Genomic DNA, 456855 nt, shown 5'->3' on the forward strand with positions numbered 1-456855 from the left:
CACCATCGCCCCCATCGCGGCATTGTCCGCGATGGTGTCCACGATGGTCCGGCCCTCCATCTCGATCCGGGAATCCAGGATCTCCAGGGCCGGAACCACGTAGTCGGTGGCGTTCAGGACATCAAAGATGGTGCAGCCGGGGCCTTTGAGCCCGTCTTTCAGGACAAAGGCGAGCTCCACCTCCACCCGCGGGTGGGTGTACTTGTCCCACACCACTGAGCAGCCGGTTTCCAGCACCATGTCGTCAAAGATGGCGCCATAGTCCGGCTCTGTAATGCCCGTGGCGGCCTGCATGGCTTTGGACGTGAGGCCGATCTTCCGCCCCACCAGGGTCCTGCCGGCGTCCTCGTTCCGGCGCCGCCACAACTTCTGCACCGCATAGGAATCCTCCACCGTCATGTCCGGATAGCGGGCAGTCAGGCGGGGGACCGGAGTGCGGTTGCGGCCGGCTTTCAGCAGTTCGTCCGCGATGGCCTCAATCGTCGTGGCATCCATCATGGCTACAGCTGCGCCCCTAGCTTGAAGCCTGTCCTGTCCGAGTCGGGCTCGCCGTCTTTACGGGTATAGGAGAAGCCGTCGGCGCCGACCGTGACTGCCATTTCGCTCTTTTCCTCGCGGACGATCACAGGCTGCGGGTTGCCGTCCAGGTCCAGGACCAGGGAGGCCTCGGTGTACCAGGAGGGGACTACGGGGTTGCCCCACCAGTCGCGGCGCTGGTTGTCGTGGACGTCCCAGGTGATGGTGGGGTTATCGGGGTCGCCGGTGTAGTAGTCCTGGGTGTAGATCTCGATGCGGTGCCCGTCCGGGTCCAGGATGTAGAGGTAGAAGGCGTTGGATACGCCGTGCCGGCCGGGGCCGCGTTCGATCCGGTCGCTGATGCGCAGGGCGCCCATCTTGTCGCAGATCTGGATGATGTTGTGCTTTTCGTGCGTGGCGAAGGCGACGTGGTGCATCCGGGGTCCGTTCCCGCCGGTGAGTGCGGTGTCGTGGACTGTCTGCTTGCGGTGCATCCACGCGGCGTAGGTGACGCCGTCGGAGTCTTTGATGTCTTCGGAGACGCGGAAGCCGAGGTCTTCGAGGTATTTGCGGCCGCGGGGGACGTCCGGGGTGACCTGGTTGAAGTGGTCCAGCCGGACCAGTTCCCCGGCGGAGTAGAGGTCGTAGCGCTGGGTGAGGCGCTCCACGTGCTCCACGTCATAGAAGAACTCGTACGGGAAGCCCAACGGGTCCTCGACCCGGACGGAGTCGCCGATGCCTTTGGTGAAGCCTTCCTTGCGGCGTTCGGTGCGGCAGCCCAGTTCCTTGTAGTACGCCTCGGCGGCGTCCACTTCCGCGGGGGACTTCACCCGGTAAGCGAACGCGGCGACGGCGGCGATAGGCCCCTTGCGCAGTACCAGGTTGTGGTGGATGAACTCCTCCAGGGAGCGCAGGTAGATGGTGTTCTCGTCTTCCTCGGTGACGTGCAGGCCGAGCAGGTCCACGTAGAAGGCGCGGGATTTGGCGAGGTCGGTGACCACGATTTCCATGTAGGCGCAGCGGACGATGTCCGGAGCCGGGGCTGAGGGGGTCGGGACGAAGTTGGTCATGAGGGTCTCTCTTCTTTGAGCAGGTATAAGGGGTGTCTTTCTTAGCCTTCGTTGGCGGCGGAGTCTTCGATGTTGCCGAACTTGGGCGTGTGGACGGTGCCGAGGGTGATGTGGACTGCCTGCTGGTCGGTGTAGAAGTCGATGGAGCGGTAGCCGCCTTCGTGGCCAAGCCCGGAGGCCTTGACTCCGCCGAAAGGGGTGCGCAGGTCCCGGACGTTGTGGCTGTTGAGCCACACCATGCCGGCTTCCACGTTCTGGGAGAAGTTGTGCGCGCGTGTCAGGTTCTGGGTCCAGATGTAGGCGGCCAGCCCGTAGCGGGTGTTGTTCGCGAGGGCGAGGGCTTCGTCGTCGTTCTCGAACGGGGTGATGGCCACGACGGGACCGAAGATTTCCTCCTGGAAGATCCGTGCGTCGGGGGAGACGTCGGCGAAGACGGTGGGTGCGATGTAGTTTCCTTCGAGCAGCCCTTCCGGCCGTCCGCCGCCGGCCAGGAGCCGGCCTTCGGACTTGCCGATCTCCACGTAGGACGCCACCTTGTCGTAGTGCTCCGGGTGGACCAGGGCACCGACTTCGGTTTTGGGGTCGTGCGGGTCCCCGACGACGATGTTCTTGGCACGGGCGGCGTACTTTTCGCAGAATTCGTCGTAGATGGCGCGCTCGACGAGGATGCGGGAGCCGGCGGTGCAGCGTTCGCCGTTGAGCGAGAAGACGCCGAACAGGGCGGAGTCGATCGCGGCGTCCAGGTCGGCGTCGGCGAACACGACGCAGGGGGACTTGCCGCCGAGTTCCATGGACAGGCCTTTGAGGTTGGCGGCGGCGTTGCGGAAGATCGTCTGGCCCGTGGTGGTTTCGCCGGTGAAGGAGATCAGCGGCACGTCCGGGTGCTTGACCAGCGCGTCGCCGGCTTCCTCGCCCAGGCCGTTAACCAGGTTGAACACGCCGTCGGGCAGGCCGGCGTCCTTGAAGATGGTGGCCCAGAGCGAGGCGGACAACGGGGTGAATTCGGCCGGTTTGAGGACCACTGTGTTGCCGGTGGCCAGGGCCGGGGCGAGTTTCCAGGACTCGAGCATGAACGGGGTGTTCCACGGCGTGATCAGGCCCGCGACGCCGATCGGCTTGCGGTTCACGTAGTTGATTTGTGAGCCGGGGACCTTCATGGCGTCGTCGAACTGGGCCACGATCAGGTCAGCGAAGAAGCGGAAGTTCTCCGCCGCGCGCAGCGCCTGGCCCTTGGCCTGGGTGATCGGCAGGCCCGTGTCGAAGGTTTCGAGTTCGGCGAGCCGGTCCTCCTGGGCTTCGACGGCGTCGGCAATCCGGTTCAGGACGCGGGCACGTTCGCGGGGTTTCATCTTCGGCCACGGGCCATTAACAAATGCCTCGCGGGCGGCGGCGACCGCGAGGTCGATGTCCTCTTTCTGGCCGGCGGCGGCGGTGGCGTAGTTCGTGTTCGAGACCGGGTCCAGGACGTTGAAGGTCTTCCCGCCCACTGAATCAACGAACTGGCCGTTGATGTAGTGCTGGATGTGCGTGGGCAAGTCCTGCGGCACGTAATGGTGTTTGGTCTGTTCGGCAGTGAACGTCATTGTTGTTTCCTTGCTGTCTTTTCAGTGCAACGCGGGGTCACTTATGGCCCATCCGGGGCGTCCTAATGGGCGTTAAGTGACCCCGCGTTGATTGGGGGAGTGATGGGAGCCTGCGCCAGGTAGGCGTCCAGGGTGGCGGAGCGGTGCACCCTTGCGGCCTTTTCGATGTCGTCGGCGGTAGCGCCGGACTCGATGAGCCGAAGGAGGTTTTCGTGTTCATCCACAGAGTCGCGCGCGCGGCCGGGGACGAAACGGAAGGTGGAGGAGCGCAGGGAGGCGAGCCTGTTCCAGCCCCGGTGGACCAGGTCCAGGATGTGGGGATTGGGGCAGTGCTCGAACAGGACGCTATGGAAGTCCTGGTTCAGCCGCGTGAAGCGGACAGGGTCAAAATGTTCCAGGCATTCGCGCATGTCGGCGTTGACGGCACGGGCGCGCTCAATGTCGGCGCTGCCGATGAGGGGCGCCGACAGCGCGGTGGCAGCACCCTCCACGATGCTCAGAGTCTGCATGGTGTACAGGTATTCGGTGGGATCGATCCCTGCTACCGTGGCGCCAATGTTGCGTTCGAATGTCACGAGCCCTTCGGCCTCGAGCCGGCGGATGGCCTCCCGGACAGGGACTACGCTGAAGCCGAGGTCCTGGGCGATTTTTGCCAGGACCAGACGGTAGCCGGGCGTGTAGGTGCCGCCCACAATCCGCTCCTTGACTGCAGTGTAAGCCTGCTCGGATTTGCTACCGTTGCTGGTGCCGGTTTTGGTGGCGGTTACAGTCTCAGTCATCGGCTTTCCCTGCTCCCCATTCCGTTCCATTCCTCATACTTCGTCCGCCATTCCGCGTTCAGTGGGTAGAGCCCGTCCACGCTGTGGCCCTGCTCCACCATTTCGGTGATGAAGGCTTCCTCACGTTCCTGGTCGATGGAATCGTCCGCCACTTCCTCGGCCAGCCCGGGCGGGATGACCAGGATGCCGTCTGAATCGGCCACGATGATGTCTCCGGGCTGCACGGTGGCACCACCGCAGGCGATGGTGATGTCCGTGTCCCAGGGGATGTGGCGGCGGCCCAGCACGGCGGGGTGCGGGTTGGCATAGTAGGTGGGCATATCCATTGCTGCAACGGCAGAGAAATCCCGGACGCCGCCGTCGGTGATGATGGCTGCCGCGCCGCGGACCTGTGCACGCAGCGCCAGGATGTCGCCGATGGTGCCCGTTCCCTTTTCCCCGCGGGCTTCCATGACCAGGATTTCGCCCTCGTTGACCGAATCGATGGCGCGTTTCTGGGCGTTGAAGCCGCCACCGTGGGTCTTGAACAGGTCTTCCCGGTTGGGGACGTACCGCAGCGTCCGGGCCAGCCCCACCACGCGCTTTTCCGGCCGGGTGGAGGTGAGGCCGTCGATGCTGACGTTGTTCAGGCCGCGTCTGCGCAATTGTGAGGACAGCGTGGCCGTACAGACGCTCTCCAGTTTGGCCTTCAGCTCCGCGCTCAGGGCGGGTGAAGCCTGCTCAGGGTCCTGGGCCGGCAGCCCGGCCGCTTCACGCGAGCCGTAGGCCTCTTCCCTTTGCAGGTCATCAACCCGGGGCCCGGCACCAAAGTCGGCGAACGGCGTCGTGCCTTCCTCCACCCGCGTGACCAGCCGGCCACTGGTGACCTCGCCTGCGCTGATTTCAACCTCGACGACGTCTCCCGGCTTGGCCACTGACGCGCCGGCAGGGGTGCCGGTGAGGATGATGTCCCCCTCTTCGAGGGTGAGCAGCTGGGAGAGGTCCGCGACTAGCCGGGCAAACGGGAAGAGCAGGTCCTCCGTGGTGTCGTCCTGCACCAGTTCTCCGTTATACCAAGTGCGGATGCGAAGGTGTGCGGGGTCGACGTCGTCTGCCGGGATGAGGGCCGGGCCCACCGGAGTAAAGCCGTCGCCGCCCTTCGACCGGAGATTGGAGCCCTTGTCCGCGTAGCGAAGGTCGTAGACACCCAAGTCGTTGCTGGCCGTGACCCACTCCACGTGGCTCCAGGCATCTTCAACGCTGACCCGGCGGGCAGGCTTGCCGATGATCAGTGCCACCTCACCTTCGTAACCCAAAAGTTCGCAGCCCGCTGGACGCTCAACGGCTGAGCCGGTCAGTGAAAGCGAGGACGGGGGCTTTAGGAAGTAGGACGGCTGGGCCGGCGTGCGGCCCCGCTGGGCGGCGCGGCTGGGGTAGTTGATGTGGACGGCGATCACCTTGCGTGCGGCTGCAAAGGTGTCGTCAGTGACCTGCTCCAAAACTGTCTCCTCATCAAGTACGAAATCGTATACGAAAATAGTGACCCCTCCGACAGCGATCAGTCAACCCTTGAGTTCCACATTGACGCACCTCTTGTCGCGCATGTCACCCATGGCGTACAGTTTTGGACCAAATGCCAGTGATTCAAATATAGAAACATGAATTCTGATATAGAACACTCATGGTGATTCAACAGCGCACAGCGAAGTGAGGAAAATCCGTGCAGTTCCACCACCACGGTTATGTATCCGGGGACCCGCGGGTCCAGCCGGCGGCCGGTGTCGGCATTAACCGGCCCGCTGAGCTCCCCGAGGAGGTCGACGTCCTGATTGTCGGCAGCGGTCCGGCCGGCATGCTCGCCGCCGCCCAGCTGTCGCAGTTCCCCAATGTCACCACCCGGATGGTGGAGCGGCGCCCCGGCCGGCTCGCCATCGGCCAGGCCGACGGCATTCAGGCGCGCAGCGTCGAGACCTTCCAGGCCTTCGGGTTTGCTGAGCGGATCATCGCCGAGGCGTACCGCATCACAGAGATGGCGTTCTGGAAGCCGGATCCGGCGAACCACGCCAACATCATCCGCACGGCCCGGGCCGTCGACGACGAAACTGGCATCAGCGAGTTCCCGCATCTCATCGTCAACCAGGCCCGGGTGCTGGATTACTTTGCCGAGTACATGGCGAATGCCCCCACCCGCATGACGCCGGACTACGGCTACGAATTCGTGGGCCTGGAAGTAGCGGATGAGGGCGAACATCCGGTCACCGTGACTCTCCTGCACACGGCAGGCCCACGCGAGGGGCAGGAACAAATCGTCCGTGCCAAGTATGTTGTGGGTGCAGACGGCGCGCGGAGTAAAGTGCGCCAGGCCATCGGCTGCACCCTCGCCGGAGACCAGGCCAACCACGCCTGGGGGGTTATGGACGCGCTCGCCGTCACGGACTTCCCCGACATCAGGACCAAATGTGCGATCCAGGGCGCCGAGGGCAGCATCCTGCTGATCCCGCGCGAAGGCGGCCACCTGTTCCGGATGTACGTGGACCTCGGCGAAGTGGACCCCAGCACCCACCACGCCGTACGCAACACCACCATCGAGCAGATCATCGCCAAGGCGAACGCCATCCTGCACCCCTACACCCTTGATGTACGGAACATCGCGTGGCACAGCGTCTACGAGGTGGGGCACCGGCTCACGGACAGGTTCGACGATGTCCTGCCGGAGGACCGCGGCACGCGAACCCCGCGCGTATTCATTACGGGAGACGCCTGCCACACCCACAGCGCCAAGGCCGGGCAGGGCATGAACGTCTCCTTGCAGGACGGCTTTAACATTGCCTGGAAGCTGGGGCACGTCCTGGAGGGTCGCAGCCCGGAAAGCCTGCTGTCCACCTACTCCGCTGAGCGCCAGGTGGTGGCCAGGAACCTGATCGACTTCGACAAGCAGTGGTCGGCGATGATGGCCAAGAAGCCCGAGGAGTTCGAGAACCCGTCGGAGCTTGAGGACTTCTATGTCCGCACCGCCGAGTTCCCCGCCGGATTCATGACCGAGTACCAGCCGTCAATGCTTGTCGGCGCCGCTGATCACCAACACCTGGCTACTGGCTTCCCTGTCGGCAAGCGCTTTAAGTCCGCTCCGGTGGTGCGCGTGGCCGATACCAACCCCATGCACCTCGGCCATCACGCAACTGCCGACGGCCGGTGGCGGATCTACGTCTTCGCCGACCCCGCCCTGCCTGGATCAGACTCCCCGGCTGAACAGTTGGCCGAGTGGATCGCAAACTCGCCGGATTCGCCGTTGGCCGCCACGCCGTCGGGCGCTGACCCTGACGCGTGGTTCGACGTGAAGGTGATCTACCAGCAGGACCACACCAGCATCGACATCGGCACAGTTCATGGCGTGTTCAAGCCGCACGTCGGCCCGTTCAAGCTCACTGACTACGAGAAGGTCTATGCCACAGATCCCGGCGCGGACATCTTTGAGCTGCGCGGCATCGACCGAGACGGAGCGGTTGTGGTGGTCCGCCCGGACCAGTACGTGGCCCATGTCCTGCCTCTGGCGGCAACGGCCGAGCTGGCCGCTTTCTTTGCGCCCCTCCTGTTGGAGCGGCGGACGGCAGGGTTCTAAGCCGCTGGTGGTCCCCCAAATGCACCAACGACTGGCCGGGTCAGGCGCCCTCTCGCCCGTCCTGTTGCGGATCAGCTGATGCTTTTGGCCGTCACCCGCCGTAGGGTACCGGCATGGGCGCCGGCTGATTCTCCGGCCGACGCCGTCCCTGCCGCGCGGGCTGCCCGCGTGCAGCAGGAACAGGAAGCCGAGGAAGGGAAAGAATTGTGAGCTTGCGGGGATTCAGCACGATCAACTTCTGGGCCGATGACGTGGCAGCCGCCGCCGCGTGGTACCAGGAATTCCTTGGTAGCGAGGCCTACTTCCAGCGGCCAGGGCCGGACGGGAACCTGGCGTACGCGGAGTTCCGCATCGGTGATTACCAGAACGAGCTGGGCATCATCGACAGCCGGTTCCGCCCGCCGGCAGCGGCACGTGAGGCAGGCGGTGCGGTGATGCACTGGCATGTTGATGACCTTCATTCAACCGTGCAGCGGCTGTTGGCGATGGGCGCCACGGAGTACCAGCCCATCACCGCCCACGGGGAGTCCGGATTCGTTACCGCCTCGGTGGTGGATCCGTTCGGCAACGTGCTGGGCGTGATGAGCAATCCCCACTACCTGGACGTCCTGGCCTCCCTGCGGCAGGTCTGACCGGGTGGAAGTGCTCGGGTTCCGTGACGCTGCGGAGTGGGAGTCGTGGCTGGTGGCCCACCAGGGCCTGGAGACAGAGGCCTGGCTGCTGATCGGGAAGCGGCATTCCGGGGCGCCGCTCCTCAGCATCGAGGATGCGCTGGACGTGGCCCTGTGCCACGGCTGGATCGACGGTCAGCGCAAGTCGCACAACGACGTCTCATTTCTCCAGCGGTACTCCCGGCGCCGGACGACGAGTTCATGGTCACGGATCAACGTGCTCAAGGCGGAGGCCCTGATCGAGGCCGGACGCATGGGGCCGGCAGGGTTCGCGGAGATCGAGGCTGCCAAGGCAGACGGGCGCTGGGAAGCGGCCTATGAGTCCCAGCGAACCGCTGAGGTGCCGCCTGATCTGGCGGCGGCCCTGGACGGCAACGTCGCAGCCAAAGCTGCCTTTGAAGGCCTCGGCCGGTCCGAACGCTACGCCGTGATCCTCGCGCTCCTCAAGGCCCGCACCTCCGAGTCACGGGCTCTTGTCCTGGCACGGGAAATCGCGATACTGGCGGACCCTGCCTTTCCTTAGGCCTCGCTGCCTTGGGTCTTCTGTAAGCGGGTCCTTCCGGGCGATAACATCTTCGGGACAGTCAGTCTTTCCGGGAGTCAGTCCAGGGGAATGGTGATGGCTACCTGGGTACCCTTTTGCGGCGCAGAGTCAATGGAGATGGTCCCCGCAGCCTCGTGCACCGCCATGGTCATCAGGCTTACGCCGTATCCGTGCTTCCGGCCGGTGGTCTGGCTGTTGCAGTTGAAGCCCACGCCGTTGTCGGTGACGGTCAGGCGGACGCCGTGGTAAACGGCTGCCAAGCGGACAGTGAGTTCAGTCGCGTGGGAGTGCCTGAGCGCGTTAGTAAGTGTCTCCTGTGCAGCGTGGTACAGAAGCGCGGCGCAGGTAGCCGGGATTTCCACGCCGTGGTGAGGGGTTTCCCAGCGCACGCAGACACCCTGGCTGCGCAGCGGAACCGTCAGTTTGTCGATGCAGCCGGCGAGCCCCAGGGCGTGGAAGTCGGCGGTGAGGTTGTCGGTGATGACTGCCCCCGCGGTACTTTGATCCGCAGCTGCTGTTTGGCCCATGACTTTCCCTGCTCTCTGGCATTCCATACTGTGTATTCGCCCGCCAGGTCCGGCTGGATCGGTGGGCTGTTGAATCAATGGTGGCTTCCGGCCATCAAGGATTCCGGCAGTTATCCGCAGCTTGGGGAAAGGTTAAGGGCAAGGTTCGGCAAGGACGCTCAAACTGCTCCTGCGGGACGTGTGAAACTCACTTGCCTGCGACTGAAACTTTGATTTAACCCGACGGAAACCCACGTTTCTTTGACGACCATACAGTTGAATCCAGACGGTAATAGCTGCCCTCCGACGAACGTGGTCATGACCCCGCGTCCTCCTCCGGATCGGCTCTCCGGGCCATTTCCGTTCTCTCTTCGCATCATGAAAGGGGTTTCCCATGGATTCGGGAAATGTCGCTTGGATTCTGGCCAGCTCCGCGCTGGTCTGTATGATGATTCCCGCTTTGGCCCTGTTCTACGGGGGCATGGTGGGGTCCCGCCGCATTTTGAACATGATGATGATGTGCTTCGGCGGCGCCAGCCTGGTTGCCGTCCTCTGGGCACTGTTCGGCTATTCGATGGCATTTGGAAATTCGGTCGGCGGGCTGGGGTTGATCGGTGATCTTACCGAGTACCCCGGCATGGGTCAGATGCTGGCCAAAGACGACTCCGCTTCCATTCCGCTCATCCTGTTCGCCGCGTTCCAGCTGTTCTTCGCATGCGTCACCACGGCCCTGGTTGCCGGAGCGGCTGCCGGGCGGATGAAATTCGGCGCTTGGATGCTGTTCGCCGGGATCTGGTCCACTGTGGTGTATTTCCCGATTGCACACTGGGTGTTCGCCTTCACCTCTGCTGACGGCAGCGTCGTCGGCGGGTGGATCGCCAGCGGTATCAAAGCCATCGACTTCGCAGGCGGAACTGCAGTGCATATGAACGCGGGCGCCGCGGCCCTGGCCCTGGCACTGGTTCTGGGCAAGAGCTCGGGTTGGCCGAAGATGGAACACACCAAGCCGCACAGCAGGCCGCTTGTACTTGTGGGCGCGGGACTGCTCTGGGTTGGCTGGTTCGGCTTCAACGCCGGTTCCGCCCTCACCGCAGGCCAGTCCGCAGCCGTTGTCTTCCTGAACACAGCTGTGGCAGCCTCCGCAGGCCTGCTCGCTTGGGCCCTGGTGGAGCGGGTGCGTCATGGTGCCGCCACCAGCATGGGCGCAGCTTCCGGTCTGATCGCGGCCCTGGTCGCCATCACCCCCGCTTGTGGCGCTGTGAGCCCGCTGGGCGCATTGGCCATCGGCGCCATCGCCGGTGCAGTCTGCTCACTTGCCATCGAATGGAAGTTCCGCCTCGGCTTCGACGACTCGCTCGATGTAGTGGGCGTGCACCTGGTGGGTGGCATCATCGGGACCCTGCTGATCGGTCTGTTCGCAACGGATGCTGCGCCGAACGGAGTAAACGGGCTCTTCTATGGCGGTGGCTTTACTCAGTTGGGTATCCAGGCACTGGCCACTGTCAGCGTCCTGGTCTACTCCTTCGGCGTCACATGGATCCTCGCCAAGATCCTGGACCGGACGATCGGGCTGCGTATCAAGCCTGAGGACGAAATGCGCGGCATCGACCTCGCCGCGCACTCCGAGCTCGCCTACCTTACAGACGAAGACCCCGTGGAGCTGGGTTCCCCGCAGCGGGCTTAACTCGTTCCCGTCAAAGGGCCGAACCGCGGACCGGTGCCAGCATCAGCTGGCTTATAGTTCCGCGGTTCGGCCCTTTGATGTGCAGCTGAGGCGCGCAGGAGCTAGGTGCGCCAGTGTCACTCGTGGAATATCGCCCACTTTGGGAAGGGGTTTCGGGATTGCCGTGCCTCGACGTCATGGATTTCGTGCATGGCGTTGTTGGGCCAGTGGGGTGGTTCCCAGTTTTGTTGTTCGCTTTGGTAGTGGCGTCCGGTGGGTGAGGTCCAGCCTGGTGGTTTGTTTTTGGTGGCCTGGGTTGGTTTCCACGCGGTGGTGTGTTTGAGCCTGTGGTGTTTTCGGCAGGGTTGGCTGAGGTTGGTGATGCCGGTGGTTCCGCCTTTGTGCCAGGCGAGGAGGTGGTCTGCTTCGTTGTCCAGGGAGTGGTTGTTGCAGCCGGGGAAGGGGCATTTGCCGTCCCTAAGCCTTAGCCATTGCCGCATGGCTGTGGGGATGCGGTAGCTGGTGCGGCCGATTTCCAGGGGTGCGCCGTCGCGGGGGTCGGTCAGGACGCGGTGGAAGGAGTCGGCGCCGTCGGCGACGAGCGTGCGGGCCATTGAGGCAGGGATGGGGCCGTAGCCGTCCAGGGTGGCGGGTTCATCGGTGAGGCCCATGAGGGCGAACACCGGGACGGTGATGAGGACCTGGGCTTTGGGTGATGGCACCCCGCCGGAGATAGTAGTGCCGGCGTCCATAGCTCCGGTGGTGGCTGTCGTGGTGCCGGTGCCGGTAATTGTGGCCGTGTTGCCGGGCGTCGGTGGTGGTGCCTTCGAGGAGCCAGGTGGCCATGGTGTCGGCGCGGAGTTGGGTGAGGGTCCTGCGCTCGTCCGGGCCTTGCAGGTCGCGGGCGGCGGTGGTGGTCCGGTCCCAGATCCCGGCCGCGGTGTCGGCGGGCAGGTAGGCGGAGAGCCAGGCCATGCCGTCCCGGTCCGGGGCGTACTCGACCCGCCGGTCCAGAATGCTGCGGGTATGGCGGATCTCGATGGTTTCGGCGTGGTGGCGCTCGCGCCAGGTCCGCGCTTTGGCCCGGAACCGGGACGGAACCAGCTCCCCGGCCGGACAGCTCCACACAGACCCTGGTTTCTCAGGGTCCACGTTCAGCAGGTCGGGGGCCAGGAAATGTGACTCCAAAGCAGCGGCCCCTGCCGCGTCAAGGCCAGTGGTTTCATCGACCATCACCTGGGCGTGCTGCCACGAAATTGACCCGTCCTGCAAAGCGGCCAGCGTCCGCGGCAAGGAACTGGTCAGAGCCTGGGACTCGGCAAGCAAAGCACTGGCGGCGCGTTCGCTCACGGTCAGGACGCACGCGACCTCAGCGACCACGGCCATCTCCTGGGCCGTGTGCTCCTGAGGCGATGCAGCCGGCGGCGCCATGGCCTGGGTTGCTTGCTCAAATCCCGCGGCCAACAAGACCTTTAGCCCCGCCAGCTGGGCTTCCGTCCGGGCAACCCGGGCCAGCCCGTCCAGACACGCGTCCGCCTGCTCCCGGAGCGGATCCGGGCCAGCGGACACAGTGTTGCCAGTACCGCGGCGCACCTGGGAAACCAGCGCAGCGACAGAAGCCTCAAACGCCCCCAACACTGCTGTGCTTTCCATACTGCAAATCATCCTGCGAGGCACTACATTAACACTCAGCCCACTCGCGTCGACCGCGTCACCCTTGAACGGGCGTCACTCCTTGAAGAGCCCTGCGAGGTCCTCGGCCGTGATCGAACCGCCGGACAGTGCGTCGCCCTCCATCACGTCCGCAAACAGCTGTGATTTTCGTGCCTTTAGGGCCATGACCTTTTCCTCGATCGTGTCTTTGGCAACCAGCCGGTAAACCATCACGTTCCGGGCCTGGCCGATCCTGTGGGTGCGGTCAACGGCCTGCGCTTCGGATGCGGGGTTCCACCACGGGTCGAGCAGGAATACGTAGTCGGCCTCGGTCAGGTTCAGCCCGAATCCACCGGCCTTCAGTGAAATCAGGAACACCGGCGCGCTGCCGTTCTTGAACTCGTTGACGACGTCGGTGCGGTTCCGGGTGCCGCCGTCGAGATAGCAGAACTCGATCTTCTCCTCCACAAGCCGCTCGCGCACCTTGCCGAGGAATCCCGTGAACTGGCTGAAGATCAGCGCCCGGTGGCCTTCCGCCACCAGATCCTCCAGTTGTTCGAAGAGCACGTCGAGCTTGCTGGACCGGACACCGGCCAGAGACGGATCCACCAGCGAGGCATCCAGGCTGAGCTGCCGCAACAGCGTCAGCGACTGGAAGATCGTGAAGCGGTTCTTATTGACGTCCTCGATCAGACCCAGGATCTTCTGCCGCTCACGCTGCAGGTGCGTCTGGTAAACCTTCTGATGCCGCGGGTTCAGCACCACTTCCAGGATCTGCTCCTGCTTGGGCGGCAAGTCCTTGATGACCTGGTCCTTGGTACGCCGCATCATCAGCGGACGGACCCGACGGCGAAGCTTTTCCAACTGCCCTTTGTCCCCGTTCTTCTCCACGGGCTTTTGGTAGTACTCGGCAAACCGCTTGGGGCTCGCAAACAGGCCTGGCGCGACGATCGACGTCAGAGCCCAGAACTCCATGAGGTTGTTCTCCAGCGGGGTGCCCGTGATCGCCAGCTTGAACGCCGCGGGCAGCTTGCGGGCACACTGGTATGCCTTGGACTGGTGGTTCTTCACGAACTGGGCTTCGTCCAGTACCAGCCCGGCCCAGGTCTTGGAAGCGTAGGAATCGTAGTCGATCCGGAACAGGGCGTAGGACGTGATCACGATGTCCGCGCCCTCCATTGTGTGCGCCGGGTCCTGGCCGTTCTTCGCAAACGTCTCGCCGATGGCCTTCACTCTCAGGCCGGGGGCGAAGCGCGCGGCCTCCGCCGCCCAGTTGCCCACGACGCTGGTGGGGGCGACCACCAGGAAGGGAGTGCCGCCGTCGGACGCTGTCTGGCCCGCGTCCGACGCTTTACCCGGCGCTGCGCCCGGCTCCCCTTCGGAAGCAGCGGCCGCCTGCTCCTTGGCGGCGCACATCAGGGCGAGGGCCTGCACAGTCTTGCCCAGGCCCATGTCGTCAGCGAGGACTCCGCCCAGGCTGTGCCGGTACAGGAAGGTCAGCCAGTTGAAGCCCTCCAGCTGGTAGGGACGCAGCTCGGCGTTGAGCGAATCGGGCAGCGGCAGCCCGTCCACGCCGCCGTCGAGCAGCCCGCCCACGGCCTCGCGCCAGGCACTGGCCTGCTCGTCCACGATGCCCAGGTGCGCGAGTTCGTCCCAGAGCCCTGCCTGGAAGCGGCTGATCTGCAGCGGGGCGTCCTTGTTGTCCTGCAGCGAACGGGCCTCCTCGATGAGGGCGCGGAGCTGATGCAGTTCGGGAAGGTCCAGTGAGAAGTAGGCGCCGCTGGGCAGCAGCATCTTGGTCTGCCCGGCGGCAAGGGCGGAGAAAACGGCGGCGAAGGAAACCGGCTGGCCTTCCAGGGTGATCTGGATGCCGAGGTCGAACCAGTCGCGCTGCTCCGTGGCCTTGGTGGAGATGGAAACCACGGGAGCTTCCTCGGCCTCCCGGTAGTCGGCAATGTCCCCGGCGGTATCAACCACAACGTCCGGTGCATTCCGGAGCCGGGGCAGCACTTCCTCGGTAAAGGCCAGGGTGTCCAGGCCGCTGAGTTCGGCGGATGCGGCCAGCCGGGGGGTGCCCCAGCCGCCGGTGGCAGATTCGCCCAGGGCCGGGACCGTGTTCCAGGGCTGGCCGATGCCCTCCAGGATGCGCGCCTCGGCGGCGTCGTCCCGGTAGCCGTGGTCGCCAGGATGACGCCACAGGGGCTGGGCCGTGACCAGGTTTCCGGACGTGTAGTGCCATTCCCAGTGCAGCCGGACGCGATGGTCGGCGCCGTAGTTGGCCAGGAGGGACAGGGTGGGAAGGGCCAGGGCAGGCAACTCCACTGACTCGTCCGAGGCGGTGACACGGGCGGCCTGCTTGAGTTTGGGGTAGAAGCCGGTGAGGAACCGTGTCTCGTCCTTGGCCGGGATATGCAAAGTGCTGCCGGCGGTAACGAACGTGAGGAGTTCCTCACTCAGCCCGCTTTCGAGCGGAGCCAGCGTGATCACACTCTCCGCGACACCCGGCAAGGCATCCCCGTCGGAGGTCAGGAAGATGCCGTGCGCCGGCCGGCCGATGGTACCTACCGCCCCAGGATCAACCTCGACGCTCTCAACAGTGATGGTTGGCGCCAGCTCCAGCCCGCCGTCGTCGTGCGTTTTTCCTCCTGCGGGCTCGGCATCTTCACCGACGGGGGAGCCGAACCGGCTCAAATTAAGTCCGACGGCGGCCGGAGAGTCCGCGAGCCGCACTGGTTCGGTGCCGCGGCTGTGAACGAGCGCGAGGCCTATCTTTTTCGCGTCTGCCAGGAGGCTCCACATGTTCTTTCCGGCGAACGTGTTCAGCCCGAGCCACAGCGCGGAGGAGTTGTGTAGGCGGTTGGCGGCGGCGGTATGGGCGGCCAGGAATTCCTGCATCCACTCCACGTGCTGTTCATTGCATTCGCGCCGGAAGTTCAGGTAGCTGAGCGTGTTCCAGGAGACGTCGCCGCGGATCCATTTGCCTTTGGATCCCATGATCACGGGCCGGGCCTTAAGCTGGCGGACGCTGCGGAGCGGATCGCGCCGGCCTGTGTAGGAGAAGTGCGGGGCCGGTTCCTCGATCTCGAACTGAAGTGCCAGCGGGATGCCGTTGCTGGACTGGGTGATGCCGGGCTGGGAAATGAGCGGGCTCAGGGCCTGCTCCCAGTCGGCGAGCTCCGGACCGGCAGGCTGGCGTGACAGCCGGGAAACCTCGGAAGGGGCGAGCAGCTGGACGCGGGTGGCCGGGTTGTCCTCGGCCGCGAACAGCAGCGCTGCCACGTGCTTGCAGTCCTTGCGCACAGGGCAGCTGCACACGCCCACGGTGCAGCTCCAGCCGCCGGCTTTCCGGACGAGCTTGGCTGTGGTGGAGTACGGGATTTCCGCGCCGCCACGGACTTTGCCCAGCATCAGGCCGGTGGCGGCGTCGAAAGAGATCCCGGAAACGCGGCTTCCCATGGCATAGGCCAGCCCGGCCGCGAGGGAGCGGTCGTTGATGGCGGGGGTCTGTATTGCCAGTGCCGCACTCTCGTCCGGTTGGGATGGCATGGTGCGCGCTACTTTCAGCAGGCCACGGCGGGCCCGTGTCCGATGGTTGGTTATCTGATCCATCTTAGTTTGCCCGGCGAGTAGGTGCTGTCTCCCTGCCTGGCACCCCCGGCCCGGCCTGGTGCCGCCGTGCCCGCGACACTGGGCTCCCCCCGGCCGAAATCGCGGGAAAGGTGCCAGTTACGCCGGAACGTTCCAGCGAACAGGCAGCGATCCCGCGATCTCGACGGCGTCTCAACGGCGCGGGGGCCAGAGCGACAGCCGTACTTTGAAACTTCGCCCGACGTTAACTTCGTCCTCGACAACGCGTCCGCCCGGCCCGCATAGCGTGAAAGGTGTCCTGAGCAGCACCGTCCTTTCGCAGTGAGGATTCCCATGACCACGATCCAGCAGCCAGTCGTTCTGACCACCGCCAGTATTGAAGCAAGCGACGAGGAGGTCGTCGACGCAAACGTGAGTGTGGTTGATGCCATGCACAGGGAACTCCTCGAGTCCCCGGAGATTTCTCCGGTGGCGCTCCGCAGCTACTACGTGGACTTCTACCTGACGCAGTCCCTGGAGGGCGGCTTCGCACAGTACGTTTTTACCTCCGTTGACCGGGTCGAAAGCGACACACTCATCCGGGAAGGCATGGCCGCCATGGGTGCCACCGCCCACCTGGGACTGTTCAACCGGACCGCCGAGGCGTTCGATGCGCTGTCCGAGGAGGACGCCGAGCGCTACCTCGACGGCGGGCTCGACGAGGACGGGGAGGCCCCCGACGGCGTACGCCGGATGGAAGAGCTCGACGGCGACTTCGAGGAGCTGCTGGAATCCGAGAACATTACTGCGCTCAACGCGGCCTGGCTCCGCGGGCAGGAAGGGCTGCTGGTGCTGGATGAAGCGGAGCTGGCTGCTCACATTGCGCGGCTCGTTGCACTCATTCCTGACCTTGCGGAGCGGCAGGCCAAGGCTGATGCTGCGGCGCTGGAGGACGCACCGGACTTCGAAATCATCATCCGGGAACTGTGCGGTATTTCCGGTTACGCCCTGGTGAGAATCACCATGGGCGACCCCAACTATCTGCACGACGGCGTGAAGACGGTGGCTTGGCATTTCAGTACTGATCATGGCGACTTCCTGATGATCGAAGAGGATGACGAAGCGTTCATGATCGACCCGCAGACCCGGGAAATCGTGGCTGTCGTGGAGTTCGAGGACGCCGACGGCGAGATGGTCGACGCCTAAAGCAGCCGGCTCGCCGGAAGCCTGCGTGGTCGCCGTGAACTTCCGGCGGGCACGCAGGCTTCCGGCGATTTCGACGGCGGGTGGTGCCCGACGTCGGCCGTCTACCCAGCCCGCGAGAGAGACAGTGTCGGGGAAATTTTCAGGGCCACCGTAACTTTCCCGGATCCGGCAGCGATGTACATGGTGATTGGCTCCCCACGGAGCCGCATCTGCATTGTTGTCTAGGTTTTGGAGTGTCGCATGTCCTTGTTCACTGTTCTTGCCACCAGCAAAGTCGCCGCCGGAATCCTGGCCGCAGGCACCCTGGCCGTCGGTGGAACCGGCGTTGCCGCTGTTGCAGGCGCCCTTCCGTCGGACGCACAGCAGACCGCCCACGACCTTCTCGGCGCCCCGGCTCCGAAGCTGCCCGCTGCAGCCGCTGCCGCCACCGCTGATAGCGATGCTGCCGCAGACGCTTCCGGCACGGCCGCTGTCTCCGACAAGAAGGTAACCGCCCAGGCAAAGACGTCAGCCGAAGCAGGAACCGCTGTTGACGCCGCCGGTGCCGCCTCCTTCGGCCTGTGCACGGCCTTCACCCACGGCGGACTGAACGCCAAGTCCGAAGGCTTCGCCTCGCTGGTTGTTGCAGCCAAGGGTGAAGCAAACGTTGAGAGCTTCTGCAAGGACGTCATCGCCAAGTCCGACGCCGCTGCTGACGCCAAGGCTGCTGCCAAGGGTTCCGCCGCTGTTGAGACCGAGGCTCCCGAGGTTCCGGCAGTTCCTGCTGTCCCCGCAGTTCCCGCTGTTCCGGGTGTCGACGGAGCGCCTGCTGTTCCTGCCGTTCCGGCCGTGCCCGCTGTCCCCGCCCACGCTGACGCTCCCGCCGTTTCGGCCCGCTAACACCCCTTCAGCTAGTGTGGACTGCGGAAACCGGACCTCCCCGGCCGGATTTCCGCAGTCCACATTGGCAGTCCACGAGGGAGCGGAGAAGTCCGCGCCGGTTACCGGGATGCGCGGGTTCCGCCGCCCGGGATGGAGGAGCCGCTGGTGCTTGACGCGTTGGCTGAAGAAGACATCGAGATATTGGCAGACACAGCCGGGACTGATCCGGCTGTGCTTTTTGGTGCTGCCTACCGGATGTTCTCCGGCGCCGTCCTGGGCTACCTCCGGGCCCGTGGTGTCGATGATCCCGAGGCCGTCACGCAGGATGTTTTCCTGGCCTTCTTCCCCAAGGTCGGCGAGCTGACGGGGGGTCTCCAGGGCGCCAAGTCGCTGCTGTTCTCGATAGCCCACGCGCGGATGGTCGACTACTACCGGCGGCTCGAACGCAGGCCCGATTTCACACCCTACGATCCCCTGCAGGACGGGCGCAGCACCGCTTCCGCCGAGGATCACGCGCTGGGCCACGACGGCGGCGCCGCGGCCCTTTTGGAGGGCCTTGCCGACGACCACCGCGAAGTCCTGGCCCTGCGTGTGGTGGCCGACCTTTCCATCGACCAGGTGGCAGGCATTATGGGCAAATCGCCAGGTGCCATCAAGCAGCTGCAACGCAGGGCGCTGCAAAACCTCAAGGACCAGACGCTAAGAAGAAACCAGGCACAAACATGAGTGACAACGCAGGCTCCCGCAACGCCCTGACCGTTGACCAGCTGCTCCGCGAGGCGGAGCTGGAGGCCGACGGCGTGCTCCGCCCTGCCCTGCTGGAGCTCCAGGCTTTGGCAGCGGAACGGCCGCAACCTTCTGCCGCAGTCGCCGCCCTCATGGTCCCGGCAACCCGCCGGCTCGAAGCCGTCCCGTCGCTCCCAACAGCGCACCAGCCGGACACGGCCGCCCTTCCCGCTCCCCGGCACGCAGCGCCGGCAGCCGGAGCAGCGGGCGATGAACTCGCGGCCCGCCGTCGGGCCAAGCGCCGGATTACCCTGACAACACTCTCCGTGGCCGTTTCGCTTGCTGCCGGTGGGGCGGTGGCCGTTGCTTCTGACCAGGGCATCCGTGACTCAGTGAATCACGCAGTCACGTCATTCGTTTCCACAGTTGGCGGAGGGCAGGCAAAGGCGCCAGCCAAAGCCCCGGCTCCGGTCACTGAGCGGCCTGGAAGCCCATCAACGGTTCCCGCCCCGACGGCGCCGGCGGTGCCAGCGCCTGCCGCCAGCGAAACGGACTCCCACGGCACGAAGGGGCCCCAGAAGCATCCTTCGCCGACTCCGTCAGGCGGCGTACCCCTCCCGGAGCTCCCCGTGCCGGAGAGCATCACGCCCGGCGCTCCCGGGGGCGGCCCCCTTCATGGCGAAGGACAGCCCTCGCTGCCTGTACCTGAGACGCCGCAGGTCCCGCTGCCCAACCACGTGCCGTAAGGCGGGACCGGGCAGCAAGACCCGCTGAGCCCAGCTGAGCCGGCTGAGCCTGTTCAGCCAACGCCGGTTGCCGTCAGTATCCGGACGCCGACGCCATCGTCTTGATCATGTCCCCGGCCGGGCTGGCCAGGTACCAGACACCGCCAACGCCTTGCCCTGTGACGTCCCCGGGATTCTTGTCTTTCGCGAAGTAGTACAGCGGCAGGCCGTTAAGGGTTACCTGCTTTTTCCCGTCCGGCGTCGTAATGGTGCCCAGCTTCCCGGTGACGCCGTCACCGGAGGGTGCATCCGAGCGGGTGGTAACCGGCGGCCACTGCGTCAGGCAGGTTCCCGTGCAGGCGCTGGTTCCCGAGTCCTTTGTGTCCTTGGTGTAGAAGTAGACGCTCATGCCCTTGGCATCCACCACGATGCTGCCGGCGCTGGACGTCGCAGTCTTGAGGTCGGCGGCGGTTGCCGGGTTTGCCGAGCTGGTGGCCGGCGAGGCGGATGTGGCTGCCGGAGCCGGCGCCGTTGTGGTGGTGGTTCCGGGGCTGCCGCCGCAGCCCGTGAGGGCGGCCGCGAGGGCCAGCGCTGCGAAACCGATGCCCAGATGCTGTTTCATGAGAATGCTCCTTGGCTCGTGCCCGGCGGATCACCGGGCGCTAACCGGTACGACGTGCCAGGGTGAAGAATGGTTCAAAGTGAACCGTTTCCGGCCTGCCGGCGTCGTATCAGCAGGGATATGCACCGAGTTGCGTAGGTATTTCCGCGCGGGAAGCCTCAACTGAGGAGACAGGGACAGGGAGGGGTGCGGGCATGTCAATGGACGAGGATGTAGTGGCCGCGATCTATCGCGACCATGGCAGCGCCCTGCGACGCTTTGTCCTCAGCGCATCCCGGGATCCCCAGCTGGCCGAGGATGTTGTCCAGGAGACGGTGCTCCGCGTCTGGCAGCAGGCCCCGGAGATCACCGGCAGCCTGCGCAGCTACCTCTTCCGGACAGCCCGAAACATCATGATCGACAATTACCGCAAGGCCCAGCGGCGGCCGCTCGAAGCCCTCGAATACGAGTTCACTGATTCCACTGAGGCCGTGGAGCGGGTGGACGAGTTGCTCAACCGGGTGCTGATGGAGGAGGCCCTCCTTCGGCTCAGCAGCGAACACCGTGACGTGCTTGTAGCCCTGCATTACCGGCGGTTTACCGTCAACGAGGCCTCCGTGCAGCTGAACATCCCGAGCGGAACCGTTAAGTCGCGGGCTTACTATGCCGTACGGGCCCTGCGGACCATCCTGGATGAAATGGGGGTGGAACGGTGACCGCCGCCGAGCTTCATCAGCTGCTGGGTGCCTACGTCCTGGGCGGCCTGGATCCTGCCGATTCAGTCCGCTTCGAAGCCCACCTTCAGGAGTGTGCCGACTGCCGCGCGGAGCTGGACGAGCTGGGCAAGCTGCCGGTACTGCTGGACGCACTTCCGGTCCCGGACGCGGTGGCACTGACCGCCAGCCGGCCCGGAGGGGGTGCCGCCGAGCCTGCAACCTCTGTCCCGGACACGGTCCTTGACGAACTCGCCGCCCGCCGTCGGAAGTCACGACGGCGGTGGGCGGCGCTCATGGGGGCCGTCGCCGCAGCGTGCCTCGCCTTGGGCCTGGCAGCGGGGCCGGTATTGAACCGGCCACCGCAGCCGGACGCGAGCTACTCGGTTCAGTCAGGCAGCGGCCTTCGTTTCAGCGTGGATCTGGCCAGGAAAACCTGGGGCACAGAACTCGCGGTGAGCGGCAGCAGCATGCCGCTGAACGGAACCCTGTCGCTGTGGATCCGGGACCGCGACGGCAGCGAGGACCGGGCCTGCGCCTGGACGGCAACCCCGAGCGGCAGGATCAAGGTCACCGGGGCAACCCCGGTTCAGCTGGCCAGCATCGCGAGTGTGGAGCTGCGGGATGGAACCCAGCAGGCTGTTGCAGTGATCACTGTTCCGAAGTAGGGGACCCGAGCAGTCGTGTCGAAATAGCCGTGCCCGAAACAGCGGTGCCGAAACAGAGGTGCTGAACAGACGTTCCGGGGCCAGCCGTATGCCGCCACTGGCCTCGGGATGGCCCCGGCTACATTCTGGCCAGGCGTCCCCGGACCACCATGTACAAGCCATAGCAGATCAGTCCCGAGCCCACCGCAGCCAGCACATAGATGCCGAAGGGCTGGTCACGTAGGGCTTTGAGTCCGCCGTCCAGGCCGGTGGACTGCTCAGGGTGCAGCTGCACATCGGCGATGACGATGAGCAGCCCGGTCAGGAGCAGCACGGTGCCCTTGGCGACATAGCCCACAACCCCAAGGATGGTCACGGCCGTCCGGGCGGGCGGAGACGAGGGAAGCACCAGATGTTTTTCGAAGGACTTCCTGAACCCGCGTATGCCGTAGGCGACACCTGTCACTGCCACCGCAAGGCCGACCACGACCAGCACCGCCGTACCGCCCGGCGCCTGCATGATGGTAATGGTGAGGTCGGTTGCACGTTGGCGGTTGTCATCGCCGGACCCCGTTCCCCTGGCGAAAGAAAAGAACGTCAGTGCCAGTGCTGCGTAAACCAGGGCCTGTGCCACCGCGCGGGCCTTTTTCCCGGCCTTTTTCTTAGTGGACAGATGGTTGAAGTCGAAGATGGCATCGCCGGCCTGCCAGACGGCTAACGCCGCGCAGGCTGCAAAGCAGCTCCACAGCAGGAACGGTCCTGCGGGTTGGCCGGCCAGTTCGGCGACTGCGCCGCTGACGTCTGCGCTACCGTTTCCACCCATGGCCAAACGGATGGCGATGGCGCCCACCAGGAAATGCAGGACCCCGCTCGCTGCGAAACCGGCCCTGGCCAGGAACTCCAGGGGACGCGAGTTGGTGACTTCCTCCGCCGCGTCCGCGGCCTGCCTGATTTCTCTCTTGATGGCCGTTCCTTTGTGCAGGCGCCGTAAAGCGCGGTTCTGCGTGCCTCAACACAAGCCAATCGTGCCACGCCAACGAAGCGGCGAACAGCCCTCGGCGGCGGCAGGGCTGCCTGCCTTGGCCGGTCTGCTTTCAGGATCCCGGAAGAGGCTCGCGCGAGCCCGTCCCGGAGCCCGGTCGGGCGGGAGTCAGCTCATGCGAGTCCCTGGTCCCCAGTGTCTTCAGGCACTGCACGCAGCCCGGTTAGCCTACGTTAGAGCCTGCGGTAGCAGAGGTCGAAGATCAGCCGGCCGGCCTCATGGGCCTTCGCCTCGAAGCTCGTGCGGATTCGGCCTTCGAAACGTGGCGCCCAGCCGCCCGTTTCATCCACGCCTTCGTTGGGACCTGTGTGTTCGGTACTGACCGGGGCCCGGCCTTCACGGACAGGTGCGCCACCCACCACCGATTCCACACCGGACTGCCACACGTGGGTGAGGGGACTTTCAGGCCCGCGGCGCTCGCCGGTGTGCAGGTTTTCGAAGTCCTCCGAACCCGCCAGGACATCGCGGACATGGACGGCGTAGTTGGACCAGTCGGTGGCGATCCGCCACAGTCCGCCCTTCTTGAGCGCACGGGCCGCGAGGTCGGCAAATTCCGGCTGGATGAGACGACGCTTGTGGTGGCGGGACTTGTGCCATGGATCCGGGAAGAAGATCCACAGTTCGTCAACAGACCCGGCGGGCAGCATGGTGGACAGAACCTCAGGCGCGTTGGCTTCCACTACCCGCACGTTACTGAGCCCGCGGCTGTTGATCTTGATGATGGTGTTGGCAAGACCCGGCGTGTAGACCTCAACGGCCAGGAAGTCCGTGTCCGGGTTCTGCTCGGCTGCATGGCAGATGGCGTCGCCGAGCCCGGAACCGATCTCCACGATGAGCGGTGCCTTGCGGCCGAACTCTGCTTCTGCATCGAACGTGTAGTCCGGGTGCACAGACGTGTTGGCGATGTGCCGGGGAACGTCCACCGCCCAGCGTTCGGCGTGCTGTTCCCACGCGGCCTGGCGGCGTCCTTGCAGCCGGGTTCCGCGGCGGACAAAGCTGACCGGCCGGCCGCCATAAGTGCCGAAGGACGCCTGGGTACCCGGTGTCACAGGCCGCGGGACATCCGGGGGCTGGGGGGATTCTGGGGATTCGCTCATCCCTTCCAGAATAGTGGAGATCACCACGGCGCCGCGGTTCAGACAAACGGCAGCAAGCCCTGGGACCTCAGCGTGAGAATCAACCCGATGGTGAAAAGGATCCCGGTTACCCAGAGCGCGGCCACCGCCGAGGTTCTGCTGCCAGACCAGTCCGGAACCCCCGGGGAAGCCCTGATTGCCGCAACGGCCAGGGTCACCGAAAGGAGCCCGAGGAGCATCGGGATACTCCAGAGGACCAGGGGCGCAACCCAGAACCGTTCCGATGGCCCCTCGTCGGGGTAGGTAAGAAGTGCGGCGGTCATAGCGAGAGGTGCAGTCAGGACAAGGGTGACAGGCGCAATGATGGCAAGCACCAGACTGGTGGTGCCTTTACCTGCGCTTCCGCCCGGTGGCGGGACCGGATGAGTTGGCGGGACGGGCACCTGTGCTGGGACTTGCTGTGGTGGCCGGGCCGCGGGGAGCGCTTGAGGGTGCTGATCGTGTGGCTTCGGAAGATTCATTATGCTCCCAGCGCTGAAGGGGATTTGGTTCGGAGGGACGTTCCCAGCGTAGGAAGGACGCAGGGATACCATCAGTGCCGGGGTGGCCTATGTGGATAGCTCCACATAGATAACTTTCACGTCGATAATTTCCACATAAATGACTTGCACACCAGGGGGAGAAAGCAGGCCTGACAGAATAGGGCCGTGAGAAACGACCAGACCCCCGGTACGCCAGGCGTCCTGGTCGACGCCGAAATCGATGACCTTCCCGGGGCTGCGCCAACCACGCTTCCCTGGAGCGGGAACAATAAGGCCGCGCTGGCCTACCTGGGCGCATGCCTGGTTCTGATCGGACTTAACCTGCGGACTGTCTTCTCGAGTTTCGCGGCAGTACTGCCCGAACTGGTCTCCGATGCCGGGCTGCCGAGCTGGGCTGTCGTGGTACTCACCACTGTCCCCGTCACGCTCCTGGGCGGATTCGCTCCGCTGGCTCCGGTGCTGGCCCGCCGCTTCGGCGCGGAAAAAGTCCTGCTGGGCGCCATGGCTGTTCTCACCGCGGGGCTCATCCTGCGGCCTGCCGACTTGGGCGGCGTGTTTCCCGGTATGGGCCATCTGCCGGCACTGTTAGCGGGAACTGCGGCCTGCGGTGCCGCCATCGCCCTGTGCAACGTGCTTCTGCCAGGGCTGGTAAAGCGTGACTTCCCGCACCGGCTCGGGCTGATGGGCGGGCTCTACACCACTGCCATCTGCGCCTCGGCTGCGCTGGGGGCGGGCTTTACGTATCCCGTCTTCCTGTCGACGGGGGAGTGGACGTCGGCGCTCTGGGTCTGGGCGGTTCCTGCCGCCGTCGTACTCTTCCTGTTCCTCCCGGTGGCGCTGAACCAGCGGCCCGTCCGGCATCAGACAGCCAAGGACGGCGTAAACGTGTGGCGCTCGCCGGTGGCCTGGCAGGTGACCGTCTTCATGGCGCTGCAGGCCATGATGTCCTTCAGCGTCTTCGCGTGGCTGGCCCCGATCCTGAGGGAACGCGGGGAGGACGGGGCCACGGCCGGGCTCATGGTGTCGGTATCCATTGTGCTGCAGATGCTGGGTTCGCTGTTCGCCCCGGCGCTGGCAACGAGGTTCCGGGACCAGCGGGCCATCAACACGATAGTGGCCCTGATGACCGGCGGCGGGTTCGCGCTGAGCATCTTCGGCCCGCTGGAGCTCGGCTGGGTGTGGACAGGACTGCTCGGGCTGGGGCAGGGGAGCCTCACGGCGGTGGCGCTGACCATGATCATGGTCCGGACGCGGGACGGCCACACTGCTGCGCATTTGTCCGGAATGATGCAGGGGGTTGGCTACGGTCTCGGGTCCACCGGAACGCTAATGGTGGGCCAACTGCACCAGGCAACCGGATCTTTCGCGGCCGCCGGCGTGCTTTTCCTGGTGGTGGGTTCACTGGCCGCCGTCTTTGGTTACCAATCGGGCCGGAACCGGTACGTCTGACCAGGCACGCGGTACCAGGTGCCGGTTTCATCGGCCCCAAAACGGCACGTGCCGCTAACTGGTTGTGTCTGCCTGGTTAGCCGCAGCCGTCGCCGCGTTCCAGCGGACCGCTCCCGTGCCGGCCTCGCCCAGTTGGTCGTCCGGATTCTGCAGCCGGCACGACTTCAGGCTCAGGCAGCCGCAGCCGATACAGCCTTCCAGGTCCGCGCGCAGGTGTTCCAACGCCTCGATTCGGGCATCGAGTTCCGTACGCCAGAGCCGCGAAAGCCTGGTCCAGTCGCGCTTGGTGGGCGTGCGCCCCTCGGGCAGCGAGTCCAGGGCCGCCCGGATGTCCTTCAGCGGAATGCCGACCCGCTGAGATACCCGGATGAACGCGACCCGCCGAAGAGCGTCCCTGCGGTAGCGCCGTTGGTTGCCGGCGGTGCGCGCGGAGGAGATGAGGCCGTTGCGCTCATAGAAGTGAAGGGCCGACGGCGCCACGCCGCTCCGGTCCGACAACTCGCCAATGCTGAGCACATGATTCACCCCGCCTGCGAGTTGTGGCATGCTTCCCCTTGTTGGACCAACGGTGTTCCGGCTTTGGTCCAGCGCTTTCCGCAAGCCGGACATGACCTTGACCTCAACCTTAGTTGAGGTTCTACGGTTGCGTCCATGACAACTGATCAGGCCGCTAACGTGCGCGATTCCACCCTTCCAGCCACCCATTCCACCGCCGGCATCCTGCAGCGGCCATACCGATGGGTGACCATCGGCGCGTGCTCCCTGGTTTTCCTGGCTGCCTTCGAATCGCTCGCGGTGACCACCATCATGCCCCTAGTCAGCCGCGAACTGAACGGGGCGGGCCTCTACGCGCTGGCTTTCGCGGGGCCGCTGGCCACGGGCATGATCGGCATGGTGACGGCCGGGAACTGGTCGGACCGGAGAGGCCCGGCCGCGCCGCTGTACGCGTCGGTGGCCCTCTTTATCGTTGGCCTGCTGATCGCAGGTACAGCGGTTTCCATGCCGATGCTGGTCGCGGGCAGGCTGGTGCAGGGACTTGGCGGCGGAGCGCTGACTGTGGCCCTCTACGTCGTCGTCGCCCGCGTCTACCCGTCGGCGCTGCATCCCGGAATCTTCGCGGCCTTCTCTGCCGCCTGGGTGGTCCCCTCCCTGGTGGGCCCGTTTGCGGCCGGGGTCGTGGCGCAGGTCCTGAGCTGGCACTGGGTGTTTCTGGGCGTGGTGGGGCTGGTAGTTCCGGCGCTGGTGATGATAGTTCCGGTGCTGCGGGGGATGGCACGCAATCCCAAGCAAAACGGCGGGACGCCAGCTCCGTGGGCTCTGCGGCGCATTTCATGGGCAGCGCTCGCCGCCCTGGCCATTCTGGGGCTGAACCTTTCTGCCCAGATCAGGATTCCAGGCCTTCCCGTTGCCACTGTCGTCATGGCTGCAGCCGCCGTGGCCCTCGCCCTCGTGTCCGTGCGGCCGCTGGTGCCGCGTGGCACGCTGACTGCCCGGAAGGGTCTGCCCAGCGTCATCCTCACCCGCGGCCTGGCCTCGGCCGCGTTCTTCGGCGCAGAGGTCTATCTGCCTTACCTGCTCGTGGAGCAGTACGCCTTCCCGCCCACCCTCGCGGGCCTCACTCTCACCGGCGGCGCGCTGGCGTGGGCCGGTGCCGCGGCCATCCAAGGGCGCCTCGGCACGAGGCTCGCCCACAGTACTGCCGTGCGGATCGGCTCTGTACTCGTCCTGGGAGCCATCCTCCTGGCACTCGTCACAACAGCACTGCACTGGCCGCCCGCCGTCGCAATTTCCGGCTGGATCTTCGCAGGCGGCGGGATGGGGCTGCTCTATCCGCGGCTCAGCGTGATGACACTGGCCCTCTCCACCGAGGATGACGAAGGCTTCAACAGCTCCGCCATGTCGATTTCCGATTCGCTCGGCGGCGCGCTGGCACTTGCCACCACGGGCATCGTCTTTCCGGCATTTACGACGGCGACGGCCTCCTTCTCCGGTGTCTTCGCCTTGACCGCGCTGGTTGCGGTAGCCGCCGTCGTCGTGGCGCCAAGGGTCCTGGCACCTGGCGCCGGCCAGCCCCGGTAGGTTCGCCGTCACGACAGGGCGGTCGCGAGGGCGGTCGCGAGGGCAGCGCGTCAGGGAAGCCGGGTCGCGCGCAGGACGGTGTCCCCGATGACGGCTTCCTGGCCGTCCGGACCCGTGGCCAGCCGGTCACGGGTCGTGAGGACTTCCAGTTGCCACCCCGGGGAGTCCAGGTCCAGCTCCTGGACCAGCTGGTCAGGGGTGTACAACATCTCATGCGAAGTGTGCAATCCCCCCGGCGGCAGCCGGTCCGGATGGTGTCCCACGATCAGCAGGGTGCCGCCTGGCCTGACCGCCGCAGCCGCCGCCCGCAGCGGGCCTTGCCATGGCAGGGACGGCGAATGCAGGAACTGCGAGGACACCAGATCAAACTCGCCTTCCGGCTTCCACTCCTCCAGGTCAGCCTGCAGCCACTGGATCCGGCTGGGGACGGCGTCCTCACCAGCATGCACGCTTGCCTTGTCGCGAGCCACTTTTTCGTTGACGGCCGCCCGTTCCAGCGCAACGGCGGAAACGTCGACGGCGGTGACAGTCCAGCCGTGCTGTGCGAGCCAGATGGCGTCAGCTCCCTCGCCGCAGCCCAGGTCCAAGGCCTTGCCCGGATGCAATCCCGCAGCTTCCCGTACCAGCTGGACATTGGGTTTGCCGCTCCAGATCTGCGGCTTGCTCCGATACCTCTCGTCCCACGCGACGGCCGCGCCTTGGTGCGGTTCCTCGTCAAGGCGGGGTCCGCCGTCGTTCGTTATGTGGTGGTGATCAGCGTGGTGCGTCATGCCTCAAGCGTGCTCCTGCACCACCAGTCAAGGCAACAATTCCGGGGAACCCAAGGAGGTCCTCCCACGAACCCAAGTAGGTAGCAGCAGGTGTCGTTTTGGGCCCCCAAAACGACACCTGCTGCTACCCAGTTGGGGGGGCGGAAGGGTGCGGGGGAGGGGCCGCCAAAGGCCCGGGGATTCGGGATGGTAGACTGGTGGAACTTGATGTGCAGTGATGCCCGCTTAGTCCCTCATCGGGGAGTGGGCTTTTTTCATGTGAGAGGCACATCCTGCGTCGATGAACGCGTTCTATTTGGTCCTGGCCGCCGCTTTGCACAAACGGCACCGGTTGATCACCTGACTTTTCTTCGGCGACCCCCTGAGCCAACCGGCGTCGGGGGCCGATATCCGCACGGATACCGCCTGAAAGACCTTTGATACATGACTACTTTTGCTGCCCTCGGCACGCCCAAGGCCCTCGCCGACACCCTCACCGCCCAGGGAATCGACACCCCGTTCCCCATCCAGGTGAAGACCCTCCCCGACACCCTGGCCGGACGCGACGTCCTGGGCCGCGGCCGCACCGGCTCCGGCAAGACCATCGCCTTCGCCATCCCGCTTGTAGCACGACTCGCTGAGCGGGAAGCCAAGCACTTCCGCAAGCCCGGCCGCCCCATGGGCCTGGTCCTCGCGCCGACCCGTGAACTTGCCACCCAGATCAACGCCACCATCGAACCGATGGCCAAAGCCATGGGCCTGAACACCACCGTGATCTACGGCGGCATCTCCCAGGCCCGCCAGGAAAAGGCACTGCGCGCCGGCGTGGATATCGTCATCGCCTGCCCCGGCCGCCTGGAGGACCTCATCCGCCAGCGCATCCTCACCCTCGAGGCCGTGGAGATCACCGTCCTGGACGAGGCCGACCACATGGCTGACCTCGGCTTCCTGCCCGTGGTCAAGAAGCTCATGGACATGACCCCCAGCCAGGGCCAGCGCCTGCTGTTCTCCGCCACCCTGGATAACGGCGTCGACAAGATCGTCCAGCGTTACCTGTCCAACCCGCTGACCCACTCGGTTGACGATCCGCAGGCCGCGGTGACCACCATGGAGCACCACGTGCTGGTGGTCAACGACCAGACGGTCAAGAAGCAGCTGATCGTGGAGCTCGCCTCGGGTGCCGGCCGCCGCGTCCTCTTCATGCGGACGAAGCACCACGCCCGCAAGCTGGCAAAGACCCTGACCGACGCCGGGATCCCCGCCGTTGACCTGCACGGGAACCTCTCGCAGAACGCACGTGACCGCAACCTCGCAGAGTTTTCCTCCGGCGACGTCCGCGTCCTGGTGGCCACCGACGTCGCGGCCCGCGGCGTGCACGTGGACGACGTCGAACTGGTGATCCACGTTGATCCGCCCACAGAGCACAAGGCCTACCTGCACCGCTCAGGCCGCACGGCCCGCGCAGGTTCGGACGGCACCGTCGTCACACTGACCCTCCCGGAGCAGCAGTCTGACGTCAAGAAGCTCATGAAGGCTGCCGGCGTCGAGGTTAACTTCGAGCGCGTCACCGCCAACTCCCCGCTGGTTGCAGAACTCGTGGGCGAAATGGCCGACAAGATCGATCCCCGCACCCGGGCAGCCCTGCTGGCCGCCAAGGCCAACCAGGGCGGCGGCACCTCCACCGGTGCCAACGCCGAACGCAAGCGCGCCCGTCGGCAGGCCGCACCCACCGCTGGTGGCCGTGGCGGACGCGGCGGACGTGGACGCGTTTCGGCTGAGGCGCCCCGCACCGATATCCCCCGGGCAGAGCGCCGCGCCGTGGCCTACGAAGGCCAGGCCGCTGCGCGCAACGCGGCAGACCGTGTCATCGAACAGAACGAGGACCGCGCCCAGGCAGCTGCGGCAGCACGCCGCAACTCCCGCGGCCGCAGCACGGCCTACTCCACGCACCGCAACGATGTCCCCGCGGCAGGTGGCCGTTCATCGGCTGGCCGCGGCTCGGACGGCCGTGCCCCTGAAGGCCGTTCGGATTCACGTGTCACCCGCAGCGACGCTCCCCGCGGTGGCACCGGACGTCCGGCAACGTCCGGCGGACAGCGCAGCGGACGCCCGGCAACCGGCCAGCGTGCAGCGGCCGGCGCAGGTGCAGGCGGCCGCAGCGGCGGACAGCGCTCCGCAGGCGCCGGCGCAGGTGCGGCCGGCGGCGGCAACAAGGCTGTCTGGTCCTCCAACACCGGCGGAACCTCCGGTGGATCCTACGCCGGCAACGGCGGCGGCGGTCGGTCGAGCGATGGCCGTCCGGCCCGCAGCGGTCCCCGCCGCGCGTCAGCCCCGGCGTCGAACGAACGCCGCAGCCGCTAGTCCCCAACCGCTCCCTAACCTCGCAAGGCCACACCGGCTCCCTGCCCTCGCAAGCTCAGGCCGGGTCCCTCGCCGGAGCGGATCCACGGTCAGGGAACCCGGCGGTCGTGGGCCCAGCTTAACCACCATCGAGTGTTCCGCTTGCGCCGTTTAGAAGGTTCATGACGGCGCTTACGGAGCACTCGATGGGGTTAATCCCTACCAGCCGCGGGCGCGCCACTCCGCAAGGTGCGGCCGTTCCGCACCCAGCGTGGTGGGCCGGCCGTGGCCGGGATGAATCACGGTGTCGTCAGGGTACACGTCAAACAACCGCTCGCTGACGTCGCCGATTAGCTGCTGAAAACGGGACGGATCCTTCTGCGTGTTCCCCACGCCGCCGGGAAAGAGCGAGTCGCCGGAGAAGATGTGCGCCCTGCCCTCGGGATCCTGGTACACCAGGGCAATTGAGCCGGGCGTATGCCCGCGCAGATGCACTGCTGTCACGTCGAAGCCGTCGAATGCATGGACGTCGCCGTGGTCCAGCAGCACGTCCACCTTCACTGGCAGCTCAGGGGCGTCATCCCTGCCCGCTGCCGTCCGCGCCCCCGTGGCTTCCACCAGGGCCGGAAGCGCCCTGACATGGTCCCAATGCTGGTGGGTCGTAGCGATCAGCTCAAGCCTGGGCGTGGCCGCGGTATCACTGGCGGCCTCGGCGAGCAGTCCCTGGATGGCGGGAAGGTCATCCGCGGCGTCAATCAGCAGTTGGGCGCCGGATTCCTTGGCGGTCAGCAGATACACATTGTTGTCCATCTCGCTGACGGAGATCCGGCGGATCGTGATGTCCCTGAGGTCATGGATCAGCGTGTCCGTCCGATCCACTTTATTCGCGGCCTTCTGATACCCAGCGCGGGTCGGCGGAGCGGGAGCCGACGACGGCGACCGCGGCCTGGTCCAGTGCGTCCAGTTGCGCCTGGCTCAGGTTCAGCGCCAGGGCTCCGAGATTCTCATCGATCCGGTGCGTCTTCCGCGTGCCGGGGATGGGTACGACGGAAAGTCCGAGCCGCTTGCCTTGGGACAGCAGCCAGGCGAGTGCCACCTGGGCAGGCGTTGCAGCCAGTTCGGTGGCCACAGCCTGTACTGCCGCCACCACTCCCTGGTTGGCGTCAAAGGCGTTTTCAGCGAAACGGGGGATCCGGCGTCGGAAGTCATTTTCTCCGAGGCTGGAAGCGTCAACGGTGCCGGTGAGGAATCCCCGGCCCAGCGGCGAATACGGCACAAAACCCACTCCGAGCCGGGCCGCGGCAGGAACAACGTTGCGTTCCACGTCGCGGCTCCAGATGGACCATTCGCTCTGCACCGCGGCGATCGGGTGCACGGCGTGGGCTTCGGCCAGTTCCTCGGCCGTCACCTCGGACAGACCAAGATGCTTGACCTTGCCTAGCTGCACCAGCTCCGCCATGGCCTCTACGGTTTCCACAATCGGAACGCGGAGGTCACGGCGGTGCATGTAGTAGAGGTCGATCACGTCAGTGTCCAGGCGTTTCAGGCTGGCGTCCACGGCATGCCGCACGTAGGCGGCATCGCCCCGGACGTCCCGGTACCCGTCGGCCGGGCTGCCCACCAGGGCGAATTTGGTGGCCAGCTGCACCTCTTCGCGACGCTCCTTGAGCAGCAGCGAAATGAGTTCCTCGTTGCTGCCCCCGCCATAGATGTCCGCGGTGTCGATGAAGGTGATCCCGGCGTCGACCGCGTGGTTCAGGGTTTTCAGTGCTTCTGCAGGGTCAACGCCCCCGTAGACGGGGGTGAGGGCCATTCCGCCGAAGCCGAGGGGGCTGACGGTGAGGCCGTCGCCGAGCCGGACTGAGGTTTCTGCCATGATGCGCTCCGTTCGCTCTAAATTCGTCTCCCAGCCAAGAACTCCGGGTTCCGCGTCTCTATTCCGGCTTGCCTGGACACGCCGGTGGGCTGCCCCGAAAAGGGCAGATTCAGGAAGGAAGAGGCGTTAGAGGGCGCCGCCGGCCGCCACCGGGGCGGAAGAGTCCCGGCCGCCGTCGCCGATGGTTTCGCGGGCGATGAAGTTCTCGATGTCGAACAGGTTGTCCGCCCGTTCGGCGATGTTCAGCAGGGTGGTCATGGCGGCCACTTCCTCCACCTGCTCCTTGAGGAACCAGAGCATGAACTGTTCGCCCAGGGCGTCGTCCTCTCCGCGGGCGGCCCGGAAGAGGGCTTCGATGTTGCCGGTGACTTCCTTTTCCTGCTGGAGCGCCAGGGCGAGCGGTTCCGTGACGGATGAGAAGTCGTTGCGGACCGTGGGGACACCGGGAATCGTAAACGCGATGTCGCGGTCCAGCATGTACTGGACCATCATCATCGCGTGGTTCCGTTCCTCAATCGACTGCCGGTAGAAGTAGCGGGCAAGCTGCGGCAGGTCCTGGTTGGCGAACCAGGTGGCCACGGCAATGTACTGCTGCGAAGCCGCGAATTCGTTTCCGATTTGGGTGGACAGGAGTGCATTGAAAGATGTGGTGGTCATAGCCCGAGTCTATGGACTGCTCTAACCAGTGACCAGTGTGGGCAGGCTCAGCTTCAGAAGGGAAGGCTGGCCTGTCCACCGGAAGCTATTCCGCAACCGGGTCGATCGAGACTATGGCCAGGAATCCGCGTCCCAGGATGTCGGGAGTGTCGATGTCGGAGCCCACGACGGCGTCGTACCTAGCCAGGGGCTCCGGGTCATGTGTTTCGTCCGCAGCCGTGGCCTGGCCCTGCAGCAGTATGGCCAACTGGCCCTCGAACACCGGCTGGGCCCGCTTCTTGGAGAGTTCGATGATGGAGGTGTAGCCCTTGAACGAGCTGGACCTTGTGATGACGTTGAGATTCCGGATATCGCCCGTGGGAAGGGCCCCGTGGCTCATGGCCTCGCCGCCAAACCTGAACGGCCGGTACTTCTCCAGCGGGTGCTCGGCGCCGTCCACGGTGAGCAGGAGCAACTCGCCCTCGATCACTGTCAGCACTCGTTCCATTCCCGGGAACGCTGAGAACTCTCCGGCCTTGGTGATTTCTGCGATGCTCACCCGCCAGTCCCACGCACCGTCCTGGGCGGAGGCCGCCTGCGGATGGCTGGCCAGCTCTCGCGTGACACCGCCCCCGTTCCGCCACGGTTGGGGCCTGAGGTCTGCATAACGGATGATTTCCATCCGTCCAGCCTAGATGTTTTGACCACCGACGGCGGGCAGCAGCAGGCAGTCGGCGGCCGCCAAAGTAGATCGTGACATCGGCGGTGCCGGCCGTTCCCTGCTAACCTCCTCGCGGGGGGAAAGTGCTTGAGACGCCCTAAGGAGCCGGAATGTTCGTCAAAGTGTGCGGGCTGAGTACGCCCGAATCCGTCCGCGAGGCCGTAGACGCCGGCGCGGACGCCGTCGGCTTTGTCCTGACCGCCAGCCCGCGCGTTGTCTCGCCCGCGCAGGTTTCCAGGCTTCTGGCGGATGTGCCAAGCGGCGTGGCCGCCGTCGGCGTTTTCCGGCATGAACCCCTCGCCGATGCCATTGCCATCGCCCGTGCCGCCGGACTCGAGTGGGTCCAACTCCACGGTGACCTCGCCCCGGAAGACGTCACAGCAGTGCACGACGCCGGCATGAAGCTGATCAGGGCGGTCACCATGGCAGCCGCTGCGGACGCATTCGCCGACTGGGGCGAGGAACTCCTCCTGATCGACGCGGCCGTCCCCGGGTCCGGCGAGGCGTGGGACTACGCCTCCATGGTGGACGTGACGGCGCTCCAGGACCGCAAATGGCTGCTGGCGGGCGGCCTTGACCCTGCCAACGTTGCCCAGGCGTCCGCAGCGGCTGGTGCGTGGGGCGTGGATGTCTCCTCCGGCGTCGAGGTCTCCAGGGGAGTGAAGGACCTGGCCAAGATCCGCGCCTTCGTAAAGGCAGCAAAAAGCTAGGCACGAGGGCCGTTACCAGGGAAGAATCAGGGCACACCCCTGGTTTTTTGTCGGCCCCCGCAGGGCACAATGGACAGATGAAGACACTGCTCAACATCATCTGGCTGGTTTTCGGCGGCCTCTGGCTTGCCCTGGGCTACTTCCTGGCCGGCGTCATCTGCTGCCTGCTCATCGTCACCATCCCCTGGGGGATCGCGTCGTTCAGGATTGCCGCCTACACACTCTGGCCGTTCGGACGCATGGTGGTGGACAAGCCCGGCGGGACGGGCGTGTTCACGCTGCTTGGCAACGTGATCTGGCTGCTGGTCGCCGGCATCTGGATCGCAATCGGCCATGTGGTTACGGCCATTGCCATGGCCATCACTATCATCGGCATCCCGCTGGCGGTCGCCAACCTGAAGCTCATCCCGGTGTCCCTCATGCCGCTGGGCAAGCAGATCGTTCCCACCAGCACGCCGTTCGTCGCCAGCTACCGCTAGCCGGCGCGTCCATGCGTCCTAGGAACCATGCGTCCTAGGAACCCGCCTGCCCCTCCAGCCCGGGCACCAGGCCCTGGGCTTCCAGCTCCTCACTCCGCAGGGCCCGCAGGACACAGAACTCGTTGCCGTCGGGATCGGCCATCACCACCCAGGTCACGTCCTTGCCCTGGCCCACCGAAACCCGGGTGGCGCCCAGAGCTTCCAGGCGCTGGACTTCCACAGCCTGGTCTTCGGGCCGCAGGTCAAGGTGCAGCCTGTTCTTGACCTCCTTGCGCTCCGGTACCTTCAGGAACAGCAGGTCGGGGGAGACGCCGTCCTGCGGACTGCCTGCGGGCGGCTCCAGGACGATTTCGTCCTCCACCTCGTAGGTCCGGCGCCATCCCAGGGCCTTCTCCCAGAAGTCCGCGGGCACGCCGGGGTCGGTTGAGTCGATGCTCAGTGCTTGGATTCGCAGGTTCATCCGAGCAGTCTTGCATTAGCCCTCCGGGGCGGTAAAGGCCGGCGCCTGGCTTCAGGCCAGTTCGCCCTGCAGGTTCCGCCGGGCGGCGTCCAGCCACAGCTCCCGCGCCCGCTGGCTGTGGAACAGCGGGTCCAGTTCCAGTAGGTGACGGACGACGGCGGCGCGCCCCGCCGCGAAGTCAGCGTCGCCGATGTGCGCATAGTCTTTCCGGACCGCTGCCACATACCGGGCGTACGGCTCCGGGTCGCCGCCGAGGACTGACAGGTCCGCGTCACAGAGGAGTGCGCCGTCGTCGTCCCCCGGGTCCGGGCGGTGGTCCGAGGTCAGCCGGACAAGGCGGGCCACCTCCTCGATTTCCGCGTCAGGAAGTCCTGTGCCGGCCAGCCTGTCTTCTGCAAGCCGGGCAGACTCCTCCTCATCCTGGCCTGCGACTCCGCGATACACCGCATCGTGGAACCAGGCCGCCAGCAGCACCGTCCGCGGCGGTTCTGCGGGTTCGGTCAGCAGGTCCAGGGCCTCCAGCACGGCGAGGAGGTGGGTGCAGCCGTGGTACTGGCGGTGCTCCTCGCCCCAGCGGTCCAGCAGGTCAAGAAAGAGTGCGTCGTGGCCGTGCATGACGGTGTTCCACCGGTTCAGGAGTGGCACCTTGAGCGATGTGTTCCTTGCGCGGGCGGGGATGCGGAGCCCGCTGGCTATCAGTTTGCGGACCAGGATCCGGGCCTCCACGGGGATCGCACCGGCGGCAACCAGGTCATCGAAGCGGCGTTCCGGGACGTCGTAGTGGTCGCCGTCGAAGGCCCGGTCCGGGACTCCGGCCGCGGCGGCAAAGGCGTGGAGTTCCTCGAGCGAAGTGTCCGAGATCAGGTGCGAGAAATGCGTTCCGTGGGCAGGCCAGAGGGGCGGGTCAACAAAGATGGCCATGCACGAAGTCTAGTGCGGGGCGGGCCGGACAGGCACGCGCAAGGGAGCGGCGGCCGGCCTCCCCCAAGGTGGCCGGCCGCCGGGATTGTGGGCCTATTTGCTGAAGCTTGCCGCCCTGGCCGCCGCCTGTTTCCGGATCTCAGTCACCGTGGCAATCTCCGGCTCCAGCTGCTGCATGCGGGTGGTGAGGTACTTGTCCAGCACTGCGTCGAGTTGGCCATGGAAGTTGACCTGCTCGCGGCATGTTGTATCAGTGACCGCGATCTTGAACTCGTTCAGGCCGCCGGCCTTCAGGCCGGCAGTGACGGCGTCGGCAGGGCTGCGGAAGTTGGCGTAGGGCGATGAGGACATGCAGTCCTTCCAGGAGTTGATGGCTTTCGGGTACCCGGAATCGGACATGGCAGCACCGGCAGCGGAGTTCAGCGCATTCTCGGTGACCCCCGTGGCCAGGACGTAATTCTCCATGCTGCCGTAGATCTTTCGCGCAGCTTCGCCGCGGCAGCCGCCGCCGGACGTGCCCATGCCGTTCACTGTCACCATCGTGTCCGCTGTCTTTGGGCCCGAAAGGGCGGCCACAAACGCGGGATCCTCGAAGAGCTTTGCTTCATCGGAGCCGGGGGCCGGTTCGCCAGGTCCTGTCGGCTGCAGGGAGGCGTACCCGCTCGCCTTGGCAGTGGCCACGTCCAGACGCTTGAGGCCCATGTTGGCGTTGAAATCCACGCGGTAGGCATCCACGGGCGGAGCGTAATCATAGCCGGCCGCGGCCATGCACTCGCGGATGGCGGCGGCCCGTCCAGTTTCGGCTGCCACATCAGGGCTGGCGTAGGCCTGCGCCTGGGCCGTGATGCCGCTAATGGGCGTTCCCGAGGCCGCGATGGTGCCTCCCGGGATTGCGGAGGCCGCCAGTGCTGCCGTTGCCCCGGCCGCCAGTACGGCGAGTCCGATCAGATTCCTTTTCATGATTTCCCCCAATAGTTGGTGATGCTGCGGTGATCTTCGTGCGTCCCGGGCGCCGGCTTCAGTTGCCCAGCAGCCCGTTCTGATAGGCGTAAGCCACAAGTTGGATACGGTTGCGGAGCTTGAGTTTGGCCAGGATGCTTCCCACGTGGGACTTCACAGTGGCCTCGCTCAGCACCAGGCCGGCGGCAATTTCGGCGTTACCTTGCCCGGCTGCGGCGAGCAGGAACACGTCCTTTTCCCGCCCGGACAGCGCATCTAGTGCCGCGGTGTTGCCGGATACGGGAGTGGTGTAGTCGCGGAGAAGCTGGTTGGTGGCGTGCGGGGCCATCACCGCATGCCCTGAGTGGACCGTGCGAATGGCCGCCAGCAGGAACTCAGGCGTGGCATCCTTCGTCAGGAATCCGGCGGCGCCGGCCTGGATGGCCCGGACCACCGCCTCGTCGTGCTGGATGGTGGTGAGCACAATGACCTTGGGCGGAGTGCCGGGACCTGAGGCAATGGTGCGCGTGGCCGTGATCCCGTCCATGACCGGCATCCTGATGTCCATCAGCATGATGTCAGGCCCGACGGCGGCTGCAAGTTCCACAGCCGCCGCACCATCCTGGGCCTCACCAACGAAGTCCAGGTCGGGCTGGCTGCGCAGGATCATTTTCAGGCCGGCGCTAAACAGCGGCTGGTCGTCCACCAGGGCGATCCGGATGGCTGGTGCTGCGATGTCTGTGCCGGTCATGGCAGCACCGCCTCCACATCGAAGCGGTTTCCGGCCGTGACGGCCGTGAGGTAGCCGCCTGCCGCCGTCGCACGTTCCTTCATCCCGGGGATGCCCCTGCCTGTACTCGGGCCGGGAGCCAAGGGACCGCCGGATAACGCTGAAGTGACGCGGACAGTGAGTCCTCCCTCGCCGGACCGGACTGAAACGGCGGCACCCTTGGACCTGTCACCATGCCGGAACGCATTCGTCAGGCTTTCCTGAATCACGCGGTAGGCCGTGAGCTCCTGGAGCGGTGTCACCCCGGGCGGCAATGCCGGGGCATCCACCGTGACGGGCATTCCGCTGGCGGTGAACTGGTCTGCCAGTATGCCCAGCTGTCCGAGGGAAGGTGCCGGCGAAGTGGGCGGGGCCGGATCCGCCGTGAAGACGTTCTCCAGCATGTGGCGGGTTTCAACCAGGGCCGTGCGGGCGGCCGTGGCGATGATCCGGGCAGACTCCTCCACCGCCTCCGGCTCACTCCGGTGGATGTAGCGGATTCCCTCCGCCTGGGCGGTGATGACGGTCAGCGAGTGGGCCAGGACGTCGTGGAGTTCCCGCGCGATCCGGTTGCGTTCCTGTTCAACGGCGAGTTCCGTGACTGTCTGCTGCAGGTCCGTCTCCGCCCGGAGCTGGGCGCGGCGGCTGCGGGAAGCATTGTTGACGGCCAGTGCTGCGGCCCAGGCGGCCAGGTTGAAGGCTGCGGAGGCGCCGAAGACCAGGAAGACGTACGTGCCTGTTCGGAGCGCGCCGCGGCCATAGATCTGCGGGGGAAAGACGAAATTGACCCATGTCGCGTCGCTGAACCAATTCGTGGTGATCAGCCCGGCGGAGGCGAGGGCAAACGCCGGAAGCAGCCAGCGGTGGCGCCCTCGGTAGCCCAGGCCAGCGAACAGGATGGCCAGCGGAATTGCGCTGTAGCTGAGGACGCCGGACAGCATGACACCCGGAACCATCCTGGCGCTTTGCAGCAGCAGCACGCCGGCCGTAAACGCCAGTGCGCCCAACGGAATCAATCGGGCTGCCGCCACCGCGGATAGTAGGGCCACCAGGAGGGCGCTGTCCCGGTTGAACCCGCGCTGCTCCAGCACCATGAGGGCCAGCAAAACTGCCAGTGCAGTCGCAGGGGCAGCCGCCATGCCGGCCAGCCGGCGGGAGGGGTTGAGGAGGGGAAACATGCTCCTACCCTATGTGCGGCTTTGGGCCGGAAAGGCCGCGACGGCAGGGGTTCAGCATCAAGGATGAGGAAGTTCAACCGAAGTGATGAGGCCGGTGCCCGGTTCCTGCTTCCGGGAGGCTGGCGGGAACCGGTAATGCGGTTTCCTCAGGAGCATCCAACCGCATATGAGGACTAGACTGGCGAAATGCCCACTATTCGCGTTTCCGAAGCCGCCCGGTTCCTCGGCGTCAGCGATGACACCGTCCGCCGCTGGACGGAGCACGGAACGCTGACCCCGGTGAAGGACGACGGCGGCCGGCTCGCCGTGGACGGGCTGGAACTGGCCCGTCATGCCCGGAAGCTCGCCCAGCTTCCGGACGATGCGCAGCGGCGGGGAAGCTCTGCCCGCAACAGGTTTGTCGGCCTGGTCACCGGCATCACAGCGGACACCGTGATGGCCCAGGTGGAACTGCAGTGCGGACCGTTCCGGGTGGTGTCGCTCATGAGCAGTGAGGCGGTACGCGAGCTTGGCCTGGAGCTCGGCTCGGTGGCCACGGCCGTCGTCAAAGCCACCACGGTGATCATCGAGACGCCGCACGGAAGGGCCACAGCGTGAGGCGCTTGCCCCGGGGCCGTCGGGGAGTCATTGCCTGGGTCATCCTCCTGGTGCTGGCGCTCGCCGGGTGCGCCCCGCCAGCAGGGGGCGGAAACAGCGACGCCGGCTCGTCAAGATCAGGGGGCACCGTCACGGTCTTCGCGGCAGCCTCGCTTCAGGCCGCCTTCACCGAGCTGGCGGGGAAGTTCGAGGCCAGCCACCCGGGAACCAAAGTCACCCTGAGCTTCGCCGGCTCGGCAGACCTTGCCACGCAGATCACCCAGGGCGCACCGGCGGACGTGTTTGCGTCCGCGGACACGCGGAACATGGCCAAGCTGCAGGACGCCGGCCTGGCCGATGGGGAGCCCCGGGACTTCGCCACGAACACGCTCACCATTGCCGTTCCACAGGGCAACCCCGCCGGCATTACCGGCTTCCGTGACCTTGCCAGGCCGGGCACCAAAGTGGTGGTATGCGCCAGCCAGGTGCCGTGCGGTGCCGCCGCGCTGGCCATCGAGCAGTCGACGCGCACCGTGCTGAGCCCAGTCAGCGAGGAGTCCTCTGTCACTGATGTCCTGGGCAAAGTGACTTCCGGCGAAGCCGACGCCGGCCTGGTCTATGTCACGGACGCCAAGACCGCGGGCAGCAAGGTGGAGTCCATCCCGTTCCCGGACGCAGCGAAGGCGGTCAACACCTACCCGATAACCATCGTGAAGGGGGCCAGAAACAAGCAGGCGGCGGACGCCTTCCTGGACCTGGTACTGGGCAGTGAGGGCCAGGCGGTGCTGGGCAACGCCGGCTTCGGAGCAGCGCCCAAGTGATGCCAGCCATGGACCGGACCACCACGAGGCCACGGGCCAAGCGAGCCGGCAAAGCCCTGACCTACACCGGCATCCCGGCGTGGATCTATGCCGTGGCCGCCGCCGGGGGGCTGCTGGTCCTGCTGCCGCTGCTGGCGATGGTGGCCAGGGTCAACTGGCCCCGGTTCATTCCCCTGGTCACCTCTGAATCGTCCCTCACGGCGTTGGGCCTGAGCCTGCGAACGTCGGCGGCCAGTACCGCCCTGTGCCTCGTGCTGGGTGTGCCGCTTGCCCTGGTCCTTGCCCGCGCTAGCTTCCCCGGCCAGCGGGTGCTGCGGTCCCTGGTCCTGCTCCCGCTGGTACTCCCGCCCGTGGTGGGAGGCATCGCGCTGCTGTACACCTTCGGGCGGCAGGGCCTGCTGGGCCGCACCCTGGATGTTCTGGGCCTGCAGATAGCGTTCTCCACCACCGCCGTGGTGCTCGCCCAGACGTTCGTTGCCCTCCCGTTCCTGGTGGTCAGCCTCGAGGGTGCCTTGAGAACGGCCGGCCCAAGGTACGAGGCAGTTGCCGCTTCCCTGGGAGCCCGGCCCGGCACCGTTCTGCGCCGCGTCACGCTCCCCTTGGTATTGCCGGGTCTCGCCTCAGGCGCTGTATTGTCCTTCGCACGCGGCCTGGGCGAGTTCGGGGCGACCCTTACCTTTGCGGGGAGCCTCCAGGGCGTGACCAGGACACTGCCCCTGGAAATCTACCTGCAGCGGGAAACTGACGCGGACGCCGCCGTCGCCCTTTCCCTGGTCCTGGTGGCCGTCGCCCTAAGTGTCGTGGCGCTCGCCTATCGCGGCACCCGCCCTGCCGGCAGTGAAGGTGCTGCCGGCAGGGGAATCACGACGGCGCCGGCGCCCTCCCGCCGGGGCGTCCTGTGACTTTCATGGTCAGGGCAGCCGTGGAGGACAGGGGCTTCGAGGTGTCGCTCTCGCTCGGCCCCACCGAGACCGTGGCCGTCATGGGCCCCAATGGTGCAGGCAAATCGACGCTGCTTGCGGTCATCGCCGGGCTGCTCCACCCCGATACGGGCAGGGCCGAGTTGGACGGCCGGGTACTGTTCGACCTCACGGACGGCCGGGGAACATGGACAGCGCCCCACCGCCGCGGCACCGCACTGCTGGCCCAGGAACCGCTGCTTTTCCCACACCTCAGCGCCCTGGATAATGTCGCCTTCGGGCCGAGGAGCGCGGGCGTTCCGAAACTACAGGCGAGGGAATCAGCACGCCGCTGGCTTGCCGAGGTGGAAGCCGGGGAGCTGCAGCGCCGGCGTCCGGGGCAGCTCTCCGGCGGACAGGGCCAGCGCGTGGCCGTCGCCCGGGCGCTGGCCGCGGACCCGGGGCTCCTGCTCCTGGATGAGCCCATGGCCGCGCTGGATATCCATGCAGCCCCGCTGCTGCGGCGGCTGCTCAAGCGTGTGCTCGCAAGGCGTCGGGCGATTATCATCACCCATGATGTCCTGGATGCGCTCATGCTGGCTGACCGGGTGGTGATCCTTGAGAACGGCCGGGTCAGCGAGGAAGGGCCCACCCGGGACGTGCTGCTGCGTCCCCGGAGCCGCTTTGCGGCGGGGCTGGCCGGGTTGAACTTTGTATCCGGCACCATCACCGAACACGGCCTGCAGGCCAAGGACCTGGCCATCTACGGCCAGCACGACGACCTTCCCGGGCCGCTGCCAGCCGGGCAGCCGGGCGTGGCTGTGTTCACGCCGGCGGCCGTTTCCGTTTTCCTCACGGAGGCGCACGGCTCCCCCCGGAACTCATTTGCAGTCGTGGTCAGCGAACTGGAGCCCCATGGAGACCGGGTCAGGGTCCGGGCGGGGGAAGGCGGACAGCTGAGCGCCGACATCACCCCCGAGGCTTCAGCCGACCTGGGACTGGTGCCCGGCCTGAAGGTGTACTTCGTGATTAAGGCCGGAGCAGTGTCCATCTACCCCGGCTGATCCTGATGCCAGGGTCCGGAACCAATTGACCGATCTGTCATTTAACGTGACAGAGTTCAGCACTGCCGGTAATATCGGACCTGGACCGTGCACTCAGACGTCGGTCCGCCACTGGAGCTGACCACGGCTCGCCGCGGATTGCTGCCGCTTCCGGGTCTACTTTCAGAAAGACACCCTGGCGGGCGGTTTATTGGGGGAGCCCCCCGCCAGGGACCTCTCCGCTGCGACCTACATGCCGGGGAGATCGAGGGATTCGTACACCTGGATGCTGGCTCCGGGCATCATGAGGTGCGGGTGGCCCTCTAGCAGCGCCTGGGCGCCGCCCAGGTCCTCAGCCTGGAGAATGCCATACCCGGCCACGTTCGTGTCGGTGTCAGAGGTCTCGGATGTGGTGATTTCCTTGCCTGCGCCAAGCGGCGTTCCCATATCCACGATGCCGTCGCCGGCACGGTCTGCCCACTCCAGCCAGGCCTTCATGCCCTCCTGGGCGGCCTCCGGCGAGCTCTCCGCCATCTGTGCTTGTGCCGACTGCGGTGCTACGTAAAGAACCATGAATTTCTTCATTGCCATCCCGTCTCGAGTAGGCCGGGGAACCTACTCCCCGGTCACCAACTGATCCTAGGGTGATCCGGCCGCTGGCGGTACAGTGCAAGGACCACTTGTGCGACCGGATCGCCGGACCGCCGGAAAACCTCAGTCCTTCCGGTACCCGGGTTCGCTGTGGGCAAACAAGGAGCAAAAGACGCGCGCGGCAAAGTTGAGCGTAGTAGACTCAACTTAGTTGAATGCATCCCCGGAAGGAGCTCTCTTTGGACGTCAAATTCACCACCAAGAGCCAGGAGGCTCTTTCGGCGGCAGCTATGAACGCCTCCACGGCAGGTAATCCGCAGGTTGAGCCCGCGCACCTGCTCAAGGCCCTGATGGACCAGCGGGAGGGAGTCGCCGTCGCGCTTCTCCGCGCCACCGGGGCCGATCCGGATGCCGTGAGTGTCCAGGCAAGCAGCGCCATCAAGGCATTGCCAGCGACGTCCGGTTCTTCCACCCAGCAGGCCCAGCTCTCCAGGCCTGCCCTGCAGGCCATCCAGAACGCCAAGAACGAAGCCGACAGGCTCGGTGATACCTTCGTCTCCACCGAAGTCCTGCTCCTGGGGCTCTCCACCGGAAGCGACGCCGTCGGACGGTTGCTGCGCGACGCCGGCGCCTCCCACGAGGCGCTGCTTGCGGCCCTGCCCGGTGTGCGCGGGGACCGCAAGGTGGACAGTCCCGACCCGGAGAACACCTTCCAGTCCCTGGAGAAGTTCGGCACCGATCTGACCGCGATGGCGCGTTCCGGGAAACTGGACCCCGTTATCGGCCGCGATAACGAAATCCGGCGGATCATCCAGGTCCTGAGCCGCCGCACCAAGAACAATCCCGTGCTCATCGGCGAGCCGGGGGTCGGAAAGACGGCCGTCGTGGAGGGCCTGGCCCAACGCATCGTGGCCGGTGACGTTCCGGAAAGCCTGCGGGGCAAGACGCTGATTGGCCTGGATCTCGCCTCCATGGTGGCCGGCGCCAAGTACCGTGGTGAGTTCGAGGAGCGGCTGAAGGCTGTCCTGGAGGAGATCAAGAACTCTGAAGGCCAGATTGTCACCTTCATCGACGAGATCCACACTGTAGTGGGCGCCGGCGCAACGGGGGAGTCCTCGATGGACGCCGGCAACATGCTCAAGCCGATGCTGGCCCGCGGCGAACTGCGACTGATCGGCGCGACCACGCTTGACGAATACCGCGAGAACATCGAGAAGGACCCCGCTCTGGAACGCCGCTTCCAGCAGGTGTACGTGGGCGAGCCAAGCGTTGATGACACCATCGGCATCCTCCGCGGGCTCAAGGAACGCTACGAGGCCCACCACAAGGTGACCATTGCTGATTCCGCGCTTGTCGCTGCAGCAACCCTCTCCAACCGCTACATCTCCGGCCGCCAGTTGCCGGACAAGGCCATCGACCTCGTGGATGAGGCCGCCTCCCGGCTCCGGATGGAGATCGACTCAGCCCCGGAGGAGATCGACCAACTCCGCCGTGCTGTGGACCGGCTGACCATGGAGGAACTCGCCCTCGAGAACGAGACAGATCCTGCCTCCGTGGAGCGCCTCGCTGCGATCCGGGCGGACAAAGCGGACAAGAACGAGGAACTGGCTGCGCTCAATGCCCGTTGGGAAGCCGAAAAGGCCGGGCTGAACCGGGTAGGTGACCTGAAGGCCAAGCTGGACGAACTGCGCTCCACCGCGGATAAAGCCCAGCGCGAAGGTGACCTGGAGACCGCATCCCGGGTCCTGTACGGGGAGATCCCCGCCCTGGAACGCGAACTGAGCGCCGCAGCCGCCGCCGAAGAGGCAGTGACTGACAAGTCCGGACAGATGGTGGCGGAGCAGGTTACGGCGGATGACATCGCCGAGGTCATCTCCGCGTGGACCGGGATCCCCGCCGGGCGGATGCTGCAGGGCGAGAGCCAGAAGCTCCTGCACATGGAGGAGGAGCTCGGAAGGCGCCTGATCGGCCAGTCCAAGGCTGTGACGTCAGTCTCCGACGCAGTCCGCCGCGCCCGCGCCGGTATCAGCGATCCCAACCGGCCCACCGGATCGTTCCTGTTCCTGGGCCCGACAGGTGTGGGCAAGACGGAGCTCGCCAAGGCCCTGGCCGACTTCCTCTTCGACGACGAGCGTGCCATGGTTCGGATCGACATGTCCGAGTACAGCGAGAAGCACTCGGTGGCCCGGCTGGTCGGCGCTCCTCCCGGTTATGTCGGCTATGAGGAGGGCGGCCAGCTGACTGAGGCTGTCCGGCGCCGGCCCTACTCTGTGATCCTCCTGGACGAGGTGGAAAAGGCCCATCCTGAGGTGTTCGACATCCTCCTGCAGGTGCTCGACGACGGCCGCCTCACCGACGGCCAGGGCCGCACCGTGGACTTCAGGAACGTGATCATGGTGCTGACCTCAAACCTTGGCGGCCAGTTCCTGGTGGACCAGACCCTGGATGCCCAGGCCAAGCGCAACGCGGTGATGGCGACCGTCAACGCGTCCTTCAAGCCGGAGTTCCTGAACCGGCTGGACGAAGTGGTGCTGTTCGATGCCTTGACCGTGGATGAACTGGCACGGATCGTTGAACTTCAGGTCGCTGAGCTGGGCAGGAGGCTGCACGAGCGCCGGCTGACCCTGGAAGTGACGGATGGCGCCCGTGCCTGGCTGGCGATGTCCGGGTTCGATCCCGCCTACGGTGCCCGGCCATTGCGCCGGCTGGTGCAGCGTGAAATCGGCGACCGCCTTGCCAAGGCCATCCTGGCCGGGGACATCGTTGACGGTGACACCGTGCTCGTGGACACAGCCGCCGACGTCGACGAACTCACCATTGCCGGGCTGGAGAACCTGGCCGGGCCCGACGGCGGCGCGTCCGCAGGCACCGGGTTATCGGTCCGGCGGAAAGCCTAGCTGTATTAGCCGGCCGCTGTGTGCTCCCTTGGAGCAGGCTGCGCTAGGGGAGCACGCTGGCGTTGATGGCGTTTCCGTCGGCGGTGACATAGCAGTCCACGCGCCGGTCGCCGGAGTCCCAACTGGAGCTGCTGGGGTAGGTCCGTTCGAAGTTCAGCGTGTAATTGTTGGCAGCCGGGGCCAGCTTGGCGGCCTGGCAGGCTTCCAGTGCCTTCGCCTTCAGGGCATCCGCGCCCGGGTAGGAGTCGCTGGCCGGATAGCGGTAGATGGCCACGAGCTGGGCTGAATGGGCTGTATCGCAGGCCACGATGGTTGATTTCAGTGCCTCCGGCTGAAAGTCCTTGAAGCAATCCCCCAGCCTGAAGTCCGGCGGAGCCACGCCTTCCCGGGGGAGCGGCAAGGGCGTGGCCAGTGGTGTGGGTGACGTTTCGACGACGCCGGTGGTGCCCTTGTCGGCGGAGCCGGTGTTCTGTCCACTGGATGTAAGCCACACGGCAAGCCAGACCAGGGAGCCGACAACGCCCAGGATGAGCAGCGCAAAAGCGGCCGTAAGCACGGTCCGCCCGGCCCGGCGGGGCTTCCGGAAGGCGGAGCGACTGGTCCTACCCGAAGGTTCCAGGGGCCCGGCAGGGGCCGTCCGCGGCAGGCTGGCTGTCGGCGGCGCGGCAGGTTTGGGCGGGACCGGGCGGCGCTGGCCGTCCTGCGCGGGGGCGTCCGGATGTTCTTCCGGTTGCCGGTCCGGCATGTCCTGATGATTCACTGGGATGCACCTTCCCGCATTCTCTCCGCATCGAGCAAGCCGGTCCGTCGGGCCGGGATCAGCAGCTGTTGAACAGACTCTACCGAAGAAAAAAGCCGGGAAGCTTGCGGTCCGCCGCCAAAATGGTGGCCGACATGCCGTAGGGGTCCGTCACTGGCAAGCAGGGGCCGCCGAAAGCATGTAATCTAGGGATACGACAAATTGACCAAACATTCCGGGGCCTCACCGATAGCCAAGGTGACCACCTCCGGTCCAAGTACAAAAGGGGGTCACGCCATGGGGCGCGGCCGTCAAAAGGCAAAAGCTACCAAGCAGGCTCGGGATATCAAGTACTACTCCCCGAACACTGACTACACGGCACTTCAGCGCGAGCTGACGGGTCCGGGCAGTCGTGCCACGAGCCATTTCGCGAATGAGCCGGTTGAACCGGACTATTCGGCTTATGTGGATAAGTACGCGGACGATTTGGAAGAAGACGACGACGAGGTAGACACCCGTCGGATCGGCTAGTTGTCGCAACCGGTGTGGCCGCAAGGCACCCGCGCCGTGACGCCGCAGTACGATCGGATTCCGCAGGTTATTTGCGCGGTTCTTTCGACAGTACAGCGCTTCTTTTTCAGCACCCTGGAACCAGCCGGAACCAGTGCGCTGACCTCAGTTATCAGGCCCGCTGCCTGCGCCGGAACTCCGGTGCAGACGGCGGGCCTTTTGGTTTCCTGCTGTTTCACGACCGGCTCTGCATCCCCCGTCAGGTGGTCAATTCCCCCCGTAATGCCGGGGGGAACTGACCATCTTGACGGTGGATTTCCGGCGTTCGCTCCCGCATGAAGCGAATGTTCACCCCGAAAGTACCTCCTATGCCAGAAAACGTCAGCTCACGCCGCTACCGCCATGGTGAGCCATGCTGGGCAGACGTCCAGACCCGCGACGTTGAGGCTGGGAAGGACTTTTACCGGGCAGTGTTCGGCTGGCGATTCCAGGACATGCCCACCCCTGACGGACGCAGCTATGCGCAGGCCTACCTGGACGACGACCTCGTGGCAGTTGTGGCGCCGCAGAACCCACATCAGGAGTCGCTGGACTCGGAGGCCCGGTGGAACATCTACTTCGCGGCTGACGATGCCCGCGCCGTGGCTGAGGAAACACCCTATGCCGGCGGAGCCGTGCAGTTCGGTCCGGAGGACGTGGCGGACACCGGGGTCATGGTCTTCGTGGACCCGCCGGGCGGTGGCACCACTGGCGTGTGGCAGGCCGGTACTCACACGGGCACCGCCCGCTACAACCAGCCCGGGGCGCTCTCCTGGGCGGAACTCCTGACGCCCGAGCCGCAGGCCGCCGTCGCATTTTTCCAGCAGCTGTTCGGTCACGAGGTGACGGAGTATCCACAGGACGACGGCGGCACGTATACAAGGCTGATGGTGGATGAAGCGGAGGTGGCGGGGATCGTGGCCACCGACGGGGCGGCCAGCTGGCAGATCTATTTTGGCGTCTCTGACGTGGCCGATACTGTCCGAAAAGCCCTGGCGGCCGGAGCCGAGGTACTGGTTGCACCCGAGGCAGAGGATGAGGAGACGCCGGGTGCCACAGCCACGCTCAAGGATCCGCAAGGAGGCGTGTTCAGCCTCCTGGAAGTTTAAGTGCGTGTGCCCGGCAAACCGAAGTGGTTGCCGGGCACACAAAGAAGCGGGTTAGGCGTAGGAATTGACCAAGCGGACAGCGCCGCCGTCGACGCCCTTGGCGCCTTGGATGTAGTCCGGGCCGGACTTGAGGATGGAATCCGAATCCGCCGTGACAGTACCCATGACCCAGGACGGCAGGCCGCGGTCGTTGAGCCGGGCCACGGCGGCGTCGGCCGCCTCGGCGGAGACGATGGCGACCATTCCGACGCCCAGGTTCAGGGTGCGCTCCAGATCGGCCAGCGGCACGTTGCCCAGTTCGGAGACAAGCTTGAAGATCGCGGGCAGCTCCCATGTGGCGCGGTCAACCGTTGCCACCAGGCCCTGTGGAAGCACACGGGCCAGGTTGGCCGCAAGGCCGCCTCCGGTGACGTGGCTGAAGCCGTGGATGGCTTTACCGCCGGCGGAGGCGTTCACCGGGAAGGTGCGGGCCAGGTCCAGGCAGTCGGCCGCGTAGACGCGGGTCGGTTCCAGCAGCTCCTCGCCCAAGGTCCTGCCGAGTTCTGAGACCTGCCGGTCCAGAGCCCAGCCGGCGTGGTTGATGACGCGGCGGACCAGGGAGTAACCGTTGGAGTGCAGGCCGGAGGATGCCATGCCGATTACGACGTCGCCGGCCCGGACCCGGTCCGGGCCCAGCAGGGCGTCGGCTTCAACAATGCCGGTGGCGGCACCGGCAACATCGTATTCGTGCTCGCCCAGCAGCCCAGGGTGCTCGGCGGTTTCGCCGCCCACCAGTGCAGTTCCGGCAACCGAGCAGGCTGCGGCAATGCCCCGGACGATGTCCGCGATGCGTTCGGGAACAACCTTGCCGCAGGCGATGTAGTCGGTCATGTAGAGCGGTTCCGCGCCGACCACCACGATGTCGTCAACCACCATGCCCACCAGGTCAAAACCGATGGTGTCGTGGATGTCCATGGCCTGTGCGATGGCAACCTTGGTGCCCACGCCGTCGGTGGACGTGGCCAGGAGCGGGCGCTTGTAGGTGAGCAGTCTGGAGACGTCGTAAAGTCCCGCGAAACCGCCGACGCCGCCGATCACGGACGGGTTGTGTGTGGCCTTGACTGCACCCTTCATCAGCTCAACGGCGAGGTCGCCTGCTTCAACGTCAACGCCGGCGGAGGCATAGGTGATGCCTGCGGCGTTTCCTGACGGGGTGCCGGCGGAGGGGGTTGCGGAAGTCATAGGGACTCTTTCTTGTCAGCGCCGGCGGTGGCGGCGTCGAGGTGAACGTCTGGCACAAGGTCGGCTTCGGTCAGAAGGTTCTCGAACTCGGCGTCGGGTCCGGGGTCGCAGCCGGTGGCACCGGTCTTTTCCGCGGGATCCGCGTCGGCGTCGATGACGGAGCCGGCCAACCCGGCGGTGGCGCCGGGAAGGGCCGACGGCGACGCCGCAAGGCCGAGGTCGGTGCGTTCGAGCAGGTTCTTGCCCAGCTTGTCCGAGGCTGGCAGTTCGATGGGGTACTTGCCCGTGAAGCAGGCGGTGCAGAGCCGCTCCCGCGGCTGCCGGGTGGCATCGATCATGCCGTCTTCGGAGATGTACGCGAGCGAATCGGCGCCGATGGCCTGGGTGATTTCGTCGATGGTGGCGCCGTTGGCGATCAGCTCCGCCCGGGAGGCGAAGTCGATGCCATAGAAGCAGGGCCACTTGACCGGAGGGGAGGAGATCTTGATGTGGACGCTCGCGGCACCGGCTTCCCGAAGCATCCGCACGATGGCCCGCTGGGTGTTGCCGCGGACGATTGAATCGTCCACCACCACGACACGCTTGCCGCGGATCACGGATTCCAAGGCGTTGAGTTTGAGCCGGATGCCCAGCTGCCGGAGCGTCTGGGAGGGCTGGATGAAGGTGCGGCCCACGTAGGAGTTCTTGACGAATCCGTGCGCGAAGGGAATGCCGGATTCCTCGGCGTAGCCTACTGCCGCCGGCGTGCCGGATTCCGGGACCGGAATAACAATGTCCGCTTCCTGGGTGTTTTCGCGGGCCAGCTGGCGGCCCATCTCCACACGGGACTCGTAGACGGACCTGCCGGCGATGGCGGCGTCCGGACGGGCAAGGTACACGTACTCGAAAACGCAACCGGCCGGCGTCGGCTCGGCGAAGCGCTGGGAGCGCACCCCGTCCTCGTCGATGGCGATGAATTCGCCCGGTTCGATTTCCCGGATGAAGCTGGCGCCCACGGTGGCCAGCGCGGACTGCTCGGAGGCGACCACCCAGCCGCGTTCCAGCCGGCCAAGGACCAGCGGACGGATGCCGTAGGTGTCACGTGCCGCGTAGAGGGTGCCCTCGTCCATGAAGACGAAGCAGAAGCCGCCCTTGATCTTGGGCAAAAGCTCTATGGCGGTCTGTTCGAGGGACTTGCCCTCCTCGCCTTCCAGCAGGGCCGTGACAAGGGCGGTGTCCGACGTGTTGCCCTGCTTCATTTCGCCGCTGAGCTGGCCGCCGTTGCGCTCCATGATCATGGCGTTGAGTTCGGCCGTGTTGGTCAGGTTGCCGTTGTGTGCCAGAGCAACCGTGCCGGTGCTGGTGGCGCCGAGCGTCGGCTGGGCGTTGGCCCAGTGGCTGGCTCCGGTGGTGGAGTAGCGGCAGTGCCCGACCGCGAGGTGGCCGGTCAGGGTGTTCAGGGTGGTCTCGTCGAAGACCTGGGAGACGAGTCCCATGTCCTTGTAGACGTTGATCCGCTTGCCGTCACTGGTGGCAATACCAGCGGACTCCTGACCGCGGTGCTGCAGTGCATACAGCCCGTAATAGGTGAGTTTTGCTACTTCTTCACCTGGTGCCCAGACCCCGAAAACGCCGCAAGCGTCCTGAGGGCCTTTTTCGCCAGGGAGAAGATCATGAGAAAGTTTTCCATCGCCGCGTGCCACTGGTCGATTATCTCACGTAATGGGGTAACACTTTTCCGCTGGAGGGATTGTGACTGCGGCCCCGCCGGACTAGGGCTGGGCGCCGTCGTCGGACTCCGGGACGGCTTCCACAATCGCGCGCCGCTGGCGCTTTACGCTCAGCCTGTCCAGCACCAGGGCGGCCACGGCGCCCAGAATCGCGCCGGCAGCGCCGAACATGACCAGGAAGAACCCGAATACCGATCCCCTGTCGAAGCTCGGGTCCCCCGGCAGCCCGTACGCGACAAAGGCCGCCGCGGCAACGCCCAGGATGCCGCCGAGGACGAGGAACGGCACGTACCTGGGTGCCCGGCGGACGGTGACCTCGCGGCGTTCAGCGGGGGTTTCTTCAAAAGACATGCCATCCAGCCTACCCGTCCGGAAAGGCCATCCTGCCTTTAGCTGCCGCGGTACGTGGAGTAGGCGAACGGGCTCAGCAGCAGCGGCACGTGGTAGTGCTCGTCGCCTGTGACCTCGAAAACCAGATCCACTTCCGGGAAGAAAGTGGCCGTGCCCAGGCCGGCGTAGTAGGCGCCGGTACCGAAGCTGAGCCTGTAACGTCCGGGAGCCAGCTGTTCGGGACCCAGGTCCTTGGCGCGGCCGTCGGCGTCAGTAGCGGAGCGGGCAAGTTCGTCCCAGCTGCCGCCGTCGTTCCGGTAGAGCACGACGGCGACCCCCGCCGCCGGGCGTCCGGCACCGGTGTCCAGGACATGGGTGGTGACGTGGGAAACACTCATTCGCCGATCACTCCTTCGAGCCGCAGCACCGCGATTTCGCGCAACTCCTGGGCGACTATGGCGTCTTCCTCGGCAGCGGAATGGCCAAGCCGCTCGTCGAGGGCCGCCAGGATTTCCGGCGCAGTACGGCCGGCGGCACGGATCAGGAAGACCCTGCCAAACTTTTCCTCGTAGTCCAGGTTGCCCCGAGCCAGCGCCTGCCCGACCTCGGCGTCGGCCGTATTCACGCCGGACTGCTCGGAGCGGGACATCGACGCCTCTTCAGTGCGGGCCGTCGGCCTTTCACCGATCCGCGGATGGTGTGCCATGGCGGCCTCGACCTCGGCGGCCGTGAACGGATCTGCTGCTTCTGCGGCAAAGGCCAGCAGTGACTGCTTCGAAGGGAAAGGCCGGGCAGCCGTGATGGCCTCCATCCAGCGCGGCACATCGAGGCAAGGCTTAAGGACTTCGGCGGCCGCGGCCGGGTCCGCGCTGTTAAATTCGGCAAAGTTCATGCTGCTGCTTCCTCGCGTGAAAGGTGCTGGCATCCATGGCGACGGCTATGCGGAAGGCCGGCAGGTTGCGCTGGCATGCGCCCGAGACTGCTCAAGCTGATTCCGCATCATGGAACTGTTATTTCAGCATACGTAATAGTGAAGCGGAAGGCGTGTGCGGTGTCAAGGGTGCCTGACGCCGGTTTAGGCCCCCGACGTCCTCGACAGGACCCAGGTGTTGGTTCCGTCCTGCCGCTCGAACGTCACAGTGGTCACCAGCGCCTGGATGAGCGCAAGGCCGCGGCCGGACTCCGAGTCATTGTCGACGGGAACGGGGTCCATCGGCCCGAACGGCGGTTTGGCGTGGAAGGCGCTGACACGGGCCTGCAGGAGTGCGGGCTGGACGCTGATTTCCACCCCCAGCTCCACGGGCAGGGTGCCGGCCGGCTGGGCGTGCTGGACGATGTTGGACGCGGCCTCGATAACTGCCGTGGCAAACGTCATCTGGTCCATATCCAGGACGAACGGTGCATCCTGCCAGAGGCCGTCCAGCTCGTCATGGACCGCATCGATAGCCTCCGCGGTGGCAAGCCCCCGGAAGCTCCGCCGTGCCAGGACCTCAGTCATTGCTGAACGCCTCCTCGGCCGAGGCGTAGGACGTCAGCACGCGGTCCATGCTGGTCAGTTCGAGCACCATCTTCACCTGCGGCTGAACGGCCGCGATCCGAAGGTCGCCCCCGGCCTGCCGCGCTGCTTTGAGGCAGCCGATGAGGGCTCCGAGTCCTGAGGAATCCATGAATGCCGTGTTCTCCAGGTTCACGACTATCCTGCTGGAGCCGCCGGCGATGACGTCCGTGACGAACTCACGAAGCTTCGGTGCGGATACCATGTTGAGCCGTCCGTTGGCCTTCACCTCCGCATACGAGTCCTTGATTTCGTAGCTAAATTCCACCGGATTTCCTCTCTTCGGGCGTTGACTCCACCAGGGGTTCAAACCCCTTGTAGCGAACGGCCCGGACCAGGACGCTCATAACCGCCAGGTCAAAAATAACCCACGCCACGTTCACCAGGGTGCCAAGCGGTTCCGCCAGTCCCGTGGCCAGTCGGATCAGGCCGACGACGGCGGCAACCGCCAGCAGGGCGGCCACCACGATCTGGGGGCGGATCAGGCTCCAGGACGGTCCTCCGCTCTGGCGGGCCTTGGGGGTGACGGCGAACCCCAGCGGTCGTCCGAACCAGACGTTCCGGGCCGCCGTCGAGCAGGCCTTGATCCAGGTGGGGAAGAGCGCAAGGCTGTACTGCTGGCCGCGCCACGTGCTGATGCCGCGGCCGGCCACGGCGAACAGCAGCTGGTTCACGATCATGAACGGCACGAAGCGGATGAAGAAGTCTGTGCTGAGGCTGGCCACCGGCAGGATGCCCAGCAGCAGGTAAATGATGGGGGCGGCGAAATAGATGACCGCGGTGTAGCCGCTCAAGTAAGTCCACATCGTTGCGAAGTACATCAGGCGCTGGCCCAGTTTGAGGCCGCGCTGGACCAGCGGGTTCTCCCGGAGCATCACCTGGATGGTCCCCTGCGCCCAGCGGAGCCGTTGGGTCAGCATCGTCTTGAGATCCTCCGGGGCCAGGCCGTAGGCGAGGATCTCATGGTGATAGACGCTTTCCCAGCCCATCGCGTGCATCCGCATCGCGGTGGCCATGTCCTCCGTCACGGAGATAGTCGCCAGCGGCATGACAGGCTGTGCCTCGTCGTTGCGCTCCACTGACAGCGCGTCCAGGACCGCCTGCACGGATTCCAGGGCGCCCAGCGGGGACCAGTCCCTGGCGGACATCCGTTTCACTGCATCATCGGCAACCACAGGGACGCCGGCCTCACCCACATGGGCCAGTTCCATGGCTGCGATTTCTTCAAGGTCCGCCTGGAGTGCCGAAACGTCAGCCATCACCAGCGCCTGCACGGCCTGGTCCACCCGCCGGCGCACGCGGTAGGTGATCTCACTCAACGGACCGCCCTCGTCCAGCTGCCGCTGGGCTTCGCGGGTGGCCGCCTCGACTTCGTCCAGGACCCGGGCGATCAGGGGCGATTCAACGTCCGATGATTTCCTGGCCTGCCGGATCGCTGACCGCGATGCGCCGAGGGCCCGGCGGATGCTCTTTTCCGTCTCCTTGACATACCCCACCAGGCCCAGCTGCATCAGGGCCTCCCGGCGCAGGATGGCATTCGAGCCGCAGAAGAAGGCCGCATTCCAGCCGTCCTTGCCCTGCTGGATAGGCCCGTAGAACAGGGGCGCCTGGCTGCCAAGCGGATCATCGGCCGGGACATTGTTGAAGTATTGCGGGGTCTGGACCAGTGCCACCCGGCGGTTGTTGAAGTAGCCGATTGTTTTTTCCAGGATGTCCGGCTCGGGGACCTGGTCCGCGTCCAGGATCAGCAGGAACTCGCCATGGGTGACCATCAGCGCATTGTTCAGGTTGCCTGCCTTGGCATGCCTGGGCATGTCCGTCCAGTCCTCGCCGCGTGTCACGTACCCCAGGCCGTGCTGTTCGGCGAGGGCTTTGAGTTCGGGCCGGGCGCCGTCATCCAGGATCCAGGTGCTGTGCGGGTGCCGGATCCGCTGGGCGGCCAGGGCTGTGTCCATCACCATGTCCAGGGGCTCGTTGTAGGTGGTGATGAACACATCGACCGTGGCGTCACGCGGTGCTTCCGGCGCTCCCTTGCGCAGCTTCAGGTTCCAGACAGTCATGCCGAACAGCAAGACGTCGATAAGGCTGTAGGTCTCGGCCAGCACCAACGGAACGGAGATCCACCACGCGTCCCAATTCAGCGAAGCGGTCCAGCGCCAGGCCACATAGTTCAGGCCGAGGATGACGGTCAGCACCACCACCAAGCGGGTCCAGAAGCGGGTCATGCCCCGGCTGGTACCGGCAGCCGACGCATCACCACAGCGGTGACGTCATCCTCCGCTGAATCCGCGGGCGCCAGGGACAGGATGGCGTCGCTGGCGGACTGAGCGGACTGCTGGCCGTGGGTGGCCACCAGCACGGCCTCGGCGAAGGCCTCCACAGAGTCAAAGACGTCCAGCACGCCGTCGCTGGCGACCACGAGCGCATCGCCCGGCGCCAGGGTAAGGGTGGACTGCGGCCAGCTGGATCCTGCCCAGGCGCCAACCGGAGGCCCGCCGGAGGGAAGCCGGCGTACCGTTCCCGCGGCCTTCACGTGCAGGGCAAGTCCGTGACCGGCGTCGACGTAGTTCACGGTGCCGGATGCGGCATCCAGGCGGGCGTGGAAAAGGGTGACGAAGGAGCTGGATGAGTCGAGGTCAGCGGCGATGGCAGTGCTGGCGGCAGTGAACGCCCCGTCGAGGTCTTCGCGGCGACTGGTTGAGCGCATCACAGCACGCACGGTGGCCGCGATGAGAGCCGCGCCCATACCCTTGCCCATGGCATCGGCGAAGGTCAGGTGCAGGCCATCCGGGCTCCGGTACCAGTCGTAGAAGTCGCCACCCACATTGCGTGACGGGCGGAAGGCGCCGGCGAGGTCGTAGCCGTCCACCCGGATGTCTTCGTTGGGGAGCAGGCTTTGCTGCACCTCGGTGGCGCGTTCCAGTTCCTTGGCCGCGCCGGTGTCCACGGCCGGGACCTGGCGGCGCCGGAAGAGGGCGTTGATCCTGGACTGAAGCTCCCGCGGACTGAAGGGCTTGCTGATGTAGTCATCGGCGCCGTTGTCCAGTCCCGTGAGTTTGTCCAGCTCATCGGTGCGCGCCGTCAGCATCACAATGAAGGCGTCGGAAAATTCGCGAAGGAGTTTGCAGACCTCCAGGCCGTCCAGGTCAGGAAGGTTCAGGTCCAGGGTGACCAGGTCCGGCCGGACCCGGCGGACTTCCTCAACCCCTGGCAGGCCCGCCTCCGCCTGCGTGACCTCGAAACCCTGCTTGACCAGCACATGCACCAGCAGGCCCCTGATGTCCGGATCGTCCTCTATCACTACAGCTCGACGCGTTTCCGGAATAGACGACATGCTCTATTAACTACCGTATTTACAGCGGTTGTCACATCCTTGCCACGGGACGCGGACCTATTATTTCGCTTACCCTTGGGCAGGCAGGCACAGTCGTTGCCGACGGGTGGCTCTATTGACACCCGATGTGCCTGCTGCCATATTTTTCAGGTACGCGTTATCTGCATCATGTTGCGCATTACGCAATTGGCCATCCTCGGCCATCAGGGAATCCCCCTGGATTCAGGAAAGGAACACTAGCCAGTGGTTCATAAGGTAAAGGCAGTCATTGCCAAGGAAAAGAACGCTCCGGTTACTGTGGAGACCATCCTGGTGCCGGACCCCGGTCCCGGCGAGGCCTTGGTGGACATCCTCACCTGCGGGGTCTGCCACACCGACCTGCACTACAAGCAGGGCGGAATCACTGACGACTTCCCCATCCTGCTGGGCCACGAAGCCACCGGCGTGGTCAGCGCCGTTGGCCCCGGCGTCACCGATGTGGAACCAGGGGACAGAGTCATCCTGAACTGGCGTGCCGTGTGTGGTCACTGCCGTGCCTGCGCCAAGGGCCAGCCGCAGTACTGCTTCAACACCCACAACGCCACGCAGAAGATGACCCTTGAGGACGGCACCGAACTCTCGCCCGCCCTCGGCATCGGCGCGTTCGCGGAGAAGACCCTCGTTGCCGCCGGCCAGTGCACCAAGGTGGATGACGACGTCGACCCCGCCGCCGTCGGACTGCTCGGCTGCGGTGTGATGGCAGGCATCGGGGCCGCAATCAATACCGGCGAGGTTAAGCGCGGCGAGTCCGTCGCCGTCATCGGCTGCGGCGGTGTGGGCATTGCCGCGATCGCGGGCGCCAAGCTGGCCGGTGCCACCACCATCATCGCCGTAGACATTGACGCCAACAAGGTTGAGCTGGCCAAGTCTTTGGGCGCCACCCACGGTATCGATTCCTCCACGACGGACCCCGTCGAGGCCATCCGGGCCCTGACCGGAGGCAACGGTGCCGATCTGGTGATAGACGCCGTCGGCCGTCCTGAAACGTACAAGCAGGCGTTTTACGCCCGCGACCTTGCCGGCCGCGTGGTGCTGGTGGGCGTCCCGACGCCGGACATGAAACTTGAGCTGCCCCTGCTGGACGTCTTTGGCCGGGGCGGTTCGTTGAAGTCCTCCTGGTACGGGGACTGCCTGCCCTCCCGCGACTTCCCGATGCTGGTCCAGCACTACAAACAGGGCAACCTGGACCTGGACGCCTTTGTGACTGAGCGGATCAGCATCGACCAGGTGGAGGAGGCGTTCGCCAAAATGCACGAGGGCAAGGTCCTCCGCTCCGTGGTTGAACTCCCCTCGGCGGTGCGGCTCTGATGGGCGTCACCATCGAGAACCTGGTCACCTCGGGCATCTTCTCGCTCGACGGCGGCACCTGGGACGTGGACAACAACGTCTGGATCGTGGGCAACAACGACGAATGCGTGATCATCGATTCCCCGCATGACGCCTCCGCAATCATCAGCCAGGTCCGCGGCCGGCAGGTCAAAGCGATCCTGCTGACCCATGCGCACAACGACCACATCGGGGCGGCCCTCGAAGTCGCCGAGGCGGTGGATGCGCCGATTTTCCTGAACGCAGAGGACCTGATGCTCTGGGAACAGATCTATCCCGACGCCAGACCGCACCACTTTCTCGCAGACGGAGACGTATTCCAGGTTGCCGGTGCGGAACTGAGGGCCATTCACACCCCAGGTCATTCGCCCGGCTCCACCTGCTTCCACCTGGAAAGCGAGGGAACCGTCTTCACCGGAGACACGCTGTTCAACGGGGGTCCGGGCGCGACGGGCAGGTCCTTCAGCGACTACCCGACCATCCTCGCCTCCATCCGGAACCGGCTGCTGACCCTCCCGGCCGAAACGGTGGTCCGCACCGGTCACGGCGAGAGCACAACCATCGGGGCGGAGCGGGAGACCCTGTCCCGGGTTCCGTAGTCAACTCCGGCCCGACTCCACCCGGTCTTTACCCTGTAATGGGGCAAGGCCGGGTGGAGTCGTTTAACGGATGGCGCGCATTACGGATGGTACGCACGGGGTGGCGCCGAAACCTCCCTGCAGATTCATTTTGAGGAAATCCTCGCACCCCCTTGAGGGGAACTTGAGTATCCTTCGCCACACTCGAATTGAACAGCTCAACGAAGAGCTGGCGAGAGTGCTGGAGGACGGTGCGGTATGGAAAGAACTCAATCAAGGCGGATGCTGCCGGCCGTCGTGGCGGGTACACGCGAGCTTCTGAGGAAAAGCCGGGAGCGCAAGGAATACGCCCTTCTCCATCTGCAGCACTCGTGGAAGGTCTATGCCCTGACCAGGGCCCTGGCAAAGGCCCTGCAGGACTCCTGGGAGTCATCCAGTTGGCCCGGCGACCGCCTTGCCGTGGGGGCCCACTTCTCGGAACAGGTCGAAGTGATCACCCAGCGCCTTCAGCGCGAAAGGGATTCGTGGGCAAAATACGTCACCCACCCAGGGTTTCCCTGAGTGGGTGACGGTCAACTGCTAGCGCGGCGTCTTAACCGGCCCGGCAAACGGCTTACTTAAGCCAGGAAGCCACGACGTCCTGGTGCGCGTCCACCCACTTCTTGGCGGCCGCCTCAGGCGCCGTGCCGCCCTGGATGTCCGTGGCAACGGCATTCTGGTCGTCGTTGGTCCACTTGAAGCCCTTGGCGAGCTTGGCTGCGGGGGAGCCGCTGTCCGCGAACTTTGTGGACATGACCTTGTTGAGCGTGTAGACCGGGTAGTCACAGGCCACCTTTTCCGCATCGGCGTCGCAGCCCTTGGTCCAGGCCGGCAGGGCGACCTTCTTCAGCGGAACCTCTGACAGGAACCATTGCGGCTCGTAGAAGTAGCCCAGCAGCGGCGTCTTGTTCTGCTGCGCCGTCCTGAATGACTGGATCAGGGCTGCCTCTGATCCCGAGAACACCACCTTGTAGTCCAGGTTCAGGTTCTTCACCAGGGCCTCGTCGTTGGTGACGAAGGCTGGATCGCCGTCGAGGACCTGGCCTTTTCCGCCTGACTCGGACGTGGCAAACATCGAGGCGTACTTGTTCAGGTTCTTCCCGTCCGTGATGTCCGGGTACTTTTCGGCCATCCATGGTGGTACGTACCACCCGATGTGACCTTCGTTGCCGGTGGGACCGGCGTCGACGGCCGCTTTCTGGTCCGTGATGTACTGCTTGGCCAGGTCATCATGGCCCCAGTTCTCCATGATGACGTCCACCTCACCGGAGGAGAAACCCTGCCAGGAGATCTGCTCGTTCAGGTCCTTCTGGACCACTGTGCAGCCAAGCTGGTTTTTCGCCACGTAGCTGTAGACGGCGGCATTGGCGGTATAGCCCACCCATGCGTTCATGGCGACATTAACGGCTCCACAGGGGGCGGCGGAGGAACCGCCGGCGGCAGCTACCTGGTTCACGGAGGCGCCGCCGCAGGCTGACAGAAGCAGGGCGGCGGCGGCTGCACCCGCCACGGCCGGGATAGTTCGTTTCAACAGATGTCCAGCTTTTTTCATGGTTAGGTCTCCTTGTTGGGGCGGGGAGTGCACGGGGTCTAGCTTCAGGGCGGTCACGTTGCAGGGACCTTGGTGGAGGGGGTCTTGGTTGAGGGGATTTTCCGCACCGGAGTGGCTGCGGCTGCCTGGGTCATCCTGTCAAGCAGGATGCCGAGGAAGACGATGGCAAGGCCTGCGGCGAGGCCCTTGCCGAAGAGCGCGCTTTGGACAAAGCCGGCGACGACGTCGTACCCGAGGCCACCTGCACCTACAAGCGCACCTACTACCACCATGGCCAGGACATAGATCAAGCCCTGGTTGGCGGCGAGGGCCAGGGATTTCCTGGCCATCGGAAGCTGGACCTTGGTGATCACCTGCCAGGGGGTAGAGCCGCTGGAGACAGCAGCCTCGACAACTGTCGGGGAGATGGCTGCGATGCCGTCGGCTGTGATCTTGATGGCTACGGGGGCCGCGTAAATGATGCCGGCGATGATGGCCGTGAAGCGGGTGGCGCCGAACAGGCCCAGGAACGGGACCAGGTAGACAAAGGCCGGCATGGTCTGGCCGGCATCCAGCATGGGCCGAAGGATCTGGTCCACCCGTGCGGACCGGCCCATTGCGACGCCGAAGATGACGCCCAGGATCATGACCACCACGGTGGCTACCAGCGTTCCGGCCAGGGTGACCATGGAGTCGCTCCAGAGGCCAAGGTAGATAATCACACCCAGGCATGCCGTGGTCACAGCAGCGAGCTTCCAGCCGCCCAGTGCGTAGGCCGCGATGGCAATGACCGCTACGAGGACGTAGAAGGGGGTGTCCGTGAGCAGGGATTGGAACGGGTTGAGGATTCCGGTGGTGACAGCTTCCCTGAAGGACACCGTGAACAGGGACAGGTTGGTCTGCAGCCAATGGCTGGCGGACCCGACGCCCTGGATGATGACCGGGCCGAGGTTGAGGTCCTTGGGAAAAGCCGCAGCCCACAGCATGCTCCGGGAGAACTGCACCATGGCCAGTGCCAGTACCAGCGTGACGCCGAGGAGGATGTACCTGGTCCTGGGGGAAATCCTGCGGTTCCGGGCTGCTCCCGGTTCCGCCCGGCGGCTCGCCGCAGTGGTCACCCGGTCCAGCATGATCGCGAGCAGGACAATGGAGAGGCCGGCGTTCACAGCAGTGCCCACGTCGAGGGATTGCAGCGCCCGGACCACCACTTGGCCAAGCCCTGGAGCTGCAATCAGCGCTGCGATGGTGACCATGGACAGGGCCGCCATGGTGCTTTGGTTGATGCCCATGACAACCGTGCGCCGGGCCATGGGAAGCTGCAGGGTGAGCAACCGCTGCAGGCCCGTTGTACCCAGCGAGTCGGAGGCTTCACGGGTGTTCTCCGGGATAGCCCGGATGCCGTGCGCGGTCAGCCGGATAACTGGCGGCGCTGCATAGATCACCGTGGCGATGACGGCCGAAGCCGGGCCGATGAGGAAGATCAGGGCCAGCGGAGCCAGGTAAACGAACGTGGGCAGCGTCTGCATGAAGTCCAGTACCGGCGTGATCACCTTGGCAACCTGGCCATAGACACCGGCCAGGAGACCGAGCGGGATCCCGATCAGGAGGGTCAGCAGTACAGCGGTGAGGACCAGGGCGAACGTGAACGTGGCCTCAACGAACAAGCCCTGGAGCCCGAAGAATATGAAGACGCAAACTGTCAGCAGGGCGACCCGGGCGTTCCCGAACGCGAACGCTATCCAACCAAGCAGTCCTATGGTTCCAAGCCAGCCGATCTCCGGCAGGCGCAGGCCCGTGGAACTCGCGGCAAACATCGTGATGAAGAGATTGGCCACACCGTCGACTGCTGCCCTCAGGGGCGTGAAGATGTACAGGAACACCGGGTTGTCGGCGCGGTTGGCAGCCACCCAGGCGTTGAACTGGTTGAGGGAGCGGTGCAGGTCAGTCAGTTCGGAGGCAGGCAAGTTCAGCGTGGATGTCCCGTGCAGGACCGCAAATCCCAGGATCCAGATGATGGCAGCCCCGGCCAGCAGCACGGTGCGCCGGCTGGGCCGGCGGCGTGGTTCTTTGAGAGCGGGGGGTGCCGGCTGCGTCGTGGCCCGGTCACGGTCCCGGACGAGCGTAGACATCAGGCCGCTGCTTCCGCTGGCTGCAGCACCGACAGGATGCTGTCGCGGTCGATCTGCCCGGTGATCCTGCCTTCCGCATCCTCCACGAGGACGGGGCAGGAGGAGTGCATGACGGCAGCGATGGCGTCCCTGATGATCGTCCCGGAACTGAGGACGGGGGCGTCCAAGGGAGTTCCGGCCGCCACGGGACGGGTGATCCACTTCAAGGTCAGGACGTCCGCGCGGGGAACCTCGGACACAAAATCCTGGATGTATTTGTCTGCAGGGGATCCCACCAGCTCGTCCCCTGTGCCGCACTGGACCATCTCGCCGTTGCGCATGATCAGGATGCGGTCGCCAAGCTTGAGCGCCTCGGAGAGGTCATGGGTGACGAACACCATGGTTTTGCCCATTTCCTTGTGCAGCCGGATGACCTCCGCCTGCATGTCGCGGCGGATGAGGGGATCCAGCGCTGAGAAAGGTTCGTCGAAGAGGATGGTGTCCGGATCGCCGGCCAAGGCACGGCCCAGGCCAACGCGCTGCTGCATGCCGCCGGAGAGCTGGTCCGGGTAATGCTGTTCATAGCCTTTCAGCCCAACCAGCTCGATGATCTCCCTGGCCCGGCCGTAGCGTTCCTTCTTGGCCGCGCCGCGGATCTGCAGCCCGTAGGAGACGTTGTCCAGCACTGTCCGGTGCGGGAGGAGTCCGAAGTGCTGGAACACCATGGACATCTTCCGCCGTCGCAGTTCCCGCAGTTCCCCGATACCTGCCTGCAGGACATCTTTGCCGTCTACGAGCACTTGGCCCGAAGTAGGTTCGATCAGCCGGGTGAGGCAGCGGATCAGGGTTGATTTTCCGGATCCGGAAAGTCCCATGACCACGAAGACCTCGCCCTTTGCGACGTCGAAACTCAGGTTCCGGACGGCGGCCACGCAGCCGGTGCCTTCCAGCAGTTCAGCAGAACCGAGGGACGAAAGCTCAGGATTCTCCGGGATCTTTTCGCCCCCCGGTCCAAACACCTTCCAGAGGTTTCGTACTGAGATATCGGGGCTGTTCATAGCTGTACTCCTGCATGTGGAGGCTCGAACCAATGGCCGGGCTGTGGATTGACGTTTTGCCAGATGTGCTTGGTCTCCCTGTACTCCGCAAGACCTTGGAGCCCCAGTTCGCGCCCGTTTCCGGACTTGCCGAAGCCGCCCCACTCGGCTTGCGGTACATAGGGGTGGTAGTCATTGATCCAGACGGTGCCGTGGCGCAGCGCGGTGGCCACGCGTTGGGCCCGTGATCCGTCATGCGTCCACACGGCTCCCGCCAATCCGTAGGCGGTGTCGTTGGCCAGCGTGATGGCTTCCTGTTCGGTGCTGAAGGTCTCCACCGTCAGGACCGGTCCGAACGACTCGTCCTGGACTACCTTCATGGAGGTGTGGCAGCCGTCCAGGATAGTGGGCGGGTAGTAGGTGCCGAGTGCTTCCGCGCCGGTAGCGGGAATGTAGCCGCCGCACAGCAGCGTGGCTCCTTCAGCGATGCCCGCCTGGACGTAGGCATGTACCTTGTCCCGGTGCGCGGCCGAGATCAGCGGGCCGGTTTCCGCGAGTTCGTCGAAGGGACCGCCAAGCCGGATGGCCCGGGCGCGGCGTACAAGTTCCGCCACGAATTCATCGTGGATTGATTCTTCGATGATGAGCCTGGTCCCGGCCGAGCACACCTGCCCCGAATGCAGGAACACCGCGGTGAGGGCGTTGTCCAGTGCGGACTCACGGTCGGCATCGGCGAAGACAATGTTCGGATTTTTCCCGCCCAGTTCCAGGGCGACCCGCTTCACGGTGTCGGCGGCGGTCTTCATGATGTGGATCCCGGTGGCCAGGCCGCCCGTGAAAGAGACCAGGTCAACGTCCGGGCTTTCGCTTAGGACAGCGCCGACTTCGGGACCGGTGCCGGTAACGAGGTTGGCCACACCTGCGGGGAGCCCGGCCTCAAGGAGCGTATCCATCAGCAGGATGGACGTGGAGGGCGTTAGTTCGCTGGGTTTGAGGACGAAAGTATTACCGGCCAGCAGGGCCGGGGCCACCTTCCACGATGCCTGCAGGAGGGGGTAGTTCCATGGCGTGATGAGCCCGCACACACCTACCGGGGCATGGACGATGCGGCTGATGGTGCCGGGAACTCCCGTATCGATCACGCGGCCGGCGTCTGTTCCGGCAATACCGCCGTAGTACCGAAAGCAGGCGGCGATATCGTCGATGTCGTATTCCGCCTCGACGTAGCGCTTACCCGTGTCGAGGGCTTCGGCGCGGGCGTAGACGGCCTTGTCGCGCTCCAGCAGTTCTGCGGTTCTGAGGAGAACCTTTCCCCGTTCCTTTTCACTGGTACCGGGCCACGCGCCGCCGTCGAACGCCCGGCGGGCGCTGCCAACTGCTTCCCTGGCGTCGGCGGAGGTGCACTCAGCAACCTCGGTGACCCTAGCGCCATCCGCAGGGCACGTGATGACGCGTGTTTTTCCGGCGGAGGGTTCACTCCACCGGCCGTCGATAAACAGACCCTTCAGCAGCGCCGCGTCCTGGTCCGTCGCCTGGACAGTCCCGGCCAGCTGGATGCCGCTCATGCCCGACCCAGGCTGGGTGCGGGTTCGGCCGGGAGCTCGGCGGCGGCCGGGAGTTCGGCGTCCACCTGCGTGTCAATCTGGTGCCGGTAGAAGTCCGCCTGCTGCGGTGCCAGCGGCTTACGGCCGAGGATCAGGTCCGCTGCCTTCTCCGCCAGCATCATGACGGGGGCGTAGATGTTGCCGTTGGTCACGTACGGCATTGCCGAGGCATCGGCCACGCGCAGCCCGGTTGTGCCGTGGACCTTCATGGTGAGCGGGTCCACCACGGCCAAGGGGTCGGTGGCGGGGCCCATCTTGGCGGTGCAGGACGGATGCAGGGCCGTCTCGGCGTCGCGCGCCACCCAGTCGAGGATCTCCTCGTCTGTCTGGACGGAAGGGCCGGGTGAGAGCTCGCCGCCGCTGTAGGGCGCGAGGGCCTTCTGGGCGAGGATGTCCCTTGTGACGCGGATGGCCTCGACCCATTCACGCCGGTCCTGTTCGGTGGAGAGGTAGTTGAACTGCATTGAGGGGTGGGCGGCCGGATCTGTGGAAGTGATCTTCAGGCTTCCCCGCGCGTCTGAGTACATGGGGCCCACGTGGACCTGGTAGCCATGCTTGGCGTCGGCCTTCTGGCCGTCGTAGCGGACTGCCACCGGCAGGAAGTGGAACATCAGGTTGGGGTAAGAGACGTCCTCATTGGAACGGACGAAGCCGCCGCCCTCGAAGTGGTTGGTCGCTGCCGGCCCCTTGCGCCCCAGCAGCCACTGGAGCCCGATCAGCGGGTAGCGCCACAGGCTGAGGTTTGGCTGCATGGAGACGGGCAGCTTACAGGAGTGCTGGACGTAGACTTCCAGGTGGTCCTGCAGGTTTTCGCCGACACCCGGCAGGTCCACTACGGGCTTGATGCCCAGTGACTTCAGGTGTGCAGAGTTTCCGACGCCGGAAAGCTGGAGCAGTTGGGGAGTATTGATCGCTCCGCCGCACAGCACCACTTCCCTGGCTTTGACCGTGTGCAGCCGGCCATTGCGGCGGTAGGTGACCCCGGTTGCTGTGGTGCCGTCGAAGTTGACCTTGGCGGCCAGCGCGCGGGTGCGGATTGTCAGGTTCGGCCGGCCCTTGTTGGGGCGCAGGTAGGCGCGGGATGCCGAGAGCCGCTGGCCCTTGTGGACGTTCCGGTCGAAGGGGCCGAAGCCCTCCTGCCGGAAGCCGTTGACGTCGTCGGTCCGCTGGTGGCCGGCCTCCTCCGAAGCCCGGAAGAAGGCCTGGAACAAGGGGTTCCGTGCCGGCCCGCGCTCCAGGACCAGCGGTCCGTCATGGCCTCGCAGTTCGTCGTCCGGAGCTGCCGCCAACGCGTTCTCCATGCGCTTGAAGTAGGGAAGGCAGTGGGCAAAATCCCACGTATCCATACCGGCATCGCCGCCCCACCGCTCGTAGTCCAGGGGATTGCCGCGCTGGAAGATCATGCCGTTGATGGAGCTCGAGCCGCCCAGAACCTTGCCGCGTGCGTGGGCGATCCGCCGGCCGTGCATGTGGGGTTCGGGATCTGACTCGTACCGCCAGTCGTAGAACCTGCTGCCGCTGGGAAAGGTCAGTGCGGCGGGCATCTGGATGAAGAGGTCCCAGGGGTAGTCGCTGCGTCCTGCCTCGAGTACCAGCACGGTGCTGGACCCGTCTGCGCTCAGTCTGTCGGCCAGGACGGATCCGGCGCTGCCGCCGCCTACAATCACGTAGTCATAGCTCTCGTTCGTCATGCTTCAGATCTCCTAGGCGTGGGTTGGGTCGTCGTGTTTGAAGGGCTGGCGGCCCGGCTCAGGCGCGAAGGCGTTCCATGGCAGGGACCACGCGCGGTTCGGTTGACACGGTCGCCGCCGCGCTGGTCACGTAACCAGTAAGGAACTTCACCTTTTAGCGTGAAGCGGAGTGTGGCCGGTGGTGCCTAGACATGACCGTTGATGGTCAGGCCGGGCGGAAGGTTGGGTGCGTGGCTGGATTCTTCGACCATGATTTGGCCATCCACAACGAAGACTTTGTGCGCCCGTACCGGCAGCTTGGCAGGTGGAGCGTCCACTTCACCGGTGCGGAGGTTGAACTTTGAGGCGTGCAGAGGGCATTCCACCTCGCAGCCCTCCACCCAGCCGTCGGCGAGCGAAGCGTCCTGATGGGTGCAGGTGTCGTCCAGGGCGAACAGCTCCCCGTCCTCCGTATGGAAGACGGCGATCGGGGGCGACGTCTCAAGACGCATCGCTTCTCCGGGTGCCAACGCGGTGAGGGGGCAGGCGTGGTGCATCTGTCAAAACCTCTTTTCCAATTGATGTGCACAGTCCCGGCCAGGGGTTGTGTCATCATCAACGCCAATCACAATACGCAACAGAGTGATTCATGCCACTGTGTCTTGTCAAGGGTTATGGGTTAATCCGCCGGGCCCTTGACACCGCCTCGTGGCCTGCGTCACACTGTCTCGCATAAAGAACGCTGTTGCGTCATGCGCAATAGGCGGGATTGAAGTAGGGGGAGGGCGCTCATGCAGACACTGGCAATAGTAGGGGCGTCGCTGGCTGGAATATCGGCTGCGCGCGCCGCCCGGGCCCGGGGCTTCGCCGGGCGCCTGGTCATCATCGGTGACGAGCCGCACCGCCCCTATGACAGGCCGCCTCTTTCCAAAGACTTCCTGGCAGGAAAGATCAGCGTGGAGCACCTCGGACTGGAGAGCCCGTATGAGGCTGAACGCGGAGATCCGCTGCAGGCTGAGTGGCTCGGGGGAGCAGCGGCATGCTGCCTGGATGCAGCCGCAAGGACGGTGAAGCCCACCGATGGCAGGGAAATAGAGGCCGACGGCGTCGTCATCGCCACGGGGGCATCCGCGCGGATTCTGCCCGTACTCGCCGGACTGGCCAACGTCTTCACCCTGCGTACCTTGGACGATGCACAGTACCTCGGCAGCCAATTGATACCAGGCGTCAGGCTCGTCATCGTAGGGGCAGGATTTATCGGCGCCGAGGTTGCTTCCACGGCCCGCACCCTTGGAGCTGACGTCACCGTCGTCTCCTCGGAGTCCGTTCCCCTCAGCCGTCCATTCGGAGTGGAGATGGCAGCCGAAATCGCCCGGTTACATGGAATTAACGGGGTGGAGCTGATTTGTGACGCTGCCATCGACTCGTATGACGTCAGCGAAGGAGAGGTAAGCGGGCTCCGCCTGGAAGGTGGCCGCTACCTGCCTGCCGACGTCGTCCTGGTTGTAGAGATCGAAGCCGGCGACCCGGCGGCCCACAACTTCCTTGCTGTGTACCTCCGGGGGAGCGAGCCTCTGGCCGTCCTGGGAGCCAACCAGACCCGCCTCTTCACCAAATGGCGCCGGCAGTTGAACCCTGCACGGCCAGCCGCAAACCAGGCTGCTGTTGTGCAGCCAGTTCCGCCAGATACCTGGCAGACCCCTGGAGCCCGGCCAGTGCTGGCACCCAGTTTTGCCTGATCCTTACTGGCCTTTCAAAGACGACGTCAGTCACCGCAGAGGAGTAACAGAATGACCGTTGAGGTAACCACGCCGAGCCTGATTCCCACGTTGCCGGGGTCCACTTATGTGGATGAGGGTGTTTTCCGTGCTGAGCAGGAGCGGATTTTTGAGCAGATGTGGTTTTGTGCCATCCGTTCTGCTGATTTGGATAAGCCAGGTGCCTGGCGGACTGTCCAGGTCGGTCGCGAGAGTGTATTGATCAGCCGGACCCGTAAGGGCCAGATCCGTGCGTTTTATAACATCTGCCGTCACCGCGGGGTGAAGTTGTGCATGGAAGAGCAGGGCGAAACGGCCCGGAACTTCCAGTGCCCGTACCACGCCTGGACCTATGACTTTGAGGGCAAGCTGATTGCCGCTCCGAACCTGACCAAGATGCCTGACATCGACCGGGACGAGTATGGCCTGGTCAAGGTCCACGTCCGTGAATACCTTGGCTATGTCTGGGTATGCCTGGCCGACGAGCCGCCCTCGTTCGAAGAGGACGTCATGGGCGCCATCGAAGAGCGGCTGGGAGATGTCCATGCCATTGACGGTTACGACGTGGCCAACCTGAGCCTGGGCCGGCGGATCCGGTATGACGTGAAGGCCAACTGGAAACTCATCATTGAGAATTTCATGGAGTGCTATCACTGCGCGACGATCCACCCGGAGCTGACCGAGGTCCTGCCGGAGTTCGCGGACGGCCTGGCCGCCCAGTACTTCGTGGGTCACGGTGCCGAGTTCGGTGAGGACATCAAAGGCTTCACCATCGACGGCTCAGAAGGCCTGGACCTGATTCCGGGTGTCGGCGAAGACCAGGACCGGCGCTATTACGCGATCACCATCAAGCCCACAGTGTTCGTGAACCTGGTCCCTGACCACGTGATCATCCACCGGATGTTCCCGATGGCCGCTGACCACACCATCGTTGAGTGCGACTGGCTGTATCTGCCGAGCGTGGTCGAAAGCGGCAAGGACGTCACCGCATCCGTGGAGCTGTTCCACCGGGTCAACCAGCAGGACTTCGACGCGTGCGAACGCTGCCAGCCGGCCATGGGCTCCAGGATCTACGCCAAGGGCGGCGTGCTGGTCCCCAGCGAGCACCACATCGGCGCGTTCCACGACTGGATCCAGGAAAAAGTCGGCGACGTCGTCCCGAAAACCTAGGGATATTTCCCCAGCCGGGGTTGGCTATTGGGATGCCTGCCGGCGTCCCTTCTCCCCGCCATGTGGACTTTTCCCCGCGGAAGCCCCGGGGGAAAAGTCCATATGGCGGGGTATCGGGACCCGACTGGACCTGCAGCGGGCCTCAGCCCCAGAACTCTGTGAGCTGCCCTCCAGTGGCCCTGCCCTGGTCGTAACCGGCCCGAGCGGCGGGCGGACGCGTCGACGGATCCATGAGATTGCTGCCGAACGCCTCGAGCGAGCTGCTGTCCGGGACAATGACTTCGACCCTGCTGCCGCTGGCGCGTAGTTCGTCGGCCTGCGCTGCAAGGTGCATGCCCCACTCCAGAGGCGCCCGCGATCTGCCGCCAAGGGGTGACAGCACCAGCACCCGCCCGTATCCGGCCGCCAGATCGGCATTGTCGCTGGATCGCCGGTAGCCGCCGTCGATGAACCGGCTGCCGTCGATACCGTAGGGCAAGCCGCTGGCACAGCTGGCGGCGACGGCGTCCACCAGGTCAACTCCGCTGTGGCGATCGAACACGACCGGTTCGCCGGTTCGGGCATCGACCGCAGTGATCAACACCGTTCGTTCCGGCCATTGCTGGATGGGAAGCCGGGCGGCGACGGTAGCCCGCCACTGCGCTTGCCAGGAGCCGTCCGACGCCGCGTCCATTTCGAGCGCCGCCGCGCCCAGCCTGCGGCGCATGTCGGCCGGATCCCCGGCAGCGGCGATGACCTCGCCCGTCCTCCGCATATGGTCGGCCACGGGCGCAACGGGAGTGCGTCCGCCGCCGGTTCCGGCCGGACCAGTCCGTGCCGGGGGTACAGCGGCAAGGATGTCGGCAAGCAACCGGGCCGGGCTCGCGCCACTGATCTGCGCCGCGGCCGTCGATCCGGCCGACGTCCCGACGATCAGATCGGCACCGGTCACGTCCAACCCGGCATCAAACAGGCCGGCTATGGCACCGATCAACCACGCATTGCCTGCCGATCCGCCACCACCGAGGACCAAAGCCCGCCCGCCCGAGGCTGGCGCGGGGCTCGGCGCCTCGACTTGTGGCTGATCCTGGCCGGAATTCGGCCGGGCAGGGGCCGTCGTCGCGGTGAAGTGGAGAGTTGAAAAAGGTGTTGTGTTCATGGGAGTCGCCTTTCGCGAATTGCCTGTCAGGCGCTCCCGGCTGCGACTATCCCAGTCGCGCGATAGTGGACTGCAGGGGAGCGCCCATTGCGGATACTGCGTTCATTGGGTCCCACCTCCTGCCGGTTGATCACGATCCATGGAAAACTAGCACGCTGGCCGGGCGAGGCGCAACGGTCGCCAGATGGTGGGCGCTTACCTGTTATTTTCCGGACAAGCTGAAAGCATTTTCGGGACACGCTGAAGGGCTGCGCCATCCTGTCGGTGCCCGGAGGGACCATGGTCCTATGACGGCTCCAACGGTGGAGGCGGCCATCCATGAACTGATGGATCTCGCCTGGAATGTTGTGTATGACCTGCTCGAGGATCGGGGACTGCTCGGCGACGGGCTCTTCGTTGAGGAGTACAGCGGCATCCACTCCTGGGTGGAAGACCTGACCCGGTACACGGTGGTCCACTCCCGCTTGGTGGCGGTCCTCTTCGTGGATACCCGGCCGGTGGACGCCATCGTGTTCCATCACGACCTCCTGGGCGCCGACGACCCGAAAAGCTTCTTCACTGTTCGAGGTTAGAGCAGCCCCGGCCAGGTAGCAGCTTGGCCCCCAGACTTACGGTCGGTGAACGTGGGTCACCGGTGTGTGTAGCCCATTTTCGCGCTGATCCGGGTTCCGGCCTCGCGCAGCGTGCCAATGAGTCCAGGGATCGTTTTCGGGTCAAACCTGAAAGCTGGTCCTGAGATGCTGACGGCTCCGACGACTGCTGCCATGTGGTTGTAGAGAGGCACTGCAATTGCGTTCAGTCCGATCTCGAGCTCCTCCCGCGCCTCTGCATATCCATTGTGGGCCACTTCGATCAGTTGCCTCTCCAGGTCTTCCCGTTTGGTGATGGTCCGCGGCGTCCGGGCGAGGAGTCCCGCCTCCCTGAAGATCCGGTCACGTTCATCGGCGGACAGGGCGGCCAGCAAAACCTTGCCGCTCGACGTCGCATGAAGGGGCGTCAGGCCGCCCACCCAGTCGTGGGTGGCCAATGTGGATGGTCCCATGGCCTGGTCCACGTTGACGGCATAGTTCGAGCGAAGGACGGCAAGGTTGACGGTTTCCTTGCATTCTTCCGCGAGGCTTTCCAGGAATGGCCGGGCCTCCCGGACGATGCTGAGGCGGGCGGGGATTGAGGTGGCGAGCCGAAGGATGCCAAAGCCGAGCTGGTACTTTCCGCGGTCGTTGTTTTGGTGGACCATGTCCCGGCTGACGAGGGATCCGAGCAACCGGAAGACCGTGGACTTGTGGACGCCCATTTCCTCAGCGATGTCGCTCACTCCGGCGTGTCCATCCCTGGCAAGGATCTCCAGGACCTGGAAGGCACGGTCCACAGACTGGACGCCTCCGCCTTGGCCGTCGGCGTCCTTTACGATGTCCGGGCTCCGTTAAATGCGGTCATCATGCTCCCTGAATTTTCATGTGTTCGGGTACCGGGTCTCAAGTTTGATCCGACCTACCTCAGGTCTGATCCTACCGGAAGGTAGGTTTTGCACTCATCCCGGGATCCTGAATCAAAAGGAGAGCTACCGGCCAAACAACAAACGCCCCGTCACGGAGACCGTGACGGGGCGGAAGGGGTTCAAGCCTAAATCTCAAAGCCGGGCATAGTCCTCCACACGGCTCACCTGGCGCGGGCGGGCTAATCTTTCCCGTCCGGCATAGACATTCAGGCTGTGCCCCCGGCTGAATCCAACCAACGTCACTCCTGTCTCGGCAGCGAGGTCGGCGGCGAGGCTTGAGGGCGCGCTCACGGCGGACAGGACGGGGATGCCGGCCAGGGCCGTCTTCTGGACAAGTTCGAAGGATGCCCGCCCCGAAACCTGGAGGACGGTTCCGCTCAACGGCAGCAGGCCCTCGCGAAGGGCCCAGCCCACCACTTTGTCCACCGCATTATGCCGGCCTACGTCTTCCCGCAGGCACAGCAGCTCCGGACTATCGCCGTCGAACTTGAACAGGCCGGCCGCATGGACGCCGCCGGTCTTGTCGAACAGGCTCTGGGCCTCGCGAAGCCGCTCGGGCAGTTCGGCGAGGACATCCACAGGAATCCGCAGCGCGTCCCGGGACGGGTCGAAATGGAGGGTCTTGCGGACGGCGTCGATCGAGTCGGTCCCGCAGATGCCGCAGGAGCTGGACATGTAGACATGCCGCATCGTGTCCGGCAGGGGTACGTCGGCCCTGAGCTGGGCCTCGATCACGTTGAACGTTTGCGTCCCTCCGGCGTCCCCGGCACAGAAGCGGAGTGAAACCAGCTCGGATTGGGAACGAATGATGCCTTCCGAGACCAGGAAGCCCGCCACCAGGTCAAAGTCGTCCCCGGGAGTCCTCATAGTGACTGCGAAGGAGCGGCCGCCGAGACGGATTTCCAGGGGCTCCTCGGCGGCCAGCACGTCTTCCTTGAAACGGACCGGGTATTCAGTGCCGGAACTGTCCAGATGGAAGCGGTGGATCTTTCGACGCTGTGTCATGCGTGCCATGCGGTGCTCCGTGCTCGGTAGGTTGAGGGGACGACGGCCGCGGCCGGCTGCGTCCAGGGGAGGGGGATCACCGGAACCGGCTCGCCGGACTGGACTCCGCCGGGCGGAACGGCCATGACGCCGTCGGCCCAGGCGAGGCCGCGCATCATGCCGGGTGCGGTATGCGCAGCGGGGAACGCAAGCCCTTCAATGAAGTTGCAGGGAATCAGGCGCGTACGCCCGAGGGATGGCTCAATATCGGCGGCGGAAGTCACCTGGCTAACTGGGGTGAGGGGCCTGCCTCCGAGCGCTGCCAGCAGCGGCGCACCGATAGTGATGAGCGCCATCATCGCCGCCAGGGGGTTTCCTGGCAGTCCGACGACGAAGCGGCCGTCCGGGAGCCCGGCAAGGACTGCCGGGTGACCGGGCCGCATCGCGATGCCATCCAGCAGCAGTTCTCCGCCGAGGGCAGCGACGGCGGCGCGAAAGTGGTCGGTCCCGGAACAGCCGGTTCCGCCGGTGGTGATGGTGACTTCCGGCATCCGGCCGGGGAGTGCTGCCGAACCGCCAAGTGCCGCCAGCCATTCGGCGTAGGAATCACCAATCCGCACGGAACCGGCAGGCGTGGCACCCAGCATGGCAACGACCGTGTCCAGCTGGGGACCAAATGTGTCCCTGACCTGGCCGGGAGCCGGAACGCCCGCAGTGACCACTTCAGAACCGGTCAGTACGATTCCCACCATCGGCCTGGGCTGCACCTGAAGACTGTCGTGTCCAGCCACGGCGGCCAGGGCGATGTGGCCTGGATTCAGTGTTGTGCCGGCAGGGATCAGAACTTCACCGGGGACAGCTTCTTCGCCTGCAGGACGGATGTGCTGGCCCGGCCCCGGTTCGCCATCCTTTGCGTTGTCATTGAGCTCCAGGAAACGCCTGCCGTCAGCGTCTTGGCGGATCTCGCCGTTTTCCTTGCGGAGTATCGACTGGGCGCCGGCGGGTACCAGTCCGCCTGTGGCTATGACGCGGGCATGCCCCGGGGACAAAGAGGGCCCAGGGTCGGTCATGGCCCACGGACCGCTGCCGTTGACGGCCCATCCGTCCATGGCCGAGGAGTTGTAATGCGGGAGTGCCTGGAGGGCGGTCACATCGCGGGTAAGGGTGTGGCCTATTGCCGATGAGAGCGGGACATCCACCGGTGGGAGCGGGACAGCGCAATCGAAAGCCAGCTGACGGGCTTCGTGCCAGGTCGGGGAAAGATGGCCGGAAGGGCGCCCGGCAGGGAGCAGCCCCGAAGTCCGGCCACTGGTGGTGATTTCTTGGGCGAGCAAGGGACCCCTTTTCTGCGGGTGATCCGCTGATGGCGCAGGCCGGGGACTGCAGCAAGCGCGAGCTTGCCTCAGTCCCCGGCCCCTTCAGCTGGGACTACGCCTTGACGTATCCGTTCGGGTTCAGCACGAACTTGGTTGCTGAGCCGGCATCGAATTCGGCGTAGCCGCGCGGCGCATCTTCAAGCGGGATTGCCTTGGCATTCACTGCCTTGGCGATCTGCACCTTGTCATGCAGGATGGCCATCATCAGTTGGCGGTTGTACTTCATCACGGGACACTGGCCGGTGGTGAAGGACAGGGATTTTGCCCACCCGGTGCCCAGCGACAGCGAGAGGGACCCGTGCTGGGCTGCATCATCGATTCCCCCCGGGTCACCCGTGACGTACAGGCCCGGGATACCCAGCGCACCGCCTGCGGCGGTGATGTCCATGAGGGAGTTCAGCACGGTAGCAGGCGCTTCATGCGAGGCGTCCTTGCCATGTCCGCGGGCTTCGAACCCGACGGCGTCCACCCCGCAGTCCACTTCCGGAACGCCAAGGATCTGCTCAATCTGGTCCTTGGGGTCGCCCTTGGAGACATTCACCGTTTCGCAGCCGAACGACCGGGCCTGAACCAGCCGGTCCTCGTTGATGTCACCGACGATGACGACCGCCGCGCCCAGCAGCTGGGCACCGACTGCCGCGGCCAGGCCGACGGGACCGGCGCCTGCGATATAGACGGTGGAGCCGACGCCGACTCCGGCCGTGACCGCCCCGTGGAACCCGGTGGGGAAGATGTCCGAGAGCATGGTCAGGTCCATGATTTTCTCCAGGGCCTGGTCCCGGTCCGGGAACTTCAGCAGGTTCCAGTCAGCGTAGGGTACCAGCACGTATTCTGCCTGGCCACCCACCCAGCCGCCCATGTCCACATAGCCGTAGGCGCTGCCGGGACGGTCCGGGTTGACGTTCAGGCAGATGCCGGTCTTGCGCTCCTTGCAGTTCCGGCAACGGCCACAGGAGATGTTGAAAGGTACGGAGACGATGTCTCCCACCTTGATGAACTCCACATCCGGACCGACCTCCACCACTTCGCCGGTGATTTCATGGCCGAGGACGAGGTCCTTCGGAGCGGTGGTGCGGCCGCGCACCATGTGCTGGTCCGAGCCGCAAATGTTGGTTGTCACCGTGCGCAGGATCGCACCGTGGGGTACCTTCCGGCCCACATTGGCCGGATTGACGCCAGGCCCGTCCTTGAGTTCGAACGTCGGGTAGTCGGTATTGATGATTTCGACGACACCGGGTTCCTTGTAGGCGACGGCTCGGTTTCCTGACATGGACACTCCTTTTGGCTGCGGGGGGGTGGTGCTGGGATTGGTGCCAGGCTTTCCATATCGGGTTGCCTAGCACAGGTCCGGCAAGTTGCCGGCGTTGTCCCGTTGCCCGAAAGCGGTGCTTCGATGAGGATACCTCCCCAGGTTTCAGGCCACCGAAGCACCATTCACGGGAACGGGACAGCTCATCCTTCGCGAGGACGAAGGCTGTCAGTGGGATGCCGCGCCGGGCACGGCATCCCGGTCGTGCCTAATGCTGGATGGCCGCGCCTGCGGAAGCCACGGTGTGGTCGTTCTCGACGGTGCTGCCGCTGACGCCGATTGCACCAATGATGGATCCATCTTCACCGTGCAGCGGGAGTCCGCCCGGGAAAGTGATGAGTCCGCCGTTGGAGACCTCAATGTTGAACAGCGGGCCTCCGGGCTGGGACAGTTCGCCGATCGATCCCGTTGCCATGTCGAAGTAGCGGGCAGTGCGGGCCTTCTTGATGGAAATATCGATGCTGCCAAGCCAGGCACCATCCATGCGGGTGAAGGCCTTGAGGTTGCCTCCAGCGTCCACCACCGCGATGTTCATGGCCGTGCCGGTTTCGCGGGCCGAGTCGCGGGCAGCGCTGAGGACGGCGTCGGCCTGGGCTTGCGTGATATCAGACATTGTTCTCCCTTGATCGTGTCTGTTATGTGTGGCGAAGTGCTGTGGTGGCTAATGCCCTGAGGGCATTTCGCAGACTGCCCGGCGCTGAACTTGGCACGCACGAGCCTGATATTTTCGTTTGGCTGATAAAGATATATCAGTTACATCGTAGGACAGTCACTGGAGCATGTCCAGAGATTTCTTAGCGGCCGTGGATCAGGCTCAGCGCTTCGGCGCGGGCGGCGGGCAGCCGCAGTTCACCGCGGACGGCAGACGTGATGGTCTTTGCCCCCGGTTTACGCACGCCCCGCATGGACATGCACAAATGCTCGCACTCGATCACCACAATTGCGCCCAAGGGCCGCAGCGCTGCCACCAGGGCGTCCACCACCTGGGTGGTCAGTCTCTCCTGGACCTGTGGCCTCCGCGCAAAGACATCTACTAGCCTGGCCAGCTTGCTGAGGCCGGTGACCAGTCCTTCAGCGGACGGGATGTAGCCCACGTGTGCCACGCCATGAAACGGCACCAGATGATGCTCGCAGGTGGAATAGAACGGGATGTCCTTCACGATGACCATTTCGCTGTGGCCAAGATCGAAGGTCTTGTCCAGGACGGCGAGGGGATCCTGATGGAGCCCGCCAAACATTTCGGCGGCGGCGCGGGCTACGCGGGCCGGGGTGTCCGCCAGCCCGGGTCTTTCCGGGTCCTCGCCGATGGCCAGGAGGTATTCGCGGACTGCACGTTCTACCCGTGGGCCGTCCACACCCTTCGCGACGGTTGCCTCGGTCATGAGGGCTGTGTCCACGGTCAGGCCAGCTCAAGGCGGACGATGACGGACTTGGACGTTGGCGTGCCGCTGGTGTCGGCCACTGAGTCGAGCGGCACGAGGACGTTGGTTTCCGGGTAGTAGGCTGCCGCGCAGCCCTTCGGAGTCGAGTACGACACTATGCGGAAGTTTTCGGCCCGGCGTTCGGTCCCCTGGAATTCGGAGATGAGATGGACCATGTCCCCGTCTGTGAAGCCGAGCTCAGTGATGTCGTCGGCGTTGATCATGACTACGCGGCGCCCGCCGTGGATGCCGCGGTAGCGGTCGTCCTTGCCGTAGATCGTGGTGTTGTACTGGTCATGGGAGCGCAGGGTCTGGAGGACGAGCCGTCCCGCGGGGACCCTGATGAATTCCAGTTCGTTGCCTGTGAAGTGGGCCTTGCCTGAAGCGGTGTCGAACTTCCTGGCGTCCCGGGGCGGGTGGGGAAGGACGAACCCGCCGGGGTTCTGGATCCGTTCCTCGAAATTCTCGAAGCCGCTGAGAACCGCCTCGATGTGTTTCCTGATGATGGAGTAATCGTCCCGCATGGCGAGCCAGTCGGCTTTGGGGGTGTTGGGCAGCCGGAGGTTGTCGCTGCCAGTGAAGATTCTGTGGGCCAGGTTGCACACGATGGCCACCTCTGACTGCAGGTGCTCACTGGCGGGCTTAAGGCGTCCGCGGGAGGCGTGCACGGCACTCATCGAGTCCTCCACGGTCACCCTCTGGTCACCGCTGAGCTGGGTATCCCTCTCAGTGCGTCCGAGCGTCGGAAGGATCAACGCGCGGCGGCCCGTCGAAACGTGGGAATGGTTCAGTTTCGTGGAGATCTGCACGGTGAGGCGGGTGTTGGCCAGTGCCTGCTCGGTGACCTCGGAATCCGGAGCCGCCCGCACGAAGTTGCCGCCCATCCCGATAAAGACCCGAACCTTGCCGTCCCGCATGGCGCGGATGGCGGCCACGGTGTCGAAGCCATGCGCCCGGGGAGAAAGGAACTGGAATTCGTGGTCGAGCCGGTCGTGGAAGTTCTCCGGCATCTTCTCAAAGATGCCCATGGTCCGGTCACCCTGGACGTTGGAGTGGCCGCGCACGGGGCAGACGCCGGCTCCGGGCTTGCCGATGTTGCCCTGGAGAAGCAGGACGTTGACCACGTCGCGGAGGGTGGGTACCGAGTGCTTGTGCTGCGTCAGGCCCATGGCCCAGCAGACGATGGTAGCGCTCGAAGCCAGCAGGCGTTCGCCGGTGGACCTGATCTGTTCCAGTGTCAGCCCGGTGGCCTCGACGATGTCGTCCCATTCCGCCTTTTCCAGGTACCGCAGGTATTCGTCGATGCCGACGGTGTGGTCCTTGATGAATGCATGGTCCAGCACCGTCGGGAGACCAGGCGTCCTGCGCCCCTGGGCTTCGGCTTCAAGAAGGTATTTGCCGAGGCCCTGAAAGAGGGCCTGGTCGCCGCCGGCGCGGATCTGCAGGAAGTCGTCAGTCAGTTCTGTGCCCACCACCATGCCGGACAGGTTCTGCGGATTCTCGAACCGAAGGAGCCCGGCCTCGGGAAGCGGATTCACCGAGACAATGACCGCGCCGTTCTTCTTCGCCTTCTCCAATGCGCTCAGCATGCGCGGGTGGTTGGTTCCGGGATTCTGCCCTGCCACGAAAATCAGCGACGCTGTCTCCAGGTCCGTGAGGCTGACGGAGCCCTTTCCGATGCCGATGGTTTCCACCAGGGCCGAGCCGGACGATTCATGACACATGTTGGAGCAGTCGGGCAAATTGTTCGTCCCGATGCCCCGAACAAGCAGCTGGTATGCGAAGGCTGCCTCGTTCGACGTCCGCCCCGAGGTGTAGAAGACCGACTGGCCGGGATGGTCCATTTCCCTGATCTCCCGGGCAATCAGCTCATAGGCATCATCCCACTCGATCGGCTTGTAGTGGGTTGCGCCTTCGTCGAGGAGCATCGGATGGGTCAGCCGGCCCTGCTGGCCCAGCCAGTAGTCATCCCGCGTCTTCAGGTCCGCAATCGAGTGCTGTGCGAAGAATTCAGGCGTGACGCGGCGGCGGGTGGCTTCTTCGGCCACAGCCTTGGCGCCGTTCTCGCAGAATTCGGCAGCATTGCGCTTTTCGTGTTCGGGCCAGGCGCAGCCCATGCAGTCAAAGCCGTCAACCTGGTTGACTGCCAGGAGTGTCTGGATGCTGCGCAGCGGGCCCATCTGCTCAAGGGAAATTTTCAGTGCGTTCGCAACAGCCGGAAGGCCTACGGCGGTCGTTTTGGGCTTCGTCAGGCTCAGCTTTGACTCGTCGATATTCTGCTTGGGGGCTTTGGAAGCCATGTGATCTTCCCTTCAGATCGTGGCAGGAAACGTGGAATGGAGCTGTTGCTCGGGCTCAACGCCCTGGATGGTCCGCAGTGTCTGCAGACCATCCAGGAGGCCCGGCAAGCGGCCAAAGTCGTTGAAAGTGTAAACGTGGAACCCGGCAAAGAGCGGGTCGCCCGCCAACTCCTGGTGAATCTCGTGAATCAGGCGTCCGCTGTCATAGCTAAGCAAGTCATTCCGGCGCCAGAGGGCTCCCGCCATCCCTGTCCCACGGGCAAGCTTGAGGGAGCGGCCGACGCCGAGGCGTGCTCCCATGGACACCAGTTTCCTGACGGAGACCGGGCCAGGTACTCCAACCCAGACAGGCGTCTGGATACCGCTCTTGCGGATTGCCCGGACGTAACGGCTGATCGCCCCGGCGGAAAAGCACATCTGCGTGACTATTGAGGACGCCAAGGGCGCTTTCATCTGGAGGCTGCTGCTGAGTTGCTCCCGGCTAAGTTGCGGATGGCCTTCCGGGTAGCCGGCAATACCGACGGAGAAGTCAGGTGAATAGGCTTTGACTGCCTCAAGGAGTTGTCCGCTCCACGAATAGGGACCTGCAGGCGTACGCCGATCTCCGGCCACAAGAAAAAGCTCCGAGACGCCGGCGTCCTGCAATTGCAGCAGCAGCGAATGCAGTTCCTCCTGGCCGGTAATGCTGCGGGCGGCGAGATGGGGGACTGTGTGATACCCCATGCTGGCCAGGCTGACGGACGCTTCCACAGTCAGTCGAGGCCCGTGGTGCGGGAGGCACGTCACGCTGACCGAATCCGAAGTGTCAAAAGCCACGGGGAGTTTCGCCAGGAGATCGGCGGACGGCACAACTTCCAGCCGTACCCTGGCAACAGCTTCCTTGCTCATTACTCTCCGTTCTTCGGCATCACCGTAACGCCTGATCGGCGGTTTTCTGTTTTTGCCCTGGAGGGTTGACATTTTTTGGATGAAATATTGATATATCAGTTCTAGGAATACTATGTACACGAGGCCTTCGCGTCAAGGCTCCGCAGTACATCGGGAGGAGACCTGAAAATGGCAAGCGTTGGAGAACTACCATCGGACGCGGCAGACTCATACCTGCCAACGAGGCAGGAGGACGAATCCTTTGCCGACTTTGCCTACAGGGCTCTCTGCGATGAGCTGATCGTCTTGGACATCAAACCTGGCGAGCCACTGAACGACGAAGTGATTTCGAGGCGGCTCGGCGTGGGCAGGACACCGATACGGGAAGCCATGAAGCGCCTTGAGGGCGACCACCTGGTGGTGGCCTATCCCCGGCGGGGAACGTTCGCCGCCGGGGTGGACATCACGGATCTGGCTGAAATCTCGGAGATCCGACAGCTTCTGGAGCCTGCGGCAGCTTCGCGGGCCGCCCGGATGGCGTCACCGCAGCTTCGGCGGGAGATCAGGGAGTTTGCCAAGGAAGTGGGAGAACTCCTGCCACGCCTGCACTCCCAGCGGGACCTCATGCGGCTGGATATGCGGGTGCACCGGATGATCTACCGGGCCACGGGAAGCCGGCACCTTGAAGATGTCCTGATCCGGTACGACAATCTGGCGACGCGGATCTGGAGCCTTGTGCTGGAGAAACTGCCTCCCGTTTCTGAGCATATTGCCCAGCACATTGAGCTGCTCGAATGCATCGCTGAAGGGGATTCCGAAGCTGCTGCGCGGCTGACCACCAAGCACGTGACTGACTTCGAGAACCTGATCAGGGCTGTCCTGTAGGCCGGACAGCATTACACGGCGGTTCCCCGGACCAGGGCCCGCGATTGTTCCCTTGCCGCCTCGACGGTATGCAGGAGGAGCAGGGACGTGGTCACTGAGCCGACGCCGCCCGGAACGGGCGTCAGCGCCGCCGCGATGCCCTTGACGCTGGCCTCGTCCACGTCTCCCACGAGGGACCCGTCAGGAAGGACGTTGGTGCCGACGTCGATCACTACTGTCCCGGCGGAAATATGGCCGCCGTTCAGCAGCCCCGTGCGTCCGGCGGCGACGACCACGACGTCGGCCGTCCTGGTGTAGTTCTCCAGCGGCCCCGACCTGGAGTGGCAGACGGTGACCGCGGCGTCGCGTTCCAGCAACAGCAGGGACAGCGGCTTTCCGACGACGGCGGACCGTCCGATCACGACGACGTTCCGGCCCGCCACCGGGATGTCGAAGTGGTCAAGGATCTCGATGACGGCCCGGGCCGTCGCGGGAGCGAACGAGGGCTGGCCGACAGCCAGCCGGCCAAGGCTCAGCGGATTCGCACCGTCAATGTCCTTTTCGGGGGCAATGTGCCCGACAAGTTCATCTGCATCGACGCCGGGCGGTAGCGGCGTCTGCAGGATGATGCCGTTGATGGATGGCTCGGCGCTGAGGTCCTTCAGGACAGAAGCCAAAACCTGTCCCGTCGCATCCTGGCCCAGGTCCACTATCCGGCAATTGATGCCTGCACCTTCAGCAGCCCGTTCGATGGACCGCACATACCAGTGCGTGGAGCCGTCGTCGGTGGCCACAACCACGGCAAGGGTAGGGCGCAGGCCGTCGATGTCGAGGTCCCTGGCTTCGTCCCGGGCCTTCTGCTGGATGAGTTGAGCCAGTGCCCGTCCGGACAGGAGTGTGGTGCTCATCCGAGGATCCTTTCGCGCACGCGCTTCACCAGCGAATCGGCTGCCAGGATGACCTTGTCCTCAAGGGCGCCGGTCTGGTCAGCCAGCCGGGCACGGGCTTCGGTGTCCTTGATGGCCACCACGTTGATGTCGATGTTCACCCGGGCAGTGGTGGCGGCTGCCCGGGCGGCGTCGGCGGCGGCGGCAACGTCGCTGATCACGTTGGCATTGGCCACCTCAAAGAGCTCCGTGGCAAGATCCACGACGGCGCCGGCGAGGAGGATTAGTTGTGCCGGTGTCTTCGCGGCCAGGATGAGCGCGTCCTGGATGGACGCTGCTCGTGCGGCCTTAAGTCCGTCGGTGCCGGCCGGGAGCTTGTACGCATCGATCACGCCCTGGAACGCATGCTGGTCGGCGTCCGCGAGGCGCACGGCCTCGACCACCAGTCCGTCGGCGGTGCCGATGATCCTTGTCACGAGATCGGCGTGCTGCTCGTACTTCGCGCCCGTGGAGTACCTGGCCACCATGGCGACAAGTGCCGCCGCCTGGGCGGCGTGCAGCGCTGCGGCTGCACCGCCGCCCGGGGTGGGTTCCCGCGAGGCAAGCCTGGCGAGGTAGTCATGTATTGTTTCTGAGCTGATCATGTGTCTTCCTGGGCTGTTAGCCGCGGAGCCTGGTCATCGTGGGGTCGTACAGCGGATCCGCTGTGACGGTCGCCTGGATGCGCCGGCCAAAGTACTCGATTTCAACCGAGTCACCCACGGAGACGCCGGCGGGGAGATACGCGTAGGCGATCGGCTTGGCAACGGTGTAGCCGTAGGCCGCACTGGTCACGTAGCCGACTGCCTGGTCCTTGTAGAAGACAGGTTCCTTGCCCAGCACGATGCTGCGGCCGTCGTCGACCGTCAGGCAGCGCAGGCGGCGGGCGGAGTTTTCCTCGGTCCGGCCTTCGAGTGCTGCCTTTCCGACGAAGTTTTCCTTGGTCATCTTCACAGCGAAACCGAGTCCCGCTTCAAGCGGGTCGTGCTCGGTGGTCATGTCCGTGCCCCAGGAGCGGTAGCCCTTTTCCAGGCGCAGTGAGCTGAACGCGGCGCGGCCCGCCGCGATGACGCCGAACGGCTGCCCGGCCTTCCACAGTGCATCCCACAGTCGCTGGCCGTTGTCGGCGCTGGTGTACAGCTCCCAGCCCAGCTCGCCGACGTAGGACAGGCGCATGGCGGTGACGGTAACGCCGCCGATGACCACCTTCTTGGCCCGGAAGTATTTCAGGCCGTCGTTGGTGAAGTCGTCGCTGCTGACGGTGCTGATGAGGTCCCGGGCGAGGGGCCCCCATAGGCCGATGCAGCAGGTGCCGCCGGTGGTGTCGCGCACCTGGACCCAGTCGCTGGCGGTTCCGTTTTCCGTCTGGTGGCGTGCGGCCCGCTCAAAGTAGGCCGTGTCGATGTTTCCGTTGGCTCCGAGCTGGAAGGTGTCTTCGCTCAGGCGGGCCACGGTGATGTCGCTTCGGATCCCGCCTGCGTGATCCAGCAGGAGGGTGTAGGTGACGGCCCCCGGCTTCTTGGTCATGTCGGCGGTGGTCAGCTCCTGCAGCAGCTTCAGGGCTCCGGGGCCGGATACCTCGAGGCGCTTGAGCGGGGTCATGTCGTACATGGCCACCGCGGTGCGGGTCTTCCAGGCTTCAGCGGCGGCGATGGGCGAGCTGAACATCCCGGACCAGGCGTCACGTGCCGGCGGCTGCCATTCGTCAGGCATCTCCTTGAGCAGTTCGGCGTTGGCTTCGAACCAGTAGGGGCGCTCCCATCCGCCGCCCTCCAGGAAGTAGCCGCCCAGCTGCTTGTGGCGGGCGTGGAAGGGGCTGACGCGAAGGTTGCGCGGAGAGAGCTTGGGCTGAAGCGGGTGCAGGACGTCGTAGATTTCCACGAAGTTCTGCTGGGAGGTCTCGCTGACGTACTCGGGGGTCAGCTGGACCTCTTCGAAGCGGTGGATATCGCAGTCGCCGAGGTCAATCTGCGACTTTCCGTCAACGAGGAGCTCTGCCACGGCACGGGCGATGCCGGCGGAGTGGGTGACCCACACGGCCTCGGCAACGAAGAAGCCGTCCACTTCCTTGGACTCGCCCACCAGGGAGCCGCCGTCCGGGGTGAAGGAGAAGATGCCGTTGAAGCCATCATCGATTTCGCTTTCACGCAGTGCCGGCAGGATCTGTTTGGTTGCTTCCCACGCGGGAAGGAAGTCTTCCAGGGTGAAGTCCAGGCGGGAAGGCATGTTGTGTTCGCTGATGCTGCTGGGCTCGTAGCTGCCAAGTTCGTCCAGGTCCACGGGCATGGGTCGGTGTGCGTAGGAGCCGATGCCGTAGCGCTCGCCGTGCTCGCGGTAGTAGAGGTCCTGGTCCTGGTGGCGCAGGATGGGGAGCTGGGCGCCGTTGGGCAGTTCGTTCTTGCCCTTCTGGGCGGGAACCGGCGTGGTCTTGACGTACTGGTGGGCCAGCGGGAGGAGCGGGACGGACATCCCGATCAGCTCGCCCACCTTGGCGCCCCAGAAACCTGCGCAGGAAACCACGATGTCCGCCGGGATCACGCCGTCGGCGGTCTCGACGCCGGTGACGCGGCGGTTGGACTGTTCGATCCCGGTCACCTCGGTGTTGCCGATGTACTTCACGCCGGCCGCTTCGGTGCGCTTGATGAGCAACTGGACTGCGCGGGCAGCCAGGGCCAGGCCGTCGGTAGGTACATGGAGGCCGCCCAGGATGTCTTCCTCGTTGATCAGCGGGTAGAGCTCCTTGCACTCTTCGCGGGAGAGGATCTTGCCGTCGATGCCCCACGACTGCGCGTAACCGAGCTTGCGCTTGAGGTCTGCCAGACGGGTTTCCGTGGTGGCAACTTCAAGGCCGCCCACCTGGTTGAAGCAGCTTTGGCCGTCCTCCGTGAGGGAGAGGAGCTTTTCCACCGTGTACTTGGCGAAAAGTGCCATGGTCTTTGAAGGGTTCGTCTGGAAAACGAGGCCCGGGGCGTGGGACGTGGAGCCTCCGGGCATGTTCAGGGGTCCCTGGTCCAGGACGGTGATGTTATTCCAACCCCGGGTGACAAGTTCATCGGCAAGGTTCGTGCCGACGATTCCAGCTCCAATAATGACAATGCTTGGCGTCGAAGCCATGTGGTTTCTCCTGCTGATCTTCGTGTGTTGTCTGTGCTGATGGGGTGGTCGTGCTTACCGGAACACGACAGTGCTGGTTTGATCCAGCAACACACGGTGCTCGCAGTGCCACCGCACGGCGCGGGACAGTGCCAGAGCTTCCGCATCCTGCCCGACTGTGGAAAGGGCAGTCGGTCCGTAGCTGTGATCGACCCGGATGACTTCCTGTTCGATGATTGGGCCCTCATCCAGCTCGGCGGTGACGTAGTGGGCTGTGGCGCCCACCAGCTTGACGCCACGGTCGTACGCCTGGTGGTACGGGCGGGCACCCTTGAATCCGGGCAGGAAGGAGTGGTGGATGTTGATGGCGCGGCCCTCAAGGGAGCGGCAGAGGTCATCGGACAGCACCTGCATGTACCGGGCCAGCACCACGAGGTCGATGTCATATTCGTCGATGAGATCCAGCAGTCGCTGTTCGCCCTCTGCCTTTGTCTCCGGTGTCACCGGGACGTAGAGGAAGGGGAGGCCGGCTGCCTCAGCCATGGCCCGGTGGGTTTCATGATTGGAAACGATCAGGACAATATCGCCGCCCAGGCTACCGCCGCGCCAGCGGAAGATCAGGTCATTCAGGCAATGGCCGAACTTGGACACCATGACCAGGATGCGCTGCTTGGTCTGGTCATGAAAGCTGAACTTCATCTCGAAACGGTCGGCGATCGCACTGAACTCCTCCTGGAGTTTCTCCGGTGTGTACTCCGGGGAACCCGAGAACGCGGTGCGCAGGTGCAGCGTCTGGCGGAGACCGTCGTCGAACTGCTGGTGTTCATCGATGTTGAAACCACGTTCGAAGAGAAAAGTAGTGACCGCCTGGACGATACCGGCACGTTCGACACACGACAATGTGAGCACGAACTTCTGGGCCTTGTCTTCCACGCGGGGCTCGGTCTGAGTCAGGGTGCTGGTTGATGAGTCTGTAGCCACTAGGGTCATGCCTCCTCCTTAGAGAGATTGCCTTTAGACATATCCGTTAGATAGATTCTGTAGATATATCCGGCGATTGTGAACTGATATATTAGGCTTGGGAATCAGCGTATACTGGTCGTTGGAGGAGGTCAATAGCCTCTCTGGAACGGAAAGGGGTTCAGGTTATGGCAGTTGAAGTTTTGGCAGGCACGGACGATGCCGTCAAAAAATCGCTCGCGGAAGCGGCGTATGAGCGCATTCGCGACCGGCTGCTGATGCTTGACATCAAACCCGGCGATCTTGTCAACGACGACCACCTCGCCAAGGACCTCGGCATGGGAAGGACCCCAGTGCGGGAAGCCCTCAAGCGGCTCGAGCTTGACCGGCTGGTTGTTTCGTACCCGCGCAGGGGAACTTTCGCCACGCGGGTAGAGGTCACTGACCTGGCGTTCATTTCCGAAATCCGGACCCAGCTTGAACCGCTCGCGGCCTCCCGCGCTGCCCGGGTGGCCACGGAACGGCAACGGGACGAGCTGCGAGCTGTGTTGCGGGCGGTTGAGTCCTTCGATACCCAGGCGGCTTCCGTCGTCGAAACCCTGCGGCTCGATGCTCGCGTGCACCAGGGAATCTATGCAGCTGCGGGCAATCCGCACCTTGAAGATGTTTTGATCCGCTATGACAACCTCGCCACCCGCATCTGGTGCATGGTGCTGGATCGGCTTCCCGACCTCTCCCGCCATGTACACGAGCACGTGAATCTGCTCGGTGCAGTCATTGACGGGGATGAGGCACGTGCCGGTGACCTGGCGAGGAGCCACGTCAGCGGGTTCGAGGATGCTGTCCGAAAGGCCCTATTCGCCTAGCCCTGACCCCAACCCCAGCAGCGATATCTGAAAGCGCGGCCCCAGAGCCGCGCTTTTGGTGTCCCGGCAATCATTGAAAATCTGTTGACACCCGCTGGAGTCGATAGCATACTTGAGTCACGAAACTAATATATCAACAGGATATTAGCTATAGCTAGGAGAAATGATGGTCGACGTTCTGACCCGCACGCTCGCAGAGACCGATCCTGCAATCCACGCAGCCGTGCACCAGGAACTCCTGCGCCAGCAGGGCACGCTGGAAATGATCGCCTCCGAAAATTTTGCGCCGACCGCCGTCATGGAAGCCCAGGGATCGGTACTGACGAACAAGTACGCCGAAGGCTACCCGGGCAAGCGGTATTACGGCGGCTGCGAACACGTTGACGTGGTCGAACAGCTGGCCATTGACCGCCTCAAGTCATTGTTCGGCTCCGAGTTCGCTAATGTTCAGCCGCACTCCGGCGCCCAGGCCAACGCAGCGGCCATGTTCGCCCTGATCCAGCCCGGCGACACTATCCTGGGGCTGAACCTTGCACACGGTGGCCACCTGACGCACGGGATGCGGATCAACTTCTCCGGCAAGCTCTACAAGGTCGTCCCGTATGGCGTCAATGAGGACACCATGCTGATTGACATGGCCGAAGTTGAGCGCTTGGCGGTTGAGAACAAGCCGAAGCTGATCGTCGCCGGCTGGTCCGCGTACTCCCGCCAGCTGGACTTCGCTGAATTCCGCCGCATCGCGGACCTGGTAGGGGCGTACTTGATGGTGGATATGGCCCACTTTGCCGGCCTGGTGGCCGCAGGGCTTCACCCCAATCCCGTGCCTCACGCCCACATCGTCACCAGCACCACCCACAAGACCCTTGGCGGACCGCGCGGGGGAGTGATCCTGACCAACGACGCCGACATTGCCAAGAAGGTCAACTCCGCGGTGTTCCCCGGACAGCAGGGCGGCCCGCTGGAGCACGTCATTGCTGCGAAGGCTGTGGCGTTCAAGCTCGCTGCTGAGCCGGCGTTCCGCGAACGCCAGGAACGCACCCTGGAAGGCGCTGGCATCATCGCAGAACGCATTCTGGCTGCTGACGTTGCAGAGTCCGGCGTGACCGTCGTCAGCGGTGGCACCGATGTGCACCTGGTCCTGGTAGACCTGCGCAATTCTGAACTGGACGGACAGCAGGGCGAAGACCGCCTGCACCGTATCGGGATCACGGTCAACCGCAACGCCGTCCCATTCGACCCGCGTCCGCCGATGGTCTCTTCCGGCCTTCGTATTGGCACCCCGGCACTGGCCACACGCGGGTTCGGGAAGGCAGAATTCACCGAGGTCGCCGACATCATCGCGGCAGCCCTCAAGCACGATTTCAGCGACGAGACAGTGGCGGAACTTCGGCAGCGGGTTGAAATCCTGGCCGGAAAGTTCCCGCTCTACCCCAATCTCTCCTCTGACGCGAATGAGGTGGCATGATGGCCGATCTGCTTCCGGAGCACCCGGATTTCCTGTGGCGGAACCCGGAACCGAAGTCCTCCTACGACGCCGTGATCGTTGGTGGCGGCGGGCACGGCCTGGCCACCGCCTATTTCCTGGCCAAGAACCACGGCATGACCAACATTGCTGTCCTCGAAAAGGGCTGGCTGGCTGGCGGCAACATGGCCCGCAACACCACCATCATCCGTTCCAACTACCTGTGGGACGAGAGCGCGGCCATCTACGAGCACGCCCTCAAACTTTGGGAAATCCTGCCGGAGGAACTCGAATACGACTTCCTTTTCAGCCAGCGCGGCGTGATGAACCTGGCCCACACCCTGGGCGATGTGCGCGAGAGCATGCGGCGAGTGGGTGCGAACAAGCTCAATGGCGTGGATGCTGAATGGCTGGATCCGCAGCAGGTCAAGGAACTGTGCCCCATCCTGAACATCAGCGACAACATCCGCTACCCTGTCATGGGCGCCACCTACCAGCCGCGGGCTGGCATCGCCAAGCACGACCATGTGGCCTGGGCCTTCGCCCGCAAGTGCGATGAGCTCGGTGTGGACATCATCCAGAACTGTGAAGTCACCGGCTTCGTCAAGGACGGCAACCGCGTCACCGGCGTCAAGACCAACCGCGGCACTATCAACACCGAAAAGGTTGGTTTGTGCGCGGCCGGCCACAGCAGTGTTCTGGCCGAGATGGCGGGCTTCCGGCTCCCCATCCAGTCGCACCCGCTCCAGGCACTGGTCTCCGAACTGCACGAGCCGGTCCACCCGACAGTGGTGATGTCCAACCACGTGCACGTCTACGTTTCCCAGGCCCACAAGGGCGAGCTGGTCATGGGCGCCGGGGTGGACTCCTATAACGGTTACGGCCAGCGCGGTTCCTTCCATGTGATCGAGCACCAGATGGCTGCCGCCGTCGAGCTCTTCCCGATCTTTGCCCGTGCGCACGTGCTCAGGACCTGGGGCGGCATCGTTGACACAACGCTGGATGCTTCCCCGATCGTGGGAACCACTCCGGTGGACAACATGTTCGTGAACTGCGGCTGGGGCACCGGTGGCTTCAAGGGCACTCCTGCGGCCGGCCTCACCTTTGCCCACACCATCGCCACCGGAACACCGCACCACCTGAACAAGCCGTTTGCGCTGGAGCGGTTCGAAACCGGCGCCCTGATCGATGAGCACGGCGCAGCCGCCGTGGCCCACTAGAAGAGAGTCCGGACATGCTCCTCATTTCATGCCCCAACTGCGGCTCCCGCGACGAGACCGAGTTCCACTACGGCGGCCAGGCCCACGTGGCCTACCCGGAAAACCCGAACGAGCTGAACGACCGCGAATGGGCCGAGTACCTGTTCTACCGGGACAACACCAAGGGCGCCTTCGCCGAACGCTGGCTGCACAGCACCGGCTGCCGCCAGTGGTTCAACATGCTCCGCGACACGGTCACCTACGAGATCCAGGCGATCTACCCGATGGGCACCCCCCGCCCCAGCACCACCGCCCCGGAAGGAGCAACCCCGTGACTTCCCAGAATCCCGCGACTTCCCAGAACGCCCGCCTCGCCGCCGGCGGACGCATCGACCGCACCATCTCCTGGCGTTTCACCGTGGACGGAGAGGAATTCACCGGCCACCCCGGCGACACGTTGGCCTCCGCCCTGCTCGCCAACGGCCGGGTCGCCGTCGGAAACTCCCTCTATGAGCGCCGGCCCCGCGGCATCATGTCCGCAGGCGTGGAGGAAGCCAACGCCCTGGTCAGGGTGGAACCGCGATTCCCGGGCCACGTGGCCGAGTCCATGCTCCCCGCCACCACCGTCACCCTGGTGGACGGCCTGAAGGCCGGCCTGCTTAACGGCCTGGGCCGGCTGGATCCCGAGGATGACCGCGCGGAGTACGACAAGAAGTACGTCCACACCGACGTCCTGGTGATCGGCGGCGGCCCGGCCGGGCTGGCGGCGGCCCGCGAAGCTGTCCGTTCCGGCGCCCGCGTCATGCTGCTGGACGACCAGCCCGAGCTCGGCGGATCCCTGCTGTCCGGCTCCACGGCTCCCGAACTGGTGGAGACCATCGAAGGCAAGCCTGCCCTGGAATGGGTGGCGGACATCGAAGCCGAGCTCGTCTCCGGCGCCGAATCCACCGTCCTGAACCGCACCACCGCTTTCGGCGCCTACGACGCCAACTATGTCATCGCCGTCCAGAACCGCACCGACCACCTGTCCACACCGGCCGCGCCGGGTGTTTCCCGGCAGCGTATTTGGCACATCCGTGCCAACCAGGTGGTGCTGGCCCCCGGCGCCCACGAACGGCCGCTGGTCTTTGAAAACAACGACCGCCCCGGCATCATGCTGGCCTCGGCCGTCCGCAGCTACCTCAACCGCTACGCGGTGGCCGCTGGGCAGCGCGTTGTCATCAGCACCACCAACGACAGTGCTTACGCCCTGGCCGCAGACCTGCGCGCCGCCGGCATCAAGGTCGCCGCCGTCGTCGACGCCCGCCCCAAGCTCACCGCGGTGGCTGCTGCCGCCGTCGAAGCCGGGACCCGGGTACTGATCGGCAGCGCGGTGGCCAACACCGCCGCCGGAACCGATACCGCCGGAACCGATACCGCCGGAACCGATACTGCCGGAACAGACACTGGCCGCCTCACGGGCGTCACCGTCCGCAGCATCAACGACGACGGCGTCCTCACCTCCGGGGTCGAAGAGATCGCCTGCGACCTGCTGGCCGTCTCCGGCGGCTGGAGCCCGCTGGTCCACCTGCACTCGCAGCGGCAGGGCAAGCTGCGCTGGGACGATGACCTGGCCGCCTTTGTGCCGAGCACCGTGGTCCCCAACCAGCAGATAGTCGGCTCCGGCCGCGGCAGCTTCGAACTCGCCGATGTACTGGCCGAGGGCATCTCGGCCGGAGCATCCGCCGCCATCGCCGCCGGGTTCGAGTCTGCTACGCAGCCCACCCCGCTCAGTGAGCCGAAGGCCTCCGGACCCACCCGCCAGCTGTGGCTGGTACCGGGGGAGGCCGGCACTCCGGACGACTGGCACCACCACTTCGTTGACTTCCAGCGCGACCAGTCCGTGGCAGACGTCCTGCGCTCCACCGGAGCCGGGATGCGGTCCGTGGAGCACATCAAGCGCTACACCTCCATCAGCACCGCCAACGACCAGGGCAAGACCTCCGGCGTCAACGCGATCGGCGTCATCGCCGCCGCACTGCGCCAGGCAGGCGAAGCCTCCCGCGGCATCGGCGAGATCGGCACCACCACCTACCGCGCACCGTTCACCCCGGTGGCATTCGCGGCCCTGGCCGGACGCCAGCGCGGCGAATTGTTCGATCCCGCCCGCGTCACCTCCATCCACCCCTGGCACGTGACCAAGGGAGCCTTGTTCGAGGACGTCGGGCAGTGGAAGCGGCCCTGGTACTACCCGCAGCCGGGGGAGGACATGGACGCAGCAGTGCTGCGCGAGTGCGCCGCGGTCCGTGAATCCGTGGGGTTCATGGACGCCACCACCCTCGGCAAGATCGAAATCCGGGGCAAGGACGCAGGGGAGTTCCTCAACCGGATCTACACCAACGCATTCAAGAAGCTCGCGCCCGGTTCCGCACGCTACGGCGTGATGTGCACCCCGGACGGGATGATCTTCGACGACGGCGTGACCCTCCGCCTCGACGATGACCGCTTCTTCATGACCACCACCACCGGCGGTGCGGCCAAAGTGCTGGACTGGCTGGAGGAATGGCTGCAGACCGAATGGCCGGAACTGGACGTGCATTGCACCTCGGTGACCGAACAGTGGAGCACCATTGCCGTCGTCGGGCCCAAATCCCGCGCGGTCCTGGCCAAGGTTGCCCCGCAGCTGGCCGCCAACGGCGGGCTGGAGGCCGACGCCTTCCCGTTCATGACCTTCCGCGAAACCACCCTCGCCTCCGGCGTTCGTGCCCGGGTCTGCAGGATCTCGTTCTCCGGCGAGCTGGCCTACGAAATCAACGTGCCGTCCTGGTACGGGCTGAACACCTGGGAAGCCGTTGCCGCGGCCGGTGCCGAGTTCAACATCACCCCCTATGGCACCGAGACCATGCACGTGCTCCGGGCCGAAAAGGGCTACCCGATCGTCGGGCAGGACACCGACGGCACCGTGACTCCGCAGGATGCAGGAATGGACTGGATCATTTCCAAGGCCAAGGACTTCATCGGCAAACGCTCGTACACCAGGGTTGATGTGGCACGCGGGGACCGTAAGCACCTGGTCAGCGTCCTGCCCGTGGACGGAACGTTCCGGCTGCCGGAAGGCACCCAGCTGGTGGAAAAGGGCCGATCCACAAACCCTGCCTACGGACCGGTGCCCATGGAAGGCTTCGTCACCTCCAGCTACCACTCCGCCGCCCTGGGCAGGTCCTTCGCCCTGGCCCTGATCAAGAACGGCCGCAACCGGATCGGACAGACCCTCGTGGCTGCCGCCGGCGACCGGCTCGTTGACGTCGTTGTCGCAGAAACCGTACTTTTTGACCCCGAAGGAGAGCGTAAAGATGGCTGAAACAGCGGCACCCAAAACCTCCAACGAGACGAACCTGTCCCTGCGCACCAGCCCGGCTGCCCTGCTCAGGGCAGCGTTCGAAACCGGCTCCGTCCACGGCACCGTAGAACTGAGCGAAATCACCTTCCTGACCATGGTGGGCCTCCGCGTAGGCCGGGACACCGACGCCGGGCAGCGGATCGCCTCAGTCACCGGCGGCCTGCCGGCCACATGCGGCGCCGTGAGCGGTACCGGCGACACTTCCGTCCTGTGGCTCGGGCCCGAGGAATTCCTGGTGGTAGCACCGCTGGAAGCCCACGAGTCGCTCGGCGGCGACCTGATCCAGGCCTTGAAGGAAGCCCTCGGCGACGGCGAAGGCCAGGTGGTGGACCTCTCCGCCAACCGCACCACCTTCGAGCTCACCGGGCCGCGTTCCCGGGCAGTCCTGGAAAAGGGCTGCTCCCTGGACCTCCATCCGCGCCAGTTCAAGGCCGGCACGGCGCTGTCCACGGAGATCGGTAATATCCCTGCGGTTCTGTGGAAGACCGGCGACGAGAGCTACCGGATCTTCCCGCGTGCCTCGTTCGCCGACTTCCTGGGCCGCTGGCTCCTCGACGCAATACGGGAGTACGCCTCCCCTGAGGTCCCCTAAATGGCGCTCAGCGTCCTGGACCTGTTCTCCGTCGGCATCGGACCGTCGTCGTCACACACAGTGGGGCCGATGCGGGCAGCGAAGCTTTTCGCCGACGGGCTCAAAGACGAAGGACACCTGAGTTCCACCATGCGGGTCCAGGCCGAACTGTTCGGCTCCCTCGGGGCTACCGGGCGGGGCCACGGCTCGGACAAGGCCGTGGTCCTAGGGTTCAAGGGCCTGGATCCTGAAACAGTGGACACCGCCACGGCGGATGACCAGGTGGCCGCCGCAGCCCTCGACGCCGAGTTGTGGCTGGGCGGCGACCACCGGGTGGACTTCAACTGGGACGAGGACGTGGTGCTGCACCGGCGCAAGTCGCTGCCGGCGCACCCCAACGGCATGACCTTCCGCGCCCTGGACCACGCCGGAGCCGTGCTCAGCGAGCGGAGCTTCTATTCGATTGGGGGAGGCTTCGTCATTGACGGGGACGCCGACGCCGGCGACCGGCTGGTGGCCGACGCCACCGTCCTGCCTTACCCGTTTACGACGGCCGATGAGCTTCTGGAGATCTGCAGCCGCGAAGGCATGTCCATCTCGGACGTGATGCTCGCCAACGAACTGACCTGGCGGAGCGAAGCGGAGCTCCGGGAGAAGCTGCTGGGGCTGTGGGCCGTGATGCGCGAATGCGTGCACAACGGCTGCGCAGCGGAAGGAATCCTGCCAGGCGGCCTGAACGTCAGGCGCCGGGCGCCGTCGTTATTCCAGACCCTGACGGCGGACACCGGCGTGACGGACCCGCTGCGGGCGATGGAGTGGGTCAACCTGTTCGCGCTGGCCGTTAATGAGGAGAACGCCGCCGGCGGGCGCATCGTCACGGCGCCCACCAACGGTGCGGCCGGCATCGTCCCCGCGGTGCTGCACTATTACGTGAAGTTTGTTCCCGGCGCCAACGACGACGGCGTGGTCCGGTTCCTGCTGGCTGCGGCCGCCGTCGGGATACTGTTCAAGATCAACGCCTCCATCTCCGGCGCCGAGGTGGGCTGCCAGGGCGAGGTCGGTTCCGCCTGCTCCATGGCCGCCGCGGGGCTCTGCGAAGTGCTCGGCGGCATCCCCGCCCAGGTCGAAAACGCCGCCGAAGTGGGCATCGAACACAACCTGGGCCTCACCTGCGACCCCGTGGGCGGCCTGGTGCAGATCCCCTGCATCGAGCGCAACGCTATCGCCAGCGTCAAGGCCATCAATGCCGCCCGCCTTGCCCTGCACGGCGACGGAAGCCACAAGGTATCCCTCGACAAAGCCATCAAGACGATGAGGGAAACCGGCGCGGACATGAAGGACAAATACAAGGAGACCTCACGGGGCGGCCTCGCAGTGAACGTCATCGAGTGCTGATCCGCTGAAGTACTTTGTAGCCCCGGGTGTCCATGGGCACCCGGGGTTTTTCCACGAGCAACAGCGCCTGGATTCACAGGTGCCCGGGCCTCTTTGGAGCAAGATGTGACCAGCAATCCACTCCCGCATGAAGATGGACGACTTCCTGCATCCTCGTCCGCCGGGCGCGGCTGGCAGAGGGGCCGCTCATGATTGGCGGCCGGGCGCGAAAGGGCTCCGGGGGCCGGGGGCTGCGGAGCGACTGGGCGAAGCTCACGGGCCGCACCGTGGAGGTGTGGCGCATGGGTGAGTACATTCTGACCGGCGTTGTCGAACAGGCGGCCGACAATGACTCCGTTCTGTGGATAGCTGCCGACGGCAGCCGCACCCGAAAGTTGTTCGCTAAGCTCGACGGGTACCAAATCCTGGTCTAACTGTTCGCGGATCCTGGTCCATCCGGGACCGCGTTGATCAGGTGGTTCAGTTGACTTTATTCAGACCGGTCGGTCCTTCCGCGGAACCGTCGGTCTTGCGCGTGTTGGTCACCAGGTCGAATTGGACGCCGCCGTGCTGCTCGACACCGGTACGGATGGAGCGCTGCATGACCGAGTCGGTCAGCTGCCGCCGCAGGGACAACGGATCCCTGCGCAGATCCTTCACCAAGGCAAAACACATCAGCGCCATCACAATCACGAAGGGCAGGGCCGAGACGATGGTGATCCGTTGCAGGCCGGAGAGGGCTTCAGCTGGTTTATCGCCGCCTGCGAGCAGCATCACTGCGGCTACTGCGCCGGTCAGTGTGCCCCAGAAGATGACCACTCCGCGCCGTGGTTCCTCTGCGCCGTTGGAGCTCAGCGATCCCATCACGATGGAAGCGGCATCGGCGCCGGTGACGAAGAAGATGGCCACCAGAACCATCGCCAGGACGGACACTGCGCCGGCGATGGCATTGGGCAGCGGCAGGTGGTGGAGCAGGTCAAAGAGCGAGCTGTCGAAGGATATGGTGGCTTTTCCGTCCACCATCTTGGCCAGGCCGTCAGTGGTGTCGGGGGAAGCGTCTGCCTGGGACTGGATATGGATGGCGGCGCCGCCGAAGATGCCGAACCAGATCACGCTGACGATACTGGGAACCAGCAGTACGCCGGTGACGAACTGGCGGATAGTCCGTCCCCTGCTGATGCGGGCGATGAACATGCCCACGAAAGGCGTCCAGGAGACCCACCAGGCCCAGTAGAAGATGGTCCAGCTGGACATCCACTGACGCAGTGCCTCGTCGCCGACTGCCTCGGTGCGGGAAGACATCGCGGCCAGATCCCGGGCGTAGTCGCCCACGGCCGCGGGGATCAGGTTCAGGATGAACAGGGTGGGGCCGACGACGAAGACGATGATGGCCAGGACCAGGGCCATGACCATATTGATGTTGGAGAGCCACTGGATGCCGCGGCTGATGCCTGACACAGCGGAGGCCACGAAGCAGACGGTGAGTACCGCAACAATAACGACGAGCACGGGTGTGGCCAGCTGGCCGCCGATCCAGCCGTTGGAGGCCAGACCGCTGCCGATCTGCAGAGCCCCCAGCCCGAGGGAAGCAGCCGTGCCGAAGAGTGTGGCGAAGATCGCCAGCATGTTGATGAACTTGCCGACCGGACCTTCCACTGTCTTCACGCCGAACAGGGAGGTGAAGACCGTCGAGACCAGCTGCCGCCGGCCCAGGCGGAAGCAACCATAGGCCATGGCCAGGCCGACGACTGCGTACATGGCCCAGGGGTGCAGGGTCCAGTGGAACAGGGACGTGGCCATCGCGGTTTGGACGGCTTCGGGCGTCTGGCCGTTAACCGTTCCCGGCGGCGGGGAGACGTAGTGATAAAGCGGCTCGGCCACCCCGTAGAACATCAGCCCGATGCCCATGCCGCAGGCGAACATCATCGAGATCCAGGAGACCATGGAGAACTCCGGCTTTTCGCCGTCCTTGCCAAGCGGGATATTCCCGAAGCGGCCCAGTGCCAGCCACAGCACGTAGACCACGAACAGCGAGGACAGTGAGATGAACAGCCAACCGGTGTTTGCCATGACCCACTCAAGGACCGCCTGCGACGTGGTCGAGAGGTTGTCCGTGCCTGCAAAGCCCCAGATGACGAAGGCCAGTGTTAGCAGGCCCGCCACGCCGAAGACCCACTTATCGAGCCCTGCCTTGGCGAACAGCGTGCTCTTCTGCCGCCCTTCGGCGTGCTCTGTTTCGCTGATGCGCAGGGCCTGGATGATGTGCCGGTCATCTTCGATCGGCTCATTTTCCTGTTCCAGTACCGCTTCCTTCTCTAAGCGGCCAGGAATCTGGCTGCTTTCATCGGTACTGAAGTCATGTTTGATTGTCATAGGAGTCCTTCTTGCAAAATATCTGGGATGGCTCAATTGAGTCCTCATGCCTCCCAGGAAGCGAGTTCGTTAAGCGGCAGGCATGCGAGTGCTGCACTTTGGACCGGGGATGGAATCTCCGCGCGTGCCCGCGATGGGGACCACCGCGAGCGGATTCGCAAAAATCAACAGGTTTCGTAATAGGCAACAGAGTGCGCCAGGCCACTCCTATTGTCAAGAAGTTTTGGATGATTTCCGCAACCCTTGACATGAGGCATCTGCTGCGACAATCTGTTGCATATAGTGATTGTTGTTGCGCAAGAAGCAATTAGAAGTAGGTTGACAATGCAGACGGTTGCGATCGTGGGAGCTTCCCTCGCCGGACTTTCAGCGGCCCGGGCCGCCCGCGCCCAAGGCTTTTCGGGGCGGCTTATCATCGTTGGCGATGAGCACCACCGTCCCTATGACAGGCCTCCACTGTCCAAGGACTTCCTCCTGGGGAATATTACGGCCGAAGATCTTTTTCTGGAGACGGAGGATGATGGCCTTCAGGCCGAGTGGCTCCTGGGACGAGCCGCAGTCGGCCTCGATGCTGCCACCCGCACCATCCGCCTGAGGGACGGGCAGACAGTCACTGCTGACGGTATCGTCATCGCAACAGGTGCCCGGTCCCGTCAGCTCCCCGCCGTGGCGGGCCGGGACAACGTCTTCTATCTACGGACGATCGCCGACGGCCAGGGACTGGCTCCGAAGCTGGTTCGGGGCGCCCGCCTTACGGTTATCGGTGCGGGGTTCATCGGCGCCGAGGTGGCTTCCGCAGCCGCCTCCCGGGGCATGGAAGTCACTATGATCGAAAACATTCCGGTCCCGTTCACGGCACAGCTTGGACACGAAATGGGAGCCGTGGTCGCCGATCTGCATAGGGCAAACGGCGTGAACGTCATCTCCGGCGCAGAGATCGTAGAGTTCCAGTTTGGGGAAGGCAACGTCACCGGACTCCGACTGGCAGATGGGCAGTACGTTCCCACTGACATCGTCGTGGTGGGCATCGGAGCAATGCCGAACGTTGAATGGCTGGATGGTTCCGGCGTACTCCTCGGCGGCGGTGTGCTTTGCGACGCCATGGGACGCACGAACGTCCCGGGCATCGTCGCCGTCGGCGACTGCGCCGCCTGGTATGACGAGGCCGTGGGAACCCACCGCCGGGTTGAGCACTGGACCGGCGCCCTTGAGCGCGCCGCCCTCGCCGTCAACGCCCTGCTCGACGACGACGCCCCGCAGCAGCCGCATAAACCGCACTACTTCTGGTCCGACCAGCACGGCGTCAAGATCCAGTTCGCCGGACACTCCACCGGCTACGACCGGGTGGAGATCGAGGCCGGCGATCCGGAGAAGCACAGCTTCCTTGCCGTGTACTACCGGGACGACGTCCCGGTAGCCGTCCTGGGGATGAACCAGCCGCGGCTGTTCACCAAATGGCGGCGCGGACTCGCAACGCCTACCAGCAAGCCCGGACCCACCGGTCCGGTTGGCGCCGTCGCACCCTAACCCCAGAGGGAACGGCGTCACCGCCGCGTGTACCCCATCTTCGCGCTGATCGCGAGCCCGGCCTGCGTGAGCGCCCCGATGAGACCCGGCACCTTAGCCGGGTCAAAACGGAACGCGGGCCCGGAAATGCTGACTGCACCTATGACGGAACCCAGGTGGTTGTGCACCGGCACGGCCATCGAGTTGAGCCCGATTTCGAATTCCTCCATGGTTACGGCATAGCCTTTGTGGACCACGTCGAGAAGCTGTTTTTCCAGCTTGTCCCGTTTGGTGATGGTCCGCGGCGTCCGGGGCGCCAAACCCGTCTCCTTCAGAATCCTGTCCCGGTCTTCGGCAGACAGCGCGGCCAGCAGGACCTTCCCGCTCGACGTTGCGTGCAGCGGTGTCAGGCTGCCCACCCAGTCGTAGGTTGCCAGTGTTGAAGGGCCCATGGCCTGGTCAACGTTGACAGCATAGTTGGAGCGCAGGACGGCGAGGTTTACCGTCTCCTTGTATTCCTCGGCCAGGCTTTCCAGCACTGGACGGGCCTCCTGCACCAGGCTGAGCCTGCCCGGAATGGAACTCGCCAGTCTTAGAACGCCAAAGCCCAGCTGATACTTTCCGCGTTCGCTGTTCTGATGGACCATTTCCCGGCTCACCAAGGAACCCAGCAAACGGGACACCGTGGACTTGTGGATGCCCATCTCCTCGGCGATTTCGCTCACGCCCGCATGGCCGTCCCGGGCCAGGATTTCCAGTACGGCAAGCGCCCGGTCCACTGATTGGACGCCCCCGTGCCCTCCCTCAACCTCAATGTCAGATTCAGGGTCAGTGTTCGAAACCATGATCCATACTCTCGAGTAGTTTCTGCGGCTCGCACACGCGCCACAAGGCCGCCTGGGGCGACCGCCCGGTTAGTTCCACAATGTCGATCCTAGACCGGAAAGTGTGACGGGGCCGACATTGCGCTAAGCGACTTGATGCGACCCGTCCGGCTGGCAGGTGCACGTCGACGCGACGCGCGCCGTTAGCGAGGCTGCCCGCCGGGGCAGGCGCGCTGACGCTATTTCTTCCAGCGCTTCGGCCAGTCCATGTTCATCACCCACAGCGCAAGGAGAAGCGAATCCATGGTCATCAGGCCCGCAATGAGATAAGCCCACCCTATGAACATGATTCGTTCACCGTCCCCAAGGGCTGCGAAATCATCCGCTGGCCGAGCGGGCGCACCAGTGATGGTGTGTGGGTCCGGGCGGTAGGGAGGTCACTTCCAGGCGGGGCCGGGGACGCCGTAGGAGCCTGGACTGAGACAGCGGCTCCGCCTGCGGCAGCCATCGTAAATACTGGCTTCCAATTCACGGCAATCTCCTGACTTGGTATCCCCCCAGCCACTCGATTGCCTCCAAGTGTGGCACGGAAAGTGCCCGCATGGAATGGCGCCGTGACCGCACTTAACGGCCTCTCCGCAGGTCAAGGCGCATGAGCACCCGAGGGAAGCCGTTCAGCACCGAATCCGTGTCCGCGGCCTTCGCGAATCCGGCCCGTTCGAACAGCTTCCGGGTTCCTACGTACGCCATGGTGAGGTCCACCTTGCCGCCGTTGTTATCCACCGGGTAGCCCTCGATGGCAGGCGCGCCGTACGCGCGGGCCATGGCGACGGCGCCCGCCAGCAGGTGATGGGAGATTCCCTTGCCACGGTGCCCGGGCCGGACCCGGATGCACCACACTGACCACACGTCGAGATCATCAACATTCGGAATCCTGCGGTTGCGGACGAAGGTGGTGTCCGATCGCGGGTGGACGGCTGCCCAGCCGACCACTTCGCCGTCGTCGTACGCGAGCACCCCCGGCGGCGGATCCTGTGCCACCAGCTCTTTCACCAGCTCGCCGCGGGCCGGGCCGTGCAGCTCCAGGTTCTGTTTGGAGGGGATGCGGTAGCTCAGGCACCAGCACACGTTGGCGTCAGGCCGTTTGGGCCCGACCACCGCCTTCACGTCCTCAAATTCCGTGGCCGGCCGAACTTCAATCCCCATGCCGCCATCCTGTCACCGGCGGAGGAGGCCCACAACGGTAACTGGCTGATTCAACAGAGGCCCATCCCAAAAGATCGGACGGGCCTCTGTGAGGGAGCAGCCACATCAGCTGTAGGTGCAGGATCCCGTGCTGTGGTTGTAGCCACCGGTGCCGTTTGCTTCCACGAAGTTCGTATCCAGGACGCAGGTCAAGCCGTCAGAGTAGGACAGGACATCTGACCCTTCAACTCTTGCCACCTGGGGGTCAAAGTAGATGGTTCCGTCCGGAACTTCCACCCTCGACGAGTAGACATAGACGTACCTGTGAGTGCCGTCGCTACTGTACGAGCCGCCAGGGTATGTGGTGCTGTCTGAATACTCGCGGTATCCCTGGAGCACGCTAATGCCGGACGGCGCGAGGACTTCGATACGGCGCTCGGTCATCGAGAGGCAGGCTGTGACGTCAGGTACCGGTTCGGTGCACGAATCGCGGACCGTGAAGTGGGTGCCTTCGGTGCTGGCCGCCTGGACCGGGCCGGCAGCCATAGCCGTCAGTGCCATTACCGCCGCACCGCAGGCCGAGAGCCGGAGCATGTTTCTTGCAGGCATGAGTGTTCCCCCAGTTTTTCACTGCGGCCCCAGCGGCCGCTTCCGTGATCCTACTGGGTCTTGCGCCAGGAAATTATCAGGCGTTATGCCGGCTAGACCCCCAGGGTTTCCCTCAACGCGGCAACATGTCCCTGCGCCTTGACCTGGTACTGGGCCAGGGTGACTTTGCCTTCGGGATCCAGCACCACTGTGGAACGGACGATTCCCTCAGTGATTTCGCCGTCGACCAGCTTTTCACCCCATGCGCCGTAGGCCAGCGCCACCCGGTGATCCTCATCCGAGAGCAGGGGGAAGGTCAGGCCAAAATCCCCGGTGAAGCTGGCCAGCTTTTCCGGGGCGTCAGGTGAGATGCCGATGACTTCATAACCGGAGCCCTGCAGTGATGCCAGGCTGTCGCGGAAGTCGCAGGCCTCTGTGGTGCAGCCGGGGGTGGCCGCCGCCGGGTAGAAGTAGACAATGACGCTTTTGCCGCGGTAGGCGGCCAGGGACGTGGTGTTGCCCTTGGCGTCCTTGAGGGAGAAATCAGGGGCCTGGGTTCCGGGCTGAAGCTTGGTGGTCAGTGTGGGGCTCATGGCAATCCTTCGGGAGACTCTGGCATTAGAGGCAAAACAACAAGTGAAGCGGCTTCCCGCTCTAGCAACAACTCCGGCGTCATATGCAGTATTCCGCCGGTCCGCGAATGGTGGCACACGGACCTGGGATGAACCTGTATCCGCGGCCCCGCACAGTGGTGACGGCATGTCCTGCATTTCCGAGCTTCCGCCGCAGCCTCCCCACATACACATCAATGGCCCGGAGTGAAGCGCCAGGGGTATCAAATGAGTCGAGGAACTGCTGCAGTTCCGTCCGGTCAACGGCTCGCGAGCAGTTCTCCACGAGGTAGCGGAGCAGCTGGAATTCGACGCCGGACAGTGCAACCTCCCGGCCGTCCAGCAGGACCTGGCCGGCAGCCAGATCAACAGCCAGCCGGCTCACGGGGCCGCGCGACGGCGGAAGGTGGATCACGCCGTCGGCCTGCGCAGCCATGATGCCGCCCTTCAGACCCCGCCGCGGCGGATCAGCTTGCCCGTAGGGGTCTGGCCGTCCACCAACGCACCGCGCAGGAATGTCTTGCGTACCACGCCGGAGAGGGCCTTGCCGTCGTACGGGGTGATGGGGTTCTTGTGCTTGAGCTTGGAGACATCGACCACGAAGGCCTCGTCCGCGGCGAACACGGCGAAGTCGGCGTCGTAGCCCAGCGCCAGCTGGCCCTTGTGCTGGAGGCGGGCCAGGGCAGCGGGCTTCGCAGCCATCCAGCTGACCACCTGCTCCAGCGGGATGCCGCGGTGCCGTGCCTCGGTCCAGATCAGGGACAGGCCCAGTTGCAGCGACGAGACGCCGCCCCAGGCCACGGCGAAGTCACCGTTCTCCAGGTCCTTCAGGTCAAGCGTGGACGGGGAGTGGTCCGAGACGATGCAGTCGATGGTCCCGTCCCGCAGGCCTTTCCAGAGCAGCTCGCGGTTTGACGCTTCACGGATGGGCGGGCAGCACTTGTAGGCGGTGGCGCCGTTGGGGATTTCCTCCGCCGTCAGGGTGAGGTAGTGCGGGCACGCCTCCACGGTGAGGTGGACGCCGTCGCGCTTGGCAGTGGCAATCATGGGCAGCGCATCCGACGACGACAGGTGCAGGATGTGCGCCCGCGCACCCGTCCAGCGTGCCCGTTCGATAACCTCCGCGATGGCCTTGTTCTCAGCGCCGCGGGGCCGGGAGGCCAGGAAGGTGGCGTATTCGTCGCCGCCGGGATGGGGTGCGTGGTCGATGGCGTGCGAGTCTTCGGCGTGGACGATCATGAGTGAGTCGAAGGTCTTGAGTTCGGCCATGTCCGCCTCCATCTCGTCCGCGTCCAGGTGCGGGAACTCGTCCACTCCGGAGTGGAGCAGGAAGCACTTGAATCCGAACACGCCCTCGTCGTGCAGCGGGCGGAGGTCGGCCTTGTTGCCGGGAATGGCGCCGCCCCAGAACCCGACGTCGATGAACGCTTGGTCCTCGGCCACCTCGCGCTTGAGTTTCAGGCCTTCCACCGTGGTGGTGGGCGGGATGCTGTTGAGTGGCATATCGATGATGGTGGTGACGCCGCCGGCCGCCGCGGCCCGGGTGGCCGAAGCGAAGCCTTCCCATTCCGTACGCCCCGGCTCGTTAACGTGGACATGGGTATCCACCAGTCCCGGAAGCAGCGTTTCGTCGTCGGCGAGTTCAATGACTTCGGCGCCTGTAAGGCCGTTGCCCAGCGGCTCGATAGCCACGATCCTGCCGCCCCGGACGCCCACCTCACGCGGGGCGATCCCGGCCGTGGTGAGGACGCGCTGGCCCCGGATGACGAGGTCAAAGCCTTCTTCAGACATGGAGGTCCTCCTTTGTGCCTGCGGGCCCGAGCAGCCTGCCGGCCGCCAGCCGCCCGCCGATCTGCGTGCCCAGCTGCTCCAGAAGCCCTGCAGCCTCCGCTATGCACCTGTCTACATTGCTTTCAAGCTGAGTCAAAGCGTAAACATCCTCGAATCCGGCTTCCACCAGCTGGCCGCGGGCGAGGGTGGTCCGCCCGCACACGGCAATCACGGGGACGCCGGCTGCGGCCGCTGCCCGAGCCACGCCCATGGGTGTCTTGCCGAGCAGGCTTTGTTCGTCCAGGCTGCCTTCCCCGGTGATCACCAGGTCCGCGTCCTCCATCCGGCGTGCCAGCTGCGTGAATTCAAGCACGACGTCAATGCCGGGGCGGCGGGTTGCGGCCAAGGCCGCTATTGCAGCGAAGCCCACGCCGCCGGCTGCCCCGGCTCCGGGAGCTTCCACGGCCTTGACGGCACGGACTCCGATTTCCCCGGCCAGGATCTCGACGAACCTGGCCAGGGCGGCGTCGAGGAGTTCGACGTCCTGTGGTGTTGCGCCCTGCTGGGGCCCGAAAACCGCAGCGGCGCCCCGGGCACCCAGCAGGGGATTGTCGACGTCGGACGCCAGCACAAAGCGTGCGTCCACCAGGCGGGGCTCAAAGTGGGTGAAATCGATGCTGTGCAGGTGGGCCAGCGCAGTACCGCCCGGCGGCAGTTCGTTGTTCCCTGCATCCAGCAACCTGGCGCCGAGGCCCTGAAGGAGCCCCGCACCGCCGTCGGTATTCGCGCTGCCGCCGACCCCCAACACAATGCGGCGGCAGCCAGCGTCCAGCGCGGCGCGGATCAGCTGGCCGGTTCCCATGCTGGTGGCCATGGTGGCCGAAGCCGAGTCCGGCTGCCCGCCCTGCTGGACCTGGGGCACCAGCGCCAACCCCGAGGCGGTGGCCATCTCGATCACTGCCTCGTGGCCGCGGATCGCGAAGTCCGCCTCGACCGGCTGGCCGGTAGGCCCGCTCACGACGGCCGTACGGCGGGTGAAGCCGGAGCCGACGGCGGCGTCGAGGGTGCCCTCGCCGCCATCGGCCACCGGAATCCGGATCACTTGCAGGTTTCCGCCCGAGGCCAGTTGCAGTCCTTTCTCCAGGTGCCTGCAAACGTCCGGCGCGGAGAGCGATCCCTTGAACTTGTCCGGGGCAATGACGATGCGCACGGTTTAGGCCTGCAGCGCCAGGATGGCAGTGGGCGCGTCCGCCGCGGTCCCGGCCAGTTCCTCGAATTCGTTCACGGCGTTGATTTCCACGCCCATGGAGATGTTGGTGACCTTTTCCAGGATCACTTCCACCACCACGGGAACCCGGAATTCGCCCATCAGTGCCTTGGCCTTGTCAAAGGCGGCTGCGAGGTCGCTCGGGTCCTCCACGCGGACGGCCTTGCAGCCCATACCTTCGGCCACCTTCAGGTGGTCCACGCCGTAGCCGCGCGTGGTTTCGGAGAGGTCCGCGCTGTTGATGTTCTCGAACGCCAGGGACACGTTCTGCTCCATGCTGAAGCCGCGCTGGGACTGCCGGATCAGGCCCAGATACGAGTTGTTCACCACCACGTGGATATAAGGGAGGTTGAACTGCGCGCCTACGGCCAGTTCCTCGATCATGAACTGGAAATCGTAGTCGCCGGAGAGGGCAACCACTGTCTCGTCCGGCTTGCCGCGAACGACGCCGAGGGCGGCAGGGGCGGTCCAGCCCAGGGGACCTGCCTGGCCGGCGTTGATCCACTTGCGCGGGCCGAACACGTGCAGCATCTGGGCGCCGGCGATCTGGGACAGCCCGATGGTGGACACGTAGATGGTGTCGCGGCCGAAAGCCTTGTTCATTTCCTCGTACACGCGCTGGGGCTTGATGGGGATGTTCTCGAAGTGGGTCTTGCGGTGCAGGCTTGCCTTCCGTTCGGCGCATTCGGCAACCCACGCACTGTAGTCCGCCAGGGACCCGGCTGCCTTGCGCTCGCGGGCGAGCTCAACCAGCCCGGCCAGCGCCGCACCGGCGTCGGACGCGATGCCCAGATCCGGGGAGAACACGCGGCCGATCTGGGTCGGCTCGATGTCGATGTGGACGAACTTCCGGCCGGCCGTGTAGGTGTCCAGGCCGCCGGTGTGGCGGTTGGCCCAGCGGTTGCCGATGCCGATCACAAAGTCGCTGCGCAGGTAGTTCTCGTTGCCGTAGCGGTGGCTGGTCTGCAGGCCCACCATGCCCGCCATAAGCTGGTGGTCGTCCGGGATGGTGCCCCAGCCCATCAGCGTCGGGATGACCGGAACGTTGAGAATCTCGGCCAGCTCCACCAGCTGCGCGGACGCACCGGCGTTGATAATTCCCCCGCCAGCCACGATCAGCGGGCGCTCGCCGGCGGTCAGCATGTCCAGGGCCTTTTCCAGCTGCTTGCGGGAAGCCTTCGGCTTCTCGATGGGCAGCGGCTCATAGGTCTCGATGTCGAATTCGATCTCCGCCAGCTGCACGTCGATGGGCAGGTCCAGCAGCACGGGACCGGGGCGGCCGGAACGCATCAGCTGGAAGGCCTTCTGGAACGCGCCGGGCACCTGGCCGGGCTCCAGGACGGTCATGGCCATCTTGGTGACGGGCTTGGCGATGGATTCGATGTCCACGGCCTGGAAGTCTTCCTTGTGCAGCTTGGCCACGGGGGCCTGCCCGGTGATGCAGAGCATGGGAATCGAGTCGGCCCACGCGGCGTAAAGGCCGGTGATCATGTCCGTACCGGCGGGGCCTGACGTGCCGATGCAGATACCGATGTTGCCGTCCTTGGCCCGGGAATACCCGTCGGCCATGTGGCTGGCGCCTTCAACGTGGCGGGCGAGCGTGTGCCGGATGCCGCCGTGTGCGCGCATGGCGGAGTAGAAAGGGTTGATGGCGGCGCCTGGCAGGCCGAACGCCTCGATGGCGCCTTCCTTTTCCAGGATGGCCACCGCTGCATCAACGGTACGCATCTTGCTCATGGTGTGCTCCTTGAAAGTCTTGGTTATTGCGCTGGGCCCACGCCCGCAGGGTTCCCTGACCGAGCTTGCGAGGTTAGGGAGCGGGTGGGGAGGGTGTGCTGATGTAGCCCCGCGAACCGTCGTGGGGCACTTTGGGGGAGCCGTCGTCGTAAATTACGACGGCGGCCGGCGTGTCCGTGTCGAAGTGCCCCGGTTTGGCGGGGCTGGCTTAGCTGCTGCCGGGGTTTACTGGCGGCCGCTGAGCTGGAGGACCTGCTTGAAGAGTCCTGAGTGGTCGAGTGCGCCGTCGCCCTGGTTGACGGTGGCGGCGACGAGCTGCGCGACGACGGCGCCGAGGGGGACCGCGACGTTGGCTTCGCGGGCCGCGGAGGTGACGATGCCGAGGTCCTTGTGGTGAAGTGCCAGGCGGAAGCCGGGGTCGAAGTTGCGGTCGAGCATCTTCTGGCCCTTCTGCTCCAGGACCTTGGAGCCGGCCAGGCCGCCGCCAAGGACCTTGAGTGCGGCGTCGGTGTCCACACCGTAGGCCTCAAGGAAGGCAATGGCTTCTGCGAGGACCTCGATGTTGACCGCGACAATGAGCTGGTTGGCTGCCTTGACGGTCTGGCCGGAGCCGGAGGGGCCGACGTGGACGATGGTTTTGCCGACGGCGTTCAGGATCTCCTGTGCTGCGTCGAAGTCTTCTTTTTCCCCGCCCACCATGATGGAGAGGGCGGCGTCGATGGCGCCTTGTTCGCCGCCGGAGACCGGGGCGTCCAGGGGCCGGATACCGGCTTCGCGGGCTTCGTCGGCGAGGTGTTTGGCGACGTCGGGTCGGATGCTGGAAGCGTCGATCCACAGGGCACCCTTCTTCGCGTTGGCGAAGACACCCTCCTTGCCGCTGACCACGCCTTCGACGTCGGGGGAGTCGGGCACCATGGTGATGACGACGTCGGCCTCCCTGACGGCGTCGGCGACGCTCGTGGCGCCCTTGCCGCCTTCGGAGGCGAGCTTGTCGATCTTGTCCTGGCTGCGGTTGAAGCCTGTGACCGTGTGGCCGGCCTTGACCAGGTTGATGGCCATAGGAAGGCCCATGATTCCGAGTCCGATGACTGCAACGTTGCTCATGATGGTTCTCTTTCCTGAAGTCTGTGTGATGCGGGTGGTGGGCCCACGCCCGCCGGGTTCCCTGGCCGAGCTTGCGAGGCTAGGGTGCGGGTGGGGACTAGCTGGCGTTGGCGCGCTGGCGGATGGCCCAGCTGAAGGCCGATTCCGGCGGTTCCTTGTATTCGAGGCCGATGTGGCCCGTGTAGCCGAGTGTGCGGCTGCGGGCGATCCATTCGCCGAGGGGAAGCTCACCGGTTCCGGGAGCCCCGCGGCCTGGGTTGTCGGCGATCTGGATGTGGCCGAAGTCTTTGGCGTGGTTCTCGATGACGGCCTCGACGTCGTCGCCGTTCACCGCCAGGTGGTAGAAGTCCGCGAGGAGTTTGATGTTGGTTGCGCCGGACTCCGCCGTGACGCGGGCGATTACTTTCAGCGCGTCTTGTGCTGTCAGGAGCGGGTACCGGGGGGCGCCGCTGACAGGTTCCAGGAGGACGGTGCCGCCTATGCGTGCGACGCCGGCTGCCGCAGTCGCGAGGTTTTCGGCGCCAATCTCATCCTGCTTCCCGGGCGATTCGCCGTCGATCCGGTTTCCGTAGAGGGCGTTGAAGGCCTTGCAGCCGAGGCGCTCACCGATGCCGGCAACGACGTCGATGTTGTCCTGGAACTCCGTGGAGCGTTCCGGCCAGGAAGCCAGGCCGCGGTCCCCGCCTGGCATATTGCCGGCGTTGAAGTTCAAGCCTGTGAGCTGAACGCCGGCGTCGTTGATGGCGTTCTCGAACGCTGTGACCTGGGCATCGCCGGGAACGGAAGTATCGAAGGGCCACCAGAATTCGACGGCGTCGAAACCGGCGGCCTTTGCTGCCGCCGGACGCTCGAGCAGGGGCAGCTCCGTGAGCAGGATGGAGCAGTTCACTGTGTACGTCATCGTAGGTCCTTCCGGAAGCCCCGGGTTTTTCAAACCCTAAGTTTATTTGCGGTTCCAGTTTCCACTTTAGAAATTCCGCGTTGTGGAATTTAGATTCTGCTTTATGAAAAGTGTAGGTAATGAGGGTGCGAGCAGTCAAGGGTACGAACAGCGAAGGCCGGACGCCTCTGATCCGGCGCCCGACCTTCGGGGTGCTGCATGAGTTGTGCCGGCCGGACATTGCCTGCCGGCACATTCCTCCGGACTTCGCTGCTACCTGAACATTGACTGTTCCAGCGGGGTTACCGTAAGGGACTTGAGGCTCGCGGTGCCGCCGTCGGCGAACAGCGCCACCTGGCCGGCCCCCTCCGCCGGGAACACCTGATCCGTGATGGTTCGTTGGCCGCCTTGGGTGAAGACCTCAACCGAGGAGCGGTCCACATAGATGCGCAGTGTCACAGTGCCGTCCGCATTCAAGGTGACGGGGGCCGAATCCACGGAAGTGAACAGGGGATTGAATCCGGTGTTTCCGGAGTTGCTCCTGTCCACGTATACCTCTCGTGTAGAGGCGTCGTAACCGATCACGGTGGAGTGTGTGGCATCGCCGAGGACGGTGATGCCTGACTTTGCCGCTGTTCCGGGCGCGAATGTCACGTCGATCCGCTGGACGTTGCCCGAGGCAGATGCGGGCAGGGGATGGGTGCCGGGGGCTATGCTCTGGGCCTTCTTGGTGCTGTAGCTCGCCTTGGTGCCCAATTTGTCGACCTGCTTCACGGCCTGTTGCGTGAGCCGGGGGCCTGCCGGGGTTTGCGTCAGTGACACTTCACGGGGGAGGGACATGGCACTGCGCCACGGTGAGGTGGGGATGGTGTTGGCGTAGTCCCAGTTGTTCATCCAGCCCAGCATGACGCGCTTGTCCTGTGGCATGTTGCCGAAGGAGACAGACGCGTAGTAGTCCCGGCCGTAGTCCAGCCAGTCGTAGGAGTTGATCCGCGGCTTTGCCGGTTCGGACGAGGCGATGAATTCGTCTGCCAGGATGTGTCCCCAGCCGAATCGGTTGTTGTCAACGATCCTGATCTGCGCCTGGCGTCCCTTGAATTCGGACACGTTCCAGTTTGCCCAGTCCAGTACCTCGCTGTTTGCTCCCGTTGTGGAGCGGACCACTTGGCCGTCCACCACAAGGTTCACGGTGGTCTCATCTGAACGGGGCACGGCCGCCTGGTCCGTCAGCATGACATGGTCGAGAGTGAGGTGCCCCCAGCCGCCGGTGGCCTGGTCGACGATCCTCAGCTGCGCCTGCCTGCCGGCAAACTCTGAAACGTCCCAGCCCTTCCAGTTGAGCTGGCCGGCGTCGTCCCCTGCCAGGGTCCGCACGACGTTTCCGTCCACCAGCAACTGGGCCTCCAGGACCTGTCCTGTGTCGGGGCTGCGGTGCCCGCCGCCCACCAGCATGCTGATGAAGTTTCTTGAGATCGTGAATTCCGGGGACGTCAAGGTTCCTTGCCGGTCGTCGCTTGGGGCTCCGCCGGTTTCATAGGTGTTGATCCGCTTGGTGCCGATGTAATAGTCCCCGCCGGCGCTGGCCGGCTGGTACGACGGCAGGAGGTCGCCGGTGCCGGTCCAGCCGTAGTCGGCGAGGGTGCTGCCGTCCGGGACCTCGAAGCCGTTGAACAGCAGGTCGCCGGGAGGGGGAGTGTTGTCCAGTTTGTCGGACACCCTCGGGTGCTGGCCGCCGCCCACCAGGAAATTGATGTAGTCGCTGTCGACCGTGAAGCCGGGGGAGGACATCGAGCCCAGCGGCCAGTCGCCATCGTTGAAGGAATTGACCAACCCGGCGCCGGTGAAGCCGCTGACTGTGTTCTGGCCAGGAAGGGATCCGGCCGCCGGAGCATCTCCGAGCGGGCCGTTCTTCCAGTTCCCGGGCTCGTTGTTCACTGTCCAGCCGTTGTAGGTGCCGTCGTTGAACCCGGCTATCGGGGTCCCGGCAGGAACGGCTCCCTCAGGCTTGGTGCTTTCGGAGGTGAAGGTAGTGCCGTCGAATCGGCCCACGAAGTACTGTCCCGCCGAACCGCCGGCCACGCCGCCCGGATTGACGTTGACCACCATGACCCATTTGACGTTGTTCGGGTCACCGTCCACGGCCAGCGGGAAGAGATCCGGGCATTCCCAGAGTCCGCCGGTGGCGTTGGCCGGGCCGAACTCGCTCAAGGGCGTCCAGTCCTTGAGGTTGGCGGATTTGTAGAGAAGCACCTTGTGGTCAGTGGCTTCGACGGCGGCCATCACCCAGTAGCCGCCGCCTGCCGGTGAGCTGTACCAGAAAACCTTGGGGTCGCGGAAGTTGGCGGAATTGCGGTTCAGCACCGGGTTGCCGCTGTACTTGGTCCAGGTCTTGCCATCATCGATGCTGTAGGCCAGCGACTGGGCCTGCAATCCGCGGTGCGGCGAAGCGTCCTTGTATGCGCTGGTGTAGATGGCTATCAAGGGCGGATTTTCGGCTGTCCCTAAGCCTGAGGAGTTGTCCTTGTCCACCACGACGCTGCCCGAGAAGACGTCCTCCTGGTCGTCCGTGGAGATGGCCAGCGGCTGCTCCTGCCAGTGCACCAGGTCTGTAGACGTGGCGTGCCCCCATGACATGTTCCCCCACGTGTTTCCAGAGGGATTGTGCTGGTAGTACAGGTGGTAGATCCCCTTGTAGTAGACCATTCCGTTGGGGTCGTTCATCCAGTTTTTCGCCGGGGAGAAATGGATTGCCGGACGGTATTGTTCCTGCCCGAGCACACCTTGGCTCGTGGAGGATCCCGGAATTCCGACGTCGGACTGCGCCGCCGTAGCGGGCCCCGCAGCGGCGAGCAGGCCGGCAAGTGTTAAGCCGACCAGTGTGATGGCCGAGCAGGATTGGATTCCGGCTTTTCGTTTCCTATGCATGCTTCAAGTCGCCCTTCATCGCGCGTGTCTTCCCTTGGTAGACAACGTTGTCAGTGGAGGGAACGTTAGGGTAAGTCCACGAGACAAGTCAATGATCAAAAAAGTCGTTGACACGCTTTAGTAACGCGGGTAACCTCGATCACGCAGCTTGGTAACGCGCTTTACCCACAAGGCCGAACGCGTATCCCAACACAGAACACACCGCCAGTCACAGCGCCGGCGTCAACGGAGACCACGGAGAATTCAATGGCGAAAATCAGCCCCACCACGAGCCCGTCAGCACTGCGGGCTCGGGGCGTCACCATGAACGATGTCGCGAACTACGCCGGCGTCAGCCGCACCACGGTTTCTTTCGTCCTGAACAATCGGGTCACGGCCAACATCTCGGAGGAAACCCGCGGGCGCATCATCGAGGCCGTGCAGGCACTGGGTTACCGTCCAAATGCCGGCGCACGCGCTCTGGCCTCCCAGCGCAGCGACTGGTACGGGCTGGTGACGGAAATCGTGACGGCGCCGTTCGCCGTCAACATCATCAAGGGGGCGCAGGACCAAGCCTGGCTCGACCGCCGGTTCCTGCTCATCGCGCCTTCCGACCAGGCCGATGCCGTAGGACCCAACCAGGGCCTGGAAGACGCAGCCACCGAAAAGCTGCTGGAACAACGCGTGGAAGGACTCCTGTACGCGGCAACGTACCACCGCGCCGTGCATGTTCCGGAAAGCGCCCACGAGGTGCCCACTGTCCTGATCAATTGTTTCGACGCGGACGGAAAGCTGCCCTCGATCGTCCCGGACGAGCGCGCGGGCGGCAGGATTGCCGTCGAGCGTTTGCTCCAGGCAGGCCACAGCAGGATCGGAGTCATCAACCTGGACCCGCACATTCCCGCGGCCGTCGGGCGTTTGGCGGGTGCACGCGAAGCACTCGCCGGTGCCGGGCTGGAACTGGATCCGGAGCTCGTCGTTTCGGGACATGCGACGGCGGATGGAGGCTACGAGGCGGCCTGCGAAATCCTGGACCACTATCCGAAAGATCAAAGGCCGACCGCTCTCTTCTGCCTGAACGACCGCATGGCGATGGGCGCTTACGACGCCATCAAGGAACGGGGACTCACCATCCCCGGTGACATCGCCGTGATCGGCTTCGACAACCAGGAACTGATTGCGGCCTACCTCAGGCCAAAGCTGACCACGGTTGCGTTGCCATTCGAAAAAATGGGCGCTCTGGGAGTCCAGACGCTCGCCGCTCTGACAGCAGGACAGCCGATCACTGCCGACCAGCAATTGGTCGACTGTCCGCTGCTAGAACGCTCTTCGGTCTGACCGCGAAATCAATTTCGAAGAGCTAACCCTCACCCACCCCTTCACCTTGCTGATGAAGATAGGAAAGAGACAACCATCATGACACAACCCCGATACCTGAGGTCTGCCCGCATCACCGCGGCCGGGCTGGTGGTAGGCGCACTGCTGCTGACCGGCTGTGCAGCCACCGTCAACAAGTCAGGCACAAGCTCCTCGACTTCGGACAACACGAACGCCATGCTCACCATCCCACGGGAAGACATGAGCACCTTCGACCGCAACTTCAATCCCTTTGCGCCCGCGGTGAATCCCATGGTCAACCAGGCGATCTACGAACCCCTGTTGGTCTTCAACCCGGCCAAGGGAGACACGACGCCGTGGCTCGCCACCGAATGGAAGACTGCTGCTGACGGCAAATCCATCACCTTCACCCTGCGCGACGGTGTGAAGTGGTCCGATGGCAAGCCACTCGTGGCCGACGACGTCGCCTACACGTTCGAGCTGCAGAAGAAGCTCAAGGGCGGCTACGAGTACCTCGTCGGCGCCACCGCCGAGGGAACCAACAAGGTGACCTTCACCTTCAACAAGCCTTGGTCTCCGGCGCTCTACGAAGTGGGCCAGCTACCCATTCTGCCCAAGCACATCTGGTCTGCGATCGCCGACCCGGCGAAGGACGCCAACGCCACGCCCGTGGGAACAGGACCTTACACGGAGGTCGATTCCTTCCAGGCTCAGTCCTACGCACTCAAGAAAAACCCCAACTACTGGCAGCCGGAAAAACAGAAGATTGCTGGCATCAAGATGCTTGCAATGTCCGGCAACGACGCAGCCAATCTGGCCAGCGTCAACGGGGACGTCGACTGGTCCACCCAGTTCATCCCAAACATCGAGAAGACCTTCATCTCCAAAGACAAGGAGCACCGCCACTACTGGTTCCCGCCCACGGGTGCCATGATCAATTGGCAGCTCAACACCACCAAGGCTCCGTTTAACGACTCAAAGGTGCGCAAGGCGCTCAGCATGGCCGTGAACCGCGACCAAGTGACCAAGATCGGGATGAGCGGCTACGCCCAGCCCGCCGACTGCACCGGCCTTTCCGGCAACTACGAGAAATGGAAGAACCCGGCCGTCAAGGACAACTGCAGCTGGACCAAGCTCAACGTGGACGAAGCCAACAAAGTCTTGGACGAAGCCGGCTACCCCAAGGGGGCCGACGGCAAGCGCACCTTGAAGGATGGAATGCCTTTCGAGTTCAAGATCTCCGTGGGCGCCAGCTCCTCCGACTGGCTGTCCGTAGCCAACGTGATCTCACAGAACCTCCAAGCAGTGGGAGTCACGGCCAAGGTGGACTCTCCGGACTGGGCCTCCGTGGTGGCCGGATACGAACAGGGCACGTTTGACTCCGGCATTGTCTGGAGCGCCAACGATCCCAGCCCGTTCAAGTACTTCAACAATGCCATGGGCAGCGCCACGGTGAAGCCGGTCGGCACCAAGACGTTCGACAACTACCACCGCTTTGGTGACCCCAAAGCCGATGCGCTCCTGCAGGATTTCGTTGCCGCCGGCGATGAAGCCAAGCAGAAGGACGTCGCCTACAAGCTCCAGGAAGAATACAACGACGCCGCCCCGCTGGTGCCGCTGTTCTCAGGACCTGAATGGGGCGACTATACGGACGTCCACTTCACGGGGTGGCCGTCGCAGGACAACCCTTATGCCACACTTTCCGATCGTTCTCCTACCACGGTGCTGATTCTCACCACTTTGGAACCGCGCAAGTAACAGCTGGGCCCCGCAGGGCCCCGCAGCCCGGCATGTCCGGCGCCGGATCACCGCGCCGGGCATGCCGCCCCCTCCCCATTACCGCAATACCTGAATGGAGGAAACCGTGCGCTTTATCCTGCGCCGACTGGGTTTCTACCTGATCGCCTTCTGGGCGTCCATCACCTTGAACTTCCTGCTCCCGCGCTTCATGCCCGGTGACCCCGTCTCGCGCATGTTTGCCCGTACCCAGGGCAAGATGCAGCCTGAACAGATCGACGCACTGCGTAAGCTGCTCGGTGTGGACGACCGTCCCCTCTGGGAGCAGTACATCGATTATCTGCACAACATTGTCACGGGCAACATGGGCATTTCGATTTCCCGCTTCCCCGCCCCGGTCACCGAGGTCATCGCCGCCCAGATCGGCTGGACTCTCCTGCTCGGCGGCACCGCACTGGTGATTGCCGCCGTCGTAGGTAACTTGCTCGGCATCCTGGCCGCCTGGCGGCGAGGCGGCGCGATCGACTCCGCACTGCCGCCCGTGTTGATCTTCATCGGCTCCTTCCCATACTTCTGGCTAGCTATGGGCGCGCTGTACCTGTTCGGAGTGATCCTAGGCTGGTCGCCGCTGCGCCACGCGTTCACGGACGGATTAGAGCCGGCGTTTACCTGGGAGTTCATCGGCGACGTCGGTGCTCACCTTGTACTGCCGGCCTTGACGATTGTGCTGGTGTCGATCGGCGGGTGGATGCTTGGCATGCGCAACACGATGATCGCAACCAACTCCGAGGACTACATCACCATGGCCGAGGCCAAGGGACTACGTCCGGGACGCATCATGTTCCGCTACGCCGCACGCAACGCCATGCTCCCCTCCGTGACCAGTTTCGGCATGAGCCTGGGCTTCGTGGTGGGCGGTGCCATGCTGACCGAGGTGGTGTTCGCGTATCCCGGCGTCGGCTACCAGCTCCTCAACGCCGTCCAAGGCCTCGACTACCCGCTTATGCAGGGCCTGTTCCTGACCATCACCGGCGCCGTGCTCCTGGCCAACTTCCTGGTGGACATCCTCTACGTCCGCCTCGACCCGCGCGTGCGCAGCAACTGAGGGACCCATCATGACAACAGCAATTCTGAAGCAGCCCGCTAAGCCCACAGTTGCCCCCAAGCCCAACCGCAGTTTCGTCCACGGACTTATCACCAACAAGAAGGCCCTGGTGGGCATGATCGTGATGCTCGTGTTCATCGCGCTTGCGTTGCTGGCCCCTGTGCTATTCCCCGGAGACCCGTCGCGGATCACGGCGATGGCCTCGCTGGAACCGTCTCCCGAGCACTGGCTCGGCACCACGGCCAAAGGTCAGGACGTGCTTGCCCTGACTGTCCACGCGTCCCGCAGTTCCCTGTTTGTCGGGTTGACCGTGGGCTTCGCATCCACTTTCATCGGCATTTTGGTGGGCCTGGCCTCGGCCTACTTTGGCAAGTTCATTGACGAAGCACTGTCCCTGGTGACCAACGTCTTCCTGCTCCTGCCCGGACTGCCCCTCCTTGTCATCCTGGCCGCGTTCCTGCCGCCGGGTTTGGGAACCGTGATCCTGGTCCTCGTGGTCACTGGCTGGGCTGGGTCGGCACGTGTATTGCGCTCCCAGGCGCTGTCCATCCGCTCAAAGGACTTTGTGGCCGCGGCCGTGGTGTCCGGCGAACGGGCGGGCCGGATCATGTTCCGCGAGATCCTGCCGAACATGGCCTCGATCGTCATGAGTACCCTGCTGGCCTGCGTAATCTACGGCATCGGCGCCCAGGCAGGCCTGGAGTTCCTTGGCCTGGGTGACGTGAGCACCGTTTCCTGGGGCAACAACCTCTTCTGGGCCGGCAACGAGGGCGCCCTACTGACTGGCAGCTGGTGGGTCTTTGTTCCCTCGGGTGTCTGCATCGCGCTGGTCGCGTTCGCACTGGCGCTCATCAACTACGCCGTGGACGAAGTCACTAATCCGCGGCTGCGGAAGATCAAAACCCCAAAAATTACCGAAAGGAGCGCCGCCAAGTGACAGTCTCCCAAGTTTCCTTCGGCTCCCACGAGCCCGTCCTGGAGGTCAAGAACCTCACCGTCAAGTACATCGGCGACACCCGCTCCACTACCGCCGTCGACCGTCTTTCCTTCAGCATCGGGACCGGTGAGGTGTTCGGGCTGGCGGGCGAGTCCGGCTGTGGGAAGTCCACCATCGCCAACTCGATCATGCGGCTCCTCAAGCATCCCGCGAAGATCGCCGGCGGCAGCATCTCCTTCGGCGGCAAGGACGTCCTGGCCATGAGCCCGGAGGAGCTGCGGCGTTTCCGCTGGCAGGACGTGGCCATGGTGTTCCAGTCGGCCATGAACTCGCTGAACCCGGTGCTGACCATCGGCGAGCAGATCGTGGATATTTTCACCACGCATGCGGGCTACTCGCGTAAGGAATCGGTGCGGCGTGCCGGCGAGTTGCTTGAATTGGTGAGGATCGACCCCGCACGCCTCAAGTCCTACCCGCACCAGCTCTCGGGAGGCATGCGGCAGCGTGCCGTGATCGCCATGGCCGTAGCGCTCAAGCCGTCCCTCTTGATCCTCGACGAACCCACCACCGCGCTGGACGTCGTGGTGCAGCAGGAAATCATGGCCCAAATCAAGGAACTCCAACGCGAACTGGGCTTTTCCGTCCTCTTCATCACCCACGACATGTCCCTCATGGTGGAACTCTCGCACCGCATGGCCGTGATGTACGCAGGCCGGATCGTGGAGACCGCGAAAGCCCAGGACGTCTACGCCAACCCCCGCCACCCATACACGCAGGCCCTCATGGGCGCGTTCCCGCCGCTCACCGGTCCGCGGGTTCCGTTGACGGGACTGCCCGACGGCGTGAAGTTCCGGAACATCCCGGACCTCACCGAAGCAGCACCCGGCCACTTTGTGGCACCTGTCAGTGCGGACGCTTCAGCGGCTGACACCGCGATCATGGAAGGAGCCGCACGATGAGCCACTCTCTGCAGTCTTCATCACGTCCGGACGTTTCCACGCAAACCCCCGCCCTTGAGGTCCGCGGACTGGGAAAGTCTTTCCCGATAGGTGGTTTGTTCTCCCGGGAGTCCGTCCGAGCCCTGCACGGCGTGGACCTGACCATTGGCCGGGGCGAAATCGTGGCCCTCGTGGGAGAGTCCGGGTCGGGTAAGAGCACCCTGGCCCGCTGCGTTGCCCGGCTGGAAAAGCCGAGCTCCGGTGAGATCCTGATCGACGGCGTCGATGTCCTCAAGCGCGACCGCTTCCAGGCATCGCGGGCCTTCCGCTCCCAACTGCAGATGGTCTTCCAGGATCCATTCGGCTCGCTGAATCCTGCCCACAGAGTGGAGCACTTCCTGCGGAGGTCGCTGGCGATCCACCGGAAGGGCGGCAGCTCCGAGACAGAGACGCGGCAGCGACTCGAGGAGCTCATGACAACAGTGGGCCTGCAGGCCGACATGCTGAACTCCTACCCGCACGAGCTCTCTGGCGGGCAGCGCCAGCGAGTTGCGATTGCCCGGGCCCTTGCCGTGGAACCACGGGTCATCCTCGCCGACGAACCCACCTCCATGCTGGATGTTTCGGTCCGGATCGGCGTGCTGAACCTGATGCGAAAGCTCCGCGATGAGCAGGGAATCTCCATGCTCTACATCACGCACGACCTCGCCTCAGCCCGATACCTGGCGGACCGGACGGCGGTCATGTTCGCAGGAGAGCTCGTTGAACAGGGCGAGTCCTTGGATCTCCTGACCAACCCGGGCCACCCGTACACGCAGCTGCTGGTCTCGGCCGTCCCGGATCCGTCCCGGGCGGGCTCCTACGATCCCGTCCGCCGTGCCGAGCTGCGGCAGGCTGTGATGGCTTCGACCACCTGCGGTTTCGACGGTGACCCAAACCAGAGCTGCTCGGCCGAGGAACCCGTTCACCACCGCGTGGGTGACCCCGAAAACCGTCACTGGGTGCGCTGCCACCTCTACCGCCCGCAGGCTGGAGCTGGCGGCCATGCCCTGGCAGCCGAACCGATGGACAAGAAAGCGTCCGCATGACTGAACTGACGCACCCGCTGGCCACGGTGAATCGCGACGAACTGATTGCCCGCGCCGAAGCGGACCCCCTTCGGCCGCGCTTCCATTTCGTGTCCCCGGCCGGTTGGTTGAACGACCCCAACGGCGTGAGCCAATGGAACGGCACCTACCACCTCTTCTACCAGTACAACCCAGAAGGCGCCTTCCACCACCGCATCCAGTGGGGCCACGCAACCAGCACTGACCTTGTCACCTGGAGCGACCAGCCCGTGGCGCTGTCTCCGGACGGGCCGGACAGCGCCGACGCAGACGGGTGCTGGTCAGGCGTTTTGGTCGACGACGGCGGCACGCCCACCATCGTCTACTCCGGTCGGAAAGGCGAGCGTGAGCTGCCGTGCGTCGCCGTCGGGAGCCCGGACCTGCTCACCTGGACGAAATCGACGGCGAACCCCGTGATCGCCGCCCCGCCCGCCGACGTCGACGTCACCGCCTACCGCGACCACTGCGTCTGGCGGGAGGGTGACCGGTGGCGGCAGCTGGTGGGCTCCGGCATCCGTGGGCGCGGTGGCACCGCGTTCCTGTACGAGTCGGAGGATCTCCGCTCCTGGGGCTACGTCGGGCCGCTGTTCATCGGCGACGCGTCACAGGGGGATCCTGACGATCCGGACTGGACAGGCACCATGTGGGAGTGCGTGGACCTGTTCCGTTCAGATGGCGGGGTACCAGGCAAGGCGACCGCCGGATGGGGTTCCGGCGAACCGGGGGACGAGGACTCCCATGTTCTCGTCTTTTCGGCCTGGGACGACGGCGTGACGCACCATCCCCTCTACTGGACCGGTCGTTACGCCAATGACGCGTTCGAACCGCGTGCCCTCCATCGGCTCGACTATGGCGGACGCTACTTCTACGCGCCGCAGTCGTTCCGTGATGACTCGGGCCGCCGGATCATGTTCGGCTGGCTGCAGGAAGGGCGCGACGAAGCTGCTTCGGTGGAAGCCGGGTGGTCGGGGGTGATGAGCCTCCCGCGGATTGTCTCGCGTGACTCCGAAGGTGCCCTGTCCTTCGCGCCAGTGCCTGAGGTTGCTGATCTTCGCCGGGACCACATCAGTGTGGCTCCTGCCGTCATCGGGGCTGGAACGTCGGTACATGGCGTCATCAGCGAGGTTTCGGGCCTCCAGCTGGACCTTGAGCTGGAGCTGGACCTGGACCCCGGAGCGGTGGTCCGCTTAGGGATGCTGGAATCCCGGAACGCCGACGGGACGGCCGTCGAGCAGACCGTCATCGAGCTTTCCCGAGACGACGACGAGGACGGCGGCGACGTCGGAAGAGGCGGCGTGTCCCGGGCCCAAGGCGCCCTTCGCCTTGACCGTACCCTCAGCAGCCTGGACGCCAACGTCGACACTGATCCGCGGGGTGGTCCCATTCCGATGCCTGGCGGGCGGGTTTCCTTGCGGGTCATTGTGGACCGCTCCGCCGTCGAGATCTTTGCGAACGGCAAGCCTTTGACAGCACGGGCATACCCGCAGCTTGGGGGCGGGGGAGTCAGCCTCAACGCAGTCGCGGGCTCGGCTCGAGTACGGCGCTTCGACGCCTGGACCATGGGGGAGATTTTCGGAACCGGGCGCGCACTTTTCCCCTGAGCCCGTCCCGAAAGGGCAACCAGAACCGACTGCTGAAACTGAAGAAAACTGATGTTTTCTCAATGTCTTCCTACCGATGATCCATGGTGGGACGATGCCAGTATGAGCGAAAAAATGGATGAGAATCCGCACGGGCAAAGCCAACAGGATGGCTATGTCGGCTCACCCACAACGCAGCAAATGCGGACAGTGGGCCAACGTCGCAGGGACGCGGAAGAGAAGCTCGAACACCATCTGGAGGAGGCCCGCCACAAGGAACCCCACACGGGCCATGCCGAACCCAAGGCGGACGGCGGGCCGGTGGACAGCGCGGACGTTGCCGCCATTCAGAAGGATGAGAGCCTTACCGCCGCTGACCGGGTGGACATGATTGCCAACCATGCCGTCCCCGAAACCGACGAGGCCGGGGAAACGCCTGAATCCGAAGACGGGAATTGAATGGCCGCCTGACCGCCGTCGGCCCATTGACTTCGGCAACGGTAGGGATACGGTTATAGATACACCATCTTCCGGATGCGTGCGCGCCGGGCCTCCACGGCGGCATAACTTTATGGTCTCTCCTTTTACTACGCCGCACATCGGTAACTTGCCCTGCAGCCTGGTCCCACCGCCAGGCGCCCCGCTCCCTGATTCCTAGGCAGTGTCCTTATGACCGCAAATTTCATCAGAGCTTTGGCAGTTAAGTCCGTTGATATTCCAGACAAGAAGCGGTGCCCGGACAAGGCGGAATTCGATCTGGTCACCGTTGACGACTATTCGGTAGCAAGACTGATTCTCGAACCCGGCTGGCGCTGGTCCCAGTCCGCAAAGCCCACGGAAATGACCGAGTACTGCGAGCACAACCACCTCGGATTCTGCATCTCCGGCTCACTGGAGATCGAAACGTCCGACGGCGTACGGTCCACCATCCGCGCCAACGACACCTACGCCCTTCCTCCCGGCCACGACGAGTGGGTGGTCGGGACGGAACCTTTCGTTGCCATCGAATTCCTGGGCACGGCGTCCTTCGGCCGGCCCCGGAGCCGGGGAATGCACGCGCTGATCTGACCCGGCTTGGCGCGCCTCACAACGTAAGGAGCATTCATGGGTGAGGTATGGATACGCACTATCAACCAGGGACTGGTTCGTGCCGACAGGGTCACGGAAATCGCCTCTACGCGCGGATCCGTGCACGAGGACCAGGGATATTTGCTGAAAGTCATCGTGGAGGGTAAGCCCCACGTCCTGATTGACGACAGCTACCTTCCCGGCTCCCTCGTCGAGCGGCTCGAACATGCCCGGCACATGGAGGATGCACTGTTGCTCGCCTTGGATGCGGCAGCAGAGATGGATCAGTCCGTGGTGGTCTGCTACGAGCAGGATGGCGAACGCTGGGAGCTCGCCGCAGTATCGGAGCTGGCCGGCACTTTGACCGCTCAAGGACACAGCCTTCGGGCATAGAGGCAAGTGGCGGGGGTCGCTTTCGCGCGCCTATCCGTGGATCTGCACTCCCATCCAATGCCCTGCTTTTCCATTTTGCGGTTAAACATTTCCGCACTACGGATTTATCCTGCCCGAAACACGGGGGCCCTACCGTTGCCATTGACCACATCGGCCTCGTGCCGTTCCGACGTTGATAGGCAGCCCCATGATCCTTCCCTCCTCCTCTGCGCCCGGCCCCGCTTCCGCGGCGTCGGTGACAAGCCCTGCGCCTGCCCCGATCAAGAAGCCGATCCATAAGTCCCTGTTCGTCCAGATCCTCATCGCAGTCCTCCTCGGCATCGGGATCGGGCACTTCTGGCCGAACGTTGGATCCAGCCTGCGGCCTTTGGGTGACGGGTTCATCCAGCTCATCAAGATGATCATCGCGCCCCTCATCTTCCTGGTGATCGTGACGGGGATATCAGCCGTGGGTGACGTCAAGGCCGTGGGCCGGGTGGGCGTGAAGGCGCTGTTGTACTTCACGGGCGCAACCCTGTTCGCCCTGGCATTCGGGCTGGTAGTCGGCAATATCGTCCAGCCCGGGGCAGGATTGAACATCGACCCCTCGACGCTTTCCCAGGACGCGCTCAATGCAAAGACAGGCACCGCACCGCCCCAGGACGCGGGCCAGTTCCTGCTGGGCATCATCCCCACCAGTGTGATTGGCGCATTCGCCTCCAACACCCTCCTGCAGGTGCTGTGCTTCTCGGTGTTCTTCGGCGCAGCGATTGTCGTCGTCGGCAGGGAACGGTGCATGCCGGTGGTCACCTTGCTCGAGACAGTGCTCGAACTCTTCTACAAGATCATGGCCTGGGTCATGCGGGTCGCACCCATCGGCGCATTCGGCGCCATGGCCTTCATCATCGGCCAGTGTGGCCTGGCCTCCCTCAGCACCTACGCCCTGCTGATCGCTGCCTGCTACGGGGCCGCCATCATCTTCATCGCTTTGCTGTTCGTGGTTGCCTGGGCCTACCCGAGGGTTCCGCTGTGGCAGTTCATCAAATACTCCCGGGAGGAATTTCTCCTGGCTTTGGGCACAGCGTCCACCGAATCAGTACTGCCGCGCATCATGACCAAGCTGACCAACGCCGGTTGTTCCCGGGCCACCACAGGACTCGTGGTCCCTACGGGCTACTCCTTCAACCTTGACGGCGCGGCGCTTTACCTGTCGATCTCGCTGCTGTTCCTGGCCCAGGCATTCGGCCATCACCTGGACCTGGGCCAGCAACTCGCGGCCCTGGGCATCCTCATGCTCACCTCCAAGGGCATGGCCGGCGTCCCGGGTTCCGCTTTCCTCGCGCTGTCCGCCACGGCCGGTGCCCTGGGCATCTTTCCGGTCGCCGGTGTCGCGCTGCTGCTTGGCGCCGACCGGCTCATGGACTCCATGCGCGTATCCGTGAACCTGCTGGGCAACTGCGTGGCCACCTTCGTGGTGGCCAAATGGGAAGGCCAGTTCGACCGCGAAGCCATGCTCCGCGCATTCCGGGGAGAACTCCCGCAGGAAGAATTGGCAGCGGAAGACGGAGAGGCGGAAGGGCCGGCGTCGGAAATTACGACGGCGGGAGCCGCGACGGCGGGCAGTTCACCGGAGGTTGAGACAGCCGCAGCCGGGGTTCGTTAAGCTGGAGCTCCAGGGCGGCGGGCCGGCCTTCCGCCCGCCGACCCTCAGCCAACAAGGAGCCCTCATGATCACCCGCACCGACGTCGACCAGGCCGCCACTAGGATCAGCGGCCTGACCAGGCTGACGCCCGTCCTGGAAGCGGATGCGGGCACCTCCCCGGGGCCGCTGTGGTTCAAGTGCGAGTTCATGCAGCACACCGGAACCTTCAAAGCCCGGGGTGCGCTCAACAGGATCCTCGCCTGCAAGGAGCGCGGCGAGCTGCACGCCGGTGCGGGCGTTGTGGTGGCATCGGGCGGGAATGCAGGGCTCGCCAACGCCTACGCGGCCGCCCGGCTGGGGGTCCCGGCAACTGTTTTCGTGCCGGAATCGGCACCCGCCGTCAAAGTCCGGAAGCTCAAAGCCATAGGCGCCGGAGTGGTCCAGGGCGGTGCCGAATACGCGGTGGCCTACGAGGCCGCCATTGCCTATGCGGCACAAACCGGCGCCGTATACTGCCACGCTTACGACCAGCCGGAAATCGCCGCAGGTGCCGGCACTGTGGGCTCCGAACTGCTGGACCAGCTGGATGGGGTGGACACCGTGCTGGTGGCAGTGGGAGGCGGCGGCCTGATGGCCGGAGTGGCTGCTGCCGTCGAAGGACACGCCAAGGTGGTGGCAGTTGAGCCGCAGGCCGCCCCCACGCTGAACTCGGCGCTCGCCGCCGGACGGCCTGTGGACGTGGCCGTTTCCGGAATCGCGGCGGACTCCCTGGGTGCCCGCCGCGTCGGCGAGATCGGCTTTGCCGTGGCGGTCAGGACCGGCGTCGAAAGTGTCCTGGTGTCCGACGACGACATCGTCAGCGCGCGTGCGCGGCTCTGGAACGAGTACCGCATGGCCGTGGAACATGGTGCCGCCGCGGCTTTCGCGGCCCTTCACTCGGGCGCATATGTGCCCGAACCAGGGGAACGCGTTGTGGTGATCCTCTGCGGCGCCAACACAGACCCCGCCACGCTGTAAAGGAGGCGTGGGACGTGAAGGATTAGGATCGCTTCATGGGCACTTTCCAGCCAGGATCACATACGGAATCACTTGCGTTGGCCGATTGTTGGAAATATCTTCAGTCCTCCTACATCGGACGACTAGCCGTGATCAACGGCACCAGCCCCGAAATCTTTCCCGTGAACTTCTTGTCCGCTGGGGAAATGTTGATTTTCCGCACGGCACCGGGAACGAAGCTGCGGTTACTCCTCACGGGGGCTTCAGTTGCTCTGGAAACAGACGGCCTCAACCCCTATGGCACCGAGGTCTGGAGTGTTGTGGTCAAAGGAATACCGTCACCGTTTGAGGGCGACCCGACAAGCCTGGAAGGCGCAGGCCCGGAACGTGAACCATGGGAGCCGGGCCTCAAAGAGCACCTGGTGCAGATCAGGCCGACAGAGGTCAGCGGACGCAGGTTCGCCGTTCACCCGCGATCCCGTTGGTGGCCGCCACTCGATTTTTCGGCTGACTGGACATAAGGCGAGACAAAGACCGGGTTGAGCAGCAGCTACTCGAACGATGCGCGGCGCTGATCATAGCTCCGGGTGTTCCACACGTCCGGAGCGTTGACCTTGAACCGACGTCCTGTCAGGGCTTCCGGTGACAGCCGCACGTAGTGGGATTTTGTTCCCGGTTCCCATGGCTCCAGGCCGAGGGCGTCCGCAGCAGACTGTTCATCCGGGTCCTCGATCAACGCAGTGGCACCCCTTGCGACGACGCTCCATGCTTCCTCGGTCGTGGGCTCGTATCCGTCGATTTCGAAGGCTGCTGGCTCCTGCTTCGTGGATTCCCACAGCTTTGTCCCTGCGGCTGTGCGGAACACGATGGTCCGGCGTTCCAGCACGAAATTCACCGGAAAGATCTCGGGGTGGCCGTTGACGATGAGTGCCAGTCTTCCGACGACGGAAGAAGCCAACAGCTCCCAGCATTGGTCGAAAGTGAGCTTGCGGTCTTTCGGTGAACCGTTCATGAAGACAAATGTACAGTCGGGAGCTCTTTCCGCCTCGCCCTAGAGCCGGTGTTGGCCTGTGTTGTGTGTTTCTGCTGACGAGTCCGCCGTGGGGGTGGAAGCGGATTTCATGACCCGCCGAGCAGGGAATCCTGTCAGCGAAGCCACCGTGACAGCCATCAGTGTGCCCGCCAACAAGTAGGTTCCCAACAGCGCAGGAAATGCGGTTGTCTCGTCAATGAACGGGGACGGCGCTAACGTCCAGAGTATGCCCGCCGCCCATGCGCAAGCGTTAGTAGGAATCCACCAAAAGGCCCGCCGGATCACCCGACGCAGGACAAGCCATTGCAGGGCCGGAATCGAAACCAGAAGTAGCACCGCACCCACGAGAATCCACGGCAGAGCTGACGGAGAACCTGGATTGAAGCCGCTGATCGTACTGGGTAGCATACCGATGGACCATGCGACTGCTGCGCCCGCTGCGGTAGCCGCGACCCACGAGGAACGCCTTACCACGGAGGACCCAAAGCCGATCGACTGCCCGACCCCAAGGAGGGCACCTTCGCATGCGCCAGCGGCGATCATCAGAGGGTAGACGACAAAGCCCGGTGCCGCGGCCAGTGCCAAGACTCCCCCAACGGCAGCCGGGATCATGAATCCGATCGTTTCCCCGGCCGTAACTGCAAACACCCAGCGCCGCATGAAGGTGCCTGTCATACGGGAGAGGTCCTCCGGCGCCTGGTTAATTGGTCCTGGCTCCGCGGTATCCATGGGCTGAGCCTACAGATACGGCGGGGCCAACAGTAGGGGGATTCGCGGCAGTTTTGCACTACCTACACCCTGCCGGGGCGGCCGGCGAGCGACTGAAGTTCGCGGAGAATCGCAAGCTGTTGTTCATTGATCTTCGTGAGCTGTTCGATCTCAGCCTTCGCTTTCATGTCGGTGTCGTAGTCGTGCTGGGCCATGGCCGACGCGATCGCATCCTGGCGCTTGGCTGCAATCAGCAGGATTGCGCCCTGAAGGCCGGCGAGCATCGACAGAAACAGGTTCAGCAGGATGTAGGGGTAGGGATCCCACGCCCGGCTGGCCATCGCGAAGCTGTTGACGGCAGCCCACACTGCCATGAAAAGGATGAATCCCCCGACAAAGGGCCAGCTGCCCATGCTGTTGCGCAGGAGGTCCGCTGCCCGCTCCCCTCGGGTCAGGGACGACTTGTGCCGGGTATGCCACGTGACTTTCTGCTCGCTCATGACTCAGGGTAAACCCGCCGGCCAACCAAATTCCCAGCGACACCGAACCGGGATAACACTGGGCGCTCTCAAGTCGTTGGCCCTGGTCACGTGCCGGGAACCAGCTGAGGAAGCCCAGTTGGTTCTACTCTCCGAGTTGCAGTGCGCTCAGCGTCACCGGCCCCTCAAGGACAATCCGCACCGCCTCGAAATCAGCGCCGCCGCCGGCCAGTTCCAAGCGCAGTTCACCACTGAACCCGGGCTGTATTGCTGCGTCGGCATATTCCCGCCAGGTTCCGCCCCGGCCCGGGAGCTGCACCGCAACCCTGCCCGCGGCCGTGGCTGAGAGCCGGAACGCCACGCGCTCAGGCCTGCCGCCCTCCCAGCCCCGGTAGACCGCCGTCGCCCTTTCCTGCGGTGAGGAGGGAGCGACGGCGGTGCCCGCCAGCGGCGTCTCCGGCACCAGTGCGAGGTTGGAGCACTCATCAAACAGTTCCGCACGGATCCAGGCGCTCCGGGCACGCGCGCCGCTGCCTTCGCCGGCGACCGTCAACTCAACGCCCAGGGGTAGGTCGTTTGCGGACGTGCCCACCATCAGCTCGTAGGTGCCGGGTTCCACCAGCATCCTGCCGTCGGTGACGCTGTACGTGGCCAGCCGGTCCACGGGCACGGGCATCCGTACTGTGCTGCGTTCGCCCGGTTCGAGCCGAACCCGCCGGTGCGCCACAAGCAAGCGCCGGGGAAAGTCCAAGCGGTGGCCGGGGGAGGCCGCATAGACCTGCACCAGTTCGTGGGCAGTGCGGTTTCCTGTGTTGCGCAGGACCACATCCAGACCGTCGCCGGCCCGTACAGCGGTTTCGTAGCTGACGGTCGAATAGCCGAGGCCATGGCCCAGGGCGTAGAGGGGTTCCGCGGTGCTGTAGAGGTAGGTGCCCTGCGAGGAGATGATGTCGTAGTCCAGGATGTCGGGCAGGTCCGCGTCGCGCTGCCACCACGTCTGGGCGAGCCGGCCGGTGGGTTCATGGTCGCCGCTGAGGATGTCCGCCAGGGCATTGCCCAGTTCCTGCCCGGCGTGCGACGTCCAGACAATCGCGGGGGTGTCCGCCAGGGGACCCAGGGCATAGGGGTAGGAGGAGGCGATCACCAGCACGGTCCGGGGGTTCGCTTCGCGGACCACGCGGATGAGTTCCTGCTCGGTCTCGGGGAGCGCCAGGGTGGACCTGTCGAGGGTTTCCCGGCCTCCCAGGTGCGGATCATTTCCCACCACGACGACGGCGACATCGGCCGCGGCGGCCGCCTCCCGGGCGGCCTGCTGGCCGGAACGGACGGTCCGCACGGCAAAACGGTCGGCCTTCTCCGGAGTTCCCTCGGACAGCGCCGCACTCCCGGTATGCTCTTCGATCCGAACCCACTTTCCGGTACCGATGTGCTGGAGGGACACCGTCCCGTCCGCCCAGGTGTGCAGGCGGAACGTCTCCTGCACCACCCAGCCGCCCACCCGGTCAGCTGATGCAGCCAGGTAGTAGCCCCCGGCGGAGACGAACTTATTGGTGAGGGGGAACTGCAGCGTGCATTCGCCGGCGCCCCAGTCCTTGAGCAGGAATCTTTCTGCCGGCCCGGGGATCGCGGCGCAGGCGGTGATCGTGGTTTCGGGCTCCCCGGCGCTAAGGTACATGCCGGTGCGGACACATCGGAGTGACACAGTATCCACGCCTGACTCCGACACCACGTCTCCGTAGCGCTCCGACAGGCCTTCGAAAATGCTGACCTCATCCTGCAGGGTGCCGCTGTACCAATCACTCAGGACCGTGGAACCCAGTGATCCGATGACTGCCACCTTTCCCGGCGATGAACCCAGTGGAAGCAGTGGACCGTCCGTACCGGCTGCCGGGGAGTTGCGGAGCAGCACCACTGACTTCCGCGCCGCTTCCCGGGCCAGCGCCACATGCGCGGGATCGCCCACCACTTCAGGCCCAATGGCTCCGTACGGACCGCCGTCGGGCTCGAACTCCCCCGCCCGCTCGCGAAGGTTGAGCAGCCGCAGGACTGCACGGTCGATGTCAGCCTCATTGATCAGCCCGCGGTCAAGGGCCTCGTGCAGATGCTTGAGCGATGGCGCCGGGTTTTCGCTGTCCTCGGTGAAGTTGTCCACACCTGCGCGGAGGGCAGCCGCGTAGGCCGACGGGCCGTCGTCGAAATACTTCTCCGCGGTGTAGAGCGAGGAGGGTGCGCCGGCGTCCGTGACGATGGCGATGCCCTCCCCGTTCCGCCACCGCCGAAGCTCTCCGGCGACGATGTCCGAGACGTGGGCGGGCCTGCCGTTGACCAGGTTGTAGGACAGCATCACGGCGCCCGCCACGCCGTCCTCGATGGGGCCGCGGTAGGCCGGAAGCTCATATTCATGAAGCACACGGGCCCGCAGCTGGCTGCTGGAAACGTTCCGGTCCTTTTCGTTGTTGTAGGCCAGGAAGTGCTTCAGTGTGGGCACGGTCATCCAGAAGCGTTCATCGTCGCCTTTGAGGCCCGCGCAGTATGCCCCGGCCAGGGCTGCGGTGAGGTGCGGATCCTCGGAGAACCCTTCCTCATTGCGTCCCCAGAGCGGGTGGCGCAGCGGGTTCACCACGGGAGCCCAGACGTTGGTCCCCGCCTTCTTGCCGCGGACTTCACGGCCGACGGCGGTGCCCACCCGGCGGATCAGGTCCTCGTCCCAGCTGGCGGCCATTCCCACTGGCTGCGGAAATACCGTTGCGGGGCCCAGCCAGGCCACGCCGTGCGCGGCCTCGGCGCCGGTGTGGAATGGGGCCAGGCCGAGGGCTTCGATGGCGGGGGCGTGCTGATGGAGCATGGCGATCTTCTGCTCCATTGTCAGGGACTCCAGCATGGCCTCGGGAGTGGCAGGGGCGGTGGCGGTAGCTGCAACTTGCATGATTGGTCCGTCCTTGGAGCCGAAGTGTTTAAACGCTTGCGTGCCGAATGACTGGCAAACATTGTGGCATTTTGAGGTGTGACCTGCAACATAAGAAGGCCTTGCGGTCTGATTTGCCATCATCTAGGCTTGGGCCAATCGAAACGCTTCGACTGTTTCCTCGGTCAACTTCGACGAATCCCGGGCCAGGTTGCCAGGTCGCAGAGCTGCGCAGAGAAGCAGCCGGCCTGGCAATTAAGCCTTCGTCAGACCAACAGAAGTCCACACAAAGGAGTGCAAATCATGCTTGGAAAATACACCGCACCTGAACGCAGCGCCTCCCTGAAGGAGCTCGGCCGTGCAGGGGTAGGCCGCCGGTCGTTCCTGGGCCTCGTCGGTGGTGCCGTGGCCTTTGCCGCCCTCCCCGCGCTCACGTCATGCAGCAGCGGCGGCGCGGCCCCGCAGGCCACCAGTTCCGCAGGGATGTCCGACGCCACGTCCAAGCTCGTGCCCAGCTACATCCCGCTTGACATCGTCAAGCCGGACATTCCGAGTGTGAACGGTACTGCGCCGGGCTTCACCAAATTCCCCTCATCCTTGGTCAAGTCAGTGCAGGGTGTTCCGGGTAAAGGCGGAAGCTATACAGCCATGACCCCGGCATGGTGGGCAATCCCGCAGGCGGATAACAGCTACTTCCAGGCCGTGAACGAACGGCTGGGCTCAAAGCTCAATTTCCAGGTCAGTGACGGAAACACCTACGCAGACAAGATCCAGACTGTACTGGCCTCACCCAAGGATGTGCCGGACTGGGTGGTCATCCCGTCCTGGAACCTCCCGCCGCGGTTCGGCCAGGCAGTCAAGGGCCTCTTCACAGACCTTTCCGAGTACCTTGCCGGTGACAAGATCAAGAAGTACCCCAACCTCGCAAATCTCCCCACCGCTGCCTGGAAGTACAGCTGTTTCGAGGGCGGGCTGTATGGGCTGCCGTACCCGAACGAGCAGGTCGGGAACGCCTTCTTTTACCGCAAGGACCTGTTCGATGAAATGGGCCTGGAACAGCCAAAGTCCGCCGATGAATACATCGCACTGGCCAAGGAAATCACTGACCCGGCCAAGAACCGCTGGGGTTCTGAAGATGTGTGGACCGGTGCACAGATCATGCACGGTGTGGTGGACAAGTGGAAACTGGTGGACGGCAAGCTCCAGAACAAGGTCGAGTCTGACGAGTACAGGGCGGCGCTCGAATGGGGCGCAAAGCTCTTCGCATCCGGCGCAGTTCACCCGGACGCTGTGGCCGGCAACTCACAGAAGGCAAAACAGCGCTTCGAATCCGGCGCGTCGCTGATGACCAATGACGGGGTTGGTGGCTGGCATGAAGCCCTGGCCCGGGTCCTGCCCAGCAACCCGAAGTTCCAGCAGCAGCCCATGGACTTCTTTGCCCCCGACGGCGGCAAGCCCACGTTGTTCCGCGGCTTACCCGCCGCCATCTTCAGTTTCATCAAGAAGACGGATGATGCTTCGAAGGTTGAGGAAATGCTGGCCCTGGCCAACTTTGTGGCCGCTCCCTTCGGTACGGAGGAGAACATGCTGATCAACAACGGCGTTGAAGGCATCCACTACACCCTCGACGCGCAGAACGTTCCGCAGGCCACGGCCAAGGGCACTGCGGAAGTCACCAGCACGTACGCCTTCCTGGTGAACTCCACCGTGGTGAACAACTTCGTCCAGTACCCCGGCTACGTGAAGGCCAAAACGGACTGGGAAATCCGGCAGGCCCCCTACGTGGTTGACCCCCTCTTCTACGGCCTGCAGATCCAGGAGCCCAGCAAGTTCGGCTCTCTGGGGAAACCGCTCGACGACCTTTCCAAGGACATTCTCCGCGGGCGCAAGAGCCTTTCGGAGCTTGACGGGGTCGTCGCCACGTGGAAGAAGAACGGCGGAGACGAACTGCGTGAGTTCTACGCAGGATTCCTGAACGCCTAGGACGCCAACAATGACCACTTCCGAATCCACCCTGGCCGCCTCACGGGTTCAAGCACGAGCCGGCCATAGCCCGGGCCGCCCGGACGGCGCACGCCAAGCGGACCTGTCCATGACCCGCAAGAAAGCAAGCCTGCGCATCAGGCTGCGGCGGGACAAATCCCTGGTGCTGATGACCTTGCCAGCCATCGCCCTGCTTTTGGTCTTCGCTTATGTTCCGATGCTCGGCAACGTTGTGGCGTTCCAGGACTATTCACCCTTCGTGGGCATTCCGGACAGCCCCTTCGTTGGGCTCGACAACTTTACCCGCGTCCTGGGGGACCAGGGCTTCTGGCTCGCCGTGAGCAACACCCTGGTGATTACGGCCTTCCAGCTGGTCTTCTTCTTTCCCGTCCCCATTGTGCTGGCGCTGCTGCTCAACTCCTTGCTGTCCCCGGCACTGCGTTCCACCATCCAGGCCATCGTCTACCTGCCGCACTTTTTTTCCTGGGTGCTGGTGGTTTCGGTGTTCCAGCAGGTGCTCGGCGGGGCCGGCCTCCTAAGCCAGAGCCTGCGGGCCCATGGCTGGCAGGCCATGGATATTATGACCAACCCGGACACTTTCCTGTTCCTGATTACCTCACAGGCAATCTGGAAGGATGCAGGCTGGGGAATCATCGTGTTCCTGGCCGCGCTCAGCGCCATCGACCAGGAGCAGTACGAGGCAGCGGCCGTCGACGGAGCGAACCGCTGGCACCGGATGTGGCACGTGACGCTTCCGGCGCTGCGCGGCGTCGTCATCCTGCTGCTGATCCTTCGCCTGGGTGACGCCTTGTCCGTGGGCTTCGAACAGCTGATCCTGCAACGCGACGCCGTCGGGGCGCAAGCGTCAGAGGTCCTGGACACCTTTGTCTACTACACGGGCGTTCGTAATGGCGACTGGGGCTATGCCGCGGCGGCCGGCCTGATCAAGGGCGTGGTATCGCTGGCACTCATTCTGGGTGCCAACAAACTGGCCCACCTATTTGGAGAGAGCGGGGTGTACTCAAAGTCATGAGCACAATCACCAAACCGGCAGCAACAGTTTCAGCGGCGGTGCGCCGCAACAAGTCGTCAAGGCCAGCGTGGGAGGAGGAACCGGGCTCGGCGGCGAAGATCGGCAAGGCGGCCGTACTCACCATGGTGGTGATCGCCGTGCTGGGGCCGTTGTACTCAATCGTCCTCACCAGCCTCTCCTCCCAGGCCACCATTACCTCGGCCGGCGGAATGGTGATTGTGCCTGGGGAGATCACCCTGGACGCCTACCGCCAGATCATCAGCGGGGGCGTAGTCACACGGGCGGTGCTGGTCAGCGTGGGAGTCACCGCTGTGGGAACCCTGCTTAGCATGGTGGTCTCGGTGCTGTGCGCGTACGGCCTGTCACGCCCCGGCTCCTTTGCCCACACGCCGATCCTGTTCACCCTCCTGCTGACTATGTTCTTCAGCGCCGGCATGATTCCGGCCTTTCTCCTGGTCTCCGGCCTCGGCCTGATCAACACATACTGGGCCTTGATCCTGCCCGGTGCCATATCGGTGTTCAACATCATCATCCTGCGGGGCTTTTTTATGGGGATAGACCGCGGGATCCTGGACAGCGCACGGATCGATGGAGCCAGCGAATGGCGGATCCTGTTCCAAATCGTGCTCCCTATGTCCAAGGCAGTGACAGCTGTTATTGCCCTCTTCTACGGGGTGGGCTACTGGAACGCGTTCTTCAATGCGGTGCTGTATATCAACGACAGCGCCATGAACCCGCTCCAGGTGGTGCTGCGCTCCTATGTCCTGCAGGGCGTGATGATCCCGGGCCAGATTGCCGTGGGCCAGGGGGCGGCACCGTCCCTGGCCCTGCAGATGGCCGTGATCGTTGTGGCCGTGGTGCCCATCCTCATGGTCTACCCCCTGGTGCAGAAGCACTTCACCAAGGGAGTCATGATCGGTGCGGTGAAGGGGTGACCCGCAACGGCGCCACGCAGGCCTTCCTAGCTGCGGGCAGCAGAGGTTTCGCGCTGCACCAGGGAAGGCGTAATGAGCCGGATCTCCACGGGCTTGTCCGAGTTGAGCCGGTCCATGACCATCTCGACGGCGGCACGTCCAATGTCGTGGGCAGGTATCGAAACGGCCGTCCACGGGTGGGCGGCAGCCATCGCCGCATCCTCGGGAGCGATGGCAACAACCGAGATGTCCTTCGGGATCTGCAGACTGTGCACGGCGAGGGCTTCCCGCAGCAGCGGGAGCAGTCCTTCGTTGTGGACCACCAAAGCTGTAGCGGGTTCCGGAGCCGAGAGGATGGCATTCAGGGCGACGGCGAGGGCGGCGGACGTGGGTTCGCAGGCCCTGAGGGCAGCCGTGATGCCGGCAGCATGGCAGGCATCCTCAAAGCCCTTCCGTGCACGGTCGGCATAGGTGGCGTGCCGCTCCAGGGAGGCCTGCGGGGAGCCGATGAAGCCAATGCTCCTATGGCCGAGTTCTGTCAGGTGCCGCACGGCAGTGCGGGAGGCGGCTGCAAAATCGAAATCCACGCAGCTCAGGCCCAGCGGATCGTCCGGGAAGCCGATCAGGACAGCAGGCTTCCGGAGCTTCGCGAGCTGGGGGATCCGGGGATCACGGGCTTCGATATCCATCATGAGCAGTCCGTCCACGATGGACTGGGAAGTCACCCGGTGGATGCCGTCGGCGTCGTCCTGGGTCAGGAGGAGCACGTCCTGGTTGTAATCCCGGGCAGTGGTTACAACGCCTGCTACGAACTGCATGATCACGCTGACGTTGACGTCCGCCCGCAGGGGAACCATCAGACCGAGCACGTTGGACCTGCTGGACGCAAGGGACCTCGCGCCGGAGTGGGGGCTGTAGTCAAGCTTCCTGATGGCCGCGAGGACCTGTTCCCGCGTTTCCTCGGAGATGGTCCGCTTGCCGCTCAGCACGTAGGACACGGTGCTGGTGGAAACCCCTGCAGCCTTGGCCACGTCATTCATGGTGGCCATGGCCACTCCCTTCCATTGCGCGTGGACACCATCATAGCCACAAAAATTGCACCAAACGTCGCGCTATTTCGATTGCAATCGACTGTCCCGCCCCATGATTCCGGTCTAAAGCAGCCAAAACTGCCCAGCCATAATTGAAGCGATTCGATACCATGATCAACTTTGACCTTCCTTCCACCTCCACGCCTCAGCGCGGCCTGGACTCCCTGACCGAGACACTGGGACTCATCCACGGCGCCGACTACAACCCCGAGCAGTGGCCGGCGGAAAGCTGGCCGGAGGATATCCGGCTGATGCAGCAGGCCGGCATCAACCTTGCCACGGTCGGGGTGTTCAGCTGGGCAACGCTTGAACCCCGGGAAGGAGCCCGCAACTTCGGCTGGCTGGACCATGTCCTGGACCTGTTGCACGACGGTGGCATCCGGGTCTGCCTGGCCACCCCCACGGCATCACCGCCGCCATGGCTGGGCCACCATTACCCCGAGACGCTTCCGGTGGACGCGGACGGCCGCACCCTCTGGTACGGCTCGCGCAACCAGTTCAGCCCGTCATCGGCCAGATACCGCCGGGCCGCGGCAGCCATTACGGAATCGTTGGCCGAGAGGTATGCGGACCACCCGGCAGTTGCCATGTGGCACGTGGGCAACGAGCTGGGCCAAATCAGCTACGACGACGAAACCGCGCTCGCATTCCGCGTCTGGCTGATGCGGAGGCACGGATCGATGGAGGAACTGAACCGCTCCTGGGGCACCGCCTTCTGGGGCCAGCGGTATGGCAGCTGGGACGAGATCATGCCGCCGCGACGGGCGCCTTACCTGATCAACCCGAGCCAGACCCTGGACTTCCAGCGCTTCACTTCCGACCAGCTGCTGTCCCTCTACCGCGCGGAACGGGACATCATCCGCCGCTACGACGCCACCAGCCCGATCACTACCAACCTGATGGGGTTCTTCCGCGGCGCTGACTACTTCTCCTTCGCCAAGGAAACGGATGTCGTGGCCAACGACTGGTACACCGATCCGGCCGATCCGAAGTCCCACCGGCTGGGCTCGCTGACCCACGATCTGTGCCGGGGGCTCTCCCGCGGCGAACCGTGGCTGCTCATCGAATCCGCAACCTCGGCCGTGAACTGGCGCGAACACAACGTGGCCAAGCAACCGGGCGAACTGCGCGTGGATGCCCTGTCGGCCATCGCGCGGGGAGCGGATGGCGTCTGCTACTTCCAGTTCCGCCAGTCCAGCTTCGGCGCCGAACGCTTCCACTCAGCCGTAGTCCCCCTGGCGGGAGAACACACGCGCGTGTTCCGCGAAGTGACGGAACTTGGCAATGACCTGCAGTCCCTGCGCCAGCTGGCAGGCACTCCGTGCAAAGCGAAGATCGCGGTCCTTTTTGACTGGGACAGCTGGTGGGCCGCCGAAGCACCCGACACCCCCACCGGCCGGCTGGAAGTCGTGAAGCAGATTCAGGCTTTCTACGAGCCGCTCCGGCGGAGGGGACTCGCCGTTGAAGTGGTCCATCCTTCCGCGGACCTGGGCAGGTACGAGCTGGTCCTGGCGCCGAGCCTTTTCATGCTGGGGCAGTCCAACGCGGAAGCCCTTGTGACGTTTGTGCAGCGCGGCGGACACCTGGTGGTGGGCCCGTTTAGTGCAGTGGCGGACGGGAACGGACATTTGGTTCCCGGGCGCTTCCCGGGTGTCCTGGCGGACCTTCTTGGCGTGGACGGCGAGGAGTGGCTGCCGCTGGCTTCGCCGCTGAGATTCGAGTTTGGCAGCGAGGTACCCGCAGAACAGTCAGGCCCGTCCTGGCACGCCAGTATCTGGGCAGAAGACCTGGCGCTCCGGGAGGAAACAGCGGAAGCAGTGGCGCGCTTTGGCGAGGGGCGGCTGGAAGGCAAGCCCGCCGTCGTACGTAACCGCAAAGGCGAGGGAAGCGCCTGGTACGTTGGCGCGGACCTCCCGGCAGACGCCCTGGACCGGGTCTTAGTTCTGGTACTCGAGGCCGCCGGCATCGCCTCGCCTGTGGCCGAACAGCTGCCCGAACCGGTGGAAGCAGCCAGCCGCGGCGGCCACCTGTTCCTGCTCAACCATTCGAACCTGCCGCAAGCGGTCCATCTTGGCTGGGCGTCCGTGGACCTGCTCACCGGCGCGGAGCACAGCCAGCATCTGACTTTGCCGCCTTTCGGGGCTCTCGTACTCAAAGAACCAGGGAAATAGAGGAACATCATGAAATTCACGGACGGCTACTGGCTCTACCGTAAAGGCCTGTCCGCACTGCATCCGCGGGATGTGTCGGATGTGGAAGCCTCAGAGGACAAACTGGCAATCTACGCACCCACCAAGAGGATCGAGGGCCGTGGCGACGCCCTGAACTGTCCCCAGCTGACCATCACCTTCCAATCGCCTCTGCCGGATGTCATTGGCGTGACCATTGAACACTTCCAGGGCGGAGTGGACAAGGGACCGCACTTCGGGCTGAAAGAAGGCACCGCGGACGTCAGCATCGGGAACGACGACGGCGGCACGGCCACTTTCACCTCCGGCGGCCTCACCGCACGCATCAACACGGCGGGAGACTGGAACGTTGACTTCCTGGGTGACGGCAGGCTGCTGACCAGCTCGGTGCCCCGCAGCATCGGCGTGATCACGGACCAGGACGGGAAGCACTTCATCCACGAACAGCTGACACTCGGCGTGGGCACCAACGTCTACGGCCTCGGCGAACGGTTCGGGCCCCTGGTCAAGAACGGCCAGTCGATCGACATCTGGAACGAGGACGGCGGCACGTCCAGCGAGCTCGCCTATAAGAATGTGCCTTTCTTCATCACCAACGCCGGCTACGGCGTGTTCGTGAACCACCCGGAGCGGGTGTCGTTTGAGATCGGCTCCGAGGTGGTGTCCCGGACGCAGTTCAGTGTTGAGGGCCAGAAGCTCCAATACTTTGTGATCCACGGGCCCACCCCGAAGGACATCCTGCGGCGGTACACCGAACTGACAGGTCGGCCCGCCCGCGTTCCTGCATGGTCGTACGGGCTGTGGCTGTCCACGTCCTTCACCACGGACTACGACGAGAAGACTGTGATGTCCTTCATCGACGGGATGGCCGAGCGGAAGCTTCCGCTGTCCGTGTTCCACTTCGACTGCCATTGGATGCGTGCCTTCCACTGGAGCGACTTCATCTGGGACCCTGCCACGTTCCCTGACCCCGAAGGCATGCTCCGCAGGCTCCATGAACGGGGGCTCAAGGTGTGCGTGTGGATCAACCCCTACATCGCCCAGCGCTCGCATCTGTTCCGTGAAGGCGCGGAGATGGGCTATCTCGTGAAAAGGGCGGACGGCTCGGTCTGGCAATGGGACATGTGGCAGGCCGGCATGGGCCTGGTGGACTTCACCAACCCCGACGCCGTCACCTGGTACCAGGACAAGCTGCGCACCCTGCTGAACCAGGGCGTGGATTCCTTCAAGACCGATTTCGGCGAGCGGATTCCCACTGACGTGGCCTGGCATGACGGATCCGATCCGCAGCGGATGCACAACTACTACGCCCAGCTCTACAACAAGACGGTTTTTGACCTGCTCACCAAGGAACTGGGCGAAGGCCAGGCCGTGCTGTTCGCCCGCTCGGCAACGGCAGGCGGGCAGCAGTTGCCCGTCCACTGGGGCGGGGACTGCGAGTCCACCTTCTCCGCCATGTCCGAATCCCTCCGCGGCGGCCTGTCCCTGGCGGCCTCGGGGTTCGCCTTCTGGAGCCATGACATCGGCGGGTTTGAGGGGACTCCTGATCCGGAGTTGTTCAAGCGCTGGATCGCGTTCGGGCTGCTGTCTTCGCACTCCCGGCTGCATGGTTCCAACTCGTACCGGGTGCCCTGGCTGGTGGACGACGAATCCAGCGACGTTCTCCGCCATTTCACCGAGCTGAAGATGCGGCTCATGCCGTACCTGCTCGCTTCGGCCGAGGACGCGCACCAGACCGGAGCGCCGCTGATGCGGCCGATGTTCCTGGAGTTCCCCGACGACCCTGCCTGTGCCTACCTTGACCGGCAGTACATGCTCGGACCGGACCTGCTGGTGGCGCCGGTGACTGGCGCGGGCGGGTCGGTGGATTTCTACCTGCCTGCGGGAACGTGGACCCACCTGGAAAGCGGTGAGCAGCTTGCGGGGCGGCAATGGCACCGCAAGGAGTTCACAGTGCTTGAGGCAGCTGTCTACGTCCGCGAGGGCGCAGTCCTGGCGCTGGGAACCGTGACGGACAGGCCTGAGTACGACTGGGCGACGGACATGGAATTCCGGGCTTTCGCGGCTCCCGAGGGGCAGCGGGGGATGGTTGTCGTTCCCACGCCCGACGGCGGTTTTACCCGCTTTGAGGTGACGGTGGAAGACGGCCGGGCGGTCGCCGTCGTCAACCCATCCATGAAATTTGAAGCGCAAAGGAGTTTGTCGTGAAGGAGTTTGTTCCGGAGACCATCAGGTGGGGCATCCTCGGCCCGGGATCCATTGCCAGGCAGTTCGCCAAGCAACTTCCGTCCAGCCAGACGGGGGAGCTCGTAGCGGTCGGCAGTTCTGACCGGACCCGCGCGAAGGACTTCGCGGCGGAAGCCGGTGTCCCGCATGCGATCACCGGCACCTATGAGGAGGTGCTGTCGAGCCCGGATGTTGACGCTGTCTACGTGTCAACCGTGAACACCAGCCACGCGCAGCTCGTTCTGGCAGCGTTGCGCGCAGGCAAGCATGTGCTGTGCGAGAAACCGCTCGCACCGAACCATGGAAGCGTCATGGCTATTGTGGACGCCGCGCGCACGGCAGGCGTCATCCTCATCGAGGCCTACATGTACCGGTTCCACCCGCAGACGGTGAAGCTCCTCGAGCTCATCCGAGACGGAGCCATCGGACAGGTCCAGCACATCGATGCCAGCTTCTGCTTTGACGTACCTGAGAAGAAGGGCCGGTTGTTCGACGCGAACCTTGCCGGGGGAGGCATTCTCGACGTCGGTGGCTATCCCGTGACGATGGCCCGTGCCGTGGCAGGCGCAGCGTCCGGGCAGCCCTTCGTTGAACCCGTCGACTTGCAGGCGGCCGGCTATGTCGGCAGCACAGGCGTGGATGAGTGGGCCGTTGCACACGTGACCTTTCCCGCCAACCTCACGGCAACACTGCGTGCCGGCATTCGCCTCGAGAACCCCGAAGAGGTGACAATCTTCGGTTCGGAGGGCACCCTGTTCCTCTCGGATCCCTGGACAATTCACGGCCGGCAGGAGTTGGTGCTCCGGCGCGTGGGGGAGCAGCCGCAGAAGTTCACGTTCGCTTCGGACAACCCGGCTAACCGGGCCTACGCTCTGGAGGCCGACGCCCTGGCAAAAGCAGTCGCAACCGGCCAAGAGCCCCCTGAGATGTCCCTTGACGACACGTTGGGAACCTCCGCTGTGCTGGAGCGCTGGCGGGACCAGGTGGGCGTGCGGTTTCCGTTCGAAGCCGAGGAGGCCAACATTCCTCCCGTATCTGGCCTGCCGTTGGCTGTAATGCCGGATACACCTATGCGCTATTCACGGATTCCAAGGCTGGACAAACCGGTCTCCAGACTTGTTATGGGCTGTGACAACCAGCCGAACCTGGCGCACGCTTCGTCACTCTTTGACGTGTTCTGGTCGTCCGGGGGTAACACCTTCGACACGGCATGGATGTACGGCAACGACGGTGAAAACGAGAAGCGCTTCGGAAAGTGGCTCGCCAACCGGGGGGTTCGCGAGGAAGCGGTCGTCATTGTGAAAGGAGCCCACACGCCGCACTGTGATCCTGATTCCCTGTCCCGGCAACTGCTGGAATCCCTGGAGCGGCAGGGACTCGAGTATGCCGACGTTTACCTCATGCACCGTGACAATCCGGACATCCCCGTTGGTGAGTTTGTTGATGTATTGGACGAGCACGCCGGCGCGGGGCGCATTAGGGCGTTTGGCGGGTCGAACTGGACCGTGGAGCGGTTTGATGAAGCGAATGCCTGGGCGGCTGCGAATGGCAAGCGGCCCCTCACGGTACTGAGCAACTACTTCGGCTTGGCGGAGGCCTACGATGTCCCCTGGGCCGGATGCCGGGCTGCCACCGACCCGGAGTCCAAACGCTGGCTCGCGGAACGCGACGTAGCGCTCCTGCCTTGGTCTTCACAGGCCCGAGGGTTTTTCGCCCGCGCGAACCCCGCCGATCTCACGGACTCAGATCTCGTGCGTTGTTTCTACGGCGATGCGAACTTTGAGCGGAAGCGCCGCGCTGAACAGTTGGCAAAAGAATTCGGCGTGCCGGCCACGGCTGTGGCGCTGGCCTACGTGCTGGCCCAGCAGTTCCCAACCTTCGCCTTGGTTGGGCCACGGTCAATCGCGGAGTATCGCTCCACGATGACGGGTCTCGGCATCGAACTGAACGAGGAACAGACCTCGTGGCTGGATCTACGCAACGGCCAGAACAGCTTTTAGCAGCTGTCCGGACCGCGCGGGCACAGCAAGGCGTTCTGGATGACGGAGGCCGCCGGGTAGGTCCGCCAGGGTGCGGTCCTGACGCTCGGCCCTGGTGCTGGGGCCAGAGGAAGCGAATCGGCTCAACCAGTCCATCCCTCTGGTCCTCCACGGCGAAAAGCTCTACAGGGAGGCCGTGGATCATGTGGTCATGCCAAAAGCAGAAGGAACCCGTGCCGCCACCGCGCCTTTGGTGGAACAGGGCTGCCGACGCATCGCCTGGGCAAGCACTCCTTCACCGGAAACCGAGCTCCACAAGGCGGTGCTGGACCGTCTCGGGGGTTGCCGCCAGGGATTGGAGGACGCAGGACTCAGCGAGGACCCTGCCCTGCAAGTGTCCATGGGGATGCAGCATGCTGCCAGGGATCAAGGAGATGGTCCGCAACGGCATCGAATCGACGGGGTGGTCGCCGTGTCGACGACATCCAGCAGAAGGAATTCTCCGTTCCCTCCCTTTCCACCATCGCCCCGGACCAAGACTGGATGGTCGGCACGGCGCTCACTCCTCTCATCGAATGGATCAAAGACCGTTCCCCCGCCCCGGGCTCGAGCTCGTGGCCCCCTTCCGGCTCATCGTCCGGGATTCAACTAGTTGAATCTACTCATAGACTTTGGAGAATCTTGAACATGGCATCTTCGCCCCGCCTCATCGTCAATCTGGACATCGCAGGTCCCACCATCAGCCGCCACGTCTACGGTCATTTCGCTGAACATCTGGGCCGGTGCATCTATGGCGGTTTCTGGGTGGGGGAGGAGAGCGGGATCCCCAACACCAGGGGCATCCGCAATGACGTTGTGGAAGCTCTGCGCGAGCTGCGCATTCCCAATCTGCGCTGGCCGGGCGGCTGCTTCGCCGATGAGTACCACTGGCGCGACGGCGTCGGCCCTCGTGAGCAGCGTCCGCGTATGGTCAATTCCCATTGGGGCGATGTTGTGGAGGACAACTCCTTCGGTACTCATGAGTTCATGGACCTCTGCGAGATGCTCGGCGCGGACGCCTACGTCAACGGCAATGTAGGTTCCGGGACCGTCCGCGAGATGAGCGAATGGATGGAGTACCTCACCCGTGCGGACGATTCCCCCATGGCTGCACTCCGCCGGCAGAACGGCCGGGATGAGCCATGGAAGGTCCCCTATTTCGGTATCGGCAACGAGCCCTGGGGGTGCGGCGGTCATATGCGTGCCGATGCCTATGCCGATCTGGCCCGCCAATACAGCACCTATGTGCGGAACCATAACGGCAACGATGTATACCGGATCGCTGCCGGCGCCGGCGACGAGGACGTAGCCTGGACCAAAGCCCTCATGGAGGCCTTGCCTGACAAGGGCGGCGTGGACCGCAAGGGCTTCCCATATCAGGGCATCTCCGTGCACTACTACACAATGTCCGGCCAATGGGATGCGAAGGGCTCCGCAACGGAATTCAGCGAGCAGGAGTACTGGAAGACTGTCAAGGCAGCTCAGCATATCGAGACACTGCTGAGCGCCCACTCCACGATGATGGACGTCTACGACCCGCACAAGGCGGTGGGATTGGTCCTGGACGAGTGGGGCACCTGGTGGGACGTGGAGCCCGGCACCAACCCCGGCTTCCTGTACCAGCAGAACACCGTCCGCGACGCCCTGGTGGCGGCCATCCACTTCGACTCCTTGCACCGACATGCGGACCGCCTGGTCATGGCGAACATCGCCCAAACCGTCAACGTCCTGCAGGCCATGCTGCTCACCGATCCGGAGAGCGGCGCCCTGGTCAAGACCCCCACCTTCCACGTCTTCGCAATGAACGCAGGGCACCAGGACGCCGCGGTGCTGCACACGCACCTCGTTTCAGACAGCGCGCACGACCTGGACGGGGACCGGCTCCCCACGTTCACAGCATCCGCCAGCACCAAGGACGGTAAGGTGCTCATCTCCGTGGCCAATCTCGAGTTAGAGGGAGAGAGCGAGGTGGTCCTGGACCTGCGCGGTGGCCGGTTGGAGCAGGTGGAGGCATTGGTGCTCGGCGGCGACAGCGTCGCCGCGTTCAACGATCCCGTTCACCCCTACGCCGTCGCGCCCCGTCCCCTCGCCGTGAAAGAGCGTGACGACCAACTGGTGCTCCGCCTGCCGGCGCACTCCTTCGCGACCGTTCGCGGCAAGCTGGCCGGGCAGGCTCCCGAGGTCACCGCGGCTGCCGCCACAGTGATCACGGCTCCGACCACGGGCAGCAAACCCTGCCTCAACTGCTGAGCAGCAACGAGATCTTCACCCTGTCTGTGGGGGTGCAGTCCTTCTTCCAGCAAAACCAGACCGACTGGACCTCCGTCATGGCCCTCGCCGTGATCATGATGCTCCCGCCGGTCATCGTCTTCGCCACCCTGAACAAGTACTTCAGCGTCGGCGGCATAGGCGGATCCCTCGCCGGCCGCTAGCCAACCCACTTCTCAGCCAACTGACAACGCAAAGGAAAACCATGTCTTACTCCATCCAGCTTTACACCCTGCGCAATGCCATGCAGGAAGACCTGCCAGGCACCATCAAGAAGGTCGCAGAGATCGGTTACACGCAGGTTGAACCCTGCAATTTCGTGGCAACCGCCGAGGAGCTCGGCGCCGCGTTGAAGGACAACGGCCTCACTGCCCCGTCCGGCCACGCCCCGCTCTTAAGCCAGGACCAGGATGAGATCTTCGCCGCCGCCAAGGAACTGGGCATCTCCACGGTCATCGATCCGTACCTGCCAGCCGAGCACTGGCAGTCCGCCGAGGACATCCAAGCCACTGCGGCCAAGCTGAACGCCGCCGCGAAAAAAGGCGCCGAATACGGCATCCGCGTCGGTTACCACAACCACGCCTGGGAGCTCGAGTCCAGCATCGAGGGACAGACCGCCCTGGAACACTTCGCAGGCCTGCTTGACCCCGAGCTGGTCCTGGAAGTCGATACCTACTGGGCATCGGTCGGTGGCCAGAACCCCGTGGAACTGCTCGCCCGCCTCGGTGACCGCGTGAAGTTCATCCACATCAAGGACGGCCCCGGCACCACGGACACCAAAGCCCAGCAGCCGGCCGGCCAGGGCACCATCCCGGTGCTCGACGTCGTTGCCGCAGCCACGTCCCTCGAAGTGGGCGTCGTTGAATTCGACGACTACGCCGGAGACATCTTCGAAGGCATCGCCGAGAGCCTGGCCTTCCTTCAGAACAACGCAGCCCAGGACGTGAAAGCATGAGCGCCGCAACGCACCAGTCCACCCCCTCCACCCGCCGCGGCCCCGTGGGCGTCGCCGTCATCGGCGCCGGCAATATCAGCAAGGCCTACCTGGACAACCTGACGGTGTTCCCGGACCTGAAAGTCCTGGTGATCGCCGACCTCTTCGAGGACGCAGCGGAGGCACGCGCCAAGGAATACGGCATCCCCGAGTGGGGCGGCGTGGACGCTGCACTGAACCACCCCGACGTCGAGATCATCGTGAACCTGACCAACCCGGCCGCGCACGTCGAAGTGGCCACGGCGGCCGTGAACGCCGGCAAGCATGTCTGGACCGAGAAGCCGTGCGCGCTGGACCGCGAATCCGGGCTAGGGCTGCTGAAAACGGCTGACGCCGCGGGCTTCCGCCTTGGCTGCGCACCGGACACGTTCCTGGGCGCCAGCCTGCAGACGGCCCGCCGGATCATCGAACGCGGCCACATCGGCACACCGCTGACCGCCCTGACCATGTTCCAGACCCCGGGCCCGGAGTCCTGGCACCCGAACCCGGCCTCCCTCTTCGCCCACGGCGCAGGCCCGCTGTTCGACATGGGCCCGTACTACATCACCGCCCTGGTCCAGACCTTCGGCTCGGTGCGGCGCGTCGCCGCAGTCGGGTCCAAAGCCAAAGAAGTCCGCGTGGTCGGCTCCGGACCCAAGGCAGGCGAGGAATTCCCCGTCGAGATCCCCACGCACGTCAGCGCCATGCTCCAGTTCGAGGGCGGCCAGTCGTCTCACAGCGTCTTCAGCTTCGAGTCCCCCCGCCTGCGGGTGGGCTTCGTGGAGATCACGGGCACCGAGGGCACCCTTGAGCTGCCGGATCCGAACGTCTTCGACGGCGACCTCAAGTTCTGGCGCGCGGGAGCCGAGGAACCGGAAATCATTCCCGCCACGGGCCCGGCCAACGGTCGCGGGATGGGCGTGCTGGATATGGCCCGTTCCCTTCGCGCCGGTGTTCCGCACCGTGCCCAGGGAGCCCTTGCCTACCACGTGGTCGATACCTTGGTGTCCATTTCCGAGTCCGCCGAAACCGGCAACTTTGTCGGCGTCGACAGCTCCGCCGTGACCTCCCAGGCCCTCCCCGAGGACTGGGACCCGACGGCCGCCACCCTCTAGGAATCACTCATGACACGCTCCGCCCCTACCCACGCCAACCCTCAAGACGGCTTCGGCCCGGAGGGAACCAGCGCAGGTACCAACACACGCACCACACGTTCGATCACATCTAGGAAGGAACGCACCATGAACGCACTCCCCAACGGCGCCGGGCTGTCACGTCGAGGTTTCCTCGCCGCAGCCGGGGCGACCGCCGTGATAGCGGCCGGGACCTCCTCCGCCTGGGCCGGAGAGAACTCCGATTCGAAGCAGATCAACGGCTACACCTGGAAGAACGCCGTCATCAACGGCGGCGGCTTCGTGTCCGGCATCGTGTTCAACGAGACCGAGGCGAACCTGATCTACGCCCGAACCGACGTCGGCGGCGCTTACCGGTGGCAGGAGGACACGCGCACCTGGACACCGCTGCTCGACTGGGTGCCGCGCGCGAAGTGGGGCTACCTGTACGTGGTTTCGATGGCCTCCGACCCGGTCGAGACCAACCGCGTCTACGCCGCCGTCGGCGCCTACACGAACGACTGGGACCCCAACAACGGCGCGATCCTCTATTCCGACGACAGGGGCAAGACCTGGGGCATCGCCGAACTCCCGTTCAAGCAGGGCGGCAACATGCCCGGCCGCGGCATGGGCGAGCGGCTGGCCGTCAACCCCGCCAACAACGCCGAGCTGTACCTGGGCACGCCCAGCGGGAACGGCCTGTGGCGCTCCAAGGACTACGGCCGCACCTGGGCCGCGGTGGCGAACTTCCCCAACCCCGGGAACTTCGTCATCGACCCCGGCAACATCATCTGGGGCGACAACCAGGGCGTGATCTGGATCGACTTCGACCAGATCGGCGGGAAGATCTATGTGGGCGTGGCCGACCCGGCCGACCCGCTCTACGTCTCCGAAGACGGCGGGGCGACCTGGCAGGCCGTCCCCGGCGCCGCCGAAGCGCTCGGAGCGGTCGACGGGAACCGCACCATCCCCAACCAGTCCGCAGTGGACGACACCAACGGATACCTGTACGTCGCCACCAGCCACGACCCGGGCCCCGGCAACGGTCCGGCCGCTTCGGGCAACGGCGGCAAGATCATGCGACTCGCCACCCAGACCGGCGAATGGACCGACGTCACCCCGACCTACAACCCGCGCGGCCCGATCCCCGGCTTCGGCGGCATCACCGTCGACCGACAGAAGCCCGGCACGCTCATGACGGCCACGCGCAACAACTGGTGGCCCGACGAAATCATCTACCGCTCCACCGACTCCGGCCAGACCTGGCAGCTCAGCTGGGACTACGCCGAAGGCCAGGACCGTCACGACCGGTTCAACATGGATGAATCGGGCAGCCCATGGCTGACGTGGAACCGAGAGGACCAGGGCGCGGCATACGCGGTCAAGCAAGGGTGGATGATCGACGCGCTCGCGATCGACCCGCACAACTCCGACCGCATCATGTGGGGCACCGGCGCGACCATCTGGGGCACTGAGGAGCTGACGCGGTGGGACTCGCAGGGTGAGCTGATCGGCGAGGACGAGGCCGGCCGGCGGATCGCCCTGCCGGTGGAGAAATTCACCGTGGGCGTCCGCGTCGAAGGCGTGGAGGAGACCGCGATCCTCGACCTCGCAGCGCTCGGCGGGACCCTCGTCTCGGCCGTCGGCGATGTCGCCGGCTTCGTCCACACCGACCTCGACCGGGCCGAACCGATGATCGACACCGACTGGTCCACCGGCACCAGCGTCGACTTCGCCCAGTCCGACCCGGACGTCGTCGTCGGCTCCGGCAGGGTGCTCGGCAACGAGAAGGGCCACGTGGGCGTCTCCACCGACCGTGGCAAGTCCTGGCGCAACGCCGCGCGCGTCGAAGGCGTCCCCGGCGACGGCCACGGCGGCACCGTCGCGGTCACCGCCGACGGGTCCACGATCCTCTGGTCGCCGAGCGAAACCGAGGTCACCCCGGTGTACAGCACCGACCTGGGCGAGACGTGGACCCCGGTCAAGGGGCTCCCGGCGGGAGCGAAGATCCGGTCCGACCGCGTCAAGGCGTCGGTCCTGTACGCGTTCTCCGGCGGCATATTCTACCGGAGCACCGACGGGGGCGCGACGTTCACCGACACAGGCGCGACCGGCCTGCCCGCCGAAGGCGTCGACGACTTCCGCGTCGCGCCCGGCAAGAAGGGCCACGTCTGGCTCTGCGGCCGCAGCGACAAGGCCGGGGTCGCAAAGGGCCTGTGGCACTCCAAGGACGGCGGCACCACCTGGACCCGCATCAGCGCCGTCGACCTGGCGATCGGCGTCGGCTTCGGCAAGGCCGCCAAGCGGAATGGCTACCCGGCGATCTACACGGCGGCCACCGTCGGCGGCCAGGACGGCTTCTTCCGCTCGATCGACGGCGGCACCACCTGGCAGCGCATCAACGACGACGCCCACCAATGGGGCCTCGCCGGGGCCGTCATCACCGGCGACCCCGAGATCTACGGCCGCGTCTACCTCTCCGGCCGCGGCATCATCTACGGCGACATCGCCTGACGGGAGGAAGCCGCCCCGCGCGACGCGGGGCGGCCATCGCCGAGGTGACACCGCGAAAGGAATCCCGATCACCGGAACGCACCGCGAGAGCCTCCGCGACCGGGTGAGCGGCTGGTTGTTGGCGCTCCTACGCTGGTCTTCACAGGCCCGCGGGTTTTTCGCCCGCGCGAACCCTGCCGACCTCACTGACTCAGATCTCGTGCGTTGTTTCTACGGCGATGCGAACTTTGAACGCAAGCGCCGCGCTGAACAGTTGGCAACAGAATTCGGCGTGCCGGCTACGGCTGTGGCGCTGGCCTACGTGCTGGCCCAGCAATTCCCAACCTTTGCATTGGTTGGGCCACGGTCAATCGCGGAATATCGCTCCACGATGACGGGTCTCGGCATCGAACTGAACGAGGAACAGACCTCGTGGCTGGATTTACGCAATGGCTGGAACGGCGTTTGAGGTGACTGTTGAAGCGACCGACCGGTCGCGGTCGCGCTCCTAACCGTCCTCTGAACACGGTGCCCGGGCTGGCTGTTCTGGCCACCCGGGCGCCGCTGTTTGCGCTTTCAGCGGCCTTTTCGGCAGGCACTTTTCAGCCCGTTCAGGGGTGCTTAAACTGGCAGGACAATCGTGCGGTGCCTCCCGCCTGTTGCTGACGCCTGTTGCCCCGCGCGGCCCAGTCCAAGCAAGGAAGCATCATGCGCCGAACAGTACAACGCCGTACCGCCATCACGTTCATCGCGCTCATGGCATTGCTCGTCCCCACTCTGCCGGCGGCCGCCGCGCCTCCACCCGACAGCGTCATCGTGCTCCAAGGCGCCACCTCGGCGGAAGGAATTGCTGCAGGAAAAGGGGACACCTTCTACGCAGGAGACCTCGCACTCGGCGACATCTACCGGGGGGATATCAGCGAGGGCACCGCGAAACTGTTCATTGACGTGTCCGATTTTGATTCGGCGCGCCGGGCTGCCGTCGGCATGAAGGTGGATGTCCGCAACGATTTGCTGTTTGTTGCCGGCGGGACCACAGGCCATGCCTACGTCTATAACACCAGGACGGGTCAGCCCGTGGCGGACCTGACACTGGGTGCGGGCTTCATCAACGACGTAACCCTTGGCCGGGACGGCGCCTGGTTCACCAACTCCGCAGCGCCTGAACTGTTCTTCGTCCCCGTAAGTCCCTCGGGCACCCTGGGTGCGGTGAAGAAGCTCGTGGTCAGCGAGCCCGCTGGCGGCCCCGTAAAGCCAGGCGAGTTCGGCTTTAATGGCATTGCCGCCGCCAAAGGCGGGAAGGTGCTGATCGTGGCGCACTCACGGGACGCGGCGCTCTACACGGTCGACCCGCAAACCGGTGAGAGTGCCCGTATCCGGGGCGTCAGGGTACCCAACGTCGACGGAATCGTCGTCCGCGGGAGCCAGCTATGGGCTGTGCAGAACTTCTCCAACCGGATCAGCCGCGTGGACCTGTCCGGCGACCTCACGTCCGGTGAAGTGGAAGACGTGATCACCAGTGGCAAATTCCGGATCCCGACGACGGCTGCCCTGTTTGGCAACACCCTCGCCGTGGTGAACGCAAAGTTCAACCAGCCGACAGCCACCCGGTTTGAGGTGGTCCTGGTATCCGCCCGGGGTGACGACTGATGTTCCGTGGCCGGGGCGGTTGCAACCGCTCCGGCCACGGACATTACAACACGGACGTTACAACTAAATGGTCCGCGTCGCCCTCGCCAGGTTTTCCTTGAGCTCTGCCTCATTTTGGCGGATGACGTAGGCAGGGCGGTCCCGCTCAACGCGCCAGCTGTCGGTCAGCAGGCCGATGTTGACGGTGTCAAAGCCAAACTCGTCATACAGCCGGGTCACCAGTTCAGCTGCCTCCGGGTAGTCGCTGGCGGTGGCCAGGGCACGGCGGTCCGGCGTACCGGCCGGCGTGCCGTCTGTGGTGATCTCCGCAGCCATGATGTGGTTGAAGCCTTTGGCCACTTTGGACTCCGGAAGGTGTTCCTGCAGGAGCCCGGACGTGGTGGCTTCGCCGTTGTCCAGGGCCGGGATGTGTCCGTCCCGCTCCCAGTAGTAGTTGTTGGTGTCGATGACGATCTTGCCGGCCAGCGGCTCAACCGGAATGTCCTTGTAATTCTTGAGCGGAACGGTGACCACCGCGAAGTCCGCAGCGGCCGCTGCTTCCGCGGGCGTCGCCGCACGGGCCCGGGGACCCAGTTCCGCTACGAGTTCCGCCAAGGTTTCCGGCCCGCGTGAGTTGCTGATGACCACGTCATAGCCGAGCTCCACGGCCTTCCGGGCGACCTGGCTTCCAATGTGTCCTGCACCGATGATTCCGATTGTTGTTGTTGTTGTTGTTGTCATGTTCGGGCCAACAGCAGGCCGCGCGCGGATATTTCAACGGCTCTGCGGGAATAAATCAGGCAGGATGCACGCTGGGGCGGCCCTGCCCCGCAAGAACGTTGCAGGTCAGGGCCGCTTGTGCGGGGCGGGGCCGCCTGTGCCGGATGGGCCCCGTTATGCCGGTCCGAGGGCCACGGCCCAGGCTCACCGGTCAGTGCTGGCCCATATTGCCGTCGATCGGGGGCAGGTAGCCACGCCTTTCCCGCCTGCGTTCGGCGGCGCTCTGGATCTCACCCTCCGCCGTTTCGTCGGACTCGCCCTCGAAGTCCACCAAGCCGTTGGTCTGGTCGAACGGGTGCGCGAAACGGCCCGTGTAACCGCCCGTGGCTCCTGCCCCCGCTGTGCCCTCCGCCTGCGCGGGAGGCGATTCCCGCCAGGAACCGGATGCATGCGCCTCGTGCTCAATGAATTTCTTGAACTTCTTCAGGTCGGCCTCGGCCTGGTGGGCGACAACGTGGAGCATGGAGCCGACCTTCTCCACCACGCCCTCCGGCTGGTATTCCAAGGTCAGCTTCAGCAAGCTCTTGCCACCGCCGGCGTCCTCGAATTCGACTTCCCCGGCATTCGTGGCGCCCTCGATGGACGCCCAGGCGACCCTGCGGTCCGGAGTCTGCTCAAGGATCTTGGCTTCCCACTGCCGGCGGACCCCCGCGATGTGCGCCACCCACTTCAGCCGGTTATTGCCCAGTTGCGTCACGCTCTCCACACCACCCATGAAGTGCGGAAAGTCCTCGAACCGGGTCCACTGGTTGTAGGCGGTGCTCACCGGAACGTCAACCACAATCCGCTTTTCCACTTGTGTGCCCACAACATCTCCTTCGACTTGTAGCTGAGTCTGCTGAAGGCTGTGCCGTCAGTGCTGACCCAGGTTGCCACCCAGTGGAGGAAGGCCGTCAGGCCGGCCATCGTCTTCACGGCGTTCGGCCGCACTGCGGGTTTCGCCCTCGAGCGTTTCATCGGACTCGCCCTCGAGATCCACCAGGCCGTTGGTCTGGTCGAAGGGGTGCCCGATCCGGTCATCCCCACGTTCGGCCATCGGGTTGTCGCTGGCGCCGGTCACAGCCGGCCCGGTTGACATGTCCGGGTCGGTAGAAACGGATTCCATGGGAACGGACGTGTCCATGCCGGTCACGTCACGGCCCTCTTCGGCGTCCTTGTTCGTGCCTGCGCTCATGGCTGCCGCCGCGCCTGCTGCCGCGGCCGCTCCCGCTGCCGCAGCCATTGTGCCCGAGACGCCAGCCTTGCCTGAATCGCCCCGTGATGCTGCAGCGTCCTCAACGCCGGGCGTGCCCACGGAACTGCCCTCGTTGACCGAGCCCCGCCAGGCACCGGTGGCATAGCCCTCATGTTCGATGAACTCCTTGAACTTTTTCAGGTCTGCCTCGGCCTGCCGCTCAACGATGTGCAGCTTGTCTCCCACCTTTTCAACCCAGCCCTCGGGGTCGTATTCGAGGACCAGCCTCAAAGAGGTCTGGCCGCCACCCACATCCTCGAACTCCACGGAACCGGCGTTGGTTGCGCCTTCCGTGGCCGCCCAGGCAACCTTGCGGTCGGGAACCTGCTCCAGGACCTGGGCTGTCCACTTCCTGCGCACACCCGCAATTTCGGCCACCCACTCCAGACGGTCATCGCTGAGTTGCTTCACGCTTTTGACGCCGCCCATGAAATGCGGGAATTCCTCGAACTGGGTCCACTGGTTGTATGCCGTGCTGACCGGAACGTTCACCAGAATGCGTTTCTCCACCTTAGTGCTCACAACGTCTCCTTCGACTTGAACCGGATCTGATGAGAAACCTTAATTCATCAGTATGCTTACCATACCGCCGTCGGGAGTCCGGGAACTAGCCCCCAAGTAGGTAGCAGCAGGTGTCGTTTTGGAGCGCCAAAACGACCGTTGCTGCTACCTAGTTGGGTGGAAAGTACGACGGCGGCAGGCACCGGGAAGGGGCGCTCAGCGGGGCAGGTGCTCCCCGATGAGGGCCAGGTTCTGGATCACCGCCAGCCCGAACTGGGAGGCGTCATTGGTGGAGACCGTGGGTGCCTCGTCCACGGGGAGGAGCACGTGCGGGGGCCGGATGGCCTTCAGCGTGAAGGCCCATCCATGGTTCAGATGTTCCCCGCCCTCGGCAAAGCTTTCCCAGGCCCGGGAGGCAAGGACGGCGTCCCCCAGCCTGGCCGCGGCGTAGGCACTGAGCCTGCTGTGGGCCTGGGTGAGGTGGATTCCGGACAGGGGAGTCCCCACTGCCTCGATCTGTTCCGCCTCGGTGGCCAGGAACAGCCGGCAGTATTGCAGCCAGGCGCGTTCGAACTCCTGGTCCGGCACGAGGTCCACCAGTTCGCTGCAGACTTCCACAAGGCCGAACACCGCCGAAAGGTGGGACACCTGGATTCGTTCGCGCCCGGCGTCGAACCGTCCCTTGTCCAGGTCGTAGAGGGCCTCACCCGTGAGGAAGCCGTACTTCAGCGCGCCGATGTCCGCCATGGTGCCCAGCAGCCGGTCGCGGGAGCGCGGATTGCCGGTGCGTTCCCAGTCGGTGAGCCACGTGGCGGCGAGCGAACCCCAGTCGGTCCCCAGACCCACGCCCAGCGCGTTCCGGTCCGGCCGGTAGGTGTCGGCGTCGGGACGGACCTTGCGGACGGGATCCAGCCCCAGGAAGTTCTGGTCGCTGTCAACGAGCTCGGTCAGCAAGTCCCCGGTGCGTTCATCGGCAGTCAGGTAATAGTAGAACCGGCGGTAGGCGGGCGTGCTGATCCGCAGCTGCTTGGCGCTGCAGCCCCAGTGCTGGACATTGTGCCGCGATCCAAGGCCCTGCCACCGACCCAGGTGGTAGACGTCCACCTCGCCGGTGTGCCGTGTCATGGCCTCGGCAAAGCGGAAGACGTCCGCGCGCCCGGACCTCAGGTAGGAGTACCAGAGCCAGAGGTCGGGGGAGAGCTCGGAGTTGTCCCAGGCGTAGCCGCCCACGTCGTACCGCCAGACGTGCCGGTCGAAGTCGTACGTGTGCATGACGTCCCCGTAGTTCCAGAAGCCGTACCAGCGGCGCTGCTCCACCTGGCCTGCATAGAAGTCGAAGAGGAAATCCAGCCTGTCTTCGAGTTCGGCCCGGGCCGGGGTGCTGCGGTCCACTGGAGTCCAGTCGCCGAAGACCCGGGCCGTATGGAGGTACTCCGGGGTGGCCTGCAGGAGGGCTGGTGTGGATGCGGCCTGAGCGTCTGCGGCGAGGCTTTCGGTGGCAGGCGTGGAGCTGTAGGCAAAGAGGCTGAGTTCGTGTGTCCGGGCGATGCCGGTGGGGTTGCCGAAACCCGGTTCGTAGTCCTCGTAGGTGATCTCCAGGCCGTCGAGCTGCTTCTCGAACGTGTCCTGGCCCAGGCCGTCATGGTAAAACCGCAGGTCCATGGGCTGGGCTTCCGGCGAATACAGCCAGGCAGTCAGCGAAGCCTCGCCGGTGGCGGCGTTGCGGATATCCAGTTGTCCGGGATGTGACTGCCAGAAGTCTTTGATGCCGACGCCGAAACCCCCGCTGGGATCGCTGAGCGAGCAGAAACCCGCAGCCCTGGTCCCGCCGGAGATTCCTACCCAGCCATGATTCGCAGCGGTGCGTTTGCGCAGTTCGAAGCCGTCCGCGCTGAGCTGGGCGAGGGTGTAGTCGTTCCAGGCGGGGATCAGGTGCAGGCGGCTGGAGACCTCCTCGTTCCATTCCTCGACCGGCGGCGTTCGCTCGCCCGCAAGCTGCGCCTGGCGGACCGCTTCGCCGGGGTCTCGGCGCAGGCCTGTCAGGCCGCGCACGGCCTCGAGCAGGAATCCGCCGTCTGCTCCGGCTATTCTCACGTGCCGGTCATGGAGTTCGCCCTCAAGGGGGACAGTGAAACGGACGCCCAGCCCGGCCAGGAAATCCTGGTTGGCGTCGCCGTCCCAGATGAACGAGTGGACCATTCGAACGCTACGGGCTCCGGCATAGAAATAGAGCCGGACCACAAACGGCAGCCAGCCGCGCCTTTCGCTGGTTGCGCTGTCCGGGAGGTGCTTTCCTTCCAGCCTCACCACGGCGCGGACGGGACCGCGTTGTTCAATCACGACGTCGGTAACCTCGCCGGTGAATGCCTCCCGGGTGGCAGTTCCGGCGCCATCCGGCAGGCCGTCCTGGAGCAGGCTGACCAGACGGCCGTCGCGGGCAACGGTGACACCGTTGCGGGACAGGGTGCTGAAGAGGGAGGAGCCGCGGCGCCTGATCTCCATTTGCAGCGTGCCGGTGCCCACCGTTACTGCTTCCTCGGTTTCCGTCACGTCCACACGCGGTGCCGTGCCTGCTTCCGGTTGGATGCCGCCGTCGAACGCCACCCTGTATTCCGCGGACGGTGAGTCGGTGGCTGCGAGGGCAAGCCCTGCCCATTTAAGGGACCCGTCGGGCCACGTGGCCAGCGGCCAGGTCTGGCTGGCGACGGGCCGGCCATCGGCATCCCGTACCGTCAATGCTTCAGGCCTTGCCACGGTTCCACGGGCAAACGGCATGCCCCAGGTGGTTCCTGCACTTAGTTCCAAAGGCGCGCCGCCGTCGATCCACCTGACGTGGGTCATTTCAGTCATCGTGTCCAATTCCCGGTATAGCCGCTTCCGGCCGGCCAAGACGGCAAGGCCCGGTACGCATCGGCGCGCACGCGAGAAAGCGGTTTCTGGTTTGGCGATTAACGTAGCGCGGTTCGGAGCGGAACCGCAAGGCCCGTCCACGAATATGGCGAGATTGTCCTAAGGCAGGGGCATGTGACGATCTGGCATGTGAAGACAGACCGGGCAAGTGAAGACAGACCGGGCAGGTGCGGGGGTTGTCGCCGTTGCGCCGGAAAGAAGTGGGCGGAGTCCGGACTACTTGTCCGGGCGGGGCTCTCCGGCATCCGCACCGTCTGTGTCTGCTCCTTCGGCGGGATCCTGGGAATGCATCCGCAGGTCCGTGGGATCGGCGTCGATGTCCCCTTCAGACGGGGCCTCGCTATGGATACGCTGCACCGATACTGACTTCTCACTCATGACTGCTGCTCCTGTGCTGCCGATGGGGGTGCCGTGCCGTAACCATCATTCAGCCCCTGCTTCTGCGGGCTGTCAAGAACCACCGGCGCGGTCTCGCGCCGGGGCCGGGGGGGCGGCGGCGGGGCAGGCCGGGATTCAGCCGCTAAGGCGTTGCCGCGAAGTCATCGAGGAGCCGCTGGATGTCCCGGCGCGGGCCGGGTGCAGCGGCGGGAGTGTTTTCCAGGGCGCCGACGAGATTAATCAGTGCCTTCCAGAGGGCCCAGCCGCGTCCGCGGGACCAGGTTGCCTGGTCAACTCCGAGCGTTTCACGGAAGGCTGCGCGGGCGGGCGCATCGAAGAAGGTCCAGGCGATGACCATGTCACAGGCGGGGTCACCCACGCCGGAGCTGCCGAAGTCGATGACCGCCGAAAGCTGGCCGTTACGGGTCAGCAGGTTCCCGGCGGCAACATCACCGTGGAACCAGACAGGCTCACCGTCCCACTGGGCTCCGACGGCGTGATCCCAGACCCGCTTGACGGCGTCGCCCGGGATTTCGCTGCCCAGGGCATCGATGGCGGCGAGCGCCTCGTCGGCATAGACGGTTGGCGCCGCGCCCCTGTACCAGTTGTGTCTTCCGGGCGCGGGGCCGCCGGCAGGATCGGTTCCCTGCAGGGACTTGAGGAAGCGGCCCAAGGTGACAGCGAAGCCGGTCATGTCCGTGACTGTGGCTTCGTCGGCGGTGCGTCCTTCGAGCCAGCGATAGATTGACCAAGGGTAGGGAAACCCCTCGCCGGGCACCCCCTCGGCAACCGGTGCGGGGATCGGCAACGGCAGGTTTGGTGCCAGCCTGGGGAGCCACCGCTGTTCCTTCGCAACCTGCAGGGCGTACCAGGGGCCACTCGGCAACCGGACCGTCAACTGCTCACCAAGCCGAAAGGTCCGGTTGTCCCATCCGTCGGGCTGGACCGGCCGGAGGGGCAGATGGGCCCATTCCGGGAATTGCGCATCCACCAGCCTGCGGGCAAGCTCGCTGTCGATGGGTACCTCAACTTCGGCGGGAAAGTCCGTCTCGTCGTTGCTGATCACCCGTCGAGTTTTCCCGTGATCAGGCGAAAAAGTCAACAGATGCTTCAGACTGCCCGGCTGTCCGGCACCCTGGCCCCGGGCATTGTTCTGTGCTGGACTTTGTGATGCACTGTGCCACTACACCGTCAGTCAGCCGGTCCGCCGGCCGTTTGGGAAGGATCAGAGATATGGCAACGTACAAGATCGGATACTTTGTCGGGAGCCTGGCGAGCCGCTCCATCAACCGCACATTATCCAAGGCCCTGATCAAGCTGGCTCCGGAAGAACTGGAGTTCACCGAGATCCCCATCAAGGATCTGCCGCTGTACAGCTACGACTACGACGCGGATTTTCCACCGGAAGGGCGGGCCCTCAAGGAGGCGATCGAGGACTCTGACGGCATCCTGTTTGTGTCGCCCGAATACAACCGTTCCATTCCCGGGGCATTGAAGAACGCCATCGATTGGGGATCGCGCCCCTGGGGAACGAATTCGTTCTCGCGCAAGCCGACCGGCATTATCGGCGCGTCTCCCGGGGGAATCGGTACGGCCGTCATGCAGTCCTCCATGCGGAGCGTCCTGAGCTTCCTGGATGCACCACAACTCAATGCACCCGAGGCCTACATCAAGTTCAATGCCGACGTTTTCGGTGAGGACGGCGACGTCAGGGACGAATCCACCGCCAAGTTCCTTCGCCACTACATGGAGGAATATGGCGCATTCGTCCAGCGGGTGCTGGCCGCCAATGCTCCGGGGCACATCGGCGACCTTGAGCCGGATGTGGACAAGCTGTCGCGCTGACGCACAGGTTGGTGTAGCGCCTGGGGTGCGGGACTGGCGTGGACATGATCTAGTCCAGCGGAAGGGTGACGGTAATGGTGGTGCCGCATCCCGGGCTCGAGCAGATGTCCACGGAACCGCCCGCCTCGTGAACGGCCACCGACATAAGGCGCAGGCCGTAGCCGTGGTGCCGGCCGCTGATGGCGAGCTCACTGTCAAAGCCTGTGCCGTCGTCGGAAACCACCAGGCGGATCCCGTGGTCCACAGCGGCAAGCTGGACAGTCAGGTTGGAGGCGTCGGAGTACGTGAGCGCGTTGCTCAACGCTTCCCGGGCCGACTGGTAAAGCAGGTACGCGGAGTGCGCCGGAATTTCGATGCCCCAGTGCGGGGTGTCCCAGTGGACAGCGGTCCCGTGCTGGCGGAGGGGAGCCGTGAGCCGGTCGATGCAGCCGGCCAGCCCCAGGGTGTGGAAGTCGAGCGGATGACGGTCCGTGATCACGCCTCCCCGAGCGACAACTTCATCCAGAGCCGATTCGTTCCCCATGACTTCCTGCTTCCCCACTGCTGGTGGTCTTTATGCTTCAAGCGTGGACCGCCAACCGCACGGGTTGCGAAGGGTTGCCTCAAGATCGGATCAAAAATCCCGGCCGGCATCCGGGCGAAGGGTCAGCCTGCGGTTACGGGCCCTGGAAGCGGCTCAGTAGGCGCTGGCGGAGCTGTCAGGTCCCGCTAATCCGAGCCAGCGCGCGGGCGTGACAGTGCCGAGTCGATCAGTACTTCGGCGGCGGCGCGGGCCTGCCGCGCGGGCTCGGCGCTGCCTGAGATAGCGGCAGTGGTCTGGGCGCCCTCGGCCAGTATGGCGAGCTGGGGGGCCAATGTGGCCGGCGCGCCGATCTCTGCGGTGAGCGCCGAAAGGTACTTCTGGAAGTCGTCCTTGTGGCTCCGCACGATTTCGGCAATGCGGGGAGACGTGCCTCCAAGCTCGCCAAAGGAGTTGATGAAGGCACACCCCCGGAAGTCGTCCTGGGTGAACCAGCCAGCAAGAAAATCGTAGACGGCAAGCAGCCGCTGGCGGGGTTCGGTCTCGCGGGCGACTGCTGAGGAGACTCCCTCTGTCCACTCCCTGTGGCGGCCAAGCAGAACCTGCTCCACGATCGCATCCTTCGATGGAAACAGCCGATAGAGCCGCTTCAGTGAGATTCCTGACGCGCTGCGGAGCTCATCCATTCCTACGCCCTGGATCCCTTTGGCGTAGAAGAGCCGGTCAGCGGCTTCAAGGGCGGCTTCGCGCGCAACCTCATCAGCAGGGCGGGGAGACTGTTTTGTCCGCGTGACACTCTTGTTTTCCACCGGAGGCCTCCTCACTTCTGCCGTTTGACTTGCGTAGATAACGATCGTTCTCTATAGTAGTGCATGCAACCTGAGAACGACCGTTCTCTAAAACTCGAAAGGATCATTCCATGGCTTTCATTACGGTTGGTACAGAAAACAGCACGGACATTGAGCTGTACTACGAGGATCAGGGTTCAGGCCAGCCCGTAGTGCTCATCCATGGGTATCCGCTGGACGGCCATTCCTGGGAGAAGCAGAGTGCTGCCCTGCTCAAGGCCGGATACCGCGTGATCACCTATGACCGCCGGGGATTCGGGCGCTCCAGCCAGCCCACTGCCGGTTATGACTACGACACTTTTGCCGCTGACCTGAATGCAGTCCTGGAAACCCTTGATCTCCACGACGCTGTCCTGGTCGGTTTCTCGATGGGAACGGGTGAGGTGGGGCGCTACCTGGGCACCTATGGATCCGGTCGGATCGCGAAGGCGGCCTTCCTGGCGTCCCTGGAACCGTTCCTCTTGCAGACAGAGGACAACCCTGAGGGCGTTCCGCAGGAGGTCTTTGACGGAATTCTCGCCGCCGTTACTACCGACAGGTACGCGTACTTCTCCGACTTCTACAAGAATTTCTACAACACGGACGAGAACCTGGGAACCCGCCTGTCAGAAGAGGCCCTTCGCAATAGCTGGAATGTGGCTGCCGGCGCCTCCTGGTACGCCTCAAGTGCGGCTGTTCCCACCTGGACGACGGATTTCCGGGCCGACATCCCGAAGATCGACATCCCCGCGCTGATCCTGCACGGAACCGCGGACAACATCCTCCCCATCGATGCCACCGGCCGGCCATTTTACAAGGCACTGCCTACCGCTGACTACGTAGAGATCGAGGGAGCTCCGCATGGACTGCTCTGGACTCACGCAGAGGAAGTGAATGAGGCGCTGCTGGCGTTCCTCGGGAAGTAGGCCCGCCGCCTGATCTACCCCAGCGGGACCTCCGCCGGCAGGTCCGGGAGTTGGGCATCGCCAGGTCTGGATGCCCAACTTCCGGCTTGCCTGGGCGGCGAATTGCTGGCGATATCTGTTCACCGCCTCCGTCCCCTGATACCGTGATTGCCCCACCGGAGAAGGAGGAGTCATGACCATCAACTCACCGGATGCAATGCCCGACGACGACCCGCAAGTACCTGCGGAGAAGGGCGGCACGGGCGGCCAGGGTGATATCCCCCAAGGCCAGGAGGGCGTGGGCCTGGGTGCCACGGGGGAGCCGAACACGTTCGAACCCGAAGAGGACCCGGAAGCGACGGATGCCGAGGCCGCGGACCCTGAGTAGGGCAGCCCCGGGCTGATAGCAGCCGCGTAAAACCACATCCTGCCAAACCCTTGCGCTTTAGCTGAGATGCGTGTCACACTGTTCTCGATACGCATCGACGATACGCATCGACAGAAGCCATAAGCGTCTGCGCGAAGAGTCTCCCGAGCGTCAAGCCCACTCATGACGAAAGGAATCCCGTGCCAACCAGCAAGGATGTGGCGGCCGCGGCCGGCGTTTCCCAGAGCACGGTGTCCTACGTTATGAGCGGCAAGCGTCCCATTTCGGAGAAGACGCGCCTGCGCGTCGAGGCAGCCATAGAACAGCTGACGTACCAGCCGAATGCCGGGGCTCGTGCCCTCGCCAGCCGCAAGTCCCAGGTCATCGGATTGGTTATCTCCATTACTCCGGAAGCGCACCTGGGGTCCCTGATGGAATTCATCGCGGTCATTGCTGCCACTGCCCGGCGCCACGACTACGACGTCCTGCTGGTCACGGACGAGGAAGGCAGCCAGGGTCTTGAACGCGTTGTGGGGCAGCAGCTCTGTGACGGATTGATCCTGATGCAGGTTGAAGCCGACGATGAGAGGATTCCAGTCGTCCGGAAACTCCGCGTCCCTGTGGTCTTCATCGGCATCCCGAATGACTCGGCCGGGCTGAATTGTATCGATGCCGACTTCGCCCGGGCCGGAGAACTGTGCGTCGAAGAGATGGCCGCCGCCGGCCATACCAGCGGCGTCATTATCGGATGGCGGCCAAGGCTTGTGGGGAGCAGGCTGAACTATGTCGGCAGGTTCCTTGGCGGGGCGGAAGCCGCGGCGGAAAGGCTGAACGTGAAGATCAAGCATGTTCCCGCCGCGCCGGACCGCGCAAGTGTCGAAGCGGCCGTCGAGGCCTGCATTGCCGAGGCTGACGGGAGACCCGCCTTCGTTTCCCCTGACGCGACAGTTTTGGAACTCCTCCCTCGTATCCTCCGCGAGCGTGGTTTGGAGCCCGGAAAAGATGCCTCGGTCATCGGGGTGGGACCCACCCCCGAGGCCCTGATTGAACTTCAGGAATCGACAGTCCTGGATATCCAGCCGAAAGTGGTTTCGCGGCGTGCAGTGGAAATCCTCTTCAGCCTGATGCAAGCAGACAACCCGGACCGGGGCGGACTGCTTGAGCTCATTCCGCCGCTGGTGACCCACCGGTACGGCACGGCGGATCCTCACGTTCCCGCTGCCCAGCCCATCCACTAGAAGTCCGCCCGGCTCCTGGCCTACATGGCACGGAGCCCTTGAGAACAATTCGTCGATACGTATCGATGATGTTACGACAAACCCATAGGAAAGCTCCGGGGCGAAGCCGCCGCGGTTCCCAGCACAAAGGACCTGATAATGAAGTCAGCTTTCACAAAAACCAAGGCGATCGCCTCGACTGTCACCGCTATGGCCGCCCTTCCCCTGATCCTTACCGGTTGCGGGGCAAGCAGTCCCGCTGCAAACGGGCCGGTTTCTGAACTTTCCGTTGTGGACTACTACAACAATGAACCGGACAAGACCATCATCGGTGACACGCTTGCTGCCTGTGGTACCCAGTCGGGCGTCACGATCAAGCGCGAGACGGTGCCCGGCAAGTCCCTCATCGCCAAAGTTCTCCAGCAGGCGTCCTCGAAGACGCTGCCCGACGTCCTGATGCTGGACAACCCCGACCTCCAGCAGATTGCCGGCACCGGAGCGCTGGCGCCTCTCACCGACTTCAAGATCAGTACCGAGAACTATCCCCAGGGGATCCTGAGCGCTGGCACGTACAAGGACAAGGTCTACGGCCTTGCGCCAACGGTGAATACCATTGCGCTGTTCTACAACAAGGACCTGCTCACCACGGCAGGAGTGACTCCGCCCAAGACCTGGGATGAGCTGAAGGCGGCAGCGGCGAAGCTGACCTCCGGCGGCCAGTACGGACTGGCTTTCGATGCCAACGCCACGTATGAGGGAACCTGGCAGTTCCTGCCCTTCATGTGGTCCAACGGAGGCGACGAGAAGAACATCGCCACGACGGAAACCACCGAGGCGCTGCAGCTCTGGACTGACCTCGTCAAGAGCGGATCTGTCTCCTCGTCCGCCCTGAACTGGACGCAGGCGGATGTGAAAGACCAGTTCGTAGCAGGCAAGGCCGCCATGATGGTCAACGGTCCGTGGCAGATTCCAACGCTGGACAAGGAGAGCGCCCTGCATTACGGGGTGGTGAACATCCCGGTCAAGGATTCCAGCAAGACCGCCGTCGGGCCTCTGGGCGGCGAGGTCTGGACCGTGCCGCAGACTGGAAACAAAGCCAAGCAGGCCAAGGCAGCGGAAATCGTCGCCTGCATGAACAGCGACGTCAACCAGCTGGCCATGGCGAAGGCACGCAACACCATTCCGTCCAAGTCCACCCTGGCGGCACAATTCGCCAGCGAGAACCCCAAGCTCGCCTCGTTCACTGAGCTGGTCAAGACCGCCCGTGCCCGCACCGGCCAGCTCGGCGAGGATTGGCCCGATCAGGCGACCAAGATCTTCACGGCAATCCAGAACGCGCTGACGGATAAGGCCAGCCCGGCGGATGCCCTCAAACAGGCCCAGCAGGGCTAGGGAACAGGTCCCGATGTCAGCAACTGTCCAGTCCAGGCTTCACCTCGCGGTGACGGAAACAGAGAACGACGGCGGGCCCCGCCGCTCCGGCTACCGGAGCAGGGAGCGGGTCTACCAGTGGCTGTTCCTCGCCCCCGCGGTGGCCTACCTCGTCCTCTTCTTCGGCTACCCCGTGGTGAAGAACGTTGCGATGAGCTTCCAGGAATACACCACCGGCACGTTCTACACGGGCGAGGCTCCATGGGTGGGTTTCGCCAACTACGTGACTGTCATGTCGTCGTCGTTGTTCTCCACGTCTCTGATCAACACAGCCCTTTTCACTGCCGGTTCGATTGCCGGACAGTTCATCCTGGGCCTGGGCCTGGCGGTCTTCTTCAAGCGGAAGTTCCCGCTCAACGGGATCCTGCGTTCCCTCCTGCTCCTGCCCTGGCTGCTGCCGCTGATCGTGTCCAGCGCCGTGTGGCGGTGGATCCTGGACAAGGACAGCGGGGCGCTCAACAACTTCCTTGAGAGCCTGGGGATCATCAGCACCGGCATCCCGTGGCTGACCAGCACATCGCTGGCCCTCGCCGCCGTCGTCGGTGTGAACATCTGGATCGGCATCCCGTTCAACGTCACCGTGCTGTACGGCGGGCTGCAGGACATCCCGGACGAACTCTATGAGGCCGCGTCACTGGATGGTGCCACCGGGTGGAGGGCTTTCCGGCACGTCACCTGGCCCATGCTGCGTCCGGTGGTCAGCGTGGTCCTGGTGCTCGGAGTGGTCTACACCCTGAAGGTGCTGGACATCATCCTTGGCCTCACCAACGGCGGGCCCGCGAACTCAACCCAGACCATCGCCACCCAGTCGTATGCCCTGTCCTTCCAGAACTTCAAGTTCGGCGAGGGCGCCGCGATGGGCAACATCCTGGTGCTGATCTCGCTGGTATTCGCGGTGCTGTATCTCCGCGTCAACCGGCGCGCAGTGGACGAGTGAGGAAGTCATGACCACCAATACACAGACGGACACCGTGGCCGCGGCTACCTCCCGGCGAAACAGGCCCGGCCCGCTGAAGGCCGTGCACGGGCAATGGGGGACCAGACAGTGGGGGACCACAGCGCTGGCCATCCTGTTCCTGGCCGTCATGCTCTTCCCGGTCTACTGGATGATCAACGCTTCCCTGCAGCCCAACGGGACCACGCTGCAGACCTCGTGGCTCCCCTTGTCACCGGACTTCACCGGCTATGCCACCGCCATCAGCCAGCAGGGCCGGAACCTCGGAACCAGTCTGGTGGTGGCCCTTGGCAGTGTGGTGTTCAGCCTGGCCGTCGCGGCCCCCGCGGCATACGCGCTGGCCTACTTCAAGGTCCGGGGTGCCGGCGTCGTGCTGTTCGCGATCCTGATCAGCCAGATGATCCCCGGGATTGTGGTGGCCAACGCCCTCTACACGGCATACAACGACCTCGGCCTGCTGAATTCGATTCCCGGGCTCATCCTGGCGGATTCCTCGCACGGGATCCCGTTCGCCATCCTCATCATCAGGGCGTTCATGAACAACATGCCGGCCTCCGTCATCGAGGCGGCAAAGGTTGACGGCGCGGGTCACCTCAGGGCCTTCTGGTCCATTGTGCTGCCGCTGAGCCGGAACGCACTCATCACCGCAGGGCTCTTCACGTTCCTTTTCACGTGGAGTGACTTCCTCTTCGCGCTCACCCTGACCACCACCGACGACGTCCGTCCCGTGACATTGGGCATCTTCCAGTACATGGGCGCGTACGTGAACGACTGGAGCTCGGTCATGGCCACCGCGGTCCTGGCCTCCATCCCCGCCATCATCCTGCTCCTCGCCGCGCAGAAGTACGTGGCGGCCGGGACCACCGGCGGCGCAGTCAAGTAATGCAAGCAGTCCCCAAGCCGGCAACGCCTACCAATGTCAAAAACAAATCAGAATCATAGGAGAAGCAATGACTGACACTGCCCCGATCCGGGTCACCGTCTGGAACGAGAACCGGCATGAGCAGGAACATGAGCAGGTGGCAAAGCTCTACCCCCAGGGCATTCACGGCGCGGTGAAGGAGGGCATCGAGGAAAACCTGGGTGCCGCCGTCGATGTCCGCACTGCCACCCTGGAGGAACCGGAGCACGGCCTGACCGAAGAGGTCCTGGCCAACACGGACGTCCTGACCTGGTGGGGGCACATGTCCCACGCCGACGTCGATGACGAGATCGTGGAACGCGTGCACCGCCATGTGCTCTCGGGAATGGGGCTGATCGTGCTCCACTCAGGCCACTGGTCAAAGATCTTCACCAAGCTCATGGGCACCACCTGCACCCTGCGCTGGCGCAGCGAGCAGGACCGGGAGCTGGTGTGGACCGTGGACCCCACGCACCCCATCGCCAAGGGCGTGCCGCACCCCATCATCATCGACGAGCAGGAAATGTACGGCGAATTCTTCGACATCCCCACCCCGGAGGAGCTGGTCTTCATCAGTTCGTTCAGCGGCGGCGAGGTCTTCCGCTCCGGCTGCACCTTCCGCCGCGGCCACGGCAAGATCTTCTACTTCAGCCCCGGCGACCAGGACTACCCGGTGTACCACCACAAGGACATCCGCCGGGTCATCTCCAACGCCGTCCAGTGGGCACTTACTGACCGGCCGCGTCGGGAGCTTCCGGAACTGCTGCGGTACGACACCAATGAGTTCTACAAGGGCGCCGGCTACCAGGGCGCCACCGCGATCTATGAGGAAACCACCGCATGAGCCGGCCGTTCGCGACAATCGACGACGACGGCGCGCCGCTGAAAGTGCTGCTGGTCGGCGCCGGGGCTATGGGCCACACGTGGCTGGGGGCGGTGCAGGCCTCGCCGCTCGTGGAGCTCTGCGGCATTGTGGATCTGGACCTGGAGGCCGCGCGCGCCAGCGCCGCCTCGATCGGCAAACCTGACCTGCCGGTGGGGAGGGGGACAGCGCAACTGGCGTCCGACGTCGGCGCGCAGGCGGTCATCAACGTCACCGTTCCGGCCGCCCACCATCCGGTGTCCACCGAAGCGCTCTTCGCCGGGCTTCCTGTGCTTGGCGAAAAGCCGGTGGCCTCCACCGTGGCTCAGGGCCTGAGCCTGGTCGCTGCCGCCGAGCTCACCGGCCAGCTGTTCATGGTCAGTCAGTCCCGCCGGTACAACCGCGACCTGTTCGCGGCAAAGGCACTTGCCGGCGGGCTGGGGCGGCTGGGGATCCTGTCCGCGGATTTCTTCAAGGCACCGCATTTCGGCGGATTCCGGGACCAGATGGACCACCCGCTGCTGTTGGACATGGCCATCCACCAGTTCGATATGGCCAGGTTCCTGCTTGACGCGGACCCCGTCTCTGTCTTCTGCGAGGAATACAATCCTGCCTGGAGCTGGTACGGGGGTGACGCCGCTGCCGTGGCCTCCTTCGAAATGTCCGGCGGCGAGCGGTTCGTGTTCAACGGCAGCTGGTGCAGCCCCGGGCAGGAAACCTCCTGGAATGCGGCGTGGCGCCTGGGCGGCGAACACGGGACCGTCCTGTGGGATGGCGATAACACGCCGACGGCGACCGTCTCGCCTGCCATGGACGGCGCTGCTGTTACTCCGGCGGGTGCCGCGGTCGTGAAGGACCCGGGTTCCGAGGTCCACGGGTCCCTTCGCGAGTTCGTCTCAGCGCTGCGGACGGGGACACCGCCCATGGGCCAGGTACACGGGAACATCCTCAGCCTGGCCATGGTGGAAGCCGCGATCGAAAGTGCCGCCACGGGTCAGCGCGTCAGGATCGACGCCCTGCTTGAGCGTGCCTATCGCGAGGCGGTCCGGGAGGAGAAGCGGCCGGACGTCGCGGCTGTCCTCGACTCGTGGTCCATCGACGGTGCCTTCTCAGCCGCCGTGGCCCTCGGCACGGCACCTGCCCCGGCAATGCCCAGCCGGGTTTCATGATTGAACCCCGGTTTCTTGCTCATCGAGGAATCGTCGCACGATCGAATGTGGCGTTGGGGACGTCATCCAGTACACATGGCGCTCGTCTTGAAAGACCCGGAGATCGCTGTTCGGGATCTGTTCTGCGAGCAAATGGGCGTTGCCGACGACCGTGAGTTCGTCGTCGGCGCCATGCAAGATCAGAGTCGGGAGGGGGATTTCCCTGGGCTGCGGCCCGTCGTGAAGCGCTACTGCGGACAGATGGCTACTCATCGCGCGAGGCGAGGAAGGTGCCGGCAGGGCCCGCTTTGCCTCGTCGGGGTGATTCGACAGCCATGCCTCTTGATAGAACAGTGAGGTGAGAGCACCAACGTTCCCAGAATTCAGTGCCTCTGATGCGTGCGGTGGGCGGCTGATGTGCGTGACGTCGCCGACGGCCGTCGCCCCAAGGACGAGGGCTGCCACCCTCCGGGTGTGCGACGCGCCCAACCATTGAGCTGTCCGCCCACCCATCGAATGGCCATACACCATCGCACGATGCACTCCTGCGGCGTCCAACACCGCCACGGCGTCTCGCGCGAAATCTGCTGTCGACCACCTCTCGGGGAAGTGATCGTCGCTCAATCCAGTGCCTCGGTGGTCGAAGACGATGACTGGGCGATCGTCGAAGTCGTCGATCGCCGAATCCCAACCATGATGGTCAAGAGCCAGGCCCTGGATAAGCAAAAGCGGAGTGGCACCACGTTTCATTCCACGAACTTGGTACCAGATCTTCGATCCATCTTCGGCCGTTGCGTAACTCATGTTGCATGTATATCAGCGACCACCGACACGCCCGAAACCCGGCCGGGCACGACTGGGAGCTTCGCGAGCCCGCGCGGGCTTGCTGGTGGCTGGAGACGTGTAGGTCAGTTTCTCACTCCACAAAACTCGCACCCGTGTGGAATGGGGTTACGGGCCGTCGGTCGCGGCGTCTGTGAGCACCCAGGCCGAATCCGCGGCGCTTAGCCCAGTTCCCCGGTTCCGGCCGCGGCGAGGGGCAGGAGCTGGGACCAGACGTCGTCGGGAATCTCCCATTCGGCCAACCGGACGGTCTGGTCCACGCGATCGGGTTCGGACATGCCCACAATGGTGGAGCTGACGCGCGGATCGCGGGTGGAGAACTGCAGCGCAGCGGCGGCCAGGGGCAGCGAATGGGCTTCGCAGATCTCCTGCATCTTCCGCACCCGCTCAATGATTGCCGGACTGGCCGGCCGGTAGCAGTAGTACGGGACAAGGTCAGGGCCCTTCACCAGCATTCCGCCGCCGAAAGGCGCCGCGTTGACGAAGGCCACACCCCGCGCCATGGCGTCACAGATGAGGGGCTCGGCTGTCTGGTCCACCAGGGTGAACCGGTTGTGGCTGATGACGACATCGAAGGCGTCCGTGGCCAGATACTTGAGCTCCAGGTCAATCGGGCCGCCGGCGACCCCGAGGTGACCGATGACGCCCTGGTCCCTGAGCTCGATCAGCGCTTCGAGGGGGCCGCCGGCAGCGGTGCCTTCCTCGAAGGTGATCTTCTCAGGATCGTGGAGGTACACGAGCGGCAGGCGGTCCAGGCCGAGCCGTTCCAGGCTCTCCTCCACGGAACGGCGGACGCGGTCTCCGGAATAGTCGCTGGTTCCCACGACGGGATCCACTTTGGTGGCGACGACGAACCCGTCAGGCAGCCCGCCAGCCTGCGCCAGGGCCTGGCCGATCCGGCGCTCGCTGTTGCCCCCGCTGCCATATTCGTTGGAGGTGTCCAGGAAGTTAAAGGGACCTTCCATGGCCCGCAGGATGGTGGCCACGGCTGTGTCGGTGCCGTACGGGGCAGGCGGGCTGCCGAGGGAGCTGGTGCCTACGCAGATGGGAGAAACTGACAGCCCGGTCCGGCCAAGGGTTCGGTATTCCATGCTTGAACCTTATCTGTCGGGACCGTTTCCTGGACCTTGGAGCTGCTTAGCGCTGGTACTCGCGTGCCTTGCCTGCGGACCGCCGTGGAATGAGTCCGGAGGCCGGTCTGGCCACGGGAGGAGTCAAGGAATAGCCCATCCAACAAACCCAATACGTTCGACGTCGACTGCTCGGTGCCGTATGCGGCAGCCGCCAGATGGCGGTCGGGGCGGCCCCGTTTGGGTCGCTCTGGCGGTTAGAATCGCGGAACGGGATGCCTAGGCTGAATTCCAGGCCACAACGCGGTGGCCCGTCACCAGGAGACACCATGAAGCCAATCCACAAAGCCCCGCCCTTTGACGTTGAGCTCGGCGCAACTCTTACCGCGCTGGGAGACCTGCTTAACCCCACGCTGACGCCTGACATGATTGCCGGGATGCGGGGTGCGCCGCTGACCTCGCCCATCGAGGAACAGCTGGCAGGGCACGCAGTGCGGCACGTGGAGCGGACAATACCCGGTCCTGAAGGCGACCCGGACCTGGTTGTTTCCATCTTCAGCAGGATCGATCACGTTCCCGGCGGCCCTGGGATTTACCACACCCACGGCGGCGGCATGGTGATCGGCGACCGTTTCCTTGGGGCGGACATGCTCATCGAATGGGTCGAACTCATGGACGCCGTGGCGGTATCCGTGGAATACCGGCTCGCACCGGAAAACCCGGACCCGGCACCCGTGGAGGACTGTTATGCGGGCCTGGTCTGGACGGCAGAGCACGCCGACGAGCTTGGCTTCGACCCCGAGCGGCTTATTATCGCCGGCGCCAGTGCCGGCGGAGGGCTCGCCGCAGGCGTGTCCCTCATGGCGAGGGACAAGGGGGGTCCCGCCCTGGCGGGCCAGGTACTGATCTGCCCCATGCTCGATGACCGCAATGAGACAGTCTCCAGCTACCAGATCGACGGCTTCGGGCTATGGGACCGGACGAGCAACGACACGGGGTGGGACGCCTTGTTGGGTGACCGGCGAAAGACTCCCGGGGTGTCGATTTACGCTGCCCCGGCACGGGCAACCGATCTGTCCAACCTTCCGCCCGCCTTCATCGATGCCGCGACGGCGGAGGTGTTCCGGGATGAGGTGGTGGCGTATGCCAGCGCGATCTGGGCTGTGGGAGGCGTCGCCGAACTGCATGTCTGGCCAGGCGGATTCCATGGGTTCGACATGATTGTGCCCCAGGCGGCAATGTCCATCCAGGCCCGGGACGTTCGGACGAAGTGGGTTCGCCGCATCCTTGGCGCCTGACGATCCCCAGAGATAGCGGGCGGAGTATTATTCGCAACGGGGGCTAACTCTACGAGCTAATTCAACGAGCGGCAGATAATGCAGGGACTGGTATGGCGCCTGAGGGCGCTCGACCCCGAGGCCTCCGAAAGCCTCAAAGTGATCGCGTACTTTGATGCGCTCGTTGACGCGCATGCCAGCGCCCAGGTCCTGCTCAGCGGGGCGGCGGTGCTGAGTGGCTGTCCCGCCGGGTATGTCGCCAACGGCAGATCCGTCCGGGTCGACGCCTCCGGAACGAAAACCGATTCCATCGCCCCGGATTCAGACGCCCCCAATACGTGGCTGGGGCATGATTTCGGCGACGACGGGCGCGTGTGGATTGAGCGTGAAGGCCAGGCTTTCGCCAATGATGAAATGATCCTTGAGCGGGTGGCCATCGCGCTGGGCATCTCCTTCGACCGCACCAGTCCGGCGGCGGCGTCCAGCCGCGCGGTCGCGGCCGTCATTGACGCCGCCGTGCCCCTGGACAGACGGATGGATGCCGCGGCCATGCTTCACCTGGACAAGGATTCGAGCTACCGGGTTGTCGCCGTTCCGGCCTCTACGGTGCTGCCAGGACCCAGTTCGGTGATCTACACGGGGGTCGGGCCGGTCCGGGCAGCCATCCGCCGGCTTTCTGACTCCCAACCGCCGGATGGCCAGCCCGGCCTCCGGTCGGGCGTGGGGCTGGCCATGGTTCCAAGCGCGCTCGATCGGTCATGGGCATCTGCCCTCTTCGCCCTGCGCCTGACCACTCCGCAGAGTCCGTGCCAGCTCGCCGATGACCTGGGCGGCCTGCTCGTCTTTGCCGAGTTGGCCGATTCTTCCGCGCCCGAAATCCCTGACCTGACCGCCCTGAAACGGCTTCTCGAATCACAGCCGAAAGCCCTGGCCCTACTCGAGTCAATTGCGACGACCAGCAGCCTGCGTGCCGTCGCGGAGGAGGTCGGCCTCCACCATTCCAGTGTTCAGAGCCGGGCGGCAGACTACTCGGCGGCGCTCGGGTTCGACCTCCGCACCGCGCCCGGACGGGTGCGGTTGTCCTTGGTGCTCGCGCTGTACAGGCTTGCCACCACCACCTTCGGCTCATGAGGGACGGCTTCCGGGCTCCTGAGTCTGTGCTCCTCCACTAAGCTGGCACGCATGACCCCGAAGATCAGTGTGAGCCTGCCGGATGCAGGGCTGCGTGAGTACCTGGCACCGCATCCGGACGTCACCGTGCTCGAGTGGGACCTGGCCGGCGGAGCACCGCAGCGCCGAATCGACATCGTGGTGCCCCCGTACATGGGCGGGACGAAGATCCTGCGGAATCTTGAGTCTGTCGAGACGGAGCTGGTCCAGAGCCAATCGATCGGATACGACGGCGTGGCGGACGTCCTCCCCGCCGGAAGGGTCTTCGCCAACGCTGCCGGTGTCCACGAGACGTCAACCGCCGAGCTGGTGCTGGCCATGGTGCTGGCGAGCCAGCGGGAGTTTCCGCGCCTCCTGGAGAACCAGCAACAGGGTCTGTGGGAAACGAAGCCGACGGCGAGCCTGGCAGACCGCCGGGTGCTCATCGTGGGTTACGGCGGCGTGGGCAAGGCCATCGAAGAGCGGCTTCTCCCCTTCGAAACCACCGTCACGCGGGTGGCCAGCCAATCCCGGACGGACGGGAACGGCGTCGTACATGGCATCGCGGAGCTGCCTGCGCTGCTGCCGGACCACGACATCGTCATTGTCGGGGTTCCCCTCAGTGACGCCACCAGGCACCTTATCGATGACGCTTTCCTTTCCGCAATGCCCGACGGCGGGTTGCTGGTCAACGTCGCCCGCGGTCCGGTGGCAGACACAGAAGCACTTGTACGCCACACGGGCTCCGGACGGATCCGTGCCGCCCTGGACGTGACGGACCCCGAGCCGCTGCCCCGGGACCACCCGCTGTGGCGCACGCCGGGCGTCATCATCACCCCTCACGTGGGCGGCGCGAGCTCGGCGATGCGCCCGCGGATGGGCCGGCTGCTTCAACGGCAGATCGACCTCATGCTTGCCGGTGAACCGCCGGTGAATGTGGTCCTGGGGGGCTAGCCGGCGGCGGTCGGTGCATAGGGCATGCAACCCCTTGCAGCCTGGTCGCAACCTCCGAACTCCTAGCATGGGCAGGACGAAGACGTCCATTCCCTAGAGGAGTTAAACCATGACTGTTTACCTGCAGCCCGGCCAAGAAGGATCCAAGGTCCAGTTCAAGGACCGCTACGAGAACTGGATTGGCGGCGAATGGGTCGCTCCTACTACAGGCCAGTACATCGAGAATGTCTCGCCCGTGAATGGCAAGCAATTCACGGAAGTGGCGCGAGGTGCCGCTGCCGACGTCGAGCTCGCCCTGGATGCTGCCCACAAGGCCGCGCCGGCCTGGGGCAAGGCTTCGGCCACGGAGCGTGCCGCGGTGCTGAACAAAATTGCCGACCGCATTGATGCCAACCTGGAGCTGCTGGCCGTCGCGGAGACGTGGGACAACGGCAAGCCCATCCGTGAAACCCTCAACGCCGACATTCCCTTGGCAGCCGACCACTTCCGCTACTTCGCCAGCGCCATCCGCGCCCAGGAAGGCCGGCTGTCCCAGCTCGACGACGACACCACGGCCTACCACTTCCACGAGCCGCTCGGCGTCGTTGGCCAGATCATCCCCTGGAACTTTCCCATCCTGATGGCCGTCTGGAAGATGGCGCCTGCCCTGGCGGCGGGCAACGCCGTGGTCCTCAAGCCGGCCTCCAACACGCCGGCCTCCATCCTGGTCCTGGCCGAACTCATCGCCGACCTGCTGCCCGCGGGCCTGCTGAATATCGTCAACGGCTTCGGATCCGAGGTGGGCAAGCCCCTGGCCTCGAGCCCCCGGATCCGCAAGATCGCCTTCACCGGCGAAACCTCAACGGGACGGCTGATCAGCCAGTATGCGAGCCAGAACCTGATCCCGGTCACCCTGGAACTTGGCGGCAAGAGCCCGAACATCTTCTTCGCGGATGTGGCCGCGTCGAACGACGCCTTCTACGACAAGGCGCTGGAGGGCTTCACGCTCTATGCCTTCAACCAGGGAGAAGTGTGCAGCAGCCCGTCGCGTGCCCTGGTCCAGGATTCCTTCTATGACTCGTTCATGGCAGATGCAGTCGCACGGACCGGGATGATCATCCAGGGCAACCCGCTTGATACCACAACGCAGATCGGTGCCCAGGCTTCGATAGGCCAGATGGAAAAGATCCTCTCCTACATCGACATCGGATTGGCGGAGGGTGCAAAAATCCTGGCCGGCGGTGCACAGACGGAGTTTGAGGGCGACCTGGCCGGCGGCTTCTACGTCCAGCCCACCATCTTCGAGGGCCACAACAAGATGCGGATCTTCCAGGAGGAAATCTTCGGCCCCGTAGTGTCCGTGGCACGCTTCACGGATTACAACGACGCCATCAGCATCGCCAACGACAGCCTCTATGGCCTCGGCGCGGGCGTCTGGTCCCGCAACGGCAACGTCGCTTACCGCGCCGGCCGCGAGATCCAGGCCGGCCGCGTCTGGGTCAACAACTACCACGCCTACCCGGCAGGCGCCGCGTTCGGCGGCTACAAGTCCTCAGGCATCGGCAGGGAGAACCACTCCATGATGCTGGACCACTACCAGCAGACCAAGAACCTCTTGGTTAGCCATTCAGAAAACAAGCTCGGCTTCTTCTAGGCCCCGAATCTCGACGATCACGCCGAACCTGGCCGCCTGCTGCACCAGCGCTACCGGTAGCAGCACAAAAGGCCGGAGTACGACGGCGGGGCTCCCCGCCGTCGTACTCTCCTGTCAGGCGATGACATCTCGAAAGGAGAAATGAATGACAAGAATGCTGATTATTGGCCCGCCCGGTTCCGGCAAGGGAACCCAGGCGGAGAGGATTTCGGAGCGCCTCGGCGTTGTCGCGATCTCCACTGGCGATATCTTCCGTGCCAACGTCAAAGGTGAGACACCCCTTGGCGTCGAGGCTAAGACGTACATGGATAACGGGGATTTCGTCCCGGACAGCGTCACGAACGAAATGGTGCGTGACCGCCTCAGTGAGGAGGACGTCGACGCCGGCTTCCTCCTTGACGGCTACCCCCGTACCACCGCGCAGGTGGACTACCTGGACCGGATCCTCGCCGGTGGCCAACAGGAGCTCGACGTCGTCCTGCAGCTGACCGCCGACGACCAGGAACTGGTCACCCGGCTGTTGAGCCGGTCTAAGGTAACCGGCCGGAGCGACGACAACGAGGCCGTGATCCGCCACCGGCTGGACCTGTACCACGAGCAGACCGAAGCGGTAGTGGCAAAGTATGCCGAGCGAGGCATCCTTGCCCTGGTGGACGGTATCGGCGCAGTACACGACGTAACTGACCGTGTGATGACCAGCCTCGAGAACCCCCTGAGGGCCTCCGTCAACAGCGGACGGTAAAGTCCTCACACTGGTAATTAGGTGACTACGGAAACACCAATCGAGCCTGCCGAATACCTCTGAGGTATTCGACAGGCTCGATTGTTTGGGAGAATGCCGCGTCGCGGAGCGCCACCACGGCGGATAGCGGACGGACCATTACCCTGTAGTCCTCAATCAGTCCGTGCTGATCAAATCCCATCATGTCGACTCCTTCGCCTTCCGTGTCGCCCAGGCGCCAGCGGAAATGTAATATCTCCACACCATCGGTGGACGTAAACGAGCCGACAAATCTGAGCCCCTCGAATACTTGAAAGAGGATGGCGAACAGGCGAGCGACTGCCTCTCTGCCCCTATTTCCGTAGGGAGTTGGTGATTTGGGTCATGACGGTGTTGTCGGCGAGGGTGGTGGCGTCTCCCACTTCGCGTCCTTCGGCGATGTCTTTGAGGAGGCGGCGGATGATTTTGCCGGAGCGGGTTTTGGGCAGTTCGGGGACGACGAGGATGGTTTTGGGTTTGGCGATGGGGCCGATCTCCTTGCCTACGTGGTTGCGGAGTTCCTGGATGATCGTGTCGCCGGAGTCGGTGGCGTCGCCGCGGAGGATCACGAACGCCACCACCGCCTGGCCTGTGGTTTGGTCTGCGGCACCGACGACGGCGGCCTCGGCCACCGCGGGGTGGGACACCAGTGCGGATTCGATTTCGGTGGTGGAGAGCCGGTGGCCGGAGATGTTCATCACGTCATCCACCCGGCCCAGGAGCCAGATATCTCCGTCCTCGTCTTTCTTGGCGCCGTCCCCGGCGAAGTACATGCCTTCGAAGCGGGACCAGTAGGTGTCCTTGAACCGTTCCGGGTCGCCCCAGATACCGCGGAGCATGGCGGGCCAGGGCTCGCGGATCACCAGGAACCCGCCGTGGCCGTCCGGCACGGAGGCGCCGTTCTCGTCCACGACGTCAGCGGCGATGCCCGGTAGCGGGACCTGGGCGGAGCCGGGCTTGGTGGCGGTGACTCCCGGGAGCGGGGCGATCATCTGCGCCCCTGTTTCGGTCTGCCACCAGGTGTCCACGATCGGGGCCGGGTTCTCCTTGCGTTCGCCGTTCTTGCCGGCGTTGCCGCCGATGACTTCCCGGTACCACATCCAGGCTTCGGGGTTGATGGGTTCGCCCACTGAACCAAGGACCCGGATGGAGGACAGATCGTATTTGGCGGGGATTTCCTTGCCCCATTTCATGAAGGTCCGGATCGCGGTGGGGGCGGTGTAGAGGATGGAGACCTTGTATTTTTCGACAATTTCCCACCAGCGGCCCTGGTGCGGGGAGTCCGGGGTTCCCTCGTACATGACCTGGGTGGCGCCGTTGATGAGCGGGGCGTACGCAACGTATGAATGGCCGGTGACCCAGCCGACGTCAGCGGTGCACCAGTACACGTCCGTGTCCGGGTGCAGGTCGAAGACTGCCTTGTGGGTGTAGGCGGTCTGGGTGAGGTAGCCGCCGGTGGTGTGCAGAATGCCTTTGGGTTTGCCGGTGGTGCCGGAGGTGTAGAGGATGTAGAGCGGGTGATCGGAGTCATGGCCGACGGCGTTGTGGTGCGTGGAGGCCTGGTCCACGGTGTCTGCCCACCAGTGGTCCCGGCCCCCGTGCCAGTCCACGTCCGCTCCGTTGCGCTTGACTACCACCACGTTCTGCACGGTGTGCCCGTCCTTCGACAAGGCCTCATCGACGGCGCTCTTGAGCGGGCTGGGCTTGCCGCGGCGGTAGGTGCCGTCGGCGGTGACCACGAGTTTGGCTTCGGCGTCCTCGATGCGGGACCGCAGGGCGTCCGCGGAGAAGCCGCCGAACACCACCGAATGCACCGCGCCGATCCGGGCGCAGGCCAGCAGGGTGATGACGGCCTCCGGGATCATCGGCAGGTATACCGCGACCCGGTCGCCCTTGGCCACGCCGAGGGACTCGAAAGCGTTCGCAGCTTTCTTAACTTCTTCGGTGAGCTGGCTGTAGGTGTAGGTGCGGGTGTCTCCGGGTTCGCCCTCGAAGTAGATGGCAACCCGGTCCCCGAGCCCGTTTTCCACGTGCCGGTCCAGCGCGTTGTAGGCGGCATTCAGCTCACCGCCGACGAACCACTTCGCGAACGGCGGCTTGGACCAATCCAGCGCCTGCGTGAAGTCCTTGCTCCAGGTCAGCAGCTCCCGCGCCTGCCTGGCCCAAAAAGCCGGCCGGTCCGCGTCAGCCTCCACGTACTCGGCTGCGGTGACCACCGCGTTCGCGGCAAACTCCTCCGACGGCGGAAACACCTTTTTGACTGCAGTTTGGACGTTGGACATGGGTAAACCTCGTGCTTTCTACAAAATGTTCCGTGTTGGGAAACGGGCAGTGGGAATACGCCGTGCGCCCAACTGAGTAGCAGTAGGTGTCGTTTTGGGCCTCCAAAACGACACCTACTGCTACTTACGTGGTGAGTTGGGATGGATCAGTACTTGATGACGACGCGGCCGTCGATCTTGGCGTGCTTCATTTCGTCAAGGACGGCGTTGACCTCGGAGAGTTCCCGGGTGGACACGGTGGGGTGGATCTTGCCCTCGGCGTAGAACTCCAGGGCTTCTTCCAGATCCTGCCGGGTTCCCACGATAGAGCCGCGGACGGTCAGGCCCTTGAGCACAATCTCGAATATCGGCGCCGGAAAGTCACCCGGCGGCAGGCCGTTGAAGACAATCGTGCCGCCGCGGCGGGCCATGCCGATTGCCTGGCCAAACGCTGACGGGTGCACTGCAGTGACCAGGACTCCATGGCAACCTCCGGTGACGCGCTGGATGACTTCGACGGGATCCTCGTTCAGGGCGTTCACTGTCAGTTCGGCGCCGTGCGCCTTCGCCAGGGCCAGCTTGTCATCGGCGATGTCCACCGCCGCGACCCGCAGGCCCATAGCCACCGCGTACTGGACCGCGATGTGGCCCAGCCCGCCGATCCCGGAAATGGTGACCCACTGCCCCGGCCTGGTCTCGGTCATCTTCAGGCCCTTATAAACCGTCACCCCGGCACACAGCACCGGGGCAATTTCCACCGGATCAGAGCCTGCCGGAATGCGGGCCGCGAAACGCGTGTTCACCAGCATGTACTCCCCGAAGGAGCCATCCACGCTGTACCCGGCGTTCTGCTGCGCCTCGCACAACGTCTCCCACCCGGTCCGGCAGTACTGGCAATCCCCGCACGCGGACCAAAGCCACGCATTGCCCACCAGATCGCCCACGGCAAGGTCAGTAACGCCCTCACCCAGGGCCACCACCTCACCCACACCCTCATGGCCCGGAATGAACGGCGGCGACGGCTTAACCGGCCAGTCACCCTCCGCCGCGTGCAGATCCGTGTGGCACACACCGGTAGTCAGCACCTTCACCAGCGCCTCCCCCCGCCCCGGAACCGGGACAGGAACGCTCAGGATCTGCAAATCCCTACCGAACTCAGTTACTACAGCTGCTCGCATCGTCGTCATTGTCGATAATCCTTCGTCGTTGGTGCCAGCGGCAACTGGTGCCCTGGCGTGAAGCTGGAACGGCACGGCACGCAGGCGCGATCATCGCGTCACTTGTGGTGACAAGGGCGACGTCCGTTGTCTTCACAGTAGGGGCGGGACGGTTGCGACGAGGTTGCAGCCCTGTGAGTCAGCTCACGTCAGTTAGAGCAGCCAGGGCCCGACGGCGGGAGGTCCCGCCGTCGGAAAAGTGCCCGGACTCCATTAGGGTTGGTTCGTCCGAGCCATCCTTCAGCGGGTCACCCGGGCCGACGTGAACATCGGCGAGCCCTTGGTGGACCATCTGTTTGCCTCACTCCGCGGCCTCGGAGCCTACGTGTCCACCGGTGCGAAGTGGCCGCCGCGGGCGAACTCGGACCAGTGCACCACCGTGTATGTTGCGCAACCAGACCTGCTCGCCCTTGCGGAACGACAACCGGGCCACTCAATCAATCGCCGTCCGGGTCACGGGTGCGTTCATTAGGGAGGCCTGGTAGTCAGGCTCGGACTGAAGAATGCAAAAGAGGTTGCCGCCGGGATCTGCCATGACAATCCACCCTTCGTCGCCGTCCTGTCCGATGTCCGTATGCTCGGCGCCGAGCTGGAGCGCATGCTCCACGCAGGCTGACTGATCTTCCGGGCGGAGATCCAGGTGGATCGCCCCCTGTTCGATAGGGCTGTCGGCTCGCTGGATGAGGAGGGCTGGCCCATCGTCTCCGACCAGACATGACCCCATTGTCCCGCTACCTGAGCCCCGTCCCCACAGCGCGCCTTGAGCCTGGACGTGCGGCGCCGGCCGATGTAGGGCAGTACGCAAAGTAGTCAAGGCTGCTCCGTGCCGGCCCCACCGCAGCCGGCACGGACGCCTTGGTCAGTTCAGACCGTCAGTTCAGGTCGAAGCGGTCAAGTTCCATGACCTTCGCCCACGCGGCCACGAAGTCGTTGACGAACTTCTCCTTACCGTCCTCGCTCGCGTAGACCTCGGCCAGCGCCCGGAGCTGGGAGTTGGAGCCGAAGACCAGGTCCACCGAAGTGGCCGTCCACTTCAGCTCACCGGTGGTGAGGTCGCTGATCTCGTAGACGCCGTCGTCGTCCTCCGACGCCTTCCACCGGGTGCCCGGGGAGAGCAGATTGACGAAGAAGTCGTTCGTCAGGACCTGGGGCCTATCGGTGAGGACTCCATGGGTGGAACCGCCCACATTGGTGCCGAGGGCACGCATGCCACCTACAAGCGCTGTCATCTCCGGCGCGGAGAGGTCCAGCAGGTACGCCTTGTCCAGCAGGAGAGTCTCCGGCTGGAGCTTCTCGCCGGGGCGCACATAATTCCGGAACCCGTCCGCCCGCGGCTGCAGGTACTGGAACGACTCGACGTCGGTCTGGTCCTGCGAGGCGTCGGCGCGGCCGGGCCGGAACGGCACGGTGACGGGGAAGCCGGCGTCACTCGCGGCCTTCTCCACCGCCGCGCAGCCGCCGAGGACGATCAGGTCCGCCAGCGAGACCTTCTTGCCGCCGTCCTGGCCGGAGTTGAACTGCTGCTGCACCGCCTCGATCGCCTGCAGCGCAGCTGCCAGCTGCTCAGGCTCGTTGACCTGCCAGCCGCGCTGCGGCTCCAGCCGGATCCGTGCCCCATTGGCGCCGCCGCGCTTGTCGGTCTTGCGGAAGGTGGACGCCGCGGCCCACGCCGTGCCAGCGAGCTGCGCGACGGACAGGCCCGAGTCCAGGAGCTGGGCCTTGAGCGAGGCAATGGCCTGCTCGTCGATGAGCTCGTGGTCGACGTCGGGGATGGGATCCTGCCAGAGCTGCGGCGCGGGTACCCACGGTCCCAGCAGGAGGGGTCCGACGGGGCCCATGTCGCGGTGCAGCAGTTTGTACCAGGCCTTGGCGAACGCCAGCGCAAACTCGTCCGGATTTTCCAGGAAGCGCCGCGAGATCTCCCCGTACGTGGGGTCGAGGCGCAGCGAAAGGTCGGTGGTGAGCATCGTGGGCCGGTGCTTCTTCTCCGGGTTGTGCGCGTCCGGGATGATCTCCGGTGCGTCCTTGGCCACCCATTGGTGGGCGCCGGCGGGACTCTTGACGAGCTCCCACTCGTGCTCGAACAGGATCTCGAAGAAGCGGTTGCTCCACTGGGTGGGCCGGTCGGTCCAGGTGACCTCAAGGCCGGAGGTAATGGTGTCCGGCCCCTTGCCGCTTCCGTACGTGCTGAGCCAGCCCAGGCCCTGGGCCTCGATGTTGCCGGCCTCCGGCTCGGGACCGACGTGCGCGTCGGCGTCACCGGCGCCGTGGGTCTTGCCGAAAGTGTGGCCACCGGCGATCAGCGCGACGGTCTCCTCATCGTTCATCGCCATGCGTTTGAACGTCTCGCGGATGAACGCCGCAGCCTTAAGCGGGTCCGGGTTGCCCATCGGCCCCTCGGGGTTGACGTAGATCAGCCCCATCTCGGTGGCGCCCACTCCTTCCGCCATCTTGCCTTCGCCGACATAGCGTTCGTCGCCGAGCCAGGTGTCCTCGGGGCCCCAGAAAACCTCCTCGGGCTCCCAGACGTCCTCACGGCCGAAGGCGAAGCCGAACGTCTTGAACCCCATCGACTCGAGGGCGACGTTGCCCGCGAGGACCAGCAGGTCGGCCCAGGAAAGCTTTTGGCCGTACTTCTGCTTCACGGGCCACAGCAGCCGGCGGGCCTTGTCGAGGTTGGCGTTGTCGGGCCAGCTGTTGAGCGGCGCGAACCGCTGGCTGCCGTCCCCGGCGCCGCCGCGGCCGTCGTGGACGCGGTAGGTGCCGGCAGCGTGCCAGCTCATCCGGATCATCAGGCCGCCGTAGTGGCCGAAGTCCGCGGGCCACCAGTCCTGGGAGGTGGTGAGGACCTGGATGATGTCCTGCTTGAGGGCCTCGACGTCGAGCTTCTGGAACTCCTCGCGGTAGCTGAAGTTGGGGCCAAGCGGGTTGCCCGCCGGGTGGTGGGCGTGGAGGACGGAGAGGTCCAGTTGGTTGGGCCACCAGTCGGCGACCGTCCGTGGCCGGTGCGCCTTGGGCTGCGGCGAGTCGATCGCCGGATTCTCACTCTCGCTGCCGTGTGAGGTCACGCTGTCAGGGTCGACCGGGCTCCCGCCGTCGGCCTTGCGTTCCTGGCCTTGGGCGCTTCCCGACGTGGGGACCGGGGCATGGTCCTGGTGATCGGTCATGTGCTTGCTTCCTTCCATATGGCCGAGGCCGTAGTCGGACTCGGGCAGCCGGTCTAGCCTTCCCATTTGACCATGAGCGGACGCTCAGTGGGAGGGTTGGAGCGCTGACTTCGGCGGGACGACGCCGGCCGGGCGGATGCCGTCAGTACGACGTCGGACGTGCGGCTCGGGCGTCGAAGCGGCGTCTGTATTCGGTTGGGGTGGTGGAAAAGCTTGTGGCGAAGTTTTGTCGCAGGGTGACAGCGCTGCCGAAGCCGCAGTCGGCTGCTACCTGATCAACGGACAGGTCTGTGCTTTCAAGCAGCCGGCGGGCAGCGTCGAGCCGTCGAGTGCGTATCCAGGCGGACGGCGTTGTCCCCGTCGCTGCGCGGAAGGCACGGACGAAGGTCCGCCGGCTCATGTGCGCCTGATCGGCGAGACGATCGATACTGAGGGGCTCGGCCAGGCGGCCCAACGCCCATTCGAGCAATCGCGCGATCGGGTCGTCCGAGGAGCGCGGCGGAACCGGGTGTTCAATGTACTGCGCCTGTCCGCCCTCCCGGTGCGGGGCGATGACAAGGCCGCGTGCTACCCGGTTCGCCGCATCCGCGCCGAGACGGCCGCGCACGAGATGCAGGCATGCATCCAGTCCCGATGCCGTGCCAGCCGACGTCAGCACGTCACCGTGATCGATATACAGCACGGTTTGATCGAGGAAAACGTCAGGGTGGCGGACGGTGAAGGAGTCGAAGGCTTGCCAGTGCGTGACTGCCAGGCGCCCGGAAAGCAGGCCGGCATCGGCCACGGGGATAGCGCCAAGACAAAGCCCCAGGACTGTCACACCCCGCCGGTGTGCTTCCTGAATGGTTCCCCGCAGGGACTCGTTCGGAGCCCGGCCGTCGTCGAACCATGAGGGCACTACCAGGACGTCCGCCTGCTCCGCCGCAGCAGGGCCTTGGACCTCACCCAGCTGATAACCCTCTGCTGTCCGGACCTGCCCCGCCTGGTCGGAAAAGAGAACAGTCTTCCATTCCGCAAGTCCCTGACGCGTGACCTCGTCGAAAACCACCTGCGGAACGGCGAGGTGGAACATCGTCACCCCGTCAAAGGCATAGATCGCGATGCGCATTCGGTTCCTCTCAACTTTGGCCCAAAACCATCGTATAAGGGTCTTCATGCCACTGGTGATGGTTGTGTCTGGCGGAAAGGATGGAATGGTTGCCAATGGGCAGCCAGCGAACCAACATTCGGGAGAACAAGACCATGAGCACCCCTCGCCGCGCCCTTATCCTCATCGACGTGCAGCAGCAGTACTTCAATGGACCTTTCGAGATCCAGTACCCGCCGCACCAGGAGTCCCTTCCGACGATTGTGCGGGCTGTCGACGCAGCGACGGCCGCTGGCATCCCCATCGTGGTCGTACAACACAGCGCAGGTGAAGGGGCTCCGGTCTTTGCACCCGGCACCCCCGAATTCGAACTTCACCCCGAAATCGAAGGCCGCAGAACCGATGCATGGAAGGGCCTGGTGAAGCAGTACGGCTCCGTCTATGCGGACACTGACCTCACCGGGTGGCTGCGGCAGCAAGGCGTCGACACCGTCACGCTCGTCGGTTACATGACCAACAACTGCGTCCTAGCCTCCGCTGTCGAAGCCGAATCCCTCGGCTTCACCACGGAGGTTCTCTCCGATGCCACCGGGGCTGTCAACCTCGCCAACGACGCAGGTTTCGCCGACGCAAAAACAGTGCACACCACCCTCCTCACCCTGCTGAACTCAAACTGGGCAGCTGTCAGCACCACTGATGAGTGGGCCGATGCGCTGCACGCTCAGCAGTCCCTGAAAAGAAGCGATCTCGCCAGCTCCGCGATAGCCGGGGCAGCAGCCCTGACCCGCGCATAACCGGCCGCCGGGCTCCGCTAGGTTGACCCGCAGTCCATTAGGGTTGACCTGTGCGAGCCATCCTTCAGCGGGTCACCCGAGCAGAGGTCACTGTCGACGGCGAAACTATAGGGTCCATCGACCGCCGGGGACTTGTCGTCCTGGCGGGCGTCACCCACACAGACACTGTGGATGACGCGGCTGCGCTGGCTGCCAAGATCTGGACCCTGCGGATCCTTGACGGCGAGAGGTCGTGCGCCGATCAGGACGGCCCCCTGCTGGTGGTCAGCCAGTTCACGCTGTATGCCGACACCAGGCGGGGGCGGCGCCCCTCGTGGTCTGATGCGGCGCCGGCGGACGTCAGCGAACCCCTGGTCGACCACTTGGTTGCCTCCCTGCGCGGCCTCGGGGCGGAGGTTTCCACCGGGCGGTTCGGAGCCATGATGCAGCTGTCCCTGGTCAATGACGGACCGTTCACCATAAACCTCGATACCGCAGATTTTTCGGCTCCCCGTCGCGGCTGAAAGGGACTCGTCAGGCGCCGTTATGCGCGGTGGTTCCCCGCAGATGCGGACCCTGTTCGCATGCCGGCACTTTGCTCGGCCAGGAACTCTGCCCAGCTGCGCTCCCCGCGTCGAGCCCCGGGTCCGGCGAGATTCTCGCCAGCGCGATAGGCCCGCCCGGATGCGCCGGGCAGGCGGATGGGCAGCTTCGGCCGACGGTGGCCGAAGGAGTCCCAGTAGGCGGCGAGCAGTTCGGGGATGCTGAGCACCTCCGGTCCAGCGATATCGGCAACACGGCCGGCTGGTTCTCCGAGGACAAGCTCGGCAAGGCGGGCGGCGACCTCGTCAACGTGCACCGGCTCGAAGCGCAGACCACCCGGGGCCGGGATGATTGGCATGCGGGCGAGACCCTTCACGACCGGGAGAACGAAATTGTGCAGTTGTGCGGCGCGCAGCACTGTCCAGGGAACGCCAGCATCCGCGATGGCCCGTTCCGCTGCCGCCTTGGCGCGAAAATACCCGATGGGCATCTTGTCCGCCCCGACCACACTGATGAGGATGAGATGACCGATCCCGGCCGACTTCGCTACCTGGGCCAAATTGCGCGCGGCGACATCGTCCCCTTTGGCGCCACCGGCGAGGTGCAGCACAGTGCCCACGCCTTTCAGCGCAGGGTGGAGGCCCTTGCCGGTCACCATGTCGCCTTCGACATTTTCGATGCCGGGCTCGGCCGGGTGCGGATGACGACTGAGGATCCGGACGTTGACCCCCGAGGCATGGAGAATCGGGACGACCCGGCTGCCTATCGTGCCAGTACCTCCGGTTACGAGGACGGGTGTATCCATGGTTGGGCTCCCTTTCGATGTCACATCGAGGCCCTGCGCCTCGTCAGTATGATGACGATTGACGCGATGGGGATGTGACATGACTGATCAGAAAATTCTCGCCCGGCGCTTCGAGAATGCCCGGCCACGCCTGCTGGCGATCGCCAACAAGCTGCTCTCATCGGGCGCCGACGCCGAGGACGTGGTGCAGGAGACGTGGCTGCGCCTGGAGCGCGTCGATGCTGACGGGATCGAAAACCTTGATGCCTGGCTGACGACAGTGGTCTCCCGGGTGAGCCTGGACCTGCTGCGGGCGCCGCGTCGGGCGCGTGAGCATTCCTGGCATGTCGAGCCGTGGCGGGATGAGCCCGTCGCGCTGACGGGTGACCCCGCGGCTGAAGCCGAGCGCAGCGACCAGGTGGGCGTAGCTCTCTTCGTCGTGCTCGAAACCCTCAGCCCGGCCGAGCGCGTGGCGTTCGTCCTGCATGATGTCTTCGGGCGCCCGTTCGAGGAGGTTGCCGAGGCACTGGACCGATCGGTGGACGCAGCCCGCAAATTGGCCTCCCGCGCCCGCCGCCGCCTCCAGAGCGCACCTGACACCCTCCGGCCGCAGCCGGGACGTGCACGCGAATTGGTCGGAGCGTGGCTCAATGCGGCCCAGCAGGGCAATTTCGCGGCGCTGCTCGGCCTGCTCGACGACGGCGCCGTGCTGCGGGCCGATTACGGCGCGGACAGCCAAGTCATCGAAGGCGCCCGGGCCATTACGGAACGGGCCGTCTTGTCGGCACGATTGGCGGCGCACTCGACGCCCATCCTGATCGACGGGCGTCCCGGCGTTGCCGCCGTGGTGAACGGGCGGGTGGTGTCAATCATGGCGTTCACCTTCGTCGACGGCAGGATTACCCGGCTGGACGTCCTCGCCGACGCCCGCCGCCTTGACGGTCTGAATATAGGCGGGGTCCTCCGACTGAAATAGCTCAGGCTCCGGCAGGCGCCAGCACAATGTCAAAGCGGGTGCGGGCCCAGCCGCCGGACAGATTCCTGCCGTCAGGTGTCGGCGTCCCGGGTGCCTGCGGTTCGAACCGTTTGATCAGAGACTCCTTGACCCCGAAAACGCTGTCGCCGACGTCGATCTGCGGATCGCCTTCCACGAAGATGTGCGTCACGAGAGTCCGCAGGCCTTCGGCCGTGACCATGAAGTGCAGATGGGAAGCACGGACGGGCGAGCGTCCGGTGGCTTCGAGCATCTTGCCCACCGGCCCGTCATGGGGAATGGGATACGGCGTGGGGGTGAGGCCCCAGAAGGCGTATTTGCCCTCCTCATCAGCGAAGAGGTGGGCGCGCCCGGCGATTCTGTCATCCGCATACTGGACGTCGTAGAACCCGTCTTCGTCCGCTTCCCAGACTTCAATCCGGGCACCGGGGACGGGGTGACCTCCGGTGTCCGTGACTGTGCCTTCAACCCAGCAGGGCTGGCCCGCCGCGCCTCCGGCAATGTCTCCACCAAGGGGAATCTCGGGGGCGTCACTGACAAAGAACGGACCGAAAACCGTGGCCTCGGTGGCGTTCCCGTGGGCCTGGTTATTGACGGCGATGGTCTGCATGGACGCCCCCAGAACGTCGGAGAGCAGAATGAATTCCTGCCGGCTGTCGTCGGTGATGTGGCCGGCGGCGGTGAGGAAGGCGATGCCAGCGTTCCATTCCTCTTCCGTGAGGCGGACTTCGCGGATGAAGTTGTGCAGATGCCGGGTTAGGGACTGCATCAGTTGCTTGAGCCGCGGGTCCTCTGTCTGGTCGAAGGACGCGACGACGGTGTCCACCAGGGATTGTTCGACGGCGGCCTGCCCGGCAGGGACGGCCGGGACCTTCAGCGCGGTGTCGGTTTCTTCAGGCATGGCTGGTTTCCTTGTCTCGGGTCGTTGCAGTCCCGGTCGTTGCAGTCTCGGTTGATCCAGGCAGCGTGCTTCCCGCGTAGGCAGCACGGAGGAGTTCGTCCAGGTTTTCGGCCGTGACCCGGCGGGGGTTTGACGCCGGGATGGCAGGCAGGATCAGCTCCACAGCCTCGGGGATGTCCGCTTCGTTCAGGCCGTGTTCCTTCAGCGAAGTTGGAGCAGCCAAAGCGGAGCGGAGATCGCTGAGTCCAGTGACGGCGTCGTCGGAACCGAAGGCCGCGGCGATCCGTCGCTCCGCGTGCGGGGCGAAGGGCGCGTTGAATGCCAGGACGTAGGGCAGGACGACGGCGTGGGTCTGGGCGTGGGGCAGGTTGTACGCGCCGCCCAGGACGTGGCAGATCTTGTGGTGCATTCCGGAGCCGGCCGAGGCGAACGCCACGGCGGACAGGTAGGCGCCGTAGAGGGCCTGCTCCCGGCCGGCGAGGTCCGCGGGGTTGTCTTTGATCAGCGGGAGGCCTGCCGCGAGTGCGCGGATGCCCTCGGATGCCAGTGCTTGGTTGATCGGATCGGCCCGCGGAGCCCACATGGAATCGATGCAGTGCGCCAGGGCGTTCAGCCCCGAGGCCACGGACAGGTGGGCCGGCAGCGAAAGGGCCAGCTCGGCGTCGTAAATCACCGTGACGGGAAGTACCGCATCGTCCACGCCGGTTGCCTTCCGGGAGGCTTCCGTCAGGCCCCAGACGTTGGTGGCTTCGGACCCTGCATACGTGGTTGGCACGGCGATGATCGGCAGCGCTGTGGTCATCGCCACCGCCTTGGCCAGGCCCGTCGTCGAGCCGCCGCCCACGCACACCAGCAGGTCGGCGTCGTGCTCTATCGCCGCCGCACGGGCCTTCTCTGCCTTCTCGATCGGCACGTGCGGTGCCACGTCATGGTAGTGAAGTACGACGTCGACGCCGGAGCTGACCGCTGCGGCCATCGGCGCGTCCGACTCGCTGGCGATCAGCATGATCCGCCTGGCGCCGAGGCGCTCAACCTCCGCGCTGAGGTTTTCGGCGGCTTTCCCGGTGCCGAACCGGACGCGCTGTCCCAGGGTGACATGCTCAAAATTCAGTGTCATTTCGTGCTGGCCGATACCAGTTCCGGGAGAGCGTTCGAGTCGCCATCGAGCCGCAGGAGCTTCTCGGCGTTCCGGAAGCTGATCTTTTCCCGGTCCGATTCGCTGATCGGAGCATTGTCGAGGAACTTCGCGGCCTCTTCGATGGTCTCGAACGGGTAGTCCGTTCCGAACAGGATGTGTTCGGCGCCTACAGCGAGGATGGCGCACAGCAGCGGCGCCGGCGAGCATACGCCGCTGGTGGTGATGTAGAGGTTGTCCCGCAGGTATTGGGAGGGCTTGCCCTTGGCGAGCTCGATGCCGTGATGGTTGTGGAAATCCCACCGTGAATCCAGCCGCCAGAGGACATACGGCAGGCCTTCACCCATATGTCCCAGCAGCAGCTTGGCGTTGGGGAAATCATCAAAGACCCCGCCGAAAATCAGCCGCAGGGCGTGGGTGGAGGTATCGATGCCCCAGCTCCACATGGGCCCGACCAGCTCGGGGTGTCCGCTCAGCACATGGGCCGTGTCGACGCCGTTCGCAGGGTGCAGGTACAGCGGCACGTCCAGGCCTTCGGCCATCTCCCACACGACGCGGAGTTTCGGATCGTCCAGGTACATGCCGTTGGTGTGGGCGTTGACCAGGGCGCCTTTCATCCCGAGCTGGGTGACCGCACGCTCCAGCTCGTTGGCCGCCGCCTGCGGGTCCTGCAGGGGAAGCGCCGCAAAGCCGGAGAAGCGGGAGGGGTGCTCCGCCATGACTCCCGCGAGGAAGTCATTTACCGTCTCGGTCTTTGCCACGGCTGTTGCCGGATCCGTCTCCGCCTGGATGCCGGGGGAGTTCAGCGAAAGGACTTCCATGTCGATTCCGTGCAGATCCATCTCCGGAAGGCGCTCCTCGGTGAAGTCGAGAAGGCGCCGGGAGGCATCGGCCCAGGCCTGCGGCTGGGCAATGGAGCTGGTGCTTGTTCCATACCCCACGAGGTCCGGGGTGACGAAGTGTTCTTCGAGGGCAATCTTCTTCAAAACGATCTCCTTTGGCCGAATCAATTCACTTATATGCATTGACTTCACTAATAATGAATCCTAATCTGTGAGTGTGTCAAGGATCACAGGCGTGGTCGGACCCAAGGAACCAGAGGATGACGATGGAAAAATTTGATGTTGCCGTTGTGGGGTACGGCCCGGTAGGCATGGCCACGGCAGCGCTGCTTGGCCAGGCCGGACACAAGGTCGTGGTGCTGGAAAGATACGCAGGGCTCTACAACCTGCCCCGCGCCGCGATTTTCGACGACGAGACCATGCGCACGTTCGCCCGGCTGGGCATCGCCGATGAACTGCTTCCCAAGATCAACGCGCAGCGCAACTATGAGTGGCGCAATGCCGCCGGCGAACTGCTCATCGAGCACGAATTCGCCGTCCAGGGGGCGTCGGGCTGGTCCGAGTGGTACATGATGTACCAGCCCGAGCTCGAGGATGCCCTTGACCGGCTGTGCCGGTCGTTGCCGAACGTCACGGTGCGGTTCAACTCCCCGGTGGAGGGCTATGAAGAAACGGCCGACGGCGTGGAGGTGCGGGGTCCGGGTGGCGTTCTGGCGGCAGCCTCCTATGTGGTGGCCTGCGACGGCGGAAACGGGTTCACGCGCGGCTGGTTGGGTTCTGAACTGGAAGACTTCGGCTTTTCCGAACCGTGGCTGGTGTGCGACTTCCGGCTCACGGGAAAAGTGGACCTGCCCCACGCCCGCCAGGTCTGCGATCCCCGCCAGCCGCAGTCCATCATTTCGCTGGGCCCCTCACACCACCGCTTCAGCTTCATGCTGGACTCCGAAGAGGCCTTCCTGGTGGAGCGCGACCCGGAGCGGGTCTGGGCGCGCGTCGCCGACTACCTTTCTCCGGAACAGGCCGAGCTCATCCGCGTGGCCACCTACACCTTCCGGTCCCTGATCGCCGGGTCATGGCGGCACGGCAGGATCCTGCTGGCCGGCGATGCCGCCCACCAGATGCCGCCGTTCCTCGGACAGGGGATGTGTTCAGGCATCCGTGACGCCCAGAACCTGGCCTTCAAGCTGGACCTTGTACTCACCGGCAGGGCCGAGGAGACTGTCCTTGACAGCTACCAGACCGAGCGGGAGCCCCATGTTGCGGCGGTTGTCCACAAGGGTATCGAGCTCGGCAAGGTCCAGACCATGCGTGATCCTGAGAAGGCCCGGCAGCGTGACCTCCAGTACCTGGAAAACCGCCGGAACAACATGAAGCCGGAGAAACTGAAATTTCCGGGACTTGGTCCGGGACTCATCGCCGCCACGGACCATCCGGCCAACGGCCGGCTCTTCATCCAGGACCAGGTCCTCACCCAGGCCGGTTCGGGCCGGTTTGATGAGGTCTTTGGCTACGGATTCAGGGTTCTCTGCGATGCCCGCTGGTACGGCCGGTGGTCGGGGGCCGCCGCCGGAACGGAGACCGAAATCCCGGGAGACGTCGTCGTCCTCCACCCTGACACCGGTGAAGTCATCGGATCCTTTACGGACGTCAACGGCAGCTACCTGGCCTGGTTCCGGACCAACAACTGCTCCGCCGTCCTGGTCCGCCCTGATTTTTACGTGTACGGAGCTGCAAGCACAGACAACGAGTACGAATCCCTCGTCCTCGACTACCAAAAAGCCTGCTCAACGGCGAGCAGCCCGGCCACATCAGTAGGAGTGTAAGCCATGTCAACAGTTGAGAACTATGCCGGACAAGGGGACGTTCGCACCATATCGGAGAGGGTCCTGCTGGCCGTTGCCTTCGTGATGGCGGCACTGGAAGGCTACGACTTGGCCGTCTACGGCGTCTCGGTGCCTGCCCTCCTGAACGACAGCTCCCTGCAGGTCAACAAGGCGTCAGCCGGCGTCCTGGGTTCGGTCGTCGCCGTCGGCATGCTGGTGGGCGCAGGCCTTGCCGGAGCCCTTATCCGGCGGATCGGAGCCCTTCGGCTGATCCTGGCAAGCTGCATTATTTTCTCGTTGGGCATGGTGGTCAGTGCTGTGGCGGCCAATGTGGTTCTCTTCGGGGCCGGCCGTGCGCTGGTGGGCCTGGGACTTGGCGTCATCCTGCCCACGCTGCTGGCGTACGTGGCTGATCTCTCCGTCCCGGGGCACCGTAACCGTAACACCGGCATCGTCATGGCAGGCTATGCCGCCGGCGGACTGGCAGCTCCCTTGCTCGGCGCCGTACTCCTCCCGGTCACGTCCTACCGGTGGCTGTACATCATCGGGGTTATCCCGGCGCTGGTCATCCTGCCGTTCGCCTGGAAACTGCTGCCTGTCCCGCCGGTCCACCTCCTCCGGATCGGCAGGGTTGCCGACGCCCACCTCCTCAGCGAATCCATGGGTCTGCCGACGCCGGTGCTCACTGCGGCGGGCAAACGTCACCTCGCCGGCATCGGTCCGCTGTTTTCTTCCGGAGTCGCGGTGGCAACGCTGCTTTTCTGGGTCATGACGTTCTGCGGGCTCCTGCTGGTCTTCGGCATCACCGCGTGGCTGCCGACGATGATGCAGGCCAACGGCTACTCCCTGGCATCGGCTCTTTTGCAGACGGCCGCCATGTGGGTCGGCGTCGGCGTCGGCGTTGTGATCGGCGGGCGGATTGCCGATGCCGTAGGCGCCAAGCCCGTGGTAGTCGTGGCGTTCCTGACTGGTGCCGTCAGCCTGATGGTGATGAGCGTGAACCCCAACGTGGTTATCCTCTTCATCTTTATGTTCCTCAGCGGTGTGGGTTTCATCGGGTCACAGATCCTCGTCAACGGATTCATCCTGACCAGGTACCCGGATGATATCCGCGGCAGCGGGCTGGCCTGGGCGCTGTCCTTCGGCCGCATGGGAGCGATCGTGGGCCCGGCCCTCGGTGCCTGGGTCCTAACCTCCGGGCTCTCCGTGGAGTGGAATTTCTACACCTTCGCCATCCCGGCAGTGGTGGGTGCTGTCGCTTCAGTCCTGGTGCCGAGGGTGAAGGCGAAGACCGTGGCCATCCCGGCTCCGGTGCAGGTACCCGTCCAGTTGCCGGTGACCGGAGCGTAGGACTTTTTCACTTAGCAGGTTCAACTGTCCACCAAGTACACTGGCCGCACCCCGCCCTGCCCCGAAAGCAGGCCGGGGTGATGCCGGTGTCGCGTCGTGTGAACTGCCAAAAACAAGCAAGGGGAGTGGGCTGCTGTGAGCGAGTCGGACCGGGAATCAGCCGCCGAGCGGCAAGGCATCCAGTCCGTTGAGCTGGCCATGCGGGTCCTCCGTGCGCTCGAGGACGGCGGCGGACCCATGCCGCTGTCAGAGATCGCCGAGCGAAGCGGCTTCCAGCCCAACAAGGCCCACCGGTATCTGGTCAGCCTGGTGCGTTCCGGGCTGGCCTCAAAGTCGCCCAAGACCGGCAGGTACGATTTCGGCCCGGCCATGCGGCGCCTCGGTGCGGAGTCGCTGCGGCGGACCAACGAAGTATCGGTCGCCTCCGAATATTCGATGCGGCTGCGGGACGACTGCGGGCACTCGGTGAACCTTTCCGTCTGGGGCGAGGACGGGCCGATGGTGGTCCGCTGGGACTACGGCGCGCACGTCCTTCCGTTCAACGTCCGGGTCGGCGCGAAACTCCCGATGCTGACTTCCTCCGGCGGGCTCATTTTCCTCGCCTACCTGCCGGAATCCATGTCCGCTGCCGTGCTGGCGGCGGACCGGGCGCGCCTGAGCAGTGACGCCTTCTCGGATGCCGACATCGCGAGGAGCCGCCAGGAAGTTCTTCGCGCCGGCTACGCGGTCACCTCCGGGGGGATTATCCCGGGGGTTTCCTCTGTCGCTGCCCCCGTCTTTTCCTCTGTGGACTCGCTGCCGCTGGCGATCACCGTTGTTTTCCCCGCTGAAGAGGTGGATAAGCCGGAGATGGAGAGGGTGACCGCCAAATTGCTGGAAACCGCGCGCACCATCTCCAGTGAATTGGGCGTCTCCATGCCAAAGGTTTCCTGAGCGCTCCTCGCTTACAGGTTGGTCCTGGCTTCGGCGGCCTCGTCGTAGCGGCCGCCCTGCACCTGGATCCTGTCGGCCGCTTCCTGGATTTCGGTGAGTTCATCCGGGGTGAGCCGGATGTCCGCGGCATCGATGTTCTCCTCCAGCCGGTGCAGCTTGCGCGTGCTGGGGATCGGGACGATCCAGGGTTTCCGGGCCAGGAGCCAGGCCAGGGCGATCTGGCCCGGCGTCGCGCCCTTACGCTGTGCCATCCCCTCGAGAAGGTCGACGACGGCCTGGTTGTGCAGGCGTGCTTCTGGAGTGAACCGCGGAATCGTGCTGCGGACATCGTTGCCGGCCTCGAAGCTGGTGGCGGCGCTGATGGTGCCCGTGAGGAAGCCTTTGCCGAGCGGGCTGTAGGGCACAAAGCCGATGCCCAGTTCCTCGCAGGCAGCGAGCACTTCCTCCTCGGGCCGGCGCCACCACAGTGAGTACTCGCTCTGGACGGCCGTCACCGGCTGCACCGCGTGCGCCCGCCGGATGGTCCCGGCCGCCGCCTCGGACATCCCGAAGTGCTTCACCTTGCCTGCCGCGATGAGTTCCTTGACCGTGCCGGCGACGTCCTCGATGGGCACGTCCGGGTCCACCCGGTGCTGGTAGTAGAGGTCGATGGCCTCCACGCCGAGCCGCTGCAGGGAGCCCTCGACGGCGCGCCTGATGCTGTCCGGATGGCTGGTGACCCGTCCCCTCGGCTTGCGTTCGACGGGGTCGATGTCGAAGCCGAACTTCGTGGCGACCACCACCTGGTCCTTGTACGGGGCCAGCGCCTCACCCACGAGTTCCTCGTTGGCGTAGGGGCCGTAGATCTCCGCCGTATCGAAGAAGGTGACACCGCGTTCGACGGCGGCACGCACCAGCGAGATCATCTCCTGCCGGTCGGGATGGTCGCTGTAGCCGCCGGTCATACTCATGCAGCCCAGCCCGATCGCCGAGACCTCCAAGCCTCCGGTGCCAAGAGTCCGCTTGTCCATGGTCGTGCTCCTCACCCGGCCGGAACCGTTCCGCTGCGCCTAGCCGTTCATTTTTCTTACTTAGCAGAGACGGTAGTCGGCCATTCAGCTTCCAGGGAGGGCCTGGCAGTACACCCTTGATAACTTGAGGGAGCATGATCCTCGTCAGTTGATGATTTCGCCGCGCTCGTCCGCGCGGAGGGCTGCCAGGCGTTCTTTCCACGCCTGTAGCGCCTCGGGCGCCTGTCGTGTCCAATCGGTGACTTCGCCTACGACCCTGAGCGGGGCAGTGCTGCGATATGACCGGGTGGGGTTGCCGGGGAATTTCTTGTCGGTCACGTTCGGGTCGTCCTCGAACGCCCACAGGGGTCTGGCGAAAGCCTAATCGACCAGCGTCGGGGTGCCCGAATCGTTGGCCAGCGAGTCCTGGTAGTCGGCCTGAGACTGAAGAATACAAAAGAGGTTCCCGCCGGGGTCGGCCATGACGACCCATCCCTCGTCGCCGGTTTGCCCGATGTCCACACGCATGGCTCCGAGCCTGAGAGCTTGGTCCACACAGGCCCGCTGATCTTCCGGCCGGAGATCCAAAGTGGATGGGCCCCTGTGCGATTGGGCTGTCCGACGGCTGTATAAGCAGGGTCGGCCCGTCGTCTCCGACGAGCTTCACGGAGGTGCTGTGGTTAGGAGCGATTCGGTAGCCGAGTAATTCCTGCCAAATCCTCCGATACCTTCCACCTTTGCGCCAGCTGCGTCTGAACCGCCCAAAACCAGTATCTTCCGTCTCAGCCGCGCCCGTAAGCGAGTCGATCACTAAAACATGCACAGCAGCTGCACAGCGTAGCCATAAACGCGTGACAGTCCGGGTGGGGATGGTTGATACATTCCCCTCCAGGAGGGCTAAATACCGAAGGAGTCCTGACATGAAGACCACAATGAAATCAACAGTGGCCGGCCTCGCGCTGGCAGCAGTGATTGGAGGCGGCGCGTTGGCAGCAGCTGCCTTGCCCGCGAACGCTGCCACCACCGGCGATTCCAGCCAGACCAGCACCGCTGCAAGCCCGGCTTCGTCCTCCACAGCTCGTGACGAGACCAAGGGCGGGCACCAGGCCAACGGCATTACGGAGACCCTGCTGACAGGTGATACGGCCACGAAAGTTACGGAAGCCGCTCTGGCGGCCAACCCGGGCGCCACCATCCAGAGGGTCGAAAACGATGCCGAGGGGGCGGTCTATGAGGCCCACATCATCAAGTCCGACGGCACCCGCGCCACTGTCTATCTAGACGCATCCTTCACCGTGACGTCCACGGAATCGGGCGGACCGGGCGCCGGAATGAAGGGCTGATACACGCACCAGGAACTACGTGGGGCGGTCCGCCGCCCACGGAAGTACCACAGCAAAACTCAGGGAAAACCAGGAAGCCCGGCACATGCGTGCCGCCTTCCCCGGCCTAACCACCCAGATGGCCAGGGAGTTTCCTCAACACTTCTTCAGGGCGCTCCGATCATTTCGGGGGATCGCATGAGTCGAAACTGATCTCCGTACAACTCTTCATTGTCACGGGTTCCGTGCCGGAGGAGACTTGAGGCGACGGCATCCCATCTCGGGCCGCCCGCGGGGCCGCCCGGCTGCGGGGCCTCACAGTACCCTGTAGCGGCTTGGTGGATCGATGAGCCCCGTGACATCCCGCGAAAAGGCCGCTCAGCGGTCGCACCATCTCTTGCCCTTGGTGGCTATCGCACTGATTGGATGTCTCGGCGGGTGCCAGTATGAGCCCGACGACGTCTCCCTCCCGTCCGCCGGTTTTCCGACTACGGAGCCTGCAAGGTGAGCAGAAGGTGTGGAGGTGAGCCGCGGGGTGTGGAGTCGTAAATCAGGGCGTCAGCGGGTAGCGGCGCTCATTGTCAGCCTGGGATTGGCGTTTTGGGTCGGCGGATGCACCTATGAGGAGCCGGATGGGGAGCGGCCGCTTCCCGATTCGGCCTTTCCGGTGCCTTCGACTTCGGAATCTGAATTATCTGTTGCCGCACGCGAAGGCTGGGGCCCTGATGCCCTGTTCTACACCGATGCGGGAAACCTATATGTCGGGGAAAACAGATGGCCACCGGCTCGCGTGGCGTCATTCACAACGACTTCCACTGGTGTGGTCTATGCGGATGCCCAGACGTCGAGGCTTGTTTGGGCAGACTGGGAACACAGCATCAGGAAGCTCGGCTGGCTGGAACCCAAGGAAACGCGCGCGGGCCGTCAATGGGGTGAGTTTCGGGATATTCGGGACATTGTCGGTAACCCCAGCCATGACCTGGTCTCTTGGGTCCAAAGGTACGAATACAACGCGGAAATCGTCGTCGTGCGTCCAAGCACCGGGGAGCGGCTCGCCCAGGCAGTGATCGAGTCTCTACCAGCCGAAAAAAGTGTGGTTTACGGATCAATCGATGATGCCGCCCTCTACTACGCAACCTCGCCAGGTGGAGGGGTAATCGAGGACGTGTGGGTTTGGCGGTGGGCCGCCGGCGAAGCTCCTCAACTGAGCAACCGCCATGTGGCCGATGTCAGTGGAGACATTTGGGCGGTGGAGAGGGAGGAGCGCATCGATTTCGAGAACACTGACGGAACCGTCTTGTCATCGGTCCACTCTTCCTATGGAGACCGGACGGCTTTCGGCAGTGGCCTCAGCCCTGGGGGCCGGTTTTGGTACGCCCCGGCCTATGACCTGATCGTCGAGACGGCGACCGGCACAAGCGTCAAGATCGAACGCGGTTTCCAGCAGCGCTACGGTTGGGCCGGCGCTGAAGAGTTGACCCTGATCGGCCCAGGTATCTCCGTTTGCTCAGCAATAACGGGAAAATGCGAGGGACCATTCAAGTCCATGAACACGACGGGCCACACCTACCACTTCGGACTTCCACTCAACTAAGACCGGTTAACCATCCCTCCCAAAAGCGTTGACGTCAGGCAGCCATGCTGCGCAGGGGCCTGGACAGAGTGCCCGGGCCCCTGCGCAGCATCCCGCTTGGATGCCAAGGAGATGCAGGTCAAAACACCACTGGAGGCAGCACGAATCGCCAGATATTGAGGGCCATACGAGGCGCAGGGTGTTTCGCGGTTGCGTCTCGAATCCCTAGCTTTGCAAGACAGTCGACGGAGCAGACCGCCCGACCTTCTAACAGCGCGGAGAGGCGGTGCTGCAGCAGCTGAACGGCACCAAACGCGCCATTTAGCGCTGCGAAAATACCGCACTTACCGCTGCGATTCACACCGCTGGCCCGTCCATCACCGATAACTGCTGACCGGCAGGATTCTGCGCCGTCCTGTTCAGTGCTGCCCAGGCCGCTTATGGCCTAGGTCGTGACCGGATGGATGGTTTTCCGGGCGGAATCGTAGCTCTCGGCGAATGTGGTCATCCGCTGGCTACCGACGTGGGGCCGCGGGTGGTGCCCGGAGGAATCGCGCTCAGCGCCTCGTACCTGGTTAGTACCACGCTTCCGGGAAACGTCAGCGTCTCCACGAGGTTCAGGTTCATCCAGCCGTCCAGCGCGGTGAAGAACGGCGTGCCGCCGCCCACCAGGACCGGATGGGTAACGATCGCATACTCGTCGATCAGCCCGGCCCGCATGGCCGCCCCGGCGAGCGTTGCGCCGCCGACCCTCATGGGGCCGCCGTCCTCGGCCTTGAGCCGGATGATCTCCGCGACCGCGTCGCCTTTGACCAGGCGGGTGTTCCAGTCAACCTTGTCGACCGTCGAGGAGAACACCACCTTCGGCGTGTCCCGCCAGTTCCGCGCGAACTCGATCTGCGCCGGGGTGGCGTTGGGCTGCTGGTCGCCAGTGGGCCAGTAGGAGCTCATCGTCTCCCAGAGCTTGCGCCCGTACAGCATCAGGCTGATCGCCCGCTCCTGGTCGAGCCACCACTGGAACAGTTCCTCGCTCGGCCCGCTCCAGCCAATGTCGTCGCCGGCCGCGGCGATGTAGCCGTCCAGGGTCAGGTTCATGCCGTAGATCAGTTTCCGCATGGCGCCAGCCTTCCGTCAGTCGGTCTCCAGCGTATAGATCGGGCTCGGCGCGGGAAATTCATCGCTGCGCGATGAGAGTGTTGCGTTCGCCAGGAGGAACGCGAGGAGGAACCAGCCACTGTAGAGGAGACTTGGATCCGGCGTGAGGGTGTCGTAGTCGATGCCGTCCTCCGTGCCAACCTGTCGAACCCCTGTCAGGAATCCTGCGGTCATCAGGCCCACGGCGATGGCAGCTATTGAGACATAGACCCGGCCGTTGCCGGCCCACCGGCGGTTGACCCACGGTATGAGGCGAACAGGGAAGCCGAGCACGACAACTCCGAGGATAGTGACCGCTGGCCTAATGAGACCGTTCAGAGCCAGGCCGACCAAACTCAGCAACCCGTCGTAGGCGACCGCCAGGGACATCTGGATCACGTACCAGCTTGGCGCCAGTATGGCGAAAGCCAGAGCCAGTTGGCCGAACGGCGTCATACCCGTGCTTCCGTAACGCTCACGAGGAAGGTCGCCTAGCTTTTGAGGGGGCATCGGCGGTGGTGCGGCGAGGTACTGCCAGTTGGCATCCCGGTACTGCGTGTCGCGGCTTACGGGGTAACGCGGGGGCCCTTGTGGGACACTCGCCCTTTCCCCGTAGTTGGCCTCTTCGCGCATGTCGGCCCTAGGCCGCTCTGTCATGGGCGGTCCGGCTGCTGAATCGGAGGGGGAGCGACGCGTTTACCGCGAGGAAAGTAAGGACGAAGCAACCGGCCGTGAGTAGGCCCGGATGGGGTGTCGTTACGTCAAAGGGAACTCCATCGATTACGCCAACTTGGCGCTCCTGTACGTTGAAAACGGCAATCAGGAGCCCTGCTCCGGCGGCCGCAATGAGAATGTACACTCGCCAGTTTCCCAGCCACCACCGGCTCAACCGGCGGTTCAGGCGAACAGGAAGGCCAAGCACCACGCCTGCCCCCATCACGAAAAAAGGTCCGATCATCAGGAAGATGACGGCGCCTAGGAACTCATATCCAGGGCTCGCAGACATCATGCATACGAACCACAGAACGCCAAGGATTGGATAGGCGATGGCCAGTTGGCTGATCGGGGCGATGTCAGGCATGTCAGCTGGTCTCACCCAGGCGCGCGGTTCCTCCGCTTGCGCCTCCACGTTCACTCGCGTCGGTGCATGTGAGTCTGCTTGTTCCCCCATCCCGTCATTATGCCGGAGTTTGCTCGGCCCTCCGCGGCCTTGCGCGCATGGCCGGCAAAAGGCTCAGACTTGATCACGCCTGGCTCTTGATGATGGTCATAGGTTCCGAGAGCGGTGGTGTTAGGGAGCGGCTAAAGGCTATCGGGACGAGGTGTGGCCATGGCTACGATGAGGCATGGGCCGAAAGAATTACCTGATCGAAGGCGTTTCTGGCACGGGCAAGACGGCTGTATGTGAAGAGTTGAAACGGCGAGGTTTTCACGCCATCAACGGCGACCGCGAGTTGGCTTATCAAGGCAATCCGGAAACCGGTAGACCGGTAGCTGGAGTCACTGGCATATCCGTGCATGATCATCACATCTGGGACGTGGACTCCGTTAGGGCTCAGATCGCAGACGAGTCTGAGGCAGTGACGTTCTTCTGCGGTGGTTCAAGAAATTTCCCTAAGTTCATTGACTTATTTGATGGTGTCTTCGTTCTCGAACTCGACCCTGAGACTTTATACCGGCGGCTTAACCAGCGGACACCGGGGGAGTGGGGAGGACGACCTGAGGAACGCGAAATGATCAAACACCTGCATCGGACAGGAGAAGATGTGCCAGGTAATGCAATCAAGATTGACGCCACCGTAGGCCTTGCGGAGGTCGTAGACGCAATTCTTAGCGCAATACGGACAATCTGAGAGTTGACGAGACTGGTGGAAGTTTGTGACTTTCGGCGATAAATGGCGGTGTTTTCACGGCGCTATTTGGCGCAGGGTGCCCGCAAGGGGAAGGCTATCCGGGCGGAGAGCTATTCACCGACTTGGCCGTCTACTGATTCGCGGAGAAGGTCGGCGTGACCGTTGTGGCGTGCGTACTCCTCGATCATGTGGGTGATTACCCAGCGGAGACTGGGTGACCTGCCGTCGGGCCAGGTCCTGCGCGTCTTGCAGTCGAGACCGCCGGCCTCGAAGGCCTTTTCCGCGGCGGTCCGAGCGCGGGCGACGGACTGCTGCCACAGGGTGCGCGCTTCGGCTGGGGTGTCTGCCCGGGCAGACTCCCACTCCCAATCCGGTTCTGCTGCCCAGTCCACCGAGGCCCAGGGCTCTCGGGGTGGCTCGTCATGGAGCCATCGCCCGAACCAGTCGTCCTCCACGCAGGCCAAGTGCTTCATCAGCCCGGCGAGAGTCATGGTGCTCGGAGGTAGGCGTTGCGAGAGTTGAGCGGCCGTGAGGTTGGCGCTCTTCCATGCGAAGGTCGCTCGCTGGTAGTCGAGGAACCCGGTCAAGGTCTCCCATTCGTTGCCGTCCAGAGGTGGCTCTGTGCGGCCGTGCTCATCTAGCGTCATAGGGAAGACCTTAGAGCAGAGGACAGACATGGACTTTGGAGCCGGGGAAGGATTCGACCAGACCGCCGTGCGTGTAGTGCCAGCGACTGCTGATCAGTGGCCCCGACTGGGGCACGTCTTCGGAGCCCGAGAGAAGGACCCAAACTCATGCTGGTGCCAACGATTTCTTCGGCACGAGGAGCCAGACAATCGGAGCGCGCTAGGACGTGAAGTGCAGGAAGCCGAGGTCCCGATCGGGTTGCTGGCCTACCTCGACGACGACGTCGTCGGCTGGACGCGGGTGGTACCGCGCTTGACGTTGCCGGGAGTCGCCGAGAATCGCGCACTCGCCAGGATCCTTGACGATGATCCCGACGCGTGGTGGGTGTCCTGCTTCGTGGTGCGCCGCGAATACCGAGGGAAGGGCATCGGAACTGTGCTGCTCGGCGCCGCGGTGGACTGGGCAGCGCAGCACGGTGCCTCCATGGTCGAAGGCCACCCCATTGACACCAGCGGTCTCGCCGGCGCCCCGTCGCCATCTGCCCTCTTCACTGGAACACTCGCTATGTTCGAGCGAGTCGGGTTTGCCGAGATCGGGCGTACCTACCCAACCCGACCAGTGATGAGACAGAAGCTCCTGAACCGTTAGCCGGACGCTCAGCGGGCACGGAATGGCGTGGAAGCAATCGCATTGACGCCTGAGCTGAGATGCCCGGAAGCGGATCCTTCACCGGGCGCTCACTCGTTCAAAGTCTCGCTCGGCGTCGACGCTACCTGGGCGTACTTTTGTCGGGATCGAGGAGCAGATCTGATTTTTTGTAGGGTAAGACTTGCTCAGGGCATGGACCTGCGGTTTGTGGTCAAGTCTGATGCCGGGCATCGGTCTACCTGGCCTGAGTCTGCCTACTCCCGATAAATCCGCTCGGCGTACGACGGCCCGTAATAGGACTCAAGGTCCTCCAACGGGGTTTCGGGTTGCGTGTAGGCCTTCGAGAGCACCGCGATGCTCGGCAGTACGTCCGTATTCCAGGTCTCGGGCTGCCACAGCCCGCTACGCAAGAATGCTTTGCCGCAGTGGGTGAACACTTCCTCCACGGAAACCACCACGGCGGCCCGCGGCCGGTGCCCTTTGACCACCATCAGGTCGAAGAATCCGGCATCGCGGACAATTTGTGCCGCCCCGTTGATCCGCAAGGTATCCGTACGACCGGGAATCACGGAAAGGATGCCGACGTTTGGGTTCTCCAGAATATTGTGGAAGCCGAACACGAGCTTGTTGCCTGGACGTTCCGGGATAGCGATGGTGTGGTCATCCAGCACCTGGATGAAACCGGCAGGATCGCCTTTCGGTGAGGCATCCACGCGACCATGCGCGTCCGTCGTCGAGATGACGCAGAAGGGGCTGGCGGCCAGCCATTGCCTGTCGAAATCGCTGAGTGAGGTGCGCACCTTCCGGCGCACACGCTCGAGCGGGAGCCCGATCAGGTCTTCGAGTTCGTCAGCGCTAGAGATGGTGTCCATGTCCCAAGCCTAAGTTGCTGGCCAAGCCGGTTGGCTATGGACGCCGGGTTGGCCGTGAACAAAATGTCCGTTGCCAATCCCTTTGCGGCTGCGGTTGCGGCGACTCACCGGGCAAAGAATCGGCCTTGCCCCTGACGCGTTCTGGGATCAATCGGGTAGCCGAGCTCCTCAAGGCAATCCAGCACCTCGTTGGGGTGATAGGTCCAGAATGTCCACCAGGTTCGGTCCCGCCGCAGGAATCCCAGACCGTGAAAGGCATCTAGGCCCCTCATCGTCCGGTAAACCAGACTGACGTCATCCCGTTCCAGCCTCCATGGGCCGAAGAACCTGCCTAGCCCATGCCGCGTCCGGAACTCCAGATGCTCCTTTGTCGGGACGAGAAGGATCCATGGCGTGCCTGCCCTGAACTTTCCAGGGACAGCGAGCCCTCCCCTGAATTCTGGCTGCATATCCATCTCTTTCCAATCCACCTCAAGGCGCTCTCTCACACCACCGTACTGGGCCTGATCGGGGAGGCGATTGTGACGTTCCTGCCCGATCCTGTTCGTCCGTGCAGACGATCTCTCCGGATGAAGTTCCCTAAATGACGCGAAGAAGCGTCGCGGCCAGCCACCGGCTTGCCGGCAGTGCAGGATGTCAGCTGGACGATCACGACGTGGTCTAGTGGGATCATGCCGATAAACATCGAAATCAAAGCGCGCGTGGACAGTGTCGGCAAGCTGCGCCGGGGCCCTCGTGGATGACGCGTCGTTCGTTGACCACGTCGCAGATCAGCTTGCTGCCCTTCCTGGCGTGCTTGCGGTGTCGCTTGGAGGGTCTCGAGCATCCGGCACTCATGGGCCTGGCAGCGACTGGGACTTCGCCCTGTACTACAGGGATCGTTTCGATCCCGCGGACCTGAGGGCCCTTGGCTGGGAAGGAACAGTCTCAGAAATAGGTGGCTGGGGTGGCGGTGTCTTTAACGGCGGAGCGTGGCTTGAAGTCGAGGGCCGTCGGGTCGATGTCCATTACAGGGATCTTCACGTTGTCGAACATGAGCTGGCCGAGGCGCAGCAGGGCCGCTTTCATATCGAGCCCCTCATGTTCCACCTGGCTGGTATCCCAAGCTATCTGGTCGTCGCCGAACTCGCGATGAATCGAGTCCTGCGGGGGGATCTGCCTCATCCGGCGTACCCACCGCGTCTGAGGGATGCCGCTCCGCCTGAATGGCGCGGGCGGGCCGACCTCACGTTGCATTACGCGCGCGCTGCCTATGTCGACGCCGGGAAGCTGACGGAACTGGCTGGAGCTCTTGCCACTTCCGCCATGATGAGCGCCCATGCTGTTCTGGCTGCTCGCGGTGAGTGGGTCACGAATGAGAAGCGGCTTCTGGAACGTGCCGGATTGCGCGATGTAGACGAGCTCATCAAGGGCCTCCGCGCCGATCCGCCCGCTCTTGAAGATGCGATCGAACGGGCCAATCAGCGCTTTCACCGGCCTTGGGCGCCGCTAACGGCTAGCGCGCCTGCAAAGTGGCCAGAGAACTGAGCCCACCTTCCGTCCGATAGCCGCCCCTATACAGGGCTTTGAATTGTCCGCTCAGCGTTCCTGAAGTGAAACGCCCTGCGTTTACAGCAGGCGGGGCTGGTGCGATGCTGAACGCACTGGGGCCGCTTTGGCTGTGGCTGAACAGGGGGTAGCAGAATGAAATGGAGCACGCCGAGACCGGAAAATCCATGGCCGCACGACATGCTGATCCGGGTCGAGGATGATCCGCACAACCTGACTCTCCTACTCTTTGTCCGGCAAGCATGGTCGATCGCTACTGATATGGGGATCCCGCCGCTGGAACCCACGCCCGACTTCGGTGATTCCCAGATGCCGACCTCAGCAGATGCCGCTACATGGAGCACGCGCTGGATAAAGGCGTGGAGCCAGGCATGGGGCTGGTACGACATCAATGATCCGACGCACCATCCCACTCCCGCAGAGATGCGCGAGTCCCCAGATCCGAGCCAGGGCTTGAACCCGTTCATCCCACCCTTTTGGGCCCAGCAGTACGAATGGGAGGGCCTGGACCGCGACGCCTACCAAGCCTGGGAACAAAGTCTCATGCCCAAATTCCCACAAGATGCCGAGCCCCGAAGCCTTCAGGCACTCATTCCAGCGTGGAAGAGCGGAATCAACACCGTCATCGTTCTTCCTTACAAGGGATACTTCGCACAACGACTGAGCCGACGGCACCTCGCTGTGTCAGCTGACGTAAGAAACAACCCAGACGAGTACAGCAGGGCCTTGAGAGAGCACAACAGTAAACGACGTCCCGTAGAGGGTTCGGCTTGTGGACAGCTGAACCGCGCTTGCCTTTACCCCGGCAACGACGGGTCGGGAGAAGCTAGGCGGCCTGGTCTTGGAGCAAGCCGCGTTCACTGAAAACCCTTTTGGCGATGAAGGTGGCGTTCACGGCTTTGGGTATGCCGCAGTAGACCGCGGAGTGCAGGAGCGCTTCGACGATCTCGTCCGTGGTGAGACCGACGTTGAGGGCTGCGTTGATGTGGACGTCGAGCTGGGGTTCGCAGCCGCCCAGAGCGGTCAACATGCCGAGTGTCACCAACTGGCGGTCGCGAGGGGCAAGGCCGGGTCGCACGTACATCTCCCCGAAGGCCCAGGCGACGACCTGATGCCCGAGTTCAGGCGAGACATCGGCCAGGGAGTCGATGACTTTCTGGCCGGCGGCGCCGTCGATTGCGGTCAGGGCTTCCATCCCGCGTTCGAAGGACTCCTCCCGAGCGTGAGCCGCATTGGTTGGGGTGTTGTCGATGCTCATCGTCGATCTACTTTCTTCTCTGAGTTCAGCTGCTGTTCGTAGTGGGTGATCTTGTCGTCCAGGGCGAGTGCGTTCTGTTGGAGGGCGCTGATGTGGGCGGCAAGTACCTCGGCATGGTCGCGTAGCAGAGCGATCCTGTCTGGGATGGTTGCATCTCCGGCCGCCCGGAGCCGGGCGAAGCGTTTCATGTCGGCGATCGACATTCCGGTTTCTCGGAGACGAAGCAAGAACTCCAGCCATGCCAGGTCTGCGGAGGCGTAGCGACGCTGGTTGCCGGTCGTTCGCCCTACTCGCTCGATCAGGCCGGCCTTTTCGTAGTAGCGCAGAGTGTCGGCCGAGAGCTTGGTGAGCTCAGAAACCTCCGCGATTGTCAGGGCCGACTCCTGCTGCGTGAGCGCGTCTTTCATTGCCATACCGTGAGCCTAAAACTTGGAGCGCACTCCAAGTCAAGGTCAATCACCAAGTCGCTCTTCCACGGCAAGACGAGTGATTCCCGCAAGGGGATGGTCTTCCGGACGGCTCCCGGTGCTCGATAGAGGATCCTCGTCCAAAGCCCGCATTTAGCTCGCCCGTTCAAGGACGTCGTAGAACGCGACGGCGCTCCCCAATGCTCAGTAGTTCAATCTGGCCCAAGGTAACGGTTCCGCGAAGGGTCGTCGGCTTATAGGCCTACGGCCGCCACGACAATTCCGATCACTATTACCACTCCTCCAAATACCGCCATGCCAACACTAAAGACGCGCGATACTCCTTTCGTCGCCTGGTTACCGTTGCCAACTCCACGAAGGATCATCAGCATAAAAGACGAATACAGGTTCCTGCCGAGAATGATTAGTATGCCGAAGACAACCGCTACGGCCCCTAGGAAGGCTGTGGTCGGGTCTCTCACCCTCTCCCCACCTTTCCCCCCATAAGCCCGAAGATCAGGAAACCTACTCCTATGAGAAAAATCAGGCCCGGAAAAACCACTCCGCCGATTTCCTGAAAACGTCTGAACCTCCCGGCGTCCCTGTCTGGGAAAGTCCGCGAGTACCCCTTGACGACGACTCCGCGGACAAGCCGAATGAGAACGTAGCCCAGGATGCTTATGCCGATGGCAAACAGCCCAAAAAGTACTTCATCTGACACCTGAGCTCCCTCCGTCGACTAGTACTAAACATGATCGAACACCCGCCGCCTATGCCGCTACCGTGCGTCCGTAAGCCGGTCCGCCACCGGGGCAAGGGACAACCAAGATTGTTGGACAACGATTCGCCGGGTTTCCGCAACCGCCTGATTCCCGTAAGACCCGCCCGATAAAATGCCCGGTGATGGGGGGATAAACGGCTACGTTCAAGACTATGACCGGACTGCTGATCGGATATGCGCGCGTATCCACGAATGACCAGGACCTAACCGCCCAGAAGAACGCCCTGGCCGCTTTGGGTGTGTCGCCGGACAAAACCTTTACCGACCAGGGCCTGGGCCTTACCGGCGCCAACCGGGCACGCCCCGGTCTAAGGGAAGCGCTGGCCGCTTGCCGTGCCGGAGACACCCTGGCTGTAACCAAACTCGACCGTCTGGCCAGGTCGCTGCGGGATGCGAAGGACATTGTTGACGAACTCACTCGTCGAGAGGTCAAGCTAAGCATCGGCGGCTCCGTCTACGACCCGACCGATCCCGTAGGACGCCTTCTCTTTAACGTCCTGGCCATGGTCGCCGAATTCGAAGCTGACCTGATCCGGGCGCGCACCCGCGAGGGCATGCAGGTGGCAAAAGCAAAAGGCCGTCTCCGGGGGAAACAGCCCAAGCTCTCCAAAAGGCAGGAAGCCCACCTGGTCTCCCTTCATCGGGCAGGGACACACACGACGGCGGAACTTGCCGAGCTCTTCTCTGTGGCGCGCTCAACCGTCTATCGCGCCATCAAACGCGGCGGCGACACGATTCAGCCCCTTTAGCGGACACATCAGGGGTGACGGTAATGATGGAAGTGGCTGTGTTGCGGTGTGACTCTGGGTACGACTGACGCCCGAAGGGTTTGTCTTCTAAATGATCTGTCCGCCGCAGCACAGCTGCAGTAAAACGCGGCGGCCAGGTGGACATGACCTCATAGGAGCCTGTTCAGTGGAATCCCATTACCGTCTTGTCTGCCCACCCGGCCGGCGTGCCCTTTATGTCCCACCGCACGCAACGGAAGGTAGGGCCAGTTTCATCATGGCAAACGAGCACCGGAAAGTCATCGTCGGGATCGACACCCACGCCGATACGCATCACGTCGCCGTCATCACCGAAACCGGCGTCCATGTCGCCGATAAGGAATTCCTGGCCGTTGGGTCCGGCTACCAAAAGATTATCGCGTTCATCACCGGCTTCGGACAGGTCCTCGCCGCCGGAGTCGAAGGCACCGGCAGCTACGGCGCCGAGCTCTCCCGTGTCCTGACCAAAGAGGGCATCGAGGTCTTGGAGGTCATGCGCCCAAACCGGCAGGGGCGCCGGCTGAAAGGGAAGTCGGATCCGTTGGATGCCTACCAGGCCGCCGAGTCCGCGTTGGCCGGCCGAGGCACCGCCACACCCAAAGCCCGGGACGGAGCCGTGGAAGCCCTGCGCGTCCTGCGGGCCGAGAGGTCCACGGCGATGCGGGCGCGGGTCGCGGTCATGAACCAGGTCCAGAGCTTCCTCGTCTCCGCCCCCGAGGCGCTGCGCGCCAAATACCGTGGCCTGACCAGCGCCGCGATGATGGCCGCGCTGGAGAAGACCCGCCCGGCAGGGGACATATCAGAACCTTTAAACGCCACCGCCACCGCGCTCAAACGCCTCGCGGTCCGCTACCGGGCACTGCATCAGGAATTGGCGCTGATCGATGCCGAACTCGACGCGATCCTCACCATCCACGCACCCATGCTCCGTGACCTGCACGGGGTTGGCACAGACGTGGCCAGCCAGCTGCTGGTCACCGTGGGAGACAACCCCGAACGGGTCGGGACCGAAGCCCAATTCGCGGCCCTCGTCGGCGTTGCACCGATCCCCGCATCCTCAGGAAAGACCAGCCGGCACCGGCTCAGCCGCGGCGGCGACCGGCAGGCCAACAAAGCCGTCCACCACGTAGCTCTGGTCCGGATGATGAGCGACACCCGCACGAAAACATATGTCGTCAGACGGCGGGGCGAAGGCAAAAGCACCAAGGAAATCATGCGCTGCCTCAAACGCTACATCGCCCGTGAAATCTATAACCAGCTCCTCCATCCGCAACCGGCACCGGACGCAGGAGCCCTCCGGGCACTGCGCAAAACCAAGAACATCACCCTCCAGGCCGCAGCGGACAACCTCCACGTCTGGCCCACCGCACTGTCCCGGCTCGAACGGGGGCACACCCGCGACGACCTCTTCCACCAACGCTACGAACACTGGCTCAACGAACATTGACAGCTATAGGAGCATCATTTAGCGCCGCGAAAATGCCGCCATTTATCGCTGCGATTCACATGGAAGTTAGTGCCAGATGCCCATATCTCAGAAACCAAGGAAACGGGACACCCCTGAGACCGAGCGGACAGGTCAGCCGGCAACAGGAATGCTACTCCCGGTGCGGTCAACGGCCGGACATACATACTTCCCGTAGTATCCCTTCCCTCGGACAAAAACTGACGACCCTTGGCTATCAGCCTGAGAGGAACGCATGCCTGAATTCGCTGTTCTGATCTACGCAAACGACTCCTTGCACGCACCTGAGGCCACGAAAGAGGAGCTCAAGGAGTGCGACGAACACTTCGACTCTCTCGTCACCACCGGTCGCATGCGCATCGCGTATGCCCTCACGCCGCGGGACCATGCGCGAACAATCCGAGCGGCCGGCCCCGCAGACGGCCCTTATGGCGCGGGCGGTGACGTCGTCGCCGGGTTCTACATCCTGAACGCGACGGACATCGACGAAGCGCTAGACCTGGCCCGCAAGGATCCTTCCATCCTCACCGGCGGTGGAGTGGAGGTTCGTCCTGTGCACAGCGGCGGAGTCGTCGCCCGTACCTGAGGGAACGCGTAACCAGTCGCACTCCGTTGCCCGAGGACTTATGGCCCGCTGTTAGCTCTTGCTGAAGACCAAACACACGTTCTGGCCACCAAATCCGAATGAGTTGGAGATGGCCGCGTTTTGTGTGCCGTGACGAGGCGTCGTGGCAACGTCCAGTCCGATCTCCGGGTCGACGTTTCCGTTGTGGAGATTGCGTGTAGGAGGAATGATGTCGTGCGTAATGCTTTGGACGGTCAGGATGGCTTCGACTGCTCCGGCGGCTCCGAAGAGGTGCCCCAGGGAAGCTTTGGGCGCTGTCACAGTTGGGGCGTCACCGAAAATGGTCCTGATCGCCTTTGCTTCCGCCAAATCACCGACAGGTGTCCCGGTGGCGTGCGCGTTGATGTGCCCGATGTCTGCTGTGCTCATGCCTGCATCGTTGAGTGCTTTATGGATGGCGCTGATCTGACCCGCCCCGTCATCCGCCGGTGCAGTCATATGGAACGCATCGGAGGCGATACCCACTCCCCGGAGGACAGAAAGGACGACAGCACCGCGGGCCTTGGCATGTTGGGCGCTTTCCAGCACCAGGATGCCGGCACCTTCACCCAGAACGAAGCCGTCGCGGTCCGCGGCAAATGGACGCGATGCTGAGCCCGGGTCAGCGGTACGCGTTGAGAGCGCACGGGTCTGGAGAAAAGATGCGACCGTTATAGGGGTGATGGCGGCCTCGGCGCCGCCAGCTATGACCATGTCAGCTTCGCCTGAGCGAATCAGTCGGGCTGCCTGGACCAGCGCTTCCGCGCCGGATGAACAAGCCGAGACGGGGGTATACGAGCCTGCCTTGGCGCCATAGCGAATGCTCAAGGCGGCAGCCGGACCATTAGGCATCAGCATTGGCACCGTTCGTGGTGAAACCCGGCGCAGGCCCCGGCTCTCTAGAACGTCGTCCTCCCGGAGCAGGGTCCCAATCCCTCCGACACCGGTCCCTACAACCACGGCCAGCCGGGTGCCATCGACCACAGGAGTGCCAGCATCTGCCCAGGCCTCCGCCGCCGCAACCATGGCAGCCTGCTGAACGCGGTCCAACCGCCTCGCTTCCACGGGGCTAAGGGACATGGCCGGGTCTGCTGCCATCGGAGCGGCGACCGTGACGGGAAGCCCGCTGCCCTGCAGAAAGTCCATGCCGACGTCCCGAATCCCGGAACTTCCAGCCAGGAGGGACTGCCACGTCGTGGCCACGTTCCCACCCAAAGGTGTAGAAGCCCCCACCCCTGTCACCACAATTTCTGTTGCATGCACAGCGATCACTCCACCCAGCCGATTATCTTGTATGGCATACAAAATAGCGCGGAAGTTGTATGAAGTACAATTTTCGTATGGTCGCTAAACACAAGATTAAGCCGGAGGGACCGTCTCAGGCCAGGGGACACTCAACCCGGCAAAGAATCCTTGACAGTGCCATGACGCTTTACCTTTCCAAACCGACTGGCGACGTCAGCGTGGCAGCCATCGCAGCTCACGCTGGCGCTTTCCCCAACCAAGTGACCTACTATTTCGGCTCAAAGGACTCGCTCTTTGTCCACGCGGCTTTCCTGGCCCTGCTCCACGACGCCGAGCGCGTTGAAGCCGTCGGGCTCTCAGTGCAAAGTCCGTCATCATTTAGCAGCGCCATGGCCCGGACCGTGCTGATTCTGCCCTCCATGCCGCTAGTTGTCCGTGCCTTGGCAGTGGGAACCTCACGCCCGGATCTCGCAACGGTCGTCGACCAGCACCTGAATCTGCTGTTCCGCCAGTCAGAGCGATACCTCGCCCGCCTACTGAGGCAAAAAAGCTGGGAGATCCAACGTCCCCTGCCAGTCGAAACCAGGACCTTTTGGAGCGCAGCGTTCGGAGCAACACTCCTTTCGCAAGCAGGCGTTACAGGAGACGGCAATGATCTCGATCTTGCAGGAACTTTGACCGTAAAAAGGGATGAGTGCATCCCGTGAATCCCTGAGACTAGGCGGACAACCGCCCACAGGGTTCTTGGCCCCTGCCTCTGCGGCAGATGCGATCAATGTCCCGCACCGCGGCCGCCGTCACTTCAGGGCAAGAGGCAACGTCAGTGACGGAAGGGCCGGTTTCGGCGATTAGAACATCGCATCGATTTCCTTCGCCAGTTCCGTTGGGTGGTCAAGGAACCCCATATGTCCACCGGCTACCGTCCGGCGGTCGACTCCGGCAGAGGAAGCTATCCACTCTGCCGCCTCTACGAAGAACGGGGCGGTTTGTTCCGCGCTGAGCACTGCCAGCGGCACGCCCATTCCTGACAAGGCCTCCGGTTCGGGCCGCCAGGAGGCAAAAGCTCCGAACTCCGCTTCCAGCAGGACCCGGGCGTTGGTCCGGAGGCTGTCAAGAAAGTCCGGCGGCAGCAGCGGGGCGGCGTCCCCGGCAGCGAACTGGACGAAGGCCTCGGCCCCGCCGGCAAGTCCGCCGGTCTCCACGCCGGCCGCGATCACTGGCTGGACCGTCGCCATGGCGTCGTCGGGATTGGACAGAACGCCCAGGAGCGCCGGCTCGTGGAGCACGACGCCGGCAAAGCGCCCGGGAGCGTTCAGGGCTGCGCCCAGCGCTATCAAAGCCCCGGTGCTGTTGCCGAAGAGGACGGCCGGCTCTGCCGCCAGCGTTTCCACCAGGGCAACAAGGTCGCCGGCCTGCTGGTCCACTGAGGTCTCCGCCCAGTCCGGCCGCTGGGAACTGCGCCCGTTGTTCCTCCGGTCATAGGTGATAACTGTGTGGTTCTGGCCAAGGATGCGGGCGAGTTCAACGTATTGCCGTGCGTCACCGCCGGCACCCGGGACGAGCAGGACCGGAGTCCCGTGACCTGTCACTTCAACGTGAAACGTGGTGCCGTTGGCCTCTACCTGGGCGGCGCCATCAATTGTGCTCATGTCCTTCACCTTTTTCGATTGCGGTTTGCTTTCCCCTTCATTGGACGCCCGGGCGGGACCTGGCGTCCAAGACCGTTATGGACTCGGACGATCACAAATTCTTATGATGGGCCATGGAGATCCGCCAACTCCGGCGTTTCCTTGTCCTGGCTGAGGAACTGCACTTCGGCAAAGCCGCCGCCCGGCTCCACATCGCCCAGCCGGCCCTGAGCCAGGAGCTCAAAGCGCTGGAAAAGGCGCTGGGGCTCCGGCTCGTGGACCGCACCCACAACCACGTTGCCCTGACAGACGCCGGCCGCCGCCTCCAGCAGGAAGCTGTTCACATCATCCAGGCGCACGACGCAGCGGCGGCATCCATGGAAGAGCTGCGCAATCCTCCCAGCGGAACACTCAAGCTGGGGGTGGCTGTGGGCGTTGCGTACCCGCTGCTGGCGGAACTGCTCCAGGATCTCGGCTCAGGCGGACTGGGTCCTGGCGACGCAGCACCGGAGGTGGACATTAAGCCCGCGGCAGCAAGGGAAGGCGTCCAGAAACTTCTTGAGGGCGAGTTTGATGCCGTTTTCATTCACGCGGTGCCGCCAGTGGACGAACGGATCGGTGTGCTGACCCTGGAAACGGAGCCGATGGGGGTAGCCCTTCCGTCCGGCAGTCCGCTGGCAAAGCTGGCTGCCGTCAGCCCCGTGGATCTGAGCGGTGAGGCTTTGATCTGGCTGCAGCGCGACGGCGACCCCGACGTTCGCGAGCGGGTGCTGGGTTTGTTGGTGGACGCCGGCATGGTTCCAGGCCCGCACCGGTGGTCGCCGAGCATTGCCACCACCATGAGCCTGGTGGCCGCCGGCCTTGGAGTGTCCTTCAAAACGCCGCATCAGGTAGTGCCTGGTGATCCGCCCGGCGTCGCATGGCGCCCGTTTGCCGGGGTGTCGCTCCCCATGCCCACGGTGCTGGTCTGGCTCCGGCACGGGGCCTCGCCGCTGACCACCCAGCTGGTGGCCCACGCCCGGCGGTATGTCGCGAAAAAAACGTAGGGCAGCCGCTGGCGCGAAGGCGAAAATACGCTGTGGGAGAACCGGCCCACTTCTCCCGGCAGCCTACTGGTTGCCCCCAGCAACCAGACGTAAACTGACCTTCGAACCGCTTCCGGCGGGACCGAAATGGGTAGGAGCCCGATGCTCTGGAAACTTCTTGTTCAATACCTGCGGCCGCATCAGCGGCTGCTGATCGCCGTCGTCATCTTCCAGCTGGCGCAGTCCATTGCGTCGCTGTACCTGCCCACCCTGAACGCGGACATCATCGATCAGGGCGTGGCGAGGGGGGACACGGGATACATCCTGTCCACGGGCAGTGTCATGCTGCTCATCACGCTCGCCCAGATAGCCTGCGCCGTTACCGCCGTGTATTTCGGCGCGAAGGCTGCCATGGGCGTTGGGCGTGACCTGCGCGGTGCGATCTTCGGGCGGGTGGGGGAGTTTTCCGAGCAGGAGGTCACGCGCTTCGGCGCGCCGTCGCTGATCACCCGCTCCACGAACGATGTCCAGCAGGTTCAGCAGCTGGTGCTGATGAGCGCCACGATGATGGTCGCAGCCCCTATGCTCAGCATCGGCGGCGTGATCATGGCCATCCGCCAGGATGCTCAGCTGTCCTGGCTGATCGCCGTCTGCGTCCCGGTGCTACTCGTCGCCGTCGGCCTCATCGTCACCCGGATGGTGCCCCTGTTCCGGAAGATGCAGACCCGGATCGACACGGTCAACCGGGTCCTGCGCGAGCAACTCACGGGCATCCGGGTGGTCCGCGCGTTCGTCCGGGAGGACATGGAAACAGCCCGGTTCGCCCAGGCGAATGCCGATGTCACCGACGTTGCGCTGCGGGCCGGACGCCTGATGGCGCTGATGTTCCCCGTGGTCATGCTGGTGCTGAACGTCTCCAGCGTGGCGGTCATCTGGTTCGGCTCGTTCCGGATCGAGGACGGCTCCATGCAGGTGGGCACCCTGATCGCCTTCCTCAGTTACCTCATGCAGATCCTGATGTCCGTCATGATGGCCACCTTCATGGCAGTGATGATCCCCCGCGCTGCGGTGTCCGCGGACCGGATCGGCGAGGTGCTCGCCACCGAGTCCAGCGTCCGGCCGCCGCTGAAGCCCGTCAGCAGTGCTGTACGGCGCGGCGAACTGGAAATGCTCGACGTCGGATTCGCCTACCCGGGTGCCGACCAGCCCGTCCTCAGCGGCATCACCTTCACGGCCCGGCCGGGGCAGACGACAGCGATCATCGGCAGCACCGGGTCGGGCAAAACCACCCTGGTGAACCTCATGCCTCGGCTTTTCGACGCCACCACAGGATCGGTGCGGATCGACGGCGTGGACCTGCGCGAGCTGCACCCGGACCTGCTCTGGGGGCACATCGGCCTGGTCCCGCAGCGGCCGTACCTGTTCTCCGGCACGGTGCGCAGCAACCTTCTGTACGGCAAGCCGGACGCCACCGAGGATGAACTCTGGACCGCGCTGGGCATCGCCCAGGCCAGGGACTTCGTGGAGGAGATGGAGGGTGGCCTGGACGCGCCGATTTCGCAGGGCGGCACCAACGTCTCCGGCGGGCAGCGGCAGCGGCTGGCCATTGCCCGGGCGCTAGTGAAGCGGCCCGAGTTGTACATCTTTGACGACTCGTTCTCCTCGCTGGACACCGGCACTGACGCCCGGCTGCGCTGGGCCCTCAAACACAACACTGCCGGTGCCACGCTGGTGATCATCGCCCAGCGGGTATCCAGCATCGTGGACGCGGACCAGATCCTGGTGCTCGACGACGGCAGGATCGTCGGGCGCGGAACGCACGGTGAGCTCCTGGAGACTTCGGAGACGTACCGCGAGATCGTCTCCTCGCAGCTGGCAGCGGAGGAGACAGTATGAGCACGCAGCGTCCCGGCCCAAACGCCGGAGGCACCGCCGGAAGGGGAGCGGCCCCCGGAACCGGGACGGCCGACGTCGTACGCATTCCGCGGCCGGCGGCCGGTCCCGGCAGGGGCGGCCCGTTCGCGGGGATGAACATCCCCGCCGAGAAGGCGATGAACTTCAGCGGCTCGGCGAAGCGGCTGCTGGGCACGCTGCGGCCGGAGCGGGCCTGGCTGCTGCTGGTGCTGTTCATGGCGGTGGCAGGGGTGACGCTGCAGGTCATCGGGCCCCGGCTGCTGGGGGAGGGCACCAACCTGATCTTCTCCGGCGTCGTGTCCAAGCAGCTGCCGGCAGGGGTGACCAAGGCCGAGCTGATTGCGCAGCTGCGGGCCGCGGGGGAGAACCAGAAGGCGGACATGCTCGGCCCCATGGCGCTGACGCCGGGGACCGGCATCGACTTCGCTGCCCTGGCCTCTGTGCTGACGTGGGCGCTGGTGCTGTATGTGCTGGCGTCGGCGTTCATGTGGGTGCAGGCATACGTGCTGAACGGCGTGGTGCAGCGGACGGTGTACGGGCTGCGCGAGGAGATCGAGGGGAAGATCAACCGGCTGCCGCTGCGGTACTTCGACTCCATCCAGCGCGGTGAGCTGCTGAGCCGGGTGACGAACGACGTCGACAACATTTCCCAGAGCCTGCAGCAGTCCATCAGCCAGGCCGTGACGTCGGTGCTGTCCGTGCTGGGCGTGCTGGTGATGATGTTCATCCTCTCGCCCACGCTGGCGCTGATTGCGCTGGTGACCATTCCGCTGACGCTGGGGATCACGGCGCTGATTGCCAAGCGCTCGCAGAAGATGTTCGTGGCGCAGTGGAAGCACACGGGGGAGCTGAACGGGCAGATTGAGGAGACGTACACCGGGCATGCGCTGGTCAAGGTGTTCGGCCGCCAGCAGGAGGTGGGGGAGCGGTTCCGGCAGAAGAATGTGGAGCTGTACGAGGCGAGTTTCGGCGCGCAGTTCATTTCCGGCCTGATCATGCCGGCCATGACGTTCATCGGGAACCTGGTGTACGTGGGGATCGCCGTGGTGGGCGGCCTGCAAGTGGCGACCGGGGCCATGCAGCTGGGGGACGTGCAGGCGTTCATCCAGTACTCACGGCAGTTCACCCAGCCGCTGGCGCAGCTGGGGTCCATGGCGAACCTGCTGCAGTCGGGCGTGGCGTCGGCGGAGCGGGTGTTCGAGCTGCTCGATACAGATGAGCAGTCACCCGATCCGGTTCCCGGTTCCTCGCCCGACGGGCTGGGCCGCGGCCGGCTGGTGTTCGAGAACGTCTCCTTCTCCTACTCGCCGGACAAGCCGTTGATTTCGGATCTTTCGTTGGTGGCCGAGCCCGGGCAGACGGTGGCTATTGTGGGCCCGACCGGTGCGGGGAAGACCACGCTGGTGAATCTGATGATGCGGTTCTACGAGCTGGATGCGGGGCGGATAACGCTCGACGGCGTGGACGTCACGGCCATGACGCGGAACGAGCTGCGCTCGCGGATGGGCATGGTGCTGCAGGATACCTGGCTGTTCGGCGGCTCCATCCGGGACAACATCGCGTACGGCCGGCCTTCAGCGTCCGAGGCGGAGATTCTTGAGGCCGCGCAAGCGACGTACGTGGACCGGTTCGTGCACTCGCTGCCCGAGGGCTACGACACCGTGCTTGACGACGAGGGCTCCAACGTCTCCGCCGGTGAGAAGCAGCTGCTGACCATTGCCCGGGCGTTCCTGGCCCGGCCTTCGGTGCTGATCCTTGATGAGGCGACTTCTTCAGTGGACACCCGGACTGAGGTGCTGGTGCAGAAGGCGATGAGTGCGCTGCGGTCCGACCGGACTTCCTTTGTGATCGCCCACCGCCTGTCCACGATCCGCGACGCCGACCTCATCCTGGTGATGGAGGCCGGCCAGATCGTGGAGCAGGGGACTCACGCTTCGCTGCTCGCCACCGGTGGGGCGTATGCGCGGCTGTACGAGGCGCAGTTCGCGGCTCCTGTGGCGGAGGTTTAGGGTTGCCTGAGTCAGAAATTAGGCCCCTCTGCCTATTGATCTGCTAGCGGATAGAGCGATGGCTCGAGCGATTGCCCTGTTGACGTCGGAATACTTGAACTGACGGATAGAGTGCGCGTAGGCCATACCATAAACCGAGTCTGGGCTATCCTGCTGCAGAGCCCAACCTCGGCACTCGCGAATAAAGCTCTCGAACGGCGATCCCGCAGCGAATGTCTCCAAATCTGCCCATGAAGCCCAATCGACTGATTCAGCCCAAGCAGACGAACGGGCAGGGCCAGCCTTATGAAAGATGATGCTTAATTCTAAGGTTACGGGGTCCAATGGCGCGGCATTTGGTCCTAGGTCACCGAAATCGATGAGAATCGGTCTTCCATCAGGCGTTACTAGAACATTTTCGCCATGCAAATCACCGTGACATATTCGGGACTTCATGGCAATCTCGCAGGACTCAATTGCTCGGAATTCCTCGATACTTTCGTTTAATGTCTCAAGTTTATCATTATTGATCCTACGTTTCCGTAGATCTCCAAGCCTGGTGGGAGCTGGGTCCACCGCATGTTCCCAAGGCGTGGTTGCGATCTTTAAAGCCTTAACTGCTTCTGCGGCTTTTAGGTCGCTCGTTCTCAAAATACCGAATAAGGAATCGCAGCCGTCCGCAAGGTTTGATATCAGAGCGGCCTGCCCTCGAAGACCAGCCGTTATCGGCGGGAGAGAAGGTGCAAAGTTTGCACCCTGCAACCTATTAGGGACGAACTCCTGAAATCGAAGGGTTTCGCTTTCAGCATCAGCGAAGGAAACGACCTTCATGAATACGTTTGCCCTTCCTGACTGAGTTGATGAGAATGACACACGACCGAGTGGCGCATTTGAAAGCCCGCCAGGCATGGCGTGAATTTCCGCTTGGGACATGCTTATCTGCTTGGCGTAGATTCTTACGGCGCGCAGAAACATGTCATCTTCGACGTCGCCAGATAAAACTTGACATGAGGTATCGAGTGAAGTTAAAGCGGAGAAAAGAGCACGAACCAAAGCTTCAAACCTATCAAGGTCATCCTTCTCGATGAGTTGGACCATGGGATAACCACTGAGGCCAAAGACGTTCTGAGTACCGCCAAATGAGAGCGGGGTACTTGTATTGCGGGGCGTCGCAAATGCCGAGAGAAAAACAATTGGTGTGCCAGGGCATGATTCTCGCGCCTCCGTATGTACGGCGAGCCCGTGGCGATCACTTATGTCAGCGCTAGCAGCATACGGAGGGATACGGAGATCGCATACGATGAGATCAAATCCCTCCGTATGGAGGACCTTCACGGCTTCATCCCGTGAGCCCACTACCGTCACGAATGCGCCCGGCGCAGCGGCATCGATGCCTGCCATTGCCTGCCGCACGCTGCGGTCCTCATCTTCAACCAGGAGAATCTTCATATTTGCCTTCGCTCGGAGTCGGTAGGGGCCATCTGATCTCACATGACGTTCCGCCACTTTCGCGCGATATCAGGTTTATGGAACCGTCCAATGACTTGATAGCACGCTTGGCTATGGTTAATCCCCAGCCAAAATGGGCATCTTTGGACTTCTTTGTGACTCCGGGTTCGTACAGGTTCTCTCGGGCGTCGGGTAGGCCGATGCCCTCATCCAGCACAGAAATCCATGCCTGGAGCTCATTCGCACCGCAGTTAACTATGACCGTCTTCTTTGTATTCTCACTTGCTTCTACTGCGTTCCGTAATGCATTTTCCAAGGCCAAGCGGATAAGCCCTCGATCACCTTTTGCAGACACGGTATCAACTCGGGAGGCAACTGCTTGATTTCTGGTGAATCCGCTATCACTGATTACTTCTACAACAAGATCGACCAAGTCGAACTCCATCCAATCGGGTGGCGTCGAAGCTTCGTTTAACCGGCGGATCGTTACTAGTAGATCCTTCAGACGCTCGATTCGGCGCGAAATTATCGATCCCGTGTATTCCGTTCCGATTGCATTTTTTGCCGCTCCATGGATGTCTGCGATCAGAGGCTTTATTTCATGAAGTATCACTTGCGTTACTGACTGGATCGCCTCAGCTTTTATGTCTTCCAATTCCAACGCAGGGATGGAAATCCAGGATTCCTCATAGCTTGGATTACCTGCTGACTCCCACTTTGAAATAGCCCTGTCCAGGGCTGCTTTAACCCATGAATCCGGCTCAGTAGACCTGAGCTGACGGAGTCGGGACATCGAGGGGGCGGAGTCTAGCTCCATCAGCATCCGCGCACCACGAAGACGTTCGATGGCCTTTCGCGAAGCCAGTAGAAAGAACGGCTCGCCGTCTCTCACTACCTACAGTCCTCTACGGTCATAGAAAGTCGCCCTAGTAGCGAACGCCTCTGTTCCGCCTTCCATGATGCGATTTACTGCCGAGACAATTTGGTGGTCATCTAGGCAACCTTGATGAGAAACGAATCCCTTTTCCCCGTCGGACTCCATAACAACCACCCAATCTGCCCCGCCTAGCACGGGGATGTTGGCATTGTGGCTAGTCAGGATGAATTGATCGCCCGCTTGGCGGCGCTGAAGGGCTCTAACCAGAGTCGAAGCTATGAAGGCGTTATCCAAGTGGTCTTCCGGTTGGTCCAATACTAGGGGGTCACCGTGGTGACCAAGCAGGACGGGCAGCACAGCAGTGCAACGTTGGCCTATCGATAAGCGGTCGGTGGGCTTGTACTCTGGGCCGTCCAGCAGGTCAAGACCAACGCCGTCGTCGATCGCTGCAGTAATAATTTCCGCAGCTCCCTGACTTTGTAGGGCCACGACGATGGAGAGTGCCCGCTCAGGAGCGATACCCAACGCTGCACCCAGGGCGGCTGAGTTTGTTGTTTCGACCCAAGTGACCAGTTCCTGGGGAGATACCTCACGGGCCAGCTTGGGTGCTATCGAGTTGTAATGGATGCCGCTACCCCGGAGGGCACCGATGATGGCGGAGCTGTAGTTTTCGATGTTCTCGGATTTAGCCACTCGAACGCGCACCATTGGCGAAAGGCTCTCGTTTAGCGCGGCGGCAATCGAGGCCCTTTCCCTGTAGATCTGCTCGCGGATGGCGTCTAGCTCTTCGTAAAGTTGGTCTCGTTCCGCCGAAACTAACTGGAGTATCTCTAGACGCTCAGTAAGGCGGCCCCGTAAAGCCTGCAGTTGCCCGCTTCGCTCCTCAAGTTCTGCAACCACGCGGGTCGTGTGGCCTATGCCTGCTTGGGCAGATTCTAAGACTTGCCGAATTTTACGGCTTTCCTGGTCGATGCTGCCTTTCACACTCGATGCCTGGCTGGATGCCTTAGTAACCCCCTCGGCAACAAGCTGGACCTGACCTACAGCGGCATCTAGGAGTGATTCGATATGTCGTAAGGCAGGACGGTAGTCGGCCAGTACATCCTCACCAGCAGATTCAGGCCATCGCTGAAGAAGAGAGGGGACGCTGGCACGTAGTCTGCGCAATTCGGTCTCGAAAGCGGCTGTTTGAATTCGGTCTTGTGAAAGTGTCGACTCGGTAGCAGCTAGCGATTGGCCTGCAGCCTGTAGAGACTTCAAAAGGTCTTGCTGCTCTCTTGAGGTTTTTGAGGCCTCGAGCATTTTTTGTTGATGCATTTTCGCTTCATCGAGTTCTCGGGTGATAGCCGACATTCCGGCAAGTTGTTCACTTAAAGCCCGACGTTCCTTTTGAAGAGCCGCCAATTCTGCCGTGAGACTGCTCAGCTTGGCACGTATGCTTTCCATTCGTTGGAACGTATCTTGCCGATCGTGTCTGAATCGGTCGATTAGGTGAAGGCGACCCGGCCCTTGTGCTCCCACGGCTTCAATTTCATTTTGAGCAAGAACGGTGCAAGCTACATGCTTTGGTCCGCCGGTAGTGGAGACGTGACCGGCAGCCGACCTTGAAACCACGAAAGAGTCGTTACCATCCCTAATCGTCAGGTGAACAGCGCCGCCGTCTAGCACTGCGACGGCCTGTTGATTCCCTCTCAGAGCAGCATCTTCAGTAAATGAACCTGCACCGAGGCAATAGCGGATCAGCTCCACGACTGAAGTTTTCCCGGTGCCGCGGGCGCCAATGATCACGTTTAGGCCTTCATGGAATTTTAGGTCCAAGCCGGCGAGGAAGCCTTCTGTCTCAACTTGCAGTCGTTCGATTCGCACCGCGGACTCCTTATGATTTTCGCTCCCCCAATCTTGTCACGGGCAAGGCTATGGGAAGTCCTTGAGTGTGTCTCATTGCAGCATGTAGGACAGGGACGCAGGCGATGTTCCCTAACCTGGCCTATGCATCGACCATAGGGGACTGCTCCTGCCTTTGTTGACTCGCGGTTTAGGGCATCGTCAGCATAGTCCGTGATTGTTTGCGCTATGCCATGTGTCGGCGTCGTGCGACTGCCAGTAGTAGCTAATTAATGGTGGCTTTCAGGTGCCAGTGCCATCTTCGATGCTGGCCAGCTCCTCGGGTTGAATCCATGCTTGCGTGAAGATTCGCATCCATGGCTCTTGAATGACGGGAGCACCTTGGACGCGCTCGGACTGTCTGAGGAGGAGTGTGTATTTGTGAATCAGTATGAGTAGATGGTCCAGGACAGCGCGTATATCGCCATAGGTCGGTATGTCCGCTGTCCGAGTTCGCTGGGAATGGGCGACATGCTGATTTACGTACCTTCTTACGCGGTGGGAGATAGTGATCAGCTTTTCCAGATCCTCTCTCGCCACCTCAGGATCGAAGTAGCCTGTCTGAAGCGGATCCCCGTAAAACGTGAACGTCAGGTCCAACCGCTGAGCCATCGGCAGCTCTACGCCGCCAATGAACCACTCCCTCGACAGTTTCTGCGGTGCAGCTTCCATTTTCTGTAGCAACTGCACGAAAGAGCCTGTCCTGTTGTCATCGTCGACCATTCTGCGGATTCCTATTGCTACGGTGGCTGAGTACAGCTCACTGACCCACGTAGGAAAGTAAGGGTTCGCCTCAGCAACGCTGCTACTAACAGTTGCTTTTCGGAACGACTCCCAAGTCGCTTGATGACGTAGAAGGGTTGTCACTTCATAATCAATGCTCTTCAACAAGCTGACCCAATGCCTGGGCGGCGACTTCTTGATCCGCGTCCGCTGCCATGGCTCCAGATCGTAGTAGCTTCGAAGCAACTCAGATGGTCCGACAGGCCCGGTTTCTCGTGGTCAGTGTGCATAAACCAATGCTCCAGCCTGACCGCGCACATTGCCTATCACCAGTTTGTGGCGTCACGGATGTTTGACTTTTCGGCCATCGCTGACTTATCTCAAGCAGATATTCGCCCTGCATGCCGAGGGCGGGGAGCGGACGCCTTCCTCATCGAACCAGCGACGACCTCCCGCAGACCACCTGTCTCACCAAGACCTTTGTCCCGTTCGAGACGGTCACCTATTCCGGCGGTAGGGTTTCAGGGTGCCTCGGATCCCTGCAATTCCTCGTAGACCAATTCACTAAGCATTTTCAGGAGTGCGCTCATCTTCGTCTTGTCGCCCAGCGCCTGAAGACTCAGGTTGTAGTGGCTGTCCATCGAGTTCGAGACTGCGTCCGTGACGGCCTTTTCCAAGTGCGGGCTGCTGCCGAAGTGGTTGCGTGAGTTGTTCTGCGCCTGCTTCTGAAGTGTCTCGTTCTTCACCAGCTCTCTGCGTACTCCCTCGACAAAGTGGGCTACAGCGTCCAGCTCCTCACCCTCGAACGGAAGGTTAGCTTGCTGGATGATCTCTTCCCACGTCGCGAGTACCGGGTCCTTCGCCTGTCCGGTGCCCACCTCTGTGGGTGGCTTAAGCAGCGCATCCTCGCCGGAGAGCTGCAGCTGGGCCTGGCCCTTGTCCTTGAGCGCGTATTTGGCAAGCACCACGCCGGAGAGGTCCAGCGCCACCTTCGCGTCGTTCACGCGGAGCACCGGCAGGAGGTGCTTGTAGTAGATCGAGCGCTTCTCCAGGTCCGTGTCGGCGAAGTCGATGATCTGAGAGAGGAAGTCGTAGGCGCGGACAAACGAGCCAAGGTCTTTCCGGAACAGGTCCAGCTCGTCCTGGGCGGCCTTATCGCCCTCCGCAACGGCGGCGTTGTACCGGGTGTTGAAGCGCGACTTCGCCGGAGCCACCCAACCGGAGAGCGCGTTGTTGCCGGCCTCTAGGACATAGGACTTCACCAGCCCGTCCACCTCGGACTCCACGTAGATCTGAGCGGCGTCGAGCTTGGCCTGAAGGTCATGCACCACGTTCGGGTCGGAAGCGCCTTCCAGGGCGGCCTCGCGGAAGTAGGGCTGGAAGGAGGACAAGATTTCGTCCGGGTTGTTGACGAAGTCCAGCACGAAGGTCTGGTCCTTGCCTACGGCTGTGCGGTTGAGCCGGGACAAGGTCTGCACGGCTGAGACTCCGGAGAGCTTCTTGTCCACGTACATTGCCACGAGCAGGGGCTGGTCGAAGCCGGTCTGGAACTTGTTGGCCACCAGCATGATCTGGTACTCGTCTGTCGAGAATGCCTCGGGGAGGGTCCTGCCCTTTAGACCGGGGTTCATGTTGATCTCGGTGAAGTGATCGGGTCCGGATTCGGCGTCAGTGACTTCGCCGGAGAAGGCCACCATGGCGGCCAGGCCGGAGTAGCCGGCGTCGTGTAGGTATGTGTCGATAGCGAGCTTGTACCTCACGGCTTCCTTGCGGGAGCCGGTGACGACCATAGCCTTGGCCTTGCCGTCCAGGCGCCAGGCGACGTTGGCACGGAAGTGCTCCACGATCACCTGGACCTTCTGGCTGATGTTGTACGGGTGCAACTTCACCCAGCTCATCAGCGACTTCAGCGCCTCGGACTTTTCCACCTTGGCGTCCTCGGAGTCGTATTCGCGGCCGTCGTGCGCCAGCCGGTACGCCACCTTGTAACTGGTGTAGTTCTGAAGCACGTCGAGGATAAAGCGTTCCTCGATGGCCTGCTGCATCGAGTACAGGTGGAACGGCTGCGGCAGCCCGTCCGGACCCTTGCGGCCGAACAGCTCCAGCGTCTTGGCCTTCGGGGTGGCGGTGAAGGCGAAGTAGCTGATGTTCTTCGCGTCCGCCCGTTCAGCCATTTCGGCGGCAAGGTACGCCTCGACGTCGAACTCGCCGCCGTCATTGACATCCGCCAGTTCCTCAGTGGAGAGAACCTTCTTGAGCTTGTTCGCGGTGGAGCCGGTCTGGGAGGAGTGGGCCTCGTCGGCGATGATGGCGAAGTTCCGGCCCTTCAGCGCCTGGGACTCGGCGATGGCCTTCAGCGCGAACGGGAAGGTCTGGATCGTGACGATAATGATCGGTGTCCGGGCCACCAACGCCGCGGTGAGTTCGGCCGACTTGGAACCGGCGTTGCCGCGGATGGGGACCACGACGCCGGACTTGTGCTCGATCTGGTAAATCGCGTCCTGCAGCTGGGCATCCAGCACGGTCCGGTCCGTCACGACGATCACCGAGTCGAAGATTTTTTCGTTACCGGCCCCATGCAGGGAGCTGAGCTGGTGCGCGGTCCAGGCAATGGAATTGGTCTTGCCGGACCCGGCGGAGTGCTGCACGAGGTAGCGGTGGTCCGGGCCCTCGGTCCGGGCGGTCTCGATGAGCTCGTTGACGACGTCCCACTGGTGGTAGCGGGGGAACAGCAGGGATTTCCGGACCTCCCGCTCACCGGTGACGGGGTTGGTCTTGTCGCTGATCTGCAGGTGCAGGAACTTTCCGATGATGTTCAACCAGGAGTCGCGCTGCAGCACCTGCTCCCAGAGGTAGCTGGTGGCCGAACCCTTCGGATGGACCGGGTTCCCGGCCCGGCCGTTATCGCCCAGGTTGAACGGGAGGAAGTACGTGTCCTTGCCCTTCAGCTCGGTGGTCATCTGGATCTCATCGTTGCTCCCGGCGAAGTGCACCAGCGCGCGGCGGCCAAAGGACAGGAGAGGTTCTTCCTTGTTCTGCCCGTTCCGGGGCAGCCGGTCCTTGCGGTACTGCTCGACGGCGTCATTGATGTTCTGCGTAAAGTCCGTTTTCAGCTCGATGGTCGCCACCGGCAGGCCGTTGACGAACAGGACGAGGTCGATGCTCTTCCTGATGTCCACCGTGGAGTAATGCACCTGGCGGATCACCCGCAGGTGGACCTTGCCGTAGCGGTCCTGGGTTTCCGGATTCAGACCCATGGCCGGCTTGAACTGGCACATCTCAAACTTCGCGGCGACGTCCTTGAACCCCGTACGCAGCACAGAGAGCATGCCCGCTTCCTTGGCCGCCGGCTTGTCCAGAACCTTGCAGAGCCGGTCCAGCAGCAGCGCCTTGGCGAGCTCGCGCTCGGCAGGGGAGTCCGTGGGCTTCAGGACCTTCGCCAGCTCTTGCGGCTGCGTGTCCGCCAGCCACGCGAAGACATCCTCGGGGACGAGCGCCCGGGCGGCGTCGTAGAGCTCGCTGGCTTTCCGGTGCGGCTCGTAGATCCAGCCCTGGGCCGCAAGGGCATCGCAGATTTCATCCTCGAATGTCACTTCATTGTGTTGCGCCAAAATGAGTCCCCTACTCGTTGGTCTGAAGATCGTGCAGCGATGTTCCATTCGCATCCCGCCACAGCTTTCGCGGATCCCGAACGTGACCGCCGTTCATCAAATCCACGGCCTGCTGGGGACCCGCGAAAAGGTAATCCTGCTTCAGGACGAACCGTTCCCCGGCAACTTCGGCAACTCCGTCCAATACGAGTCTGCTTCGGCGACTCAGGATTGTCTCGGGCGCCCCGGGCCTAGCATCAGCACGAGCTGACGAACCTGCGATGACCAGCATCTGTTCACCGACGAGGCGACATTCCAAATCACAACTACGGTGGTGAAAGTAGTAGGTTGTGCCTTGAACTGGCAAGGATGCGTTCATTACGAAACCCGACTCATCAAATCTTGGATAGCGATTTGCTCGCCCGCCTCGTTCTCCACCTGCCAAAACTCCGCCCCGGGAAGGTTATCAGCGCCGGCGTGGTGCGCTGCGGCGTCCAGCGTGGAAAATTCATGACCGTCAATGACGACCACTCCGTCTTCAGTTACCTCGGCCCGCATCCTGATGGAGTCATCGGCGGGGCTGAGGAAATCACCGGGTGAAAGGATGCCGGCTTCGACAAGGTCAGCGACATCGATTTCAAGATGGGTAGCTGGCTGTGCAATCACCGTAATGGTCGGGGACTCTACCGACTGTCCGGACTTGAGTTTTTCGTAGCCTGCCCTCGTCACCTGGGCCATGAGGATCCGTCGCTCCTGCAGGAACTCCTCATAGCCCATCGTTTCCCAGTCCTCCGGGAGAGCGTGCCAGAACATCTGCTGCCGCAGCGCGTCCCCGTTGAACCCGCGTGCGGCCACCAGAGCCGGCCAATACTCGGAAGGCTCGCGGTCGGAGATCAGGATATTGGTACTCCAGTCGGTGGGCGCGAAGTTGGCGACCTGATTGATCTTCTTCAGGTCTTTAATGCCGACGACGTTTTCCAGGTATTTGCGAGGGTTCAGGTGATGGCCCTCTGTCCCCTTGGTTGCCGGCAAGGAGGGATCCATCCATTGTTGGACTTTGTTCCTCAGCATGAACATATCCGCGTCGAGAATATTCAGCGCGGCGAGGTAAGTCTGATATGCCGGCGACAAGGCGGATGACGATGTCACGAGGGAATCCGGCATTCGCAGGGTCCAGAAATCGTCCGATAGCTCGGCAGAAATGACTGTCTCAAGTGTCGCGACAAAGCTGGCCGAATCGCTGCCATCGATGGCCGTCAAACGATCCAGGTCCTTCTGGAGTTGGGTCTCCGCGCTTCCGGTATAGCGTCCGGACAACTGGGACATGAAGAGCCAGCGGGCCATGAGGTTCCGCAGGGTAGTGACGTCCACACCGAAGCGGGTACGCCCCAGGATCCAGAGGGCATAGCTGGATAGGATGTTCATGTCCGAGGTGACCATTTTCCGGGATTTAAAACCGGCCACGGCGAGGCATCGGATGAATTCGGTCCAGTGCAGGTCTTTGAGCACGACAGGCAGCGCTGCCTGAAGCTTCGCCAGCTCAGCCTCTTGCCGCTCAGGCACGACAAAGCCGGTACTGCGGTCCTTAGCCTGGAGCGCGTTGTACGCGTCGCCAAGCTTGGCCCGGTTCTGACCCACGGCCACCAGCACCCGCACCAGCTGCCCAGCATCGACCGCGAGATAGTTGTTGATCGGAGTCCAGGACACAGTACGGCTCGCGATCTCGCTTGCCCGTTGAGGGGTTAGTCGCGAATTCCGGGCGAAGTCCTCCAGCTGATCCCGCCCTTCCGGCCAAAAGACACTCAGCCACGTCAAGATGAAGTCCGATGCCTTGAGGCTTACGCCCTCGGAGTTGATCCGGACAAAGATGTCTGCGACAACTTCTTTATCAGCGTTGGGCTGGATTTCAACGACGGTAAATTCGTAGTTCCGTAAGGAATCGAGTTGGCCGAGACGCTCCTCGATGAGCTCTTCATCGTCATCGCTCAGGGTTCCTCGAGCTTCTTCATACCGCTTTTTGTACATCTTCCGGACCCTGAGAGGCTTCTCGAAGAAGTCGGAGACGTTACTTATCCAATCCGCTGATTTTTCTATCGCAGTGTTAGTCACCTCAAACTTCTCTGTGATCGGGTTGAAGGCTATGGACATGGACTTGGTGTTGTAGTCCGCATCCCTGACCGCCGCACCCTTGAAAACGGCGTACAGGCTGGTGAGCCGCTGCTGACCGTCAATGATCTGGTGCGCACCAATCCTTCCGGTGGCACCGGAGATCGTTCGAGAAGAATCTTCCTGAGAGACATTCCAGAACATCAGCTCGCCAACGGGGTAACCGCGGTACATGGAGTCGAGTAGGTCGCGGATCTTCGACTTGGGCCACACAAAGGGCCGCTGAAGGTCGGGCAGCTGCACGACCCCTGATTCAACCGAGTCAACCAGACCCTGAACCTTCCATCCAACTGGCTTGAATACCGTGCTCATGCCGCAACTCCTTCGTTAGTGACATCTATCTTGCCGGTGACGGCCACGGAGATGAGGGCGGAGCGACGCTCGCGGAGGAGCTCGATTGCTTGCAATGATTTAGTACGCAGTCCATCGAGTTTGTGGATCTGTTCGTCTAGCCATGTTGTAACCTCCATCTGCTCTTGAAAGGGAGGGACCGGAACCGGTGTTCCTCGCAGGGTCGCTAGAGAAAGGTTCGCGATTGTGGTTCCGCCAGAAGCCGAGACAAAGTAACTCCTCGTCGGGTACGAACGGAGATAATGGGCGAGAAATTGGGCGTGCAGACTTTCGGAACACTTGATGTATGCAGCGCTCTTACTCAACATCACTCGTTGATTTCCTAAAACGGCGCAATTTCCGACTGTGCCATTGATCGACATCAACACTGTGGATTCGTCTAAACTGACATCAGCCGAGCTCAATTGATCTTCTTCTACGAAGTTCGTCGAATCCGTGATTCGTATGCTGTCACCTAGGAGGTTCGTTCCGTTCACGAACGGGATGGAACCCGTGTCTGAGTACGTGGGCGTCCCATGAAGACCATCGCCAATGCCTTTGGATTGCCAGTTGAGCTTAGACACGTTCCAAGCTGTGGGTATGTCACCGAGCCAGGGGATGCCGGAGGGCTTGGTGGGGGCGGTGGGGTCGAGGCCTTTGGTGACGGCGTGGGTGATGAGCGCCTGGCGCTTCTCAGCAAGCAGATTAATGAGGCGCTCTTGCTTACCAATTAGGTCGTCGATCTGGGCGGTTTCGCGGTCGAGGAAAGAAACAATGTTGTTCTGTTCCTCTAGCGGAGGCTTAGGAATAGGTAACTCTTTGGCGTCCGCCCATCGGAAGTCGGTAGATCTTTCCCGAACACCCTTCGCAAGTGAACTAATGTACCCAGTCAATGCAATGTGCCGCAGCGCTCGAGCGTAGAAGTGGGCGTTGAATCCGGGCTTTGGAGTGCAGGCCGAATAGACCGGCGTCGATTGTCCCAGTGAGTCCGAAACCCCAATGGCCCCAGCAAAGGCGTCCATTGCGTGGATCACGAGGTCGCCCGAGTGAATGGTCTGATAGCCAATCTGCTTGTCGCCCTCTGTATAACCGTCGATCCGTCGGTTCGATCGAAGTGTTACTTGGCCGTCCCGGAAGGCCGTCACAATCCCGGCAGATTTGATGACTGGTCTCTTCTGCAAGTCGAAGCCGTTCTTGAGCTTGACCATCTCCCAATGCGCAGGAATATCGCCCAACCAATCGACCCCAGAAGCTTTGTATTCCGGGTGTGGTTTGAGCCCTGTCACTTCTCCACCTCGGCCAGCAACGTTGTAATCTGCGAGATGAGCGTGTTCAGGTCATAGTCGATCTCGTCCAAAGTCCTCGGCGCCAGGTACTTGTAGAAGTGTCGTGTGAAGGGGATTTCGTAGCCAACCTTGGTCTTGGTGTCATCAATCCAGGCGTCGGGGACATGCGGCAAGACCTCGCGGGCGAAGTAGGCCTGGATGTTCTCACCAAGGGGCACATTTTCGGTGTCGCGCAGGTCGGCGTCGGCTTCGGGGATGCCCTTGGGCCCCTTGCAGATGTCGGCGGTCTCGTCACGTTCGGAGAGACCGGCAATGACGGACTTGAGGACCGGTGCGGCCAGTTTCAGGCCTACCTGAGTGAGAGCGGGCTTCAGCACGCGGAGGAAGGCCTCGCGGTTCTTGTAGGTCTCCGCCGTCTCTACCGCCGGTGAGCGGAGGGCCTTCTCCAGAAGCTGCCGGTCGTCGTCGGACAGCTTTTCCACCGGCTTCTGCGCCAGCACGGCGTCGATCCTATCGGGAGCGAAGGCGAAATTGAGCTTAAGCGGGCGCTCGACCGTGATGGTGGAGTAGCCGAAGTCGCGGTTGTTGCGGATTTTGGAGGTCTCGCCGTCATCCTCAAAAGCGCCGTAGAGGCTGACAATCGTGGCGATGTCGTTGGGGCCGAGCTCCTTGCGCTTGGAGCCGAGGCTCTTGCGCATCTTCTGGAAGAAGTCGATGCCGTTGATGAGCTGGATCTTGCCGACGCGCTCCGGATGCTTCTGCTTCTTGCTGTTCGAGAGGATCCAGATGTAGGTGGAGATGCCGGTGTTGTAGAACATATCAGTGGGCAGGGCGATGATGGCCTCCACGAAGTCGTTTTCGATCAGGTACTTGCGGATCTCGGACTCGCCCGAGCCGGCGCCGCCGGTGAACAGCGGTGAGCCGTTCAGGACTATGCCGATGCGGGATCCGCCGTCGTGCGCCGGGCGCATCTTGCGGACCAGGTGCAGCAGGAACAGCAGGGATCCGTCGCTCACGCGGGGCAGGCCCGGGCCGAAGCGGCCGGCGAAGCCGTGGAGTTCGTGCTCCTTCTGGATCTGCGGCTGGATCTTCTTCCACTCAACGCCGAAGGGCGGGTTGGAGAGCATGAAGTCGAACTGCTGGCCGATGTTCTGGTCGTTGGCGAGGGTGTCGCCGACGGAGATCTTGGAGATGTCCTGGCCCTTGATTAGCAGGTCAGATTTGCAGATGGCGTAGGACTCGTCGTTGATTTCCTGCCCATAGGCGACGAGCGAGGCGCTCGGGTTAAGCGCGTGCAGGTGTTCCTGCGCGACGGTGAGCATCCCGCCCGTTCCGGCAGTGGGGTCATAGATGCTCCGGACGATGCCCTCTTTGGTGAGGACGTCGTCGTCGTAGTTCAGCAGGAGCTGGACCATGAGCTGGATGACTTCGCGCGGGGTGAAGTGCTCACCGGCGGTCTCGTTGGAGGCTTCGGCGAAGCGCCGGATGAGCTCCTCGAACATGAGGCCCATCTCGATGTTGCTGATGGTCTCCGGGTGGAGGTCGATCGCGGCGAAGTCCTTGGTCACGTGGTAGAGCAGGTCCGAGCTGTCCAGCTTCTCGAGCGTTTTGTAGAACTCGAAACGCTCGAAGATGTCCCTGGTGTTCTCCGAGAATCCCTGCACGTAATTGAGGATATTCGCCTTGATGTTTGTTGGGTCGTCCAGGAGCTTGGCGAAATTGAACTTCGAGGTGTTGAAGAAGGTGTGGCCGGAAGCCTTCTTCAGGAAGGTGTCCAACGGAATGTTGAGGTCCTTTTTGGCCTCCTGTTCAGCGAGAACGGCGGCCCTGGTTTTTTCGAGGACGCAATCCAAGCGGCGCAGGATGGTGAATGGCAGGATCACCGAGCCGTACTGGGCCGGCTTGTAGGTGCCCCGCAGAATATTCGCGAGGCTCCACACCAGGTTGGCGTTGTTGTTGCCGGCCACTGTTCCCACTTTCTGTGCCGCGGACAGTGGGGTGCGCTGACTTTAGCCGATCACGCCGTCGGCGCCCCCATGCCGTGCAGCGTTCAATCGATCACGCACGTACTTGCCCTTGCATTGTATTGGCGAGGGTGGCTTGGTGGGCGATCGATGGGTTATGGAGAGTCCGGGGTCGCGTCGCCGTGCTGCGTCGGAAGGATATGTGAAGATGTTCAAATGAGTGACAACGACCACGAGCTTTCCCTGTATGTTGACGGCAAGAATGCCTTGGTGGCGGGTGATCCGACAGCCATTGCGGAGCTTTTCCGCAAGTTGGATGTCAAGCCAGAGGACCGTGCCAACTTGGGGTCAGGGGTAGCTGATCTCCTCGCCGGCCTGGCTGGGGCGGTTGCGATGGCGATGTCGGCAAATATCCCGGGCAATTCCTTCCACATGACTCCCGAGTCTTACGCTCGATTTCTGGAACTCGTCGGTTCCACCGAGGAAAAGCTCGGGATTGTCAGCGGGGTGCTGCGACAGTCAGATGGGAGGATTGACACGATCATCGAACTGGTGAGCTCTTCTCCGGTCAACCCTGCCGCGGCCGCGAATGTGCAGCTCATGGCCGCGACTTTGGCGATCCGCGTGGCCCTCAAAGACCTCGATACGCTTGTTCAGGCTGTGGACGCGAAGCTGGACACAATTGTTCGGGATAACCGTGACGAAGCGCTCGGCAACGTACAGGGCACGACCCACGTCCTAGACAAGGCATTTGGATACTTCGAGGAGACGGGGCGGCTGAACGATGCTCTCTGGGACCAGGTGTCGGGGCAGGCGGCGGCTCTTGCCCAGGCTCACGCCGTCGCCCTGAACCACCTGAATACCATTGCCGACAGTCTTACCGTAAAAAACTTCGGCAAGCGAGTCAATAAAGCTGAGACTACTGCAAGGGGGGAGCTGAAGCACTGGCTGGTCATTGCAGCCGTGGCTCTGACAAACATGGTTCGCATGGACGCCCTCGAGGCTGTCCGAAGTGTGCAGGATGGGTCAGACTCCCCGGCTCATGACCGGCATATCGCCAAGGCGCGCGAGCGGCGCATGACCACCACCAGCACGGCAATCCAAAACTTGTCAGACGCTATTTCGAAAGCGGTGGATGTGGATAGCTTTACCCGCATTACGAACCCCCTGGAAATGCCAAAGCTTTACACTGCCGCTGAGGAAATGCAGCGATTATTGCGGGTCTTTAGCTCGTCCTTCGATATGCCGGAGCCAGCGTCGATCGAGCGCACGCACTGGCACGAATCCGTGATCCGCCTTGGCCAAAAAGCTGGGGGTGTCGTGGTGAACTCCGCCGCTGCCGTCGCCGAAGGAGTGGCTTCAGTTCCCAAAGCCATCGGGGAAACTGTCGAAGATACGATCCTGCACGTAGCCCAGGGAATCGAGGCGCGACGACAGAGCCCCGGGGAAATCGAGAAAGCGGAACCTCAACCCGAGAACAACAAGTCTGCAGTCCCTGAAAGCGACCACGCCTCGTCGTAGTACATGGAAATACGAAGCAATGTTTCGGCGTGTCGCCCGTAACCTATTTAGATGCCCCGTTTTGCGCTTGATATAGACTCCGTGCCCCGCCCTGCCCGTGCCCAGGCGCTTCTGGACGCCGTGAACCACCGGGTCGTCATTGCCGACGGCGCGATGGGCACCATGCTGCAGGGCCGGGAGCTCTCACTCGAGGAGGACTTCCTGGGGCTCGAAGGCTGCAACGAGATCCTCAACCACACGCGGCCGGACGTCCTGGCGGACATCCATGACGCGTACTTCGCCGTCGGCATCGACGCCGTCGAAACCAACACCTTCGGCGCGAACTGGTCAAACCTCTCCGACTACGGCATCGACGACCGCATCGAAGAGCTCGCCCGGAAGGGCGCGGAGATCGCCCGCGAACGCGCCGAAGCGGCCGAAAAAACAGACGGACGGATGCGCTGGGTGCTGGGCTCCATGGGCCCGGGCACCAAGCTCCCCAGCCTCGGCCACACCAGCTACGACTACCTCAAGCAGACCTTCGCCCTGCAGGCCGAGGGCCTCATCGACGGGGGAGCGGACGCCTTCCTCATCGAAACCAGCCAGGACCTCCTGCAGACCAAAGCCGCGGTCAACGGCTGCAAACAGGCCATCGTCACCCGCGGCATCAGGCTCCCCATTTTCGTCGAGGTGACCGTCGAGACCACCGGAACCATGCTCATGGGCTCCGAGATCGGCGCCGCGCTCACCGCGCTCGAACCGCTCGGCGTCGACGCCATCGGCCTGAACTGCGCCACCGGCCCGGACGAGATGAGCGAGCACCTGCGCCACCTGTCCAAGCAGTCCTCCGTGGCCATCGCCTGCATGCCCAACGCAGGCCTGCCGGTGCTTGGGCCCAACGGCGCGCACTATCCGCTGTCACCCATCGAACTTGCCACCGCACACGAGCAGTTCGTGCGGGAATTCGGCCTGGGCCTGGTGGGCGGATGTTGCGGTACGACGCCGGAGCACATGGCCGCCGTCGTCGAACGCCTTGCACCCTTCCGCAACGGCGCCTCCGTCGCCAGCGGTGGGAGGGGCAAAGACGGTAGCCGCGTTCCGACCGAACGGGAAGCGGGCATCGCTTCCCTCTACCACCACGTGAATTTCGACCAGGAGCTGTCCTACCTCGCCATCGGTGAGCGCACCAACGCGAACGGTTCGAAGGCGTTCCGCCAGGCGATGCTCGAAGAGCGCTGGGATGACTGCGTCGATATCGCCCGCGAGCAGGTCCGTGTTGGCGCGCACCTGCTGGACGTGTGCATCGACTATGTGGGGCGCGACGGCGTGGCCGACATGAAGGAGATCGTCTCCCGTTTCGCGTCGGCCTCCACGCTCCCCCTGGTCATGGACTCCACCGAACCGGCAGTACTTCAGGCCGGGCTCGAACACATCGGCGGCCGCCCCGTGGTTAACTCCGTCAACTACGAGGACGGCGACGGCCCCACCAGCCGCTTCGCGCGCATCATGCCGCTCGTGAAGGAGCACGGCACCGCCGTGATCGCCCTGACCATCGACGAGCAGGGCCAGGCGCGCACCACCGATGGCAAGGTGGCCATCGCCTCACGCCTCGTCGACGCCCTGATGGGCGAATGGGGGATGCGGGTAGAAGACATCATCGTCGATTGCCTGACCTTTCCGGTCGCCACCGGCCAGGAAGAGACCCGCCGGGACGGCATCGAAACCATCGAGGCCATCCGCCAGATCACCGCGAAGTACCCCGGCATCAACACCACGCTCGGCGTCTCCAACGTATCCTTCGGCCTGAACCCGGCAGCCCGCATGGTCCTGAACTCGGTGTTCCTGCACGAGGCCACACAGGCGGGCTTGTCCAGCGGCATCATCGACGCCGCCAAGATCGTGCCCCTCGCGTCCCTGCCGGAGGAGCAGCGCAAGGTGGCGCTGGACCTCGTCTGGGACCGCCGCGAATACGACGCCGACGGCAACGTCACCTACGACCCGCTGGCCATCATGCTGGACCTGTTCGCCGGCGTCGACACCGCAGCACTCAAGGACCAGCGCGCCGCCGAACTCGCGGCGCTGCCCACGGGTGCGCGCCTGGAACGGCGCATCATCGACGGCGAGGGCAAGGGCCTTGAAGCGGACCTCGACCTGGCGCGGTCCGAAGGATTGACCCCGCTCGGCATCATCAACGACTACCTGCTCGAGGGCATGAAGGTGGTGGGCGAGCGCTTCGGCGCCGGCGAAATGCAGCTGCCGTTCGTGCTGCAGTCCGCCGAGGTGATGAAGAACGCCGTGGCGCTGCTGGAGCCGCACATGGAGAAGTCGGATTCGTCGGGCAAGGGCACCATGGTGATCGCCACTGTGCGCGGCGATGTGCATGACATCGGCAAGAACCTGGTGGACATCATCCTCGCCAACAACGGCTACAAGGTCATCAACATCGGCATCAAGCAGGGCATCGCCGAGATCATGGCCGCGGCGGAGGAGCACAACGCCGACGTGATCGGCATGTCCGGCCTGCTGGTGAAGTCCACCGTGGTGATGAAGGAGAACCTCGCGGAGCTGCAGTCCCGTGGCCTGGCGAAGAAGTGGCCCATCATCCTCGGCGGTGCAGCCCTGACCCGCGCGTACGTGGAGCAGGACCTGGCGGAGCAGTTTGATGGCGTGGTCAGGTACGCCAAGGACGCCTTCGAAGGCCTCTCACTCATGGAACCGCTGGTCCGCGTCGCCCGCGGCGAGTCGCCGGACGACGTCGGCCTTCCGCCGCTGAAGAAGCGGATCCATAAGGGCGGCGCGAAGTTTACGGTGACCGAACCGGAGGCGATGCCCGGACGTTCCGACGTCGTCGCTGACAATGCCGTGCCTGCGCCGCCGTTCTGGGGCACGCGCATCGTACGCGGCGTGGCACTGCACGACTACGCGGCCTTGCTTGACGAGCGCGCCACGTTCATGGGGCAGTGGGGGCTCAAGCCCGGCCGCGGCGATGACGGCGCCTCCTACGAGGAACTGGTGGAACTCGAGGGACGGCCGCGCCTGCGGTACTGGCTGGACCGCATCCTCGCCGAGGGAATGCTCGACGCCTCCGTCGCGTACGGCTATTTCCCGGTGGTCTCCGAGGGGGAACAGGTAGTGGTGCTGCACCACGGCGAGGATCCCGACGGCGTCCTCGGCACTGCGGGACTGCTCGCCCCCGACGGCGGCTCAGGCGGCCCGATCGGCACCGAGCGTCTGCGTTTCGACTTCCCGCGCCAGCGCCGGGACCGGCACCTGTGCCTCGCCGACTTCGTGCGGTCACGCGAATCGGGCCAGATCGACGTGCTGCCGGTCCAGCTGGTCACCGCCGGTTCAGCGATCGAGGAGTTCACGTCCAAGATGTTTGCCGCGAATCAGTACCGCGACTACTACGAGCTCAACGGCCTGGTCATGCAGCTCACCGAGGCGCTTGCGGAATTCTGGCACGCCCGCATCCGCACCGAGCTGGGTTTCGCAGCCGAGGAGCCCAAGGACAAGGCCGGGTACTTCAAGCTCGATTACCGCGGCGCCCGCTTCTCGCTCGGCTACCCCGCGTGCCCTGACATGGAGGACCGCCGCAAGGTGACGGAACTGCTGAAACCCGAGCGGATGGGCGTGATCCTCAGCGATGAGCTGATGCTGCACCCCGAACAGTCCACCGACGCGTTCGTGTTCCACCACCCGGAGGCGAAGTACTTCAAGGTGTGAGTTGGTGCCTGCTTCCGCGGGGACAGGGCCTAAGCTTCCCCTATGGGAATTATCATCACACTGCTTATCATTTGGCTGATCCTTTCGATCCTCGGCTTCGTGGTGAAGGGCCTGCTGTGGCTGGCATTCATCGGCCTGATCCTGTTCGTGGCTACGGCCGTCTGGGGCTGGTTCAAACGGAGAGCCAACGTCTAACGCCTAGCTAAAAAGAAGCGGACGACGGCGGGAGCTTGCTTCACGGGGTGAGCTGAAGCCGGTCTTTGGCCTGGCCGGAGTGAGCCTTCGCGGCGTGCCCGCCCATGCTGGAGACCGGCTTGACCCGCCGGAACGTCGCGAGAACGGCCCGCCCCACGAGAATGATTCCGACGATCGTGGTGACGGCCCGCAGGGTGTCCCAGCCCGCCGTCGACGTCACCAGCGAATACAGCAGGAAACTGCTCAGGTTGGTGCCCAGCGGCGCGCCGGGCTGGTAGGAGATGCCGGTGCCGGCACCTACCGCGAAGGGCCAGAACCACAGATTGGTCAGCAGGCCGAACAGGTAGGACGCCACGGCGCCGTACGCGCACAGCATCCACAGTTCGGCTTTGCCCCGGACCCGGCGGGGGAGCAGGCCGGCTCCGGCGCCGACCCACGCACAGGCGAAGATCTGGAACGGCGTCCAGGGCCCGATGCCACTCCACAACGCGCTGGAGACCGCGATGGTGGCGGCGCCGAGGAGCAGGCCGAAACGGGCACCGAAGGCCCGTCCGGCCAGGATCAGCAGGATAAAGACTGCTTCAACGCCCCCGACGCCGGTGCTCGCCACCCGCACAGCGGAACCTACCGCTGCCAGGACGCCGAGCAACGCCACGGTATGTGCGGAGCGGACCGAGCCGTCGAGGGACACGACGATGGCAACGACGGCGATCGGCGTGATGGCCAGTGCCGCGTAGGGGAGGGCTGCGGCGGCATCCTCCGGGAGGGCTGCGGCGAGCAAGGGCCAGCAGAATGCTGCGAGGGCGAGAATGTTCGCGGCTGCGAGAACTGCGAGCTCCACGCCCCGCGGCATCCGGATGTGTCGCCGTTTTTTGGCGCCCTGGGGATCTGTTGATTCCTCGACAACCCTTGGTCTTGCCCCGGCAGCTGCTGGCCGGATAAACGGAAGGGCCGGTTCGGCCGCAGTGGCCGCCGCGGTGGAGGGCGCGACGCCGTCACGGATCGGGAGGATTCGGGCGCCGAGTCCGTGGGCAAAGTCGAGGTCGTGGGTAGCGATCAGGACAGCCGTGCCGGCATCCGCTGCGGCCCGAAGCGCGGCGGTGACTGCCGCGCGCGCCGCAGGATCGAGCCCGCGAGTGGGCTCATCAATCATGAGTACCTGGGGATCGTCCATGGTCTGCAGCGCGATGGCAAGGATCCTGCGCTCTCCTGCGGAGAGGTCCCGGGGATGCTCGTGCCCGATGGGAATGGTGACGTCTCCCCGCAAACGGGCCAGGCGTGATGCCGCGGAGCCAGGCTCAGGCCGTCCGCCGTCCTTTCGGCGCGCCTGGCGCCGTTCGGCCGCGCGGAGCTCTCCTGCGACCGTGTCCCTGGTGAAGAGATCGTCCGAGGCGTCCGGGACGAGGGCGACCCGACCGCCGTCGAGCATGTTTTGACCGCCCGTGCCGCCGTCGACTGTTCCGTCACCAACCGTTCCCTCACCGAGGGCGAGCGCCACCAGGAGAGACGACTTCCCGGCCCCGTTTGGGCCCACCAGGGCGACCACTTCACCGCGGTGCAGGGTCAGGGACGCCTCGCGCACCACCGGCGTGCCCTTGCGGTGTACCGCGAGCTTGGTCGCAGTCAGCACGGGCACGAGGTCCGCTGGCTGTGCCGGCGTGGGACGGGTACAGGCAGGGTGCGAACGCGCGGCTGGCGCTGAAGAGGGCACAAGGGCGCCGTCGTTGATGGTCCACCACGAGTCGGCAACCGGCAGGAGCGCTTCCGCCCGGTGCTCAGCCACGATGACGCAGACGCCGGCATCGCGGGCGAGGGCGTTGAGCACGGCGAGGACTCGTCCACGTGCTGCGGTGTCAAGGTCGGCCAGTGGCTCGTCAACCAGGAGCAGGGCCGGCTGCTCCACTACCGCGGCGGCGATGGCCACGAGCGTTGCCTCACCGGCCGAGAGGGTGCTGAGATTCCGGTCCAGCAGCGCCGACACCCCAATAGTCTCGGCGACCTCCAGCACCCGGGCCTTGGCGGTACCGGACGCCACGCCGCGCAGTTCAAGTGCGAGGGAAATTTCGTCCCGGACCCGCGTGCTGGCAAATGCTGCGCGCGGATTCTGCAATACGACGCCGATGAGGCGGGCGGTATCGCGAGGCGGCGTGGTGCCCCGGTCCGTTCCACCGACGCGCACGGTGCCGGAAATTTCTCCACCGTCAACGTGCGAGAGGAGGCCGGCGACACCCCGCAGGATGGTGGACTTGCCGGAGCCTGTCGGGCCGGTGATGACAGCAACTGACCCGCTTGGCGGCGCGAATCCGGTGACGCGCACCCGCGCATCACCAATGCGGAACTGTGCGTCCCGGACCAGAACCGGCGCTTCGTTGCCGAGGCCGGGTTGGAGTGGTGCCCGGCTCCCGAAGCCCCGCAACTCCAGAGCGGCGGCCACCCGGCCGGCGTGCTCAAGGGTCCGCTCGAGCACGGGAACAAGGGAGCGGGGTCCGAAGCGCTCGCCCCGCAATCGAAACGCCAGGCGCACGGAGGTGACGGCGTCGGCGAGTGCCGGAAGCGCCGCCCACGCCACCACAAGCATCCGGGCAATGCCCTGCATGGGGCCGCGTCGGGCCAGGTGCACGAAGCCTCGCGCCACGTCCACCCAGGCGTTGAGGATGCCGAAAGCGAGGATCAGCCCGGCAATCGGCAGGGCGGACAGAACCGCCTGCCACAAGCCGGGTCCCGTTAAGGGACCGAGGAGGACCACATGGGCGTACGGGGGAGGCAGCCGAACCGGCGGCAGGTCGAGCAGTACCGGTTCGCCGATGCCCGCCCCGTTGAAAAGGATGCGGTAGATGACCCGCGCCGCGATGAAGACGACGGCGAGAGCCGCCGCTGCACGTAACGGCGCGGGTCGAAACGTCATGCCTTAGGAGCGGCTGGTTCGCCGTCGACCGCGTAGAGCAGTTCCAGGCTCTCTCCGGGCTTCACCTGCAGGGTGGCGAGGCCTTCCTGGGCGTAGGCCCAGTCACCGGTGGCCGGCTTCACCCAGAGGGACCAGTAGGCAAAGGCGGCGGGCATGCCGCTGCATTCTTCCTTGTACGTGCCGCCCTTGTGGACGATGTCGAAGTCCGCGGCCGGTACGCCGTTCACGCGGCACACCAGTTCGTTGGGATATTGGGTAGTGCCTACAGTTTTGACGTCTGCCTGGTCGAGCACCTTGGAAGCGGGCGTCGGCGCGTCCACCGGGACGCAGACGGACTTGTCAGCGGCGGCCTGCTTCAGGGCGCCCGAATCAACGATGACCTTCACGCCGGTGCAGGGTCCGGATGAGGAGGCGGATGAAGCCGGCGAAACCGGTGCGGAGGTGGTTGGCTGGCTGGCGACCGGGGTAGAACAGGCGGCGAGGGTAATCAGGAGACCTGCGGCGGCGAGGGAGCTCGCGGCGGCGGTGCGGATCGTAGTCAAAGTCACCTGTCAAGGGTATTCCGTTGCTGGTCAGGAGCGGGATGCTGTCGCCTGTATGACGTCAGCGTTGCCCGTAGCGTACGACGGTGGTCAACGTCATCGGGTTGGAGTCATCGCATAGCTGGGCAGCATCAGGTTTTCCCGGTTCGTGAACTTGTATAGATGTATACAAGTAGGATGATCGGTGGAGGTCCCTACATGGCAGATTCACCGTCCCGGAACACCGGGGCACACGTTGTCTACACGGAGCTGAAACGGCAGATCCTGGGCCTTGAGCTCAAGCCTGGAGCCCGTATCTACGAACCGGCAATGGCTGAGGCGCTGCAGGTGAGCCGTACGCCGCTGCGGGAGGCCATCCGAAGGCTCATTTCGGAGAACCTGCTGGAACAGCAGCCTACCGGGGGCGTGCTGGTCCCGGCCCTGGATGCGGCCGTCATTTCCGAGCTGTACGAGGTGCGCGCGGCGATGGAATCGCTCATGGCACGGCAGGCGTGCGTGACGGCGACGCCGGCGGACATCGAAGTCCTCAACGGCATTCTTGAGCGCAACGCCGCCCTGGTGCAGTTTGCCGACGAAGCCATGAAGCAGGGCATGTCGCTGCACGCAAAAATCGCCGAGATTGCTGGGAATTCATGGGCCCGGCGGTTCCATGACCAGATTTCCAGCCAGATGGAGCGGTACCGCCACTTCACCAACAGCACGCAAGAACGGCGGGACCAGGCCCTGGCACAGCACCGGATCCTGGTGGCTGCGGTGGCCGCCGGCAAGCCCGAAAAGGCAGCCAAGCTCGCTTTCGACCACGTCATGGGAGCCCGGGACGCAGCGGTGCGGGCCATCACCGGCAGCAGTCTCCTCACCTCATGATTGGTGAACTCGGACGCCGCTCGGCCACAGCCCTCCTCACACATTCGGCCCTGATCCAGGCTGTGACCTTCCTGGTCCGTCCCGCCGCCACCTACCGGGCCCTCGAGCTGGACGTTCCCGGTTTCGCACTGGGCCTCCTCGCCGCCAGCTACGCCGTCTTCCCCTTGTTGCTGGCAGTCCCCACGGGCGGACTGGTGGACCGCCTGGGTGAGCGCCGGCTGATGGCAATCGGATCCGGCGTCGTTCTTGGCTGCTCTGTCTTCCTGCTGCTCTGGGGATCGTCGATCGTGACCCTGGTGATCGGGACCGCGTTCCTCGGCGCCGGCCAACTTGCTTGCGTGGTGGGGCAGCAAGCGGTGGTGGCCAATAACGCTGCCGCATCCAGGATGGACTCGGCCTTCGGCTACCTGACCTTCGCGGCATCGCTGGGACAGGCCCTGGGGCCATTGGCGATTTCCCTGGTGGGAGGCGCCTCGATCCGCCCCGACACCCAAGCGATCTTCTTCCTCTCTGCCTGCATGAGCCTGGTGTTGTTCGTGGCCACTTTCGGCGTCTCGGCCAAGGTCAGCTGCAGCAGGAGGAGAGCAGTTGTGGGCGACGGCGATGGCGGCAATGGCAATGTCGTTTCGCTGCTGAGGACACCCGGCGTCGCACGGGCTTTGGCCACCAGCGCCACCGTCCTGGCCGTGGTGGACCTGACCATGGTCTACCTCCCGGCGCTCGGATCCGAGCGCGGGTTCACTGCGGCAACGGTGGGCCTGATGCTCACCACCCGTGCCGCGTTCTCCATGCTTTCCCGGCTCTTGTTGGGCCAGATGGCCCGGAAGCTGGGGCGCATGCGTTTGCTTTGCGCTGTCCACAGCCGCACTCTCTGCGGCGGCCATTCCCATGCCGGCATGGCTGCTGTTTGTGGTGATGGCTGTACTGGGGTTGGGGCTCGGGATTGGCCAGCCCCTCACCATGTCCTGGCTTTCAGCGCAGGCGCCGGCGGGGCAGCGCGGCCGGGCGCTTGCCTTGCGCCTGGCCGGCAACAGGGTCGGCCAGGTGGTCCTGCCCAGCGCCATCGGCGTAGTGGCGGCAGGGCTTGGCGCGGGAGGAGTCTTCCTGGCATCGGCGGTGGTGGTAGGCGGGACGCTCCTGCTGCTGCGCGGTGTGCGCCTGGACGATTAGACCCCTCACCCCAAAAGGCCCGCTCACGATGCCGACCGCGTGTCGAACGCCCCGGCCGATTCCCGTAGAAGGCGTGCGACGGTGTCCACCGGCGTGCTGGGCGACCGTCTGCGGTCGAACCGTCGCAGGACGATGCGTCGCGTTCCGAGCCCGGGGACGTCCAGAACGTCGACTCCGTCGTGGGCGACGCCGCTCAACGCCAAAGTGGGCACGATCGCAATACCCTCGCCCGCAGCGACGAGTGCGAGAGCGGTCAGCGTGTCCTGGTACTGGTGCGCGGTCTCCATCCGGGCGCCCGCTGACTGACGGAGCCGGCCGAGCACTGCAGAGTTGGCGGCCATGGGATCGACCCCAAGCCATGGAAGTGGCAGCCGGGCAAGGTCGATGTTCTCGGTGGTGAGCAGGGCGCCGGCGGGAACCACCAGCTTCCATGGCTCGTCCAACAGGGGTTCCTCGGTCATTCCGGCGGAAAGTGAACGCTGTTCGGCCGTCGTCGAATCGAGCTCGACCACGACGGCGTCGAGCTCGCGCTGGCGGAGCAGCCGCATCAGGGCAGGGAAGTCGTCCTCGACGATCCGGATCTGTAATTGCGGGTACTTGGTGCGCCACTCGGGCAGGCGCGGGATCACCACCGTCCGGACGAAGCTGGTGAATCCGCCCACGCGCACGACGCCTGCGATCTTGGCCACGCCTTCGATGCGGGCGCGGGCGACGCTGAGTGCGCGTTCAATTTCCTCGCCAGCTTCCGCAACTGCCAGCCCGGCGGGTGTCAAGGCTGAGCCTTTGGGCGTGCGCACCACCATGGTGTGCCCCGTCTCGTCCTCCAATTTGGTGAGCTGCTGTGAGACGGCCGAGGCCGTAATTCCCAGTTCGTCAGCCGCGGCGAGCACCCCGCCCGTACGGGCAACCGCAAGAAGAACGCGCAGCCTGCGCGGATCGATATCCATGTTAAGTAGTTCTAAACCATACCTTCAGTTAAATGCAATTGCTCTAAAGCTACTTCGGGCTCATAATTGCTGTTAAACCGGATGGCACGGCGGAGAAATTCAAGCAACCCCTCTTCCGAACCACCCTCATTTAGCCCGCCATTTACGCTCCGCCCAGCGGATGGGCAGCCGGGCATCACCTCTGGAAGGACGTCATGGAACTGCTGTGGGAAATTGCAGGTTGGTCGGGGGCAGTTCTGATCCTGGCGGCATACCTGGCTGTTTCCATGGGTTGGTTGAAGGCCGGCAAGCACTTCCAGGTGGCCAACCTCATCGGTGCATGTGCCTTCATCGTCAATGGCGCGGTCCACGAAGCGTGGCCCTCAGTGGTCACGAACGTGGCTTGGTGCCTTATTTCCGCTGTTGCGATTCTGCGCATGCGCGCCACGCACCAGTTGCCGGTGGCCGCAGTTGAGGCCCCGCAGGTGCAGTTTCCCGGCGTCCCTGACACCACCGGCCAAATCGCTGTCGTCGAGGCGATTACTTCTGCCGTTCACGGCGACGTCGTGGGACGAGTGTCTGAGTGCCAAGCCAGCCGGCGTGACGGGCGGGTAGCAGCGCCGACGGCGCGGACGTCCTGAACCCGGGTTCGCCCAGTTCGCGGGAAGCGTGCGGGATCGCCGGATCGTTCCCGCGATCCCGCACCTTTCCCGCTATTTCGACGGCGGGGCGTCCGAGCTGGTGGACATCATCGCGTGCGGGGTCGTCCCGGTCAATCTGGATCATCGCCTTAAATTTACCGGTTTGCTCTGCTGACACCTCACCAAAGCAGCAACGGACGACGGCGAGAGGTCCCGCCGTCGTCCGTTCAGCAGAAAAACCTAAGGGCGGGGCTTCCCGGTGGTTCGCGGCACAAGTGCAGCGATCGCGGAGTCGATTGCCTTGGCCGCTGAATCGACAGCCGCTTGTGTAGCAGAGACGTCCGTGTTCACACTCTGGCCAGTATCCAGTGCCCGTTGAAGGTCGGCGAAGCTGGCACCCGTCCAATCACCCCCGCGCTGCGCCGTCCCTTGCCCTATCATCACCTCGAGAAGCGTCTTATCCACGGCTTTCGCATAGAACTTCAGCTCTGCGATGTTCGCGAAACCCGCCGGAGTGTAATACCTCAGGTAGCGGTACGCCGTCGTCGTCTGTACCGGGAGCGTGTACCACTGCGCGGCCGTGGCATTCGAGATCGTCGCCAGCGTCGTGAAGTTTGTCCCATCGTTCGACCCTTGGATCTGCGCACCGTTGCCACGCGCGACATTACCTGCCCGTGGCAGATACTTGACGGCACCCAGGATGACAGGTGCCTCTGTCCCCAGGTCCACCTGAACCCATCCGCTTGCAGATGTGGTGTCCGGAGAGGTGGCAGGGTCGCCGTCGAAGGCCCGCCAGCCATTGTCTGCGGCGGTGGCAGTGTTGCCGAAGGCGACGGATGATGCCGTCACCGCTGTCCGTGGAATGGCGATCTGCGGATAAAGGTCGGACAGGGGCTTCAGGAGTGCGCCGGCCGCGAGGAACTGGTTGAGCAGCAGTGTTCGGTCGGCATTGGGAGCCGTCAGTGCACCACGAATCCTGGTTGTCTCCTTGTTGTAGAGGTAAGCACTGCCTTGAGTGGAAGTGGAGGTGTCAGCGGCCTTGGCATCGAGATAGGAATCCGGGTACGCGACGTCGCCGTAGAACTGGACTTCCGACAGGTTCCCGCTCCACGCCGTGGCGTTGAAGAGGCGTACATACCGGTAATGCTGAGCCGCTGCGGCTGAAGTTGGTTTGATGTCGATCCACTTGTTGGCCGTCGCTCCGGATACAGGGGAGATCAGATCAACCCAAGTGGTACCGTCAGCCGAGCCCTGCACCACAGTGCCGTTGGCGCGGGTGGCCGCCGAGGCCCTCGGGAGCAGCAGGATTTCATCGAGCCGCACCGTCGCAGTGGGGCCGAAGTCGATCTTGTACCAGGAACCTGACGCAGTGTTCAGGTCACCGAAGGTGTCACCGTTCCCGTCGAAGAGCAGGTTGCCCACCTGATCGGCGCCCAGTCCGTTCCCCGGCCACTGTTTGTCGGATGCGGTGACAGTGGCGAGCTTGGGGACGTTGATGGCGTGGTCTGCCGACCCTGCCAGCATGAGCGTCGAGCCGTCAGTTGTGGAGTACGACGTCGGTCCGGCTGAGCCATCGGTGTTGGTGAAGCCGACGGAAATGCCGACCTGTCCCATGGGGACGCCAGACATCACCGCTTCCGCTGACCAATTGATGCCGTCGGCGGATGTCGCGGCAACGGACTTCCCCTGGATCGTCGCGCTCACACTGGCGAGCGGCTTCTTGGCGACCATCGTCAGCTTCACCGTGTCTCCAAGCTGGATCTTGCCTGCAATAGCCTGCGGGGACCCGATCGAGACTGTTTTGAGCTGGTTGCCGATTTCGTGCCGGTCTCCGAGGATATGGAACTCATTCATCTCGAAGAGATTCCTAACAATTCCGTACAGTACATCAGGCTGCGGCTGAAGCAGCTGCACCCTGATGTAGCGGAACTGCGAGCTGCGCAGGGAGGGGTCGACGTCGAGCGTCTGGTAGTCCTGGGTGAAAGCCGTGACGCCGGGCGTCAGCCTCGTCCAGTTCTGGGAATCGTTTGATCCGAAGACTGCGGAGTTCGCGAGACGGTCGGCGAAGATGTTGCTCGCGAATCCGAACTTATTAGCCGAGACCCGGAAATCCGGACCAAAATCGAAGGTGTGGGAGAGGTTCTGCGCCTGGGGGTAGGACGTCCCGGATTGGTCGTCGCCGTCAACGAGTTTGAAGGCACTCGTTCCGGCCGTTGACGTGGCCAGTATTCCCGGATAGTTCAGGCTCTGGTCAATGGGGGACCGCGGAGAGACCAAGGCGAGGCCACTCGTGGCCGCAACCAGGCTTTGCAGCTGCTTGAGGTAGCCTGCGTCGTCTCCCGATGCGCCTGCCGCGGCCGCTGCCTTCGCCGCATTGAATGCGTCCAGCGTTGCTGACACATAGATGGCCTGCGAATCGAAGCCCTGCTGGGCCTTCGAGAGCGCACCCGAACGGTCGGCGGCGATATCCAGCGTGATGCGTCGCGCCGTCGTGGTTGTGCCGTCGGAGACCCAAACTGTCACAGTCGGGGATGAAGCAGCTGCAGGGGTCCACGTCAGGTGGCCTGTTGCGGGGTTAAGCTCAGCCCCCGGGGGCAGGCCCGCCGCTGAGTAGGTAATGGTATCCGTAGCGACCGGATCCTTCGCGCTGAGGTCCACATCGAGGGCCGCCCCGGTGTAACCGACGATTCGCTGGCCATCGGTGACTGCGGTGAATTCCGGAGGGCTGAGTTCGGCGCCCGCATTGATGTTCAGTGTGTCGACGTCGACAGTTGTCCCGTCGCCTGTGACCTCAATGTTGAGAAGATCGGCGATGCCCTCGTCGTTGACGAGATTGAGCGTGACATAGGTCCACGCTCCTCCGGTGTCCGGGAGCACGATGGTGCGGTCCAGCCCGAAGGTCAGCCTCATCAGTGCAGTTCCGTTGGTCCGGATCCGCAGCCCGACTGTCTTCTTGGCGGTCGAGCCGGTCAGGAAGGCGATCTTGGTCCCGGACGTGCTTGCCTCAAGGCTCACATAGCCGGTTGTCCCGTCGGTGCCTTTCCTGGACGTGCCGGAGAGTGCTGTGTAGCGGTCTTCAATGTCGAGGTTGGTGGGGCTCTTCTGCGGGACAGGCAGGGAAGACCCGGCAGCGGAGGCGGGCGCGTACAACCAGAAGTCGCCGCCCCCGTCAACGTTGTCCCAGGCACGATTCAGGCTTCCGCCGTAATAGAAGTTCGATGGCATTCGCTTGGAGAATGCCTCGTTGAAGTACGGGGCCTTCTGTGAGAGGTCGACGCCCCGCACATAGGTGTAGTAGTAGTACAGGTCCCAGAAGCTGGCGGTGGTGTAGCGGCCCCGGTAGCTGTTCGAGATGTGGTTGTACGTGTCGCGGATGGTGCCGTCGGGTGAGATCGCATAGGCGGCCGGAACCCATGGTGTGTCATAGCCCTGCATGAAACGCCAGAAGTAGTCGGCGGCAGCGAGGATGCGGTCGTTGAGGAAATCGTAGGGTCCTACAGCATTTGCTGCTGATGAGACTGTCCCTGCAACAGGGTCCACCTTGGTATTCTGCGCGAGCAGCATTCGGGAGATGATCGTGGCGTTGGTGATGTCGCCGCCGCCGTGCGCCTGGTCCCTCCCCATTTCCAGGTGCTGCACCACCGGTTGATCCAGTGGCTGTCCTGTTGCGTCGTTCTTCGTCATGAGACGGAACAGCCGGGAAACGGACCCGTTGAAGCCCTGGTCGGTTGCCGTGGAGTTGACGGTGAACCACTCGACAGCCTCGTCGTAACGGGCCCGGTTGTCCGTGAAGATGTAGCCCGCCATGGTGCCCATGAGGGGGTAGTTGTGCTGGTTCATGAAATGGTTTTGATCGTGCTGGAACGTCTCGATCACAGGAGTGATGAGGTTGGTGGTAAACGCCTGCGTATCCGCGTCCGTCCAAGGCACAGTCTCGTTGGTGCACGAACTGTAGCGAAGGACCTCGGCGGCTGACACCATCCGGTTGAGGGGGATTCCGGTATGGATGTGGGCGTCCGTGAAGTAGGTGTACTGGGCCGGGTCCATCTGGGACCAGATTCGGATGATGTGCATCGCGTTCGCACGGTAGGTTTCGTTGCCGGTGATCGAGTAAAGCGTGGCCTGTGTGTAGGCGGCGAGGCCGTCCTTGATGAAGCGGGAGTTGAAAGACTGGCTGTTGAATGCCGTGGCGGCGGGTTTCGACGGATCCGTCGCGCTCTCGTTGGCTGATTTGATGGACAGCGACGCCGCGCTTGAGGACGTCATCGCATCGAAGTAGGACTTCCACGGTTCGGCACCGGCCGCCACCTGCTGGCGTACGTTCTGCAGGGTGGAGGCGGTAAGGCCAACTCCCGGGTGGACGAATCCCTGGGTGCTGGTCGTTTCATTGAACTGAACGTTGCAGATCACGTCAGCTGCCGCCGATGGCGCCGCGCCTGGTCCTGCAGCGAGGAGCCCGGCGAAGAGGGAAGCGGCGACGAGCACCGACATTCGCTGGAGGATGGATGGGCGACGGGAGCCGGGCGAGGAGGATTGTCCAGGACAAGGGGGAACTCCCGAGACATCGGTGAATCTCATGGGTGGCCTGCTTCTTTGGAGGTTAGGGCTGAGGGAGAGTGATGAGGATAACGATTTCCCAACACTCTGGCCATTTCCTTGGGCTTTGTCAAGGGCAAGCGCTATCCAGCGGTTCTGATACGGGCCGGAGACGCGCCTAAATCGACCCGATGAAGGCGACCGAACCAACGAACGCGGGAAGGGCCAGGATCGCGGCCAGCGCGAGGATCACTCTTCCGGCCCAGAGATATCTGGCAGAAGCCAACCCGCTGCGCCGGCCAGTCGCCGGGCCCGGCCACGCCAGCACAATGAGTGCGCCAAGCAAGATCAAGACCGCCGCGGGCGGGATGATAATGGCACCCAGAAGTGGCAAGTATGCCGGGACCGTTCGGCGGGAGGGCAGCGGAAGCCGCCGGCTGTACCTGCCTGCGGATGCTGCCACGATTGCCCCCACCAGCAGCGCAAGGACGGTGAACAGCAGTACTGACAGCCAGCCGGGGCGAACAATAGTGAAGTCAATGTTGAGCGGAGTCCGGGGACGTTTCCGCCAGAATCCGCATCACCAGGCGGCCGCCGGGCCGCGCCACCAGCAGGCCGGAGATCAAAGCCGTGATGCCGGCAAGGAAAAGTAGCACGGATCCCGCGACGATGACTGTAGTCATTTAGCGTACCTTCGAACGTCGCGGCTGCCCCAGCGCCGAACCGTGAAATGAACGGTTGTTGTTAGGCTTTGCAATCACGCCGGAACCGGCATCAATTAGTGCTCATCAGATTGTCCCGACCGCTGGCCTTTGTCAATACGATTGCCAAATCGGACCTTATGGCCACTGCTGCCACAAGGTTCTGGCCTAGCTGCTGAGGTCCCAGTGCACCCGGATGGCCTCGGCAATGGGACCGGCGGTGACGTTGACCCGGAAAGCAACCGGCGCCGTTCCTGTTTCTTCGATGACCGCGTCGCGGTACACACGGCCGCAGGAGGGGCACAGCGTGTAAAGGTCCTCATCTGCAGGCCATTCCGCCAATTCCGGGGGGACCGGTGTGCTCTCTCCGCCGTAGACGGGTACGCCTTCTGAGTTGGCCTGAATCAGTCCGTCCTTGCTGACGGTATTACCGCAGACGCAGGTGATGGTGGTGACATCATGACCGCTCACAGTGGCGGTTTCGGTGGCCACGATGACCTCCCCGGTGCTGGACGAGACGTTCTACTATCAGCTTAAGCCTGAACGCTGGGCCCTGAACCGAACGCAGGGCCGAAAGCCCGGAGGCACCGTCGTCCTGCTGTCCGCAAACGACCGCTCCTGTTCACCGTCCCGAAACCGCTTGGACCATGCCGGTTCTCCCGCAGCAGGAAGTCTTTCCACAGACCGCCTCCCGCCCAGCAGACACAGGAACACTTCCATGCCTTCAAAAACCATAAAAACCACGACGGCGGCAGCCGTCCTGGCGCTCGGCCTCCTTGCGTCCCAGCCCGCCAACGCGGCCGACACCTCCGACAGCCCCGCCGGCCAGAAGTTCACCTTCGGCGTCATCGGCGACACCCCATACGGCGACGCGGAAATCGCCAAGTTCCCGTCCCACATCCAGGACATTAGCGCCGACAGTGCGCTGAAGTTTGTGACCCATCTGGGCGACATCAAGAACGGCTCCTCGGTCTGCTCAGACGAATACTTCGCCAAGATCCGGTCTGAGTTCGACACCTTCGAGCACCCGCTGGTCTATACGCCGGGCGACAACGAGTGGGTGGACTGCCACCGCACCAACAACGGCGCGTACAACCCGCTGGAGCGGCTGGCCAAGCTGCGGGAGGTCTTCTTCGACCAGCCTGGCAAGACCCTCGGCACCAACATGCCGGTCAAGACCCAGGAGAACCTCGGGCTTCCGGAGGACGTGCGCTTCACCCAGAACCGGGTGGCCTTCTCGGTGGTGAACGTCCAGGGCAGCAACAACTCGCTGCTTCCATGGAGCGGGCTGGGCGAAACGGCTCCCACCCCGGAGCAGCTGGCCGAGGTTGCGCACAGGACGGATGCCGTAGTGGACCAGATCCACAGCACGTTCACCGATGCCAGGCGCCGCAACGACCGCGCCGTAGTGCTGATGACCCAGGCCGACATGTTCGATCCGTCGCAGCTGGCCGCGGCCACCGCCGACCCCGAAAGCGTGTCCGGGTTCCGGGAGATCGTTGCCGCCATCGTTGAGGAGACCAACCGCTTCGACCGCCCGGTCTACCTCATCAACGGCGACAGCCACGTCTTTGCCGAGAACCAGCCGCTGGCAGCCGGCTCACCGTGGCTGGGCATCTACGGCCAGCCCGCCGCGGATGACCTGGAGCGCATCACTGTGGACGGAGCGGCCAACGCCACCGACTACCTCAGGTTCACGGTGGCCGGCAACAGCGCCGATGACCGTGCCGTCCTGAGTTGGGAGAAGGTCCCCTTCAGCGAGTAGGCACAGACGGAAGCGGACGACGGCGGGAGCTCCCGCCGTCGTGCGCTTTCTTTGTGCCGGCTACTGGACTGTTCCCCATGACGCAAAGTCCAGTGTCGCGGTAAATCCATAGGCTTGGTCGCGGATAGCTGCAAGGTCCTCGAAGGTGCCGATCGGGACGATGCCGTTGAAGCGCCCGACGTATTTGTAGTACAGCACCAGAGCCTGCTCGGGGGCGTAGTAGCCGATAGTCAGCGGGGCTGCATCGCTGCCCGCCGGCATGCCCTCCAGCGCGAGCGGCGTGGGCAGGCCGGCGATCTTTTCCTGGTCGCCATGGTCCTTGAACGTGAGCGTCAGGGGTAGCTGATCGGTCAAGGGCAGCGAAAGCCACGCCGAGCACTGAGGCTGTGATCTTCTTGTGGCCTCCCCGCTGATCGTGGATGGCACGTCCTCACGGCGACCTTAGGCAGCGGTTGTGGCCATATGCGGCCGGACAGCGATGAATATGGCTAGGGCGGCGGCTTGGATGATGGTCAGGGTAATGGCCAGGGCGAATATTGATTGTTCATACAGGAGCCCGATGAGGACGCTTCCGGCGAGCCAGGCGATGCCATAGCAGGCAGTGAAGATGCCGTAGGCGCTCCCACGGCGTCCTGTCGGGGCCATCTCGGCGACAGCTGCGCGCATGGTGCTTTCCTGAATGCCCATTGCGGCTCCCCATAGCAGCGCTCCTGCCACGGCCAGTGTGGTGTTGTCGCTGAAACCGAGCCACGGGACGGCCCCTGCGAGAACCGGAAGGGCGAGGAGGACCTTCAATCCGATTCGGTCATAAAGCCAGCCGGACCCCAGGGCTGCCACGGCATCGACTGCCATGGACACGGCGTAGAGGACAGGGACCAGCGCGGGCTGCAGGAGCCCGGTAGAGACGAGATGGAATGAGAGCAGCCCGAACGTTGCGTAGCCGAACATGGTCAGGCTGCTGAATGCTGCGTACATCCAGAATTGCCGCGGCATCCCGGAGGTCGTGGGCGGACTCGTGGTAGCCGCGACCGGGGCGGCTGATCCTGAATCCCTGACAGGCTGGCCGTGCGGGGAAGAATCGTAGCGGGAGGGGCTGGGGACACGTTTCCTGAGCCAAAGGAGGAGCAGCATGGCTGCCAATCCGGGAACGGCGAGCAGCAGAAACCCGGGGCCGTAACTGCCCGAGAGTGATAATGACACCCCGATCAGGAGCGGGCCGAGGAAAGCTCCGATCTGGTCCAGTGCTTCGTGGAAGGCGAACGCCTTTCCGCGGCCGAGCCTGGTGCCGGCCTCGGCGAGCATGGTGTCCTTAGCCGGGCTTCGCACGGCCTTGCCCAGGCGCTCCGCCAGGACGAGGAAGCATGCAATCCACAAGGCACTGGTAATCCCGAGCAGAGGTACAGACAGTGCTGTGAGGCCGTAGCCGGCCATCGCCAGTGCCCACCGGAGCCGGGGCCGGTCCGCCAGGCGCCCGAAGACCAGGCGCAGGACGAGGGCCACCGCCTCGCCGGCGCCGGTGATGACGCTGATCAGGAGGGCGGACGCGCCCAGTACGCCCAGGAAGGGGCCGGTGACGCTCCTGGCCCCTTCGTAAACCATGTCCATCAGGGCGCTGATGGTGCCGAAGACAAGGATGAAGCGGAACGCGGTCAGCGGCGGTCCCGCAGTGCTCCTGCTGCCGGTGTTGCCGGCGGTGCTCGTCATCCTGGAAAGCCTCTTCTTGTCAGGTCCTGACTTTACGTTTGGCAACGATAGCGTAGGCCACAAGTGAAGCGGACGGCCGGAGGTCCCGCCGTCGTCCGCTCCTCACAAACCGGGGACACACTTGCCGGTTCCCAGCAACGCAAGCCCGGCGCGGTCGCCAGCGCCGAAGTCCATTTGCCCGTGGTTCTCTGCGTACATCAGCTGAGTGGGGTCGTCCACATGGCCCAGTCCGACTACATGCCCCAACTCGTGCATGATGATGGCCCGCACCAAAGCCGGTCCATCAGGAAACGCCAGTGTTTCCGTCAGGCCCGGCGCGTCAAGCTGCACCTGGCCGGTGACGTAAATATAGGGCTCGCCCGGGATCTGGATCGAGGCGCTGCCCCCGGTGCCGGCAATTTTCCCCGCCAGCTCGGGCGCCTCTTCCGGAGTGGACCAGGCAATCAGGACCGGCGCCCATTTCTTGCCGTAGCGCTCGGGCTGATAGGCCTTGCGATCATTGCTTGGCGCTTCGGAAGTGGGTCCGTCGTACACGAACTGCAGTCCGGAGGCCGCGGAAACTGCGGACACGGCCTCCCGGATGAGGTGCTCTGTGCCCGGCGGCGCCAGGTCAGGCCGGACCACGTAATGAACCGGGCGGCACGGGTCGTAGGCAACAAAAGGCTGACCCGGGTCGGGTGACTTCTGCAGAACGTAATCGGTGGATCCGTCGGTGGCCGGGGGAACGCCGAGGGGCGACGAAGCTGCCTCAAAGCCTGGCGGCGGGACCTCAGAGCCGGGCAGGTGGGGCCGTGCCGCCGCCATCACGTACCGTTCAAAAAGCGTCGGCGTGAAATAGAGCCCCACTACCAGCGCGACGCCCAGCACAGTGGCCCACCGCAGCCCCCACTTGCCCGTGCCCCATCGCCTCGTCCCGGCATGGCCGCGCCTTTTCACTCCACCTGGCGCGGGGCCCGCACGCCAGGGTTCGGGATCTTGCAGCTTGCCGAATGCCTCGTCGATGGCCCACTGTGGGATACGCCCGCTCGGCGAACGCCGGACGCCCGGAGGAACGTCACGTTCCCCGGTGGACATGCCTGCGGAGTTCTCTTTATCAAAACCTGGTACCACCAAGGCCCCCCGTGCTCCCCAACCCATCTCGTGCAATGGTCCGCTCAGCATAGTGGTCGGCTTCGGTTCATGAGGACGGGCGGGCTCGGCTGAGTCTCCCGGAAGGAGAAGTCAGCCGACGACGGCGGGACCTCCCGCCGTCGTCGACTCCTGCAAAAGTGTGTCTACTTGATAGCCGAAGGCCCGCTACGCAGGGGCCAGCGCCCGGACGGAGTTTCTTTCCACAGTGGGGCAGTAAATTTTCGTGGGTGCGGTGGCCTGTGGTTCCTCAAGGCCAAGGAGCATGCGAACTCCCGCTGCCCCCAGTTCGTAGTGGGGAAGAGAAACGGTGGAAAGCGGTGGCCGGAGGTGGGCCGCGATAACTTCCTGGTTGTCGAAGCCCACCACAGCAATATCATCGGGAATGGAGAGGCCCTGCTCGCGCAGCCCATCGTATAGTCCCATCGCCATTCGGTCGTTGTAGCAATATACGGCCGTAGCGCCGAGCTTGAGCAGTTCCTGTGCTGCTCCGTACCCGCCTTCCTGGTCTGGATAGGCTTCGAGGACCAGGCCGTCGTCGAAGGTGATGCCTTCTGCTTCCAGTGCTTCTTTATAGCCCTGAAGCCGTCCGTCCTTCGCCGGGGCGGGGATGGTGGCGTTGATGAAAGCGATCCGACGGTGACCGTGCTTCAGCAGGATTTCTGTGGCTGAACGTCCGCCTTGAATTTCATCCGGGACCACGGCCCGCGCGCCTGGTTCCGCAGAGAAGCAGTTGACGAGGACGAAGTCTGATTCCCGCAGGGGTGCCGGCAGTTCGGTGGCTCGGTGGAACCAGGTCGAGTAGAGGATGCCGCGGACTTTGTATTCCAGCATCATCGCAATTGCATCCGTTTCAAGCTCACGGTTGCCCTCGGTATTGGCGATCAGAAGGGCGAAGCCATGCTTCCAGGCCTCATCCTGGGCGCCGTGGATGATCTGGCCGGCGAAAGGGGTGGTGGCGATCGCGTCGGCAACGAGGCCGATGAATCGGGAACTTCCGCTGACAAGGGTTTGCGCCATGGCGTTAGGCCGATAGCCCAGCTCCCGGATCGCGTCCAGAACCCGATGGCGGGTCTCTTCGGCGATTCGCGCCGACTTTTTCTTGTTCACAACGAGAGAAACGGTGGCTGTGGAGACGCCAGCGGCTTCAGCCACTTGCCGGAGGGTGACGGGTTGTGGGCGCTGGCCCTGGTTCGTGGAGGCGGCAGCACTCATAGGCGTGCCCGAACCATTCTCCTGCGAAATCATCTGCCCTCCTGCAGGAGTATATCCGCCTGGTGTTCCTTTCATCCTTTGGTCGCCCCGCTTTCCAGGCCTTGGATCATCGCCTTGTTGAGCACGAGGAAGACCAGCAGCAGAGGAGTGATGGTGACACAGACCGCAGCGAACGTGGCCGTCCAGTCCGTTTTTCCCATCGCGCCGATGTAGTTCTGCAGGCCCAGCGGGATGGTCTTCAGCTCCTCCGAGAGGACGAAGGTGTTGGCGAAGATGAAGTCGTTCCAGATGAAGATGCTGTTCACCAGGACGACTGTCACGACAGTATTTACCGAGAGCGGGAGGGTGATCAGTCCGAAGATGCGGTAGGGCCCTGCTCCATCGAGCGAGGCGGCTTCATACGTTTCCCGGGGGATGTATTCGAAGAACGAGGAAAAGAGGTAGATCGACATCGGCAGGGCGAAGCCGGCCAGGGGGATGATCATCGACGGGTAGGTGTCGAGCAGGTTGATGCTCGAGTAGTCGATGAAGAGCGGCACAAGCGCGATCTGGACGGGCACGATGATGCCGATCAGGAAGAGGATGCGGACGAACTTGCTGAACCGGAAGCCAAGGACCTGCAGGGCATAGGCCGCCATCATTCCCAGGAGCACGATCAGGAGGTTGGCGCCCATCGTGACGATGAAGCTGTTGAGGATGTTCATTCCGAGGTTGCCGGTCTCGAAAGCGCGGGCATAGTTATCGAAAGTCACAGCTTTGGGGAGCGCGAATGGATCCCCGGTCGCGAAGTCATGTTCAGTGCGCAGGCTCGTAATGAAAAGCCAGGCCAAGGGGTAAACCTGCACGATGACGATGAGAGCGATGATTACTTTTGACAGCGTGCCGTGGAGGCTGGGCTTGCTCCGCCTCCGGACGGGCGCAGGGCTCGCTGATGGGTCCGGGGTTGCTCTGGGCCGTGTAACCGGGGCTGCTGGCGCGGTCATGCGTCCGCCTTTCGTTTGAGCATGAAGAGGATGAGTCCTACGGCCACCAGGCACTCGACGACGATGAACACGGCGATGGTGCTGGCGTAGCCGAAGTCAGTGCTCGTGAATGCCGTCTTGTACATGTAGGTGGTCAGCAACTCGGAGGACTGTCCCGGGCCGCCGTTAGTCATGAGGTAAGGGATGTCGAACCCGCGCAGCCCGTATGTTGTCGCCATGATCGTGGTGGTGATCCAGACGGGCATGATGTGGGGGAAACGGATCTTGGTGAACAGTTGCCACCGCGAAGCGCCGTCGAGGCGGGCGGCTTCCTCAAGTTCCTGCGGGACAGACAGCAGCGCCGCGTAGATGATGAGCATGTAGAGGCCCGTGAATCGCCAGCCCTCCGGGGCCGACACTGCCGCGAGGACGCTGTTGATATCCGAAAGCCAGGGGCGTTCAAGGGCGCCCAGGCCGATCCAGTGCAGGAGCTGGTTCAAGAGGCCGACGGGTTCGAGCGAGTAGATGCGCACGAAGAGGAACGCGATGGCCACGGTGGAGATCACTGCTGGCAGGAGGTAGAGGGTTTTGATGAGCTCGCGGCCGCGGCGCATGGAGGTCAGGAGGCTGGCGACGAGCAGTGCGCCGCCGAGCTGCAGGACCAGGCAGATGGCGAGATAGCCGAGGGCGTTGAAGAAGGAGCGCCAGAAGATGTCGTCTCCGGTGAGCATCCGCACATAGTTGGCAAGCCCCACGAACTGCATGTCGCTGATGCCGTTCCAGGAGAAGAAGCTGAGGAACAGCGACTGCAGAATGGGGAAAAGCACGGCGACGCCGTACAGCAGCAGGGGTGGGAGCAGGAAGACCAGGACAGAGAGTCGTGACCTGTTGGGGAGCATGGTTGGGCCTTTCGGGTGGGGGCCGTAGCCCCCACCGCTGTGATTACTTGAAGAACTTCGGGGCGTTCTGGGCGATGGTGCTGTCCATCGTGCTGGTGAACTGCTCGGGCGTGATGTTGCCCTGGACCAGGAGCACGAGCTCCTGCTGCAGCCTGCCGTTCGTTGTTGGATCGAGCTGGGTATCCCACGGCATTGCCTGTTCGTCCCCGAGGTCGGTGGCCTTTTCCAGGGCCTTCTTGTACAAGGGTGTTGCGTTGGCCGGAACTACGGTTTCCACGTTCGTCGTCGGGGACAGTGCGCCGGTAGCCGCGTATTCGGACGGGTACTTCGTTAGGGCGAATTTCAGGAAGTCGCTCACGAGCGGGTCGTAGGTCTTGGCGTTTACAGCCATGCCGATACCGGAGGGGGAGACGAACTCGTTGGCTGCGGTGACCGATCCTTCCGTGGTCGGGAGGGTGAAGAAGTCGATGTCCTCCCGCACTGAGGGGTTCAGCTTGTCAGTTGCCAGGCTTGGCAGCTCCCAAGTGCCGATGTTGTACATCGCTGCCTGCCCGGAGGTGAACTGGTTCTGCGCGTCGGAGTAGCCCTGTGAGGAGAACCCGTCCTGGAAGCACTTGGCCTTTCCGAGCGAGGCCAGCCATTCGACAGTCTTCTGGCCCGCGGCGTCGGAGAACTTCGCTTCGCCCTTTTTGAGCTTCTGGATGAAATTCGGGCCTGCCTCCCTGAACGGCTGGTAGGCGACATACCGCTCCAGGGGCCATTGGTCCTGGCCGTCAATGGCGAACGGGGTGATCCCGGCATTGCGCAGCGCGGTGCACATGGCAGGAATGTCGTCGAGGGATTTCGGGACGGAGACTCCGGCCTTCTGCAGCAGGGCCTTGTTGTACCAGATGAATTCCAGCTCGAACTGGAATGGAATCATGTTGAGGGACCCGTCATCGAAGCGCTGGTAGTCCAGCGCGCTGGGCCGATAGTCGTCGTAGACGTCCAAGGACTTCAGTAGCTTTTCAGCGTCGACCATCTTGCCCTGCTTGGCCAACTGCTGGGCGAAGGGTGTGGCGTCGGTGTCGAAGAGTTCGGGAAGCTTGTTCGCGGCGGCGAGGGTCTCAAGCTTCTGGATGTAGGAGGGCCGGTCCGGGGTGGTGATCAGGTTGAGCGAGAAGCCGGGGTGGTCCTTGGTGTAATCGTCCGCGAGTTTTTTCATAATGTTGATGACCGCGCCGTCAGCCGGACGGGACAGCAGCCACGAAATTTCGCGGGGCTTGACCTCCCCGGTGGGTCTGACGTTGGAAGGATCGCTGGCTGTTCCGCTGCCGCATCCGGCGAGGGCGAGGGCTGCTGCCGCAGCCACGGCAGCTGTTCGGAATAACTTCTTCATGGGGACAATCTCCTTTGATGTGAGCCGAAAAATGGTGAAGGCATTTAGTTGTCTGTGCGCTGACGTATCTGAAGGTCTGTAAGGGTTGCGGACCCTTCCCCGGCGAAGACGCCGATGCGACTGGCCGGCGAGTCGTAGATCCGGCTGCTGAGGGCAACCTGCCGATCCAGGACGGCGACACAGAGGTCCCCGTCAACCACGAGTTCGAGGGTGTGCTCTCCGGGAGCCACATGGCAGGGGCGTTCCAGTTCGATGTCGAACGGAACGTCCCCGGAGACATGCCATTGGGCGTCGCCGGTGACTTTCCTCGGCCACCGGTCGAAAACCATGCGGCCGCGTTTCGGTTCCAGGCGCAACACGTAGGACTGGTCCCCGTCCTGGCTTGAGCGCAGCAACAGCCCGCATTCGGTGGTGTTGGCTTCGATGTTGAGGACTGCCTTGGCGTAGAACTGGCTGGGCATTTCTTCGTCGGAGACGACGGCGGCGTACCCGTCTGGTACGTCCAGTCGAGTCGGCAGGTCGTTCGCCAGTGATGCCGGCACGTCCTCCCAGAAGCTGTCAACGAGTTCGTCAGCTAATCCGAATCCCAGGGTTCCGTCCGCGTTCTGCCGGGCTTCCAGGACGGACATGGTCCCGGCCCACTGCCAGGGACCGTCGTCGGTGTTGCCCTCCTTGCTCGCGATCCACCCGAAAAAGAAGCGGCGTCCGTCGCGTTCGGCGGTCTTGGAGGCGTAGAAGGCGCGCCCATCGACGCTTTCCAGGTCTGGTACCGTCCATGGACCATCCGGGCTCTTGGCCATGCGGTACCGGGTGGTGAAGGATTCGGAGAACTCTGAATAGACCATGTACCACCAGTCGCCCCAGGAGAAGACGTCCGGGCATTCATGGGTGATGTAGCGGCGTGGGTCCCAGAAGGGGTCTGTGTGCTCCCACGTCATCAGGTCGCTGGAGACGCACTGGGCTATGACACCGCGACGGCGTTCGGGTCCGGTGGAGTGCCGGGCTGCAAGGAGCATCCGCCACTGGCCCGCGGCCTCGTCCCGGAAGACGAAGGGATCCCGCCAGTCGCCGGACTCGAAGCCGTCCGGTGCGCCGAAGGTAAGTTCCGGGTGCTTCACCCAGGACTGCATTCCATCGGTGCTCGTGGCATGCATGACTAGCTGAAGGGGCGCCCCGTCCGATCCGAGGTGACGCGGATTCTGGCCGGTGTAGAACAGATGGTGGATGCCGGTCTCGTCTACGATGACACTGCCCGTGTAGGCGTTGAAATCCGCGTCTGTTTCGCTTCCGTGCTTTAGGGAAACGCCCTGGTCCTCAAATTGCGTGAGGTCTTTAGTGGTGACGAGGTTCCACGAGGTTCCCGGTTTCGGGTCTGCACGGACCTCGTGAAGGTAAAAGAGCCAGAACTCTCCGTCCTTCTCAAAGGGGATAAGATCTCCAACCCATCCATCGGAGGGCTGGAAGAATACTGAGCTTTTCATCGGCGCTGATGTCCATTTCTGCTAAAGCGTTTTACCACCTGTAATGTATCGCTTCGCTTAAGTTTGATCAAGCGTTTTAGCAAATTTGGTTTGGCCAGGTGCTGCCTCAAGGCCCGGCAGAGCAAACCTTTCAACTGCAACGGAATCAGGGCTAGCCTGTTCCTAGGCATGGTAGGCCGCTACCGGGTGTAGGTTTCTCGATTGGCATGGGCCAAGGGGCAAATAGTGGGGGAATCTTTTCCTGTCGGTTCGGGACCGGTTCAGAGACCAATGGTTGGGCCGCGCCAGGACGAAGAGAATCCCGGCTTTGATAACCACGCCCCCCACGCCATGACGGTGCTAGTGGTGGACGACGACCCTGGGTCCCTGCTCGTTGCACAGGCCGCCGTTGAGAAGTCAGGCCACCGTTGCATCGTCGCCTCGGACGGGGACATGGCCTGGGAGCTTTACCAGGAACATCACCCTGAAGTAGTGGTCACTGACCTCATGATGCCCGGGCTCAACGGGTATGACCTGTGCCGGGCTATCCGCGCCGCCGAAAACGGTTCCTATGCCTACGTGGTCCTGCTGACCTCACACGGGGCGCGGGAAGACGTCCTCGAAGGCATGAAGGCCGGAGCCGATGACTACGTGACCAAACCGCTGGACCCGTTCATCCTGCATACCCGGCTGCTGGCAGCCCGGCGGGTGACGACACTTCACGGCGCGCTGGCCGAAGCCCTCACCGAAACCAGGGGCAGCAACGAGAGGCTGGCCGAGTTCACCGGCCGGGTCAGCCACGACCTGCGCAATCCGTTGACGTCCATCCTTGGCTACGTTGAGCTCGGCTCCATGGAAGCGGAAACGGACCAGGAATCCGCCGCCGAATACCTCGAAATCGTCGGCCACAGTGCCCGCAGGATGCTGTCCATGGTGGAGGAACTACTCACGTTCGCCTCCATCGGCGGTTCCCTGGTCAGGTCCCGGCTGTCGCTGGCGGATCTCGTGAAGGACGTCGCCGACGACCTGAACCTGGGTCTGAGGGAGGCCGGTGCGGTGGTGGAGTGTGAGGACCTTGACTTCGACGCCGACGGAAGCCAGATGCGGGTGGCGCTACAGAACCTGATCCAGAATGCAGTGGCTTACCGGCGGGAAGGGATTCCCCCTGTCATCCGGATCCACGGCGACCGGACGCCTGCCGGCGTCGTTATCCGGGTGGCGGACAACGGCAAGGGAATTGCTGCCGGTGACCGGCGGCGCGTGGTCGAACCGCTCGTCCGGCTGCACCGGCAGGGGGACCCGCCCGGATCAGGGCTGGGCCTGGCCACGTGTGCCAGGGTGGCGGCCGCCCACGGCGGGCGGCTGGAGATCTCCCCGGGCCAGAACGGCGGGACGGTTGTCAGCCTGCACCTCGCGGGAGCTGATGCTCCTGTCGCTCCTTGATTCGGCCGCTCAACTGCAGTGATTCAGAGGTTATTGACCGCTCAATCCGGACCGGCCACCATGAAGTATGAAAGACTCTGGAGCTGAAACGGGCGGTACTCCTTTCGATGACGACGACGACATCGTGATGGAGGTTGACGGCACAGAGACTGTGGAAAGTATCGCCGACGATATCCGTAGCGACATCCGGCTGGGGCATATCCAGGACGACGTGAGCCATGTGCTTGAGGAACGCCTCCGCAAGGCAAGCATCAGCCTGCGCCCGGAGCAGATAGACGACCTCGCAGAGGAAATCGAAAGGGATGTGTCGATCTAGACGCCGGCGGTCCCGCCGCGGTCCGCCCGCCTTCCTAGCTGACCAGAACCTGGGTTGATTCCACCTTGAGCATGGCGTTTGCCCATTTCACCTGCCGCAGTGTTTCCGGATGGCATTTCCGGGTGACGGCCAGCAGATCGGCGTGCTTGATTCCCTGGGCTGCCTGGCCCAGCATCTCCCAGTCCACAGACACGCCTGTTGCCTTCATGACAATTTCCCTCAGGTCCCGGAGCAGCAGGAGCCCGGGAGCGCTTTGCCGGCCCATGAGCTCGCTGGTCTTGTCGCGGACTTTCTTGAGGGGGCCGGCGTCGCCTTTCGGCTCAGGATCGAGGTCCTCGCCGTACTTCTTGCCGATTTCGGCTATTTCCCTCACATGCTGCTGGGACCATTCCGCCAGATCCCGGCCGAGATGGTAGATTTCGTGATCCGATTTGTGCCGCTCGGAGATTTGCAGGAGTTCCTGGGCAAGGTCGTTCTCAGAGCGGTGCAACTCCTGCAGTACCAGACCGATTTTCATGGCGTCCCTCCGGACGTTGCAGTGGCCGCAGCGGGATGGACGGCTTCGTCCGCGGTTGAGCTGTTGGTGCCTTTGGTTTCAAAACCGACCGGCCGGACCGGCGCCGATGCTGTATTGGTGGGGGCGGCGGACGGCCCGGTCGCCGCTTGGATCTTCCTGATGCTGGCCGCAGCGGTTTTGAAGATGGGCTGTTTGGAAGCGGCATCCCAGTCCGTGATGGTCAGTTCATTGGCCGCCCGCCCGGCATTTTGCGGTTCGTGGCCGCCGTCGGTGTCCCAGTATCCGTAGTGGAAGGGAAGGAACAACACCCCGTTCCGGATTCCGCTGATCCTGACCTTGGCTTCAACAGCGCCTCGCGGGGTGGACACTTCCGCCAGGTCGCCTTCAATGATTCCGTAAGCTCCGGCGTCGTCCTCGGAGATTTCGACCCACACTTCCGGGGCCGCCGCCTGCAGCTGCGGCGCGCGTGCTGTCTTGGTCCTGGTGTGGAAGTGGTACAGGGTCCTTCCCGTGATCAGCTGCAGCGGGTAATCCCGGCTGGGCAGCTCGTGCGGAGGCACGTACTCCGCCGCCTTGATGATGGCTTTGCCGGACGGGTTCAGCGCCTTGTATTCGGCCGCTTCCAGCGGTGCACCGGTGATGAGGTCCCGCCCGTAGCTTTCGCAGTACTCGGGGTCGCTCCAGAACTTGCCGTCCTGGTAGATCCGTTCGGTACCGTCAGGGTTTTCCTCGTTGCACGGCCACTGGATGCCCGATCCGCCGCGAAGCTTCCCGTAGGTGATTCCGGTGTAGTCACAGGGGCGGCCCCTGCTGCATTCCTTCCACGCTTCGAAGGCGGACTCCGGATCATGCCACTTCACCAGCGGGTCCCCGTCTTTGTCCCGCAGGTCCATGCGCCGGGCGTAGTCCAGCAAGATGTCCAGGTCCGGCTTGGCATCCCCCGGCGGTTCAACGGCTTTGTCCGAGATGTGCACCGTCCGGTCGACGTTGGTGAAGGTCCCGGTTTTCTCACCCCAGGTTGCGGCCGGAAGAACCACATCCGCCAACTGCGCGGTTTCGGACAGGAAGATGTCCTGCACCACCAGGAACAACCGGTCCTGGGACAGGACGGAACGGACCCGTTGAAGCTCGGGAAGGGACACTGCCGGGTTGGTCCCGCTGACCCAGAGCATGCGGATCGTTCCCTCCTCGGCGTAGCGCATCATCTGCATGACATGCGTCGGCGGTGACTGGTGCGGAATCTCCATCGGATCAACGTTCCACACCTTGGCGAGGTCTTTCACATGCGCGTCGTTGGACCAGTTCCGGAACGCCGCGAAGTCACCGTCCGCTCCGGCCTCCCGCGTATTCTGCGCTGTTGGCTGGCCGTTCATCTGCAGGATGCCGCAGCCGGGTTTGCCGAGCATTCCCCGGATGATGTTGACGTTGTTGACCTGGACCGCTGCCGCCGTGGCCTGGTTGGACTGGTAGAAGCCCTGCAGCACGGTGGAGAGCAGCCGCTCGGCCTGGCCGATGATCCTGGCCGCCTCCCGGATCAGGGCCTCGGGCACGTCGCAGATCTGGGCCACAACATCCGGCGGGAAGTCCTGCACGCGTTTTTCCAGCTCGTCGAACCCCACGGTGTGGGCGCGGATGTATTCGTGATCGACCCAGCCGTTGCCGATGATCTCATGCAGGAGCCCGTTCATCAGGGCGACGTTCGTTCCCGGGCGCGGCGCCAGGTGCACTGTCGCTGCCCGGGCCACGGGTGTCAGCCGCGGGTCCACACAGATGATCTTCGGCGGATTTGGGCCCGCCAGGCGGTCAAGGATCCTGGTCCACAGCACCGACTGGGTTTCGGCCATGTTGTGCCCGTAGAGGGCGATCACGTCGGCATGGTCGATGTCAGTGTAGGAGCCGGGCTGACCGTCGCAGGCAAAGGATTCCTTCAGGGCCTCCGCCGCGGTGGCCGTGCAGAGGCGGGTGTTGCCGTCAACGTGGCTGGTCCCAAGCCCGCCATGCGCGATAAGCCCCAGGGTGTAGTACTCCTCGGCGAACAGTTGCCCGGTGGTGTAGAAGCCGATGGCGCTGGGCCCCTGTTCCTGGAGGAGGTCCTTCGTCCGCTGCACAATCAGACCCATGGCCGTGTCCCAGTCGGTCTCGGTCAGTTTCCCGTCCCTGCGGACCAATGGTTTGGTGAGCCGGTCCGGTGACGAATTCGCCTGCCAGCCGAAAAGATCCTTGGGCCCGAGCCGGCCGTGGTTTACGCGGTCTTCCGCCCGCCCGCGGACCCCGGCGATCCGGCCGTCCTTCACCGCGATATCCAGAGCGTCACCGTTGGAATGCAGGATCGACGCCGACTGTACCCACCGATCGACGTCCTGGGTTCGCACACCCTCCCGGAGGTAGGAGTCCACGCGGACCGGCCATTCCTCCCCGGGTCCGTAAGGAGTCCGTGTTCCCCACGGTTCAGCTATCCGGTCCTTGTCAGCCACGTGTCGCCTCCGGTCATGGAGATGATGCCCACCGGCAACCCGGGGTTACCCGTGGGTCCTCAGGCCCAAAGTCTACGGAGGCCGGGCGACGGCGACAAGATGCGCCGGGCGCGGGCTAGGGCAGCCGCGACGGACGCAGCAGAACGGGTACTCCCGCATGTTCGGGGTTGAGCGGTACCGGGCTGATCAGCACCGCCGGTCCGCGATGCAGGAAGCCGTCAGAAAGGGCCTGGCAACGCACGCCTCCGCGGCCGCGCATGGCCTTGTGCGCACCCGGGGCGAGCATCTGGTCCATCCACGCGCACGGGTTGGCAGGCCGTCCGGCTTTCAACCGAACCCGGTCACCGCGCGATTCCAGCACGAATTCCTGACCGAGCAGCGGAGCAAGGTGCGCGCCGCGGAGAACCACGTTCCGCCGTGTCAGCAGCGGGTCAAGAGGTGCAGTCTCCAGCTCGCCGGCGATGGCTTCGAGGGCTTCAATCGCGAACAGCGTGACCGCCGCATCCATGTGGGCTGCCTTGCCGAAGAATCTGTCGCCGACAATGCCCTTGCCCGCCACCAGTTCGACGTGCTCCGCATCGGTTGTCGGGACGTCAGCCGCACCCTCGCGCGCCCGGCCGAAGTACGCGTGTGCCGGCGAGACGAGCAGATGCAGGACCTCCACGTCGTACCTGAAAGTTGCCGTCATTCCATAAAGCTATCGCCATGACCGGCAATGGCAAGCCCACGACGGCGGGATAAGGGCATCCGGGTAATGTCGCCAGCGCATGCGGCGCACCTGATCCTCTGGCGCACCCGCCTGAACGGGACGAGAATGGCCTCGTGGCCCCCCTTCGGAGTGACGGTGGCGGCGAGACTATGAACGCCGCCGCCCGGAAGATTCAGCGCATCTACCTGACCCTGACGCTGGGCAATACCCTCGCTGCCTCCTTCATCTGGGGGATCAACACTCTCTTCCTGCTCGATGCCGGACTGAGCAACCTCGAAGCGTTCGCCGCGAACGCCTTCTTCACGGCAGGCATGGTGCTGTTCGAGGTGCCCACCGGAGTGGTCGCCGACAGCTGGGGGCGCCGGGCTTCCTTCCTCCTCGGCACCGTGACACTGTCCGTCACCACCTATCTTTACTATCTGCTCTGGCAGTTTTCCGCCCCGTTCTGGATGTGGGCAGTGGTCTCGGTGCTGCTCGGTCTGGGCTTCACCTTTTTCTCGGGCGCTGTTGAGGCCTGGCTGGTCGACGCTTTACAGTTCTCGGGCTATGAAGGCGGGATGGAGAAGGTGTTCGGGCGGGGCCAGATGGTGTGGGGGATTGCGATGCTCACCGGCTCCGTGGCTGGCGGTGTCATCGCGCAGGCCACCAACCTCGGAGTTCCCTTCCTGCTCCGCGTGGGCGTGCTGTTGGCCATGTTCGCCGTCGCCTTCTGGCTCCTGCACGACGTCGGCTTCACGCCTGAACGCTCCACCCATCCCCTCAGGGCGACCCGTGCCCTCCTTTCCGCGTCGATCGAGAACGGCTTGAAGAACCCGCCGGTGCGTTATGTGATGCTGGCCGCTCCGTTCAGCGCCGGCGTCGAGATTTATGTGTTCTACGCCCTGCAGCCGTACCTGCTCGAGCTCTTCGGCGATCCGCGCGCGTACTCGATTGCGGGGGTGGCGGCGGCGGTCGTGGCGGGCTCGCAGGTGGTCGGCGGCTGGCTGGCTCCGTGGGTCCGGGGACTGGTGCGCCGACGCACCACTGTGTTGATCCTGGGGGGCGCCGCGAGCGCGCTGACTTTGGTGGTGATCGGGCTGACCCACGTCTTCTGGCTGGCCCTGGTGCTGTTGGTGCTCTGGGCGCTCGTCTCCTCGGCCTACCGCCCCGTACGACAGGCCTATCTGAACGACATGATCGAGTCGAAGCAGCGCGCAACCGTGCTGAGCTTCGATTCTCTGATGGGTTCCAGCGGCGGCGTGGTGGTGCAGCCGCTGCTGGGACGGTCGGCCGATGTCTACGGCTACCCTGCCTCGCTGGCGATCAGCGGCGTGATCGATCTGATCGCGTTGCCTTTCCTGCTGGCCAGCCGGCGGCAGCAGCATCAGGCTGATCGGGCCAACGCTTCCACCGGCACCAGCAGCGCAGAGTCCCCGCTGCCCTAAACGTCAGACCCCCGGGATGCGCCGGACCTCGACGGCGGCAGCCAGGTAAGGTGCCGGGTCAGGATCAGCCGCAGAAGTAGCGGTAAAGGCTCTTGCGTCCGATCCCGGCCTCGCGGGCAATATCTTCCATGGACGTCTGCTCATAAACTGGATGGCACTACCCGCAGCAACGTCTGGGAGGACATCATGGGCAACGGATCTGCGTGGCAGGAAGCCACAACCCCCGGTCGCTTTGCCGGAAAGACTGTCATCGTCACGGGCGCAGCTTCGGGCATCGGCCAGGCCACTGCGCTGCGTATCGCCAAGGAGGGCGGCAGGGTCATCGCGGCGGACATCAGCAAGGAACGCCTGGATGACTTCGTGGCCGAGAACGGCAGCCTGGACCTGGTTCCAGTCTCTGGCGACATCTCCACCGAGGAGACTGTCGCTGCGGTAGTCGCTGCCGCTGGCGGACGGGTAGACGCGCTGGCGAATGTGGCGGGCATTATGGACAACTTTGCCCCCATTCATGAGGTGGATGACGAGCGGTGGGAGCGCGTGTTCCGGATCAACGTCACGGCCCTCATGCGCCTCACGCGCGCCGTGGTGCCGCTGATGCTCGAAGCCGGCACCGGATCCGTGGTCAATGTCGCGTCCGAGGCCGGCCTGCGGGGTTCGGCCGCGGGCGCTGCATATACCGCGTCTAAGCATGCCGTCATCGGCCTGACCAAGAACTCTGCCGTGATTTACGGGCCCAAGGGCCTGCGCTTCAACGCGGTTGCCCCCGGACCCACCATGACCGGAATTGTTGCGAACTGGGGCTCCCATATGGCGGCTGAACGCCTTGGCCCGCTGATGCAGGCCAACGTCCCAACGCCCGCCACCGCCCAGCAGCTCGCCGCCTCCATTACCTTCCTGCTCAGCGACGACGGTACCAACATCAACGGCGCCATCCTTGCCTCCGACGGCGGCTGGTCGGCCCTTTAGTCAGCGCAGCGGGGCAGGGCGGACCCGGACAGGTGCAAGGATTGCGATGATCAGGACCGCGGTAACGGAGCCTGCTGCCATGATGGAGGCCAGGACAAGGACCTGGAAGCGCCCTGCCTCCAACGGCGAAATCCCTCCGAAGATGGCTCCGACAAAGGCCCCGGGCAACGTGACCAGCCCAGTGGTCTTGGTCTGATCCGTAGAGGGGATCAGGGCTGAATATACGGCCCCCCGGGCCAGATCCCGGGTTGATTGCCGCGGCGAAGCCCCGAGGGCGAGCCACCCTTCCACCTCGTCCCAGCGTTCGATCACCGATTCTGTAAACCGTCGTCCAGCCAGCGTCGCAATCGTCATGGCGTTCCCGATGATGATGCCGCCCATGGCGAGGGCGTACCGCGGGGTGAAGGGGATGGCGCCGGTGCCAAAAACGATGGCCAGCGTGACTGCGATGCCGGCGGCCAGCGATATGCCGACGAGAGCGAAGTTCTTCCAGCTCCATTTGAGCCGGCGAGTAGCGGTCACTGCCGCAACAATGAACATGATGGACAGCGCGAGCCCGACAAATAGCGGACTGGTGATGACCCCGCTGAGAATCAGGCTGATCAGGGCGAGTTGCGCCGCGCCGCGCAGGACAGCCAGTGCCGGGGCCCCGATGTGCTGAGCCCTAAAACCCCGCAGGACTGCCACGGTCAGAACGACCAGAAGACCGACGCTGACCAGGGTCGGGATGAGGGCGTCCAGCTCAGTCATGCTGCCAGCCTAACCGCGGGCCTTCGACGCAGCATGGAAACCGGCCCGGACCCGGACTGCCCCGGTGTCAGTAATGCGCAGCTTTCAGTACAGGAAGATGTCTATCCACTCCCGGTTGTGTGCATGGACCAGGACAAGGAACAGGACAAAGTCAAAGAGCAGGTGGACGCACACAATGTAGGCGAGGGACTTCGTCACAGTGAACAGCCGCGCCTGGAGAAGGGCGAAGGGAAAGATGAAGAAGGGCGCCCAGGCATGGAATCCCAGTTCCCATAGGAATGAAGTGAACAGCACGGCCTGCAGCAGGTTGGCCTGCCAGTCGGGAAGGTGCCTGCGCAGCAGCGTAAACGCGGTGCAGATGAAGAAGAGCTCGTCCCAGATTCCCAGGGCGTTCGTTCCCAGGAAGAGACGGCCGATGCCTTCGGGATCGCTGACGGCGGGCCAGTTGGCATAGACGCCGGTAGTAATCATGTAGACCGGCAGCACAGCGTATCCGAGCACCGGGACCAGGGGCAGGTACCACTTCTCAGCTGGGGTCCACCGCTGGCCGGTCCTGACGGGGAATCTGATGGCGTGCTCTTTGGTGATGAATCGTGAGGCGCCATACGGAACCCCTACTGCCAGAATCATGGCCGTGCCCATGACCAGCATGTGCTGCGTGCTTATATCCGTGGTGATGGGAACAGCGCTCATGGCTGCCAGGCCAAACGCGATCAGGGCCAGGTCGGTGAAGAGGCGTCGGCTGATGAATCCCGCCAGGGCAAGGGCCGCGGCCAGAAGGATGAACCCGTTCAGGCGGTCCTCCAGCACGAACAGGATGAAGCCCGATGCGGACATCAGCGTTGCCGGGACCACGGACAGTGATTTGCCCGGTGGCTCCAGTTGTCCGCTTGCCCGGATCCTTGACTCCGCTGTGAATTGCTGGCTCATGGTGGGCCCCCGGGGATCGCACTCGGGTTTGGCGCTTCTGGATGACTGCGATCCAGTTTACTTTCTGTCCGGGAATCGGGAAACGGCCGCCTATCCAAAGCCGGCCAGGTCAGCCTCTGCGGGTCAGCCCGTATTCTTCGGGCGGTGTCTGCATGGGCAGGGTGCGCCAGGTGCCATCGGTCACTTGCGCAGTCAGGTGGTCACCGACGATCTCTACTTCCCCGTGGGGGATGGCAAAGGGGTCCAGTCCGTTGGCATAGATCCAGTTCAGGGACTGGCCGTGGAGGGCGTTGCCATGGGGGTAGTCACGAAGGTCTACTTTGGAGGGCATGGCGGAGAAAACCTTTTCGTCGTTGAGGCCGGAACAATTCGTGAACACCGTCCCCAACCTGGTCTTCCTACCACCAAGGGTAGGGCATGGCCCTCGATTTCCCCTGAAATTTCCCGTTAGATGACGGATCTGTTGCCGATTCGCCGGGTCGCTTCCCACGTTGTACCGTTGGGAACTTCCCACGTTGTACCCTGATGGCAGGGCCGTGATTTCCTGCCCGTAAGACGGTGGAGGGAGTGGCGGTGTCTGTCACAATCCGGGATGTTGCCCGTGTTAGCGGTTTTTCCATCAAGACGGTGTCCAACGTGATCAACGGGCATCCGCAGCTCAGGCCGGAGACGCGGCAGCGCGTCCAGGACGCCATCGACCAGCTGGGCTATCGGCCTAACCTGTCGGCGAGGAACCTGCGATCGGGCCGTTCAGGAGTCATTGGCCTCATCATTCCGGACCTCACCACCGCCTACTTCGCCGAACTCGCGGACGCAGTCATGCGGAAGGCTGCGGCGAAAGGGCTTGCGGTGCTGATCGAGCCAATCGGCAGCGGGCGGGACAATGAACTTGCAGCCCTGAGCGGGAAGCATCGGCACATGGTTGACGGCATCATCTACAACGCCCTGACGCTGAACGCCGGCGATGCAGAACTCCTCAGGAGCGTCGACACCCCGCTGGTGGTCCTCGGTGACACCTCCTTCAACGGCCGGGTGGACCGCATCACCATGGCAAATACTGCCGGTGCCCGCGCCGCAACCGAGCATTTACTGGCCGTAGGCCGTCGGCGGATCCTTGCCCTCGGCGCCCACGAGGGTGAAATTATCGCCGCTGCCGAACTCCGTCTGGCCGGATACCGTCAGGCCGTCGAAGCCGCCGGTCTGACGTTCGATCCGGACCTGGTGCACTACGCGGACTCCTGGCATCGGCGGGGCGGGGCGGCTGTCATGGCGAAACTGCTCGACGACGGCCTGAAGTTCGACGCCGTCTTCGCCTTCAACGACACGCTCGCTCTGGGTGCCATGCGCGTGCTCCAGGAGGCCGGCGTCCGCATCCCCGAGGACGTGGCGATCGTCGGCTTCGATGACCTGGATGAAACGCGGTACTCGCTGCCGGCACTCTCGACGGTGAACCCCCGGCGTGACGAGATTGCCGAGGCTGCCGTGGACACCCTCCTTCGCCGGATTGAAGGCGGCAGTGAATTGGAGGCGCACGAGATCGAGACAGGCTTCTCCTTGGAGATCCGCCAGTCCTCCGGCCCGGTCCTGACAGGGGCTGCAGGCGCAAATACTGCCGCCTGAAAGAAAATAAAGAGTAGGTCTTGACCGAATGGGAAGCTGGCTGCATGCTAGATACAACGTTTACGTACAACGTTTACCTTGGTTTGAAGATATAGCAGTTTCCAGCAGGGACAGGGGAGTCCCGCATCACTGAAAGGGCCGACATGAAAAGGTCGCTCACCATTCTCACCGCGGTCGCTGCCGCATCCCTGGCCCTGACGTCCTGCTCCGGCGGAGGCACGGGAACCAGTGAGAACAGCAAGACCGAACTCACGTTCTGGCATGGCTACACCGAAGCCGACGGCAAGGTGCTGAACAAGATCGTGGAGGACTTCAATGCCTCCCAGGCAAACATCACCATCAAGGTGCAGACCAACCCCTGGTCGGTCATCGATGACACTCTGCTGCCGGCGCTGTCCTCCGGAAAGGGACCGGACCTCGTCGCCATGCCGGCCGAACGCCTCCCCGTCTACGCAGACAAGGGCGCGTTCGCTGAGCTCGACGACTTCTACAAGGACCCCAGCAGCAACCTTGACAAGCTCGTACCCGCGGCGGCGGACATGGAGACCGTCAACGGCCACAAGTACGGCGTACCCTCCGGATTCGTGCCGCTGGCCATGTTCTATAACAAGGCACTCTTCGCGAAGGCAGGCATCACCGCCCCGCCGACAACGTGGACGGAGTGGATCGCCGCTGCCAAGAAGCTGACCGTTGACGAAAACAATGACGGTACGCCCGAGCAGTTCGGCCTCGGCCTTCCCGATCACGCAACTGTCGCGAACGGCGTCTGGCCCTCGCTCTTCTATGGCAACGGCGGTGACGTCGTCAAGGACGGCAAGGCCGTGGTTGACTCGCCGGAGAATGCCGCGACGCTGAAGACCTGGGTGGATGCCGTCCGCAACGACAAGATCTCCCCGTCCGGCCTGGACGGAATCGCAGGGGACAAGCTGTTCAGCAGCGGGAAGGCCGCCATGTACCTGGGCGGTCCCTGGATGTCTTCCATCGCGAAGGAAAGCAACATCGACTACGGCATCGCGGCTGTCCCTGCCGGGCCGAAAGACCAGGCGGCCTCGGCCATCGGCATTTCCATGGGCATCACCTCACAGAAGGACGAGGCCAAGACGTCAGCGGCGAAGAAGTTCTTCTCGTACTTCCTGCAGAAGGAGCAGGCGACCGCCTGGTCGCTCGGTTCCGGATGGCCGCCGCTGCGTTCTGACATTCCGGCCAGCGACGTCGCCTCCAACCCTGTAGTGGAAGCCCTGACGAAGCAGTCCGAATTCGGGCGCCCGCTGCTGCCCGGCGTCGTGAACAGCACTGACGTGCTGACCGCCGTGGACAAGCTCACCCAGCGCGCTGTCGCCGGCGAAAACATCAAGGACCTGCTGCGCGAGACGCAGGCCTCGGTCCAGAAGATCCTCGATACCAAATAGCCGGCACTATAGCCGTCACCAAGTAACTGACATCAAGCCTAAGGACGCGGCGCCCCCCGCGCCGCGTCCCAGGAAAGAAGCTCCCATGAGCACTACGGTGCATAAGAAGCCGCAGGCACCGCGATACCGCGCCCCGGCACCCATCGGCGGACGGCGCCGCCCCGCCGTCGGACAGCGCCGCAAGAACCTTCAGGCCCTGGCCTTCCTGCTCCCGGCGGTGCTGGTCCTCGGCGCCTTCACGGCCTGGCCCATGGTCGCGGCCCTCCGGCTGTCCTTCACCAACGCCAGCGGCTTCGGCAAGGAAAAGTGGGTGGGTTTTGAGAACTACGCCCGCATCTTCACCGATCCGGTCATCATCAACGCTGTGGTCAATACCGCCCTCTACGCGCTGCTGTTCACCCCGACCGCCGTCGCCCTGGCACTGGTCCTGGCACTGCTCCTCAACGATCCGCGGCTGCCCTTCCGGGGATTTTTTCGGACAGCGCTCTTCCTGCCCTTCATCATCAGCCTGGCGGTCGCCGCCATTGCCTGGACCTACCTGATCGACCCGCAGGTGGGCTTGCTGAACTACTGGCTCAGCTCGGCAGGGATCCGGATCGGCAACGTTCTGCAGGACCCCGTCCTGGCCATGCCGGCTGTCGCCTTCGTTGCCGTGTGGAAGAGCTTCGGCTTCTACATGGTGATCTTCCTCGCCGGCCTGCAGGAGATCCCCGGATCCCTGTATGAGGCGGCCCGGGTGGACGGCGCCGGTGCATGGACCAGATTCAGGCATGTGACCATGCCCATGCTTTCCAACACGACGGCGTTCGTGCTGATCTTCGCCCTCATCGCCGCGCTCCAGGCCTTTGACCAGATCTACGTGATGACCGGCGGCGGCCCCTACGGCCACACCGAGACGGTGGTCATGCAGATTTACACATCGGGCTTCCGCAAACTCGACGTCGGGTTCGCCTCGGCGCTGTCCTATGTACTGCTCGCTGCCACGCTGCTGCTCAGCGTCATCCAGTTCGTCTTCTTCGGAAAACGTGAAAGGGAAGGGGACTGATGTCTGCCACACTCCGCCCGCGCTTCCTCCCGCACCTCTTCCCCTCCGGGGGACCGGTTTCCGGCCCTCGCCGCATCGCCCGGGCCAGGCTGAACCGGGCCCTGGTGGTCCTCCTGCTGGCCCTGGCCTCCGCGGTCATCCTGCTTCCCATCGCGATCATCGTCTTCACCGCCTTCAAACCGGCAGCAGAAGTCAATGCCTTCCCGCCCACGCTGGTCCCGGGCCAGTGGACGATGGATAACTTCACCCGTATCTTCCAAGAACTGCCGTTCGTCCGACTGATCGTAAACAGCTTCGCCTTTGCCGGCGGCGTTACCCTCTTCGCGTTGCTGTTCGATTCCCTGGCCGCGTATGCCCTGGCCCGGATCGACTTCACGGGCAGGCGGATGCTGCTCATCGCGATCATTGCCAGCCTGATGATCCCGTTCCAGGCAACCCTGGTGCCGGTCTACCAGCTGGCCAGCAACCTGGGCTGGGTCAACACCTTTGCCGGACTGATCATCCCCCGCGCTGCGGACGCCTTCGGGATCTTCTTCCTCCGCCAGTTCTTCCTGTCCCTTCCCCGGGACCTGGACAATGCGGCACGGATCGACGGCGCCTCCGAATGGCGGGTCTACTGGAACATCGTCCTGCCCAACGCCACCCCGGCCATCCTGACACTGGGCGTGTTTGTGTTCGTCAACAACTGGAATGACCTGCTCTGGCCGCTCATTTTCACCACAGACAAGAACATGGGGACGCTCACGTCAGGACTGACTCTCCTGACCGGCCCGGGCGGAATAATCCCCTACGGCGTCATGATGGCGGGGGCCCTCGTGGCCATCCTCCCCCTGGTCGCCGTCTTTATGTTTGTCCAGCGCCGCTTCATTGAAAGCGTCGCCACCACCGGATTGAAGTGAGGTTTTAGTGAAATGGTTTGAAGACGGACGCCTGCATTTCGGTCTCGGAGTCGAGGACACCTTCATTCCGCAGGAACGGCAAGGTGAGCGTGCCCTGGATGAATACGAACTCACCCAGCACTACAGGTTCTGGCACCAGGACCTGGGCCTGGCCAGGGAGGCCGGCGGGGAGTTCCTCCGCTGGGGTATCCCCTGGTACCGCATCAACCCGGAACCGGGCGTGTGGAAATGGGACTGGCTGGACAGGGTCATGGACCGTTTTGCCGAGCTTGAGCTCAAACCCCTCGTGGACCTGATGCACTACGGCACGCCCACCTGGCTGGACAACCAGTTCCTGAACTCCAGCTACCCCGAAAGGGTTGCCGAATATTCCGGACGGGTTGCGGCCCGGTACGCCGACAGGGTGGTGGACTACACCCCGGTCAACGAACCCATGATCCACACGCTCTTCTCCGGAAAGTTCGGCCATTGGCCGCCTTACCTCTCCGGCGACGACGGCCTCGTAGCCCTGGTGCGGAACCTGTCCAAGGGCTTCGTCCTGGCACAGCAGAACATGGCCGCCGTCCTGGGCGACTCCGCCATCTTCACCCATGTGGATGCCGGATTCAGGTTCGTCAGCGACTCCACCACCGGCGAACATGAGGACGAAATCCGCCACCTGAAGGCACGGTCATACCTTGTCGAGGACCTCGTGACCGGCAAGGTGGACGCCGACCATGAACTGGCGCCCTGGCTCAGCCGCCATGGCATGGCCGATGAGGACCTGGACTGGCACCGGGAGAACATCGTGCTTCCCGACGTCATGGGCGTGAACTACTACCCCCTGCACTCCACCGAACTGCTGGTCAGCGGCAAACCCGTCCGCGGAGACATCGCCGACCCCCGCGACGTCCGCAACGACTGGACGGAAGGCCTGACCGACGTCCTCAGCGCCTACGGACAGCGCTACGGCGCGCCGGTGGCCCTGACCGAAACCTGCCTCACCGGCTCATATGCGCGGCGGCTCCAATGGCTGGACGCGTCCGTGGACTGCGTGCAGCGGCTCCGCTCGGAGGGGCAGAACATCGTGGGCTACACCTGGTGGCCGGTGACCGACATGTACGAGTGGACCTACCGCTACGGGACCGAACCGCTGGAACACTACCGGCTGACCATGGGCCTCTGGGACCTGGTGCCGGATGAGATCGGAACCTTGCACCGGGTCAAGAACCCCGTCGCGGACCGCTTCCTGCAGCACGCCAGCGCTGCCCTCGCGCTCGCCTCCTCCGAGGGCATCCACTAGGGACGCTCCCGCCCTGCCCGCCGTCGGTGGGCCGGGGCGGTGGGTAGGACTCCGCGTCCTAGGAAAAGCAGGGACAGGAAAACCTGCTGACAAGGCCACGCAAGGTGCGTAACGTCATCTGGGTACTCCGCACGAAAGCGGTTCCCGCGCGAGCTCCCCGCGGTCCTGGCCGCGGGATGCCGAGTTCGATGGATGAAGTGAGGCCTAATCATGAGAATTGCTGTGACCGGTGGAAGCGGAAAGCTGGGACGGCACGTGGTCCGGAGGCTCATCGGGGACGGACACCAGGTGCTCAACCTGGACCGTACGGGGGAGCGGAATCCCGGGCTGGTCATCGTGGACCTGCGCAATTACGGCCAGGTCCTGGACGTGCTCCTGGGGCTGGATGACAGGCACAGCGGGTTCGACGCCGTCGTGCACCTGGGCGCCATTCCCGCCCCGGGCCTCCTTCCGGACGCCGCCACTTTTGAGAACAACATGCTCTCCACCTACAACGTATTCCAGGCGGCCCGCCGGGCAGGCATCAAGAAGGTGGTCTACGCCTCCAGCGAGACGGTGCTGGGCCTGCCGTTCGACGTCGACCCTCCCTACATCCCGGTGGATGAGGAATACCCGGCCCGCCCGGAAAGCACCTATTCCCTGGTCAAGCACCTGGAAGAGCAGATGGCTGTGGAGCTCACCCGCTGGGACCCGGAGCTGAGCATCACCGGCCTGCGGTTCTCCAATGTCATGGACGCCGAGGATTATGAGCGGTTCCCGTCGTTCGACGCCGACGCCAGGCTGCGCAAGTGGAACCTGTGGGGATACATCGACGGCCGGGACGGGGCGCAGGCCGTGGCCAGGGCCCTGGAGAACGGCAAACCCGGCTTCGAGGCGTTCATCATCGCGAACGCGGACACTGTCATGAGCCGGTCCAGTGCCAGCCTCGCCGCCGAGGTGTTTCCCGACGTCAAGGTGGTCAAGGACCTGGGCGAACACGAGACCCTGCTCTCCATCGACAAGGCCAGGCGGCTGCTTGGCTTCGAACCCGAACACAGCTGGCGCACCTACCACCCCAGCAAAACCACCCCCACCGAGGACTGAACCGAGGACAGAGGAGCAACATGCAGTACCGCACATTAGGCAACAGCGGCGCCGTGGTATCGAACTACGCGCTGGGAACCATGACGTTCGGGGCCGAGGCCACCGAGGAAGCGTCCCATGCCATCCTGGACAGCTATGTGGCTGCCGGCGGCAACTTCATCGATACTGCTGACGTCTACAGCGCAGGCCTGTCGGAGGAGATCGTCGGACGCTGGCTGACACAGCGGCCGGAGGCCAAGGACCGGGTAGTCCTGGCCACCAAGGGACGCTTTCCCATGGGCGGCGCCCCGAACGACGTCGGAACGTCCCGCCGGCACCTGACCCGCGCCCTGGATGATTCCCTCCGGCGGCTGGGAGTGGAGCAGATTGACCTCTACCAAATGCACGCGTGGGATCCCATCACACCGCTGGAAGAGACGCTCGGGTTCCTGCACGACTCGGTCAGCAACGGGAAGATCGCCTACTACGGGTTCTCCAACTTCCTGGGGTGGCAGCTGACCAAGGCGGTCCACGTGGCCAAAGCCCACGGCTGGAGCGCCCCCGTCACCCTCCAGCCGCAGTACAGCCTGCTGGTCCGCGAGATCGAATCGGAGATCGTCCCGGCCTCGCTGGATGCAGGCATCGGCCTGCTGCCATGGTCGCCGCTGGGTGGCGGCTGGCTGTCCGGCAAGTACAAGCGTGACGAGCCGCCCGTCGGCGCCACCCGGCTCGGCGAGAATCCACTGCGCGGCATGGAAGCATGGCAGGCCCGCAATGACGACCCCCGGACCTGGGACGTCATCGGAACCGTGGAAAAGATAGCCGGTGACCACGGGGTGAGCGACTCCCAGGTTGCCCTGGCCTGGCTCGCGGACCGTCCCGCCGTGACGTCCGTCATCCTCGGCGCCCGCACCACGGAGCAGCTGGCGGACAACCTTGCTGCCGCGGAGCTGGAACTTACGCCCGAGGAAACGGAGCGTCTGACCAGGGCCAGCCAGCCCCGCGTCGGGGTCTACCCCTATGGGCCGATGGCAGCTGAACAGCGGAGCCGGAAGATTGAAGGCGGCCGCTAGGAACCGGAAACTTATGAAACCGGAACATTAAAAGAGAAGAGCGGACGACGGCGGGAGGTCCCGTCGTCGTCCGCTCGTTCCGTTTAGCGCGTGATTTCCTCGAAGGTGGCGCCCTGGGGTGCGTTGTGGCTGAGGCTGACGGTAAAGGTGTTGGGCCCGCTGCGGGTTACGGCGACACCGCATTTTGCGGCTTTGGCCCGAGCGGAAAGGTCCTGCACAACCTTGTCGATGGTGCGGTCAATGGCTGACCGGTCCCAGATTTTCAGCGTCACGGAGTCGGAGGTTTCAAACGTCATTGTCAGTACTTTCACTCTTACAGTTGACGGCCCCAAGTCGTCATTGAAGGAGCCGCATCCTCGTCGGTGAGGATTGCTGTTTTCGGTAGCGCGGGAACGAAGTCCCTCATTCATGGTTCATGCTCGCCAACGACGTTCGCAACTTATTCGGTCAAAGTGTGACCGAATACACCTTCTCCGTTACTCCCTGCTGCTGAAATCTTTCGTGTTCAGGCCACGGAGTTTTTCCGGGGCGAGCGCGTAGAAGGGCGTGAATCCGCCCCGCGTCCCAGGGGAAATGTCGGAGCGGACAACCGACGCCCCCTCCAGTGCCGCCAAGTGGTACCTGACGCAGTCGCGAGACGAGCCGACGCCACTGCTGATGTCGGCTACTTTGCTCGCGCCATTGCGTGCCAGGTAGTCAACTATTTGTGTTCTGACGGGTGTGCCTCCGCCTTTTTTCCCGCGCGGGTGCACGGGCAGCGGTGTGTGGAGCTCAAAGTCAGCGGTCATTTTCCATGGCCTTTCTTCCGGGGTGGGTAAGTCGGCTGCTTCTTGAGGTGGAGCTGTTACATGGTGGGTTCTATGGGCCCACAACTGCCGGGGTTCCCTGACCGAGCTTGCGAGGTTAGGGGGCGGTTGGGGAGGTTTGCCAGGCGTTCGGGGCTGAGGAGTTCCTGGAGTTGGGTGTGGGTGAGGAGTCCGTGTTCGAGGACTAGTTCTGCTACGCCTTTGCCGGTGGCGAGTGCTTCCTGGGCGATGGCGGTGGCGGTGGTGTAGCCGAGGTGGGGGTTGAGGGCGGTGACCAGGCCGATGGATTGTTCCACGGTTTGGCGGAGGTGTTCGGTGTTGGCGGTGATGCCCTGGAAGCAGCGGGCCGTGAGGGTGCGGCAGGCGGCTTCGAGGTGGGAGATGCTCTTGTGGAGGCTGTGGACGATGATGGGTTCGAAGGCGTTGAGTTGGAGTTGCCCGGCTTCGGCGGCCATGGTGATGGTGACGTCGTTGCCGATCACTTCGTAGGCGACCTGGGAGACGACTTCGGGGATGACCGGGTTGATTTTGCCGGGCATGATGGAGGAGCCGGATTGGACGGCGGGGAGGTTGATTTCGCCGAACCCGGCGCGCGGGCCGGAGGAGAGCAGGCGCAGGTCGTTGCAGATTTTGGAGAGTTTCACGGCGACGCGTTTGAGGACGCCGGAGAGGTGGACGAAGGCCCCGACGTCCTGGGTGGCTTCGATCAGGTCCGGGGCGGTGACCAGGGGCAGGCCGGTGATGTTGGCGAGGTGCCGGCAGGCTGTTTCGGCGTAGCCTGCGGGGGCGTTCAGGCCGGTGCCGATGGCGGTGGCGCCGAGGTTGATTTCGTGGATCAGGACTTCGGCTTCGGCGAGGCGGAGCCGGTCTTCGCCGATGGTGATGGCGTAGGTGCCGAATTCCTGGCCCAGGGTCATGGGCACGGCGTCCTGGAGCTGGGTGCGGCCCATTTTGACGACGGTGCGGAATTCGAGGGCTTTGGCGGCGCAGGCTTCTTCGAGTTCGGCCAGGGCGTTCAGGAGTTCGCGGGCGGCGAAGATGGTGCCCAGTTTCACGGCGGTGGGGTAGACGTCGTTGGTGGACTGGGAGAGGTTGACGTGGTCGTTGGGGTGCAGGCGGGTGTAGTCGCCTTTGGGGTGGCCAAGGATTTGCAGGGCGCGGTTGGCGATGACTTCGTTGGCGTTCATGTTCGAGGAGGTTCCGGCGCCGCCCTGGATGACGTCGACGACGAACTGCTCAGCGTACCGGCCGGCCATGATGTCCTGGCAGGCCTGTTCGATCGCGTCGGCGCGTTCGGGGTCCAGCAGCCCGAGTTCGCGGTTGGTGCGGGCCGCGGCGAGCTTGACCGCTGCCAGGCCGCGGACCAGGTGCATGTTGGAGGAGAGTTTCTGGCCGGTGATGGGGAAGTTTTCCACCGCGCGCAGGGTATGCACGCCCCAGTACGCTTCGGCCGGGACGTCCCGGTCACCGAGCAGGTCATGCTCGGACCGGACCCCGGTCTGGCTGGGATTTTGGGCGATTTCGGTGGTGGTCATGGGGGTCCTTACGAGGCTTCGTTGACGGGTTCGGACAGGAAAAGGGCAGGGGTATGGAGAAAGAGGGTGGCGGCAACATGCGCGCGCCGACTGTGGCAGATCGGGTGATCTGCCTTTGGGAGGCCTAGGCGTTGGCCGTAGTGCCGGCTTTGGAGGTTTCCCCTCCCGGGACGATCGTGCCCAGGGCGCACTCCACACCGTGTAAATGCATGGTCATGGCCTGGGCTGCGTCCTCAGCTGAACCGCGCTCAATCGCCTCGAAGATCCGGGCGTGCTCGTCGCCCGATTCCTTCCGCCGGTCCGCCACCAGGTTGAGGGTATTCGACTGGTTGGCCATGGCCTCGCAGATGTCCGACAGGAAAGATTCAAAGACGCCATTGCCACTGGACCGGGCGATGGTCATGTGGAACTCGGTGTTCAGCGCCACCCATTGCTGGATGTTGTCCTCCTGGGACATTTCGCGCAGGATTTCCCGCAGGGCTTCGAGGTCTTCGCTGCTCCGGCGCTCTGCTGCGAGTCCTGCTGCGGGAACTTCCACATGGGGCCGCGCCTCCATGAGGACGCTGGCGGAATACTTTCCGAGCTTGAGGTCCTGGGCCACCTTGTCTGCTATGACGAAGGTGCCCTTGCCTGTATAGGTGGCGGTCAATCCCAAGGCGGTACATGAGCGCAGCGCCTCCCGGACCATGGTCCTGCTGACTCCGTACTGCCGGGCAAGCGTAGCCTCTGAGTCGAGACGGGTCCCTACAGGGATTAATCCGCCTTCTATTGCGCCGCGCAGTGAAGCGAAAACCTGTTCCGCCGCACCCACCCGCACCACTCGGTCTTGTCTAGCTGTCCAGCTGTCCAACAGGTCCATAGGAAGACTATGGCATCAGCCACAGGGCCTGTCAAAGGAACTTGCGAAACTGCCACATTGTGTCGGTTGTGCGAGGGGGCGTAACGCCATTTGAGTTAGGTTAGGGTTACCTACTAAAGTACTGGCGATGACCATACAGCCAGACTTGGCGGGTGTCTCCTTCGCCGCGGGCCTGGCCAGGTTTGGAGACCGGACCGCTGTTCACTTCAACGGCCAGTCGATGAGCTACCGTGACCTCGCCGCCCGGGTGGACGAGATTGTCCACTCCCTGGGAGGCGTGCGTCGGCTTGTTGCCCTCGAGGCGGACAACACCCTGCCTTCACTTCTGGTCTACCTTGCCGCGCTGGCCGCCGGGCACCCGTTGCTCATCCTGCCCCCGGGAGGCCAGGCAGCCGAAGCGCTTGTCGCTGCCTACGATCCGGACGTTGTCGCTCGCGTGACGGATGGCGTTCCCGTGTTGGACGTGCGCCGCGAAGGAACGCGCCATGAGTTGCATCCGGGACTGGCATTGCTGGTGAATACTTCGGGATCCACCGGCTCGCCGAAGCTGGTGCGCCTCTCCGCGGAGGGTGTCCAGGCCAACGCGGCTGCGATTGCCCGGTACCTTCATCTGCGTCCAGAGGACAAGGCGGCCACGACGCTTCCCCTGTCCTACTGCTACGGGATGTCCGTGGTGAACAGTCACCTGCTGGCAGGCGCGTCACTGGCGCTGACTGATACGTCCATAGTGGATCCGTGTTTTTGGGAGCTTGTCCGGGCCGAGGGCGTGACGTCGTTCGCGGCGGTTCCTTACACGTTTGAGCTGCTGGAGCGGGTGGGATTCGCGGAGATGGAGTTGCCGAGCCTGCGCTACATCACGCAGGCGGGCGGCCGCCTCGATCCGGACCGGGTGCGCGGCTATGCAGAATTGGGACGGCGCCGCGGCTGGGATTTTTTCGTCATGTACGGGCAGACCGAAGCCACGGCCCGGATGGCGTACCTGCCTCCGGACCTGGCAGCGTTGCACCCGCAGGCCGTCGGAGTGCCGGTCCCGGGCGGCAGCTTCCGCCTGGAGCCCGTCCCTGGCCTGGATGACTGCGAGCTTGTCTACTCCGGGCGCAACGTGATGCTTGGCTACGCCGAACGGCCCGAGGACCTCGCGCTGGGGCGCACGGTCCAGGAGCTTCGTACAGGTGACCTGGCACGGTGCACTCCGGAGGGACTGTACGAGATCGTGGGACGGCGCAGCCGGTTCGTGAAGATCGTCGGGCTCCGGCTGGACCTTGGCCAGGTGGAGCGGCTCCTTACGGGGCTTGGTGTTTCAGCGGCTGCGGCCGGCACAGACGAGCGGATTGTGGCAGCTGTTGAAGGCGGCCACGACCTGCCCCTGCTCGCCAAGACGCTCGCGCACGATCTCGGCGTTCCCCGGCGAACCATCCAGCTTCAGCCGGTGGAGGCCATCCCGCGCCTGGACAACGGAAAGCCGGACTATCCCGCCGTTCTGGCGCTGGCGGCCGATCATCACGACCTTGACGGCGCGGGCCTGGAACCCGGAGCGGATGCGGCCGGACCGGTGGATGATGCGCGGCGCATATTCGCCGAAGTGCTCGAACGCGAGGACGTCGCCGACACTGACACCTTCGTCTCCCTGGGCGGCGATTCGCTCTCGTATGTGGCCGCCTCCGTCCGGCTTGAGCGGGCCCTCGGAGGTCTTCCCAACGGCTGGCACCTAATGCCGGTCTGCGAGCTCCAGCCCCGTTCCGAAGCCGGTGGCCTGTTGTCGGGAGACACTGCCAGGGGCCGGAACGCCGGAAGGGTGCGGAAGTGGCGCCAGCGCCTGCTGGCACCGATGGAGACAGGGATTGTGCTGCGTGCCGTGGCCATCGTTTTCATCATCTCCACCCACATCGGGTGGTTTTCCTGGGAGGGTACGGCCCACGTGCTCATGGCCGTGGCCGGCTTCAACTTCGCCCGATTCCAACTGGGCGGGACCCGCCGGGGGCGGTTGCGCAGACAACTGAAGACCATTGCCCGGATAGTCGTGCCGAGTGTTGTTGTCATCGGCTTGGCGTTCGCGGTGACCGACACGTACAGCTGGGCCAATGTCTTCCTGCTCAACGCCGTTCTCGGTCCGGAGGGATGGAGCGACTTCTCACGCTTCTGGTTCGTGGAAGTGCTGGTTCATATTCTGCTCGGCGTCGCTGCCCTGCTGGCGATACCGGCCGCCGACAAAGCCCAGCGCAGGTGGCCGTGGGCCTTCCCTCTTGCCATCGTCGGCGCGGACCTGCTGGTGCGCTTCCACATCATTGACCTTCCGTTTCCGGGCCAGGGCCCCGTGCTGTGGCTGTTCGCCCTGGGATGGGCGGCTGCGGCGTCCCGGACCCTGTGGCACAGGGCCGCCGTGACAGCTATTGCCCTGCTGGCCATTCCGGGATTGTTCGACGACGAATACCGCAACGCGACCATCCTGGCCGGGGTCATCGTCCTCGTCTGGATCTCGAAACTGCCCGTGCCCCGCGGCCTGCACCGGTTCACGGCCCTGCTGGCCAGTTCTTCCCTGTACGCGTATGTCACGCACTGGCTCGTCTACCCGCTGTTCGACCAGGCGGGCAAGGGCCTTGCCGTCGCAATATCCCTGGCCGTCGGCATCGGTTACTGGGCAGTGGCTACCCGCGCCATGAGCGCAATCGAGCGCCGGCTGGGGGCTTGGCGCCGAAACGCCAGAGGACGACGGCGGGAGGTCCCGCCGTCGTCCTCCGGGCCCTTAGCGCTGCAGACCTAGGAGACCCGGTGCAGGAACTCAACTTCTGCAATGTTCACGTGGCCGCTGTGCTCGTCGAGCACCCGGACCTGACCAAAGTCGGCCCGCTGCGGGAGCGAGAACGTGTACCAGTTGGCGGCCGACATGCCCGTGATGGTCATGAACGTCTGCCACGTTGCTCCGCCGTCGTTGGAGCCCTGGATAACGGTCCCGTTGCCGCGCGCGATCTGGTCCGAGCGCGGGTAGACACGCACCATGTCGGCGACGATCCGGGTGCCATCGGTGGGATTGACCGTGACCCAGCCGTTGTTCGTTGTGGTGTCAGTGGCAGTCGCAGTGTTTTGGTCAAACATACGCCAGCCGTTCGCCTGCGTGGTGCCTGTTCCAGGCCATGCCCAGGTGGAGGCGTTCACCCAGCCCTGTGCGACAGGCGTGCGCTGGATCGCGGTGTTCCAGAGGGCAAGCCGGCTACCGTCCGTTGTGGCGGTGAGAGTCGCCCCGGACTTCCCTGAGGCGGTGCGGTAGTCCAGGCTGAACTGCACGTCCCGGCCGTACTCGACGTCGACGGGCAGCACGGCACTGGCCTTCCAGTGGATCCCGTCGGCGGACGTGGCAGCAGCGGCCGCGCCCTCGACGACGACGTTCAGCGATGCCAGCGGCTCAGTGGCGACGGCGTCGAGAGTGACAGTGTCCCCGTTGGTGGCCAGACCCTTGTTCGCGTTGGAGGTTGAGATGGTCAGCGCGGAAATCGCATTGGCCACTTCGAACCTCTGGCCATGGATCCGGAATTCGCTGAAAGACGAGATGCCGGGGTAGGCCGGGTCTGTCGCCACACCCGGGTGGTCCACTTGGACCTTCAGGTAGCGGAACGTCTGGCCTTTCACCTCGGCGCGCACGGGGATGGTCTCCATCGCGAAGCCGATGGCCGTCGTGTTGGTGGTTTCCCGTTCAGTGAGCAGGGTCCAGGTCCGTCCGTCACGGGAGCCATAGACGTTGGCGCCCTGGGAGCGGTTCGCGAAGTTGTACCGGGCCTGAAGGCCGAACGAATCAGCGGAGACCTGGTAGCCCTGGCTGAAGTCCAGCGTGAACGGTGCCCGCAAGTCTCCGGTCGTCGTGTTGAAGTCTCCGTCCATGAGGTTCCGCGGCTGGATACTGGTCGGGTTCGGCGTGACCAGGCCGCGGTAGTCGATCGATCCGTCGTCGGCCACCCGCGGTGTCAGGAGCTTGAGCCCTGCAACCGCAGCCTGGAGGCGCACAAGCTCCGCGAGGTAGCCGGCGTCGTCGGCCGTCTGCATGGCTGACGTGACTTCCTTCCGGACAGCGTCGAAAGCCGCGAACGACGGCGACTCGTACACCGCGTTCGGATCGAAGCCTTTCAGTGCGGCGTCCAAGGCTGCCTGCCTGTTGGCGGCCACCACTACGGTGACGGGACGGGTCGCGACGGTGGTGCCGTCGTCGGCCACGACCAGGAAGGTGACCGTAGCCACCTCTGCTGCGGTCGGCTTCCACGTAAGCTGGGCGGTCGCGGAGTCGAGGCTGGCACCGGCCGGCAGGCCTACGCCCGCATACTTGAGCACCTCACCGGGAGCGTCGGTGGCTGCGAGTGAGCGTGTCAGGTCCGCCCCGGCGACAGCGATGATCGGGGTGGTCACATCGGCAGGGAACTGCGGTGGCGTCAACTGGCTCTTGGCCTCAAGGTTGACGTAGTCGAAGTCCGCCCGGACGTTGGCAGTCCCAAGGACGGTGAAATATGCAAGGTTTTCACCGCCCAGGTCCTTGCCTGCCAGTTTCTCCGCGTCAACGTCGTAGGTGACATAGCGCCACTCGTTGCCCGTGTCGGGCAGCGGGACCTCCAGCCGATTTGCCGGGTCCTTCCCGATCGCGAGCGTTGCCGGCCCGTTCGTCCGGTACTGTACTCCGACCGGACTGTAGCCGGTACGGCTGGGATACATGAGCGTGCGCACAGCGATGGTGTTGCCCTTCTTGGACGCGTCGACGCGCACGAAGGTCCGGTCGTCCTCCGTCATGACTTTCGAGTGCGTGTCCATTGCAGAGCTGCGGGTCTCGATCTGGACCTTCGCGTCAGTAGCCGCGGGCAGGGTCTGGCCCGCGAGCTGTGGTGGGAGAGACAGCCAGAACTCAGGGCTGTAGTCCGGGTTGCTGTTCCAGAAGTTGTACAGCCCTGTGCCCCAGTAGAACTCGGGGCCGTCGCCTTTGGAGTGCAGTTCGGCCACATGGGGCGCCTCCTTCTCCACGTCCACCCCGAGGTCGTATTTGTAGACGTTGTACAGCTCGTTGACGGGATCGTACATGCGGCCGCGGTAGGCCTCGGAAATTGATCCGGGCCCGCCTGTGGTGTCGATCCAGGGAGTCTCGTAGCCCAGCATGTAGCCCGTGAATGCGTCCGCAGCCTTGAGGAGGCGGTCACCGAGGAAATTGTAGGGGGAGACTGCATCCGAAGCCGAGGAGACGGTGCCCGCCTTCGGATCCACCTTCGTCCCCTGCACCGTCAGGAAGCGGGCCAGGGCGCCGGTGGTGTCAATCCCGTCCCAGGCGTGGGCCTGGTCGCGGCCCATCTCCTGGTGCTGGACGAAATCGTAGCCATAGGTGTTGAGGGGATCGTCCTTGGAGATCAGCGGGAATTGAGCAGCGATAGAGCCGTTTTGTTCGGGACGGGATGTCGTGGCGTTGACGGTGTACCACTCCACTGCCTCGTTGTACCGGTCACGGTTGCTCGTGAAGATGTACCCTGCGATCGCGCCGATCAGCGGATAGGTGTGCTGGTTCAGGTAGCGCCAGTTGGTGTGCAGGAACGTTTCGGTCATAGGGACGATGAGGTTGGTGCTCAGCTTAGTGGTGTCCTGGTCGTTCCAGTGCAGGTCATAGGCGGTATAGCCGTCGGGGACGCTTGTGGCCCGGAAAAGCTCGGCCGCGGCGAGTAGCCGGTAGAGCGGCACGCCCGAGTGGATGTGCGCATCCGGGTAATACGCGTACTTGGCCGGGTCCATGTTGCTCCAGGTCCTGATCAGCCGCATGCCGTTTTCCCGGTACACGGGGTCGCCCGTGATGACGTAGAGAACTGCCTGCGTGTAGGCGCCGAAGGCGTCCCGGATGAGCTTGCTCTCGACACCCTGGGAGTTGAACGCTGTGGTTCCCGGCAGATCGGGGACACTGCTGGCATTGGAGGAGCGGAAGTCCTTCGCGGCGAAGGGCGTCTTTGCCATGGCGTCGTAGTAGCTCTTCCACGGTTCGGTGCCGGCTTTGACCATGTCCCTGGCGTTGCGAAGGCTCGCCGCGGTCACCCCGATGCCCGGATGGGCAAAGCCGCTCGCATCCACGCTCTCGGTGATGGTCACGTCCTGGCCGGTATCGGCCACGGCCGGGGTGGCGCTCCCCGGCAGGGCGATGCCCCCTGCCGGGGCCACGAGGGCAACGGCTGCGGCAAGCCCCAGCACGCGGGCCCATCGCCTCATCATTGAAGCTTCTTTCATCGGTCCTCCTGGATCGATTGGTGGTTCATTTTTTCGGGTGCAGTTCTGTTTGGAGCACTAGCTCGGGTAGACCGCCTGCCCGCGGCCTGATGCGGCCCTCGACGATACGGAGGTGCGCGCCCGGTGCGCCGCAGGGGTAGGCGCGGAGCAACGGATTTTCGGCAAGCCTATCCGCGATCGGATGCTCAGGCAATCGTTATCCTGAGATTCAGGCAATCGTTTTCCTGACGCTGAGAGAGGTCACCGAAGTCGTGGGCAACGACATGTGGCCGATCCCGCTCCCAATGCTTCATGGCAGACCTGAACGCTGGCTATCAGTACAGACCAGACCGAAGGGCGATTCCATGCAAAAATTGCCGAATGCGGCACGGGTATACCAACAGGACCAGCCGGATCCCGGGGGCCGTTCTCAAAAGGTACGCCGGCCCTGATTCCTCCTTGCGCCAGGACAATGAACGACAGGCGCTGCGTGCCCTGGCCGGACGCTATCCAGTGCCGGACATTTTGGACGAGGGGAAGGACTCGCTTCTGCTTGGATTCCTCCCCGGTGAGCACGGACAGGACCTTATCGACGCCGGCCATGCGGAGGCTGTATTGCATGCCTGCGGCCTCGCGCTCAAGGCATTGCACGCCATTGACATCTCGTCAGTGTTTCCCCGGAGTACAAGCCGGGAACACGTTCTTGTCCACGGCGATTTCGGGCCAAACAACATGCTTCTCGACGCAGTGACCTTTGACGTGACAGCAGTTCTGGACTGGGAATTCAGCGCGCCTGGTGATGCCGCAGTGGACGTGGCGTGGTGCGAGTGGATCGTTCGGATGCATCACCCCGCCGCTGTACCTTCCCTTTCAGCGTTCCACCATGCATACGGGCCGGTTCCCCCATGGCCATTACGCCAGGCAACCATGATCCGGCGCTGTTTGTGGCTGCAGGAATTCAGCAAGAGGTTGGACACTGCGGGCGGGGGCGCTGCGTTGTGGGAGGACAGGCTTTTGAAGACGGCTGGCTGGACGGAACGATAATTCCCTGCCGTAAAGGTTTCAGGCAGGCAGCTTGCGGCCCTTGATCAGGAGCCAGAAGATGCCCGCCGTTTCACCGATGATTCCGAAGAGGCCATAGACCGGCGTGAAGCCGCTGACGAAAGCGACGCCGAGTGCATCAGCGCAATAGCCTGCCCCGCTGATCGCCAGGAGGATGCCGAAGATCGTGGGCACGAATTTCGAACGCCATTGCAGGTACCCGATCAGGACGATGTGGACGCCGAACAGACCCAGGCTGATCAGCCAGATCGAGCTGAACAGCTCGATGGCCTGCAGTGCCTGCTTCGGTACGTCCAGGAGGGTGTAGGCGCTGACCAGTTGGGCTGCAGCAACTGCGAAGAGCGTTGAATACGCCACGCGGATCCAGGCCGCCACGGCGGAAAGCCGCCGGTTCACCCCTTTGAAAAGCGTGTACCAGGCTCCGGCCACGATAACGTCCAGAAGGATCACGACGGCGATGCACGCGAGCCCGGCAAGGTAGGGCAGGCCCGAACGGGAAATGGCTTCAGCAGTCTTGGTTGCATCCCCCGGCGTGATGAGCGGGACGATCCCGCCGTAGTAGCCCACAGGCATCAGGACCACCATGAGCGCAAGCGCCATACCGGACACCAGGCTTGATGTGGCCTTGGACCACTGGCGGTAGCCGAGGATCGATCCCTGGGTCTTCGGAGTGGAACCGGAAAGGGTTGACTGCGAACTCATCATCGTCCTTACGTTGTAAGCTTATGGTGTAAGTAAATTACATCTACGGTGTAAGGTTGTCAACGAGCAGCAGGAGGATACGAATGACAGCGAGGAACGCAGCCGGCGGCGAAAGCCGCGTCCGCTTGAGCCGGGACCGCGTGCTCCTAACGGCCATCCAGTTGGCGGATGATGGGGGGATTGAGCGGCTGACCATGCGCCGGCTCGGCGAGGAACTGGGCGTCGAGGCAATGTCGCTTTATAACCATGTGTCCAACAAAGAGGACCTGCTTCACGGCATGATTGACGCAGTATTCGGCGAGATCGAGCTGCCATTGCACAGTGACGACTGGAAAACAGCCCTGCGGAAACGGTCAGTCTCAGTCCGGGAGGTGCTGGCCCGGCATCCCTGGGCGAACGGGCTGATGGATTCCGGCACCAATCCCGGGCCTGCGACGCTGAGGCACCACGACCGGGTGCTGGGAACGCTGCGGAGCGGCGGATTCTCCCTTGCCATGACCGCCCATGCATTCTCTGCACTGGACAGTTACATCTACGGGTTTGCCAGGCAGGAAAAGGCCCTTCCCTTCGATACCTCCGAGCAGGCTGCTGCGATCGCACAGGTCATGCTGGCCGGCCTGCCTGCCAGTGAATACCCCTACCTCTTCGAGCTCACAGCCAAGCATGTCCTGCAGCCCGGCTACAGCTACTCCAGTGAATTCACCTTCGGGCTCGATCTTCTCCTGGATGCCCTGGAAACCGCACGCGACTCGGATGCCAACAGCGCCCAGGCGGCATCAGGCGGCTAGCCTGCCAGAATGAGATGCACGGCGTTAACACAGTTTTAACCTCGCCGGTGCACGTTTTGTATTGCTCCTTGGCTTCCGATCATCCAGACTGACTACAGATCCGCAGGAAGAAATGCTTCCGCCGATCCACCAGCCGCCGACATTCGGCAGGCCTCCGCCCCATTCACTGAAATGCCGGGCCACCCTCGCGAACCACAGCCTTCCGCCTCTCCGGGCATGCCCGGACAGGCAAGCCTGTGGCCCCGGAACGCCCGGCGCATCTCGTCGAGAAAGAGACCATCATGATCAAGCGCCAATCGGATCTCGTCCTGGAAATTACCGCCCACGATCCGGTCACCGTCGAAAACGACCTGAATTCAGCCGTGGAGATCGCCCGGGAACACGCCATGAAGGAATGCCATCACGGCATCCTGGTCACCAGGCACGATTACACCAGCTATACCGTTGCCGTCAGCCGCGACGTCCCGTTTGGGCAGACCTACGAACGGGCGGAATGAGAGTCCGGTCCCCCCGTGGCGGTTCCAAACACCCGTTGACACCCAAAGGCCATACGCCTATCCTACAACCAAATGGTTGTAGATCCGATGAGCGATGCCGACCTCGACCGCCTCTTCCAGGCGTTCGCGGATGCCACCCGGCGGGATATTGTCCGGCGTGTCACGGTGGCTGAGTACTCTGTGTCCGGCCTCGCTGCTCTCTACGCCATGAGTTTCGCCGCGGTGCAAAAGCACGTGGCGGTGTTGGAGCGCGCTTCGCTGGTCACCAAGGAAAAGCGCGGAAGGGAGCAGATCGTGCGGGGGAACCATGAAGGCCTGCAGAACGCCCGGCGGCTGCTCGACGAATATGAGGCGATCTGGCGGCAGCGTGTCGTGCGGATCGCAGACATTCTGGCTGAAGGATAGGAAAGGGCTCCGCAATGACCGTTATCAGTTCCACCAAGAATCTTGAGGCATTGAGCTTCACCCTGATCGCCGAATTCGACGCCGGCGTGGAGCGCGTCTGGCAGGTCTGGGAAGACCCCCGGCAGCTGGAGCGCTGGTGGGGCCCGCCCACCTGGCCGGCCACCTTCGAGCAGTTCGACTTCCAGCCTGGCGGCAGAGCCGGCTATTACATGACGGGTCCGGAGGGCGAGAAGGCCGGGGGCTGGTGGCTCTTCACTTCCATCCAGGCCCCAAGCCAGCTGGAGTTCGACGACGGTTTCGCCGATGACAACGGCGCTCCGGTCGAGGCCATGGGGACCACCCACGCCGTCGTCACCCTCGAGGACCTTGGCGGCCGCACACGGATGACCATCAACTCCTCGTTCGAGTCGGAGGAGCAGATGGAACAGATGGTCGAAATGGGCATGGAAGAGGGCATGAAGGAGGCTACAGGGCAGATCGACGCGATCCTCTCGGAGCACGCCCGCGCCTGATAGCACCACCCTGACCGAACGCAAAACGTGAGGGGACGACGGCGGAGCCTCCCGCCGTCGTCCCCTTCCTGCTGCCCACGGCCAGCGGTACCATCAGCGCAAGCCAAATCAGCAGCAGGAGACGATCCAGGAGTACCGGTGGCGTCGCGAACAGTATCCAGGCTTCAAGGCAGCTTCAACGCCGTGAGCGGCATCTGGCCGCTGGTCCACATGCGCAGCTTCGAGGCTGTAACCGGGCCGAAAACAGACAAATGGCTGGTCCGCACCGTATCCGGCCTCCTCGTCACTATCGGCGTGGTCCAGTTCCTCAGCCGCGACGGCATCCAGGACCAGGCCGTGGCCAAGCGCCTTGGCATAGGAACAGCAGCGACCCTGGCCGCCATCGATGTGGTTTATGCGGCCAAGGGACGGATCAGCAAGATCTACTTACTCGATGCCGTCGTCGAAATCCTCTGGATCCGCATGTGGCAGCGGAAGCCGTGACCCGCCCTGGCCGCCGTGACCCGCCCCTATTCGGGTACCTCGATCTGGAAGCCGCAGGCACACCTCAGCACACGGGTGGAGAGGTAAACGTCCAGGGCTTCATCCTGGACGTTTTCTGTTGTCCGGGGTGAGTGGCAGCGCCGGACTTCCGCCCCGCCTTTTTCCATCAACTGTCCGCAGTGCATGTAGTGGCCGGCGAAGACAAGCACGTTGTCCTGGCTGGGTCCCTCGGGAACGAAGGCGTCGGGGCTGATGGACACGTCAGGCCGCCGAGGGGTAGCTGGCCAGGATGTAGTCCGCCGCGGCAGGACCGTTCATCCGGAGCCGGCTGTCGTGGACATCAATGCCGTTCCGCCTCATGGCGGCCCGGAAGGCGTCGTCTGATTTGGGCTCAAGACGGTGAAGAAGGCACCAGCTGACGTACAGTCCGTAAAGGCAATCAGGCTGCAGCGGGCAGTCGGTATCCGGGTCCGGAACGGTGGCTTCGTAGAGGAATTGCGCAAAATGCGAGGTGGCCATGACGGGCTCATTTCCGCGATGTGCAATATGTGCCGCCGTGTGTCTACAGCAGCGTTTCTTGCGGCCGTGCACTCGGCCGGAAGAGGTCCCGCCCTCATGGGCTGTTACCGGGATTGCTAATGAATTTACGGCTCGGCGCCGTGTCTGTCCAGAGAAATGGCAAAATTAAGGGCACCCCGGGAAGCGCGCCGGGGACCCTCAAAAAGTTCACGAGGCATGCAGTTCGAGGGCACGGAAAGGGGGCTGATTCATGATTCCTGTTCAAGGTCCGGTAGCGTCCAAGGGGCACGTGGTTCTGCTCGGTGACTCCATCTTCGACAACAAGGCGTACGTCGGCGGCGGTCCTGACGTCATCAGCCAGCTTCGAGGCGAGCTCCCGCCCGGTTGGCAGGCCACGCTTCTCGCCGTGGACGGGGATGTCATCTCCGGAGTCCTGGCCCAGCTTCGCTCCCTGCCCCAGGATGCGACCCATCTTGTGGTCAGCGCCGGCGGAAACGACGCGCTCGGCTTTGCTTACCTGCTCGCAGCCCCTGCCGGCTCGGTCGCAGAAACCCTCCAGCTGTTCGGCAGGGCCCAGGCGCGGTTTGCCACCGATTATGAGGCGATGGCGGAAGCGCTCGAAGTCACCGGGCTGCCCTTTGCTGTATGCACGATCTACGACACTCCCGCTTCAGTGCCGGAGCACAGGCTCATCAAGGCTGCGCTGGCATTCTTCAATGACTGCATCACCCGTGCAGCCTTCTCCCGTGGGCCTGCCCTGATCGATCTTCGCCTTATCTGCGACGACGACGGCGACTACGCCAACTCCATCGAGCCGTCTGCCCAGGGAGGGTCAAAGATCGCCCGGGCGACCGCGGCCGTGGTGGGTTTTCGCCAGTCTTCCCGCAGTTCCACTGTCATTGCCGGAGTCTCTGTCGTTCCCCGCTGACCGGGCGTATTCTTGGCATTGATCCGGTTCCTGGGGTGTCGGGGAATCCATATGAAGCCAAGGGGAAGGCGGCATAGATGTGCATCAGTGAGCTGTGGGACAAGCTCGATGCCACCACGCAAAGATGGCTGACGGAAAACCCAGGATGCCAGATCTTGCCACGCACAGTATCGACGAAGATCAGCATTGCGGCGGGCGACACGATCGAGCGTGACCAGCATGGGCAGATAGTGCTGTCCAAGGAGGACCGCGACTTCATCGCGGCTAAGGGCTAGGGCTGTTATCCCGGAGCCGGGTTTCGTTACCCCGTGCTTCGGGCTGTGAACCCGCATTGCCTTGCACGTCGGTGCGTTTCACCTGGTGTTGAGAACAGGGATATTCCAGTGGTTTGTTTATTGGACAGGCCCCGAAAGGAAGAAACCATGTCTGAACACCTGGATCTCACACCGCACAGATTGCGCACTGTCCTTGGCCATTTTGCCTCCGGCCTGACAGTGATTACGGCCGCAACCGGTCGCGGGCCCGCAGGCTTCACCTGCCAGTCGTTTTCGTCACTCTCGCTGGATCCGGCACTGGTGACCTTCAGCCCGGCCCGGACCTCCAGCACGTGGCCGTTGCTGCGCGCCGCCGGCAGTTTCACCGTGAATATCCTGCCGGCGGAGCACCAGCACCTGGCCACCCAGTTCGCCCGGTCTGGAGCTGACAAGTTCGCGGGCGTGGGCCACTCGCCGTCGCCGCTGGGAAATCCTGTGCTGGATCAGGCGCTGGCCTGGGTGGACTGCGAGCTATACCGGGAGTACGACGGCGGCGACCACACTATCGTTGTGGCAGCGGTCCGGGCGCTCAGCGCCCGTTCGGACGCCGAGCCGCTGCTTTTCTTTCGGGGCGGCTACTACGCGGGCGTCCATTCCAGCGCAGGGCTGCTTGAAAGTGTGGCATGAGTGTGACGGGCCACTACCCCCTGACCGGGTGACGGCGGCCGGCGGGACATAACGTCCCTCGCTACGGCACCGATGGGGGATGACGGCGGCGGGATGTCCCGCCGTCGTCGTCTCCACATATGAGCCCCTCATCCAATTGCTCGCTAAACTCTCGGGATAACGTTATCCTGTTGGAACTGACCATCGTTTAGCGGGCGGCTTCCGTGCCTCGCCGCATATTCCCGGGAGCCACCATGACCCTTGCGCACATCAGTCCCGAACTTGAGGACAAGCCGCCGACTCTTGAGGTCGCGGCCGGCGGAGAGGTGCTGTCCTGGGGGAATGACTGCCTGCAGCTGCACTTCCTTCATGGCGAACACATCGCACCCAGGCTGCTGGCCATCCAGCATGCGCAACTCCAGCCGCGCGACCTGGAGGAGCTGCGCCGGTCATCGCTGCCGATCGTGGAGATTGCCCTTGCCGGTGACGGGCGGCACGGTACCGCCGGCAAGCGCCATGTGGACGGCGGAGCTGCCCAGCGGCTCAGGCTCACAGGCGTGCAGGAATCCGAAGCCGAGGGCTTACGCCGGCTGGAATTGCGTGCCGCGGATCCCGTCTCAGGCGTCATCGCCACCGTCCACTACGAACTCGGCACCGGTTCGTCCGTACTGCGGTGCTGGACCGAACTGCAGGCCGGAAGTTCCGCCGTCGGCGTTGAATACGTCTCCTCCCTCACTCTGTCCGGACTCGGCCACGGCCAGGACTGGGAAGAGCAGCTGGGTCTCTGGCAGGCTGCCAACCCCTGGTCGGGCGAGTTCCGCTGGGGGCGGGCCACCCTCGCGGAACGGGGTCTTTACAACGTGGGGATGGTCGAATACGGACAGGTTGGCTCCAAGAATCGGATCGCCTCGACATCAACCGGCGCCTGGTCCACTGCCGAACAACTGCCCATGGGCATCCTTGAGGACCTGGCTACCGGGAGCATGCTGGCCTGGCAGCTGGAGCACAACGGTGCCTGGCACTACGAACTCGGCGACCGGTACGATGACCTCTACCTCACGGTCTCCGGCCCCACAGCTGCCGAGCATCAGTGGTCGGTGACGCTGGAATCCGGCGAAACATTCACCACCGTGCCCGCAGCCGTGGCCGTTGTCCCGAGCGGCGGCTTCGACGCCGTCGCCGCCGAGCTGACCGCCTACCGCCGCAGCATCCGGCGGCCGCATCCCGACAATGTGGAACTTCACGTCATTTACAACGACTTCCTCAACTGCCTCATGTCGGACCCCACAACCGAAAAGGAACTGCCGCTGATCGCGGCGGCAGCCGCGCTGGGAGTGGAAGTCTTCTGCATCGACGCCGGGTGGTACGACGACGAGAACGGCGGCTGGTGGGATTCGGTGGGGGAGTGGGAGCCCTCCATTAACCGCTTCCCCGACGGCGGCCTGGCCGGCCTGATCGGGAAGATCCGTGACGCCGGCATGAAGCCTGGCCTGTGGCTCGAGCCGGAAGTGGTGGGGGCGCGGAGCCGCCTTGCCGGGCTTCTTCCCGCTGAGGCCTTCTTCAGCCGCGGCGGAGAACGCATCAAGGAGTGGGGCCGCTACCAGCTGGACCTGCGCCACCCCGCGGCCCGCGCCCACCTGGACGGGGTGGTGGACCGGCTGATGGCCGATTTTGACCTGGCCTACCTCAAGCTGGACTACAACATCGATATCGGCGCCGGCACGGACCTGAACGGTGCGGCCGGGGCCGGGCTGCTGGACCACAACCGTGCGTTCCTGGAATGGGTGACCGACGTGATGGACAGGCATCCCGGCCTGACGGTCGAAGGCTGCGCGGCAGGCGGATCCCGCACCGACGGCGCCTCTGGTGCAGTGTTCCCGGTCCAGTCGCTAACCGACCAGCAGGACTTCGCCAAGACGCCACCTATCTCGGCGGCGGCGCCGCTTGCCATCACGCCCGAACAGTCCGGCGTCTGGGCCTCCGTGGAAGGGCCCATGGGCGATGAACAGTTGGCCTTTTCGATGATCAGCGCGCTGCTGTCACGGGTGCACCTTGCCGGCCGGATCGATACACTCGGGCCCGCTCAGCTGGAAGTGGTCCGTGCGGGAGTGGAAGCCTACAAGCTGTTGCGTGCGGGGATCCCGACGAGCCTGCCCACCTTCCCCCTGGGACTTCCGGGGTGGCGCGACCAGTGGATTGCGCAGGGCGCCAGGCTGGGTGAACGGATGCTTGCCATTGCCGTGCACCGCAGGGGAGGCGGTACCGAACAGTCGATCGAGCTTCCGGCCTGGCTCGGCCAGCACCCTGCCGCCACGGTGGCGTACCCGGCATGGGGCGGGACGGACGTCGTGGTGGTTCCCGGAAGCCAGGGTCCGGCGGCCCTTCACATCACGCTGGAGGAAGAGAACAGCGCCAGGCTCATCCTCATCCAGGCCTGACGGCCTTTCCGGGGACTAGGATCATTCTTCCCTTGACAGTTGCAAAACGTTTTGTTTATAGTGATGCGAGCCACATAAAACGTTTTGCAAAGGATTGGGTCGATGACGACAAGAGCGGGTATCAGGGACGTAGCGAAGGCAGCAGGTGTTTCTGTCACTACCGTGTCCCACGCCTTGAGCGAAACGCATCGTTCGCGGGTCAGTCCCCGGACTGTCGCTCTTGTTAGGGCCGCGGCTGAAGACCTTGGCTATGCGCCGAACCGCATGGCCAGCGGGTTGCGGAACCAGCGCTCCCAGATCCTCGGACTGGTCAGCGATGAGATCACCACGACCCCCTTCGCCGGCGCCATGCTCCAAGGAGCCCAGGATGCAGCGTCAGAGCACGGCTACCTGCTGATGGTGGTTAACTCCGGACTGGACAATGAGCTGGAGCGCCAGGAAATCCGGGCACTTCAGCAACACCAGGTGGACGGCGTGATCTACGCCCGCATGTACCACCACCTGGTATCGATCCCCGAGGAGCTGCGGGGCGCCCCCACCGTCCTGCTCGACGCGATTTCAGAGGACAGAAGCTATTCCTCCGTGGCGCCTGATGAGTACGGTGCCGGCGAGTCTGCCGCAGAGGTCCTCATCGAGGCCGGACACCGCCGCATCGGCATGATCAACGACCAGGACGACATTCCGGCAGCCCACGGGCGCCGGGCCGGCTTCCTGGCCGCCCTTGAGCGCCATGGCCTGTCCGCGCCGCCCCATCATTACCTGACAGTTCCACCGAGCACGGCGGGGGGCAGGAAGGGAGCGTTGGAAATGCTCTCTCTTCCGGACCGCCCCACGGCGCTGTTCTGCTTCAACGACCAGATGGCCATGGGCGCTTATCAAGCAGCCTCAGCCGTAGGCCTTCGCATCCCGGAAGACCTCTCACTGGTGGGCATGGACAACCTTGAACTCATTGCAGATGCACTGTTGCCCGGTCTCACCACTGTCGCACTGCCCCACTACGAGATGGGTTCCTGGGCCGTTACCCGGCTACTGGATGAGATCGAAAAGCCCGGCCTGCAGCCCAGGCAGGAAAAACTCCTTTGCCCCGTTATCTCAAGGGGCTCAGTGGGGCCGCCGTCTTAGCCGAGTTGTTGGCGTACAAGACAGCGCAGAAACACAGCACCATCGTTCCAGCCCTCCGGATTCATGAAAGGGGCGCAGCCGTTGCACCCGGCCGCGCCCCAAAGGACCCGGCGCAATTCCCCATGCACAAACTCGCAGAAAGATTTGACCATGATGAACAAACAATTCACCCGGATCCTTGCCACCAGCATAGCCGCGGCCGCACTCGTCGGCGGCCTGGGGGCGTGTAGCAAGGGCGGCGCTTCGGCCTCGGCCGGTGACTCAAAGGAGATCACGCTGTGGACCCACGCCGCCGGAAACCCGCAGGAACTGGCGGCGACCCAGGCGCTCGTCGACTCGTACAACAAGAGCAGCGGCGCGAAGGCCCAGATCAAGATCCAGGCGTTCCCCCAGGACACTTATAACGACTCCGTGGTCTCGGCCGCCGCCGCGGGCAAGCTTCCCTGCATCGTGGACATTGACGGGCCCAACGTTCCCAACTGGGCGTGGGCCAAGTACCTGACGCCGCTGAAGCTGTCCGCGGACCTTTCCAAGAGCCTCCCCAGCACTGTGGCCAAGTTCGAGGGCGAGACCTACGCGGTTGGGTACTTCGATGTCGCTTTGTCCATGCTTGCCCGCAAATCTGATCTCGCTGCCGCAGGCGTCCGCGTCGCCACCATCGAGAAGCCGTGGACCAAGGACGAGTTCCAGGACGCGCTGACCAAGCTCAAGGCCCTGGGCAAATGGGATTACCCGCTGGACATGGGTACTGCCGGAACGGGCGAGTGGCTGCCCTATGGGTACTCGCCGTTCCTGCAGTCCTTCGGCGGGGACCTGATCAACCGTGACGGATTCAAATCCGCTGAAGGTGCCCTGAACGGTGACAAGGCTGTCCAATGGGCGAAGTGGTTCCGCGGGCTTGCGGACCAGGGCTTCATGGCCGCGAAGAGCGGCAAGGACTCCACACAGGACTTCCTCAATAACAAGAGCGCCATCGTCTACACCGGTTCCTGGGCCGGGGATAAGGCCAGGGCCACCCTGGGTGATGACCTGGCGGTCATGCCTTCGGTGGATCTTGGCAACGGACCCAAGATCGGCGGAGCTTCCTGGCAGTGGGGAGTCGCCAGTGGCTGCACCAATACGGATGCCGCCATGGACTACCTGTCCTATTCCCTGAAGCCGGAAAACGTGGCCGCCGTCGCCAAGGCGGCGGGAGCCATCCCAGCCACCAACGAGGCTGCGGCGCTGATTCCCGCGTTCGCCGAGGGCGGTGCCAACCGGATCTTCATGGACTTCTCCCGCAAGTACGCAGTGATGCGTCCTGAAACCCCGGCCTATCCCTTCATCGCCACCGAATACGGCAAGGCTGTCCAGGACATCCTGGCTGGCGCCGATCCCAAGCCGGCCCTGGACAAGGCCGTGAAGGCCATTGACGCCAACATCAAGTCCAACGGCGGCTACCAAAAGTAGCCAGCCGCGGCGGTACGACGACGGCGGCCTGCAACTGCCGCCGTCGTCGTACCTCCAACGTCCCAGCTCATCCGACGCTGTAGTTCAACGGAGACTCCCATGACAACCACTCAGCTTCCCTCACCCGGCCGGCGCGTGGCGGACCCCGCCAAGGCGGTACCGCCGGGCAGGCCGCACCGGCGGCCACGATACCTGCGCGAGCAGCTCAGCGGGTGGGGAATGATCGCCCCGGCCGCGATCCTCCTGCTCGCCTTCGTGTTCCTGCCCGCTATCCTGGGCTTCGGCCTGGCGTTCACCAACGCCCGCCTCGTTTCCCCCCGGCCCGTAGAGTTTGTCGGCACTGACAACTTCGTCCGGCTCTTCACGGATCCCACGTTCTGGCGGGCACTGCTGAACGTCAGCTATTTCGCCGTGGTGGTGGTGCCGGTCCAGTCGGCCCTCGCCCTGGCGATGGCCGTCCTCATCAACAAGAAGTTCCGCGGTGTGAACTTCTTCCGCACCCTCTACTTCCTCCCCGTGGTGACGTCCATGGTGGTGGTGTCCCTGCTGTGGATGTTTATGTACCGCAAGGATGGGCTGATCAACGAGTTCCTGTCGACGGCCAGCTTCGGCCTCATCCACGGTCCGGACTGGCTCAACGACACAGCCACGGCCATGCCCGCCATCATCATCCTGTCCATCTGGCAGGCCGCCGGCTTCCACATGATCATCTGGCTCGCCGGACTGCAGAGCATCTCCGGTGAACTGTACGAGGCGGCCCAGCTTGACGGCGCCAGCCGCTGGCACCAGTTCCGCTACGTCACGTGGCCGGGCCTGAAACATACCCGCACCCTGATCCTGGTGACCATCACCATCCAGGCGCTCGGGCTCTTCGACCAGGTCAGCGTGATGACCCAGGGCGGGCCCCTCGATTCCACCACCACCATCATTTACGAGGCGGTGCGCTCAGGCTTCAAGCAGCAGGAAACCTCCTACGCCTCAGCCATCTCGCTCGTATTCTTCGTCCTTGTGCTGCTGATTTCAGCAGTACAGCGCTACCTGACCCGAGAGAAGGACTGACGTGAAGAACTCCATTCGTCTCAGCAGTGCCGGCGCCATGGCAGTCCGCATCCTGTTCGCTGCCGTCGCAGCCTTCCCCATCGTGTTCATGCTGGTGTCCTCCCTCAAGCCGGACCAGCAGATCTTCGGCGACATGTCCTCCGTGGCAGCATTCCTGCCGATCGGAAACATCTCGTTCGACAACTATGGGGCGGTGTTCGACCGGGTCCCGGCCGCCCGCTTCCTGATCAACTCCATCGGCATCTCAGCGATAACCGTTGTGCTCGGCATCTTCATCAACAGCCTCTGCGCGTTTGCCCTGTCCCGCATGGAGGTTCGCGGCAAGCGCGTCGTCTTCACGGCGATCCTTGCCACCCTGATCGTGCCCTTCCAGACACTAGCCCTTCCCCTGGTGTGGTGGGTGAACCAGCTGCCGTACTTTGAGCTCAACGGATTCAGCCTCGAGATCTCGAAGGGCTGGCTGGATACGTATCAGGTGCAGATCATTCCGTTCATTGCCAATGCCTTCTCCATTTACCTGTACCACCAGTATTTCGAATCGATTCCGAAGGAACTGGATGAGGCCGCGCGCATTGATGGGGCCGGCTGGTTCAAGATCTACCGCCAGGTGGTGATGCCTTTGGCCGGGCCCGCTACCGCCACCGTTGCCATCCTGACCTTCCTGCCCGCCTGGAACTCCTACCTCTGGCCGCTCATGGTGGTCCAGTCCGAGGAGCTCCGCCCGGTCATGATCGGTATCCAGTACTTCTTCCAGCTGAACGTCTCGTGGGGCGAAGTCATGGCCTACGCCTCGCTCATCACCGTCCCCGTGGTGGTCCTGTTCATCGCGTTCCAGCGTTCCTTCATCAACAGCATCGCCTCCAGCGGCGTCAAGGGCTGATCGATTCATGAAAACAACCACCGGGCTCGACTCCCGGTACCGGCCCAAATGGCACTATTCAGCCCGGCGCAACTGGCTCAATGACCCCAACGGGCTGGTCTACTACAAGGGCCTGTACCACCTCTTCTACCAATACAACCCGCACGGCGATTACTGGGGAAACATGTCCTGGGGCCACGCCACCTCCACCGACCTGCTGAGCTGGGAAGAGCAGCCTGTAGCCATCGCCTGCGACGACCAGGAGGCCATCTTTTCCGGCTCCGTTGTAGCGGACGTGAACAACACCAGCGGCTTTGGCACCGCCCACAGCCCGCCCCTCGTGGCCATCTACACCAGCGCCTACTCATCAGACTCGCTCCTGGCCGGCCTGCAGGCCCAGTCCCTCGCCTACAGCACGGACGACGGCGCCACGTGGACCAAGCACAACGGAAACCCGGTCCTCAACCGGGGCTCCGCGGACTTTCGGGATCCGAAAGTCTTCTGGTTTGAAGGCGATGCGGGCAGCTACTGGGTCATGGCCGCCGTCGAAGCAACCAGACGTGAAGTTGTCCTCTATAAGTCAGCAGACCTGCTGACCTGGGAGTACCTCAGCACTTTCGGTCCGGCGAACGCCACCGACGGTATCTGGGAATGCCCGGACCTGTTTGAGCTGCCGGTGGACGGCGACCTTTCAGATACCCGCTGGGTGATGGTGGTGAACCTCAGTCCCGGCGGCATCGCCGGCGGTTCCGGCGGCCAGTATTTCATCGGAACGTTCGACGGCGTGACGTTCCGTTCCGAAACGACCGTCACCGAAGGCCTGCAGGTCGATGGCAGCCGGATGGCCGACTATGGCTGGCTCGACTGGGGCCGGGACTACTACGCGGCCGTTTCATTCGGCAATGTTCCTGACGGACGGCGGCTGATGATGGGCTGGATGAACAACTGGCAGTACGCCGCCGAAACCCCTACTGACGGCTGGCGCAGTGCAATGTCACTCGTCCGCGAAGTCAGGCTGGTTGCCAAAGAGGGCCGCCCCCAGCTGATCCAGGAGGCCATTGACCCGTTCGACGACGGGACGGAGGCCCTGGTTCTGGGCGGGCAGCCGCTGGCCCCGGGACTTACCTTGCTTCCCGACACCTGCTTCGGTGAGGTGCTGAGGATCGACGTCGAGTTTGAGCCCGGGACCGCGGGAAGGGCCGGGATCGCGCTGCGGGCCGACCCGCTGCAGGAGGCCGGGTCGGAGGACTTTTCCAAAATCGCGGAGGGCACAGTCATTGCCTACGACCCCGCCGCTGGAGAGCTGATCCTGGACCGCACCGGTTCCGGGGACGTCGGATTCCACGAGGCATTTCCCTCTGTCGAAAGAGTTGCAGTGCCCTTGGAAGATGGTCGGCTTCGGCTTCGGATCTTCCTGGACCGCTGTTCCGTAGAGGTCTTCGCCCAGGACGGCCTTGCGACGATTACCGATCAGATCTTCCCGACGGGCTCCAACACCGCCGTCGCCCTCCTGGCGGAAGGCGAAGGAGCCGCCCTGGTGAGCCTCGCCGTCGTGCGCTGACGGGAGGCACCGCCGACGACGGCCCGCTAGGCCGGCGTGACGGTCGCTGCCCCGTGCCGGTCGACGTCCACAGTGAACGATCTGCCGCCTGCCTGCAGCCCTTCGAAAGTGCAGGCACCGAAAGGTACCGGGACAGTTGCCGTCACGTCCGGAAGCTGCCCGGGACCTTGCGGGGTCAGTCCCAGTGTTGCGAGCATCACGGGAATCGCGGAAGCTGCCGCCCAAGCCTGCGGGCGGCACGACGCTGGATAGGGCTGGGGTCCGCCCTGGGCTGAGCTGTGACCGGAAAACAGCTCGGGCAACCGGTAGTCGAAGATTTCCGCTGCGTCCGTCAGTCCGGCAGCCAAAAGTGCTGCTTCCTCGGCGTAGCCTGCCTTTGTCAGGCCTTCCAGGGTCAATGCCGTGTCATGGGCCCAGACGGAACCTGAGTGGTAGCGCAGGGGCCAATATCCGCCGTTGCCGGTGTCCAGGGTCCTGACACCGTACCCGGAAAACAGTGTGGGGTGCATGATCCTGCGGGCCACGAGTTCACTTTCCTCCTCATTGAGGATGCCGGTGCCCAGCAGGTGGCCCATATTGCTCGCGACTCCGTCCACTGCGCGCTTGTCCACGTCCAGGGCTATGGCCGGGTAGGCGCCGAGGTCGTCCCGGCACCAGAACGCGGTGCGGAATTTTCCGGCCAAATCCGCTGCGTAGGTTCGCCATTCCTCCGCGCCGTTGCGTCCGAACGCTTCGAGCAGATCCGCTGCGTTGATAGCCGCCTGGTAGGCATAGCCCTGCACTTCTGCCAGTGCGATAGGGCCTGTGGCCAGCGAGCCGTCGTTCCAGCGGATGGAGTCGGCGCTGTCTTTCCATCCCTGATTGGCCAGCCCGTATCCTGTCTCGTCAATGTACTCAAGGAACCCGTCGCCGTCGGGGTCCGCCCAATCGCGCAGCCACACCAATGCCTCTTCCAGATTGGGCATCAGGTCCTTGACTTCCTCCTTCGGCATGCCCCATTTCCAGGCGTCGTGGAGGAGGGAAATCCAGAGCAGGGTGGCGTCCACTGTTCCGTAATACACAGGCGGAAGGCGTAGTTCACCGTTGCTGGCGTCCGAGGGCATCCGCAGCTCGCCGCGGCGGACTTCGTGGAGGATCTTCCCCGGTTGTTCGGCAGTTGCGGGGTAGCTCTTTGTCCCCTGGCGGGCTGCGAGGGTCCGCAGCGTCCCGGCCGCCAGCGACGGGTCCACGGGAAGAAGCATCCGGGCGGCGATCAGGGAGTCCCGGCCGAAGAGGGTGAAGAACCACGGAGCCCCGGCGGCCAGGAAAACATCCTGGGGTGAGCCGACGGCGGACATCCGAAGTCCCTCGAGGTCCCCGAGTGCCCGTTCTGCCAGGGCCGTCAGGCGGCGGTCGTCGGCCCGGACGCGAAACGGTGCGCGAGCGGCCCGGGCGCCGGCGATGAAGGGGGCAAGGCTGTCCTCCGCCTGCACCTCCCAACCCACGCGGGCCGTACCGCGGGCAGGGATGACCACTTCCCACCTGAGGCGAAGCCGGCTGTCGTCCTGTTCCACCAAGGCGCCGGGCGCGCTGACCAGGGAGGTCACGCCTTCCTCGGCTGCCTGCCAAACGGCCCCACGGACTACCGGGCGGACAGGGTGGGCCCGGCCGCCGGCTTTGACCGATTCCAACGGTGAAAAGTCGGAGCCTAGGTCCATCTGGATCAGCGCAGTGACGTCCTTGCTCAGGTCGGACCGGAGGATGATTACCTCGCTGACCCGATCGGTGAGGGCCCTGCGTCGACGGGTCAGGCTGACCAGCGGATCAGGGTTCTCACTTCCGAGGGTGCGGACAAGGGCCTGGAAGGAAACGACAGAACCCTGTACCTGGCTTGAGCCAACAGGTTCGGGCTCCTGGCCGTTGACAGTGAGGACAGCCTCGTCGATGACCCTTGTATCCGCGCAGTAGATCCCCTGGACTCCGCCGCTGCGCCGCAACTGCCCGTCATGGCCTGACCAGACCTGCATGGGTGCGGCCAGGAGCACATTCAGGTCATGGAGGAAGGGCTGCCGGTTGTTCATTGATACTCCTTGGCCGCAAGCGCGGAAATTTGCTTTGGGCACTGCACGTGGGCGGTTGAAAAATTGCTGGGCAAAGCGAAGGGGGATTCCTCGCTGACCAATCTCTGCGGCTGCGGACCTACCGGTCACCAAGTTCGAATACATACCGTCGCAGCCGGCATTTGATCGTTCAAATCTTTGCAGTAATCGTTGATGGGTTCAAGCTCTCCTTGTCATTGCAGGAGCGTTTGGTGGAACCCCAAGCCCGCGGCATCCCGTCACTGAGAGAGCGCCGCGGTGTCATACACTGAGGAAAAATCCGCGTTGATCGTTCAAATGATCGGGCCGGACAAACAGTTGATGGATCAGCTAGGAAGAGGGGAGGATCGATGGGTTCCCGGCCCACTCTGGCAAGTCTTGCGCAGCAGCTCGGCGTGTCACGGCAGACTATTTCGAACGCCATCAACTCGCCCGAGCGTGTCAGTCCACCCACGCTCGAACGGGTCACGGAGCTGATTGCCGCATCGGGCTACCGTCCGAATACGGCCGCCAGGCAGTTGCGTACGCGCCGTTCCCGGAACCTTGGGTACCGGCTCTTTCCGTCAGCGGACGGCATTAACGGAGCCATCATGGACAGGTTCCTTCACGCCCTCACCGGGAGCCTGCAACAGCACGGTTATCGGGTTACCGTCTTTGCCGTCCCTGACGACGACGCCGAAATCCAGGCATACGGGGAGCTGCTGGAGACTTCCGATCTTGACGGGTTCATCCTTGCGGACACACGCCAGGATGATCCGCGGACGCGCTGGCTCATGGACCGGGGAGTCCCGTTTGTCACGTTCGGGCGGCCCTGGACCGCCGACAATGAGTCCTGTCCCCACGCCTGGGTGGATGTGGACGGCCAGGCGGGGACTGCGGAAGCCACAAGCTATCTGTTGGGCAAGGGCCACCGCCGCATCGGCTTCCTTGGCTGGCCGGAAGGACCGGATCTGCCGCGAGAACGCCCGGCAGGTTATGAACTAGGACGCGACCGCCGGGAAGGCTGGAAGAAGGCGCTTTCTCCCCATCTGGACCCGGGAGAACTGGATTCGCTCTTCGTGGGAGTCCCTGACAGCATCCGCGAAGGCGCAGCAGGGGCGCTGGCCCTGCTTGCCAACGGCGCCACGGCCATAGTCTGTGCCAGCGATTCCTTGGCACTCGGGGCATCGGAACAGCTTCGCGCCGCATTTCCGGAGAAGGTCCCTGCGGTTATCGGCTTCGACGACACCCCTGTCGCTGCCGCGCTGGGGATGAGCAGCATCTCCCAGCCTGTGGAAGATGCGGCAGGCAGGGTAGTGGACATCATGCGTTCCATCCTGGACGGCACCCGAATCCTGGACAGTACAAAGGACCAGACGGGGAGGGCCCAGCACATACTTCTTCCCTCGCGGCTCGTGCTGCGGGACGGGGCAGGACCGCTGGCCACCCCTTCAGCACCATAGGCACCACCCCGCCTCGAAGCGAGGACCGCACCTCTCCTTGCCGGGGATAACAAGTACGTTAGGAAACGTGCATCGTACTGGCTGAGGACTATGCTGAAAGAGGCAGGTGGTTCTCTGCGCGACTGTTTCTCCAGGCGTCCCGAGGCTCGTTGGCCGGACACTGACGGAGGAGCAAATCATGGAGCAAAATCTTCCCCTTGATGAACTCTCGACTGTTCTTGGCAGGATCCAAGGCCTGCTGCTGACGGAAGAGAAAGTAGACAGGGCGGTGCACCTCCTGGCCCGCGCCATCAAGGATTCGATTCCGGGAACCATCGGCGCCGGCGTGTCACTTCTTGATTCCCGGGGCCGGCGGACAAGCGCCGGCTTCACCGACGCCATCGTCGAGCGGGCTGATGCTCTCCAGTATGAGCTGGGGCAGGGCCCGTGCCTGACTGCATGGGCGGCCGAGGAAACCGTGGTGGTGGACGATGTGCTGACCGATCCACGCTGGCCGGAATGGAGCGCGGCAGTGTCGTCCTTGCCCATCCGTTCGGTCATCAGCACGCCGCTTATCACCGGGAAGGAGAGCCTCGGCGCGCTGAAGGTCTATGCCGCTCTGCCCTCTGCCTACGAACCAGGCGCGGGCCGGCGGCTGGAGCTATTTGCCGGGCCCGCGGCCACATTGCTGTCCCACATCCAAAGCAGCGAGGTGCCACGCCGTATCAGCGAGAGCCTTCAATCCGCCCTGTACAGCCGGGACGTGGTCAACAGGGCCTGCGGGGTTTTGATGGAACGGCAGAGCCTCAACCACGACGACGCCTTGCAGGAGCTGATCCGCGAGGCCCGGGACACAGGCAGGCCGCTGCGGCAGGTCAGCGCTGACGTGATAGCCGGGACGCCGGCCGACCGGAACTGAAGGCGTAGCGCGATGGGCTTTGACCCCCACGAACCCGAACAGCGGCGACGACTCCGGGCGGCGCTGAAAGCCTCTGACGTCAGCATCGGAGAGCTGTGGCTGAACTATTTCAGCATCGGCGGCGCGGTGGGCGAATACGAGGTCGAGGCATATCTGCAGGGTCTACTGTCGCTTCCCGAGACTCAACGGGACTTGCTGGCCATGGCGGCCAACGAACTCATCGACAGGGTTCCGCGGATCCACGCACCCTACTCCGATGACTTGACCACCTCCGATGACCTGACGACGGAAGCCGAGCATGGTCCTGACATGGACGACCAGCAATCGGCCAACCAGGAAAGCGCCAGTCAGGAAAGGGCCGGCCAGGAGAACGCCGACCAGGGTCGTAGCCAGTCAGCCAGCGACAACATACCGGGCGAGGAAGAACCCGGCTGAGACCCCTCCGGCAGGGAACGTCCGGGAGGTGCGGGCGGTCAGCCGACGGCGGCGGTGGACTCCCGGAGGATGAGTTCGGGTTTGACGGTGGATGAGCCGGGCGGGGTTCCCGTTTCGACGGTCGCCGCCAGCAGGGTGAAGGCCCTGGCGCCCAGATCCTGGAAATCCTGCCGCACGGTGGTCAGGGCAGGGCGCCACAAGGCTACGTGCGGCTGGTCATCGAAGCCCACTACGGAGACGTCCTCAGGGACACGCCGGCCGCTGTCCAGAAGGGCGCGGATCACGCCGATGGCAACGTCATCGTTTCCACAAAACACGGCCGTCACGTCCTCATTGGCGGCGAGTTCCTGTCCTACCCGGTAACCACTGGCCGGTTCCCAGGTAGCATGCAGCACGGGCGGGATGGTGGCGCCTGCGGCAGTCAGGGCGGCCCGCCAGCCGTCGGTGCGGCCTGAATGCTTGCCCATCGTGGGGACGGAGACGTGGTGGACCGTTTTGTGCCCAAGCGACAGCAAGTGGTTCGTGGCGTCCTTGCCTGCTCCGCGCTCGTCCAGCAGGGCACCTGTCTTGCCCGTGCGCCTGGTCCCCCCACCGGCCACCACCAGCGGGATGGAAGAGGGAAAGGCCTTGACGGCGGCCAGCCCGGGGCGGTCGAACTCCAGGATGATCACGCCGGCCACGGGCTGGGACAGGACAAGGTCGATGGCGGCGTTGACGGCTTCGTCGTCGTCGGACTCAACGACCGCGATGATGACTGACATGCCTGACTGCCGCGCGGCCTTTTCGATGCCTTCGATCGTCTTGGCGTAGCCGTAGTTGGATGTACCGCCTGTCAGGACCGCCACCATCGAGCGCTTGCCGGACCGGGTGGCCCGCGCTGCGCCGTTGGGCCGATAGCCGAGTTCCGCGACGGCTTTCATCACGCGGTCGCGCAGTTCCGGTGCCACGAATTTGCTGCTGGTCAGGACACGCGAGACGGTCGGCACGGACACGCCCGCGGCCTTCGCGACGTCGCTAAGCACAGGCACTTTCTGCCTCAGGGGAGGGGCCGGTTCCTTGGTCACCTTCACAGCGTAATCCCAAATACTGCCGAAGCCGGACCGGCGTGCTGCCTACGGGTAATCGTTTTCATCTGAGCTGCCTAGTCTGTCCGGTAGTGGAAATCCGTGAAATCCGCGGTGAAGCTCCGGTCTCGCAGGTCCTGTGCGGCAACACCGACGAAGGCGCCGGTGAACCTCAGGCTCCCACCGTGGTCATCGGACAGCTGGAGGGCGTCCAGTTCCGGTCCGATGAAGCGGGGCGGCTCGCTGCCCTGGCTCCAGGAGAAGCGGAGGCGGGCCCCATCCAGGGACCCCTCCAGCCGGACCGGAAGCCCGGGGTCCAGCACCACGGCCCCGTGTGACTGCAGCCCCGTCAGCGGATCCTTTTCGAAGACCTCAAGGATCTGCTCCACCGGGGCGTCGCCGGGAATGAGCTCCCCGCCCACTTCACGAACAGTGGTTCTGAGGTAAAAGTAGCTTGCGGTGTTGTAGTAGAAGATGAGTCCCGCGCTTTGCGTGAAGTTTGCGGGCCGCGCCTCAACGGTGACAGCTGCCGTGACGGCGGGACCGGTCAGCCGCCTCGCTATCAGGGACTGCTCAAACAGGGAATCCGTGCTGTGCCGGCCACGGAGCCTTAGCCAGCCGGGACGGTCAGAGAGACTGGCCCAGTTCGCATCGGCCGGGTGGCGGAGCGTGCTCCAGGGCCAGCCGACAGTCAGCCGGCCGTCGCCGGCCGGGTGACCCGGGGTGAAGCCGCCGAAGCCGCCGGCATCATCGGCTCGCACGGCACGCGGGCGAGTAGCGGCTGCCGGAACCCGGGCATCGGCGGTGGCGGAAGCATCGCCGTCGGACGCCGCAGCCTTGACCGTAAGGGCAGGGGACCACCCTCCCTGCTCGAGCCGGAGCCAGCCGTCGTCTGTCAGCCGGAGACGCTGAATACACGTCTCACGGCCAAGCACCGAATACTGCCTGCCGTTCTTTTCACTCCAGCGGCTGGCCAGGTGCGCCAGGAACATTTGACCGTGGGCGTCTACGGCGATCTCACCATGGCCTGCCTTTTGCAGCTCATGGGAGGCGTCATCGCGGGTGGTGAGCACGGGGCCGTGAGGGTCGGGTTCATACGGACCGAACAGATCATCCGCCCGCATCATGGCGATTCCGTGGTTCTGCCCGGTGCCGCCTTCGGCCAGCATCAGGAAGAACTTGCCTGCGAAGGTGTAGAGGTTCGGCCCCTCAATGAGCACGGACCGGCGGTGGATGATCTGTGGTTCCCCGACGGTGGCGGTGCCGGCCGGGTTCAGCTCCTGGAGGTTAATGCCGGCGAAGCCGCCGCGGCCTGTCGGCCGGTGGTCCCACTCCATGTTGAGCAGCCAGTGGCGGCCCTCGTGATGGAATATCGAAGGATCGAATCCTGTGGTGGTAACACGGGCTGGCGCGGACCACGGCCCGGCCACGTCTGCGGAGCGCGTGATGTAAGTGTCCATGTCCTTGTGTGGCCCGCCGAACCCCCGGACCACTGTGAAGACCAGCCAGAAGCTCCCGTCGCTCCAGCTCAGCGACGGCGCCCAGATAGCCCCGGAATCCTGCAGCCCGCGCAGATCGAGCAGGGCGTCAGGCCCCGAAAACGAACCTGCAAATTCCCAGTCCACAAGATTCCGTGACCGGTGGATGGGGATCGTGGGGTACCACTCGAACGAGCTGTTGGCGAGGTAGAACCATTCGCCCACGCGAATCAGGGACGGGTCCGGGGAGAAGCCCGGGAGGACCGGGTTGGTGAGCAGGGTCATGGGATGGTCTCCAGGTGGGGCTGTATGGCGGGCATCGACCCCAGCGGTTCAGGATGTTCGAAGGGCTTGCCGGCGATGTATCGCTCCAGCTCGGACACCACATGGTCACCCATGCGCAGCAGTTCCGTTCCCATCGAGCCGGCGATGTGCGGGGTCAGGATGACATTCGGGAGATCATAGAAGACGTGCCCGGCGGGCAGCACATCCGGCATCGCGACGTCCAGAATGGCGTTGATGCGGCCGGAAACAAGCTCGGCTTCAAGTGCTGGCTGATCCAGGATTTCTCCCCTGGCTGTGTTCATCACGGTCGCTCCGGTCCGAAGCAGCCCCAACTCACGGGCGCCGATCATCCCGGTGGTTTCAGGAGTCACCGGCACATGGAGGGAAACCACATCGCTGCGGGACATCAGGGCATCGAGGGGAACCAGCTTCGTACCCAGGGAAAGGGCGGCATTTTCGTCCAGGTAGGGGTCATAGATGAGGACCTCGAGGTGGAATGGCTGCAGAAACCGCGCGACGTTCCGGCCGATGCGGGAGGCACCCACGAGCCCCACGGTCTTTCGGTAGTTGCCCGCGGCCGGATATTCGGCTTCGCGGTCCACAAAGCCGCGCCGCGTCCGGTAAAGATTCGCAGCCTCGAATGCCTGCTTGTTGGCAAGGAGAATCATGGCCAGGGTGTACTCCGCCACCGGGATGCCATTGGCTTCGCCGGCATTGGAAGCCGTGATGGTCCGTCCCCGGGGGATGGGCGGCATCTTGTCCGCGACGACCCCGCCTGCGTGGATGACAGCCTTGAGGTTCACCGCGCGTGCCAGGATCTCGGGCGTGAGGGCGGGGCAGCCCCAGCCGGTGACCAGTACTTCGACGCCGGGCAGCAGCTCCTGGGCTTCGGCGGAGGAAAAGTCTTCGAAAACCGGTCCCCTGAGATCGGCAAGATGCCTCAGGTGCCCCTGCGCTTCCGGCGACAGCAGCTGGCCGAACAGATCTGGTGGAGACATGACAGCCATCGCGGCAGGGCGGTGCTCCGGGGGAACTGGGGTGTGGAGGGTCATTCTCACTGTTTCGTTCGATGATGACTAGCTAGCTAGGAAAACGTTATCCCCATCATGCGTTATGTGCCGCTTACAGTCAACAGACGGCGCAGCAAGTGACGTGAATCCGGGTTCACGACCCTCCGGAGAATCACGGTGCCCGATAGCATGGCCGGGTGGCGGACATCATTCACTTAAACCCGGAGGAAGGGCAGGCCAGGCAGGCACTAGGCAGGCTTCTGATTGCCTACCACCGGCAAACGGAAATGGAGAAGGCCTCCCATGGAGTCGGGGCACGTCCGGCAGGCGGCTCCTTGCCAGCCAGGTACCAGCGGGAGATCGATTCGCCCTTCAAAGCATTCGCAGGTTCCCGGTTCATGGTGGCGAAGCAGGGCGGTGAAACGGTGGGAATGGTCGTCCTGAGCCCGGGCGGACCGGGGATCAAGGAAGTGAAGCGGCTGTGGGTAGAGCCCTCCGCCCGGGGTGCAGGGGTGGGCGCCGCGCTGCTCCAGGAGGCCCTGCACGCCGCCAGGCTGTCCGGTACTGAAGGCGTGCGCCTCACGGTCTGGGAATGGCGCCACGTGGCAGTGCGCTCGTATCTGCGGTTTGGGTTCCAGATGGTTCCGTCCTGGGAGGACCGGGCAGGACTTCATTGCCTGGAACTGCGGCTGGCGGAAGACCCGGACTGACCGTTGAAAGTCGCTGCTGGCGGCTGAATACTGGAAATCAGGGGTTACTGGGCGAAGGTGGTGGCGGCCAATGAGCGGCGGGGCGGGTAATGTCAGGCGGCGCCTGGAGCGCGCCGCGGAATTACGTACCTACCGTGGCGCAGGAATCAGTCCGCAGGAAGAGGCCGAGCTTGAGGCCGCGGAGGAACAGGAGCGGCAGAAGCGGAAAAAAGTCGATGATGCTGCCAGGGTGGAATACCTGATCCGGGACGCCATGGCGCAGGGGAAGTTCGACAACCTCAAGTATGCGGGCAAGCCGGTTCCGGGGCTGGGGGAAGCCTACGACCCCGATTGGTGGGTCAAAGGCCTGATCCAGCGGGAGAACATCAGCGGGCTGGGGCCAAAGGCCATCCTGCTCCGCACCGAGGACGCCGAACTGGACGCAACACTGGACGCGCAGTTCACGGAGAAGCAGGTCCGCGACATCCTGAATGACTTCAATGCCCGAGTGATTGAGGCCCGTCGCCAACTCCAGGGCGGCCCTCCGGTGATCACCAAGACCCGCGACGTCGAGGCCGAAGTGGCGCGCTGGCACGAGCGCCGCACGGCAAGGGAAGTTGAGGCTCCGCAGGAACCGGAGCCCCGGCGCTCGTGGTGGCAGCGGATCTGGAAGGGCACCGGCTAGGAACGACGACGACGGCCGCCGGCTTCCGCCGTCGGGCTCCTGCCTTGCGCGGTCCTTCGGGCCTACGGAGCCGTCACCACATACAGCTCGCAGCAGGAGTGGTGGTACTCCGAGGTCTGCCCCCGCTGCGTGTACCCCGTGCTGTACGCGCCATGGACCGGAAGTGACCGGATGATGATGGTGCAGCAGAATGGAGGCCGAGCCCGCCCCGACGAAAGGACACCCCGCTATGGCTGAACCGACTTGGGTCAGGCACGCCGTGTGGTGGCACATCTATCCGCTGGGGTTCGCCGGTGCCCCGAAGCAAGCCCTCCCGGCCGGCGCCGCCCCGGAGCACGGGCTGCAGAAACTGATCCCGTGGCTGGACTACGCGCTGGAACTGGGGGCCTCAGGGATCGCCCTCGGTCCTGTCTTCGCCTCAGAGACGCACGGCTATGACACCACCGACTATTTCAGCATCGACCCGCGCCTGGGCGGCGACGCCGACTTCGACGACTTCATCCGTGAAGCCCACGCCAGGGGCCTCCGGGTACTCCTGGACGGGGTGTTCAACCACGCCGGGCGCTCGTTCCAGCCGTTCAAGGACGCCCTGGCGCACGGCCCGTCCAGCCCCACCGCTCAATGGTTCAAATTCAGCTGGCCCGAACACGGGACTGTAACGGGGTCAGAACCTGCCGAGCCGGATTATGCGGACTTCGAGGGGCACCACCACCTGGTGGCGCTGAACCACGATGAGCCCCGGGTAGCCCGCTTCGTTGCCGATGTCATGAAGCACTGGCTGGGACGCGGGGCAGACGGCTGGCGCCTGGATGCCGCCTACGCAGTGCCGTCCGGCTTCTGGGCGTCAGTCCTGGCTGCCGTGCGCCCGGACTATCCGGAGGCCTATTTTGTGGGGGAGTACATTCACGGCGATTACCCGGCCGAGGTCACTGCCGGCACGCTTGATTCCGCTACCCAGTACGAACTGTGGAAGGCCGCCTGGAGCTCCCTCAATGACGCGAACTTTTACGAACTGGCCTCCGCGTTGGAGCGCCACAACTCATTCCTGGACGCCTTCGTCCCACTCACCTTTGTGGGCAACCACGACGTCACCCGCATTGCGAGCCAGCTCAAGGATCCGCAGCTCCTGCCGCATGCCCTGGTGGTCCTGTTCACTGTGGGCGGCACCCCTTCCGTCTATTACGGTGACGAGCAGGCGTACCGCGGGGTCAAGGAGGACCGGGAAGGCGGCGACGACGACGTCCGCCCTGCTTTTCCGGAGTCACCGAGGGACCTGTCACCGCTTGGACAGGACGTTTACCGGCTGCATCAGCAGCTCATCGGCGTCCGGCGGCGGCACGGCTGGCTGCATTCCGCCCGGACGAGGGTGCTCTCGCTGACAAATGAGCACCTGGTCTACGAGGCAAGCCCCCACGACCCGGCCGTGGAAAACGAGTCAGGAGAAGGCCGGGGCATCGTGGTGGCCCTCAACCAGGCGGACCGGGCCGCAGAACTTGAGGTGCCGGCGCCGGCCTCTGTCCTGCTGGCCGGGAACGGCACCGTGGACGGCAACGGCCGTATTTCCCTGCCGCCACGTGGCTGGGCGCTGCTGTCGGCCGGAAGCTGACAGCCGCTCAGCGCTTGGGACTTGGCGAGGGACTCGGGCTGCCCATGGACGGCGGCGGAGCCGGGAACGGGTTCGCCGGGTAGAGCTTTGCCACTTTCACCATGTAGTTGGCCCACTGCGGACCCGCGACCATGTACCCGTCAAGACGCTTGTAGAACACGCCGTTGACCGTGACGTTCTGGCCAACGCGCTTCTGGCCTTCCAGTGCATCCCCGAAGAATGATGCGGTGGCCAGACCCGACGTATAGCCCACTACCCACGTGGAGCCGTTGTTGTTAGAGGTGCCTGTCTTGGCAGCAACAGGAACCTGAGTGTGAACTTTAGGATTGATGTAGACGCCGGACCCCACCTTAAGAACGTCCTGGAGGACCGAATTTACGCCCCGGGCCACATCGGGCTTCACAGCGTCGCGGCATTCCACGGCCTGGGCGGGCAGCTTTCCGCCATTCACGTCGGTGATGTCGGCCAGCGCAATCGGCACGCAGTAGCGGCCGTCATTGGCGAAGGTGGCAAACGCATTAGCCAGATGGACCGGTGCAACGCCGATGGCGCCGAGGATGTTGCCCAGCTGGTGCATGTTGATCTGGGCGCCGTCCAGCCCGCTATGCAGGCCCACGGCATCCACCATTTTCTGGATGCCGCAGAAGTCCAGCTGCGCCGCCTCGGCAAATGTGGCCGTGTTGATGGAGTTGTACAGCCCGTAATTCGCGGGCATCTTGCGGTAGTAGCCCTCGTCAGCATTCTGCAGGTCATCGGCCGCGCCCAGTGTCGGATTGTTTTGCGCCGTGCTGTAAGCCCCCAGGACCTTTCCGCAGCTGGACTTCCACGGGAAACCGAGCGGGTAGACGCGCTTGGAGGCATCCACCTCTTCGGTCAATTTGTGGCCCTCGTTGAGCCATTCAGCGAACGTGAACGGTTTCATGGTGGACCCCGGCTGGAAACCGCCTGCACCGTTGAGGTCATTGCCCTGGGCATCCTTGGCATCGACGTTGAAGTTCAGCTGGGTATCGAACTTTCCGTCCTGGGCCAGGAACACCGTGTTCTGTGCCATGGCCAGGATCTTTCCGGTGCCCGGCTGAATGGTCACCAGGGAGGCGCCCCAGTGGTCGGGATTCGCCCCGGCCGTGCCGTCCACCTGCTCCTGTGCTGCCGCCTGCAGCCTGCTGTCAAGGGTGGTGGTGATGGTCAGGCCGCCACGGTACAGCGTCCGCTCCCGATCGGCCTGGGTGGCCCCGAAAGCGGGGTTGTTCAGGATCAGATGGGAGATGTAGTCGCAGAAGTAAGGCGCCATGACGGCGTTGGCGCAGCCCTGCCGTCCCGGGCTGAGCTTGAGTTCAATGGGCGCGGCCACGGCGGCATCGTGGTCGGCCTGGCTGATCTTATGCAAGGCGAGCATGGCATCCAGTACCTGGTCGCGGCGGGCCTTGGACTGCTCCGGGTTCACTGCAGGGTTGTAGAAGCTGGGGCTGTTCACCAGCCCGGCCAGCAGCGCGGACTGCGGCAGGGTGAGGTCCTTGGCGGTACTGCTGAAGAAATACCGGGCCGCCGCTTCAATGCCATACGCTTCGTGGCTGAAAAATACGATGTTGAGGTACCCCTCAAGGATCTGGTCCTTGGTGAACTTCTTTTCCAGCGAAACGGCAAGCTTCATCTCCCTCAGCTTGTCTGCGATATTCTTTTGCCCGCTGAGGATCACCTGGTCGCCCTTGTCCGCGGACAGCAGCGTCTCGTTGAGTACGTTCGTAACGTACTGCTGGGTGATGGTTGATGCCCCTTGCTGGCCGCCCTTGGTCAGGTTGGAGATGGCGGCCCTCAGGATGCCCTGCGGATCCACGCCCCCGTGCTCATAGAACCTGGTGTCCTCGATGGCCACGATGGCGTCTTTGACGAAGGGGGATATCTGGTCCAAGGGAACCTTGACCCGGTTTTCCTCATAGAAGGTGGCGATTTGCTGCCCGTCTGCCGTCAGGACCTTGGTGGATTGCGACGGCGGACGGACGACCAGTTCCGAGGGAAGGCTGTCGAAGTAGCTCTTGGAGCGGCTGATCCCGAAGCCGGCCGCTCCGACCGCAGGAACCACCAGGCTGGCCACCAGAACACCGCATAATGCGCTCGCAGCGAAGAACCCGATGACCCTTCCCAGGGTGCTGGCCAGACGGTGCCTGCGCTTCTTTTTCGCCATGTTTCAGCCCTCAAGCTAGCGACGTGTCATTAGGATACGCCGCGCGGCCTTGCTTCATCCAGAGCTTTGGCGGGTGGGCAAGGCCGGACTTATTCCGAGCCGAATGCCGTGCTGGGCCTCTTGACCCACCGATAGGTAGCGATATATCGTTAAGTATCGGTGAAGGGTTCACCGATACCAGGGAAAACTGATTTGAGAGGACGATGCCGCTATGAAAGGCATTCACGACGACAATAAATTTGCCGGGCCGGAATTCGGCAGGGGACGCTTCGAGCGCGGCAGGGGACGTAGGGGACCCCACGGGCACCGCGGGGGCGGGTTTGGTCCCGGCTTCGGGCCAGGTTTTGGACCCGGCGGGTTCGGTCCGGGCTTCGGACCCGGTTTTGGTCCCGGCTTCCGCCGTGCGAACCGGGGGGATGTCCGCTCCGCGATTCTTTCGCTCCTGGCCGAGGCGCCATCAAACGGCTACGGGTTGATCAAGAAGATAGCCGAGAAGACATCAGGGGCATGGCGACCCAGCCCGGGATCGATCTACCCCACGCTCCAGCAGCTGGTGGACGAAGACCTCATCGCACCCCTCAGCGAAGGCCGGCGGACCGATTTCACCCTCACCGATGCCGGCAAAGCCTACGTGAGCGAACATGCGGAGGAACTGAACAATGCCTGGAGCACCGACCCTGAAGGATCAGGACCGGCCTTCCACCAGAGTGTCGCGAAGCTGATGGGTGTCATCCACCAGTTCCGCGCTGCAGCAACGGATGAGCAACGCCGGGCTGCCGGGGAAAAAATCGACGAGCTGCGCCGCGCGCTATACCACATCCTCGCCGACTGAAACCCCGGCTGAAACCGCCGACTAACCCGCTGGCGGGGACGATGCCGGCATGTTCACGGAGGCGGAGCTGCTACTGCCGGTAGCCCTCCACTTCGCTGACAGGCCGCTCCGCGGCATCGTTCGGGTTCTCGCCGGACTCCATCTTGGCGCGGCGCTGGCGGAGCAGGTCCCAACACTGGTCCAGGCTCTCTTCTACCGCCCTCAGTCGTGCCCGATCCGGCGCGTGACCGGCGCCTGAGGCCTCACGGAGATCGTGTTCCTCGGCCACCAGTGCTTGGATGCGCCCCAGAATATCCTGATCGTTCATGGTTTCCCCTTTGCTCCGGAACTGGTCCCCTCAGGGTAGTAACTGCGGTTGGAAGTGACTAGAGGTTCAGCCCAGCAACTGGTCTTCGTAGCACCAGCGCCACTCCTCGCCCGGTTCTGCGCTGCGCATGGCCGGGTGGCCGGTGGAATGGAAATGCCGCGTGGCGTGGGTGGCCGGCGAGGAGTCGCAGCAGCCCACGTTTCCGCACGCCAGGCACATTCTGAGGTGGACCGTCGTCGTGCCTTCCCGGAGGCAATCGGCGCAGAAGGCGCCGGCCGGTACTGTCGCTTCCGGGGCCTCGTCAAGGTGTACACAGCCCCCTGAGCGGGCGGCCAGGCCCTCACCTCCGCCGGCGTCATCGAGTTCCAGATCCTCCAAGGAAGCGTCAAGGATGGACTCCTCGATGTCCAGCCGTTCCAGCACCTCACTAAGGACCTCGTGGGCGTATCGGCCGCCCCGGCGCAGCTCCAGCACCTTGGACCGCTCCGCTTCCAGCATGGCCAGCCGAAGCTGGGCGTACCGCTGGCTGGGGGTGGCCGCCTCGGACGAAGGCCGGCCCAGCCGTTCCCACGCCGCCAGCCCGCGCTCCTGTGTCCGGCGTTTCAGCATCGTCATGACCTCCGGGGGATCATGCTCGGTCCTTAGCTCCTGCAGCCGCTCCAGGCCCGCATCAGTGGCAAGCTGGACGAGGGAGGCCTGGTTCAGGGCGTCCTCCCGCTTGTCCGGTCCAGGCACACCCAGCAGCCGCACCAGGGCGGGCAGCGTGAAGCCTTGGAGGGTCAGCGTTCCGCCCACCACCACCAGGGCTGCAAGGATCAGCACCGGTCGGTGTTCCAGGTCTTCAGGCAGGACCAGCGCCGCGGCCAGGGTCACCACGCCGCGCATCCCCGCCCACGAAATAATGGCCGGATACGTCCACGGCGGCGACGGGTCCTTCCTGCGGACCGCGGGAATCAGCCGGGGCAGGTAAGTCGCGGGAAACACCCAGACCGGCCGGAGCAGCAGTACCGCCAGCAGAATCACGGCACATCCTGCCCAGATGCGGCCGGCTCCGAGGGAATCGCCCTGCACGCCGTCGATGATGGTCCGCACCTGCAGACCGATCAGCAGGAACACCGAATTCTCCAGCAGGAACTGCACGGTGTCCCAGTTGCTTCGCTGGCTCAGGCGTGCTGCGCCGTTAGGCATGGAGGGGGCCTTGGTGCCCATGATCAGGCCGGTGACGACGACGGCGAGTACCCCGGATGCGTGGATGGCTTCCGCCGGCAGATACGCCACCAGCGGGGCGATGAGCGAGGTGGAGGTGTTAATGGCGACGTTGCGGATCCGCCTCCGAAGCTGGGTCAATACGTAGGCCGCCGCCAGTCCCACCACCAGCCCGCCCCCGGCGGCCAGGGCGAATCCAGCGCCGATTTCAACGGCAGAGACGGTCCCGGAAAGCGCTGCAATGGCCGCCCGCAGGAGGACCAGGGCGGTCGCATCATTGACAAGCGACTCACCCTCGAGGATGCTCACGATCCGGCGCGGCATGCCGACTTTCCGGGCAATGGCCGTTGCCGCCACGGCATCCGGCGGCGCCAGGACCGCGCCCAGGGCAATGGCGGCCGCCAGCGGAATTTCCGGGAACAGCCACCAGACCACGAATCCAACGGCGATGGTCCCGAAGACCACGTAGCCCACGGACAGCAAGGAGATCGCCCTCCGGTTGGAGCCAAAATCGAACAGCGAAGTCCTGAGCGCGGCGGCGTACAGCAGGGGCGGAAGCAGGCCCACCAGGACAACTTCCGGGTTCAGTTCGACGCGGGGGACAAAGGGCAGGAAGGATCCTGCCACCCCGATCAGCACCAGCAGCAGGGGAACCGAGACATTGAGTTTGTGGCCCAGGGCGCTGCAGGCGCAGACCACGGACACCAATACGAGTACGCCGAGAGCGACATCCATCCGGCTATTCTCTCAGCATGGAGTGCGGCGCAGGGTCTCCTGACGGCCACCGGCCACCTGTACCATCATGACCATGCCCACTGTGCTCGATATGGCAGGTCCCATCCTGGAAATGATGACCTGGCTGTGCCTGCCCGCCGGCCTGATGCTGCTGGCCTATACAGGAATCCTGCGGCGCTTTGTCCACCCGTGGTCGGTGGCGGAGGGGGTGGTGTACGCCGATCCGAGCGGCACCGGCTTCCGCTGGTTCGATGACAAGTACCGGGTCCACCACGCTCCGATGTCACCCTTTGACATTAAGGACCTGGCAGTTGGGGACACCCTGCCCATCTATTACCATCCCAAGCGTCCGACGCAATGGCAGACCGCAGCGCCGGAGCCTCCCGGCAGGACCGCCGTCGTGCTTGGCCGCCTGCTCACCGGGATCGGAACAGCGGCACTCATCGGGGGGTCTGTGCTTCCGATGTTCTAGCGCCGTGGAGTGTCCAGGGTTCAGTGTCCAGGGCTCAGTGTCCAGGTCCTCACTCCTAGCCTGCCAGCACCACACCGATGCCCAGCGCCCCGAGGATGATTCCGGCGAAAGCCGTCCAAAGCACCGCGGACGTATCGGCGTCGACGTTTTCCCTCGTGATCCCCTGCGTGCTGGCCCGGTAACGCCGGCGCTGGGTGAGGTAGATGGCTCCGGCCGCAGTAGTCGAAACGGCAAACAGCATCAGGATGGGCAGACCGTGATGTGGCAACCAGCGCAGGAAGAGGGCGCTGACGGTCACGAGCGTCATCATGGTACGCCCCCAGGCCAGGGTGGTCCGCTCGGGCTGGAGCCCCGGGTCACCGTGGGGGCCGACGCGCTGGCCGTCCACCGGCTCAGCGCCAGAGGACAAAGATCAGTACGACGGCGGCGGCCAGGGCTCCGGCGCCGGCCAGCAGCGGCACCATGAGCGGCAACGGCAGCGGCGTGTTGTTCCTCATGCTCCGCTCTACGCGGATCCAGCGTGAGGCAGCGCCCGCGCTCAGCAGCATGCCGAGCAGAAGGAGCAGCACTGCCAGGCCCTTGCGGACCGGCTCCAGGAACAGGTCGGCGGTAAACGCCTCAATGGCGATGCCGCCAGCCAGGAGGGCCAGCGACGTGCGGATCCAGGCCAGAAACGTGCGCTCGTTCGCAAGAGTGAAGCGGGGATCGGGTTCGGTCCCGCCAGCCAGGAGCAACGCGGCGAGTTTCCCGCGCGGCGGCGGCACGCGGCCGCTTGGCGGAGGCTGGTTGCTGGACACGGTGCCAGTCTAGCGCCGTGACGTGCGGAGGCCGTGCGGGCCGCGGGGCTTCCGCCTGCACCGGTGCGGCAGGATGTTCAAACCACTGGACGGGCCAACTTGGAGACAAGATGGCGGCCAATCGGCAGCGCCGCCGTGGCTGCAGGTGAGGGCGCGTTCAGCACATGAATCATCCGGGCCGTCTCCGCAAGGAGGAAATCGTGGATGAGGGTGCCGTCGCGGCGGACCGCCTGCGCCCGGATGCCGGCCTCGCAGGGAAGCAGGTCCTCCTTGGTCAGGCCGGGTGCGTACTTCCGGCACTCCTGCAGGTAGCTGCCCTTGAACAGGGAGTTCCTGACCTCCCTTGCCGCTGTGCCCAGGTTGGCGCGGGCCACGTGCCACAGCCCGGGAAACCGCACATACCGTGCCACGTCCCTGACATTGACGGAGAACTTGGGGTAGCCCTCGCGGGAAAGGCCCAGCACGGCATTGGGCCCGACGGTGACGGTACCATCAATCGTGGGGGTGAGGTGGACGCCCAGGAAAGGGAGGGCAGGATCCGGAACAGGATAGATGAGGTGTCTGACGTAGCCTGACTTCTCGGCCGGGAGCTGGAAGTACTCGCCCCGGAACGGGACAATCTGCACATCGATGTCGAGGCCCGCCAGTTCAGCCAACCGGTCCGACTGCAGACCGGCGCACACCACAAGCCTGCCGCAGCCATACCGCTCGGCGGCCGTCCCGACGTCGACCCTGTCGGAGGATTCCTTGATGGACGTGACCCTGGCACCAGTGACCACCTGCCCGCCGGACTCCGTAACCAGCCCGGCCAGCTTGAGGGCCAGCGCGGGGTAGTCCACAATGCCGGTGCTCGGGATAAAGAGGGCTCCCACCCCCGCAACGTTGGGTTCACGGTGCCGCAGCTCCGCCCCGTCGATGCGCTCGCAGTCCAGCCCGTGGACCGCCGCCCGCTTCTCCAGCTCGTCCAGGCGCCGCGATTCCAGCTCGGTCGTGGCCACCAGCAACTTCCCGGGTTCCTCAAAGCGGAGGCCGTGCTCACGGCAGAAGTCCTTGGTCTCCTGTGCTCCGGCCTTGCTGAAGCGGGCTTTCAGGCTGCCCGGGGCATAGTAGATTCCCGAATGGATGACTCCGCTGTTGTGCCCGGTCTGATGCGAAGCCAGCGTATCCGCCGCCTCCAGCAGGACCAGCGAGGCGCCCGGCCGGGACCGCAGCAGCTGATAGGCGGTGGCCAGTCCGACGATTCCCCCGCCCACCACGCAGTAGTCAAAGTGCTTCACAGGTAGACCGCCTTTCTGCGACAGGTCAGAATCATCTCAGAGCCATCATCGCAGGACGGGAATGCCGGAGCCCGAACCGGGGTTGGGGTTGACATGAAACGCATAGGATTCCTGTCTTTCGGCCACTGGGGTCCCGGCCAGGGGTCCCGCACCAGGACAGCAGGCGAGGCCCTGATCCAGGGCATCGAACTGGCGGTCGCAGCCGAGGAAGTGGGAATCGACGGCGCTTTCTTCCGCGTGCACCACTTTGCACGCCAGCAGGCCTCGCCGTTTCCGCTTCTGGCCGCCATTGCCGCCCGCACCAGCCGCATCGAGATGGGCACCGCAGTCATCGACATGCGTTATGAGAACCCCCTGTACATGGCAGAGGAGGCCGCGGCCACCGACCTGATCAGCGGCGGACGGCTGCAGCTGGGCATCAGCAGGGGATCACCCGAGCCGGCACGCAACGGGGCCGCTGCCTTCGGGTTCCGCCCGGAGCCCGGGGAGACGGACGCGGACATGGCACGCCGGCACACCGAGCAGTTCCGGCATGCGATCAGCGGCGCAGGGGTGGTGGAAGCGGATCCACGATATGCCGGCGGCGCCGTCGGGCTGCTGCCCGTACAGCCACAGTCCCCCGGACTGGCGGAACGCATCTGGTGGGGAGCCGGAAGCCGAAAGACCGCGGTGTGGGCTGCGGGGCTGGGCATGAACCTCATGAGCTCCACGCTGCTGACGGAGGATACCGGCGTGCCTTTCGACCAGCTCCAGGCTGAGCAGATCCAGCTCTTCCGGGACGCGTGGGCCGCGGCAGGGCACAGCCACCAGCCCAGGATCTCGGTCAGCAGGAGCATCCTGCCGATTGTGGACGAGGAAGACAACCGATACTTTGCCGGCGCCGCCTTGCGGGACAGCCGCGACCAGGTGGGAATTATCGACGGGCTGACTGCTCGTTTCGGAAAGAGCTACGCAGGCCCTCCTGACCTCCTGGCGGAGCAGCTTGCGGCAGACGCTGCCGTGCAGGCAGCCGATACCTTGCTTGTCACCGTGCCCAATCAGCTTGGCGTGGACTTCAACGCCAAGATGCTGGGAAACATCGCCCGCCAAATCGCGCCCGCCATCGGTTGGACTCCATCCCGATCCTAATCCCGGTCCTGACGCTTCCGGGATCCGCATCGTGCCGGGTACTGGAGGGATATGCTGAAGGGGCCTGGACCATGGCGGCCCGGCAATCTGTGACGGCCGGAGGCTCCCCATGACTGACAAGCTCCACCTGACGCCGGAAGATCAATTTCCGGCTGACCTCTCCATCGTGCCGGATCAGGAACTGCAGATCCTGGACAGTCAGGTCCAGCGTCAACTGGACCACGAATACGTCTCCGAGGGCGGACCAAACCCGGAGACCGAGTTCAGGCACTATGACCTCGACGAGGAATTCGAGGAACGGGATAGCCGCTGAGCCGGAGCCTGTTACGATCTCATCCGGACAGCATGCTTACTATGGTGGCGGGGGAACCAATAGTGGACGGAAGCCGTTAGGCTTATAGCGGCTTGGGGGCTTAGCGTCCACCATTACTGCGTGACTCGGAATGTCATGTGACGGGAGAGAGAAATATGGCTCGCGCCGCTCTAGGCTTGACGGCATGATCCGGCTACGCCAGCTGGCACAGGCAGCATCCGTTTTAACGACGCCCCTGGCGCCCGAAGACATTCTGGCGCTCTTCAACCCTGTCTTCTCCGCTCGGCAGCTGCGTGGCGTAGTCACCCGGGTGGTTCAGGAAACTGCCCAGTCGGCCACCATATTCTTCCGGCCGGGCCGCGGCTGGCATTCCCACCTGGCAGGCCAGTGGGCGCGGATCGGCGTCGAACTGGACGGGGTGCGGCACTGGCGGTCCTACTCCCTGAGTGCGCCCGCCGGCAAGGATCCGGCCATCACAGTCACTGACGTGGGCGCCGTGTCGGGGACCCTGGTCCGCACCACCCGCCCCGGCGACATCCTGTTCCTTGCTCCTCCGCAGGGCGACTTTGTCCTGCCGGAGCACCCCAGGCCGCTGCTGATGGTCACCGCGGGAAGCGGCATCACTCCGGTGATGTCCATGATCCGTACGCTGGTACCGCGGCGCCCTGATGCCGACGTCGTTCTCGTCCACTCCGCCCGCACCCCGGGCGAGAGTCTTTTCCGCGAAGAACTGGCAGAGCTTGCCGACCAGTTCCCCAACTTCCGTTTGGCCCACTGGTTTACCGGCCAGCAGGGCCGCCTGGACTTCACCACCACTGCCGAGCTGGACGAGATCTGCCCGGACTGGAAGGAACGGGCCGCCTACGCGTGCGGACCGGACAGCTTCCTGGATGACGCCGAGGCGCTGTGGAAGCAGGCTTCCCTCACCACCGGCGCCCCGGGCACGGACGTGGCGGTCGTTGGCGAAGCCGGGAACCTGATGATCGAAAGGTTCAACACCGCCTTCGCAGGCGGCGTCGGGCACGACGGCGGACTGGTGACCTTCGAAGCGTCGGACCGGGAAGTGGACGCCGACGGCGACACTCCCATTCTCGATGTCGGCGAGGACGCCGGGGTGCTGATGCCCAGTGGCTGCCGGATGGGCATCTGCCACAGCTGCCTGACTCCGCTCCTGGCCGGAAAGGTCCGTGACCTCCGCACCAACGAGGTCCACGGTGAACCCGGCCAACTGATCCAAACGTGTGTTTCGGCAGCCGCCGGACCCGTCAACCTCGAACTCTGAGGAGCAACACCGTATGTCAGTAATTTCAGCAAGCAAAGCCACCTCGACCGGAGGTTCAAGGACCCGGCCCGGAGCGCTGGCGGATTCGGGCAGCCCGACGGTCCGCCCGCCCGCCGCGGCACACCTTTCTGATGAACAGGTGGCGGAGCTGGGCCGCGAACTGGATGCGATCCGCGATGAGATCCTGGGCAAACGCGGCGCATCCGACGCCGCCTACATCCGGCGCATGATCAAGATCCAGCGCGGGCTGGAAATCTCCGGCCGTGCTGCCCTCCTCGTCAGCAAGAACAAGGCCGCCTGGGTGGCCGGGACCACGCTGCTGAGCCTGGCCAAAATCCTCGAGAACATGGAACTGGGACACAACATCCTGCACGGCCAGTGGGACTGGATGCGGGACCCGGACATCCACTCCACCACCTGGGAATGGGACTTCGTCACGCCGTCGCGCTCCTGGCAGCACACCCACAACGACCTGCACCACCGCTGGACCAACGTGCTGGGCAAGGACAACGACGTCGGATACAACCTCCTGCGCATGGACGAGAACCAGCCCTGGAAGCCCATCAACCTGGCCAACCCGCTGTTCAATGCCATCCTGGCGCCGGTGTTCGAGTGGGGCATCGCCATTTACGACCTCGAGCTGACCGAGTACCAGGAAGGCAAGAAGTCCAAGGAAGCCCTGCTTAAGGACCTCAAGGCCCTGGGCCGGAAAGTGGTCACCCAGTTCACCAAGGACTATGCGGCCACACCGGCCGTGGCCATGCTCACCGGTTCCGGCCGGCAGGCGCTCTACGGAACCCTTGCGGCCAACGCGATACGCAACGTCTGGGCCCATGCCGTGATTTTCTGCGGCCACTTCCCCGAAGGAACGGACACGTTCACCGAGGAGATGGTGGAAGGCGAAACCCGCGGCGACTGGTACGTCCGCCAGATGATCGGCTCGGCCAACATCTCGGGCTCCAAATTCATGCACCTGATGACGGGCAACCTCTCGCACCAGATCGAGCACCACCTCTTCCCCGACCTGCCGTCCAATCGGTACGCCGAGGTGGCCCCGCGGGTCCGTGAAATCTGCCAGCGCTATGGCCTGAAATACACCACCGGCCCGCTGCTGAAGCAGGTGGGCTCGTCCTGGGCAAAGGTCTTCAAGCTCGCACTGCCCGGCAAGACCGCGAAGGCCTGACCTGGGCGAAAGGCCAGAGGAGCCAGTCAAATGAACTGCTCCCCGGAAGTCTGACTGAAAATTCAGTTCTGACTTGCGGGGAGCAGTTTGTGTTTAAGGTTCACCCGCCGGGGCTGCCGCCCAACTATTTGGACGGCTGAGGAACCTCGCAGGAGATCTGCGGGTTGGCTCCCGTGTAGTTCAAGGGGCCCGCAACGATGGTCAGGGCAACTGTCCCGGCCTGGGCGCAGGATCCGGGCATGCCGCCGAAGTAGCCGCGCTGCCAGGCGGCGAATCCTCCGATGATCAGCCAGATGATGAGCAGTGCTCCGAGAATCCGCATGGTGTCCTCCAATGGCCAGTGGCGGCCTGTGGGTTCAATTATGCGCCGTTAACCGGAATCGCCAAAGGGACCAACGCTTCCTCACTTTTCACAGGGTTTTTCCCGACGCTTCCTCACGTTTCGCAGCTTTTTTCCCAACGCGTCCTCACGTTACGGAAGGGTGTGGGTTTGGAACCCGCGGGATGTGAGAGAGGGTTTGGCGATCCGGTGCGGGGCCTGGGCTAGCCGGCGCGGAGGCTGAGCCGGTCCTTGAAGACCGCCGATTCCAGCACTTCACGGTTGATGACGAACTTCGGTGTGCGCCCGTTCGCGACATCCACGATGGCCCGGACACAGCTTCCCCCGTTGCCGAGCGACATTTCGTCGGTCCAGGAGAGGCAGTGCGGTGACAGGGTGACGTTGTCCAGGCCAATCAGCGCATTGGTGACCGGTTCTTCCTCAAAGACGTCAAGACCGGCGCCGGCGATACTGCCCCCCACGAGCGCGGCGATCAGGTCCGGTTCGTTGATGATGGGTCCCCGCGCCATGTTAATGACGACGGCGCTGGCCTTCATCCGGTCAAAGATTGCCGCATTGACGATGTGCCGGGTCTGGTCCGTCAGGACGGCCATCACAATGAGCGCGTCACAGCAGGCAGCCACATCTTCAAGTTCCATCAGTTCCACGCCCAGCTCGGCAGCGCGCTCCGGCGGGCAGAAGGGATCATAGCCGACACACCGGACGGCGAACGGGGCGAGCAGCCGGATCAGTTCTCCTCCGGTATTCCCGACGCCGAGGAAGCCGATGGTCTTTCCCGTGAGGCCGGTGCCCATGAAGTCTTCCCGCAGGTCCCAGCGCTGCTCCCGGACCAGGCGGTCCTTCACCACGGTGTGGTGCATGACTGACAGCAGCATTGACAGGGTGGCGGTGGCCACCGGGCCGCGGGCGCCGTCGGGAGTGATCGTGGCTACCGTGCCGGCTGCCGTGCAGGCGGCGAGGTCAACCGCGTCATAGCCGACGCCGAACCGGGCCAGGATCAGGGGAGGATTGGTGACACCGTTGAAGGACTCAGCCGTGACCGCCGGTGCTGCATATAGGATCGCGTCGTACTGCTCCATCTGGGCCGGCGTCAGCGCCGCGGCCTTGTCCTGCATATACTCCCACTCAATCCCGGCTTCTGCCAGGCCCGCAAGGCCGATATCGCCCCAGACGTTGCTGCCGGCCGAATCGAGAAAATCAGGGGAAATTCCTACTGTAAATGTCATTAGAAGACCGCCAAGGGGTTTACGGGCGAACCAGTGCCGCGGGGGATGTTGAGGGGGGCGACGACGAACATGAACCGGTAGCGGTCCTCCTCGGCGCAGGCCGCGCCAAGTGCTTCGAGGTCCAGATTGTCCAGCAGGGGCAGCCCCATTGCCGTGATCGCCAGGATGTGGATCGGCGAGTGGATGCCCGGGGTGGGGGAGGGGCGTACATCCGAGTCGCCGTCGCCGCCCAGGACGCTGATGCCGCGCTCGGCCAGCAGCGGCATGCAATCAACATGCAGCCCGGCGCTCAAGTCCGACGAGTCCCAGATCCCGAGTTCGTGAGCCCTGCGGAAGTGCCCGGTCCGGATCAGCACGGCGTCACCTGCTGTGATCTTCACGCCGAGTTTCGCCTCGGCAGCCAGGATGTCCGCAGCGTGGATGGCAGTGCCTGGTTCCAGCCACGGAACGTCGAACAGGATGGTGAAATCCAGCAGCACGGCCGGTGTCACCAGTGAGCCGAGTGAACTGACCGAACCGAAGTCGGCGCCGGTGGCGGTCACGACGTCTTTGGAGGTCTGTCCTTCATAGAGGAGACCCTTGTAGGCGATGTGGCTCAGTGCATCCAGGTGGCTGACGGCTTTTCCGTGGTAATCGACGCCGATGAAGTCTTTGTTGCAGGACGGCTCCGGGGCTTCACGGACGCCAAGGTCCGTCATGTAGTGCAGGGCGGGGTTGGCGTTGGACGGTCCGCTCACGGTGTTCCACGGCAGGGCGGTGGCTACCACCCGGCCGCTGCGGACCAGGGAGGCTGCCTCCACTACCGACGTCGGCGTTACCGCCTGCCATGCCCCGGCCGAGGGATCGCTGTACTTGCCCCAGGTCTTAACCTGTTCAAACACTTCCTCGAAGCCCTCTTTACTGACAGGGGGGCCATTCCTTGTAGGGTCTGGGTAAAGTGAGGTAGCCCTGTTATCTTCCGCGCACACGGTGTACTCCTTGAAAAATGGAACCATCCCGACTGCCTGGCAGGAGCGCCAGGCAGAACGCCGGGCGAATGGCTCCGGCAGCCACAAAGGGTCCCCCGAACAGAAAAGGGAACGGGGAGGGGGTGACTCCGTAATGATAAGCCAATATACTGGCTGAAAGTCAATATTTTGGATAAGGGGAAGTTCCACATGACCACAGAGACCATCACCGAGGCTGGCATCAGTGCTCAAAGCTCGGTTCCAGCCATCACTCGCGGCATGGCCATTTTGACCCTTGTTGCCGAGGCTGGCCAGTCCGGGATCAGTGTTCCGGAGATAGCCAAGCAAATGAATCTTGCCAAGTCCTCCACTGCCAATATTTGCGCAGCCTTGGAGGGGGAGGGCATGCTCAGGCGTTCCGACGGCCGGCTGACGCTGGGCCGCCGCATCCTGTCCCTGGCCGGCGACTATCTCCGTTCGGCGGATCAGCTCGCAGAATTCTATGCACTGTGCCGCCGTTCCAGGCTTATTTCCAGGGAAGCAGCCCGCCTGGCCCTGCTGGACGGCACCGACGTGCTCTACCTTGCCCGCTATGAGGGCACGAATCCCATCCGCCTGACAGCCAACATTGGTGATCGCTTCCCTGCGCATGTGACGGCTACAGGGAAGGCAATTCTTGCAACACTTCCTGATGCCGTGGTGGAGGACAGATACCGCGGCAAGACTTTTGTTTCCTTCACGCCCCGGTCCCTGTCGGGCCTCTCCGAGCTGATGGCGGACCTGCGGACGTCCAGGCAGCGCGGGTACTTCATGGATGACGAGGAGACCAATGTCGGCGTGGTTTGCTTTGCCGTGCCCGTGGTGAATCTGAAAGGTGAGCCCGCCCAGTTCGCCATCAGCGCCACCCTGCTCAAGGCCCGTGCAGACGAGCTCGATCACGCCGAAATTGTCGCCGAACTGCGGCACATTGCCGAGGCGCTGGCTAACCCCCTGAGTGCCCACTCACTCTGAGGCGCAGCTCTACGGCACAAGAGTTTTGCCCGGGCTCTTGACCAATATGTTGGTCTTAGTACAAGATATTGGTCAAAGGTCATTGGTGACCACCCAGAAAATTTCCGCAGCACTGGGGCTGCAAGGAGCGAACCATGGGATTCAACCCTCCCGCGACGCCGCTAATTCACATCGAAAAATTGTGCAAGCGCTTTGGCGTGAACGCGGCTCTACAGGACGTCAACCTCACCCTGGAAGCGGGCAGCATCCACGCATTGCTCGGCCAGAACGGGGCCGGGAAGTCCACCCTGATCAAGATCCTGTCCGGGCTTTATACGCCCACAAGCGGGGATATCACTGTGGCCGGGCACCCACTGGGAAATCCGGAAGCCGCGGCGAACATGGCCTTCATCCATCAGGACCTGGGCCTGGTGGACTCCATGACCATTGCAGAGAACATCGCATTGGGCACGGGTTTTGGCCGCTCCGGTGGATTCATTTCCTGGCGACAGGTGCGGGACGCCGCCGCTGAGGCGCTGCAGACCGTCGCGGCGCACCTCGAACCGGACCGCTACGTCTCGGAGCTGACCAGGGCGGACAAATCGCTCGTCGCCATCGCACGGGCGCTGGCAACGAATGCTTCGGTCATCATCCTGGATGAGCCCACGGCAAGCCTCCCGGCGGCGGATTCCCGCCGGCTGTTCGATGTACTGGAGAAGCTTCGGAGCAAAGGCCACGGGTTGCTGTATGTCAGCCACCGGCTCGATGAAGTTTTCGCCATCTCCGATACCGTCACGGTACTTAGGGACGGTCGACTCATCCACAGCGGCCCCATCGCCGAGAAGTCCCCCCGCGAGCTCGTAGTGGACATCGTCGGCCATAAGCCCGTCAGTTACACCTCCGGCAGCGGCGTGCAGCAGGACATCGAGCGCCTGAAAGTCACCGAGCTCGGTACCTCCCAGACACAGCCCGCTTCCTTTACCGTCCATGCCGGCGAAGTCGTGGGCATGGTGGGGCTCACAGGCGCCGGGCACATGGAACTGGGTCGGGCCCTGGCCGGGGCGCGCAAGATCACTTCCGGCAGCGTGCTGCTGGACTCGAAGCAGTACCTCCCGCGGACACCATCGGAAGCGGTGGACGCCGGCGTCGGATTCGTGACAAGCAACAGGATGGATGAGGGCTGCGCCCCCGAACTGACGCTGCGGGAGAACTTCCTGCCCAATCCCGGGATCCGTTCCAAGAACCCCTTTGCCTGGACCAGTCCCCGCGCCGAGCGCAAGCTGGCGGGCGAACTTGTTGAGCGGTACGGCGTCAGGCCGGCCCTGACGGAGGTGGCAATTGCCACGCTCTCGGGCGGCAACCAGCAGAAAATCATGATCGGCCGTTGGCTCAGCACACGGAGGAAGCTCATCATCCTCGAGGAACCCACAGCCGGTGTCGACGTCGGAGCGAAAGCTGACATCTACACGCTTCTGGAGGAGTCCCTCGCCGACGGCCTCGCCGTCCTGATGATTTCAACCGACTTCGAGGAAGTCGCCAACGTGTGCCACAGAGCGCTCGTTTTTGTCCAGGGAACCGTGACTGCCGAGCTGTCCGGTGCGGACCTGTCCATTGCAAACCTAACAGCGGCAGCCTCCGGTGCTGCTCTCACTTCGGAGTAATCCTTACATGAACCAGATGAAGACCAACCGCCAGCGCGGCGGCGCCGCACACCTCCTGGGTCCCTACGGCCTCGTAGTGATCCTGGTGGTGCTGTTCGCGGTATTTGCCCTGATCCTGCCGCAGACGTTCCTCTCCGGACGCAACTTCAACGCCATCCTCAGCAACCAGGCGATCCCGGCGCTGCTGGCTCTCGGGGCCATGATCCCCATCGCCACCGGAAAATTCGACCTGTCCATCGGCTATGGGCTCGGGCTCTCCCATGTCATCGTCCTCAAGCTCATCGTGGACGGCAACATGCCCTGGGGCATCGCCGCGCTCGTGGCCATCGGCGTCATGGCGCTGGTAGGCGTGATCAATGGCCTCCTGGTCGAATTCGGCCAGATCGACTCCTTTGTTGCAACGCTGGGCACCGGAACCGTGCTGTACGCCATCACCGGAGCCATCACCAACGGGGCCCGGGTGGTCCCGGGCGACGCCGGACTGCCAGCCGCGTTCAAGGACCTCTATGACTCAAAGATTGCCGGCGTCCCGATTGTTGCCGTGTACCTGCTCGTGGTCGCAGTGATCCTGTGGATCCTGTTCGAACGGCTTCCGCTGGGCCGCTACTTCTACGTCCTGGGCTCTAACCCGCGGGCAGCCGCACTGATCGGCATCCCCACCAAGAGGTACTCCATCTACGCCTTCGCCTTCTCCGCCGTGGTCACCGGCGTGGCCGGTGTGCTCCTGGCGTCACAGCAGCAGATTGGAAACCCCAGCGTCGGCATGGATTACCTTTTGCCGGCCTTTGTGGGAGCCCTGCTCGGCGCCACGGCCATCAAGCCGGGACGCGCCAACGTGATCGGCACCCTCGTTGCGGTCATCACCTTGGCGATCGGCCTGGCCGGTATCTCCCAGCTCGGCGCCCAGTTCTGGGTCACCCCGCTCTTCAACGGCGTCACGCTGCTGATCGCCGTCGGCCTGGCCGGATACTCCGCCCGGCGCAAACTCCGCGCCGGCGCCGTAGCTGCCCCGCCGCCTGCTGTCTCCACCGGCGGTGACGCCGGGCCCTCGTCTCCCTCCGGACCATCCACTACGGCGGGACCTGCAACTAGCCCCGGACCGGCAGCTCCAGCCGGGATGCCGGGCGCCCCGGCCGTCACCGCCCGCTGACGCCGGACCTAGATACTCCACACCAGCTCCACAAGCATCAGACCACCCAGGCAATTCCCCTGACTGAAAGGCTTCACCATGAACCAGACCGCCCCCCGACTGCTGCTCGCAGCAGGCGCCATCATGGCACTAGGGCTCACGGCCTGCACCAGCGGTTCCTCCGAATCAGTATCCGCCGGCTCGACTGCCGCCGGGGACAGCGGCTGCGCCGACGTCGTCGCCACGGCGCAGAAGGCAGTGGACACCGCGTCCAAGTCGGACACTCCCTGGGACGGGCCCACTACAGGACCCAAGGCAGCCGCAGGGAAAACCCTGGTCTACGTCGCCCAGTCCATGACCAACCCCGGTGTGGCCGGTGTTGCCAAGGGACTCCAGGACGCGGCCGCCGCGATCGGCTGGAACGTCAAGGTCATCGACGGCCTCGGAACCCCCGCCGGAATCCAGAGCGCGTTCAGCCAGGCGCTGACCACCAAACCTGACGGCATCGTGATCGGCGGCTTTGACCCGAAGACGACGGCGGCCCAGGTTGCCGAGGCGAACTCGTCCAAGATCCCCCTCGTCGCCTGGCAGGCCCTCTCCACACCGGGCCCCAGCACCGATCCGCTGCTCTTCACCAACATCACCACCAAGGTCGAGGACGTCGCCAAGATCAGCGCCGACTACGTCATCGCCAAATCGAACGGCAAGGCCGGCGTCGTGATCTTCACGGACTCCTCCATCCCCTTTGCCGAGGGCAAATCGCAGATGATCAAGAAGGAACTGGAGACCTGCCCGGGTACCAAGGTCCTGGAGTACGACAACGTTCCGCTGTCCGATGTCAGTGCCCGGATGCCGCAGGAAGTGTCCTCGCTGCTGAGCAAGCACAATGACGCCTGGACCTATTCCGTGGCCATCAACGACGTCTACTACGAAAACGCGGCAGCGGCTCTGCGTGCCGGCGGTGTCAAGGCTGGCGGTGCTCCGTTCAATGTGGGTGCCGGTGACGGCGACTCCTCAGCGCTCCAGCGGATCAAGTCCGGCGACTACCAGACGGCCACCGTTCCGTCGCCCCTGAAGTCCGAGGGCTGGCAGCTCGTGGACGAACTGAACCGGGCCTTCAACAACCAGCCCGCCAGCGGCTACATCCCGCAGATCCACGTCTCCACCAAGGAAAACACCACAGTCACCGATGCGTGGGATCCCGTAGGTTACCAGGACGCGTACAAGAAGATCTGGGGCAAATAATCCCCGGCAAATAGTCCCCGCGCGGTCCCGGACATGCGGTCCCGGAACACCCGGTCCGGGACCGCAGGGCGTCATTCACGTACACCCCGGGCCAATGCCCGAGAACCAAGGTTGGAAATTGCAGAACGAAAACAACCACCAGGCCACCGGCCCGGTGAACAGCACCGTCACGTCGCTGAACGGTACGGCACGCAGTGCCGGCTTCGTAGGACTGGGGCTGATGGGTGCCCCCATGGCCGCCAATCTCCTCAAGGCAGGATGGAGCGTCTCCGCCTGGAACCGCTCCGCCGCAGCTGTCGATGACTTCGTGCGGCTCGGCGGAACCGGCGTCCCGAACGTGGCAGCCCTTCGGGACGAGCCGGTGATCATTTTCATGCTCCCGGATCTTTCCTTCATCGAGGAGGCAGCCGCAGGCCTCCTGGCCGAATGGCGGCTGGCACCGCCGCAGCCGGGAACGCTGGTGGTGGTCATGAGCAGCGTTTCCCCCGTGGGTGTCCAGGCCTTCGGCATTGCGGTCGACGAAGCCAGCGGCGGCAACGCCACGGTGCTGGACGCCCCGGTCAGCGGCGGCACGGAAGGCGCGCAGCGCGGAACCCTCGCCATTATGGCCGGCGGCGACGCTGAACACTTCGAGCGGCTCCGGCCGGTCTTCGAGGCGATGGGCACCACGGTCAGGCGCCTGGGCGGGCTTGGTTCCGGTTCCCTGGCGAAGGCGTGCAACCAGCTGATTGTGGGAACCACGACGGCGGCGCTCGCCGAGGCAGCCGAACTCGCCCAGCGCTCGGGGATGGATGTTGAGTCACTCTTCGACGTACTGTCCGGCGGCCTGGCGGCCAGCCGGGTGCTGGAGTTCGTTGGTCCGCGCCTCGCGGCCAGGGACTATGCCCCCACAGGGCCGGCGAAGTTCATGCACAAGGACCTGTCCTTTGTGGTGGAGTCAGCCCGCGCGGCAGGCTCCGCTGTCCCGATGGCGACTGCCGGCGTCGAACTTTACGGGGAACTCAAGCGGCAGGGCCTGGGTGACCTTGACCTGGCAGCGGTGCGGCAGACCATTGCAGCCCTCAGCGATCTACAGTCCACGGCAGCTTCAGCCGCATCCGAAGCTGCCGACGTTATCGATTCCGTTCGGGAGACCACAGCATGAGTTCACTTTTTGACCTGACCGGGCGGGTTGCCCTGGTGACGGGATCCAGCAGGGGAATCGGCAACGCGCTGGCCCGGGCTTTGGCCGATGCCGGGGCGACGGTGGTGCTCAACGGCGTCAACGGGGAACGGCTCAAGGCTGCGGAGGCAGCCATGGCCGCCGATTTTGCCCCCGGCCGGATCCACAGCTGCGCATTCGACGTGACCTCGGATTCGGAGGCTGCCCGCGGGATCAGGTGGATCGAGGAGAACGTTGGTCCGCTGCAGATCCTGGTGAACAACGCTGGCATCCAGCACCGGGTCCCGATGCTGGAGCTGGAGCTGGCGGATTGGGAACGGGTGATCAGCACGGACCTGACCAGTGCGTTCCTGGTGGGCCGGGAGGCTGCGCGGTTCATGATTCCGCGCGGGCGCGGGAAGATCATCAACATCTGCTCGGTCCAGACGGATCTGGCCCGTCCCACGATTGCGCCTTATGTTGCGGCGAAGGGCGGGCTGCGGAACCTGACCCGTGCCATGACGGCTGAGTGGGCGGCTTCCGGGCTGCAGATTAACGGCATCGCGCCGGGTTACATCCACACGGAGATGACGCAGAACCTGGTGGACGATCAGGACTTCAATTCCTGGATCCTGGGCCGGACCCCGGCGCACCGGTGGGGCACCGTGCAGGACCTGGCCGGGCCGGCAGTCTGGCTGGCGTCTGATGGTTCCGACTTCGTCAACGGGCAGACCATTTTCATCGACGGCGGCATGACGGTGGTGGTCTGATGACTACAGCGAGCGAGTCCTCCGCACCCCTTGCCGTCTCAACAGTGCTTCCGAAGGAGGGCCCAGCCGTCGTCGCCCACGCGGCCGGTGAACTTCGGATTGAGAACATTCCATTAGCTTCACCACAACCCGACCAGGCTGTCGTCGAAATAGCGTATGGCGGCATCTGCGGCTCCGATTTGCACTACTGGCTGCATGGCGCGGCCGGGGAGTCGGTGCTGAAGGCGCCCATGGTGCTGGGGCACGAAATTGTGGGTGTGGTGATCCGCGCGGCGGGAGACGGAACAGGTCCAGCAGAGGGCTCCGCCGTCGCCGTGCATCCAGCGACGCCGGGGCCGAGTACCGGCCCCGGCGTCGTCCGATACCCCGAGGACAGGCCCAACTTATCCCCTGGCTGCACCTACCTCGGCAGCGCGGCGCGTTTTCCTCATACGGACGGCGCTTTCAGCCGGTACGCGAACCTGCCGTCACGGATGCTGAGGCTCCTTCCGGCCGGCCTGGATCTGAAGACTGCGGCGCTCGTCGAACCGGCCAGCGTGGGCTGGCATGCTGTCGCCCGGGCGGGCGACGTGCGGGGCAAGACAGCCTTGGTTATCGGCAGCGGCCCCATCGGTGCCCTCGCCGTCGCCGTGCTGAAGCGCGCCGGTGCTGCGCGGATCGTGGCTGTGGACATGCACCGGCGGCCTCTTGGGATCGCACAGGCAGTGGGTGCCGACGAGGTGCTGGAGGCAGGGGAGACGGACGCGATCGCGGATGTGCAGGCCGACGTCGTCATCGAATCTTCCGGAAGCCACCATGGCCTGGCTTCCGCCCTCAAGGGAGCCGCCCGCGGCGGCAAGGTGGTGATGGTCGGGCTCCTGCCGTCCGGACCCCAGCCGGTCCCGATTTCACTGGCAATTACGCGTGAGCTGGAACTGTTGGGATCGTTCCGGTTCAATGACGAGATCGACGACGTTATTGCCGCGCTCGCCGACGGCTCACTGTTCGTGGACCCCGTGATCACCCACGTGTTCCCGCTGGAACGCGGACTCGAGGCGTTTGAAACGGCGAAGAACTCCGCCGAGTCCGGCAAGGTCCTGCTGAGCTTCTCTCCGGACGCGCCAGGATCCGGTCAGCCTTCCACCGGCCAGGCGGCGTCGTGACGCCGGCAATCCCTCCCCTGGTGGTGATGGGTGTTTCGGGAAGCGGCAAGAGCGTCCTGGGCCAGGCCCTGGGCCAAGGGCTCGGTATCCCCTTCATCGATGCCGATGACCTCCATCCGGCGTCGAACAAGGCGCTCATGGCCGCAGGCATCCCGCTGAGCGACGCAGACAGATTCCCCTGGCTTACGCTGGTTGGCGCCACCCTGGCCAGGGGAGTCGCGGATGGCCACGCGAGCGTGGTTGCCTGCTCCGCGCTCAAACGCTCCTACCGGGATCTGCTCCGGAGCCACGTGCCAGGCCTGCTCCTGGTCCCCATCGACGGCCCGGCTGAGATCATTGCGCGCAGGCTGGAAACCCGGGAGCACGAATTCATGCCTGCCACGCTGCTGGCTTCACAGCTGGCGACGCTGGAACCGCTCGAAGCCGACGAGGCGCACATCCGGGTTCCGGCTGAGCTGAGCGTGGAGGAGGCCGTGGACCTGGTGCGAACCAGGCTTACCGCCTCCGCGGCAGCCACGCCGCGCTGACCGAAGCAGGTTGACCAGGCGGTGGGCCGGACGGAGGAGGACCTTCACGACGCACTCCTGGAACGGGTGGCTCGCCGCTACTTTGTGCACGGCATGCTGCAAAATGACATAGCGGCGGCAGAACATCTCTCGCGCCCCAGTGTGTCGCGCCTCCTGGCGGAGGCGCGCGCACGGGGCGTTGTCCAGTTTAAGATCGGCCCTCCGGTGGACCGCGTCCGCGAGCTGGAGGAGGAATTACGACGGCGGACGGGTCTCCGCCGCTGCGTGGTGGCAACCAACAAACCGCGGGCCCTCTACGGGAACACGAGCAGGCTGGGCTACGTTGCAGCGCGTTACCTGGAAGCGCAGCTGGCCCAGGCGCATATCCTCGGCGTGGCATCGAGCCGTTCGCTGTCTTCCGTGGCGGACTCCATGGCGGCGGGCCGCCGTCCTGATCTGGAGGTGGTTGACCTGTTGGGGTGTCTTCCGGGCGGGAGGTCCGCTGACGGCGGCTGGCCCGGCGAAGGGAAAACGGCGGAGGGAAGCGGACCCAATACTGCCCAGCTGATCGCGGTCCGTCTCGATGCGATGTTCAGACCCTTGCCGGCGGCCTTCGTTTACAGGTCCGGCCCTGCCCGGGACGCAGCCTTGGATTCGGAACAGGTCAGGGAGTCCTTAGAGCTGGGACGGCGCTCCGATGTTGCCCTGGTGGGCGTGGGCTCCATGCAGAGGTTCGACGGCACCGGCGTCTACAGCCCGGTCCCTGCCAGGGAACTCGATGAGCTTGCCGGCCGGGGTGCAGCGGGGCATCTCTGCGGGCACTTTCTTCGGGCCGACGGATCCCTGGTCGAAGCGGAAGACGGACCTTTCCTGCTGGGAATAGGGGCCGACGAGCTACGGCAGATCCCCCAACGAATCGCCGTAGCTGCCGGCCGGCACAAGGTGGCGCCGATCGCGGCGGGCATCAGCGGTGGCATGATCTCCGAACTGATCACGGATCACGCCACCGCCGCTGAGCTGGTGCTGCTGCCGGCGCCTTAGGGCCGCCGGCAGCACGGCCGGATCAAGACACCGCGAGCCATAGCAGGGACGCGATGGCAGCCGTCACGCAGCCCATGATGGTGACCCCCGCGGTCCAGGTTTTGAGCATGACCTGCTCGCTGATGCCGAAGTAGCGGGACAGCACCCAGAAGCCGGCGTCATTGAAGTTGGACAGGCACATGCCGCCGGCCGATACGCCCACGGCCAGCAGTGCAAGCTGGCTGGGGTTCAGGCTGGTGGTGTCGAACGATTGTGCCAGCAGGACAGCCACAAAGGTGACCGCCGCCGTCGTCGTTCCAAGCGTTGCACGCAGAATTGCCGCAAGCACAAAGGCGAAGAGCACCAGCGGAAGGTGGACTTCCGCAAGAGTACTCAGAAGCTGCTTGCCCACCCCGGAGGCGCCGATGATCGAGCCGAACGCAACGCCGCCGCCGGTGGAGACCAGGATTTCGCCCACGGGTTTCATGCCCTGCATACCGAAGAACGAGATGCTTTCCCCGCGGCGGACCCCGGGCGTCAGGAGCAACAGGTAGGCGCAGAAGACGGTGATGGTCAGTGCCAGCCAGGGCGTGCCGATGAACGAGACGATGTCCAGGACGGTCTGCGCGGGCCCGGCCAGGTGGATGGCGCTGGCGAGGGTCGAGATGAGGATCAGCACAATCGGCAGCAGAAGGACGAACAACAGCTTCCCGACGGCGGGGCGTTCGTGCCCTTCCAGTGCGGTCAGGGTCGACGACGGCGCCGGGGCTGTCGCGACGGCCGTCGCTACCGCTGTGGTTGTGGGGGAGGACTGGACACCGCTGCCGCCGTCGAATGCTTGGCTTCCGCTGGTTGCGGGTGCCGGCGTCGCGCTTTCCAAGGCAGTCGCTTCGGTGGGGCCGGCGTCGTACGCCGCATCAAGATCGATGGTGCCGTTGCCCGTCAGCTTCCTGGCAACCCACTGGGAGTATAGGTAGGCGATGCCGACCGCGGGCAGCATCGCCGCCAGACCGTACATGATCAGGAGCCCGAAGTTCACGTTCAGGGCAGCGGCAATGGCTACCGCGCCCGGGTGGGGCGGAACGATCGAGTGCATGCCCAGGACCGCGATGGCCATGGGGACGGCGAAGAAGATTATCGACTTCTTCGACTGCCTTGCCACCGCGATGGTGACAGGAGCCAGTAGAATCACGGCGGTGTCGAAGAAGATGGTGCTCCCGACGAGGAGCCCGCACACGGCCATGGCCAGGGGGCCGCGCCCGGTTCCGAAACGCTGCAGCATCTTTTCGCCCAGCACTTCGCTGCCGCCGGACCGCCGAATGATCTCACCGATGATGCAGCCCAGGGCGACCAGCGGCACCATGTGGCCCAGCTGCGTCCCCATGGCGGGTTGCATCACCGCAAAGATGCCCTTGGCAGGGTCGACGAGCGGCATCCGCATCGCCAGGGCAAGGGCGACGGCGACAACCGTCATGGTGATGAAGGGATGGATCTTCAGTTTCACAATCATGAAGAACAGGACGGCGATGCTGAGGACCACCAGCGTCATTGACAACCAAATCGGGTACATATCGCTCCTTCGCGACAAAGGCGGTGACCGGGAGCTTCGACGCCGACGGCCACCGAAAGAAGGTTTCGGGTCGACCCGATCCAACTCCTGCCACCGGGCAGGGTCAATCAATGAGCGAGAACCTGAACATGCGTTCCAATTCAGGCAGAATTGGGCTCTTTGCCTTCGGATCCATCCGAGGCAGGCCAATACTGGAGGTTCGTTTTACAGGCCAGGCTCACCGCCGAGGTGGCTGAATTTAGAAGGGTCCACCATGCGTCAAAACCAACTGCTCAAGTCCCGTCCGAAGGCGCTCACCAAGGACATGCCCGCACGAACAATGAGGATGCATCACGTGTGCCTTGTTGTGTCCGATATCGCCGCCACCCGGGACTTCTACGTCAACGTGCTGGGGTTCGAGGAGATCCACAGGCCCACAGACTTCGTGTTTCACGGCGCGTACTTCCAGAACGGCGACGTGGAAGTGCACGTGGTCCGCGAAACCCATCCCGGCCGCCTCTCCGGCCATGCCCCCGGCTGGGGTGACGAAGAGCTGCGCACCGGGCTGTGCCATCACTTCGCCGTGATGGTGGATTCGTTCGAACCCTTCCTGGCGGCCATGCGGGAACGCGGGCTGGAACGGGTAGGCGGGCCCCGCGTCCGCGACGAATACGTGGAGCAGATCTACATCGCTGACCCCGACGGGCACATCATCGAGCTGCTGTACCAGCACACTCCTGCCTCCGGTCATGCCCGACGGATCGAGATCTTCGACCTGGGCATCGCCGTGCCGGTGGCGCCTGGGCACCACGTCCTGGACCCAAGGGCGAAATACGGCCTTCGGCCCGCCTGAGCCCCTCACCCCGCCCAAACGCTCCCTCACTTCCTGCATCGAATCCCGCAACGCTTCCTCACGTCTCGCATCGAATCCCGCAACGCTTCCTCACTTGAGGTGAGGAAGCGTCTGGAGAGAAAGCCCGAAAGGTGAGGGAGCGTTTGGGTTCGGCCGGGTCTTCCAGGGGCTTGTCATGCTCTCCGGTCAGGCGAAGAGCCCTTCCCCGATGAAGCCGCCGGGCTTGATTCCCGGCGGAACAGCGAACAGTCCTGATCCCGTGTGCTTGAGGTATTCGAGGGAGAGCCCGTCGCCCTTGGCCATGTTCATCTGCATCGGCACGTAATGGGTGCGCGGGTCCGTGACAAAGGCGATGAAAAAGAGGCCGGCGTCGAGATGCCCCAGGCCGTCTGAGCCGTCGGTGTAGTTGTAGCCCCGCCGAAGCATCTTGACCCCGTTGTTTTGGCTCGCATGAGCCAGGCGCATATGGGCATCCAGCGGGATGAGCGGGGTGCCGCCCTTGCCCGCCAGCTTGAAGTCAGGTTCAGTGAATTCCCCGCCACCGGAGAGCGGCGCGCCCTGGTTCTTGTTCCGTCCGATCAGGCCCTCCTGTTCGCGGAGGGATGTCCGGTCCCAGATTTCAATGTGCATCCGGATCCGTCGGGACACGAGGTAGCTGCCTCCGGCCATCCAGGCCTCGGTGTCGCGTGTGCCTTTGGTGGCCCAGATGTGCTGGTCCAGTAGATCGGTGTCCTCGGCTTTGACGTTGCTGGTGCCGTCCTTGAAACCGAACAGGTTGCGGGGTGTGTCCTGGGACCTGGTGGTCGAGGAGGTACGGCCGAACCCCAGCTGGGACCAGCGGACCCGCGCCTTGCCGAAGCCGATTCGGGCAAGGTTCCGGATCGCATGCACGGCCACCTGGGGGTCATCTGCACAGGCCTGGACCACGATGTCGCCGTCGGAGCGGGCCGGGTCCAGATCATCACCGGGAAAGTGGGGCAGGTCGATGAGGGCGTCGGGGCGGCGTCCATCCAGGCCGAACCGTGCCTTGCCGTTCTTTTCGAACATCCCCGCACCGAAGCCTAGTGTCAGGGTCAGTCTGCCCGCGGCGAGCCCTTCCGCCTCGCCGGTGTCCTGGGGAGGAGCATCATACGGGCCATCGAACGCACCGGTTGATCCCGTGGCCTTCCCCTGGGTCATGGCCTCTGCGGCCGCGGTCCAGTCCTTGAGCAGCTGGATGAGCTCCGTCCGGTCCTCGGTGGTGAGATCGAATGCGGCCATGTGGAGGCGTTCCTGGGCAGGAGTGGTGATACCCGCCTGCCGTTCTCCGTGGAACGGGACGATGCTGGCCGCAGGATTTTCCGTCGCAGCTGCGGCCGCAACGGCATCATGGCTGAGCAGCCCGGCAGCCATTCCCGCGGCCGCTCCCGCGCCGCCGGCTCCCGCGAGGTAAAGCAGTCCGCGGCGGGAGAGCCTCTTCTTTTCTCCTGCGGCAGGCTCTCCGCCACCGAAGGGGCAGCCGCTCACAGGACTGCTGCCGTGAGCTGGGACAACGGCTCACCAAGGGCGTCAACGAGCGATGCCAGCCGCTGGATCTGCTCCTGGGTCAGGTCGTTGTAGTAAACGAAGCCGTCGCCCTTGGCATAGGTCTTCAGCTCGGCCTCAAGGGCTGCGAACTTGGTCTCCAGCGTTGACGCGAGTTCTGGGTTCTTTTGCTGTAGGGCTGGCTTCAGGCTTTCAAAGGCGATGCGGGCGCCGTCCACGTTGGCCTGGAAGTCCCAAAGATCGGTATGGGACCAGGCTTCCTCTTCTCCAGTGACCTTGCCGGTTGCGATTTCATCCAGCAGTTCCTTCGCACCATTGCCCAGGTTGTCAGCTGACAGTTCCACTGTCCGCGTGCGCTGGGCGAGGTCCGCGGTGTCGGTAACGAGTTGTGTGGCGAGCGTGGAGCGTTCCGCTGCGGTGAGGGCCGTGTAGCCGGCCGGCGGATACAGGTCCTTTTCCGCGCGGTGCCAACCGGTCCATTCCTGGCCTGGTTCAAGGTCGGCCTCGCGGGCGTCCAGCTTCGGATCGAGGTCACCGAAGGACTCCGCGACCGGTTCGATCCGCTCCCAGTGCACGCGTGTTGCTGCATACAGCGACCGCGCCTTGTCCAGGTCCCCTGCCGCATAGGCTGCAGCGAAGGCCTGGGTGCCCGTTACCAGCTGTTCGGTCTGGTCTTTGACGTAGGACGCGTACTGCTGGGTGCCGGTGTCGAGCAGTTTCTGGAAGTCCGCGTCCACTGCCGGCTGGGTGCCTGAATCTGTGATCTCAAAGGGAGCTTTGATGCCATCGCCCTGCATTCCCGGCTTGCAGGCTGTGGTGTATTTGCCGCTTCCGGCAGTGACTACGAGGTTGCGGGTCAGGCCGGGGCCGATGTTCTCGACTTCGCCAACGATCTGCAGTCCGTCCGCGCCGAGAAGGTAAAACTCGGTGACCTGCGCGCCGTCGTTCTTCACGGCAAAGGTGAGGTTGCCGCTCGGTGCGGTCCCGGCTGAAACTGTGCATTTGCTGTCCGTGCTGACTACCTGGATCGGCCCGTCGGTGGCGCCGGCCTTTGCGTTGTCCGTGCAGGAGGCCAGCGCCAGGGGGAGGGCAGCAGCCGCGCAGAGGACGGCGAAGCGCTTCCGGCGCGCGGTATGAGGGGCGAATTTGGGCAGGAATGAACCTGTTGACATGAGGATCCTTAGAGCGATGGCCGATGAGTTGGACGCCAGAAAAGCGCCTAGGAGGAAACGAGCGTGCTTTCCCGGTCCCGTTGTGTGACCGCGGGGGGAGCGGCAACACGGTTGGCGCGAAGGTAGAAAAAGAGGACGGGAACAACGTAGAGGAGCCAGGCGCCGGCTTCGAGCCAGGTAGTGGCAGGGGAGAAGTTAAGGGTCCCCTTCAGGAGAGTGCCGTACCACGACGACGGCGGAACGGTGGCGCTCACATCGAACGCCAGGCTGTGAAGGCCGGGCAGGATGGCTGCCTCCTGAAGGTCATGCATGCCGTATGCCAGCACGCCGGCCGCGATCACGATCAGCGCGACTCCGGTCCAGGAGAAGAAGCGGGAGAGGTTGACTTTGAGGACGCCCCGGTGCAGGAGGTAGCCAAGCCCCGCCGCAACGGCAAGTCCCAGCAACGCCCCGACCAGCGGCGTCGTGGTTTCGCCCGAGGACTGCGCCGCGGCCCAGAGGAACAGCGCCGTTTCGAGGCCTTCCCGTCCTACCGCGAGGGCGGCAACGGCCACCAGTCCCCAGCCTGCTCCTTCGGCCACCCGGTCGACCTGGGATTTCAGCTCGCCACCGAGGGTTTTTGCCGTCCTGGCCATCCAGAACACCATCCAGGTCACCAAGCCCACGGCAGCTATGGACAGGCTTCCGCCGATCGCTTCCTGTGCCTCGAAGGTCAGGCCACGGGGACCGAAGGTGAGCAGGGCGCCGAAAGCCGCGGAAACGGCGACGGCGATCCCCACGGGACACTCTCTCTTAGGGTAGCCAAATTTAGGCTGACCTAAGTCAGAACAGTACAAGGAGGATCGCCATTACGCAAAGGTTTGTGGCGTAATTATCAAATCACGCCGTTTTGGAAGAGACGCAGCCCGGGCGGCCCCCAATTAGCCGCCCGGCGCTGTGCTACCCCGCCTGTGCGCTACCCGTCGTAATGAGTCCGTACGGGGCCCTGACCCAAGGCATTGACTACCGCCGTTGCGACGTCGTGCAGCTTTGAGTTGCGGGTGTTGGAGGCGGCCCTGAGGATGTTGAAGGCATCGTCCTGGCCGCAGCGGTTCTGGGCCATGATGATGCCCACAGCCATGTCGATCACGGTCCGTGATTCAAGGGTGGCCCGCAGGTTCGCCGCCGTTTCGCTGTAATGGGCGAAGCGCACGGCAAGCCGCAGGGCAAGTGAGGTCTGGCTGACGAAATCCTGGGCGAACTCCAGGACACGGCCCTCGAATTGGTAGGGCAGCCTGGAGTACAGCAGAAGGGCGGCCTTCGTTTCCCCCTCCAGCTGGAACGGAAGGGCAAGGACGGAACGGATACCTTGGGCCTGGACCGCGCGGGAGTACTCCGGCCAGCGAGGCTCTTCTGCCATATCAGGAACGTGGACCGTCACCTGTTCCAGGGATGCGTCCATGCTGGGGGTATCGATGAACTGGTACTCGATCCGGGCGATCGCCTCGGCATCAGGGCCGTTGCTGGCAACAGTGGCCCCCTTCCGCTGGCGCAGAAGGGTGATGCTGCACAGCACGTCGTCGCCGGGCTCGGAGAGGTTCCGCGCGGACACGCGGGCAAGCTCGTTGAGAAAGTCCTCAACGTCAGGGCTGTTGAGCACCAGTTCATGCAGGTGCTCGGTGATAGGTGTATCAGGTCTTGCTGTTGACTCGCTGGCCACGATTTCTTAGTGCCATTCGCTCAGGTCAAAACGAGCCGGCAACACACCGCGCCACCCGCGAGGAGTGTTAGCGATAACGGTCGCTGGATCGACGAACTATCCAACGGCCTGCTGCTAAACCGATATCCAGAAGTATATACACGGTCGGGCAGCGGAAAACGTCACATGCCCGGTCTGGGACGGACGTAGGAGCCCGCTACTTCGTTTCGGTCCTTGCGCGCGGCCAGGATGACGAGCTCATTGCTGGCCGGCGCGAAGTGATGGGGGGGAGTCAACAGTTTGATAGATGGGTTCATGGAGTCCCGCGTTGAGGACGACTGGTTTTCGCGAAACACAAAACTGAGTACGCCATGACCAGCCAGCCGGACTACTACGCCGTTCTGCGGGTGAAACCCGCTGCCAGCCCCGGCTCCTTTGTCCCGAGCGGCTGCGTCCGCGACGCTACCTGTTTGTTCTGGCGCGCAGCATGTAGGTAAAGCAGCAGGCCCGGTGGAAGACGGGCTTTTTTCGGGTGGGGTGTCCCTGGACGTAGCCGTTGAGCCTCAAGTCCAGAGAGTCGACTGCTGTGACTGTCGTGAGTAATGGTGCGACAAACCAAGTAGTGAACGACGCAAGCCTGGAAAAAGTCGAGTACCGGCACGTGTTGTTGTGCCTGGTCATTCCCGCAAATATTGGGTCATCGATCCACCGACCGGCGCCTGGACTGGGGCCACCCTGGGGGAACGGGTTCTCAATCGCAACGATTCAAGGAGTCTTTCCATGCGCAAAATGACCAAGAAGAACAAGATCGCCGCCGTTGCCGCTTCGGCCGCGCTGGTAGCCGTTGGCGGCGGCGCGGCGTACGCCTACTGGAGCACCACGGGTTCGGGCGGCGGATCGGCGCTGGCATCGCCCGGAACCACAACGTCCACTGTCACTATTGATGCAACATTTGCCCTAGGCCTTGCCCCAGGCGGCTCCGAGGACATCACGTACACCGGCACCAATCCAAATTCCTCGAGCACCACAGTGACTTTGGACAGGGCGGTTGTGACGGCCAACAACGGCTGTGACGCCGCTTCCTGGCTCGCCGCCTCGGTACCAACGGCGACCACCACAATTGCTGCGAACGGAACCCAGAGCCTGGGCAAGGGCACGCTCACCTTCACCGATGACCCGGCGGTCAACCAGAATGCGTGCAAGGGTGCCCTCATCACGGTGACGGTCACCAGCCACTAACTAGCGAGCGGGCCGGGGGCGGTGTAAATCCGCTCCCGGCTGGCCGTCATTTGCACCACATGGGAAGGGGCACAGGGTGCACAACCAAGAGGGACATCCGCGGCGTCGCAAGCGGCTTGGCATTCAGGCAGCGCTGCTGGGGCTTCTGCTGCTACTGGCCAGTGCGGGAGCGCTGATCGCGGCGGCGAATAATCCCAAGCCGGGCATCACTGTGCAGGTCTCCCCTGCCAGCCAGTCCATACAGCAGGGCCAGGGCGCCTCGTATACCGTGTCCCTCACCTCCACCGGTGGCTTCCGCGGGGCGGTCAACCTGGCCACCGCGGGACTGCCGGCCGGCGCGGCGGGCGCCTTCACGCCGTCGTCCGTCACCCTCAGCTCCGGAAGCACCGCAACCGCAACGTTGAACGCCACCACCAGCGCAAGCACGCCGGCAGGCACCAACACGGTAACCATCACGGGAACCAGCGACAAAGTCTCCGGCAGCGTGGACGCCAGCCTCACCGTGAACTACAAGATGTCCACCGCGTTCTCAGTGGCCGCCACCCCGGATTCGGTGACCGTCCCGCCAGGGGCCACCGCCGTCTACACACTGCGGCTGACCCGCAACAACTTCCCCAGCGCCGTCTCGTTCAGCGTCATCGGCGGATTGCCGGCGGGCTCCACAGCATCATTCTCTCCCAACCCGACAACGGATAACTCCACCACCCTCCAGGTGGCAACCGCTGCCGCTTCCCCGAACGGAAGCTACAACCTGTACCTGGTGGGAACCGGCAAGGACTCCGCGGGGAAGGCGCAGTACGCCTACGCGAACGTCCAACTGGTCCTGGATTCCACCATCAAGCAGTTCGCTCTCTCCGGGATCGTCCCCGGGACGTTGTCCCCCGGCGCATCGGCGCCCCTGGACCTGCAGATCAACAACCCCAACAACAAGTCCCTATCCGTGACCAACTTGTCCGTGGCTATCGCGGCGGTTACTCGGAGCGCGGACGCCGTGAAGAAGAACCTGGCCTGCACGGCGGCGGACTTCATTGTGACCCAGTACAGCGGGCCGTACCCCATCGCCGTTCCCCCAAGCGTTCCCCCAAGCACCAGCAGCTCACTCTCCACACTTCGAGTGGCACAGTCGGCCTGGCCCAGGGTGGGGATGCTGGACAGCTCCAAGAACCAGGACGGTTGCAAAGGCGCAACCCTCCAGCTCACGTACTCGGGATCAGGACAGGGGAACTGAGATGGCCACCACCTCAAGGAGCCGTGGCATCAGGGCAGCCGCCCTCACCGGTCTCCTCATCACCGCCGGCGCCGGATCCGCCTACGCCTACTGGACCAGCGTCGGCTCAGGTTCCGGGTCCGCGGTCGCAGGCACCATGCAGGCCGTCACCGTGGACGCCCTGGCAGCCGGCGACAACCCGAAGACGGCGCTCTACCCGGGCGGCAGCGCCGACGTCGTCCTGCGCCTGACCAACCCCAATCCCTACTCCGTGCAGGTCTACAGCGTCACTGCCAACGGCGCCGCCGCCGCGGACTCTGCGCATCCGGGCTGCACCACCACCGGCGTCCGCTTTACCGGGCCAGCCGCACCGCTTACCCCCGCAACATATGTTGCAGCCAACTCGTCAGCACTCATCACCCTCCCCGGAGCGGCCGCCATGGACACCACTTCCCTCGCCGCCTGCCAAGGCGCAACCTTCAGCATTCCCGTGACGGCAGAGGTGCGGAAATGAGGCTCGCCATCCGCAACGTGCCTCTCTTCCTCCGCCGCCCGTCGAGCCGGGTGCCCTGGATTGTCGCCACACTCCTGCTCCTGCTGGGCACGGGGACGGCTGCCTATGCGTTCTGGGCCTCGGCCACCAGCAGCAGCAACGCGGCCGCCGCCGCCGACGCGCTCTCGCCCGGATCCAAGCCTGCGGTCACTGCCGCCGGATCCGCCTTGACGGTCACTTGGGCCGGCGGCACCACTGTCAACGGGCGGGCTGCCACGGGATACACCGTGACCCGCTACTCTGCGGCGACCGGTGGCACAGCCACTGCAGCCACCGGCGGCTGCGCCGGGACGGTCACCACGCGTACGTGCACCGAACAGTCTGTGCCCGGCGGAATCTGGTACTACACGGTGACGCCGACGATCGCCCTATGGACCGGCACGGAGAGTCCCCGAAGCAGCGGCACCAGCAACGATTCCACCGCGCCCGTGGCCACTGTTTCAGGGATTTCACCCACGCCGAACGCGGCCGCGTGGAACAACACGAGCCCGGTCAGCGTGACGGTCACGGCAGATGACGGGGCAGCCGGGTCCGGCGTCGCGTCCATCTCCTACAGGGTCGACGGCGGTGCGCAGCAGACGGTGGGCGGCTCTTTGGCTGTCGTCCCCGTCAGCGGCGACGGGGCGCACACCGTCACGTACTTCGCCACGGACAAGGTAGGCAATGCCGGGTCCGCGAAGAACCAAACGGTGCGGATCGACACGCAGGCACCGGCCGCGCCGGTCTTCACGATCGTCCCCGGATACGTTTATTCGGGCAATGTTGGAGCGGTTCCGGTTACTGGCACCGCTGAGGCGAATGCGAAAATTACACTCACTGCCAGCGACGTCGGCTCCGCCCATTCTTCTGTGCCGGTCACGATTACGGCTTCCGGCACCGGCGATTGGTCCGCCAGCCCGGACCTGAGCAGTCTGAACCAGGGCACCGTCACGTACTCGGCCACGGCCACGGACGTAGCGGGCAACACGGGCGCCGCCGAAACGGCCACCAGCATGAAGGACACCGTGGCACCGGCCGCGGCGCAGGGCCTGAACGTGCCACCGTATGTGTACACCGGCAATTTTTCCTCCGTCAATGTTTCCGGAAGTGCCGAAACCGGGACATCCGTGGCCGTTTCGGCCACGAGTCTGGGCTCCGTCACTCCGGTCACCGGCACGGCGACAGCCAACGGGGGCACCTGGTCGCTGAACCTGAACCTCACGTCCCTCACAGATGGGACAGTCACCTACACTGTCACGGTGACGGATGCGGCGGGCAATACCAGCGCCGCAGCTACTAAGACGGACACGAAGGACACCGTGGCACCTGTACTGACCCTCGATAAGCTGCCCAACGTCCTAAAGGGAAACGTCGCCAAGTACCAAGTCACGGGCACCAATGACTCTGGTTTACCAGTGAATCTGAGCGTCAGCGACTCTGCCACGAGCGTTCCTGCAACGGCGTCCGGATCGAGCTGGAACACGGGCGACCTCAACCTGGCAAACCTTCAGGACAGCAACCCCGTGAACGTTGCCAGTATCACAATCACAGCCACCACCGTTGATGCGGCAGGCAACAGTACTACCGTCACGGCCAAGGTCATCAAGGACATCCAGTTGCCGGCGGTCACGGGTATCACGCTGCTGAACGGCGGAGGCACGCAGGGACTAGGAAAAGCCGAGCAGGGAGACTCGCTGACAATCCAGTTCTCCGAACAGATCGATGCCACCAAGATCTGCTCCACCTGGAACAACACGGGTACTCAAACGTTGACCGGCAACAACAACGTCACGGTCAACATCAGCACTTCCAACATCCTGACGGTGACCAGCAGCTGCCCCGGGCTGAACGTGGGCTCGATCGCACTGGGATCCAATGCCAAGTACGCGTCAGCAGGTGCCCTCAGCTTCGGTACCAACGGCAACGGCAACGCGAGCTCCATCACCTGGGATGGGTCCACCACGCTGACGCTCAAACTTGGGAAGTCAAACGGAGGAACCTCGGGGACTACAACCACCGCGGACGCCCCTACCTATACCCCCGCTGCCGGCCTCACCGACCTCGCCGGAAACCCGCTCGGCTCGGCCTTACCTCCGGCCGTACCGCAACGTTTCTAAGGCAACTCAGCGCAGGCAACGGCTCCCCTTCGATTTCGTCGGGGAGCCGTTGCACGTGTTCGACGCGCAGTTTCCCGTGCGCGGCCCAATCCTTGTGCGCGGCAGGGAATATGGACCGCGTGGATCTGGCTGTCATTTTCGGCGGCGCACCCCAGCACGATATACACGGCGACGGCGACGGCCACCAAGGCTCCGACGCTGGGCCCTAAGCTTTGACCGTTGAGCACGCAGGAACTCCTCTGCGGCTTCACATGGCTATCGGAAATTCAGGGTAACCCTTATCCATGGAACGGCGCCGAAAACCAATTTGGGTTCGATATCACGCGGCACCGCCTCCGTGTCATTTACGCCGCGCCTGCTGGGTTGCGGGAGCGCTGACGACGTTCTGCGGCGGCGAGTCGAAGGTTCCATGGTCGTACAGGCCCACAACACCCTGCATGTACTGCGCCCATTGCGGGCCGGCGATGTAGGCTCCGTCCACGGCGGAATAGTACTTGCCGTTGATGGTGACGTTGCGTTCCAATCGGCTCGGTCCCCCATTGAAGGGGTCGCCGAAGAAGGACGCGGTGGCCAGGCCCTTCGTGTAGCCGACCACCTAGGTCTGGTTGTTCCATTCGTTGGTACCGGGCTTGGCAGCATCCGGGACCCCCAGCTTTTGGGGAATCAGGAGGCCTGAGCCTTTGGTGAGGACGTCCTGGAAGAACCTGGCCTGCACGGGGGCGGACTTCACGCTCACCCAATACAGCGGGCCGTACTCCTCTCCGTTCCCCAAGCACCAGCAGCTCACTTTCCACACTTCGAGTGGCACAGTCGGCCTGGCCCAGGGTGGGGATGCTGGACACCTCCAAGAACCTGGACGGTTGCAAACGCGCAACCCTCCAGCTCACGTACTCGGGATCAAGACAGGGGAACTGAGATTCGTATTAGGGCGTGTCTCCGGGACTGCGGAATTAACGGTGTATCTGGCTCGACACCCCGGGCGGTGGGCCTGGCGGGGAGGAACCCGATATGGCCGCAACACTTGAGGCTGTGCCGAGTATGAAAACCGTTGAAAAACTGACAGAGAAGTCCGAGGCTGCTCGCGAGCTGGTGAGGATGGCCAAGGAGCACGGCCTGGCCTTGACCGGTCCTGACGGGCTGCTGAAGCAGTTGATCAAAACCGTCATTGAGACGGCGCTGAATGAGGAATTGACCGAGCATCTCGGGTATGGACGGCGCGATACGGCGGCTAAGGACATCGTCACTCGCGCAACGGCGTTCGGGCCACAGGAACAACTTGGTGACAATTCAGATCAGCCCTTCTCCAAACCCAACGCCAGCCTCCGGATCGACCGGAGGCTGGCGTTGTGCGGTGAGTTGTGGGCAAAATGAAGCACGCGTCGCGTTGCCAGCGGCAGACCCCGAAACCATTGGCGACGGCGCCATGGAGGGACAGGAACATGACCAGACTGCTCATCATCGGTCCGCCCGGCTCCGGCAAAGGAACCCAGGCCGAGCAGATCGCCCGGCATTTCAGCATCCCGGCAGTGTCGACGGGGGATATCTTCCGGACCAACGTCAGCCAGCAGACGCCATTGGGCAAGGAGGCGTCCAAGTACCTCGATGACGGCGCCTACGTCCCGGACCACCTGACGAACGCGCTGGTCAAGGAACGGCTCCTCGATCCGGACGTTCAGGGCGGATTCCTGCTGGACGGTTACCCGCGCACCGCGCTCCAGGTGGCCGAATTGGATGACATGCTCGCCTCGCTGGGCCACCGCCTGGATGCAGTCATCGAACTTCGGGCCCCCGATGCCGAACTGGAACGCCGGATGCTGCAACGGGCCAAGGAACAGGGCCGCAAAGACGACACCGTGGACGTGTTCCGGCGGCGGCTTGACCTCTACCACCGCGAGACCCACGAACTCGTGGCGGTCTACGCCCGCAGGGGACTGGTGGTCTCAGTCGACGGCAGCGGCGAGCCCGGGGTGATCACGGAACTGGCGATCGCCGCCGTCGTAAAATTCCTGACCACCTAGCGGCCTGACCGCTTCCTCGCGCAAGAATTTCTATGGATTAGCGCAGCTGTCGAAGGGTTGCCTCAGGATCCTGCAAATTCGTCCGCCGCAGCATCACGGACTCCTATCCTTTTGGTAGGGCAAGTGGCCACTCCGCCCCAGCCGACCGCACTACCAGCCAAGGACCCCAAAATTCGCACCTCATATTTTGTGCTGCCTGCCGCCACTATGCTGGCCACCGCCGTTGCCGTCGCCGCCTCAGCCCTGCCGGCCACAGCAGCCGCACCGACAGAGACCGGCGCCAGCGCCCGCTACATCGTCCGGTACACCCCCGATACCGACGTCGCGGCTGAGACCGCAGCCCACCGTTCGCAGGGAATGGCCACCGGCCGCACATTCTCCCAGGCACTGCGCGGTGCAGTGGTGACGGCGACGCCGGGCCAGGCAGGAGCCCTTTCCCGTTCGGCCCGCGTCGCCTCCGTTGAACTGGACGCTCCCGTCACCATTTCTGAAACGCAGCAGCCCGCCGCGTGGGGGCTGGACCGGGTGGACCAGCGGCCGTTGCCGCTCTCCGGCTCCTACAGTTGGACGGCTGCCGGAACTGGTGTCAGCGCCTACGTCGTTGACACCGGCGTCCTCGCTTCCCACACCGACTTCGGTGGACGCGTTACGGCCGGCTGGACTGCCGTTGCCGACGGCCGCGGCTCCGGGGACTGTAACGGCCACGGAACGCACGTGGCCGGAACCATTGCCGGGACCACCTACGGCGTGGCAAAGCGTGCAACCATCGTTCCCGTGCGGGTCCTGGACTGCAACGGATCCGGCTACAACTCTGACGTCGTGGCCGGGCTGGACTGGATAGCCGCCAACCACGCCGCCGGGGTACCGGCCGTGGTCAACATGAGCCTCGGCGGAGCAGCGAGCGCCGCGGTCGACACAGCCGTCCAGGGAGTCATCAACGACGGCGTCACTGCAGTGGTTGCCGCCGGAAACTCCGCAGTGGACGCCTGCGGGAGTTCGCCGGCCCGTGTCCCGGCGGCGGTGACCGTCGCGGCGAGCGATTCCGTCGACCGGCAGGCCTCGTTCTCCAACTTCGGCCCGTGCGTGGATCTGTATGCCCCCGGAGTCGGCATCACCTCGGCCTACTACACCTCCACCACGGCAACCGCGACCATGTCCGGTACTTCCATGGCTACCCCGCACACAACCGGCGTTGCCGCCGTACTGCTCTCCCAGAACCGCTCGCTCACCCCCGCGCAGGTTGCGGCAGCCCTTGCAACGAATGCCACTGCAGGCGTTATCAGCGGTTCAGGGACGGGGACGCCGAACCGCCTGCTGTATTCCGGAGCTGCGGCCGTCAGCGCTGTTCCTCCCACGCTCACCGCTGTGTCACCGGCCCCGAATTCGACGTCGGTGGCCGCCGGAAGCAATGTAACAGCCGCCTTCAGCACGGCAGTCCAGGGAGTAAGCAGCAGCACCTTTGTGCTCAGGAACGCCGCAGGTGCTGTCATTCCGGCGACGGTCAGCTACAACGCCACAACCCGCACCGCCACACTGGATCCTGCCTCCGATCTCGCTGCTGACGGCACCTACACAGCTACCCTCACTGGGGGAGCGACAGCCATTCGGGACTCGGCAGGTACTCCCTTGTCCACCTCCAGCTGGTCCTTCGTCAGCGGCCCGGCACCGGTGGTGTCCGGCTTCACCCCGGGCAGCAATGCCCTTCTCGTCAGGCGCGGCAACGACATCACCGTGACTTTCAACGAGGCGGTCCAGGGAGTCAGCACAGTCACCTTCACGCTCACGAATGCCTCGACGGGAGCTGTGGTGGCGTGTAACGTCTTCCGCAACGGCAGCACCAACCAATGGATCCTGGATCCTCAGCTGACGCTCTCGGCGAAGACCAAATACACGGTGACAGTTTCCGGCGGTGCAGCCGGGATCCGTGACCTCGCCGGCAACCAGCTGGCCACAAAGACCTGGCAATTCACCACCGGTTCCTTCTAGGGCGGGGCGCACAAAGGAGGCCGACGGCGGCACTTACCTGCCGCCGTCGGCCTCCTTTGCTGTTGTCCTGGCGGTACTCACCCCCCGTCCGGAACGGGTCAGCGGACCGGCAAAACCTCGTAGCCGTCAGTCTTGGCTACCATCTGCCTGCCATGGTTGCCATTGAACTTAAGCCACATCACTGATGAATCCGGTGTCACGTCCTCAACTTCGCCCGTGCGGACCAGCTTTCCCCCATAACGCAGTTCCACCCAGCAGCCAACAAGCTGCTTCCAGTCTTCAGTTGCCTCGTCCATGACCCCGGCGTGTCCTTAGTGAATCAGTTCGCGGGTCATTCCGAACGGAACCTGGTCTGACAAGGCTGCCGTGTAGCGCCCGGGTGCGATGCGTGTGAGCAGGATTCCGTGAGTTCCCGAGGGGAGTGCAACCTCCTGCAGGCGACTGACGGCGGCATCGATCTGTTCGTCCAGAAGGTGCCGGCTGGTGACCTGGATTTCAATGCTCTCTGATGAGGTGGACATAGAGTTTCCTTATTTATGACCCCAATATGGACGCAGCCTATTTTTAGGCGGCGTTTTTCCGAATGCGTGACTCTGTCACAGTTATTCAGGCTTGGCTGCGGAAACGGGGACCGGGCGCTCCTGCGCCGGTGCCTCGTTGCCCGCGGGAGGCTTGGACTCGGTGCTGGCCGGAGGGGTGGTCCTGAGCTTGAACCTCTTGCCCAGGGTGCTTCCTCCGCCGCCACCGCTGCGGTTCTTGTTGAAGATATCGAAGCCGACGGCGAGCAGCAGGACGAGTCCCTTGATGAGCTGCTGGTAGTCCGTGCCGAGGCCCAGGATGGACATGCCGTTGTTCAGCACGCCCATGATCAGGCCACCGATCATGGCTCCTGCCACGGTGCCGATGCCGCCCTGGACCGCGGCGCCGCCGATGAAGGCTGCGGCGATGGAGTCCAGTTCAAATCCGGTACCGCCGGCCGGCTGGGCCGAGTTCAGCCGGGCGGTGAACACCAGGCCGGCCAATGCAGCCAGTACGCCCATGTTGACGAAGAGCCGGAACGTGACGGCCTTCGTCTTGACGCCGGAGAGCTCGGCGGCGTGCAGGTTGCCACCGATGGCATAGGTGTGGCGGCCGAAGACGCTGTTGTTCATCAGTGCCGTGTACACGATCACCAGGACGGCCAGGACGATGAGGACGATGGGCGTACCGCGGTAGCTGGCCAGCAGGAAGGTGATGATCAGCATGAGGAGGGCGATGAACGTGGTCTTGGTGGCGAACCAGGCCATGGGCTCGTTCTCCAGGTCAAACTTCTTGCGGATCCGGCGCTCCTTGAGCGCCTGGATGAGCAGGGCCACGGTGGCGCCGACGCCCAGGATGACGGTGAGCCACTCCAATACCGACGTGCCGCCGGAGATATCAGGCAGAAAGCCGCCGCCCAGGGCGCGCAGCTCGGCCGGGAAAGGGGTGATCTGCTGGTTCTTCAGGGTGATCAGGGTCAGGCCGCGGAAGATCAGCATGCCCGCGAGGGTGACGATGAACGCGGGGATGCCGACATAGGCGATCCAGTATCCTTGCCAGGCACCGACCAGCGCGCCGACCAGGAGGCAGGCGGGGATCGCCAGCCACCAGGCCCAGCCCCAATGGACGATCATCACACCTGCAACGGCGCCGATAAAGCCGGCGATGGATCCGACGGAGAGGTCGATGTGCCCCGCGATGATGACCATGACCATGCCTATGGCCAGGATAAGGATGTAGCTGTTCTGGACCACCAGGTTGCTGACGTTCTGCGGTTCCAGGAGGATTCCGCCGGTCAGTCCCTGGAAGAGCAGGACGATCAGGATCAGGGCGACGAAGATGCCAACCTGCCGGAGGCGGCTTGTGAGGAAGCCGAGGGATTCTCGTAGGGCGGACATGGTGCCTATTCCTTCTCTTTTGTCATGTAGTGCATAAGGGTTTCCTGTGATGCTTCAGCGATGGGGACTTCGCCCGTGACGTGGCCCGCGGACAGGGTGTAGATCCGGTCGCAGATGCCGAGCAGTTCGGGCAGTTCGGACGAGATCACGATGACCGCCTTTCCTTCCGCGGCCAGCCTGGCGATGATCGTATAGATCTCAAACTTCGCGCCGACGTCGATTCCCCTGGTGGGCTCGTCGAGGATCAGCACGTCAGGATCGGAGAACATCCATTTGCTCAGCACCACTTTCTGCTGGTTACCGCCGGACAGCTTGCCCGTGATGGCCGCGACAGAGGGTGCCTTGATGTTCATGCTCTTGCGGTAGCCGTTGGCCACCACCGTTTCCTGGTTCTTGTCCACCCAGCCGCCCTTGACCAGTTTACGGAGCGCAGCCATGGAGATGTTCCGCTTGATGTCCTCGATGAGGTTCAGGCCGTAGCGCTTGCGGTCCTCGGTGGCGTAGGCGATGCCGTGGCGGATGGCCTCGGCGACCGTGGAGGTGTTGATTTCCTGGCCGTACTTGTACACCTTGCCGGACGTGGCCGTGCCGTACGTGCGTCCAAAGACGCTCATCGCCAGTTCGGTCCTGCCCGCCCCCATCAGTCCGGCGAGACCAACCACCTCGCCCTTGCGGACGTTCAGGCTGGCGTTGTGGACAACGGTGCGGGTGTGGTCCTGCGGGTGCCGGACTGACCAGTCCTCGATCCGGAGGACTTCCTCGCCGATCTTCGGATCGCGCTCCGGATAGAGGCTTTCCAAGTCACGGCCAACCATGCCCCGGATGATTCGTTCCTGGGTGATCTGGCCTTCATCAAGCCGGAGGGTCTCGATGGTCTTGCCGTCGCGGATGATGGTGACGGCGTCTGCCACCTTCCGGATCTCGTTGAGCTTGTGGCTGATGATGATGCTGGTGATCCCCTGGCCCTTCAAATGGAGGATCAGGTCCAGGAGGTGGCCGGAGTCTTCATCGTTAAGCGCCGCCGTGGGCTCATCCAGGATGAGCAGCTTAACTTCCTTGGACAACGCCTTGGCGATCTCCACCAGCTGCTGCTTGCCCACGCTGATGTGCTGGACGGGAGTAATGGGGTTTTCGCTCAGTCCCACCCTGGCCAGCAGCTTCGCCGCCTCCAGGTTGGTCTTGCGCCAGTCCACCCAGCCGTTCTTTGCCTGTTCGTTGCCCAGGTAGATGTTCTCGGCGATGGAGAGATAGGGGCTAAGTGCCAGCTCCTGGTGGATGATGACTATGCCGCGCTTCTCGCTGTCGGAGATGCTGGAAAAGTTACAGGGTTCCTCCTCGAAGAGGATCTCTCCCTCGAATGAGTTGTGCGGGTAAACGCCTGACAGAACCTTCATGAGGGTGGATTTGCCGGCTCCGTTTTCACCGCAGATGGCATGCACCTCGCCGCGTTGTACATCCAAGGTGACATCCTGCAGGGCCTTCACGCCCGGGAAGGTCTTGGTGATTCCTCGCATTTGAAGAATGGGTGTGTTCATCGTCAATTCCCACTGACTCGTCGAAAAAGGCCGGTACTGCTGTTGCAGGGGCCTGAGGGACGGGTTGCGGCCAGGCCGGGGATGGCCTGGCCGCACCCTGTGACGTTGTTACTTGACGTCGGAGTCCTTGTAGTAGCCCGAGTCGATGAGTTCCTTCTTGTAGTTGTCCTTCGTAATGATGACGGACTTGAGCAGGAAGGCCGGGACAACCTTGACCTTGTTGTTGTAGGTCTTGGTGTCGTTGGTCTCCGGCTCCTGGCCCTTCAGGAGGGCGTCAACCATCTTCACGGCCTGCGAGCCGAGCTGGCGGGTGTCCTTGAAGATCGTGGAGTACTGCTCGCCGGCGATGATGGACTTCACGGAGCCCTTCTCCGCATCCTGACCGGTCACGACCGGCAGGCTCCCCTTGGAGTAACCGCCAGTGCTGGTCAGGGCCGAGATGATACCGATGGAGAGTCCGTCGTAGGGCGACAGGACACCGTTGAGCTTGGTGCCGGAGCTGTACGCCGCGGTCAGGATGTCTTCCATGCGCTTCTGCGCAACCGGAGCCTGCCAGCGCAGGATGGCTGCCTGCTCGAACTTGGTCTGGCCGCTGGGCACCTTCAGGGTTCCTGCATCCAGGAACGGCTTCAGGGTGTCCATCGCGCCGGTCCAGAAGAAGTTGGCGTTGTTGTCATCCGGGCTGCCCGCGAAGAGTTCAACGTTGAACGGACCCTTGCCGTCCACCTTCTTGCCGCTGGCATCAACCAGGCCAAGGCCCGTCAGCAGGGATGTGGCCTGCTGGACGCCGACTGTGTAGTTGTCGAACGTGGTGTAGTAGTCCACGTTCGGGGTGCCGTTGATGAGGCGGTCGTAGGCGATGACCTTCACGTTCTGTTCCTTCGCCTTGGCGAGGACGTCGGTGAGGGTAGTGCCGTCAATTGCTGCGATGATGAGCGCCTTGGCGCCCTTGGTCAGCATGTTCTCGATCTGGGAGACCTGCGTGGGGATGTCATCGTTGGCGAACTGAAGGTCCGTCTTGTAACCAAGATCCTTGAGGGACTTCTCGACGTTACCGCCATCGGCAATCCAGCGCTCGGACGTCTGGGTGGGCATGGAAATGCCTACCAGCGAGTCGCTGGGCTTTGCGCTGGCTGCCGGCGCAGCTGTCTCGCCCCGGCTTCCGCAACCCGTGGCCCCCACTGTGACTGCGAGGACGACGGCTACAGCGCCCAGGAGTTTCTTAATTCTCACGTTTATTCTCCTTACGCGGACGCTGGGTCCGCGAAGTGGTGCTAAGCAGGCAAGCATCTGCGCTTTGCCTGGAGTGTGGAGCTGGCCAGGATGACCCGGTCATATGATGCCGTGTCCGAGTTGTCCCGGCATCAAAAGACTGCAGGGTCGGCGGGAAGGATGAATCTTTTCCTTGCTGACGATGCAGTCTAGGCTGTTATTGTTGTGAGCGCTAACAAGTGCGAGCTTACTACCTGCTGATCGTGTGAGTCAAATCACATTTTTAAACGACGTATATATAGTCTCATGCCCGGGAAGTGTGCCGTGTTCCAGTGGCGTGGAGCCCCGGCCCTGCAAGGGGGTCGGAGTCCGGCACTCAGTGTCAGGGCGGTCCCAAGCGCCCAGTACTCCGGGGCAGGGATAATCTTCACCTAGGTAGAAGACTCAACGGCGTAGGGACGGAATCACTATGGCAGAGCGGTCAGGGACAGGAGCGTCACCCGGCTCCGGCAACGGTCCCGGCTGGTGGCGGGTATTCCATGACAAGTTTGTGGTGGAGGAACGCTACATGGAGCCGGCCGCACGGAAAGGCCTGTATGGCACCGCCGTCATTCTCATGGTGGTCGGCCTGGCCCTTTTCGGCGCCGCCCTGGCGGTCGTCCTGCAAAGCGGTGCCGGGCCGACCACAGCCGATGAGGCCGCCAGGACGTGGCTGCTCACACTTCGTTCCGAACCGCTGACCGGCGTCATGATTTTCCTGGCTGTGATCTTTGGGCCCGTGGGGCTGCCGATCATTGTGCTGGTGGTCAACGTCGTATGGGGCTTTTTGGCTAAGCACGCCTGGCGTCCGATCGTGCTTGCGGCCGCGATGCTCACCGGAGTTCTGGTCTCGCAGATCATCCTGCAGATCGTCAGGCGCTCGCGGCCGCCGGTGGATTTGATGCTGTTCGGGCCCGACAGCACGTATTCCTTTCCCTCGGGCCACGTCCTGGGTGCCTGCGACTTCCTGCTGGTTACGGCGTTCCTTGTCTTTTCGCGCCGGAAGAATCCCAGGGCTGCCGCGGCCGGGTTTGTGATCGCCGGCGTCGGGGTCGTTCTCGCCGCGCTGAGCCGGCTGTACCTGGGCTATCACTGGCTGAGCGATGCAGTGGCCTCGGTGGCTCTTTCGCTGCTGATCCTGGGCGCCGTCATAGCCCTGGACACCTGGCGGACCGCCAGGATTCCAGGGGAGCGGATCACTGGCGAGTTGTCCAAGGCCGACGCTCCGGGGGACTGATCCGCGTGATAAATGAGGAGGATGTCCGCCGTATCTGCCTGGCATTGCCGGGCGTCACCGAGCGCAGGAGCTGGAACCAGCCTGCCTGGTTCGCAAAGACGCTGATGGCGCGGATCTGGGAAGAAGGCGTCCTGACGGTCAAGACGGAAGAGCGCGAGGCCCTGGCGGGCACCAACCCGGACATTTATTTTTGGAGCCCTCACCATGAGCGTTCTCCCCGCCTGGTATTGGTTCGCCTGTCCCGGATCGGTCTCGATGAGCTCTCGGAACTGCTCGAGGAGTCCTACCTCCTGGCTGGCGGGCGGGGGCGGGTCTGAGCCGGCACAGCCTGGGAGTACCTATTGCCTGGGCCGTGACTGTGCACGTTTGAGGGCACGGTGCAGTTTGGCATTCGCCGCCTCGAGCTCCAGGACTTTGGCAACTCCCGCCAAGTTAAGTCCCTGGTCAAGGAGTTCTCCAATGCGGAGCAGAACGCCGATATCTGAATCACTGTACTGACGCGTGCCGCCGGATGTGCGCAGAGGGGTGATGAGGCCCCTGGTCTCATAAAGCCGGATGTTCTGCTGTCCGGTGCCTGTCAGCTTTGCCGCCACCGAAATGGCGTACAGTGCCTGCCCTGCCCTGGGTGCCGGTACCCGGCCACCTCCACTATCCGTCATGTTTCTCCAAAAATCCGCGGTTGCAGTCTTGCTTCATTTTGGCACGGGTGCTATAAAAAATCTATATCCACCAGTACAGATAATTGGGTGGGTATGGAGACTGGATTCAACATCGAGAAACTGAAGGAGTGGGAAATGATGTTGATGCGCACGGACCCGTTCCGTGAGCTGGACCGGCTCACGCAGCAGGTCTTCGGAACAGCTGCCCGGCCGGCCGCCATGCCAATGGACGCCTGGCAGGAAGATGGCGAATTCGTGGTGGCCTTTGACCTCCCGGGCGTGAAGATTGACTCCGTGGACCTGAACGTTGAGCGCAACGTCCTGACGGTCCGGGCGGAGCGGAAGGACCCCACGCAGCCCAACGTTGAACTTGTGGCCGCAGAGCGCCCGCGCGGCATCTTCAGTCGTCAGTTGATCCTGGGCGACACGCTGGACACGGACCACATCAAGGCGAGCTACGACCAGGGTGTCCTGACACTTCGGATTCCGGTCGCGGAACAGGCCAAGCCCCGCAAGATCGAAATCGAAACCATGCACGGCCAACAGCACGAGATCTCGACCTAGGCCGTTCCTTCCGGGCGCAGGCTGCGCAGGGTTTGCACCCCGCGGCCTGCGCCCCTTGCCGTCCTTTGATTGAGGGCTTCGGTATGGATACCTTCCAGGATCACTACGCCGTGCTGGGTGTGGCGCCTGCCGCCACCCAGCAGGAGATTTCGCGTGCCTACCGGGCACTCATGCGCACGCACCATCCAGATATCGACGGCGGCGCCGGGGCAGGAGGCGCAGGCGCGGATCGGGCGGTCCAGAACGCCGAGCTGCTGAAGATCATGCAGGCCTTCGCTGTCCTCCGCGATCCGGAACGGAGGGCAGCCTATGACCGCAGCATGTCGGGCCGGACAAGGAGTGGCGCCGCTCCGCAGAACGTCCCGGTCCGGAAGGTACGCAAACCCGCAGGATCAGCCCGCGACACCATCCGGATCACCCCGGTACGCTGGGAAAGCGGGCCATGGGCGTGATGCGGGTACCAGTTGAGGCAGTCACAACCGCAAGGAGGCGGACAAAACCATGAGCGAGTGGCGTCGCTACGATTCCCACCTGATTCCCACATTCCATGAGCGTTTCGAAGAGCGTTGGGGCAAGGGAACAGCCCCGTTCCTCGATCCGGAAGCCTATGAGCAGCCGGTTCCACGCGCCCAGTGGATCAACCCCTCCACCGGCGCAGCACTCGCAGTGGTTCCGGTGTGGACAGTCGACGAACGGCAGCAGCGCTCGTTCGGAGTCTTCTATCTTCCACCTGCCGGCGACATCTGGGTGCTCCGGCCGGGATACACCGGCTACCTTGAACCGGCGGACGGCGAAACAGAACACCTGGTGACGCTCCGGAACGACGCCTTCCGGAAAGCCGTTGCCCATGCCAAGGACTTCCTGTTCGGCACCCAGTAGCCCAACGGGTTCGGCTTCCCGTACTCAAATCCTGGCCCTCCATCCGTGATATCCGGCCCGCCGCTGCCCAGCAGGCTCAGCGTGAGGACTCGACGTCGGCCATCAGGTCCTCCACTGCCCCTGCCAGGTGTGCATCGGACACCTGTAGGTTGCCAAGGGCAGACCCTAACAGCAGGCCCCGGCAGCAGGCCCCGAAGCGGTCGCGGCAACCTGGCCCACCGGCCGGCAACGGTGGCAACTGATGCCCTCGTCAGCAGCTCCGGCATATGCCATTCTGAGACTTACCCTTAGGGGAGATCAGCAAAGGAGCCGGCCATGTTCACGCCAGGAGGATCGGGAGTCGTGCGAGGATATGGTGCGGATATCGGGGTCATCGACTCCGCCGGCAACTTTTCCTCCGTCACTAGGGGCTGATTCCACCATGCATATCACCGCCAAGGAGCTGGCAGCGCTCATCCCGCCGGACTTCACGCTAGGCGTGGGTACCGCCGCATTCCAGATCGAGGGTGCCCTCGATGAGGATGGACGGGGTCCTGCTGGCTGGGACGTCTTCTCCGCCAAGCCCGGGGCCATCGTGGGCGGCGGCAGCCCCGCCGTGGCGTGCGACCACTACCACCGCATGCCGGAGGATGTGGCCCTCATGAAGCAGCTGGGCGTTGATTCCTACCGGTTCTCCCTGTCCTGGCCCAGGATCCAGCCCACGGGCAGCGGTCCGGTGAACCCCGCGGGACTGGCCTTCTACGACCGGCTCCTCGACGAGCTGCTGGCCAGCGGAATCTCCCCGATGATGACGATCTACCATTGGGATACGCCGCTGGCACTGGACGACGCCGGCGGCTGGCTCAACCGGGACACTGCCTACCGCCTCGCCGAGTTCGCCGCCATCGCCGCCGCAGCCTACGGCGACAGGGTGGCACGGTGGGTGACGATCAATGAGCCCGCCACCGTCACCACCAACGGCTACGCACTGGGCCTGCACTCGCCCGGTGAGGCACTGTTGCTCAAGGCATTGCCCACCGTGCATCACCAGCTGCTGGGCCACGGCCTCGCCGTCCAGGCCTTGCGGGCTGCAGGCGTGCCCGGCGAGATCGGCATGACGAATGTGTATTCGCCAATGGTTCCCAACTCGATCAATCCCCTGGACAAGCTGAGCGCCGGCATTATGGACCTCGCCCAGAACCGGCTCTATGCGGATCCGGTGCTCCTGGGCAGATATCCGGACCTCATCCGGGCCGCACATTTTTTTGGCTCCTTTGAGCATCCGGACGAGGATATGGAGATCATCTCCCAGCCGCTGGACTTCTACGGGCTCAACTATTACATGCCCACCAAGGTGGCGGTAGGAGCCGGCGAGGGTGTTATTCCCGCCGGGATGGCGGAAGCAATGGGGGACGACCTTACGGCGGCGTCCGGCGGGACCCCTTTCCATGTTGAAGCCTGGCCGGAAGCGGACACCACGGCCTACGGCTGGCCGGTCAAGCCGGACTACATGGGAGTGGCGCTGAAGGAAATGGCCGAACGCTATCCCAACCTGCCGCCGGTCATCCTCACCGAGGGAGGCGCGAGCTTCGAGGACATCATCGTCCGCGACGAAGCGACCAACAGGACCTTCATCCCGGACGAGCGGAGGCTGAAGTACCTTTCAGACCACATCGAGGCCGCGCTGCGGGCGACGGCCCCGGGCGGCGAGGCCGAAGCGATCGACCTGCGCGGCTACTACGTGTGGTCGCTGATGGACAACTTCGAATGGTCCGCCGGCTACAACCAGCCCTTCGGCCTGCTGCACGTGGACTTCCAAACCCTGGAACGGACACCAAAGGCGTCCTATTTCTGGCTTCAGGAACTCATCGAGGAACGGAACCTTGCCGCATCCGCGGTTGTCGCCGTCGCCCGCGCCATGGGGCCGGACCCTGTTGAACTGGACCCTGTTGAATCGGAAGCCCCCGACGACGGCGTCCCCGCGCTGGATGCCTCAGCCTAGTTTGCCGGTCTCAGAGGAGGTCAAGGGTGCTCAGTTGCTTCGCCATTCCGGCTCCGTCCGGTGAGTAGATCCACGGCACCACGGAGGCGCTGTGGTCGCCGGTTTCCGAGTGGCCGCCGGCGAATACCGACTCGCTGATGGAAAGCTGCCGGATCGCGATGGCAGCCACCTTGTCCGCATGCTCCTGGGCGAAGCCCGAATAGATCTGCTCGTCGTGCTGGCCGTTGTCACCGATCAGGAGCCAGCGCATGTCGGGGAATTCCTTGGCGAGGCGCTCCAGGTTCAGGTGCTTGTGTTCGCGCCCGCTGCGGAACCACCGGTCCTGGGTGAGTCCCCAGTCCGTGAGCAGCAGGGCTCCGGCAGGGTACATGTTGCGGTTCAGGAACCGCGCCAGAGTGGGGGCCGCATTCCAGGGCCCGGTGGAAAGGTAAATCACCGGCGCGTCCGGGTGTTCAATGGTCAGCCGGTCCAGCAGGACGGCCATCCCGGGAGTGGCCATCCGGGCGCGTTCGCTCAGCACGAAGGTGTTCCACAGAGCCAGGAACGGGCGGGGAAGCGCGGTGACCATCACTGTGTCGTCAATGTCGGAGACGATGCCAAACTTCACGTCGGGGGCAATGACCCTGATCAGGGCCTCGGCCGGCTCGGTGCCTTCTGCCTGCAGGACTGCGGTGTGCCAACCCGGGGAGAGCTGGACCTCAACCACGGTGTCAATGAGACCGCCCCGGTCCGCCTTGACCTGCGTCACGACGTCGCCGATGGTGATCTCCACATTCGTGAACTGCACAGGAACACTGGTAAAGGCCCGCCAGCCGCGCACGTTCTGTGTGCCGTTGCGGGCGGCGTGCTCCGCGTGGCTGCCGGGAGCGGGTTTCCTGGTCAACAGAACGCGGCCCAGGACCCGGACCCAGCCGGTGGATCCATACCCCTGGTAGGCGATGGTCTGGGGAACAAAGTTCCAGCGCCTGACCAGCTGGATGCGGGCGCCGTTGACGACGTCGGAAAGCCGGTGCGCCAGCCGGAAAGCGTGGTTACCGGAGACGGCTGTGCTTGGTGGTGCGCTGCGTGCCGTGTCCTCTGACGTGCCTAGGGGCGCGTTTCCCGCTGCATGGTGTGATGAGTTTTTCGGGGCCCTGTCCATCCCCCCACTCTGCCACAGCGCGGACGGATGTGCGGTGGGCTGCCGGGCGGGCGGCAGCACCATGGCTTCGTCAACCTTCGCCCAGGAACCCGCGCAGTGTTTCGGCGTTCCGGACGGCGTTCCCGCCGCCGTCGTTGTTGAAGTACACAAACACATCCTTGCCCTGTCCGTTCCATTCGCGGATCCGGTCCGTCCACCAGCCCAGGTCGGCATCGGAATACGATCCGCCGTACAGGTGCTGGTGGTCCGGACCGTGCAGCCGAACGTAGGCAAACGGAGCGGTCGTCCGCAGAATGCACGGGAGGTTGGCCCCGCTCATGATGCAATAGGCCGCCTGGTGCCGCTCCAGCAGGCTGAACACCTCCTGGTGCTCCCAGCTCGGATGCCGGAATTCGACGGCGACGCGGATCCACCCGGGCACAGCGGAGAGGAAGTAGTCCAGCCTGGCATCGTCCCGCTCCATCTGCGGCGGCAGCTGGACCAGCAGGACGGCGCGTTTGTCTCCCAGCTCATGCCAGCACCGGGCAATCCGCTCCAGCCATACTTCCGGTCCGTACAGCTTCCTGCCATGCGTCAGCCCGCGCGGGGCTTTGACGGACATCATGAAGCCCGGAGGGAGCCGGCTGCGCCAGCTGGCGAACGACGTGTCCCGTGGCCAGCGGTAGAAGCTTGCATTCAGCTCAACAGTGCCGAACCTGGCTGCATAGTGCTGCAGCCTGTCCCTGGCCGGAAGCCCGGGAGGATAGAGCACGTTCTCCCAGTGGTCGTAGCTCCAGCCGGACGTGCCGATGTGGATCCCCAAGTCAGCTGAAGTGGGTCTTCAGCGGGCCACTGCCGGCCGATTCCACTATCGCGGCGGCCACTTCCCTGAGTTTCACGTTCCGGGTGCTCGATGCGGATTTGATGAGCTCAATGGCCTCGTCCTGGCTGCAGCGGTTTTGGGCGATGATGATGCCCACGGCGGTGTCAATCACGGTACGGGAATCAAGTGCTGCCTTGAGGTTATTCGCGGCATCCGAGTGCTGGGCGATCCGAACGGCCAGGGATAGTCCCTTAGAGGCCTGTGCCACATAGCTGACTGCATGCTCCACAGCACTGGCATCGAAGGCATGCGGCCGATCCGAATAAAGGTTGAGCCCTGCCCGGGCCTCATCGCCGGCCAGTTCAAAGGGGACCGCCAGTACAGAGCGGATGCCGTGTTCCAGTACCGTTGCCGAGTAGTCAGGCCAAAGGGTCTCTGTCTGGAAGTCGGGGATATGCACCAGCACCCCCTGCCGGGCACAGCGGAGGCAGGGCCCGTCGCCGTAGTTGTACTGGAGCTCGTCCAGCTGTCGTGCCCGTTCGCTGCTGCTGGCCACGGTGGCTGCAGTCCGGTGCCGCAGCAGTGTGATGCCACAGAGCACTTCGCCACGCGGCCCTGAGAGGTTCTCGGCGGTGAAACGGGCAAGTTCGTTGAGGAAGTCCTCAACGTCCTGGGTGTCCAGGAGGAGGTCCTGGATCTTCTCCATGATGGACCCTGTGCGCGAAGCCTGTTCCATGGATGCCTCCGGTCCTGCTGTACATGGCTTGCTGTACCAGGCACAAACCGGACCCTACGCCCGGCTTGGCAGACGGCCAGTGCCACTATGTTTCGGCAGCTGCATTACCCTGATTTCAGGCTACACCTCTTTGCCCAGCTGCCTCCCGGAATCATGTGACAGTGTATGGGGATGGCGCGAATTGAAGATTATGCTGTCGTCGGCGACCTCCACACGGCTGCGCTGGTGAGCACGGCCGGTTCCATCGACTGGCTTTGCCTGCCGCGCTTCGACTCCCCGGCCTGTTTCAATGCCCTCCTGGACACTCCGGAGGCCGGACGCTGGCTGCTGGCCCCGGCGGAGGGCGGCACCTGCACCCGACGCGACTACGTTCCCGGAACACTGGTCCTGGAGACTGAGTGGGAAACCCGCGACGGGACGGTCCGCGTCATTGATTTCATGCCCCCGCGCGACGAGGTGGCGGATATTGTGCGGATCGTGGAAGGCGTCAGCGGAAGCGTCAGGATGTACGGCGAGCTGGCACTCAGGTTCGACTACGGCCACATAGTTCCGTGGGTCCGCAGGGACAAGCATGGCCTGCACGCAATCGCCGGCCCGGATGCAGCCTATTTCGTTACTAAGGCGCCCATCCATGGGGAGAGCATGCGCACCATCAGCGACTTCACTGTCCGGGCCGGGGAACGTGTGCCTTTCGTGCTGACCTGGGCGCCAAGCCACGTTGACCGCCCGCACAGCGTCGATGCCGAAAAAGTGCTTGAAACAACCTTGGCCTTTTGGCGCAGCTGGGCCTCCCAGTGCACCTTCAAGGGAAACTATCAGGACGCCGTCATGCGTTCGCTGGTGACACTGAAGGCTCTGACCTACGCCCCCACCGGCGGCATCGTGGCCGCGGTGACAACATCCCTGCCCGAACAGCTCGGCGGACCCCGGAACTGGGACTACCGGTACTGCTGGCTCCGGGACGCCACCATGACGCTCCAGGCGCTCCTGGCGGCCGGGTACACCGATGAGGCCGCTGCGTGGCGCGACTGGCTGCTGCGTGCCGTGGCAGGCGACCCCGCGGACCTGCAGATCATGTACGGCATCCACGGTGAACGGAGGCTGCCCGAGATGGAGCTGCCCTGGCTTGCCGGGTATGAGAATTCGACTCCAGTGCGGATCGGAAATGGCGCGGCGGAGCAGCTCCAACTCGATGTGTGGGGTGAAGTCCTCGATTGCCTGGCGTTGACGCGCAATTCGCTGCTTAAACATACGGACGAGGCCTGGGACCTGCAGGTGACGCTGATGCAGCATCTCGAGACCATCTGGGACCGGCCGGACAACGGACTCTGGGAAATGCGCGGGCCACGCCGCCATTTCACCCACTCCAAGGTCATGGCCTGGGTTGCCGCCGACCGGATGGTGAAGGGAGTCCGGGAGTTGGGATTGCCGGGCCCCGTTGAGCGCTGGGAGGCACTCCGGGAGACCATCCACCGCGAGGTGATGGCCAACGGATTCGACGCCGCACGCAACACCTTTGTCCAGGCGTACGGACGTCCCGAACTGGATGCCAGCCTCCTGCTCATTCCCCGGGTCGGGTTCCTGCCCCCGGACGATCCGAGAGTCGTGGGGACCATCGACGCGATCCAGCGCGAGCTCACCGAGGACGGTTTTGTGCTGCGTTACCGTCCAGCGGAGAGCGACGACGGACTCCCGGGGGACGAGGGCGTATTCCTTGCCTGTTCCTTCTGGATGGTGGAGGCGCTCCTCGGCGCGGGCCGCCGTCGGGAAGCAACCGAACTCTTCGAACGCCTGCTGGAATTGCGCAACGATGTGGGCATGCTGAGCGAGGAATGGGCGGTCAGGGCGGGCCGGCAGCTTGGCAATACCCCACAGGCATTCAGCCACTTCGGGCTGGTGACCAGCGCCCTGGAGCTCCATCACGATACGGTACGCAGGAGTGATACGCCCATTCCTCCGGCGAGGGAAAAAGTGACGTAAGGCGTGCATGGGGGCGCAGGACTTCTCCTTGAAGCAGTAAGTAAGTATACTTACTAACACTTCATGAGCGCTTCCAACAAGCACTGCGCCGTGACTGACGGAGGTGGTTGTAATGGCCGGATATTTCGAACTGGTAGATGCGCCTGACGGTGGCTACCGGATCAGGATGCTGGATGGATCAGGAAGCCTGATGGCCATTTCGGTGACATTTCCCACCAAGCGTGCCGCCGTGGCTGGAGTGGCGATGGCTCGGGAGATTGCAGGGACAGGCTTGATTCGTGACCGCAGCCGTGACGGGGCGGGATCCATCATCAGGGATGGCGTGCGCGGCGTGCCGTCCGCCAAAGAGGATGCCCGTCCCCGCGGCAGGAAGATGTCAGGAGCCAGGGCCGCGGTCAGCTGATGGCGTTCGGCGGCGACGGACAGGCGGGCACCTGGCGGCGGCGCGGGGTCCTGTTTGACGTGGACGGCACATTGGTCGATTCGGCCTACCTCCATACGCTCGCATGGTGGCAGGCGTTCCGCCAACAGGGGCATGATGTGCCCATGGCCTCCATCCACTATTGCGTGGGGATGGGCGGGAGGCGGCTGGTGGATACCCTCCTCCCTGCGAGCCGCGATAAGGCCGTCGACGACGAAATCCTCACCAGCCATGCTGCACTTTTCGCCGCGAGATGGACGCAGCTACGCCCTTTTGACGGATCTAAGGAACTTCTGGCGCAGTGCCATGCAGGCGGGCTTGCGGTTGTGCTCGCATCCTCCGCGCGCAAACAGGACCTGGAGGCCGCCAGGAGGGCTTTGGATTCGGACGCATTCATCCACGCCGCCACCAGCGCCAATGACGCGAAGGCCAGCAAGCCCGCGCCGGACATCCTGGTCGCCGCTTTGAAGGCCGCCAGCCTTGAAGCGTCCAATACCGTGTACGTGGGCGACGCCGTGTGGGATATGCAGGCCGCTGGGGCGCTGGGCATTCCGGCGGTCGGATTCAGCTGCGGCGGCAGGAGCGCCGCCGAACTGACCAATGCGGGTGCCATCGAGGTCTACGAAGGGCCGCGCCAGCTTCTGGCCAGCCTGCATTCGAGCGTCATCGGCCGACTGCTTGCGCTGGAATCACGGGCCTGACTGCACTGTGCCCGGCTCGCCCATACTTTCCGCCACGCTTTCATCCGCCACTGCTGGTTTCGCCCATGACACGGCCACCTCGACGGAGCCGTCGTCGTTCCGCTCCACCTCGGTAACCACCTCGTAGACGGTCGCGCCCATGGCCAGAATCTTCGCTCGGTAAGTGGTAATCAGTTCCTCCAGGCTGGCTTCGGTCCATTCGCCGGGCCGCATCCGGGTGGAAATCTCGACAGGTTCCGGCTGATAGAGCGTCATGACAAGTCCTCTCTCGTTTTTTCGCTGGGCAGAAACAGTTCCCTTCCTACGCTAGGAGCGTTGGCTCATCACCACAAGGAATGTCATAAGTTTGCTTACTTTTTTCCTGTGGAGTTGTTAGCGTCGAATCACAGGCAAGTCGCCGGCGGCACACTGGGAGGCAGATATGAAGGCCCTTACGTGGCAGGGAAAGCGTTCAGTGAGCGCGGAGGATGTGCCCGATCCGGTGATCCAGGATCCCGGGGACGCCATCGTGAGGATCACCTCCACAGCGATCTGTGGTTCAGACCTGCACCTGTACGAAGTCCTCGCCCCGTACATGCACAAGGGGGACATCATCGGTCACGAACCGATGGGCGTCGTAGAAGAGGTGGGCAGCCGCGTCACCAGCCTTCGGCAAGGCGACCGGGTGGTCATCCCTTTCAATATCTCTTGCGGACATTGCTACATGTGCCGGCAGGGGCTCCAATCCCAATGTGAAACCACGCAGGTCAGGGACAAGGGGACAGGTGCCGCCCTGTTCGGCTACTCCGAACTGTACGGCTCTGTTCCCGGCGGCCAGGCCCAGTACCTGCGGGTGCCGTATGCCGACTACGGCCCGGTGAAGGTAGGCCAGGAGCTGCCCGATGAACGCTACCTTTTCCTCTCCGACATCCTTCCCACCGCCTGGCAGGCCGTGGAGTACGCCGACGTTGCTCTCGGGGGCACCCTGGCGGTCCTCGGGCTGGGCCCGGTAGGCCAGTTCGCTGCCCGCATCGGAATTCATCGTGGCCTGCGCGTTGTGGGAGTCGATCCCGTTCCGGAGCGCCGGCTCATGGCAGCCCGGCACGGGACCGAAACCCTGGACTACAGCAAGGACGTGGCGGACGAACTGCGGGAGATGACGGACGGAAGGGGGCCCGACGCGGTGCTGGACGCCGTCGGCATGGAAGCCCACGGATCCCCGGTGGCAGGCTTCGCCCACCAGGCGCTGGGTCTGCTGCCGGACAAGCTCGCGCGAAAGGCGATGGAAACAGCAGGCGCGGACCGACTGGCGGCGCTGCATACCGCCATCGCCGCAGTACGCCGCGGCGGCACCGTCTCGCTCAGCGGCGTGTACGGAGGACAGGCAAGCCCCATGCCGCTCCTGAGCATGTTCGACAAGCAGGTCCAGTTGCGCATGGGCCAGTGCAACGTCCGCCGGTGGACCGATGAGCTGCTTCCACTGGTGGAGGACGACGCCGATCCGCTGGGTGTGATGGACCTGGTCACCCACCGGGGGACGCTGGATGAGGCGCCCGCCCTGTACGAGAAATTCCAGAAGAAGGAAGACGGCTGCATCAAGGTGGTCCTCAAGCCCTGGGACTGACTGCCCGGGACAGCAACGCGGGGTCACTTACGGCCCATCATGCACGGCACAATGGGCGGTAAGTGACCCCGCGTTGTGTGCTGAGGCCCTGGAACGGAGCGGTGGACCGGGTTTACGCCTTGCCCACGTCCACCACGCAGAAGCGGTTCCCGTCGGGATCGGCCAGCACGATGAAATCTGGGTCCTCCGGGTAGAGATCCCAGTCCACAATGGTGGCCCCGAGGTCGAGGAGGCGGGCCACCTCGGCGTCCTGGTGGTCTGCATAGAGGTCCAAATGGATTCGCGGGTGCTCCTGCACCGGGGTCTCGCTGAGCATCAGGGCGAGCCGGGCGCCGCCGCCTGCGTGCGGGACCAGGACCACCCAGGTGTCATCGCCGTCTTCACGGGGGACATAGCCCAGGGCATCGCACCAGAACGCGGTGGCACGGGCAACGTCTTCCACTCCAAGGACCGTGGTTCCGATAGTCAACATGCTTGTATGCTTCCCTGCCTGCAGCCGGTAGGCAACACCCTGCAGCGGGCAGCCCCCGTTTTCAGTACCGGCCGCTCAGCACCAGCCGTTCAACGTCTCGGTCGCCACAGCCTCCATTTCGGAGATCAGGGGGTTGGCTTCCAGCGTGGGCGGATCCGGCGGGTACGTAACGGCCAGGGTGAGCTGGCGGGTGCCGTCCTCACTGGTCATGGAGACAGTCCCATAGCCGTCGATGTCTCCCCGGTGGCCGTAGTAGAACCGGTTGGTGCAGCTGTCCTGCCACTTCGACAGGCCCTGGCCGTAGCTTTCCCTGTCCGGTCCCCGCATCTCCATCACTGTCCCGGGGGACAGGAGCTTGCCCTGAAGGAGTGCAGCGTAGAAGATGTTGACCTCTTCGACAGTGGACACGGCTCCTCCCGGCGCCAGCTCGGACAGCAGCGCCGGCTGTGTGACATCCACGCGCTTGCCGTCCACCATGATGTACCCGTGAACCATGGTGGCCGGCGCAGCCGTGCCGGCGGGCAGGTGTGTGTTTTCGAGGCCAAGGGGATCTGCGATGTCGGCTTTCAGGACCTCGGCAATCCCCCGGCCCCGGAGCCGTTGGACGATCAGGCCCAGGGCAGAATAGTTGGAACTGGAGTACTCGAACCCTTGGGCCAGCCGCGGCTCCCAGGGCACCGTGGCGGCCAGGGCGAGCTGCTGCTCCAGGCTAAGGGGCCTGTTCAGGATGTCCTGCGGCGGTCCGGACCTCATCAGGGGAACGAAGAAGTCGGGCAGGCCGGACGTGTGGGTCAGCAGTTGGCGAACCGTGACCGGCCCAGGCGGGTGGAGAACCTCGCCGAATTCCGGCAGGTAGGCGCTGACCTGTTCGTCAAGGCTCAGCCGGCCCTCTTCGGCAAGTTTCAGGACCGATACCGCCACCATGGATTTGGTGATGCTTGCCACCTCGAACTGATCGGACGCGAGCGCGGGCTCCTTGGTGTCCAGGTTCCGGACGCCGGCCCCGTGCGACCACACTTCCCCGCCGTGCCGGACTTCAATCAGCACTGCCGGGGCGCCGTCCTCCAGCATCCGGCGGCTGAAATCCTCCAGCCGGGCGTATCGCGCGGCCGTCTCCTGCTCGTCGGGCGGGCGGGGATCGTCGGTGCATCCGCCCAATACTGAGCACGCCAGCAAGGCCGCGGACAAAGCAGCCGCCATCCGCAACCTCGAACGTGCCAGCCTGGCTCCGGACATGGCTCAGATCGTTAGTGCCGTCCTGCGCCACGGCGGCTCAACGGCGCGGTACCACCATGCTCCTCGGGCCCTGGAACGGGGTCAAGGCCAGGTGGTCCACGGATCCGGCGTCGGGCGTTGGCCCCCGGTCCTACGTCAGGCGGATCTGACGGTTGACGTCTTTGTAGAGGAGGTACCTGAAGGGACCGGGACCGCCGGCGTAGCAGGCCTGCGGGCAGAAGGCCCGGAGCCACATGAAGTCGCCGGCCTCCACTTCCACCCAGTCGTCGTTGAGGCGGTAGACAGCCTTTCCTTCCAGAACGAACAGTCCGTGCTCCATCACGTGCGTTTCGGCGAAGGGGATGGACGCGCCAGGCTGGAACGTGACGATATTGACGTGCATGTCATGCGCCAGATCGTCAGGGTCCACGAACCGGGTGGTGGCCCAGGCGCCGTTGGTGCCGGGCATCGGACGGGGCTCCACGTCCTGGTCGCGGGTGACGAACGATTTGGCTGTATGTCCCTCAAGCACTTCGTACGCCTTGCGGACCCAATGGAAAGAGGCTGCCTCCCCGCCAGCTGGCGCGTCGTTCCTGACCTTCCAGTCGGAGCCCGCAGCCAGGTAGGCGTAGCCCCCGGCCTCCAGGCGGTGGATCTCGCCGTCGAGCGTCAGGTTCAGCGAACCCTTCGTCAGGAAGATGACGCCCTCGACGCCGGCCTCCGCCTCAGGCCTGTCGCTTCCGCCGCCGGGTGCCACCTCCACGATGAGCTGGCTGAAGGTGGTGGCGAATCCCGCGATGGGGCGGGCGATGATCCAGGACCGGGTCTTGTCCCAGCCCGGCAGGTTGGATGTGACGATATCTCGGAGCACGCCCTTGGGGATGACCGTGTAGGCCTCCTTGACCACGGCACGGTCGGTGAGGAGCTGGGTCTGCGGCGGCAGTCCGCCCTCGGGGGAAAAATAGGTGCTCATGAATCTGCTCCCTGTGTTGATGAACCCTGCGCTGGTGAAGGCTGCGCTGTAGAGGTTTGTGTTGTTGAAGTCTGTGGCGAGGATTTCGCGGCGAGCCCCGGGTGTGCCAGCCCCGTGAGCCGGGACAGCCCCACGCCGGCGAGCGCCTGGACCTCGTCGGCGCCGACGGCGCCGCACTGGACGCCGCGCAGCACAAACGCCGCGAGTGCCCGGGCGGTCGCCGGCTCATCCATGACTCCGCCTTCAGTCTGCTCCACATAGTTGCGAAGCCGTGCCGTTGCTGCCGGAAGTCCCTGCCGGTAAAACCCGTACGTGGCGGCAAAGCGGCTGGGCAGCTGGGCAGGGTGCAGGTCCCAGCCCTGGTAGAAGCCACGCTCCAGGGAGCGCTGCACCAGCCGGCCGTGGAGCCGCCAGGCGTCCTCGACGTTGTCCCCCGCAGGGATGATGTTGGTGGAGCCGTCCGAGAGGCGGATCCCGGTTCCGGCCACGGCCAGCTGCATGGTTTCCTTGGCGAAGTCGGCGACGGGATGCTCCATGGACTGGTATTCGGCCGAGATCTGCAGCGAGGCGCTGTAGTCGTAGGTGCCATAATGCAGGGCGCTGATGCGTCCGGGAACGACGTGTGCAAGCTTTGCCACCGGCGAGGTTCCGTCCGGGCCGAGGATGAGCTGCGGCGTTTCCACCTGCACCTCGAACCGCAGCCGGCCGTGGGGCAGGCCATGGACTTCCTCCAGGCGGGCGACGGCGTAGTCCATGGCCTGGACCTGGGCCACGGTGGTGACCTTGGGCATTGTCAGCACCAGGCCGCGCGGCAGCTCTCCTGCGGAAGCCAGCGCGGAGACGAACAGGTCCAACGTCCTCAGGCCCCGGGTACGCGTGGCGGCCTCGAAGCACTTGAAACGGATCCCGATATAGGGCGGCGCTGTGCCTGCGGCGACGGCGTCGGCAACCATGCCGGCGGCAGCAACGGCGTCGGCGTCCTCTGCATCGTCACCGCGGTTGCCGTAGCCGTCCTCGAAGTCCAGGCGCAGGTCCTCGATCGGTTCGTTTGCCAGCTTGTTCGCTACCCGGGAGGCGACAGCGGCGCCGAGGGCAAGTGATTGACCCAGCAGCCAGCCAAGCCGTTCCAGGCCCCCGTGCGCCTCCGCGGTCCTGACGGCCTGCTCTCCCCAGTCCGCCGCGAGCGACGGCGTGAAGCGGTCCGCCGGGACGTAGACGGTATGGACGGGCTGGCGGGAACCGTCGTCACCCGGGTAGCGCAGCTCCAGCTGGCGGTCGGTTTCGGCCAGCTGGCCGTCGATCCTGGCAAGGTCCGCGGCGCTGAGCGCCTGGGTCGGGGATGGCGCCATGACTCAGCCCACCAGTTCGTAGGCCGGGGTAGTGAGGAAATCGGTGTAATCCTCGGACAGGCAGATGTCCGCGATCAGTTCGCTGGCCGGCTGGTAGTAGCGACGGAAGGCTTCATCCCCGAACTCGGTGCGGAGACGTTCCGTTTCCTCGCCCAAAATGCGCTCCACCAGCTCCCGGGTCACGGTGTTGCCGGTATCGGCCAGGACCGACTTGTTGCGGATCTGCTGCCAGACCTGCGAGCGGGAGATTTCCGCGGTGGCGGCGTCCTCCATGAGGTTGTGGATCGCGACGGCCCCGTTGCCGGAGAGCCAGACGGCTGTGTAGGCGACGGCGACGTAGAGGTTCAGCCGCAGTCCGGCCTCGGTGACCTGGCCATCGGCCGAGGCGATGTCCAGCAGCTGGTCAGCGGTGACGGAAACCTCGGGCCGCTGCTTGTCCAGCTGGTTGGGGCGGCCTCCATTTTCGGGGTCGCCGAGGACGCCATCGAAGACTTCGCGGCAGACGGGGACGAGGTCAGGATGGGCAACCCAGGAACCGTCGAAGCCGTCGTTGGCTTCGCGGGTCTTGTCTGCGCGGACTTTGGCGAAGGCCGCCTCCGTGACCTCGGGGTGCCGTCGGTTGGGGATGACCGCGGCCATGCCGCCCATCGCGAAGGCCCCCCGTTGGTGGCAGGTCTTGACCAGCAGCTCGGTGTAGGCCCGCATGAAAGGAGCGGTCATGGCAACCGAGGCGCGGTCGGGGAGCACAAATTCCTCGCCGGCGTCGCGGAAGTACTTGATGATGCTGAACAGGTAGTCCCAGCGGCCGGCGTTCAGGCCGGAGGCGTGATCCCTGAGTTCGTAGAGGATTTCGTCCATCTCAAAGGCTGCCGGGATGGTTTCGATCAGTACGGTGGCACGGACGGTGCGCTGGTTAAGGCCCAGGAAATCCTGCGCGAAGACAAAGATCTCGTTCCACAGCCGGGCCTCAAGGTGGCTTTCCATCTTGGGCAGGTAGTAGTACGGGCCGTGACCGTTGAGGACCAGTTGCTTGGCAACGTGGAAGAAGTGCAGGCCAAAGTCAACGAGCGCCCCGACGGCAGGTTCCCCGTCGATGAGCAGATGCTTTTCCGGCATGTGCCAGCCACGGGGCCGGGCCACCACGACTGCCAGCGGAGCGTCGGTGCGCAGGGCGTACTGCTTGCCTTCGTCTGAGGTGTAGCTGAGCGTGCCCTGGGCTGCGTCACGGAGGTTGAGGATGGAGTCGATGACGTTGGTCCAGGTGGGCGTGCTGGCATCCTCCAGGTCGGCCAGCCATACCTTCGCCCCCGAATTCAGTGCGTTGATGGCCATTTTCGCTGGAGACGCCGGGCCGGTCATTTCTACCCGGCGGTCCTGCAGGGCCGTGGGCGCCGGCGCAACCTGCCATTCGCCGTCGCGCACGTCCCTGGTCTCCGGCAGGAAGTCCAGCTTGCCGGTCTCCGCAACCCGCTGGCGCTTAACCCGGCGGGCGGCGAGGAGCTCGTTGCGGGTACCGGCGAAGCGCTGGTGGAGTTCCTCCAGGAACGCCAGGGCCTTGGGGGTGAGGATCTCCTCCGCGCGGTCGATTGGCCGGGGATCTGTGACAGTGATGGCCATTTCTGGTCCTTTCCTTTGGCTGCGAAACTGGCGGTGAATCAGGCGGAAGCTGAGGCGGCACCGGAGGCAAGGGCCGCCGCCGTGTCCCGGGCTTCGGCTGCAGCGTGGGCTGCTGCAGCCACGGCTGACGCGACGTCCGCGGCAACGTGTGGATCAAAGACGCTGGGGATAATGTAACTGGCATTGAGCTCATCGTCAGCGACCCGGCTGGCGATGGCCTTCGCGGCGGCCACCAGCATTTCGGGCGTGATATCGGAGGCTCCGGCGTCCAGGAGCCCCCGGAAGAAGCCAGGGAACGCCAGTACGTTGTTGATCTGGTTGGGGAAGTCGCTGCGTCCGGTGGCAACCACTGCGGCGTGCCGGGCTGCGGCCACGGGGTCAATTTCCGGCGTCGGGTTGGCCATGGCGAACACGATGGCGTCCTCGGCCATCGACGCCACCTGTTCCTCGCCGATCACGTGCGGCGCGCTCACCCCGATGAAAACGTCCGCACCCTTGAGCGCCTGGTGCAGCGTTCCGGCGAACCCCTCCTCATTGGTGTTGGCGGCGATCCAGCTGCGGTGCTCGTCAGTGTAGTCCTCGCCGGAATGGATGGCGCCGGAGCGGCCGGCGGCAACAATATGCCGGGCCCCTTGGGCTTTGAGCAGCTGGATGATGGCGCTGCCTGCCGCACCGACGCCGGACACCACGATCCTGACCTCTTCCAGATTCTTGCCCACCACGCGGAGGGCATTGACCAAGGCAGCCAGTGTGACGATTGCCGTACCGTGCTGGTCGTCGTGGAAGACCGGGATGTCCAGTTCCTCCCGCAGGCGGTTCTCGATCTCGAAGCAGCGGGGGGCCGCAATGTCTTCGAGGTTCACCCCGCCGTAGACAGGGGCGATGGCCTTGACGATCCTGATAATCTCCTCGGTGTCCTGGGTATCCAGGCAGACAGGCCAGGCATCCACGTTGGCAAACTGCTTGAACAGGGCGGCCTTGCCTTCCATGACCGGCAGGGCCGCGGCGGATCCGATATTGCCGAGCCCCAGGACGGCCGATCCGTCAGTGACAACGGCAACGGTGTTGCGCTTGACGGTCAGGTTTCGGGCCATTGCCGGATCCTCGGCAATGGCCAGGCAGACGCGGGCGACGCCGGGTGTGTAGGCACGGGAGAGGTCGTCGCGGTTGCGCAGGGCTACTTTCGGGACAACGTCGAGCTTGCCGCCCAGGTGCATCAGGAAGGTGCGGTCGGAGACTTTCCGGACCGAGACGCCGTCGAGCGCGTTGAGGGCATCCTTCACGCGGGCGGCATGGTCGTCGTCAGTGGTGTTGCAGGTGACGTCGACGACGAGCGTCTCGTGGTGCGATTCACTGACGTCCAGGGCTGTGATGGCTGCTCCGGCCGCGCCGACGGCTGCGGCCAGTTCGCTGGTGGCAGAGAAGCTGGACGGTGCTTCCACGCGCAGGGTGATCGAATTTCCGGGACTAGGGTTCGCCATTGAATGTCCTCCTGTTGGGCCTGTCGGCTGGCTGGTGCTTCATTCTCAATGTTTTCGTATCATGGATATTATTATCTACTTTGTGGAAATACAAGCCCACTGAGTTCGTCGACGGCTTCGGGGCTGTGATGTATGTTGGGACTTGAAGGGCAACTCTTTTCACGATGCGGATAAGAGTTGTCGGAACTTAGGCCCGCGGGAGAGCAAGAATGGCTGAAAAGGCCCCAGGTGGCGTGCAGTCGGTTGAGCGCGTCTTCGAACTGTTGGAACTGATCACTGATGCCGGCGGGGATGTCACGCTGAGCGAACTTTCCTCCTCCACGGATCTTCCGCTGCCCACCATCCACCGGCTCCTCCGAACCCTGGTCACGCTGGGCTACATCCGGCAGCTGCCCAACCGCCGGTATGCGCTCGGGCCCCGCCTGATCAGGCTGGGTGAAGGTGCGAACAAGCAGCTCGGCGCCGTGGCCCGCCCGCAGCTGAAGTCCCTGGTGGACCGGCTGGGGGAGACCTCCAATATGGCAGTGCTCGACTCCGACATGGTGATCTACGTGGCCCAGGTCCCTTCCCTCCATTCCATGCGGATGTTCACCGAGGTGGGACGCCGCGCCCATACCCACGACACCGGGGTGGGAAAAGCCATCCTGGCCCAGCTGGATGACGAGGCAGTCCGCGGCATCGTGGGCCGCACCGGCATGCCCACGCCCACTGCCAGGAGCATCGGCGACATCGATTCCCTCCTTGCCGACCTAGGCCGGATCCGTGAGCGCGGCTACTCGATTGATGAGGAAGAACAGGAACTCGGGGTCCGCTGCTTCGCCATGGCCGTGCCCAACGCCCCGACCCCCACGGCGATCTCCGTCTCCGGGCCGGTGTCACGCGTGGACCAGTCCTTCGGCGAGCGGGCAGTTCCGCTCCTGCGCGAAGCCGCCCAGGCCATCTCGAACGAGCTCAACCGCAACTGACCCGAGCCGTTGGCAGAGCCTTAGCAGAAGCCCGCGATGCCGGCCCATGCCATGTCCGCCCGCGTGGCGTCGTCGCGCTGGACGGTGGCCTCGATAAGGCCGTAGGGGCGGTCGGCCGCGAAGAAGACTTCGTTGGGGTTATCCAGGCCGAACGGGGAGAGATCTACCAGGAAATGGTGCTTGTTGGGCATCGAAAACCTGATCTCATCGATCTCACTGTGGGCTTCCAGGACTTTGGTGCCCATGTCGAAGAGGGTCTGCTGGAGGGCGTGCGAGTACTTCTCGGTGAAGCCTTCGAGCAGGAGGGCCTTGACGTCGTCGTAGTTCTTGTTGAAATCCAGCGCGCGGAAGTCAATTCCGGTCTTGTAGCGCCAGCGGGCGGAAACGTCGGTGGCCAGGATGCGGTCGGCGGTTTCCGGGAGAGTGGTGTATTTGTCCTTGGGATACCCCACAAAACCGGACTGGGTGGACTTGAGGACCGTCAGGTCCTTGAGCCCGGAAAGGAGGTGGGCCGTGGCGCCGTCGCGCACCAGGACAGCGGTCCGGACTTCCTGGCCATTGCGGACGAAGGAGTGGTCGTGCTCCGCGCCGTGGGCCCGGATCCGGTCCCAGCTGTACGATTCCGCCTCCCAGCGGCCGCCGCTCACCCAGTCGAAGCTGGAGGTGAAGTGATTGCCGAGGCGCAGCAGGAAGGCCTCCGGGGAGCCAACACCTTCGCGGGCAAAGGCGTAGATGGTGTTCTTCTGGGTGTCCGTGGCCACCACGTGGGCGTTGTCGCCCTCACGGTGGGCGGCCTCGAAGTCACCGCGCAGCTGCGAGGTGACATTCAGGTCTTCGATCTCGTGGCGGTCTGTATCTCGGGTGATCTTGACGACCCGGACTTCGGCCTTTCCGTACTGGTTCTGGCCGAGGACGATCTTGTTGTTCATGGTCTGTTCCCAACTTCCGGTAAGTGGAACCAACGTTCCATCACTGAAATTAAGCGCACATGTCGAGCGCATTTCCGGTGGAGCCGACCCAACAAAAAAGAGCCGGCATCCATTGATGCCAGCTCATTACGACCCTGCCTGCTGCTCCCAGGTTACGTGACCCAAGCCACGAACTGATTTCCACAGTAGCCCAGCATCGCTGCGCTGTACATCACCCACAGAAAATTCGGATTCTGCCTGCTACTGCAGGCGCCCCGGCCATTCCTTGCCCGCCCAGGGGTCGTAATCGGCGATGAGCTCCTCCTGTGGCGGGGCGCTCCGCTTCCGGGATGTGTTGCAGGTTTACCCGCACCCGGTACCAGAGCGAGCTTGATCCGCGCATTCCGTCGATGAGCACATCGGCCGGGTGCAGGGCCGAAAGAACGTCGCGGTGCCGGGCCTTCCATTCGTCGAGCGCCGCGAGGGCCTCAGGCTTGGTCTTGGTGCGGGCCACCTCGAGGAGCGGCATCGTCGACTGGCGGCGGCCTGAGCCGTCGCCGCCGCGTGGCGGCTTCTCTGCGGGGCCGAGTTCGTCGGCCAGGGCGAGGAGCCCTTCGAGTGTTCCGACGGCGTCGTCGATACCCGCGTGAGGGTCGCCAATGTCGGCGAAACGCCCGGGCATCGTCCGGACAGTGAATCGTTCCGGGCGGGCCGAGCGGACCTCGTCCCAGGTGAGCGGCGCCGACACCCGGGCGTCGGGCAGGGCCCGGACTGAATATGCTGACGCGACGGTACGATCCTTGGCGTTCTGGTTGAAGTCGACGAACACACTCTCGCCGCGCTCCTCCTTCCACCACCGCGCCGTCGCGAGCCCCGGAGCACGGTTTTCGACCTCGCGGGCAAGGGTCTCGGCGGCGAGCCGCACGTCCCGGTATGACCACTGCGGTGAGATGCGCACCAGGATGTGGAGTCCGCGCGACCCGCTGGTCTTCGGCCACCCCACCAGTCCCGCATCCTCAAGGACCTCCCTCGCGACGTACGCAGTGTCCACGATCTGGGACCAGTCGACTCCCGGCATCGGATCGAGGTCGACGCGGAGTTCGTCGGGGTGCTCCAGGTCCTCGGCGCGCACGGGATGCGGGTTGAGGTCCAGGCAGCCCAGGTTCACAACCCAGGCCAGGCCTGCGGCATCCCGGAGAACAGCCTCTTCCGCCGACGTCCCGGACGCGTAGTGCAGCGTGGTCGTGTCGATGAAGTCGGGATGGTTTTCCGGAACGCGCTTCTGGAAGAACGGCTCGGCGTCGATGCCTTTCGGGAAGCGCTTGAGCACCATTGGCCGGCCGCCGGCGCCGCGGAGCGCACCCTCCGCGACGGAGAGGTAGTAGTGCACCAGGTCAAGCTTGGTCAGTCCGGGCTCGGGAAACACGACTTTGTCCGGACTCGAGATGCGAACCTCGTGGCCGGCAATGGTGAGGATCTCGGCCGGGGTCTTCGACGGGTTCATGCCGCCACGCTAGCAACGATCGGGTGCCGCAGCCAGGCCGGCGGCGGGGCAAAGACAAGCGCCCCGGACATCTCCGTGGCGCTTGGGTTGGTTGCAGCCAGGTACTACGCCATGTTCTCCATGCGCTTCTTGGCTGAAATGTGCTCCACCAGTTCGCCGGTGCGCGCTTCCGAGTAGTTGCGTGCGATGTCGCCCTGGCTGATAATGCCCACCAGCCTGTGGTCGGCGATGACGGGAAGGCGCCTGACCTGGTACCTCTCCATCATCTCGATAGCCTTGTCGATGTTTGCGTCGGCATCGATCCAGTGCGGCGTGCCCTGGGCCAGATCCATGGCCCTGACATCCCTGGGATCCATATTCTCGGCAACGCACCTGATGACGATGTCACGGTCCGTGATGAAGCCCTTGAGTTTGCCGTCGTTGCCACAGATCGGCAGCGATCCACAGTCAAGGTCACGCATCATAGCTGCTGCTTCCTGCAGCGTCTGGTCTTCCCTGACGCACTGCGCGTTGGGGGTCATGAATTCACGTACGACGCTCATTAGTACTCCTTCATCGGTTAGGGTTCGACGCAGGGGCCTCGGCTCCGGCGCCGATGCTGCCAGCCTACGCCCGGGCAAACCTGCTGACTAGGTTCGCGGAAGACCGGTTGGACGGGGTTAAGACCCGGAAACATGGATTTCACATCGCGAAAACTAATTTCCAGAAAAGTATGGCGCAGCCCACATTCCGGTGCTAACCTCGATCTTGCCAAAGGCGGGCACCCGGGCTTCGGGAAGCTATCTACCAGGCGCAACTTAACCTTCACAGCACATGCTGAAGCCTGGTAACCGTCGCATCTGGTTCTACTGGTCCCGCACGGGGTACCGGCTTCCAAGCAAAGGGAGTCGCATCATGAGTACCACCGTCACGGCCGAACAACATTTGGCCAGATCCATCCAGCTGGCAACGGCCAACGTCCTGAACAGCGGCGGCCCTTTTGGCGCCGTGATCGTCACGCAAGACGGACAGTCGTTCGACGGCGTCAACCGGGTCACTGCCGACAACGATCCCACCGCCCATGCCGAGGTCACGGCCATCCGCAGAGCATGCCGGGAGCTAGGCACCTTCGATCTCAGCGGTGCCGTCCTCTACACCAGCTGCGAACCATGCCCCATGTGCCTGGCCTCAGCACTCTGGGCTCGGATTGACAGGGTAGTCTTCGCTGCCGACCGCCATGACGCCGCATCCGTAGGCTTCGACGACGCCGTCTTCTACGAGTACTTCGAAAACCAGGACCGGGACTCCCTGATGCCGGTGGCCAAACTGGAGCTTGTCGATTCCCTGGCTCCCACACCGCTGGAGCCCTTCAACACCTGGAACACGCTCGAATCCAGGATCGATTACTAGGGACCGGTGGCTGACATGACTATCCTTGACCGCTCCCACGAGGAGCATCCGGCTCCATCGCCCCGCACCGCCCAGCCGGGATCAGGCGCGCCCAAGCTGCCGGCGTCGAACATTGCACTGGACCGGTTCTTCCAGGTCACCCGGCGCGGCTCCACCCTGGCCCGCGAATTCCGTGGCGGACTGGTCACTTTCTTCACTATGGCCTACATCGTGATCCTGAACCCGCTGATCCTTGGCGGTTTCAGCGCGGAGAATGCGCCCGCGGACGTTGCGGGAGGCTGGCTGTCAGCCGCCCAGATCGGCGCGGTCACGGGACTGACAGCCGGCATCATGACCATCCTTTTCGGGCTTGTGGCGAACCTCCCGTTCGGACTGGCCGCAGGGCTGGGAATCAACTCGTTCCTGGCCGTTTCCGTGGTCCACGAAGTCACGTGGCCCGAGGCAATGGGGCTGGTGGTAATCAATGGACTGCTGATAGTGCTTTTCGGGGTCACCGGCGCCCGCACTGCCATCTTCCGGGCCGTTCCCAAGGAGCTCAAGGCCGCGATCACGGTAGGGATCGGCCTGTTCATCGCCTTCATCGGCTTTGTGGACTCCGGCTTCATCCGGCCGACGGCGGGCGGTCCGCCCGTCCAGCTGGGCAATGACGGGTCCATCACTTCAATCCCTACCCTCGTTTTCGTGGTGGGCCTGCTGGCCATGGGCATCCTGGTTGCACGGAAGGTCCAGGGCGGCCTGCTGATCGGTATTGTGGCCACCACCGTGCTGGCCGCCGTGGTGGAAGCGGCCCTGAAGCTCGGCACCGCCAGTGCCACCAACCCCGGCGGCTGGCACCTGAACACCCCGGTGCTGTCGGGGCAGCTCGTGTCCGCCCCTGACCTGGGACTGGTCGGCCATTTCGACATGTTCGGCGCCTTCGGCAGGATCGGCGGGCTCGCCGCCACCATGCTGGTGTTCACGCTGGTGTTCACGAACTTCTTCGATGCCATGGGCACCATGACCGGGCTGGCCAAGAGCGCCGGCCTGGCACATAAGGACGGCACCTTCCCGCGCCTCAAGTCAGCCTTCATCGTCGAGGGCTTCGGCGCCGTGGCCGGCGGGGCAACCTCGGGATCCTCCAATACTGTCTACATTGACTCCGCCGCCGGAATCGGCGAGGGCGCCCGCACCGGACTCGCGTCCGTGGTCACGGGAGTGCTCTTCCTGGGCTCCATGTTCCTCACCCCGCTCACCAGCGTGGTTCCGCTGGAAGTAGCGGCAGCGGCACTGGTGGTGGTGGGGGCAATGATGATGGCGCAGATCCGCGAGATCAAATTCAGTAAGTTCTCCGTGGCCCTGCCCGCCTTCCTCACGATCGTCACCATGCCCCTGAGCTACTCGATTGCCAACGGCATTGGTGTGGGCTTCGTGTCCTGGGCCATCATCGGAGCGGCCTCGGGCAAGGCGAAAAAGATCCATCCCCTTATGTGGGTGGTGAGCGCCGGGTTCCTGGTCTACTTCGCCCGCGGTCCGATCAACGTCCTGCTCGGCGGCTGACCGTCGGAACCGCCCCTCGTCCCTATCAGGGCCCATGCTTTCCCCGGACCCCGATAGGAACGACAATATGGAAATCACCACAGCGACGGAAAAAGGAGAGCCGCCATGCTGGACCTGATCCCTTCGCTCAGCGGCTGGACGTCGGTCGCCACGGGCCAACGCTTTGCCATTGCCACTATTGTGTCCGCGACAGGCTCGGCGCCCCGGCCGGTGGGGACGTCCATGCTGGTCTCCGAGTCAGGGTCCGTCCTGGGCAGCCTGTCCGGCGGCTGCGTGGAAGGAGCCGTGGTGGCGGCCGCCCTGGAATCAATCGACGACGGCGGCATCCGCCGTGAAAGGTTCGCGTTCAGCACCACCGATGCGTTCGCCGTCGGTCTGACCTGCGGCGGCGAGCTTGACGTGCACATTGAACCTGCCGGTCCGGACGGGACCCACGGATCCCCGTCCGTGGCCGGACTTCAGCGGCTGGCTTCCAGCGGAGCCTCGGAGCCTTTGGCACTGATCCGCCGCATAGACTCCAACGGCTCCGGCCTGGTGACAGTGGCGGATCCGGCCACATTTGTGGTCACCGGCTCTGCGGAAATTGCCCGGCTCCTGGGGCTGGACGCGGACCTGCACCCGCAGCCCTCCGATACGGCTGCGGCGATGCTGGCAGCTGCCGCCCAGCTCGAACCGCTGCTGCATGGCGGCCGGACCGGGCTGGTGCGTCTCGCGCCCGCCGGCATGTGTGTTGGAGATGAACCGATCACCCTGCTGGTGGAGAGCCGGCTGCCGGCTCCCCGGATGCTGGTATTCGGCGCGAACGACTTCAGTGCCGCCCTGCTGCCGGCCGCCAGGCTGCTCAGTTACCACGTGACCCTCGTGGATGCACGGCCGGCCTTCGCCTCGCAGGAGCGCTTTTCCTCTGCCCATGAAGTGGTCATCGAATGGCCGCACCGGTACCTGGCGGGCGAATCGGCTGCCGGGCGGGTGGACGCCCGAACGGTGCTCTGTGTCCTCACTCATGACCCCAAGTTCGACATCCCGCTGCTGGAAACTGCCCTTGCACTGGATGTCGCATTCGTCGGCGCGCTCGGGTCCCGGCGCAGCCACCTCCACCGCGTCGATGCCCTCCTGGAGGCCGGCGTGCGCCCTGAGCGGATCGCAGCGCTGCATTCACCCCTCGGCCTGGACCTGGGTGCGGTTACTCCGGCGGAGGTGGCGGTCTCCATCACCGCCGAGATCATTGCGGCCCGCAACCCCACAGCGTCCCATGTCCCGCTCCAGGCGACCTCCGGACCCATCCATAGGAGCTCTATCAGCAACCCGATCCCGACGGCCAACCCGGACCCGATCAGCAGCGGCCCTGCCAGCGAAGCCGCCCCGGCCCACGCCGCAGGGCAGGAGACCGCGTGGACATGAACACCATCGAGGCTGTGGTCCGAACCACGGATCCGGCCGACTGGCGCCCCGGCGATGCCTGGCTGGCCGGCGGCACGGTCCTGTTTTCCTATGGCAGCTACGCGTTCGGAGCCGAACCGCTGAAACGCCTGCTGGACCTGGGCTCGGCAGGCTGGCCGGCGGTAACAGTGTCAGACGGAACAAGCGGCGAAGGAACAAGCGGCGCAGGAACAACTGGCGCAGGGATCGAGCTTGCCGCCACCTGTACTGTCGCGGAACTTTATGCCCTTCCCGATACCCTGTCCTCGAATCCGGCCGGGCCCGATCCGGAATGGCCGGGCCTGGACTTGATCCGGCCGTGCTGCGACTCCTTTGTTGCCTCCTTCAAGGTCTGGAACATGTCCACCGTGGGCGGCAACCTCTGCACGTCGCTGCCCGCAGGGCCCGTGATTTCCCTCTGCGCCGGGTTGGACGGGGTTGCCACCATCCTCGGACCCGGCGGCACCAGCCGGACAGTGCCGGTGGCCGACTTCGTGACAGGGGACGGACAAAACTGCCTGGCACCCGGCGAACTGCTGCGCAGCATCCACCTCCCGGCGTCGGCCCTTGCCTCCCGGGTGGCGTTCCGCCGCCTCTCGCTGAGCAACCTGGGCCGGTCAGGAGTGCTGCTGATTGGACGGCTCGACGGCGGTGCATCCTTGGTCCTGACCGTCACCGCCGCGACCAAACGCCCCGTACAGCTCCGCTTCGAAGGGATGCCGGATGCCGCCTCCCTGGTGACAGCCCTGGACGAAGCCATTTCCGGCACCGTGTACCACGACGATATCCATGGGCTTCCTGCCTGGCGGCGGGACATGACCTACCGCTTGGCCGAGGAGATCCGGGCGGAGCTTGCAACAGCTGACGCCAGCGTTCCTGCCCGGGTTTCCGGGGATTTCTGGCCGCCAGCGCCACGCAAAGCATCGGGACAGCACACCACTGCACCGCAGGAAGGGGCCTGATGGCCATCGACATCAACGGCGCTCCGGCCCAGGCGGCGCCGCGCCCCGGTCAATGCCTGCGGACTTTCCTCCGTGAGCAAGGCAACCTGGGCGTCAAAAAAGGCTGTGACGGCGGCGACTGCGGAGCCTGCACCGTCCACGTTGACGGCATGCCGGTGCACAGCTGCATCTACCCCGCTGTCCGGGCCGACGGGCACGCCGTCACCACCATCGAAGGCCTGGCAGATGCCTCCGGCGTTGCGGGCGGGGAACTGCATCCGATGCAGCAGCAGTTCCTGGAGCGCCAGGGCTTCCAGTGCGGCTTCTGCACGGCCGGGATGCTGATGACAGCCGCCACCTTCACCCCGGACCAGAAGGATGACCTGCCCAGAAACCTGAAGGGCAACCTGTGCCGCTGCACGGGATACCGGGCCATTGAGGACGCTGTCTGCGGGCACGCCGGCCACCCTGATCCGGCCGGACCCGGGTCCGGGATCGCAGGGGAAGGCCAGCCGGAACCACGCCGCGGCCAACTCGGTGATGATGCCGCAGCCCCCGCCAGCCTCGCGATTGTCACCGGAGCGGCCCGCTACACGCTCGATGTTCCTGCCAATCAGCTCCAAGGGCTGCTGCACCTGAAACTCCTTCGGTCGCCGCACGCCAACGCCCGCGTGCTCAATATCAACACCCAGGCGGCGCTGAAAGTGCCCGGCGTGGTGGCGGTGCTCACGCACCAGGACGCCCCGGCGCAGCTGTTCTCCACGGCGCAGCACGAGCTTTATACAGACGATCCGGATGACACCCGGGTGCTGGATGATGTTGTCAGGTTCATTGGACAGCGGGTCGCCGCCGTCGTGGCGGAATCGGTGGCTGCGGCGGAAGCCGGCGTCCGGGCACTCGAGGTGGAGTACCAGGAGCTGCCCGCCGTGTTCACCCCGCAGGAGGCCGTGCTGCAGGGCGCCCCACTCGTGCACGGCGACAAGGACAGCCAGACCGCCAGGATCGCCAGGCCGGACGGGAACGTCGTAGCCGAACTGCACTCCGAACTTGGAAGCGTCGCGGATGGCTTCGCAGCCGCGGACTTCATTCACGAACAGACGTACCAGACGCAGCGGGTTCAGCATGTGGCGCTGGAAACGCACGCATCGATCGCGTCCGTGGACAAGGACGGCAGGCTGCAGGTGCGCACATCCAGCCAGGTCCCGTTCCTGGTCCGCCGGACCCTGTGCCGGGTCTTCGGACTGCCAGAGGAGAAGGTCCATGTGGTGGCCGGACGTGTGGGCGGGGGCTTCGGCGGCAAGCAGGAAGTGCTCACGGAAGACATCGTGGCGCTCGCAGCAATGAAACTGGGCAGGCCCGTCCAGCTTGAACTGACCCGGACCGAGCAGTTCACCGCCACCACCACCCGGCACCCCTTCACCATACGGCTCAAAGCGGGCACCAGCTCCGAAGGCCGGCTGACGGCACTTCAGCTGGACGTCCTGACCAACACCGGCGCATACGGCAACCACGCACCCGGCGTGATGTTCCATGGCTGCGGCGAATCGCTGGGCGTGTACAAATGCGCCAACAAGAAAGTGGATGCCCGTGCCGTGTATACCAACACGGTGCCCTCCGGAGCGTTCCGCGGCTACGGCCTGAGCCAGATGATCTTCGCCATCGAATCCGGCATGGACGAGCTCGCTGTGGGCATCGGGATGGACCCGCTGGAATTCCGGCGCCTGAATATGGTGCGGGAGGGGGACCATATGCTGTCCACCCATCCGGAGCCCGAGGAGGACGTCCACTACGGCAGCTACGGCCTGGACCAGTGCACAAACCTGGTCCGGGACGCGCTGGAACGGGGCCGCGAACGTTATCGCGCCGCCGGGCTCGACGACCTGGGACCTGAGTGGACCACAGGCGAAGGGACTGCGCTGTCCATGATCGACACCGCACCGCCGCGCGGCCACTTTGCCCATTCGAAGCTCCGGCTCCTGCCGGACGGCAGCTACCAGGCCGACGTCGGCACTGCGGAGTTCGGCAACGGCACCACCACAGTGCACGCCCAGCTCGCGGCCACAGCGCTGTCCACGGAGGCCTCCCGGGTCGCTGTGCGGCAGTCGGACACGGACCTGATCGAACACGACACAGGGGCGTTCGGATCGGCGGGAACTGTAGTTGCAGGCAAAGCGACGCTCGCGGCAGCAGAGGAACTCGCAGTCCGCATCCGGGCGTTCGCTGCCGGAATCCGCCAGGTCCAGTCGTCGGGCTGCATCCTCGACGGCGACTCCGTCATCTGTGAGGGAACTCCCGTCCCGCTGTCGGAACTCGCGCAGGCGGCCGCGGATGCCGGCGTCGAACTGGCGGCGGAAGGACGATGGGGCGGCACGCCGCGGTCCGTCGCCTTCAACGTGCACGGCTTCCGGGTTGCGGTGAACCGCGGCACCGGCGAGCTGCGGATCCTGCAGAGCGTCCAGGCCGCGGACGCCGGGGTAGTGGTCAATCCGAGGCAGTGCCGCGGCCAGATCGAGGGCGGCATCGCGCAGGCCCTGGGTGCTGCACTGTACGAGGAAGTGGTGGTGGACGACGGCGGCCGGGTGACCACGGACATCCTGCGGCAGTACCACATTCCAACCTTTGCGGACGTGCCGCGGAGCGAGGTGTACTTCGCCGATACCAACGACAAAATGGGCCCGCTGGGAGCGAAGTCCATGAGTGAAAGCCCCTTCAACCCGGTGGCCCCTGCACTGGCGAATGCCATCCGCGATGCTACAGGCGTCCGCTTCGCCGAGCTGCCCATCGCGCGGGACAAGATCTACCTTGGCCTCAGGAACGCCCCTTCTTAAGGCAACGCGGGGTCACTTAAGGCCGATGTTGGGGCCCGGCATAGGCGTTAAGTGACCCCGCGTTGCAGTGTGGAGGCCATATAGTCGTGGAATGGAACAGCGCATATTAGGCAAGACCGGACGCAGCGTCTCTGTTGTGGGACTGGGAACCTGGCAGCTCGGCGCCGACTGGGGGAACGTGGACCAGCGCCAGGCCCAGGAAATCCTTGCCGCCTCCGTGGAAGCAGGTGTGACGTTCTTTGACACGGCCGATGTCTATGGCGACGGCCGCAGCGAGCAGGCCATCGGGAGGTTTCGGAAGGACAATCCCGGGCTTGACCTGACCGTGGCAACCAAGATGGGCCGCCGGCTGGAGCAGCTTCCCCAGAACTACAACTTGTCCAACTTCCGCCAGTGGGTGGACCGCTCCCGGCACAACCTGGACACGGACAGCCTCGACCTCGTCCAGCTGCATTGCCCGCCCAGCCCCGTCTACAGCAACTCAGAGGTGTACGACGCGCTGGATACCCTGGTGTCCGAGGGGGCCATCCGGAACTACGGCGTCAGCGTGGAGCGGACTGATGAGGCCCTCGAAGCGATCCGCCACGAGGGAACCGCTTCCGTCCAGATCATCCTCAACGCCTTCCGGCTCAAGCCGCTGGACGAGGTCCTGCCTGCTGCGAAGGCAGCAGGCGTGGGTATCATCGCCCGGGTGCCGCTGGCCTCAGGCCTGCTCTCCGGCAAATACTCGAAGGACACGTCCTTCGCCGAGAACGACCACCGCAATTTCAACCGCACGGGAGCCTCGTTCGACGTCGGCGAGACGTTCTCCGGGGTGGACTACGAGTTGGGACTTAAAGCCGTGGCCGAGTTCGAGCAGCTCGTGCCGCCGGGCACGGGCACTGCACAGGCGGCTATTGCCTGGATCGCCGCCCAGGACGGCGTCACCTCCGTGATCCCCGGTGCCCGCAACGCGAAACAGGCCAAGGAGAATGCTGCGGCCGCCGATGTGGTCCTTGGTGAAGAGTTCGACGCCGGCGTGCGGTGGATCTACGACCACTATTTCCGCGAGGCCATCCACCCCCGTTGGTGAAACTGCTACGAACGCTCCTGCAGCAGGTGCATCTGCTCCGGGGTGTCGATGTCCTCGCCTGTGGACTGGTCGCTGCAGTCCACCTGGTCCACGAGTCCGGGGTGCGTCCGGAGGAATAGGCGCGCGCCGGCGTCGCCCTCTATGGTGCTTTCCACTGCGGCGCGAAGGGTGGCATCTATCAGCAGGGGATGCCCGCGCCGCATGCCCCCAGGCTGGCCGCCGTCCTGATACGCGGCGGCGGTAATCCTGCCTGGCCGATGGACGGCCAGGAGTCGTCCGACGGTGCGGGCAGTGAGGCCCGGCTGGTCCACGAGCGCCACCAGGAGATGGTCTGCCGGATCCGCGGACCTGGATCCCAGGAGGAAGGAACTGCCCATCCCGGAGGGCCAGTCCTGGTTCACCACCGTTCGGTAGCGGTCAAGATGGGCAGTGGCGCTGACGTCCGCCGCCCTGGCCCCGAGCACCACCAACACTTCACGACAGCCACCGTCCAGAAGCGCGTCGGCGACGGCTTCCACCAGGGGGCGGCCACGGTAGGGAAGCAGGGCCTTTGGTCCCATGCCCAGGCGCGTCCCCGCGCCGGCAGCAAGCACTACGCCGGTGGTCCTGGTCTGGCTGGCGTTCCCCATAGGATCACACTATCCGAGTCCTTTCGTCATGAACTTAGTCATTGAACGCCATCCCCCGATTTCATATGTCGAGAAAACTTCTTGCTAATCGAGATTAGCTAGGCTGTGGCTACCAGCCAATTGTGACTGTGACACAAAGGAGCGAGCACGTGACCAGCAACAAGGAAACCGCAAGGGTGGCAGTGGTCACCGGGGCCGGCTCGGGCATAGGCAGGGCCGTCTCCCGGCTGATGCTCGCCGAGGGCTATCGCGTTGCCCTTGCCGGACGGCGCGAAAACCAGCTGCTGGAGACGGCGGACGGGCATGCGCAGGCGCTGACGGTGACGTGTGACGTCACCAAGCCCGACGACGTCGAGCACCTTTTCGAAGCTGCGCTCCAGCGGTGGGGGAGGGTGGATGTCCTGTTCAACAATGCGGGGATCTTTGGTCCGGCGGCATCCGTCGACGAGATCAGCCTGGACGACTGGAACGCCACCCTTGCCGTCAACCTCACGGGGTCGATGTTGTGTGCCGCTGCGGCGGTACGGGATATGAAGGCGCAGGATCCGCAGGGCGGCCGGATCATCAACAACGGCTCCATCTCGGCCCATTCGCCGCGACCCCGGACGGTCGCTTATACGGTCACCAAGCATGCGATGACGGGACTGACCAGGAGCATAGAGCTGGACGGCCGCGGCTTTGGCATCACGTGCGGTCAGATCGACATCGGCAATACGGCCACCGAAATCATGGACACCATCGGTGTGGGCTCCGGCGCCCTGCAGCCCGACGGGAGCCGCCGCATTGAACCCATGTTCCCGGTGGAGGACGCTGCGCGTGCCGTGCTGCTGATGGCCGGCATGCCTGCCTCAGCAAGTGTCGGTTCCCTGGTCGTTACTGCCGCCGGGATGCCCTTCATCGGGCGCGGCTGAATCGGCCACTCCTAAATTCCATAATATGGAATTACATTTTCCTCTTGCGGAAATATGTGACCGGGGTTACTTTTGGAAAAGACCCCGGTCCGGGGCTGTTCCCGATTGATAGGTACAGATCAATGAAGATCCCAGATCCCGCGGCGCTGAAGGCGAGTTCGGCGCCGCTGAAGAAGAAGCCCCTGTACAGGTCGCTCTTCTTCCAAATTCTGATCGCCGTCGTGGCAGGTGTTCTCATCGGACATTTCTGGCCGGACCTTGGTTCGCAGCTGAGGCCGCTGGGCGATGGATTTATCCAGCTCATCAAGATGATCATCGCGCCGCTGATTTTCCTCGTGATTGTCACGGGCATCTCGGCCGTAGGCGACGTCAAGGCGGTCGGAAGGGTAGGCGTCAAGGCTCTCCTGTACTTCACCGCGGCCACCCTTTTCGCACTGGTCTTCGGGCTGGTCGTAGGCAACATCGTCCAGCCCGGTGCCGGGCTGAACATCGATCCCAACACCCTGTCCCAGGATGCCCTCACCGCGAAAACGGGCACCACGCCGCCCAAGGACGCCGCCCACTTCATCCTGGACATCATTCCCACCAGCGTCATCGGCGCCTTTGCGAGCAACAGCCTGCTGCAGGTCCTCTTCTTCTCGGTCTTCTTCGGTTCGGCCATCGTCGTCGTCGGCCGTGAGCGCTGCATGCCTGTCATCAGCCTCATGGAGACAGTCCTTGAGCTCATTTTCAAGATCATGTCCTGGATCATGAAGGTGGCACCCATCGGTGCCTTCGGCGCCATGGCGTTCATCATCGGCCAGTATGGCCTCGGCACGCTGGGCACCTACGCCAAGCTGATCGCCGCATGTTATGGAGCCGCCATCATCTTCATCGCGCTGCTGTTCATCGTGGCCTGGAGTTTCGCCCGCGTTCCGCTGTGGCAATTCCTCAAGTACACGCGTGAGGAGTTCCTGCTCGCCCTCGGCACCGCCTCCACCGAAGCCGTGATGCCGCGCATCATGACCAAGCTGACCAATGCGGGCTGCTCACGTGCCACCACCGGACTGGTGGTCCCCACCGGGTACTCCTTCAACCTCGACGGCGCCGCGATCTACCTGTCGATCTCGCTCCTCTTCCTCGCCCAGGCCTTCGGCCACAACCTAGACCTTGGCCAGCAACTGGCGGCACTGGGCGTGCTGCTCCTGACGTCCAAAGGCATGGCCGGCGTTCCGGGCTCCTCGTTCCTGGCGCTGTCCGCCACGGCCGCAGCACTCGGCATTTTCCCGGTTGCCGGAGTCGCACTGCTGCTCGGCGCGGACCGCCTGATGGATTCGATGCGTGTGGTGGTGAACCTCCTGGGCAACTGTGTTGCCACTTTCGTGGTCTCCACCTGGGAAGGCCAGTTCGACCGCAGTGTGATGGTCAGGGCTTTCCGGGGCGAAATCACCAACCACGATTCCGCGATCATGCTCGGTGTCGAGGACGACTTCGAGGACCAGGAGCTGGAACGCATCAGCGGCGGGCAGCAGCCGTCCCCCAAGTTCCGGGGCGGCCCGAACCCGGATGAGATCCCTGAATTCCAGATGAGCAGGCCCGCTCCTGCTTCCGTGCCGGAGGCGCCTCCGGCACCGGCGGGACGCGAGTAAGTTTCCCTCCTCATGGAACCCCGTCCTGCCAGGGCGGGGTTCCTTGCGTCCGGCCCTAGAGCGGCAGCAGTCCGGAGAGGTCCGCGCGCAGCCCCGATGCCGCCACCCGCCCGGCCGCCACGGCGTCTGCCCAGCTCAACTGGCCGCTCACCATTGCCAGCCAGGTGCCGGCGTCGCACTCAATGACGTTGGGGGGAGTTCCGCGTGTGTGGCGGGGGCCCTCCACGCACTGGGTGACACCGAACGGCGGCACACGCACTTCCACGGAGTTGCCCGGTGCCCGAGCGGTCACTTCTTCCAACGAGTACCGGACGGCGGTGGCGGTGACGCTGCGGGGGACAGGATCGTTCGACGCCGAACGGGCGGCTTCCTGCCAGGCGGCCAGTGCCGCCATCCCTTCTTCGACGCCAATACGACGGCGGGCTATCGCCATGCGGCCGGCCTCCCTTCAAAACGGGGTTGGGACAGTCCCTGATAGATCAAGGTCAGTCGAGCAGTGCGGACACTGCCGGGCCCAGGCGGATCTTGCCGACCGGCCGCCCGCCGCCCAACACGGGTTCAACCACTTTTTCCAGGACGCTGGAGACACCGGGGATGTCCACCGCTCCGGCTGCGGCCAGGAGCGTCAGCCCCACCAGGGAGGTGGCTCGGAGGTTGCCGTCCAGCACCTTAACGGCAACGGACACGCCCTGCGGAGTGGCCATCGCCAGCACTCCCTCAGCGCCGATCTTCGCGATGATCCCCAGCTCGTCCATCACTATGGTGTTTGACTCGCCAGCGCCCTGGACCGCCCACGGGTAGTCGAGCATGGAGGTGGCAATGGTGGCGGCGCGGGCGTTGGAGTTCCCGTCAGCGGGAGCCTTGGCCAGCAGTGAAAACGCGCGGGCCAGTCCAAGGAGCGAAATTGCTGCCACAGGGGCGCCGCAGCCGTCGATGCCAAGGTGGGCAATCCGTTCGCCGGCGTATTCTTCAATCACGCTCCGGACGCGCTGCTGCAGCGGGTGGTTTGGCTCAAGGTAGCTGTGGGTGTCCCAGCCGTTTTCCATGCATGCCCAGAGGAAGGCGGCGTGCTTGCCGGAACAGTTGAAGGCGAGTTTGGATTTGCCGCGTTCGGAACGGACCAGCCAGTTCCGGGCTGTCTCGTCTTGCGGCCAGGCAGCCGGGCATTGCAGCTGGTCCTCCCGGACGCCCGCGGCTTTGAGCATTCCCTCCACCACGTCCATGTGGTCCAGGGAGCCCACATGGCTGGCACACGCAAGTGCCACCTGGGCGCCGCGCAGAGGAACGCCCGACTGCATCGAGGCGAGGGCCTGCAGGGGCTTGAGTGCGGACCGGGCGTAGATGGGGGTAGTGATGTCTCCCAGTTCCGTGACCACGGTGCCATCGGCGGCCAGGACTACAGCCGAGCCGACGTGCCGTGACTCCACAAAACCGCTGCGTTCCACCACGGCCAGTTCGACGGCGGAGTCCACGGTAAAAGGTGGCATGGGGGTTGTGTGGCATGAAGCCAGTCTAGGGGCCCTGAACTCGAATCCCCGGCTACTCCACGGTCACCATGACGGCCTGCCAGCCGGAGGCGCCGTCGGGTACCGGGTCGGCACGCCTGTCTGTCTGCACCTCACCGGTTCCGTCGGTGGCGCGGACCCTGATGTAGTGCTGCCCGGAGGTTGCTTCCCAGTCGAAGGACCACTGCCGCCACGTGACCAGTGATGCCTCAGCGGACAACACGGCCCGGGCCCATTCGCCGTTGTCGATCTGGACTTCCACCATGGTGATGCCGCGGGTCTGTGCCCACGCCGTGCCGCCGATCGCAACCCGTCCGGCCTGTACCCTGGCGAACGGTTTCGGCACCTCCACCCGGGCCATGGTCTTAATGGGACCGCGCTCTGACCAGCCGCGCCGCGTCCAGTAGGCCTTGCTGTCAGCGAAGCGTGTCACCTCAAGGTCCACCAGCCATTTGGTGGCCGAGACGAACCCGTACAAGCCCGGCACCACCATGCGCACGGGGTATCCGTGTTCCAGCGGAAGCGGCTCACCGTTCATGGCGATGGCCAGCATGGCGTCCCGGTCATCCTGCAGGACCTCCAGCGGCGTGGAGGCACTGAAGCCGTCCACCGACGTCGAAAGCACCATGTCTGCGCCGTCCCTGGGGCCTGCCCGCTTGAGCACCTCGCGGATCGGCAGCCCCAGCCATCGTGCGTTCCCGGCGAGGTTTCCGCCCACCGGATTGGAGACACAAGTAAGGGTTACATGGGATTCGATGAGGTCGGCGTCGAGCAGGTCCCGGAACGTGAGGCGGACCTCCTGTTCAACGAGGCCATGCACCCTCAGTTCCCACTCCTCGACATTTATTTCGGGAACGCTGAGCGCTGTGTCGATCCGGTAAAAGTCGCCGTTGGGCGTCAGCCAGGGCGTCACGCCGGCCACCGGGGACTGTACTCCGGCCGGCACGGGCGGGGCTGATCTCCGCGGGTCGGGCAGCCGCAACGCCTCCCGGGCCGAGGCGATGTTGCTCCTGGCCGTACTGAGCACGCGGCCGCCTGTGGCAGCGATTCCCGCGGCTGTGGCGGTGATGCTGACGGCGGCGAAGAATCCACGGCGGCTCGTGGCTGGCCGTTCCGGGTCCTTTGCCGCCGTGTCCGCGGGCGCGTCGGGCCACGCACTAAGCCTCCGCAGGGGCCTGACCAGGAGCTGCAGCACCATCAGCCCGGCCAGCGTGCCCGCCAGTGTAGGGATGGCATCCAGCGGCCTGACGCCGGCGCGCGTCACCACACTGGCCACCATCACCGCGCCCATCAGCAGCACACCCGCTGCACCAAGCACCGGCCAACGGTAGGCCACCACACCCAGCACGCATGCCAGGAGGAAAATGGTCAAACCCATGCCCGCAAACAGCACGGCCTTGTCCTGAGTGCCGAACGTGGCAATGGCGAAATCCTTCATCCACGGCGGCGTGAAGTCGATGAACGTGGATCCGAGGGCAATGACGGGCGTGGCCCGTGCCGTGAAGAACGCCCCCGTCAGTTCCGCGACGGACAGGACGACGGCGGCAGCCGCCACCCCGGCCAGCGCTGCCATGGCCGTGGGACCCTTGAGCCAGTTCATCAGCTTCTTCATGCCGCTGGTTCGTAGCTGCTGCCACGGCGGATTGTTCCGGCTGCATTTTGGATGTACTGGTTTTTGATGCACGGGCTCCTGTCCGACGAAACCTCGGCGGGGACCCAGCTTAGGAGCCAGCCGGGTGCACAAAGTACGCTTGGAGACTGTGAAGGTACTCGTCATCGGCCCCGGAGGCCGCGAACACGCCATTGTCCGCTCCCTGCTCGCCGACCCCAACGTGTCCGAGGTCCATGCAGCTCCCGGCAACGCCGGCATCAGCAAGCTGGTTCCCACCCACGACATCAACGGCAATGATCCTGATGCTGTGGCGGCCCTGGCCACCAAGCTGACCGCGGACCTGGTGGTTGTAGGCCCTGAGGCTCCGCTTGCCGCGGGGGTGGCCGACGCCGTCCGCGCAGCCGGCATCCCGGTGTTCGGGCCCAGCAAGGCCGCCGCGCAGCTGGAGGCCTCCAAGGCCTTCGCGAAGGAAATCATGGCCGAAGCCGGAGTTCCCACGGCCATGGCCATGGTCGCAGCCAGCGCTGAGGAAGCAGCCTCGGCCCTGGACACTTTCGGTGCGCCTTTCGTGGTGAAGGACGACGGCCTGGCTGCCGGCAAGGGTGTGGTGGTCACCAATGACCGCGAGGAAGCCCTGGCCCACGCCCAGGCGTGCTTCGACGCGGGCGGGACCGTGGTGATCGAGGAATTCCTGGACGGGCCCGAGGTCTCCATCTTCGTCCTGTGTGATGGCCGCAACACGGTGCCGCTGTCCCCGGCGCAGGACTTCAAACGGATCTTCGACAACGACGAAGGCCCCAACACCGGCGGCATGGGCGCTTACACGCCTCTTGAATGGGCTCCCGAGGGCCTGGTCCAGGAGGTCATCGACCGCGTGGCCCAGCCCACCGTCAACGAAATGGCCCGCCGCGGCACGCCGTTTGTGGGCGTGCTGTTCGTCGGGCTGGCCCTGACCTCCCGGGGTACCCGGGTCATCGAATTCAACGTCCGCTTCGGCGACCCCGAAACCCAGGCCGTGCTGGCCCGCCTCAAGACACCGCTCGGTGCGCTGCTGATGGCAGCCGCCAAGGGCGAACTGGACAAGGCGGAAGAGCTGCGCTGGTCAAAGGAAACGGCTGTCGCCGTCGTCGTCGCTTCAGAAAACTACCCGGGCACACCGCGAACCGGTGACCGTATCCGGGGACTGAAGAAGGTGGATGAGCTGGACGGGGTGCACGTAATCCACGCCGGCACCGCATTCGACGACTACGGCAAGGTGGTTTCCGCCGGCGGCCGGGTGCTCGCCGTGGTTGCCCTCGGCAGCGACCTCGTGGAAGCGCGCGAAAGGGCGTACGACGGCGTGGAGCTGGTTCAGCTGGAAGGCGCCCAGTTCCGGACGGACATCGGCGGCAAGGCGGCCCGCGGCGAGATCAAGGTGTCATCCAACACAACAGCCTCGCTGCCCGTGACGAAAACAAAGGCATAGCATGACTGAGAATTCATCCCCTGAACCGGCGGCCAGAACTGGCCTGAAGACCAAAACACTGGACCTGCCGGGCTGGAAGCACGTCTACTCGGGCAAGGTCCGCGACCTGTACGAGCCCGTCGACGAGTCCATCCGCGAGCAGGCCGGCCAGGACTGCGTGCTGGTGGTGGCGAGCGACCGCATCAGCGCCTTCGACCATGTCCTGGCGAGCGAGATCCCGGACAAGGGCCGCATCCTCACGCAGCTGAGCCTGTGGTGGTTCGACCAGCTGGACGTCATGCACCATGTGCTGGCATCCACGGTGGAGGGCGGAGTTCCCGCCGCCGTGGAAGGCCGGGCCATGATCTGCAAGAAGCTGGAGATGTTCCCCGTGGAATGCATTGCCCGGGGCTACCTCACCGGTTCAGGCCTTCAGGAGTACAAAGCCTCCGGTACGGTGTGCGGAATACCCCTTCCGCCAGGACTGGTGGACGGCTCCCGGCTGGAGAAGGCGATCTTCACCCCGTCCGCGAAGGCCGACCTGGGCGAGCACGACGAGAACATCACCTACGAGGCCGTGGTGGTCATGGTGGGGGACGACATCGCTGCACGGCTGAGCGAACTGACCCTGAAGATCTACAACACCGCCGAGGAAGTCGCCCGCGAACGCGGCATCATCCTGGCCGACACAAAGGTCGAGTTCGGCTACGACGCCGTGTCCGGCGCCATCACGCTGGGCGACGAGGTGCTCACCCCGGATTCTTCGCGCTTCTGGGACGCGGGCACCTACGAGCCTGGCAGGGCGCAGCCCTCATACGACAAGCAGTACGTCCGTGACTGGCTGACCTCGGCCGAATCGGGCTGGGACAGGAACTCGGACACGCCTCCGCCGGCGTTGCCCGAGGAGGTCATCAGCCGGACGCGCAGCCGCTACGTCGAGGCGTACGAAAAGCTGACCGGAAAAGCCTTCTCCTAGCCGGTCTTCCCGGCCGCGGCGGCGCGCTGCTGGGCGAGATTGATTTCCAGGACGGCGTCCAGTGCCTGCTGGACCCGGTCCTGGGCCCCGGCGGCACTGAAGGCTTTCTGCGCCTCCTTGAGGTAGACCAGTGCTTCCTCCGCCTCCCCGGCAGCCTTCAGGGATTTGCCCAGGAGGAGGGACACTTCCCCGGCCGTGTGCTTGGCCAGGGCGGCGCGTTCCGCGTGGATCTCGCGGAGCTTCTCGACTGCCGCCACGATATCGCCGGTGAGGTAAAGCCAGCGTGCGCGGATGAAAGCCACTTCCAGCTGGTCGGTCTTGTTCCCGCCCACGATGGAGAGCGCCAGTTCGGCGCGTTCGATGGATGACAGCGTCTCCGGCTCGACAATCCCCGAGGACAGGCGCACGGCCGCTGACGCCTTGTTGAAACGGGCCCACAGTTCGATGTCGTTGGCGGGGGAAAGCATCCGGGCCGCCCGCTCGTGGTACTTGATGCCCTCCGGGTAGTCATGGCGCATGAATGCCACGTTGCCGATGACCCAGGCCACTTCGCCTGCGAGCTGCGACATCGAATGCTCGTCCACCTGGTCGTTCATGTCCTGGCAGTACTTCCAGGCCTCATCCAGCCGGCCGCTTTCCGCCAGGGCTCCGATGAGGGCCCTGTGCGCGCCGATGATGAGCGTCGACCCTTTCTGGAGCTGGGCGCAGAGTTTCACGGCTTCCATGGCGTGGTCCACAGCCCTGCTCAACTGGCCCTGTCCCTGGTAGATCCCTGCGAGCATCTGGCGGGCGCGGACGGCAAGGCCAACAGACTCCGTGGCCATGGGGTGTTCAAGCAGGTGCTGCATGATCTTTTCGGCCTGCTGCCAGTTGCCCTGCTTGATCAGGCACTCGGCCTGCATGTAGGTCATGTTCCACCAGGCGCTGGTGTTCTTGCCCTCGAGGGCTATCTGAGCTGCAGTGGCCGCATGGCTTGCTGCGAGCGGGTAGTCCCGGAGATCCCAGGCCTGGCGTGCGTAGAGTCCGGCCAGGACGTACTCGGCGTCGCTGACCGAAATCGGCTGGCTCCAGGCCTCCAGCGCCTTGGGCGCCAGTTCCAGCCTGCGAGCGAGTTCCTCGATGACTTCGGCCGTCGGTTCGCGCCGGCCGGTTTCGAGCAGAGAAATATAGCTAGGGGAATACAGGTCCTTGCCCAGTTCAGCCTGTGTCAGCCCACGTTCGAGACGCTCCGCCCTGAGCTTCTCCCCGAATCCGTTGCCCACGGGACATCCTCCTTATTCCGGACAGTCTTTGTACTCAATGCTTGACAGTCCCTGTGGAAAACATTTTACAATGTATGTCAACAAGGACAGTGCTGACTTTGTAACGAATCCGACTCGTATTGAGGAACTTATATGTTGAAGAAGATTGCAGCCGCAGCCGTATTGGCTGGGGCCCTGGCGTTTTCTGCGGCGGCTCCGGCCGTCCTGTCTGCTGGTTCCATCGCTGATACCACCGGTGTCTCCGTAGCCGTAGGGAACTGGCCTGATCCCATGTCAAAGCCTGTCAAGGACAAGACAAAGGACAGCGGTACCACCTACACCACCTACGTCGGCAACTGGCCGGACCCAATGTAATAACTCCTCATAAGGAGGCGAGGCCCCGGAGCATGGTCATCCATTGCTCCGGGGCCGTTTCTTTGCCTGGATATGTTTGTCACATATTGATTACAGAACAATTCCGAGACAGCAAAAGAGGGCCTCCCGGGGGAGACCCTCTTACTGTTGGTCGGGATGACAGGATTTGAACCTGCGACCTCTTCGTCCCGAACGAAGCGCGCTACCAAGCTGCGCTACATCCCGATCCGCTGCAAAAGCAACTTTACAAGAATAGCCGATGCCCGGGCCGGATGCGAAATCGGCAGCCGCTGAATCTCCCTCGGGTCGGGGCGGTTGGCGGTGACATCCGGAGGGAAACGCAGGGTGACTTCCCGAGGGTGGGGAAACCCGGCTGGTGCGCTCAGACCAGGGAGTCCTTCCAAGCACCGTGGAGGTCCGCGAACCGCCCGCCGCCGCCGATCAGCTCCGCAGGGGTGCCGTCCTCCACCACCCGGCCGTCGTGGATCACGAGCACCCTGTCGGCAGTTTCCACTGTCGAGAGGCGGTGCGCGATGATGAGCGCCGTGCGCCCTCCGCCGCGGCCCCCGGCAGCCGGAGCAGAGGCTGACGTTGCCTGGAGGAGGCGGCCCAGGCCGGACTGGACCAGGCGCTCGGAGGGAATGTCCAGGGACGAGGTAGCCTCATCCAGGATCAGCACGGCCGGCCGGGCCAGGAACGCCCGCGCGAAGCTGATGAGCTGGCGCTGGCCCGAGGAGACCCGTCCGCCGCGCTTGTTGACGTCCGTGTCATAGCCTTCGGGAAGCTCGGTGATGAAGCCGTGAGCCCCCACTGCACGGGCCGCTTCCTCGATTTCCTCCCGGCTTGCCTCCGGGCGGCCCAGGGCTATGTTGTCCGCAACGGAGCCGCTGAAGAGGAACGCCTCCTGGGTGACCATGACAATGTTCCGGCGCAGGTCGGTGGTGCTGAGGTTGCGCAGGTCCACGCCGTCCAACGTCAGGGAGCCTGAGGAGACATCATAGAACCGGGCAATGAGCTTCGCCAGGGTAGATTTTCCTGCGCCGGTCTGGCCCACAAGGGCAACTGTCTGGCCCGCCGGGATGTGAAGGTCCATGGTGGGGATGATGACCGGACCGTCGCCGTAGCGGAACTCGACGCCGTTGAAGTCGATGGCTCCCCGGGCGTCTTTCATCGGCACCGGGTTCTTCGGCGGCCGCACGGTGGGGATCTCCTCAAGCAGTCCGGAGACCTTTTCCAGGGCCGCCTGCGCGCTCTGGAAGGAGTTGTAGAACATGGCCATCTGGTCCACCGGCTGGAAGAACCGCTTCGTGGACAGGATAAGCGCCCAGCAGCACGCCGACGGCCAGCTCGCCGCTGAGGACGCGGAAGCCGCCGACGAGCAGCACCACTGCCACGCAGACGTTGCCGATAAGGACCAGGCCGGGCTGGAAGATGCCGTTGAGGTTGATGGAGCGGACCGTCACCAGCCTGTAGTCCTCCGCCAGCTCGCCGTACTCCGCCGCGTTCTCGCGTTCCTTGCGGAAAGCCTTCACGGCCCGGATTCCGGTCATCGTTTCCACGAAGTGCACGATCAGCCTGGCCGAGACGACCCGGGACTGACGGAAGGCAATCTGGGAGTGCTTCTGGTACCAGCGGGACAGGAAGTACATCGGCACGCCGGCCGCCAGCACCAGGAACCCGCTCCGCCAGTCCAGGGCGAACACCGTGATGGCCGTGAAGATCATGAACAGGATGCCCGAGGCCAGGGAGCTGACGCCGGAGTCGAGCAATTCGCGCAGCGCTTCCAGGTCCGAGGTCTGCCGCGCGATGATCCGGCCGGAGGTGTACTTTTCGTGGAACTCCAGGCTCAGGCGCTGGGTGTGCCGAAAGACCCTGACGCGCAGGTCCAGCAGCATGGACTGGCTGAGCCGCGCGGTGGAGGTGACGTACAACGCGGTGAGTCCCGCCGTTGCGATGGCGGCGGCCAGGTAGCCGACTCCGGTCAGTACGAGCGGGAGGTTGTTGCCCGCCTTCAGCGCGGGGAGCGCGTGGTCGATGCCGAAGGCGATCAGTGCCGGTCCGGCCACCCGGGCCGCCTGCGAAAGCACGACCATGGCGAGGGTCAGCCAGAACCTGAGCCGCACAGGACGGATCAGGGAGCCTAGGAGGGCGAGCGACCGCCGTCGTACTGCCCTGCTGTCGCTTTTGCTGAGGTGGGCGTTGTCCTCGTTGGCGGTGCCGAAGGTTGCGTTGCTCATCGGTTGATTTCCTTCGCCTCGTCCTCGAGGGCTGATAGCTCCGAATCCAGCAGGTCGGAATCAAGGTCCCGGGGTTCCTGGTCCAGGCTGGCGATCACATAGCGGTAGTGGTGGTTTTCGGCCAGCAGTTCGGTGTGGGTTCCGACGGCGGTGATCCGGCCTTCCTCGAGCAGTGCCACCCGGTCCGCCAGAGCCACGGTCGACGGGCGGTGCGCCACGATCAGCGTGGTGGTGTCCTTCAGCACGTCCCGGAGGCGGGCCTCGACGAGTTCCTCGGTGTGCACGTCCAGGGCGGAGAGCGGATCATCCAGCACCAGGACCCGCGGCTTCGCGGCGATGGCGCGGGCCAGCGCAATCCGCTGGCGCTGCCCGCCCGAAAGGCTGAGGCCCTCCTCGCCGATGAGGGTGTCCACTCCCTCTGGCAGGGAGTAGGCGAACTGGGCCTGGGCGACGTCCAGCGCTTCGTCCAGGACGTCGTCATTGCGTTCCGGCGCCCCGAGCAGAACGTTGTCACGGACCGAATTGGAGAACAGCGTCGTGTCCTCAAAGGCGACGCCCACCACGCGGCGCAGCTCTTCGACGTCGAACTCGCGCACGTCCACGCCGTCGATGGTGATGGCTCCCTCGGTGACGTCGTACAGCCGGGGGACCAGCTGGATCAGTGCGCTCTTTCCGCTTCCCGTGATGCCCACCAGGGCCATGGTTTCCCCGGGCCGGATGTCCAGGCCGATGCCTTTGAGGATGGGCTTGTCCGGCGCGTCCTCAAACGCGAAGGTGGCGTTGTTGAAGGCCAGGGCGCCCCTGAGCTCCGCGGGCCTTGCGGGGTCAGGCGGGCTGGTGATGGTGTTGGCCGTGTCCATGACCTCGTAATGCCGGTCGACGGCGGTCTTGGCCGTGAGGGCCATGGCCAGCAGCATCCCGGAGAATTCGACGGGCGAGGCGATGACCGCCGCGGTGGCGAAGAAGGCCACCAGGGATCCGATGCTCAGCTCGCCGCTGGCGCAAAGCATCACGCCTGCCACCAGCCCGGCGCCAAGGGCCAGTTCCGGCAGCAGTGTGACCACCAGGGTGAAGGTCGCCTGGTGCCGGGCCTTGGAGATCTCCGTCTGGCGAAGTTCCTCGGCTTGCTCATTGAAGTTTTCCAGTGCCTCACGGCTGCGGCCGAAAGCCTTGAGCACCCGGATGCCGTGGACGGATTCCTCCACCGTGGTGGCGAGGTCCCCGGCCTGGTCCTGGCTGCGCCGTGCGACCTTGCTGAAGCGTGTCCGGAAGCGGAAGCTGGAGATCGTGATGGGCACGGCGGCGGCCAGGAAGATCAGGGCGAGCTGCCAGCTCATGGCGAACATCACGGCGATGCCGATGATCACCGTAAGCGTGGTGACTACCAGCATGATGGCGCCGAAGGCCATCCATCTCCGCAGGAAGTTCAGGTCAGTCATGGCCCGGGACAGCAACTGCCCTGAACCCCAGCGGTCATGGAAGGAGACCGTCAGGTCCTGCAGGTGATCATAAAGGGAGACCCGCATCCGGGTCTCCACCGTGGTTGCGGGGTTGATGACGAACTGCCGGCGAAGCGCTACCAGTCCTGCCTCGCCAATGCCGAGGATCAGGATCACGACGGCGGCAGCCCACACTGCCCCTGCATCGCCGCCGGGCTGGAGCGACTGGTTGATCAGCACCCGCAGCACCTGGGGGATGGTCAGTGCCAGGACGCTGGCCAGGAGTGCGGAGATGAGCCCCATGAAGAGCCGGGGGAGGATCGGCTTGACGTGGGGATAAAGACGTTTGACTGATGTGAAGAATGAAGTCTGCTTGGCCATGCCCGCTTCTCAAGCTCAGAACGAATAGTTTCCCGTAGCAACAACCCTATGCCATTGAGTGATAGCGTTCACAGAATCTCCGGACGTTTGAGAAGCTTTGCTACTTATTGCAATCCGCAATGAGCCCGGATGGAAGAGGCCTGGTTGCGCCTATTCGCGGGCGGTCAGAGTCAGCAGCACGGCTTCGGGTTTGCAGGCGATGCGGACCGGGGCGAAGCGGGAGGTGCCGATGCCGCCCGAGACGTTCACCGGCGTCGTACGTCCGTTGCTCTGCCAGTCGTTCAGGCCCTTTGCCCGCCAGGTTGGGATGTCACAGTTGGCCACTACGGCGCCGTAGCCGGGAATGCAGAGCTGCCCGCCGTGGGTGTGGCCTGCCAGCAGCAGGTCCGCGCCGTCCTCGGTGAAGTGGTCCAGCACCCGTTGGTACGGGGCATGGATGACTGCCACCCGCAGGTGCGGGTCCCCGTCCTGGTTCCTGGTGCCCTGGGGCCAGCCGGCATACCGCTCACGGTTCAGGTGCGGGTCATCCACCCCGGAGAAGTCGAAACGGATGCCCTTCAGGACCAGCGACTGGTTTCTGTTGGTGAGGTCCACCCAGCCGCCCATGCCGAAGCCTGCACGCAACCGCGACCAGTCCAGCTCGATGTTCTCTCGCCTGGCTTTTGACGGGCCCAGGAGGTAGGAAGCGGGGTTCCTGAGGCCTGGCGCGTAGTAGTCGTTGGAGCCCGGGACAAAAACGCCCGGGAATTCCAGGAGCGGACGCAGGGCCTTCAGCACCGGATCGACTGCCTTGACGTGACTGAGGTTGTCCCCGGTGTTGACCACCAGGTCCGGCCGCAGCGAGGCGAGGGACTCAAGCCACGCCGCCTTGGTGTCCTGGCCCGGGACAAAATGGATGTCGCTGAGGTGCAGGACCCTGAACGGGTCCTGTCCCGGGGGCAGGATGGGCAGCGTCTCCTCGCGGAGGACAAACTGGTTCTTCTCCCACAGCCCGTACCCGACGGCGGCAAGTCCGGCGGCCGTCCCGGCGGCAGCGGTGACGGCAAAGCCGCGCCCGATGTTCCGGACGCGGCTGGCAAATGCCGGGCTGACTACCATGCGCGGCTAGCCCTTGCCATTGCCGTTGTCATTCTTGCCGGCATCCGGAGACGGCTGCGTGGACGTTTGCGGAGCCGGAGTGGCCTGCGTTGTCGGCGAGGTGGGGCTGGTCTTGGCCGGAGTTCCGCTCACCATATTGGACGGCGGTGCAGGGAACGGGTTGGTGCCATAAGCCGGTGCAACCTGGGACATGTACTTGGAGAACATGGGCCCGGCGATCTGGTAACCGTCGATCGATGAGTAGAACTTGCCGTTAATGGTCAGGTTCTGACCAGGCCGGCTCTGATTGCCCAGCGGGTCGCCATACCAAGCTGCGGTGGCCAGCCCCGTCGTGAAACCAACCACCCAGGTGGATTCGTTGTAGTTCGACGTACCGGTCTTGGCCGCGATCGGGAAGCTCGTCTTCGTGGAGATTCGAGGCTGGATCAGAGAGCCCGATCCCCGGTTCAGGACTTCCTGCAATGCGTAGTTCACGCCGCGGGCAACCTCCGGCTTGATGGCATCACGGCAGCTGGTGGACTGCGCCGGAAGATCCTTGCCGGCCTGGTCAGTCACGGACGTGATGGCGATCGGCTCGCAGTACTTGCCGTCGTTGGCGAAGGTCGCAAAAGCACTCGCCATCGTGAGCGGTGCCGTCTGGGTGGAGCCCAGCAGGTTGGCGAGGATGGACATGTTGATCTTCGGGTTCGGAGTTCCATCCGAGTCCGGTAGTCCGCTGTGCAGCCCGACGGCGTCAACAACCTTTTGGATGCCACAGAAGTCCAGCTGGGCTGCAGAGGCAAAAGTTGCGGTGTTGATGGAGTTGTACAAGCCGTAAAGGACGTCCATCGGACGGTAGTAGTTCTCTTCCGCGTTCTGCAGGTCATCGGCAGCGCCCAGCCCCTTTTGGGCGGTGTTGTACGCACCCGTCACCTTTCCACAGGAATCGCGCCACGGGTAATTGAGGGGATATACGCGTTGCGCGGCATTGACCACGGTGTTCATGCTCTTGCCCTCATTGAGCCATTCCGTGAAGGTGAAGGGCTTCATGGTGGACCCGGGCTGGGCACCGCCCAGGCCGTTAAGGTCGTTCCCGTCCTTGTCCATCTTGTCCACGTTGAAGTTCACCTGTGAATCGAACTTGCCGTCGGCCTGCAGGAACGAGGTGTTCTGAGCCATGTTGATGATCTTGCCTGTGTTTGGCTGCACAGAGACCATTGCGGCCCCCCACTTGTCCGGGTTGGCACCCGCAGCGGCATCGGATTGCGCCTGGGCCACCGCCTGGGCATTGGGATCCAGCGTGGTCTTGATGGTCAGGCCCCCGCGGAAGACGTTGTTCGTGCGCTCGGTAGTGTCAGCGCCGTACGCCGGGTTATTCAGCAGAAGGTGCAGCACATAGTCGCAGAAGTACGGTGCGGTGGTCGCGTAGGCGCAGCCCTGCTTGGCCGGGGTCACCTTCGGTTCCACCGGGGTGGCGACGGCAGCGTCGTGCTCCGCCTGGGTGATCTTCTTCTGGTCCAGCATGAGGCCCAGCACCAGGTCACGGCGGGCCTTGGCGGCGTCCGGGTGGGTGATGGGGTCAAAGGCCGAGGGACTGTTCACGAGGCCGGCCAGGAGTGCAGCCTCCGGAAGGGTCAGGTCCTTGGCGGTGGTGCTGAAGAAGAGTTTGGATGCGGCCTCGATGCCGTATGCGTCGCGGTTGAAGAAGACGATATTGAGGTAGCCCTCAAGGATCTGGTCCTTGCTGAACTTCTTCTCCAGGGCGATGGCAAGCTTCATTTCGCGGAGCTTGTCGCCCACGCCTTTGTTGACACCGTTGAGCTTGATGTCAGCGTCGTTGCCTTCGGCGGCGAGGTTGGCGTTGAGGACGTTGTTGACGTACTGCTGGGTGATGGTGGAAGCACCCTGCTTGTTGCCCCGGGCCGTGCTGACCACCGCACGGAGGATACCCGTGGTGTCCACGCCGCCGTGCTCGTAGAAGCGGCTGTCCTCGACGGCGATGATGGCTTGCTGCATCAGCGGCGAAATCTGGTCGAGGGAAACCTTGGTGCGGTTCTCCTCATACAGGTTGGCAATGAGGCTGCCGTCCGCTGCCAGGATCCTGGTGGACTCGCTGGGCGGGTCGACCTTCAGCTCCGCCGGGAGCGTGTCGAAGAACTGGATGGAACCGCTTGCGGCGCTGCCGGAAACAGCGGCGGCCGGCACCAGGAGGCCGGCCACCAGTACACCACAAATCGCGCTCACGCCAAGGAAGCCTAAAATCTTTCCGAGGGTAGTGGCTGTGTCGAAAATCGGGTTCCTACGAGTCACCATGTTTTCCACTTTACCGGCAAGGACTAGTCTTTAGGTCATGACCAAATGGGAGTACGCCACGATTCCGCTCATTATTCACGCCACAAAGCAGATCCTGGACCAGTGGGGAGATGACGGCTGGGAGCTCACCCAGGTAGTCCCCGGACCCGACGGAAACGGGCTCGTTGCCTACCTCAAGAGGGAGAAGCAATAGCATGAGCACGCCCGCAGAAACCACGTCCGGCGCGGCAACCGCGCCGATTTCCGCCGTCGAACAGCGCCTGGCAGAACTCGGCCTGGCCCTCCCCGAGGTGGCCGCACCGGTGGCCGCCTACGTCCCGGCAATCATCTCCGGCAACCATGTCTACACCTCCGGGCAGCTGCCGTTTATTAATGGCAAACTCGAAGCTACCGGCAAGGTTTCCACCGGCACTGAAACCCACGCCGACGAGCCGACCGTGTCCCCGGAGGACGCCCAGCGTTTCGCCGCCGTCTGCGCCGTCAACGCCCTGGCAGCCGTCAAGAGCGTCATCGGCGACCTTGACCGCATCACCCGGATCGTCAAGGTTGTCGGATTCGTTGCCTCCGATCCGTCCTTCACCGGCCAGCCGGGCGTCATCAACGGAGCCTCCGAACTCCTTGGCCGCGTCCTGGGTGACGCCGGCCACCACGCGCGCTCCGCCGTCGGCGTTTCAGTGCTGCCCCTCGACTCTCCCGTAGAAGTCGAACTGATCGCCGAATTCAGCTAGGACCGGTCGCTTCCTTTGCCTCAGCTCGCCCGACGCCTGTTTGCCCTCCCTCCAGATCTTGAAGGGGCAGCGCAAAGCTGGCTTGAACACGGCGAGCGGACGCCCCGTGCCGCCCGCCTCGCCTCATCAGTGGTCCTGCTCCGCGATTCCCCCACCGGCTTGGAGACCTGGCTCGGCTATCGTCCGGGATCTTCGCCGCTTGGGGTCCTCGCCTTTCCGGGAGGTTCCTTGCAGGAGTCCGACGACGACCCCGTCGGCTGGCTGGGCCCCTCGCCCCAGCATTGGGCCGAGCAGATGGGGACCGACGACGTCGGGCTGGCGCGCCGCCACGTGGTGGGTGGCATCCGCGAACTCTTCGAGGAAACCGGGGTGCTCCTGGCCGGTCCCGACCTGGCCAGCACGGTGGAGGCCACCTCCACCCACGAATGGATGCGTGCGCGGGAGGCCATAGCCAACCAGGAGAAGTCCTTCACCGAGGCCCTCTCCAGGCGAGGCCTGTCGCTGCGCACCGACCTCCTGAAATCCCTGGTCAACTGGCGCAGCCCCGACTTCGCCCACCAGCGCTTCGACACCCGCTACTTTGCCGCCACAGTGCCCATGAACCAGCAGCCGAGCCTTCTGGAGAGCAAGGGAGTGTGGGGCCGCTGGGTGTGCGCCACCAAGGTCATCGCCGAACGCCACACCACCGCCCTCGGCGATGAAGTGGGGCAGGAAAACACCGTTGGCCTGACCCTGGGCCAACTCGTGGTTCCAGGCGTGGAGATCATGCTCGAAAAGATGGCGGCCGCGAACGGCTGCATCGCGTATCTGAGCTATAAACGCAAAGCCCACGTGTACCAGCCGAATCTGGTCAAGGAAGACGGCAGGCTCATGCTTGAGGTCGAGGCTGCCAAGACTGTGGCCGGCGACCCCCAGCGCGAGCGTTAACTCAGCTCTCCCAACCGACGCTTCCTCACATCCTGCACGTTTTCAGGCGACGCTTCCTCAGGTCCTGCACGTTTTCAGGCGACGCTTCCTCAGGTCCTGCACGTTTTCAGGCGACGCTTCCTCATATTCTGACCGTCATCAGCCAATGACAGAACGGATGACTGACGAAAGGTGAGGAAGCGTCGTGAGGAAACGTGCGAAAGGTGAGGGAGCGTAGTGAGGAAACCTGCGAAAGGTGAGGAAGCGTCGTGAGGAAACCTGCGAAAGGTGAGGGAGCGTTTTGGATTAACAGCGAAGGCCGGCACCCTTGGAAATCCAAGGGTGCCGGCCTTCACCGGATGTATCTAAAGGCTTAGCGGGAGCGCTGGCGGAGGCGCTGCATGTCCAGGATGACGACGGCGCGGGCTTCCAGGCGGAGCCAGCCGCGCTGGACGAATTCGGCCAGCGCCTTGTTGACGGTTTCGCGGGACGCGCCAACCAGCTGTGCCAGTTCCTCCTGCGTGAGCTCGTGGGCCACCAGGACGCCGTCGGTCGCCGGACGGCCGAAGCGGTCTGCCAGGTCCAGGAGGGCCTTGGCCACGCGTCCCGGGACGTCCGAGAAGACCAGGTCGGAGAGGGAGTCGTTGGTGCGGCGAAGGCGCCGGGCAAGGGCCTGCAGCAGCTGCGCGGAAACCTCGGGGCGGGTGCGGAGGAGCGCGTTGAGACTTTCGTTCCTCAGCCCGGCAAGGCGGGTCTCGGACACGGCAGTGGCCGTGGCGGTCCGCGGGCTGGGGTCAAACAGTGCCATTTCACCGAACAGTTCGCCCGGGCCCAGGATGGCAAGCAGGGATTCCCTGCCGTCCGGTGAGGTGCGGCCCAGCTTCACTTTTCCGGAGACGATGAAGTAGAGCTGGTCGCCCTGGTCACCTTCGCGGAATACCGACGCACCGCGGGACAGGTCCACCTCGGTCAGCTCGTCCGTCAGCAGACGGAATGCTTCGTCGTCGAGCGTGGCGAAAAGGGGCGCTCGGCGCAGTACCTCGATGTCCATGTAATCTCCTGAATAAAATGTGTCGGCTGTGGCGCTTGTGCCATTGTTCCAGAATTTTCAAGGATCTGTGACGTAGTTGGCAGCCGAAACGCCCTAAACCGGCGCAGGAACGTCTCATTCCGGACGGCAGGACCCTGCCCCGCCCACAGCTCCCGGCAGGGGCCGGTTGAGGGGGAGACCCCACCCGGGTCAGCCTTTGGTCCACAGAAGAATGTCAGCCTGCGCTATTAGAATGAGGGCTCAACCGTACATAAGGAGCCTTGGTGTTTGGCTTGACCGTTCTGGACCTCGCCTTGATCCTGGCGCTGATGTCCTATCTGATCTATGGCCTGCGCAACGGCTTCCTGGTCACCCTTGGCGGGATTGCCGGGTTTGCTGTCGGAGCGGTGGCGGCGTTTTTGGCCGTGCCGCTCGTCAGTGGCTACGTCACCGACCCCGGCTGGAGGCTTACCGCAACGGTGGCTGCCGCCGTCGTGCTGGTGGCTCTGGGCCACGGATTGGGCACGATGATCGGGCGTAATATCCGCAGCGCCGTGCGGATCAGGCCCCTGCGCGCGGCGGACCGCTTTGGCGGCGGGGCCGTCAGTGTTGTGGTCTCAGCCCTGGTTATGTCGATGCTCGCCTTCAGCATTGGCGCCCTCGGCGTGCCGTTCGTATCCCAGCAGCTGGCCGAGTCCAAGGTCATCCGGTTCATTGACGGATTGACGCCAGTCCCGGTGAAGGCGACCATGGCGCAGTTGCGTTCCACTGTGATCGGCAACGGCATTCCTACGCTGCTGGAGGGACTCGCGCCAGGACAACCCGTGCCCGTTCCCAATGCAAGCACGGACACGCCGGCCCTGAACCGGGCCGCCGAATCCGTACTGAAAATCGCGGGGACGGCGTACCAGTGCGGCCAGAACCAGACAGGCACCGGGTTTGTGGTTTCCCCCGGACGGGTTGTGACGAATGCCCATGTGGTGGCGGGCGTGTCGCAGCCTGTGGTCGAGGTTCCCAGCGGGGGAGCGATGCCGGGCAGGGTCGTCTACTTCGACACCAAGCATGACCTCGCCGTCCTGGCGGTGGACGGACTGCCTTCCGCGCCGCTGACACTGAGCCCTGACCTTCCGAACGGCAGCCCGGCAGCGTTCGCGGGGTATCCGCACGGCGGGCCCTTCCAGTCCAAGCCGGCAACAGTCCAGGACATCAGCACAGTGCTGGTGCCGGACATTTACGGCAACAACTCCTCACCTGAGGACGTTTACCGCCTCGCCGGAGACGTCCAGCCCGGAAACTCCGGCGGTCCGCTGCTCACCACGGACGGGCGCGTCGCCGGCGTGATTTTCGCCAAGGCGACGTCAGACGCCGAGGTCGGCTTCGCCCTCACCATGGACGACCTCAGCCCAGTTGCGTCCCAGGCTCCCGCACTCACTGCCCCGGTGTCATCCGGGCAGTGCATCCAGAAATAGGGCGTCCAGAAATACGGGCGTCGGGAAACAAGGCAGGGCAGCACGCGGAGACGTGTTCAGGGCAACCTTCACAGCCATTCAAGGCTTTGGCCGTAGGGGCCGGGGACCGCACCCAGAAACCGGGCCGCTGCGAGCAGAAGGTTGGGCTGGCGCTTGTCATGCGGCCAGCGGTCGATCAGAGCAAGGAGTTCCGGGTCGTCGGCGATGCCGAGCGTCCATTGGGCGTAGCAGGGGGAGGACTCCGGAGCTTCCACCAGGCCAAAATGCCGGTACCACGCAGCGGTACGGCTGGAGGTCTCCGGCTCGCTGGACATGACTACAGAGTTTCGGCCAGGTAGTCGATGGCGAGCTTGTAGCCGAACACGCCGGCGCCTACGATGACGGCGGCGCAGACCGGCGACAGGAAAGAATGGTGCCGGAATTCCTCGCGCTGGTGCACGTTGGTGATGTGGACTTCCACCGCGGGCAGCTGGACCGCCGCCAGGGCGTCGCGGAGGGCGACGGACGTGTGTGTGAAAGCTCCGGCGTTGAGCACAATTCCGACGGCGTTGCCGCGGGCTGCGTGGATAGCGTCAAGCAGGACGCCCTCATGGTTGGACTGGACACATTCCACCGTGAAGCCGTGTCCCTCGGCGGCGGTTCGGGCCAGCTGCTCGACGTCGGCAAGGGTGGACGTGCCGTATTTTTCCGGTTCGCGGGTTCCCAGCAGGTTCAGGTTGGGTCCGTTCATCACGAGGATCGTGCCGCGGCCGGCGCTGGTGGCTTCAGTCATGAGTGCAAATCTAGCGTCTCGGACGGCGCGTCCGCGCATTTTTACCGGGCAGGAGAGGATAACCGCCATCGATTGCTCCGCAACAGCCCTTTTGAGCCTTCATAGGGGCCGTTACGGAGCAATCGATGCTGAAAGGGGCTTCCGTTAGAGCGCAGTGAACTTCAGCAGGACAGCGTGCTCGGGATTGAGGATCGGCATGGGCAGGCCCACTTCGGCCAGGAAACGGCCGTTTGCCTCAGCGCCGCCCGCCAACCAGGCTGGCGGCTGGACCTGGGTGTAATTGTGGGCGTAGCCGGCGTCCGCCGGTGTGGGGAAAATTGCCTCCACCCGGTATCCGCGGTCCGGCTCGAGCCCGGGGACGGTGACCCGGCCGGGCTGTTCTGCGAAACCCGTGCGGGTGCTGACCAGGGCGAACAGAGCCGCCGTCGCGCCCTTGATCGCAGGGGCTGCGACTACCCCGTGCAGGAGCAGCGAGCCGTCCGGGACGTCGGCACGGACCATCCGGCCGCCGTGGATGAGGGCCCGGTGCTCCTTGTACAGCGCGATGAAGCGCTTGAGCTCCGCCCGCTCGGCGCCCTGAAGCTCCCGGACATCCCATTCCATCCCGAAGTGCCCGAACAACGCCGTGATGGCGCGGAACGAAAGATCGTGGGTGCGGGCTGTTGTGTGCGAGGTGGTGGGGCCCACATGCGCTCCGACCAGTTCCGGCGGGACGACCATCCCGGTCCAGCGCTGGATGGTCTGCCGCTCCAGCGCGTCGTTGCAGTCCGAGGCCCAGATCCGGTCCGTGCGTTCCAGGATGCCCAGGTCCACCCGGGCGCCGCCTGAGGAGCAGCTTTCAATCTCGACGCCGGGATGGGCCTTGCGGAGCGAGTCAAAGAGGCGGTAGGCAGCCAGCGTCTGCTCGTGGACGGAGGAGCGTCCCGCATGGCCGTGCTCGGTCAGGTCGCGGTTCTGGTCCCACTTGAGGTAGCTGATGTTGTTCTCGCGGAGCAGGGCGTCGATCCGGTCAAAGATGTACTGCCAGGCTTCCGGGTTCACGAGGTCGATGACGTGCTGGGTCCGCCACTCCACCGGAAGGCGGCCCCCGTCCTTATGCGAATGCATGGAGGGGCCGACGATCCAGTCGGGATGCGCCCGGGCGATATCTGAATCCAGGTTGATCATTTCCGGCTCCACCCAGAGGCCGAATTCCATCCCTCTGGAGGTGACAGCCTCGATCAGCGGACCGAGGCCGTCGGGCCACAGGGACTCGTCGACATACCAGTCACCCAGCCCTGCCTGGTCGTTCCGGCGTCCCCGGAACCAGCCGTCGTCGAGCACAAAACGCTCCACGCCCAGCTCCGCCGCGGAATCCGCCAGCTCGACGAGGGCGTCCAGGTTGTGGTCGAAGTACATCGCTTCCCACGTGTTGAGCACCACGGGGCGAGGCTTTCCCGGGTCGGTTGCGGCGCCTGCGGCAGGCAGGACGTGGTGGGGGCGGGAGCGGAACCAGCTGTAGAACGCCTCGCTGATGCCGTCCAGGCCGCGGTCCGAATAGGCTGCGAAGAGCGCGGGCGTGGTGTAACTGCCACCGGGCTGGAGGATTACCTCGGCAGCGCCCAGGAGCTCGGAGCCGCCGATCATGGTGCGGCCATCGCCGATGCTGTCCGCGAACTGTTCGTGGTTCCCGCTCCAGGCAAGGTGGGTGGCCCAGACCTTTCCGTGGCGGTTGCCGAAGCCTTCGGTGCCGGCTGCCAACAGCAGGGACGAATCGTGGCCGGTGCGGCCGTGGCGGCCGGTGCGGACCCAGGTGCCCTGTTGGATGGAGCGGCGCTGGGGGTGGGTTTCACGGCACCACCGCCCGGTCAGGTCCAGGAGTTCGACGGCGTCCGGCGCCACCGGGAGGACCGTGGCCAGTTCGTCGAGTTGGTAGGGAGTGGTCCCGCCGTTGGTCAAGGTGTGGCGCATCTCCAGCAGCCCGCCGTCGTGCAGTGTCAGGGAGGATTCGACGGCGATTCCGGCGTCGGCGTCGGACTGCACGATGATCGCGGTGTTGTGTTCGGCGGCCGTAGATACGGTGCGGAGTCGCGTGGAGAAATCGTGGCCCGGGACGCCGTCGGCGAAGCGGTGGCCACGGAGGGCAGGCCTGCCGCGCCAACTGGATGATGCCTGCGGCAGCAGACCGGCAGGAACATTGGCATCGACGGCGGAGGGAGGGACGGGCTCGCCCAGGATGGCGAGGTCGGGCAGGGTGGCGCCCAGATCGGCGCCCCAATGGATAATCTCGGCCTCCCCGCTGTTGAAGCTGATCACCAGGCTGGTGCCGGCGGTACGGAGGTGGAGCGTTTCCATAGGTGTATCTCTTTCGGTAAAGATGGAGTGCGTTCGCAGACGCAGGAAGGTATTTGCTGGTCGTTTGCTGTTGTTAGTGCGTGGTGGTGGTAGTCCGGATGCCGCCGTCGCGAGGAGCAAACGGCGGCATCCGGACCGGTGACTGCGGCCACACCCGCAGTCACGCTTTGTGGGGCAGTGCGCCTACTTGAACAGCGCGTTGACCTGGTCGTTGGCTTCGGTCAGGGAGCTGGCGGGCTTCTTGCCGGAGAGGACAGCGTCCATCGCCGGCTTCATGATGCCGGTGACCTTGGCGGACTTGTCAGCAATGGGGAACAGGAACGTTGTGCCGTCCTTGACGTGGGTGGTGAAGGCGGAGACGTCGATGCCCTTGGCTTTGAACGCGTCGGCTGCCTTCTCCGAGGACGTGCTGATGGCGGGGAACACGACAGCCTTGCCGGCCACGACGTCCTGGCATGCTGTGGAGGCGAGGTACTCCACCCACTTCACTGAGGCTGCCGGGTTCTTGGTGCCGGCCCAGATGGAGTCAGCCAGGCCGTTGAACATGCTGGCCCGCTTGCCGTCAGGTCCCTTGGGGGTGGGGGCGATACCTGTTTCCACTCCCTTGTAGCCGGTGTACTGGCCGATCATCCAGGAGCCGCCGGTGTTGATGGCGGCCTTGCCGGCTCCGTAGTTGTCAGACACGCTGGCACCTACTGTGGTTTCAAGCTTGGGCATGTAGCCCTTGTCTGCGAGTCCGGCCCACCAGGCAATGGTTTCCTGGAACTTGGGATCGTCGAAGTTGAACTTGGTGCCCCACGGGTTCTTGTCCGTGTGGGTCCAGCCCATTGTGGCGCTGAGGAAGCTCCACTGGGTCTGGCCATCTCCGCCGCCGGAGTTTTCCAGGCCCAGCCCGTAGACCGCCACGTTGTTCTTGTCGAAGCCGGCTTCGTCTCCGCGCTTGCCGTTCTTGTCGACGGTCAGGTGGGCGATGGCCTTTTCGTAGCTGCCGCCGTCCTTCGGGTTCCAGTCCAGGCCCTTAAGCTGCTCTTCGGTGTAGCCGGCGTCGGCCACGAGCTTCTTGTTGTAGAACATGGCGATGGTGTCCCAGTCCTTCGGGAGACCGTAGCGTTTGCCGTCCTGGCCGACCCACAGGTCGCTCAGGCCCTTGTTGTAGATGTCCAGCTTCAGGTTGTCGTTCTTGACCGCGTCGTCCAGCGACAGGAGCTGTTTCTTGGAGGCGTACTCCGGGTACTTGGCCAAGTGGTCCGTGAAGACGTCGGGGGCTGTTCCAGACACAAAACCGTTGGTCAGGGTGGTCCAGTAGTCATCCCAGCCGCGCTGGGTGATTTTCACCTTGATGTCGGGGTTGGCCTTGGTGAAATCGTCAGCGCACTGCTGGTAGGCGGGGAGCTGGTTGGCGTCCCAGAGCCAGTAGTTGATCTCGCCCTTGGCCTCCGTGGAAGCTGGAGCGGACCCGCCGCAGGCGGACAGGGACAGGGCAATGACGGCAGCTGCAGCGGCGACGCCAAGGGATTTTTTCATGGTGGACCTTTCGGTTCTTGCAGGGGCATGCGATAGGGAGGTGCGGTTAAGGAGCGGGTGGAGCAGGTGTGGATGGCTATTTGATTCCGGAGAAGCCAATGGAATTCACTACCTTCTTGCCGAAGGCGATGAATAGCAGGAGGACCGGCAGGGCGGCTATGAGGGTTGCCGCCATCAGCCCGCTCCAGTCCGGGGCGCCCTGCGGGGACTGGGACTTGAAGACACCGAGGCCTACCGTGAGGACCCGGACGCTCTCGTCCTGGCCCACCAGTAGCGGCCAGAAGTACTCGTTCCAGGTTCCGATGAACGTCAGCAGTGCCAGGGTGGCCATGGGTGCTGCTGCATTCGGCAGCACGATCTTGAAGTAGATGCGGAACTTGCTGGCGCCGTCGAGCATGGCGGCCTCCTCCACTTCCCGGGACATGCTCAGGAAGAACTGCCGCAGGAAGAAGATCGCGAACGGTGTCATGAACAGGAACGGCAGGATGATGCCGGGGTACGTGTTCAGGAGGCCCAGGTTCTTGATCATCAGGAAGTTGGGCAGGGCCGTGAAGATCGGCGGGACCATCATCGTGGCCAGGAACAGGGCGAATACTTTCTCCCGGCCCGGCCAGCGCAGCCGGGCGAAGGCGTAGGCCGCCATGGAACTAAAGAACACCTGACCGACGGTGACTACCGTGGAGACGATGATGGAGCTGCGAAGGTACCACCAGAAGTTGATGGCCGCACCCGAGCCGCCCTCGGCTATTGCTTCCTCCGGTGACTGCAGGCCGAGCACCCTTTTGAAGGCGCCCCAGCTGAAATCGGCGGGCAGGAGGTTGCCGGCATTGGCCGCGAGGGAATGGTTGCTGGAGAGCGCAGTGCGAAGCATCCATAGGAAAGGCGAAATGGTGACGATCAACGCGATGACCACAAGGGTCCACGCTCCCGCGCGGCGCCAGTTGATCGGCTTGCGGGGCTTGGTGGTGAGGGCGCGCGTTGGGGCAGCGGCGTGTTGCCGGGAAGGAGTCGAAGTAGTCATTGCGGGGGTCCTTAGTCCAGGTCCGATTCGTTGCCCTTGAGGAACTTCATTTGAACGAAGGCCACCAGGGCGAGGATGACGAAGAGAATGACAGACAGAGCAGAGGCGTACCCGAAGTCCGACTCGGTGAAGGCCTTTTGGTAGATGTACATCTGGATGACGCGGGAAGCGTTGATGGGACCGCCGCCTGTGGTGACCGCAACGGTGTCGAAGACCTGGAAGGAGCCGATGACGGTGACAACCAGGACAAGAACCATGACTGGGCGCAGGAGCGGCATGGTGATGCTCCAGAACGTTCGGGTGGGGGACGCTCCGTCAAGGGATGCAACCTCATAGACGTGGCTGGGAATCGACTGCAGTCCGGCGAAAATCAGCAGGGCCGTATAGCCCATGTGGCGCCAGACGTTGACGAAGGCGATGGTGGGGATGGCCCATTGCTCGCTGCCGAAGAAGGCGACGCGCGGCAAGCCGAACCAGCTGATGACCTCGTTGACGATGCCCAACTGGTAGTCGAGCATCCAGAACCACAGCAGTGCCACGATGACATTCGCTACGAGGAACGGCAGGAGCAGTGCACCCCGGATGAACGTTGATTTGGCGACCCGGTGCATGAGGAGCGCCAGTCCGAGGGCTATCACTGTCTGGAATCCGATGTTGAGGCCGACGTACTGCACTGTCACGGCCATGGCGTTCCAGAAGAGCTCATCGGAAAATATCGACGAGTAGTTCTTGAGCCCGATCCAGGTGGGGTCTCCGAGGATGCTGTATTCGGTAAAGCTGAGATAGACGCCCCGAATGGTGGGGATGAGGAAGAAGGCGACGAAGCCGATCATCGCCGGAAAGATGAAAACCAGGGCGATCTTCAGGTCGCCCATGCGGTGGGTGATGCTCTTCTTGCCACTGCTTCCGGTTCTAGCTCCCCCGGAGCGTGCCGCCCGGTCTGCCGGGTCCCGTTGCTGCTTTGTAAGGGTGGTCATCTTCGACCCTTTCCTGACTGTGAGGTGGGTAACAACTGGTAGGAATCTACACGAGTAGATTTCGTACAGCAACTGTTTTCCCTTTATTTTTTTGAGAAATATTCCACCGCCAAGGCTTACTGTTGACTCGAGTAGATCACCATGGAACACTCAAAACAACGTGGAGAGCGCTTGCCTGGCTACTCCCAAGACAGTCAATGGAAGGTGGACAATGACGTTTTCAATCGGTTTGGTGGGAGTGGGCCAGTTCGGCGGCCAGTTCGCGCACCTGTTCAACCTGCACCCCGGGGTCAGCGACGTATATGTGGTGGATGATATTCCCGAGCGCGCGGCCGAGGCCGCAGGCCGGTTCCACCTGGCGGGCGTGAAGTCGAGTTTCGATGAGCTGCTGGCCTCCGACGTCGATGCGGTTGCCATCTTCACCCAGCGCTGGACGCACGGTCCCTTGGTTGAGCAGGCCCTCCGCGCCGGCAAGCACGTCTACTCTGCGGTCCCCATGGCCATTTCGGAAGATGAGATTGCGCGGATCATCACCGCCGTCCGCGAAACCGGGAACGTGTACATGATGGGCGAGACCAGCTACTACAACCCCGCAACCGTCTATGCCCGCAAGCAGCTTGCCGCCGGGAAGTTTGGCCGAATCTTCTACACAGAAGGCGACTACGTCCACGACATGGACCTTGGCTTCTATGACGCCTACCAGTACAGCGGAGGCGAGCGCTGGAAGGAGACAGCCAGCTACCCGCCCATGCTGTACCCCACCCACGCCGTCGGCGGGGTCCTGGGCGCCGTGCCGGCGCATGCCGTCAGCGTCAGCTGCGTGGGGGTGAAGGACCACCTCGACGACGGCGTGTTCGACAAGGAAGTCAGCATGTTCGGCAACGACTTCTCCAACGCCACTGCCCTGTTCGAACTGAACGACGGCGGCGTGATGCGCACCAACGAGATGCGCCGGGTGGGCTACCCGTCCCACATCAGGGAGTCCCGGTTCCGCTTCTTCGGCACAGAGGCCAGCTTCGAACAGCTCGCGAAGGTCACCGTGTGGCAGGACAAGGAAAACGTCCACGACATTTCGGAGCAACTGGAGACCCGGCCCAGCATGTCCCTGGATGACCCGTCGCTGGCGAACGTGGCCCCCGAGCTGAGGGACGCCTTCGTCTCCGGACTGTCCCCGGTCCATGATGCGGAACGCCTCCCGGAGGAGTTCCGCGGGGCACCCAACGGTCATGAGGGCAGCCACCACTTCCTGGTGGACGATTTTGTCACTGCGGTTAACGCCGGCACGCTGCCGCCGGTCAACGCCTGGGTCGCTGCGCGGTTCACGATGCCTGGCATCGTGGCCCACGAATCCGCCCTGCGTGGCGGGGAACGGCTACCCATCCACGACTTCGGCGATGCCCCCCAACGGGGATAGATAGCATGGATCCATGACTTCCTCGGCTGTAAACACTCCGCGCGGACCTGTGACCCGCAAGGATGTGGCCCGCTACGCCGGCGTCAGCACCGCCGTCGTCAGCTATGTTGTGAACGGCGGCCCCAAGCGGGTAGCTCCTGCAACCGAGGCCAAAGTGCAGGATGCCATCCGGGTGTTGGGGTACCGCCCCAACGCCGCAGCGCGTGCCCTCAAGCTGGGGTCCAGCGAAACCATTGGCCTGGTGATTCCGGATAACAGCAACCCGTTCTTCTCCCTGCTTTCGCACGCGGTGGAGGACGCGGCGGCCGAGTGCGGGTATGCCTTGGTTCTGACAAACTCGGACGGGAGCGTGGCAAAGGAGCGACGTCATATCCGAAACCTGGCCGCCCGCCAGGTGGACGGTGTAGTGCTGGCCAGCGTGCTTTTCGAGCCCGACCTCGTGGAACTGGACGACGCCGATATTCCGGCCGTGCTTCTCAATCATGGGGATGCGGCACCCGGCTTCAGCAGTGTGGGCGTGGATCTGGCCGCGAGTGCACGACTGGCCGTTGAGCACCTCATTGGCCATGGGCACACGAATATCGGCCTGGCAATTGGTACCAACACGGCCAACGATGTGGACGGCCGTGAAAGGGGATGGTTGCAGGCACTCTCGGACGCCGGGCTGCTGGAGGGTCCGATCGTGCGCGGGCCCTTTTCACGGGCTGGCGGGTACGCTGCCGGCCAGCGCCTTCTGTCCTCCGCGAACAGGCCGACGGCGATATTCGCCAGCTCTGATATGCAGGCGATAGGAATCCTCCGGGCGATTCACGAGGCCGGCATCTCTGTCCCCGGAGACATCGCGCTGGCTTCGTTTGATGGCTCGGTGGAAGCGGAGTATAGCTGGCCGGCCCTGACTACGGTGGAGCAACCGGTCAAGGCCATGGCAGAGGCCGCCGTCAGTGCCCTGGTCGGTGAAAATCGCGGTAAGGGGGCGGGTCACCGGCAGTTTCCCACCCGGCTACTCATCCGCCAGTCCTGCGGCTGCCCGTAGTTCTAGTGGAGCTGGTTCCTACAGGGAAGCTAGTCCTACAGGGAAGCGAGCCGGAGCTTGGCCCTCTCGCCGAGGACCCGCTGGGCTTCAAGGCCCAGGCCGGCGTCGCTGATGACCTCGTCAGCATCATCCAAGGATGCGATGGAACTGATTCCCAGCAGTCCCCACTTGGTGTGGTCGGCCAGGACAACCACTTTCCGGGCCGCGGCAACAAAGGCGCGGTCCGTCTCCGCTTCCAGCAGGTTGGGCGTGGTGAAGCCCGCCGTGGCGTCCATCCCGTGCACGCCGAGGAACAGCACATCCAGGTGCAGCTGCTTGAGCGCCCCGGTAGCAATCGGCCCCACCAAGGCATCCGACGGAGTCCGTTCGCCGCCGATCAGAATCACCGTGGAGCCGAAGCGGACTGAACCGGTTGAGGCGCCATAGTGGAAAAGGTCCGCGATCCGCACAGAGTTGGTCACCACCGTAATCCGCGGCCCGTTGACCAGCTCCTTGGCCAGGGCCCAGGTCGTCGTTCCCGCGCTGAGTCCTACCGCCATGCCCTCGTGCACCAGTCCGGCTGCCTCCAGGGCGATGGCCCGCTTCTCGGCGGTAAGCTGCGTTGACTTGAGCTCGAAGCCCGGCTCATGGGTGCTGACATCACCGGGCAGCTTGGCGCCTCCGTGGATGCGCTCCAGCAGGCCGCCTTCCTCCAGCAGTTCGATGTCCCGGCGCACCGTCATGAGTGAAACACCCAGTTCCTGGGCCAGGTCCGAGACCCGGACAACACGCTCGCGCTGGATGGCATCCACAATGGCCTGGTGACGTGCAGCGGGGAGCATCGAGAAACCTTCCTTAAAGCCAGCGGACAGGGGCTGCACCAAGCATACGGCGACGGCGCTTCCCACTGCGGTGGGAAGCGCCGTTGACGAGGAGCGGGAGTTATCCGGCAGCGCGCGTCAAAGCGAGGAACGAGCAGCGCGCAGAGGATGACTGCCGCTCCTCAGCGCCCGCCACGCACCTACTTTCGGAGGGAGGCGGCGATCTGTTGCATGACGGTGTTGTCGGCGAGGGTGGTGGCGTCTCCCACTTCGCGTCCTTCGGCGATGTCTTTGAGGAGGCGGCGGATGATTTTGCCGGAGCGGGTTTTGGGCAGTTCGGGGACGACGAGAATCGTTTTGGGTTTGGCGATGGGGCCGATCTCCTTGCCCACGTGGTTGCGGAGTTCCTGGATGATCGTGTCGCCGGTATCTACGGCGTCCCCACGCAGGATGACAAACGCGACGACGGCCTGGCCGGTCGTTTCGTCTGCCGCACCGACGACGGCGGCCTCCGCCACCGCGGGGTGGGACACCAGTGCCGATTCGATTTCGGTGGTGGAGAGCCGGTGGCCGGAGATGTTCATCACGTCATCCACCCGGCCCAGGAGCCAGATATCTCCGTCGTCGTCTTTCTTGGCGCCGTCCCCGGCGAAGTACATGCCTTCGAAGCGGGACCAGTAGGTCTCCTTGAACCGCTCGGGGTCGCCCCAGATACCGCGGAGCATGGCGGGCCACGGTTCGCGGATCACCAGGAACCCGCCGTGGCCGTCCGGCACGGAGGCGCCGTTCTCGTCCACGACATCCACCGCGATGCCGGGTAGCGGGACCTGTGCGGAGCCGGGCTTGGTCGCGGTGACTCCCGGGAGCGGGGCGATCATCTGCGCCCCTGTTTCGGTCTGCCACCAGGTGTCCACGATCGGGGCCGGGTTCTCCTTGCGTTCGCCGTTCCTTCCGGCGTTGCCGCCGATGACTTCCCGGTACCACATCCAGGCTTCGGGGTTGATGGGTTCGCCCACTGAACCGAGCACCCGGATGGAGGACAGATCGTATTTGGCGGGGATTTCCTTGCCCCATTTCATGAACGTCCGGATGGCCGTGGGGGCGGTGTAGAGGATGGAGACCTTGTATTTTTCGACAATCTCCCACCAGCGGCCCTGGTGCGGGGAGTCCGGGGTTCCCTCGTACATGACCTGGGTGGCACCGTTGATGAGCGGGGCGTAGGCAACGTATGAATGGCCGGTGACCCAGCCGACGTCAGCGGTGCACCAGTACACGTCCGTGTCCGGGTGCAGGTCGAAGACTGCCTTGTGGGTGTAGGCGGTCTGGGTGAGGTAGCCGCCAGTGGTGTGCAGAATGCCTTTGGGTTTGCCGGTGGTGCCGGAGGTGTAGAGGATGTAGAGCGGGTGCTCGGAGTCATGGCCGACGGCTTGGTGATTGGTGGAGGCCTGGTCCACGGTGTCTGCCCACCAGTGGTCCCGGCCCCCGTGCCAGTCCACGTCCGCTCCGTTGCGCTTGACTACCACCACGTTCTGCACGGTGTGCCCGTCCTTCGACAAGGCCTCATCGACGGCGCTCTTGAGCGGGCTGGGCTTGCCGCGGCGGTAGGTGCCGTCGGCGGTGACCACGAGTTTGGCTTCGGCGTCCTCGATGCGGGACCGCAGGGCGTCCGCGGAGAAGCCGCCGAACACCACCGAATGCACCGCGCCGATCCGGGCGCAGGCCAGCAGGGTGATGACGGCCTCCGGGATCATCGGCAGGTATACCGCGACCCGGTCGCCCTTGGCCACGCCGAGTGACTCGAAAGCGTTCGCAGCTTTCTTAACTTCTTCGGTGAGCTGGCTGTAGGTGTAGGTGCGGGTGTCTCCGGGTTCGCCCTCGAAGTAGATGGCAACCCTGTCGCCGAGCCCGTTTTCGACGTGCCGGTCCAGTGCGTTGTAGGCGGCGTTTAGCTCACCGCCGACAAACCACTTGGCGAACGGCGGGTTGGACCAGTCCAATGCCTGCGTGAAGTCCTTGCTCCAGGTCAGCAGCTCCCGCGCCTGCCTTGCCCAAAAAGCCGGCCGGTCCGCGTCAGCCTCCGCGTACTCGGCCGCAGTGACCACCGCGTTCGCGGCAAACTCCGCCGTCGGCGCGAACTTGCGGGACTCGTGCAGCAGGTTCTCAAAAGCATCGCCCTGCGGGGCTCCTGGCTGGGTGCCGGCGGCGGCGGTAGCAGGTGAGCTGGGGGTGTCCTGGGACATGCTGAACCTCATCATTCATCGACCAAAGAGCTGTTCCGGAAACAACACTAATGCTTGAGCCCGGTGGTGTGTGCGCACTGTCACACGGGTGCCACAAACGGTATTCATTAAGCGGTATATGGCCGCACTGAAGGGCACGGCTGTGATGGCTCACCGCCGCTGAGCTAGTGATCGACCATGCTGATGACTAGGCTGAGATTGACTTGTGACCTTCTGCGGAGCCGTCCGGCCCGGTGCGCACGCACCTGAATCCGGCCGGCCCCGCCGTTCCTGACGGCACAGTTTCGGGGCGAAACCGTCCCGGATGCCGCCACGCTAAGGAGAACAGAATGAACCAGCAGAGCTTCGGCCAGAAACTCGGGCAGAAACTAGGCCGTGGAACAGAGGCCCGTCCTGGCGCCGAATCCGGTGGCGGCGCTGGATCCGGTGAACCGCGCACGGCGGCCGCCAGACCCGGCACCACAAACCAGGCCGTCCTGGGCAGGTTCACGGTACGGGACCTGGCGGTATTTGCCGCCACACTCATTCTGTTCGTCGCCTCGCTTCTGCCACTGTTCGGCCCCCGCTTCAACCTCTGGAACGCGGGCAGCCTGTTCTTCCTCGGACTGGGAATCGTCCTGCCGGTCATCGTCAGCGCGCTTTTCGCCGCCCGCAGGCTTTCCCCTGCCACCAGGATCCGGATCGGTTCGCTGTCCATTGACCAGTTCGCCTCCGTCGTGGCTTCCTTCGCCGTGGCCTTCTTCTTCCTGACTGTTGCCAACGCGTACGTCCCCAGCCTGCTGGTGGGGCTGGTCGGCGCCCTGGTGCTCTTTGCCGCCACCGTTCTGGGCCGGTTCATTCCCTATTTCGCAGGTGACTTCCTGGGACGTGACGAATCACCGGCCCACATAGTGACCCGGGAATCAGCTGTCCCGCTGCCCAAACCGCATACCCCGAAGGCACCCAAGCCGGCATCTGCTACGGCGCCGTCCCGCCCCGGCTCGCCGGCTGCCCCTGCAGGTCCCAAGGTGGGGGCTACCCACACGGGGTCCTCTGTCCTGCACACAGGGCCTTTTGCGGTAGCAACACCGAACTCCCCGGCCGCCCCGGCCCCATCGCCCGCGGCTGCCACATCGCCCGCGGCTGCCACCTCACCCGCCGCGCCAGTCTCGTCGGCACCTGAAGCGAGCGAATGGACCGCGGCCGGTGACCCGACCCCGGCAACCCGGGCGGCCGACGCCATACCTCCTGCCTCCCCGGCCGCCGGACCGGAAGAGACCCAGATCGGCGAGCTGCCGACGTCGGCAAGCGGCACTGCTCCTGGTTCCGAGCCGGTCGCCGCCACGGCTGTGCACCAGCAGGTGCGGAGTCAGGAACCCATTGGAGCCACGGTGGATCCGTCAAGCCGGCCCGACGAGTCGGAGGAGCCGCCGATCCACGAGGCCTTCTGGTTCGCGGTGGCCCAGCACCGGACCGCCTTTGACCCCCAGACCGGAGAGCCGGCATTTGTCATCGAACCGGGCGGCTGGGTGCTTGCCCTGGAGGACCGCGGGTACGAATTCCTGGTCCAGCACACCGACGGACGCGTGGGCGTGCTGCGCGATCTTAGCAACATCGAACGCGGCTAGCAGCACACGTGGCCGCGCCCAAAGCCGGTGCAGTCGCCGGTCCCCGAGTGTCGTCCGAATCCCTGCTGGCACTGAAGCGGCGGGCACGGCGAATCAATAAGGCCTTGGCTGAGAAGTACCCGTATGCGCATGCCGAGCTCGACTTCCGGAGCCCGCTGGAGCTGCTGGTGGCCACCGTACTGTCGGCGCAGACTACCGATGTCACCGTCAACCAGATCACTCCGTTGATTTTTGCCAGATACCCCGATGCCCGGAGCCTGGCCGAGGCCGACCCCGCTGATATGGAAGCTATCATCAAGCCCACCGGATTCTTCCGGGCCAAAACCAGGAGCCTGATTGCCCTGGCCATGCGCCTGGTGGATGAGTACGACGGCGTGGTGCCGGGCCGGCTCGAGGACCTGGTGACCTTGCCGGGTGTGGGGCGCAAAACGGCGAACGTGGTGCTCGGCAATGCTTTCGGCATCCCCGGTATCACCGTCGACACCCATTTCGGCCGGCTGGCACGCCGCTTTGGCTGGACCCTGTCTGAGGACCCGGTCCAGATTGAATTTGACGTCGCGGAACTGTTTGAGCCCAGGGACTGGACCATGCTGTCCCACCGCGTGGTCTTCCACGGGCGCAGGGTGTGCCACTCGCGGAAACCGGCCTGCGGCGCCTGTCCGGTTGCCAACCTGTGTCCGAGCTACGGGCTCGGCGAAACGGATCCCGTCAAGGCCGCCAAGCTCCTCAAATACGAGCTCGCCCCGGGCAATGAGGCGCTCCTGGAAAAGCTGCTTGCCGAAACACACCGGGCCGCGGAAATCCGGATGGAATCCCAGAAGAGGCCTCAGTGAGCGCGCGCCAGGACCTGATCGACCTCGTGCGCCGGAGCGAAGCCGGCCAGGTTGCCCAGCCCGACACCCGTTGGGCTGCCCTGACCGTGGACGAGAACCTCGCGCGGAAGGCGGCGGTGCTGATGCTCTTCGGTGCGCTGGACGACGTTCCGGCGTCCTCGGACAAGCCGCTGGCGCCGGCAGACCTGGACGTTCTGCTGCTGGAACGCGCGCATACCCTGGACTCCCACCCCGGCCAGGTGGCATTCCCCGGCGGCGCCATCGACCCGGACGAAACGCCGGTGGATGCAGCGCTCCGTGAGGCCGAGGAAGAAACCGGGCTGGATTCCGCTGGCGTGGAAGTGCTGGGTGCGCTGCAGGAACTGGGACTTGCCCGCAGCAACTTCCTGGTGACACCCGTGCTCGCCTGGTGGGCTTCGCCGTCGCCGGTGCGGGTGGTGGACTACGGAGAGTCCGCCCAGGTTTTCCGCATTCCGGTCCGTGACTTACTGGACCCGGACAACCGGGTGATGTCCACCGTCAGCCGCGGCGGCCGGACATTCAACAGCCCTGCCTTCACGGTCAACGGGGTTCTTGTCTGGGGTTTCACCGGGATAGTACTTGACGGTCTTTTCGAGCAGCTCGGATGGGCTGTGCCCTGGGACCACGACCGTCTGCATGCGGTGGCTCTCTAGTACTGCCCGGAACATCGGCCCCGTCAGCTTCAGGCCGGTTGTCCCTGCCCCTGGTTCCGTAGATCCACCACTATCGCGGTGGCGGCGTTCTCGCGAACTGCGTTGATTCCTTCAATGAGTGCACCGATGTGTTTGAAGTTTGGCGAAACCGCCACAATATTGCCCTCCGCGTCTGTGAGCCGCAGTCTGTAGGACTCATCGCCAACACGGTGAATTTCGAACCTGCCCGCCATATGCCGGACCTCCCCTGGTCATGCTTCTTTGCAAATAGCCGCTGAACCGTTCTGCTACAGTCGCGTGCTTGACTGTAACGCCGCCCGCAGGGGAGAGGCGAGCTACTGCCGGGTACATTACTTTCGTTGGACGAATTGGGCTTTTCGTGGCCGTTTGACTGGAATCCGGCCAGGAAACTCGTTATCGTTCCGGGCCATCCGGTCCGGAGGCAAGAGGTCCCAGGATGCCGGCCGGCGCCGGAACCGGCCAGGCTGCGGCCAGTCGGAAGTACTCCTTTTCGGCGGCCAGTGCATGCCGGGACTCCAGCCCGGCAAGAGCTGCAGCATCCGCTGGGTCCGCCTCACCGGCCTGGGCAGCCCGGGCCAGCATCGCGGAAGCCACGACGGAGTCATGCTGTTCGCCCAGGATCCGCTGCAGCGCCATGGCGGGCCGGACGATATCCAGGGCAGGCTCCCCAAACGGCACTGCTACCGCTTCCGCCGAGTACCGCAGGCTCTTGAGGCCCCTGCGGACATTGTGTAGCGGAGGTGATGCTCGTCCCTCGCCGCCGGGCGCGCGGCCCTGTCCATCAGGGCCTCCACACGTTGCCAGTGCAACTGCAGCGCGGCAATGACCTGCGGCCTGCCGGCCTGTCCGCGGGAAGCGGACCGGATGCTCCGGCGCAGCCGGTCCAGGGGCGCGGCGACGTCCACCAGCCTCAGGGCTGCGGCACGGTCCGCGGCATGGGACCGCAGTCCTGCGGCCAGCTCCCGGAGGAGGTCTTCGCGGCGCCACGGGCCGTTTATCTCCATTGCCAGGACCAGCCGTTGTGCCTGGACCTGCGCATCGCGGGACTCACCCAGATCCCGTGCCAGCTTTTTCAGGAGTCCGACGTCGTCCGCAGGGAATCGGGGCAGGAGGAGCCTGTAGCAGGTGGCCACCGAGCGGAAGCGGCGCAGTGCCACCCTTGCATTGTGGACGGCCTCGGGGTCCGCAGCAGCAGCGAGCGGGAGGTGGACCTCGAGTGCGGCGAGCTGGTCCAGCAGGTAGTGAGCCAGTGCTGAGCCCGGCCGGACGTCGGCGCCGGCCGGACCGTAACTGCCGCCGGGCTGCCGCGAATCACCGCTCATGTCGCCAGTGTCCCTTGCGGTGGCCGCCGCGGCAAGGTTCCAATATGGCAGGCGAGATAACCGCTATTTGGCGCTGTCGTAGGAATCGACCACGGCGACGCTCACGGGGAACTCCACGGGAATCGGGCCGAACAACAGCTCCTTGGCGGCGTTGGCGGCTTCCTCGATGGCCCGGATGCAGTCTTCGACGGCTGCCTCCGGAGCGTGGACCATCACTTCATCGTGCAGGAAGAACACCAGTTCCGCCCGAACGGAACCTTCCGTACGCATGGTGCGCAGCCGCCGTCGAAGTTCTGCCAGCCAGCAGGCAGCCCAGTCCGCTGCCGATCCCTGGACTACGAAGTTGCGGGTGAAGCGGCCGCGGGAGCGGGCGATTGAATCGGCGCGCCGCTGCTCCTCGGCCGTCGTGGATTGCTGGCTCCGGAACCACAGTTCGGATGGGGGAGGGCTGCTGCGGCCCAGCCGTGTGGTCACGGTGCCGCCCGCTTCGCCGTCGCGCGCTGCCTGCTCCACATAGCCGACCGCGCGCGGGTAGGTGCGCGTCAGCTGGGGCATCAGCCGGCCGGATTCGCCCGTGGTCGCGCCGTAGATGGCGCCAAGCAGCGCCACTTTCGCCTTGGCGCGGTCGCCGCCGAACCCCTGCGCGGCGATGCCGGCATACAGGTCCTTGTCCCTCGCAGCTTCGGCCATTTTCGAATCCTGCGCCAGCGCCACCAGGACACGGGGTTCCAGCTGCGAGGCGTCCGCGACGATCAGCTTGTGCCCGGGATCGGCGTGCACCGCACCACGGATCTGGCGCGGGATCTGCAGCGCACCGCCGCCACGGGAGGCCCAGCGGCCGGAGACGACGCCGCCTACGACATATTCGGGCTGGAACCGGCCGTTGTTGACCCAGGCGTCCAGCCAGGCCCAGCCATTGGCGGTGTGCAGCCGGGAAAGTTTCTTGTAGGCCAGGAGAGGCTCGATGGCGGGATGGCTGGATTCCTTGAGTTCCCACTGCCGGGTGGTTTTAACTTCGATGCCGTTCCGGTGCAGGGACCGCATCAGGTCCTGCGGCGAGTCAGGGTTCAGCGTGGGCGAGCCCAGCAGCCGGCGAAGTTCCGTGGTGAGTGCCTCGAGCTTCGCCGGGCGGTGGCCCAGGGGCGGCCGCGGACCCAGGTAGTCGGCCAGGATCTGCTCGTGCAGATCCTCCCGCCACGGCACGCCCGCGTGCTGCATCTCCGCCGCGATCATGGCGCCCGCGGACTCCGCTGCAAGGAGCAGCTGCAGCCGGTTCCGGCGGTTTCCATCGGAGCTGACCGAGGCGAGGGCTCCCTGCTGTGCGGAATATTCGGCACGCAATTCCGCCACTGTATGCCGTGGACCGGCGCGGTGGCCCGGATCATCAAAGAGCGCCCCTTGGTCGGCCGGCGGGGGAGGAGGCTGAAGCAGCCGGGGAGGTTGCTGCGGATCATCCAGCGTGATCTTTTCAGCGTGGCGTGCGTACTCCGTGTCTGCCGTGAACTGCGAACAAGCCAGGATATTGCCGCACAAGCTCAGGTCATAACAGCGGTCCAGCTCCACCCCGGCAGCAAGGAGCGCCGGGTACCAGTCCTGCGTACGGTGCCAGATCCAGCGCGGCGGCCCTTCTGTCTGCTGCTCGAACCGGCGGACGACGGCGGCCAGCTCGCCCTGGCTGACCAGGCGGGGTTCGGGGTTGCCGGGATCGGGTTCGCCCGACTGGGTGACCTGCTGGAGGGCTGCGCCGTGCGGGTGGGCGGCGAGCAGCAGGTACATAGAACCAATTCTGCCCTGTGCCGGAGATAGCTGCGGCCCGTCCTCCCCATACTCCTCCATGTCCTGCCGGACATTGTCCACATAGGACGGACGGCCACTTATGTCCTGGCTTTGGCCGGGGGAGAGTGGCTCCATGAGCAGGCACCAGCAATCTCCATCCCCATTGGAACGGTCTCCTTCGGAACCCCGCACCGGATCTGCAGCAGTTCGCCGCGGACCTTTGGCGGCCCCGGTTCTGCCCGCCGGGATGTCCCTGGCGCGGGGGCCGGACCAGATTGCCGAGGCGTGGTTGCCTGATGTGGCCGGCGAGGTTCTGCTCGTCACCGGCTTCCACGTCCTCCAAGCCGAAGTGGAACGGATCGTGGCCGCCGCCGGCGGGCAATTACGGGTGGTGGCAGACGTCGCTGATGCGGCCAGATACTGGGATTCGGCGGCTGCCGTCCTTGTGGGAAGCGATGTCCGTGAACTTCCGCCGCGGCGGCGGGCGCCCGCAGTGCTGGTGGGTTTGAACGGGGAAGGGGACAGTCTCTGGCACCTGGCCGCTGCCCTCGGCGCCGAACGGGTCGCTGTCCTGCCTGATGCGGCCGGCTGGCTTGCCGAATGCCTGAGCAGATCACGTTCGCCTGAAGCCGGCGGTCTGGTGCTTGGCCTGACCGGCGGCTGCGGCGGGGCAGGCGCCACCACAGCCGCCATCTGGATCGCCCAGGCGGCCGCCGGGCTCGGTGCCCGCGTCCTGGTGATTGACGGGGATCCGTGGGGTGGAGGCCTTGAACTGGCGCTCGCCGCCGAAGAGACGCCAGGCCTCCGCTGGCCGGACCTGTCACAGGCCAGCGGAAGCATTGATCCGGACCAACTGGCTGATTCCCTGCCCGTCGCCGGCGGGTTTTCCTTCCTGTCCTGGCCGGGCAGCCGTGAGCGTCCGGCCCCGGTGGACGCTGCCACTACCGGCGGTGTGCTGGATGCGGCAAGGCGTGCCTACGAGCTGGTGGTCGTGGATATCGGCCGGGGCAGCGAGCCGCTTCACACCTTCGCCTGGGACTGCGACCGCATCCTGGTCGTCGTTCCGGCGCAGCTGAAGGCAGCGGTGGCGTCGGCCCGCCTGACGCAGGAACTCCCGCCTGTTGAAACTGCCCTGCTGGTCAGGGGAAAGGCAGGTGCAGCCCTGGACAGTGCGCTCATTGCGGACGCTGTCGGTCTGCCTGTCCACGGAATGGTCCCGGAATTGCGTGGCGTGGGCGCCGCGGCGGAGAACGGACGGCTCCTGGAACTCGGGAAACGGCGCCGTGTCAGGCACTTTGCTGCGTCGGTGCTGGACCTGCTCGACGGCGAAATCCCCGTTGGTGAATTTCCGTGAGCGCGCGGCAGCCTGTTGCACCCTCCGCTGCTCCGGCAGCGGCCATGCGCCGGCGCCAGGCACGGGCATTGGACCCCCGCATCCTGGATGCAGGGTTGCTGGAGTCTGTCCGCGAATCAGTGATGGCGGACGCCGGACCGGTCACCCCGTCACGGGTGGCCGCTGCCGTCCAGGCCACCGGCAAACTGCTGGGAACCGCCGGCTCCCTGGCAGCCGTGGAGCGGATCAGTGCCGAGCTCAACGGGCTGGGACCCCTGCAGGAACTGACCCGCGACCTGTCTGTCACGGACATCTTTGTCAACGCACCGGACTCTGTATGGGTTGACAGGGGCCAGGGGATCGAACGCACCGGGATCGCTTTCGCGAGCGAAGCACAGTTGCGGGCGCTGGCGTCCCGGCTTGTCGCGGCGGGCGGGAGGCGGCTGGATGACGGCGCTCCCTGTGTCGACGTCAGGCTCGTCGGCGGTTACCGCGTCCACGCAGTGCTGCCGCCGATTTCAACCGCCGGCACGCTGCTCAGCGTCCGGATCCGGCGTGAACACGTGTTCAGCATGGACGAGCTCCGGACCGGCGGCATGTTCGGCGGAATTGTCCAGGACGTGCTTGAGCGCGTGGTGGAGCATCGGCTGAGCTTCCTCATCAGCGGGGCCACCGGTTCCGGCAAAACGACGCTGCTTTCCACGCTGCTGGGCCTGTGCTCTCCCGCGGAACGGCTGGTTTTGATTGAGGACGCCTCCGAGCTGAACCCGGTCCACCCGCATGTCGTGTCGTTGGAATCCCGGCACGGGAACCTGGAGGGAGGAGGCGAAGTGGATCTGGGCGAGCTGGTCCGTCAGGCTTTGCGCATGCGCCCCGACAGGCTCGTGGTCGGCGAATGCCGCGGCGCCGAGGTCCGGGAACTCCTCACAGCCATGAACACCGGCCACACCGGCGGAGGGGGAACCATCCACGCGAACACCGCCACCGCGGTGCCGGCGCGCCTGACTGCGCTGGGAGCATTGGCAGGTCTGGGGCCGGATGCGGTAAGGCTTCAGGCGTCCAGCGCCCTCGACGTCGTCATCCACGTGGAGAGGTCCGCGCAAGGCCGTCACATCGCCTGCATCGGCGTGGTGGACGACGGACCCGGCGGCCTCGCCGTCGTTCCCGCGCTGGAGAGCAGAAGCGGCGCGCTCAGCCACGGTCCCGCGTGGGCTTCGCTGGTTGCCCGGCTCGGGCTCCCGGATCTGTCAGGAGCCGCCGCATGAGCATTCTTCTGGTCCTGGCACTGGGTCTGGCCGTATTCCTGGTCATGACCCCGCCTGGCGGAACCATGCGGCGCTTCCGCAGGGCCGCGGCCGGCAGCGGCGGGGACCGCATCAGCCCGGACAGCAGGCCTCGCGGCGGAGGACATTATTCTGCCGGCGGTGCTCCCCGCAGGTTGGCTTTGCCGGTAGCTACGGGCCGGGGCGCCACCAGTATTTCCATGACTCTCGTGGTGCAACAGCTCGCCGCTCTGCTGAAGGGCGGCCGTACTCCGGCGAGGCTCTGGGAAGAGTTGTGTGTTGTCTATATCTCCGGCCCGGAGATCGGGTCGACGGGACTGGAGGGGATTCCGGCGCGCCCGCGGGGGTCAGAGCGTGCGGTACCGGGACGAACGGGCCGCCCGGCGCTTAGCGCCGGCTCGGCAACCCTGCTTGGCGCAGCCCGGTCTGCCGCTTTCCGTGGCTCGCCCGTGTCCGAGGCCATCAGGATCACAGCCCCACACGCTTTTCCGCGACTCAACGCGAAAGAGCCGCGGATCTGGTTTGAACTTGCTGCGTGCTTTGACATTGCCGAGGCCAGCGGCTGCCCGCTGGCCGACGTCCTGACCCGGTTCGCCTCCCAACTCGAGGTGGAGGACGACGCCGAGGCCGCGCGGCAGACAGCCCTTGCGGGCCCGAAAGCCACAGTCCGCCTGCTGACGTGGCTTCCATTGATGGGCCTTGGCTTGGGGATTGCCCTGGGCGTGGATCCGCTGGCTGTTCTGTTAGGAACGCCGCTCGGGTTGGCCGCGATGGGCGCGGGTGCAGTCCTGACCGCTGCGGGGCGGATCTGGTCCTGCCGTTTGGTCAGTGCTGCCACCGGCGCGGGCGTGACATGACGGACGCCTTCCTGCCCGGGCTGGTCCTCATGGCCTTGCTGGCCGGCGCGTCTTACCTGTTCCTGGCGGATCATGGCCAGGTGCGGAAGCGGCTGCGTAATCTGCAGACCAGGCAGGCATTCGGCCGGTCCGAGGCCGACCAGCAGCACGCCGAGCGCCCCTATTCACTGCCAGCACGCCGCTCCGGAGGGGGCGTTCACGGGCTGCGTGACAGCGCCATGATGCTGGAACTCGTGGCCGCGATGCTCGATGCCGGGTCCGGCATCGGCCGGTCCCTGGAGCTCGTGGCAGCCGCAGCGTCAAGCGATTACGGCAAGTCCCTTCGTCCTGTCGTGTCGGCGCTAGCCATCGGCGCCGATTGGGAGACGGCCTGGCGAAGCTCTGAAGTACGCCTGCCGGAGATCCTGGAATTGAGGGACGCGCTCGGTTTCGCCGCCATGACCGGTGCCCCGTCCTCAGCCATTCTTTATGCCCAGGCCGCCAGGCTCCGCCGCGAGAGGTTCCGGGCAGCTGAGAAACGGGCAGCCTCACTTGGGGTGAAGCTGGTCATTCCCCTCGGGCTGTGTTCGCTTCCTGCCTTCATCTGCCTGGGTGTGGTCCCTGTGCTTCTTGCACTGGTCCCCTCCGGAACCTGAACGCCTCCAAGGCTGGCTCCCTTCAGCGCGCGCGGCGCCTTTAGTCCTGCAGCCATCCAATTCATCTGTCATCGGAATGGCCTCGCCGGGGGGCGGGCCCAGTGCCTGCTCACGGCCCTCTGCGCCCGCCCGGACCAGGAGCACCGAGAGCCGTCCCAGCTCTGGCGGCCAGTTGACCTGACCGCTCCTCCACAGCCCGGTTCAGCTCCGCTTTTTCCACTTAGGACACGTCAGCGCTTACCGCCTCGTGCGGCGGCGGGAAGAGTCGAAGCAGCCGGCAACAGGCCGGACGACAGAAAGGAACACATCATGACGAGCAACCCTAACAACCTGAGCGCCGCGCCGGACTCCCGTCGTATGCCCGAGGCCGAGGAACGGCCCACCCCGGCCCAAACGAAGGAGGCCGGAGGTCGCGGTAACGTGGTTGAGATCTACCCCGGTGCCAGCAGCAGGCGGCTCCGTCGCAGGATGCGGACCAGGGGCAGGGAGGCCGGAATGGCCACCGCTGAATACGCCATAGCCACCCTGGCGGCTGTGGGATTTGCCGGGCTGCTCGTTTTCATCCTGCGCAGCGACGAAGTACGTGGCTTCCTGCTGAATCTCATCCGCACGGCGCTGGCCTTGCCGTGAACGCTGCACCGGTCTTCTCCTGCAGGTTCCTCCGCCCGTGGGAGGAACCTGCAGCAGGAGTAGGCGCCCCCTGCAGCGACCATGGCCGCATGGACGGCGACTGCGGGGACCGCGGCTGCAGGCACCGTGCTAAAAGTAACCGTGGCTGCCTGCACCACGCGCCGGGAAGCGCCCGCGGGGCCGTGACGGCGGAGTTCGCGGTTGCACTGCCGGCGGTCCTCCTGCTCCTGGCGTTACTGCTGGGTGGCGCTGCAGCGGGAGTCACGCAGCTCCGGTTGGAAGAGGCGGCTAGGGCAGGCGCCAGGGCTTTGGCGCGCGGAGAGGAGGCGGGCACAGTGGAGGGGATTGTCAGGACGCTGGCCGGAGCTTCTGCCACTTCGGCTGTAGTGGCCGACGGCGAATGGCTTAGCGTTACCGTGTCCGACCGCACGGGCGGCCCGCTGGGAGCAGCTATCCCCTGGACGCTGAGCGCCCGGTCTTCTACCCGAACCGAGACAGCAGTTGCCTTGCCACTGCCAGGTCGCCCCACTTCCCTACCCGGGGCGGCGGGATGACGGGCCGGGGCCGGGATCACTCGGAGCGGGGCTCGGGTACCGTCCTCGCGGCAGGACTCGCCATGGTGCTGATCCTGGCGATGGCGCTGATGCTTATGCTGGCGCAGTCCGCAGTGATGGCCAGCAGGGCGGCCTCAGCAGCGGATCTCGCGGCTCTTGCCGCTGCCGATGCCCTGCGCGGACTTACCTCCGGCGAACCCTGCGCTGTGGCCGCGGAGGTGGCCGGCCGCCATGCGGCCACGCTCACTGGCTGTACCGAGGGAGCAGGCCAGACTATCGAAGTCCGGACCGAGCTCCTGTCCCGGACCGTGCTCGGTGCTGCCAGGGGCCAAGCGCGTGCCGGGCCACCGCCCTAGCTTGGATCAGCCTCGCTTGGAGGCCCCTCGACAGCGTCCTTGAGCAGGACATCGAGCAGGGTGACCGCGGCCGCCTTGTCCAGCGGATTGTTCTTGTTGCCGCATTTGGGGGACTGCACACAGGACGGGCAGCCGGATTCGCATTCGCAGGCTTCGATGGCGTCCCGCGTCGCGGAAAGCCACACCTTGGCCTTATCGAAGCCTCGCTCGGCGAAGCCCGCTCCGCCAGGGTGCCCGTCATACACAAAAATGGTGGGCACCCCGGTATCGGCATGGATGGCCGTGGATACTCCGCCGATGTCCCAGCGGTCGCTTGACGCCACCAGCGGTAACAGGCCGATCGCCGCGTGTTCAGCGGCATGCAGAGCTCCCGGGAACTGAGCCTCGATGAGCCCGGCGCCGGTCAGGGAACGGTTTTCCACGACAAACCAGACGGCTTTAGTGAAAAGTTCCCTGGCTCCCAGCTCCAGCGGCTCCTCGCCCAGGATCTCATTCGAAATCAGCGCCTTGCGCTGGAAGGAAATCACCTGCGTTGTCACTTTTACGTCGCCGAAGTGGACCGCAACATCGCCCCACTGGACCGTCCGCTGCGTCTCCAGCACTTCGATCTGGGTCACGTCCCGGGCGGTGGTGTAGTAGTCAGGGTTGGCGCGGCGGACCACCACACAGTGATCATCTTCGTTGAGGTCCTCCACGACATAGCTGTCGCCCTGGTGGACGTATACCGCCCCCCGGTGTGCCTGGTAGTGGGTCTGGGGCGAGCCCATGGTTCCCAGCAGGGAGCCGGTGTCGGCGTCAACAATGCTGACCGGCCCACCGCCGTCTGCCCTCAGGTTCACCATTGCCGCAGCGCTCTGGGAATGCGTCCAGAACCAGCCAGCGGGACGCCGGCGAAGATAGCCCTGGTCCACGAGCTGTCCGAGCAGTTTCTCTGCTGTGCTGCCGAACAGCCCGAGTTCGGCCACGCCCAAGGGGAGCTCGGCTGCCGCAGCGCATAGATGGGGTCCGAGCACATAAGGATTGGAGGGATCGAACACCGTTGCCTCAACCGAGACATCGAAAATCGCCTCGGGATGGTTCACCAAATAGGTGTCCAGCGGATCATCACTGGCCACAAACGCGGCGATGGCGTCCTGGCCGGCCCGGCCCGCCCGGCCTATTTGCTGGAACAGCGATGCCCTGGTACCCGGCCAGCCTGCCACCAGTACGGCATCCAGCCCGGAGATGTCAATCCCCAGCTCCAGGGCGGAGGTGCTGGAGACCCCCAACAGCTCGCCGGAACGCAAGGACCGTTCCAGGGCGCGCCGCTCTTCCGGCAGGTAGCCGGACCGGTAGGCGGCCACCCGCTGCGGCAGGCTTGGATCCACCTCGTCCAGAAGACGTTTGGTGATCGACGAGATGGTTTCCGCTCCCCGCCGCGACTTGATGAATGCGATGGTCCGGATCCGGGAGGAGACGAGGTTGGCGAGCAGGTCAGCCGTTTCAGCCACCGCCGTGCGCCGCTCCCTGGCACCATTTTCGCCCTTGACCTCCGTCAGGCTGGGCTCCCAGAAGGCCACAGTGGTCGAGCCGTGCGGGGAGCAGTCCTCCGCGACTGCCCGTACGGGCGCTCCGATCAGCCGCCCGAAAGACGTGGCAGGCTCCGAGGCCGTGGCCGATGCCGCGATGAATACCGGCTCCGGGTAGGACGTTCCTGCACCGTAATACGCACAGATCCGCCGAAGCCGTCGCATCAGGTTGGCTATATGAGAGCCGAACACCCCGCGGTAGCTGTGGGCTTCATCCACGATTACGTACCTGAGCCTGCGGAAGAATCCAGCCCACCAGGCGTGGTTGGGCAGGATGCCGAAGTGGAGCATATCCGGGTTGGCAAGTATGAAGTTGGCGTGGTCCCGGATCCAGCGGCGGGAGGCCGGGTCGGTATCGCCGTCGTAGGTCTCCGCGCGGACCGTTGGCAGCTTGAGCGAGCGGATGGCCGCGAGCTGGTCTGCGGCGAGAGCCTTGGTGGGGGAGAGATAGAGTGTCACGGCGCCGTCGTCGTGGATTTTTCCGGGCTCGGACAGGACCCGGAGCTCAGAGCGGTGGATGGCGTCCAGTGCCGGCAATTGGTACGCCAGGGATTTTCCAGAGGCCGTGCCGGTGGCGATGACCACATGCTCGCCGTCATGGGCAAGGTCTGCGGCCCGGATCTGGTGACGGTACGGCTCGTGGATGCCCACAGAACTGTAAGCGGCAACCAGATCGGGATGCACCCAGGCCGGCCACGCCTCATGTACGGCCAGGCGGGCAGGAATCGTGCGGACATGACGCAGCTGTTCCGGATCCGGGCCGCGGCCCAGCAAGGGAATCAGGGAGTCATGGGGGTTCACCCCAACATTCTTTCACCCGGCCAGAAATCGGCCCCACGTCACGGGCTCCGGATCACGGATCCAGCATCACACCGGGTGGATCATCCGCCCGTCCTGGTTAGACGACGGAAAGATCGGACCCCTCGTCGGAAGCGGACAGCATCAGTACCCGGCAGACAGTTGACCAGCCCAGGTGCGAATACAGCTTCTGCCCGTCCAGGGAGGCCAGCAACAGGCCGTTCTCCACGTCATGCTCGAAAGCCTGGGCCGCCAGCGCCTTCATAATGAAGCTGCCCAGACCGCGGCGTTGGAAGGCCGGTTCGGTGACGATCTTGTCGAAGATGGCCGTCCTGCCCACCACATAGACCCTGCCGCTGGCTGCAACACTCTCACCGGACCAGACCACTGCGTGGTGCACACCGTTCGACTCGGAAGTGGTGATTGAGAGGTCGTCGTCGGCGAGCCAGGGATCTTCCGCATCCTGGGTTTCCATGTCCACGATCATCATCGCCTGTGAGGCGGACGTGACGTTCAGCCGGTACTTCTCGGCCAGTTGGGTGTAACGGGCGAGGTCGTTGCTCAGAATGGTCAGGATCCTCGCCGGAGCTTCGGTGGCCTTTGCCGCCAGGGCCGCGAACTCGTCGTCGGAAGGGTCGTGGGCGAAATACTCCCACTCCCCGGTGGTATCAGCCCGAAGGGCAGCGGGAAAGCGGCCCTCGGTGGCAGTCTGGTATCCGCGGCAGCCGGCCCAGCCGGCCACCCATACTTCAAGAAGGCGGGTGATATCTCCAACCATGGCGTCCGGACTCATGTGATGAGACTATTCCAGCCCCGTCACAAGCAACAGTGTTTCGCTGCAGTGATGTATGCCCCTTATGCAATTGTGATGCGGGCAAGCCAGTACCCTTAAATACGTGGCTTTGAACCGAATTGTGCTCTTTTACGGCTTTACCCCCATCCCGGATCCGGACGCGGTGCGGCTCTGGCAGTGCGCCCTCTGCGAAAAGCTCGGGCTGACCGGACGCATTCTCATTTCCAAGGACGGCATCAACGCCACCGTCGGCGGCGAGATCGGTGCCGTCAAGCAATACGTGAAAACCACCCGCGAGTACAAGGGCTTCCACGGCGTCGACGTCAAATGGTCCGACGGCGGCGCGGAGGACTTTCCCCGCCTCAGCGTTAAGGTCCGGGATGAGATTGTCTCCTTTGGCGCACCGGGGGAACTGAAGGTCGATGCCCAGGGCGTGGTGGGTGGAGGAAAGCACCTCAAGCCCGAAGAGCTACATGAACTGGTGGAGGCCAGGAAGCAGGCCGGCGAGGACGTGGTCTTCTTTGACGGCCGCAACGCGTTCGAGGCCCAGATCGGCCGATTCAAGGACGCCGTGGTCCCGGACGTGGCCACCACCCACGACTTCATCAAGGAACTCGACTCCGGTAAATACGACGCCCTCAAGGACAAGCCGGTGGTCACCTACTGCACCGGCGGCATCCGCTGCGAAGTACTCTCCAGCCTGATGGTGAACAGGGGCTTCCGGGAGGTTTACCAGCTCGACGGCGGCATAGTCCGGTACGGGGAGACCTTCAAGGACCAGGGCCTGTGGGAGGGCTCGCTGTACGTCTTCGACAAGCGCATGCACCTCGAGTTCAGCGAGGAAGCCAAGACCATCGGCGAATGTGTTCGGTGCTCGGCGCCCACCAGCAAATTCGAGAACTGCTCCAACGCCAGCTGCCGCACCCTCACGCTGTACTGCAGCGAATGTGCCTCAAGCCCGGAAACGCTGCGCTGCCCGGAAGGCTGCGCCGCCTGACGTCGGGCAAGGTGACCGGGCAAGGGGACTGATGGGCATCAAAGCCGGGTCAGCCTGATGGCATAGTTGGCCGGATACCGTGCCTCCACATGGAAAGTCAGCGCGGACGGCCTCGACAAGTAAATGACATTCTCCCGGGTTGGTCCGCATCGCAGTCCCAGATCCACCAGGGTGTATTCCTCGGTGCGGACAGTGAAGGTGACCCGCCGCTGACTCCTGCAGACCAGGGCCAGCGCGTACGTTCCGATCGGCAGGTTTTCCGCCTTTTCCATCCGGATTTCCCCCGCATTCAGCACGCCGGAGCTGACGTGGATGACCTCCCGTTCAGTATCGGGCAGTGCCTCCTGGAGCCAGCTGCCCATTTCAGCCCCGCTGACCGGCTCGTCTTCCAGGGATTCATTGGTGAAACTCGGATCCGGAACGGCCGGCGCCGCCGAGCTGCCAGGGTCAGAACGGGCCCGGCCGTCGTCGTAACTGTACTCACACGCCGTCAGAGATCCTCCGGCCACCAGCGCGCCGGCCGCCCACAGTACGACGGCGGTCCGCACCCGGGAGCCCGGCCCCGGCGTCCCGGGCGGGCATGAGCCACGGAGGGGAACCGCATTGCGGCGCGAAGGCGCCCCCTGGCTGGCGGGCATATTTCGACTGTAGGCCCGGCAATGACGGTAAGCCAGAGGTGTACCTACCCTAGGCAGGACTAGGGGTATCGGGGTCTTCAGGGGCGGCGATAGGGGCGGCTTGGGAGCCTGCGACCGCTTTCTCCGGCCGCTACCCGGCCGCCACGAGCTGGTAGGCATAAAGCAGGGGCGCATCCACGCTGGAAGCACTGATTTCCAGCGGTCCCGCTTGCGTAAGCGTGACCCTCACGCTCTCGCGGCTGCCGTAGCAGGCTGCCCCGAGATCCACTACCTCACGTCCGCCGGAGGTAACCGAGAGGAAAGCCTTGCCGCCGCCCTCGCACGTCAGCGTCAGCGTGTAGCTGCCAGCCGGCACATTCTTGGTATGAACCACGGGCTGGGCGTTGAGGATCTTACCGGAATCCTCCGCCACGGTTCCTCCGGTAGAGGGTAGTGCAGTGGCCTGCCAGGCAGGCACATCCGCGTTCTCCACCGAGAGCTGCTGGGCGCAACCGGAAACAGCCAGCACGAGGGCGGCAGCAGCAACCGCGGCGAGGGCGCGCGGACAGGAAGGAAGGACCAGAGCCATGCCTCCAACTTACCCGGCAAAATCTCCTGCCCTTGCTACCCGGCGATCAGCTCCGGCACCTCGCCCTGGTGCAGTGCCACATAGACACGGTCCCGTAGCGCATTGGCCTCCTGGTCCGTCAGGGTCCGGTCCAGCGGCTGCAGCACGAGCCGGACCAGCACATTCACCTGGCCGGGAGCAATACGCAGGCGTTCGACGGCGGCCGGCGGCAGGTCAGCCGCCGGGGTCACTGTCCTGACCTGCAGGGCGGCGAGCATGTCAGCGTCCGCCCCCAATGCCGTGCGGGCCAGGTCGCCAAGGAGTTCGACGTCGGCCCCCGCTTCCGAGGACAGGACCAGCGAGAGGTCGCGCCGGATTTCCGGCATGGTCGAGACCGGACGGTACGGGGACAGGTCCAGCAGCTGGGCCTGGACTTCCGGGTTGCGTGAGCGCAGGAGCCGGATATCCGTGATTCCCTTCCGCAGCATCAGCGCCCGGTCCAGCCCCATTCCGAGGGCAAGGCCCGCCCAGCGGCGGGGATCCAGGCCTGATCCACGCAGCACCGACGCGGCCACCAGGCCGCACTCCGCCAGTTCCAGCCATTCGCTGCGCCCGCCGGGCTGGCTGACCAGCACGTCCAACTGCATTCCTGCCGCGGTGTAGCTGTGCCGGGCCGGGGTGGCGCGCCACCGGACACCCGGATGCTCGGACGCGGGCAGCACAGCTTCCACAATGGCGGCCATCATGGCGTCCAGGTCGGACGGACCCAGGAGCCCCCGTGCCCTGAGCCGCCAAAGATCCACTTGGTGCGGTGCGCCCACGTGGGTGCGGTCGATCGCGTCCCGGCGGTATACGAGGCCCGGAAGAACATGAAGCCGGTCGTAGTGGCCCAGCTCGCCGCGGAGCGAATCCAGCAGCGCCGGGATGCCCGCGGACGTGTGGCTCCGGAGCATCACTGTGGGACTCACATGCCGGGAATAACGGGAGTCCCTTGTAACGTCGTCGGGCGAGTATCCCAGCCGGTCATAGTTGTCAGCGGTGGCCACGAGCGGGTTCAGCCGGTGGGTCACTGAAGGCACTGCCCAGAGCCGTTCCAGTGCTGCGACGACGTCGGCGAGGAGCAGTTGCATGGCGTGCGGGCCGGCATCAGGATCGGATAGGTCGCGCAGGGAAAGGGCGGCGTTGAGCTGGGAGAGGGAAAGGTAGTTCGTCATGTCGGGGTCCTTGGGGGTGTATCAGGTACGGGGAGGGTCAACACCCTCAGCCGCTGCGCCGGACGGACCCCGGCAGCACATTCAGGCGCGCGATGGGAAGCCCGTGCGGCCGGTAAGCGGCCGAGGGCTGATAAATCGCTGCTCTGTGTGCATGCGTCCATGATACGACGCAGCCACGGGAGCCTCTCTTGACCTTGACGCTACGTCAACATTTAGAGTCTGAGTATCAGCCATGAAATAGGGCCCGGGAAGGAGGACGCCGTGGACTGGTCCATCCAGGACATCGCCAGGATCGCCGGCACCACCAGCAGGACGCTACGCCACTACGACGACATCGGCCTGCTCAAACCCAGCCGCACCGGACACAACGGCTACCGGTACTACAACCAGGCAGCGCTCGTTCAGCTCCAGCGCATCCTGCTCCTCCGCGGACTGGGGCTGGGCCTGCCGGTGATCAGCCAGGTCCTCGACGACGAGACGGACGCAGCCAAGGCGCTCACCGGGCATCTGGAATGGCTGAAGCAGGAACAGGAGAGGCTGGCGCGGCAGATCGCGTCAGTCACGCAAACCATCGAAGCAGTGAAAGGAGGTGGCGAAATCATGGCGGAAGACATGTTCGACGGTTTCGACCACACGCAGTACAAGGACGAGGTGGAGGAACGCTGGGGTAAGGACGCCTACGCCAAGGGGGATTCCTGGTGGCGCGGAATGAGCGCCGATGAGAAGGCAGCGTGGAAGCAACGCCAGCAGAAACTGGGCGAGGACTGGATCGCCGCGGCACAGGCCGGCGTCGGGCCTGACAGCGCAGCGGCGCAGGAGATTGCCAAGCGGCACGTCGAGTGGCTGACGGACATCCCGGGTACGCCCGCCTATGGTGCCGCCGCCGAAGAGGGCGGCAGCGCGCGTATCAAGGCGTACGTCACGGGCCTCGGCGAGATGTACGTTGCCGATCCGCGGTTCGCAGCCAACTACGGCGGCCAGGACGGGGCGGCCTTCGTCCGGGACGCGCTCGCAGTGTACGCCGAGCAGAACCTGTAGCTCGCGCCGCCACAACCGGTCAGGGCGGCCGGCTGCCGGGCGGAATACATCCGGCAGCGGCCGCCAATAGACTTGGCCGGTGACTGATTCCACGCATTTTTCGGCCGGCAACACCCCCGACGCCCCCCGCAGCGACCTCCCCGGACTGCTCACGTCCCTTGCTACTGACCTGCGCGGCGTGGACTACACGCTCGACGGCGTGGCCGGCCTCCTGGGCGACTCCGCCAACCGCGCGCTGAACCGGGACCAGATCATCCCCGCCCTCATCGCCACTGAAACCGCCGCCCGGGGCGAGGCAGCCGACGCTGCGCTCGCCGCCGTCGTCCGCCTCTGGCTCCTGGCAGTACCGCAAACGCAGGAAACGCTCGACGCCGCCCTTCCGGGAATCGGGGCAGGCGGCCTCCTGGAGCTGGGCCTCATTGAACCCGTGCCCGGCTCCGGGATGCTGGCCGCGAAGGCGGACCTGCGGCCCTACGGGTGGGAGGCGGATACCGCCACAGCGGCTGAGGGCAACAGCGGGGCCGAGCTCTGGGTGGCGAGCGACCTCGCCGCGCACCAACAGGCAGGCGTGCTCCGGTACGACCACGTGCTGGGGATCGGGCAGGCCTCCACCACGCTGGTTCAGGCCACCGTCCGACGGCGGGTGAGCAGGGCCCTGGACGTCGGCACCGGCTGCGGGATCCAGTCCTTCCACCTGCTGCACCACGCCAGACACGTCACCGCGACGGACATCTCGGAGCGGGCGCTGGCCTTCACTCGCTTCAACCTGCTCCTGAATGCCGACGCCCTGCACCTGGACCCGGACCGTCTCGAGGACCGGGTGAGCCTGCGCCTCGGGTCGCTGCTGGAACCCGTGGCCGGAGAAGAGTTTGACCTCGTGGTCTCCAACCCGCCCTTCGTGATCACGCCGCGCAGCTTCGGCGAGGAGGTCACGGACCAGTTCACCTATCGGGACGGCGGCCTGCCCGGCGACGAAATAGTCGCCTCCCTCGTGGCCGCCCTGCCCGGAGTCCTGGCCTCGGGCGGGACCGCTCAGCTCCTGGGCAACTGGGAGATTCCCGCCGGGAAGCCGTGGTCGGAGCGGCCGCAGGGCTGGGTCGGACCGGACGTGGATGCATGGTTCATCCAGCGCGAGCAGGTGGACCCGGAGCAGTACGCCGAGACGTGGCTGCAGGACGCCTCCCAGTCACGCGACTGTCGGCACTACCAGGACACCTACGCCGCCTACCTGGCCGATTTCGCGTCCCGCGACGTGGAGGGGATCGGCTTCGGCATGGTCTGGCTGCGGCGCCCGCCTGTTCCCGCGCCGGGCGGCGCCGTCAGGCGGGCCGCCATCAGCCGGTTCGAAGAAATCACGCACCCCATCGAACAACCCGTCGGGCCGCACCTGGGCGCCGCCGTCGAACGTTCAGACTGGCTGGCCTCCAACAGCCTGGAGGACGCGCACCTGCTGGTGGCCGACGACGTCACCGAGGAACGCCACCAGCGCCCAGGTGCGGAGCACCCGGGCGTGATCCTGCTTCGCCAGGGAGCCGGGCTGCGCCGGACCAACCTGCTCAGCACGGAGCTCGCCGGGTTTGTCTCGGCCTGCGACGGGGACCTTTCCGTGGGGCAGATCATCGGCGCCCTCGCCGCGCTGCTGGGCGGCAGCCTGGCGGGGGAGGAAGGGTTCGACGGCGGCGCGTTCCGGACCGGGCTGCTCACCGAGGTGGCGAACCTGGTGCGCGACGGCTTCCTGCTGCCTGAGTGATTCCGTTCGCCGGGAGCGATGTCAAGCGTTTCCTTCACAGCTGGCGGGTGCTGGCTACACTGGAGCCGTGAACACCGAATCCGCAGGAACTCCGGCCGTTGGCACCGCCGCTGCGGGCACGCGGCGGAACCGGGCCGGGACCACAGTGGAAATCACCGACCCCAAAGCCATCCGGGCGCTGGCACACGCTGCCCGGCTGGAGGTCATCTCCGAGCTCTATTCCACCCAGCTCGGCCGCACCGCCACCGAGCTCGCGGTCCAGACCGGGCTGACCCCCAGCGCCATGAGCTACCACCTGCGGGCATTGCAGAAGTGGGGCATCGTGGCGCCGGCCGAGGCGTCAGGGGATGCCCGGGAGCGGCGCTGGAAAGCAGCGGGAACCGACTTCACCATCAACTCCGGCGGGGGACCCGCCAGCCCCCAGTTCGCTGTCCTGGACCTGGAACTCGATGCGTTCCGCCGCCGGGCCCGCGCCTACGCCCGGGCCCGTGATGAGCGCCACGTCAGCCGAGCGCCGGTGGAGGCGCCGACCGAGGCGCCCACCGCCGTCGTCCTTGCCAGCAGCCTGTTGTACCTCACCCGCGAACAGCAGGCGGAACTGACCGAACGCCTGTTCTCCCTGCTCAACGAGTACGAGCTGCAGGATCCGCACCGGATTCCCGCAGGAGCCGAAAGGATGGCAGCCATGTGGTCGCTGATTCCCGATGACCGTCCGGTCCCGGCGCCCGGAGTTGCCGGTGCGGCCGAAAGCGCCGCCGACGACACTCCGGGTGCTGTGTAAACGACAGAAATCCGGCGCCTCACCATGGTACGAAAAGCCGTATGTTTTCCACAGGAATGCGCACAATTGACCAAAATATGGTGAACTAGGCCAGTATGGGCTCATCTGCCCGAGCAACCTTTTTCTGTAGGAGCACCGTGCCAAGCAAGGCCAAAACCGGCAAGAAACTCGTGATCGTGGAGTCTCCGGCCAAGAGCAAGACCATCGCCAAGTACCTGGGCGAGGGTTTCATCGTAGAGGCCTCCATCGGTCACATCCGCGACCTGCCGCAGCCGTCCGAACTCCCCGCGGAGCTGAAGAAAACCTCCGTAGGCAAGTTCGCCGTCGATATCGACAACGACTTCAAGCCGTACTACGTCGTGTCGCCGGACAAGAAGAAAAAGGTGGCCGAACTCAAGGCCCAGCTCAAAGATGCTGACGCTCTTTATCTCGCAACCGATGGGGACCGCGAGGGCGAGGCCATCGCGTGGCACCTGCTGGAAGTACTCAAGCCCAAGGTCCCCGTCTACCGGATGACGTTCGGCGAAATCACCAAGGAAGCCATCCACCGCGCCATGGACAACCTGCGCGACGTGGATTCCGCGCTGGTCGACGCCCAGGAAACCCGCCGGGTACTGGACCGCCTGTACGGCTACGAGATTTCCCCCGTCCTTTGGCGCAAGGTGGCCCGGGGCCTGTCCGCAGGCCGGGTGCAGTCAGTGGTCACCCGCATGGTGGTGGACCGTGAACGGGAACGCATGGCCTTCAAGGCGGCGTCCTACTGGGATCTCACCGGCCAGTTCGGCGCCGGTTCGGGCTCTTTCAAAGCGAAGCTGGCCGCCGTTGACGGCGCCAAGGTGGCCACCGGCCGTGACTTCAACGACGACGGCGTCCTTACCTCGCGCAACGTCGCCCACCTTAACGAGGAACTGGCCACCTCGCTGGCCGCCGGCCTGCAGGACGTCTCGTTCACTGTCCGGTCAGTTGACACCAAGCCGTACACGCGCCGCCCCGCCGCGCCGTTCACCACTTCCACACTGCAGCAGGAGGCCGGCCGCAAGCTGCGCTTCTCGTCTAAGAGCACCATGCAGGTGGCCCAGCGGCTGTATGAAAACGGCTACATCACCTATATGCGTACGGACTCCTCCGCCCTGAGCGATGAGGCCGTCACCGCCGCCCGCCGGCAGGCCTCGGAGCTGTACGGCCCCGAGTACATCCCGGCGTCGCCGCGCGTCTACACCAGCAAGGCCGCGAACGCGCAGGAAGCCCACGAGGCCATCCGCCCCGCCGGTGACTCGTTCCGCACGCCTGCCCAGGTGGCCAAGCAGCTCTCGGGGGACGAGTTCCGCCTGTACGAGCTGATCTGGAAGCGCACCGTCGCCTCCCAGATGGGTGACGCCAAGGGCTCGACGGCGACCATCCGCCTGGGCGCGGTGGCAGCGGACGGCCGGGACGCCGAATTCTCCGCCTCTGGCACTGTCATCACCTTCCCCGGCTTCTTGGCCGCCTATGAGGAAGGCAAGGACGAAACCCGTGGCGATGAGGACTCCGAGGAGACCCGCCGGCTGCCGAACGTTGCCAAGGGCGATGCCCTGACGGCGTCGGACATCCTCGCCGTGGGCCATGAGACCTCGCCGCCGCCCCGCTTCACTGAAGCCTCGCTGACAGCGGAGCTGGAGAAGAAGGGCATCGGGCGCCCGTCCACGTATGCCTCCACCATCTCCACCATCCAGGACCGCGGCTACGTGCGGAAACAGGGCTCGGCCCTGGTCCCGAGCTGGATCGCGTTCTCCGTGATCCGCCTGCTGGAGCAGCACTTCACCGACTACGTGGACTACGAATTCACCGCTGACATGGAAGGCGACCTGGACAAGATCGCCAACGGCCAGGCCGTCGGCGCCTCCTGGCTTCGGCACTTCTACTTCGGGGAAGACTCCGATCCGGGCCTGCTCAGCATCGTCAACAACCTGGGCGAGATCGACGCGCGGGAAATCAACTCGATCCCCATCACCGACGAGATCACGCTTCGCGTGGGCAAATTTGGTCCCTATCTTGAGAGTTCAGCCGCCACCGTTGACCCCAAGACCGGCGAGATCATCGAGTCCTCGCGCGCCAACGTTCCCGAAGACCTGGCCCCGGATGAACTGACCGCAGCCAAAGCCAAAGAGCTGATGGAAACAGCGGCACCGGAAGAACGCGTGCTGGGCGCCGATCCGCACACCGGTCACACCGTCGTGGCCAAGAACGGCCGCTACGGCGCCTATGTCACGGAGATCATCCCCGAGATGACCGATGAACAGCTGGCCAACCAGCCCGTGGAGTACTACAAGAACGGTAAGCCCAAGCCGCCGAAGAAGCCCGTCAAGGCCAAGCCGCGCACCGGCTCGCTGTTCGCGTCCATGTCTGTCGATTCCGTCACCCTGGATGAGGCCCTGCAGCTCATGAGCCTGCCCCGCGTGCTGGGCGAGGACGCCGAAGGCAACCTCATCACCGTGCAGAACGGCCGGTTTGGCCCGTACCTGAAGAAGGGCACGGACTCCCGCTCGATCGGCTCCGAAGAGGAGATCTTCACGATCACCCTGGAGCAGGCCCTGGAAATCTACTCCCAGCCCAAGCAGCGCGGTGCCCGTGCTGCTGTGCCGCCGCTGGCTGAGTTCGGTCCGGACCCCGTGTCGGAAAAGAACATCGTGGTGAAGGAGGGCCGCTTCGGTCCCTACATCACCGACGGCGTCACCAACATCACCGTCCCCCGCACCACCTCACTGGAGGAACTGACGCGGGAACGCGCCGTCGAACTGCTCGCCGAAAAACGGGCGAAGGGTCCGGTCAAGCGGACCACCACCGCCCGCAAGGCACCGCCCAAGAAGAAGGCCGCGGCCAAGAAGTAGGCGCTCCGGCGCCGAGTTCGCTGGAACGGTGCGAGTTCGCCGGAACGTTCCAGCGATCCCGCACCGTTCGGGCGATTTCGGGTTGTGCCACAGCCGCCGTTTGCGCCCATGGTGCGCAACGTGATCGAGTAGAGACATGACTGAACAGCCCGCGCACACGGATCTCCAGCCGCTCAACGACCTCGAGGAGAAGCTCGCCAAGGGCGGACAGCCGGACGCCAGCCCCGTGGACGTCATCCTGTCCTTCCTCAACAGCGAAGTGTACGTCGTCAGCAGTGACGGCATTGAAGGCGAGGACTCCCAGGTGGAGCCGCTGGTTCTGGCGAATGTTGACGGCGACCCCGTCCTGGCGGTCTTCTCCCACCCCAGCCGCGTAGACGAGCAGTACCTTGAGGCTGCCCCTAATGTCCTCGGCACCCAGGGCGCGGCCATCATCGCTAACATCGGCGAGGAGCTGGGCATGGTGATCAACCCGGGCGCCGCTTTCGGCTTCGAGATCAACCCCGAGGGCGTGGCCAACATCAAGCGCGACTTCAAGCGCGCCGATGAGCTGCCTGACGGCGAGCACGGGGACACCGCCACGAACTGACATCTGCCGCGCCGGTTGTGACCGGGGCGCCCTGCCGGGCAATAATGGCAGCATGCGGCTAGGCGTCCTCGATATCGGGTCCAACACAGTTCATCTCCTCCTGGTGGATGCCCACCCTGGCGCGCGTCCGGTGCCTTTCGCCTCGCACAAGCGTCCACTCTCCCTGGTGCAGTACCTGGACGGTGATGGCAACATCACGGACGCGGGGCAGCATGAGCTGACCGAGTTCGTCCTGGAAGCGTGGGAGTTCGCTGCAAAGCACAAGGCGGAGGACCTGCTGGCCTTCTGTACCTCGGCCATCCGGGAAGCGACCAACGGCCCGGAGGTGCTTGCCCGCGTCAAGCACGAGACCACGGTGACGCTGCAGGAACTCACGGGTGACGAAGAGGCATCCATGACGTTCTTCGCTGTCAGGCGCTGGTACGGCTGGGGGGCAGGGCCCATCCTGAACCTTGACATCGGCGGCGGGTCCTTTGAAATGGCTTTCGGCCAGAACGAGCTGCCGGAAGTGGCCACCTCCGTGCCCCTTGGTGCGAGCCGCCTCACCCGTGACTGGCTCGCCGAGGACCCGCCGTCGGCAAAAAGCGTCAAGGAAGTGCGCCGCTACATCCGCACCACACTCAAACCGGCGGTGAAGGAGTTCGACGGCCTGGGCCGGGCAAATCTCGTTGCCGGGACGTCCAAGACCTTCCGGTCACTGGCCAGGATCGCCGGCGCCGCCCCCAGCGCTGCGGGCCCGTATGTGAAGCGTGAGCTGAACGCTACTGACCTCGGCGTGTGGGCCCAACGCATTTCCGCCATGAAGACTGAGGACCGGCTGCACCTGCCGGGCGTGTCCGAAGCCCGCGCCAACCAGCTTCTCGCAGGAGCCCTGGTGGCAGAAGCTGCCCTGGAACTTTTCAACTTCAAGAAGGTCAGGATCTGCCCGTGGGCCCTCCGCGAAGGCCTGATCCTTCGACGCCTCGATCAGCTGGTCTTCGCCGGCCCGCTTGATCCGGCGCCCCACGTCATGGCACCTGAAGGGTCCCTCGCCCTCTGAATCCGGTCCCGCCGCCCTTGTCTATGACTATGGCACGAGGTTCTGGCACGAGTGGGTTAAAACCACGGTGCCGGGCAAAAACGCGCTAAAGCGAAACCATCCTTAAAGCGAAAACACCGGGGCCCGCAGCAGGAAAATGGGGGAAAACCTGCTGCAGGCCACCGGCGCTCCGGGCAAACATCCCCATGCTTGCCGCATCACTCGCACCCTCAATGAGGCAATTACTACGTTAGGACCCTAACTTGTGAGGGACCTCCAGCGAACATGGGAGCCGGCTGTGAATCCTGTGCGCCGCTTTGTTTCGGCAGCACGGGGGCCGAACTGCAATGATGGATCCATGAGCAACCGAATCGCATTCCTTGGCTGTGGGTCCATGAACGAAGCCATCCTGGGTGGCCTCCTGGAGGGCGGAGCAGACCCGTCCGACATCGTGGCCACTGTCCGGCGGGCAGAGCGGGCCGCCGAACTGGCCGTACGCTACCACGGGATCACAGCCATCGCCGGCGAGGAGGAACCCGACAACAACAAGCAGGCGGCGAAGGGCTCGGCCGTTGTGATTCTGGGCGTCAAACCCCTGGGGATCGCGGACCTGGCCAGGGAGATCGGCGGATCCCTGTCGCCGCAGACCATCGTCATCAGCGTCGCGGCGGCTGTTTCCCTGGCACAGCTGGAAGGCGCGCTGCCTCCCGGCCAGCCGGTCATCCGGAGCATGCCCAATACGCCTGCCAAGCTGGGCCGGGGCGTCGTCTCCGTCACGCCCGGCAGCCACTGCACGCCTGAGCAGCTACAGAAGGCCAAAAGCATCCTCAAGTCGGCGGGCACCGTCGTTGAAGTGCCGGAGGATCAGGTGGACGCGCTCTCAGCCATCAGCGGTTCAGGACCGGCCTACGCGTTCTACCTTGCCGAGGCCATGGCCTCCGCCGGCGTCGAACTGGGCCTGGACCCTGAACTGTCGCTGCTCCTTGCCCGGGAAACCGTGGCCGGCGCGGGCTTCATGCTGGCGGAGCCGGGTGCCGATCCTTCGGCCCTGCGCAAGGCGGTGACGAGTCCCAACGGCACCACTGAGCGGGCCATCGCGACATTCGATGACAGGGGCATCCCGTCAATCATTGCTGCCGGCGCCCGCGCCGCTGCAGAGCGTGCTGCGGAGATCACCCGCCAGCTCAGCTAGTCTCGGCCAGTTCCCGACGTCGCGGGCTTCCGGAGTCGCGGGTTGCAGCAGGGGGTGCTACGGCCGCGCCGCGAACCGCTCCAGCAGATCAACGTGGCCGGACACAATCAGCATGTCGCGGGAAGACACTTTGGTCTCAGGGCGGGCGTAGGTAAAGTCCTCGCCCGGGGATTTCACGCCGACGATCGTCACGCCGTATTTCGACCGGACCTTGGATTCATCCAGCGTGAACCCCACGGTTTCACGCGGCGGGTACATCTTCACGATGGCGAAGTCGTCGTCGAACTCAATGAAGTCCAGCATGCGTCCGGAAACGAGGTGGGCGGCCCGGACGCCGGCATCGGCCTCGGGATAGATGACGTGATTCGCGCCGATGCGGGTGAGGATCTTGCCGTGCGAGGGCGTGATGGCTTTCACCCATAGGTGCTCGATGCCCAGGTCCACCAGGTTAACGGTGATCAGCACGGAGGACTCGATGGACGTCCCGACGCCAACGACAGCGGAACTGAACTCCTGAGCGCCGAGCTGGCGCAGGGCATCGATGTTGGTGGCGTCCGCTTCCACCACATGGGTCAGGAGCGGCGCCCACTTCTGGACAAGGCTCCGGTCACGTTCGATGGCAAGCACTTCGCGGCCCTGCTTCACGAGCTGTTCGGCGGTGGAGGAGCCGAAGCGTCCCAGCCCGATCACCAGGACAGGTGCGTTATGGGCGGGGCGGTTGGGGGCGCCTGGGGAATTAGCCAATGATGGGCCTCTCTTCCGGGTAGTGGTACAGCTGGCTACGCTGGCGCAAAGCCAGGCCAGCGGCAAGGGTAACGGTGCCCACGCGGCCTGCGAACATCAGGACAGCAAGGACATAGACGCCCGACGGCGGCAGTTCAGCACTCAGGTTGGTACTCAGCCCGACCGTGGCGAAGGCCGAAATGGTTTCGAAAAGTACCCGGTCCAAGGACTGGCCGCTGATCTGCAGGAGCAGGAACGCGGAGACAGAGACCAGGGTTGCCCCGGCGACGATCACGGAGATGGCCACCCGCATGGTGCCCTGCGGGATGGTGCGGCCGTAGACCTTGACGTCTGAATCGCCCCGGGCTTCGGCCGCGATCGCGAGGAACATCACGGCGATGGTGGTCACCTTGATGCCGCCTGCGGTGGAGGCCGAGCCGCCGCCTGCGAACATCAGGGCGTCCGTGAGCAGCATGGTGGTTGATTCCATGTGGTTCTGCTCCACGAGGTTGAAACCGCCGGATCTGGTCATGACCGAGGCGAAGAGCGAGTGCGTGATTTTGTCGCCGAAGTCCATGGGGCCTATCGTCCGTGGATTGTCCCACTCCATCAGGGCCCACAGCACAGTGCCTGCCGCCAGCAGGATGAGGGAGACCTGGATGGTCAGCTTGGTGTGGAGGTTCCACTTCTTCCAGTTGAGCCCGTTCTGCTGCAGGACCATGACCACGGGAAAGCCCAGGCTGCCCAGGAACACGCCCAGCATCAGCGGAACAAGGATCCACAGGTCCGTCTCGTAAGGCACGATGCCGTCCGAATGCGGGGTGAAGCCGGCGTTGTTGAAGGACGAAATGGAGTAGAACACACCGTGCCATACTGCCTGCCAGAACGGCTCGCCCAGCAGCAGGAACCGGGGAACCAGGGCCAGGGCCAGGGCACCCTCGATCACCACGGAGGTCGTGATGACAATCCGCAGCAGGGTGCCTACCTCGCCCAGCCGCCCGGCATTGTTCATGGCCTCCTGGGCAATGAGCTTGCCCCGGACACCAAGCTTCTTGCTCACCATCAGGGCCAGCAGTGAAGCGAGTGTCAGCGTGCCCAGGCCGCCGACGAATATGCCTACAAGGATGACCACCTGTCCGAAGAAGGACCAGTGCACCGCCGTCGAAACCACTGTCAGGCCGGTGACACAGACGGCGGATACCGCCGTGAACAGTGCCTCGTGCAGTGGCGTGGCGGTTCCGGTGGCGGACGAAATGGGCAGTGAAAGCAGGAAGGTGAACACCAGGCAGACGCTGGCGAACGCGCTGAGGGCAAGACGGGCCGGCGACGTGTTCGCGATATCGTCGATGACGTCGCGGAGCCGCGTGAAGATCCAGAGGCCTTCCCGCTCCCGACCAGCGGGTTGCCAGCTGGCCGGGTTCCGGAGCCTCGACTGGCTTTCCGTCATCTGTGGCATGTCCTCGGTAGAAAATATTCCATCAGTAGTAAACCACTAAAGCCGACCTCATTGGCGGGCCGGGGGAGGCGGCGCGCTCGGGTAGCCTGTGATTGATGACATACCTGCCCGGTCTCAGCCAGCCCGCGCCGCCGACGACGGTGGTGTGGAGCCCCGCCATGACTGCCTACAATTTCGGCCCGGGCCATCCGATGGCACCTGAACGGATGGATCTCACAGTCCGGCTGGCACGGAGCCTTGGGCTCCTTGACCTGGCCCACGTCGCTGTGAAGGCCCCTGAGGTCGCCTCGGACGCCGAGCTGGAGACTGTGCACTCGCCGGAGTACGTGGAGGCCGTGCACCGCGTCAGCGAGGACCCTGCCTGGCCTGACGAAGCCCGGGGCCTCGGCACCGAGGACGATCCCGCCTTCGCCGGTATGCACGAAGCCGCCGCACGTCTGGGCGGCGGCTCCCTGCTCGCGGCGTCCGCCATTCTGGACGGCTCAGCACTGCATGCCGTGAACTTCGGCGGCGGGCTCCATCACGCAGCGCGGGACCGCGCCAGCGGCTTCTGCATTTACAACGATTCCGCCCTTGCCATCCAGAGGCTGCTCGACGGCGGTATCGGGCGGGTGGCATATATCGACGTCGACGCGCACCACGGGGACGGGACCGAAAGCATCTTCTGGGATGATCCCCGGGTGCTCACCATTTCCCTGCATGAAAGCGGGCTTACGCTCTTTCCGGGCACGGGCTTCGCCAACGAGATCGGCGGCCCGCACGCCCAGGGCAGCGCGGTGAACGTTGCCCTGCCGTCGGGAACGGGCGACGCCGGCTGGCTGCGGGCCTTCCACGCGGTGGTGCCGCAGCTGGTCGGCGCCTTTGAGCCCGAGGTCATCGTGAGCCAGCACGGCTGCGACTCGCACCGGCTGGACCCGCTGGCGCATTTGAACATCAGTGTTGACGGCCAGCGCGAGGCCGCTTCCGCCGTCGGGAACCTGGCCAGCCGCCATTGCGGCGGCCGCTGGATAGCAACAGGCGGCGGAGGCTACAACGTCACGGGCGTTGTCCCCCGGTCCTGGAGCCACCTGATCGCCATTGCGGCCGGACGCCCCGTGCCCCTGCGGGCCCTTGTCCCGGAGGACTGGCGCTCCTATGTGGAGGACAAGTTCGGCATCGCCACACCCGGGCTTATGGGTGACGACGTGGAGCTGTGGTGGCGGTCGTGGGAAGTGGGGTTCGATCCCAACGACGCGGTGGACCGGACCGTCATGGCCACACGCAAGGCGGTGTTCCCGCTGTACGGACTGGACCCCTGGTTCGACTAGCCCCGCCCCGGGTGCCAGCGCAGTTCGGCGGCGATGGCGACAGGCGAAATAGTTGATGCCTTTCGGCGTATATGTCGCTAGGGTGGGAGGCATGGTGACAGACGACGTATTTGCCGTCATTGCGGAAGCAACCCGGCGCGACATCCTGGTTTCCCTTCGCCAAGGGGACAAGGCAGTGGGGGAGCTGGTGCAGGAGTTGTCCGCCAGCCAGCCCACCATTTCGAAACACCTGAAGGTCCTCCGCGAAGCGCAACTGGTGAGCATGCGGGCACAGGGCCAAAAGCGCTACTACACGCTCAACTCCAAGCCGCTTGAGGGGATCGTCAGCTGGCTGGAGACGTTCGACGTCGGGCCGGCAGCCGCCGTCGGGAAGTCACCGGAGCCGAAAACTGCCACGGGTCCGGGCGGGAACGGGGGCCAGACGCCGCTCCAGGCCGTGACGGACGCTGATGCGGTGGCTGCTACCGGTGCCCTGGCTCAGGGGAGCACGGAACTGAGCCCCGCCGTCGTCATTCCGGGCGGCACCGCAGCGCCGCTCAGCGACGACACCGTTCCACAACAGATCGGCCGCAGCGTAGGCCGGGCCGCCACCAAGGCCGCGGACCTGCTGGCCAGCCTCCCGAATTTGCCGAACCTGCCCAAATTCGGCCGGAAAAAGTAGGCCCCTATCCCAACTGCGTAGCAGCAGGTGTCGTTATGAGCGCTGAAAACGACACCTGCTGCGACCTGGTTGGGCGGCCTGGGGACTGATGCTACCTGCCGAGCAGGCGGACGTGGTCCGGCGTGAGCTCCGAGATCCTGCTGACGCCCAGCAGCGCCATGGTGCGGGCCATGTCCTTCTCGAGGATCTGGATGGCCCGGTCCACACCGGCCCTGCCGCCGGCCATCAGTCCATAGAGGTAAGCGCGGCCGATCAGCGTGAAGTCGGCGCCGAGTGCCAGGGCGGCCACGATATCAGCGCCGCTCATGATGCCGGTATCCAGGATGATTGCGGCGTCCGAGTTGTCTGCCTCAAAGGCCTGCTTGACCTCGGGGAGCAGGTGGAACGGAATGGGGGCGCGGTCAAGCTGCCGGCCGCCGTGGTTGGAGAGGATCACACCGTCGGCACCGTGGCCAACCACTTTGCGGGCGTCGTTGACGGTCTGGATCCCCTTGACCACCAGCTTTCCCTTCCAGGTTTCGCGCAGCCAGTCCAGGTCCTCGAACGTGAGGGTGGGATCGAACATGGAGTTGATGAGGTCGGCGACCGTGCCGGAGTAGCGGGACAGCGAGGCAAAGGTCAACGGCTCGTGCGTGAGGAAGTTGAACCACCAGGCGGGGCGGTAGGAGGCATCCAGCACGGTCTTGATGGTGAGGGCCGGCGGGATGGTCATGCCGTTGCGCACGTCGCGCAGCCTCGCACCGGCGACGGCGGTGTCCACCGTGACCATGAGCGTGTCATTGCCGGCTTTTGCAGCCCGGTCAATGAGCTCAAGCGAACGGTCGCGGTCCGTCCAGAGGTAAAGCTGGAACCAGTTGCGGCCGTTGGGGGCGGCCGCGGCCACGTCCTCGATGGAAGCAGTGCCCATTGTCGAGAGCGTGTAGGGGATGCCAGCCGCTTCGGCCGCCTGCGAGCCAGCATATTCACCTTCCGACTGCATCATCCGGGTGAATCCTGTGGGCGCGATCCCCACGGGCAGGCGGGACGGCTTGCCGAGAATCTCGGTGCTCAGGTCGATACTCGAAACGTTACGGAGGATGCCGGGACGGAACTCGATGTCCAGGAACGCTTGCCGGGCCCGGCGCAGGGTGATTTCAGCTTCGGCGGCACCGTCGGTGTAGTCGAACGGAGCCTGCGGGGTGCGCCGCTTGGCGATATCGCGCAGCTCCCATATGGTGCTGGCCCGCTTGAGCCGGGCTTCCTTGCTGAACTCCGGCTTCTTGAACTGCATGAGGGGAGCGAGATCGGAGTACTTGGGGATGCGGCGCTTCAGGGCGGCCGGTAGCGCGGAAGAAGTTGAGGGTCGTGGAACCGCGGCGGCCGGGACATCCGTGGCGTTCGGGGCCGGGGTGGCTTCCGGGTTGTTCGGCTGGATGGTGTGGGTCATGGCTTCCTCCGATGGTGGGCCGCGCTCGTTAGGTCTGTGGTCTAACCACACTCTAAGGCATGTGGT

General features: G+C 64.3%; 406 protein-coding genes, 1 tRNA gene and 11 pseudogenes (1 of these 418 running past the window's edge). 206 read left to right on the forward strand and 212 right to left on the reverse strand.

All coding sequences use genetic code 11. The features are described 5' to 3' along the window. From hpaH to QFZ40_RS00545, 5 genes are all read right to left on the reverse strand, one after another. Positions 1–498, reverse strand: the 5' portion of a protein-coding gene (gene hpaH / locus QFZ40_RS00525) for a 2-oxo-hept-4-ene-1,7-dioate hydratase (protein WP_306902228.1). It extends 288 nt beyond the left edge of the window; 498 of the gene's 786 nt are visible here — the first part of the coding sequence; it begins with the start codon at positions 496–498; the stop codon falls past the left edge of the window. A gap of 2 nt (positions 499–500) precedes the next feature. Further along, positions 501–1586, reverse strand: coding sequence for a 3,4-dihydroxyphenylacetate 2,3-dioxygenase (hpaD, locus tag QFZ40_RS00530; protein WP_306902230.1), 1086 nt, complete (start codon positions 1584–1586; stop codon positions 501–503). A gap of 41 nt (positions 1587–1627) precedes the next feature. Then, entirely contained in the window at positions 1628–3169 is a 1542-nt protein-coding gene (gene hpaE, locus QFZ40_RS00535) for a 5-carboxymethyl-2-hydroxymuconate semialdehyde dehydrogenase (protein ID WP_306902231.1), read from the reverse strand. A gap of 62 nt (positions 3170–3231) precedes the next feature. Next, entirely contained in the window at positions 3232–3948 is a 717-nt protein-coding gene (locus tag QFZ40_RS00540) for a GntR family transcriptional regulator (protein ID WP_306902232.1), read from the reverse strand. Then, entirely contained in the window at positions 3945–5426 is a 1482-nt protein-coding gene (locus QFZ40_RS00545; RefSeq protein ID WP_306902234.1) for a fumarylacetoacetate hydrolase family protein, read from the reverse strand. Before QFZ40_RS00545 ends, QFZ40_RS00540 begins: the two co-directional genes overlap by 4 nt. A 221-nt stretch (positions 5427–5647) precedes the next feature. Here QFZ40_RS00545 and QFZ40_RS00550 point away from each other — a divergent pair, with 221 nt between their 5' ends. The 3 genes from QFZ40_RS00550 (at position 5648) to QFZ40_RS00560 (ending at position 8740) form a co-directional block, all read left to right on the forward strand. Continuing rightward, positions 5648–7546: an FAD-binding monooxygenase gene (locus QFZ40_RS00550; protein ID WP_306902235.1), complete on the forward strand. Its 1899-nt coding sequence runs from the start codon at positions 5648–5650 to the stop codon at positions 7544–7546. 206 nt (positions 7547–7752) lie between these two features. Next, entirely contained in the window at positions 7753–8178 is a 426-nt protein-coding gene (locus QFZ40_RS00555) for a VOC family protein (protein WP_306902237.1), read from the forward strand. 4 nt (positions 8179–8182) lie between these two features. Then, positions 8183–8740, forward strand: coding sequence for a YdeI/OmpD-associated family protein (locus QFZ40_RS00560; RefSeq protein ID WP_306902238.1), 558 nt, complete (start codon positions 8183–8185; stop codon positions 8738–8740). Positions 8741–8817: 77 nt separating this feature from the next. Here QFZ40_RS00560 and QFZ40_RS00565 read toward each other — a convergent pair whose 3' ends face one another. Further along, the gene (locus tag QFZ40_RS00565) at positions 8818–9288 is read right to left on the reverse strand and encodes a sensor histidine kinase (RefSeq protein ID WP_306902240.1); all 471 of its coding nucleotides are present in this window, start codon (positions 9286–9288) and stop codon (positions 8818–8820) included. Between the two features lie 373 nt (positions 9289–9661). Between QFZ40_RS00565 and QFZ40_RS00570 the strand changes: the two genes are divergently transcribed. Continuing rightward, positions 9662–10951, forward strand: a complete 1290-nt coding sequence (locus tag QFZ40_RS00570) for an ammonium transporter (protein WP_306902241.1) — start codon at positions 9662–9664, stop codon at positions 10949–10951. 116 nt (positions 10952–11067) lie between these two features. Here the strand turns inward: QFZ40_RS00570 and QFZ40_RS21595 are convergent, their stop codons facing one another. The 3 genes from QFZ40_RS21595 to QFZ40_RS00580 all read right to left on the reverse strand — a co-directional run bounded on the left by QFZ40_RS21595 (position 11068) and on the right by QFZ40_RS00580 (position 16129). Continuing rightward, positions 11068–11652 (reverse strand): HNH endonuclease signature motif containing protein, encoded by a 585-nt coding sequence (locus tag QFZ40_RS21595; protein WP_373427369.1) that lies wholly within the window; start codon positions 11650–11652, stop codon positions 11068–11070. Further along, positions 11585–12583 carry a DUF222 domain-containing protein gene (locus QFZ40_RS00575; protein ID WP_373427370.1) on the reverse strand — a complete coding sequence of 333 codons (999 nt, stop codon included), beginning with the start codon at positions 12581–12583 and terminating at the stop codon, positions 11585–11587. The genes QFZ40_RS21595 and QFZ40_RS00575 overlap by 68 nt, the downstream gene beginning before the upstream one ends. A gap of 75 nt (positions 12584–12658) precedes the next feature. Continuing rightward, positions 12659–16129 carry a DEAD/DEAH box helicase gene (locus QFZ40_RS00580; RefSeq protein WP_306902242.1) on the reverse strand — a complete coding sequence of 1157 codons (3471 nt, stop codon included), beginning with the start codon at positions 16127–16129 and terminating at the stop codon, positions 12659–12661. Positions 16130–16504: 375 nt separating this feature from the next. Between QFZ40_RS00580 and QFZ40_RS00585 the strand changes: the two genes are divergently transcribed. From QFZ40_RS00585 to QFZ40_RS00600, 4 genes are all read left to right on the forward strand, one after another. Continuing rightward, on the forward strand, positions 16505–17356 hold the full coding sequence (locus tag QFZ40_RS00585) for a DMP19 family protein (protein WP_306902243.1): 852 nt from the start codon (positions 16505–16507) through the stop codon (positions 17354–17356). A gap of 240 nt (positions 17357–17596) precedes the next feature. Further along, positions 17597–18235, forward strand: coding sequence for a protein tyrosine phosphatase (locus QFZ40_RS00590; RefSeq protein ID WP_306902244.1), 639 nt, complete (start codon positions 17597–17599; stop codon positions 18233–18235). A 147-nt stretch (positions 18236–18382) separates the two neighbouring features. After that, a complete protein-coding gene (locus tag QFZ40_RS00595) occupies positions 18383–18943 on the forward strand; it encodes an RNA polymerase sigma factor (protein WP_373427371.1) in 561 nt (186 codons plus the stop codon). Beyond that, positions 18940–19689 (forward strand): hypothetical protein, encoded by a 750-nt coding sequence (locus QFZ40_RS00600; protein WP_306902246.1) that lies wholly within the window; start codon positions 18940–18942, stop codon positions 19687–19689. Before QFZ40_RS00595 ends, QFZ40_RS00600 begins: the two co-directional genes overlap by 4 nt. Positions 19690–19762: 73 nt before the next feature. Here QFZ40_RS00600 and QFZ40_RS00605 read toward each other — a convergent pair whose 3' ends face one another. Further along, positions 19763–20290 (reverse strand): COG4315 family predicted lipoprotein, encoded by a 528-nt coding sequence (locus QFZ40_RS00605; RefSeq protein WP_306902247.1) that lies wholly within the window; start codon positions 20288–20290, stop codon positions 19763–19765. A 194-nt stretch (positions 20291–20484) separates the two neighbouring features. Here QFZ40_RS00605 and QFZ40_RS00610 point away from each other — a divergent pair, with 194 nt between their 5' ends. Then, on the forward strand, positions 20485–20985 hold the full coding sequence (locus tag QFZ40_RS00610; RefSeq protein WP_306902248.1) for a sigma-70 family RNA polymerase sigma factor: 501 nt from the start codon (positions 20485–20487) through the stop codon (positions 20983–20985). Further along, positions 20982–21650: an anti-sigma factor family protein gene (locus QFZ40_RS00615; protein WP_306902250.1), complete on the forward strand. Its 669-nt coding sequence runs from the start codon at positions 20982–20984 to the stop codon at positions 21648–21650. The genes QFZ40_RS00610 and QFZ40_RS00615 overlap by 4 nt, the downstream gene beginning before the upstream one ends. A 118-nt stretch (positions 21651–21768) precedes the next feature. Here the strand turns inward: QFZ40_RS00615 and QFZ40_RS00620 are convergent, their stop codons facing one another. The 3 genes from QFZ40_RS00620 to QFZ40_RS00630 all read right to left on the reverse strand — a co-directional run bounded on the left by QFZ40_RS00620 (position 21769) and on the right by QFZ40_RS00630 (position 24121). Further along, positions 21769–22581: a DUF1206 domain-containing protein gene (locus QFZ40_RS00620; protein ID WP_306906777.1), complete on the reverse strand. Its 813-nt coding sequence runs from the start codon at positions 22579–22581 to the stop codon at positions 21769–21771. 263 nt (positions 22582–22844) lie between these two features. Continuing rightward, entirely contained in the window at positions 22845–23768 is a 924-nt protein-coding gene (trmB, locus tag QFZ40_RS00625; RefSeq protein WP_306902251.1) for a tRNA (guanosine(46)-N7)-methyltransferase TrmB, read from the reverse strand. A gap of 38 nt (positions 23769–23806) precedes the next feature. After that, entirely contained in the window at positions 23807–24121 is a 315-nt protein-coding gene (locus tag QFZ40_RS00630; protein ID WP_306902252.1) for a hypothetical protein, read from the reverse strand. 333 nt (positions 24122–24454) lie between these two features. Here QFZ40_RS00630 and QFZ40_RS00635 point away from each other — a divergent pair, with 333 nt between their 5' ends. Then, a complete protein-coding gene (locus QFZ40_RS00635; protein WP_306902253.1) occupies positions 24455–25738 on the forward strand; it encodes an MFS transporter in 1284 nt (427 codons plus the stop codon). 54 nt (positions 25739–25792) lie between these two features. Here QFZ40_RS00635 and soxR read toward each other — a convergent pair whose 3' ends face one another. Continuing rightward, positions 25793–26284 (reverse strand): redox-sensitive transcriptional activator SoxR, encoded by a 492-nt coding sequence (soxR, locus tag QFZ40_RS00640; RefSeq protein ID WP_306902254.1) that lies wholly within the window; start codon positions 26282–26284, stop codon positions 25793–25795. Positions 26285–26389: 105 nt separating this feature from the next. Between soxR and QFZ40_RS00645 the strand changes: the two genes are divergently transcribed. Then, positions 26390–27817: an MFS transporter gene (locus QFZ40_RS00645; RefSeq protein ID WP_306902255.1), complete on the forward strand. Its 1428-nt coding sequence runs from the start codon at positions 26390–26392 to the stop codon at positions 27815–27817. Between the two features lie 50 nt (positions 27818–27867). Here QFZ40_RS00645 and QFZ40_RS00650 read toward each other — a convergent pair whose 3' ends face one another. Beyond that, positions 27868–28587 (reverse strand): SAM-dependent methyltransferase, encoded by a 720-nt coding sequence (locus QFZ40_RS00650; protein ID WP_306902257.1) that lies wholly within the window; start codon positions 28585–28587, stop codon positions 27868–27870. 423 nt (positions 28588–29010) lie between these two features. Here QFZ40_RS00650 and QFZ40_RS00655 point away from each other — a divergent pair, with 423 nt between their 5' ends. After that, positions 29011–30927 (forward strand): DEAD/DEAH box helicase, encoded by a 1917-nt coding sequence (locus QFZ40_RS00655; protein ID WP_306902258.1) that lies wholly within the window; start codon positions 29011–29013, stop codon positions 30925–30927. A gap of 198 nt (positions 30928–31125) precedes the next feature. Here the strand turns inward: QFZ40_RS00655 and QFZ40_RS00660 are convergent, their stop codons facing one another. The 4 genes from QFZ40_RS00660 to QFZ40_RS00675 form a co-directional block, all read right to left on the reverse strand. Then, a complete protein-coding gene (locus QFZ40_RS00660) occupies positions 31126–31716 on the reverse strand; it encodes an MBL fold metallo-hydrolase (protein WP_306906778.1) in 591 nt (196 codons plus the stop codon). 70 nt (positions 31717–31786) lie between these two features. After that, a complete protein-coding gene (locus tag QFZ40_RS00665; protein ID WP_306902259.1) occupies positions 31787–32782 on the reverse strand; it encodes an aldo/keto reductase in 996 nt (331 codons plus the stop codon). A gap of 126 nt (positions 32783–32908) precedes the next feature. Beyond that, entirely contained in the window at positions 32909–33439 is a 531-nt protein-coding gene (locus QFZ40_RS00670) for a ferritin (protein ID WP_306902260.1), read from the reverse strand. Between the two features lie 85 nt (positions 33440–33524). After that, positions 33525–34100: a HutD/Ves family protein gene (locus QFZ40_RS00675; protein WP_306902261.1), complete on the reverse strand. Its 576-nt coding sequence runs from the start codon at positions 34098–34100 to the stop codon at positions 33525–33527. Between the two features lie 149 nt (positions 34101–34249). Between QFZ40_RS00675 and QFZ40_RS00680 the strand changes: the two genes are divergently transcribed. Continuing rightward, on the forward strand, positions 34250–34849 hold the full coding sequence (locus QFZ40_RS00680; RefSeq protein WP_306902262.1) for a phosphoribosylanthranilate isomerase: 600 nt from the start codon (positions 34250–34252) through the stop codon (positions 34847–34849). A 77-nt stretch (positions 34850–34926) separates the two neighbouring features. Next, positions 34927–35328, forward strand: coding sequence for a YccF domain-containing protein (locus tag QFZ40_RS00685; protein ID WP_306902263.1), 402 nt, complete (start codon positions 34927–34929; stop codon positions 35326–35328). Positions 35329–35362: 34 nt separating this feature from the next. Here the strand turns inward: QFZ40_RS00685 and QFZ40_RS00690 are convergent, their stop codons facing one another. From QFZ40_RS00690 to QFZ40_RS00710, 5 genes are all read right to left on the reverse strand, one after another. Then, positions 35363–35788: a VOC family protein gene (locus tag QFZ40_RS00690; protein ID WP_306902264.1), complete on the reverse strand. Its 426-nt coding sequence runs from the start codon at positions 35786–35788 to the stop codon at positions 35363–35365. Between the two features lie 51 nt (positions 35789–35839). Then, a complete protein-coding gene (locus tag QFZ40_RS00695; protein ID WP_306902265.1) occupies positions 35840–36709 on the reverse strand; it encodes a DUF4031 domain-containing protein in 870 nt (289 codons plus the stop codon). A gap of 93 nt (positions 36710–36802) precedes the next feature. After that, positions 36803–37669 (reverse strand): hypothetical protein, encoded by an 867-nt coding sequence (locus tag QFZ40_RS00700; RefSeq protein WP_306902267.1) that lies wholly within the window; start codon positions 37667–37669, stop codon positions 36803–36805. A gap of 58 nt (positions 37670–37727) precedes the next feature. After that, entirely contained in the window at positions 37728–38399 is a 672-nt protein-coding gene (locus QFZ40_RS00705) for a response regulator (RefSeq protein WP_306902268.1), read from the reverse strand. Beyond that, the gene (locus tag QFZ40_RS00710) at positions 38396–39595 is read right to left on the reverse strand and encodes a sensor histidine kinase (protein ID WP_306902269.1); all 1200 of its coding nucleotides are present in this window, start codon (positions 39593–39595) and stop codon (positions 38396–38398) included. Before QFZ40_RS00710 ends, QFZ40_RS00705 begins: the two co-directional genes overlap by 4 nt. Positions 39596–39781: 186 nt before the next feature. On the opposite strand from QFZ40_RS00710, the gene QFZ40_RS00715 reads away from it, so the two are divergent. Genes QFZ40_RS00715 through QFZ40_RS00730 form a run of 4 tightly spaced genes read left to right on the forward strand, consistent with a single transcriptional unit; the run spans position 39782 to position 42955 of the window. Next, positions 39782–40192 (forward strand): TOBE domain-containing protein, encoded by a 411-nt coding sequence (locus QFZ40_RS00715; RefSeq protein ID WP_306902270.1) that lies wholly within the window; start codon positions 39782–39784, stop codon positions 40190–40192. After that, positions 40189–40992 (forward strand): molybdate ABC transporter substrate-binding protein, encoded by an 804-nt coding sequence (modA, locus tag QFZ40_RS00720; RefSeq protein ID WP_306902271.1) that lies wholly within the window; start codon positions 40189–40191, stop codon positions 40990–40992. The genes QFZ40_RS00715 and modA overlap by 4 nt, the downstream gene beginning before the upstream one ends. A gap of 8 nt (positions 40993–41000) precedes the next feature. After that, positions 41001–41894: an ABC transporter permease gene (locus QFZ40_RS00725; RefSeq protein ID WP_306906779.1), complete on the forward strand. Its 894-nt coding sequence runs from the start codon at positions 41001–41003 to the stop codon at positions 41892–41894. Beyond that, positions 41891–42955, forward strand: coding sequence for a sulfate/molybdate ABC transporter ATP-binding protein (locus tag QFZ40_RS00730; protein ID WP_306902272.1), 1065 nt, complete (start codon positions 41891–41893; stop codon positions 42953–42955). The genes QFZ40_RS00725 and QFZ40_RS00730 overlap by 4 nt, the downstream gene beginning before the upstream one ends. Before the next feature lie 228 nt (positions 42956–43183). Here the strand turns inward: QFZ40_RS00730 and QFZ40_RS00735 are convergent, their stop codons facing one another. Next, positions 43184–43507, reverse strand: a complete 324-nt coding sequence (locus QFZ40_RS00735) for a hypothetical protein (protein WP_306902273.1) — start codon at positions 43505–43507, stop codon at positions 43184–43186. 257 nt (positions 43508–43764) lie between these two features. On the opposite strand from QFZ40_RS00735, the gene clpB reads away from it, so the two are divergent. Then, positions 43765–46422, forward strand: a complete 2658-nt coding sequence (gene clpB / locus QFZ40_RS00740; protein ID WP_306902275.1) for an ATP-dependent chaperone ClpB — start codon at positions 43765–43767, stop codon at positions 46420–46422. Between the two features lie 43 nt (positions 46423–46465). Here the strand turns inward: clpB and QFZ40_RS00745 are convergent, their stop codons facing one another. After that, entirely contained in the window at positions 46466–47182 is a 717-nt protein-coding gene (locus QFZ40_RS00745; RefSeq protein ID WP_306902276.1) for a septum formation family protein, read from the reverse strand. Between the two features lie 276 nt (positions 47183–47458). On the opposite strand from QFZ40_RS00745, the gene QFZ40_RS00750 reads away from it, so the two are divergent. Next, complete coding sequence (locus QFZ40_RS00750; RefSeq protein ID WP_214962253.1) at positions 47459–47692, forward strand: DUF3073 domain-containing protein; 234 nt, start codon at positions 47459–47461, stop codon at positions 47690–47692. Between the two features lie 347 nt (positions 47693–48039). Next, positions 48040–48819, forward strand: a complete 780-nt coding sequence (locus QFZ40_RS00755) for a VOC family protein (RefSeq protein WP_306902278.1) — start codon at positions 48040–48042, stop codon at positions 48817–48819. 51 nt (positions 48820–48870) lie between these two features. Here the strand turns inward: QFZ40_RS00755 and purM are convergent, their stop codons facing one another. From purM to QFZ40_RS00800, 9 genes are all read right to left on the reverse strand, one after another. Next, the gene (gene purM / locus QFZ40_RS00760) at positions 48871–50040 is read right to left on the reverse strand and encodes a phosphoribosylformylglycinamidine cyclo-ligase (protein WP_306902279.1); all 1170 of its coding nucleotides are present in this window, start codon (positions 50038–50040) and stop codon (positions 48871–48873) included. Beyond that, complete coding sequence (purF, locus tag QFZ40_RS00765) at positions 50037–51722, reverse strand: amidophosphoribosyltransferase (protein ID WP_306902281.1); 1686 nt, start codon at positions 51720–51722, stop codon at positions 50037–50039. Before purF ends, purM begins: the two co-directional genes overlap by 4 nt. 69 nt (positions 51723–51791) lie before the next feature. Next, positions 51792–52100, reverse strand: coding sequence for a hypothetical protein (locus QFZ40_RS00770; protein WP_306902283.1), 309 nt, complete (start codon positions 52098–52100; stop codon positions 51792–51794). A 38-nt stretch (positions 52101–52138) separates the two neighbouring features. Then, positions 52139–52477, reverse strand: coding sequence for a hydroxyisourate hydrolase (uraH, locus tag QFZ40_RS00775; RefSeq protein ID WP_306902285.1), 339 nt, complete (start codon positions 52475–52477; stop codon positions 52139–52141). After that, positions 52474–52971 carry a 2-oxo-4-hydroxy-4-carboxy-5-ureidoimidazoline decarboxylase gene (gene uraD / locus QFZ40_RS00780; RefSeq protein ID WP_306902287.1) on the reverse strand — a complete coding sequence of 166 codons (498 nt, stop codon included), beginning with the start codon at positions 52969–52971 and terminating at the stop codon, positions 52474–52476. The genes uraH and uraD overlap by 4 nt, the downstream gene beginning before the upstream one ends. 183 nt (positions 52972–53154) lie before the next feature. Continuing rightward, a complete protein-coding gene (locus tag QFZ40_RS00785) occupies positions 53155–53577 on the reverse strand; it encodes an ATP-binding protein (protein ID WP_306902288.1) in 423 nt (140 codons plus the stop codon). Continuing rightward, the gene (locus QFZ40_RS00790; RefSeq protein WP_306902289.1) at positions 53570–53902 is read right to left on the reverse strand and encodes an STAS domain-containing protein; all 333 of its coding nucleotides are present in this window, start codon (positions 53900–53902) and stop codon (positions 53570–53572) included. Before QFZ40_RS00790 ends, QFZ40_RS00785 begins: the two co-directional genes overlap by 8 nt. Continuing rightward, positions 53892–55859 carry a glycosyltransferase family 2 protein gene (locus tag QFZ40_RS00795; RefSeq protein WP_306902291.1) on the reverse strand — a complete coding sequence of 656 codons (1968 nt, stop codon included), beginning with the start codon at positions 55857–55859 and terminating at the stop codon, positions 53892–53894. The genes QFZ40_RS00790 and QFZ40_RS00795 overlap by 11 nt, the downstream gene beginning before the upstream one ends. Next, a complete protein-coding gene (locus tag QFZ40_RS00800) occupies positions 55856–56968 on the reverse strand; it encodes a PP2C family protein-serine/threonine phosphatase (RefSeq protein ID WP_306902293.1) in 1113 nt (370 codons plus the stop codon). Before QFZ40_RS00800 ends, QFZ40_RS00795 begins: the two co-directional genes overlap by 4 nt. A 243-nt stretch (positions 56969–57211) precedes the next feature. On the opposite strand from QFZ40_RS00800, the gene QFZ40_RS00805 reads away from it, so the two are divergent. From QFZ40_RS00805 to QFZ40_RS00815, 3 genes are all read left to right on the forward strand, one after another. Continuing rightward, the gene (locus QFZ40_RS00805; protein ID WP_306902294.1) at positions 57212–58315 is read left to right on the forward strand and encodes an S-(hydroxymethyl)mycothiol dehydrogenase; all 1104 of its coding nucleotides are present in this window, start codon (positions 57212–57214) and stop codon (positions 58313–58315) included. Then, entirely contained in the window at positions 58315–58932 is a 618-nt protein-coding gene (locus QFZ40_RS00810) for an MBL fold metallo-hydrolase (RefSeq protein ID WP_306902295.1), read from the forward strand. Before QFZ40_RS00805 ends, QFZ40_RS00810 begins: the two co-directional genes overlap by 1 nt. 237 nt (positions 58933–59169) lie before the next feature. Beyond that, a complete protein-coding gene (locus tag QFZ40_RS00815) occupies positions 59170–59472 on the forward strand; it encodes a hypothetical protein (RefSeq protein ID WP_306902296.1) in 303 nt (100 codons plus the stop codon). A 52-nt stretch (positions 59473–59524) separates the two neighbouring features. On the opposite strand, the gene QFZ40_RS00820 is transcribed toward QFZ40_RS00815, so the two are convergent. The 6 genes from QFZ40_RS00820 to QFZ40_RS00845 form a co-directional block, all read right to left on the reverse strand. Further along, on the reverse strand, positions 59525–60502 hold the full coding sequence (locus QFZ40_RS00820) for an ABC transporter substrate-binding protein (RefSeq protein WP_306902297.1): 978 nt from the start codon (positions 60500–60502) through the stop codon (positions 59525–59527). A 53-nt stretch (positions 60503–60555) separates the two neighbouring features. Further along, positions 60556–62610, reverse strand: a complete 2055-nt coding sequence (locus tag QFZ40_RS00825) for an ABC transporter permease (RefSeq protein WP_306902298.1) — start codon at positions 62608–62610, stop codon at positions 60556–60558. Continuing rightward, on the reverse strand, positions 62610–63647 hold the full coding sequence (locus QFZ40_RS00830) for a quaternary amine ABC transporter ATP-binding protein (RefSeq protein ID WP_306902299.1): 1038 nt from the start codon (positions 63645–63647) through the stop codon (positions 62610–62612). Before QFZ40_RS00830 ends, QFZ40_RS00825 begins: the two co-directional genes overlap by 1 nt. Further along, positions 63644–65191, reverse strand: coding sequence for an aldehyde dehydrogenase family protein (locus tag QFZ40_RS00835; RefSeq protein WP_306902301.1), 1548 nt, complete (start codon positions 65189–65191; stop codon positions 63644–63646). Before QFZ40_RS00835 ends, QFZ40_RS00830 begins: the two co-directional genes overlap by 4 nt. Continuing rightward, on the reverse strand, positions 65188–66921 hold the full coding sequence (betA, locus tag QFZ40_RS00840; RefSeq protein WP_306902302.1) for a choline dehydrogenase: 1734 nt from the start codon (positions 66919–66921) through the stop codon (positions 65188–65190). The genes QFZ40_RS00835 and betA overlap by 4 nt, the downstream gene beginning before the upstream one ends. A gap of 185 nt (positions 66922–67106) precedes the next feature. Continuing rightward, positions 67107–67457, reverse strand: coding sequence for a bifunctional 3-phenylpropionate/cinnamic acid dioxygenase ferredoxin subunit (locus QFZ40_RS00845; RefSeq protein ID WP_306902303.1), 351 nt, complete (start codon positions 67455–67457; stop codon positions 67107–67109). A 234-nt stretch (positions 67458–67691) separates the two neighbouring features. On the opposite strand from QFZ40_RS00845, the gene QFZ40_RS00850 reads away from it, so the two are divergent. Together QFZ40_RS00850 and QFZ40_RS00855 are read left to right on the forward strand one after the other, a co-directional pair. Beyond that, a complete protein-coding gene (locus QFZ40_RS00850; RefSeq protein WP_306902304.1) occupies positions 67692–68639 on the forward strand; it encodes an FAD-dependent oxidoreductase in 948 nt (315 codons plus the stop codon). A 51-nt stretch (positions 68640–68690) separates the two neighbouring features. After that, on the forward strand, positions 68691–69827 hold the full coding sequence (locus QFZ40_RS00855; protein ID WP_306902305.1) for an aromatic ring-hydroxylating oxygenase subunit alpha: 1137 nt from the start codon (positions 68691–68693) through the stop codon (positions 69825–69827). Between the two features lie 142 nt (positions 69828–69969). Here the strand turns inward: QFZ40_RS00855 and QFZ40_RS00860 are convergent, their stop codons facing one another. Next, entirely contained in the window at positions 69970–70965 is a 996-nt protein-coding gene (locus tag QFZ40_RS00860) for a patatin-like phospholipase family protein (RefSeq protein WP_306902306.1), read from the reverse strand. A 287-nt stretch (positions 70966–71252) separates the two neighbouring features. Here QFZ40_RS00860 and QFZ40_RS00865 point away from each other — a divergent pair, with 287 nt between their 5' ends. After that, positions 71253–71537: a hypothetical protein gene (locus QFZ40_RS00865; protein ID WP_306902307.1), complete on the forward strand. Its 285-nt coding sequence runs from the start codon at positions 71253–71255 to the stop codon at positions 71535–71537. Positions 71538–71593: 56 nt separating this feature from the next. On the opposite strand, the gene QFZ40_RS00870 is transcribed toward QFZ40_RS00865, so the two are convergent. From QFZ40_RS00870 to QFZ40_RS00905, 8 genes are all read right to left on the reverse strand, one after another. Next, a complete protein-coding gene (locus QFZ40_RS00870; protein WP_306902308.1) occupies positions 71594–72334 on the reverse strand; it encodes an IclR family transcriptional regulator in 741 nt (246 codons plus the stop codon). A 261-nt stretch (positions 72335–72595) separates the two neighbouring features. Next, positions 72596–73477 (reverse strand): formate dehydrogenase accessory sulfurtransferase FdhD, encoded by an 882-nt coding sequence (gene fdhD, locus QFZ40_RS00875; protein WP_306902310.1) that lies wholly within the window; start codon positions 73475–73477, stop codon positions 72596–72598. Beyond that, positions 73465–74781 (reverse strand): molybdopterin molybdotransferase MoeA, encoded by a 1317-nt coding sequence (locus QFZ40_RS00880; protein WP_373427372.1) that lies wholly within the window; start codon positions 74779–74781, stop codon positions 73465–73467. Before QFZ40_RS00880 ends, fdhD begins: the two co-directional genes overlap by 13 nt. Positions 74782–74875: 94 nt before the next feature. Next, positions 74876–76093 (reverse strand): formaldehyde dehydrogenase, glutathione-independent, encoded by a 1218-nt coding sequence (fdhA, locus tag QFZ40_RS00885; protein WP_306902312.1) that lies wholly within the window; start codon positions 76091–76093, stop codon positions 74876–74878. Between the two features lie 247 nt (positions 76094–76340). Further along, a complete protein-coding gene (locus tag QFZ40_RS00890; RefSeq protein ID WP_306902314.1) occupies positions 76341–76745 on the reverse strand; it encodes a GlcG/HbpS family heme-binding protein in 405 nt (134 codons plus the stop codon). A gap of 181 nt (positions 76746–76926) precedes the next feature. Next, a complete protein-coding gene (folE, locus tag QFZ40_RS00895; protein ID WP_306902315.1) occupies positions 76927–77514 on the reverse strand; it encodes a GTP cyclohydrolase I FolE in 588 nt (195 codons plus the stop codon). 17 nt (positions 77515–77531) lie between these two features. Further along, positions 77532–79853, reverse strand: coding sequence for an FdhF/YdeP family oxidoreductase (locus QFZ40_RS00900; protein ID WP_306902316.1), 2322 nt, complete (start codon positions 79851–79853; stop codon positions 77532–77534). A 12-nt stretch (positions 79854–79865) separates the two neighbouring features. Then, positions 79866–80741: a methylenetetrahydrofolate reductase gene (locus QFZ40_RS00905; RefSeq protein WP_306902318.1), complete on the reverse strand. Its 876-nt coding sequence runs from the start codon at positions 80739–80741 to the stop codon at positions 79866–79868. 168 nt (positions 80742–80909) lie between these two features. On the opposite strand from QFZ40_RS00905, the gene QFZ40_RS00910 reads away from it, so the two are divergent. Next, positions 80910–81605: a GntR family transcriptional regulator gene (locus tag QFZ40_RS00910; RefSeq protein WP_306902320.1), complete on the forward strand. Its 696-nt coding sequence runs from the start codon at positions 80910–80912 to the stop codon at positions 81603–81605. Between the two features lie 11 nt (positions 81606–81616). Here the strand turns inward: QFZ40_RS00910 and QFZ40_RS00915 are convergent, their stop codons facing one another. Genes QFZ40_RS00915 through purU form a run of 4 tightly spaced genes read right to left on the reverse strand, consistent with a single transcriptional unit; the run spans position 81617 to position 86593 of the window. Continuing rightward, positions 81617–82492, reverse strand: a complete 876-nt coding sequence (locus tag QFZ40_RS00915) for a bifunctional 5,10-methylenetetrahydrofolate dehydrogenase/5,10-methenyltetrahydrofolate cyclohydrolase (RefSeq protein ID WP_306902321.1) — start codon at positions 82490–82492, stop codon at positions 81617–81619. After that, positions 82489–83115, reverse strand: a complete 627-nt coding sequence (locus QFZ40_RS00920) for a cyclodeaminase/cyclohydrolase family protein (protein WP_306902323.1) — start codon at positions 83113–83115, stop codon at positions 82489–82491. Before QFZ40_RS00920 ends, QFZ40_RS00915 begins: the two co-directional genes overlap by 4 nt. Before the next feature lie 16 nt (positions 83116–83131). Next, the gene (locus QFZ40_RS00925) at positions 83132–85624 is read right to left on the reverse strand and encodes a GcvT family protein (RefSeq protein ID WP_306902325.1); all 2493 of its coding nucleotides are present in this window, start codon (positions 85622–85624) and stop codon (positions 83132–83134) included. Positions 85625–85678: 54 nt separating this feature from the next. Continuing rightward, complete coding sequence (gene purU, locus QFZ40_RS00930; protein ID WP_306902326.1) at positions 85679–86593, reverse strand: formyltetrahydrofolate deformylase; 915 nt, start codon at positions 86591–86593, stop codon at positions 85679–85681. Positions 86594–86751: 158 nt separating this feature from the next. On the opposite strand from purU, the gene QFZ40_RS00935 reads away from it, so the two are divergent. The 8 genes and pseudogenes from QFZ40_RS00935 to QFZ40_RS00970 all read left to right on the forward strand — a co-directional run bounded on the left by QFZ40_RS00935 (position 86752) and on the right by QFZ40_RS00970 (position 95848). Continuing rightward, positions 86752–87429, forward strand: coding sequence for a GntR family transcriptional regulator (locus QFZ40_RS00935; protein ID WP_306902329.1), 678 nt, complete (start codon positions 86752–86754; stop codon positions 87427–87429). A 166-nt stretch (positions 87430–87595) separates the two neighbouring features. Beyond that, a complete protein-coding gene (gene glyA, locus QFZ40_RS00940) occupies positions 87596–88894 on the forward strand; it encodes a serine hydroxymethyltransferase (RefSeq protein WP_306906781.1) in 1299 nt (432 codons plus the stop codon). Further along, complete coding sequence (locus QFZ40_RS00945; protein ID WP_373427373.1) at positions 88891–90111, forward strand: sarcosine oxidase subunit beta family protein; 1221 nt, start codon at positions 88891–88893, stop codon at positions 90109–90111. Before glyA ends, QFZ40_RS00945 begins: the two co-directional genes overlap by 4 nt. Positions 90112–90125: 14 nt before the next feature. Beyond that, positions 90126–90404, forward strand: a pseudogene (locus QFZ40_RS00950) (sarcosine oxidase subunit delta); the annotation flags it as partial. Positions 90405–90421: 17 nt separating this feature from the next. Continuing rightward, positions 90422–93430 carry a 2Fe-2S iron-sulfur cluster-binding protein gene (locus QFZ40_RS00955; protein WP_306902331.1) on the forward strand — a complete coding sequence of 1003 codons (3009 nt, stop codon included), beginning with the start codon at positions 90422–90424 and terminating at the stop codon, positions 93428–93430. Then, positions 93423–94061, forward strand: coding sequence for a sarcosine oxidase subunit gamma (locus QFZ40_RS00960; RefSeq protein ID WP_306902333.1), 639 nt, complete (start codon positions 93423–93425; stop codon positions 94059–94061). The genes QFZ40_RS00955 and QFZ40_RS00960 overlap by 8 nt, the downstream gene beginning before the upstream one ends. Next, positions 94062–95435 (forward strand): L-serine ammonia-lyase, encoded by a 1374-nt coding sequence (locus QFZ40_RS00965; protein WP_306902335.1) that lies wholly within the window; start codon positions 94062–94064, stop codon positions 95433–95435. A gap of 188 nt (positions 95436–95623) precedes the next feature. Then, on the forward strand, positions 95624–95848 hold the full coding sequence (locus tag QFZ40_RS00970) for a hypothetical protein (RefSeq protein ID WP_306902336.1): 225 nt from the start codon (positions 95624–95626) through the stop codon (positions 95846–95848). A 46-nt stretch (positions 95849–95894) separates the two neighbouring features. Here QFZ40_RS00970 and QFZ40_RS00975 read toward each other — a convergent pair whose 3' ends face one another. After that, positions 95895–97787, reverse strand: a complete 1893-nt coding sequence (locus tag QFZ40_RS00975; RefSeq protein ID WP_306902338.1) for a BCCT family transporter — start codon at positions 97785–97787, stop codon at positions 95895–95897. Positions 97788–98111: 324 nt separating this feature from the next. On the opposite strand from QFZ40_RS00975, the gene QFZ40_RS00980 reads away from it, so the two are divergent. After that, positions 98112–99314, forward strand: a complete 1203-nt coding sequence (locus QFZ40_RS00980) for an NAD(P)/FAD-dependent oxidoreductase (protein WP_306902339.1) — start codon at positions 98112–98114, stop codon at positions 99312–99314. Between the two features lie 17 nt (positions 99315–99331). Here the strand turns inward: QFZ40_RS00980 and QFZ40_RS00985 are convergent, their stop codons facing one another. From QFZ40_RS00985 to QFZ40_RS01035, 11 genes are all read right to left on the reverse strand, one after another. Beyond that, complete coding sequence (locus QFZ40_RS00985) at positions 99332–100138, reverse strand: IclR family transcriptional regulator (protein WP_306902340.1); 807 nt, start codon at positions 100136–100138, stop codon at positions 99332–99334. Positions 100139–100741: 603 nt separating this feature from the next. Next, entirely contained in the window at positions 100742–101323 is a 582-nt protein-coding gene (locus QFZ40_RS00990; protein WP_306902341.1) for a GNAT family N-acetyltransferase, read from the reverse strand. A gap of 105 nt (positions 101324–101428) precedes the next feature. After that, positions 101429–101911, reverse strand: coding sequence for a hypothetical protein (locus tag QFZ40_RS00995; protein ID WP_306902342.1), 483 nt, complete (start codon positions 101909–101911; stop codon positions 101429–101431). A 92-nt stretch (positions 101912–102003) separates the two neighbouring features. After that, positions 102004–102483 carry a thioredoxin-dependent thiol peroxidase gene (bcp, locus tag QFZ40_RS01000; protein WP_306902343.1) on the reverse strand — a complete coding sequence of 160 codons (480 nt, stop codon included), beginning with the start codon at positions 102481–102483 and terminating at the stop codon, positions 102004–102006. A 79-nt stretch (positions 102484–102562) separates the two neighbouring features. Continuing rightward, complete coding sequence (locus QFZ40_RS01005) at positions 102563–102937, reverse strand: winged helix-turn-helix domain-containing protein (protein WP_373427374.1); 375 nt, start codon at positions 102935–102937, stop codon at positions 102563–102565. 11 nt (positions 102938–102948) lie between these two features. After that, the gene (gene allB / locus QFZ40_RS01010; protein ID WP_306902344.1) at positions 102949–104292 is read right to left on the reverse strand and encodes an allantoinase AllB; all 1344 of its coding nucleotides are present in this window, start codon (positions 104290–104292) and stop codon (positions 102949–102951) included. Next, on the reverse strand, positions 104285–105481 hold the full coding sequence (locus QFZ40_RS01015) for a glycerate kinase (RefSeq protein WP_306902345.1): 1197 nt from the start codon (positions 105479–105481) through the stop codon (positions 104285–104287). Before QFZ40_RS01015 ends, allB begins: the two co-directional genes overlap by 8 nt. Before the next feature lie 3 nt (positions 105482–105484). Continuing rightward, entirely contained in the window at positions 105485–107275 is a 1791-nt protein-coding gene (gcl, locus tag QFZ40_RS01020; RefSeq protein ID WP_306902346.1) for a glyoxylate carboligase, read from the reverse strand. Positions 107276–107500: 225 nt separating this feature from the next. Then, positions 107501–108409: a 2-hydroxy-3-oxopropionate reductase gene (locus QFZ40_RS01025; RefSeq protein ID WP_306906783.1), complete on the reverse strand. Its 909-nt coding sequence runs from the start codon at positions 108407–108409 to the stop codon at positions 107501–107503. Positions 108410–108476: 67 nt separating this feature from the next. Then, complete coding sequence (locus QFZ40_RS01030; RefSeq protein ID WP_306902349.1) at positions 108477–109280, reverse strand: hydroxypyruvate isomerase family protein; 804 nt, start codon at positions 109278–109280, stop codon at positions 108477–108479. Between the two features lie 252 nt (positions 109281–109532). Beyond that, positions 109533–112184: a GH32 C-terminal domain-containing protein gene (locus QFZ40_RS01035; protein WP_306902350.1), complete on the reverse strand. Its 2652-nt coding sequence runs from the start codon at positions 112182–112184 to the stop codon at positions 109533–109535. A 246-nt stretch (positions 112185–112430) separates the two neighbouring features. On the opposite strand from QFZ40_RS01035, the gene QFZ40_RS01040 reads away from it, so the two are divergent. The 13 genes from QFZ40_RS01040 to QFZ40_RS01100 all read left to right on the forward strand — a co-directional run bounded on the left by QFZ40_RS01040 (position 112431) and on the right by QFZ40_RS01100 (position 125504). Next, positions 112431–113501: a LacI family DNA-binding transcriptional regulator gene (locus QFZ40_RS01040; protein ID WP_306902351.1), complete on the forward strand. Its 1071-nt coding sequence runs from the start codon at positions 112431–112433 to the stop codon at positions 113499–113501. Between the two features lie 78 nt (positions 113502–113579). Next, positions 113580–115259, forward strand: a complete 1680-nt coding sequence (locus QFZ40_RS01045; protein ID WP_306902352.1) for an ABC transporter substrate-binding protein — start codon at positions 113580–113582, stop codon at positions 115257–115259. Between the two features lie 106 nt (positions 115260–115365). Then, positions 115366–116343 (forward strand): ABC transporter permease, encoded by a 978-nt coding sequence (locus QFZ40_RS01050; RefSeq protein ID WP_306902353.1) that lies wholly within the window; start codon positions 115366–115368, stop codon positions 116341–116343. A 10-nt stretch (positions 116344–116353) separates the two neighbouring features. Continuing rightward, the gene (locus QFZ40_RS01055) at positions 116354–117280 is read left to right on the forward strand and encodes an ABC transporter permease (RefSeq protein ID WP_306902354.1); all 927 of its coding nucleotides are present in this window, start codon (positions 116354–116356) and stop codon (positions 117278–117280) included. Further along, complete coding sequence (locus tag QFZ40_RS01060) at positions 117277–118239, forward strand: ABC transporter ATP-binding protein (RefSeq protein WP_306902355.1); 963 nt, start codon at positions 117277–117279, stop codon at positions 118237–118239. Before QFZ40_RS01055 ends, QFZ40_RS01060 begins: the two co-directional genes overlap by 4 nt. Next, complete coding sequence (locus QFZ40_RS01065) at positions 118236–119306, forward strand: ATP-binding cassette domain-containing protein (protein WP_306902356.1); 1071 nt, start codon at positions 118236–118238, stop codon at positions 119304–119306. The genes QFZ40_RS01060 and QFZ40_RS01065 overlap by 4 nt, the downstream gene beginning before the upstream one ends. Further along, positions 119303–120925, forward strand: coding sequence for a glycoside hydrolase family 32 protein (locus QFZ40_RS01070; protein ID WP_306902357.1), 1623 nt, complete (start codon positions 119303–119305; stop codon positions 120923–120925). Before QFZ40_RS01065 ends, QFZ40_RS01070 begins: the two co-directional genes overlap by 4 nt. 102 nt (positions 120926–121027) lie before the next feature. Beyond that, the gene (locus QFZ40_RS01075) at positions 121028–121363 is read left to right on the forward strand and encodes a hypothetical protein (RefSeq protein ID WP_306902359.1); all 336 of its coding nucleotides are present in this window, start codon (positions 121028–121030) and stop codon (positions 121361–121363) included. Between the two features lie 210 nt (positions 121364–121573). After that, positions 121574–121972, forward strand: coding sequence for a cupin domain-containing protein (locus QFZ40_RS01080; protein WP_306902360.1), 399 nt, complete (start codon positions 121574–121576; stop codon positions 121970–121972). A 36-nt stretch (positions 121973–122008) separates the two neighbouring features. Next, a complete protein-coding gene (locus QFZ40_RS01085; RefSeq protein WP_306902362.1) occupies positions 122009–122365 on the forward strand; it encodes a hypothetical protein in 357 nt (118 codons plus the stop codon). Positions 122366–122552: 187 nt separating this feature from the next. Further along, positions 122553–124007: a cation:dicarboxylate symporter family transporter gene (locus QFZ40_RS01090; RefSeq protein WP_306902364.1), complete on the forward strand. Its 1455-nt coding sequence runs from the start codon at positions 122553–122555 to the stop codon at positions 124005–124007. A gap of 64 nt (positions 124008–124071) precedes the next feature. Then, positions 124072–125004: a threonine/serine dehydratase gene (locus QFZ40_RS01095; RefSeq protein WP_306902365.1), complete on the forward strand. Its 933-nt coding sequence runs from the start codon at positions 124072–124074 to the stop codon at positions 125002–125004. A 35-nt stretch (positions 125005–125039) separates the two neighbouring features. After that, positions 125040–125504 (forward strand): pyridoxamine 5'-phosphate oxidase family protein, encoded by a 465-nt coding sequence (locus tag QFZ40_RS01100; protein ID WP_306902366.1) that lies wholly within the window; start codon positions 125040–125042, stop codon positions 125502–125504. A 29-nt stretch (positions 125505–125533) separates the two neighbouring features. Here QFZ40_RS01100 and QFZ40_RS01105 read toward each other — a convergent pair whose 3' ends face one another. From QFZ40_RS01105 to QFZ40_RS01115, 3 genes are all read right to left on the reverse strand, one after another. Beyond that, positions 125534–125995, reverse strand: coding sequence for a pyridoxamine 5'-phosphate oxidase family protein (locus QFZ40_RS01105; protein ID WP_306902368.1), 462 nt, complete (start codon positions 125993–125995; stop codon positions 125534–125536). Positions 125996–126807: 812 nt separating this feature from the next. Further along, the gene (locus QFZ40_RS01110) at positions 126808–127224 is read right to left on the reverse strand and encodes a DUF1003 domain-containing protein (RefSeq protein ID WP_306902369.1); all 417 of its coding nucleotides are present in this window, start codon (positions 127222–127224) and stop codon (positions 126808–126810) included. A 124-nt stretch (positions 127225–127348) separates the two neighbouring features. Further along, positions 127349–130129: a glycoside hydrolase family 3 protein gene (locus tag QFZ40_RS01115; protein WP_306902370.1), complete on the reverse strand. Its 2781-nt coding sequence runs from the start codon at positions 130127–130129 to the stop codon at positions 127349–127351. Between the two features lie 282 nt (positions 130130–130411). On the opposite strand from QFZ40_RS01115, the gene QFZ40_RS01120 reads away from it, so the two are divergent. The 3 genes from QFZ40_RS01120 to QFZ40_RS01130 are packed head-to-tail and all read left to right on the forward strand — an operon-like array spanning position 130412 to position 134059. Next, on the forward strand, positions 130412–132091 hold the full coding sequence (locus tag QFZ40_RS01120; RefSeq protein WP_306902371.1) for an extracellular solute-binding protein: 1680 nt from the start codon (positions 130412–130414) through the stop codon (positions 132089–132091). A 10-nt stretch (positions 132092–132101) separates the two neighbouring features. Beyond that, positions 132102–133124 carry an ABC transporter permease gene (locus QFZ40_RS01125; RefSeq protein ID WP_373427375.1) on the forward strand — a complete coding sequence of 341 codons (1023 nt, stop codon included), beginning with the start codon at positions 132102–132104 and terminating at the stop codon, positions 133122–133124. Further along, positions 133121–134059 carry a carbohydrate ABC transporter permease gene (locus QFZ40_RS01130; protein ID WP_306902372.1) on the forward strand — a complete coding sequence of 313 codons (939 nt, stop codon included), beginning with the start codon at positions 133121–133123 and terminating at the stop codon, positions 134057–134059. The genes QFZ40_RS01125 and QFZ40_RS01130 overlap by 4 nt, the downstream gene beginning before the upstream one ends. Positions 134060–134085: 26 nt before the next feature. On the opposite strand, the gene QFZ40_RS01135 is transcribed toward QFZ40_RS01130, so the two are convergent. After that, complete coding sequence (locus tag QFZ40_RS01135; protein WP_306902374.1) at positions 134086–135087, reverse strand: LacI family DNA-binding transcriptional regulator; 1002 nt, start codon at positions 135085–135087, stop codon at positions 134086–134088. Positions 135088–135221: 134 nt separating this feature from the next. Here QFZ40_RS01135 and QFZ40_RS01140 point away from each other — a divergent pair, with 134 nt between their 5' ends. The 10 genes and pseudogenes from QFZ40_RS01140 to QFZ40_RS01185 all read left to right on the forward strand — a co-directional run bounded on the left by QFZ40_RS01140 (position 135222) and on the right by QFZ40_RS01185 (position 150058). Then, complete coding sequence (locus QFZ40_RS01140; RefSeq protein ID WP_306902375.1) at positions 135222–137300, forward strand: beta-galactosidase; 2079 nt, start codon at positions 135222–135224, stop codon at positions 137298–137300. A 9-nt stretch (positions 137301–137309) separates the two neighbouring features. Next, complete coding sequence (gene yicI / locus QFZ40_RS01145; RefSeq protein ID WP_306902377.1) at positions 137310–139526, forward strand: alpha-xylosidase; 2217 nt, start codon at positions 137310–137312, stop codon at positions 139524–139526. Next, positions 139523–141544, forward strand: a complete 2022-nt coding sequence (locus tag QFZ40_RS01150) for an aldo/keto reductase (protein ID WP_306902378.1) — start codon at positions 139523–139525, stop codon at positions 141542–141544. The genes yicI and QFZ40_RS01150 overlap by 4 nt, the downstream gene beginning before the upstream one ends. A gap of 666 nt (positions 141545–142210) precedes the next feature. After that, entirely contained in the window at positions 142211–143812 is a 1602-nt protein-coding gene (locus QFZ40_RS01155; protein ID WP_306902379.1) for an alpha-N-arabinofuranosidase, read from the forward strand. After that, positions 143809–143994 (forward strand): annotated as a pseudogene (locus QFZ40_RS01160) (carbohydrate ABC transporter permease); the annotation flags it as partial. The gene QFZ40_RS01155 and the pseudogene QFZ40_RS01160, both read left to right, overlap by 4 nt. 41 nt (positions 143995–144035) lie before the next feature. Next, positions 144036–144785: a sugar phosphate isomerase/epimerase family protein gene (locus QFZ40_RS01165; protein ID WP_306902380.1), complete on the forward strand. Its 750-nt coding sequence runs from the start codon at positions 144036–144038 to the stop codon at positions 144783–144785. Continuing rightward, the gene (locus QFZ40_RS01170) at positions 144782–145918 is read left to right on the forward strand and encodes a Gfo/Idh/MocA family protein (RefSeq protein WP_306902381.1); all 1137 of its coding nucleotides are present in this window, start codon (positions 144782–144784) and stop codon (positions 145916–145918) included. Before QFZ40_RS01165 ends, QFZ40_RS01170 begins: the two co-directional genes overlap by 4 nt. Before the next feature lie 126 nt (positions 145919–146044). Then, a complete protein-coding gene (locus QFZ40_RS01175) occupies positions 146045–148429 on the forward strand; it encodes a sialidase family protein (RefSeq protein ID WP_306902383.1) in 2385 nt (794 codons plus the stop codon). A gap of 103 nt (positions 148430–148532) precedes the next feature. Further along, entirely contained in the window at positions 148533–148877 is a 345-nt protein-coding gene (locus tag QFZ40_RS01180; protein ID WP_306902384.1) for an aldo/keto reductase, read from the forward strand. 239 nt (positions 148878–149116) lie between these two features. Next, the gene (locus QFZ40_RS01185) at positions 149117–150058 is read left to right on the forward strand and encodes a hypothetical protein (RefSeq protein WP_306902385.1); all 942 of its coding nucleotides are present in this window, start codon (positions 149117–149119) and stop codon (positions 150056–150058) included. Between the two features lie 63 nt (positions 150059–150121). Here the strand turns inward: QFZ40_RS01185 and QFZ40_RS01190 are convergent, their stop codons facing one another. From QFZ40_RS01190 to QFZ40_RS01215, 6 genes are all read right to left on the reverse strand, one after another. Beyond that, positions 150122–150778 (reverse strand): NADPH-dependent F420 reductase, encoded by a 657-nt coding sequence (locus tag QFZ40_RS01190; RefSeq protein WP_306902386.1) that lies wholly within the window; start codon positions 150776–150778, stop codon positions 150122–150124. Between the two features lie 190 nt (positions 150779–150968). Beyond that, entirely contained in the window at positions 150969–151625 is a 657-nt protein-coding gene (locus QFZ40_RS01195) for an SRPBCC family protein (protein ID WP_306902387.1), read from the reverse strand. Positions 151626–151670: 45 nt separating this feature from the next. Next, the gene (locus QFZ40_RS01200; protein ID WP_306902388.1) at positions 151671–152573 is read right to left on the reverse strand and encodes an SRPBCC family protein; all 903 of its coding nucleotides are present in this window, start codon (positions 152571–152573) and stop codon (positions 151671–151673) included. A 195-nt stretch (positions 152574–152768) separates the two neighbouring features. Continuing rightward, positions 152769–155402, reverse strand: coding sequence for an exo-rhamnogalacturonan lyase family protein (locus QFZ40_RS01205; RefSeq protein WP_373427376.1), 2634 nt, complete (start codon positions 155400–155402; stop codon positions 152769–152771). A 276-nt stretch (positions 155403–155678) separates the two neighbouring features. Next, positions 155679–155840, reverse strand: a complete 162-nt coding sequence (locus QFZ40_RS01210) for a hypothetical protein (RefSeq protein ID WP_306902391.1) — start codon at positions 155838–155840, stop codon at positions 155679–155681. Between the two features lie 142 nt (positions 155841–155982). Further along, the gene (locus QFZ40_RS01215; protein WP_306902392.1) at positions 155983–156906 is read right to left on the reverse strand and encodes an aminoglycoside phosphotransferase family protein; all 924 of its coding nucleotides are present in this window, start codon (positions 156904–156906) and stop codon (positions 155983–155985) included. Positions 156907–157073: 167 nt separating this feature from the next. On the opposite strand from QFZ40_RS01215, the gene QFZ40_RS01220 reads away from it, so the two are divergent. Further along, a complete protein-coding gene (locus tag QFZ40_RS01220; protein WP_306902393.1) occupies positions 157074–157685 on the forward strand; it encodes an NADPH-dependent FMN reductase in 612 nt (203 codons plus the stop codon). Positions 157686–157734: 49 nt separating this feature from the next. Here the strand turns inward: QFZ40_RS01220 and QFZ40_RS01225 are convergent, their stop codons facing one another. After that, positions 157735–158208 carry a sensor histidine kinase gene (locus QFZ40_RS01225; RefSeq protein ID WP_306902394.1) on the reverse strand — a complete coding sequence of 158 codons (474 nt, stop codon included), beginning with the start codon at positions 158206–158208 and terminating at the stop codon, positions 157735–157737. A gap of 185 nt (positions 158209–158393) precedes the next feature. Further along, complete coding sequence (locus QFZ40_RS01230) at positions 158394–159014, reverse strand: TetR/AcrR family transcriptional regulator (RefSeq protein ID WP_306902395.1); 621 nt, start codon at positions 159012–159014, stop codon at positions 158394–158396. Positions 159015–159124: 110 nt separating this feature from the next. Here QFZ40_RS01230 and QFZ40_RS01235 point away from each other — a divergent pair, with 110 nt between their 5' ends. From QFZ40_RS01235 to QFZ40_RS01270, 8 genes are all read left to right on the forward strand, one after another. After that, positions 159125–159958 (forward strand): alpha/beta fold hydrolase, encoded by an 834-nt coding sequence (locus QFZ40_RS01235; RefSeq protein WP_306902396.1) that lies wholly within the window; start codon positions 159125–159127, stop codon positions 159956–159958. Positions 159959–160130: 172 nt separating this feature from the next. After that, positions 160131–160325, forward strand: a complete 195-nt coding sequence (locus QFZ40_RS01240; protein ID WP_306902397.1) for a hypothetical protein — start codon at positions 160131–160133, stop codon at positions 160323–160325. Between the two features lie 179 nt (positions 160326–160504). Next, positions 160505–161542 carry a LacI family DNA-binding transcriptional regulator gene (locus tag QFZ40_RS01245; RefSeq protein WP_306902398.1) on the forward strand — a complete coding sequence of 346 codons (1038 nt, stop codon included), beginning with the start codon at positions 160505–160507 and terminating at the stop codon, positions 161540–161542. A 138-nt stretch (positions 161543–161680) separates the two neighbouring features. Continuing rightward, positions 161681–162913, forward strand: coding sequence for a sugar ABC transporter substrate-binding protein (locus QFZ40_RS01250; RefSeq protein WP_306902400.1), 1233 nt, complete (start codon positions 161681–161683; stop codon positions 162911–162913). 13 nt (positions 162914–162926) lie between these two features. Further along, positions 162927–163889, forward strand: a complete 963-nt coding sequence (locus QFZ40_RS01255) for a carbohydrate ABC transporter permease (protein WP_306902401.1) — start codon at positions 162927–162929, stop codon at positions 163887–163889. 7 nt (positions 163890–163896) lie between these two features. Then, positions 163897–164790: a carbohydrate ABC transporter permease gene (locus QFZ40_RS01260; RefSeq protein ID WP_306902402.1), complete on the forward strand. Its 894-nt coding sequence runs from the start codon at positions 163897–163899 to the stop codon at positions 164788–164790. Between the two features lie 67 nt (positions 164791–164857). Continuing rightward, entirely contained in the window at positions 164858–165652 is a 795-nt protein-coding gene (locus QFZ40_RS01265; protein WP_306902403.1) for a ThuA domain-containing protein, read from the forward strand. After that, complete coding sequence (locus QFZ40_RS01270) at positions 165649–166839, forward strand: Gfo/Idh/MocA family protein (protein WP_306902404.1); 1191 nt, start codon at positions 165649–165651, stop codon at positions 166837–166839. Before QFZ40_RS01265 ends, QFZ40_RS01270 begins: the two co-directional genes overlap by 4 nt. Here the strand turns inward: QFZ40_RS01270 and QFZ40_RS01275 are convergent. Continuing rightward, the gene (locus QFZ40_RS01275) at positions 166834–167622 is read right to left on the reverse strand and encodes an alpha/beta fold hydrolase (protein WP_306902405.1); all 789 of its coding nucleotides are present in this window, start codon (positions 167620–167622) and stop codon (positions 166834–166836) included. The two genes, QFZ40_RS01270 and QFZ40_RS01275, sit on opposite strands and share 6 nt — an antisense overlap. A gap of 200 nt (positions 167623–167822) precedes the next feature. Next, positions 167823–168752: an aldo/keto reductase gene (locus QFZ40_RS01280; protein ID WP_306902406.1), complete on the reverse strand. Its 930-nt coding sequence runs from the start codon at positions 168750–168752 to the stop codon at positions 167823–167825. Between the two features lie 308 nt (positions 168753–169060). Between QFZ40_RS01280 and QFZ40_RS01285 the strand changes: the two genes are divergently transcribed. The 5 genes from QFZ40_RS01285 (at position 169061) to QFZ40_RS01305 (ending at position 174486) form a co-directional block, all read left to right on the forward strand. Further along, positions 169061–170029, forward strand: a complete 969-nt coding sequence (locus QFZ40_RS01285) for an alpha/beta hydrolase (RefSeq protein ID WP_306902407.1) — start codon at positions 169061–169063, stop codon at positions 170027–170029. A 78-nt stretch (positions 170030–170107) separates the two neighbouring features. Then, positions 170108–171139: a hypothetical protein gene (locus tag QFZ40_RS01290; RefSeq protein WP_306902408.1), complete on the forward strand. Its 1032-nt coding sequence runs from the start codon at positions 170108–170110 to the stop codon at positions 171137–171139. A gap of 51 nt (positions 171140–171190) precedes the next feature. After that, a complete protein-coding gene (locus QFZ40_RS01295) occupies positions 171191–172111 on the forward strand; it encodes a 2-hydroxyacid dehydrogenase (RefSeq protein WP_306902409.1) in 921 nt (306 codons plus the stop codon). 109 nt (positions 172112–172220) lie between these two features. Next, positions 172221–173744 carry an acetaldehyde dehydrogenase ExaC gene (gene exaC / locus QFZ40_RS01300; protein WP_306902410.1) on the forward strand — a complete coding sequence of 508 codons (1524 nt, stop codon included), beginning with the start codon at positions 172221–172223 and terminating at the stop codon, positions 173742–173744. A gap of 154 nt (positions 173745–173898) precedes the next feature. After that, the gene (locus QFZ40_RS01305; protein WP_306906785.1) at positions 173899–174486 is read left to right on the forward strand and encodes an adenylate kinase; all 588 of its coding nucleotides are present in this window, start codon (positions 173899–173901) and stop codon (positions 174484–174486) included. Positions 174487–174511: 25 nt separating this feature from the next. Here QFZ40_RS01305 and QFZ40_RS01310 read toward each other — a convergent pair whose 3' ends face one another. From QFZ40_RS01310 to QFZ40_RS01335, 6 genes are all read right to left on the reverse strand, one after another. Beyond that, positions 174512–174670: a hypothetical protein gene (locus QFZ40_RS01310; protein ID WP_306902411.1), complete on the reverse strand. Its 159-nt coding sequence runs from the start codon at positions 174668–174670 to the stop codon at positions 174512–174514. A gap of 148 nt (positions 174671–174818) precedes the next feature. After that, entirely contained in the window at positions 174819–176786 is a 1968-nt protein-coding gene (gene acs, locus QFZ40_RS01315; protein ID WP_306902412.1) for an acetate--CoA ligase, read from the reverse strand. A 146-nt stretch (positions 176787–176932) separates the two neighbouring features. Continuing rightward, positions 176933–177943: an alcohol dehydrogenase AdhP gene (adhP, locus tag QFZ40_RS01320; RefSeq protein ID WP_306906786.1), complete on the reverse strand. Its 1011-nt coding sequence runs from the start codon at positions 177941–177943 to the stop codon at positions 176933–176935. Positions 177944–178415: 472 nt separating this feature from the next. Next, positions 178416–178706, reverse strand: coding sequence for a VOC family protein (locus QFZ40_RS01325; RefSeq protein ID WP_306902413.1), 291 nt, complete (start codon positions 178704–178706; stop codon positions 178416–178418). Between the two features lie 148 nt (positions 178707–178854). Then, positions 178855–181149 (reverse strand): catalase/peroxidase HPI, encoded by a 2295-nt coding sequence (gene katG / locus QFZ40_RS01330; RefSeq protein WP_306902414.1) that lies wholly within the window; start codon positions 181147–181149, stop codon positions 178855–178857. A gap of 142 nt (positions 181150–181291) precedes the next feature. Then, positions 181292–182257: a GlxA family transcriptional regulator gene (locus QFZ40_RS01335; protein ID WP_306902415.1), complete on the reverse strand. Its 966-nt coding sequence runs from the start codon at positions 182255–182257 to the stop codon at positions 181292–181294. Between the two features lie 95 nt (positions 182258–182352). Here QFZ40_RS01335 and QFZ40_RS01340 point away from each other — a divergent pair, with 95 nt between their 5' ends. Next, positions 182353–183030 (forward strand): isochorismatase family protein, encoded by a 678-nt coding sequence (locus tag QFZ40_RS01340; protein WP_306902416.1) that lies wholly within the window; start codon positions 182353–182355, stop codon positions 183028–183030. Between the two features lie 50 nt (positions 183031–183080). Next, a complete protein-coding gene (gene dtd / locus QFZ40_RS01345) occupies positions 183081–183533 on the forward strand; it encodes a D-aminoacyl-tRNA deacylase (RefSeq protein ID WP_306902417.1) in 453 nt (150 codons plus the stop codon). 20 nt (positions 183534–183553) lie between these two features. On the opposite strand, the gene QFZ40_RS01350 is transcribed toward dtd, so the two are convergent. Continuing rightward, positions 183554–184357 (reverse strand): SDR family oxidoreductase, encoded by an 804-nt coding sequence (locus QFZ40_RS01350; RefSeq protein WP_306902418.1) that lies wholly within the window; start codon positions 184355–184357, stop codon positions 183554–183556. Between the two features lie 79 nt (positions 184358–184436). Here QFZ40_RS01350 and QFZ40_RS01355 point away from each other — a divergent pair, with 79 nt between their 5' ends. Beyond that, positions 184437–185312, forward strand: a complete 876-nt coding sequence (locus tag QFZ40_RS01355; RefSeq protein ID WP_306902419.1) for a sigma-70 family RNA polymerase sigma factor — start codon at positions 184437–184439, stop codon at positions 185310–185312. Between the two features lies 1 nt (position 185313). Here the strand turns inward: QFZ40_RS01355 and QFZ40_RS01360 are convergent, their stop codons facing one another. The 3 genes from QFZ40_RS01360 to QFZ40_RS01370 are packed head-to-tail and all read right to left on the reverse strand — an operon-like array spanning position 185314 to position 188352. Further along, positions 185314–186231 carry a dioxygenase family protein gene (locus QFZ40_RS01360; RefSeq protein WP_306902420.1) on the reverse strand — a complete coding sequence of 306 codons (918 nt, stop codon included), beginning with the start codon at positions 186229–186231 and terminating at the stop codon, positions 185314–185316. Beyond that, entirely contained in the window at positions 186224–187348 is a 1125-nt protein-coding gene (locus tag QFZ40_RS01365) for a maleylacetate reductase (protein ID WP_306902421.1), read from the reverse strand. Before QFZ40_RS01365 ends, QFZ40_RS01360 begins: the two co-directional genes overlap by 8 nt. Beyond that, positions 187345–188352 carry an amidohydrolase family protein gene (locus tag QFZ40_RS01370; RefSeq protein WP_306902422.1) on the reverse strand — a complete coding sequence of 336 codons (1008 nt, stop codon included), beginning with the start codon at positions 188350–188352 and terminating at the stop codon, positions 187345–187347. The genes QFZ40_RS01365 and QFZ40_RS01370 overlap by 4 nt, the downstream gene beginning before the upstream one ends. A 116-nt stretch (positions 188353–188468) precedes the next feature. On the opposite strand from QFZ40_RS01370, the gene mhpA reads away from it, so the two are divergent. The 3 genes from mhpA (at position 188469) to QFZ40_RS01385 (ending at position 192314) form a co-directional block, all read left to right on the forward strand. Continuing rightward, entirely contained in the window at positions 188469–190031 is a 1563-nt protein-coding gene (gene mhpA, locus QFZ40_RS01375; RefSeq protein ID WP_306902423.1) for a bifunctional 3-(3-hydroxy-phenyl)propionate/3-hydroxycinnamic acid hydroxylase MhpA, read from the forward strand. A 3-nt stretch (positions 190032–190034) separates the two neighbouring features. Then, entirely contained in the window at positions 190035–191381 is a 1347-nt protein-coding gene (locus tag QFZ40_RS01380) for an MFS transporter (RefSeq protein ID WP_306902424.1), read from the forward strand. A 135-nt stretch (positions 191382–191516) separates the two neighbouring features. Next, positions 191517–192314 (forward strand): IclR family transcriptional regulator, encoded by a 798-nt coding sequence (locus QFZ40_RS01385; RefSeq protein WP_306902425.1) that lies wholly within the window; start codon positions 191517–191519, stop codon positions 192312–192314. Between the two features lie 11 nt (positions 192315–192325). On the opposite strand, the gene QFZ40_RS01390 is transcribed toward QFZ40_RS01385, so the two are convergent. The 3 genes and pseudogenes from QFZ40_RS01390 to QFZ40_RS01400 form a co-directional block, all read right to left on the reverse strand. Beyond that, positions 192326–193324, reverse strand: coding sequence for an aldo/keto reductase (locus tag QFZ40_RS01390; protein ID WP_306902426.1), 999 nt, complete (start codon positions 193322–193324; stop codon positions 192326–192328). Positions 193325–193468: 144 nt separating this feature from the next. Next, a pseudogene (locus QFZ40_RS01395) lies at positions 193469–193672 on the reverse strand (NAD(+)--rifampin ADP-ribosyltransferase); the annotation flags it as partial. A 12-nt stretch (positions 193673–193684) separates the two neighbouring features. Continuing rightward, positions 193685–193930 (reverse strand): annotated as a pseudogene (locus tag QFZ40_RS01400) (VOC family protein); the annotation flags it as partial. Positions 193931–194223: 293 nt separating this feature from the next. On the opposite strand from QFZ40_RS01400, the gene QFZ40_RS01405 reads away from it, so the two are divergent. Together QFZ40_RS01405 and QFZ40_RS01410 are read left to right on the forward strand one after the other, a co-directional pair. After that, on the forward strand, positions 194224–194646 hold the full coding sequence (locus QFZ40_RS01405; protein ID WP_306902428.1) for a hypothetical protein: 423 nt from the start codon (positions 194224–194226) through the stop codon (positions 194644–194646). A 502-nt stretch (positions 194647–195148) separates the two neighbouring features. Further along, positions 195149–196219 (forward strand): hypothetical protein, encoded by a 1071-nt coding sequence (locus QFZ40_RS01410; RefSeq protein WP_306902429.1) that lies wholly within the window; start codon positions 195149–195151, stop codon positions 196217–196219. Positions 196220–196702: 483 nt separating this feature from the next. On the opposite strand, the gene QFZ40_RS01415 is transcribed toward QFZ40_RS01410, so the two are convergent. After that, positions 196703–197314, reverse strand: a complete 612-nt coding sequence (locus tag QFZ40_RS01415) for a dihydrofolate reductase family protein (protein WP_306902430.1) — start codon at positions 197312–197314, stop codon at positions 196703–196705. Between the two features lie 15 nt (positions 197315–197329). Further along, complete coding sequence (locus QFZ40_RS01420; RefSeq protein WP_306902431.1) at positions 197330–197989, reverse strand: hypothetical protein; 660 nt, start codon at positions 197987–197989, stop codon at positions 197330–197332. 689 nt (positions 197990–198678) lie between these two features. Between QFZ40_RS01420 and QFZ40_RS01425 the strand changes: the two genes are divergently transcribed. Next, entirely contained in the window at positions 198679–199185 is a 507-nt protein-coding gene (locus QFZ40_RS01425) for an AAA family ATPase (RefSeq protein ID WP_306902432.1), read from the forward strand. A gap of 110 nt (positions 199186–199295) precedes the next feature. Here the strand turns inward: QFZ40_RS01425 and QFZ40_RS01430 are convergent, their stop codons facing one another. Continuing rightward, complete coding sequence (locus tag QFZ40_RS01430; protein WP_306902433.1) at positions 199296–199832, reverse strand: DinB family protein; 537 nt, start codon at positions 199830–199832, stop codon at positions 199296–199298. A gap of 211 nt (positions 199833–200043) precedes the next feature. Here QFZ40_RS01430 and QFZ40_RS01435 point away from each other — a divergent pair, with 211 nt between their 5' ends. Beyond that, entirely contained in the window at positions 200044–200460 is a 417-nt protein-coding gene (locus QFZ40_RS01435; protein ID WP_306902434.1) for a GNAT family N-acetyltransferase, read from the forward strand. Between the two features lie 254 nt (positions 200461–200714). Here QFZ40_RS01435 and QFZ40_RS01440 read toward each other — a convergent pair whose 3' ends face one another. After that, positions 200715–201332 carry an MSMEG_1061 family FMN-dependent PPOX-type flavoprotein gene (locus QFZ40_RS01440; RefSeq protein WP_306902435.1) on the reverse strand — a complete coding sequence of 206 codons (618 nt, stop codon included), beginning with the start codon at positions 201330–201332 and terminating at the stop codon, positions 200715–200717. Positions 201333–202067: 735 nt separating this feature from the next. Here QFZ40_RS01440 and QFZ40_RS01445 point away from each other — a divergent pair. Then, a pseudogene (locus QFZ40_RS01445) lies at positions 202068–202250 on the forward strand (nucleotidyltransferase domain-containing protein); the annotation flags it as partial. Between the two features lie 9 nt (positions 202251–202259). On the opposite strand, the gene QFZ40_RS01450 reads toward QFZ40_RS01445, so the two are convergent. From QFZ40_RS01450 to QFZ40_RS01465, 4 genes are all read right to left on the reverse strand, one after another. Then, positions 202260–202805 (reverse strand): hypothetical protein, encoded by a 546-nt coding sequence (locus tag QFZ40_RS01450; protein WP_306907014.1) that lies wholly within the window; start codon positions 202803–202805, stop codon positions 202260–202262. A gap of 901 nt (positions 202806–203706) precedes the next feature. Beyond that, positions 203707–204138, reverse strand: coding sequence for a carboxymuconolactone decarboxylase family protein (locus tag QFZ40_RS01455; RefSeq protein ID WP_306902436.1), 432 nt, complete (start codon positions 204136–204138; stop codon positions 203707–203709). Further along, complete coding sequence (locus tag QFZ40_RS01460; RefSeq protein WP_306902437.1) at positions 204135–204551, reverse strand: MerR family transcriptional regulator; 417 nt, start codon at positions 204549–204551, stop codon at positions 204135–204137. The genes QFZ40_RS01455 and QFZ40_RS01460 overlap by 4 nt, the downstream gene beginning before the upstream one ends. Positions 204552–205023: 472 nt before the next feature. Continuing rightward, positions 205024–205266 carry a hypothetical protein gene (locus QFZ40_RS01465; protein WP_306902438.1) on the reverse strand — a complete coding sequence of 81 codons (243 nt, stop codon included), beginning with the start codon at positions 205264–205266 and terminating at the stop codon, positions 205024–205026. Positions 205267–205478: 212 nt separating this feature from the next. Between QFZ40_RS01465 and QFZ40_RS01470 the strand changes: the two genes are divergently transcribed. The 3 genes from QFZ40_RS01470 to QFZ40_RS01480 all read left to right on the forward strand — a co-directional run bounded on the left by QFZ40_RS01470 (position 205479) and on the right by QFZ40_RS01480 (position 208144). Next, entirely contained in the window at positions 205479–206075 is a 597-nt protein-coding gene (locus QFZ40_RS01470; RefSeq protein ID WP_306902439.1) for a recombinase family protein, read from the forward strand. Between the two features lie 256 nt (positions 206076–206331). After that, positions 206332–207540, forward strand: coding sequence for an IS110 family transposase (locus QFZ40_RS01475; RefSeq protein ID WP_306902441.1), 1209 nt, complete (start codon positions 206332–206334; stop codon positions 207538–207540). A 253-nt stretch (positions 207541–207793) separates the two neighbouring features. Beyond that, complete coding sequence (locus QFZ40_RS01480) at positions 207794–208144, forward strand: YciI family protein (RefSeq protein WP_306902442.1); 351 nt, start codon at positions 207794–207796, stop codon at positions 208142–208144. A gap of 51 nt (positions 208145–208195) precedes the next feature. On the opposite strand, the gene QFZ40_RS01485 is transcribed toward QFZ40_RS01480, so the two are convergent. Then, entirely contained in the window at positions 208196–209425 is a 1230-nt protein-coding gene (locus tag QFZ40_RS01485) for a beta-ketoacyl-[acyl-carrier-protein] synthase family protein (RefSeq protein ID WP_306902443.1), read from the reverse strand. Between the two features lie 77 nt (positions 209426–209502). Between QFZ40_RS01485 and QFZ40_RS01490 the strand changes: the two genes are divergently transcribed. Further along, the gene (locus QFZ40_RS01490) at positions 209503–210114 is read left to right on the forward strand and encodes a TetR/AcrR family transcriptional regulator C-terminal domain-containing protein (protein ID WP_306902444.1); all 612 of its coding nucleotides are present in this window, start codon (positions 209503–209505) and stop codon (positions 210112–210114) included. 141 nt (positions 210115–210255) lie between these two features. On the opposite strand, the gene QFZ40_RS01495 is transcribed toward QFZ40_RS01490, so the two are convergent. Then, the gene (locus QFZ40_RS01495; protein ID WP_306902445.1) at positions 210256–211056 is read right to left on the reverse strand and encodes an alpha/beta fold hydrolase; all 801 of its coding nucleotides are present in this window, start codon (positions 211054–211056) and stop codon (positions 210256–210258) included. A gap of 113 nt (positions 211057–211169) precedes the next feature. Between QFZ40_RS01495 and QFZ40_RS01500 the strand changes: the two genes are divergently transcribed. The 3 genes from QFZ40_RS01500 to QFZ40_RS01510 all read left to right on the forward strand — a co-directional run bounded on the left by QFZ40_RS01500 (position 211170) and on the right by QFZ40_RS01510 (position 215983). Further along, on the forward strand, positions 211170–212081 hold the full coding sequence (locus tag QFZ40_RS01500; protein ID WP_306902446.1) for a LysR family transcriptional regulator: 912 nt from the start codon (positions 211170–211172) through the stop codon (positions 212079–212081). A gap of 141 nt (positions 212082–212222) precedes the next feature. After that, positions 212223–213956, forward strand: a complete 1734-nt coding sequence (locus QFZ40_RS01505; RefSeq protein WP_306902447.1) for an ABC transporter ATP-binding protein — start codon at positions 212223–212225, stop codon at positions 213954–213956. Then, complete coding sequence (locus QFZ40_RS01510) at positions 213953–215983, forward strand: ABC transporter ATP-binding protein (protein WP_306902448.1); 2031 nt, start codon at positions 213953–213955, stop codon at positions 215981–215983. The genes QFZ40_RS01505 and QFZ40_RS01510 overlap by 4 nt, the downstream gene beginning before the upstream one ends. A gap of 18 nt (positions 215984–216001) precedes the next feature. Here QFZ40_RS01510 and QFZ40_RS01515 read toward each other — a convergent pair whose 3' ends face one another. From QFZ40_RS01515 to QFZ40_RS01555, 9 genes are all read right to left on the reverse strand, one after another. Further along, the gene (locus QFZ40_RS01515; protein WP_306902449.1) at positions 216002–217411 is read right to left on the reverse strand and encodes a phosphotransferase; all 1410 of its coding nucleotides are present in this window, start codon (positions 217409–217411) and stop codon (positions 216002–216004) included. Then, a complete protein-coding gene (locus tag QFZ40_RS01520; protein WP_306902450.1) occupies positions 217392–218303 on the reverse strand; it encodes a sensor histidine kinase in 912 nt (303 codons plus the stop codon). Before QFZ40_RS01520 ends, QFZ40_RS01515 begins: the two co-directional genes overlap by 20 nt. A 3-nt stretch (positions 218304–218306) precedes the next feature. Continuing rightward, the gene (locus QFZ40_RS01525; RefSeq protein WP_306902451.1) at positions 218307–220154 is read right to left on the reverse strand and encodes an AAA family ATPase; all 1848 of its coding nucleotides are present in this window, start codon (positions 220152–220154) and stop codon (positions 218307–218309) included. Between the two features lie 261 nt (positions 220155–220415). Beyond that, entirely contained in the window at positions 220416–220895 is a 480-nt protein-coding gene (locus tag QFZ40_RS01530; RefSeq protein WP_306902453.1) for a hypothetical protein, read from the reverse strand. A 521-nt stretch (positions 220896–221416) separates the two neighbouring features. Further along, on the reverse strand, positions 221417–224488 hold the full coding sequence (locus QFZ40_RS01535; RefSeq protein ID WP_306902454.1) for a type I restriction endonuclease subunit R: 3072 nt from the start codon (positions 224486–224488) through the stop codon (positions 221417–221419). Positions 224489–224516: 28 nt separating this feature from the next. After that, complete coding sequence (locus QFZ40_RS01540; RefSeq protein ID WP_306902455.1) at positions 224517–224690, reverse strand: DUF4357 domain-containing protein; 174 nt, start codon at positions 224688–224690, stop codon at positions 224517–224519. Between the two features lie 173 nt (positions 224691–224863). Next, positions 224864–226963 carry a GmrSD restriction endonuclease domain-containing protein gene (locus QFZ40_RS01545; protein ID WP_306902456.1) on the reverse strand — a complete coding sequence of 700 codons (2100 nt, stop codon included), beginning with the start codon at positions 226961–226963 and terminating at the stop codon, positions 224864–224866. Continuing rightward, positions 226960–228267, reverse strand: coding sequence for a restriction endonuclease subunit S (locus QFZ40_RS01550; protein ID WP_306902457.1), 1308 nt, complete (start codon positions 228265–228267; stop codon positions 226960–226962). Before QFZ40_RS01550 ends, QFZ40_RS01545 begins: the two co-directional genes overlap by 4 nt. Continuing rightward, positions 228264–230234: a type I restriction-modification system subunit M gene (locus tag QFZ40_RS01555; RefSeq protein WP_306902459.1), complete on the reverse strand. Its 1971-nt coding sequence runs from the start codon at positions 230232–230234 to the stop codon at positions 228264–228266. The genes QFZ40_RS01550 and QFZ40_RS01555 overlap by 4 nt, the downstream gene beginning before the upstream one ends. A 213-nt stretch (positions 230235–230447) precedes the next feature. Here QFZ40_RS01555 and QFZ40_RS01560 point away from each other — a divergent pair, with 213 nt between their 5' ends. Genes QFZ40_RS01560 through QFZ40_RS01570 form a run of 3 tightly spaced genes read left to right on the forward strand, consistent with a single transcriptional unit; the run spans position 230448 to position 235649 of the window. Then, a complete protein-coding gene (locus QFZ40_RS01560) occupies positions 230448–231752 on the forward strand; it encodes a hypothetical protein (protein WP_306902460.1) in 1305 nt (434 codons plus the stop codon). A gap of 51 nt (positions 231753–231803) precedes the next feature. After that, positions 231804–235454, forward strand: a complete 3651-nt coding sequence (gene metH / locus QFZ40_RS01565; RefSeq protein WP_306902461.1) for a methionine synthase — start codon at positions 231804–231806, stop codon at positions 235452–235454. A gap of 42 nt (positions 235455–235496) precedes the next feature. Then, on the forward strand, positions 235497–235649 hold the full coding sequence (locus QFZ40_RS01570) for a hypothetical protein (protein WP_306902462.1): 153 nt from the start codon (positions 235497–235499) through the stop codon (positions 235647–235649). 40 nt (positions 235650–235689) lie between these two features. Here the strand turns inward: QFZ40_RS01570 and QFZ40_RS01575 are convergent, their stop codons facing one another. Continuing rightward, a complete protein-coding gene (locus QFZ40_RS01575; protein ID WP_306902463.1) occupies positions 235690–238554 on the reverse strand; it encodes an ATP-binding cassette domain-containing protein in 2865 nt (954 codons plus the stop codon). Further along, the gene (locus tag QFZ40_RS01580; protein WP_306902464.1) at positions 238551–239102 is read right to left on the reverse strand and encodes a hypothetical protein; all 552 of its coding nucleotides are present in this window, start codon (positions 239100–239102) and stop codon (positions 238551–238553) included. The genes QFZ40_RS01575 and QFZ40_RS01580 overlap by 4 nt, the downstream gene beginning before the upstream one ends. Positions 239103–239294: 192 nt before the next feature. Between QFZ40_RS01580 and QFZ40_RS01585 the strand changes: the two genes are divergently transcribed. Then, the gene (locus QFZ40_RS01585) at positions 239295–239960 is read left to right on the forward strand and encodes a GntR family transcriptional regulator (RefSeq protein ID WP_306902465.1); all 666 of its coding nucleotides are present in this window, start codon (positions 239295–239297) and stop codon (positions 239958–239960) included. Beyond that, positions 239957–241130, forward strand: a pseudogene (locus QFZ40_RS01590) (MFS transporter). The gene QFZ40_RS01585 and the pseudogene QFZ40_RS01590 overlap by 4 nt, the downstream one beginning before the upstream one ends. A gap of 23 nt (positions 241131–241153) precedes the next feature. Here QFZ40_RS01590 and QFZ40_RS01595 read toward each other — a convergent pair. Beyond that, complete coding sequence (locus QFZ40_RS01595; protein ID WP_306902466.1) at positions 241154–242077, reverse strand: LysR family transcriptional regulator; 924 nt, start codon at positions 242075–242077, stop codon at positions 241154–241156. 194 nt (positions 242078–242271) lie between these two features. Here QFZ40_RS01595 and QFZ40_RS01600 point away from each other — a divergent pair, with 194 nt between their 5' ends. Continuing rightward, positions 242272–242697, forward strand: a complete 426-nt coding sequence (locus QFZ40_RS01600) for a CBU_0592 family membrane protein (RefSeq protein WP_306902467.1) — start codon at positions 242272–242274, stop codon at positions 242695–242697. A 240-nt stretch (positions 242698–242937) separates the two neighbouring features. Here the strand turns inward: QFZ40_RS01600 and QFZ40_RS01605 are convergent, their stop codons facing one another. The 4 genes from QFZ40_RS01605 to QFZ40_RS01620 form a co-directional block, all read right to left on the reverse strand. Continuing rightward, complete coding sequence (locus QFZ40_RS01605; RefSeq protein WP_306902468.1) at positions 242938–247188, reverse strand: discoidin domain-containing protein; 4251 nt, start codon at positions 247186–247188, stop codon at positions 242938–242940. A gap of 223 nt (positions 247189–247411) precedes the next feature. Beyond that, positions 247412–247696: a hypothetical protein gene (locus QFZ40_RS01610; protein ID WP_306902469.1), complete on the reverse strand. Its 285-nt coding sequence runs from the start codon at positions 247694–247696 to the stop codon at positions 247412–247414. 73 nt (positions 247697–247769) lie between these two features. Continuing rightward, positions 247770–247916, reverse strand: coding sequence for a hypothetical protein (locus QFZ40_RS01615; protein WP_306902470.1), 147 nt, complete (start codon positions 247914–247916; stop codon positions 247770–247772). Positions 247917–248102: 186 nt separating this feature from the next. After that, complete coding sequence (locus QFZ40_RS01620; protein ID WP_306902471.1) at positions 248103–248426, reverse strand: hypothetical protein; 324 nt, start codon at positions 248424–248426, stop codon at positions 248103–248105. 226 nt (positions 248427–248652) lie between these two features. On the opposite strand from QFZ40_RS01620, the gene QFZ40_RS01625 reads away from it, so the two are divergent. Further along, on the forward strand, positions 248653–249699 hold the full coding sequence (locus QFZ40_RS01625; RefSeq protein WP_306902472.1) for a hypothetical protein: 1047 nt from the start codon (positions 248653–248655) through the stop codon (positions 249697–249699). A 60-nt stretch (positions 249700–249759) separates the two neighbouring features. Here the strand turns inward: QFZ40_RS01625 and QFZ40_RS01630 are convergent, their stop codons facing one another. The 8 genes from QFZ40_RS01630 to QFZ40_RS01665 all read right to left on the reverse strand — a co-directional run bounded on the left by QFZ40_RS01630 (position 249760) and on the right by QFZ40_RS01665 (position 258466). Continuing rightward, positions 249760–250053 carry a cyclophilin-like fold protein gene (locus tag QFZ40_RS01630; protein ID WP_306902473.1) on the reverse strand — a complete coding sequence of 98 codons (294 nt, stop codon included), beginning with the start codon at positions 250051–250053 and terminating at the stop codon, positions 249760–249762. 87 nt (positions 250054–250140) lie between these two features. Then, positions 250141–251403 (reverse strand): MFS transporter, encoded by a 1263-nt coding sequence (locus QFZ40_RS01635; protein WP_306902474.1) that lies wholly within the window; start codon positions 251401–251403, stop codon positions 250141–250143. A gap of 102 nt (positions 251404–251505) precedes the next feature. Beyond that, positions 251506–252477, reverse strand: coding sequence for a peptidase (locus QFZ40_RS01640; RefSeq protein ID WP_306902475.1), 972 nt, complete (start codon positions 252475–252477; stop codon positions 251506–251508). A gap of 222 nt (positions 252478–252699) precedes the next feature. After that, a complete protein-coding gene (locus tag QFZ40_RS01645) occupies positions 252700–253779 on the reverse strand; it encodes a LacI family DNA-binding transcriptional regulator (RefSeq protein ID WP_373427377.1) in 1080 nt (359 codons plus the stop codon). Between the two features lie 38 nt (positions 253780–253817). After that, a complete protein-coding gene (locus QFZ40_RS01650) occupies positions 253818–254729 on the reverse strand; it encodes a carbohydrate ABC transporter permease (protein WP_306902476.1) in 912 nt (303 codons plus the stop codon). After that, positions 254726–255607, reverse strand: coding sequence for a carbohydrate ABC transporter permease (locus tag QFZ40_RS01655; RefSeq protein WP_306902477.1), 882 nt, complete (start codon positions 255605–255607; stop codon positions 254726–254728). The genes QFZ40_RS01650 and QFZ40_RS01655 overlap by 4 nt, the downstream gene beginning before the upstream one ends. A gap of 43 nt (positions 255608–255650) precedes the next feature. Beyond that, complete coding sequence (locus QFZ40_RS01660; protein ID WP_306902478.1) at positions 255651–256985, reverse strand: ABC transporter substrate-binding protein; 1335 nt, start codon at positions 256983–256985, stop codon at positions 255651–255653. A 44-nt stretch (positions 256986–257029) separates the two neighbouring features. Next, positions 257030–258466: a GH32 C-terminal domain-containing protein gene (locus QFZ40_RS01665; RefSeq protein WP_306902479.1), complete on the reverse strand. Its 1437-nt coding sequence runs from the start codon at positions 258464–258466 to the stop codon at positions 257030–257032. A 330-nt stretch (positions 258467–258796) separates the two neighbouring features. Between QFZ40_RS01665 and QFZ40_RS01670 the strand changes: the two genes are divergently transcribed. Both QFZ40_RS01670 and QFZ40_RS01675 read left to right on the forward strand, forming a co-directional pair. After that, the gene (locus QFZ40_RS01670; RefSeq protein WP_306902480.1) at positions 258797–259888 is read left to right on the forward strand and encodes a sensor histidine kinase; all 1092 of its coding nucleotides are present in this window, start codon (positions 258797–258799) and stop codon (positions 259886–259888) included. Positions 259889–259955: 67 nt separating this feature from the next. Next, the gene (locus QFZ40_RS01675; RefSeq protein ID WP_306902481.1) at positions 259956–260204 is read left to right on the forward strand and encodes a hypothetical protein; all 249 of its coding nucleotides are present in this window, start codon (positions 259956–259958) and stop codon (positions 260202–260204) included. Positions 260205–260238: 34 nt separating this feature from the next. Here the strand turns inward: QFZ40_RS01675 and QFZ40_RS01680 are convergent, their stop codons facing one another. The 3 genes from QFZ40_RS01680 to QFZ40_RS01690 all read right to left on the reverse strand — a co-directional run bounded on the left by QFZ40_RS01680 (position 260239) and on the right by QFZ40_RS01690 (position 263883). After that, positions 260239–260721, reverse strand: coding sequence for a hypothetical protein (locus QFZ40_RS01680; protein WP_306902482.1), 483 nt, complete (start codon positions 260719–260721; stop codon positions 260239–260241). Continuing rightward, positions 260718–263195: a molybdopterin oxidoreductase family protein gene (locus tag QFZ40_RS01685; protein WP_306902484.1), complete on the reverse strand. Its 2478-nt coding sequence runs from the start codon at positions 263193–263195 to the stop codon at positions 260718–260720. The genes QFZ40_RS01680 and QFZ40_RS01685 overlap by 4 nt, the downstream gene beginning before the upstream one ends. A 115-nt stretch (positions 263196–263310) precedes the next feature. Continuing rightward, a complete protein-coding gene (locus QFZ40_RS01690; RefSeq protein WP_306902485.1) occupies positions 263311–263883 on the reverse strand; it encodes an MOSC domain-containing protein in 573 nt (190 codons plus the stop codon). Positions 263884–264053: 170 nt separating this feature from the next. Here QFZ40_RS01690 and QFZ40_RS01695 point away from each other — a divergent pair, with 170 nt between their 5' ends. Next, on the forward strand, positions 264054–265328 hold the full coding sequence (locus QFZ40_RS01695; RefSeq protein ID WP_306906788.1) for an MFS transporter: 1275 nt from the start codon (positions 264054–264056) through the stop codon (positions 265326–265328). A gap of 64 nt (positions 265329–265392) precedes the next feature. Here QFZ40_RS01695 and QFZ40_RS01700 read toward each other — a convergent pair. Further along, positions 265393–265464, reverse strand: a pseudogene (locus QFZ40_RS01700) (TetR family transcriptional regulator); the annotation flags it as partial. 50 nt (positions 265465–265514) lie between these two features. Between QFZ40_RS01700 and QFZ40_RS01705 the strand changes: the two are divergent. Continuing rightward, a complete protein-coding gene (locus QFZ40_RS01705; RefSeq protein ID WP_306902486.1) occupies positions 265515–266294 on the forward strand; it encodes an SDR family NAD(P)-dependent oxidoreductase in 780 nt (259 codons plus the stop codon). On the opposite strand, the gene QFZ40_RS01710 is transcribed toward QFZ40_RS01705, so the two are convergent. From QFZ40_RS01710 to QFZ40_RS01720, 3 genes are all read right to left on the reverse strand, one after another. Beyond that, positions 266295–267044, reverse strand: a complete 750-nt coding sequence (locus QFZ40_RS01710; protein ID WP_306902487.1) for an ABC transporter permease — start codon at positions 267042–267044, stop codon at positions 266295–266297. Between the two features lie 84 nt (positions 267045–267128). Further along, a complete protein-coding gene (locus tag QFZ40_RS01715) occupies positions 267129–267974 on the reverse strand; it encodes a CPBP family intramembrane glutamic endopeptidase (protein WP_373427378.1) in 846 nt (281 codons plus the stop codon). A 109-nt stretch (positions 267975–268083) separates the two neighbouring features. Then, entirely contained in the window at positions 268084–268305 is a 222-nt protein-coding gene (locus QFZ40_RS01720) for a hypothetical protein (RefSeq protein WP_306902488.1), read from the reverse strand. Positions 268306–268547: 242 nt separating this feature from the next. On the opposite strand from QFZ40_RS01720, the gene QFZ40_RS01725 reads away from it, so the two are divergent. The 7 genes from QFZ40_RS01725 (at position 268548) to QFZ40_RS01755 (ending at position 276364) form a co-directional block, all read left to right on the forward strand. Beyond that, the gene (locus tag QFZ40_RS01725; protein ID WP_306902489.1) at positions 268548–269594 is read left to right on the forward strand and encodes a LacI family DNA-binding transcriptional regulator; all 1047 of its coding nucleotides are present in this window, start codon (positions 268548–268550) and stop codon (positions 269592–269594) included. Positions 269595–269737: 143 nt separating this feature from the next. Beyond that, complete coding sequence (locus QFZ40_RS01730; protein ID WP_306902491.1) at positions 269738–271003, forward strand: ABC transporter substrate-binding protein; 1266 nt, start codon at positions 269738–269740, stop codon at positions 271001–271003. Between the two features lie 85 nt (positions 271004–271088). Further along, complete coding sequence (locus QFZ40_RS01735; protein WP_306902492.1) at positions 271089–272048, forward strand: carbohydrate ABC transporter permease; 960 nt, start codon at positions 271089–271091, stop codon at positions 272046–272048. Next, the gene (locus QFZ40_RS01740; RefSeq protein ID WP_306902493.1) at positions 272048–272947 is read left to right on the forward strand and encodes a carbohydrate ABC transporter permease; all 900 of its coding nucleotides are present in this window, start codon (positions 272048–272050) and stop codon (positions 272945–272947) included. The genes QFZ40_RS01735 and QFZ40_RS01740 overlap by 1 nt, the downstream gene beginning before the upstream one ends. Before the next feature lie 7 nt (positions 272948–272954). Further along, positions 272955–274229 (forward strand): family 1 glycosylhydrolase, encoded by a 1275-nt coding sequence (locus QFZ40_RS01745; protein WP_306902494.1) that lies wholly within the window; start codon positions 272955–272957, stop codon positions 274227–274229. A 210-nt stretch (positions 274230–274439) separates the two neighbouring features. Beyond that, a complete protein-coding gene (locus QFZ40_RS01750) occupies positions 274440–275312 on the forward strand; it encodes an NAD-dependent epimerase/dehydratase family protein (RefSeq protein ID WP_306902495.1) in 873 nt (290 codons plus the stop codon). 20 nt (positions 275313–275332) lie between these two features. Next, a complete protein-coding gene (locus tag QFZ40_RS01755; protein WP_306902496.1) occupies positions 275333–276364 on the forward strand; it encodes an aldo/keto reductase in 1032 nt (343 codons plus the stop codon). 83 nt (positions 276365–276447) lie between these two features. Here the strand turns inward: QFZ40_RS01755 and QFZ40_RS01760 are convergent, their stop codons facing one another. From QFZ40_RS01760 to QFZ40_RS01775, 4 genes are all read right to left on the reverse strand, one after another. Next, on the reverse strand, positions 276448–276660 hold the full coding sequence (locus QFZ40_RS01760; RefSeq protein WP_306902497.1) for a hypothetical protein: 213 nt from the start codon (positions 276658–276660) through the stop codon (positions 276448–276450). A gap of 180 nt (positions 276661–276840) precedes the next feature. After that, positions 276841–277152, reverse strand: coding sequence for a winged helix-turn-helix domain-containing protein (locus QFZ40_RS01765; RefSeq protein ID WP_306902500.1), 312 nt, complete (start codon positions 277150–277152; stop codon positions 276841–276843). 56 nt (positions 277153–277208) lie between these two features. After that, positions 277209–278705 carry an aspartate ammonia-lyase gene (locus QFZ40_RS01770; protein ID WP_306902502.1) on the reverse strand — a complete coding sequence of 499 codons (1497 nt, stop codon included), beginning with the start codon at positions 278703–278705 and terminating at the stop codon, positions 277209–277211. A gap of 124 nt (positions 278706–278829) precedes the next feature. Then, positions 278830–279564 carry a FadR/GntR family transcriptional regulator gene (locus QFZ40_RS01775; protein WP_306902504.1) on the reverse strand — a complete coding sequence of 245 codons (735 nt, stop codon included), beginning with the start codon at positions 279562–279564 and terminating at the stop codon, positions 278830–278832. A gap of 127 nt (positions 279565–279691) precedes the next feature. Between QFZ40_RS01775 and QFZ40_RS01780 the strand changes: the two genes are divergently transcribed. Next, on the forward strand, positions 279692–282325 hold the full coding sequence (locus QFZ40_RS01780; protein WP_306902506.1) for an AMP-binding protein: 2634 nt from the start codon (positions 279692–279694) through the stop codon (positions 282323–282325). Here QFZ40_RS01780 and QFZ40_RS01785 read toward each other — a convergent pair. Then, positions 282322–285795 carry a putative Ig domain-containing protein gene (locus QFZ40_RS01785; RefSeq protein WP_306902508.1) on the reverse strand — a complete coding sequence of 1158 codons (3474 nt, stop codon included), beginning with the start codon at positions 285793–285795 and terminating at the stop codon, positions 282322–282324. The genes QFZ40_RS01780 and QFZ40_RS01785 overlap by 4 nt on opposite strands. A gap of 360 nt (positions 285796–286155) precedes the next feature. Between QFZ40_RS01785 and QFZ40_RS01790 the strand changes: the two genes are divergently transcribed. After that, positions 286156–286818, forward strand: a complete 663-nt coding sequence (locus tag QFZ40_RS01790; RefSeq protein WP_306902510.1) for a phosphotransferase family protein — start codon at positions 286156–286158, stop codon at positions 286816–286818. Positions 286819–286836: 18 nt separating this feature from the next. Here the strand turns inward: QFZ40_RS01790 and QFZ40_RS01795 are convergent, their stop codons facing one another. Further along, positions 286837–287538 (reverse strand): DUF4386 domain-containing protein, encoded by a 702-nt coding sequence (locus tag QFZ40_RS01795; protein ID WP_306902512.1) that lies wholly within the window; start codon positions 287536–287538, stop codon positions 286837–286839. An 83-nt stretch (positions 287539–287621) separates the two neighbouring features. Here QFZ40_RS01795 and QFZ40_RS01800 point away from each other — a divergent pair, with 83 nt between their 5' ends. From QFZ40_RS01800 to QFZ40_RS01820, 5 genes are all read left to right on the forward strand, one after another. Further along, positions 287622–288326: a TetR/AcrR family transcriptional regulator C-terminal domain-containing protein gene (locus QFZ40_RS01800; protein ID WP_306902514.1), complete on the forward strand. Its 705-nt coding sequence runs from the start codon at positions 287622–287624 to the stop codon at positions 288324–288326. Positions 288327–288607: 281 nt separating this feature from the next. Next, entirely contained in the window at positions 288608–288823 is a 216-nt protein-coding gene (locus QFZ40_RS01805) for a hypothetical protein (protein ID WP_306902516.1), read from the forward strand. Between the two features lie 72 nt (positions 288824–288895). Continuing rightward, complete coding sequence (locus QFZ40_RS01810; protein WP_306902517.1) at positions 288896–289228, forward strand: ArsR/SmtB family transcription factor; 333 nt, start codon at positions 288896–288898, stop codon at positions 289226–289228. Between the two features lie 14 nt (positions 289229–289242). Then, positions 289243–289740, forward strand: coding sequence for an SRPBCC family protein (locus tag QFZ40_RS01815; RefSeq protein ID WP_306902518.1), 498 nt, complete (start codon positions 289243–289245; stop codon positions 289738–289740). A gap of 138 nt (positions 289741–289878) precedes the next feature. Further along, entirely contained in the window at positions 289879–290223 is a 345-nt protein-coding gene (locus tag QFZ40_RS01820) for a hypothetical protein (RefSeq protein ID WP_306902519.1), read from the forward strand. A gap of 26 nt (positions 290224–290249) precedes the next feature. Here QFZ40_RS01820 and QFZ40_RS01825 read toward each other — a convergent pair whose 3' ends face one another. Continuing rightward, positions 290250–290483, reverse strand: a complete 234-nt coding sequence (locus QFZ40_RS01825) for a hypothetical protein (protein ID WP_306902520.1) — start codon at positions 290481–290483, stop codon at positions 290250–290252. Between the two features lies 1 nt (position 290484). Then, complete coding sequence (locus QFZ40_RS01830; RefSeq protein WP_306902521.1) at positions 290485–290742, reverse strand: hypothetical protein; 258 nt, start codon at positions 290740–290742, stop codon at positions 290485–290487. A 250-nt stretch (positions 290743–290992) separates the two neighbouring features. Between QFZ40_RS01830 and QFZ40_RS01835 the strand changes: the two genes are divergently transcribed. The 8 genes from QFZ40_RS01835 (at position 290993) to QFZ40_RS01870 (ending at position 301078) form a co-directional block, all read left to right on the forward strand. After that, complete coding sequence (locus tag QFZ40_RS01835) at positions 290993–291670, forward strand: SGNH/GDSL hydrolase family protein (protein WP_306902523.1); 678 nt, start codon at positions 290993–290995, stop codon at positions 291668–291670. A 422-nt stretch (positions 291671–292092) separates the two neighbouring features. Next, the gene (locus QFZ40_RS01840) at positions 292093–292611 is read left to right on the forward strand and encodes a flavin reductase family protein (protein WP_306902524.1); all 519 of its coding nucleotides are present in this window, start codon (positions 292093–292095) and stop codon (positions 292609–292611) included. Positions 292612–292844: 233 nt separating this feature from the next. After that, entirely contained in the window at positions 292845–295028 is a 2184-nt protein-coding gene (locus tag QFZ40_RS01845; RefSeq protein WP_306902526.1) for an alpha-galactosidase, read from the forward strand. A 102-nt stretch (positions 295029–295130) separates the two neighbouring features. Then, the gene (locus QFZ40_RS01850) at positions 295131–296150 is read left to right on the forward strand and encodes a LacI family DNA-binding transcriptional regulator (RefSeq protein ID WP_306902527.1); all 1020 of its coding nucleotides are present in this window, start codon (positions 295131–295133) and stop codon (positions 296148–296150) included. A gap of 150 nt (positions 296151–296300) precedes the next feature. Next, positions 296301–297599: a sugar ABC transporter substrate-binding protein gene (locus QFZ40_RS01855; RefSeq protein WP_306902528.1), complete on the forward strand. Its 1299-nt coding sequence runs from the start codon at positions 296301–296303 to the stop codon at positions 297597–297599. 99 nt (positions 297600–297698) lie between these two features. Continuing rightward, positions 297699–298658: a carbohydrate ABC transporter permease gene (locus QFZ40_RS01860; RefSeq protein WP_306902529.1), complete on the forward strand. Its 960-nt coding sequence runs from the start codon at positions 297699–297701 to the stop codon at positions 298656–298658. A 1-nt stretch (position 298659) separates the two neighbouring features. Further along, positions 298660–299538 (forward strand): carbohydrate ABC transporter permease, encoded by an 879-nt coding sequence (locus QFZ40_RS01865; protein ID WP_306902530.1) that lies wholly within the window; start codon positions 298660–298662, stop codon positions 299536–299538. A gap of 7 nt (positions 299539–299545) precedes the next feature. Continuing rightward, positions 299546–301078: a glycoside hydrolase family 32 protein gene (locus QFZ40_RS01870; protein WP_306902531.1), complete on the forward strand. Its 1533-nt coding sequence runs from the start codon at positions 299546–299548 to the stop codon at positions 301076–301078. A gap of 26 nt (positions 301079–301104) precedes the next feature. On the opposite strand, the gene QFZ40_RS01875 is transcribed toward QFZ40_RS01870, so the two are convergent. Beyond that, the gene (locus QFZ40_RS01875) at positions 301105–303138 is read right to left on the reverse strand and encodes a glycogen debranching N-terminal domain-containing protein (RefSeq protein ID WP_306902532.1); all 2034 of its coding nucleotides are present in this window, start codon (positions 303136–303138) and stop codon (positions 301105–301107) included. Between the two features lie 368 nt (positions 303139–303506). On the opposite strand from QFZ40_RS01875, the gene QFZ40_RS01880 reads away from it, so the two are divergent. The 3 genes from QFZ40_RS01880 to QFZ40_RS01890 all read left to right on the forward strand — a co-directional run bounded on the left by QFZ40_RS01880 (position 303507) and on the right by QFZ40_RS01890 (position 305931). Beyond that, the gene (locus QFZ40_RS01880) at positions 303507–304598 is read left to right on the forward strand and encodes a LacI family DNA-binding transcriptional regulator (protein ID WP_306902534.1); all 1092 of its coding nucleotides are present in this window, start codon (positions 303507–303509) and stop codon (positions 304596–304598) included. Between the two features lie 178 nt (positions 304599–304776). Then, positions 304777–305496: a GAF and ANTAR domain-containing protein gene (locus QFZ40_RS01885; RefSeq protein WP_306902535.1), complete on the forward strand. Its 720-nt coding sequence runs from the start codon at positions 304777–304779 to the stop codon at positions 305494–305496. A 12-nt stretch (positions 305497–305508) separates the two neighbouring features. Further along, positions 305509–305931, forward strand: a complete 423-nt coding sequence (locus QFZ40_RS01890) for a hypothetical protein (protein ID WP_306902536.1) — start codon at positions 305509–305511, stop codon at positions 305929–305931. 38 nt (positions 305932–305969) lie between these two features. On the opposite strand, the gene QFZ40_RS01895 is transcribed toward QFZ40_RS01890, so the two are convergent. From QFZ40_RS01895 to QFZ40_RS01905, 3 genes are all read right to left on the reverse strand, one after another. Continuing rightward, a complete protein-coding gene (locus QFZ40_RS01895) occupies positions 305970–306995 on the reverse strand; it encodes a LacI family DNA-binding transcriptional regulator (protein WP_306902537.1) in 1026 nt (341 codons plus the stop codon). 77 nt (positions 306996–307072) lie between these two features. Continuing rightward, positions 307073–308758, reverse strand: a complete 1686-nt coding sequence (locus tag QFZ40_RS01900) for a family 43 glycosylhydrolase (RefSeq protein ID WP_306902538.1) — start codon at positions 308756–308758, stop codon at positions 307073–307075. Beyond that, entirely contained in the window at positions 308755–309810 is a 1056-nt protein-coding gene (locus QFZ40_RS01905) for a hydroxyacid dehydrogenase (RefSeq protein WP_306902539.1), read from the reverse strand. The genes QFZ40_RS01900 and QFZ40_RS01905 overlap by 4 nt, the downstream gene beginning before the upstream one ends. Before the next feature lie 155 nt (positions 309811–309965). Between QFZ40_RS01905 and QFZ40_RS01910 the strand changes: the two genes are divergently transcribed. From QFZ40_RS01910 to QFZ40_RS01920, 3 genes are all read left to right on the forward strand, one after another. After that, on the forward strand, positions 309966–310478 hold the full coding sequence (locus QFZ40_RS01910; RefSeq protein WP_306902540.1) for a GNAT family N-acetyltransferase: 513 nt from the start codon (positions 309966–309968) through the stop codon (positions 310476–310478). Between the two features lie 70 nt (positions 310479–310548). After that, a complete protein-coding gene (locus tag QFZ40_RS01915; RefSeq protein ID WP_306902541.1) occupies positions 310549–311142 on the forward strand; it encodes a DnaJ family domain-containing protein in 594 nt (197 codons plus the stop codon). 229 nt (positions 311143–311371) lie between these two features. Continuing rightward, positions 311372–312748: an alpha-amylase family glycosyl hydrolase gene (locus QFZ40_RS01920; RefSeq protein ID WP_306902542.1), complete on the forward strand. Its 1377-nt coding sequence runs from the start codon at positions 311372–311374 to the stop codon at positions 312746–312748. A 7-nt stretch (positions 312749–312755) separates the two neighbouring features. Here QFZ40_RS01920 and QFZ40_RS01925 read toward each other — a convergent pair whose 3' ends face one another. Beyond that, positions 312756–314930, reverse strand: coding sequence for a transglycosylase domain-containing protein (locus QFZ40_RS01925; protein WP_306902543.1), 2175 nt, complete (start codon positions 314928–314930; stop codon positions 312756–312758). 211 nt (positions 314931–315141) lie between these two features. Here QFZ40_RS01925 and QFZ40_RS01930 point away from each other — a divergent pair, with 211 nt between their 5' ends. After that, positions 315142–315762: a PadR family transcriptional regulator gene (locus QFZ40_RS01930; RefSeq protein ID WP_306902544.1), complete on the forward strand. Its 621-nt coding sequence runs from the start codon at positions 315142–315144 to the stop codon at positions 315760–315762. Positions 315763–315832: 70 nt separating this feature from the next. Here QFZ40_RS01930 and QFZ40_RS01935 read toward each other — a convergent pair whose 3' ends face one another. Together QFZ40_RS01935 and QFZ40_RS01940 are read right to left on the reverse strand one after the other, a co-directional pair. Continuing rightward, the gene (locus QFZ40_RS01935; RefSeq protein ID WP_306902545.1) at positions 315833–316069 is read right to left on the reverse strand and encodes a DUF2630 family protein; all 237 of its coding nucleotides are present in this window, start codon (positions 316067–316069) and stop codon (positions 315833–315835) included. Positions 316070–316135: 66 nt separating this feature from the next. Then, positions 316136–318010, reverse strand: a complete 1875-nt coding sequence (locus QFZ40_RS01940; RefSeq protein WP_306902546.1) for a Na+/H+ antiporter — start codon at positions 318008–318010, stop codon at positions 316136–316138. Between the two features lie 73 nt (positions 318011–318083). Here QFZ40_RS01940 and QFZ40_RS01945 point away from each other — a divergent pair, with 73 nt between their 5' ends. Further along, positions 318084–318482 (forward strand): hypothetical protein, encoded by a 399-nt coding sequence (locus QFZ40_RS01945; protein WP_306902547.1) that lies wholly within the window; start codon positions 318084–318086, stop codon positions 318480–318482. 55 nt (positions 318483–318537) lie between these two features. On the opposite strand, the gene QFZ40_RS01950 is transcribed toward QFZ40_RS01945, so the two are convergent. From QFZ40_RS01950 to lhgO, 3 genes are all read right to left on the reverse strand, one after another. Then, positions 318538–318870, reverse strand: coding sequence for a DUF202 domain-containing protein (locus QFZ40_RS01950; protein ID WP_373427379.1), 333 nt, complete (start codon positions 318868–318870; stop codon positions 318538–318540). Positions 318871–318874: 4 nt separating this feature from the next. After that, positions 318875–319279: a YidH family protein gene (locus tag QFZ40_RS01955; protein ID WP_306902548.1), complete on the reverse strand. Its 405-nt coding sequence runs from the start codon at positions 319277–319279 to the stop codon at positions 318875–318877. Positions 319280–319356: 77 nt separating this feature from the next. After that, positions 319357–320556 (reverse strand): L-2-hydroxyglutarate oxidase, encoded by a 1200-nt coding sequence (lhgO, locus tag QFZ40_RS01960; RefSeq protein WP_306902549.1) that lies wholly within the window; start codon positions 320554–320556, stop codon positions 319357–319359. A gap of 93 nt (positions 320557–320649) precedes the next feature. On the opposite strand from lhgO, the gene QFZ40_RS01965 reads away from it, so the two are divergent. From QFZ40_RS01965 to QFZ40_RS01980, 4 genes are all read left to right on the forward strand, one after another. Then, positions 320650–321684, forward strand: a complete 1035-nt coding sequence (locus QFZ40_RS01965) for an LLM class flavin-dependent oxidoreductase (protein WP_306902550.1) — start codon at positions 320650–320652, stop codon at positions 321682–321684. 109 nt (positions 321685–321793) lie between these two features. Then, on the forward strand, positions 321794–321997 hold the full coding sequence (locus tag QFZ40_RS01970) for a hypothetical protein (protein ID WP_306902551.1): 204 nt from the start codon (positions 321794–321796) through the stop codon (positions 321995–321997). A gap of 184 nt (positions 321998–322181) precedes the next feature. Next, a complete protein-coding gene (locus QFZ40_RS01975; RefSeq protein WP_306902552.1) occupies positions 322182–323279 on the forward strand; it encodes a ferredoxin reductase in 1098 nt (365 codons plus the stop codon). Between the two features lie 13 nt (positions 323280–323292). Then, positions 323293–324462 carry a fatty acid desaturase family protein gene (locus QFZ40_RS01980; protein ID WP_306902554.1) on the forward strand — a complete coding sequence of 390 codons (1170 nt, stop codon included), beginning with the start codon at positions 323293–323295 and terminating at the stop codon, positions 324460–324462. A 124-nt stretch (positions 324463–324586) separates the two neighbouring features. On the opposite strand, the gene QFZ40_RS01985 is transcribed toward QFZ40_RS01980, so the two are convergent. The 3 genes from QFZ40_RS01985 to QFZ40_RS01995 form a co-directional block, all read right to left on the reverse strand. Then, positions 324587–324784 carry a hypothetical protein gene (locus QFZ40_RS01985; protein WP_306902555.1) on the reverse strand — a complete coding sequence of 66 codons (198 nt, stop codon included), beginning with the start codon at positions 324782–324784 and terminating at the stop codon, positions 324587–324589. Between the two features lie 221 nt (positions 324785–325005). After that, a complete protein-coding gene (locus QFZ40_RS01990) occupies positions 325006–326028 on the reverse strand; it encodes an NAD(P)-dependent oxidoreductase (RefSeq protein WP_306902556.1) in 1023 nt (340 codons plus the stop codon). After that, positions 326028–326909 carry a cyclase family protein gene (locus QFZ40_RS01995; protein WP_306902558.1) on the reverse strand — a complete coding sequence of 294 codons (882 nt, stop codon included), beginning with the start codon at positions 326907–326909 and terminating at the stop codon, positions 326028–326030. Before QFZ40_RS01995 ends, QFZ40_RS01990 begins: the two co-directional genes overlap by 1 nt. 276 nt (positions 326910–327185) lie before the next feature. On the opposite strand from QFZ40_RS01995, the gene QFZ40_RS02000 reads away from it, so the two are divergent. The 9 genes from QFZ40_RS02000 to QFZ40_RS02040 all read left to right on the forward strand — a co-directional run bounded on the left by QFZ40_RS02000 (position 327186) and on the right by QFZ40_RS02040 (position 336600). After that, entirely contained in the window at positions 327186–327986 is an 801-nt protein-coding gene (locus QFZ40_RS02000) for an IclR family transcriptional regulator (protein ID WP_306902560.1), read from the forward strand. Between the two features lie 134 nt (positions 327987–328120). Further along, positions 328121–329626 carry a sugar ABC transporter ATP-binding protein gene (locus QFZ40_RS02005; RefSeq protein ID WP_306902562.1) on the forward strand — a complete coding sequence of 502 codons (1506 nt, stop codon included), beginning with the start codon at positions 328121–328123 and terminating at the stop codon, positions 329624–329626. A gap of 7 nt (positions 329627–329633) precedes the next feature. Further along, positions 329634–330776: an ABC transporter permease gene (locus tag QFZ40_RS02010; protein ID WP_306902563.1), complete on the forward strand. Its 1143-nt coding sequence runs from the start codon at positions 329634–329636 to the stop codon at positions 330774–330776. A 78-nt stretch (positions 330777–330854) separates the two neighbouring features. Next, on the forward strand, positions 330855–332000 hold the full coding sequence (locus QFZ40_RS02015; RefSeq protein WP_306902565.1) for a substrate-binding domain-containing protein: 1146 nt from the start codon (positions 330855–330857) through the stop codon (positions 331998–332000). Between the two features lie 175 nt (positions 332001–332175). Beyond that, positions 332176–333144, forward strand: a complete 969-nt coding sequence (locus QFZ40_RS02020; RefSeq protein ID WP_306906791.1) for an NAD(P)-dependent oxidoreductase — start codon at positions 332176–332178, stop codon at positions 333142–333144. Next, positions 333141–333911 (forward strand): SDR family oxidoreductase, encoded by a 771-nt coding sequence (locus QFZ40_RS02025; RefSeq protein ID WP_306902566.1) that lies wholly within the window; start codon positions 333141–333143, stop codon positions 333909–333911. Before QFZ40_RS02020 ends, QFZ40_RS02025 begins: the two co-directional genes overlap by 4 nt. After that, positions 333911–335053 (forward strand): L-idonate 5-dehydrogenase, encoded by a 1143-nt coding sequence (locus tag QFZ40_RS02030; RefSeq protein ID WP_306902568.1) that lies wholly within the window; start codon positions 333911–333913, stop codon positions 335051–335053. The genes QFZ40_RS02025 and QFZ40_RS02030 overlap by 1 nt, the downstream gene beginning before the upstream one ends. Then, positions 335050–335580 carry a gluconokinase gene (locus tag QFZ40_RS02035; protein ID WP_306902569.1) on the forward strand — a complete coding sequence of 177 codons (531 nt, stop codon included), beginning with the start codon at positions 335050–335052 and terminating at the stop codon, positions 335578–335580. Before QFZ40_RS02030 ends, QFZ40_RS02035 begins: the two co-directional genes overlap by 4 nt. A gap of 21 nt (positions 335581–335601) precedes the next feature. Continuing rightward, positions 335602–336600 (forward strand): sugar-binding transcriptional regulator, encoded by a 999-nt coding sequence (locus QFZ40_RS02040; RefSeq protein WP_306902570.1) that lies wholly within the window; start codon positions 335602–335604, stop codon positions 336598–336600. A 22-nt stretch (positions 336601–336622) separates the two neighbouring features. Here QFZ40_RS02040 and QFZ40_RS02045 read toward each other — a convergent pair whose 3' ends face one another. Beyond that, positions 336623–338149 (reverse strand): GntP family permease, encoded by a 1527-nt coding sequence (locus QFZ40_RS02045; protein ID WP_306902571.1) that lies wholly within the window; start codon positions 338147–338149, stop codon positions 336623–336625. Positions 338150–338402: 253 nt separating this feature from the next. Here QFZ40_RS02045 and QFZ40_RS02050 point away from each other — a divergent pair, with 253 nt between their 5' ends. Then, complete coding sequence (locus tag QFZ40_RS02050; RefSeq protein WP_306902572.1) at positions 338403–338981, forward strand: VOC family protein; 579 nt, start codon at positions 338403–338405, stop codon at positions 338979–338981. A gap of 186 nt (positions 338982–339167) precedes the next feature. Here the strand turns inward: QFZ40_RS02050 and efeB are convergent, their stop codons facing one another. From efeB to QFZ40_RS02070, 4 genes are all read right to left on the reverse strand, one after another. Further along, complete coding sequence (gene efeB, locus QFZ40_RS02055) at positions 339168–340487, reverse strand: iron uptake transporter deferrochelatase/peroxidase subunit (protein ID WP_306902573.1); 1320 nt, start codon at positions 340485–340487, stop codon at positions 339168–339170. Next, positions 340484–341677 (reverse strand): iron uptake system protein EfeO, encoded by a 1194-nt coding sequence (gene efeO, locus QFZ40_RS02060; RefSeq protein ID WP_306902574.1) that lies wholly within the window; start codon positions 341675–341677, stop codon positions 340484–340486. The genes efeB and efeO overlap by 4 nt, the downstream gene beginning before the upstream one ends. Before the next feature lie 47 nt (positions 341678–341724). After that, positions 341725–342456, reverse strand: coding sequence for an iron uptake transporter permease EfeU (gene efeU / locus QFZ40_RS02065; protein WP_306902575.1), 732 nt, complete (start codon positions 342454–342456; stop codon positions 341725–341727). Positions 342457–342632: 176 nt separating this feature from the next. Continuing rightward, positions 342633–343376 (reverse strand): GAF and ANTAR domain-containing protein, encoded by a 744-nt coding sequence (locus tag QFZ40_RS02070; RefSeq protein WP_306902576.1) that lies wholly within the window; start codon positions 343374–343376, stop codon positions 342633–342635. Positions 343377–344135: 759 nt separating this feature from the next. On the opposite strand from QFZ40_RS02070, the gene QFZ40_RS02075 reads away from it, so the two are divergent. The 4 genes from QFZ40_RS02075 to QFZ40_RS02090 all read left to right on the forward strand — a co-directional run bounded on the left by QFZ40_RS02075 (position 344136) and on the right by QFZ40_RS02090 (position 348450). After that, positions 344136–344594, forward strand: a complete 459-nt coding sequence (locus QFZ40_RS02075) for a hypothetical protein (protein ID WP_306902577.1) — start codon at positions 344136–344138, stop codon at positions 344592–344594. Positions 344595–344670: 76 nt separating this feature from the next. Next, complete coding sequence (locus QFZ40_RS02080; protein WP_306902578.1) at positions 344671–345822, forward strand: COG1470 family protein; 1152 nt, start codon at positions 344671–344673, stop codon at positions 345820–345822. A 1-nt stretch (position 345823) separates the two neighbouring features. Next, entirely contained in the window at positions 345824–346315 is a 492-nt protein-coding gene (locus tag QFZ40_RS02085) for a hypothetical protein (RefSeq protein WP_306902579.1), read from the forward strand. Further along, entirely contained in the window at positions 346312–348450 is a 2139-nt protein-coding gene (locus QFZ40_RS02090; RefSeq protein ID WP_306902580.1) for a beta strand repeat-containing protein, read from the forward strand. Before QFZ40_RS02085 ends, QFZ40_RS02090 begins: the two co-directional genes overlap by 4 nt. Before the next feature lie 340 nt (positions 348451–348790). Here the strand turns inward: QFZ40_RS02090 and QFZ40_RS02095 are convergent, their stop codons facing one another. After that, the gene (locus tag QFZ40_RS02095; RefSeq protein ID WP_306902582.1) at positions 348791–349045 is read right to left on the reverse strand and encodes a hypothetical protein; all 255 of its coding nucleotides are present in this window, start codon (positions 349043–349045) and stop codon (positions 348791–348793) included. After that, on the reverse strand, positions 349046–349222 hold the full coding sequence (locus QFZ40_RS02100) for a hypothetical protein (RefSeq protein ID WP_306902583.1): 177 nt from the start codon (positions 349220–349222) through the stop codon (positions 349046–349048). 236 nt (positions 349223–349458) lie between these two features. On the opposite strand from QFZ40_RS02100, the pseudogene QFZ40_RS02105 reads away from it, so the two are divergent. The 3 genes and pseudogenes from QFZ40_RS02105 to QFZ40_RS02115 form a co-directional block, all read left to right on the forward strand. Further along, positions 349459–349712: pseudogene (locus QFZ40_RS02105) on the forward strand (transposase); the annotation flags it as partial. A 177-nt stretch (positions 349713–349889) separates the two neighbouring features. Continuing rightward, positions 349890–350468 (forward strand): adenylate kinase, encoded by a 579-nt coding sequence (locus QFZ40_RS02110; RefSeq protein ID WP_306902584.1) that lies wholly within the window; start codon positions 349890–349892, stop codon positions 350466–350468. Between the two features lie 123 nt (positions 350469–350591). Then, the gene (locus QFZ40_RS02115) at positions 350592–352454 is read left to right on the forward strand and encodes a S8 family serine peptidase (RefSeq protein WP_306902586.1); all 1863 of its coding nucleotides are present in this window, start codon (positions 350592–350594) and stop codon (positions 352452–352454) included. A gap of 98 nt (positions 352455–352552) precedes the next feature. Here QFZ40_RS02115 and QFZ40_RS02120 read toward each other — a convergent pair whose 3' ends face one another. From QFZ40_RS02120 to chvE, 5 genes are all read right to left on the reverse strand, one after another. After that, positions 352553–352750, reverse strand: a complete 198-nt coding sequence (locus QFZ40_RS02120; protein WP_306902588.1) for a hypothetical protein — start codon at positions 352748–352750, stop codon at positions 352553–352555. 15 nt (positions 352751–352765) lie between these two features. Beyond that, the gene (locus QFZ40_RS02125; protein ID WP_306902589.1) at positions 352766–352975 is read right to left on the reverse strand and encodes a hypothetical protein; all 210 of its coding nucleotides are present in this window, start codon (positions 352973–352975) and stop codon (positions 352766–352768) included. 81 nt (positions 352976–353056) lie between these two features. Continuing rightward, positions 353057–354370 carry a multiple monosaccharide ABC transporter permease gene (gene mmsB / locus QFZ40_RS02130; RefSeq protein ID WP_306902591.1) on the reverse strand — a complete coding sequence of 438 codons (1314 nt, stop codon included), beginning with the start codon at positions 354368–354370 and terminating at the stop codon, positions 353057–353059. A 5-nt stretch (positions 354371–354375) separates the two neighbouring features. Continuing rightward, positions 354376–355905 carry a multiple monosaccharide ABC transporter ATP-binding protein gene (gene mmsA / locus QFZ40_RS02135; RefSeq protein ID WP_306902593.1) on the reverse strand — a complete coding sequence of 510 codons (1530 nt, stop codon included), beginning with the start codon at positions 355903–355905 and terminating at the stop codon, positions 354376–354378. Between the two features lie 108 nt (positions 355906–356013). Then, positions 356014–357138: a multiple monosaccharide ABC transporter substrate-binding protein gene (gene chvE / locus QFZ40_RS02140; RefSeq protein WP_373427380.1), complete on the reverse strand. Its 1125-nt coding sequence runs from the start codon at positions 357136–357138 to the stop codon at positions 356014–356016. Positions 357139–357586: 448 nt separating this feature from the next. Here chvE and QFZ40_RS02145 point away from each other — a divergent pair, with 448 nt between their 5' ends. After that, the gene (locus QFZ40_RS02145) at positions 357587–358393 is read left to right on the forward strand and encodes a phosphatase PAP2 family protein (RefSeq protein WP_306902598.1); all 807 of its coding nucleotides are present in this window, start codon (positions 357587–357589) and stop codon (positions 358391–358393) included. A 5-nt stretch (positions 358394–358398) separates the two neighbouring features. Then, a complete protein-coding gene (locus QFZ40_RS02150) occupies positions 358399–358710 on the forward strand; it encodes an MmcQ/YjbR family DNA-binding protein (RefSeq protein WP_306902599.1) in 312 nt (103 codons plus the stop codon). 21 nt (positions 358711–358731) lie between these two features. Here the strand turns inward: QFZ40_RS02150 and QFZ40_RS02155 are convergent, their stop codons facing one another. Next, positions 358732–359052, reverse strand: coding sequence for a MerR family transcriptional regulator (locus tag QFZ40_RS02155; RefSeq protein WP_306902601.1), 321 nt, complete (start codon positions 359050–359052; stop codon positions 358732–358734). A gap of 138 nt (positions 359053–359190) precedes the next feature. On the opposite strand from QFZ40_RS02155, the gene QFZ40_RS02160 reads away from it, so the two are divergent. From QFZ40_RS02160 to QFZ40_RS02175, 4 genes are all read left to right on the forward strand, one after another. Continuing rightward, entirely contained in the window at positions 359191–359616 is a 426-nt protein-coding gene (locus tag QFZ40_RS02160; RefSeq protein ID WP_306906792.1) for an Hsp20/alpha crystallin family protein, read from the forward strand. Between the two features lie 83 nt (positions 359617–359699). Then, the gene (locus QFZ40_RS02165; RefSeq protein ID WP_306902603.1) at positions 359700–360068 is read left to right on the forward strand and encodes a J domain-containing protein; all 369 of its coding nucleotides are present in this window, start codon (positions 359700–359702) and stop codon (positions 360066–360068) included. A 49-nt stretch (positions 360069–360117) separates the two neighbouring features. Next, positions 360118–360495 (forward strand): hypothetical protein, encoded by a 378-nt coding sequence (locus QFZ40_RS02170; protein WP_306902604.1) that lies wholly within the window; start codon positions 360118–360120, stop codon positions 360493–360495. Between the two features lie 421 nt (positions 360496–360916). Beyond that, a complete protein-coding gene (locus tag QFZ40_RS02175) occupies positions 360917–362476 on the forward strand; it encodes a glycoside hydrolase family 1 protein (protein ID WP_306902605.1) in 1560 nt (519 codons plus the stop codon). A gap of 10 nt (positions 362477–362486) precedes the next feature. On the opposite strand, the gene QFZ40_RS02180 is transcribed toward QFZ40_RS02175, so the two are convergent. From QFZ40_RS02180 to QFZ40_RS02190, 3 genes are all read right to left on the reverse strand, one after another. After that, positions 362487–363617: an App1 family protein gene (locus QFZ40_RS02180; RefSeq protein WP_306902606.1), complete on the reverse strand. Its 1131-nt coding sequence runs from the start codon at positions 363615–363617 to the stop codon at positions 362487–362489. Positions 363618–363687: 70 nt separating this feature from the next. After that, positions 363688–364419, reverse strand: coding sequence for a DUF72 domain-containing protein (locus QFZ40_RS02185; protein ID WP_306902607.1), 732 nt, complete (start codon positions 364417–364419; stop codon positions 363688–363690). A 1-nt stretch (position 364420) separates the two neighbouring features. After that, positions 364421–365155 (reverse strand): GAF and ANTAR domain-containing protein, encoded by a 735-nt coding sequence (locus QFZ40_RS02190; protein ID WP_306902608.1) that lies wholly within the window; start codon positions 365153–365155, stop codon positions 364421–364423. A 171-nt stretch (positions 365156–365326) separates the two neighbouring features. Here QFZ40_RS02190 and QFZ40_RS02195 point away from each other — a divergent pair, with 171 nt between their 5' ends. From QFZ40_RS02195 to QFZ40_RS02205, 3 genes are all read left to right on the forward strand, one after another. After that, entirely contained in the window at positions 365327–367135 is a 1809-nt protein-coding gene (locus QFZ40_RS02195; protein WP_306902609.1) for a glycoside hydrolase family 15 protein, read from the forward strand. A 112-nt stretch (positions 367136–367247) separates the two neighbouring features. Further along, positions 367248–367538, forward strand: a complete 291-nt coding sequence (locus QFZ40_RS02200) for a hypothetical protein (protein WP_306902610.1) — start codon at positions 367248–367250, stop codon at positions 367536–367538. After that, positions 367538–368257 carry an HAD family hydrolase gene (locus tag QFZ40_RS02205; RefSeq protein WP_306902611.1) on the forward strand — a complete coding sequence of 240 codons (720 nt, stop codon included), beginning with the start codon at positions 367538–367540 and terminating at the stop codon, positions 368255–368257. The genes QFZ40_RS02200 and QFZ40_RS02205 overlap by 1 nt, the downstream gene beginning before the upstream one ends. Here QFZ40_RS02205 and QFZ40_RS02210 read toward each other — a convergent pair. Further along, the gene (locus QFZ40_RS02210; RefSeq protein WP_306902613.1) at positions 368246–368512 is read right to left on the reverse strand and encodes a hypothetical protein; all 267 of its coding nucleotides are present in this window, start codon (positions 368510–368512) and stop codon (positions 368246–368248) included. The two genes, QFZ40_RS02205 and QFZ40_RS02210, sit on opposite strands and share 12 nt — an antisense overlap. A 166-nt stretch (positions 368513–368678) precedes the next feature. Between QFZ40_RS02210 and QFZ40_RS02215 the strand changes: the two genes are divergently transcribed. Continuing rightward, entirely contained in the window at positions 368679–369860 is a 1182-nt protein-coding gene (locus QFZ40_RS02215; RefSeq protein ID WP_306902615.1) for a zinc-dependent alcohol dehydrogenase, read from the forward strand. Positions 369861–369972: 112 nt separating this feature from the next. Here QFZ40_RS02215 and QFZ40_RS02220 read toward each other — a convergent pair whose 3' ends face one another. The 6 genes from QFZ40_RS02220 to QFZ40_RS02245 all read right to left on the reverse strand — a co-directional run bounded on the left by QFZ40_RS02220 (position 369973) and on the right by QFZ40_RS02245 (position 376967). Beyond that, the gene (locus QFZ40_RS02220; RefSeq protein WP_306902616.1) at positions 369973–370332 is read right to left on the reverse strand and encodes a VOC family protein; all 360 of its coding nucleotides are present in this window, start codon (positions 370330–370332) and stop codon (positions 369973–369975) included. Positions 370333–370407: 75 nt separating this feature from the next. After that, entirely contained in the window at positions 370408–371568 is a 1161-nt protein-coding gene (locus QFZ40_RS02225; protein WP_306902617.1) for a serine hydrolase domain-containing protein, read from the reverse strand. 130 nt (positions 371569–371698) lie between these two features. Beyond that, positions 371699–372520 carry a bifunctional allantoicase/(S)-ureidoglycine aminohydrolase gene (locus QFZ40_RS02230; protein WP_306902618.1) on the reverse strand — a complete coding sequence of 274 codons (822 nt, stop codon included), beginning with the start codon at positions 372518–372520 and terminating at the stop codon, positions 371699–371701. Continuing rightward, complete coding sequence (locus QFZ40_RS02235; protein ID WP_306902619.1) at positions 372517–373869, reverse strand: DUF6986 family protein; 1353 nt, start codon at positions 373867–373869, stop codon at positions 372517–372519. Before QFZ40_RS02235 ends, QFZ40_RS02230 begins: the two co-directional genes overlap by 4 nt. 3 nt (positions 373870–373872) lie before the next feature. Beyond that, positions 373873–375486, reverse strand: coding sequence for a malate synthase A (gene aceB, locus QFZ40_RS02240; protein WP_306902620.1), 1614 nt, complete (start codon positions 375484–375486; stop codon positions 373873–373875). Between the two features lie 38 nt (positions 375487–375524). Next, a complete protein-coding gene (locus tag QFZ40_RS02245; RefSeq protein WP_306902621.1) occupies positions 375525–376967 on the reverse strand; it encodes an NAD-dependent malic enzyme in 1443 nt (480 codons plus the stop codon). 209 nt (positions 376968–377176) lie between these two features. On the opposite strand from QFZ40_RS02245, the gene QFZ40_RS02250 reads away from it, so the two are divergent. After that, a complete protein-coding gene (locus QFZ40_RS02250; RefSeq protein WP_306902622.1) occupies positions 377177–377932 on the forward strand; it encodes an IclR family transcriptional regulator in 756 nt (251 codons plus the stop codon). A gap of 20 nt (positions 377933–377952) precedes the next feature. Here QFZ40_RS02250 and pucL read toward each other — a convergent pair whose 3' ends face one another. From pucL to QFZ40_RS02265, 3 genes and pseudogenes are all read right to left on the reverse strand, one after another. Further along, positions 377953–378861, reverse strand: coding sequence for a factor-independent urate hydroxylase (gene pucL, locus QFZ40_RS02255; protein ID WP_306902623.1), 909 nt, complete (start codon positions 378859–378861; stop codon positions 377953–377955). 240 nt (positions 378862–379101) lie between these two features. Then, positions 379102–380344 (reverse strand): annotated as a pseudogene (ligD, locus tag QFZ40_RS02260) (non-homologous end-joining DNA ligase). Between the two features lie 104 nt (positions 380345–380448). Next, the gene (locus QFZ40_RS02265; protein WP_306902624.1) at positions 380449–380886 is read right to left on the reverse strand and encodes a CBS domain-containing protein; all 438 of its coding nucleotides are present in this window, start codon (positions 380884–380886) and stop codon (positions 380449–380451) included. A gap of 352 nt (positions 380887–381238) precedes the next feature. Here QFZ40_RS02265 and QFZ40_RS02270 point away from each other — a divergent pair, with 352 nt between their 5' ends. The 6 genes from QFZ40_RS02270 to QFZ40_RS02295 all read left to right on the forward strand — a co-directional run bounded on the left by QFZ40_RS02270 (position 381239) and on the right by QFZ40_RS02295 (position 389529). Beyond that, a complete protein-coding gene (locus QFZ40_RS02270; RefSeq protein WP_306902625.1) occupies positions 381239–381733 on the forward strand; it encodes a nucleoside deaminase in 495 nt (164 codons plus the stop codon). 15 nt (positions 381734–381748) lie between these two features. After that, the gene (locus QFZ40_RS02275; protein ID WP_306902627.1) at positions 381749–383269 is read left to right on the forward strand and encodes an NCS2 family permease; all 1521 of its coding nucleotides are present in this window, start codon (positions 381749–381751) and stop codon (positions 383267–383269) included. 105 nt (positions 383270–383374) lie between these two features. After that, on the forward strand, positions 383375–384670 hold the full coding sequence (locus tag QFZ40_RS02280) for an XdhC family protein (protein WP_306902628.1): 1296 nt from the start codon (positions 383375–383377) through the stop codon (positions 384668–384670). Next, the gene (locus tag QFZ40_RS02285) at positions 384661–385650 is read left to right on the forward strand and encodes an FAD binding domain-containing protein (RefSeq protein ID WP_306902629.1); all 990 of its coding nucleotides are present in this window, start codon (positions 384661–384663) and stop codon (positions 385648–385650) included. The genes QFZ40_RS02280 and QFZ40_RS02285 overlap by 10 nt, the downstream gene beginning before the upstream one ends. Then, positions 385650–388457, forward strand: coding sequence for a molybdopterin-dependent oxidoreductase (locus tag QFZ40_RS02290; protein ID WP_306902630.1), 2808 nt, complete (start codon positions 385650–385652; stop codon positions 388455–388457). The genes QFZ40_RS02285 and QFZ40_RS02290 overlap by 1 nt, the downstream gene beginning before the upstream one ends. 91 nt (positions 388458–388548) lie before the next feature. Further along, positions 388549–389529: an aldo/keto reductase gene (locus QFZ40_RS02295; protein ID WP_306902631.1), complete on the forward strand. Its 981-nt coding sequence runs from the start codon at positions 388549–388551 to the stop codon at positions 389527–389529. Positions 389530–389534: 5 nt separating this feature from the next. On the opposite strand, the gene nboR is transcribed toward QFZ40_RS02295, so the two are convergent. Then, positions 389535–390158 (reverse strand): nicotine blue oxidoreductase, encoded by a 624-nt coding sequence (gene nboR / locus QFZ40_RS02300; protein ID WP_306902632.1) that lies wholly within the window; start codon positions 390156–390158, stop codon positions 389535–389537. A 149-nt stretch (positions 390159–390307) separates the two neighbouring features. On the opposite strand from nboR, the gene QFZ40_RS02305 reads away from it, so the two are divergent. Both QFZ40_RS02305 and QFZ40_RS02310 read left to right on the forward strand, forming a co-directional pair. Beyond that, positions 390308–391069 carry an SDR family oxidoreductase gene (locus QFZ40_RS02305; protein ID WP_306902634.1) on the forward strand — a complete coding sequence of 254 codons (762 nt, stop codon included), beginning with the start codon at positions 390308–390310 and terminating at the stop codon, positions 391067–391069. A 122-nt stretch (positions 391070–391191) separates the two neighbouring features. Beyond that, complete coding sequence (locus QFZ40_RS02310; RefSeq protein WP_306902635.1) at positions 391192–392697, forward strand: cation:dicarboxylate symporter family transporter; 1506 nt, start codon at positions 391192–391194, stop codon at positions 392695–392697. Between the two features lie 55 nt (positions 392698–392752). On the opposite strand, the gene QFZ40_RS02315 is transcribed toward QFZ40_RS02310, so the two are convergent. The 3 genes and pseudogenes from QFZ40_RS02315 to QFZ40_RS02325 form a co-directional block, all read right to left on the reverse strand. Then, positions 392753–393130: a sterol carrier family protein gene (locus QFZ40_RS02315; protein ID WP_306902637.1), complete on the reverse strand. Its 378-nt coding sequence runs from the start codon at positions 393128–393130 to the stop codon at positions 392753–392755. A gap of 52 nt (positions 393131–393182) precedes the next feature. After that, positions 393183–394200, reverse strand: a pseudogene (locus tag QFZ40_RS02320) (asparaginase). A 36-nt stretch (positions 394201–394236) separates the two neighbouring features. Beyond that, the gene (locus tag QFZ40_RS02325; protein ID WP_306902639.1) at positions 394237–395814 is read right to left on the reverse strand and encodes a molybdopterin-dependent oxidoreductase; all 1578 of its coding nucleotides are present in this window, start codon (positions 395812–395814) and stop codon (positions 394237–394239) included. A 148-nt stretch (positions 395815–395962) separates the two neighbouring features. On the opposite strand from QFZ40_RS02325, the gene purD reads away from it, so the two are divergent. Both purD and QFZ40_RS02335 read left to right on the forward strand, forming a co-directional pair. Further along, entirely contained in the window at positions 395963–397279 is a 1317-nt protein-coding gene (gene purD / locus QFZ40_RS02330) for a phosphoribosylamine--glycine ligase (RefSeq protein ID WP_306906793.1), read from the forward strand. 1 nt (position 397280) lies between these two features. Then, positions 397281–398234, forward strand: coding sequence for a phosphoribosylaminoimidazolesuccinocarboxamide synthase (locus tag QFZ40_RS02335; RefSeq protein ID WP_306902641.1), 954 nt, complete (start codon positions 397281–397283; stop codon positions 398232–398234). Here the strand turns inward: QFZ40_RS02335 and QFZ40_RS02340 are convergent. Further along, positions 398231–399496, reverse strand: a complete 1266-nt coding sequence (locus QFZ40_RS02340) for a helix-turn-helix domain-containing protein (protein WP_306902642.1) — start codon at positions 399494–399496, stop codon at positions 398231–398233. The two genes, QFZ40_RS02335 and QFZ40_RS02340, sit on opposite strands and share 4 nt — an antisense overlap. 132 nt (positions 399497–399628) lie before the next feature. On the opposite strand from QFZ40_RS02340, the gene QFZ40_RS02345 reads away from it, so the two are divergent. After that, positions 399629–399850 carry a hypothetical protein gene (locus QFZ40_RS02345; protein ID WP_306902643.1) on the forward strand — a complete coding sequence of 74 codons (222 nt, stop codon included), beginning with the start codon at positions 399629–399631 and terminating at the stop codon, positions 399848–399850. Positions 399851–399998: 148 nt separating this feature from the next. Here the strand turns inward: QFZ40_RS02345 and QFZ40_RS02350 are convergent. The 5 genes and pseudogenes from QFZ40_RS02350 to QFZ40_RS02370 form a co-directional block, all read right to left on the reverse strand. Beyond that, a tRNA-Pro gene (locus QFZ40_RS02350) sits at positions 399999–400075 on the reverse strand. A gap of 157 nt (positions 400076–400232) precedes the next feature. Beyond that, positions 400233–402087: pseudogene (locus QFZ40_RS02355) on the reverse strand (ABC transporter ATP-binding protein). Continuing rightward, positions 402084–403907: an ABC transporter ATP-binding protein gene (locus tag QFZ40_RS02360; RefSeq protein ID WP_306902644.1), complete on the reverse strand. Its 1824-nt coding sequence runs from the start codon at positions 403905–403907 to the stop codon at positions 402084–402086. The pseudogene QFZ40_RS02355 and the gene QFZ40_RS02360 overlap by 4 nt, the downstream one beginning before the upstream one ends. A 150-nt stretch (positions 403908–404057) precedes the next feature. Next, positions 404058–405005 carry a metallophosphoesterase gene (locus QFZ40_RS02365; RefSeq protein WP_306902645.1) on the reverse strand — a complete coding sequence of 316 codons (948 nt, stop codon included), beginning with the start codon at positions 405003–405005 and terminating at the stop codon, positions 404058–404060. Positions 405006–405011: 6 nt separating this feature from the next. Beyond that, positions 405012–407297 carry a transglycosylase domain-containing protein gene (locus QFZ40_RS02370; RefSeq protein ID WP_306902646.1) on the reverse strand — a complete coding sequence of 762 codons (2286 nt, stop codon included), beginning with the start codon at positions 407295–407297 and terminating at the stop codon, positions 405012–405014. Positions 407298–407334: 37 nt separating this feature from the next. Between QFZ40_RS02370 and QFZ40_RS02375 the strand changes: the two genes are divergently transcribed. The 3 genes from QFZ40_RS02375 to QFZ40_RS02385 are packed head-to-tail and all read left to right on the forward strand — an operon-like array spanning position 407335 to position 408952. Continuing rightward, the gene (locus QFZ40_RS02375) at positions 407335–407490 is read left to right on the forward strand and encodes a hypothetical protein (protein ID WP_306902647.1); all 156 of its coding nucleotides are present in this window, start codon (positions 407335–407337) and stop codon (positions 407488–407490) included. A gap of 1 nt (position 407491) precedes the next feature. After that, positions 407492–408025, forward strand: a complete 534-nt coding sequence (locus QFZ40_RS02380; protein ID WP_306902648.1) for a RidA family protein — start codon at positions 407492–407494, stop codon at positions 408023–408025. Positions 408026–408040: 15 nt separating this feature from the next. After that, complete coding sequence (locus QFZ40_RS02385; RefSeq protein WP_306902649.1) at positions 408041–408952, forward strand: NUDIX hydrolase; 912 nt, start codon at positions 408041–408043, stop codon at positions 408950–408952. A 352-nt stretch (positions 408953–409304) separates the two neighbouring features. Here the strand turns inward: QFZ40_RS02385 and QFZ40_RS02390 are convergent, their stop codons facing one another. Further along, on the reverse strand, positions 409305–409982 hold the full coding sequence (locus QFZ40_RS02390; RefSeq protein WP_214961308.1) for a Crp/Fnr family transcriptional regulator: 678 nt from the start codon (positions 409980–409982) through the stop codon (positions 409305–409307). 263 nt (positions 409983–410245) lie between these two features. On the opposite strand from QFZ40_RS02390, the gene QFZ40_RS02395 reads away from it, so the two are divergent. Continuing rightward, entirely contained in the window at positions 410246–411430 is a 1185-nt protein-coding gene (locus tag QFZ40_RS02395; RefSeq protein ID WP_306902650.1) for a MarP family serine protease, read from the forward strand. 68 nt (positions 411431–411498) lie between these two features. Here the strand turns inward: QFZ40_RS02395 and QFZ40_RS02400 are convergent, their stop codons facing one another. The 6 genes from QFZ40_RS02400 to QFZ40_RS02425 form a co-directional block, all read right to left on the reverse strand. Next, positions 411499–411744, reverse strand: a complete 246-nt coding sequence (locus QFZ40_RS02400) for a DUF2332 family protein (protein WP_306902651.1) — start codon at positions 411742–411744, stop codon at positions 411499–411501. Between the two features lie 2 nt (positions 411745–411746). Beyond that, complete coding sequence (gene aroQ, locus QFZ40_RS02405) at positions 411747–412202, reverse strand: type II 3-dehydroquinate dehydratase (RefSeq protein ID WP_306902652.1); 456 nt, start codon at positions 412200–412202, stop codon at positions 411747–411749. Between the two features lie 144 nt (positions 412203–412346). Further along, on the reverse strand, positions 412347–414536 hold the full coding sequence (locus QFZ40_RS02410) for an alpha-galactosidase (protein WP_306902653.1): 2190 nt from the start codon (positions 414534–414536) through the stop codon (positions 412347–412349). A gap of 183 nt (positions 414537–414719) precedes the next feature. Beyond that, positions 414720–416060, reverse strand: coding sequence for an ABC transporter substrate-binding protein (locus QFZ40_RS02415; protein WP_306902654.1), 1341 nt, complete (start codon positions 416058–416060; stop codon positions 414720–414722). Between the two features lie 76 nt (positions 416061–416136). Continuing rightward, positions 416137–417081, reverse strand: coding sequence for a carbohydrate ABC transporter permease (locus QFZ40_RS02420; protein ID WP_306902655.1), 945 nt, complete (start codon positions 417079–417081; stop codon positions 416137–416139). Between the two features lie 11 nt (positions 417082–417092). Next, positions 417093–418058, reverse strand: a complete 966-nt coding sequence (locus QFZ40_RS02425) for a carbohydrate ABC transporter permease (protein ID WP_306902656.1) — start codon at positions 418056–418058, stop codon at positions 417093–417095. A 211-nt stretch (positions 418059–418269) separates the two neighbouring features. Between QFZ40_RS02425 and QFZ40_RS02430 the strand changes: the two genes are divergently transcribed. Continuing rightward, positions 418270–419472 (forward strand): Gfo/Idh/MocA family protein, encoded by a 1203-nt coding sequence (locus tag QFZ40_RS02430; protein ID WP_306902657.1) that lies wholly within the window; start codon positions 418270–418272, stop codon positions 419470–419472. A gap of 13 nt (positions 419473–419485) precedes the next feature. Next, entirely contained in the window at positions 419486–420505 is a 1020-nt protein-coding gene (locus QFZ40_RS02435; RefSeq protein WP_306902658.1) for a LacI family DNA-binding transcriptional regulator, read from the forward strand. A 35-nt stretch (positions 420506–420540) separates the two neighbouring features. Here the strand turns inward: QFZ40_RS02435 and QFZ40_RS02440 are convergent, their stop codons facing one another. Continuing rightward, positions 420541–421326: a DeoR/GlpR family DNA-binding transcription regulator gene (locus QFZ40_RS02440; RefSeq protein ID WP_306902659.1), complete on the reverse strand. Its 786-nt coding sequence runs from the start codon at positions 421324–421326 to the stop codon at positions 420541–420543. Between the two features lie 179 nt (positions 421327–421505). After that, positions 421506–423545 carry an acetate--CoA ligase gene (gene acs / locus QFZ40_RS02445; RefSeq protein WP_306902660.1) on the reverse strand — a complete coding sequence of 680 codons (2040 nt, stop codon included), beginning with the start codon at positions 423543–423545 and terminating at the stop codon, positions 421506–421508. 329 nt (positions 423546–423874) lie between these two features. Here acs (QFZ40_RS02445) and QFZ40_RS02450 point away from each other — a divergent pair, with 329 nt between their 5' ends. The 3 genes from QFZ40_RS02450 to QFZ40_RS02460 are packed head-to-tail and all read left to right on the forward strand — an operon-like array spanning position 423875 to position 426659. Beyond that, positions 423875–425152 carry a hypothetical protein gene (locus tag QFZ40_RS02450; protein WP_306902661.1) on the forward strand — a complete coding sequence of 426 codons (1278 nt, stop codon included), beginning with the start codon at positions 423875–423877 and terminating at the stop codon, positions 425150–425152. Between the two features lie 8 nt (positions 425153–425160). Next, positions 425161–425985: an endonuclease III gene (nth, locus tag QFZ40_RS02455; protein ID WP_306902662.1), complete on the forward strand. Its 825-nt coding sequence runs from the start codon at positions 425161–425163 to the stop codon at positions 425983–425985. Next, positions 425982–426659 carry an NUDIX hydrolase gene (locus QFZ40_RS02460; RefSeq protein ID WP_306902663.1) on the forward strand — a complete coding sequence of 226 codons (678 nt, stop codon included), beginning with the start codon at positions 425982–425984 and terminating at the stop codon, positions 426657–426659. The genes nth and QFZ40_RS02460 overlap by 4 nt, the downstream gene beginning before the upstream one ends. 29 nt (positions 426660–426688) lie before the next feature. Here QFZ40_RS02460 and QFZ40_RS02465 read toward each other — a convergent pair whose 3' ends face one another. The 4 genes from QFZ40_RS02465 to QFZ40_RS02480 all read right to left on the reverse strand — a co-directional run bounded on the left by QFZ40_RS02465 (position 426689) and on the right by QFZ40_RS02480 (position 429778). Then, positions 426689–426892, reverse strand: a complete 204-nt coding sequence (locus QFZ40_RS02465) for a YegP family protein (RefSeq protein ID WP_306902664.1) — start codon at positions 426890–426892, stop codon at positions 426689–426691. A gap of 181 nt (positions 426893–427073) precedes the next feature. Further along, on the reverse strand, positions 427074–427358 hold the full coding sequence (locus tag QFZ40_RS02470; protein ID WP_373427381.1) for a hypothetical protein: 285 nt from the start codon (positions 427356–427358) through the stop codon (positions 427074–427076). A 2-nt stretch (positions 427359–427360) separates the two neighbouring features. Continuing rightward, positions 427361–428002, reverse strand: a complete 642-nt coding sequence (locus QFZ40_RS02475) for a CHAD domain-containing protein (protein WP_306902665.1) — start codon at positions 428000–428002, stop codon at positions 427361–427363. A 63-nt stretch (positions 428003–428065) separates the two neighbouring features. Then, positions 428066–429778, reverse strand: a complete 1713-nt coding sequence (locus tag QFZ40_RS02480; protein WP_306902666.1) for a bifunctional 3'-5' exonuclease/DNA polymerase — start codon at positions 429776–429778, stop codon at positions 428066–428068. A gap of 247 nt (positions 429779–430025) precedes the next feature. Between QFZ40_RS02480 and ssd the strand changes: the two genes are divergently transcribed. From ssd to QFZ40_RS02515, 7 genes are all read left to right on the forward strand, one after another. Beyond that, complete coding sequence (gene ssd, locus QFZ40_RS02485) at positions 430026–431132, forward strand: septum site-determining protein Ssd (protein WP_306906795.1); 1107 nt, start codon at positions 430026–430028, stop codon at positions 431130–431132. Between the two features lie 44 nt (positions 431133–431176). Further along, positions 431177–432376: a TadA family conjugal transfer-associated ATPase gene (locus QFZ40_RS02490; RefSeq protein WP_306906796.1), complete on the forward strand. Its 1200-nt coding sequence runs from the start codon at positions 431177–431179 to the stop codon at positions 432374–432376. Beyond that, positions 432373–433251 carry a type II secretion system F family protein gene (locus QFZ40_RS02495; protein ID WP_306902667.1) on the forward strand — a complete coding sequence of 293 codons (879 nt, stop codon included), beginning with the start codon at positions 432373–432375 and terminating at the stop codon, positions 433249–433251. The genes QFZ40_RS02490 and QFZ40_RS02495 overlap by 4 nt, the downstream gene beginning before the upstream one ends. Next, positions 433248–433886: a type II secretion system F family protein gene (locus QFZ40_RS02500; protein WP_306902668.1), complete on the forward strand. Its 639-nt coding sequence runs from the start codon at positions 433248–433250 to the stop codon at positions 433884–433886. The genes QFZ40_RS02495 and QFZ40_RS02500 overlap by 4 nt, the downstream gene beginning before the upstream one ends. A gap of 357 nt (positions 433887–434243) precedes the next feature. Continuing rightward, complete coding sequence (locus QFZ40_RS02505) at positions 434244–434516, forward strand: DUF4244 domain-containing protein (RefSeq protein WP_306906797.1); 273 nt, start codon at positions 434244–434246, stop codon at positions 434514–434516. Between the two features lie 89 nt (positions 434517–434605). Beyond that, entirely contained in the window at positions 434606–435070 is a 465-nt protein-coding gene (locus QFZ40_RS02510; RefSeq protein ID WP_306902669.1) for a TadE family type IV pilus minor pilin, read from the forward strand. After that, positions 435067–435426 carry an Rv3654c family TadE-like protein gene (locus QFZ40_RS02515; protein WP_306902670.1) on the forward strand — a complete coding sequence of 120 codons (360 nt, stop codon included), beginning with the start codon at positions 435067–435069 and terminating at the stop codon, positions 435424–435426. The genes QFZ40_RS02510 and QFZ40_RS02515 overlap by 4 nt, the downstream gene beginning before the upstream one ends. Here QFZ40_RS02515 and QFZ40_RS02520 read toward each other — a convergent pair. Both QFZ40_RS02520 and QFZ40_RS02525 read right to left on the reverse strand, forming a co-directional pair. After that, positions 435423–437795, reverse strand: coding sequence for a DEAD/DEAH box helicase (locus QFZ40_RS02520; RefSeq protein WP_306902671.1), 2373 nt, complete (start codon positions 437793–437795; stop codon positions 435423–435425). The two genes, QFZ40_RS02515 and QFZ40_RS02520, sit on opposite strands and share 4 nt — an antisense overlap. A 97-nt stretch (positions 437796–437892) precedes the next feature. After that, the gene (locus QFZ40_RS02525) at positions 437893–438585 is read right to left on the reverse strand and encodes a GNAT family N-acetyltransferase (RefSeq protein ID WP_306902672.1); all 693 of its coding nucleotides are present in this window, start codon (positions 438583–438585) and stop codon (positions 437893–437895) included. Positions 438586–438688: 103 nt separating this feature from the next. On the opposite strand from QFZ40_RS02525, the gene trhO reads away from it, so the two are divergent. Beyond that, the gene (trhO, locus tag QFZ40_RS02530) at positions 438689–439582 is read left to right on the forward strand and encodes an oxygen-dependent tRNA uridine(34) hydroxylase TrhO (protein ID WP_306902673.1); all 894 of its coding nucleotides are present in this window, start codon (positions 438689–438691) and stop codon (positions 439580–439582) included. A gap of 38 nt (positions 439583–439620) precedes the next feature. On the opposite strand, the gene QFZ40_RS02535 is transcribed toward trhO, so the two are convergent. The 3 genes from QFZ40_RS02535 to srmL all read right to left on the reverse strand — a co-directional run bounded on the left by QFZ40_RS02535 (position 439621) and on the right by srmL (position 441981). After that, on the reverse strand, positions 439621–440220 hold the full coding sequence (locus QFZ40_RS02535; RefSeq protein WP_306902674.1) for a hypothetical protein: 600 nt from the start codon (positions 440218–440220) through the stop codon (positions 439621–439623). A gap of 130 nt (positions 440221–440350) precedes the next feature. Next, complete coding sequence (locus tag QFZ40_RS02540) at positions 440351–440788, reverse strand: hypothetical protein (RefSeq protein ID WP_306902675.1); 438 nt, start codon at positions 440786–440788, stop codon at positions 440351–440353. Positions 440789–440823: 35 nt separating this feature from the next. Continuing rightward, positions 440824–441981, reverse strand: coding sequence for a PheS-related mystery ligase SrmL (gene srmL / locus QFZ40_RS02545; RefSeq protein ID WP_306902676.1), 1158 nt, complete (start codon positions 441979–441981; stop codon positions 440824–440826). Between the two features lie 261 nt (positions 441982–442242). Between srmL and QFZ40_RS02550 the strand changes: the two genes are divergently transcribed. From QFZ40_RS02550 to proC, 7 genes are all read left to right on the forward strand, one after another. Beyond that, complete coding sequence (locus tag QFZ40_RS02550; protein ID WP_306902677.1) at positions 442243–443019, forward strand: MerR family transcriptional regulator; 777 nt, start codon at positions 442243–442245, stop codon at positions 443017–443019. Between the two features lie 79 nt (positions 443020–443098). Beyond that, on the forward strand, positions 443099–444769 hold the full coding sequence (locus QFZ40_RS02555; protein ID WP_306902678.1) for a DUF7059 domain-containing protein: 1671 nt from the start codon (positions 443099–443101) through the stop codon (positions 444767–444769). Between the two features lie 67 nt (positions 444770–444836). Beyond that, entirely contained in the window at positions 444837–445550 is a 714-nt protein-coding gene (locus QFZ40_RS02560; protein ID WP_306902679.1) for an ArsR/SmtB family transcription factor, read from the forward strand. Between the two features lie 137 nt (positions 445551–445687). Continuing rightward, positions 445688–448417, forward strand: a complete 2730-nt coding sequence (topA, locus tag QFZ40_RS02565) for a type I DNA topoisomerase (protein WP_306902680.1) — start codon at positions 445688–445690, stop codon at positions 448415–448417. Positions 448418–448553: 136 nt separating this feature from the next. After that, positions 448554–449006, forward strand: a complete 453-nt coding sequence (locus QFZ40_RS02570; RefSeq protein WP_306902682.1) for an SseB family protein — start codon at positions 448554–448556, stop codon at positions 449004–449006. A gap of 52 nt (positions 449007–449058) precedes the next feature. Then, positions 449059–450045, forward strand: a complete 987-nt coding sequence (locus QFZ40_RS02575; RefSeq protein WP_306902683.1) for a Ppx/GppA phosphatase family protein — start codon at positions 449059–449061, stop codon at positions 450043–450045. Positions 450046–450382: 337 nt separating this feature from the next. Beyond that, entirely contained in the window at positions 450383–451216 is an 834-nt protein-coding gene (proC, locus tag QFZ40_RS02580; protein WP_306902685.1) for a pyrroline-5-carboxylate reductase, read from the forward strand. A gap of 57 nt (positions 451217–451273) precedes the next feature. Here proC and QFZ40_RS02585 read toward each other — a convergent pair whose 3' ends face one another. Next, positions 451274–451960 (reverse strand): potassium channel family protein, encoded by a 687-nt coding sequence (locus QFZ40_RS02585; protein ID WP_306902686.1) that lies wholly within the window; start codon positions 451958–451960, stop codon positions 451274–451276. Continuing rightward, on the reverse strand, positions 451953–453386 hold the full coding sequence (locus QFZ40_RS02590) for a TrkH family potassium uptake protein (RefSeq protein WP_306902687.1): 1434 nt from the start codon (positions 453384–453386) through the stop codon (positions 451953–451955). Before QFZ40_RS02590 ends, QFZ40_RS02585 begins: the two co-directional genes overlap by 8 nt. 104 nt (positions 453387–453490) lie before the next feature. Here QFZ40_RS02590 and QFZ40_RS02595 point away from each other — a divergent pair, with 104 nt between their 5' ends. After that, the gene (locus QFZ40_RS02595) at positions 453491–454702 is read left to right on the forward strand and encodes an acetoin utilization protein AcuC (protein WP_306902688.1); all 1212 of its coding nucleotides are present in this window, start codon (positions 453491–453493) and stop codon (positions 454700–454702) included. Positions 454703–454793: 91 nt separating this feature from the next. After that, the gene (locus QFZ40_RS02600) at positions 454794–455363 is read left to right on the forward strand and encodes an ArsR/SmtB family transcription factor (RefSeq protein WP_306902689.1); all 570 of its coding nucleotides are present in this window, start codon (positions 454794–454796) and stop codon (positions 455361–455363) included. 91 nt (positions 455364–455454) lie between these two features. Here the strand turns inward: QFZ40_RS02600 and QFZ40_RS02605 are convergent, their stop codons facing one another. Then, on the reverse strand, positions 455455–456789 hold the full coding sequence (locus QFZ40_RS02605; RefSeq protein ID WP_306902690.1) for an alpha-hydroxy acid oxidase: 1335 nt from the start codon (positions 456787–456789) through the stop codon (positions 455455–455457). Between the last annotated feature and the right edge of the window lie 66 nt (positions 456790–456855).

It is taken from the genome of Arthrobacter pascens, from assembly GCF_030816475.1.
Lineage (GTDB): Bacteria > Actinomycetota > Actinomycetes > Actinomycetales > Micrococcaceae > Arthrobacter > Arthrobacter pascens_B.

What these genes read in the sequence shown, in the direction of transcription:
- hpaD (WP_306902230.1), bottom strand. Translation starts at nt 1,586, where the DNA reads ATGACCAACTTCGTCCCGACCCCCTCAGCCCCGGCTCCGGACATCGTC.
- hpaE (WP_306902231.1), bottom strand. Translation starts at nt 3,169, where the DNA reads ATGACGTTCACTGCCGAACAGACCAAACACCATTACGTGCCGCAGGAC.
- QFZ40_RS00540 (WP_306902232.1), bottom strand. Translation starts at nt 3,948, where the DNA reads ATGACTGAGACTGTAACCGCCACCAAAACCGGCACCAGCAACGGTAGC.
- QFZ40_RS00565 (WP_306902240.1), bottom strand. Translation starts at nt 9,288, where the DNA reads ATGGGCCAAACAGCAGCTGCGGATCAAAGTACCGCGGGGGCAGTCATC.
- QFZ40_RS00570 (WP_306902241.1), top strand. Translation starts at nt 9,662, where the DNA reads ATGGATTCGGGAAATGTCGCTTGGATTCTGGCCAGCTCCGCGCTGGTC.
- QFZ40_RS00575 (WP_373427370.1), bottom strand. Translation starts at nt 12,583, where the DNA reads ATGGAAAGCACAGCAGTGTTGGGGGCGTTTGAGGCTTCTGTCGCTGCG.
- QFZ40_RS00580 (WP_306902242.1), bottom strand. Translation starts at nt 16,129, where the DNA reads ATGCCATCCCAACCGGACGAGAGTGCGGCACTGGCAATACAGACCCCC.
- QFZ40_RS00585 (WP_306902243.1), top strand. Translation starts at nt 16,505, where the DNA reads ATGACCACGATCCAGCAGCCAGTCGTTCTGACCACCGCCAGTATTGAA.
- QFZ40_RS00590 (WP_306902244.1), top strand. Translation starts at nt 17,597, where the DNA reads ATGTCCTTGTTCACTGTTCTTGCCACCAGCAAAGTCGCCGCCGGAATC.
- QFZ40_RS00600 (WP_306902246.1), top strand. Translation starts at nt 18,940, where the DNA reads ATGAGTGACAACGCAGGCTCCCGCAACGCCCTGACCGTTGACCAGCTG.
- QFZ40_RS00605 (WP_306902247.1), bottom strand. Translation starts at nt 20,290, where the DNA reads ATGAAACAGCATCTGGGCATCGGTTTCGCAGCGCTGGCCCTCGCGGCC.
- QFZ40_RS00610 (WP_306902248.1), top strand. Translation starts at nt 20,485, where the DNA reads ATGTCAATGGACGAGGATGTAGTGGCCGCGATCTATCGCGACCATGGC.
- trmB (WP_306902251.1), bottom strand. Translation starts at nt 23,768, where the DNA reads ATGAGCGAATCCCCAGAATCCCCCCAGCCCCCGGATGTCCCGCGGCCT.
- soxR (WP_306902254.1), bottom strand. Translation starts at nt 26,284, where the DNA reads ATGCCACAACTCGCAGGCGGGGTGAATCATGTGCTCAGCATTGGCGAG.
- QFZ40_RS00645 (WP_306902255.1), top strand. Translation starts at nt 26,390, where the DNA reads ATGACAACTGATCAGGCCGCTAACGTGCGCGATTCCACCCTTCCAGCC.
- QFZ40_RS00650 (WP_306902257.1), bottom strand. Translation starts at nt 28,587, where the DNA reads ATGACGCACCACGCTGATCACCACCACATAACGAACGACGGCGGACCC.
- QFZ40_RS00655 (WP_306902258.1), top strand. Translation starts at nt 29,011, where the DNA reads ATGACTACTTTTGCTGCCCTCGGCACGCCCAAGGCCCTCGCCGACACC.
- QFZ40_RS00660 (WP_306906778.1), bottom strand. Translation starts at nt 31,716, where the DNA reads ATGGACAACAATGTGTATCTGCTGACCGCCAAGGAATCCGGCGCCCAA.
- QFZ40_RS00665 (WP_306902259.1), bottom strand. Translation starts at nt 32,782, where the DNA reads ATGGCAGAAACCTCAGTCCGGCTCGGCGACGGCCTCACCGTCAGCCCC.
- QFZ40_RS00670 (WP_306902260.1), bottom strand. Translation starts at nt 33,439, where the DNA reads ATGACCACCACATCTTTCAATGCACTCCTGTCCACCCAAATCGGAAAC.
- QFZ40_RS00675 (WP_306902261.1), bottom strand. Translation starts at nt 34,100, where the DNA reads ATGGAAATCATCCGTTATGCAGACCTCAGGCCCCAACCGTGGCGGAAC.
- QFZ40_RS00680 (WP_306902262.1), top strand. Translation starts at nt 34,250, where the DNA reads ATGTTCGTCAAAGTGTGCGGGCTGAGTACGCCCGAATCCGTCCGCGAG.
- QFZ40_RS00685 (WP_306902263.1), top strand. Translation starts at nt 34,927, where the DNA reads ATGAAGACACTGCTCAACATCATCTGGCTGGTTTTCGGCGGCCTCTGG.
- QFZ40_RS00690 (WP_306902264.1), bottom strand. Translation starts at nt 35,788, where the DNA reads ATGAACCTGCGAATCCAAGCACTGAGCATCGACTCAACCGACCCCGGC.
- QFZ40_RS00695 (WP_306902265.1), bottom strand. Translation starts at nt 36,709, where the DNA reads ATGGCCATCTTTGTTGACCCGCCCCTCTGGCCTGCCCACGGAACGCAT.
- QFZ40_RS00700 (WP_306902267.1), bottom strand. Translation starts at nt 37,669, where the DNA reads ATGAAAAGGAATCTGATCGGACTCGCCGTACTGGCGGCCGGGGCAACG.
- QFZ40_RS00705 (WP_306902268.1), bottom strand. Translation starts at nt 38,399, where the DNA reads ATGACCGGCACAGACATCGCAGCACCAGCCATCCGGATCGCCCTGGTG.
- QFZ40_RS00710 (WP_306902269.1), bottom strand. Translation starts at nt 39,595, where the DNA reads ATGTTTCCCCTCCTCAACCCCTCCCGCCGGCTGGCCGGCATGGCGGCT.
- QFZ40_RS00715 (WP_306902270.1), top strand. Translation starts at nt 39,782, where the DNA reads ATGCCCACTATTCGCGTTTCCGAAGCCGCCCGGTTCCTCGGCGTCAGC.
- QFZ40_RS00725 (WP_306906779.1), top strand. Translation starts at nt 41,001, where the DNA reads ATGGACCGGACCACCACGAGGCCACGGGCCAAGCGAGCCGGCAAAGCC.
- QFZ40_RS00735 (WP_306902273.1), bottom strand. Translation starts at nt 43,507, where the DNA reads ATGGTTCTTTACGTAGCACCGCAGTCGGCACAAGCACAGATGGCGGAG.
- QFZ40_RS00750 (WP_214962253.1), top strand. Translation starts at nt 47,459, where the DNA reads ATGGGGCGCGGCCGTCAAAAGGCAAAAGCTACCAAGCAGGCTCGGGAT.
- QFZ40_RS00755 (WP_306902278.1), top strand. Translation starts at nt 48,040, where the DNA reads ATGCCAGAAAACGTCAGCTCACGCCGCTACCGCCATGGTGAGCCATGC.
- purM (WP_306902279.1), bottom strand. Translation starts at nt 50,040, where the DNA reads ATGACTTCCGCAACCCCCTCCGCCGGCACCCCGTCAGGAAACGCCGCA.
- QFZ40_RS00770 (WP_306902283.1), bottom strand. Translation starts at nt 52,100, where the DNA reads ATGTCTTTTGAAGAAACCCCCGCTGAACGCCGCGAGGTCACCGTCCGC.
- uraH (WP_306902285.1), bottom strand. Translation starts at nt 52,477, where the DNA reads ATGAGTGTTTCCCACGTCACCACCCATGTCCTGGACACCGGTGCCGGA.
- uraD (WP_306902287.1), bottom strand. Translation starts at nt 52,971, where the DNA reads ATGAACTTTGCCGAATTTAACAGCGCGGACCCGGCCGCGGCCGCCGAA.
- QFZ40_RS00785 (WP_306902288.1), bottom strand. Translation starts at nt 53,577, where the DNA reads ATGACTGAGGTCCTGGCACGGCGGAGCTTCCGGGGGCTTGCCACCGCG.
- QFZ40_RS00795 (WP_306902291.1), bottom strand. Translation starts at nt 55,859, where the DNA reads ATGACCCGCTTCTGGACCCGCTTGGTGGTGGTGCTGACCGTCATCCTC.
- QFZ40_RS00800 (WP_306902293.1), bottom strand. Translation starts at nt 56,968, where the DNA reads ATGTCGTCTATTCCGGAAACGCGTCGAGCTGTAGTGATAGAGGACGAT.
- QFZ40_RS00810 (WP_306902295.1), top strand. Translation starts at nt 58,315, where the DNA reads ATGGGCGTCACCATCGAGAACCTGGTCACCTCGGGCATCTTCTCGCTC.
- QFZ40_RS00815 (WP_306902296.1), top strand. Translation starts at nt 59,170, where the DNA reads ATGGAAAGAACTCAATCAAGGCGGATGCTGCCGGCCGTCGTGGCGGGT.
- QFZ40_RS00820 (WP_306902297.1), bottom strand. Translation starts at nt 60,502, where the DNA reads ATGAAAAAAGCTGGACATCTGTTGAAACGAACTATCCCGGCCGTGGCG.
- QFZ40_RS00825 (WP_306902298.1), bottom strand. Translation starts at nt 62,610, where the DNA reads ATGTCTACGCTCGTCCGGGACCGTGACCGGGCCACGACGCAGCCGGCA.
- QFZ40_RS00830 (WP_306902299.1), bottom strand. Translation starts at nt 63,647, where the DNA reads ATGAACAGCCCCGATATCTCAGTACGAAACCTCTGGAAGGTGTTTGGA.
- QFZ40_RS00835 (WP_306902301.1), bottom strand. Translation starts at nt 65,191, where the DNA reads ATGAGCGGCATCCAGCTGGCCGGGACTGTCCAGGCGACGGACCAGGAC.
- betA (WP_306902302.1), bottom strand. Translation starts at nt 66,921, where the DNA reads ATGACGAACGAGAGCTATGACTACGTGATTGTAGGCGGCGGCAGCGCC.
- QFZ40_RS00845 (WP_306902303.1), bottom strand. Translation starts at nt 67,457, where the DNA reads ATGCACCACGCCTGCCCCCTCACCGCGTTGGCACCCGGAGAAGCGATG.
- QFZ40_RS00850 (WP_306902304.1), top strand. Translation starts at nt 67,692, where the DNA reads ATGCAGACACTGGCAATAGTAGGGGCGTCGCTGGCTGGAATATCGGCT.
- QFZ40_RS00855 (WP_306902305.1), top strand. Translation starts at nt 68,691, where the DNA reads ATGACCGTTGAGGTAACCACGCCGAGCCTGATTCCCACGTTGCCGGGG.
- QFZ40_RS00860 (WP_306902306.1), bottom strand. Translation starts at nt 70,965, where the DNA reads ATGAACACAACACCTTTTTCAACTCTCCACTTCACCGCGACGACGGCC.
- QFZ40_RS00865 (WP_306902307.1), top strand. Translation starts at nt 71,253, where the DNA reads ATGACGGCTCCAACGGTGGAGGCGGCCATCCATGAACTGATGGATCTC.
- fdhD (WP_306902310.1), bottom strand. Translation starts at nt 73,477, where the DNA reads ATGGCACGCATGACACAGCGTCGAAAGATCCACCGCTTCCATCTGGAC.
- fdhA (WP_306902312.1), bottom strand. Translation starts at nt 76,093, where the DNA reads ATGTCAGGAAACCGAGCCGTCGCCTACAAGGAACCCGGTGTCGTCGAA.
- QFZ40_RS00890 (WP_306902314.1), bottom strand. Translation starts at nt 76,745, where the DNA reads ATGTCTGATATCACGCAAGCCCAGGCCGACGCCGTCCTCAGCGCTGCC.
- folE (WP_306902315.1), bottom strand. Translation starts at nt 77,514, where the DNA reads ATGACCGAGGCAACCGTCGCGAAGGGTGTGGACGGCCCACGGGTAGAA.
- QFZ40_RS00900 (WP_306902316.1), bottom strand. Translation starts at nt 79,853, where the DNA reads ATGGCTTCCAAAGCCCCCAAGCAGAATATCGACGAGTCAAAGCTGAGC.
- QFZ40_RS00905 (WP_306902318.1), bottom strand. Translation starts at nt 80,741, where the DNA reads ATGAGCAAGGAAGCTGTTGCCAGGGTACGGCTGGAAGTTGTGCCGTCC.
- QFZ40_RS00910 (WP_306902320.1), top strand. Translation starts at nt 80,910, where the DNA reads ATGGCAAGCGTTGGAGAACTACCATCGGACGCGGCAGACTCATACCTG.
- QFZ40_RS00915 (WP_306902321.1), bottom strand. Translation starts at nt 82,492, where the DNA reads ATGAGCACCACACTCCTGTCCGGACGGGCACTGGCTCAACTCATCCAG.
- QFZ40_RS00920 (WP_306902323.1), bottom strand. Translation starts at nt 83,115, where the DNA reads ATGATCAGCTCAGAAACAATACATGACTACCTCGCCAGGCTTGCCTCG.
- QFZ40_RS00925 (WP_306902325.1), bottom strand. Translation starts at nt 85,624, where the DNA reads ATGGCTTCGACGCCAAGCATTGTCATTATTGGAGCTGGAATCGTCGGC.
- purU (WP_306902326.1), bottom strand. Translation starts at nt 86,593, where the DNA reads ATGACCCTAGTGGCTACAGACTCATCAACCAGCACCCTGACTCAGACC.
- QFZ40_RS00935 (WP_306902329.1), top strand. Translation starts at nt 86,752, where the DNA reads ATGGCAGTTGAAGTTTTGGCAGGCACGGACGATGCCGTCAAAAAATCG.
- glyA (WP_306906781.1), top strand. Translation starts at nt 87,596, where the DNA reads ATGGTCGACGTTCTGACCCGCACGCTCGCAGAGACCGATCCTGCAATC.
- QFZ40_RS00945 (WP_373427373.1), top strand. Translation starts at nt 88,891, where the DNA reads ATGATGGCCGATCTGCTTCCGGAGCACCCGGATTTCCTGTGGCGGAAC.
- QFZ40_RS00960 (WP_306902333.1), top strand. Translation starts at nt 93,423, where the DNA reads ATGGCTGAAACAGCGGCACCCAAAACCTCCAACGAGACGAACCTGTCC.
- QFZ40_RS00965 (WP_306902335.1), top strand. Translation starts at nt 94,062, where the DNA reads ATGGCGCTCAGCGTCCTGGACCTGTTCTCCGTCGGCATCGGACCGTCG.
- QFZ40_RS00970 (WP_306902336.1), top strand. Translation starts at nt 95,624, where the DNA reads ATGATTGGCGGCCGGGCGCGAAAGGGCTCCGGGGGCCGGGGGCTGCGG.
- QFZ40_RS00975 (WP_306902338.1), bottom strand. Translation starts at nt 97,787, where the DNA reads ATGACAATCAAACATGACTTCAGTACCGATGAAAGCAGCCAGATTCCT.
- QFZ40_RS00980 (WP_306902339.1), top strand. Translation starts at nt 98,112, where the DNA reads ATGCAGACGGTTGCGATCGTGGGAGCTTCCCTCGCCGGACTTTCAGCG.
- QFZ40_RS00985 (WP_306902340.1), bottom strand. Translation starts at nt 100,138, where the DNA reads ATGGTTTCGAACACTGACCCTGAATCTGACATTGAGGTTGAGGGAGGG.
- QFZ40_RS00990 (WP_306902341.1), bottom strand. Translation starts at nt 101,323, where the DNA reads ATGGGGATTGAAGTTCGGCCGGCCACGGAATTTGAGGACGTGAAGGCG.
- QFZ40_RS00995 (WP_306902342.1), bottom strand. Translation starts at nt 101,911, where the DNA reads ATGCCTGCAAGAAACATGCTCCGGCTCTCGGCCTGCGGTGCGGCGGTA.
- bcp (WP_306902343.1), bottom strand. Translation starts at nt 102,483, where the DNA reads ATGAGCCCCACACTGACCACCAAGCTTCAGCCCGGAACCCAGGCCCCT.
- QFZ40_RS01005 (WP_373427374.1), bottom strand. Translation starts at nt 102,937, where the DNA reads ATGGCTGCGCAGGCCGACGGCGTGATCCACCTTCCGCCGTCGCGCGGC.
- allB (WP_306902344.1), bottom strand. Translation starts at nt 104,292, where the DNA reads ATGTCTGAAGAAGGCTTTGACCTCGTCATCCGGGGCCAGCGCGTCCTC.
- gcl (WP_306902346.1), bottom strand. Translation starts at nt 107,275, where the DNA reads ATGAGCAAGATGCGTACCGTTGATGCAGCGGTGGCCATCCTGGAAAAG.
- QFZ40_RS01030 (WP_306902349.1), bottom strand. Translation starts at nt 109,280, where the DNA reads ATGACGTACACAGTGAACTGCTCCATCCTGCTCACGGAGCTGCCCCTG.
- QFZ40_RS01035 (WP_306902350.1), bottom strand. Translation starts at nt 112,184, where the DNA reads ATGCATAGGAAACGAAAAGCCGGAATCCAATCCTGCTCGGCCATCACA.
- QFZ40_RS01040 (WP_306902351.1), top strand. Translation starts at nt 112,431, where the DNA reads ATGGCGAAAATCAGCCCCACCACGAGCCCGTCAGCACTGCGGGCTCGG.
- QFZ40_RS01045 (WP_306902352.1), top strand. Translation starts at nt 113,580, where the DNA reads ATGACACAACCCCGATACCTGAGGTCTGCCCGCATCACCGCGGCCGGG.
- QFZ40_RS01055 (WP_306902354.1), top strand. Translation starts at nt 116,354, where the DNA reads ATGACAACAGCAATTCTGAAGCAGCCCGCTAAGCCCACAGTTGCCCCC.
- QFZ40_RS01065 (WP_306902356.1), top strand. Translation starts at nt 118,236, where the DNA reads ATGAGCCACTCTCTGCAGTCTTCATCACGTCCGGACGTTTCCACGCAA.
- QFZ40_RS01070 (WP_306902357.1), top strand. Translation starts at nt 119,303, where the DNA reads ATGACTGAACTGACGCACCCGCTGGCCACGGTGAATCGCGACGAACTG.
- QFZ40_RS01075 (WP_306902359.1), top strand. Translation starts at nt 121,028, where the DNA reads ATGAGCGAAAAAATGGATGAGAATCCGCACGGGCAAAGCCAACAGGAT.
- QFZ40_RS01080 (WP_306902360.1), top strand. Translation starts at nt 121,574, where the DNA reads ATGACCGCAAATTTCATCAGAGCTTTGGCAGTTAAGTCCGTTGATATT.
- QFZ40_RS01085 (WP_306902362.1), top strand. Translation starts at nt 122,009, where the DNA reads ATGGGTGAGGTATGGATACGCACTATCAACCAGGGACTGGTTCGTGCC.
- QFZ40_RS01090 (WP_306902364.1), top strand. Translation starts at nt 122,553, where the DNA reads ATGATCCTTCCCTCCTCCTCTGCGCCCGGCCCCGCTTCCGCGGCGTCG.
- QFZ40_RS01095 (WP_306902365.1), top strand. Translation starts at nt 124,072, where the DNA reads ATGATCACCCGCACCGACGTCGACCAGGCCGCCACTAGGATCAGCGGC.
- QFZ40_RS01100 (WP_306902366.1), top strand. Translation starts at nt 125,040, where the DNA reads ATGGGCACTTTCCAGCCAGGATCACATACGGAATCACTTGCGTTGGCC.
- QFZ40_RS01105 (WP_306902368.1), bottom strand. Translation starts at nt 125,995, where the DNA reads ATGAACGGTTCACCGAAAGACCGCAAGCTCACTTTCGACCAATGCTGG.
- QFZ40_RS01110 (WP_306902369.1), bottom strand. Translation starts at nt 127,224, where the DNA reads ATGAGCGAGCAGAAAGTCACGTGGCATACCCGGCACAAGTCGTCCCTG.
- QFZ40_RS01115 (WP_306902370.1), bottom strand. Translation starts at nt 130,129, where the DNA reads ATGCAAGTTGCAGCTACCGCCACCGCCCCTGCCACTCCCGAGGCCATG.
- QFZ40_RS01120 (WP_306902371.1), top strand. Translation starts at nt 130,412, where the DNA reads ATGCTTGGAAAATACACCGCACCTGAACGCAGCGCCTCCCTGAAGGAG.
- QFZ40_RS01125 (WP_373427375.1), top strand. Translation starts at nt 132,102, where the DNA reads ATGACCACTTCCGAATCCACCCTGGCCGCCTCACGGGTTCAAGCACGA.
- QFZ40_RS01130 (WP_306902372.1), top strand. Translation starts at nt 133,121, where the DNA reads ATGAGCACAATCACCAAACCGGCAGCAACAGTTTCAGCGGCGGTGCGC.
- QFZ40_RS01135 (WP_306902374.1), bottom strand. Translation starts at nt 135,087, where the DNA reads ATGGCCACCATGAATGACGTGGCCAAGGCTGCAGGGGTTTCCACCAGC.
- yicI (WP_306902377.1), top strand. Translation starts at nt 137,310, where the DNA reads ATGAAATTCACGGACGGCTACTGGCTCTACCGTAAAGGCCTGTCCGCA.
- QFZ40_RS01155 (WP_306902379.1), top strand. Translation starts at nt 142,211, where the DNA reads ATGGCATCTTCGCCCCGCCTCATCGTCAATCTGGACATCGCAGGTCCC.
- QFZ40_RS01165 (WP_306902380.1), top strand. Translation starts at nt 144,036, where the DNA reads ATGTCTTACTCCATCCAGCTTTACACCCTGCGCAATGCCATGCAGGAA.
- QFZ40_RS01170 (WP_306902381.1), top strand. Translation starts at nt 144,782, where the DNA reads ATGAGCGCCGCAACGCACCAGTCCACCCCCTCCACCCGCCGCGGCCCC.
- QFZ40_RS01175 (WP_306902383.1), top strand. Translation starts at nt 146,045, where the DNA reads ATGAACGCACTCCCCAACGGCGCCGGGCTGTCACGTCGAGGTTTCCTC.
- QFZ40_RS01185 (WP_306902385.1), top strand. Translation starts at nt 149,117, where the DNA reads ATGCGCCGAACAGTACAACGCCGTACCGCCATCACGTTCATCGCGCTC.
- QFZ40_RS01190 (WP_306902386.1), bottom strand. Translation starts at nt 150,778, where the DNA reads ATGACAACAACAACAACAACAACAATCGGAATCATCGGTGCAGGACAC.
- QFZ40_RS01205 (WP_373427376.1), bottom strand. Translation starts at nt 155,402, where the DNA reads ATGACTGAAATGACCCACGTCAGGTGGATCGACGGCGGCGCGCCTTTG.
- QFZ40_RS01210 (WP_306902391.1), bottom strand. Translation starts at nt 155,840, where the DNA reads ATGAGTGAGAAGTCAGTATCGGTGCAGCGTATCCATAGCGAGGCCCCG.
- QFZ40_RS01220 (WP_306902393.1), top strand. Translation starts at nt 157,074, where the DNA reads ATGGCAACGTACAAGATCGGATACTTTGTCGGGAGCCTGGCGAGCCGC.
- QFZ40_RS01225 (WP_306902394.1), bottom strand. Translation starts at nt 158,208, where the DNA reads ATGGGGAACGAATCGGCTCTGGATGAAGTTGTCGCTCGGGGAGGCGTG.
- QFZ40_RS01235 (WP_306902396.1), top strand. Translation starts at nt 159,125, where the DNA reads ATGGCTTTCATTACGGTTGGTACAGAAAACAGCACGGACATTGAGCTG.
- QFZ40_RS01240 (WP_306902397.1), top strand. Translation starts at nt 160,131, where the DNA reads ATGACCATCAACTCACCGGATGCAATGCCCGACGACGACCCGCAAGTA.
- QFZ40_RS01250 (WP_306902400.1), top strand. Translation starts at nt 161,681, where the DNA reads ATGAAGTCAGCTTTCACAAAAACCAAGGCGATCGCCTCGACTGTCACC.
- QFZ40_RS01255 (WP_306902401.1), top strand. Translation starts at nt 162,927, where the DNA reads ATGTCAGCAACTGTCCAGTCCAGGCTTCACCTCGCGGTGACGGAAACA.
- QFZ40_RS01260 (WP_306902402.1), top strand. Translation starts at nt 163,897, where the DNA reads ATGACCACCAATACACAGACGGACACCGTGGCCGCGGCTACCTCCCGG.
- QFZ40_RS01265 (WP_306902403.1), top strand. Translation starts at nt 164,858, where the DNA reads ATGACTGACACTGCCCCGATCCGGGTCACCGTCTGGAACGAGAACCGG.
- QFZ40_RS01270 (WP_306902404.1), top strand. Translation starts at nt 165,649, where the DNA reads ATGAGCCGGCCGTTCGCGACAATCGACGACGACGGCGCGCCGCTGAAA.
- QFZ40_RS01275 (WP_306902405.1), bottom strand. Translation starts at nt 167,622, where the DNA reads ATGAGTTACGCAACGGCCGAAGATGGATCGAAGATCTGGTACCAAGTT.
- QFZ40_RS01280 (WP_306902406.1), bottom strand. Translation starts at nt 168,752, where the DNA reads ATGGAATACCGAACCCTTGGCCGGACCGGGCTGTCAGTTTCTCCCATC.
- QFZ40_RS01285 (WP_306902407.1), top strand. Translation starts at nt 169,061, where the DNA reads ATGAAGCCAATCCACAAAGCCCCGCCCTTTGACGTTGAGCTCGGCGCA.
- QFZ40_RS01290 (WP_306902408.1), top strand. Translation starts at nt 170,108, where the DNA reads ATGCAGGGACTGGTATGGCGCCTGAGGGCGCTCGACCCCGAGGCCTCC.
- QFZ40_RS01295 (WP_306902409.1), top strand. Translation starts at nt 171,191, where the DNA reads ATGACCCCGAAGATCAGTGTGAGCCTGCCGGATGCAGGGCTGCGTGAG.
- exaC (WP_306902410.1), top strand. Translation starts at nt 172,221, where the DNA reads ATGACTGTTTACCTGCAGCCCGGCCAAGAAGGATCCAAGGTCCAGTTC.
- QFZ40_RS01305 (WP_306906785.1), top strand. Translation starts at nt 173,899, where the DNA reads ATGCTGATTATTGGCCCGCCCGGTTCCGGCAAGGGAACCCAGGCGGAG.
- QFZ40_RS01310 (WP_306902411.1), bottom strand. Translation starts at nt 174,670, where the DNA reads ATGATGGGATTTGATCAGCACGGACTGATTGAGGACTACAGGGTAATG.
- acs (WP_306902412.1), bottom strand. Translation starts at nt 176,786, where the DNA reads ATGTCCAACGTCCAAACTGCAGTCAAAAAGGTGTTTCCGCCGTCGGAG.
- adhP (WP_306906786.1), bottom strand. Translation starts at nt 177,943, where the DNA reads ATGCGAGCAGCTGTAGTAACTGAGTTCGGTAGGGATTTGCAGATCCTG.
- QFZ40_RS01325 (WP_306902413.1), bottom strand. Translation starts at nt 178,706, where the DNA reads ATGGGGTCATGTCTGGTCGGAGACGATGGGCCAGCCCTCCTCATCCAG.
- katG (WP_306902414.1), bottom strand. Translation starts at nt 181,149, where the DNA reads ATGACCGATCACCAGGACCATGCCCCGGTCCCCACGTCGGGAAGCGCC.
- QFZ40_RS01335 (WP_306902415.1), bottom strand. Translation starts at nt 182,257, where the DNA reads ATGCGCATCGCGATCTATGCCTTTGACGGGGTGACGATGTTCCACCTC.
- QFZ40_RS01340 (WP_306902416.1), top strand. Translation starts at nt 182,353, where the DNA reads ATGGGCAGCCAGCGAACCAACATTCGGGAGAACAAGACCATGAGCACC.
- QFZ40_RS01350 (WP_306902418.1), bottom strand. Translation starts at nt 184,357, where the DNA reads ATGGATACACCCGTCCTCGTAACCGGAGGTACTGGCACGATAGGCAGC.
- QFZ40_RS01355 (WP_306902419.1), top strand. Translation starts at nt 184,437, where the DNA reads ATGACTGATCAGAAAATTCTCGCCCGGCGCTTCGAGAATGCCCGGCCA.
- QFZ40_RS01360 (WP_306902420.1), bottom strand. Translation starts at nt 186,231, where the DNA reads ATGCCTGAAGAAACCGACACCGCGCTGAAGGTCCCGGCCGTCCCTGCC.
- QFZ40_RS01365 (WP_306902421.1), bottom strand. Translation starts at nt 187,348, where the DNA reads ATGACACTGAATTTTGAGCATGTCACCCTGGGACAGCGCGTCCGGTTC.
- mhpA (WP_306902423.1), top strand. Translation starts at nt 188,469, where the DNA reads ATGACGATGGAAAAATTTGATGTTGCCGTTGTGGGGTACGGCCCGGTA.
- QFZ40_RS01380 (WP_306902424.1), top strand. Translation starts at nt 190,035, where the DNA reads ATGTCAACAGTTGAGAACTATGCCGGACAAGGGGACGTTCGCACCATA.
- QFZ40_RS01390 (WP_306902426.1), bottom strand. Translation starts at nt 193,324, where the DNA reads ATGGACAAGCGGACTCTTGGCACCGGAGGCTTGGAGGTCTCGGCGATC.
- QFZ40_RS01405 (WP_306902428.1), top strand. Translation starts at nt 194,224, where the DNA reads ATGAAGACCACAATGAAATCAACAGTGGCCGGCCTCGCGCTGGCAGCA.
- QFZ40_RS01415 (WP_306902430.1), bottom strand. Translation starts at nt 197,314, where the DNA reads ATGCGGAAACTGATCTACGGCATGAACCTGACCCTGGACGGCTACATC.
- QFZ40_RS01420 (WP_306902431.1), bottom strand. Translation starts at nt 197,989, where the DNA reads ATGACAGAGCGGCCTAGGGCCGACATGCGCGAAGAGGCCAACTACGGG.
- QFZ40_RS01425 (WP_306902432.1), top strand. Translation starts at nt 198,679, where the DNA reads ATGGGCCGAAAGAATTACCTGATCGAAGGCGTTTCTGGCACGGGCAAG.
- QFZ40_RS01430 (WP_306902433.1), bottom strand. Translation starts at nt 199,832, where the DNA reads ATGACGCTAGATGAGCACGGCCGCACAGAGCCACCTCTGGACGGCAAC.
- QFZ40_RS01440 (WP_306902435.1), bottom strand. Translation starts at nt 201,332, where the DNA reads ATGGACACCATCTCTAGCGCTGACGAACTCGAAGACCTGATCGGGCTC.
- QFZ40_RS01455 (WP_306902436.1), bottom strand. Translation starts at nt 204,138, where the DNA reads ATGAGCATCGACAACACCCCAACCAATGCGGCTCACGCTCGGGAGGAG.
- QFZ40_RS01460 (WP_306902437.1), bottom strand. Translation starts at nt 204,551, where the DNA reads ATGGCAATGAAAGACGCGCTCACGCAGCAGGAGTCGGCCCTGACAATC.
- QFZ40_RS01470 (WP_306902439.1), top strand. Translation starts at nt 205,479, where the DNA reads ATGACCGGACTGCTGATCGGATATGCGCGCGTATCCACGAATGACCAG.
- QFZ40_RS01475 (WP_306902441.1), top strand. Translation starts at nt 206,332, where the DNA reads ATGGCAAACGAGCACCGGAAAGTCATCGTCGGGATCGACACCCACGCC.
- QFZ40_RS01480 (WP_306902442.1), top strand. Translation starts at nt 207,794, where the DNA reads ATGCCTGAATTCGCTGTTCTGATCTACGCAAACGACTCCTTGCACGCA.
- QFZ40_RS01490 (WP_306902444.1), top strand. Translation starts at nt 209,503, where the DNA reads ATGGTCGCTAAACACAAGATTAAGCCGGAGGGACCGTCTCAGGCCAGG.
- QFZ40_RS01495 (WP_306902445.1), bottom strand. Translation starts at nt 211,056, where the DNA reads ATGAGCACAATTGATGGCGCCGCCCAGGTAGAGGCCAACGGCACCACG.
- QFZ40_RS01500 (WP_306902446.1), top strand. Translation starts at nt 211,170, where the DNA reads ATGGAGATCCGCCAACTCCGGCGTTTCCTTGTCCTGGCTGAGGAACTG.
- QFZ40_RS01505 (WP_306902447.1), top strand. Translation starts at nt 212,223, where the DNA reads ATGCTCTGGAAACTTCTTGTTCAATACCTGCGGCCGCATCAGCGGCTG.
- QFZ40_RS01510 (WP_306902448.1), top strand. Translation starts at nt 213,953, where the DNA reads ATGAGCACGCAGCGTCCCGGCCCAAACGCCGGAGGCACCGCCGGAAGG.
- QFZ40_RS01515 (WP_306902449.1), bottom strand. Translation starts at nt 217,411, where the DNA reads ATGAAGATTCTCCTGGTTGAAGATGAGGACCGCAGCGTGCGGCAGGCA.
- QFZ40_RS01530 (WP_306902453.1), bottom strand. Translation starts at nt 220,895, where the DNA reads ATGGTCGACGATGACAACAGGACAGGCTCTTTCGTGCAGTTGCTACAG.
- QFZ40_RS01545 (WP_306902456.1), bottom strand. Translation starts at nt 226,963, where the DNA reads ATGAGCACGGTATTCAAGCCAGTTGGATGGAAGGTTCAGGGTCTGGTT.
- QFZ40_RS01560 (WP_306902460.1), top strand. Translation starts at nt 230,448, where the DNA reads ATGAGTGACAACGACCACGAGCTTTCCCTGTATGTTGACGGCAAGAAT.
- metH (WP_306902461.1), top strand. Translation starts at nt 231,804, where the DNA reads ATGCCCCGTTTTGCGCTTGATATAGACTCCGTGCCCCGCCCTGCCCGT.
- QFZ40_RS01570 (WP_306902462.1), top strand. Translation starts at nt 235,497, where the DNA reads ATGGGAATTATCATCACACTGCTTATCATTTGGCTGATCCTTTCGATC.
- QFZ40_RS01575 (WP_306902463.1), bottom strand. Translation starts at nt 238,554, where the DNA reads ATGACGTTTCGACCCGCGCCGTTACGTGCAGCGGCGGCTCTCGCCGTC.
- QFZ40_RS01585 (WP_306902465.1), top strand. Translation starts at nt 239,295, where the DNA reads ATGGCAGATTCACCGTCCCGGAACACCGGGGCACACGTTGTCTACACG.
- QFZ40_RS01595 (WP_306902466.1), bottom strand. Translation starts at nt 242,077, where the DNA reads ATGGATATCGATCCGCGCAGGCTGCGCGTTCTTCTTGCGGTTGCCCGT.
- QFZ40_RS01600 (WP_306902467.1), top strand. Translation starts at nt 242,272, where the DNA reads ATGGAACTGCTGTGGGAAATTGCAGGTTGGTCGGGGGCAGTTCTGATC.
- QFZ40_RS01605 (WP_306902468.1), bottom strand. Translation starts at nt 247,188, where the DNA reads ATGTCGGTGCTCGTCGCCGCTTCCCTCTTCGCCGGGCTCCTCGCTGCA.
- QFZ40_RS01615 (WP_306902470.1), bottom strand. Translation starts at nt 247,916, where the DNA reads ATGACTACAGTCATCGTCGCGGGATCCGTGCTACTTTTCCTTGCCGGC.
- QFZ40_RS01625 (WP_306902472.1), top strand. Translation starts at nt 248,653, where the DNA reads ATGCCTTCAAAAACCATAAAAACCACGACGGCGGCAGCCGTCCTGGCG.
- QFZ40_RS01635 (WP_306902474.1), bottom strand. Translation starts at nt 251,403, where the DNA reads ATGACGAGCACCGCCGGCAACACCGGCAGCAGGAGCACTGCGGGACCG.
- QFZ40_RS01640 (WP_306902475.1), bottom strand. Translation starts at nt 252,477, where the DNA reads ATGTCCACCGGGGAACGTGACGTTCCTCCGGGCGTCCGGCGTTCGCCG.
- QFZ40_RS01645 (WP_373427377.1), bottom strand. Translation starts at nt 253,779, where the DNA reads ATGATTTCGCAGGAGAATGGTTCGGGCACGCCTATGAGTGCTGCCGCC.
- QFZ40_RS01650 (WP_306902476.1), bottom strand. Translation starts at nt 254,729, where the DNA reads ATGACCGCGCCAGCAGCCCCGGTTACACGGCCCAGAGCAACCCCGGAC.
- QFZ40_RS01655 (WP_306902477.1), bottom strand. Translation starts at nt 255,607, where the DNA reads ATGCTCCCCAACAGGTCACGACTCTCTGTCCTGGTCTTCCTGCTCCCA.
- QFZ40_RS01660 (WP_306902478.1), bottom strand. Translation starts at nt 256,985, where the DNA reads ATGAAGAAGTTATTCCGAACAGCTGCCGTGGCTGCGGCAGCAGCCCTC.
- QFZ40_RS01665 (WP_306902479.1), bottom strand. Translation starts at nt 258,466, where the DNA reads ATGAAAAGCTCAGTATTCTTCCAGCCCTCCGATGGATGGGTTGGAGAT.
- QFZ40_RS01670 (WP_306902480.1), top strand. Translation starts at nt 258,797, where the DNA reads ATGACGGTGCTAGTGGTGGACGACGACCCTGGGTCCCTGCTCGTTGCA.
- QFZ40_RS01675 (WP_306902481.1), top strand. Translation starts at nt 259,956, where the DNA reads ATGAAAGACTCTGGAGCTGAAACGGGCGGTACTCCTTTCGATGACGAC.
- QFZ40_RS01680 (WP_306902482.1), bottom strand. Translation starts at nt 260,721, where the DNA reads ATGAAAATCGGTCTGGTACTGCAGGAGTTGCACCGCTCTGAGAACGAC.
- QFZ40_RS01690 (WP_306902485.1), bottom strand. Translation starts at nt 263,883, where the DNA reads ATGACGGCAACTTTCAGGTACGACGTGGAGGTCCTGCATCTGCTCGTC.
- QFZ40_RS01695 (WP_306906788.1), top strand. Translation starts at nt 264,054, where the DNA reads ATGAACGCCGCCGCCCGGAAGATTCAGCGCATCTACCTGACCCTGACG.
- QFZ40_RS01705 (WP_306902486.1), top strand. Translation starts at nt 265,515, where the DNA reads ATGGGCAACGGATCTGCGTGGCAGGAAGCCACAACCCCCGGTCGCTTT.
- QFZ40_RS01710 (WP_306902487.1), bottom strand. Translation starts at nt 267,044, where the DNA reads ATGACTGAGCTGGACGCCCTCATCCCGACCCTGGTCAGCGTCGGTCTT.
- QFZ40_RS01715 (WP_373427378.1), bottom strand. Translation starts at nt 267,974, where the DNA reads ATGAGCCAGCAATTCACAGCGGAGTCAAGGATCCGGGCAAGCGGACAA.
- QFZ40_RS01720 (WP_306902488.1), bottom strand. Translation starts at nt 268,305, where the DNA reads ATGCCCTCCAAAGTAGACCTTCGTGACTACCCCCATGGCAACGCCCTC.
- QFZ40_RS01730 (WP_306902491.1), top strand. Translation starts at nt 269,738, where the DNA reads ATGAAAAGGTCGCTCACCATTCTCACCGCGGTCGCTGCCGCATCCCTG.
- QFZ40_RS01735 (WP_306902492.1), top strand. Translation starts at nt 271,089, where the DNA reads ATGAGCACTACGGTGCATAAGAAGCCGCAGGCACCGCGATACCGCGCC.
- QFZ40_RS01740 (WP_306902493.1), top strand. Translation starts at nt 272,048, where the DNA reads ATGTCTGCCACACTCCGCCCGCGCTTCCTCCCGCACCTCTTCCCCTCC.
- QFZ40_RS01750 (WP_306902495.1), top strand. Translation starts at nt 274,440, where the DNA reads ATGAGAATTGCTGTGACCGGTGGAAGCGGAAAGCTGGGACGGCACGTG.
- QFZ40_RS01755 (WP_306902496.1), top strand. Translation starts at nt 275,333, where the DNA reads ATGCAGTACCGCACATTAGGCAACAGCGGCGCCGTGGTATCGAACTAC.
- QFZ40_RS01760 (WP_306902497.1), bottom strand. Translation starts at nt 276,660, where the DNA reads ATGACGTTTGAAACCTCCGACTCCGTGACGCTGAAAATCTGGGACCGG.
- QFZ40_RS01765 (WP_306902500.1), bottom strand. Translation starts at nt 277,152, where the DNA reads ATGACCGCTGACTTTGAGCTCCACACACCGCTGCCCGTGCACCCGCGC.
- QFZ40_RS01770 (WP_306902502.1), bottom strand. Translation starts at nt 278,705, where the DNA reads ATGACCACCACCGAAATCGCCCAAAATCCCAGCCAGACCGGGGTCCGG.
- QFZ40_RS01775 (WP_306902504.1), bottom strand. Translation starts at nt 279,564, where the DNA reads ATGGACCTGTTGGACAGCTGGACAGCTAGACAAGACCGAGTGGTGCGG.
- QFZ40_RS01780 (WP_306902506.1), top strand. Translation starts at nt 279,692, where the DNA reads ATGACCATACAGCCAGACTTGGCGGGTGTCTCCTTCGCCGCGGGCCTG.
- QFZ40_RS01785 (WP_306902508.1), bottom strand. Translation starts at nt 285,795, where the DNA reads ATGAAAGAAGCTTCAATGATGAGGCGATGGGCCCGCGTGCTGGGGCTT.
- QFZ40_RS01790 (WP_306902510.1), top strand. Translation starts at nt 286,156, where the DNA reads ATGCGGCACGGGTATACCAACAGGACCAGCCGGATCCCGGGGGCCGTT.
- QFZ40_RS01795 (WP_306902512.1), bottom strand. Translation starts at nt 287,538, where the DNA reads ATGAGTTCGCAGTCAACCCTTTCCGGTTCCACTCCGAAGACCCAGGGA.
- QFZ40_RS01800 (WP_306902514.1), top strand. Translation starts at nt 287,622, where the DNA reads ATGACAGCGAGGAACGCAGCCGGCGGCGAAAGCCGCGTCCGCTTGAGC.
- QFZ40_RS01805 (WP_306902516.1), top strand. Translation starts at nt 288,608, where the DNA reads ATGATCAAGCGCCAATCGGATCTCGTCCTGGAAATTACCGCCCACGAT.
- QFZ40_RS01810 (WP_306902517.1), top strand. Translation starts at nt 288,896, where the DNA reads ATGGTTGTAGATCCGATGAGCGATGCCGACCTCGACCGCCTCTTCCAG.
- QFZ40_RS01815 (WP_306902518.1), top strand. Translation starts at nt 289,243, where the DNA reads ATGACCGTTATCAGTTCCACCAAGAATCTTGAGGCATTGAGCTTCACC.
- QFZ40_RS01830 (WP_306902521.1), bottom strand. Translation starts at nt 290,742, where the DNA reads ATGGCCACCTCGCATTTTGCGCAATTCCTCTACGAAGCCACCGTTCCG.
- QFZ40_RS01835 (WP_306902523.1), top strand. Translation starts at nt 290,993, where the DNA reads ATGATTCCTGTTCAAGGTCCGGTAGCGTCCAAGGGGCACGTGGTTCTG.
- QFZ40_RS01840 (WP_306902524.1), top strand. Translation starts at nt 292,093, where the DNA reads ATGTCTGAACACCTGGATCTCACACCGCACAGATTGCGCACTGTCCTT.
- QFZ40_RS01845 (WP_306902526.1), top strand. Translation starts at nt 292,845, where the DNA reads ATGACCCTTGCGCACATCAGTCCCGAACTTGAGGACAAGCCGCCGACT.
- QFZ40_RS01850 (WP_306902527.1), top strand. Translation starts at nt 295,131, where the DNA reads ATGACGACAAGAGCGGGTATCAGGGACGTAGCGAAGGCAGCAGGTGTT.
- QFZ40_RS01855 (WP_306902528.1), top strand. Translation starts at nt 296,301, where the DNA reads ATGATGAACAAACAATTCACCCGGATCCTTGCCACCAGCATAGCCGCG.
- QFZ40_RS01860 (WP_306902529.1), top strand. Translation starts at nt 297,699, where the DNA reads ATGACAACCACTCAGCTTCCCTCACCCGGCCGGCGCGTGGCGGACCCC.
- QFZ40_RS01870 (WP_306902531.1), top strand. Translation starts at nt 299,546, where the DNA reads ATGAAAACAACCACCGGGCTCGACTCCCGGTACCGGCCCAAATGGCAC.
- QFZ40_RS01875 (WP_306902532.1), bottom strand. Translation starts at nt 303,138, where the DNA reads ATGAACAACCGGCAGCCCTTCCTCCATGACCTGAATGTGCTCCTGGCC.
- QFZ40_RS01880 (WP_306902534.1), top strand. Translation starts at nt 303,507, where the DNA reads ATGGGTTCCCGGCCCACTCTGGCAAGTCTTGCGCAGCAGCTCGGCGTG.
- QFZ40_RS01885 (WP_306902535.1), top strand. Translation starts at nt 304,777, where the DNA reads ATGGAGCAAAATCTTCCCCTTGATGAACTCTCGACTGTTCTTGGCAGG.
- QFZ40_RS01890 (WP_306902536.1), top strand. Translation starts at nt 305,509, where the DNA reads ATGGGCTTTGACCCCCACGAACCCGAACAGCGGCGACGACTCCGGGCG.
- QFZ40_RS01900 (WP_306902538.1), bottom strand. Translation starts at nt 308,758, where the DNA reads ATGACCCTGCTCACCAACCCGGTCCTCCCGGGCTTCTCCCCGGACCCG.
- QFZ40_RS01905 (WP_306902539.1), bottom strand. Translation starts at nt 309,810, where the DNA reads ATGACCCTCCACACCCCAGTTCCCCCGGAGCACCGCCCTGCCGCGATG.
- QFZ40_RS01915 (WP_306902541.1), top strand. Translation starts at nt 310,549, where the DNA reads ATGAGCGGCGGGGCGGGTAATGTCAGGCGGCGCCTGGAGCGCGCCGCG.
- QFZ40_RS01920 (WP_306902542.1), top strand. Translation starts at nt 311,372, where the DNA reads ATGGCTGAACCGACTTGGGTCAGGCACGCCGTGTGGTGGCACATCTAT.
- QFZ40_RS01925 (WP_306902543.1), bottom strand. Translation starts at nt 314,930, where the DNA reads ATGGCGAAAAAGAAGCGCAGGCACCGTCTGGCCAGCACCCTGGGAAGG.
- QFZ40_RS01930 (WP_306902544.1), top strand. Translation starts at nt 315,142, where the DNA reads ATGAAAGGCATTCACGACGACAATAAATTTGCCGGGCCGGAATTCGGC.
- QFZ40_RS01935 (WP_306902545.1), bottom strand. Translation starts at nt 316,069, where the DNA reads ATGAACGATCAGGATATTCTGGGGCGCATCCAAGCACTGGTGGCCGAG.
- QFZ40_RS01940 (WP_306902546.1), bottom strand. Translation starts at nt 318,010, where the DNA reads ATGGATGTCGCTCTCGGCGTACTCGTATTGGTGTCCGTGGTCTGCGCC.
- QFZ40_RS01945 (WP_306902547.1), top strand. Translation starts at nt 318,084, where the DNA reads ATGCCCACTGTGCTCGATATGGCAGGTCCCATCCTGGAAATGATGACC.
- QFZ40_RS01965 (WP_306902550.1), top strand. Translation starts at nt 320,650, where the DNA reads ATGAAACGCATAGGATTCCTGTCTTTCGGCCACTGGGGTCCCGGCCAG.
- QFZ40_RS01970 (WP_306902551.1), top strand. Translation starts at nt 321,794, where the DNA reads ATGACTGACAAGCTCCACCTGACGCCGGAAGATCAATTTCCGGCTGAC.
- QFZ40_RS01975 (WP_306902552.1), top strand. Translation starts at nt 322,182, where the DNA reads ATGATCCGGCTACGCCAGCTGGCACAGGCAGCATCCGTTTTAACGACG.
- QFZ40_RS01980 (WP_306902554.1), top strand. Translation starts at nt 323,293, where the DNA reads ATGTCAGTAATTTCAGCAAGCAAAGCCACCTCGACCGGAGGTTCAAGG.
- QFZ40_RS01985 (WP_306902555.1), bottom strand. Translation starts at nt 324,784, where the DNA reads ATGCGGATTCTCGGAGCACTGCTCATCATCTGGCTGATCATCGGAGGA.
- QFZ40_RS01990 (WP_306902556.1), bottom strand. Translation starts at nt 326,028, where the DNA reads ATGACATTTACAGTAGGAATTTCCCCTGATTTTCTCGATTCGGCCGGC.
- QFZ40_RS02000 (WP_306902560.1), top strand. Translation starts at nt 327,186, where the DNA reads ATGACCACAGAGACCATCACCGAGGCTGGCATCAGTGCTCAAAGCTCG.
- QFZ40_RS02005 (WP_306902562.1), top strand. Translation starts at nt 328,121, where the DNA reads ATGGGATTCAACCCTCCCGCGACGCCGCTAATTCACATCGAAAAATTG.
- QFZ40_RS02010 (WP_306902563.1), top strand. Translation starts at nt 329,634, where the DNA reads ATGAACCAGATGAAGACCAACCGCCAGCGCGGCGGCGCCGCACACCTC.
- QFZ40_RS02015 (WP_306902565.1), top strand. Translation starts at nt 330,855, where the DNA reads ATGAACCAGACCGCCCCCCGACTGCTGCTCGCAGCAGGCGCCATCATG.
- QFZ40_RS02025 (WP_306902566.1), top strand. Translation starts at nt 333,141, where the DNA reads ATGAGTTCACTTTTTGACCTGACCGGGCGGGTTGCCCTGGTGACGGGA.
- QFZ40_RS02030 (WP_306902568.1), top strand. Translation starts at nt 333,911, where the DNA reads ATGACTACAGCGAGCGAGTCCTCCGCACCCCTTGCCGTCTCAACAGTG.
- QFZ40_RS02045 (WP_306902571.1), bottom strand. Translation starts at nt 338,149, where the DNA reads ATGTACCCGATTTGGTTGTCAATGACGCTGGTGGTCCTCAGCATCGCC.
- QFZ40_RS02050 (WP_306902572.1), top strand. Translation starts at nt 338,403, where the DNA reads ATGCGTCAAAACCAACTGCTCAAGTCCCGTCCGAAGGCGCTCACCAAG.
- efeO (WP_306902574.1), bottom strand. Translation starts at nt 341,677, where the DNA reads ATGTCAACAGGTTCATTCCTGCCCAAATTCGCCCCTCATACCGCGCGC.
- QFZ40_RS02075 (WP_306902577.1), top strand. Translation starts at nt 344,136, where the DNA reads ATGCGCAAAATGACCAAGAAGAACAAGATCGCCGCCGTTGCCGCTTCG.
- QFZ40_RS02085 (WP_306902579.1), top strand. Translation starts at nt 345,824, where the DNA reads ATGGCCACCACCTCAAGGAGCCGTGGCATCAGGGCAGCCGCCCTCACC.
- QFZ40_RS02090 (WP_306902580.1), top strand. Translation starts at nt 346,312, where the DNA reads ATGAGGCTCGCCATCCGCAACGTGCCTCTCTTCCTCCGCCGCCCGTCG.
- QFZ40_RS02110 (WP_306902584.1), top strand. Translation starts at nt 349,890, where the DNA reads ATGACCAGACTGCTCATCATCGGTCCGCCCGGCTCCGGCAAAGGAACC.
- QFZ40_RS02120 (WP_306902588.1), bottom strand. Translation starts at nt 352,750, where the DNA reads ATGGACGAGGCAACTGAAGACTGGAAGCAGCTTGTTGGCTGCTGGGTG.
- QFZ40_RS02125 (WP_306902589.1), bottom strand. Translation starts at nt 352,975, where the DNA reads ATGTCCACCTCATCAGAGAGCATTGAAATCCAGGTCACCAGCCGGCAC.
- mmsB (WP_306902591.1), bottom strand. Translation starts at nt 354,370, where the DNA reads ATGTCCGCCCTACGAGAATCCCTCGGCTTCCTCACAAGCCGCCTCCGG.
- mmsA (WP_306902593.1), bottom strand. Translation starts at nt 355,905, where the DNA reads ATGAACACACCCATTCTTCAAATGCGAGGAATCACCAAGACCTTCCCG.
- QFZ40_RS02145 (WP_306902598.1), top strand. Translation starts at nt 357,587, where the DNA reads ATGGCAGAGCGGTCAGGGACAGGAGCGTCACCCGGCTCCGGCAACGGT.
- QFZ40_RS02155 (WP_306902601.1), bottom strand. Translation starts at nt 359,052, where the DNA reads ATGACGGATAGTGGAGGTGGCCGGGTACCGGCACCCAGGGCAGGGCAG.
- QFZ40_RS02160 (WP_306906792.1), top strand. Translation starts at nt 359,191, where the DNA reads ATGTTGATGCGCACGGACCCGTTCCGTGAGCTGGACCGGCTCACGCAG.
- QFZ40_RS02165 (WP_306902603.1), top strand. Translation starts at nt 359,700, where the DNA reads ATGGATACCTTCCAGGATCACTACGCCGTGCTGGGTGTGGCGCCTGCC.
- QFZ40_RS02170 (WP_306902604.1), top strand. Translation starts at nt 360,118, where the DNA reads ATGAGCGAGTGGCGTCGCTACGATTCCCACCTGATTCCCACATTCCAT.
- QFZ40_RS02175 (WP_306902605.1), top strand. Translation starts at nt 360,917, where the DNA reads ATGCATATCACCGCCAAGGAGCTGGCAGCGCTCATCCCGCCGGACTTC.
- QFZ40_RS02180 (WP_306902606.1), bottom strand. Translation starts at nt 363,617, where the DNA reads ATGGACAGGGCCCCGAAAAACTCATCACACCATGCAGCGGGAAACGCG.
- QFZ40_RS02190 (WP_306902608.1), bottom strand. Translation starts at nt 365,155, where the DNA reads ATGGAACAGGCTTCGCGCACAGGGTCCATCATGGAGAAGATCCAGGAC.
- QFZ40_RS02195 (WP_306902609.1), top strand. Translation starts at nt 365,327, where the DNA reads ATGGCGCGAATTGAAGATTATGCTGTCGTCGGCGACCTCCACACGGCT.
- QFZ40_RS02200 (WP_306902610.1), top strand. Translation starts at nt 367,248, where the DNA reads ATGGCCGGATATTTCGAACTGGTAGATGCGCCTGACGGTGGCTACCGG.
- QFZ40_RS02205 (WP_306902611.1), top strand. Translation starts at nt 367,538, where the DNA reads ATGGCGTTCGGCGGCGACGGACAGGCGGGCACCTGGCGGCGGCGCGGG.
- QFZ40_RS02210 (WP_306902613.1), bottom strand. Translation starts at nt 368,512, where the DNA reads ATGACGCTCTATCAGCCGGAACCTGTCGAGATTTCCACCCGGATGCGG.
- QFZ40_RS02215 (WP_306902615.1), top strand. Translation starts at nt 368,679, where the DNA reads ATGAAGGCCCTTACGTGGCAGGGAAAGCGTTCAGTGAGCGCGGAGGAT.
- QFZ40_RS02220 (WP_306902616.1), bottom strand. Translation starts at nt 370,332, where the DNA reads ATGTTGACTATCGGAACCACGGTCCTTGGAGTGGAAGACGTTGCCCGT.
- QFZ40_RS02225 (WP_306902617.1), bottom strand. Translation starts at nt 371,568, where the DNA reads ATGTCCGGAGCCAGGCTGGCACGTTCGAGGTTGCGGATGGCGGCTGCT.
- QFZ40_RS02230 (WP_306902618.1), bottom strand. Translation starts at nt 372,520, where the DNA reads ATGAGCACCTATTTTTCCCCCGAGGGCGGACTGCCGCCGCAGACCCAG.
- QFZ40_RS02235 (WP_306902619.1), bottom strand. Translation starts at nt 373,869, where the DNA reads ATGGCGCCATCCCCGACCCAGGCGCTCAGCGCCGCGGACCTTGCCAGG.
- aceB (WP_306902620.1), bottom strand. Translation starts at nt 375,486, where the DNA reads ATGGCCATCACTGTCACAGATCCCCGGCCAATCGACCGCGCGGAGGAG.
- QFZ40_RS02245 (WP_306902621.1), bottom strand. Translation starts at nt 376,967, where the DNA reads ATGGCGAACCCTAGTCCCGGAAATTCGATCACCCTGCGCGTGGAAGCA.
- QFZ40_RS02250 (WP_306902622.1), top strand. Translation starts at nt 377,177, where the DNA reads ATGGCTGAAAAGGCCCCAGGTGGCGTGCAGTCGGTTGAGCGCGTCTTC.
- pucL (WP_306902623.1), bottom strand. Translation starts at nt 378,861, where the DNA reads ATGAACAACAAGATCGTCCTCGGCCAGAACCAGTACGGAAAGGCCGAA.
- QFZ40_RS02265 (WP_306902624.1), bottom strand. Translation starts at nt 380,886, where the DNA reads ATGAGCGTCGTACGTGAATTCATGACCCCCAACGCGCAGTGCGTCAGG.
- QFZ40_RS02270 (WP_306902625.1), top strand. Translation starts at nt 381,239, where the DNA reads ATGAGTACCACCGTCACGGCCGAACAACATTTGGCCAGATCCATCCAG.
- QFZ40_RS02275 (WP_306902627.1), top strand. Translation starts at nt 381,749, where the DNA reads ATGACTATCCTTGACCGCTCCCACGAGGAGCATCCGGCTCCATCGCCC.
- QFZ40_RS02280 (WP_306902628.1), top strand. Translation starts at nt 383,375, where the DNA reads ATGCTGGACCTGATCCCTTCGCTCAGCGGCTGGACGTCGGTCGCCACG.
- QFZ40_RS02290 (WP_306902630.1), top strand. Translation starts at nt 385,650, where the DNA reads ATGGCCATCGACATCAACGGCGCTCCGGCCCAGGCGGCGCCGCGCCCC.
- QFZ40_RS02295 (WP_306902631.1), top strand. Translation starts at nt 388,549, where the DNA reads ATGGAACAGCGCATATTAGGCAAGACCGGACGCAGCGTCTCTGTTGTG.
- nboR (WP_306902632.1), bottom strand. Translation starts at nt 390,158, where the DNA reads ATGGGGAACGCCAGCCAGACCAGGACCACCGGCGTAGTGCTTGCTGCC.
- QFZ40_RS02310 (WP_306902635.1), top strand. Translation starts at nt 391,192, where the DNA reads ATGAAGATCCCAGATCCCGCGGCGCTGAAGGCGAGTTCGGCGCCGCTG.
- QFZ40_RS02315 (WP_306902637.1), bottom strand. Translation starts at nt 393,130, where the DNA reads ATGGCGATAGCCCGCCGTCGTATTGGCGTCGAAGAAGGGATGGCGGCA.
- QFZ40_RS02325 (WP_306902639.1), bottom strand. Translation starts at nt 395,814, where the DNA reads ATGAAGAAGCTGATGAACTGGCTCAAGGGTCCCACGGCCATGGCAGCG.
- QFZ40_RS02335 (WP_306902641.1), top strand. Translation starts at nt 397,281, where the DNA reads ATGACTGAGAATTCATCCCCTGAACCGGCGGCCAGAACTGGCCTGAAG.
- QFZ40_RS02345 (WP_306902643.1), top strand. Translation starts at nt 399,629, where the DNA reads ATGTTGAAGAAGATTGCAGCCGCAGCCGTATTGGCTGGGGCCCTGGCG.
- QFZ40_RS02360 (WP_306902644.1), bottom strand. Translation starts at nt 403,907, where the DNA reads ATGGCCAAGCAGACTTCATTCTTCACATCAGTCAAACGTCTTTATCCC.
- QFZ40_RS02365 (WP_306902645.1), bottom strand. Translation starts at nt 405,005, where the DNA reads ATGGTAGTCAGCCCGGCATTTGCCAGCCGCGTCCGGAACATCGGGCGC.
- QFZ40_RS02370 (WP_306902646.1), bottom strand. Translation starts at nt 407,297, where the DNA reads ATGGTGACTCGTAGGAACCCGATTTTCGACACAGCCACTACCCTCGGA.
- QFZ40_RS02375 (WP_306902647.1), top strand. Translation starts at nt 407,335, where the DNA reads ATGACCAAATGGGAGTACGCCACGATTCCGCTCATTATTCACGCCACA.
- QFZ40_RS02380 (WP_306902648.1), top strand. Translation starts at nt 407,492, where the DNA reads ATGAGCACGCCCGCAGAAACCACGTCCGGCGCGGCAACCGCGCCGATT.
- QFZ40_RS02390 (WP_214961308.1), bottom strand. Translation starts at nt 409,982, where the DNA reads ATGGACATCGAGGTACTGCGCCGAGCGCCCCTTTTCGCCACGCTCGAC.
- QFZ40_RS02400 (WP_306902651.1), bottom strand. Translation starts at nt 411,744, where the DNA reads ATGTCCAGCGAGCCGGAGACCTCCAGCCGTACCGCTGCGTGGTACCGG.
- aroQ (WP_306902652.1), bottom strand. Translation starts at nt 412,202, where the DNA reads ATGACTGAAGCCACCAGCGCCGGCCGCGGCACGATCCTCGTGATGAAC.
- QFZ40_RS02410 (WP_306902653.1), bottom strand. Translation starts at nt 414,536, where the DNA reads ATGGAAACGCTCCACCTCCGTACCGCCGGCACCAGCCTGGTGATCAGC.
- QFZ40_RS02415 (WP_306902654.1), bottom strand. Translation starts at nt 416,060, where the DNA reads ATGAAAAAATCCCTTGGCGTCGCCGCTGCAGCTGCCGTCATTGCCCTG.
- QFZ40_RS02420 (WP_306902655.1), bottom strand. Translation starts at nt 417,081, where the DNA reads ATGACTACTTCGACTCCTTCCCGGCAACACGCCGCTGCCCCAACGCGC.
- QFZ40_RS02425 (WP_306902656.1), bottom strand. Translation starts at nt 418,058, where the DNA reads ATGACCACCCTTACAAAGCAGCAACGGGACCCGGCAGACCGGGCGGCA.
- QFZ40_RS02430 (WP_306902657.1), top strand. Translation starts at nt 418,270, where the DNA reads ATGACGTTTTCAATCGGTTTGGTGGGAGTGGGCCAGTTCGGCGGCCAG.
- QFZ40_RS02435 (WP_306902658.1), top strand. Translation starts at nt 419,486, where the DNA reads ATGACTTCCTCGGCTGTAAACACTCCGCGCGGACCTGTGACCCGCAAG.
- QFZ40_RS02440 (WP_306902659.1), bottom strand. Translation starts at nt 421,326, where the DNA reads ATGCTCCCCGCTGCACGTCACCAGGCCATTGTGGATGCCATCCAGCGC.
- acs (WP_306902660.1), bottom strand. Translation starts at nt 423,545, where the DNA reads ATGTCCCAGGACACCCCCAGCTCACCTGCTACCGCCGCCGCCGGCACC.
- QFZ40_RS02450 (WP_306902661.1), top strand. Translation starts at nt 423,875, where the DNA reads ATGAACCAGCAGAGCTTCGGCCAGAAACTCGGGCAGAAACTAGGCCGT.
- QFZ40_RS02465 (WP_306902664.1), bottom strand. Translation starts at nt 426,892, where the DNA reads ATGGCGGGCAGGTTCGAAATTCACCGTGTTGGCGATGAGTCCTACAGA.
- QFZ40_RS02475 (WP_306902665.1), bottom strand. Translation starts at nt 428,002, where the DNA reads ATGAGCGGTGATTCGCGGCAGCCCGGCGGCAGTTACGGTCCGGCCGGC.
- QFZ40_RS02480 (WP_306902666.1), bottom strand. Translation starts at nt 429,778, where the DNA reads ATGTACCTGCTGCTCGCCGCCCACCCGCACGGCGCAGCCCTCCAGCAG.
- ssd (WP_306906795.1), top strand. Translation starts at nt 430,026, where the DNA reads ATGTCCCTGGCGCGGGGGCCGGACCAGATTGCCGAGGCGTGGTTGCCT.
- QFZ40_RS02490 (WP_306906796.1), top strand. Translation starts at nt 431,177, where the DNA reads ATGCGCCGGCGCCAGGCACGGGCATTGGACCCCCGCATCCTGGATGCA.
- QFZ40_RS02495 (WP_306902667.1), top strand. Translation starts at nt 432,373, where the DNA reads ATGAGCATTCTTCTGGTCCTGGCACTGGGTCTGGCCGTATTCCTGGTC.
- QFZ40_RS02500 (WP_306902668.1), top strand. Translation starts at nt 433,248, where the DNA reads ATGACGGACGCCTTCCTGCCCGGGCTGGTCCTCATGGCCTTGCTGGCC.
- QFZ40_RS02505 (WP_306906797.1), top strand. Translation starts at nt 434,244, where the DNA reads ATGCCCGAGGCCGAGGAACGGCCCACCCCGGCCCAAACGAAGGAGGCC.
- QFZ40_RS02510 (WP_306902669.1), top strand. Translation starts at nt 434,606, where the DNA reads ATGGACGGCGACTGCGGGGACCGCGGCTGCAGGCACCGTGCTAAAAGT.
- QFZ40_RS02515 (WP_306902670.1), top strand. Translation starts at nt 435,067, where the DNA reads ATGACGGGCCGGGGCCGGGATCACTCGGAGCGGGGCTCGGGTACCGTC.
- QFZ40_RS02525 (WP_306902672.1), bottom strand. Translation starts at nt 438,585, where the DNA reads ATGAGTCCGGACGCCATGGTTGGAGATATCACCCGCCTTCTTGAAGTA.
- QFZ40_RS02535 (WP_306902674.1), bottom strand. Translation starts at nt 440,220, where the DNA reads ATGCCCGCCAGCCAGGGGGCGCCTTCGCGCCGCAATGCGGTTCCCCTC.
- QFZ40_RS02540 (WP_306902675.1), bottom strand. Translation starts at nt 440,788, where the DNA reads ATGGCTCTGGTCCTTCCTTCCTGTCCGCGCGCCCTCGCCGCGGTTGCT.
- srmL (WP_306902676.1), bottom strand. Translation starts at nt 441,981, where the DNA reads ATGACGAACTACCTTTCCCTCTCCCAGCTCAACGCCGCCCTTTCCCTG.
- QFZ40_RS02570 (WP_306902682.1), top strand. Translation starts at nt 448,554, where the DNA reads ATGACTGAACAGCCCGCGCACACGGATCTCCAGCCGCTCAACGACCTC.
- QFZ40_RS02575 (WP_306902683.1), top strand. Translation starts at nt 449,059, where the DNA reads ATGCGGCTAGGCGTCCTCGATATCGGGTCCAACACAGTTCATCTCCTC.
- proC (WP_306902685.1), top strand. Translation starts at nt 450,383, where the DNA reads ATGAGCAACCGAATCGCATTCCTTGGCTGTGGGTCCATGAACGAAGCC.
- QFZ40_RS02590 (WP_306902687.1), bottom strand. Translation starts at nt 453,386, where the DNA reads ATGACGGAAAGCCAGTCGAGGCTCCGGAACCCGGCCAGCTGGCAACCC.
- QFZ40_RS02595 (WP_306902688.1), top strand. Translation starts at nt 453,491, where the DNA reads ATGACATACCTGCCCGGTCTCAGCCAGCCCGCGCCGCCGACGACGGTG.
- QFZ40_RS02600 (WP_306902689.1), top strand. Translation starts at nt 454,794, where the DNA reads ATGGTGACAGACGACGTATTTGCCGTCATTGCGGAAGCAACCCGGCGC.
- QFZ40_RS02605 (WP_306902690.1), bottom strand. Translation starts at nt 456,789, where the DNA reads ATGACCCACACCATCCAGCCGAACAACCCGGAAGCCACCCCGGCCCCG.